This window comes from Roseomonas sp. F4 (assembly GCF_053891155.1).
In genome coordinates this window covers 1,103,499-1,547,885 of the sequence record NZ_JBSSHK010000001.1, presented here as the reverse complement: position 1 = coordinate 1,547,885, position 444,387 = coordinate 1,103,499, and the positions used below count along the sequence as shown (strand labels likewise).

Genomic DNA, 444,387 nt, shown 5'->3' with positions numbered 1-444,387 from the left:
AAGCTGGTCGGTCGCGGGAAGCGGTGCGAATGCGGCCAATGCCGCGGATTTCCAGAATGGCGTCCTGCCCGGTGGCGTGGTGAGCTTCGCCGCCGGTGAAGCCTCGCAGATCGTCAAGGTTCGCGTGGTCCGCGACGCGGTGGCGGAGGCGAATGAAGGCTTCACCGTGACGCTCGCCTCGCCAAGCGGCGCCACGATCAACCAGGCTACCGCAAGCGGCGTCATTCGGAATGATGATGCCGCAGCGCTGCCAAGCCTGTCGATCGCGACGCTGGTCGGCGACCTGAACGAGGGCACGGGGACTGGGGTCAGCGTCTTCAGCTATGAGGTGACGCGCAGCGGTGACCTGTCGAGCGCCAGCCAGGTGGCTTGGTCGGTGGCCGGTAGCGGTGCCAATGCGACCGATGCCGCGGATTTCCAGAATGGTGTCCTGCCCGGCGGCATGGTGAACTTCGCCGCCGGCGAGGCCTCGCAAATCGTCAAGGTGAGAGTGCTCCGCGATGCGGTAGCGGAAGCGGACGAGCACTTCCTGCTACGCTTCCAAGCGCCCAATGGCTCGGAATTGGCCAGTGCGGAGGGCATCGTCAGAAACGACGATGTCATGACAAGCGCTTTCAGTTTGCCATCCCACGATCTGATGCTGATCGGATAGCCTAGCCCTCGCCCGCCGCCAGCGCGGCCGGCGCCGTGGCCTCGTTGATGTCGCCGTCGCGCAGGCGGCGCATCCAGTAGGCGTCGCGCGGCACCTCCCGGCCCTCGGTCGGCAGGTGGTCGCGCAGGGTCGGGTCCGGGACCTTCAGGCCCTCGGCGGGAATCACATACATGCGGGGGGCTCCTACGCCCGGCGGGGCGCGATGGGGCGGAAGGCGAGGCTGGCGTCCTCGCAGTCGATGGGCGGGCACGGCGTGTCAAAAACCTCGGTCCAAGCCATGTCGAAGGCGACCAGGGCCGAGCCTAGCGCGACCTCGCTGCTCTTGGTGTCGATGCCGAGGGTGGTTTTGGCGCCGTCGATCCGTTCGATCTTGCGGTTGGGCGGCAGCAGCAACTCGCCTGCTGCCAGAACCGCCTCTGTCACCGCGCCGGTCAGTTCCTCGAGTTCGGCTTCCAGCGCGACAGCATCGCGGGATCGGGCATCGAGCCGCAGCTCGACGGCGAGGATGAAGGAGACAGCGTAGAAGGACCGGTACGACGTGCCGCCGGTGCGCTTCTTTTCCTCCTGCCAGCCATAGACCAGGGCGGCTGGCAGCTCGTCCTCCGACAGCGGCCAGGTTCGGGCGCGGTAGACGCGCTTTCGCAGGGCGGGCACGCGCTCCGCCAGCAGGACGGCGACGGCATCGCGCACCGCGACGCGATGCTGCACGGTCATTCCAGGCGGCCCAGCTGCAACAAGATCCAACCCTCGGCGTCCGGCAGCGCCGCGCCGGTGACGTCGTAGGTGATGTTCCGGATCAACACGCGATCCAGCGGCTTGGGCGCATAGCCGGGCGGCAGCTCCGCCGCACGGATGGCGAGGGTGGTACGGGCCACCAGCACCGGAGGCCCCTCCCCCGGCTCGGGCACCTCGACCATGCAGGTGTCGAAGATCCCGGGCACCTCGAAGTCGGGCTCGAAGCGCGGGCCGTAGAGGATCGGCTCCACCTCCCGGAAGGCGCCCATCACGGCCGCATCCAGCCGAGCGAAGTCGATCGTCATGGTGGCGTCAGGCGCCCTTGCGCGCGCGCTGGAGCATCCCGGGCCGCGTGCAGATATGCAGCGGATAGGAGTAGGCCTCCATCGTGAACTCGGCGTTGCGGTCGCGGTCGATGATGGGCTGGATGTAGATCGGCTTGCCGGGGGTGTTCACCCAGTCGAAGCTTTCGCCCGGCGCCAAGGCGCGTTCGAAGACGCCGGGCGCGCCGACGGGGAAGAACTTCGCCTTGTCGGCCGGCACGGCGATGGTCGTGTTGTCGTCGGTGCCCCGGTAGTTCATCCAGTCGATGCCGCCGAAGGGCATGGACTGGAAGGCGGTGCCGCCGCGCAGCTCCATCGCGGCGTTCCAGTTGACGTAGGTCTGCACCACGTCGGGATGCGCCACCAGCTCATCCCAGAAGTCGTCGCCGACGATGGCCTGCACCCGGGTGCTCGGCGTCCAGGCGCCCTGGGCCGCGCGCATCATCTGCCGCACCACCTTCGCGCATTTCTTGCGCAGCGTGCCGGCGGTTTGCGTGCCGGTCAGGTCGAAGGCGACCTCCGCCGGCTGCGCCACGCCGAATTCCGAGAACCAGTTGAACAGGGTTGAACCGTCCGCATCCAGCAGGATGCCCTGCACCGCGCCGAGGCGATGCAGCTCCCACGTCACCTCCATGTTCATGGTCAGGCCGGTGGGGCCGGAGAGGCGCCGCGCGGCCTCCGTCTGGAGCTGCATCAGCACCGTCTCCTGACCGAATTCGCGGATGTTCTGCAGTTCGGCGGAGCGGATGGTGTCGGCATGGGCCAGGCGCGGCACCTCGAAGTAGCGCATCTTGCGCTTCTCGGTCGTACGCTGCTTGAGGGGCGCGCCGCGATCGGAGGTGGGGATGATGATGAGCTGGCCGTTGCGCTCCTCCACGGCCAGGGCCGTGGTGCGGATCGGCTTGTCCTCGAAGACGCCGAGGCTGCCGAGGCCGGTCGGCGCATAGGGGTAGCGATCGACATAGCTGGTCAGTTCCAGCGCCGAGAAGGCGTCGGTGCGGAACAGGTTCATGATGGTCATGGTGAGGGGGTTCCCAGGCCAGGGCGCGTCGCGCGCGGCTCAGCGGCCGATGATGAAGCTGGTGGCCAGGTCGGTGAGGCCGGCGGTGATGCCGGTGCTGTCGACCCCGTCGGCCCAGACCAGCTCGGAGGCATTCACCTCTGCCAGCCGGGCGATGACGGTGCATTTGCGCGACGCGCCGGCCGGGATCAGCACCGGGTTGAAGAGGATGGCGCGGGCCGTCTCGCTGCCATCGGAACCGGCATTGTCGTAGGCGACATAGGAGCTGTCGGCAGTGAGCCGCGCCAGCACCAGGCCGCCTTGCAGCACCATCTCGGTGCCGCCGCCGTTGTTGATGGTGACGACCTCCCGCGACAGGTGGCCATTGGCCTCGGAGATCAGGAAGGCGCCTGCGTGGAAGCCTTCGTTCAGGACGGGGCTGGGCATCGGGGGGTCCTCGACTACTTCCGGGCGACGCCGGCGCGCTGCGCGGCCGCATCCCAGGAGCTGGTGATGGCCTGGCGGCCGGAGGGGGCGGGCGCGGTGCCGGTCGGGCGCGGCCCGCCGAGCGCGGCCATGCGGTCGGACAGGCTGGGCTGGCCGGCGCCGGCGGCACTGCCCTCGCGCGGCAGAGACTTCAGGACGCCGATGGCGGCCTTGGCGGACATGCCGGTGTCGAAGGCCAGGCTGCAGGCGGCGGCGACGCGGCCGGCGGCGTGCTTCGAGGTGAAGATGGCGCGGCAGCGGGCGCGCTCCGCCTTGGTGGCGGCGCGGGCCGACTGGCGGGCGGAGGCGGAACCCTTCGGCTTGTCCTCCTCCTCGTCATCCTCGGCCTTCTCGTCGTCCTCCTCGTCTTCGGCGGCGCGATCCTTGTCGTCGACGCCGTCGTCATCCTCGGCCGCGCGATCCTTCTCGTCGTCGTCATCCTCCGCGGCGGAGGCGTCGCGGCGATCCTCGTCCTTGTCGTCGTCCTCCTCCTCGGCAGGCTTGCCAGAGGCGGTGACGGCGTCGGCGCCGATCAGATGCGCGAAGGGGAGCGCCTCGGCGGCCTGGCGCTTGCGGGGCTTGGACGCGTGCGCGGGCGCGCCCGCGGGCTTGCGGGAACGGGACATCGAAACCTCGTCGGGGGTGGAGTGGTGGGGTGGCGCTAAAGGCTGCGGAACAGCGCGCCGAAGGCCTGGTCGGGGGATTGCACGGCATCCGCCAGGCCGAGCGCGACGCCGGCGGCGCCGAGGAAGGTCTCGGCCTTGGTGCCGCGAATGGCAGAGGCCTTCAGGCGGCGGTTGCGGGCGACGGTCTCGACAAAGAGCTCGCCCATCGTGTCGATATCCGCCTGCATGCGAGCACGCGCCGCGGCCTCGAGCTTCTCGTAGGGGTTGCCCTCGGCCTTGTGCTCTCCGTAGCGGATCATCGTCACGGTGATGCCGGACTGCGAGAGCGCTTCCGAGAAGTCGACGTGCATGCCGATGACGCCGATGCTGCCGGTGCCCCCGGTGCGGGGCACGGTGATACGGTCGCAGGCGCAGGCGAGCGCATAGGCGGCCGAGAAGGCGTTCTCGTCCAGAATGGCCCAGAGGGGCTTTTGGCCGCGCAGGCTGTGGATGGTGTCCGCCAGGTCGAAGCAGCCGGCGACCTCGCCGCCAGGGCTGTCGATCAGGAAGGCGATGGCCTGCACGTCCGGATCGCGCAGCGCGGCCAACAGGTTCAGGCGGATGCCGTCATAGCCGGTCATGCCGGAATAGGGCCGCAGCGTGCCGAGCTTTTGGACGAGGGTGCCGCTGACCTCGATCAGCGCGACGCCGCCGACGATGCGGTAGCCCTTGGCGTCGTCCTCCCGCGGGCCGCGCTGCACGGCGGCCTCATCCTCGTCGAAGGCCTGCGGGCGCAGGGCGACGAGCTGGCCGGAGCTGAATAGGCGGGCGATGCCGAGCCGATCCGCCAGCGCCGCCATCACCACCTCGGCCTTCGCCGGATGGATGGCGATGGGCGTGTTGAAGAGGCGCTGCGCCAGATGGGGGAAGCGGGTCACGGGCATTCCACAAATGAAAAGGGCAGCCACTACGGCTGCCCTTTGGGGTAGTCGCGGGTCAGCGCGGCTACGCCGCCTGAACCTCGCGCAGGAAGCTGTTGACCTCACGCCGCATGTTTTCGGACTGCTGCGCGACCTGGCCCGCGGCCGAGCGGACGTCGTTCGCCGCTTGTCCCGTCTCGCGGGTCGCCCGCCCGACCTCACCGATCGTGTTGGTGACCTGGCTGGTGCCGTCAGCGGCTTCCTGAACATTACGGGCGATCTCCCTTGTCGCCGCGCCCTGCTGCTCAACGGCAGCGGCGATGGCGGCGGAGATCTGGTTCACATTGTCGATGATGCCGCTGACACTGCTGATGGCTAGCACGGCCTGTTCCGTGGCAGCCTGGATGCTACCAATCTGCAAGGCCACCTCCTCCGTCGCTTTCGCCGTCTGGCTCGCCAGCGTCTTGACCTCGGAGGCCACCACGGCGAAGCCCTTGCCGGCCTCCCCGGCGCGTGCGGCCTCGATTGTCGCATTGAGGGCCAGCAAGTTGGTCTGTTTGGCGATATCGCCGATCAGCTGCACCACCTCGCCAATACGGCGGGCGCCCTCGGCCAGCTCACGCACCGTGGTGTCGGTGTTGCGGGCAGCGGAGACGGCCTGGCTGGTCACCTCGGTCGACTGCGCCACCTGGCGCGTGATTTCCTGGACAGAAACCGAAAGCTCTTCAGCCGCGGCGGCGACCGTCTGCACATTGCCATTCGCCTGTTCGGCGGCATCGGCGACTTCCCCGGCCTGGGTCGAGGTGCGGGCCGCGATGGTGGTCATGGATTCCGCCGTCGCATCCAGCTCCGTCGCGGCGGAGGACAGGGCGCCGATCATCTCACCGGCACGCCCGTCGAAGTGCTGGGTCAGCACGGCCAGGCGCTCGGCGCGCCGCGCCTTCTCGACCTGTTCGGCTGCCTGCACAGCGGCCATGGCATCGGCCTGCTGAAGGCCGCTCCGGCAGGCGTCGATGGCGCGGGCCAGGTCGCCGATCTCGTCATGGCGCACCAGGCAAGGCAGCTCGAAGGCATAGTCACGGGTGGCGAGCTGGCGCGTCACCCCGGCGAGCCGCACGATGCGCTTGCCGACCATGGTGTTGAGCCACTGCGCCGCCACGGCACAGATCACCATCGCGGCCAGGGTGCAGAGACCGATGAGCCAGAGGGAGGTTGTGTACGTCGCCTCCGCCTCCTCCGCCGCCGTAAGCGCCATCTGGCTGGCCAGTTCCAGTAGCGAGGAGATGGCGGCGCGCAGGCGCAGGGAGGTCTGCATCATCTCACCATTGAAGTAGCGGGCGGTCGCATTGACGTCGCCGGCGGCGATGAGCGCGGCGAGCCTTCCCTCCAGCGCCAGGTTCGCCTGCCATTCCCGCTCGATGACATCCAGCAACCGGAAGCCTTCGGCCGAGGTCACGAAGCTGCGGACCCTCGCCTGCTGCTCCGTGAACATGCTGCGCGCCGAGGCCAGGCGCTGGGCGGCGCTGGCGCGCACGCCTTCGTCGTCGCCCATCAGGGAATTCGCCTGGCTCAGCCGGAAGCGGACGGCCGCCTCGTTCAAGCGCCCGAGAGCCTCGGTCTCCGGCACCCAGCGGCGGCCGAGCTGGCGGGCATCGTCGCGGATACCGCCCAGCTCAATGACGGCGGCGACGCCCATCGCGATCACGACGAGCAGCAGGGTGCCGAAGGCGACGGCAAACTTGGATCTCATGCGGAGATCGGACAGATGGCGCATGGGGGGTTCGGGACCTTTAGGGAAGCCCGACGAGCCGGGCGAGACTGTCCCAAATATGATCACGAATTGTTGAATTACTGTTAGCTTCGGCGCATCACTTTGACTTCTCCGCCGGCCGATTTGGCGACCCTGCCGCCCAAGTCGGCAGCGGGATGCCCCTCTCCTGCATCATGCGGATCTCCAGCGCCCGCTGATCCAGGTTCTCCTCAAAGTCCCGGCCCTGCTCGGCCGCCTCGTCCTCCAGCGTGCCCAGCCCGGCCTCCATGCCCAGCACCGCGCCCTGCCGCTCCGCCACCGGGTCCACCCAGCCGCGCGCCGGGCCGATCCAGCGGCAGCGGGCATAGGCCGTCCGCATCTCGGCGAAAGGCGGTGCATTGCGCGGCAGCGGCGCCAGGCCGCGCTCCAGCACCTCCTCCAGGAAGGCGCCATAGATCGGGTTGGCGAAGCCCGTGGCGAACCAGTCCCGCCGGCGGATCGCCGTCTTCCAGGCCTCGAGCATCGCCGCCCGGGCGCTGCTGTAGTTCGTCTTGCTGTAGTCCCAGGTCAGCTGCTCGGCCGAGAGGCCCGTCGCCGCCGCCAGGGCGCGCAGCACGGCAGACTGAAAAGCCTCGAAGCCGCTGTTCGGGCGGGTGGCGCTCTGGCTCTTCAGCGTCTCGCCCGGCGCCAGGTGCGGCACCTTGACGCCGCCAATCATCAGCGGGTTGGCGGCATGGTGCTCGCCGCGCAGCTGCTGGTAGGCGCCGATCATCTCGTCGCCGGCGGTGGCCAGCGCCAGGTCCTCGCGGTCGAGCGGGGATTCGATGACGGTGGCGAAGACGGTTTGCAGCAGCGCCTGCTGCAGCTCCGCCTGGTCGTAGCGGGAGAGCATGCGCATCCGCGCCAGGATCGGCGTGAGGATGCCGGTGCCGCGATGCTGGCCGGCGCGTTCCCGGTCGAAGTCATGCACCACGATGGGGCGGCCCCAGGGCGTTTCGCGCGGGAAGTAGTCCCAGTGCATGGAGGGCACGGCGGCATAGACGTCGCCCTGATGCGCCTGGCGGATGTGGTAGCCGACCGCGGCGGCGGAGGCGACATCCAGCTGCACCCCGCCGCGCAGGGTCAGCGTGTCCATCTGGCCATAGGGGTTGGAGAGGCGGTCCGGGTCGATCAGCTGGACGGAGGTGCTGTAGCGCGCGCCGCCGGCGCCGACGCGCTCCGGCGTCCAGAGCAGGCAGGCCAGGCTGTCGCCGTCGATCACCTTGTGGCGCAGCGCCACCCAGAACATCTGGGTCAGCGTCTGATGCCGCTCCGCATCGCAGTGCCGGCCGAGATCGTCGGCGAACATGCGCCATTCGGCCTCAACGACGCGGCCGAAGTCGTCGGCCCAGCTGGCGTCGAAGCCGGGCGAGAAGCGTTCCAGCGCGCGGTAGTCGGGCTTGGCGACCAGGCGGAACTGGCTGCCGATGGCGCTGTCGAGGATCCGCGTGACGCCGCCGGTTGCCCAACCGTCATTGCGGATGAGGTCACGCGAGCGGGCGACCATGCGGTCGCGGTCGTGGTTGATCTCGCCATCGGGCGAGCGGAGCCAGGGCTGCCAGGTGGCGCTTTCCTGGCTGAACAGGTTGGCCGCGTCATAGGCGAAGGCGCCGCCGATGCCGCCCGGCACGCCGCTGGCCTGGGCGCGCAGGCGGCGCGCGCGCAGGACCTGGCCGGCGGAGCGGGCGCGTTTCATCGGAACACCACATCGAGCGCCCTGCGGGGTTCGCCGAGGGCAGTGTTGATCTGGCGGATCAGGCCGCGGATGCGGGCCTCATCGGCGGCGGTGAAGGTGGCCGTGCGGGAGGAAAGGCCACCGGCGGCGTAGCCGACCGAGACGGTCTTTTCGCCCATGGCGAGGTCGAGGAGGGCTTGCTGGAGCTTGGCGCGGGTAGCCGTAAGGGCCTCGCGGGTCATGCCCGCGAAGGTGCCTTTCGTGATGGTCGCGGACATGGGGGTTCCTCGGGAGCACCGGGAGGTTCCAGGTCGTCAGAGACGGGCGGACGCCCAAGGCGGGACAGACCCGTCGGCGGTGGCGTTGCACTGCGCACCGGCCCGCGGCGCCCATGCGAATGCCCTCCTGGCTGGCTATCGAGGCGTCCCGCCATGCGAGGGCTAAGGCGCTTCCAGGACGCTGGCCACGGCGGATGAACGGCGCCGCCGGCACAGCCAACCGCGCGAAAGCTGCGCGCGCCGGCCCGCGCTATCGAGCAGCGCGAAATCGGGGCGGCGTGTTCGACCCACAAACTTGTTTCATCCGCCGCAGGCGCGCTGCCTCAGCTGGCTTGCCGGCACGCTCTTGCGATCGGGCTGCCATTTCGAGAGCTCTATTGTAACCTGGACAGTTATCTTGATTGGCGCTCGGCCCATGACCGAGACCGGTGTTGGGCTCCGATGGCATTGTGTACTGGGCCAGCGCAGGCGTGGAGACAGCAATAGCGGCCGCCCCGCTCAGCAGTAAGCTGAGCGCCTTAATTGATGTTTTTATTGTTTTTTTCATGACTGGATACTTAAATTGTACAAGTTCACTAGGCTTTAAATCTATACCTCTCAAGTAAAATATTAGACGATTTATCAATTTTCCGTACGGGCCATGCCGTCGACTGAGGCCTTCGGCGGAGGCTCGTGGCCGTGGCAGCGCAGTATGACGGGCGCCGGTCGAGGGAGGTGACCGCCGCAGATGCACCGGCGGCAGCCAGCCTGCCTCAGGGGGCGCATACGGGCGCTTTGGCCAGCGGTCGGCATGTCGTTTAGCTGACCCAGCGTCCAGAACGCGCCTTCGGCGCTGGAATGGAACGGGCAGTGGCATGTGCTTCGGCAGCCTCGCTCACCACCCGCCCGCCTGATGCGGGGCGTGTTGGCAACTCATGCGTCCCCGCATTGACGACGGCCGCCATATCCGCCCGCCGGTTCAGCTGCAGCCCAAAGTGCAGCAGCCCGCACAGCGCGCCATAGGCATAAACCCGGCAGTCCAGAGCCTCATTCCGCCGCCCTGGTATCGGCTCCCATACCCGGTACCGGCTGACACCGGACTTCACCGTGATCAGCCGCTCCGCCGTCAGCTGCTGGTACCAGCCGAGGTCCCGCGTCGCCGGCACATGCATGAAGCCCGGCCCGGGTTCTTCCAGCGCCAGGCGGTTGCGGATCACGTCCTTCGCGCTGTTCACGCCCAGGATGATCGGCCGGTAGCTCGCCTTGTGCGCCGGCGTCGGGCGCTTCGTCGGCCAGACCGGGTTGCGCGCACCTTTTTGGGCGCTCTCGCCCTTGATGCCCCAGATCTTCCGGCCAAGCCGCGCCTTGCAGAAGGCATAGACCTTTTGGGTGTGGTGGCCACCGGTGTCGATGCAGGCGGCCTCGATCGCGAAGGGCCGGCCGTCGTCGCGGTGAAAGCGCTGCAGCAAATAGGCGTCCACCTGGTCCCACAGCGCATCGCTGCCGGGATCGCCCTCGAAGACCTCATAGGCGATGGACCAGGATTCCTCGTGGTGGCCCCAGCCCACCAGCTCCAGCACCACGCAATCCTGCTGCACGTCGAGGCCGGCGGTCAGCACCGCCACCCCCTCCGGCACCACGCCCGGCCAGTTCTTCGCGCGGCGGATCAGCGCATCCAGCGCCAGGGCCTTGCCGGTGTGCTGGCGGTAGGGCTTGGCAGCCTGGGTGTTCCACCAGACCTGAAGCTTCTCCTCATCGCCCTGCGCCGCCAGCCACTTCGCCGCCACGTCGGCCGGCTTGTCGCGCTGCCAGGGCGAGTAAAGTTTTGAGGCCTGGAACCCCGCATGCTTGTTCGGCACTGCCCAGCCGCCGCAGTGCCGGCAGGTGGCCCGGTAGACGGCATAGCGCCGGCCGGCCCACCATTGCCAAGTGGCGTCCACCGCGGCCTCCGTGCCGCCCTGCTTCGGCAGGGCGCGCCAGCGGGCCTCGTAGGCATCCAGCGACGCCTGGCGCTCGCCACAGCAGGTGAAGGGCCGCGTCTGGTGCCAGCGGGCCGTGGTGAGCGCGCGCAGGCGGTCGCCCTCGCTCCAGCCGGTGCCGCAGGCCTCGCAATAGATCCGCGCCGTCTCCGGCCGGTGCACGCCCTCCGGCTTGTCCCAGTGGACGTGCCGGAAGAAGTCGAGGAACTGGCGGTGGCCGCAATGCGGGCAGGCCAGGGAGGCGCGCCGCTGGTCGCTGGAGGCCTCCGCCGCCTCGATGCGGCTGCTGCCTTCCACGGTCGGCGAGCAGGCGCGCAGCGACAGCCAGTTCAAGTCGAAGCTGGCGAGGCGCTCCTCGGCGATATCGATCGGCTCGCCCTCGCGGGTGACGACATACTTGTCGACCTCGTCGCAGAGCAGCACGCGGATGGGGCGGCGCGCCAGGTTGTCCGGCGAGCCGGCGCCGGCCAGCGCCAGGAAGCCGCCGGGGAAGCTCTTGAAGAGCAGCGTCTCCTCGGCGTTGCGCGTCTTGGCGGAGCCAACCAGGTCGCGCAGCACCGGCGTGGCGCGCACCATGGGGGTGATGCGCTCTTTCGAGAACTGTTCGGCCGCGGCCTCCTTCGGCTGGAGGAGGAGGATGGGGCATGGGTCGAGATGGGCGAAGTAGCCGAAGACGTTCTCCAGCAGCGCGGTCTTCATCAGCTGGGTGCAGACCATGGCGCTGATGGTGTGCACGCCGGGCTCCGTCACCGCGAGCATCGGCCCGCGCGCTACTTCGACGGTCGCGGTGCGCCAGCGGCCGGAGCGGGAGCCGGCGCCCTTGGCGAGGTGGCGGTAGCGATCGGCCCATTCGGGCACGGAGATCCGCGGCGGCGGCGTGAGGCCGCGGCGCCAGGCGCGGGAGAGGCGGTCAGTCGGGCTCGCCAGGGGCGGTGAAATCGGCTTCGGGCTCGCCGAGCTCCTCGAGCTGCTCGTGGACATAGCGGGTCAGGGCCTCGGAGACGCGATCCGCCTCGAGGTTGAGGTCGGCGGCCAGCAGCGGCCCGACCCGGGCCGGCCAATTCAGCCATGCATCGCGCGCCGCGCGGGCGCTGTTGAAGAGGACCTGCTCGGCGAGCTCGATGTCGATGACGGCGCCGGCGGCCTTGCGGGCGGTGACCATGCCCTTGAGGGCGGCGGCGGCGGCTTTGACTTTTTCGGACTGCGCGAGGTCGGGCGCATCGCCGGCGAGGACGCGACGGGCAAAGGCGTCGAGGTCGAGGGATTCGCCCTCGGCGTCGGGCTCGGCGCGTCGGCGGCGGCGCGATGCGGTGCCCTGGGGCTCCTCCGCGGGTGCGGACAGTGCGGACACCGGTGCGGACACTGCGGACAGGGTGTCCGCACCCCTGTCCGCACCCGCCGCGGGATGCCGATTGCCGTGCCGCCAACCCGTGCCGACCAGCTCGGGATTTAGCTTTCCATTCGACAGGGCATGGAGTTTGCCCTGCTCGACGGCGCGCCGCACCAGCCGGTCACTGCACCCTTCGCGCCGCGCGAACTCCCGAATGGAGATGCCGTCTTCCGGGGGTGCGGACACCTTTTTTCACCCATAGCTGGGGATGGATCGGGGTGCGAAGCATCCCGTGCGGGGGGTGGGGGGCAGGAAGGACCCAAACCGGGGGGGTGGGTCCCCCCTGCCCCGCCGCGCCGCGTCACCGGGCTCGGCCGACCTCGCACCTCCGTCAGGGGGGGAGCGTCGCCGAGCGCGGGAGCGGCGCGAGCTCAGCGCCGCGCCGTGGCCAAGGCCTTGGCCAGCGCCTGGCGGAAGGCAGGCGTCATGGTGGCGGTGGCCACCTTGATGACGCGATCTCGGAAGCCGAAGCGCGGCTTGTAGCGGGCCTGGCCGATGAACAGCGCGAGCGGCTGCAGCGCGCCGCTGGCCAGGCGTCGGAAGAAGCCGCCGACACCGGATGGCGTCTTGCCGACGAAGACGTCCTTGCGGCGTTGCAGCGCGGCCAGGCCGCGGCGCGGGATATTGCCGAATGCGTTGCGGGCGATGGCCTTCGGCATGATCAGCGCCTGGCCCTTGCCGGTGCCGCCATGCTTCGAGCGCGCGGGCTGGCGCGTGCCGCCCGTCTCCTGCAGTTGCAGGTACTCGGCCTGGCGGTCCTTCACGAAGACCCGCGCGACCAGGTTGTTCTTCCGAGCCGGCGTCACCGCGATGCTGTTGCGGGTGAAGGGCGTGGGCCTGTCGAAGATGCTGGGCAGCGCGCGGCGGTTGGCCACAGCGGCGGCCTGCGCCATGTCGGTCAGTGCGCGCGCCGTGGCGAAGGGCAGCTGGTTGCGCGCCACATCATCCAGCCGGCGCGTCAGCGGGCGGAAGTCAGCGCGGATGTCGAGCATCGCCAGCCCACTCTCATTGTCGATATGATATGATCTGTGCCAAGGGAGGGCGCATGACGATCATCCCCTTCAACAGCCCCAGAACGACGAAGAAGGCGGTGCTGGCGCAGCTGGAAAGGGAGTTGGCCAAGCCCGGCCTCTCACCAGAGTCGCGAGAATGCCTCGTGGAGCTCAAGCGCCAGGTCCAAGCATGGAAAGAGTCGACCTCCCATTGAGGCCGCACGCGCCTGCTGGAAGCCGCTACTGCACGCTCAGGGTGGTGTAGCCCTTGCGGCCCTTCTTGCCGGGGATGATCTGGCCGATCATCGCCTTGGTGATCACCACGTTCTCGGTCGCCGGCGTGCTGGCGTGGGAGCTTCGCGTCAGCACGCGGTTGCCGGCGATGACGCTTTCATGCGGCCCCATGGCGTGCAGCAGCGTGACCTTCAGCGCCTCGTTCTCCGCGGTCAGGCGATCGATCTCCGCCTTGTTCACCGCATAGGTGCCGGCATCGGCGATGACCTTGCGGTCGAGGATCTGCGGCCGCGTCACCGGCGCCACCGTGGTGGTCTTGGTGCGGGCGGTGGATTTCCTGGGGGTCGGCATCAGCTCTGGCTTCCTTGATTCATCAGGCGCTTCACCTGCGATGCGTGCCAGACCTCCCCACCCGAGGGAGGCCGAACGCCGCGGGCGGTGAGCGCTGCAGCGATATCCCGGAGCGATGTGGCGCCCGCCTTTCTGGCGGCTTCGATGTAGGGCCATACGTCGCGGTGATAGGCTGCAGCGCGTTCGGTCTGCGCGGCTCGGCCGGCGCGGGATGTGGCAGTGTCGAAGCCTCGGACGATGCGCGGCCCGCCAAGCTTGGCGCCGCGCGCCTTCGCCGCGGCGAGCGCCGCCTTGGTGCGCTGGCTGATCAGCCCGGCCTCGAGCTCAGCGACCGCCGCGAGGAGGGTCAGCAGAAACTTGCCGGTCGGACCGGGCGGGATCTGCGGCAGGTCGCAGAAGGCAACGCCGGCATCGCCGACACCCTCGACGACGGAGAGCAGGAAACGCGCGTTGCGCGCCAAACGGTCGAGCTTCGCGATGACCAGCACCGCGCGCCGGGCGCGACAGGCGGCAAGGGCGGCGGCGAGCTGCGGCCGATCCACCCGCTTGCCGCTTTCCACCTCCTCGAACTCCGCGACCAGGCGGCCGAGGGGGTTGGAAGCGACAAAGGTGGCCACCGCGGCCTTCTGAGCCTCCAGCCCCAGGCCGCTGCGGCCCTGTTGGTCGGTCGAGACGCGGTAGTAGGCGATGAAGAGCGGTCCGCCAGCCGGGCCCTGTACGGGCGCCCTGAGCCGGGGACGGGGCATTCTACGGGTGTTCCATCCGCAAACGTCCGTTGACTGCGTTGGTACAGATGCGCGGGCCATCTGCCGCGGCGCCCGGCCTTACAGGCCCATCCGGACGTTTGACGGGATGTTAAGGGGCCGTCGACCTGCGCGCGGCCGCCTCCGGAAACGACGAAGCCCCCGAACCGGATGGCTCGAGGGCTTCTGAGGGGCAGGCCGGCGACGCGTGGGGCGTGCCGGCCCTCTATGGGCATTGTGGCGCTTCCGCTACCGCAGAAGCCGCCATGTGATCAAGCAGAAAATGACACGGCGTTCATGTTTCCGGGCAGCGCCACCAGATCCCGCAGCACGGCAGCCACCGCTTGCTGATCCCAGGCTGGCTCCGCCGGGGCCAGCAGCTGCGGCGCCCATTGGGTGAGCGAGAGGCCGCGGGCGTGGAGGCCGGCCAGGGTGCCGGCGCGGGACGCGCAGATGAGGGGGTGGAGCTGGGCCTGCTCCGCCTCCAGCGCGTCCAGCACGGCTTCGGCATGTTCCTCCGCCGCCCTGTCATCGCCGATGGCCAGAAGCATCCGCCGGCGCTGCTGTTCCAGCGCATCGAAGCGCGCCAGAAGGGTGAGCAGTGCCGCGTCCCGATCCTGCGCCACGCCGGCGCCGAGGCCGAAGCCGGTGAGGAAGGTGGCGCTGCCGCCGAGGGCCAGGGCTTCCCGCCGCGTCATGCCGCACCGCCTTCCCCGGCGCGGGGGAAGAGGCTGCCCTGGGCCGCGATGGCTTCCACGCTCGGCAGGCCGAGCTTGAACCACATCTGCCGCCCGGCATCGACGCCGAACAGACGTTCCGCCTTGTCCACCAGGAAGGCCTTGTCGCGGAGGCTCAACTCCTCCTTCCCCCGGCTGCGGGCGTAGAAGTGCTGGAACAGCACCTCGTGGCATTCCCGCTTATAGGCCAGCACGGCATCCCGCGCTTCTTCGCGGACCTTGCCGACCTCGATCGAGATCAGCCAGCCGGGAACCAGGCTGAGACGCAGGCAGGTGGTTTCCTGCGTGCCGCCGGCGGAGGGGATGGGCAGCATCACCAGCCCTTCCCGCAACACCTCATCATCCTGGATGCGTTCGCGCTGCCGCCGCGCATCAATGCCCATGCCATCGCAGATCGGGGTGATAGCGACGAAAACTCCCTCCGGCCGTTCCACGGCGAAGAGGGTGGTTCCCCGGAAGTCGAGGGTGGTAAGCGTGCCTGTAGCCATGGCCGGGTTCGCTCCTGAACCGGGTTGTGGTCAGGCCGGGAGGCGTGTTCCCGCACGCCCTCGGCCGCCCTGAAGGAAGCTCCATCGCGGCGCTCCCTTGGCCCAAGGGGTGCACCGTAAGGTACACCCCTTTTGCGATACACAGCATCACTGTATCACAAACTCCGGGTCAAGCTTTTTGTGATGCGATGATGCGGTGATGCGGGTAAGCTCCGGGCATGGGACGCCCTAAATCGATGGCGAGCCGCAAGCTCGTCTCTCTACCTGCCGATCTGACGGAGAAGGTGGAGAACTACCGCTTTGAGAACCGCATCAACACCGAGGCTGAGGCCATCCGGCGGCTGATCGAGCTTGGGCTGGAGGCGGCTGCACAGCGTCGACCATCCGGCTGAGGGAAGCCTTCTTCGATAAGCTATGCCTAACGTCGTCAAAGAACTCGGCGGGCAGCATTTGATGTCCGAAGGGAAACGACCTCAATGCAGCGTGTTGCGCTCAGGTGTCCAAACCTAACAGCGAGGCTCATCGTGTGACGATCGCGAAGCCGGATAAATTCCCACCGCCTGCTTCAACGAATCTTGCCGTCGCTCCTTCATCAGCGCAACTCCCGCTGATTGCTCGGATGGCGCTCGAAATACAAAAACCCAAAGACTGGCAGGCCTTCCAAAGAAACTGTGTCCTTCTCTTTCGGAATGAGCTTCGAGACCCACATACCATTGAGTATGGCCGAAATGGGCAGACGCAGTACGGGATAGATATTTTGGCTTGTCGCGATGAAGACCCAAATCATGGGGTCGCGATTCAATGCCGACTATACAAGAAGCCGCTAAAATATGCGGCGATGCTCAAAGACTGCAGAGATGCCGCAAGGCATTTCAAGAATCTGAGAGAATTCATCTTCGCGTCTACATCTCCTGATGATGCCCGGGCCATAGATGCCGCTCGACAGGTGCAAGATCAGCTCACGAAGGAAGGCTTCACCATCCGCATTATTGTATATGGGTGGGAGCAACTTCAGCTTGTCATTGCCAGGCATCCGGAAGCTTACGACGTTTTCACGGCAGGAGGCACGGGCTTTCCCGCGCCTCCTCCAGAGATAAACCTTGACGACTTGCGGCCAGGCAATTCTTTAGAGGCAATTGCAGATCGACTTATCGGATTTCTAGGGTCGCGGTTGCCGGCGCTCCTACCGCCAGCGCTGCCGAACGAAGCGGAGGGTCTTTCAGATCCTGCCACTGAAGATCCGGTTCTTCACGCGCGCATAGATGGCTTTCGCGATCTTTTAAGTAAGCATGGCCATCCTGACTTGGCGCGCAATGGCCTACTTGGAATGAAGGCTGAGCCCGGAATTGAGAATTACCCCCGCGCGCTCTACCGCATAGAAGCTAATTTAGGAGCCGTCGAGTATCAACTCGGGCATCTTGATCGAGCGGTAGTTTTATTCGAAGCTGCTTACGCGATTTGCCCGCACGAACCGGCTGCCAAAGCTCATCTCGCACTAGCCCGGCTTTTGCAAGGGAATTTTTCTGAGGCCATGTCGGCAGCGCGTGAAGCGTTGGCCGGTACTCCCAGACCAGAGCTTGCCCTAACTTGTCTGATGCAGGCCGCGACACTCTCTGGGTCAACAGAAGACCCGTCTGACCTTATTCCCGCTGAGTTGAAGGATTCGGTAGCAGCAGACCTGGGACTCGCCGAGGCCTACCGGAAACGCCAGCGACCTGGTTGGCAGACGAGCTGCATTGCACTCGCTCAGCGGCACATTGGCATCCCGGAGTTCGTGCCGATTAACGCAGTTGCTGTGCTGTCTTTGGCAACTGAGACCGAAAAAATGTTACCTGGCGGTGTTGGGCCCGTCTCGGCTGAGCAGATTATTCAGGCGGCTGAAGAGTTGTGCGCGTTCGTGGGCCACTTACTCGACATCAAATATTCTGACCAGGACAATCTGAGAGCACACATCAACAACGCCTGCGTCCTGCTACGTCTGTGCGGGCGTTATAACGACATCGAGTTGCTACTAAAGCGCGCACCGAACGCGTTGCGCGAGGATCCGCTTTTGCGCCTTCAAATGGCGGTGGCACTGGCGGCTGGAGGGCGGCCGTCCGAAGCAATTATATTGCTTGAGGGTGATACAGACGCACAGAACCAGATCTTCCGCATCCAGCTTCTCGCGGGGTCCGACTCCTTCACCGCGTTGAATGAAGCCCTTTCACTTGATGAGGGGCAACTGTCCCCCGATCTATCTTTCTTGCGGTGGAATTTGATTGCCGAGGCGGGGCTTGCGACGCGGCGACTCGACGTGCTGCCAGGTGCCATCTCTGCACTTCGGCGAGCATCTCCAAGCCATCCAGCGCCGGCCGTCTTTGAATTGCGGAAGCGCCACGAAGAAGGTCTAGCTGATGAGGAGTTCAGGACAGAGCTGGCAAACTTAGCCGATGCTCTGGGAAGTGACGCCCCGATGGAACACAGATGCTTCCTTGCGGCCGAACTCGACGATGCTGGTTTGGCCGAGAAGGCTAGCTTGTTGCTGGATGATTATGTCGATCTTAACAGACCCACAGCTACTGCGGTGTTCTATCTTAGAACGTTAGCCGCAGCCCGCAGAGATGAAGCGTTCTATCAGGCACTGGAAAAGGCATCACCTAGACTTCGGGCGCTGCCAGCAGTGCTCTGGGGTACAGCAGCCCATGCGTGGAATATTGGGCATCTTGAGTCTTGCCGCGACGCGATTACCAGCCTCGCTGAAGCGGAACCTGACAATCTTGCCGCTCGGCTGTTTAAAATTCAGGTTCTCCTTCGCCAAAACAAGCGATCATTGGTTGAAGTCGAGGTTCAGCACCCCCTGGAGGCGATGAAGAGTACGAACGTAAAGGATCGGCTTGAGGTTATAGCACTGCTCTGCAAATTCAATTACAGAGAGCGAGCCGCGATCCTTGCGTATAAAATGTTCCTTGAACATCGAGATAACCCTCGCGTTTGGATGTCGCTGACTTCCGTTGTGCTAGGGGAAGGTACTGGTGCGCCTCGAGCTCCGGATATTTGGGCAGCCGAAATCGTGGCCCCACATATCGCGGTCGATGTAGCGTACGACGATGGTTCGACAAATTTCTTTATCGTTGAGCCGGATGCGTACCTTCGACGGCTGGATGGCGACGCGCGCGAACCTACATTTCCCCTTGTTAAACAATTAATGGGGCTAGCTACCGGCGCCGAGTTTAGCGCACCTAATGGCCGACGGGGCAAAATTACGAGGCTCCGCCACAAGGTAGTGGCGCGCTTCCACAAGGTGCTCGAGGAATTCGAAGCCCGGTTTCCGGGAAGTGAATCTCTGAAAAGCATTAGCGTAGCCCCCGGCGAGCCGGGCGGCCTAGACGAGATGATGGCCATTCTAAAGGCACGCGCTGAAAGTGTGAAAGAGGAGCTGGATAACTTCCGAGAAAATGATTGGCCATTAGCGGTTCTGGCCGCCCGCCTCGGGCTGGATGTAATCGACGCCGCCGAAGGCCTTGTCAGTCAAGGCGGCAAGCTAAAAACGGCGGATGGCTCGCCAGAAGAGCGCGTAATTGCTACGCGAGCCATTTCAGCTAATAACCAGCGCGGGATGGTCCTTGACCTCCACTCCTTCTGGACGGCTTGGCGCCTTGGCATACTTGACACTCTCGAACTTGTCGGAGGTCCTATCCACGTTGGGCAACAGGTCCTAGATCGGATGCGTGCCCGGCGTGACAAGCTCATGCCAAACCTAGAAAGTGGCACGAAGCATGCTCATTACGAAAATGGCCGAATTGTCATCTCGGAGTTTTCTGCGAGCGCTATTTCCGAGCTTTCCAAAAATTGCTCGTTGGCCGTCGAATGGATGGAATCAAGAGCAACGATTTGTCCGTTAATCGCTGGCGACGATCTTCCAGACGGCGTGCGCGAGCTCCTCGGACAAGGTGCGACGGATATATTTGACGCGCTAGTTATCGCCCAAAAGCGCGATTTGTTGCTGCTTTCTGATGATATCTTTGTGCGGCGGCTCGGGCACTTCATCGGCTTCGACGCATCATGCTGGACTCAGGCCGTCTTACTCGAGGCGAACGCTCGCGGCCATATCACGCGACCGCGGTATATCCAGTTGCTTGCATGTTTAATCGAAGCAGGCCATAGCTACCTGTCAATCACGAGCACTGACTTAGCGGACGCCCTTGAGCTAGATGCTACTGAAGGCAAAGCGCCGGGCCGCACATTTGCTCAAATCAGCAAAAGCATTGGCGGGGAAATCGCAGATCCCGCTTCTCATGTGCGGGTTGTTTTCCATTTTCTGTTGCTGGCATGGCGCGTGCCAAAGCTGCGGAACTATTGCAAGGGAGCGACATCTCACCTGCTCCGACAGATGATTCGTTGCCGCTATGAAGACTACGGAGAGATGCTTAGGGCGCTATTCCACCCGTTCCACCGGAAGTCTGAAATCGGGAGATTTCTGAGATATTGGCAGATCGGCCACTTCATCACAGATGAGGCCATATTCGGCTCTTCCACCGCGCCGTCAGGTGCAAGTACTTCATTGTCACATAGTTCTCCCGCTAGCGCGTCGTCCGCGTCGCATGAGTCGTGAGTACCAAACGCCGCATCGCGGCGGGGACCGAGGCCGGGCTTTTCCTGGTCTCCGTCATTACTGGTCGTCAGCTGCCGAACTGTCGCCCGCGTGCCAAGCTCCCCTGCCCCTCCCGCTCCTCCCGCCACAACCGCGCCCACTCCGCCCCGCCGCATTGCTGCGCGTACAGCGCCATCACGATCCAGCTGATGCCCTCCGCATGCCAGCGCTGCACCGCCCGGTAGTCCCAGCCGAACATCGCCCCGATCGATCGCCAGCTGTGTCGATGCCGGCCGGTGATCGGGCTGGTGAGCGCCCGCAGCAGCAGGATCCGCCGGTGGTTGATCCGGTCCTCCGGCACCAGCTTCATCCAGCCGAAGGCCTCGTCCATGCGCGTCACCTTCCGCGCGCTCGGCGCCGGCGCCTTGATGGTGATGGGGCCGTAGCCATAGGCCTCCGCCGCATTCACCAGCACCTCCGGCCAGTTGCTGCGATAGCCGGCCGGCAGGCAGCCCTTGGAGGGTAGCGCCAGAAGCGTCGCCCCGGCCTCCTCCAGCCGGTACTGCACCACCTCGGCATCATAGATCGGCGCCTGCGGCCGGGCGGCCGCCAGGTGCTGGACGCGGGTCATGTTCATGGGGCGCCTCCAAGCGCGCGCGGGCGCCGGCGGAGGGTCCGCGGCGCCGAATGTCGGAACGGGTGGGCGTGCCTCGGCAGGGGCGGCGCGCGATGGCGGGGCGCGGGGCTCCACCGCCGGGGTGGCGGTGGCGCGTGGCTGTCCCAGGCTATCCGAAGACCTACCCCAGAACCTGCCACGTGATCCACGGGCCTTTGGGGTGTCGTCGGAGTCGAAGAGGTGATGCAGGGGGCCTCAAGGCGGCGGGCCCCCGCCCGGCGCCAGGATGAGAATTATCACAGAACGCAGAGGGGTGAGGAGAGCTTCGTCACGCTGCGGGCCTAAATGCCCGGGCGGATACTCTGGCCTGTTGGAAGCTGAACGCGGCCGCTCCGAATTCTATTGAGTGGCGCTCCCTTAAGCTCTACGCATATCCAAGATATCAGGCAGAAGGAGAGTGCTCTATGCAACGTTCCTTCTCAAATACTGGCGCCATTCCGCCAAGTACAGCGGGGCGCCGGCTTTTTGGTCGGCGACTGTCACTCGGTATCGGAATGACGTGCGTTCTACTGCCGCAGCGCCACGTCAAGGCCATCCAGCCCTTTCGTGTAGGTGGAACTGGCAGTGCCTTGGCGATCATGGAAATGCTCGCCGACGCATATCGGTTGGTGGCGCCAGCGGCGACTATCGAGATACTGCCAAGCCTGGGCAGCAGCGGTGGGCTGCGGGCTCTCGGCGCCGGTGTCGTCCAAATCGCTGTGTCGGTTCGTCCGCTTACGGAGGCGGAGCGCAACGGGCAGCGCGACTTACTATTTGCGCGCACACCTTTGGTCTTTGCCGCACATACTGGGAACGGCATCGATGCGATTTCGCGCAGGGACCTGATTCGGGTGTATGCGGGCGACATGACGGAATGGCCGAGCGGCGTGCCCGTTCGCCTGATCCGCCGGCCGGCGACTGAGGCGGACTGGGCGGCGCTCGCCAGCCTCTCGCCCGATATGGCGCGCGCCGTGCAGGCGGCGCAGAGGCGCCCTGGCCTCATCACCGCCGCGACGGACCAGGACAACGCCTCCGCGCTGGAGAGCGTGCGGGGCTCATTCGGCCTTATCAGCCTGGGTCAGGCGCTCGCGGAAAAGCGCACCCTGTCACTGCTTACGCTCGACGGCGTCGCGCCCAGTCTCGCGACTATGGCGTCGGGGGAGTGGCAGCTCACGCGGGACCTGTACGTGATGACCAAGACGGCAGCGCCGCCAGAGGTCGTGGCTTTCTTCGAATTTCTGTCCGGCGCGGAGAGCCGGCAGCTCCTCGCGCAATATGGCTACGCAGCAACCTCTGGCGCCCCGCGTTGATGACGTCGGGCCGACCGTATGTTGACCGCGCGCTTGCGCGACGCGTGACGATTGTTGCGCTGATCGTGTCCCTTTGCGTCGCGGTTGGCATGCCTCTCACGCATTTCCTGAGTGCCCATGCGCGAGACGAGGCGGCGGCGCGGGCAGAGGCACGGGTCGCCGCGGCGGCGATCTCCGACATGATCAACCGCAATCCAGATTTCTGGCGCTTCGAGAGCCACCGAGCGGAGGGACTGCTGGGGCTTGGCGCTCTGACCGGACGACGCAGCGTGATGGATGCCGCAGGCGTCGTCATAGCGTCGGTACAATTGGATGAGCCGAGCGCCTGGCCCGAAGTCACCGCCCTAGAGCCAGTTTACGATGCCGGCACCAGGGCGGGCATTGTGGCGGTGTCCCACTCTCTTCGTTCCGTGCTGCTGGAGACAGCCGGCGTTGCCATTTTGGCGTTGGCCCTGTCGCTCGGCGCCTTCTTCGCGCTGCACACCCTTCCGCTTCGCGTACTGGAACGGGCGTTGGAGCGGGCGACGCACTTGGCCACGCATGATCCACTGACTGGACTGCCGAACAGGGCGCTTTTCACTGAGCGTCTGAGCCAGGCGCTGTTGCGCACCCGGCAATTCGGCGGGACGGTGGCGGTGCTGTATCTCGACCTCGATTTTTTCAAGGACGTCAACGACACGTTGGGCCATCCCGCCGGCGATAGCTTGCTTCAGGCCGTGGCAACGCGGGTGCTGGCCAACTTGCGCGAGACAGATACGCTGGCACGGCTGGGCGGGGATGAATTCGGCATTGTGCAGAGCAGCGTAAGCCAACCTCAGGACGCCGAAGCCCTGGCGCGACGACTGGTCATCATCCTCAGCGAGCCGTTTTCGCTGGACGGGCATCAGGCAGTGGTCGGCGTCAGCGTCGGGATCTCGCTGCGTGACCGCGCGTCCCCAACGAGCGTGCAGGAAATGCAGCAGGAGGCCGACGTCGCACTCTATCAGGCGAAGGCAGAAGGGCGCGCCGCGTATCGGTTCTTTGAGGCGCGAATGAATGCCCGTCTGCGAGAACGAAAGTCCATGGAAATCGACCTGCGCGCAGCGCTGGCTGCCGGCGCCTTGACCCTGCACTATCAGCCTCAGGTGAACTTGTCGGACCAAAACCTGGTGGGTGCTGAGGCTCTGCTGCGCTGGAACCACCCGGCGCGAGGACAGGTTTCGCCGGAGAAGTTCATTCCCCTCGCCGAAGAGACGGGCCTGATCATTCCCATTGGAAGGTGGGTGCTTCGTCAGGCATGCCAGCAGGCTATGAGCTGGCCCCCTTACATGAGCGTCGCAGTGAATGTTTCGCCGGTGCAGTTCTGCCATTCCGGCTTCTTTGACGACGTCTGGGAGGCGCTGACAGAGACAGGGCTGGACCCAGCAAGGCTTGAACTCGAGGTGACGGAAGGGATCTTGTTGTCAGACACTGACGAAAACCTGAAGTCGCTTTGGAAGTTACGCGATCTAGGCGTCACGCTCGCAATGGACGACTTCGGCACGGGCTATTCGAGCCTCGGCTACCTCCTGAAATTTCGCTTCGACAAGATCAAGATTGACCGATCTTTTATCCGCGCGATGACGGAAGACGGCGACGCTGCGGCCATCGTCCGTGCGGTCTTGTCGATGTGCCGGTCCCTGGGCATTCGATCAAATGCCGAGGGTGTGGAGGACGAGCGGGAGGTGCAGCTGCTGCGCGGCGAGGGTTGCCAGGAGGTACAGGGCTATCACTTTGGGCGCCCTATGGCGCCTGAGGAGTTCGACATCCTCGTCCGCTTATCGCGTTAAGGCCGTAAAACCTGTCCCTCGCGAGCGGAGCCTAGGTAAAATCCCAGTTCAGCGTAGCCAGTTCCGCCTGGCACAGCGGACCGCACAGGTAGGGGGCAGTGCGATCAGCGGGTGCGTGGCACCGTGGCCGGCCGCCACTGCGTCATCCCATCCGGAAGGCACCAGCTGACCTCAGGCGGGTATCGCCGCCGCAGCTCTTCGGCGACGGCCGGATCATGCGCCGCGAAGTTGGCCTGGGCCACCCGCGCCGCGGCGAAGCGAGGCCAGTCAGGATGGCGCCCATGGGCGGCCAGCCATCCATTGCCTTCCCAGCCCTCACGGCTGCGCTCGTAGTGCATCAGCAGGATGATCTCCGCGCAGTCGGCCGGCGCGCCCGCTTGGGCCAAGGCCTTCATCTGCTCGCGAATCTCCCAGGGCGTGACTGCCCCCTGCCCCCGTTGTCGCCGCATCTCCGTCATCAGCTTGGTCTGCTTCCCCAAAATCCGCGCGTCACACGCGTTACACCGTCACCACATTGATTTCATTGTGAAAAACCGGTGACGCGGTCTGCGTTACGGCGCGTCACCGCGTCACACTTCCGGTCTTCGGGGCGCCGAGGCAGCCGATTTTGTGACGCGGTGACGCGCGACGACATGCCGCGCGTCACCGAAATAAGGCCGCCTTTTCAATGGTGTGACGGTGTAACGCGTGTGACGCGCCACATTCACCCCCTCACTCGTCGTCCGGCTCGTCCTCGCCCACCATATCGCGCATGGCGAAGATCGCGCCGCTGACCCGGAACACGCGGGCCGTGTCCTCCTTCTTCCCGAAGCGGACGGTGCCGGAGCCGGTCCGGTCGCCTTTGATCAGCACGCCCGCCGTGCGCAGCACCGCGACCACCCGCTGAACGTCGAGGCCCTTGCAGACCTCGTAGCGAAACACCTCCCGTTGGATCAGGTATTCCCAGCCACCCCCGTCCTTGAGCCGCCGGCGCCAGCCTGCCCGATTCTGGGTGCGCTGATGGTCGGGGTTGGGCGGCATCAGGTCCCCGTCCTCATCGGTCCGGGTCAGCGGCGTGAAACGGCTCTCGCCGTGCAGCTCCAGGAAAGCGCGCACCTGGGTCAGGGCCTGCTGGTCCTCGCTCGACCCCACGCCGCCGCGTTCGCCCAGCCAGGTCCGGAAGCAGGCGGCGGCGGCTTCCATGGCCTCACCACGTCGCCAGGGCAGCACGCCCCAGGCGATGGCCAGTTCACCCGCAGCGCCGACCAGGGCGAAGCGATCCGCCACGCTGCGCACCTGGCCGGCCGCATCCTCCGGCACATGCTTCTTCGCGAACCCAGCCTGTGCCTGCTTGACCCGCGCCTCCAGCCCCTTGGCATCCGTCACACGGGCGCGGACCAGATGGGTCAGGAAAGCACGCCCGGCAGTGCCGTAGCTGGTGCGCGCCCCGACCTCGATCGCTTTCGCCAGTTCCTGCGGCTTCTCGTGGTCGTGGAGGTGCTGGAACACGCCCATCCCCATGCCAGCGTCGGCAGGGAGGTTCACCAGTCGTACCTCGAGGCCTGCCATCAGCTTGCGGCCGGCTTCCAGCAGTTTGGTGCCCAGCGTGACCTCGCCGGTCGATAGAAACAGCGTCCGCCAGGTCCGCGTCTTGCGGCCGCCGCCATCCCGGCCGGCCCGCTGCTTTCCGGAGCCGTTGGCCAGCATGTAGATTGTGTCCGCGACCTCGTTGCTGCTGGCCATGCCCATCTCGTCCAGGATCAGCACCGTGTCGCTGGTCTCGGCCGCCGCGCTCTCCAGCCCGTTCGCGGTGGCGCGCCACTGCCGCACCTGGGCGCCGCGCGCGCCCTTGCCCCAGACACTGCCTGCCGCATAGGCGGAGGTCGACTTGCCGGTCTGGGAGGTGCCGACCAGGTGGAACCCGCCACTGTCGCCCCCGACGATGTCCATCAGCGGCGTGGCCAGCGCGATGCAGATGGCAAGCATGGTGCGGTGATTGCCGGACGCCAGGCGGCCGACACCTTGCTGCCAGTCGGCCAGAGTGCCGGCGGCCAGAAAGGCGCCATCGGTGCCCGCATGCTCGGTCTGCAGGATGACGCTGCTGGCGGCCGGCCCATAGGCCTCCCCGCCCGGCAGGATGAAGACGTTCTTGCCGTTGGCCAGGTGCCAGCCGGTGCGGTCCACACAGATCCGCCGGCGCTTGCTGCGCACGCCACCGATGAACTGCTTCAGCAGGTTCCGCGCCTTGCCGCTGGGGTTGCAGTGCAGCCCCGCCTCCTCGAGCTCCTCCGCAATGCGGTTGCCATCGGAGTGGATCAGGCGCTTCGGCACACTCCATTGGTGCTGACGGTCGTCGCGGTCCTTCCAGCGAATCACCAGACCCCAGTTCTGGCCGGCGCCGTCATTGGCCTCGCCCACCACCTCGAAGGGCGCGGCGATGAAGACGCGTTCGGCCGGCACCTCCTCATCCAGGCTGGCGCCGGGGTCGAACCACAGGCCGGTGTTCTTGAAGGCGAAGTTGGGGGGCAGCTGGGGCGGGTCGGCGTCCTGCGCTTCCGCCAACAACTCGGAGAGCAGCTCGGGCGAGGCGCCGGCCGGGAGGGGGTCCGCCAGATCCCAGCCCTCCGGCCAGTCGCGCGGCACCTCGACGATGCGGAAGCTGCGCGCCTTGGCGCCGGTGCTGGGGCGCGTGAAACCCGCGGCGGTATTGGCATAGGCGAGGCCCGGGTCGTCCCGGTCCGGCCAGCAGGTGACGTCGCGACCGGTCAGGGGTGACCAGTCGGCGCGGGAGGCGGCATTGCCGCCGCCCTGGCTGGCGATCGCCACATGGTCCGGGAACAGCTGCGCCGCCGCGTCGGCGGCCTTCTCGCCTTCGACCAGCAGCACCGGCGCCTTCGGACGGGCGGCCAGGGCCGGCAGCCCGTAGAGGGGACGCGGCGCGGGCGGCGCCTTCATGTGCCAGCCGGTGCGGTCCTGCCGCGCGCCCTTGCTGTCGGTCCACACCCGGCGGCCATGGCAGAAGGGGGTGACGTCCTTCCGCACCTTCAGGCCGTCACGCCGTTCGAAGCGCGCGACGACAAACAGCAGCGCACCTTCGGCGTCGCGGTAGTGCCAGCACGCCACCGCCTTGCCGAAGCCGGGGTGGTACAGGTCGGCCGGCAGCGGCGCTTCCAGCGGCAGCGGCGTGGGGGTTGGTTCCCAGACTTCCTTGCTGGCGGGGCGTGGCTGCGGATGGTGTGCGGCGCCGTTCATCTTGAGCGGTGCGAAGGGGTCCGCGCTGTCCCTTTTCGGCGTTCCCGTGTGTTCAGACATGGTGGTCCCCCAAGTCAAGTCCGAGCATCTCGGCGATGCTGCGCGCGGCTTCCGCCTGGCTGAGATTGTGGATGGCGGCGGCGAGGCTGATGACGTCGCTGCCGTAGATGCCGACCGCGAAATCGGCCCATTTGCCGGTGGTCAGGTTGACGCTGCAGGACCGGCCTGGCGTGCCGCTCAGGTCGCCACAGCGCCATTGGTTGCCCTGCTGCTTGCCGCCCGGCAGCCATCGCAGGCAGAGCGTTCCGAGGTGCGGCAGGGCGGCCCTGTTGATCCCGTTGAAGTCCAGACGGCCGCCGCGGCGCCGAGCGCGCCTGCGCGGCGTCATGCGCGCTGCCGTCGGGACAAGCGCCCGCCGCCATCCCCGCCCAGCGGGCGACGGTCGGCGGGCGCTCCCTCGCCCTTCACCGCGGGGGCGGCGGGCGAGTTGATGGCGGCTTCCGCCGCAACTGTGATGCGCGCGAGCTTGGCGGCCAGCCGCATGGCGACGGCGCCGATCTCGCCGGCCTCGGCCTGGCTCATCTCGCCATCGGCCAAAGCCTCGCAAAGCACGGCCGGCACCTCGCCCGAGGCGCGCGCGAAGGCCGCGACCTCCGCCGCCAGCGTCGCGCCATGGCGCGCCCGCTCCGGCACCAGCCGGTGCCCGGTCAGGCGCGTCTGTTCGACCGCGACGATGGGCTCGCCGGCGATGCGCTCCAGCTGCGTCACCACGTCGATGGGGGCAAAGGTGCCGAGATCGTTCAGGTCGTAGTAGCGGGCGAGCTGAGAGGTGGAGACGCGGACGCAGGCCGAAGCCGCGACCAGCCCACCCACCGCGGCGATCAGCCGGCGGAAGGCGGTTTTCAGCGCGCGGAGATCTTCCTCCGCCAGGGTCGCCGCGGTCATGGATCAAGCCCGGCTGCGGGCGAAACGCTTCCCGATGCGTGAGCCTGGTTGCTGCCACAGGATGCGGCGCGAAAGGCCTCCGCCATGTCGGGACGCAACTCGGCGGCGGTGACAGCGCCGCCGGTCACCTTGACGATCTGGGCCACACGCTTCGCCTTGGGCCTCAGCGTGCCGTCGGCCCAACGGAGAACAGTGGTATGCGCGACCCCCAGCCGGGCGGCCAGACTGGTCGCGGTGACTCCCTTCTGAGAGAGGTATGTGTGCAGGTCCATGGCCAAAATGTGCGACTATCGCACATTGAGGTCAACGCAGGATGTGCGCAAAACGCCGCAGACAACCAAGCTGGCGCGTGCGCTTCTCGCACTATGACATCAACTCGCCCCTACCTGCTGGCCTGGCGCAAGAAGCTGGACTGGACGCAGTCCCAGCTTGCGAACGCATTGAGAACGGACCACACTACGATTGGCCGGTATGAAAAAGGTCAGTTAAGGGTGGATGACGCAACTTTTGCCAAAATTGCAGAGGCTTACGGCATATCCCCCGCCGAGCTCTCGGCCCCCCCGGAAGAAGCGGAGCGCGCCCGCGAGATGCACCGAATCATGACCGCGGCGCGCGACCTGGATGAAGGCTCGCTGCGGGCGCTGGCGGATATGGCGGAAAGGTTGCCTAAGCGTCCGCGGTCCTAATTGTGCAATTTTGGCACATTTTGGCTTGATCGTCTTGTGCGAGTTTCGCACATTACCGCCACGCCGCATCCCGCGGCGCTGGAGGTGGAAACGTGCCGAGCCTCGCAACCCACGCACAACGTCGACCCGCCGGGCGCCAGCCCGCTGCCAATGATCCCAGCCCCCCACCGCACGCCGACGCCGGCGACTTCCTGAATCGGCTGGCCCACCCGGGCCGTCTCTCCCCACTTGCTGCGCGGCATCTCCAGCGTGCCCTGGCCCGTGATGAGGTGACATCCGACGCACTGTTGCAGGTGGCCGATATGGCGGAGGAAGCCGCCCAGTCCTATCTGCTGCTGCCCTGGTACCGCCGCGACTTTCGCCAATTGGCGCAGGTGATGCGGGAGATCGCACCCGCCTTCGCCCGGCGGCCGCTGCCCCGCGCTCAGGACCACGCACTGTCGGCGGATACCCTGTCCACGGCCGCCGGAATCCTCGCGGCCTTCGGCGGCATCCAGACCATCGGCGCGGAGCGGATGTTGCGCGTGATGGCGCTGCGCATGCAGCGCGGGGTGTGGCCAGCATGATCGAGCAGCCTCTGCTCGCCGCTGTGCGGGCCGCACGTCACGCCGCGCTGCATCGGCCGGACCGGTTCACGGTCGCGCTGGATGCCATTGCCGATCAGGTCGACCGGCTGCTGGACCTGAGCGGCGAGGCCTGCGCGCCGCTGCGCCATGCCGGGCGGCGCATGGCGGCCACGCTGTACCGCGCGCAGATCTGTGCCGGGGAGCGCATGCAGGCCATTTCCCGCCTGACGGAGGAGGCGCTGCTGGTCGGCCGGCTTGAGCGCGTCCTGCCTTGCCGCGACGCGTCATCGCATGCCTTTCCACTTGCCCGTCACGGTGCTGCTGCCCTGCCGCGCCATTGGCTGCCGCAACCAACCGGTGGCGCCGCCGCTCATCGCGCCTTCACTGTCGTGCAGGGCGGGCGCGCATGAGCAAGCTGCGCGAGATCCACGTCATGGTCGCCGGCAATGGCGGCCAGGACCACAGCGCGGCCTGCGCATCCATCCGCGGTGCCCTTGAATTCGGCGGCTATCATGTGGTGCAGCGCGCCGCCGAGCAGACCGTCGAGCGCCGCATCTGGCAGCGCGTGATCCGCAAGGCGCGCCGCGCCGCGGCGAAGGGCCGCGCGCCGCTGGCCATCATCGTCCCGCGCGTCGAGGGGCTGCCCCAACGATGACGCGCGACACCCTTTGCCTGGCGGTTAGCCACCCCATCCCGTGGGAGGCCGGCTGATGCTCGACTTCTACACGCCCGACCTGTTGCAGGGCCTGGAGCCCTGGCCGTTCGGAGATCTGCGGCGCCGCTGGTACGGCACCATCCTGGCCGATCCGCCATGGGGATTCCGTCTGCACTCCGACGCCGGCGACAGAAAGAGCCCGCAGCACCACTACGGCTGCATGGACCTCGGCGACATTCAGGCGCTGCCCGTCGCGGCCCTGGCGCATCCCGATGCCGCCGCCTGCGTGATGTGGGCGACGGCGCCGATGATGCCGCGGGCGCTGGCGACCCTGGAGGCCTGGGGCTTTCGCTACTCGACGATGGGGACCTGGGCGAAACAGTCGCGTAGCGGCGAGGCCTGGGCCTTCGGCACCGGCTATGTCTTTCGCTCCGCCGCAGAGTTTTACCTGGTCGGCACGCGCGGCCGGCCCAAGCTCAGCGCGCGCAATGTCCGCAACCTGATCGTCTCGCCGACGCGCGAGCATTCCCGCAAGCCCGACCAGCTGCGCGCCGACATCGAGCGGCTGCTGCCGGCTCCGCGCTGCGAGCTGTTCGCGCGGGAGGCGGCGCCGGGCTGGGATGCCTGGGGCAATGAAGTCGGCAAGTTCGACGAGGTCAGGGCCTATGGATGAGCGATCGCCGCCGCTCGCGGTCATGCCGACCCCATGCGAATGGGCGCTCGCCATCGCCTTTTGCGCATCAGCACGACGCCAGCTTCCCGCGCCGGCCGCGCTCCACCGATCAGCAGCTTGCCGCCTATGCCGGCAGCCACGGCCTCGTTCAGGCGCGGCGGATGCTGCCCGGCCTGCTGCGGCTGCCGCGGCATCTGCGCGAAGCCCTCGCCGCGGCGATCCTCGCCGATGGCGGCCCCCTTCCCCGTCACCACCCCGAAGGAGTTTCGCGGTGAACGCGACCGACCTCTTTGTGCTGTTCCAACCGATGATCAAGGAGCCGGTGCTGGACTGCACCGGCAACAAGCTCACCTGCGCGCCCTGCACCTTGAAGCAGGTGCTGGCCCAGGCCCGTGACGACGTGACCGACGCCCTCATCATCGCCGTCGACAAGGCCGCCGCGCAGACCACCCCGACCTGCGCGGATTTCACGCTGTTCTGCGCGCGGATGCTGGAGAACCTGGTCGCGCTGCATCCGAACGGCGTGGCCATGGCGCGTGCCGCGCTGCTGCTGGCGGAGGCGAAGGCGCCGTTGGTGGGCGGAAGGACGGGGAGGCAGTTCGATGGCTGACTCGGCCACCTCTTCACGCCGCCTTCTCACCGCCGCCGAGGTAGCGCTGCGCCTACGCCGGACCGTGAGTTGGTTCTATCGGCAGCGGGCCGAGCTGGAAGATCGGCACGGCTTTCCGCGCCCGATCGATGGCTGCGGCATGCGTTGGGATCCTCGCGCGATCGACAGATGGCTGGACAGCCGGATCCAGGGCGGTGCCCTCTCTGGCCAGCAGAAGGCGCTGGCTGAGGCAGAAGCACGGTTGATGGCGCGTGCCGATGCCTACGGCCGAAATCGCGGCTGGTGAAGAACGGGCGGCGACGTCCGGCAGGCTGAGTTCAGGATATGCATCGCGACACCAATGAACCGTCACGCATTCGCCACTTCATTCGGTTGCCAGGCCGGGCTGGCGGGCCGCCCCGCTACTACTGGCAACCCAGTTCGCCACTCCGGGCGGCGGGCTGGCGGTCGGAACGCCTTCTTGACGACCTCGACCAAGCCAAGGCGCGCGCCTCACAGCTGAATCAGGAGGTCGACGCGTGGCGCCGGGGCGAGTTGCCCGCCAACGCCCCGGCGACCGCGGCCGCCCGCGCGCGGCAGGAAGGCGCCGCGGGAACGCCTGGCAGCGTCTCCGCCCTGATCCAAGACTATAAGCAAAGCCGCTTCTGGACGAAGCTGGCACCCCGGACACAGCGCGGCTACGAGGCCCATCTCGCCACCATTGAGGCGTGGGCGGGGCCGGAGCCGGTCGAGGCGATCACGCCGCCGGTCATCCAGCGCTTCTACGAGGCGCAGCTGCGGCGGCACATCGCGCCCAAGCTGCCGGAGCTGTCGGAGCCGCCGGCCGCGACGGGCGCTGAGTGGATGCCGATCGCCCGCTATGCCGCGCTGCGCGGCCTCACCCGCGATGCCATCGCCAAGGCGATCCGGACCGGGTCACTTCGCGCGCCGCATAAGAGGAAGGAAGGAGATGGACGTGGCTCCATCCTGATATGGGCCGACGCTGGCGAGCTCTCCTCCCAGGCCGCCGCTCCGAGCGTGATCAATCGGCCGGCCAGTGCCGCCGCGCTCATCCGGGTTCTGCGCCTTCTGCTGCAGGCGGGCGAAAGGCTCGGCTATGTGCAGCCGGGGGCCAATCCCGCCTCGAGGCCCGGGATCAGTGTCGAGCGCCAGAGAGAACCCCAGCTCTGGTCGTCTCAGGAGGCATGCCATATGGCGGCTGTCGCGGACGAGATGGGTTACCGTTCGATCGGCACCGCCATCCTGCTGAACGAGTGGATAGGTCAGCGTGAGGCAGACGTGCTGCTTCTGCCGCCCTGGAAGGTCGAAGCCGAGGCGTTGAAGATCCGCCAGGCTAAGCGCCGACGCTGGGTCATCCTGCCGGTCTATCTGGTTCCCCACTTGGTGGAACGGCTGCGGCTGGAAAGGGAGAGGCGGGGGGTCGTCTTGTCCGCGGAGTTCATGCTGCCGCGCGACGGCACCGAACGGGCCTGGACCGAGGACGCTTTCCGCTACGCCTTCGCCCAGGTCCGTGCGAACGCCGCCAAGGCCATGCCGCGCTGCGCGCTCCTGCGCTTCGCGGAGCTTCGCCACACGGCGGTGACGCGGCTGGACGAGGCGGGGGTATCCGACATGGGTATCGCCGGCATCACCGGCCACAGCCCCAAGACGGTCCGGGAGATTCTGGATCGCCACTATCTGGTGCGCACCGAAAAATCCGCCGTGCTGGCGTTCCGGAAGCGGCTGGAGAATGAGGCGGAAGAGGGGTGAACAGCCGTTCTCAGCAGTTCTGACAACCACGATCGGACTGTCAGAATGTCAGAAGGAGATGCCGGCTAAGTGCTTGATATTGGTGGGCGCTGTAGGGCTCGAACCTACGACCCGCTGATTAAGAGTCAGCTGCTCTACCAACTGAGCTAAGCGCCCGTACCGCTGTGCGGTGCCGGGCGTTTACGGGTTGGGGGCGGGTTTGTCCAGCCCGGGGAGCGGGAAAGCTGACGCAAATCCGCCATGTCCAAGAGTCATTGCTCGCCGGTCACTGCTCGTCCCGCGTCGGCCCCATCTCCGCATCGCGGTGGACATGCGCCGACATCAGCAGCCCGAACCCCACCATCGCCGTCAGCATGGCCGAGCCGCCATGGCTGATCAGCGGCAGCGGCACGCCGCCGACCGGGATGGCGCCCGTCACCATGGCGATGTTGACGAAGACATACATGAAGAAATTCGTCGCCAGCCCCACCGCCAGCAGCCGTCCGAACTGATGCCGGCTGCGCAGCGCCACCAGGAAGCCGAAGGCGATCACGCAGGCCAGCAGGCCCAGCACGCTCAGCGCGCCTACCAGGCCGAATTCCTCGGCCAGCATGGTGAAGATGAAGTCGGTCTGCTTCTCCGGCAGGAAGTTCAGGTGGCCCTGCGTGCCTTGCAGGAACCCCTTCCCCCAGAATCCACCCGACCCCAGTGCGATCTTCGACTGGATGATGTTGTAGCCCGCACCCAGCGGGTCGCTCTCGGGGTCCAGGAAGGTGGTGATGCGGGCGCGCTGGTAGTCGCGCAGATGCTCATAGGCGATCGGCGCCGCGATCGCCGCCGCCCCCAGCACCAGGGCGAACTTCCACAGCCGCACCCCGGCAGCAAAGAACACGGCGCCGCCGACCATCATGGTGATCAGCGCGGTGCCCAGATTGGGCTGCTTCAGGATCAGCCCGGCGGGCAGCAACACCGCCAGGATGGGCGGGATCAGAAACAGGGGGTTGCCCATCCGCTCCCAGGACGCCTTCTGGAACCAGGCGGCGAGTGCCACCACCAGAAGGATCTTCATCAGCTCCGAGGGTTGCAGCTGGAAGCCGCCGAGGTCCAGCCAGCGCTGCGCGCCGCCGCCCACCTGGCCATGCAGCGCCACCATCACCAGCAGCCCGATGCCTGCGGCGTAGCCCACCCAGGCGAAGCGGGCGATCAGGCGGATATCGACCAGGGCGATGGACAGCATCAGCACGAGGCCGAAGCCGAAACGGATGGCATGGCGCTGGGCATAGGGGTCCGGCGCGCCGCCGCCGGCGGAATACAGGGCGACGTAGCCGACCCCCCCCACGGCGCAGAGCATCAGCACGAAGATCCAGGGGATCTGCCAAAGCTTCTCCAGCACTCCCGTGCCACGTTCACGCAGCAGCAGCCGACGTTCGAATTTCATGGTCTTCCGGTGCCGGGTGGCCGCGTCGCTTCCGCCACGCGGGCCACGAACTGGCCGCCCGGGCCGGGGCGCAATTGCTGGAAGGCCTCCACCAGCACGTCCCGCGCCAGGGGTGCGGCGGCGGCGGAGCCGCTGGCGCCGTGCTCGACGATGACGGAAACCGCGAAGACCGGATTGTCATGCGGCGCAAAGGCCACGAACAGCGCATGCGGCCGCCATTCGCGTGGCACCTGCTCCACGCGATAGCCCCGTTCGCGCTGTTCGCGGGACACGCGGCGCACCTGGGTGGTGCCGGTCTTGCCGGCCATGGCGCCCATCTCCGGCGGCAGGCGGGCGATGCGGGCGGTGCCGCCCTGCTCATTCACCACGGCCCACATCGCCTCCCGCACCAGGCGCAGGTCGCGTTCGGGAATGCCGAGGCTCGGCCAGTCCTCCGCCCGGGTGCCGCGCACCAGGCGGCCGCCGATACTGCGGGTCAGATGCGGCTGCACCGCGCGGCCGGTGGCAAGCCGGGCGGTCATGGTGGCCAGTTGCAATGGGGTGAGCTGGTAAAAGCCCTGGCCGATGCCATGCACCACCGTATCGCCCAGCGCCCAGGGCCGACCCTGCGCCTGGCGCCATTCCCGCGTCGGCATCAGCCCGTTGCGGATGCCCGGCAGCTCGATATCCAGCGGCACGCCCAAGCCGAAGCGGCGCCCCATGGCGGCGATGCGGTCGATCCCGAGCCGCTTCGCCAATTCGTAGAAATAGACGTCGCAGGAGTATTTCAGCGCCGACCGCATATCGACGGCGCCATGCCCCCCGCGATTCCAGCAGTGGAAGCGGGATTCGCCCAGATCCATATGGCCGGGGCAGTAGATCCGCTCCCCCGGTGTCACCACCCGTGCTTCCAATGCCGCCAGGGCAACCACCATCTTGAAGGTGGAGCCCGGCGCGTAGAGGCCGTTGGTCGCCTTGTTGATCAGCGGCGTCGCCCGATTGCGGGTCCATTCCCGCCACTGCGCCGGGGAAACGCCGGAATTGAACAGGTTGGGATCGAAGGAGGGTTGGGTGGCCATGGCCAGCACCTCCCCATTCCGCGCATCCATCAGCACCACGGAGGTGCCTTCCTCGATCTTGCCGCGCAGGGTCTTGGTCAGTCCGGAATCGACCGAGAGCTCCACATCCTGGCCCTGCACACCCTCCCGTCGATCCAGCTCCCGGATGATGCGGCCGACGGCGTTGACCTCCATCTGCACCGCCCCGGCGCGGCCGCGCAGTGCCAGGTCGTGGTGCCGTTCGATGCCGGAGCGGCCAACGCGGATGCCGGGCAGTTCCAGCAGCGGGTCGCCATCCATGTCGCGCTCAGCCGGGGGCGCCACATAGCCCACGATATGCGCCAGGTGATCAGCCTCGGGGTAGATGCGGGTGGTGCCGACGTCGACGCTGATGCCCGGCAGGTCCGGCGCGTTCAGCTCGATCCGGGCCATCTCCTCCCAGGTCAGGAAGTCCCGCACCGTCACCGGCACGAAGCGGCGGCGGCGGCGGACGTCGCGCTCAATGCGCGCACGCTCGGCCTCAGTGAGCGGCACGATGCGGCTGAAGGTTTCCAGCGTCGCGCCCACATCGGTGGTCTGCTCGGCCGTCAGCAGGGCCCGCCAGTTGAGCTGATTGCCGGCGATGATATGGCCGTTGCGGTCCAGCACCCGCCCGCGCGGCGGCGCCAGAAGCCGGGCGGAGAGGCGGTTTTCCTCGGCAAGGGTGGCGTAGCGCTCGCCCTCCGTCACCTGCAGCCGGTGCAGGCGATGAGCCAGGAAGCCCAGAAGCCCCATCTGACCGGCACCTAGCAGCAGGGCGCGGCGGCCAAAAATGCCCCGAACCCGCTCCTCCTCCCGTTGCCGGCGGCTCATAAGTCAATGCCCTCAAGCGCCGGGCGGCCGCATCCGCGGCCTTGGCTCGCCGCATGGGCGGCGGGTATCCGGGCGCTGGCGATCTGGCTCACGGCGTCTCCTCCGCCCGCCGCATCACCCCGTGGATCCGGCTCAGCACGAAGGCGAAGGCCGGATACAGCCCGGCCGACAGCGCCGCCTGGTGCAGCGCCGGCGCGGCGGCGGGCAGGTTCCAGGCCAGCAGGGCCGTCAGCAGCCAGCCCAGCGCCGCGGCGCCGGCCGAGAAGATGCAGAAGGCCAGCCAGACGAACATGAAGCTCTGCCGCACCAGGAAGCGCCGCCAGGCCACGGCCAGGCCATGCGCCACCAGCAGCGTGACCACCCCGATGCCGAGCGGCGCCATGGTCAGCAGATCCTGCAACAGGCCGAGCAGGAAGACCGCCGGCGGCGGCATCGCCCCGGGGCGGAACAGCGACCAGAAGATGATGCAGGGCAGTGTCACCGCCGGCAGCAGCGCCGGAACGCCGGAAGGCCCGGCCGCCAGCACCATCAGCAGCACCGTCCCCGTCGCTGGAAAGGCGGCGCGGGCAATGTCGTCCAGCCGCCGGAGCAAACCGGGCGAGGGTTCGGGGCGCCCGACCATGCCAGAATGGACCCTCAGCGCCGGCCACGCGGCTCAGGCCGCGCGATGGCCTCGGGCGGCAGGATTCCGCCCAGGCCGAAATCGAACAGGCGCACCACATCCAGCCGGTCGGTCCGGGCAAACAGCTCCACCTCCGCCACGCCGCCCTCGGTCCAGCGCACCACGCCGACCGGCAGGCCGGCCGGGAACGCCACACCTTCCGCGCTGGTCACCACCCTTGCCCCTTCCTGCGGGCGCCCGCCTTCCGACCAGTTCTGAAGCCGCGGGCGGGCGCCGTTCGTGCCCACCAACATGGCGCGCACGCGGCTGCCTTCCAGGGTCACGGGGATGCGGCTGTTCATGTCGGTGGCCAGCAGGACGCGGGCGGAGCGGCTGCCCACCTCCGTCACCCGGCCGGCGAAGCCACGCTCATCCAGCGCGATCTGGCCGCGCCGCACCTGCATGTCGGGTGGGATGGAGAGCAGCACGGCACGGGCATAGACCCCGCCGCCATCGGCGACCACGCGCGCGGTGTGGAAGGCCGGCGCGCGCTCCGGCACGAAATCGAGCTGCCGGCGCAGCATGGCGTTTTCCGTCTCGAGCGCCAGGGCCGCGGCCTGCCATCGGCGCAGCCGCTCATTCTCCTCCCGCAGCCGGGCATTCTCCTGCCGCATCACCAACAGCTGCTGCAATTCCTCCACCCCGTCGCGCACCGCGCGGGCGGGTTCGGCGAAGGCGGCGTAAAAGGGCGCCAGGGCATCGGCCAGCGCGATGCGGGCGCGCTCCGCCAGCAGCGCATCGGCCTTGCCCAGCAGCATGGTGCCGAAGGCCACGGCGATCAGCACCGGCAACGACAGCCGCGCCAGCGCCTGGCGGAGCGGAATGCTCAGACGGATCAAGCGCCCTCCCCTTCAGGCTGAAGCGTTATCAATACATGGAGGTGAGCACGTGGCGAAGCCGCTTCATCTCCTCAAGCGCGCGACCGGTGCCGAGGGCGACGCAGGACAGGGCATCCTCTGCCACCACAACGGGCAATCCGGTGGCCTCACGCAGCACGCCATCCAAACGGTGCAGCAGCGCGCCGCCGCCGGTCAGCACGATGCCCTTGTCCACGATATCGGCCGCCAGCTCCGGCGGCGTGTTCTCCAGCGCCACCCGCACCGCCTCGACGATCTGGATCACCGGCTCGTACAGGCTTTCGGCGATCTGGCGCTGGCTGACGATGACCTCCCGCGGCACGCCGTTCATCAGGTCGCGGCCCTTCACCTCGGTCAGCGGGCCTTCCTCACCCTCCCAGGGCGGGGCGGCGGCGCCGACTTCCATCTTGATGCGCTCGGCGGTGCTCTCGCCGATCAGCAGGTTATGGTTGCGGCGGATGTAGGAGATGATCGCCTCGTCCATCTTGTCGCCACCAACCCGCACGCTGCGGGCATAGACGATGCCGCCGAGCGAAATCACCGCCACTTCCGTGGTGCCGCCGCCGATATCCACCACCATGGACCCCGAAGGCTCCGTCACCGGCAGGCCAGCGCCGATCGCGGCCGCCATCGGCTCCTCGATCAGCAGCACCTTCCGCGCCCCGGCGGATTCCGCCGATTCCTGGATGGCGCGGCGTTCCACGGCGGTGGAGCCGGAGGGGACGCAGACAATGATCAGCGGCGAGGCGAAGCTGCGCCGGTTATGAACCTTGCGGATGAAGTGCTTGATCATCTCCTCCGCCACCTCGAAATCGGCGATCACGCCGTCCCGCAGGGGGCGGATGGCGGCGATATTGCCAGGGGTGCGGCCGAGCATCAGCTTGGCCTCCTCCCCCACCGCCAGGACCTGCTTCTTGCCGCGATGGTCGGATATGGCGACGACGGAGGGCTCGTTCAGCACGATGCCCCGCCCCTTCACATAGACCAGCGTATTCGCGGTGCCGAGGTCGATGGCCATGTCGGCCGAGAGGAAGCCGAACAGGCGGGAAAACATGCAGCCGGAACCTTCCGAATGGCGAAGAATGCCGCCTCGCCGGGCGTATCGGCGCGAGCGGGGCCAGGCCCGGACGGTCGCAGGGCCGGGCACCGCCCTGCTCCGAAACTGCCGCGGGCTTGGCGCGAGGCGCCTCCGATACCCCTCCCCCGTCCCGGGCTCAAGCCCCGTTGCGCAGTGCGGCAAAGGAAGGCGGCGAGGGAGGGGCGCGAGAAAAACGCCAAAGCGGAACGGTGGGAACGAACCGATCGGGTTTCACGGCGTTAGAGGGCCATAGCGTCAACATCACCAGGAGACTCCCCGATGCGTTATCTCCCCATGCTTCTTCTGGCAGCCACCACCCTCGCCGCCTGCGGCCAGACCACGGGCGACCGCGCGGTGTCCGGCGGCTTGCTGGGCGCCGGCGCCGGTGCGGCCATTGGCTCCCTGTCCGGCAGCGCCGGCACGGGCGCGCTGATCGGCGGCGCGGCGGGCGCGGCGGGTGGCGCGCTGACCAGCCCGGGCACCGTGAACCTCGGCCGCCCCGCCTGGCGCTGATCCGGCGACGGCAGGCGCGCTACCGGCGACGTCCTGCCCCGGATTGACCATATCGTTGCGGCAGGCAAAGAAGCCGGCACCCCTGGGGTGTCGGCTTCGATGCTTTTGCGCTTTCCCATCCTGATCCTTCTCGCGCTCGCCGGCTGCGCCCCGACGTCCACGACGATGGCTCCGCGCATCGCGCGGCCATTGATTCCAGGGCCGCCGATCGAACGCGGGCAGGAAGCCCAGGCCCTCGCCGTCCTGCCACCGCGGATCGGCAACATAACCCGTGGCGCGGAGCCGGAGGTCATCGGCGCGGATAGCGCGTTGATTCGCTATTCGAACAGCCACGAAACATTCCAGCTCAGCGCGACGGTCTTCCTGATCGGCCTTGGCGACAATCCACTGGAAGACGGCCCAGGCTCGCCCCGGGCGCTGGAGGAACTGGAACGGGGCGCCAGGGAAGCCCATGCCCAGCTGCGGGCCACGCTGAACCCGGAAAAGGCAGGCACACCCTTCGAAACGACCGTCCGGCGGTCGCAGCAGCCGGTGATGCACTGCCGCGGGATTGTCGTGCCCCTGGCGGAGGACACGGTGAACGACCTTCTCTGCTCCACCATCTGGCGCCAGCGACTGCTACAGATCCGCCTGACCCAGCGCCACCCGCATGAAGTCTCTCTCGCCGCCACGCTCGTCAATCACGGGCTAATATTCATCATCTTCGAACGGCTGCACGGCGACGCTCCGAACACGTTCCGCACCTGAGGACCAGCCGCGGCGCCTGGGCCATGGGCCTCAGGCGCCGCGGCGGCCCATCCGATCACCGCCGCCGCAGCATCCGCCCCAGCACCTGGCGGCCGCGCCCCGGGCTCCGCGGCGGCTTCGGCCGACGCCGGACCTCCAGCCGCGCCCCATCCGGCGCCCGGAGCAGTTGCAGCGTCCGGTCGTGATAGACATCGAGGCCCGGTCGATGGCCGATGGAGATCAGGGCGGTGCCTGCCAGCTCCTCCTTGAACAGGCGCATCATCTCGTCCTGATTGGCCTCATCCAGCGCCGCCGTCGCCTCATCCAGAAAGACCCAGCGCGGCTTGTGCAGCAGCAGCCGCGCGAAGGCCAGGCGCTGTTGCTCGCCGAGCGAAAGCACGCGGTCCCAGCGGTCCTCATCGCCCAGGCGCGGCACCAGATGCGGCAGGCCGCAGCGTTCCAGCGCGCCCACCTGCTCCGCATCGTCGAAGCGCTCAGGCGGGTCGGGATAGGTCAGGCCGGCGCGGAGCGTGCCGAGGGGGATGTAGGGCCGCTGCGGCATGAACATCATATGCGCCCGCGGCGGGATGCGGATCAGCCCGGCGCCCCAGGGCCAGAGGCCGGCGATGGCGCGGAACAGGGTGGATTTGCCGGTCCCGCTCTCGCCCACGATCAGCACGCTCTCCCCGGCGCGGATTTCCGCATTGGCGCCCTGGATGACGACATTGCCGTCGGAATGCGCCACCTGGAGGTTCTCGAAGGCCAGCACCTCCTCCGCCTCGCCGGGCTTGGCCTCGATCACCTCGATGCGGGTGTCGCCGGCCTGGGCCTCGGCCAGGTCGAAATTCTCGTCGAGCTCGACCACCCGTTCCACATGGCTGCGCCATTCGGCCAGGCGGGGGAAGTTGTCGACGAACCAGGCGAGGCTGCGCGTCACCTCGATGAAGGCGGAGCTGATCTGCATCAGCACGCCGAGGGTGATGGCGCCGGCGAAGAAACGCGGCGCGGCGACCAGGATCGGGATGATGGAGGCCGCCATGCCATAGGCCGAGGTCAGCCACATCAGGGCGCGTTCCCGCCCGTAAAGCTGGCGCATCACCACGACGACGCGGCCGAAGGCGGCCTGTAGCCCGCGCTCCTCATCGGCCTCACCCCGGATCAGGGCGATGCCCTCGCTGTTCTCCCGCATACGGATCAGGGCGAAGCGATGGTCGCTCTCGGCCTCATTGCGGCGGCTGTTGATGGCGACCATCGGGCCGCCGATGAACATCGTCAGCACGGAACCGATCACCGCATAGATCACCGCGGCCCAGACCATGTAGCCCTGGATTTCAATGTCGCGGCCGCCGATCGCCAACTGCAAGGGGCCGGAGAGCGACCACAGAATGCCGAGGAAGGAGATCAGCGTCAGGAAGGAACTCAGCAGCCCGACCACGAGGTCGACCGCGATCTGCGTTGCCCAGCGGGCATTCTCGCTGATGCGCTGGTCGGGATTGTCGGCGGCCTCGGGCAGGAAGTTGATCTGGTAATGCCGCCCATCGGCCAGCCAGCGCCGTTGCAGGCGATGCACCAGCCAGCGCCGCCACTCCAACATCAGCGTCTGCCGTGCCCAGAGCTGGCTGACGGCAGCGGCCATGGCCAACAGCAGCAGCAGGCCAAACATCCACATCTGGCTGTAGAAGGCGGCGCTGTCGCGGCTTTCCAGGGTGTCGAAGAAGTCGCGGTTCCACAGGTTGAACCGCACCGTCACGCCGATCTGGAACAGCGTGAGGCCGAGCACCGCGAAAGCGAGCGTCCAGGCCTGCCGGCGTTCGGCGGGGTCAGTGAAATAGCCACGGGCCAAGCGCCAGAAGCGGCGCATCAGGCCTTCCTGCGGCGGCAATTCGATGGCCGCAGGGATCGGGTCGGGCATGGCGCCTCAGTTTTGGCGGCGCGGCGCTTCGGGCGCGGGCGCTGGGTTTCGGGAATTGTCGGCCGCGGCCACGGGCCGCAACGCTTCGGCACTTTCGCCCAATGTCTCGGCGATCAGGGCACGTCCCTGCTCCCCGGCGAAACCCCGGCCCTCCGCCGCCAGGCTGGCGCCCGCGCGCAGCCTGTCACGGAAGGGCTCCGCGGCACCCGGAGGAAGCAGCACCACGGTGCCGTCTTCCAGCACTGCGCCGGCGACCTGGCCCTGGGGCGCGTAATAGGGGGCACGAACGGTGCCGGAGACGGTCAGCCGCTCCGCCCTTTCGCCCGGCGCGCCGCCCAGTCGCCAATAGAAGCGGTCCACCACCTCCGGCGTCGTTTCCGCCGTTGCGGCGAAGGCCAGGGTGGTGATGACCGGGGAGCGCCGGGCGCGAATGCCCCAGACGACCAAGGGCTGCCCCTGCGGCGCGGCGCGGCGCACCGCCTCGGCGAATTCCGGCGGGAAGACCACCTGCGGGCCCTCCCGGAACAGCAGGGCATCGGTCTCCCCGGCCGGGTTGACCAGATAGCGGTCAACCCGCCCGGTGAAGGTCGGAAGCTGGGTGGGGTCGAACCAGAAATCGGCGACGGCCTGGGCCGAGGCCGTTCGCGGGGCCAGCCAGGCCAGCCCCGCGGCCGCCGCCAGCGCCGCCGCGCCCTGTCGCCGGCTGATCACGGCGCGCGGAAGGCGCCGAAGAGCAGGCTCAGCAGGAACAGGACGATGAAGATGGCGAACAGGATCTTGGCGATCCCGGCGGAGGCGGAGGCGATGCCGCCGAAGCCGAACAGGCCAGCGACGATCGCCACGACCAGGAAGATGAGGGTCCAGTAAAGCATGGTGGGCTCCGGCGATTGAGGTGCCGGATCAACGCCCTATTGCCGGTGCGGTTCCGGCACAATCTGCGATGGTTGCGGCGCTTCAGACCGGGTCGAGATGCACCCCTCGGGTGACCGCCTGATAGGTCGCCACGGCCAGCGTGGTCGGCTCGAAGGGCTTGGTGATGATGAAGGCGGGCTCCAGATCCTGCCCGGTCAGCAGCCGTTCCGGATAGGCGGTCACGAAGATCACGGGCGCCTGATGGGTGCGCAGGATGCGCGCGACGGCGGAGGTGCCATCGCCCCCCGCCCCCAGATTGACATCGGCCAACACCAGGGAGGGGCGTTCCGCCGCCGCGATGGCCACGGCCTCATCCTCGGTGGAGGCGATGCCCACCACCTCATGTCCCGCCGCCTCAACCAGCTGCTGCAGGTCGAGCGCGATGATCGGCTCATCCTCGATGATCAGCACCCGCGCCACTGCCCCGGCCCGCAGGTGGCCCCGGGCGGCTTCCAGGTGCTGGGCGGCCTCCTGCAGCGGCAGGCCAAGGGCGCGCGCCGCATGCTCCGCCTCCAGCTCCTCCAGCGAGGTCAGCAGCAGCAGCATGCGCTGCGGCCGGCTCAGCCCGCCGGCGACCGCATCTGCTGCCTCCGGCGTCGCGCCGGCGATGCGGCAGATCGCACCATATAGGGACAGGCGCGCCAGCATGGCCCCGTCGCTCACCCCCTCCACCGGCACCAGGCCCTGGCGCAACGCCTCCGCCACCAAGGCATCGCCCGCCGACTGGGCGCCGGTCAGGGCGCGGGCGAAGCGGCGGGCATATGGCAGGGCCGCGATCAGCGCCGTGCGATCCATCTCGCTCATCGCCTTGTCATCTCCGAATCTGGCGGCGGGCGCTGCCGCACTGTCTCAAGTGTTGATATGCAGGGCGTTGTGGATGAACAAGACAACTCCGGCGCCCAGCGCGCCGTGATCGCGCAATTGTTGCCGGAATTGCGCGCCGCCGCCCGGATGCTCGCACGCTCTCGCAGTGAAGCCGACGATCTGGTGCAGGAATCCGTGCTGCGCATGCTGCGCGGCCTGCCGGGGTTTAGCACGCCCCCCGAGCTGGCGCATGACCTGAAGGCGGCCCTGCGCCCCTGGGGCCTGACCGTGCTGCGCAACACCTTCCGGGAAGGGTGGCGGCGCGCCAAGCGCGAGCGGGACCATCAGGAGGCCAATCCGCCCGAACTCGAAGCCAGCATCACGCCGGAGCAGGAAAGCGCGCATCAGGTGCGCGACCTTGCCCGCGCCATGGCCGGGCTGCCGCCGGCGATGCGGGAAGCCCTGATGCTGGTGGCCGCCCGCGGCCTGACGCTGGAAGCGGCGGCCGGTATCTGCGGCGTGCCGGTGGGGACCATGAAGGCTCGCGTATCCCGCGCCCGGCGGGCACTTTCTGAAGCTCTCGCCCCTGTGAACGGATAATCCGCATCGCATGCAACCATCCGCCGCGCCCGTTCATTCAGAGGGCATAGAGGATGGAGCGACAAAATGCCGAATGAGTTCCACGGACAGGTCATCGCGCTGCTTCCCCGGCTTCGCGTTCAGGCCTTGGCGCTGACCCGCAACCGCGCCGCCGCCGATGATCTGGTGCAGGATGCCGTGGCCAACGCCCTTGCCGCCCAGAACAGCTTCACCCCGGGCACCAATTTTGCCGCCTGGATGCATCGCATCCTGCGCAACCGTTTCATCAGCACCCTGCGCAAGCAGCGCGAGACCACGGACATCGAGGATGTTCCGGCGAGCGCCTTCGCCGTGAGCGCGACCCATGAGGACCGCCTGATCCTGAAGGAACTGGGCAATGCGGTGAACCGCCTGCCCGCCGATCAGCGGGAGGCGCTGTTCATGGTGGTGCTGCAGGGCATGTCCTATGAGGATGTGGCCGAGGCCACCGGCTGCGCCGTGGGCACGGCGAAGAGCCGCGTCTTCCGCGCCCGCCGCCAGCTCCAGACCTGGCTGACCGGCGAGGAATCCGCCGAGGCCACCACGCCGGAGCACCGCACCGGCGAGCACCGCTACACCGGTCGGCCCGCGGCTTCGGGCAGCCGCCGGATGAGCAGCAAGTCGGGGGTTGGCGAACACCATCTGCTGGCTTAAGTCGGAACGATGGGCGCTGCCTTATTCCTGGGCGGCGCTGGCATCGGCGATGGACATGGACAGCAGCGACAGCAGCAAGCCCGCGCCCTCCCCAAAGTCCGCCCGCCGCAAGGCGGAGCGGACGGATGGAGATGCCTTCGATCTGTGGTTGCAGCGGGGCCTGCACCAACTCTACGACGACGTCGCGGCGGAGCCCATTCCGCCCGAATTGTTGCGATTGATCGAGGAGGATCGGACGCGGCGCGGCAAGTAGCCATGGCCGCTTCCACCTGACCCCAGACCGCATGACAGATCCAGGCGGCCCAGACCCCGGCATTCGGCCGCGACGGTGGCGAATGCCCCGCCCACAGGCGAGTCTGCGGGGCCGGTTGACGTGCCTGCTTCTCATTGTCGCCATTCCCGTCATCGTGATGGTGCTGGCGGGCACCCAAGCTGGCTATCAGTCCGCCATACGGCAGGCTCATGACGATCTGGCGCTGGAACGCGACCTGGTCCTCGGCCGCTTCACCAATCGCTTCGCCACTGCGGATGCCGCGCTGCGCAGCCTGTCCGCCACATGGCCCGAGGCCCGCGCCGGCTGTGGCGAATGGCTCGCCGGCATCGCCCCGGACGGGGTGGTGCTGGAAGTCGAATGCGCCGCTAATCGCGAGGCCATGCCGGCCATCCCGCCGGAAGCCCGGACGCGGCTTGCAGCCGCCAATGAGACCGTGACACTGGTCGGCCAGACCGGGATGATTTCCCTGCTGCGCCTGCTGCCCGCATCGGGTCGGCTGCTGGTGGCTCGCATCGCGCCGCCGCCGCTACCGGCCGGGCTGCTGGTCTGGCTGGTGGATGGCGACCGCAGCAGTTGGGCGATGAGCGACGCGGCCCGGCTGCTTGGACCTGTGGCGCCCGCCACCGCCGCCGACGGCAGCCCGGCGACGATCGGCCTGGCCGGCGTCGAACTGATCGCCGCGCGGGGCGTGCTGGTCGCCCCATCACGCCTCGTCATCGCCCGGCCGGCCGCGCCGATCCACGCCGCCGCGCGCATGGTCGCCATCAGTCGGCTGGCGGAGGTGGGCGCCCTGCTGGCAATCAGCCTTCTCGCTGTGCTGTTCGGCGCGCATTACGCCGTCACCCGCCCGCTATCGGGCCTGCGGCGGTCGGTGTCGCAGTGGCGGAGCGGTGCCGCGCCATTGGTGATCCCGGGCGCGGCGGAGATGCCGGATGAAATCCGCGACCTGGCCGTCAGCTTCCAGGCTGGCGCCAGCACCCTGGCGGAGCGGGAACGCGACCTTCAGGCGGCGATCGACCGCGCCGAGATCCTGGCCGCCGAGGTGCATCACCGGGTGAAGAACAACCTTCAGATCGTCAGCAGCCTGCTGGCGTTGCAGGCGCAGCGGGTGACGGACAGCCAGGCGCGGATGGAATTCGAGGCCGCGCGCGACCGGATCGGCGCGCTCGCCACGCTGCACCGCCACATGTATGCGCATCATGACCCGGAGGCGATCGACCTCGGTGCCTTCATCGCGGAACTCGGCGCGCAGCTTTTCGCCGCGATCGGCGACAAGCCGGGCCGACGGATCGCGCTGGATGTCGCGGCGCCGGCGCTGCGGATTTCCTCCGACCAGGCCGTGCCCCTGGCGCTGATCATCACGGAGGCCGTCTCCGCCGCCCTGAAGCAGGGCTTCCCGGCGGGGCGGGAGGGCCGCATCGCCATCACAGTCGCCGCGGATGACAAGCGCGCCACCCTGTCCATCGAGGATGATGGCGTGGTGCCGCGGCCGGATGACCAGCTGCGCGCCCTGCTGCTGCGCGGGCTGACCCGGCAGTTGGGCGCGGAGCTGACCCGGGCGGAGGCCAAGCTGGCGCTGGAATTCCCCCTGCGCCCGCCGACCCCGCGCCCGCCGCCGGCCCTCAGGCCGAAAGCGCCCGATCCATCTCCGCCCCCATCTCCGCAGGCGCCGTCCGCGCCCGCTTGACCAGCAGCTTGTTCAGCGCGTGGACATAGGCCCGAGCGCTGGCGACGATGGTGTCGGTATCGGCGCCCTGGCCATCGACCATCTTGCCCTCCTCCTCCAGCCGCACCGTCACGCGCGCCTGGGCATCGGTGCCGCCAGTGACCGACTGCACGGCATAGAGCTTCAGGTTCACCTCATGCGGGAAGGCGACCCGCAGCGCTGCGAAGGTGGCGTCCACGCCGCCATCGCCGCCGGCCACCCCTTCCCGCGCTTCACCATCCACTTCCAGCGCGATGGAGGCGATGGGGCGGGTATGCATGCCGGTCGAGACGGACAGGCCGGTCAGCTTGATGCGGTCATTGGCGCGGACGACCTCGTCATCCACCAGCGCCACGATGTCCTCGTCGTAGACGACCTTCTTGCGGTCGGCCAAATCCTTGAAACGCTTGAAGGCGTCATTCATGGCGTTGTCGCCGACTTCGTAGCCCAGCGCCTTCAGCTTGTCCTTGAAGGCGGCCCGGCCGGAGTGCTTGCCCAGCACCAGCGAGGACTTGGTCCAGCCAACGCTTTCGGGGGTCATGATCTCGTAGGTCGAAGAATCCTTCAGCATGCCGTCCTGGTGGATACCGGATTCATGGGCGAAGGCATTGCGGCCGACGATCGCCTTGTTGGGCTGCACATCGAAGCCGGTGATGGTCGCCAGCAGGCGGGAGGTGCGCAGGATGTTCTTGGTCTGCACGCCATTGCTGACCGGGATGGCGTCATGGCGCGTGCGCAGCGCCATGGCGATCTCCTCCAGGCTCGCATTGCCGGCGCGCTCACCGATGCCATTGATGGTGCATTCCACCTGACGGGCGCCGGCGCGGATCGCCGCGATGGTATTGGCCACCGCTAGGCCCAGGTCATTGTGGTTGTGGGTGGACAGGATCACTCGGTCCGCGCCCGGCACCCGTTCACGCACCGTGTTGAAGATGCGGAACATGTCCTCCGGCACCGCATAGCCGACGGTATCGGGGATGTTGATGGTGGTGGCGCCGGCCTTGATCGCGGCCTCCACGCAGCGGCAGAGGAAGTCCATCTCCGTCCGCGTGCCGTCCTCCGCGGACCATTCGACATCGGCGGTGGCATTGCGCGCCATGGTGACGGAGGCCGTCACCATCTCCAGCACCGCCTCCGGCTCCATCCGCAGTTTTACGCGCATATGCAGCGGGCTGGTGGAGACGAAGGTGTGGATGCGGCCGCGGGCGGCGTCCTTGATGGCGTCGGCCGCCTTCTGGATGTCGCCGGGCGAGGTGCGGGCCAGGCCACAGACCACTGGGCCATCCTTGGCGAAGCGGCGGGCGATGGACTGCACGCTTTCGAAGTCGCCGGGGCTGGCGATGGGGAAGCCGGCTTCCAGCACATCCGCGCCCAGCTCGGCCAGGGCCTCGGCCATGCGCAGCTTCTCCTCCAGGTTCATGGAGAAGCCGGGGGATTGTTCGCCGTCGCGCAGCGTGGTGTCGAAGACGATGACGCGGTCGGGGTCCATGACCCCGAAAGACGGGTGGTTGATGGCCATTGAGGGCGTTCCTTGCTTCTGATTCGTCATGCCATGCGCGAGGGCAAAGCTGCCCCCAGGGTCCCCTGAGCGATACCAGCCGTTACCGACCGGAGCTTACGCCCAGGGGTGGCTAAGTCGAAGGAGAAGGAGCGCGCGCGGCAGCAGACCGGCCCGGAGGGCGGCGGTCAGCTCGATACGGGCGGCGCGGGGTGTCATGGCTTCTGGGACACTAGCCGTGACGATCGGCGTTCGCAAGCTTCGCCCAGAGATTCGGTGGCGCGATCAGGGCGATGGCGCGACTGGAAGCGGCTCGGTCAGCGGTGGCATTCCGGGGTGCGTTGGATGCAACGCTGGATCGGGAAGATCCAGGTACCCCTTAAACCCATGGAAACTCAGCCGCCCTTCCAAATATTCATCGCAGGTTTCAATGGCCATGCGAACCATGTAGATGGTGTTCATCAGTGCTTGAAATTCATCGGCTCCACCGAAATCGCTGACGATCTTGGTTTTTGGCCCTTCGATTTTATATTTACATAAAAAATTTCCGCTGCTGTGGCGCGTCGGACGGAATATCATCACATGGAACAGGGGTTGCCCACTGACCTCATATACCCTTGATGCAATTATATTCATCTTATTTTCCTCCTGTCTAACCAAATGGAAAGAGCGGCGCGACATAAACTCCACGATTGCACTGGTCCTGTCGATCTATCGCGCTTTTCCAGCACATTGCCCTTACTTCGGGTGAAGCCGATATGGAGAGGCAGATACGCCTATCCGCAGCAAATTGCTGCTGACCCATTTGGCGCAGCGATTCCGTCTCGCTGAGCCACGACAGTCGATCCGGCAGCATCGCTGTCTCCGCCCGGGGGATCACTTCGTGTGTGGGCCCCAACCTCAACAGTTCTTCCGCCCTGGTTCCGGCTGTAACCACGAACCTGGACGGTTTGTCCCGGGTCACTCATCAAGAAGTCCCCAGCGGCAATGGTCGCGTAGTGGTGGAAGGGTTCCACGGCCAGATCACCCCCCCGTTGTGATGTGAACGACCCGTATCTCCCTGATGCCGGCGCTACATGGATGTGCTTGTCCAACTCCCTTGCCGGCCGGACTTGCAACGGATTTAATGCCCATTATAAAGGTTTTTTTCTTATCTCCCGCATGTTGCCTTGCTGCTCCAACGCCGTGGATTGGCGCATAGTGGCGCATTCGATAGAGTGAGCAGGCTGACGGCCTTGCCAGGAAGAAATACAAGATGACCTTCAAGGTGGTGCTGGGGCGCAGGCTGCCCGAAGCCGGCATGGCGGTTTTCGCGGCTAGGCCGGATGTCGATCTGCTGGTTCTGGACAATCCCGACGTGCCGGCCTGGCACGAGGCCATCGCCGATGCCCATGGCACGCTGTGCTGGCTGGAAAAGATGGACCGCCCTGCTTTGGCCGCGGCGAAGCAATTGCGCGTCGTCTCCCGCATCGGGGTTGGCTACGACACGGTGGATGTACCGGCCTGCACGGAGCGCGGCGTGGCCGTGATGGTGGCCAATGGGTCCAACGACCTCTCAGTGGCCGAGCATGCCATGATGCTGCTGCTGGCGGCGGCGCGGCGGGCGGTGGACATCCACAACCATGTGGCCGGCGGCGGCTGGTGGCCGCCGGGCGGGCTGCGGATGGTCGACCTGGCCGGCAAGCGGGCCCTGGTGGTGGGCTATGGCCGCATCGGCACGCGCGTGGCGCAGTATCTCAAGGCGTTCCGGATGGATGTCGCGGTGATGGACCCCGGCTTCTCGCCGCACCGCATCGCCGCCGACGGTTTTCGGCCCGCGCGCGACCTGCATGCCGCGCTGGCGGAGGCGGATGTGGTGACGCTGCACTGCCCCCTGTCACCCGCCACCCACCACCTGATGAACGAGGCCGCCTTCTCCGCGATGAAGCCCGGCGCCATCCTGGTGAACACGGCGCGCGGTCCCGTGGTGAATCAGGACGCCCTGGTCGCCGCCCTGCGATCCGGTCATCTGATGGGCGCTGGCCTGGACGTGCTGGAGGTGGAGCCGGCGACGCCGGGCAATCCGCTGCTGACCCTGCCGAACGTGGTCATCAGCCCGCATTCGGCGGCGAGCACGGAGGAAGGGATGAACCGCATGGCCCGTATTTCCGCCCAGAACATTCTGGACGTTCTGGATGGGAAGGCTGATCACTCGATGATGGTGAATGCGGAGATTTTGCAGCGCGGCTAGCCGCAGCTCAGGCTCTCCACCACCCCGCCTCGCACCACCCCGCCTACCCGGTCGACCCGGTAATCCCGGGTCGCCGGCTGGTTCGGCGCCAACAAACGGATGGTCCGGATACCCGGCATGGCGTCGAGCGCCGCGCGCACCTCGGCCTCCGGCCGGCCAACCAGCGCCGGCAGCGCCTCCGCATGGTCGGCGCAGCGCCCGCCGGCCGGGCCTTCGGACAAAGCCGGCGGCGGCAAGGCACGGTCGCCGCGCGGCAGGGGTGCGGTGGCCGGTTCCGAGGCACAGGCCGCGGCGAATCCAACCAGAAGCAAGGCAAGTCGCCTCATGCGGGGGCGTGTTCCTTCCACCAATGCCGCGCGATATCGGCACGGCGGGTGACCCATACCTCATCCCTGTGCTTCGCCACATGCGCCAGGAAGCGGCGCAGCGCGGCGGCACGTCCCGGCCGGCCAACGATCCGGCAATGCAGCCCCACCGACATCATCTTGGGCGCCCCCGCGCGGCCCTCCGCCAGCAGCAGGTCGAAGGCATCCGTCAGATGCCGCTCGAACCCATCCGGCCCGGCGAAACCCGGGGGCACGGCGAACTTCATGTCGTTGTTGTCGAGGGTATAGGGGATGACGAGATGCGGCTTGCCCTCCGCCGTCACGTAATGCGGCAGGTCATCGTCATAGGCGTCGCTGTCATACAGAAAGCCGCCATGCCGGGCGACCAGGGTCCGCGTGCGCGGCGAAATCCGCCCCGTGTACCAACCGACCGGTGGCGTGCCGGTCAGCCGAGAAATCGTCTCGACGCAGCGGGCGATCTCGGCGGCTTCGGTCGCCTCATCCATGTTGTGGTAGTCGATCCAACGCCAGGCATGGCTCGCCACCTCATGCCCCGCTTCCGCGAAGGCGCGCGCGACGTCAGGGTTCAATTCCAGCGCCCGGCCGACGCCATAGACCGTCAGCGGAAATCCCTGTTCCTTGAACAGCCGCAGCACCCGCCACACCCCGGCCCGCGCGCCATAGTCGAACTGGCTTTCCACGGTGCGGTTGCGCTCGCCGAGAATGGGCGTGCCGCCGGGCACTTCATGCAGATACAGCTCGCTGCCCGCATCGCCGTTGAGGACGGTGTTCTCGCCGCCCTCCTCGTAATTCAGCACGAAGGACAGGGCCAGCTTCGCCCCTCCCGGCCAGCGTGGATCGGGCGGCGTGGCGCCGTAGCCGGCGAAGTCGCGGGGATAGTCGGTGTCGGCGGCGAGCTTGGTCATGGCGCCAGATTCGGGCGCTGGGGCCGAAGGGTCAAGGCATGCGTCAGCGCAGTTGCAGAACCGCCCCTGATTCATGGAGAAGCAGTGCCCGGTCTCCCTCAATCAGCAGCCGCGCCACGATGTTGGGTGGCCCAGAGGCGCTCGCGCACCGCACCAAGCCGGAGATGGGCCGCTCTGCCACGACAGTCACACCGCGAAAATGGCGCAGCGCCTCCGCCCGGCTTCGCGGCATCAGATCGGAATAATCGGCGCCGGAGGTGCAATCCTCATAGAAGGGATTCAGGAACCGATCGGGCGCGAGAAGCACCGTCTGCCCGAGACGCGCCGTCAGCCACTGGCGATCTTCCGGCGAACAGGCAGCGCAGATAAAGGATTCCGCCACCCAGGCACGCTGCCAATCAGGCGCGGGGCCACCGACCAGGACCAGCAGCGACAGGGCTGACAGCAACAGGGGCATCAGACGCGGATCGTCGAGGCGAAGCCCCCCGCCCGCATCGGAATGATGGCGTCAGCGGTCTGCATCGGCTTGTAGCGGCCATAGGACAGGATGCGTGGCTTCCAATAGGAATTGCTGAACTTCACATAGGCCACGCCGGTGGAGCTTTGCGAGCCTATCCATCGCTCCGCGTCGACGACGATGCCGACATGCGAGGCTGTGCTGCCGCCGGCCGAGGCGGAGAAGAACACAAGATCACCCGGCTTCGGGTCGGTGACGGCGGAAAACCGATTACTGTCGCGCAGATCATTGGCGGTGACGCGCGCCAGGGTGTTGCTGCCATAGGCTTTGTTGAAGACATAGATCACGAAGCCCGAGCAATCGAAGCCGTCCGTTGTGCTGCCACCGAAAACATAATCCGCACCATTTGCGGCCACACGGGCGGCCTCGGCTTCCTGGAGCACCAGGGTCTGGGCGTCTGACGCTTCGGTGGTTCCGGACGGGCTGGACATGCTGAAGGGCCTTTCCACCAAGGACGGTTCGTTTCGGAAAAACCTATCGTCTTGCCCGGCGGCCGCAAGGCGCTTCGCAGTTCTGACGGGGCAAGCGTCAAGACGCCGCAGGCAGGCGCAGCAGCGCGACCAGCCCTGGCCCCTCCCCTTCCAGCTCCAGCGCCCCGCCATAGAGGTCCGCCGTCTCCGCCACGATGGCGAGGCCAAGCCCATGCCCCGGCACCGCCTCATCCAGCCGCCGCCCACGCGCCAGCGCGGCCTTACGCTGGGCCTGGTCCATGCCTGGGCCGTCATCGGCGATGCGGATCAGCAGCCGCCCGGCCTCCGCCCGCGCCAAGACCTGCACCTGGCCGCGCGCCCATTTGCAGGCATTGTCCATCAGATTGCCGGCCATCTCCTCCAGGTCGCCGCGGTCGCCGGCGAAATCCGGGGCGTCTGCAGCCGCGATCTCCAGGGTCAGGGCGCGGTCGCGATGGGCGGCGCGCAGCACCAGGGCCAGATCCTCCAGCACCGGGGCCACGGCGCAGCGGGCGCCGGGCAGGCCTGCGGTGGCGGCGGTGCGGGCGCGGCTGAGGTGGCGGCGGATCTGCGCCTCCATCCGCGCGACCAGTGCGGTGACCTGGGCATCGCCCTCCGCCGCATTGCGCAGCGCGGCCAGGGGCGTCTGAAGCGCATGGGCCAGGTCGCCGGCATGGCGCCGGGCGCGGTCCAGCATCGCTTCCTTATGGGTCAGCAGCGCGTTCACGCTGGCGACCAGCGGCGCCACTTCGGCATGCGGCGCCTCCGGCATGCGGGCGCGCTGACCGCGCCGCACCGCATCCAGGTCCCGCCGCAGCCGGCCAAGCGGTGCCAGCCCAATGCCGATCTGCACCAGCGAGGCCAGCAGCAGCGCCAGGCCGAGCGCGGCGAGCGACAGCACCAGCGGCCGCACCAGCTCCGCCCGCGCGGCGGCGATTTCGTCCAGCGGCACCGCCACGGTGGCGGTCAGCAATTCAGGCGATCCGGGGGTTGTGAAATCCTGCCGCAGGGTGAGCAGCGCCTCCCCGGCCGGGCCCTGCTCGCCCAGGATCTCCTGGTCGAAAAGGGAGCGGGAGCGCAGCAGGATCTCGGCGCCCGAGGCGACCTGCCAGTACCAGCCCGAGAGCGGCTGTTCGAAGCGAGGCTCGGCGGGCGGCGCCTCCAGCGTCACGCGGCCGCTGGCGTCCTCCACCTCCACACGCGCCATCAGTGCCAGCAGCGCCGTGTCCATCTGCTGGCGGAAGCCGCGTTCCACGGCGCGGCCCAGCAGCCGGTCGATGGCGAAGCCGGCGCCGAGCAGCGCCGCCAGGATCGCCACCGCCCCCAGCACGGCCAGCCGCGCGCGCAGGGAACGCCGCATCAGGGCGGCGCCGCCAGCACCCAGCCCTGGCCGCGCAGCGTCTCGATCCGGCAGGGCGCGACCTTGCGCCGCAGGCGACTGACCAGCACCTCCATGGCGTTGAAGTCGCGGTCCGAATCGCCGTCATATAGCTGTTCCGACAGCTCCGTGCGGCTGACCACACGGCCCATGCGGTGCAGCAGGTAGGAGAGGATTCGCGCCTCATAGGCGGTCAGGCGCAGCGGCATTCCCTCCAGCGTGAAGCCGCCGGTCTGGGCGTCGTGTTCCAGGGGGCCGCAGGCCAGGATCGGGGAGGCATGGCCGGCGGCGCGGCGGATCAGCGCGCGCAGGCGCAGCACCACCTCCTCCATCCGGAAGGGTTTCGTGAGGTAGTCGTCCGCGCCGGCGCGGAAGCCGGCGACCTTGTCGCCCCAGGCGTCCCTTGCGGTCAGCACCAGCACCGGCATGGCCAACCCCGCGGCGCGCCAGCCGGACAGCACCGCGATGCCGTCCCGCTTCGGCAGGCCCAGATCCAGCACCACCGCCGCATAGGGATTCTCGCCGCCGAGGAAGGTGGCCGTTTCCCCATCCGAAGCATGGTCCACGGCGAAGCCGGACTCGCGCAACGCCGCCAGGATCTGCGTGGCGAGCGTCGCGTCATCCTCCGCCAGCAGCAGCCTCATTTGCGCGCCGCGATCATGCCGCTGCCCTCGACCAGCAGCATGCCGCCATCGGTGGCGGAGACGCGGATGCGCAGCACGTCATTGGCGGGCGTCAGCCAGCGCAGCTCATAGGCCACGGAGGTCTCCTCATCCTCGCGCCCGGGCACCACCCGCGCCTCGATCATGCGGCCGTGGTAGCGTTCGGCCACGATGTCCACCACGCGCGGCAAGGGCAGCAGAGGCTGCGCGGCCAAGGCGAGGGGCAGGATCAGAAGGGCAAGGGCGGCGCGGCGCATCATAGGATTCTATTGCAGGGCGCTGCCTGAACCCAGCCTGAACGGCGCGGTTCCGGCTGGGTTCAGGCGCGGTGTGAGAGAAGGCGGCCGCAACCACGAAAGGAGAGCCTTCATGACGACCACCCATCTCCGTCGCGCCGCCCTGGGCCTGGCGCTGGCCGCCAGCCTCGCCGCCCCCACCTTCGCCCAGGCCCCGGCCGCGCCGGCTATCACCCAGACCCCGATCGGTGCCATCGCCCCGGGCGGCATCGCCATCGAGGGCCAGGTCACCGACGTCTTCGGCAACCGCTTCGTGCTGCAGGATGCCACCGGCCGTGTGCTGGTGGAGGCCGGGCCGGATTGGTACCACCGCCTCGACATCCGCCAGGGCGAGCGCCTGCGGGTGATCGGCCGCCCCGATGGCGGCAGCTTCGACGCCTTCACCATCCGCCGCGAGGATGGGCGGGAGATCACCATCCGCCGCGCCGAGGGCAGCCCCCCCTGGGCCGGCCGCCCGGGCCGCGAGGCGCGCGAACGCCGGGACCGGGAGCGGCGGGAGGAGCGCCAGCAGGGCGGGATCGACGAGGCCGAGGCGCGCCGCGTGGCGGAAGCCGCCGGCTACCGCATCCGCGGCGATGTCGAGCGCAAGCGCCGGCATTGGGAGATCGAGGCCTTCAATCCACGCAATGAGCGGGTGGAGATCCATATCGACCTGGCCGGCCGAATCACGCGGGAGGAGTGGGAGCGCGACTGAACCCGCTTTCCCTGACCCCGCGACAGGCATCACCAGTCGGGTGAGTACACCATGACGAAAGACAGCCCTTTCGCCCGCCGTGCCTGTCTCGGGGGCGCCCTCGCGGTGGCCGGGACCAGCGGCGCGCGACGTGTGGCAGTGACCAACCGGGCCGATCCATCCTCTTCCAAGTGGCCACCCGCAACACTGCGCAAAGTGTCGACACATGCAACTACAACACGATCTTTGGACAACCACGGGTTGAGCTGACCGGGTTCAATGCGGTAGACTGTCATCGCGACAGTTATGAGGCGCCCAGACCTGCGCGGGCGAAGCGTTTTGCCCGATATCCACTTGCCCACGGTCTTTGTCTTTTCCGCGATCCTGGGTGGTTTCCTCGGTTTGGCGATGCTGTGGCTTTGGCTGCATGACCGCCGGGAACCCGCACTGGCCAGCTGGGGACTGGCCCGACTCCTCGGTGCGGCCTGCACCATCATGCTGGGCATGCGGGGCATCGCCCCGGACTGGCTGACGATCGACGTCGCCAACGCCCTGCTCTGCGTCGGCTATGGCGTGCATTGGACGGGCGCGCGCCAGTTCGAGAATCGGCGTCCGATCCCCTGGGCGATCTTCGCGGCCGCCGCGGTCTGGCTGCTGGCGAACCGGATTCCAGCCTTCCACGCCAGTATCGACGCCCGCGTCGCCCTGATGGCGCTGATCCTGCTGGTCTATAACGGGCTGGCGATCCTGGAATTCCTGCGCGGGCAGAAGCTGCGGCCCCTGCCCTCCCGGCCATTGCTCATCGCGCTGCTGGCGGGTGTGACCGTCACCTATGTGGCGATCGCGGCCGTGACCTTGATCTTCGCCCCCCGGCCCATCGGCAATCAGTTGCCGCAGGGCTTCATGTTCCCGGCCGTCGTGGTGCTCAATGTGGTCTTCCTGGCCGGCAGCACGCTGCTGCTGATCGCCCTGACCAAGGAGAAGGCGGAAGGACAAGCCACCGCGGCCCTGGCCGCCGCGCGCGACCTGGCCAATAGCGCCAGTCTGCAGAAGACCCGCTTCCTGTCGCAGATGAGTCATGAGCTGCGCACCCCGCTGAACGGCGTGCTCGGCATGGCCCAGGCCCTGGCCCACGATGCCAGCCTGGGGCCGGTCCAACGCCGGCAGGTGGAGACGCTGGAACAGGCGGGCCGGCATCTGCTGACCATCCTGAACGAGGTGCTGGACATTTCCCGCATCGAGGCCGGCCGCTTCGTGCCGATGCCGCAGCCCTTCCGGATGGAGGACACGCTGCGCGCCACCACGTCGCTGCTGCACGACACCGCGGCGGCGAAGGGCGTGACGCTGGAACTGCGGCTGGACCCCGCGGTGCCGGCGGCCATGCTGGGAGACGCGGTGCGCATCCGGCAGATCCTGATGAACCTGATGGCCAACGCCATCCGCTTCACCCCGCCCGGCGGCACGGTGGCGCTGGAGGTTTCGCCGCGCGAGGAGATGATCGCTTTCGCGGTGATCGACAACGGCAGCGGCGTGCCGGAGAGTCTGCGCCCAAACCTGTTCCAGGAATTCAGTCAGGCGACGGCGGATGACTCCCGCAGTGGCAGCGGGCTGGGCCTGGCGATCAGCGCCGCCCTGGCGCGCGCCATGGGCGGCAGCCTGACCCATGAGGATGGGATGGAAGGGCGCGGAAGCCGCTTCACCCTGCTGCTGCCGCTCCCGCACGTGATGGCGGAGGAGACGGCGACCCTGGTTGAGCCGGCACGCCTTCCACCGCCGCCGACCGCCCAGCCGGGCCTGGTGATTCTGGTGGTGGATGATGTCGCGGCCAATCGCATGGTGGTCGCCGCCCTGCTGGGTCCGGTTGGCCATCAGGTGGTCGAGGCGCCGAGCGGTGGAGCGGCGCTGGCGATGCTGGACCAGGGACCGCTGCCCGACCTGATCCTGATGGACCAGCACATGCCCCAGTTGGATGGGAGGGAGACCTTGTCGCGCATCCGGGCCCTTCCGGGCGCGGCCGCCACCCTGCCGGTCATCGCCCTGACCGCCGATGCCATGCCGGAGCAGGTGACGGCGATGCTGGAGGCGGGCTTTGACGGCCATCTGGCCAAGCCCATCGAGCGCGCCGCGCTGATAGCCGCCGTGGCGACCTGGAAGGACGCGCGCAGCCCAGGGGCTTCATAAGGGCTGGTTGGGTCGCGCGTCAGACAGGCGACCAACGCTGGGCAGATGCCAAACGGGGAAAACGGGGAACTGGAGGAGGGGAAGGGATTCGAACCCTCGATAGGGTTTTACCCCTATAACGGTTTAGCAAACCGTCGCCTTCAGCCACTCGGCCACCCCTCCTCAGGGTGTGAAGTTGCACGACGTATGCAGCGCGTTCATAGCGGGCCGGAACCGGGGGGGCAAGCGGCCCGCCCCGGTTCCTTCATCGTCAGGACAGCGGGATTTCGAAGCCGCGCTGGACGGCCGGGCGGGCCATCATCCGCTCGTACCAGGCGGCGACATTGGGCAGGTCGTCGAAGGGCACTTCGTGGCGCTCATGCCGCCAGGCCCAGCCCAGAATGGCGAAATCGGCGATGCTGGGCTCGCCCTCGGTCGCCACGAAGTCGCGGCCGGCCAGGCGGCGGTCCAGCACGCCGTACAGGCGCTTGGTCTCGGTGTGGTAGCGCTTGAACCCGTATTCCCGCGCCGGGCCTTCCGGCTGCATCAGGAAGTGGTGGACCTGGCCGGGCATCGGGCCGAAGCCGCCCATCTGCCACATCAGCCATTCCGTCACGGCGACCTTGCCGCGCATGTCCTTCGGCAGGAACTTCCCCGTCTTTTCCGCCAGGTACAGCAGGATGGCGCCCGATTCGAAGACGCTGATCGGCTGCCCATCCGGCCCATCCGGGTCGATGATCGCGGGAATGCGGTTGTTCGGGGAAATCTTCAGGAAGGCCGGCTCGAACTGCTCGTTCTTCGAGATGTTCACCGTATGGACGGCGTAGGGCAGCCCCATCTCCTCCAGCGCCACGGAGATCTTGCGGCCGTTGGGGGTGTTCCAGGTGTAGAGGTCGATCATGCGATACGTCTCCTTGCTGGAAGGTTTGATCCCACGCCCCGCGGCCGGCGAAAAGCCCGGTCCTGTGACAGCGGTGGCGCTTGACCCGGTGGCGGCTGGTTTGCGAGCCTGACCGCTGTGCAGCACCTGTCCCCCGTCGGCCCGCTTCCCTCCGGTGCCCGAGACGACGACACGCTCTGGGCGGTGATCGCCACGGCGGGGCGCAAATCCCGCGTGGCCAATATCTACCGCAACCGGATGGCGGCGCTGGAGGACCGGGCCTGGCGGGCGCAGCAGGTCGCGGCCTATGAGGATTTCCTGCGGCGATCCAAGCAGCCCGTGCCGCATTACAGCGTGGCGCCGATTCGCCGCGCCGACCTGCCCAAGGCATGGACCCCCCTGCCCGCGCTCGGCTTCCTGCGGGGGCAGTTCATCTGACCCGCCGCTGACCGGTATGGTTGCAGGGTCACGAGGCGACCAATTACTGGGGCGTCGTGCATGGCTCCCTGGTGGCCTTGAAGGAGCTGAAGGGCCGCGGCGGCGCGCTGATCAATATCGGCTCCATCTCCTCCGACATGCCGTCCCCGCTGCTCGGCGCCTATACCGCCACCAAGCATGCGGTGAAGGGATTCACCGACAGCCTGCGGATGGAGATGCTGCATGAGGATGCGCCGGTCGCCATCACGCTGATCCAGCCCTCCGGCATCGACACGCCCTTCGGCGAGCATGCGAAGAACTATATGGACGAGGCGAGCCAGGTGCCGCCGCCGGTCTATGCGCCGGAGGTGGTGGCGCGGGCCGTGCTGCATGCGGCGGAGATGCCGACGCGCAACCGCATCGTCGGCGGCTGGGGCCGCGGCATGGTGGCCGCCGCCCGGATGGTGCCGAGCCTGACCGACCGGATTTTTACCTACAGCTACTACAAGACCGCCAAGCAGCCGGGCCGGCCGCCGCGCGATACGTCGGACAACCTGCACCATGCCGGCGAGGACGGGCATCGCTACGGCGACCAGGGGCACCAGTTCAGCCATAGCCTGTACAACAAGGCGCTGCGGAATCCGGGCACCGCGCTGGGCGTGCTGGCGGCGGGTGTGGCGGCGGTGAGCGTGCTGACGCGGCCGCAGTATTATCGGGGCTGAGACGCCTCCGCCTGTGCCGCGTTCCGCATATCCAATCCGCTAGCGTGATAAGGTGATGTCGCAAGACGGGCGGGTTGGGCATGGCGAAGAGCGCGGCGGAGTTGCAGGTCGAGTGGTGGGACGGTTGGTGGGCGGCGGATTTCTCCTGGGAAGGGCTGGCAAAGCATCCGGTCGGTAAGAATGGCCCTAGGGTCCATGGCGGGCTGCATGGAGAGATGAACCTAGAGGCCTATTGGCGGCGGGACCCAGAGACGGGCGCAATGCGCGACGACGCCGCGATGCGGGCGGCGGGGGAGTTGGTGTCAGGGCCGGACGGGCGGGGCTGGCACATCGCGCATCTGCCCTTGCACTGGCAGGACGGCTCGCCGGCCAAGGCGGAGTGGGATGAGGCGATGCGGGTCGCCCTGGTGGGGGTGGTCGGCCGTCGCATCGCTGCGGCTGCAGAGACGGTGACCAATCCGTGGTGCGACGCCGAGGCACCCGACGGCCGGGCACAACTCTCAGGCGCAGTGTTGACCCAGATGCTGTTCCATCCGGATGGACCTGACCGTCCGATAGACGTGGTGTGCGACCGCGCCCTTCTGTCATGGGAAGGGCACGCCGCTTCGAGCTGGGGGGGTGGATTTCGTTGTGATTTTGCAAATTTTCTTCGACGTGCCGATTTTACTCGCGCAACCTTCTCAAAACACGCCAACTTCCACAGCGCAACCTTCTCCGGATACGTAGACTTCCAAAGCGCAACTTTCTCCGGATACACCAGCTTCGACAGCGCAACCTTCTCCGAAGACGCCCGCTTCAACAGCTCAACATTCTCGGAAAGCGCCCGATTTGACAGCGCAACTTTCTCTGGATACGCCCTCTTCGACAGCGCAACCTTCTCCGAACACGCCCGCTTCGACAGCACAACCTTCTCGGAAGAGGCCAGCTTCGACAGTGTAACCTTCTCGTTAGACACGCGCTTCGACAGCGCAACATTCTCGAACGACGCCCAATTCCACAGCGCGACCTTCTGCGGATACGCCCGCTTCGAAAGCGCAAATTTTTCCGCGTACGCCCGCTTCGACAGCGCAACCTTCTCCGGAAGCGCCAGCTTCGATAGTGCAACCTTCTCCGAATACGTCATCTTCGACAGCGCAATATTCTCGGGTAATGTCCGATTCGATATTGCGACATTCTGCGGGGACGCCCACTTCGACAGCGCAACCTTCTCCGGACACTCCTTCTTCGCCGCCGGCGAGTCGAAACGACTCATCTCCTTCGGCAAGGCGAAATTCGGTTCATCAGTCCAGGCTGAAGCCCCGCTTGTCATCAGCTTCCGAGGATGGCGTTTCAGCGGGGTGGCCGAATTCGACGGCGCAAACTTCGCCACCCGCACCGAGTTCAGCGCTTCCGTCTTTGCCCGGCTCGCATCCTTTCGCGACATCATTTGGCCAGATAAGCCAAGCAACTGGCACGGCATGTTCAACCAAGCCGTGTTCAAGGATCTTGCCAGCTTCGACGGCACGGGCTGTCAGCGCTTCGCCGCCTTCGATGGCGCGGTCCTGCAAGGCGGTCTGCAGCTCGACAATACCGACGAGGCCAGCGCGAACGCCACCTTCCAGCAGGAACGCGCCCAGGCCGGTTCCCTGGAAGATCGCGAGGCCGCCCTGCGTCAGCTCGAAGGCGGCTGTCGCGTCCTCAAGCAGGCCATGGAGAAATCCGCCAACAAATCGCGCGAGCAGGTCTTCTATGCCTTCGAACTCATGGCGCGCCGCCACCAGCGCGGCACCCCGTGGTGGGAGCGTCAATTCTCAAGGCTCTATGGCACTGTTAGCGATTACGGCCGCTCCATCGGCCAGCCCCTGTTCTGGCTGGCGATGCTCATCCCGCTGTTCACCGCCGCCTATGCCGGCCTCGCCTTCGGCTGGCGCGCCGGCGCCCTGGCCGAGGTGCCGCGCAGTGCCGTCTGGGTGGAATGCCTCCACCTTTCCATGCAGCGAGTCTTTCCCTTCGGCCCCTGGACGCTGACGCCCACGCAAATGGCGGGCAACCACGTCCAGACGGCGCTGCAAGGCACGCCCGGCTCGCTCTTCGGCTTCGCCATCCGCACCCTCGGCACGCTGCAATCCCTGTTCGCCTTGGCGCTGGCCTTTCTTGCCGGCCTCGCGCTGCGTCGCCGCTTCCAAATGAACTGAGGGCTCGGCATCAGCGCCCGAGCGAGGACACCTCCGCCGCCAGCGCCCCTGCCGTGGCGATATGCACATCGCCCCGCCCGGCAATCCCCTCCAGCGCCTCCGCCAGGTAACGCACCCGATGCGGCGCCCCGAGCATCCAGGGATGAATACCCAGCCCCAGCACCCGCCCACCGCGTGGCTCCGCCGACAGCCGATCCAGCGCCTCCGCCACCAGCCCCGGCCAGCGCGTCACCGGCACACGGCGCAGTCCCAGCGTCTGCACGTCGTCCCATTCCCCGGGCGGCGGCAGGGCCAGAAGGCCGGAGGCGTGGCGGTAGGGCTCGTCGTCATTGGCCCAGTCGAGGCTGTAGCCATAGCCAGCCTCCGCCAGCAGCCGAGAGGTCGCCGCCGTCGCGCCATGGTCCTGGCCGAGCCAGCCCGTCGCGCTGGGCCACAGCGCGGAAAGGCCATCCCGCACCAGGGCGATCTCCGCCGCCTCCTCCGCCTCCGTCATCCGGCTGGTCACCATCCGGCTGGCGGAGATTCCATGCGCCACCGGCTCATAGCCCCGGTCGCGATAGGCGCTGACCAGCTCCGGATGGCGCTGCGCGGCCAACAGATTGACGGCGACGCTGGCCGGCAGGCGCAGGCGGTCCAGCAGGTCCAGGATGCGCCAGGCGCCGATGCGGTTGCCGTAGTCGCGCTGGGTATAGGTGGTCCAGTCGGGGTTGCCGCTGAAGAAGGCGCCGCGAAAGCGCGGGTCGCGATGCGTGCCCTCCGGCGGCGCGATTTCGGTATGTTCCAGATGGAGCAACAGATACACGGCGACGCGCCTGCCGCCCGGCCAGCGAAAATCCGCCCGCCCCGGCTGGGCGCTATAGGGGTGGATCGCATGATCCATGCCGCGCTGGATCATCCGCGCATCGCCGCGTCGTAGTGGTTCGCCAGATACCAATCGGCCATCTCCGCCCCGGTGGCGAACCACACGCCGTCATGCCCGCCGATATGGCTGAGCAGCCGGTCGAGGTGGCGGATGCGGTGCGGCCTGCCCATGATGTAGGGGTGCAGCGCGATGCACATCACCCGCGGCTGCGTCGCACCCTCCGCATACAGCGTCTCGAACATGTCGATTCCGGCGCGGCAAAAATCCTCGCCCTCCGCCGCGCCGGCACCGATCATCACCGCGTCGTTCAGGTCCATCGTATAGGGGATGGAAACTAGCCGGCCATTTCGCACGCGGATCGGCGTCGGCTGGTCGTCATGGTAGAAGTCACACAGGTAGGAGATGCCGGCCTCCGCCACCAGGTCCGGCGTCCGCAGCGTGTTCGACGCGGCCGGCGAGAACCAGCCGCGCAGCTGCTTCCCCGTCATCCGCCGCCAGGCCTCGACGCTGGCCATGATCTCGGCGCGCTCCGCGTCCTCGGGCAGGTTCCAGTGGTAGCGCGTGTTGAACAGCCCGTGGCTGAACACGTCCCAGTCCCGCGCCATCATCGCGTCGAGGATTTCGGGAAACATCTCCCCCACCGCCATGCTGAAGGAGACGCTGCCGCGGATGCCGTGCGCATCCAGGCATTCCATCATCCGCCAGACGCCGGCGCGGTTGCCGTAATCCTTCAGCGAATAGGACAGCACATCGGGATGTGGCGTGCGCGGCCAGGGGTCGCGTGGGCTGCCGAGCTGGGCGGGCAGGAATTCGTAATGCTCGATATTCGGACAGACCCAGACCGCCAGCCGCGCCCCACCCGGCCAGGTCAGTTTCGGCCGGAAGGGCAGCGGCGCGTGCGGGTAGCGGTCCTCCGGCGGGATCATGCGGCGAGCTGATCCTTGATGAAGCGCCCGCCCTGCATGATGGCCGACAGGTGCTTGCCCTGCCCGGTCAGCAGGGAAAGATCCTTCAGCGGATCACCCTCCACCACCACCAGATCGCCATAGGCGCCGGGCTCGACCGTGCCGATCTGGCCTTCCATGCGCAGCAACTTCGCTGCATGGACCGTCGTGGAGCGGATCACCTCCATCGCCGGCAGCACGCGGCCGCGGATGACGAATTCGTCGGACTGGTGGCGGTGCATCTCGGCCAGAAGGTCGCTGCCATAGGCCATGGTCAGGCCGGCGCGCTGCATCTTCTCCAGGCTCGCCAGGCCAGCCAGCCGCACCGTGTCGATCTTGCCGACGCTGACGGGGTCGAGGCCGAAGGAGGCACCCTCATTCTTCAGCGCCTCATAGGTCACCAGGGTCGGGCAGGCGATGGCGCCGGCCTTGGCGGCCTTGCGGGCGGTGGCTTCCTCGATGAGGTTGCAATGCTCCAGGCTGCGCACGCCGGCATCCACCGCGCGGCTGATCGCCTCATCAGTGTAGAGATGCGCGGCGACATAGGTCTGCGCCATCGCCGCCTCTTCCACCGCCGCACGCATCTCGTCCATGGAATAGCCGAGGAAGGCGATGGGGTCGGTGGGGCTGGCGACGCCGCCATTGGCCATGATCTTGATGTAGTCGGCGCCGGCCTTGATCTCCTCCCGGCAGGCGCGGCGCACCGCATCCACGCCATCGGCCAGCCGGCCGAGGCAGCCGAGGCGGCCTTCCAGATAGGTCATGTCCCGGCCGTCATAGCGGCCGCGCCCGTCGCTATGCCCGCCGGTGGCGGAGATGGCCTTGCCGCAGAGCACCATGCGCGGCCCGTCGAAGCCGCCTTCCTCCCAGGCCACGCGCAGGCCCTGGGTGGCGCCGCCGAGGTCGCGGATGGTGGTGAAGCCGCGTTTCAGCATGGCGTTCATGATCCGCGACGACCGGAAGGCGATCACCGCATCCGGCAGCAGCGCGTTCTGGGCGAAGCTGACCGTGGTGGAGATGACATGCACATGCGCGTCGATCAGCCCGGGCATCAGCGTGCGGCCGGCGAGGTCCACCTGCCGGGCGCCGGTGGCGCTGATCGGCTTGTCCGACACCTCCTTGATCCGCCCATTCTCGACCAGGACATGGCCCTCAATCCCGCCATCGACTCGGCCATCGAGGATGCGGGCATTGGCGAAGAGGGTGGCGGTCATCGGCGTCTCCGGGGAATACTGGCCCCAGGCTAACCCGGTTGGCGGTGGCGGCAAGGGAGGCGGCGATGGAACGCGCGGCATTTGAGGCGGGTCTGGCCGCCGATGGCTTTCTCGAACAGGTGGAGCGCAGCCTGCCGACAGGCGAGGCGACGCCGGAGCACAGCCACCCCTTCGACGCCCGGCTGCTGATCCTGTCCGGCGAACTGATCCTCGCCCAGGGCGGCGCAAGCCGCGCCTATGGCCCGGGCGAGGTGTTCGAGGTGCCGCGCGACGTGCCGCATGCGGAAATCGCGGGCCAGGCGGGCGTCAGCTACATCGCCGGGCGGCGCCGCTGAAGCTGCGCAGCCAGGCGGTGGCTGTTCCGGGCGGCCCAAGCCCAGGTTTCGACCGAAGCCGTCAATCCCCGTCCAGAAACGGAAATGTCTCGCGGATCTTCCAGGAAGGGCTGAGCGCGACCTCGTCTCGCGCACCGCACAGGGAAGATCGCAATGGATATCTTGGCCAACAAGCCGACCGCCGGCACCGATAGCGAATGGTGGGAGGTGACGCCCGGCGAGCGATTCACCATCCGCACCTCCATCGCGCAAACCGGCGGCATCTACACGATGCTCGAAATCATCGCCGACCCGCGCAACGGCGTCCCGATGCACGTCCACGCCCATGAGGAGGAACACTTCGTGATCCTCGAAGGCAGCCTTCATCTCATGATGGGCGATCGGCAGCGGGAGCTGGGCGCGGGCGATACGGCGACGGTCCTGCGGGGAACGCCGCATGCCTGGGCCAATCTTTCGGACGGCATTGTCCGGATGCTGATCATCTTCTCGCCCGGCCAGATCGAGGAGACCTTTCGGCTCATCGGCACGATGCAGGGCAAGGATTTCAGCGCCATCGCGGCGTCGAATGAAGCCGGCGGCTCAATGATCGTGGGGCCTTCGCCCTTCGCCGGCATCCATTCCATCATGTCGCCGCGGCCGAGCGCATAGGGCGCCGAGGCGGAATCAGAAACCGATCCCCTCCTCCGCCAGCTTGGCCCGGATCAGCGCCTTCGGCACCTTGCCGTATCCCGACTTCGGCAGCGCATCCCACAGCACGATGCGCAGCGGCTGCTTGTAGCGGGCGATGCGGGGGGCGAGGTGCGCCAGCAGCGTTGGCTCGTCCGCATCCATCCCCTCATGGCAGACCACGCAGGCGATGCCGGCCTCGCCCCATTTGGGATGCGGCAGGCCGACCACCGCGGCCTCCGCCACCGCCGGGTGGGTCAGCAACGCCTCCTCCGCCTCCCGCGGATACACGTTGGAGCCGCCGGAGATATACATGTCCGAGGCCCGGCCGGTGATGAACAGGAAGCCGCGCGCATCCAGCATCCCGAGGTCACCGGTGTGAAACCAGCCGCCGAGGAAGGCCTTTCGGGTCGCCTCAGCATTCTCGAAGTAGCCTGCGAAGACGGCGGGGCCGCGCACGCAGATCTCGCCGATCTCACCCGGTTGCAGCCGCGCGCCGCGATCGTCCAGAATGGCGATCTCCATGCCCGTGCGCGCCACGCCGCAGCTTCCGGCGTTTTCCGGCAGATGCTGGTCGGGCCGCAGCACGGTGATATTGCCGGTGACTTCGCCAAGGCCGAAATACTGCACCAGGCAAGGCCCGAGCTTTTGGAGCGCCTCCTGCTGGTCCGCATCGTACATCGGCGCGCCGGCATAGATCACGTGGCGCAGGCTTTGGTGGTCGTGCCGGTCCACGGCCGGGTGGCGCACCAGCGTGGTCAGGATGGTGGGCACGGTGAACATGTTGGAGACGCGGTGGCGTTCCACCAGCGCCCAGGCCTCGGCGGGGTCGAATTTCTCGCCCGACAACAGCACCGTCGCAGCGCCGCGCGCCACCTGGGACAATTGATGAATGCCCGCGCCGTGCGACAGTGGCGCCACGACCAGGGAGGCATCGCGCTCCGTCAGGCCCGGCATCAGATCGGCCAGATGGTTGGTGACGACAAAAGCCATCTGCCCATGCGTCAACACCGCCGCCTTCGGCCGGCCGGTGGTGCCGGAGGTATAGAAGAACCAGCAGGGATCGCCGTATTCGACCTCCGCCTCATGATCCGGCGGCGGCGGTGTGGCGGCGGCGAGCAGGGCCTCGTAATCCAGCTCCCCCGGCCCGGCATCGCCCAGCGCGATGACGTGGCGCAGATGCCGCGATTCTGCCCGCACCGCCTCGGCATGCCCGCCAAACCCCGCATCCCGCAGCATCACCACGGCGCGGGAGGAGGCGCCGAGATACGCCACCTCCGCCGGCGTCAGCCGGAAATTCGTCGGCACCCAGACGGCGCCGATCTTGAAACTGGCAAAGAGACTTTCGAGCATGGCGTTGGAATTGCGGGCATGCACCAGCACCCGGTCGCCCTTCACCACGCCCAGCTCGCGCAGCGCCTGGGCCAGGCGGTCCACCCGCGCATCCAGCTCCGCGAAGCTCCAGTGCCGGTCGCGCCAGATCAGCGCCGGATGATCCGGCAGGCGTCGCGCGGTCTGCGTCAGCAGCCGCCCCAGATTCATCGCCGTCGCCGGACCCATCGCGCCCCTCCATCCCTTTGAGGGGCAGGATAGGGGCTAAACCGCCTCCCGCTCCAGGCGCGGGGTGACGCTCGCGCGCGGCGCGAAGCTATGGGCATCCGCCATCTGCCAGGCCTCCCGGAAGCGCGGGTCATGGGTGCCGTGCAGCAATTCGCCCGGGGCGAGTTCCGGGAACAGCTCGGCGAAGCTGCGCACCTCCTGCGCCGAGACGCGGCGGAAGAAGTGCTGGGGGCGAAGCTGGCTGGGATGGTCGAGGCCGGCGGCCGCCACCAGCTCCGAGAGGGCGGCCACGGTCGCGGCCTGGAACTGGGTGACGCGCTGGGCCTTGTCCAGCACCACCAAGGCGCGGGACCGGGTCGGGTCCTGCGTCGCCACGCCGGTCGGGCAGCGATCGGTGTGGCAGGACAGGGAATGAATGCAGCCCAGCGCGAACATGAAGCCGCGCCCCGCATTGCACCAGTCCGCCCCCAGCGCCAGGGCGCGGGCCATGTCGAAGGCGCTGGCGACCTTGCCACTGGCACCGAGCCGGATGCGGTCGCGCAGACCGATGCCGATCAGGGCGTTGTGGACGAAGTTCAGACCCTCCCGCATCGGCATGCCGAGATGGTCCATGAATTCCAGCGGTGCCGCGCCGGTGCCGCCTTCCGCGCCATCCACCACGATGAAATCCGGCGTGATGCCTGTCTCCAGCATGGCCTTGCAGATCGCCAGGAATTCCCAGCGATGGCCGATGCACAGCTTGAAGCCGGCGGGCTTGCCGCCGGACAGGCGCCGCATCTCCGCCACGAAACGCAGCAATTCCACCGGCGTGGCGAAGGCGCTGTGGGCGGCGGGGGAGATGCAATCCTCCCCCATCGCGATGCCGCGCGTGGCCGCGATCTCGGCACTGACCTTGGCCGCCGGCAGCACGCCGCCATGGCCCGGCTTGGCGCCTTGGCTGAGCTTCAGCTCCACCATCCGCACCTGCGGCAGGGTGGCATTCTTCTCGAACAACGCCGGGTCGAAGCGCCCCTGCGCGTCGCGGGCGGAGAAATAGCCCGAGCCCAATTCCCAGATCAGGTCGCCGCCGCCCTCCCGGTGATGCGGGCTCAGCCCACCCTCCCCGGTGTCATGGGCGAAGCCGCCCGCCTTGGCGCCGCGATTCAGCGCGCGAATGGCATTGGCGGAGAGCGAGCCGAAGCTCATGGCGGAGATATTGAGCAGGCTCGCGCTGTAGGGCTGGGTGCAATCCGGCCCGCCGATCACCAGCCGCGGCGCGGCCTCCGCCACTGGGCACGGCGCCATGGAATGGTGCAGCCATTCGAAGCCGTCCTGATAGACATCGTATTGGGTGCCGAAGGGGCGCTTGTCGAGCTGGCCCTTGGCGCGCTGATAGACCACGGCGCGCTTGTCGCGGGAAAATGGCGTGCCGTGCTTCTCATCCTCGAAGAAATACTGCCGCATCTCCGGCCGGATTTCCTCCATGATGAAACGCAGATGCGCGGCGATGGGATAGCTGCGCAGGATGGCATGGGTCGGGTGGAACAGGTCCCGGAAGCCCCGCGCCGTCAGCCCGCCGAAGACCAGCAGCAGTGGCAGCACCCACGGCCAGGCACCGGGCGCGAGCGCCAGGCCCAGCAGGCAGGCCAGGCTCGCCAGCACCACCAGGGTCAGCGTGATATAGCGCGGCGAGAAGATCAGGATGCGGCTGCTGGGCATGGCGGTCCTCCGAGGTCCACCACCCTATCAGGCAGACCTCGCGAATCCGTTACGACGCTTGTATGACAGCGCCGCGAAAAGGTCAGACCGGGCGGTCGCCCTTGTTCACCTTCAGCGTCCGGTTATCCGCCGCCGGCAGCATCTTGGCCGGGTCGCGCGTCACCACGATATCGAGCACCGTGGGCGTATCCGTATTCTCCAGCCCGGCCTGGATGGCACCGGCGAGCTTTTCCGGGTCCTCCACGCGGATGCCCTGGCAGCCCATGGCATTGGCGATATTGGCGTAATTCATTTCCACCAGGTCGCTCGACTGGTAGCTGCCCGGGCCGAAGACGGCGTGCTGGAGCGCCTTCACATAGCCGGAGGCGGCGTTGTTGAAGATGCAGGCGACGATGGGCGCGCCGACGCGGCGCGCGGTCTCGAGATCGCCCATCGACATGTTGAAGCCGCCATCGCCGGTCAGGGAGACGACGCGCCGCCCCTTCCCCACCCCGATCTGCGCCCCGATGCCGCCCGGCACGCCGTAGCCGATGGAGGCAAAGCCGCGATCCGCCACGAAGCCGCGCCCGGCCCGCTTGGTGTCGAACAGCAGCCCGCCCCAGTGTCCCGCGAAGCCCCCATCGGCGACCAGCACGGCATCCGCCGGAAGGATCTTGTTCAGCTCCCCCATCAGGCGCCCGACATTGATCGGCGATTCCACCGATTCCAGGCGGTCCTTGGCGGATTCCAGCCAGGCCGCCATGCGCTTCGGCACCTCCGCGCACCAGTCCGCGCGGCGATCGGCGCGCGGGCCCAGTTCCGCCAGCAGATCCTCCAGCCCGCAGCGCGCATCGCCCACCAGCGCCACATCCTGCCGCGTGGTCCGGCCGATTTCCTCTGCGACGATGTCGAGGTGGATCAGCGGCACGCCGGAGGGCATCAGCGAGAAACGCTTGGTCGCGATCTCGCCGAGCTTGCAGCCGACGACGAGAAGACAGTCGCTCATGCCGATCAGATCATTGGCGATGCGGGAGTAGCGGCCGAAGACGCCGGCCGAGAGCGCATGGTTGCAGCCGATGGCGCCCTTGCCGGACATGGTGTGCGCCACCGGGATGCCCTGCGCCTCCGCCAGGGCTGCGAGCGCCTCATAGGCCTCGCTGATATGAACGCCACCACCGGCCAGGATCAGCGGGCGTTCCGCCTTGGCCAGCAGGGCTGCGGCACGCGCCAGGTCGTCCCGTGCGGGGCGGGAACGCCGGGCCTGGGCGCGCAGCGTGCCCGGATCGAACCAGAAATCACCGGCGTCGAAGTCGTGCTCCCCATGCGCGATATCCTCCGGCACCGCGATCAGCACCGGGCCGGGACGGCCGCTGGTCGCGACGGCGAAGGCGCGGCGGATGTGTTCCGGAATGCGGGAGATGATCTCGACGCGGATCGCTTCCTTGACCAGCGGGCGCAGCACATCGAATTGCCGCGCCTCCTGCGTCATGTTCTTCCAGGCATGCTGGCGGTTGGCGTCGCCGATGATGGCGACCATCGGCATGCCGGCATTGAAGGCCTCCGCCAGCCCCGTCGCGAGGTTCGTCGCGCCCGGGCCAAGCGTGCCATCGACCAGCCCCGGCCGGTTGGTGACGCGGGCATAGGCATCAGCAGCGAAGGCGCCGCAACGCTCGTCGTTGATCAGGTAATGCTGCACGCCGAGAACGCGGCAGGCTTCGTAGAAGGGCAATAGCTGAAAGCCGCCCATGCCGAACATCGGCCCTGGCTCATGCAGCTTCAGCATCTCGGCAAGCGCGGCGCCGCCGGTCATGCGGCGCGTGGCATTGGCTGACATGGTTACAGGCTCTCCAGGATCTTGGCGACGAAGTCGCGGGTCGAAAGTCCGATGCAGGCACCGCGCGCTTCCGCCGGGCCGTTGAGGGCGGAGATGTAGCCATCCTCCCAGCTGCTGGTCGCATCGCCGATGCGGGCCGAGAAGACGGAGACTGTGGCGGCCGCGATGCCCCGCGCGGCCAGCGCCGGCAGGCGGGACAGGCCGGCGCGGTCGATACCGATGCCGGCGTCGTTGTAGATGGCGGCCAGCACATCCGCCTTCACGGCGGTGGCGGGGCGGCCGCCCAGCAGCCCGCCATGCGATCCAGTGATGATGATCTGCCCCGCATCCTCCGGCCCGACCAGGCCGTTGGAGTCGAGGGCGATGATCCGCACGCCCTTTTCGGTGGCGATGTCCCGCCGCGCCTCATCCATGCCGCCGGGCGCCTCCCCAGCCGGCAGGCGGGCGGCGAGCAGAAGGTCGAGCGCCGTGGTCACGCGCATCCCCTCCCGCAGCCCGAGCGCCATGGCGGGGCCGTTGACGGTGGAGAGCAGGCCGCGTGCCAGCATATCGGCGCCATCACCGATCCGGGCACTTTCATGCGCCACCGCGGCGGCGGGGATGAAGCGGCCTTCCAGCCAGAAGATGCCGCCGACGCCGGCCCTTTCCCGGCCGATTCCCGCATCATGCAGCAGCAGCCCGGCGACACCCTTCCGGGCCGCATACCAGGCGGCATAGACGGCCCCGTGGCTCGCACAACAGGCCACCTGGCCCCGCGCCTCGTCACCCAGCTGCGTGACGCTGTCCACCACCAGTGGCGGCGTATCCGGCATATCCTGCCCTCCCCTGGCTTGATTCCTTCGCGCGCTGTCGCATCCTTCGCAAGCCCCCCGTCCAGAAGGGGGTGATGAGGGGGAGCCGGATGACCAGGATCGGGGACAACCGCGCGCGGCTGCTCGCGCTGTATACCACAATGTGCCGCATCCGCGCCTTCGAGGAGACGGCGCTGGCTGCCCACCGCGCCGGCGAGATCCCTGGCCCCCTGCATGTCTCCATCGGGCAGGAAGGCGTCGCCGCCGGCATCTGCGGCAATCTGCGGCGGGACGATCGCATCACCTCCAACCATCGCGGCCATGGCCACGCCTTGGCCAAGGGCGCCGGGGTGGCAGGGATGATGGAGGAGCTGTTCGGCCGTGCCGGCGGCCATTGCCGCGGCAAGGGCGGGTCGATGCATATCGCCGATTTCAGCGTCGGCATGCTCGGCGCCAATGGGGTGGTGGCGGGCGGCATCCCGATCGCGGTGGGTGCGGCGCAGGGGCTGAAGCTGCTGGGCCAGGACGCCATCGTCGCCTGCTTCTTCGGCGACGGCGCGATCAATCGTGGCCCCTTCCTGGAAGGGCTAAACTGGGCCGCGCTGTACCGGCTGCCCGTTCTCTTCGTGTGTGAGGACAATGGCGTGGCCGCCTTCACCGCCACCGCCAGCGTCACCGCCGGCCCCGGCGTGGCGGCGCGGGCCGAAGCCCTCGGCGTGCCGACGGTCAGCGTCGACGGCAATGACGCGGCGGCGGTGGACGAGGTCGCGGCGCGGATGGTGGCGGAAGTCCGCACCGGCACTGGCCCACGCCTGCTGCACGCCACCACCTATCGCATCACCGGCCATACCAGCACCGACCCCGCCGCCTGGCGCGACCCCGCGGCCGTGGAGGCCGCGCGCGCGGCGGAGCCCATCGCCTGGCTTCGCGCCCGGCTGGTCGGCGAAGGTGTCGCCGGCAGCGCGCTGGATGTCATCCAGGGTAATGCGCTGGAGGAGATGTCCGCGGCCCGTGTCGCGGCGCTGACCGCGCCCTGGCCCGATCCCGCCGTGGCCTGGGCGGATGTGCAGGATGCCGGCGCTGTGCGTGGGGAGGCCTGAGATGGACCACATCACCTTGGTGGAAGCCGCCCGCCGCGCTGCGCTTCAGGAAATGCGGCGCGATCCCGGCGTCTGGGTGCTTGGCGAGGATGTCGCCCGTGGCGGGCTGTTCGGCCAGTATCGGGGCTTTCTGGAGGAATTCGGGGAACAGCGCGTGGTCTCCACCCCGATCAGCGAAAGCGTCATCATGGGTGCCGGCCTCGGCGCCGCGCTGGTCGGCACGCGGCCGATCATCGAGATGCGGATCTTCGACTTCGTCATGTGCGCGATGGACGAGCTGGTGAACCAGATCGCCAAGGTGCGCTACATGTTCGGTGGCCAGGCGAAGCCCGCGGTGGTGATCCGCATGCCGCACGGCATCTGGCGCAACTCCGCAGCCCAGCACTCGCAGATGCTGGAGTCCTGGTTCACGCATATTCCCGGGCTGGTGGTCGCCGTGCCGTCCACCCCGGCCGATACGGCGGGGTTGCTGGTGACGGCCATTCGCAGCGACGACCCGGTGCTGTTCTTCGACCCCAAGAACCTGTTCCCGCTGACCGGCCCTGTGCCGGAGGTGATCGAGCCCATCCCCTTCGGCCAGGCCCGCCGGCTGCGGGAGGGTCGTGACATCACCCTCGTCACCTGGTCCGCCATCCTGCCACAGGTGGAGGAGGCGGCGGGGATGCTGGAGCAGCGCGGGATCAGCGCCGATGTGCTGGACCTGCGGACGCTGTGGCCTTGGGATGAGGCGGCCGTCGCGAACTCCCTCACCCGCACCGGCCGGCTGCTGGTGGTGCATGAGGCTGTGACCACCGGCGGCTTCGGGGCGGAGGTGGTGGCGCGGATGGTGGAACTGCTCGGCCCCGGCGCGCTGAAAGCGGCGGGCCGGCTGGGTCAGCCCCGCGTGCCGGTGCCCTTCGCGCCACCGCTGGAGGATGCGCTGAAGGTGGACACGGCCAAGATCGTGGCGGCGGCGGAGGCGCTGATGCGGCGCTGATCCTCAGGCCGCACGCCGCAGCGCCAGATGCGCGGTCAGCCCACCGAGGCCCGCCAGCGCGATCAGCCCGCCCATGGCGATGGCGGAGGTGCCGCCAAAGGCGCCCAGCACGGCGCCCACCACGGCGCCGACACCGAATTGCAGCGTGCCCATCAGGGCGGAGGCGCTGCCCGCCATGCGCCCCATCGGTGCCATCGCCAGCGCCGTGCTCAGCGGCAGCACCGATCCCAGGAAGGCGAGGTACAGGAAGAAGGCGGCCAGCAGCGGCAGCAGGGCGCCGCTGGTCACCGCCAGCAGCACGCCGACGCTGGCGGTGGCCAGCAGCGACAGGGTGATGACCAGCAGCTTCGAGGGCGCCTGCCGACGCACCAGCCGGGCGATGATCTGGCTCGCCAGGATCAGCCCAAAGGCATTGCCGCCAAAGGCCATGCCGTATTCCACCGGGCCCAGCCCATGCACCACCATCAGCAGATGCGGTGACCCGACCAGATAGGCGAAAAGGCCTGCCATCGGCACCGCGCCGGCCAGCGCATGTGCCAGGAAGCGGCGGTCCTTCAGCAGGCTGAGATAGACCAGCAGCACGGCGCCGAAATTGTCCTGCCGCCGCCGCTCGGGCGGCAAGCTTTCCGGCAGCCAGGCCTGCATCACCAGCAGCGCCAGAACGCCATAGATGGCCAGGAACCAGAAGATCGCGCGCCAGCCCAGCGCCGCCAGCAGCCAGCCGCCCAGCATCGGCGCCAGGATCGGCGCCGCGCCCATGGCCAGCATCAGCATCGACATCATCCGCACGGCGCCGCGCTCGTCACACAGGTCGCGCACCACGGCACGCGCCACCACCACGCCGACGCAACCGCCCAATGCCTGTGCCAGACGCAGCCAGACCAGCGCATCAGCCGAACTCGCCAGGGCGCAGCCGATGGAGGCCAGGGTATAGACCCCCATGCCGACGAATAGCGGCACCCGTCGCCCCAGCCGGTCCGACAGCGGGCCATAAACCAACTGCCCCGCCGCCATGCCCAGCAGGAACACCGCCAGGGTGCGCTGGATGGCCGCGGGGCTGGCGCCGAGATCGGTGCCCATGGCGGGAAAGGCGGGCAGGTACATGTCGATGCCCAGCGGGCCGAGGGCGGTCAGCGCGCCCAGTAGGATGGCGAGCCGACGGTAGTGCTCAGGCATTGGGTCCTGAACCTTTGCTGCTATGCAGCATTTCCTAGACCCGCCATATGCCATCGTCCAGCGCGCGCGATGAGGGGGGCAGCCATGCGGCGCGATCCCGTCTGCCGGACTTAGCGCGCCAAAGCGCAACCCCGAAGGCTGCCACGCGAGGTTGCGCGGGGCGTGAAGGCATGTGTAGCCTTCTCTCGCGTAGTCGCCGGCAAAGGTGGCACGCGGGGGAGACGTAAACGATCATGGCCACAGTCTCGGTGCGGCAGGCGCTCAAGTCCTTTGGCACCACCCGCATCCTGCACGGTGTTGATGTGGAGATCGCGGACGGCGAATTCGTCGTCCTGGTCGGGCCATCGGGCTGCGGCAAATCCACGCTGCTGCGGATGATCGCGGGGCTTGAGAACATCTCCGGCGGCGAGATCGCGATCGACGGGCGCGTGGTGAACAACGTGCCGCCGAAGGATCGGGACATCGCCATGGTGTTCCAGAACTACGCGCTCTACCCCCACATGACCGTGCGGCAGAACATGGCTTTCTCGATGAAGCTGGCCAAGGCGCCGGCCGATATCATGGAAGCCGAGGTGCAGCGCGCCGCCAAGATCCTCGGCCTGGACGCGCTGCTGGACCGCTATCCGCGCCAGCTTTCCGGCGGCCAGCGCCAGCGCGTGGCGATGGGTCGCGCCATCGTGCGGCATCCCCAGGTCTTTCTGTTCGACGAGCCGCTGTCCAACCTGGATGCCAAGCTGCGCGTGCAGATGCGCTCCGAAATCCGGGAGTTGCAGCAGCGGCTCGGCACCACGACCATCTACGTCACCCATGACCAGATCGAGGCCATGACCATGGCCGACCAGATCGTGGTGATGAATGGGGGACGGATCGAACAGGCCGGCGCACCGCTGGCACTTTATGACAAGCCGGCGAACCTGTTCGTCGCCGGCTTCATCGGCAGCCCGGCGATGAACCTGCTGCCAGGCAAGGTCACGCCCGAGGGCTTCCTTCTCGAAGGTGGCGCCCTGCTGCCACTGCCGCCCGGCGCGCCCGCCCACGCCGTCACCTACGGCATCCGACCGGAGCATATGAGCCTGTCCGAGGATGGGGTGGAGGGTGTCATCGTGCTGGTGGAGCCGACCGGATCGGAAACGCAGGTCACCCTGCGTCTCGGCGAGACGGTGGTGACGGGCGCCTTCCGTGAACGCGTGCAGGGCCGCCCTGGCACGACGCTGCGGGTCATGCCGGATCTCTCCCTGGTGCATCTGTTCGGTCCGGATGGAGGACGCTTGCCAAGCTGACGACGCCGACAACAAGCAAGGAGGAAATCAAGAAAAATGAACCATCTCATCACACGCCGCGCGGCGCTGGCACTGACCGGCTCCGCGCTCGCCGCTGGCCAGGCCGGCGCCCAGGCCATCCCGACGCAGCCCGCCCCCCCACTCAACTTGCCGATCGAGCGCGGCGCCACGCTGCGCATGCTGCGCCCCGTGCGTTTCGTGCAGCCGGATGAGGAGGTGTTCCGCGCCAATTGCGCGCGCTTCACCCAATCCACTGGCGTCGAGGTCCGCGTCGACTTCGTGGGCTGGGAGGACATCACCCAGCAGACCGCGGTCACCGCCAATACCGGCGCCGGCCCGGACCTGATCATCGGCTTCAACGAAGCGCCGCACATCTATTCCGACAAGCTGGTCGAGCTGACGGATGTCGCCGGCTATGTCGGCACGAAATACGGCGGCTGGAAGGCCATGGCGCAGCGCTACGGCAAGCGCGCCGGTAGCGAGGCCTGGGTCGGGCTGCCCTTCGGCTCCTCCGGCGGGCCGCTGGTCTGGCGCAAATCCTCGGTGAACGCCGCGGGCTTCGAACGTCCGCCCGAGGACCATGCCGGCTTCCTGCGCCTCTGCCAGGCACTGAAGGCCGCCGGCAAGCCCGCGGGCTTCGCGCTCGGCAATGCAGTGGGCGACGGCAACGGCTTCGCGCAGTGGCTGGTCTGGTCCTTCGGCGGCTATCTGGTGGATGAGAACAACGAAGTCGCCATCAACAGCCGCGAGACCATCGCCTCCCTCGAATATCTGAAGGAGCTGTACCAGACCTTCATCCCCGGCACGATCGCCTGGGGCGATATCAGCAACAACCGCGCCTATTCCGCCGGCGAATGCCACCTGACGGCGAATGGCGTGTCGCTGTACTTCTCCATGAAGAACGACCCGGCGCTGCGCCCCATCGCCGACGATACCGAGCATTCGCTGATGCCGCTCGGCACGCAGGCGACCTCCCCCATGGCGGGGCTGACGCTGAACGCCATGGTGTTCAAGCACAGCCGCTTCCCCAATGCCTCGAAGGCCCTGCTCGCCTTCCTGCTGGAGACGGAGCAGTACGACCCCTGGCTGCAGGCCAACCTCGGCTACTGGTCGCAGCCGCTGAACGCCTATTCCAACAGCGCCGTCTGGAATTCGGACCCGAAGGTCTCGGTGTTCAAGGGCGTGATGGATACGACCTTCTACGCTGGCTACAAGGGCCCGATCAGCCAAGCCTCCGCTGCCGCCAACGCGGATTACGTCATGGTGCAGATGTGCGCCTCCGTCGCCTCGGGCCAGGCGACGCCACAGCAGGCGGTGGCCGAGGCCGAGCGCCGCGCCCGCCGCTTCTTCCGCTCCCGCCGCTGAGAACCGGCCGTGGCGCGCGCATCACGCGGGCGCCACGGCCCAACACGGGATTACGCAATGTCCGCGACAACCGCCGCGCCGGTCTGGACCAAGATGCGCCCCAAACAGGGCGCGCTCTCGCGGTTGTTCGACTGGAAGCCGTTCCTCGCCTTCGTCTGCCTGCTGCCCGCGGTCGGGCTGCTGATGACCTTCCTGACCTATCCGCTGGGCCTGGGCATCTGGCTCGCCTTCACCGACACCACGATCGGGCGTGAAGGCATCTGGATCGGTATCGAGAACTTCATCTGGCTGATGGACGACCCGATCTTCTGGAATGCGGTCTTCTACAGCGTCTTCTACACCGGCGTCGCAACCATCGGGAAATTCGCGCTCGGGCTGTGGCTGGCGCTGCTGCTGAACCAGCATGTGCCCTTCAAGTCGATGCTGCGGGCCATCATCCTGCTGCCCTGGATCGTGCCCACCGTGCTGTCGGCCATCGCCTTCTGGTGGATCTACGACCCGCAATTCTCGATCATCTCCTACATGTTCATCAAGATGGGGCTGATCGACAGCAACATCGACTTCATAAACACCGCATGGCCGGCCCGCTGGTCGCTGATCGCGGCCAATATCTGGCGCGGCATTCCCTTCGTCGCGATCTCCCTGCTTGCCGGGCTTCAGACCATCTCGCCGTCGCTCTATGAAGCGGCGCTGTTGGATGGCGCCAGCGCCTGGCAGCGCTTTCGCTACATCACCTTCCCGATGCTGCTGCCAATCCTGGCCATCGTGATGACCTTCTCCATCATCTTCACCTTCACCGACTTCCAGCTGGTCTACGCCATCACGCGCGGCGGACCGGTGAATTCCACACACCTCCTGGCCACACTGGCCTTCCAGCGCGGCATCCAGGGCGGGCAGTTGGGCGAAGGCGCGGCCATCGCCGTCTCCATGATCCCGTTCCTCGTCTTCGCCACGCTGTTCAGTTATTTCGGCCTGGCACGGCGCAAGTGGCAGCAGGGAGAAGGCAATGACTGACGCCGCCGTGACGACGCCCGAGGCGAAGTCCACCAACACCTCCTCCGCCCAGCCGGAGACGATGGCCTGGGACAGCAAGTCCCGCCGTTTCGTCATGCTCTATCTGCCGCTGTGCTGCTTCCTCATCATCCTGCTGTTTCCCTTCTACTGGATGACGGTGACAGCCTTCAAACCGAACGCCGAACTGTACAACTTCACCGAGCACAATCCCTTCTGGATCAGCTCCCCCACGCTCGACCACATCCGGCTGCTGCTGTTCAACACGGCCTATCCGAAATGGCTGATGACGACGATGCTCGTGGCCATCTGCGCCACCGTGCTGTCGATCTTCGCCAGCACCCTCGCCGCCTACGCCATCCAGCGACTTCGCTTCAAAGGCAGCCAGTATGTGGGGCTTGCGATCTACCTCGCCTATCTCGTACCCCCCTCGATCCTGTTCATCCCGCTGGCCACCATGGTGTTCCAGCTCGGGCTGTTCGACACACCCTTCGCGCTCATCCTCACCTACCCAACCTTCCTCATCCCCTTCTGCACTTGGCTGCTGATCGGCTACTTCAAATCCATCCCCTTCGAGCTGGAAGAATGCGCGCTGATCGACGGCGCCACACGCCTGCAAATCCTGTGGCAGATCACCCTGCCCCTCGCGGTGCCCGGCCTGATCTCCGCCGGCATCTTCAGCTTCACCCTGTCCTGGAACGAATTCATCTACGCCCTGGCCTTCATCCAGAGCAGCGAAAACAAAACCGTCCCCGTCGCCATCCTGACGGAACTCGTCACCGGCGACGTCTACCAATGGGGCGCCCTGATGGCCGGATCCCTGCTCGGCTCCCTGCCCGTCGCGATCTTCTACTCCTTCTTCGTCGACTACTACGTCAGCTCGCTGACGGGTGCCGTGAAGGAGTAGGGCGGCTCCGCAGGGAGGGCTCTGCCCTCCCCGCACCCCTCCCGCGAAGGGGCAGTGGCCCCTTCGAACCCATGGATGAGGGGCAGGAAGGAGGAGGGGCCGGCGCGCGCGCTGAACCCGCGGTCCCGCCATGCCCCTCCTCCTTCCTGCCCCTTAACGGGATTCCAAAGGGACCACTGTCCCTTTGGCAGGGGGTGCAGGGGGACAGCGTCCCCCTGCCGCGCGCCCTACAGCTTCTGGCTCAGCGCCGCGACGTAGCTGCGGTTGTGGGTGGGGGTGATCCAGACTTCGTTGATGGTGACGTGTCTGGGCAGACAGGCGATGTAGCGGATGAGGTCGCCGACGTCGGCGGACTGCACCATTTTGGCGCGTTCTTCGGGGCTGACTGGGTTGGGGCGTTTGTCGAGGATGGGGGTGGCGACTTCGCCGGGCAGCAGGGCGCAGCTGCGGATGCCGTTGATGCCTTCTTCCATGTTGATGGTGTGGCTCATGGCGACGACGGCGTGTTTGGCGGCGGTGTAGCCGGCGCCGGAGAGCATGGAGATGTTGCGGCCGGCCATGGAGGCGGTGTGGATCAGCACGCCGTCCTTTTGGGGGCGCATCAGCGGAAGGGCGACGGTGACGGCGTAGAAGGCGGAGTTGAGGTTGCCGCGCACCAGCTCATCGACGCCTTCGGGGCTGAGCACGGCCCAGCGGCGCGGCTGGATGTTGAGGCCGGCGTTGTTCACAAGGATGTCGAGCCGGCCGAAGGTGTCGGAGAGGAAGCGGCCGATGGCCTGCACGGCGGCGGAATCCATCATATCCGCGGCTTGGACATGGGCTTTGCCGCCTTGGGCGGTAATGCGCGCGGCGACGTCGGTGAGCGGGGCTTCGCGGCGGCCGGTGAGGACGAGTTCGGCGCCTTCCTCGGCGAGGGCCAAGGCGGCGGCTTCACCGATGCCGCTGCCCGCGCCCGTGACCCATGCGATCTTTCCTGCGAGACGCGCCATGGTGTTTGCTCCTTTTTCTTGAACGGGTATGCAGCGTAGCAGTGCCTCCAGCGCTTGTCGGCCCCCCGGACGCATGCGAGCCTTTGCGAAAGCAAAAGGGGAAACGGAGATGACAAAGCCAAGAATCCTGACGCCAGCGGGCGCCTCCTTCACCACTGCTGGCGGTGGCTACGGGCTTGAGATGGAGGCGCTGGAGCGGCTGGGCGCTGAGATCGTCGAATGCCCGGCGACGGAGGAAGGCTTCATCGCCGCGGCGCCGGAGGCTGATGCGGTCTATGCCAAGGGCATGCGGATTTCGGACCGGATGATCGCCGCGCTGACCAAGGCGAAGGTCATCACCTGCGCCACGGTGGGCGTGGATTATGTGGATGTGCCGGCGGCGACGGCGAAGGGCATCGCGGTGACGAATTGCCCGGACACCTTCATCGAGGAGGTGGCCGACCATGCGATGATGCTGTTGCTCGCCACGCATCGCCGCTGCATGGAGCAGGACCGCATGGTGCGGGAGGGGCGCTGGGCGGAGGGTCGGCCGCAATTGTCGAAGGTGCCCCGGCTGATGGGCCAGACGTTGGGCTTCGTCGCCTTCGGCCGCGTGGCGCGGCTGGTGGCGCTGCGGGCCAAGGCCTTCGGCCTGCGCATGATGGCCTATGACCCCTATGTCGATGAGCTGACGATGTCGGCGCTCGGCGTGGTACCGGCCAGCCTGGACCAGGTTCTGGCAGAGTCGGACTTCGTCTCCATGCATGCGCCGGACACGGCGGAATCACGCAAGATGCTGACCACGAAGCACTTCGCGCGGATGAAGAACACCGCCATCTTCATCAACACCGGCCGTGGCCCCACGGTGGACGAAGCCGCGCTGATCGCGGCGCTGGAAAGCAAGGCGATCGCCGGCGCGGGGCTCGATGTGTTCGAGGTCGAGCCGGTGAAGCCCGACAATCCGCTGCTGAAGATGCCGCATGTCATCCTCTCGCCGCACAATGCCAGCGCCTCCGCACGATTTGATGAGGCGCGGAAGCGCCGCGCGGGGCAGGAAATGGCCCTTGTTCTGTCGGGGCGCTGGCCCATGTCCTGCGTCAACCCGACGGTGCTGCCCAACTCCGGCCTCCGGCGCTGGCAGCCTTATGCGATGGAGCGTGGTCCCAACAGCTAGCGGGACGGTTCCCCCGCGGCCGCCTCTGTGCGATGGACCGCCCCAAGGATTGCAGCAGGAGACACGCATGTATCCCAACACCCAATTGTTCATCGACGGCACCTGGCGTGACGCACGCGGCGGCCGCAGCCTGCCGGTTCTGAATCCGGCGACGGAGGAGGTGATCGGTCAGGTCGCCCATGCCAGCACGGACGACCTCGATGAGGCGCTGGAAGCGGCGGCCAAGGGCTTCGCCACCTGGAAGAAGGTCTCGGCCTTCGAGCGTTCCAAGCTGATGCGCAAGGCCGCCGACATCTTCCGTGGCCGCGCAGACGCCATCGCCAAGATGATGACGCTGGAGCAGGGCAAGCCCCTCGCCGAGGCGAAGATGGAGGTGATGGCCGGCGCCGATGTGATCGACTGGTTCGCCGAGGAAGCCCGCCGCGCCTATGGCCGTGTCATCCCGGCCCGCGCCGAGGGCGTGTATCAGCTGGTGGTGAAGGAGCCTGTCGGCCCCGTCGCCGCCTTCACGCCCTGGAATTTCCCCATCAATCAGGTCGTCCGGAAGCTGTCCGCCGCGCTGGCGACCGGCTGCTCCATCATCGTCAAGGCGCCTGAGGAAACCCCGGCCTCCCCGGCCGAGTTGATCCGCGCCTTCGCCGATGCCGGCCTGCCGCCGGGCGTGGCGAACCTGGTCTATGGCGTGCCGGCCGAGATCAGCGAATACCTGATTCCGCATCCGGTGATCCGCAAGGTGACCTTCACCGGCTCCACCCCCATCGGCAAGCAGTTGGCGGCGCTGGCGGGCCAGCACATGAAGCGGGTGACGATGGAGCTCGGCGGCCATGCCCCGGCGATCGTCTTCGACGATGCGGATTTGGAGCTGGCGGCGAAGACCCTGGCTGGTGCGAAGTTCCGTAATGCGGGACAGGTCTGCGTCTCCCCCACCCGCTTCCTGGTGCAGCAAAAGTCCTATGCCGAGTTCGTCGAGCGCTTCACCGCCATCGCCAAGGGCATGAAGGTCGGCGCCGGCATGGAGTCCGATACGCAGATGGGCCCGCTGGCGCATGAGCGGCGGGTGCCCTGGATCGAGGGTCTGGTGGCCGATGCCCGGCAGCGGGGCGGCGAAGTGCATACCGGCGGTGAGCGCATCGGCAACAAGGGCTATTTCTACCAGCCCACCGTCATCACCGGCCTCGGCAAGGATGCGCGCATGATGAATGAGGAGCCCTTCGGTCCCGTCGCCATGATCGCGCCCTTCACTGATCTGGAGGATGTGGTGGAGGAGGCGAACCGCCTGCCCTTCGGCCTGGCGTCCTACGCCTTCACGCGCAGCGCGAAGACGGCCAATGCCCTGGCCAACCGGGTCGAATCGGGGATGATGACGATCAACCACCTCGGCCTGGCGCTGCCGGAAGTGCCCTTCGGCGGCATGAAGGACAGCGGCTACGGCTCCGAAGGTGGGTCGGAGGCGATCGAGGCCTATCTGAACACGAAGTTCGTCAGCCAGGCGGGGCTGTAAGCCCAACCTGAAGAGCGGGGGGAGATTTTCTCCCCCCGCAATGGGCTCAGGCCTTCGCGGCCTTGCGCTTGGCCTTCTTCATGCCGGCCAGCGCGGATTCCTTCAGCGCCTTGCTGGCCTTGAAGCGGACCGTGGCGCCGGCCTTCACGGCCACCTTCTCACCGGTGCGGGGGTTCAGCGCGGTGCGCTTCGCCGTCTCGCGCACGCTGAAGGCGCCGAAATCGGGGATGGTGAAACGGCCCGACTGCACGATCTCGCCCTTGATCGCGGCGATGATGTCGCCGGCGAGCTTGCCGGCGGCGTTCGCCGGCATCTCGGTGGACTGGATGATGACGTCGGTCAGAAACTTCTTCGACATGCCAAGGCTCCTTGCAGGATCGGTCGCATAGCCGGAACTGGCGGCCCTGTCAGGGTGCGATCTGCATCACTCATTGGAAAATCAGTCGCCTGCGGCGAAAACCGCGGCCGGCATTCCATCGAGTGCATCCGCAACCTTCAGGGCCGAATCGGCACTTAGCAGCCGGCCAGTCAGGATGTTGCGCCAAGCGGTGCCTTCCGGCCAGGGCAGAATCGTGTCCTGCCAGTCCAGATCAGCGGGGAAGCGACGCGCCACGACGCAGAGCCGCTGCGCGCCATGCTGGCGGGTGAAGGCGACGACGCGATCCCCGGCACCGCTGGTCTCCAGGGGCTGATAATCGCCACTTGCATACAGCTCCGGCCGCGCAGCGCGGTCGGCCAGGAGGGTCGCAGTCATAGCGAGTTTCATACGTCCGCTGGTCCAGTCCGCCGCCAAATCCCGCAGGGCGGATTCGCGGTCCTGGGCCAGGGACGCCACCACCTCGCCCAGGGCCGAATCACGGGCGACGTGGTCGACCGGGCGGCGGTTATCCGGGTCCACCAGGCTGAAATCCCACATTTCCGCCCCCTGATAGATGTCCGGCACGCCGGGCACCGTCAGTTTCAGCGCCAACTGCACCAGGCTGGCCTCCGCCCCCAGCCGGGCGATGCGGCGCTGAAAAGGTTCGAATGCCTCGAGGAAGCGCCGGCTGCCCAGGGCGTCCCGCACCAGGGCCTGGGTCGCCTCCTCATAGGCGGCATTGGGCGAGGCCCAGTTGGAATGGCGCTTCGCCTCGCGCAGCGATTTCATCATCGCGGCTTCCAGCCGGCTGCCCAGCTCGGCATCGGACGGGTCCCAGATGCCCAGCAGAAGCTGGTAGAACAGATAGGCGTCGTTGCGATCCGGCCCGGCGCCCTCCCCATCCGGGCGCAGGATGGCATGCCAGTCGCGTACCGCCGCGGCCCACTCCTCCGCCATCGTGGCCAGCACCGCCAGGCGCGCGCGCGTGTCCTCGCCGCGCTTGGTGTCGTGGGTGGAGGTGGCCAGCATCGCCTGCGGCCAATGGGCCGCGCGATCGGCGTTCGCGGCGTGGAAATCGGCCAGGGTCACGAAGGGGTGGTCGGGATGCCCGCCCACCTCATTCGCCGCCACCAGCCGGTTGTAGCGATAGAACGCCGTGTCCTCGAGGCCCTTGGCCATGATCGGGCCGCTATACTGCTGCACCCGCATGGCGAGGCGCTGGACCGCGTGGCGGCTGAAGCCGCTGCGCGGCTCCGCCACCAGATCGGTGGTCAGCAGGCGGTGGAGGAAGTCGAAGACGCTGGGATCCAGGTCCGGCTCCTGCCGTCGCGCCTCCGCCACCGCGGTGTCGATCGCGGCACGGTCCTCGGCGCTCGGTGGCGCTGCGGTATCGACGTAGCTGCGATACACCTCGAAGCCGGCGACGATGGCGGCCAAACCACGGGCCAGAATATTGCGCGTGAAGTCGGCGCTGCGGGGTGTCTGCTGGGCGATGCGCGCCGCTTCGCGTGCCAGCATCTGCAATTCGCCGGCCATCTCATTGCGCATGATGCGATGTTTGCAGTCGCGCGTGATGGCGGCGAAGTCGCCTTCGGCGCCGGTGAACGCCGCATAGCTGCGCGTCAGCGCCGCCTCCCCCGCCGGGTCCAGCATCAGGCCCAGGACGAGGTTGGCGAATTCATAGCCCGTGGTGCCCTGCACCGGCCAATCGGCGCGCAGCGGCTCATGCCGGGCCAGGATCTTTTCCACCACCAGATAGAAGGGGCGTGGCGCGGCCTGGCGCAGCCGCAGCAGGTAGCCCTTCGGATCGAGCAGCCCATCCACATGGTCGATGCGCAGCCCATCCAGCGTGCCATCGGCCAGCAGATCGAAGATCATGCGGTGGGCGTGGTCGAACAGCTCCGGCAACTCCATCCGCAGGCCGGCGAGTTCGTTGATATTGAAGAAGCGGCGGTAGTTGATGTCATCCGCCGCGACGCGGAAATGCGCGGCGCGCCAGTGCTGGTCTCGGATCAGCGCATCCAGCCGGCGCCAGCTTCCGGCCTCGCCCGGGCGTCCGTTCAACCCGGCCACGGCTTCCCGCACGGCCCAGGCCACCATTTCATCCGCGCCCACCACCGCGGCGAGCTCCGCCCGCAGGTCGTCGGCGCGGGCGACCATGCGGGGGCGCCAATCCTCCAGGCCGGCGAAGGCGTCGCCGAGGCGTTCCAGCACCGGATGCGCATCGCCCAGGATGCGGCCGTAATGCACCGGGCGGATCGGCAGCTTATGGGTCCCATAGGCCCAGATGGCGAAGCTGCCGGCCTCCGCATCGAAGCGCAGCTCGAGCTGGCCTGATTCCAGCACCGCGCCATATTGCTCGCCCAGGAAGGGCACCAGCAGGCGGCCGGCGCGCCAGTCGATGTCGAACCAGCCGGCGCAGTCGGATTCCGGACCCCATTCCAGCACATGCAGCCACCAGGGGTTGTCGGCGCCGCCGACGCCCATGTGGTTGGGCACGAAATCGACGATCTGGCCGAGGCCATGCGCCTTGAAGGCCGCGACCATCGCCCGGAAATCCGCCTCGCTGCCCAGTTCGGGGTTCAGCGCATCATGGTCCACAATGTCATAGCCATGGGTGCTGCCCGGCCGCGCCTTCAGCCAGGGCGAGGCATAGACATGGCTGATGCCGAGCCGCGCCAGATAGGGCGCCAGCCGCGCCGCATCGGCGAAGCGGAAGCCGGCATGGAATTGCAGCCGGTAGGTGGCGCGGGGAATCACGGTCTCGGTCATGCTCAGCCCTCGATCGACCAGCAGAGCGACCAGGGGTCGCCCGCCTCACCTTCGCGCCAGATCACCCCGGCCAGTTCCTCCGGCGCCTCCGCCAAAGGTCGCGGCGCCAGATTGGCCCAGAGTGCCAGCGCGCCCCCGCCGTCGATCTCCCAGCGCAGCGCAACGGCACCCGGGGCCAGCACGCGCCAGGCGGCGCCTCGGGTGATGCGCGGCAGGCAGGGGATGATCGAGGCGTGGCGGACCGCCAGGATGCCGCGATGCCAGGCCAGCCAGGCCGCATGCGGCGGCAGCGACCGATCCTCCCAGCGCAGCTTGGCGGCGGCGAAGGTCGCCGCGGCGAGCGGGTCGGGGATGCGTTCGCGGCTGGCCGGATCGGCGAATTCGGGAAAGCGTGAGAACTCGGCGCGACGGCCCTCGCGCACCGCATCGGCCAGGTCGGACCCGAAATCGCAGAAGAAGGGGAAGGGCTGCGCCGCGGCCCATTCCTCGCCCATGAACAGCATCGGCACCTGCGGCAGCAGCAGCGCCACCGCGCCCACGGCCCTCAGCGCCTCCGGTGGGGCGATGTGGCACAGGCGGTCGCCGAAGGCGCGGTTGCCGATCTGGTCGTGGTTCTGCACGAAGGCGATGAAGGCCGTGGGCGGCAGGGCGGCGCTGGGCTCGCCGCGCGGATGGCCGCGATAGGGCATCATCTCGCCCTGGAAGGCAAAGCCCTCGGCCAAAGCGCGGGCCAGGCGCTCGGTATCGCCATGGTAATCGGCGTAATAGCCGCTGGATTCGCCGCTGGCGGCGACATGCAGCACGTGATGCACGTCGTCGTTCCACTGCGCGGTGTAGTGCCGGGGAAGGCCCTTCGGATCGCGGATCAGGCGGCGCGCCTCGTTTTCCTCATTCTCCAGGATCAGATGCAGCGGCCGGTCCGGCACCGCCGCGCGCAGCCGCGCCGCCAACTCCTCCAGCAGATGGGTCGGGCTGTCATCCAGGATGGCGTGGACGGCATCCAGCCGCAGGCCATCCATGCGGAATTCCTTGATCCAGTACAGCGCGTTGTGGATGAAGTAGTCCCGTACCGCCGCGCTTTGCGCGCCATCGAAATTCAGCCCCGCGCCCCAGGGGGTCTTGTGGCGGTCGGTGAAGGCTTCGGGCGCGATGGCGTGGAGATAGGCGCCCTCCGGCCCGAAGTGATTATAGACCACGTCCAGCAGCACCATCAGGCCGCGCGCATGGGCTTCCTGCACCAGGGTCTTCAGATCCTCCGGACGGCCGTAGCTGGAATCCGGCGCGAAGGGCAGCACCCCGTCATAGCCCCAGTTCCGCACACCCGGAAAATCCGCCACGGGCATGATCTGGATCGCCGTGACACCCAGGGAGACCAGGTGATCGAGCCGTTCGATCGCGGCCCGAAATGTCCCCTCCGGCGTGAAAGCGCCGATGTGGACTTCCATGATGACCGCCTCCGCCCAGGGGCGGCCGCGCCAGCCGGCATCGGTCCAGGCATGGGCGGCGGGGTCGATCACCTCGCTGGGGCCATGGACATCCTCCGGCTGGTGGCGTGAGGCCGGGTCGGGCACCCGCGTCCCGTCGGGCAGCAGGAAGCGGTAGCGGCTGCCAGCGCCGGCGGCATCGGTGGTCACCTCATGCCAGCCGCCGGGCTCCGACCGCATCAGCAGGGGCGCCTGGCCCTCCACCTCCACCGCGATGGCCGCGTGCCCGGGGGCCCAGAGGCGAAAACGCACCCCCTCCGGCACCAGGGCGGCGCCGAAAGGCATGTGATGAGAATGGGAGGAAGGCGACGTCGTGGCGGATGGAAGCATGCCCGGGAAACCGGTCGCGCCCCGCTTCGTTCCATCGGCGGGCGAAAAATTTTGCATCGCAGCACCGGAACGCGCGGCGTCCCAAGCTGTTGTTGCGCTGCGGGATCCGGTGCGAGGCGGGTCCGGTTCAGCCATGCAACGGGGGATATGGATGCGGATCAGGCCAGGTGTGGCGATGCCACAGGTGATGCGCCGTTCACGGATGCGCGAAGGTCTGCCGCATCCTCTGGGCGCGAGCTGGGACGGGCTGGGCGTGAACTTCGCCCTGTTCTCTGCCCATGCCACCAAGGTCGAGCTGTGCCTGTTCGATGATGCCGGTGAGACGGAGCTCGAACGCCTGGAGCTGCCCGAATACACGGATGAGGTCTGGCACGGCTATCTGCCGGATGCCCGCCCCGGCACCATCTACGGCTTCCGCGTGCATGGCCCGCATGCGCCGGATGCCGGCCACCGCTTCAATCCCAACAAGCTGCTGCTCGACCCCTATGCCCGCGCCATCGTCGGCGACCTGAAGCATGGGCCGGAGGTTTTCGGCTATGTGCTGGAGTCCGGCGACGACCTGACCTTCGATGAGCGTGACAGCGCCGCCCATATGCCGAAGTGTCGCGTCATCGACCCGGCCTTCACCTGGGGGCGGGAACGCAGCCCGGCGGTGCCATGGGACCGCACCATCATCTACGAAACGCATGTGAAGGGCCTCACCAAGCGGCACCCCGCATTGCCGGAGGATATGCGCGGCACCTATGCCGGCCTCGCCTCGGCGGAGGTGGTGGACTATCTGCGCCATCTCGGCGTGACCTCGGTCGAGCTGCTGCCGGTGCATACCTTCGTCAACGACCAGTTCCTGCAGGACCAGGGCCTCAGCAATTACTGGGGCTACAACACCATCGCCTTCTTCGCGCCGTCCCGGCGCTACGCCCGCAACCCGGCCTTCGCCTTCTCCGAGTTCAAGGAGATGGTGGCACGGCTGCATGATGGCGGGCTCGAGGTCATTCTCGACGTGGTCTACAACCACACGGCGGAGGGCAATGAGAAGGGGCCGATGCTCTCCTTCAAGGGCATCGACAATGCCAGCTACTACCGCCTGCTGCCCGACCAGCCGCGCTACTATATCAACGACACCGGCACCGGGAACACGTTGAACCTGTCGCATCCGCGCGTGCTGCAGATGGTCACCGACAGCCTGCGCTACTGGGCCACCGAGATGCGGGTCGATGGCTTTCGCTTCGATCTGGCGACCATCCTCGGGCGCGAACCCTATGGCTTCGACGAGGGTGGCGGCTTCTTGGATTCCTGCCGGCAGGACCCCGTTCTGTCCGCCGTGAAGCTGATCGCGGAGCCTTGGGATTGCGGGCCGGGCGGCTACCAGGTGGGCGGCTTCCCGCCGGGCTGGGCCGAATGGAACGACCGTTTCCGGGATACCATCCGCGCCTTCTGGAAGGGGGATGAGGGTCAGACCTCGGACGTGGCCAGCCGCCTCGCCGCCTCCGGCGACCTGTTCGACCGGCGGGGCCGCAAGCCCTGGGCGAGCGTGAACTTCATCACTGCCCATGACGGCTTCACGCTGCATGACCTGGTCAGCTACGACGACAAGCACAATGAGGCGAATGGCGAGGGCGGCCGGGACGGGCACGAGCACAACCTGTCCTGGAACCACGGCTTCGAGGGGCCGACGGACGACCTCGACATCATCGCCCTGCGCGAGCGCCAGAAGCGCAACATGCTGGCGACAGTCCTGTTCTCCCAGGGCACGCCGATGCTGCTCAGCGGCGATGAATGCGGCCGCACCCAGCAGGGCAATAACAATGTCTATTGCCAGGACAACGAGCTGAGCTGGATGGACTGGACCGGCGTGACGCCGGAAGGTCGGGCGCTGGCCGCCTTCACCCGCAAGCTGATCGCGCTGCGCCAGAACTTCCCCGTGCTGCGCCGCGCCCGCTTCCTGAACGGCACGCTGAACGAGGACCTCGGGGTCCGCGATGTGAGCTGGCTCACCCCCTCCGGCACCGAGATGGAGGACGGGCATTGGGACGATCCCAATGCGCGCTGCTTCGGCATGCTGCTGGATGGCCGCGCCCAGGCCACCCGCATCCGCCGTCCGGCGGGCGATGCGACCCTGCTGCTGGTGTTCAACGCGCATCACGACGTGGTGGAATTCGCCCTGCCGGAACCGCCGGCGGGCCAGCGCTGGCTGCTGCTGGTCGACACCAACAAGCCGGAGCTGGATGAGCCGGAGCCCTTCGAATTCGGCCACCCTTATCTGGTGACCGGCCGTTCGCTGCTGCTGCTGGTGCTGCATCCGGAAGCCGGTGGCAGGTCCATCCTGACCGCCGCGCGCACCGCGCTGCTGGCCGGCGTCATGCCGCCGCCCTTCCCGGCGGCGGAGTGACAGAAGGGGGGGCCACGCCTCGGCGCGGCCCCCCTGCCCTTCAGTCGATGAACAGATGCATATTGGCCGGAAGCTCCTGCGCCTTCTGGCCGCGCAGCAGCCGTTCCAGCACCTCCAGCGCCACCGGCAGGTCGTCGGCGGCATAGGGCTTTTCCAGGCAGGCGCGACCGCCGCTATCCTCCATCTCCTGCCGCCAGGCTTTGCCGTGGCCGGTGGCGTAGAGAACGCGGACGCCTGCCGCGGCCAGCGCCTTACCGACCCGCAGGCCGCTGCCGCCGCCGCCCAGGTCGAGATCCACCACAGCGTAGTCGATGGTCTGCTCCGCCGCCAAACGCATCGCTTCCGCCTCATCCTCCGCGGTGCCGCGTACCGCGAAGCCGGCGCGCGACAGCGCCTGTTCGGCGGCCATGGCGGTCAGGCCCTCATCCTCCACCAGCAGCACATTGCGATCCGACATGCCGTTCTCCTCCCCAGGGTTTCAGCCTTGCAGAAGCCAGACGGAGAACATCCCCGCCGGGTCCGACCACATGGCCGCGTCGCGCCAGCCGGCGGCGGCAGCCATGGCGCGCAGGCGCTCGGGTCGATACTTGTGGCTGCTCTCGGTATGGATGCTTTCGCCACGGGCGAAGCGGATGGTCTGACCGCCGAGAGCGACGGCCTGGACGTGACGGGACACGAGATGCATCTCGATCCGCTCCAGCGCCCTGTTCCAGCGCGCCTGATGCACGAAGCCGTCGAGGTCGAAATCCGCCCCGGCCTCCCGATTCAGCCGCGCCAGCAGGTTCAGGTTGAAGGCGGCGGTGACGCCGGCGGCGTCGTCATAGGCGGCCTCCAGCAGGGCCTCCGCCTTCACCAGATCGGCGCCCAGCAACAACCGGCCGCCCTTCCCCAGGGTCGCGCGGGCACGGGCGAGGAAGGACACGGCCTCCGCCGGCTCGAAATTGCCGATGGTGGAGCCGGAGAAGAAGCCGAGCCGCGCCGCGCTACCGCCGGCATGGGCGGGCAGGTCGAAGGGCGCGGTGAAGTCCGCGACCACCGGCAGCACAGGCAGGCCCGGAAAGGCCTGTCCCACCCGCGCGGCCACCTGGTCCAGCCATTCCGCGGCGATATCCACCGGCAGATAGGCGCGGGGCGCGTCCAGCGCATGCAGCAGTTGCACCGCCTTCACGCCGTCGCCAGGGCCGAACTCCACGACCGCCGCGCCAGGGCCGACCGCCTGGGCAATCTCCGCCCCGCGCTGGTCCAGGATGCGCATCTCGGTCCGCGTCGGATAATATTCGGGCTGGCGGGTGATCGCCTCGAACAACCGCGTGCCCTCGGCGTCGTAGAGCCATTTGCAGGGCAAGGTCTTGGGCGTGGCGGTCAGGCCGACCAGGGCGTCGGCCAGCAGGGCGGAGAGGCGTTCGGTAACCGCGCTCATGCCACATCCTCCGCCAGGCGCAGCCCGGTGAATTGCCAGCGGGCATCGGGCGGGAAGAAGTTGCGGTAGCTGGCGCGCGAATGGTTCGGTGCGGTCGCCAGGGACCCGCCGCGCAGCACCATCTGGTTGATCATGAACTTGCCGTTGTATTCGCCGACCGCACCCTCCCAGGGGCGAAAGCCGGGATAGGGGCGATAGGCGCTGCCGGTCCATTGCCAAGCGATGCCCTCAGCCTCCCGCAGCTGCGGGGCGGCGGCCTCCCATTCCTGCTCTGTGGGCAGGCGCTTGCCGGCCCAGCGGGCGAAGGCATCGGCCTCGTACCAGGAGATGTGGCGGACAGGCCGGGTCGGGTCGATCGGATGCAGGCCATTGAGGCCGAAGGCCATCCACGCGCCGTCCTGCTGCTCCCAATGGAGCGGCGCCTCCCACCCCGCCGCCTGGCAGGCGGCCCAGCCGTCGCTCATCCAGAGCAGCGGCTGCCGGTAGCCGCCATCGGCGATGAAGGCGCACCATTCGCCATTGGTCACCAGCCGGTTGGCGATACGGTAGGGGGCGAGGTAGCTGCGATGGCGCGGCGTTTCGTTGTCGAAGGCATAGCCGATGCCGTCATGGCCGATCTCCACCACGCCCTGCGGCCCCTCCAGCATCGCCGGCGCGGCGGCATCGGGCGCCGGGTCCTGCCAGTTGGGGTCATAGGCCGGGCGCAGAGGGTTCATGGACAGCGCATGCAGCGCATCGGTCAGCAGCAGTTCCTGATGCTGTTCCTCGTGCTGCAGGCCCAACTCCGTAAGACCCAGCACCTCGGCCGGCGCGTCGGCGAGCAACCGCGCCATGGAGGCATCGACATGACGCCGATACTCAGCGATGGCAGCGCCATCGGGCCGTGTGATCATGCCGCGCTGCGGCCGGGCGTGGCGAGGCCCGGCGGCGACGTAGTAGCTGTTGAACAGCGTCGCATAATCTTCGTTCAGCCGATGCGCGCCAGGCAGATGCGGCATCAGAAGAAAAGTCTCGAAGAACCAGGTGGTATGGGCGCGGTGCCATTTGGTCGGGCTACAATCCGGCATGGATTGCACCACCTGATCCTCCGGCGAGAGCGGCGCGGCTAGCGCCTCCGTCCTCGCGCGGACAGTTTCGAAGCGTTGCAACAACGATTGTGGCGCGGACACGCCTCGGGTGATCTGATTCATGGCCGTGGCACGCCTTCCGCCCTGTGGCGCGCCGCGGCGCGCAGTGATGGCGGGGGAACGCGCCGATGGCCGGCGAGTTGCCCCCGTTTCAGCCCGGGATCAGCGCCTGCCGCAGCGCATGCACGACATGCGCACCCATGGCGGCCCGGGTTTCCACCGTGGCACTGGCGATATGGGGCGCCATGACGACATTCGACAGGGTGGCGAAGCGCGGATCGACGCGCGGTTCATTGTGAAAGACATCGAGGCCCGCCGAGCCCAGCCCGCCATCCGCTAGCGCCGCCAGCAGCGCCGCTTCCTCCACCACCTCGCCGCGCGAAATATTCACCAAGGTGCCATGAACGCCGAGGGCGCGGATGGTGGCGGCATCGACCAGGTTGCGGTTGGTGGCGCCGCCTGTGGTGGCGACCATCAGGATGTCGCTGTCCTGGGCCAGGGCCAGGGGCGTGGCGTGCCAGGGCAGGTCCAGATCCGGGCGCCGCGTGCGGGTGCAGTAGCGCAGGCTCAAACCTGCGGCGGCGGCGCGGCGGGCGATGGCGGCGCCGATATGGCCGAAGCCGAGCAGCCCCATCCGCGCGCCTTGCAGGCTGCGGCCGAAGGGGAAGTCCTGGCCGGCGGCCCAGGCGCCGGAACGCACATGGGCATCCGCCGCCAGCAGCCGGCGCCGCGCCATCACCAGCAGCGCCATGGCGAGATCCGCCACCTCCTCCGCCAGCACGGCGGAGGTGTTCGTCAATGGAATGCCGCGCTCGGACAGTGCCGCCGTATCGACCTTGTCGATGCCAGCGCTGAAGCAGGCGACAATGCGCAGCGTCGGCAGGCGGGCGAGCAGCGCACGGTCCACCACGTTGCGGCCGGAAATGGCGATGCCCGTGATGGTGGCGCCATGGGCGGTCAGAAGCGCGTCCAGCGCCGCTGGATCGCGGCCATCATGGACGGTGAAAAGCTGATCCATCTCCGCCAAAGCAGGGGGCTGGATCATATCGCTCAGCAGCAGGATGTTGGGCTTGGCCATGCGGGTCCTCCGTTGGCCCGTCCATCGGGGACGGACCCACGAAGGTCAATCCACCCCGGGTTATTCCGCCGGTTCGAGGGCCGGCTGATGCGCCGCGATCATGCGCGCCAGCATGCGCCGCATCAGCACGCCGGGGCGGTCGCTGGGCATGTTCATCTCGATGCCCGTCTGGTCCAGCGGGACATTGGGGTCGGTGCTTTCCAGGATATCGCGGTCCTCATCCGTCACGATGCGGTCGAAGGCGATGACATCGGCGGCCTTGGCTTGGTCCTCGGTGTCGTTGCGGAAGACGAATTGCACGACCATCGAGCTTTCATCATCGATCGGCGTGGCGCAGGTGACGATGGAATGGCTGAGGCCGTTCGGATACTGGATGCGCAGCTTGCGCAGGAAGGGCGCATACCAGCGGCCGCGCATGTGGCGGACGGTGGTGTCGCTTTCCATGTTCAGGACCTTCTTCTGGATCTCGGGATTCCGCACCGGAACCTCCGTGATCATCATGAAGCCGTCCTCGTGTTCCTCGATCTCCAGCTTGGCCGGTTCGGGGTGCCCCTGGTCGCCGAAGCTCGTCCGATGGACGAAGGCGAAGTGGGCATTGTCAAAACTGTTCTCCATGAGGCGCAGGCCGGCGCAGGTCCAGATCTCATAGAACTCGTCGATGCGCCGGAAGCCGAGGCCCTCCTCCTCGAAATCCGGCAGTGGATACAGCGGTTCTTCCAGCGCCACCCAGACATGGCCGTAGCGGATCTCAGCCTGGTAGGACGGCACCCGCATATTGGTGGCGCCCTGCCGGTCGACCGGGCGCTGCGGCACGCGCATGACGCGGCCATCGGCCGAGAACTCCCAGCCGTGATAGCCGCAGGCGAGCCGACCGGAGGTGTAAAATCCCTTGGAAAGCTTGGCGGTGCGGTGGCAGCAGCGGTCATCCATGGCCGCCGCCTTGCCCTCCCCATCCATCCAGATCACCAGATCCTGGCCAAGCAGCCGGAAGGGTTTCGGGCCTTCGGACAGGTGGCCGACCGGCATCACCGGATACCAGAAGCGGCGCAGCAGCGGGGTTTCGCTCGGGCGCATGGCTGGGTCTCTCCTTGCTGCCGCGAGCCTGCGAAAGCGTCGGCGCTGGGGCAAGCGCGCAGATGCCTTCTTGCCGGGCTGCGGCGGCTGGCGTGGCGCCTTTCCGCACAGTTGCGCGGCAGGCTGCCCGCGGGCTGGGCAAGGGACGGGCGCGTGGCTCGCCCGCAGGGCGCAAAGGCCCCCTCGCCCCCCTCGCGCCGGCGCGATATCACCCTATCTGCGTTCCCGTCACGAAAGGTCCCGCCATGGCCCCGCTTCCCACCCGCTTCTGGCAGGACCTGCCCTGGCCCGCCTTCAAGGACCTGCCCGCCAATACCGTCGCCGTGCTGCCGGTCGCGAGCATCGAACAGCATGGGCCGCATCTGCCGGTCTCGGTGGACACCACCATCAACCAGGGCGTCATCGCCCGCACCCTGAAGGTGACGCCGGCCGAGCTGCCGGTGCTGGTACTGCCGACGCAATGCGTGGGCTGTTCCGTGGAGCATCTGCGCTTCCCCGGCACCGTCACCACCAGCCCCGAGACGCTGCTGGCGCTGGTGACGGATATCGGCGCCAGCGTGGCCCGCGCGGGCGTGAAGCGCCTGGTGATCGTCAACAGCCATGGCGGCAATGTCTCCGTCCTCGACATCGCCTGCCGCCGCATCCGCATCCAGCACGGCATCCTGGCGATCAACGCCATGTGGGCGCGGATGGGCAAGCCGGAGGCGCTGAAAGACCCGGTGGAGGGCAAGTACGGCATCCATGCGGGGCGCGACGAGACCTCGGTGATGCTCGCCCTCACCCCCCACCTCGTCCACATGGACAAGGCCGTGAACTTCGTCAGTCGCTGGCAGGGCGTTTCCAACATCGCGCCGAACATGGCGCCCGATGCCGGCGCGCCGCTGGCCTGGCAGGCGCAGGACCTGAACCCGGCCGGGGCCGTGGGCGATGCCTCGCTGGCCACCACGGAGATCGGCGAGCAGCTGCTGGACTTCGCGGCGGAGAAGATGGCGACGCTGTGGGGCCAGGTCGCCGCCTTCGACGCCGAGGGTTTCCTTGCCAACGAACCCTCCCCGCATGGCTGACATCGCAGCCCTTGTCGCGGCGCTGGACGGGATCGAGCTTTCGACCGATCGTGCCCTGCTGCGCCAAAAGAGCCGCGATTTCTACTGGTACAGCCCGATCCTGAAGGCCCAGCTCGACGGCAAATCCGCCGAGCTTTTCGCCAAGCCGCGCGATGAGGCGGAGGTTCTGCGCATCCTGACCGCCGCGCGCACCGCCCGCGTGCCGGTGACGGTGCGCGGCGGTGGCACCGGCAATTATGGGCAATGCGTGCCGCTGGAAGGCGGCGTGGTGCTCGACATGTCCGCCATGGCCGCGCCGATCGCCATCACCGATGGGGTGGTGGAGGTGGAGGCCGGGGCGAAGATGATCGACCTCGACCTCTGGGCGCGGGAGCGCGGCTGGGAGTTGAAGCTCTGGCCGTCGACCAAGCGCACCGCCACCATCGGCGGCTTCGTCGCCGGCGGCGGCGCCGGGGTGGGCGGCATCAGCCATGGCACGATGCGGGAGCGCGGCAATTTTACTGGCGCCCGCATCGCCACCATGACGGACCCGCCGCGGATCCTGGAGCTGGAGGGCGTGGCGGCCAATCCGGTGAACCGCACCTATGGCACGACAGGGGTTTTGACGCGCATCCGCGTCCCGCTGACGCCGGCCCAAAACTGGCGCGACGTCGCCATCGCCTTCCCCGACTTCGTGCCCGCCAGCCGCTTCGCGCTGGAGCTCAGCTTTGCCGATGGCATCCCGAAGAAGATGTGCGGCGTCTTCGACAGCCAGTTGCCGCCCTTCTTCCGTGGCCTTTCCGATGCCGTGCCCGCCGGCCATGCGCTGGCCCTGGTGATAGTGGCACCCGCCGCGCTTCTCGCGCTGCGCGAACTGGCGGCGGAACACGGCGGCACCATCGTCGCGGAGCAATCCACCGTCGCCGCCGAACGCGACGGCGACGCCACGCCCTTCTACGAATATTGCTGGAACCACACCACGCTACAGGTCCTGAAGAAGGATCGCGGCGTCACCTATCTGCAATGCCGCTTCCCCTTCGAGAACACGCTCGAAGCCCTGGAGGCCGTGCGCATCCCCTTCCGCGACGAAGTCTGGATGCACACCGAATGCGTCCGCTTCGGCGGCCGCCTCACCATGTCAGCCTTGCCCGTCATTCGCTGGACGAACGCCGAACGGCTCGCCGAGATCATGGTCGCCTTCGAGGCCCAGGGCATCGGCATCGCCAACCCGCATGTGCTGACCATCGAGGAAGGCAGCAACTACCGCCGCGTGCCCGGCGACCAGCTCGGCTTCAAGCAGCGCGTCGATCCGCTCGGTCTGCTCAACCCCGGCAAGATGCGCGATTTCGTTCCCGTGGACGTCCCTGGGGAGGCAGCATGACCGTGCACGCCGTGATGGCCGAACTGCCGGCCATCGACTGGATCACCGATTCCGCCTTGGTGCGCCAGCGCTCGCGCGACTTCTTCTGGTACTCGCCCGTGCTGAAGCGCCAACTCAATGGCGTGACGGCGGAGGCCGTGGCCTGCCCGCGCGACGAGGCGGAGGTCATCGCCATCATGGCGGCCTGCGTGAAGCACCAGGTGCCGCTGACGCCACGCGGCGCCGGCACCGGCAATTACGGCCAGGCCATGCCGCTTAAAGGCGGCATCGTGCTGGACCTGATGGGGCTCAACCGCGTGATCTGGGTGAAACCCGGCGTGGTGCGCGCCCAGGCAGGCATAAAGCTGATCGACCTGGATGCCACGACGCGGCGGGAGGAGCGTGGCGAGCTGCGCTTCCACCCCTCCACCAAGCGCACCGCCAGCCTCGGCGGCTTCATCGCCGGCGGCTCCTCCGGCATCGGCTCCTGCACCTATGGCAAGCTGCGCGAGCCCGGCAATATCCTGGGGCTGCGCGTGGTGACGATGGAGGCCACGCCGCGCGTGCTGGAGCTGCGCGGCACCGAGATCGACAAGGCCAACCACGCCTACGGCACCAATGGCGTGATCACCGAGGTGGAGATGCCCTTGGCGCCCGCCTGGGACTGGGTGGATGTGCTCGCGGCGTTTCCGGACACGATCGCCGCCGCGCGCTTCTGCGAAGCGCTGGTGGCCAGCGACGGCATCGCCAAGAAGATGGCCGGCGTCGTCGCGCCCGGCGTGGCGCAGCGCTACTTCAAGCCCTTCATGCAGCTGCTGGCGCCCGGCAAGGCCGCCGCGCTGGTCATGATCGCCGAGCCTTTTCTCGATTTGCTGACGCCACTGCTGGATCGCTTCGGTGGCCGCCAGATCTACAGCGTGCTCACCGAGCAGGCGGAGACGCCGCTTTATGAATTCACATGGAACCACACCACGCTCCAGGCCCTGAAGGTCGATCGCAGCCTGACCTATCTGCAAACCCTGTTCCCCTCGCCGCACCATTTTGACCTGATCGCGAAGATGGATGCGACCTTCGGCGACGAGGTGATGCAGCATCTGGAATTCGTCCGCCTGAACGGCGTGGTCACCTGCTTCGGCCTGCAACTCGTCCGCTTCACCACCGAGGAGCGGCTGGCCGAGATCATTCGCATCCATGAGGATGCCGGCGCGCCGATCTTCAACCCGCATGCCTTCACGCTGGAGGAAGGCGGCATGAAGCGGATCGATTCCGAACAGCTCGACTTCAAGCGGGTGGCGGACCCGCATGGGCTGCTGAATCCCGGCAAGATGATCGCCTGGGACGATCCGGACTGGACGCCCGAACGCAAGCGCGGCTTTTACCTATACGGCCAGGCGGATGCGCCAGAGGTTGAGGAAGTTCTGGAGTAGCTGGAGTTTTTCAGCGCATTTTCCGAGTCGCCTTGCGAAGCCGCAAGGCTTGAAAATGCTCTAACCCAGCCAGTCCGGCCGCGGCAGCGCCTGATAGGCCTCGCGCAGGCTCTCGGACCAGCGCTGGCGCAGGAAGGCGAAGTAGGGATCATCCTCGGTGATGCGCCGCTTCAGCGACACGCCCAGCGCATCGCGGCGGATCACTGTCAGGTCGATGGGCAGGCCCACCGTCAGGTTCGATCGCAGCGTGCTGTCCATGCTGATCAGCGCCAGCGTCACGCCATCCGCCAGCGGCGTCGCGGGGCTCAGAACACGGTCGAGGATCGGCTTGCCGTATTTGTGCTCGCCGATCTGAAGGAAGGGCGTGTCCGCGGTGGCCTCGATGAAATTGCCCGCGGCATAGACCAGGAACAGCCGCGGCGGCGCGGCGCCGATCTGCCCGCCCAGCAGGATCGAGACATCGAAGCCCACCCCCTGCGCGCGCAGCCCAGGCCCGTCGGCCTCATACACCTCCCGCACCGCGGCGCCGACGAGCTGGGCGGCGCGGAACATGCTGGGCACGGCGGCCAGCGTCAGCAGCTCTCCATCCAGCTTCACGCCTTCCTGCAAGCGGTTCCACACCGCCTGCGTCACCGCCAGATTGCCGGCGGTCAGCAGCACCAGCACGCGCTCGCCTAGCTTCTCCTCGACAAAGGTCTTGCCGAAGACGGAGATGTTGTCGACGCCCGCATTGGTGCGGGTGTCGGACAGCATCACCAGCCCGGCATCCAGCAGCAGGCCGACGCAGTAGGTCATGCGATCATCCGGTATAGGTCCAGGGCGAGCAGGCGGATTTGGCCCGCATCTGGCCCTCCACCGCAAGGCTCATCACGATCTGCCCCGATTTGACACCCGGCCTGCCACCACACTGCTCCCACACCACGTCCAGGCAGTACTTGCTGTCCTCCAGCCGGCCTTGCGGGTTGAGGAAGCCGAGCGAGACGCAGCCCTCGAGGTGGGAAGGCTGCGTCGCCGGGTGGAACAGGATGTTCTTCTTCACCGCCTCCACCTCCCGACCGAGCCAGGGATTGATGACGTAGGACCCATAATGCTCGTTCCAGTACATGGCGGAGTTCCGGTAGGTCTTGCCGCCTTCCATATGCATGTAGCCGTCCATGCGCTCGATCGCCTCGAACATCAGGCCGTGCACCCACAACTCGCCGACCAGCCCATGCGCCGTGGCCATCACGGCCTTGCCGTTGCTGAACATCGGCTGCTTGTCCTTGTCCTTCACGTGATAGTCGTTCTTCACGTAGGTATTGCCACGCACAAAGGTCACGGTGACGCTGGACATGGAAGGATCGCCTCCGGCATGTGAATGCCGTCAACCTGCGTGATCGATCCGCCCACATCAACAATCAGCCGGCCTTCGCAACATGCGGCGAAACTGTTTCGCGGTGCGCGAAACAGGCCGCGCGGGCCTACCGGTCCAGGTACAGCGCGTGGATGGCGTTGCCGAGTTCGATGTTACGGTCGATCTGTGCCGTCAGCCATTCATGCAGGCCATTGGCCAGGATGTCCGGCATTCTGCCGCGCGTCATGCGATCCTGGATCTCGCCGGCGATGCGCTGCGGTTCACCGCGCCGCCCGCCGGCGGCCTCGGCAATCCCCTCCAGCACCCGCTGTACGCGGCCGTGGCAGGAAATCAGGGAGCGTGGCAGTTCCTGGCGCATCACCAACAGCTCCGCCACCAGATCCGGCCGCAGCCGCGTGTGGTACAGCCATTGGAAGGACCGCAGCGCGGAGACGGAGCGCAGCAGCGCCTGCCATTGGGCATAGGCCACGGCGCCCTCGCTGCCCGGGCCGGCCAGGGCCTGGTGCTTGGAATCCAACAGCCGCGCCGTATTGTCCGCGCGTTCCAGCATCACGCCGAGATGCACGAACAGCCAGCCCTCGTCACGCAGCATCGTATCCGCCGCCGCGCCGTTGAACAGATGCGCGCGGGCACGGACCCAGTCGAGGAAGCCAGGCAAGCGGTCGGTATCCGTGGCGGTGGGCGCCAGCAGGCGCATCTCGCGCCAGGTGTCGTTCAGCGCCTCCCACATATCGACGGTCAGCGCCGTGCGCACGGCGCGGCCATTGCCGCGCGCCGCCTCGATGCAATTCGCGATGGAGGATGAATTGCGCGGGTCCAGCGCCAGCCAGCGGATCACATCCTCCCCGTTCACGGCCGCATGATGCTCGCGGAAGCCGGGCTCGGCGCCGGCGGCGACCAGCAGGCCGTGCCATTCGCCCTCCTGCTCCTCCACGCCGCTGCCCAGGCTCTCCCCCAGCCCGGCCATGCGCAGGGCCACCTGCATGCCGCGGGCGAGGTTGCCGGCGCGTTCCGTGTAGCGACCCATCCAGTAGAGGCTGTCGGCGGTGCGGGAAAGCATGGCGGTCAACCCTGCGACTGAGACTGCGACTGCGTGCCGCCGCCGGATTGAGACTGGGACTGGGATTGGCTGCGCGAGGGTCCGTCCTCCACCACCCAGGTGTCCTTGGTGCCGCCACCCTGGGAGGAGTTCACCACCAGCGACCCTTCCCGCAGCGCCACCCGCGTCAGCCCACCCGGCACGATCCGCACCTCCTTCCCCGTCAGCACGTAGGGCCGCAGGTCGACGTGGCGCGGCGCCACCGCTTCGCCTGCCAGGCAGGGCACGGTGGACAGGGCCAGCGTCGGCTGTGCGATGTAGTCGGCCGGGCGTTCCAGGATGCGGCGGGTGAACTCGGCGCGCTGCTCCGCCGTGCTGTGCGGCCCTATCAACATGCCGTAGCCGCCCGATCCGCGCGCCAGCTTCACCACCAGCTCCGCGATATGGGCCAGGACATAGGCGCGGTCTTCCTCCCGCTCGCAGAGATAGGTCGGCACATTCTGCAGCAGCGGAGTCTCGCCCAGGTAGAAGCGGATCATCTCCGGCACGAAGGGATAGATCGCCTTGTCATCGGCGATGCCGGCGCCTGGGGCATTGGCCAAGGTGACATTGCCGGCGCGATAGGCGCCGAAGATGCCGGGCACGCCCAGCATGCTGTCCGGCCGGAACACCTTGGGGTCCAGGTAGTCGTCATCGACGCGGCGGTACAGCACGTCGACGCGGCGCGGGCCGGCGGTGGTGCGCATGAAGACAACGTCGTCCTGCACGAACAGGTCGGCGCCTTCCACCACCTCCACGCCCATCTCATCGGCCAGGAAGCAGTGTTCGTAATAGGCGCTGTTGAAATGGCCGGGGGTCAGGATGGCGACGCTGGGCTCGCCCCTGCAATTCGGCGGCGCCGCTTCCTTCAGCGTCTCCAGCAGATCCTCGGGGTAATGGCTGACCGGGGCCAGGCGATGATTCGCACAAAGCGCCGGGAACAGCCGCAGCATCGCCTCCCGATTCTCGAGCATGTAGGAGACGCCGGAGGGCGTGCGGCAATTATCCTCCAGCACGTAGAAATCATCCGCCCCGGTGCGCACCAGGTCGATGCCGGAGATATGGCTGTAGATGCCGCCGGGCGGGCGGAAGCCCTGCATCTGCGGGCAATAGGCCTCATTCTCCAGCACCAGCGGCTTCGGGATCAGCCCTGCGGCCAGGATTTCCTGCTTCCCATAGACATCGGCCATGAACATGTTCAGCGCCTTCACGCGCTGGGTCAGGCCGAGCGACAGCTTGTTCCACTCGCTGCGCGCGAGGATGCGAGGGATGACATCGAAGGGGATCAGCCGTTCCGGGTCGCCCCCCTCGCCATAGACGGCGAAGGTGATGCCGACCCGGCGAAACAACGCCTCCGCCTCCGCCCGCTTCGCCGCCAGCGCCTCCAGCCCATGGGCCTGGAGCCAGGCGGCAATGCCGGCATAGGCGGGGCGCACTGCGCCATCTTCATGCATCTCGTCGAAAGCGCGGCCGGTTTCGGTCACCTTGAGCGTCCAGCATTCCCTGTCTTGAGACGACCTTGGGCGAAATGGTGCCGCCTGGGAAGAGGCGCGGGGTGCTTCCTAACCCATTGTGCGGCCGCGATTGCCCGCGGCATGGGCGGGCGGTGCCCCGCTGGGGTGCAGCGCGACCTCCCGGATCAGCTTGGCGCGGAGCGCGCGGGCGAAGTCCCGGCGGTCCTCCGCCCGCATCACGAAGGCGCCGGGCCCGCCCATGACATCCCGCTCATAGGCCGCGGCCAGCCGGCCGCCGGACCAGGCGGAACTGGCCTCGATCGCCAGACCGTTCACCACGATGCCCTGGGCGACGGCGAAATCCCGCGCCTCCGGCGCCGGGGTCAGGCTGCGGATATCGGGGCCGTCGCCGGAGACATCGATGGTGCGCGCCTCCGCCCGCCAGGGGGCGGCGGCGATCAAAGCGGTGGCGTGCAGGATGGCATCGCCGATGGCGTTGTAGGATTGGCGGGAACGTGGGGCGTCACGTAGCGCCGTGGCGGCGGCCGCGGCGCTGGCGGCATCGGCCACCCGCATCCAATCCACCACGGTCGCCGCCCCGCCGGGCGATCCCCATTCCACCATCGCAACCCCGATCACCCCTTGGGGGCGGGAGCGGATGGCGCCGAGAACCGCCGGATGGGTGATGGCCTCCGCGATTCCCTCCCGCTGCAGGGCGAATTCATCGGCGTCGATGGAGCCCGAGGCATCCACCGCCAGCACCAGCAGAAGATCGACCATGCCGGACTGCGCGCGGGCCGGCGCCGCGACGAGCGCGGGTCCGGCCAGCAGGGTCCGACGCGGGATCCTCATATCGCGATGGCATAGGCCGGGCGGCGTGGATCGGCGCCGGCGCGCTTCAGCCCCGCCGCGCGGTCGTCCAGCACCACCTCGACGCTGCCCGCCAGCCAGGTCATGCCCGGCCAGTCCTTCACCTCATGCCCCATCGCCGCCAGCGCCGCACGCGTCTCCGCCGGGATACGGGATTCCACGGCAAGGCGGCCAGGGAAGTACTCATAAGGCGCGAAGGAGGAGGGGAAGGAATAGCTGGCGAAGCGCGGGGCCTCGATCGCCTCCTGCACCTCCATGCCGAAATGCAGGATGTTGAGCATGACCTGCAACATGGCCTGGATCTGCACATCCCCGCCCGGCGTGCCGAAGGGCATCACGCCGCCCTCCTTCGTCACCACCATGGCCGGATTCGGCGTGAGGCGTGGCCGCTTGCCGGGGGCGACGCCGGCGGGGTGGCTGGGGTCCGGCCGGTTCTGCGTGCCGCGGCCCGAAATCACCAGGCCGGTGCCCGGCACCACGGGCACGTTCCACGATCCGTCGGAGGGTGTGGCGCTGAAGGCATTGCCCCAGCGGTCCACCACCGCGACGTAGGAGGTATCGGCCTCCACCTTCGGCAGCTCCGCATGAGTCGCGCCGGGCAGCTGGTTGCCCTTGCCCAAAATCGCCTCCGGCAGGCCGGGATGCGCGCGGGCCAGATCAATGGCCGCCGCCCGCGCCGCGATATGGCCGGGGGACAGAAGCTGCTCCAGCGGCACGTCGACCATGGCGGGGTCGCCAAAATGGTATTCGCGGTCGGCGAGCGCGCCCTTCAGCGCCTCCACGATCCGGTGGATGTAATCCACCGAATTATGCGCCAGCCCGTCCAGGCCCAGCCGCTCCACGATCAGCAGCGCCTCGGCGAGCGCCGGCCCCTGGCACCAGGGGCCACAGGTCAGCAGCGTATGGCCACGCCAGTCCCGCGCCACCACGGGTTCGATGCGGGACCGGTATTCCGCCATGTCCTCGGCCGCGAGGAAGCCGCCCTCGGCCTGAACGAAGCGCACCACCTCCCGCGCCAGATCGCCCTTGTAGAAGGCATCATGCGCGGCCTGGAGACCGGCCTGGCGGTCGCCGCCGGCAGCGCGTTCCTGGTCCACCATATAGGTCAGGCTGCGGGCGAGATCGGCCTGGACGAATTTCTGGCCGAGCACCGGCACCGCGCCGCCCGGCAGGAAGATGGCCGCGTTCTGCAACCATTTGCGGTATTCCGCCTCATGCGCCGTGATGCTCTCCCGCAGCAGCGGGTACATGGCGAAGCCTTCGCCGGCGAAGCGGATGGCGGCGGCGGCGATCTCGCCGAAGGTCATGGTGCCGTGGCGGGACAGCGCCTGGATCCAGGCATCGGGGGCGGCCGGCACCACCATGCGCCGCACGCCGGGCGGCATCTTGCCGCCATGTTCGCGCATGAAGACATCGGGCGGCGTCGCGCGCGGCCAATGTCCAAGGCCGGCGATGCTCTCCACCGTCCCGTCCGCCTTGCGGATCAGGATGGGCGCGACGCCGGCGACGCTGACCAGATCGGGTTGCAGCACGCCCAGAGCGAGCCCCGCCGCGCAGCCCGCATCCACCGCATTGCCGCCCGCTTCGAGGATGGCGAAGCCCGCGGCGCTGGCCAGATAATGGCCGGCGCTGATGGCGTGGCGGGTGCCGCTGATGGTGGGCCGGCCGGCGGGCTGGAGGGTCATGGAGGGCTTCCTGCTATTGGGATGCAGGCTCCACGCAGGCTGGCGCCCCTGTCAACCGGCGAGGGCCTTCAGGCAGGCCTCGAAACCCTCCAGATCGCTCCAGCGGTCGGCCTCCGGCACCTGGCGCCGTACCAGCAGCCCGCCGCCGGCGCGGATGCCGCCCTCGATCATCAGATTGTCGGCCAGCCCGTGATTCTCCAGCGCCATGCCGGCGTCATCCACCCAGCGGCCGGCGGCGTTGCGGGAAGCGGGCGCCGCCATCAGGCCCAGGGTTCGGTCGGTGAAATCCGCCGCGTCATTGGTGTAGCCCAGCACCGGCCGGCCAAGGGCGCGCATGAAACCAAGCTCATAGACCGTGCCCGGATCGGCGGAGGGGCCGCGGAAGGGCGTGAGATTGGCGACCAGCGCGTCGCAGGCGCGCATATGCGCCTCGTTACGGCGGTAGATGGCGTACCAGAGCGCCCCGTCGATGACTTCATCCGGATGCGGGTCGGCCGGGAACACCCCTTCCAGCCCATACTGCGCGCAAAGCCGCTTCTTGGCGGCCCCCATGGCGGCGGCATCGGGCAGGAAGACATCGGGACCGGCGAGATAGACTTTCATCCCCCAATTATGCCCGATCCGGCGCGGTTTGCGGAGGCCGCTCATGTCCTGCGGGGCTTGCGGCCGGGCCGCTGGGCGCGTGCAATAGGCCGTGATGGACCTCGAAGCCGAATACAACAATCGCGCCCGCGTGCCGGACCACCCGGCGCATATCGCCGGCTGGACCCGGGATTCCGCCGCCTGGCGCGCGGAATGTCCCCGCGCCGAGCTCGACCTGCCCTATGGGGCCAGGGCGCGCGAGAAGCTCGACCTGTTCTGGCCGGAGGCCGAGAGCCAGGACGCGCCCATGGCGATGTTCATCCATGGTGGCTACTGGCAGGCGCTGGGGCGCGACTCCGCCTCCATCTGCGCCCGCGGGCTGAACGGACGGGGCGTGGCGGTGGCCGTGCCCTCCTATGACCTCTGCCCGCATGTCACGCTGGCCACGATCGTGGAGCAGATGCGCGCGGCGGCGGCCATGCTGTATCGCCGGCATGGGCGACGCATCCTCGCCTGCGGCCATTCCGCCGGCGGGCATCTGGCGACGATGCTGCTGGCCACGGATTGGCGCGCCCTGGACCCGTCCCTGCCCGCCGACCTCGTGCACGCCGCCCTGCCGATCTCCGGCGTGTTCGAGCTGGAGCCGCTGCGCGCGACCAGCATCGGCACCGCCCTGGCGCTCGACGCCGCGGAGGCGCACCGCCTTTCGCCGCGCTTCCTGCCACGCCCGCCGGGCGCGCTGCATATCGTGGTGGGCGGCGCCGAGAGCGGTGAATTCATCCGCCAGAGCCGTGACATGGCCGCGGCCTGGGGCGGCGGCTTCGCCACGCTGGCGGAAGCCGACCACTTCACCGTGCTCGAACCCCTCGCCGAACCGAACAGCCTTCTCGTGCGGCGCGCAAAATCGCTTGCATCGGCGTGATGCTTGAAGCTTAAAATATCACGGGAGACGGAGAGACCATCATGAGCATCCAATTCGGCCGGCGCCAGGCGCTGGGTCTTGCGGCTGGTCTCGCGACCAGCGGACTTTCCGCGCCCCTGGTGGCGCGTGCCCAGGCGGCGCCGGTGAAGATTGGTCTGGTGGCACTCGCCTCCGGCCCCGCCGCCTCGCTCGGCAACCATCTGCGCGATGGTTTCCAACTCGGCATGCGGCATCTGGAGAACAAGCTCGGCGGTCGCGCGGCGGAGGTGCTGCTGATCGACGATGAGCTGCGCCCGGATGCGGCGGTGACCAAGGTGCGCGCCGCGCTGGAGCGCGACAAGGTGGATGCCGTGGTCGGCGTGGTCTTCTCCAACATCCTGGCCGCGATCATGCGCCCGGTGACGGAGGCGCAGACCTTCCTGATCTCGACCAATGCCGGCCCCTCCCCCTTCGCGGGCCGCGGCTGCAATCCGTATTTCTTCGCGACCTCCTATGTGAACGACCAGAACCACGCGGTGATGGGCAAGGCGGCGCAGGATGCGGGCTATGGCCGCGTCATGCTGCTGGTGCCGAACTACCAGGCGGGGCGTGACTCGGTCGCCGGCTTCAAGTCCGAATACAAGGGCACGATCGTCGACGAGATCTACGTGCCGTTGAACCAGATGGATTTCTCGGCGGAGCTGGCGCGCATCGCCGCGGCACGTCCCGATGCGGTCTTCACCTTCATGCCCGGCGGCCCCGGCGTGAACCTCGTGCGGCAGTACCGCCAGGCCGGCCTCGCCAGCATCCCCTTCCTCTCCGCCTTCACGGTGGACGAGGCAACATTGCCGGCGCAGGGCGCGGCCGCGCTCGACTTCCAGACCGGCACGACCTGGACGCCGACGCTGCCGAATGAGGAGAATGCCCGCTTCGTCCGCGACTTCGAGGCGCAGTTCAACTACGTGCCGGCCAGCTACGCCGCCCATGCCTATGACGCGGCGATGCTGCTGCACAGCGCCATCGGCAAGACCGGCGGCAACCTGGCGGACAAGGCGGCGCTTCGCACGGCGATCAAGGCGGCCGATTTCCGTTCCGTCCGCGGGCGCTTCGCCTTCGGCGACAACCAGTTCCCGGTGCAGGATTTCTGGCTGGCCAAGGTGGCGCAGCGGGCGGATGGCAAGTTCCAGACCCAGCATGTCAGCAAGGTCTATGACAACGTCACCGACCCCTTCGCGGCGCAGTGCCGCATGCCGGCGGGCTGAGGACCGGCGCGGGATGTCGCTGACACTGCTGCTCGTCCAGGGCCTGAACGGGCTGCAACTCGGCATCCTGCTGTTCCTCATCGCGGCAGGGCTGACACTGGTCTTCGGGGTGATGGATTTCATCAACCTCGCCCATGGCGTGCAGTACATGCTCGGCGCCTATTTCGCCGCGCATTTCGCCGCCGCCACGGGCAGCTTCTGGCTGGCCCTGCTGCTGGCCCTGCCGGCGACCTTGCTGGTGGGGCTGGTGCTGGAATTCCTGGTGTTCCGGCATCTGTACGACCGCGACCACATGGCCCAGGTGCTGGCCACCTTCGGCGTCATCCTGATCCTGAACGACGGCGTGCGCTGGATCTTCGGTTCCGCGCCCTTGCAGGTGCCGATGCCGCAGGCGCTGACAGGCGGCTTTCCGATCATGGATGGGCTGCTCTATCCGCATTATCGGCTCGCCATCATCGCCGGTGGCCTCGCCACGGCGGGGCTGCTGTGGTGGCTGGTGGAGCGCACCAAGGTCGGCATGCTGATCCGCGCCGGCGCCACCAATGCGCCGATGGTCGCCGCCCTCGGCGTCGATATCCGCCGGCTGTTCATGGTGGTCTTCGGCTTCGGCGCCATGCTGGCGGGCTTCGCCGGGGTGATGGCGGCGCCGATCCTCTCGGTCGAGCCGGGCATGGGCGACAACCTGCTGATCCTCGCCTTCGTCGTCATCGTCATCGGCGGCATCGGCTCCGTGCGTGGCGCCTTCCTGGCCGCGCTGCTGGTGGGGCTGGTGGAGACGCTGGGGCGGTCGCTGATGCCGGATGTGATGCGGCTGTTCCTCGACCCCAGCGCCGCGCGGCAGGTGGGCGCGGCGCTCGCTTCCATGCTCGTCTATATCGCCATGGCGGCGATCCTCGCCTTGCGGCCCGCGGGCCTGTTCCCGGTGCGGACCGCCTGATGCAGCGCTGGAAACAGGAAGTGCCGGCCGTGCTGCTGCTGGCTGGCCTCGGGCTTGCGCCCTTCATCGGCTTCGGCGAGGGCTATGTCCTGACGCTGCTGGCGCGCGCCATGATCCTCGCCATGGCCGCCGTGTCACTGTCCTTCATCGTCGGCGGCGCGGGGCTGGTCTCGCTCGGCCATGCGGCGATGCTGGGCTTTGGCGCCTATGCGGTGGTGATCCTCGATGACCTGCGGATCGTCGAGGCGATGGTGGTGGTGCCCGCGGCCATGCTGGCCGCCGCGGGCTTCGCGCTGGTGACGGGGGCGGTCGCCATCCGCACCAGCGGTGTCCACTTCATCATGATCACGCTGGCCTTCGGCCAGATGGCCTATTTCACCGCCACCTCCCTCTCCGGCTATGGCGGCGACGATGGCTACACGCTCTATGCGCGCAGCGAGGTGAATGGCACGCGCATCCTGGCGGACCGGCTGAGCTTCCATTTCATCTGCCTCGGCGCGCTGACGCTGACCTGGCTGTTCTGCCGCATGCTGCTGGCATCCCGCTTCGGCCGCGTGCTGCGCGCGGTGCGCGGCAATCCGATGCGGGCACGGGCGCTGGGCTTCTCGCCCTATCCCTACCGGCTGGTGGCCTATGTCATCGCCGGCGCCTTCGGCGGCGCGGCGGGGTTCCTGTTTGCCAATGCGACGGAATTCGTCGCGCCCGCCTATATCTCCTGGCAACGCTCCGGCGAGTTGCTGTTCATGGTGATCCTCGGCGGCATTTCCGGGCTGCATGGCGCGCTTCTCGGCGCGCTGGGCTTCGTGCTGCTGGAGGAGTGGCTGTCCCATCAATGGGAGCATTGGCGCATCGCCTTCGGCGTGCTGCTGATCCTCGCCGTGCTGTTCCTGCCGAACGGCCTCGCCGGCATCCCCAACCAGGTCGCGCGGATGTTGCGCCGTGGCTGACGCGATGCTTTCCCTCCGCGGCCTGCGCAAGAATTTCGGCGGGCTGGCGGTGACGGACGACGTCACGCTGGATGTGGCGCCCGGCGAGATCCACGCCATCATCGGCCCCAACGGCGCCGGCAAGACCACGCTGATCAACGAAATCAGCGGTGTGCTGCCGCTGGATGCGGGCCAGATTCTGTTCGATGGCCGCGACGTCACGCGCCTGCCGCTGCACCGCCGCGCCCGGCTGGGCCTGGCGCGGTCCTTCCAGATCACCTCCATCATCCCGGAGTTTTCCGCGCTGGAGAACACGGCGCTGGCCGTACAGGCGGGCGATGGCAGTTCCTTCCGCTTCTTCCGCCCCGCCGGCAGCGAGGCGCGGCTGAATGCGGCGGCGATGGCGGCGCTCGATTCCGTGGGCCTCGCCCATCGCGCGGCAACGCCCGCGGGCGCGATGAGCCATGGCGAGAAGCGACAGTTGGAACTGGCCATCGCGCTGGCCACCCAGCCGCGCCTGCTGCTGCTGGACGAGCCACTGGCCGGCGCGGGGCCGGAGGAGACGGAGCGGCTGATCGGCATCCTGCGATCCTTCCGCGGCCGCTACACCATCATGCTGGTGGAACACGACATGCAGGCGGTCTTCGCCTTGGCCGATCGCATTTCCGTCCTGGTCTATGGCCGGCTGATCGCGACCGGCGGGCCGGAGCTGATCCGCCAGAACCCGGCGGTCCGCGCCGCCTATCTCGGCGAGGACGACATTCCCCTGAGTGGCGCGCCATGCTGAAGCTGGAGCAGCTCGCCGCCGGCTATGGCGGCAGCCAAGTGCTGTTCGGCATGGATCTCGCCATCGGCACGGGTCAGGTGGTGGCGCTGCTTGGCCGGAATGGCATGGGCAAGACCACCACGATCCGCGCGCTGATGGGCCTGCTGCCCAGCGTCGGCGGCCGCATCTGGGGTGGGCAGGTGGTGCTGGATGGGCGCGACGTGGCGGGGCTGCCGGCGCATCGCGTGGCGCGCCAAGGCCTCGGCCTGGTGCCCGAAGGTCGCCAGGTGTTTCCGACCCTGACGGTGGAGGAAAACCTGCTCGCCACCGCCGCCAATCGCAGTGGTGGCACGGCGCGATGGACGCTGGAGGCGGTCTACGCCTTCTTCCCCCGCCTGCGCGAACGCCGCCGCAACCCGGGCGCCAAGCTGTCCGGCGGCGAGCAGCAGATGGTCGCGATCGGCCGCGCGCTGATGACCAATCCGCGCCTGCTCATACTGGATGAGGCGACGGAGGGCCTGGCACCGCTGATCCGCGCCGAGATCTGGTCGGTGCTGGCGCAGTTGAAGGCAGAGGGCCAGGCGATCCTGGTGATCGACAAGAACCTCGCCGCCGTCTCCCGCCTCGCGGACCGGCATGTGGTGATCGAGAAGGGCCGCACGGTCTGGACCGGCAGCAGCGCGGAGCTGGCAGCCTCGCCGGAGGTGCGGGACAGCTACCTTCAGGTCTGATCAGCGCCCGCCAAATTCCTCCGGCAGCACCGCCGCCAGATGGTCGAAGACCGCGCGGAAGCGACGGCCCTGGCGGACATCGGCATGGGCGACCAGCCAGACGGCCTGCTTCGGCGCGAATTCGGTCACCAGCAACCGCCGCAATTGCTCCGACCGGGCGCCACGCCGAACCTGCATGATTCCGATGCCGATGCCCGCGCGCACCGCCGCATGCTGGCCGATCATGCTGTCGGAGCGGAAGACGAAGCGCCAATCCTCGACGGGCAGCTTCAGGCGCTCCGCCACGCGCCGGGCGAAGGTGTCGCGGTCGAAGCCCACCATGCGGTGGCGCGACAGGTCGGCCAGGGTCTCCGGTTCGCCATATCGCGTGAGATAATCCTCCGCCGCGAAAATACCGAGTTCCAGCGTGCCAACCTGGCGGGCGATCAGTTCCGGCTGGTCCGGGCGGGTGAAGCGGATAGCGATATCGGCGTCGCGGCGCAGGAGATTCTCGATCTGGCTGCTCGCCAGCATTTCGATCGTGATAGCGGGATGCGCATCCAAAAAGGGCCGTAGCAGTTCCGGCAGACGCTCCGCGCCAAAGGCCTCGCTGGTGGTGATACGCACCTTGCCGCTCGGCGCGTCCAGCCTGCCCGTCATGGCGGCGGCAAGGGCCTGGACGGACTGCTCCAGCGTCGCCACGTGGTCGAACAGCGCCGTGGCACGATCGGTCGGGCGCAGGCCCTGCGGCGTGCGGTCGAACAGGGCCTCCCCCACCGCCTCCTCCAACGCCCGGATCTGGCGACCCACGGTGGGCTGGGTGAGCTTCAGTTTCAGCGCGGCGGCCGAGAGGCTGCCGCTTTGCATAACCGTGACGAAGGCCTGCAACAGGCTCCAATCCAGATGACCGGGGGTGGTCATGCCCCCATGCATCCGCGCATGCCCGGCGAACGACAATGGGCAATCCCGCGCGGCGCGGCGCGGCGGCATCTTCCCGTCACCGGCAGCGACATCGGGTCGACTGCCTCACAGACTGGAAAGATCGCAGAGATGACCACCACAATCCGCAACCTCCTCGCCGCCACCGCCCTGCTGGCCGGCCTGTCCGCCCAGGGCGCCTTCGCCCAGGACATGTACCCCCGCACCATCGGCTCCGGCGAGAGCGCCGAGATCGTCTACGGCCCGGGCCCGCAGGGCAATATCCTTGGTGGCGGCGCCGTCGCCCTGCGCCAAGTGACCGGCGATGAGGCCGTCGTGACCTATCTGGACAACAGCTTCGTGCAGACCGCGCCGGCCGGCCGCGTGCCGGCGGTGTTCAGCCAGGGCGAGAACAGCCTGCGCGTCGAGCTGCCGGCCCCTGCCCAGCGTGGCTGAGGCCCGACATGAAGCGGGCGGCCGCTACTCCGCCGCCCGCTTCAGCGCCGCCACCGGCGCATGGCTTTTCGGCCGCGACTTCAGCTTCATCTCCCGCAGCTCCGCCTGATTCTTGGCCGCGTTGCGCAGCGCCGCATCCTGGCCCCAGCGATACTGCGGCGGGCAGGCCACATCTCGCACGCCGTATTGCGCGGCGGCATGCAGGGTGAAGAACGGGTCCGTCAGATGCGGCCGCCCGAGCGCCACCAGGTCCGCGCGACCCGCGGCGACGATGGTGTTCACCTGATCCGCGGTGGTGATATTGCCGACGCACATCACGGCAATGCCGGCCTCGTTCCGGATCATATCCGCCCAGGGTAGTTGGAACATGCGGCCATAGACCGGGCTGGCATCGGCCACCGTCTGGCCCGTGGAGACATCCACCAGATCGACGCCAGCGGCGACGAAGGCGCGCGCGATCTCCAGACACTCCGCATCAGTGAGCCCGCCCTCCGCCCAGTCGGTGGCGGAGATGCGCACCGACATCGGCTTCTCCGCCGGCCAGACCGCGCGCAGCGCCGCGAAAACCTCCAGCGGATAGCGCAGGCGGTTCTTCAGGCTGCCGCCATAGTCATCGCTGCGCTGATTGGTCAGCGGCGAGAGAAAACTCGCGAGCAGATAGCCGTGGGCGCAATGCAGCTCCAGCATGTCGAAGCCGCAGTCCAGGCCGCGCTGCGCGGCGGCGACGAATTCCGCCGTCACCGCCTCCATCTCGTCCCGCGTCATTTCGCGCGGCACCTGGCTGTGGCGGTAATAGGGGATGGGGCTGGCGGAGATGATCGGCCAGGCGCCGGCTTCCAGCGGCTGGTCCATGCCTTCCCACATCAGCTTGGTCGCACCCTTGCGCCCGGCATGGCCCAGTTGCAGGCAGACCTTGGCAGCCGACGTCGTGTGGACCAGGGAGACGATGCGGGTCCAGGCCTCCTGCTGCGCGTCGTTCCAGAGGCCGGCGCAGCCGGGGGTGATGCGCGCTTCGGCGGAGACGCAGGTCATCTCCGTGAAGACCAGCCCGGCGCCGCCCATGGCCCGTGCCCCGTAATGGGCCAGATGGAAATCGCCCGGCACGCCATTCACCGCCGAATACATGCACATGGGCGAGACGACGACGCGGTTCGCTACCTTCATGTCGCGCAGGCGGAAGGGCTGAAACATCGGCGGCTTCCGGGGGTCGCCGCCCGCCTCGTCGGCCACCGCCTGTTGCGTCTCGGCCACGAAGCCCGGCGCGCGCAGCGCCAGATTGTCCCAGGTGATCGCCTTGCTGCGCGTCATCACCCCGAAGGCGAAGCGGTCGGGGGAAAAATCCCAAAAGCGCTTCACATGCTCGAACCAGACGAGCGAGACATTGGCGGCGTGCTGGGTCTTCTCCACATCCTCCCGCCGCCCCGTCTCGAAGGCATGAAGGGCGGAGGCAATGTCGCCATGGGCCAGGAAAGCCTGGTGCAAGGCGATGGAATCCTCCATGGCCAGCTTGGTGCCGGAGCCGATGGAGAAATGCGCGCTGGCCTTGGCATCGCCCAGCAGCACGACATTCCCGCGCACCCAGCGGGCGCATTTGATGGTGGGGAAGCGGCGCCACTGGCTGCGATTGGTGATCAGGCGATGGCCCTGCAGTTCCTCGGCGAAGATGCCTTCGAGGAAGGCGGCGCTGGCCGCCTCATCCATGCTGTCCAGCCCCGCTTTCGCGAACGTCTCGGGGTCCGTCTCCAGAACCCAGGTGCTGGCGCCCGGTTCATACTGGTAGCAATGGGCGATGAAGATGCCGTGCGGCGTTTCCTTGAAGAAGAAGGTAAAGGCGTCGAAGGGCCTTGTGCTGCCCATCCAAGCGAAGCGGTTGGGACGGAGGTCGACCTCCGGCTGGAAATGCTCGGCGAAGCGTTCGCGGATCGGGGAATTGATGCCATCGGCGGCGACGATCAGATCGGCATCCGGGAAATCCTCCGGCGTGGCCTCCCGCCGGAATTCCAGTTCCACACCCAGCGCGCGGGCGCGCTCAGCGAGCAGCATCAGCAGGGTACGGCGGGAACAGCCGCAAAAACCGTTGCCGCCGACGCGGTGTTCCTGGCCTTTGGCGACAATGGCGATGTCATCCCAATAGGCGAAGCTCTCAGTGATGGCGCGGTAGCTGGGCTCGTCCGCCTTCTGGAAGGCATCGAGCGTGGCGTCGCTGAACACAACGCCGAAGCCGAAGGTGTCCTGCGCCTGGTTGCGCTCCACCACCGTGATGCGCGAATCGGGAAAATCCCGCTTCATCAGGATCGCGAAATACAGGCCCGCCGGGCCACCACCGATCACCGCGATGCGCATAGGCGCCTCCTGGTCGCTTCTTCGAGATAGTTTAGGCTTCAAGCATCCAGGCTTCAACCGGATGTTGCATGGCGCCGCGCAGATGTTTTAGGCTTCAAGCATCGGAGGCGGGATGCAGGCAGGATCACTCCAGGGCAGGACGGCACTCGTCACCGGCGGCGGCAGCGGCATCGGTGCCGCCTGCGCCGCGACGCTGACGGCAGCCGGGGCCAGGGTGACGGTGCTGGGACGGCGGGAGGCGCCGTTGCGGGCGCAGGTCGCGGCAGGTTCGGCGGCGGATGTCATTGTCGCCGATATCAACGCCCTGCCCGCGCTGCCCCCCTTCGACCTGCTGGTGCATGCCGCCGGTGTGGCGGAAAGCGCGCCCTTCCTGAAATCCGATGCGGCGCTATTCGAACGGCTGTGGCGCGTGAACGTGCTCGGCGCGGTCTCCGTCACCCAGGCGCTGCTGCCGGGCATGCTGTCCCAGGGCTTCGGGCGGGTGGTGATGATCGCCTCCACGGCCGCGCTGAAGGGCTACCCCTATGTCACGGCCTATGCGGCATCGAAGCATGGGCTGCTTGGCCTGGTGCGGTCCCTGGCGCAGGAGGTGGCGGCCAAGGGAGTCACCGTGAACGCCATCTGCCCCGGCTTCACCGAGACCGACATCGTGGCGGAGAGCATCGCCCGAATCATGGAAAAGACCGGCCGCGACGAGGCCGCCGCCCGTGCCGAACTGGCGAAGCACAATCCGCAACGCCGCCTGGTGCAGCCGGCGGAAGTCGCGGCCGCCGTGCTCGCGCTGTGCGGGCCGGCGAGCGGCGCCATCAACGGCCAGGCCATCGCGGTGGATGGGGGCGAGACATGACGCCGGATGACAGCCTGCCGCCGCTGGTCGATGCCGAGACGGCGCTGGCCCATGCCCCGCCTGGGCATAAGGACGAGCTACGCCTCTGGCTGCGGCTGCTGACCTGCACCACGATGATCGAGGGCGAAATCCGCAGCCGGCTGCGGCGCGACTTCGACACCACCCTGCCCCGCTTCGACCTGCTGGCCGCGCTGGACCGCGTGCCGGCCGGACTGACGCTGGGCGAAGTGTCGCGTCGCATGATGGTCAGCAACGGCAATGTCACCGGCCTCGCCGCGCGGCTGGAGGTGGAGGGGTTGGTCGAACGCCGCGCCCGCCCCGGCGATCGCCGCGCGCAGTTGCTACGCCTGACGCCCAAGGGCCGCCGCGAATTCACCCGCCAATCCGCCGCCCATGAGAGTTGGATCGCGGAGCTTCTGGCCGGCGTGACGGAAGTGGAGCGCGGGGCGCTGTTCCGCCTGCTCGGCCATACCAAGATCTCGGTCCGCAACGCCCTGCCGCCGGAGCCCGCCGCATGATCCACGCCATTTCCGGCCGCCTTTCCGACTACGCCGCGCAGCACGTGAAGCTGGAGGTGGCGGGCCAGGTCGCGACGCTCACCCTGGACCGGCCGGAGCGCAAGAACCCGCTGACCTTCGACAGCTATGCGGAGCTGACAGCGATCTTTCGGGCCGCGGTGCATGACGATGCGGTGCGCGCCTTCGTCGTGACCGGCGCGGGTGGCAATTTCTGCTCGGGCGGCGATGTGCACGAAATCATCGGGCCGCTGCTGGATCGTGACACCAAGGGGCTGATGGCCTTCACGGCGATGACCGGCGACCTGGTGAAGGCGATGCGCGCCTGCCCGCAGCCGATCGTCTCGGCGGTGGACGGCATCTGCGCCGGTGCGGGCGCGATCATCGCGATGGCATCGGACCTGCGGCTCGGCACGGCGCGGACCAAGGTCGCCTTCCTGTTCAACCGCGTCGGCCTCGCCGGCTGCGACATGGGCGCCTGCGCCATCCTGCCGCGCATCATCGGCCAGGGGCGCGCGAGCGAGCTGTTGTATCTCGGTCGCTCGCTCGGCGGGGATGAAGGCCTGGCCTGGGGATTCTTCAATGCGCTGCATGCGCCGGAAGGCGTGCTGGATGCGGCGGCGGAGATGGCGCGCGGCATTGCGGAGGGGCCGGCCTTCGCCCATGCCATGACCAAGCGCATGCTCGCCATGGAATGGGCCATGTCCATCGAACAGGCGATCGAGGCCGAGGCGGTGGCCCAGGCGCTGTGCATGACCACGCAGGATTTCCGGCGCGCCTTCGATGCCTTCGTGGCGAAGCAGCGCCCTGTGTTCAAGGGCGACTGATGGCCGACACCTCCTTCCTCGACTGGCCCTTCTTCGAGCCCCGTCACCGTGACTGGGCCGCGGAGGTGGAGGCCTGGGCCGCGCAGCACGCCGAGGCGCTGTCCGATGAGCACGACGCCGATGCCAGCGTTATCCGCTTGGCGCGTGCGATGGGCGATGCCGGGCTGCTGCGCGTGCCCTGCCCCGCGGATGGGGTGCTGGATGTGCGGGCGCTGTGCATCGCACGCGACATCCTGGCGCGGCATAGCGGGCTGGCGGATTTCGCCTTTGCCATGCAGGGCCTCGGCACCGGGCCAGTGACCCTGTTCGGCGGCGCGGCGCAGCGGGACCGCGTTCTGTCCGGCGCGCGGGCCGGCAGGGCGCTCGCCGCCTTCGCACTCAGCGAGCCGGAGGCTGGCAGCGATGTCTCGGCATTGGCCCTGACTGCGACGCCGGATGGCAACGGTCATTACCGACTGAATGGCCAAAAGACCTGGATCAGCAATGGCGGCATTGCGGCCAGCTACGTGGTCTTCGCCCGCACCGGGGAAGCGCCCGGCGCCAAGGGACTTTCCGCCTTTCTCGTGCCTGCCGATGCGCCTGGCCTGACGGTCGCGGAGCGCATCGAGGTGACGGCGCCGCACCCCCTCGCCCGCCTCGATTTCGCCGATGTGCGTGTCTCGGCCGAGGACCTGCTGGGCAAGCCGGGCGAGGGCTTCAAAGTGGCGATGTCCACCCTCGACGTCTTCCGCGCCACCGTCGGCGCCGCAGCGCTGGGCTTCGCCCGCCGCGCGCTCGACATGACCGTTGCGCACGCTAATTCGCGAAAGATCTTCGGCGGCACGCTGTTCGACCAGCAGATGTCGCAGGCCGCCATCGCCGACAGCGCGACCGATGTCGAGGCCTCCGCCTTGCTGGTCTATCGCGCCGCCTGGCTGAAGGATTCCGGCACACCGCGCGTGACGCGCGAAGCCTCCATGGCCAAGCTGCACGCCACAGAAGCCGCACAGCGCTGTGCCGACCGCAATGTACAGATCCATGGCGGGATCGGCGTCACCAAGGGCCACAAGGCCGAGGAATTGTACCGGGAGGTTCGGGCGCTTCGCGTTTACGAAGGCGCCTCCGAGATTCAGCGCGTGGTCATTGCGCGATCTGAACGCCAGCTTCGCACGTCACTCGGTTAGAACGAGGATGGACGAAATGCATGACAGCTTCTGCCAAGACCGGCTTCCCCCGCGCGACCAATGGCCGGAATTTCTGCTGGACCGACCGGAATTTCAGTACCCGCCGCGCTTCAACTGCGCGGTGGAGCTGCTGGATCGCAATGTCGAACGCGGCCGTGGCGACCACCCGGCGCTGGTGACACCGGCGGAGACGCTGACCTACGCCCAGCTCGCCGATCGCGTCGACCGCATCGCCCGCGTGCTGGTCGAGCGTCTCGGTCTGGTGCCCGGCAACCGCGTGCTGCTGCGCAGCGCCAACAATGCCTGGATGGTCGCCGCCTACTTTGCCGTCCTGAAGGCCGGCGGCGTGGTGGTTGCCAGCATGCCGCTGCTGCGCGCCAAGGAACTGTCCCAGATGCTGCGCAAGGCGCGCATCACGCATGCGCTCTGCGATGCGCGGCTCGCCGATGAACTGCGCAAGGCGGATGGCCCGGACCTGCGCCACCTCGTCACCTGGGGCGACGGCGTGCTGGAAGGCATGGTCGAACAGGCCGAGCCAGGCTTCCCTGCCTATGACAGCGCCGCCGACGACATCTGCCTCATCGGCTTCACCAGCGGCAGCACCGGGGAGCCCAAGGGCACGCTGCACTTCCATCGCGACATGCTGGCAATCTGCGACGGCTACGCGATGCAGGTTCTGAAGCCGGAGCCGACCGACATCTTCATCGGCTCCCCGCCCTTGGCCTTCACCTTCGGCCTTGGCGGGCTGGTGCTGTTTCCCTTCCGCGTCGGCGCCTCCGCCGTGCTGCTGGAACGCGCGCCGCCGGAGGAGCTGCCCGCCGCCATCGCGCGCGACCGCGCCACGGTCTGCTTCACCGCCCCCACCGCCTATCGCGTCATGGCCGGCCTCGCCGGGCAGCACGACCTGTCGTCGCTGCGCAAATGCGTCTCGGCCGGTGAAACCCTGCCGAAGCCGGTCTTCGACTCCTGGCTTGCCGCCACGGGCCTGAAGCTGATGGACGGCATCGGCGCCACCGAGATGCTGCACATCTTCATCAGCGCCGCGGAGGACCAGATCGTGCCCGGCGCCACCGGGCTGCCCGTGCCCGGCTACCTCGCCCGCGTGGTGGATGACCAGGGCACCGAAGTCCCGCCCGGCACGCCGGGGCGCCTTGCCGTGAAGGGCCCGACCGGCTGCCGCTATCTCGACGATCCGCGTCAGGCGCAGTACGTGCAGAATGGCTGGAACATCACCGGCGATACCTACATCCAGGATGCAGATGGCTATTTCTGGTACCAGGCGCGGAACGACGACATGATCGTCTCCGCCGGCTACAACATCGCGGGGCCGGAGGTGGAGGCGGCGCTGCTCGCACATCCCGCCGTCGCCGAATGCGGCGTGGTCGCCGCGCCAGATGCCGAACGTGGCATGGTGGTGCGCGCCTATGTCGTGGCGAAGCCGGGCTTTGCCGCGGATGCCGTGCTCACCAAGGCCTTGCAGGACCATGTGAAGGCGGAAATCGCGCCCTACAAATACCCGCGCAGCGTGGTCTTCGTCGAAGCCCTGCCGCGCACCGAAACCGGCAAGCTGCAACGCTTCGCCTTGCGCCAACAAGCGGAGTCCGGTGGATGAGCCGCCCAACACCCATCCCTTTCTCCAGCCTGCCGCCGGCGGCCTTCCATGCCACCCAGCGCGTGCGCTTCGGCGATTGCGACCCGGCCGGCATCGTCTTCTTCCCGACCTGGTTCGCCATGGCCAATGGCGCCATCGAAGATTTCTTCGAATCCGAGCTCGCCATCGATTTCCACGCGCTGCACGCCACGCGCCGCATCGGCACCGGCTTCGCCCATGCCGAGGCGGATTTCTTCGCCCCCGGCCTGATGGGTGACCGGGTCACGCTGACGCCGCTGCTCGCGCGCATCGGTGGTGCCTCCTACACCGTCACCATGCATGTGCATCGGGGGGAGGAGGAGTTGCTGCGCATGCATCTGATCACCGCCACCACCGATCTCGATGCCCGTCGCGCCGTGCCGATCCCCGGCGATCTGCGCGCGGCGCTCACCGCCTATCAGGGTCGCTGCGCATGAGTGGCGCGCCGCTGACCGCGCTGCAGCCGCCCGGCTGGCCCGCGCCGCGCGGCTATGCCAACGGCATGATGGGGCGCGGCCGCATCGTGCTGGTAGGCGGGCAGATCGGCTGGGATGCGCAGGGCGTCTTCGCCGAGGGCTTCGTCGACCAGGTGAAGCAGGCGCTGGCCAATATCCTCGCCGTGCTGAAGGAAGCCGGCGCCGGGCCGGAACATATCGGCCGCCTGACCTGGTATGTGGTGGACATCGCCGAGTACCGCGCCAGCCTCGCAGCCCTCGGCCCCGCCTATCGCGCCGTGATGGGCCGCAACTTCCCGGCCATGGCGCTGGTGCAGGTGGTGGCGCTGGTCGAGCCGGAGGCCCGCGTCGAGATCGAGGCCACCGCCATCCTGCCGGACTGACACCCGCCGGCCTGTCTCGTCGCGCGTCGTTCTTCGCGGTATATTAACTTGTGCGACAAGCGCTCTGCGACGCAACATGCGCGCCGGGCTGCATTCAGGGTTTGGGCTGACGATGGCGTGGATGATGTGAGCCTGGACCACTATCGCCGTATGGCGGGCACGCTTGACAGCCTCCACATCGCGCTTTGCCTGTTCGACAATGACGACCGCGCCCTGCTCTGGAACCGCAGCTTTCTCCGGCTGTTTCCTGAGCATCGGGGTCATGTCACGGCCGGCGAGCATTACTCGGAAAATCTGCGCCGCTTCTATGCCACGCGGCTGAGCCCCGCGGAGATGGGCAGTGTAGAGCAGTGCGTGGCGGAGGGCATCGCCCGCCACCGCGCGCAGACCCAGCCCTTCATCTTCGAACACCATGGTCAATGGGTCCGTGTCGCGGCCGATATCGTGCCGGGGATCGGCCGGGTGCGTATCTGGACCCCGATCGAAGCCCCCAGGCCGGAGGGCGTTTCGGTCGGAGCGCGGGGCGCGCTGCTGCCGGAGCTCATGCCTTTCGCCGCCGAAGACGGCGATGGCGCGACCATCGCGGGGACGGACGGGCGAATCCTCTCGGCCAATGCGGGCTTCCTCGGCTTCTTCGGCCTGGCCGGACTGGACCAGGCCGTGGGCCGGACGCTGGCGGAGATTCTGGCAGGGCGATGGGCTGGCCGGGCTGACACGCCTGCCGCGGCGGAGTCCCGCATGCAGACGCTGGCGGAAGGCGAGCGCTTCACCGGCGCGCCCTTCGAGCTGGCCTTGCCCGGTGACCGGTGGCTGCGCGTTCTTCAGCAGCGGACGCCGGATGGCAAAACGTTCAGCACCTATGCCGACATCTCCGCCGCCAAGCGGATGCAACGCGATCTGGACCAGGCACGACAGGCGGCGGAGGCGGCGAGCCGCGCCAAGGATGGCTTTTTGACCACCGTGAGTCATGAGCTGCGAACGCCCATGAATGGCATCCTGGGCATGCTCGACATCCTCGATGACGGGCGATTGGCGACCGATCAGCGGGAACGGGTCAATCTTGCCCGACAATCGGCCGAAGCGCTGCTGGGTCTGCTGGACGACATCCTCGCTTTCTCCCGGCTCGAAGCCGGCCACACCATCATGGAACGCGCGCCCGCCAGCCCTGCGGCGATCCTCGGGGAAGTGACCCGGCTGTTGCAGCCGCGTGCGGTCGCCAAGGGCCTGGCGCTGCATTGGGCGCTGGACGCGGATGTGCCGGCAATGCTGCTGTGCGACCCGCTGCGGCTGCGCCAGATCCTGTTCAACCTGATCGGCAATGCGGTGAAGTTCACCGAGCGTGGCGCCATCAGCGTGAGCGGGCGCCGCGGCGCGGATGCCGCCGAAGGGCAGTTCCTGCTGGAATTCGCAGTGCAGGACAGCGGCATCGGCATTCCTGTCGCGATGCACGCGGCGATCTTCGATCCCTTCGTCCAGGCCCATGACGGCATCGCCCGGCGTTTTGGTGGCACCGGCCTGGGCCTCGCGATCTGTCGGCGGCTGGTGCAGGCCATGGGCGGGACCATCTGCGTGGAGAGTGAGGAGGGGCAGGGCAGCGCCTTCCGCTTCTCCATCGCCTGCACGGCGCACAAGGCGCAGGCCGCCTCGCACAGCCCGCCCGCTGCCAGCCAGTCCGGACCGGGGGTCCTGCCCCGGCGTGTGCTGATCGTGGACGACCATCCCACAAACCGGGAAGTCGCCCGGCTGTTGCTGCAACGCCTCGGCATGGCCGCCACGGCCGTGGCCGGCGGCGGGGAGGCATTGGAAGCCGGCCGCGAGGCCTTCGACCTGATCCTGATGGATCTCGAGATGCCGGAGATGGATGGCTACGCGGCCACACGGGCGATTCGCGCCAGCCGCCTGCCGGTCGCCACCGCGCCCATCATCGCCTTGACGGCGCATGCCGGGGGGCAGCACCGGGCGCGTTGCCTGGAGGCCGGGATGCAGGGCTTCGTCTCCAAGCCGATCCGCATCGACCAACTCTCGGCCGCGATCGCGGAGGCGCTGGCCGGCGCCCCCACGCAGCCGCCCCCGCCCGAGCCCCAGCCACCCAAATCGGCCCTGCTGAACGACGGCGCGGCGGCGCTCGCATCACAGATAAGCGCCGCCGATTGGCGGGAGATCCTGACGGAATTCGAGCGCCAGTTCCGCGCCGACCTGGCGGAGCTGGCCGCGCTGGGGGAGGCCGGGGGCCATCGCAAGGTGGCGCATCGCATGAAGGGCGTGGCGTGGAATCTGGGCGCCCAGCAACTGGGCAACATCGCCGCCTCGCTGGAACACCTGCCCGGCCCCGACATCAAGCCCCAGCTGCCGGAGCTGGAGCGGGTGCTGCACGCCACCCTCGGCGCGCTGCACCCCCTCGGGACGTCAGCGCCTCAGTAGAGGTTCGCCGCCAGCCGCGCCGGCCCTTCACGGTCGTAGCTGTCGCCATCGAAGGCGCCGGCGGTGGCGGATTTCAGGAACTGGCCGGCGGTCGGCACCCCCGCCGGGCGCGGCGTGGCGCCCCATAGCCCGGAACGCATCAAAGCGCGGGCGCATTGGAAGTAGACTTCCTCGACGCGAATGCGCAGCACCGTCGCGGGCTCCCTGCCCCGCTCCGCCAGCGCGGCGCACAGCGCGGGATCGGTGGTGATGCTGGCCTGGCCAGCCACGCGCAGCGTCTCCCCCACGCCCGGAATCAGGAACAGCAGCGCCACCTGCGGATCGGCGATGATGTCGCGCAGCGCGTCCAGCCGGTTGTTGCCGCGCCGGTCGGGCATCGCCACCTCCGTGCCCGACAGCACGCGGACGAAGCCGGGCGCGTCGCCGCGCGGCGTGCCGTGCACGGCGCCATCGGCGCCGCGGGTGGACAGGATGCAGAAGGGGCTCCGGGCGATGAAGTCGCGGCTCGGCACGTCGATGTCGCGCCGCACCTTCAGCAGTGAATTGGCATTCACCTCGCCATACAGCGCCTCCAGCGCCGCCAGGCTGGTGACCGCATGCGGATCCTGCATCGCCCAATCCTCTCTATCGGCGCAGCGTCGGCGCCGGCTGTCCGTCCAGCACCACATTGACCACGGTCGGACGCCCGCTGGCAAAGGCGCGCGAAAGGGCCGGCGCCAATTCGGCGGCCTGCGTCACATTTTCCCCATGCCCACCCAGCGCCGTGGCGATCAGGTCGTAGCGCGTGCCAGGGGCGAGTTCGCAGCCATGGGCGCGGTTGGCGCCGTAGTCGCGAATCTGGATCTGGTGCTCGGCATTCCAGCGGCTGTCATTGCCGACCACGGCGACGAAGGGCAGGCCGTGCCGCGCGGCGGTGTCCAGCTCCGCCATGTGGAAGCCGAAGCTGCCATCGCCCATCAGCGCCAGGGTCGGCCGAGCCAAAGCGGCGCGGGCGCCGATGGCGAAGGGAATGCCGACGCCGATCGCCCCGGCCACGCCGTTCACGATGCGCGTTTCCGCCCGCACCATGGCCATGCCCCATTGGCCGATCTCGCCGCCATCGCAGACGAAGGTCGCACCGTGTTCCGCCACCGCCGCATTCACCGCATGGCCCAGCGTGGCGGAGCGGATGGGCCCCGCAGGCGCGCCGGCCAGCGCGGCCCATTCCGCCGGCCGCCAATCCACCGCCTGCCGCACCCGCTCCGCCCAGCCGGATTGCGCCGCGACGGGCCGCATCACCCCGGCCAGTGCCGCCACCGACTCCGCCGCATCGGCCACGGCCGCGAAGACCAGCCGGTCGCCCACCAGCCGCTGCGCCCGCGCGACGATATCGCCCTCCGGCTCCAGCACGATCCAGCGGCAGGTGGCCGGGGCAGCGCGGCCGAATTTCAGGGTGAAGTCCAGCGGCTTGCCGAGCAGCACGATCAGATCGGCCTCCGCCAGCACCTCCGGAAAGGCGCCCAGCGAGGGATCGGCCAGGCCGCGCGGGGATTGCATCGGCACCACCGGCAGCCCGCTCGCCGCGGCCAGCGCCGCCTGCGCCCGAAAGCCCGTCGGCGTGCAGAGCGCCGGCGGCGCGATCAGCAGCGGCCGCGCCGCCGCCGCCACTGCCTGGGCCACCAGCAGCGCGCTGCCGGCGCCCAGCGGCATCGGGCGGCGGGCGAAGGCGATGGCCGCCGGCACATCGGCCGCCTCCACCTCCGCTTCCAGCACATCGGTGGGCAGGCTGACATGCACCGGGCCGGGGCGACCGCCCAGCGCGGTGGCGAAGGCGCGCGCCATGTCGCCGGCCAGGCCCTGCGCCGTCTGCGCGGTCCAGGACGCCTTGCTGATCGGTGCGGCAAGTGCCGCCTGCGGCACTTCCTGGAAGGCGCCATTGCCGAGGTCGGCGAGCGGCGCATGGCCCGACAGCAGCAGCACCGGCACCTCTCCGGCCAGGGCGGAACAGAGCGCGGCGGTGGCATTGGCATGGCCCTGCCCGCCGGTCACCAGCGCCACGCCGACCTGGCCGGTCAGCCGGGCATAGGCATCGGCCATATGCACCGCCGCGGCTTCCTGCCGGGTGTGGACGATCTCGATGCCGGAGCCGACCAGCGCGTCGAACACCTCCATGATGTGGTTGCCGGACAGGGTGAAGATCCGCGTCACCCCGGCGGCCTTGAGCCCCCGCACCAGAACATCCGCACCGCGCAGCGCCATCGTTTCATGCTCCCGATCTTGCGGCGACAGGACCATGCGCGGCGCGGCCGCACAAGCTGGGGAGGATGGGGCGACACAACCTGGGGTAGCTGGCGCCTGGCGCGGGAGTGCGGTTCTGTCGTCACACACGGAACAACCGGAAACGTCGATGCCGACTGACTACCTGATCCTGCTTGGGGGCTGCTTCGTCGCGGCCTTCGCCTCGGGCCTCGCCGGCTTTGCCTTCAACCTGGTGGCGGCCGGAATCCTGTTCCACTGGCTGCCGCCGCAGGAAACGGCGCCGGTTCTGGTGGTGGGGTCGCTGCTGATCCAGCTCGGCACGCTCGGCGCCATCTGGCCCTCCGTGCGCTGGCAGGTGCTGAAACCCTATGTGATCGGCGGGTTGTTGGGCACGCCGCTGGGCGTGGTGGTGCTGGCGGAAGTGGATGCCGGTGCGATCATCGCCGGCGTCGGGCTGCTGCTGGCGGCCTATGCCGTCTGGGCCTTCTACGGCCTGTACCGCAGGCACCCGCCGCAGCCGCTGCGCGCCGGGCCGGGCGCGGATGCCGGGGTGGGTTTTGTCAGCGGAGTCCTCGGCGGCATTGGCGGCTTTTCGGGCGCCCTGCCGGCGATGTGGGGCGACCTCAAGGGGCTTCGGAAGGATGAGGCGCGGGCCATTTTCCAGCCCTTCATCGTCGTCATGCAGATGGCCGCCGCCATCGCCCTGCTGTTCGGGGGCTTCTTCGACCGCGAATCGGCGCGCATGCTGCTGGTGGCGCTGCCGGCACTGCTGCTGGGCGCCTGGCTCGGCGTGATGGCCTATCGCCGCATTCCGACGGAGACGTTTCGGCTGGTGCTGCTGGGGCTGCTTCTGGCCTCCGGCGTGTCGCTGCTGCTGTGAGGGGGTGTCGCCGATGGATCGCCTGATCCTGCTGCTGGCGCTGCTGATCCTGGCCGGAAGCCAGCCGGCCCTGGCCCAACCCGTCGCCTCTCCGCCGGCGGAGGATTGCGGCTGCGGCGTGCCCGCCTCCCCCCGCGGGCCGCGCTGAGGGCGCTTCCAAGGCAAGGCGAGGGATGCAAGACAGGGGCGCCCTGGCACGAGGAGCCGCCCCGCATGGACCACCCCGCCTTCCCAAGCTTCCGCGAGGCCCTGAAGGTGTGGTGGCGGATCGGCCTGCTGTCCTTCGGCGGGCCGGCCGCCCAGATCGCGGTGATGCACCGGGAGGTGGTGGAACGGCGCGCCTGGATTTCCGATGCGCGATTCCTGCACGCGCTGAACTTCTGCATGCTGCTGCCGGGGCCGGAGGCGCAGCAGCTGGCCACCTATCTCGGCTGGCTGATGCACGGCGTGCGCGGCGGGCTGGCCGCGGGGCTGCTGTTCGTCCTGCCCGGCGCGGCGGTGATGCTGGCGCTGTCCATCCTCTACGTCACGCTCGGCACCGTGCCGCTGGTGGCGGCGCTGTTCTTCGGGTTGAAATGCGCGGTGCTGGTGGTGGTGGTGGAGGCGCTGCTGCGGGTGGCGCGGCGTGCGCTGAAGGGCGCCCTGCCCTGGCTTCTGGCCGGGCTGGCCTTCCTCGCCCTTTTCGCCTTCGACCTGCCCTTTCCGGTGGTGGTGCTGAGCGCCGCGCTGGCCGGCTTCCTGCTGCCGGACGCTTTCGGTGGAGGCGGCCATGGCGCGGCGCAGCCGGGTCCGCCGGCCCTGCTGGATGCGGCGATCCTGGCCGATCCGGGCCGCATCCCCCGCATGGCGCGGCAGGCGCGCACCGCCGGGCTGTTGGCCCTGGTGCTCTGGGTCTGGCCGGTCGCCATGCTGCTCGGCAGCACGCCCTGGGGGGATATCGCCTGGTTCTTCTCCAAGCTCGCGGTGGTCACCTTCGGCGGCGCCTATGCCGTGCTGGCCTATGTGGCGCAGGAGGCGGTGGAGGGCTACGGCTGGCTCACCGCCGCCGACATGCTGGCCGGGCTCGGCCTGGCGGAGACCACGCCCGGGCCGCTGATCCTGGTGCTGCAATTCGTGGGCTTTCTGGGCGGCCATGCCGCGCTGGGGATCTGGGGCGGGGTGCTGGCCTCGCTGCTCGCGCTCTGGGTCACCTTCACGCCCTGCTTCGCCTGGATTTTTCTCGGCGCGCCCTTTGTCGAACGGCTGCATGCCGAGCCGCGGCTGAAGGCGGCGCTGGCCGGGGTGACCGCGGCCGTGGTGGGCGTGATCGCCAATCTGGCGCTGTGGTTCGGCCTTCGGGTGCTGTTCGCGCGGGTGGAGAACGTTTCGGCCGGGCCGATGCGCATCGGCGTGCCTGTACTGGACAGCCTCAACACCGATGCGCTGCTGCTGAGCGCCCTGGCTGCGGCCTGCCTGTTCGGGCTGAAGCTTGGCCTGCTGCGCACGCTGGGACTCACCGCGGCGGCGGGGTTCCTGATGCGGGCGATGATGGGGTGAGTTCCGCCAGCGTTTCGGCGGAGAGGATGCCGAGCAGCCGGCCGCCGGCGGCGAAGACCGCCAGCGCCCCTTCCGGGTACTCCGCCTGCGAAAGCCCCCGGCCGAGCATCATGCCGAGCGGCACGATATGTCCCACCAGCACATCCACCGCATCCGGTGCGGAGGGCTGGCCGCTGCGGGTCCGCAGCCAGGCGATGTTGCGGGCCAGCAGCGCCGGGTCCGGCGTGTAGTCATCCGCCGTCAGCCGGGGCTCCACCAGGGCGCGCGCGCCGAAGGCCAGCTCCGCCGTGTCGCGTGCCCGGAAGACCGGGCTGGTCAGCACCTCCCCCAGCCGCAGCCCAAGCGCAGCGAAGGACTGGCCAAGGCGCCGCGACTGCGCGCGCCCGGCCTCCGACAGGTTGCGCTGTCCGGCGCGATCATCCAGGCGGCCGGTATCCGCCTGGCCGCGATCGGTGATGCCATGGCGCAGCACGACGACGACACCCCCGGCGCGCAGCGCGGCCAGCAGCGCCGCCGCCTCGCCGCCCTGGGCGGTCGCCGCGAGGCTGGGCGGCGCCAGCAGCCATGCCGGCGCGCCCAGGAGGGATCGGCGCCGCATCAGCCGAGGGTGAAGGCCTCATGCACGGCGGTCTTGATGCCGCCGCCCACCACCGGCCCGCCGCCGGCCACATAGATGAAGTCGCCGATGGTCACGGCGCCCATACCATGGCGCGGCGTCGGCATCGGGGCGTGGTGCTGCCAGGTGTCGGTCACCGGGTCGTAGCTTTCCATCTGGCCATGCACCCTGCCGGTCAGCACCCGGTTGTCGAACCAGCCGGATTCGCCGCCCATAGCGAAGAAGCGGCCGCGATACAGCACCAGGCCGTGGCCGGACCGCGGCGTCGGCAACGGCGCGCGTTCCACCCAGTTGTCCTGGGCCGGCAGGTACACGTGATGCAGGCCGGTATTGTATTCGAAGGTGTTGAAGCGGCCGCCGATGATGTGGATGACGCCGTCATGCGCCAGCACGCCGGCATGGTCGCGGGCGCCGGGCAGCGCCTTGCGCATCTCCCACTTGTCGGCCTGCGGGTCGTAGACCTCATGCCAACCGACCGAGGCGCGTTCCCGCTCCGGCTCCGAGGCGCCGCCGATATGGTGGATCTTGCCGTCGATGACCGCCAAAGCGCCGGCGCCGCGCGGGCGCGGCATGGGGGCCAAGGTGTCCCAGCGATCCGCCGCGACGTCATAGGCGAAGGCCAGCGTGTCGGCGCCGCGATTCTGGTTGCTGAAGCCGCCGAAGGCATAGACCCGGCCGGCATGGGCGACGACGCCCACATGGTTGGCGCCGCGCGGCAGGCGGGCGGCTTCCTTCCAGCTATCGGTCGCGGGGTCGTAGATGTGGTGCCAGGTGTTGTTCACCTGCTGCTCGGCATAGCCGCCGACGACATGCAGCTTGCCGGCCCATTCGGCCGCCCAGGCCATTTCCGTGCGCGGCAGCGGCAGCGGCGCGCGCTGTACCCAGCGGCCCGGCGTACCGGCCGGGGCGGGGCTGTCCACGAAGCGTTGGGCATATTGCGCGGGGCTCAGCGTGACCGGCCCATCGCCGCGCAGCGGCGCCATCCGATCCGGCGGGATCACAAGTCCATGATGCGGTGCGGGTGCCGCCTGCTGCGCCGAGGCCGCCTTCGCCCCGCCCAGCAGTGCCATGGCGCCGCCCAGAACCCGTCGTCGTTCCATCACCCTCTCCATCCCAGACGGAATCCCACATGGGAGGATACCGCGACACCGAAAGGTATCGGCAGAGTGAACCCCCTGTCACCTCCCTGCGTGGTGCCTTGCGCGAACCCGGGCGCTGTCACCACGTTGATGCCGTCCGAGGTCCGGCCCTGCCCTCCTCATGACGTCAGGAGACGATTGATGCGCCCACCCCGCCTTGCCCTGTTGGCCCTGCCCCTGGTGCTGCTGGCCGCCTGTTCCGACCCCAATGACCGCAACCAGCGGGCGCTGGCCGGCGGCGCGCTCGGCGCGGGTGCGGGCGCGCTGATTGGCTCCGTCACAGGCAGCGCCGGGCGTGGCGCCTTGATTGGCGGCGCGCTGGGCGCGGTGGGCGGCGCCCTGACCCCGGCGCCAGAGCCGGAGCGCATTCCGCCCGATCCCTACGTCGCGCAGCAGCGCGACCCGCGTTATGGCGGCTGGTATGACCAGTATGGCAATTGGCACCAGGGGGCGCCGCCGGCCGGCTACCAGCCGAATTACCGCTGACGCGGATCGAAAGCGCCGATCAAGGGGCGGCTTCCTGGCCTTGCCCCTTGAAGGGTCCACCAACGAGCCTGGCAAGCTCCGCCGTCCAATTGCCGTCCCGATAGAGTTCGGCAAAGTCACTCGGCCCGTGAATAATCCTCTCCAGCATCTCGACGAACTGGGCGTTATCGGGCCCGACATGTCCCTTGCCCCAGTCGCCGAGGAACATTTCCGTCCGGTCTGAAAGCCTGTTGGAGCCAGGCTCCGGGCTGCCAGCGGCATAGACCGCCGCAAATTCCTGGGCGTGATTATCGACGTGGAACTTGTCGCTGATGTTCTGCATATACAGAACGAAGTTCTTCTGGTCCCCCTTCGCCCTGTAGATATCCGCGACATTCATTTTGTAGTACCGGCGCACATCCTCGGGAATGTCGTAGAAATTTTTCATTCCAAAGCAGGATTTGGTATAATCCGTGACGTAGCTGGGCCAGTATCGTCCTATATCGACTTGCGGATTCCAGACGAAGGCCATCGATCCAGGAAAATCCCAGGACACCCTGAGGGAGGCATGGCCGCCACCCGAACCGCCGATGAAGATCACCTTGGAATACCCGCCGCGGTCGATCACGGCCTGGGTCACTTGGCGCATGGCATCGGAATATTGGAAACCGCCATATCCTGTAAACCAGCCAAGACGCAGTCGTTCATGCGCATGCAGCGTCATGTCGCTGAACAGAAGCCGGCTGATGTTCAGATCGGATCCGACGCGAATGCCCGAAAAAATGGGAAAGGAGTGCACGGGCCGATGCTCGGCGAAGGCCTGTGCGCCATGGAGAAAAACAACCAGGGTTTGGGACTGAGCGGGTTTATAGAGAAAATCGAAGACCTTGTCGTCGCAGGATACGGAATGAACGCCTTCCTCAATCCGGTCGAGCAGGCCAAACTGTTCCATATCCTTGTGGAGGATGGGACTCTGGGTAAACCTACCGTAATTCCGAGGAATCTCACTCGCATTTCGAAATGTAACACCAATATCCGACGTGGCAGGCATCCTGTTCGTCCTATGTAGATGCATTTCGGTGCATTGCAGAATTAAATACCCAAGTCAAACCAGCGCCGCGGTCCGCCTATGCGCTTCACAATCGCCTTGGCGAATATCCCGCGGCCGTTGAAACTCAGGGGCGATGCGGCGAGGGAAACACGGCCCGCAACTTTGGGCCTAGGTGCCGGCGTCCGGCAAGGGCGCGAAACACAGCCCGCGCGCGAGAAGCCCGGTCACCAGCTCCTCCAATATGCCGGCAAAGGGCTCCCGCCTGCTGCGCACGCCCCAATGCATCACCAGCACCTCGCCCGGCTGAATATTCGCCAGGTTCTTGCGCAGCAGCGCGGTGTTGGGATGGGCGGTGCTGTCCAGCTCGTCGCCCAGAAAGCCGTTGCGGGTCCAGCCCTGGTGTCGCAGCCCGCAAGCTGCGGCCATCGCCACAGCATTGCGGGTGACAATACCGCCGGGCGCGCGCCACAGCGGCAGCACCCGCGCCTCCGGCGCGAAGCGGCGCAGGGCCTCGATCGGGCGGGCCAGTTCCGCGCAGAGTCCGGCCTGATCCAGCACCACCTGCCCCTGCCCTCGCCGCGACCGGAAGGTGGTGCGCCCCGGGCCGGGGTCGCCGACGAAATACCAGTGGCGCCAGGTGTGACTGGCGAAAGCATGGCCCTCCGCCACCCGGGCGCGCCAGAAGGGCGCCCAGGACTCGGACAGGGTGGTGTCGCCACGAAAAGTCGGCTCGTCGGCGAGGAACAAGGTGGCGGTCACGGCATGGCGGCGCAGGATGGCGGCGATCGCCTCCGCCTCCCGGCTCCAGCCGGTGTCGATAGTGAGATAGACCTGCCCGCGGCAGCCAGACGGGGCAAGCTGGGCCAGGGCCGGCGCGGCCAGCACTCCCGCCGCACCTGCCAGAAGCCCGCGGCGCCGCATCATGGCGCGCGGCGCAGCGCCGCCGGCAACACCGGAATGCCGCCCGGCACGATCCCGACCGGCGGCGGCGGCGCCAAAGCTGGCCGGCCCGGCAAGGGCTGCGGCAGGGGGCGGCTGCCGGACACCGCACCGGGCTGCGCCAGGGCGTAGTCCGCACCACGCCCGAGCGGCTTGTAGAAGATGCCATGCGGTGAACGGCCGACGCGCATCGTCTCCACCGTATCGGCCTCCGGATCCAACACCGCCACGCGGCTCGACCAGCGCAGCGTCATCCAGACCCGGCCCTGTGGGTCGAAGGTCAGGCAATCCGGCCCGCCCGGAATCGCCCACCAGCGGCGCACCGTCAGCGTGTCCGGATCCACCTCCGCCAGCCGGCTGTCCACCCGGCTGGTGGCGAACAGCGCCCGGCCATCCGGGGCGGGGTAGATGGTATGGGCGCCGCGGCCGAGGGTGAAAGCCTGCGCCACCTCCCGCGTCGCGGGGTCCAGCGTGACGAAATGGGTGCTGCCCATGATGCCCATGACCAGCTTGCCGCGATGCCAGATGATGCCGGCGGGTTCCGGCCCCACCGGCTGGGTCCAGGCCTGGGTCAGGGTCGTCAGGTCAAAAGCGGCCACAGTGCCGGCGCCCTGAATGGTCACATAGGCCATCCGGCTGTCGGGGCTGAAGGCGACATGGCTGGGCTTGTCGCCGGGCCGGAAGCGGGCCCGCAGCTCCAAGGTCCGCGCATCCAGGATGTCCACCTGGTCGCGGCGCAGGCTGGCGACAACGAGGAAGCGGCCATCCGGGCTGAATTCGAGGTGGTAGGGGTTGGAGATCGGCGCGCGCCGCAGGACCTGCCCGGTGGCGGGGTCGAGAAAGAACACCTCGTTCCCGCCAGAATCCGCCACCAGCAGCGAAGCGCCATCCGGCGTGACCACCAGGTGGTGCGGTTCCCGGAGCACGGGGATGCGGCTGCGCTCCTCCCGCGTCGTCGCGTCCAGCACCGAAATGGTGGCATCGGCGGAATTGAGGACATAGATCAGGTCGGCGCGCGCCACGCCCGGCAGGATCAACGCGAAAAGCAGGGCAGAGAGGCGCCAGACCACGGGGGGACTTTCAGGCAACAGGTGTCGCCGTCGGAGAATCAGGCGCCGCCGGGCGCTTGTCCAGCGCCCGGCCTCTGAATCAGCGCTTATTCAGCCGGCTGGAACACCATCGCAACACCGTTCATGCAATAACGTTCCCCGGTGGGCGCCGGCCCGTCCGGAAAGACATGGCCGAGATGTCCTCCGCACTGTGCGCAATGCACCTCCGTCCGCGTCATGAAGAAGCTGCGGTCGGTGGTGGTGGCGATGCCGCCTTCCAACGGTCGGAAGAAGCTCGGCCAGCCGGTGCCGCTCTCGAACTTCGTCGCGTTGTCGAACAGCTCATGCCCACAGCCGGCGCAGGCGAAGACGCCGGGGCGCTTCTCGGCCAGCAACGGGCTGGTGCCGGGGCGCTCCGTGGCGTGCTGGCGCAGCACCCGGAACGCCTCCGGCGGCAGCTCGGCGCGCCATTCGGCCTCCGACTTCTCCACCGGGAAGGTCTCGGCCGGCTTGTCCTTGGTGAACAGACCCATCTTTTGCTCTCCTCAGGCCGCCGCGGACTTCAGGCGGCTGGCAAACGTCTTGCGGAACTTGGCCACCTTCGGCGCCACAACCACGCGGCAATAGCCCGACCAGGGGTTGCGGGCGAAGTAGTCCTGGTGCTCCGCCTCACCGGGCCAATACTCCGTGGCCGGCTCCAGCTGCGTCACCAGGGGGGCACCCCAGATGCCGGCGGCCTCGATCTCCGCCATCACCGCCTTGGCCGTCTCCGCCTGTTCCGGCGAATGGGTCAGGATGATGCTGCGGTATTGCGGGCCGACGTCATTGCCCTGGCGGTCCTTGGTGGTGGGGTCGTGCAGGGTGAAGAACATGCGCAGCAGGTCGGCGTAGCTGAGCACCGTCGGGTCGAAATCGACGCGCACGACCTCCGCATGGCCAGTCTGCTTGCCGCAGACCTGCTCATAGGTCGGGTTCGGCACATGGCCGCCGGCATAGCCGCTTTCCACGCGCGTCACGCCGTTCACATGGCGCAGCGCGCCCTCGATGCACCAGAAGCAGCCGCCACCGAGCGTGGCGGTTTCGGTCGTCATGGTCGGGGATCTCCTCGGTTGGTCCGTTATATGGGCACTTCGCCGCGAGGGTGCAGGGGGTTCCGTTCCCCGCCGCGCTTCGGCACCCTACCGGCATGACCCAGCCCGATCCGCGCCTCGCCGAGGCCGCCGCCTTCGCCGCCGCCCATGAATCCCCGTTCCCGCGCGATCTTCTGGCGCATCTGGAATCCGGGCATTTTGAGCCGGCGCCCTACAACACCGTGCTTGGCCCGGTGTTTCCCCGCGGTGCGCCGAACGGGCTGGTGCTGCGGCACGGCCAGCGCCTCGCCGCCTGGGGCGACACGCGGCAGGCCGACCTGACCTTCAGCGCCGCCAAATCCTACCTGTCCCTGCTGGCCGGCATCGCCCAGGCCGATGGGCTGCTGCCCGATATCGACGAGCCGGTGCGCGCCCGCGTCCAGGATGGTGGCTTCGACTCGGCGCAGAATGCCGGCATCACCTGGCGACACCTGCTGACCAATACCAGCGAGTGGGAGGGTGAGCTGTTCGGCAAGTCCGACCGCATCGACCGGGGACGGGAGTTGGCGCGGGAGGGTGGCGCGCAGAAGCGCATGGACCGCCCGCTGCACCCGCCGGGCACCTATTGGGAATACAATGACGTGCGGGTGAACCGCCTGTCGCTGTCCCTGCTGCACCTGTTCCGCCGCCCGCTGCCGGAGGTCTTCGCCGAGCGTATCCTCGACCCGATCGGCGGCAGCCGGGACTGGACCTGGTACCCTTACGACAACGCCTGGGTCGAGATCGACGGCCAGCGCCTGCCCTCCGTCCCCGGCGGCACCCATTGGGGCGCCGGCATGCGCATCCATGCCGAGGACCAGGCCCGGATCGGCCAGTTGGTCCTCCAGCGCGGCGAATGGGACGGGCGGCAGGTGGTTCCGGCGAGCTGGATCGCCCAGTCCCTGGCCCCCTGCCCGCTCAACCCGGCCTATGGCTTCCTCTGGTGGCTCAACGGCGCCGGCCGCTGGCCGGAGGCGCCCCGCGATTCGGTCTTCGCCATGGGCGCCGGCGGCAATGTCACCTGGATCTGGCCGCAGGGCGAGGTGGTGGCCGTGCTGCGATGGGTCCATCCGGATGCGGTGGGACCGTTCTGCGCGAAGGTGGCGGCGGCGCTGGGCTGAGGCCGCCGCGGGTGGGGGCTGCGCGAGCGCCCTCGCCCGCATTCATCACGGCCTCGGCATCCTGAACGAAATACATGAGCTATCGAATTAAATAGTTAGGTGATCTGAGCGCGGCAGCGTATTTACTTCCTTACGAACTGCCTGACGCCTGACAGATGCGTCACCAGTCCCAGCCTCCCGATCGGGTGGCCGGCCCCCAAAGCTCCACGTTTGTCCCAGTCCGATCCATGCGGCCGCATTCCTCATGCGGTCCGCAAGGCCATTCGGCCCTGCCCCGTGGCAATTGCGCCGTGGCGATCCATTCGCCACGGCAAGGTTCCCGTTGAGGCTCGCAAGACGTGTCCACGGCAAGAAAGAGAAGAAAATGGCAACCGTCTTCGTGAACCTCGGCAATAGCGACAACACCATCACGTTTGGCGATGACGACCACATCGTCACCGGCCAGAACGGCAATAACACGCTGACTTTTGGCGGCGGCCGGGATTCCCTGACGCTGGGCAATGGCAACAACACCCTGACCCTGGCCGGCGGCGACGACCGCATCACGGCCGGCAGCGGCAACAACACCATCACCGTCTCCGGCCTCAGCGCCAATCGCACCGTGCTGAAGGACGGCAACAACACCGTCGTCACCGCCGATGGCCCGAGCGTCATCCTCGCCGGCAACGGCCAGAACACGTTGACCGCCGGCGACGGCATCAACCGCATCGTGGTCGGCAATGGCGTGAACGCCATCACCAGCGGCGACGGCAACAGCCGCATCCTGGTCGGCGACGGCGACGCCAACACCATCACGGTCGGCACCGGCGCCAACCGCATCGTGCTCGGCGAGGGCACGGCCAACACGGTCTCCGCCGGCGGCGGCGGCAACATCCTCGCCGTCTCGGCCGGGGCGCTGAGCACGGATTCGATCCGCGGCGGTCTCGAGACCGGCGACGGCAGCGGCAACACCATCAATGTCGGCACCGCCGGCCTGGTCGGCATCACCGGCGTCAGCGGCTTCGAATTCTTCCGCCTGTCGCAGGACGGGCCGAACAGCATGACGCTGACCGACGCCAACTTCTCCCGCCTGCCCGGTGCCCAGATCACCGTCTTCGGCGGCGCCATGGGCAATACGGTGGATGCCGCCTCGCTCTCCGCGGCCAATGGCCTGCTGGTGCATGGCGGGGCCGACCTCGATGTCTTCACCGGCGGCGCCGGGCGCGACACGCTGAGCTACACGGCGAGCCTTGAGGCCGTCTCGATCAACCTCGCGACAGGTCTCGCCTCCGGCGGCGACGCGACCGGCGATGTGTTCAGCGGCTTCGAGAATCTGCAGGGCAGCGCCCATGCGGACCGCCTGGTCGGCAATGCGCAGGACAACCTGATCGAGGGCGGCGGCGGCAACGACCTGATCAACGGGGCGGACGGCAACGACACGCTGCTCGGCGGCGCCGGCGACGACACCATGAATGGCGGCATCGGTGCGGACATCATGGAAGGCGGCACGGGCAATGACCGCTACGTGGTGGACACCGGTGGCGACCAGGTGATCGAGCTCGAGGGCGGCGGCATCGACCTGGTGACCGCCAGCAACAACTTCACCCTTGGCGCCTGGGTCGAGAACCTCAACCTGCTGGGCGAAGCCGTGGTCGGCTCCGGCAACGAGCTGGCCAACCGGGTCATGGGCAATACCATGGACAACGTCCTGTTCGGCGAGGGCGGCAACGACACGATGCTGGGCGGCGCCGGGGCGGACACCTTGATCGGTGGCTCGGGTTCGGACCGGTTGACCGGTGGCACGGGGGACGACGTGTTCTACTTTGACCTGGCACCCGGGGGCGGCGATGTCGACACCATCACGGACTTCACCCTGGGGTCCGACCAGATCCATCTCTACGGCGCGACCTTCGGCGCGCTGGCGCTTGGGACGCTGGATGCCGACGCCTTCTTCCTGGGCGCGGCGGCGGGCGATGCCGAGGACCGCATCCTCTACGACGCGGCGACCGGCACCCTCGCCTTCGATGCGGATGGCACCGGTGCGAGCGAGGCCGTGGCCTTCGCCATGCTGTCGACCGGATTGGCGATGACGGCGTCCGACATCCTCGTCTTCGGCTGAACCTGCCGTGGGCGGCCAGACGGTAACTGGCCGCCTGAACGCACCGCGGGGCGGGTGGCCTGTGCCCCGGGTGACACCCTCTCACGCCACGTCCCTCTGGCGCGCGCCCCCGACTGGCGTCATTCTGGCGCCAGAAATCCAACGGAGGAACGAACCATGCAGCGTCGCCATCTGCTGGCCGCCCTGGCCGCGCCGGCCTTTCTGCCCGGCCTCGCCCGGGCGCAGGAGGCCTGGCCGAGCCGGCCGATCACCCTGATCGTGCCCTGGGCACCCGGCGGGTCCAATGACGTGGTGGCACGGCTTGTCGCGCCGCTGATGCAGGAACGCCTGGGCCAGTCCGTGGTGGTGGAAAACCGCGCCGGCGGTGGCGGCTCCATCGGCATGGGCCAGGTGGTCCGGGCGCGGCCGGATGGCCACACGCTGCTGGTCTCCTCTGCCTCCAACCATGTCTTCCACGCGCTGGTCTCGCCCGATCTGGGCTATGATGTGCGGGAGGTTCTGGCCCCCATTGCCATGATGGTCGACGTGCCGAATGTGCTGGCAGTGCATCCGGGGCTCGGCGTCGCCAATGTGCAGGAATTGCTGGTGAAGATCCGCGCGACGCGCGGCGGCATGTCCTTCGGCTCCTCCGGCACCGCCTCCTCCAACCACCTGGCGGGGGAGCTGTTCCGGATGATGACGCAGACCGAGATGGTGCATGTGCCCTATCGCGGCGGCGGGCCCGTGGCGACCGACCTGATGGCCGGCACCATCCCCATGGCCTTCATGAACCTGCCAACGGTGGTCGGCCCGGCGCAGTCCGGCCGCATCCAGATCCTGGGCGTGGGGACGGAGGAGCGGGTGCGCATCCGGCCGGATGTGCCGACCATCGCCGAGCAGGGCGTGCCCGGCTATTCGGTGCGGAGCTGGACGGGCCTCTTCGCCCCGCGCGGCACGCCCACCCCGGTCGTGACCCGGCTGGCGGAGGTGATGCGGGAATCGCTGGATTCCGACGTGGTGAAGGCGCGCATGACGGCGCTGGCCAGCGAGCCGATCTACATGGGCCCCGAAGAGACCGGCGCCTTCGTCGCCAAGGAATTCGAGCGCTGGGCCCCGGTGGTGCGGGCGGCGAATATCAGCACCACCGGCTGACCCGGCTTAGGCGGCGGCCGGTCTGCCGGCCGCCGCATAGGCATCCAGAACCGCATCCGCATCATAGCCCGCGCGGGTCGCGAAATCCGCGCGCAGGCCTAGCGCGGCGGAAGCCCGCAGGCGCGAGGCCGTGGCCCGCGTCATCACCGGGTCGAGGCCGAGTTCGGCAATGCCCTCGACCACGCCCTCCATCTCCACCGCACGGCGTTCGGCATGCAGCACGTCGGTGCGGATGCACATGTCGGCGAAGCTGCTGAAGCGCGTCGCGTCCATCGGCGCGCAGATGCCGCGCAAGGCCTCCGCCCGCACGCCGGCCAGGGAGGCGGCGGTCAGCGCCTCCACCAGCAAGGCCTCCATCCCCTTGGTGACAACGCTGCGCAGCATCTTCACCGCCGCGGCGGCACCGGCCTCCGACCCCGCCTCCTCGATCAGCAGGCCGAGCGGGCCGAAGATCTCCGCGAAGCGACCGACGCCATCGCCCGAACAATAGAGCGGCACGCGGGCGCCATAGAGGCTGACGGCGCCCATCAGATTGGCATCGACGAAGCTGATGCCGCTCGCGGCGCAGGCCGCTGCCACCTGGCGCTTCTGGCCCGGGGTGCTGGCATTGATATCGACCAGCAGCGCGCCCGGCCGCGCCACCGCGGCGATGGCAAGGCCGGCCGGCAGGGCGGTCGCCACCACGACGGCGGAGATGATGACATCGGCCGTGGCGAGGTCCGACAGATGGTCCACCGCCCTTCCGCCATGGGCCGCGACCTGCGCCCGGAATGCGTCGGAATAAGGCGGGTGATTTGTTGGCCCGTCGCAGAAGACGGGCATGTCGGCGATGCCTGACTGCGCAAAATGGGCGGCGAAGCAGCGGGCCGCCTCGCCAAAGCCGACGAAGCCGATCACGGGGGGCATGGGCCTCTCCTCAGCGGTGCTGGAGGAGGCTAGCGAAGCGGCGGGGCGGAGTCCATGAAACGGTTCATTCAGCCTCACGCTGCGCCAATTGCCGGTGCAGCAGCATCACCAGCAACGGCGCCAGCCAAGCTAAAGCGATGCTGGCGCCGACCATCCAGCCCATATGGTCCAGCCCGCCATCCGGCCGTTCCCGCAGCACCAGGGTGGAGGCGGCGGAGCCCAGGCCTTGGCCCAGGCTTGTGGTGGCGGCGACCAGGCATTGATAGGTCATGCGCTGCGCCGGCAGCGCCACCCGCGTCGCGCTGCCCTGCGCCACCGTGCTGCGCGCCAGCTGCACCGCCAGCACCGTGCCCAGCAAGGCCGTGACCAGCCAGAGCGGCCCTGGCAGGGTGAAGGCGGCGACCAACACCGCCGTCAGCACGCAGCCCACGGTCAGGGAGGCCGGCAGCACCCCCACCCGGTCCATCAGCGTGCCGGTCGCACGGGTGGTGACCACGGCCAGCGCCCCGCCGATCAGATAGATCAGCCGCAGCCCTTCCTCGCTGATGCCCACATTGCCCAGCGCATAGGCCGCGATATGCGGCGAGACGAGCAGCGTGGCGGCGGAGGCCGCGCCGATCAGCGCCAGCCCGGTGAGGCTCTCCGCCCGCCCCAGCAGCCGCAACAGGCCGGAGACGGTGACCTTTGGGCGCGGCGGCGGTGGCGGCTCCCCAGGGCGTGGCCCGAGCAGGTGCCAGACCGGCCAGAGCAGCAGCAGATACAGCACGCCGATGGCGAGGATCGGCGTGCGCCAGCCGCCGGCAGAGGCGCTCAGCACCAAAGCCAGCGGCAGGCCCACGACCAGCGCCAGGCCATAGGCGCCGGTCACGCTGCTGACCGCGCGGTTGCGCCGTTCCTCCGGCACCGCCTCCGCGATGCTGGTCACCACGGCGGCCATCAGCGGCCCCGCGAAAGCGCCCGCGCAGACGCGCGCCAGCAGCAACAGCGGAAAATTCGGCGCCAGCCCGGTGGCCAGCGCGAAGACCCCTAGCCCGCAGAGCGAGCCCAGCACCGCGACCCGCCGGCTGACCCCGCCCAGCAGCAGCGCCCCCACCAGCCCGCCAATGCCGGCGGCGATGGTATAGGCGGTGGTGGTCAGCGCCGTATCCTCGACCGGAACGCCAAGGTCGCGGGCCAGGAAGGGTCCGAGCGGGAAGAACAGCACCGCGCCCAGCGCATTGGCGAAGGCGATGGAGGCCAGCAGCGGCACGGTGATGGCGGCGCGGCGGCGGGCGGATTCGGACGTGGGAGGCCTCCGCTTCCTGTGCGATCCCTGTTATGAACCGGTTCACAACACCGGCGTCAAGCCGGCCGGACAACCGGGACAGCGGGGGGAGCCCTATGAAACGGGCAAAGATCGGCGATGTGGCGCGGCAGGCCGGCGTGGCGGTGGGCACCGTCTCCCGCGTGCTGAACGGCCATCCCAGCGTGGCGGCGCCGCTGCGCCAGAAGGTCCAGGCCGCCATCGCCGCGCTGGGCTATGAGCGGGACACCATCGCCCAGAGCCTGCGCGGCGGCCGCAGCGGCCTGGTCGCCTGCGCCATCCGCGACTTCGACATCCCCGCCTTCGCCGGCTTCATCAAGGAGGCTGAGCGCCTGCTGCGGGAGGCCGGGCACACCCTGATCCTGTCCAGCACCGGCAACCGGCCGGAGGTGGAGATCGGCCTGCTGCACGCCTTCGCCCGCCGCCGCGTCGATGGGGTGATGATGACGATCAGCGACGAGGCGCATCCCGGCGTCCTCCAGGCGCTGGCGGAAGCGCCGATGCCGGTGCTGCTGATCGACCGCGACCGCATCGCGACCCATGACCGCGTCACCGCGGACCACCGCGCCGGCGCGGCCCAGGCCATGCGCCACCTGATCGGCCAGGGCCATCGCCGCATCGCGATGCTGGTCGGCGACACCAACGCCTTCCCCTCCCGCAGCCGCGTCCAGGGCTTTTTCGAGTCTTTCGCCGAGGCGGGGGTGGCAGCGGACCAGGGTCTGCTGCGGGATCGGGTGCTGTCGCCGGAGGATGCGTTCCGGGAAACCATGGCGCTGATGGGCCTGGCCGCGCCGCCCACGGCCATCTTCGTCGCCGCCATGGACATGCTGGGCGGCACGCTGCGCGCCTTGCGGGCGCTGGGCTGCGAAGTGGGTCGCGATGTCGCGCTGATCGCCGGTAGCGATTCGGAGCTGGCGGAATTCCACGCCCCGCCCGTTACCGCCCTGCAATGGGACCTGCCGGAGATGGGCCGCCACGCCGCGGCCATGCTGCTGGAACGGATGCAGGGCACGGCGCCGGAGGGCTTTCGCTGCCTGAAACTGCCGACACGCCTGGTGCTGCGCGACAGTTGCCGGGCACTGCCTTCCGCCCCCTGAGCGCACGGCGCCGGCGCGTGGCGGATCACGCGCATTTGCAAATGCGATTGACTCGCAACTGCAAGCGGATCAAAAGCGCGGTGGGGACGCGCTCCGCGACCCTGAACCGGCACCTCCCGCCTCGTTCGGGTGGCCGCCACAGGACCATTTCCAACCATGGAGACCACCCACCGTCGTGGCGCGGCGCGCTCGCGCCGTGCGCGCCTGTTGCTGTCCACCCTGCCCTGGCTCCTGCCCGCCGCGGCGCTCGGCCAGAATGCCTCCGAACAGGACCCACTGCGCCTGCCGCGCATCACCACGGAGGCCGATCGCGCCGCGCCAGAGGCGGCGCGCCTTGCGGATGAGGTCCCCTCCGTCCGCATCCCGCGCGCCGTCTTCGACACGCTGCCCAGCGAACGCGCCAGCGACATCCTGCCCCGCCTGCCCGGCGTCGTGACCTCCGGCCCGCCTGGCGAGGCCAAGTCCTTCGGCCTGCGTGGCCTGACGCCGGATTACACCCGCGTGCAGGTGGACGGGCTGCAACTGCCCTCCGGCGCGCAGGGCCGGGCGCTGGAGCTGATGAACCTGCCCGGCTTCCTGCTGGAGGAGGTGGGCATCCTGCGCAATCCGGATGCCAGCACCGACTCGGACGGCATCGGCGGCCGCGTTTCGCTGCGCCTGCGCGCCCTGCCGCAGCAGGACGTGACGGAGGTGCGGCTGGCCGCCGGCGGCCGCGATTCGCTGTTCGACGGCCGCCACTTCACCACCAGCGCGCTGATGGCGCGCCGCTTCGGCGAAGGCTTTGGCGTGATGGGCGCGGTCACGCTCGACCGGCGCCAGATCATCAAGGTGAAGGACTTTTCCGAGCGTACCTTCCAGGGCGGGCCGGGCGGCGCGGGCCAGTTGATCGACGAATCCGAGCCGAAGGATTCCCGCAATCTCGATGCCTTCCTCAATCTCGGCTGGCAATGGGATGGCGGTCAGCTCACCGTCCGTCCCTTCCTGTTCGATGAGACGATCGACAACGGCAAGCAGCGCGATGCCTATCGCCGCCTCACCGGCCAGCTCATCAGCCGAAGCCGTGGCGAGGGCGATGAGCGGCTGACGCTCGGCGGCACCGCCGTCAGCCTGCGCCAGGCCCTGGGCGCCCAGGTGACCATGGAAATGGACGCAGCCTTCTCCCTCGCCGATTTCGCCAGCGAGAACACCACCCGCGTCACCGGCACGACCGGCGCCTTCTCCGAGGCCTCACGCGAACGCAGCCGGATCGACGACCAGCAATACGATCTCGGCCTGCGCTTCGCCTGGCGGCCGCCGGCCCTGCCGGGGCACGAACTGCGCACGGGCGTGCAGCTGCGGCATCTGTCGCGCGACAGCGATGCGGATCTGTACACGCTGGATGCGCAGGACCGTGTGACACAGACGGCCACCGACCGATCCCGCTCCGCCGCGGCCGACTACACGGCCAGCGAGACCTACCTCGCCGGCTTCGTGCAGGATCGCTGGACGATCGGGCGGCTGACCATCTCGCCCGGCCTGCGTCTGGAAAGCGTGTCGCTCGATCTCTCCGGATCGCAGGGCAGTTCGACGCCCGGCTATACGGATGTGCTGCCCTCGCTGCCCGCGGTGTTCCGCCTTACCGACACGCTGTCGCTGCGCGGTGCCGTAAGCCGCCAGGTGAACCGCCCGACATTGCAGGAGCTGGCGCCCGGCTTCACCGTGCGCGGCAACCGCAGCTACTACGGCAATCCGGATCTGGAGCCCGCGCGGTCCTGGTCCTGGGATGCCGGCGTGGAATATGCGACGCGGGACGTCTTCCTCTCGGCCGGCGTCTTCCTGCGGCAGATCACCGATGTGGTGGAAGCCGCCGAAACCGCGACCAACACCTACAACTATTCCAATGTCGGCAATGGCCGTGTGAAGGGTCTGGAATTCGAGCAGCGGCTCGGCGCCGCTTTGCTCGGCCTGCCGTCCCTGGCGCCGCTGACCCTGCGGCTGAACCAGACCTTCCTGGACAGCCGGGTGAATGATCCCGCCACCGGCCCGCGCCGCTTCAGCGAAGTGCCGCGCTTCGTCGGCAATGCCGGGCTGGAATGGAACGACCGGCAGACCGGCACGGTGCTGGCGGCGAATGTCACCTACACCTCCACCCGGCTGATCCGCAGCTACCAGGGCAACGGGTCGCAGCTCTACAAGGAGATCAACCCGACCACCTTTCTTGACCTGTCCGCGCAGCAGCGCGTGGCACCGGGCGTGGTGGTCTTCGGCACGGCCCAGAACCTGCTGAACCAGAACCGCGACGAGTTCGAGATGACGGACGACATCCTGTCGCGCCGCGCCACAATCGACAGCGGCCGCACCTTCTTCGTCGGCGTGAGAATCAGTTTGTAGCGCTTGACGCAAACCCAGTTGCGAGGCATTCTCATTCGTGGGGATGCCTTCCGCAACCCTGAACAGCGACCGCCAGCGACCCTTGCGAGGGCACCCCGGCCACAGGGCCGGGCCGGTCGCCGAATTTGGAACACCCCATGGATATTCATATGACAGCCGCCGCCGGCGTGCTGCCGCGCGATCCCTCCGCGATCGAGGCTGCCGCGCGCGCCGAGGTGAAGGCGACGCTCCGCCTCGACGACGCGATCCTCGTCGCGACCCAGGGCGGCCTGTTGCGCTACGAAGCCGGCCAGAAGCTGGCCCCCCTGCCCGGCCTGCCGGCGGAGGAAGTCCGCGGCCTCGGGCCGGCGCCGGGCGGCTTCGTCGCCGTGATCGGCCGCCGCCTGCTCCAAGCCGATGGCACCGGCCGCGTCCTGCGCTGGATCGAGGGGCCGGAGGGCGAAAAGCTTGGCCCGGTCACCGCCGCCTCCGGCCGCATCCTGGCCGGCAGCAAGACCGGCGTCTTCGCCTTCGGTGAAGCCGGCTGGACCCGCCTGCTTGGCGAACCGGGCTTCGAGGTGATCCGCATCTGGGAACAGCCCGGCCGCATCCTGGTCGCGGTGAAGAAGCAGGGCGTGAAGCGCCTGCCGGCGCTGGCCGAAAGCCTCGACGGCGGCGCGACCTGGACCGTGACGGAGATGGGCGATTACGGCGACATCGTCGTCGCCGCCGATGCCACGCGCATCGTCACCAAGTGGCGCGGAGCCCGCCCGCGCGCCGCCACGCCCGGCGGCTACAAGAAGCACCCGATCACCGCTGCCGAGCTGCGCGCCGATGGTGGCGTGCTGGTGCTGGATGGCGACAAGGCGGAGATCGCCGGGCCCGGCCGCCGCAAGGCCGAGATCTTCCACCCGGCGCTGGCCGACGCGGAACATGTGCATCTGCTGCCGGAAGGCATCCTGTTCGGCGGCGTGCAGGGCCTGTTCCTGTTCGACCCGCTGCGCCACCGCGTGAGCGACCTCTCGGTCGGCCTGTTCACGGACCGCGTGCTGGGCAAGCGCAAGCGGCTGTTCGCGCTGGATGAGGCCAATGTCCTGTCCACCTGCTCCTTCGGCAGCTTCCACAGCGCGGATGGCGGTGCGAGCTGGCAGAAGGCCGATGCCGAATGGGACGTGCTGGATGCCGAGCGCATGGCCCGCGCCGAGGACGGGCGCTGGTTCCTGCTGACCCAGCGCGGCCTTTTCGTCACCCAGAGCAATGGCGCGCGGATCGACTACCTGAAGCCGAAGCTGGCCAAGGGCGTCCGCCATTTCGGCGAGCTGCGCAGCCTGGCCGTCGGCGCCGGCAAGCTGTGGCTGGGCACCAAGCAGGGCCTGTTCAGCGCCGCACTCGACAATCCCGAGCATCTCGGCCCGGTCGATGCCGTGCCAGCGGCCTCCATCGAGGGCCTGGCCTTCACCAAGGACGGGCTGCTGATGGCGGTCGATGGCCATGGCCTGCTGCGCCTGGATGCGGCCGGCGCCGTCGCCCCCTTCGCCGATGTGGCGCTGCATGAGGCGAGCTTCGTCGCCGATGGCGCCGCCCTGCTGGCCACCGCCGAGGACGGGCTGGTGGCGATCGCCGCCGATGGCACGACGACGGACGCAACGCCGGAAGGCGGCAAGAGTGGCGAGTTCAGCCTGACGGCGCGGGATGGTCGCATCCTCGCCTGGAGCCGCCACGCCGCCTGGCAGAAGCGCGAAGGCGGCACCTGGCAGGCCGTGCCGGGCTTCCCCGCCGGTGTGCGCTCCGTCGCGCTGCTGCCGGATGGCACCGCACTGCTGACCGACCGCGCCCGGATCTCCGGCTTCAGCCTGCCCGATGCCGGGTGAGATGGTGATGGGGGCGGCACGCGCCGTCCCCGCGCATCTCGCGGCGGAGATGGCGGCGACGCTCTGGCGGCTGCGCTGGTTCGTCGCCGCGCTGATGGCGGCGCTCGCCGCCAAGGCCGCCGCCATGCCGGCCTATGCCTGGCTGGCGCGGGATGCCGTCGCCGCGCTGCGCCTGCCGGAGGCGACGCTGGGAGGTCTGTTGACGGACCTCGCACCGGTCGCCGCCGCCGTGCTGCTGGCCGTCGCCTGCTGCGAATTCGCGGAGAAGATGGCGTCCAAGGCGATGGAGGCCCGCATCCTCGTCAATCTCCAGCGCACCTATCTCGACCGACGCCGGACGGAGGATGCGCCGCGCGATGTCAGCCAGGTGCTGTTCGGCTGCGAGGTGGCGCGCAAGGGATTCGAGGCCGTCTACAAGGATGGCTGGCGCATTCCGGCCGAGATCACGGGCGTGCTCGCCTGGCAGCTGACGCTGGGCGCGGAATGGGTGCCGCTGATGCTGGCCGCCGTGCTGCCGGCACTCGCCTGCGTCTGGCTGCTGGGCCATCGGCTGGAGGCGATCAGCGGCCAGATCCTCGGCTGGCAGCGGCACATCGCCGCCAGCACCGGGCGCGGGCGCGAAGGTGATTTCGCCGCGACGCAGGAACGCATCTTCCGCGGCACGCTGCGCTTCGAAGTGCTGAAATGGCTCACCGAACGAGGGCTGGACGCGATGCTGTGGAGCTTCGTCGGCGCCTCCGCCTTGCTCGCCTGGTATCTGGCGCCCGCTTTGCTGCCAGGCGGCGGCGAGATCGCCGGCGCGGCCGCCTTCCTGGTGAACTTGCGGCTGTTGATGAAGCCGCTGTCGGATATCGGAAAGGTCTATGTAAAGTGGCGAGAGGCCTCGCCCGCCATCGCCGCGGTCTATGGCCGCCCGGAACGCGCAGCTTAGCGCAACAACCTTGCGCCCCGGCCAATCCTCCCCACAGACTGTCAGATTGGCCAGGGAGGGCTTTGGATGACGGACGGCACCGACTATGTCGAGCTCGCGCGGATCTGGCGCGGGCCGGTGGTTGAGAGCGTGCATCGCGGCACGGTGGTGGTCGCGGATTTCGAGGGGAAGCTTGTCGGAAGCTGGGGCGATGCCGGCCTCATGACCTTCCCACGCTCCGCCCTGAAGCCCTTCCAGGCGATGGGCCTGGTGGAGAGCGGCGCGGCGGATGCTTTCGGGCTCGGCGACGACCACATCGCCATGGCCTGCGCCTCCCACGATGCGCAGCCCTTCCAGGTCGCGCTGGTCAGCGCCTGGCTGGACCGGCTGGGGCTGGATGAATCGGCCCTGGTCTGCGGCCCGGCCCTGCCGCGGCACGAAGCCGACCAGGCGACGGCCTTCGCGAATGGCGGCGCGCGGCGCATCTACCACAACTGCTCCGGCAAGCATTGCGGCTTCCTGACCGTGGCGCGGCACCTCGGCGCGGATCTGAACTACGCTGATCCGGCGCATCCGGCGCAGCGGCTTTATGTGTCGATCCTCTCCGACTATCTCGGCCGGGATGCGACGAAGCTGCCGGTCGGGCGCGACGGCTGCGGCCTGCCGGCCCTGGCCATGCCGATGCGGGACCTGGCCAAGGCGACCGCGCGGCTCGGCCTTGGCTACTCACCCAATCCCGCCCGCCGCGCCGCGGCGAAGCGGGTTCTGGGCGCCATGGCGGCCTTTCCGGACCATCTGTCCGGCCTCGATTCCCCCACCTCCCGCATCATCCGGGCGACCGGTGGGCGCGTGGTGGTGAAGGGTGGCGCAGAGGGCTTCCTGCTGGCCGCCGTGCCGGAACGCGGCCTCGGCATCGCCATCAAGACCGCCGATGGTTCGGCGCGGGTGAAGTACGGCGTGCTGGCCCGCACCCTCGGCCATTACGGCGTGCTGCCGCTGGCAGAGGCGGAGGCGCTGGTCGATGCGGTGAACCCGCAGATCACCGACAGCACCGGCGCGCTGGTTGGCGGCACCGAGATCGTCTTCGAGAAGCCGGTGCCGACCAGCGAGACCAAGGCAACGCTGGGCTTTTGGCTCGGCGGCGTGAAGGAAGCCTTCTTCTGAGCTGATGCCGCGAGGACGGCACGTCAGTAAGGCGTGCCGTCCTTCCGGGTGAAACTGCGCGTGCCATCCGCGCCGGGCGCGATGCGCAGATCGATGTCGGGATATTCGGCAACCTCGCCCGGCATGCGGCTGCCCACGACCAGCAACAGCACGTCCTGGTCCGACCTGTTCAGCACGCAGTGCCCATCGGTGTGCCCGGCCGGGAAGCCCACGCACATGCCGGGGCGCAGTGGCCGTTCCCCGGCATCGCTGTGCAGCACCGCCTCCCCCTCCAGCACATAGACGAACTCATCCTCCTTCAGGTGCCAATGGCGCTGGGAAGATCGGCCGCCCGGCGCGATGCGGGTCAGGTTGACGCCGAACTGCGTCAGCCCCGCCGCGTCGCCCAGCTTCCGGTTCCAGCGCAGCCGGGCTTCCGTCGCATATGGCTCGGGATAGCCGGTGGCGTTGCTCTCGGGCAGGCCGAGCGGATCGAAGGGCGTCGCGGCGGGCATGGGAAGATTCTGCCTCAGTTCGCGCGGATATTGGCCGCGCGCACCAGGGGCTCCCACACGCCGATCTCGCTGCGCAGATAGGCCGCGGCGGAGTCCGGCGTGCTGTCGCCGACCACCTGCATGGCCAGGCCCAGCAGGCGTTCCTTGACCGCCGGCAGATTCACCGCCGCATTCACCGCGCGGTTCACCGCCTGGATCACCGGCGCCGGCGTGCCGCTGCGGGCGAAGACCATGTGCCAGGTATAGGCCTCATATCCGGCGACGCCCTGCTCGATCATGGTCGGGATCTCCGGCGCCAGCGGCGAACGCTCCTTCGTGCTGATGCCCAGCGCGCGCAGCTCGCCCGACCGGGCATAGGGCAGCGCGGAGGCGGCGATGTCGAAGATCATCGGCACCCGGCCGGAGAGCACATCCGGCAGCGCGGCGGAGGAGCCGCGATAGGGCACATGGTTCACCCGCAGCCCGCCGGCGGCATGCAGGAACAGCTCCGTCGCCAGATGCACCGCGCCGCCATTGCCGGAGGAGGCATAGTCATACCGGCCCGGATTCTCCTTCAACTGGGCGATGAATTCGACCAGGTTCCGCGCCGGGAAGTCCTTGTTGACCAGCAGGATCACCGGCACCTGGCCGACCAGGGCGCAAGGCGTGAAATCGCCGATCGGGTCGAAGGGCAGGCTGGGGAACATCGCCCGCGTCACCGCATGGGCGACGGTGGAATAGAGCAGCATGGAGCCGTCCTGCGGCCCCTTGGCCACCGCATCCGTGCCGACCACCACGCCCGAGCCGGTGCGGTTTTCCACGACGATGCGGTTCGGCAGGACCTTGGACATCTCATCCGCCAACAGGCGGGCCGGGACATCGGTGGGACCGCCGGCGGCAAAGGGCACCACCATGCGGACCGGCTGGCTCGGCCAGGCCGGTTGCGCCGCGGCGGGCCGCAGCAAAGCGGGGGCGGCCAAACCGCCGGCGCCAATGGCCAACAGGTGCCGCCGCCGAAAAATCGGAGTCGTCATGACATGCTCTCCCCTCGGGCGATGTGTCCCGCCCGTTGCGTTCCTGGACACATCTGTTTGGGGGAGAGTGGTGGCCGGCGTCAATCAAAGACGCCGGCCGGGGTCGCACTCAATTGATGGTGATGTTCGCCTCGCGGACCACCGCGGTCCACTTCTGGGTCTCGTCCCGCAGCCAGGCGGCGGCCGATTCCGGGGTGCTGTCGGTGACCAGCCGCATGGCGAGGTCGGACAGGCGCTGCTGAACCGCGGCCTCCGCGGCCACCTGCATGAAGGCCTGGTTGACCGACTGCACCACATTCGCCGGGGTGCCCTTCGGCGCCAGCACCATGTGCCAGGTATAGGCCTCAAGGCCCGGGAAACCGGCCTCGGCGGTGGTCGGCACATCGGGCAGCTGCGGCAGGCGGGCCGTGTCCATCACCGCCAGGCCCCGCGTCTCGCCGCGCTGGGCATAGGGCAACGCGGTGGTCGCGACGTCGACAATCAGCGGAATGGTGCCGTTCAGCACATCCGGCATGGCCGCCGCGGTGCCGCGATAGGGCACATGCAGGGCGCGGGCATCCATGGCGCGCAGCATCAGCTCGGTCGCCAGGTGCAGCGCGCCGCCATTGCCTGAGGAGGCATAGGTCATGCCACCCGGATCGGCCTTCAGCGCCGCCTGCAACCCGCGCAGATCGCGCACCGGGGAGCTCCGGCCCACGGTGATCAGCATCGGAATCACGCCGACCAGCGCGACCGGCACGAAATCCGCCTCCGGATCGAAGGGCAGGCGCTGGAACAGGGCGCGCAGCACGGCATGGGCCACAGTGGTGTAGAGGAAGGTGTGGCCGTCGGTCGCCTTGGCCACCACCTCCGTGCCGACCAGGACGCCGGCACCCGTGCGGTTTTCCACGATGATGCGCTGCGGCAGGATGGCGCCGACACGTTCCGCGAAAAGCCGCGCCGGAATGTCAGTGGGGCCACCGGCGGCGAAAGGCACCACGAGGCGAACGGGCTGGGACGGCCAGTTGCCCTGCGCGCGGGCTGCGGTGGTGAGAGCGGGGGCGGCCAATGCGGCCGCGGCGGCGCCGAGAAGGTGGCGACGGTTCATGCGGACATCTCTCCGAATTGTTCGCGGGCCTGCGTTAACAGCGACCCTGGATGTTAACCCATGTCGCAATGCAACAGCCCAGCGTCAATGCGAACCGTCCATCAAGCTTGCGTAGAGATCCGGATCGGTCGCGCCTTCGGTGCCGAACAGCAGCACCCGGCTCGCGGCCTCCAGCCCCAGCAAAGCGCGGTACATCGGGTCGCGGGCGGCCAGCAGCAGGGCCGCGAGCCCGGCCACCGCACTCTCCCCGGCCACCACCTTCGGCACCCGGCGGGCCAGCAGGCGCATGCAATCCACGGCGCTGGCATCGGGCACCGCCATGAAGGCATAGGCTGCCCGTTCCAGCTCCTGCCAGGCCAGCAGGCTGGGCTCGCCACAGGCCAGCCCCGCCATCAGCGTGTCGAGATCGCCTTCCACCGTCACCGGGGCGCCGGCCTCGGCGCTTTCCAGCAGGCAGGCGGCCTTTTCCGGCTCCACCACCACGATCTTCACATCCGGCCCGAAGCGGCTGCGCAGCTGGATCGCCACCGCCGCCGCCACGCCGCCGACGCCGCCCTGGATGAAGCAATGCGTCGGCGCCTGGCCGGCGAGCTGGTCCGCCGCCTCATCGGCCATCAGCCGGTAGCCCTGCATCACGTCGCGCGGCACCTCGGTATATCCCTCATAGGAGGTGTCGGAGACGACGAACCAGCCCTCGGCCTCCGCCATCCGGGCGGCCTCCCGCACCGCATCGTCGTAATTGCCGGGCACGACGCGGATCTCGGCGCCGTATTGCGCGATGGCGTCGCGGCGGCCCTGGCTGACCGTCTCATGCACAAAGATCACGCAGCGTGCCCCGAAACGCCGGGCGCCCCAGGCGACGGAGCGGCCGTGATTGCCATCCGTGGCGCAGGTGACCGTGATGCCGCGCACCGCTTCCCGATGCGCGCCCGCTTCCAGCTCCACCGCCGTGGCCGAATTGGCGACGCCGCGCCGGGCAAGTTCCGCGACCAGCAGCCGCAGCACCGCATAGGCGCCGCCCAGCGCCTTGAAGCTGCCTAGGCCGAAGCGCCCGCCCTCATCCTTCCAATGCACGGAAGCCACCCGCGCGGCCGTGGCGACATCCGCCAGGTCGAGCAGCGGGGTCGGCGCATAGCCTGGCCAGGCGGTGATCTCCGCCCTGGCGCGCCGGAAGCCGGCCTCCGGCAGCACCACCAGGCCGGGCGTGCCGTGGCGACGGTTGATGAGAAGGCGGGAGGCGCGGTCTGGGATCATGCGGCGGAGAGTGGCGCGCCCCGCCCCCGCCGGCAATCGCTTGGCGCCCGGCCCGTCTGGCGGCACTCTGCGCGCCGAGCAACATGGGGTGGAGCGCCTGATGCAGGTCACGATTCTGGGCGGCGGCGGCTTTCTGGGCCGCCGGCTGGCGGCGCGTTTCGCGGCGGATGGGAAGGTTGGCGACCAACCCATCACGGCGCTGACGCTGTTCGACCTGCACCAGCCCGCGCCGCTCGACGCCCCCTTCCCCGTCCATTGCCTGGCCGGCGACGTGGCCGATGCGGCGACGCTGGCCCGCGCGATTCCGCCCGGCACCGGGCTGGTGGTGCATCTGGCGGCCGTGGTCAGCGCGGCGGCGGAGGCCGATTACGACCTTGGCATCCGGGTGAACATCGCCGGTACCCAGGCGCTGATCGACACCTGCCGCAAGCTGCCCCAACCACCCCGGGTCGTCTTCACCTCCTCCGTCGCCTCCTTCGACGGCGGGCAGGCGGCGAATGTGGCGGATGAGGCGCGACAGCTTCCCACCAACAGCTACGGCGCCCAGAAAGCGATCGGGGAGTTGCTGCTGGCCGATGCGACCCGGCGCGGCTTCCTGGATGCCGTTTCCATCCGCCTGCCCACGGTGATGGTGCGGCCAGGCCGCCCGAACCGCGCCGCCAGCTCCTTCGTCTCCTCCATCGTGCGGGAACCGCTGCTGGGGCTGGAGGCGACCTATCCGGTGGCGGAGGATTTCCGGGTCTGGGTCTGCTCCCCACGCCGGGCGGTGGATTGGCTGGCGCATGCGGCGGCGATGGACAGCGCCGCGCTGGGCCGCGACCGCGGCATCAACCCGCCGGGCATTTCGGCCAGCATCTACCAGATCCTGGACGCCCTGGCTGAGGTCGCCGGGCCCGAGGCCCGCGCCCTGGCCCGCCGGATCGAGGATGCGGAGGTGGAGGCGATCGTCGCCGGCTGGCCCGCCAGCTTCGCCGCGACCCGCGCCCCGGGCCTAGGCTTCGTCCGTTCAGAGCCGCTGGCGGATGTCATACGCGGATTCATCGCGGACGATCTGGAGGCCACGCGACGGGATCGCGAGATCGGCTGAGGGCATCTCCTCCGCCGGGCCGGTTGGGAAGATCTGGCACAGCGGGATGGTCATCGCCGCGCGCACCTCCTCCAGCATCGGCGGGGCCATGCGGCCGCGGGACATGTTCAGGGGGAAATACCCGATCGGCACGACGGCGGTGGCGTGCGGCGCCACCACCACCGGCTCGGCCGGCGCCTCCACAATGCCGCGAAGCGTGATTCCCGTCAGCACGGCGGCCGGGAAGTCATGCGGGTTGCGCACGATCATGCGGTATTCGCTGCGGGCCTGCGGTCGCGGGTCGGCGATCACCACAAGCTCGAAGCGCTCCGCCACCAGATAGCTGGGGCTGGCCTCCGGTCCTGACTGGCAAGGAAAGGGGGTCTCGGCCAAAGCGGGTGTGGCGGCCAAGGTCAGCAGCAGGGCCAGGGTGGAAGCGGGGCGGCACATGGGGGTCTCTCCTGCAACGGCGACAGCCTGCCGCCATTGCGACGGATCAGGCCAAGACGGCGTGGCTGTCGCCACCATCGGTAAAACCTATGGCCGCCGCCCGGGTTGCCCCCGTTTCGTCCCGCAGAACGTTTTTTCCCATGAACTCAAACGGTTGCATCCCATCCCTTCCACCGGCATGCTGCGGGAAACGTCCTGGGAGGGACCCTGAAATGACCACCCGCCGCATCCTGCTGGGTGCCGCCGCCACCTCCATCGCCACCCTGACCGCGCCAAGGCTCGCCAAGGCCGCCTGGCCCGCCGACCGCGCCATCGAGGTGATCGTCCCCTTCCCGCCCGGCGGCGGCGTGGACAACATGGTCCGCCCCATCGTGCATTTCGTGACGCCGCGCCTTCCCGGCGCGCGCTTCGCCATCGTCAACCGCCCCGGCGCCGCCGGCCAGCTCGGCTTCGAGGCCTTGTTCAACGCGGCGCCGGATGGCTACACGCTGGGCGCGCTGACCAATACGGCGATGCATGCCATCGCGGTGGAACGCACCCCCCGCTACCGGCCGGAGGATTTCACCTACATCGCCAATGTGGTGGATGATCCGGGCGGCTTCTGGGTGCGCGCCGACAGCCCCTGGCGCACACTGGACGATCTGAAGGAAGCGGCGAAGAAGGACCCGGAGGGGATTGGCGTCGGCACCGCCGGTATCGGCTCCGACGACCACATGCTGCAGCTGAGCTTCGAGGAAGCGGCCGGCGTGCGGATGCTGCACATCCCCTATAACGGCACGGCGCCGGTGCAGCGGGACGTGATGGGCGGCAGCCTACCGGTGGGCAGCTTCAATATGAGCGAGGGCGTGGCCCTGATGCGGGAAGGCCGCATCCGCTGCCTGGCCCAGGGCGGGCCGGAGCGCTGGGCGCCGACCGACCAGGTGCCGACCTTCCGGGAACAGGGTTATGACGTGCTCGGCGGCTCCGCCCGCGGCATCGGCGCGCCGCCCGGCCTGCCGGAGGAAATCCGCGTGAAGCTGGAGACGGCCTTCCGCGAGGCACTGGCCGACCCGGCGCTGATCGCCGATGCGGAGCGCACCGGCCTGCCGCTGCGGCCGCTGGTGGGCAAGGATTATCGCGACATGATGCGCGCGGACCATGCGGTGCTGCAGGGGTTGTGGCAGCGCCGGCCCTGGCGGAGCTGAGAGGCGGAGCATCGGCGGGCCCGCGCCCCTCACCCTCTCCCCCGCCGGGGGGAGAGGGCTTCGGCTCAGATGCCGATGCCGCCGGAGACGCTCAGGGTCTCGCCGGTGATGTAGCCGGCGTGGGGGCCGGCGAGGAAGCAGATGGTCTCGGCCACTTCCTCCAGCGTCGCGATGCGGCGGATCGGGTGCATGTCCAGAATGGCGTCGCGATTCGGCAACTCGCCGGCGACCTCGGCGGCCATGTCCGTGGGCATGATGCCGGGCTGCACCACATTCACCGTGATGTTGCGCGGGCCGAGGTCGCGCGCGATGCCCTTGGCATAGCCCGCCAGCGCCCATTTCGTGCCGGCATAGTCGGCAACCCCGGCGAAGGGCACGACGGAGCCGAGGCGGGAGCCGACGAAGATGATCCGGCCGCCATCGCTCAGCCGGGGCGCCGCCGCGCGGGTATTGGCGATGGAGCCCAGGACATTGACCTGCCACTGGTGATTGTAGCGTTCCCCATCCAGCGCGGGATCATCCACGAGCTGGCCCTGAATCGCGACGCCGGCATTGTTCACCAGGATGTCGAGCTTGCCGAATTCGGCGATCACCGCCTCGATCAGCGGGGTGGCGGAGGACAGGTCGGACTGGTCGCTGCGGATCGCGATCGCCCGCGCGCCCTTCGCCTTCAGCTTCGCCACCACGGCTTCGGCCTTGTCGGCCGAGGCGGCATAGCTGATCGCGACATCGGCGCCGTGGGCCGCGAAGGCTTCGGCCGTCGCGGCACCGAGGCCGCGCGAGCCGCCGGTGATCAGAACGACTTTGCCCTTGAGAGTATTCGACATGAGAGACCTTTCGTGACGAGGCCGCGGCAGCGCGAGACCTCGGTGGGCGGTGCTCGCCCGTTTCCGTAACATGCATTACGTTAATGCCTGTTATGAAACTCGACAGCGGCCGTCAAGCCGTTTAGTAATGGTCATTATGAAAATAATGGTCCGACGCTGATGGGGCGTCATCGCGAATTCTGCGTCGAGAAAGCGCTCGACGCGGCGGTCTGCGTCTTCTGGCGCAAGGGCTATGAGGGCGCCTCCTATGCCGACCTTGTCGAGGCGACGGGCGTCGAGCGGCCTGCGCTCTACGCGGCCTTCGGCAATAAGGAGGCGCTGTTTCGCCGCGCCCTGGCGCGCTACGATGAGCTCTATCTGGGCTACTATCCGGAAGCGCTGGCGCAACCCACGGCGCGAGAGGTGGCCGCGCGGTTCCTGGCGGGGGCGGTGGAACTCACCACCCGCTTTCCCGACCGCACCGGCTGCTTCGGAGTCCATGGCGCCCTGGCGGGGCCGGAGGAGATCGAGCCCATCCGCCAGGCCCTGATCGCCTACCGGGCCACCGGCGAGGCCGGGCTTCGCGCCCGCTTCGAGCGGGCCAGGGACGAGGGCGATCTTCCGGAATCAGCCGATTGCGGGACGCTCGCCGCCTATGTCATGGCGATGGCGCATGGCATCGCGGTGCAGGCCAAGGCGGGCTTCCCGCGGGACGTTCTGCAGGCGGTGGCCGACCAGGCCATGGCCGGCTGGCCCACCGCGTCAGGCTGACGCCTCGGCCCCCTGCGCTGCGAGCAAGGCGCGCCATTCGTCGGTCAGCGGCACCTTCGCGCCGCTGTCCTCGCGGGTGACGACGCAGACGGCACGCGCCGTGCAGCAGGGCTCGCCATCCTTCAGCAGCGCGTAGTCCTGCACATAGGAGCTGCGGCGGAAGGAGATGGTGCGGCAGGTCAGCCGCACCGCGTCGTTGAAGCGCACGCCGCGCAGGTAGCGCGCCTCGATCTGCGCCACGACCGGGCCGGGACGGTCCGGCGCCAGCGCCACCCCGGTCAGCGCCTGCCAATGCGCCACCCGCAGATCCTCGAACAGGGTCAGATAGGCCGTGTGGTTCACATGGCCGTAGAGGTCGCATTCCGACCAGCGGATGACGTGATCGCGGATCATCGGCCGGGCCGCGTCACGCCGGCGGCACCGGGCGCGGCTTGCGGTTCTCGTCGATAGCCACGAAGGTGAAGACGCCCTCCGTGACCAGGCACATCTCCTCCTCGGAGCGTTCGCGGCGCCAGGCCTCGACCTCGATCCGCATGGAGGTGCGGCCGACGGTGACCACCTCGGCATAGATGCTGACCTCGTCGCCAACCAGGACGGGCATGTGGAATTTCATACCCTCCACCGCGATGGTCGCGACCCGGCCGCGGCCGCGGCGCCCGGCGGCGTTGCCGGCGGCGAGGTCCATCAGCCCCATCAGCCAGCCACCAAAAATGTCACCGGAGGGATTGGCATCGGCCGGCATGGCGATGGTGCGCAGCTTTGGCGCATCGGCGGGCGGGGTGCGGGTGGCCGGGTTGGGCAAGCGTATCTCCGTGGTAGGGTTCGTCTAAGCCCCATCCTTACGGCCCCCATGCCACAAGTCCACTTCCTGACGCATCCCGAGGTTGCCATCGACCCGGCCGTGCCGGTGCCTGACTGGCCGCTGTCGCCGCGCGGCCTGGCGCGCAGCCGGGCGATGCTGGCGGAGCCATGGGTCGCCAACATCGGCGCTGTGTTCAGCAGCACGGAGCGCAAGGCGCGCGACATGGCCGAAATCCTGGCCGGGCACCGGGGTCTCCGCGTCACCCAGATGGAAGCGCTGGGGGAGAATGACCGCAGCGCGACCGGCTATCTGCCGCCCACCGAGTTCGAGGCGATGGCGGATGCCTTCTTCGCCCGGCCGCTGGAAAGCGTGCGCGGCTGGGAACGCGCGGCGGATGCGCAGGCGCGCATCCTGGCGGCGGTGCGCACCGTGCTGGCGCAGGCCCCGCCCGGCGACGTGGCGATCGTCGCGCATGGCGGTGTCGGCGCGCTGCTGCTGTGCCACATCAAGGGCGTCGCCATCAGCCGTGCGGAGGATCAGCCCGGCAGCGGCGGCGGCAATCGCTTCGTCTTCGATGCCGCGCGCTGGCGCCTGCTATCCGGCTGGCAGCGGATCGGGGATCAGCCGGCCGGTTGATTGTAGTTGTGGCCGAAGCGGGCCAGGAAGCCGCAGACCTGACGGTAAATGTCGTCGACATTATGCGGTGTCAGGCCGGTGATGATCGGGACGCGCTTCGACCCGTAGGTGATGTAGATGTAATGCCCCGCCGCCTGCCGCGCCATCGCACCGGCCACGGCTATGCTGTTGGCCATGGTGTTGCCGCCCGGGATGAAGGTCGGATTGTTGGCGGTGGAATCGAAGCCGATGCTGCCGACATGGTCCAGCAGATAGGTCTTCCCCCCGGCGGTGATGGAGGTGCGGTCGATCCTGATCGGCACCGTCTTCTTGCTGTTGGCGAAGCGGAAGGAGAAGACGGCGCCAGCCACGGCGGCCAGGCCGGCCGTGATCGCCGTCCCGTTACCCGCCATTAGCCCCAACGGCAGGGCGAAAATCGCGACCAGCATGGTGATGACCGCGCCTGTGATGCCCAAGGCCATGCGCGCGCCCGAATGGGCCTTTGTCTCAAAGGTCAGGTGATCGGCCGCCTCGCGCACCGTCACGTCATATTCAGGGGCAACCACCTTTGCCATCGCTGTCTCCATCCGGTGCGCCCAAACGGGGCACCCGACAGCGACGATACTCATCCGCTCCATTCCGTGAAGCGACGGTATTTGTGCGGCGCGGTGACATGTCCCGGATGTCACCCGCGCAGCTACAACGAATTCACAGTTTCAGAATGGCCCGCGCCACTGCCTGCGCCCGCGGCACCAGGCTGCCCAGTTCCAGATACTCCTCCGGCGTATGCGCCTTGCCGCCCACCGGCCCCACGGCGCAGAGCGTCGGCGCCCCCATGGCGGCGGTGAAGCCGCTATCGGCGCAGCCGCCGCTGAATTCACCGCTCGGGTCGAAGCCGGATTCCGTCGCGGCGGCGCGATAGGTCGCAAAAAGCTTCGCGGCCTCCGGCGACTGGGTCAGCGGCAGGAACTCGCCCTTGATGGTCAGCTTCGCGCGGGTGCCGGGGACGAAGGACTTGTCGATGATGGCGTGGATCTTCGCCATCACCTCCTCCCGATCCGCGGGCTCGACATAGCGCAGGTCGATCTGGCCCTGGGCATGCGGCGCCACGGTGTTGACGCTCTGCCCGCCCGTCACCAGGCCGACATTCAGCGTGATGCCGCGCTTCAGATCGGTCAGCGCATGGATCGCCGTGATCTTCGCCGCGAGCTCGCCGATGGCGCTGATGCCGGCCTCGAAATTGCCGCCGGAATGGGCGGCCTTGCCCTCGATATCGAAAACCGAAAACACGCCGCCCTTGCGGCCCGTGACGATGCCGCCATTGGGCCGGCCGGGTTCCGAATTGAACACCACCCGCGCCGCCTTGGCCTCCGCCTCGATCACCGGGCGGCCCTCCGGTGAGCCGATTTCCTCATCGCCGGTGAACAGCGCCACCAGAGGCCCAGGCGCGCCGCCGAACTTCTTGAATGCGGCCAGGACGAACATGTTCATCACCAGGCCCGCCTTCATATCGGCGACGCCAGGGCCGAAAGCGCGGTCGCCCTCGATGGTGAAGGGGCGGCGCGTCGGCTCGCCCTTCGGGAAGACCGTGTCGCGATGGCCCATCAGCAGAATGTTCTGCCGCGCATTGCCGCCGCCTGTGCCGGTGCCGGTGCCGTCATCCAGCACGGCGCGGATGCAGTCGCCGTGCTTCTGCTGCGGCAGGATCTCGACCGGAATGCCCTGCGCTTCCATGAAGCGCGCGACCTGCGCGCCGACTCGGTCGACGCCTTCCTTGTCGTAGCTGCCGCCATCGGTGTCCACCATCTCGCGCAGCACCTGGATCATCTGCTCGCGTTGTGTGGACAGCCAGGTGATGATGTCGGTCTCGGTGGACATGGTCATCCGGTCTCCTCATTCGTTGGCCAGCCTCGCATCCGAAGCAGAGCCTGAAAAGGCCCGTGCGTCCCGCAGCCTTCATCGCCGCGTCATCGCACAGTCATCGCCCGCGCCTAGCTTCCGCCGCCTTCGGAACGGGAGCCATCCACATGATCCAGCGCAGACATATCCTGGGCGCCACCGCCGGCGCGGCGCTGCTGCCGCGCTTCGCCATCGCGCAGAATGCCACACCGGATACGCGCCCCTCCATCACCGTCGCCGTGCAGATCGTCAGCATCTCCGGCACGCTGGAGCCGATGCGCGAACAGTCCAATGTCGGCTTTCGCATCATGCCGAGCTTTTCCGAGCCGCTGATCGGCATCGACTGGACGCGCACGCAGCGCGCCGAAGCGGTGCTGGCGACATCCTGGCGCCGCATCGATGCGAAGACGCTGGAACTCACGCTGCGCGACGATGTGCGCATGCATGATGGCCGCATCATGGAAGCGGAAGACGTCGCCTTCACCTTCAGCAGTGAGCGCATGTGGACCGGCCTGCCCGCCGACACGCGCGGCCTGTTCGTCTCCACCACCGCCGGCGCCGCGGGCAAGACGCCGCCGCCCGAGGCTGCCGCGATCAGCCGCGCGCATTTCCCGAACTTCGAGCGCATGGAGGTAGTGGACCGCCGCACCGTGCGCTTCGTCAACAGCGTGCCCGACGTGACGCTGGAAGGCCGGCTGACGCGCACCACCGGCGCCATCTTCTCCCGCGCCGCTTTCGCGCAGGCCGCGAGCTGGCTGGACTGGGCGCGCAAGCCGGTGGGAACCGGGCCCTATCGCGTCGCCTCCTTCCGCCCGGGGCAGGACCTCGTGCTGGAGGCGCATGACGAATATTGGGGCGGCCGCCCGCCGCTGAAGCGCATCCGCTTCGTCGAGGTGCCGGATGTCGCCTCCCGCGTCGCGGGTCTCCAGGCCGGCGACTACGACTTCATCTGCGACCTGCCGCCGGACCAGATCCAGGGCATCGAGCGCAGCGCGCGGCACCATGTCGTCGGCGGGCCGATCAACAACAACCGGCTGATCGTCTGGGACAAGACCCATCCCGTGCTGGCGAACCCGCTGGTGCGCCGCGCCATGTCGCACAGCATCGACCGGCAATCGATCGTCGACAGCCTCTGGGGCGGCCGCACCGCGGTGCCGCGCGGCCTGCAATGGGAGGTCTATGGCGACATGTACCTGGCCGATTGGGAAGCGCCCCGCTTCGATCTGGCCGAGGCGCGCCGCCTGCTGCGGGAGGCGAACTATCAGGGCCAGCCGATCCCCTATCAGCTTCTGAACAACTACTACACGCTGCAGGTCGCCTCCTCCCAGATCCTGGTGGAGGGCTGGCGTCAGGCGGGGCTCAACGTCCAGATCGAGATGAAGGAGAATTGGGGCCAGATCATCGGCCGCTTCGAGGGGCGCGGGCTCTGCGACAATTCCAACACCGCCGTCTTCAACGACCCGGTGGCGCCGATGTCCGTCTACGCGCCCGGCGGTCAGACCTGGGCCAGCGGCCAGTGGCAGAATGACGAGGCGCCGAAGCTGATGGACGCCTTGCAGACGGAAAGCGACCTGACGAAGCGTCGCGACACCTTCCGGCGCCTGCTGACGCTGACCGAGCGCGAAGACCCCGCCTACACCGTGCTGTTCCAGACCGCGAACTTCACGGGCAAGCGCAAGGACCTGCCCTGGCAGGCTTCGAAGTCCTTCGTCATGGACTTTTCGGCGCGCAATTGGGGTGGCGCGGCCTAACCAGCCAGGCGTTGGAGGAAGGTCCCGAGCAGGCCGGTGATAATCGCCGGCTGCTCCAGGCTTGGCAGATGCGCGGTGCCGGGCAGTTCGCGGGCGGCGGCGTCCGGCATCGTCGCCACCATGTGACGGCAGCGGTCCTGGATATGCGGGAAGTCGAGATCGCCCCAGATCACCAGCGCCGGCATGCGCAGTTCATGAAGGCGGCCGAAGGCGGGCGCCGTGTCGAGGCTTTGGCCTGATGGCGGGGATCGCAAAGCGAGGCCGTTCATCTCCAGGAACAGGTCCCGCATCGGCCCCGCGACCCGTCCTTCCTCCGCCAAGGGCCCGTCCAGCCAGAGGCGCGCCTTCAGCGCATTAACCGCCTCAAGATCGCCCGCCGTCTCCGCCACCTTCTGCCGGTCCAGGATCGCGCGGATCGCGGGCGAATGCACCGGCTCCGGTGCGCTGCCGAGGCTGGGCGCGATGAGCACCATGCCCCTGATGCGGGCGGGATGCTGAAGGGCGGCGTCGACCGCGATCTTGCCGCCCTGCGAGCAGCCGACCAGGGTCACCGGACGCCCCTCGCCCAGCGCGTCGATCACCGTCATCAGATCCGCGACCGGCGAAAAATCCTCGGCCTCCGCCTGCGTCCCGCCGAAGCCGCGACGGTCATAGGCGATCACACGATGGCCGGCGCCCAGCGCCGCCATCTGTTCAGACCACATCCGGCTGTCACAGACATTGGCATGCAGGAAGACGACTGGCTCGCCCTGCCCGGCAAACTGCGCGGCCAGGACGGCGCGGCCGGAGACGACGCCCTGCACGCGCCCGGACCTATTCCACCTTGCCGATGCGGCCGACAGCGCGCAGCAGCCGCGCGCTGTCCTCCGCGAAGAAGGTGGCGAACTCAGGCGCGTCGAGATAGGCCACGGGCGCGCCGGCGGCGGTGAAGGCGGCGACCAGCTGCGGGTCCCGCACCGCCTGCCGCACCGCGTCGCGCAGCTTCGTCATCACCGGCGCCGGCGTCGCCGCCGCGGCGAAGAGTCCGGCCCAGATGTAGAACTCGACGTCCGAGAATCCCTTCTCCATGAAGGTCGGCACATCGGGGAAGGAGGCCACACGCTCCTTGCCCCAGCAGCCCAGCACGCGCACGCGGCCGGACTGCACATGCTGCGTCAGCGTCCCGGGCGCGGAGGCCAGCGCCTGGATCTGCCCGCCGAGCAGGGCCGTGATGGCCGGCCCCGCGCCGCTGAAAGGCACATGCAGCAGCCGCATGCCGGCGGCGGCACAGAGCATCTCCATCGCCACATGCAGCGTGCCGTAGGTGCCGGAGGAGCCGTAGGGAATATCGCCCGGCCGCGCCTTCGCGGCGGCGATGAAGTCCTCCATCGTCTGCCAAGGCGCGCTCGCCGGCACGGCGAGCATGGTCGGGTCCGCATTCACCAGCGCGATCGGCGCGAACTGGTCCACCGTATAGGGCGGCGTGCGGCCGAACAGTTTTTCCGCCTCCGGAATCACGGCGAGGGAGGACAGCGCCATCAGCGTCGTATAGCCATCCGGCGCGCTGCGAGCGACGAAGGCGTTGCCGATGGCGCCCGCCGCGCCACCGCGATTCTGCACCACCACGGCCTGGCCAAGGATCTTCTCCATGGCCGAGGCGGTCGGCCGCGCGGCGAGGTCGGCCTGGCCGCCGGGCGGGAAGGCCACCACCATGTTCAGCGGGCGGGAGGGAAAATCGGATTGCGCGAAGGCACTGCCAGCGAAAGGCACGGCGGCGGCGGCGCCCAGCAGAGTACGGCGGTTCATTTTCTTGGTTCCTCCCGTTTCAAGTGGCCTCGTCAGGCCACCGCATTCTCCAGCACGCCGATGCCCGAAATCGCGATCTTCACCACGTCGCCAGACTTCAGGAAGACCGGCGGGTTGAAGCCGATGCCGACGCCGGCCGGCGTGCCGGTGGCGATGACATCGCCCGGCTCCAGCGTGATGACGGCGCTGATCGCCTCGATCAGGGTGGGGATGTCGAAGATCAGATCAGCCACGGGCGCGTGCTGGCGCTGATCGCCATTCACCCAGGTGGTCAGCACCAGCTTCGTCGGGTCCGGCACCTCATCCGCGGTCAGGATGGCGGGACCCATCGGGCAGAAGGTGTCGAGGCCCTTGCCCAGAATCCACTGGCTGTGGCGCTTCTGAAGGTGGCGGGCGGTGACGTCGTTGATGATGGTGTAGCCGAAGACGTGCTTCAGGGCATCGGCCTTGGAGATGCCGCGCCCACCGGCGCCGATCACCACGCCCAGCTCGCCCTCATAATCCAGGCCACCGGTCGTATCGAGATGGCCCAAGATCTTCTCGCCATTGGCGATGATGCTGGTGTGGGGCTTGGAGAAGACCACGGGAAAGGGCGGCACCACATCCTTGGCCCCGCCATCGAAGCCCGATCCCGCGAATTCCTTGGCGTGCTCGTGGTAGTTCTTGCCGACGCAGAACACGTTCTTGGGCGGGCGCGGGATGGGCGCGCAGAGCTTGGCGCCTTCCACCACCGGGGCCTTGGCCAAAGCGGCGCGCGCCTTGTCGAGCAGCGCGGGCTCGGCCGCGGCCAGGTCCAGCATGCTCTGGCCGCGCAGCAGCGGCTCGGCGGCGGCGAGGTCCAGCACCACATCGCCCTCGCCCAGCGCGCCGACTTCCTGCTGCAACTTGCCCGGGCGCGTGAATGTCACCAGCCGCATGACTTAGACTCCTCAGTTCAATTTCGTCCGCATCTGCCCGGTTTCCGCCGGATTGGCCAGGGGGAGGCTGGCGGCGCGTTCCAGTGCGCGGGCGGCGCGGAAGGCGAGGTCATCGCGGTACAGCGCCGCCGCAACCTGCACGCCGCGCGGCATGCCGGCCTCGTCCAGCCCGATCGGCACGGCGATGGCGGGCTGGCGGGTCAGGTTGAAGGCGAAGGTCCAGGGCGCCCAGTCGCGCCACAGCGCCTCCACCGGCTTGATCGTGGGGGCATCCGCGTCGAAGGCGGCGGTCGGCGTCGCGGCGGTCAGGATCAGGTCGTAGCGCTGATGGAAGCGCGCCATGGCATGCGCGCATTCCACCCGCAGCATGTCGGCGCCGAGGAAGTCGGCGGCGGACATGTCGCCCATCTTGCGCGCCACTTCCGCGATCCCGCTATCGAGCTGGCCACGCTTTTCCTCGGTCGCGCCGTTCCAGATGCGGGCAATGGCCACGCCCCAGACGCGGGAGAAAATGGCGCGCGTGTCGGGCAACTCGGGGTCAGCCTCCTCGACAATGGCGCCCTGTTCGGCCAGCAGCTTGGCGGCCACCTGCAAGGCGGCCTCGCCTTCCTCATCCAGCGGCGGATCGAAGCCCAGGCGGCGCACCACGGCGACGCGCAGCCCGGCGACGCCCTGGTCCATGCCTTGGCGCCAGTCGCGCGGGTCGTCCGGCAGGCTCACCGGGTCGCGCAGGTCGAAGCGTGCCATGGCGGACATCATCAGCGCGGCATCGCCGACGCTGCGCGTCATCGGTCCGGCACAGGCGACCGAGGAAAACGCGCCATGCGGCCATTGCGGGATGCGGCCGTAGCTCGGCTTCACCCCCACCAGCCCGCAATAGGAGGCCGGGATGCGGACGGAGCCGCCGGCATCGGTGCCGATATGCAGTGGCCCGAAGCAAGCCGCGCCCGCGGCGCCGGCGCCGGAGGAACTGCCGCCGGCGGAGCGCTGCGGGTTCCAGGGGTTGCGCGTCACGCCATGCAAGGGGCAGTCGCTCGGCGTCTTCCAGCCGAATTCGGTCGTGGTCGTCTTGCCCAGGATGACGGCGCCTTCGGCCAGCAGGCCGACCACGGCGGGGGCGTTTTCGGTGGCCGGCGTGGCATCGGTGGTCAGGCTGCCGCGGCGGGTCGGGAAGCCGGCGATATTCAGCAGGTCCTTCACTGTGCAGGGCACGCCATCCAGCATCCCCATCGGCCGGCCGGCGGCCCAGCGGGCCTCCGATTCGCCAGCCTGGCGCAGGGCGTGGGGGTTCATCACCGCGAAGGCGTTGACCCAGGGATTGTAGCGCGCCACCCGCTCCATCACCGCTTTCAGCGCCTCCACCGGCGACAGGGCGCGGGCGGCATACAGCGCCAGAAGCTGTTCCGCGGTCATCTGCGCGGGGTCGGTAGGCGGGCTCATGCGGGGCTTCCGGAACGGGTCATCGGGGTGCAGCATGGCCCCTCACCAAAGCCAGGGAAACCCCGCAGATGACCAGCGCCAATCCGTGGGAATGGAGCGAGCCGGAATGGCGTGAGATCGTCGGCCGCGCCCGCGCCGGCCGCAGCCTGCGCCCCGCGAGCTGGCCGGGCGGCGCGCGCTGCTGCGTGACGCTGAGCTTCGATGCGGATCATGAGACGATTCCGCTGCGCGACAATGACGAAAGCCCGATGCGTATCAGCCAGGGCCAGTATGGCAACCGCCAGGGCATTCCTCGGATTCGCGCCCTGCTGGCGCGGCACGGCATTCCCGCGACCTTCTTCTACCCGGCCGTCTCCGCCCTGCTGCATCCGGAGGAAGTCCGCGCCGTCTCCGCCGAAGGCCATGAGATCGGCATCCATTCCTGGATCCACGAGGCCAACACCAAACTGCCCCCCGGTGTGGAGCGTGAACTGACGCTGCGCGCGGCCGATACGCTGGAAAAGATCAGCGGCCAGCGGCCGGTCGGCATGCGCACGGCCTCCTGGGATTTCTCGGTCGATACGCTGTCCATCATCAGGGAGATGGGGCTGCTGTATGACTCATCGCTGATGGCCGATGACGACGCCTATGAATTGCTGGACCAGGGCACGCCCACCGGCATCGTGGAGCTGCCGCCGGAATGGATTCGCGACGACGCCGTCTATTTCAACATGCTCCGCTTCTCCGGCCTGCGCCCCTACACGCCGCCCTCGGCGGTGGAGGAGATTTTCTCGGCGGAGTTCGATGGCGCCTATGAGGAAGGCGGCATGTTCCTGCTGACCATGCATCCGCATGTCATCGGCCATCGCAGCCGCATCGCGCTGCTGGACCGGCTGGTGACCCGGATCAAGAAGTTCGAGGGGGTGTGGTTCGCCACCCATGCCCAGGCGGCGCAGTGGTGCAAGGACCATGCGGCCGGGGGGTGACCGCGCGCGGCGCGGTCAGTGCACCGCGCCCTGCCTCAACAACGTGGCATAGACGTCCCGCGTCGCAGCACTCAGCGAGCGCGACAATTCCTCCAGCCCCGCCACCTGATCGACGCGCGGCGCCGCTGCCGCCAGTTCCGTTTCCGACAGCACCAGCGGCACCAGGCCGGTGGCCCGCGCCAGGCCGATCAGCAGGGCGTCGCGCGGGTCTGGGATGTCATCCTCCAGGATCACGCCGCGCAGGCGGCGGCGCACCTCCGCCGTTTCCGCCCGGCCGCTGGCCTTGGGGTAGCGGCGTTCGGGAAAGACCCAGAGAAAGCGGTCCTCGATCCGCCGCAGCACGCCGCCATCCACCAGCCGTTCCAGCACCTGCGCCCGCAGGGCCGGGCCGGATTTGGCGATGTCCTGAATCCACCAGCGGCTGGTGCGTTCCGGCGCCCCCGTCGCCAGCCGCGCCAGCACGCCATCCAGCAGCGCATCCCCCATCGGGCGGGACTGCACCAGCACGAGCCGGTCGAGATCGGTGTCGATGCGGCCGGCCAGGGCCAGTTCCATCAGGATAGCGCCCGCCAATGCCAAGTCGCCGGCCGGCCCGGGCAGGCCGACCGGCTTGCCGGTCTCGTCATCGAGAAGGAGGAGTAGGATCTCCTCCGGCATGGTCAGTGACATCGGTTCCCCCGCATCGCAGCCGCGCAGCCTGCCACGATGTCGGGGGCCGGGTCATCACCCCACCACGATGTTGAATTGCCGCGCCACGGCGGTCCATTCGGTGATTTCCTGCCGGATGATGGAGACGAAGGCGTCCCCGGCCGGCGGCGGGTTGCGCGGCATGGTCTGCAGATCGACGAAGCGCGACATCAGCTCCGGCCGCGCCAGGATCGGCGGCAGGATGGCATTCAGCCGCTCGACGATCGGCGCCGGCAGGCCCTTGGGGCCCGACAGGCCCAGCCACTGCGCCGAGGTCAGCTTCGGAAAGCCCAGCTCGGCGAAGGTCGGGACGTTCGGGAACATGGCCAGCCGCTGCGGCGTGGACACCGCCAGCGCCCGCAGCGACCCGTCGCGCATCTGCGCCGTGTTGGTGGTGATCGGGTCCACCATGCATTCGATATTGCCGGCCAGCACATCCTGCATGGCCGGCGCGCTGCCGGCATAGGGGATGTGGTCGAGGTTCGGCGCATTCGCCTCCGCCGACAGCATGGCGCCGAGCAGATGCGGGGCGGAGCCGATGCCGGAGGAGCCGTAGCGCACCGGCCGGCTGCGGGCCGCGGTGATCAGCTGCTCCAGGGTCTGGAAGGGCGAGTTGGACCGCACCAGGATGATGTTCGGCGCCTCCACCAGCTGCATCATATGGGTGAAGTCGCCAATCGGATCGAAGGGCAGCGTCGGCCGGGTGGCGGTGGAGAAGACATGCACGGAGGCATGGCTGACCAGCAGCGTGTAGCCATCCGCCGGTGCCTTGGCGACGACATCCGTGCCGATGATGCCACCGGCGCCGGCGCGGTTTTCCACCACCACGGACTGGCCCAGGGCCTGGGCCATCATCGGCGCCATCAGCCGGGCGACGGTGTCCACCAGCCCGCCCGGGGGGAACTGGGCGACCAGGCGGATCGAGCGGTTCGGCCAGGCGCTGCCCTGCGCCCTGGCGATGGACGGCAAGGCAAGCGCCGCGGCGGCGCCCCCCAGAATCTGACGACGTTGCAACATTTCTGCGCTCCCGGCTTACGGTCTGGGCGGATTCCGCGCATCGCCTGGGCAGTCCTGCCCGGGAAGGATGCACCGTTCCGCCACCGGATTACGGGGTAGCAAGCTCCGTGCCGAAGCTTCCGGCGGTGGCGGGCCTCAGCCCTCCCTCCGCGTTGTCCCGAGCCCGACGCCGCGGATATCGGCCACCGCGACGCCGAGGGAGCGGTTCAGGCTCTCGATCCGCGTCACCACGTCGAGCCAGGGCTGCACCGCCTCCAGCTCCGCCTCGGAGAAGATCAGCGGCAGCAGGCCGGCGGCGCGGGCCAGGCCGAGCAACAGCGCGTCATGCGGGTCGGGCAGCTCCTCCCGCAGCAGCAACTCGCGCAGCCGGGCGCGGGCCTCAGCCACCTCGGGCCGGCCGGGCGCCTTGGGGTAACGGCGGTCGGGCAGGATCCAGAGCACCCGGTCCTCCACCCGCCGCAACAATCCACGCGCCACCAGCCGGTCCAGGATCACGGCGCGAGCCGCCGGCGCATCGCGCGCCAGCAGCGGGATGGCGCCGCGCGCATCGGTCGGCGCATCGGGCGCGGCCAGCCGCGCCAGTGCCGCATCCAGCGCGGCGTCGCCGGTCGGCGTGGCATCGACCAGGATCAGCCGGTCCCGATCCGTATCCACCCGTCCCGCCAAGGCCAGCTGCATCAGCAGCGCGCCGGCCAGCGCCCGGTCGGGCGCCATGCCAGCCCGGCCGATCGGACGACCACTGTCGTCATCCAGCGCGAGGAGGACGATCTCCTCCGCCAGGGTCAGCGCCGCGTCGCTCATCCCTGGCCGAGGGCGGCGGACCAGGGGGACATCACATCGGTGATGCCGACGCGCTCCCCGCCCTGGCGGATCTGGATCATGTTCGGACAGGCGAAGTTCACCGGCAGCACGGCATGTTCCACCACCTCCAGCGGCCCGGCGGCGGCCAGTGCGTCCAGCGTGGCGCGCGGCAAAGTGCGGTCGGCGGTGGCACCCTCCGGCCCGCTGACATCGATGCGCGGGAAATGCGCCGCCGCCTCCGGGTCCATGCCGAAGCCGGTGACCAGCGACAGCATCTGGAACACGGCGGCCAGGATGCGCCGCCCGCCGGAGGCGCCGAGCGCCATTTCCGGCACGCCGGCGGCATCGGCGACGATGAGCGGGGACATGTTTGTCAGCGGCCGCTTGTTCGGCCCGATCTCATTGGCGCTGCCGGGACGCGGGTCGAACCACATGACGCCGTTGTTCATCAGCACGCCAGAGCGCGGCAGCACCACGCGCGAGCCCATGGAGGAGAGCAGCGTGGTGGTCATCGACACCATCATGCCGTCCGCGTCGACGACATTGAGATGGGTGGTGCAGCTGTCGGAACCCTTCGGCTCGGCATCGCCCAGGCCGGCCAGCCGCTCCGCATAGGCATCCTGCATCGCCTTGGCGAAGGCGAGGTGCCAGGCGGTGCCCGGCGCGCTGCCGGACCAATCCGCGGACTCCATCAACGCCATGACGCGCTGGAAGGTGGGTGCGGCGGTCAGGCCGTTGGACAGGTGCAGCGTATGGCCGCGCCAGGGCACGGAAACCGCCGGCAGCACCCGCGCCCGGCAGCCCGCGAGATCGGCGGCGGAGAGGATGCCGCCCGCCTCCTTCACATCCGCCGCGATCGCGGCCGCCACGTCGCCCTCATAGAAATCCCGGAAGCCGGCCTGCTGCAGCCGTTCCAGCGTCGCCGGCAGGTTGCCCTGGCGGAAGAAGCCCGGCGTGCCCTGATAGGGGGCGACCGGCGGCAGGCCGTTGGGCAGGTAGATACGCGCCGATTCCGGATAGAGCCGCAGGGTGGAAGCGGCGTTGGCGATTTTCAGCGTGGTGAACCAGTCCTGCGGCAGGCCGCGCTTGGCCAGCGCCACCGCCGGGGCCAGCACATCCGCCGCCGGCATCCGGCCGCGCTTTTCATGCAGCAGCGCATAGCCGGCGACCGAGGACGGGATGCAGAAGCTCATCGGCCCATGGATATTGCGGTCGCCCTCCACCTCCGGCCAGGCGAACAGGTCCTGCTTCATCCGGCCGGTGGTCGGGAAATCCCGCGCATTCAGCCCGGCGGGGGAGACGGGGCCGAAATCGAAGGTCTCCGCCGCGCCGCCGGGGGCGGCGACCTGCGCGAAGCCGATGCCACCGAGGCCGCTGTTCCAGGGCTCCATCGCGGCCAAGGCGAAGGCCATGCCGACCGCCGCATCGGCCGCATTGCCACCGGCTTCCAGAATGGCGAGGCCGGCCTCGGCGGCGGCGCGGGACTGGCTGGCGACCATGCCGCGGCGGCCGCGGGCGGCGGGCTTGGTGACCTGCCAATGCTGGGTGGTCTGGGCGGGCGGCTGGTACATCAGGCTGGTTCCTCCGATGGGCGGAGGATCGACCCGCCGGCGCCGCGCGGCAACCCCGGGCGGCGGGGTGCCGCCCGCTATTCTTCCTCCGTCCCCACGATCAGCGCCTCCAGCGTCGCCAGCTGGTCGGCCTCCTCCACCGGCTTGTCGGTGCGCAGCCGGGCGATACGGGGGAAGCGCAGGGCGACGCCGGATTTGTGCCGGGTGGAGCGCTGGGCGGCGTCGAAGATCACCTCCAGCACCAGGGACTTCTCCACCTCCCGCACCGGGCCGAAGCGGGCGGTGGTGTTGTTGCGTATCCAGCGGTCGATCCAGAGCAGTTCCTGGTCGGTGTAGCCGGAATAGGCCTTGCCGACCGGCACCAGCTCCTGCCCCCCGGCGCCATCGGGTCGCCAGAGTCCGAAGGTGAAGTCGGAATAGAAGCTGCTGCGCTTGCCGTGGCCGCGCTGCGCGTACATCAGCACCGCATCGATGCCGAGCGGCGCGCGCTTCCACTTCCACCAGGCGCCCTTCTGCCGCCCGGCGAGATAGGGGCTGTCGGCGCGCTTCAGCATCAGCCCCTCGATCGCGGCCTCCCGCGCCCCGGCACGCAGCAATTCCAGCTCCGTCAGTTCGGTGAAGGGGATGACGTCGGACAGATCCATCCGGGCGGGGCGGGTGCGCGCGAACCAGGCCTCCAGCCGGGCGCGGCGCGCATCGAAGGGCAGCGGGCGCAAGTCCTCCGCGCCGTCGAACAGGATGTCATAGAGCCGCACGCCGATGGGATAGGCCGCCTGCATCTTCGCGCTGACCAGCTTGCGGTTCAGCCGCTGCTGGAGGTCGGCAAAGGGCGCCACCTCGCCCTCTCGCATCACCAGCAATTCGCCGTCCAGCACGGCATGGAAATCCATCGCATCGAGGATTTCCGGAAAGCCGCCCGAAATCTCCTCCGCGCCGCGGGAGAACAGCGCCCGGCCACTCGGCGCGGCGCAGAGCTGCACGCGGATGCCGTCCCATTTCCATTCGGCGCGATGCGTCGCGCCGCTGATGGTGGCGTAATCCGGCGCTTCCAGCGGATGGGCGAGCATCAGCGGCCGGAACACCGGCCGGTCCTCCGCGGAGGGGCGCGGCCCCTGCCCTTCCAGCCAGGCGAACAGGTCGTGATAGGGCGGGGTCAGGCCGTGCCAGACCTCCTCCACCTCCGCCACCTCCTGCCCTGCCCAATCGGCCAGCGCGGTCTTGGCGAGGCGGGCGGAAACGCCGACGCGCAGCCCGCCGGTGACCAGCTTGATCAGTGCAAGACGGCCATTGGCGTCCAGCACATCCAGCCAGCCGGCGATCAGCGCCGGCAGCTCGGCCTTGGGAGTCGCCTCCATGGCTTCGACCACCTCGGCGAGGCCGGGCGGCGGTGCGTTGATGCCGGCGCGGGCGGGCCAGATCAGCGCGACCGTCTCGGCCAGGTCGCCGACATAATCGTAGGAGAGTTCGAACAGCACCGGGTCGCTGCGCGCCGCCACCAGCTCCCGCACCATGCCTGGCTTGGCGGCGCGGAACACCAGCTCGCCGGTCAAGGCGGCGAGGCCGATGCCGCGATCCGGGTCGGGTTGCGTGGCGAACCATTCGCGCAGCAAGGCGAGCTTGGCGTTGCGCCCGGGGGTGAAGGTCAGCCGTTCCAGCAGCGTCGCGAAGGCAGGCAGGCTCATGCGGAGGCCTCAGCCACCGGCTCGACCGCCGGCTCCTCATCCTCCTCGCCCCGGCCCAGCAGATGCAGCGCGCGGCCCTTGATGCCGCGGAGCGCCAGCGCATGCACCAGCGCGTCGTCGCGGCCATGCGTAACCCAGATCTCCGGCGCCTGCACCTCCGCCGTCGTGGCCAGCAGCTCGTCCCAATCGGCGTGGTCGGAGAGGATCAGCGCCAGTTCGACGCCCTTGGCCTTGGCGCGCTGCCGCACCCGCATCCAGCCGGAAGCCGCGCAGATCACCGGGTCGGCCAGGCGCCGCACCCAGGCGGTGGCCTCGGCGCCGGGCGGCGCCAGCACCACCTCCCCGGCCAGCAGCCCGCCGGTGCCGCGCTTGGGCAGGGGCACCGGTTCCAGCGGGCCGAGCTTCACGCCGAAATCCTCATACAGCTTGCAGAGCGCCAGCAGCGCGCCGTGCAGATGGATCGGCCGGTCCCAGCCCGCCTGGCGCAGCAGCGCGATCAGCCGCTGCGCCTTGCCCAGGGCATAGGCACCGATCAGATGCGCGCGATCGGGGAACAGCCGCAGGCTGTGCAGCAGGCGGTCGATCTCATCCGCCGGGTCCGGGTGACGGAAGACCGGCAGGCCGAACGTCGCCTCGGTGACGAAAACGTCGCAGGTGACGGGCTCGAAGGGCAGGCAGGTGGGGTCGGGGCGGCGCTTGTAGTCGCCGGAGATGACGATGCGGCTGCCCTGCCAGTCCAGCACCACCTGGCAGGAGCCGAGAACATGCCCGGCCGGCACCAGGCGGATGGCCACGTCCTTGTGGTGAATGACCTCCCCCATCGCTGCCACCTGCTGCGCATGGCCGGCCCGACCCTCACCCATCCGGGTCCGCATGATCGCCAGCGTCTCGTCGCTCGCCAGCACATGGTCGTGATCCGGGCGCGCGTGGTCGGCATGGCCATGGGTGATGATGGCATGGGGCACGGCGCGGGCAGGGTCGATGAAGAAGTCGCCGGGCACGCAATAGAGGCCTTGCGGCGTCACGCGCATCCATTGCTGGGGATGAGGCATGTCCTGCTAGATCGCGCGGAGCCCTGCGAGATCAAGAGGTTCGGCACCTCACGGCTTGGGGGGCAGGAAGGGCCGAAGTCGCGGGGGGCGAAGCCCTTCCTGCCAGCCGGCATCAGGAGGTGGTGATGCCGGCCATCACGGGCCACGCCGCCCAGGCGGCGTGGCCGTTCTCGGGACCAGATCAGCCGATCCGGATCTGCTCGATCTCGGAGAAGCGCATCTGTTCGCCACCGAAGTTGATCACGCCGCCGAAGGTCGCTGGGTTGCCCTGGGCATCGGTGAAGGTGACGACATTGTTGCTGACATGCATCTGGAGGTTGGTGTTGCCCTCCAGGGTCAGGGCGGACTGGAGCTGGTGCAGGCTCATGCCGAGGATGTTCAGCGTGTCATTGCCCGTGCCACCATGGAACTGATCGTTGCCGTCGCCGGGCGCCCAGATGAAGCTGTCATTGCCCGCACCGCCGAAGGCCAGGTCGGTCGCGCCATCGCCCGCGCCGCCATCCATGAAGTCGTTGCCGTCTTCGCCCTGCAACTGGTCGGCGCCCGCCCCGCCATTCAAGGTGTCGTTGCCAGAGCCACCGAAGGCCAGGTCATCGCCGGCGCCGGTGTGGATGAAGTCGTTGCCGGCTTCGCCATAGGCCTGGTCGTTGCCGCCGCCGGTATTGACCGCGTCGTTGCCGCCGCCGGCGAAGATCACGTCGGCCTGCGGGGTGCCCTGAAGGCTGTCGTTGCCAGCGCCGCCCTGCTGGAAGGCCCCACCGACCACCTTGCTGAGATCGGCGTCGTCAATTTTTTGGCTGGACATCTGCGTCTTCCTCGAAGGTTTCAGTAACGGAACCCTAGAACGAGGCGCAGAACCGTGGAAGCCGAATCAACCTCTGGCGAAGATAGGCTCTTCCTATCACGGAGTATTCGCCACTCTGTCGATTTCTCAACTCGTTGCTGTTTCAGCAACACGCGGGATTTACGAAATTCGCGCAAAAGTACGCATCGAGAAATCATCACAACCGGAACGTGTGTTGCGTCGCAAAATTTCCCCCGCGACATCCGCGGCGGAAATTGTTAACAGGTTGTCCATGCAGCCGCGGCACCGGTCCTTCCTCCGGCCGGCATCAACGAGGCGCCATGACGCAGCACAGCCTTGGGCGGATCGCCGATCCAGTCCCGGACCGGACGAGCAGCCCCGACTGGGCGCGCGATGCGGGCGCGCAGCGGGTGTTCGACAAGCTCTTCGCCCCGGCCCGGCCGGACCAATGGCTGCGGGTGCTGGAGATCGGCGGCGGCGGTCGCTTCGCCGAACGGCTGCTGGCCCTGGCGCCCGCCGCACAGGGCTGGTGCTTCGAAACCTGGGAAGCCACCCGCGCCGCGGCCGCCAGCCGCCTCGCGCCGCTGATCGCCGGCCGGCGGCTCGACCTGCTGGCGCTGGACCCGATGCGGCCAGGGCTGATGGCCGAGACGCTGGAGGCGGCGGGCCAGGCGGGCCAGGTCGATGCGGTCTTCGCCATCGATGCGCTGTTGCAGGCCGATCTCAGCCTGTTGACCGCTTGCTGGCTGAATGCGGCGCTGATCCTGAAGCCGGGTGGCCGGCTGCTGATGACGCTCGCCGACCCCACCACCCCCAGCGGCTTCCAGAAAATCCTGCGCGACATCCGCCGCTTCCACCGCTTCCAGGGCCGGCCCTGCGACCGCTTTGGCTATGTCGCCACCGACATGGTGCGCGCCGTGCTGGATCGGCTGGGCTTCGTGGTCGATCTGCTGGAGCCCTGGTCGAACCATGAGGGCCGGCCGCCGCGTGATCTTTACCTTTCCGCCCACCTCGCCTTTCCCGAACGCGCCGTGGCGCTGCGCGCCGCACTGCAGCCGGCGGCCGAGCCGGCCGGCGCGCCGCTGTCCTATGCCGAGTGGTGGGACCGGCAGGCGCCGCGCGCCACCGCCGGCCACCCGACCCGCCCGCCGGCGCAGGCCCTGCTGGACCAGATCCTGGTGCCGGCCGAGGTCGAGACCTGGCGCCGGGCGGTGGAGATCGGCCCCGGCGATGCGCGCTACACGTCGGCGCTGCTGCGCGCCTGCCCGCGGCTGACACTCACCGTCTTCGATGTCAGCGACAAGGTGATGCGGGCGGCGGCCGCAAAACTCACCACGCCGGTGGCGGAAGGGCGGCTTGGCTTCCTGCCGATCGACCCGCTGCATCCCGACGCCATGCTGACTACCTTCGAGCGTGAACATCTGGCGCGGGAGGTGGATGCGGTGATCAGCATCGACGCGCTGATGCATGTCGATCTGCAATACCTGATCGCCTATTGGCTGAATGCGGCGCTGCTGCTGAAGCCGGGCGGCTGGCTGGTGTTCAGCGTGGCGGACCCGACCACGGCGGAAGGTTTTGAACGCCTCCTGGCCGACCTGCCCAACGCCGTCGCCGGGCCGGGCCAGGTCGGGCAGCGGCTGGAATATCTCAGCTACGGCCTGCTGCGCCCCCTGCTGGAACGCTTCGGCTTCGACGTGACCTATGCCGGTCACTGGACGGCGGATGCCGCGCCGGGCCGTGACCTGTTCATCGTCGCCCAGTTGATCCGGCCGGAGGCGGCCGAGGCCCTGCGCGGCCATCTCGGCACCGGCCTGGCCACGCCCCGCTTCAGCGGCGGCGCGGAGGAGCCGCCGGCGGAATTCACCCCGGAACCCCTGGCGGAGGAGGGCGGCGAACTGGCCCGCATCCTGGGCCAGGCGATATGGCGGCAATTGCAGCGCCAGGGCGTGCCCGGGCTGACCGCGGACGGACGGCCCAGCGGCTGGGCGGAGAACCGGCGGGACTATGTACGGCTGGGCCGGCAACTGCTGCGCGACCTTGCCGAGATGGGCATTACCCTTCACAAGACGCCGGCCCGGCGCGCCGGGCCAAACCCCGCCCGGTCCGGCCCATCCTCCCGCGACCTGTGAGGGTGCGGACCCCATCGAACCGGTAGGTATGAGCAGCACGGACGCCCCTTCCCTCCGCCAGGCCATGCAACTTCGGGCGGCCGGAGACCTGCCGGCCGCGGTCGCCGCGCTGCATGCGAGGGCGGCGGAGGACCCGCAGGCCGGCCACCTTCTGCTGCGCTACCTGTTCGAGTTGCAGGATTACGAGGCGCTGCAACAGGCGACGCAGGCAGCCCTGCATCGCCTGACCCCGGCGCGCGCCGCGCAGTCCGGCACCGCCGTCCTGGTCACCCTGCTGCATTTCGCCGAGCGCTGCTGCTTGCCGGCCGCCGAGATCGCGGCGGGGCTGGCGGCCAGCCAGGCGGCGGCGGAGGCAGACCCGGCGCTGATGTTCGCCTGGCGCGCCGTCCGCCAGCGCCAGGATTGGCGGGAGGCGCTGCCACGGCGCTTCGCCGGCGGGGCCGCCCTTCTCTCGCTCGGCCTGAACTGCCTGCCCTGGACCCTGCCGGCCCGCTGGGGGCTGCGGGAGATGGCGGATTTCGCGCCCCTCTTCGGCCCCTTCTCCCTGGCGGGCCACTCCATCCCTGGCGTCATCACGGCACTCGAAGGCGGCTTCGAGGCCTTCTGCGCGCCGGAGGCGGTGCGGGTGGTGAAGACCCAGCGCGGGCATGAGCTGGCGATGCGGGTCGACCGCTCGGCCAATTGGAACCACAATCGCGGCCCCTACTGGCTGGGGCAGGATCTGGTGCCGCTGCGCGCCGGGCTCGCCGCCAAGGGCGCACGTTTCGCCGCCGCCTGTCGCCGGCCGGATGCGGTGTTCCTGCTGGCCGGTTGCCAGGTGGAATATCCGGAGGAGCCGCTGGACTTCCTGCCCCGGCTGGACGCGGCGCTTGCCCGCTATACCGGGCGCGACGGCAACCGCATCATCATCACCAACCAGACCGCCCGCCGCCGACCGGCCGGGACGCGGGAAGTGGATGCGAGCACCAGCTTCCTCTACTGCCCCTACCCGACGCCGGATTATGTCTGGCACGATGACGACTATGCCGATAGCGAGGCCGGCCTGGCCTTCGAGCACGGCTATGTGGAGGCGCTGATGCATGCGCTGGCGCGCTGGGGCTTGGTGCGCGGGGCGGAGGCCGGCTGAGTGACGGCCACCACCACGCCGCCGCTGGATTTCACGCAGGAAGGGCCGCTCGTCCGGCAATTGCGCCAATCCTACCACGCCGAGGCCTATGCGGCGTTCCAGGCGCTGATGATGGAGGCCGCCGCGCGGGTCGAGGACCTTGCCGCGCCCAGCCAGTCGCATCTGATGTTCCTGCTGCGCTTCGGCGAACGCGCCTGCCTGCCGCCGCCGCTGATCCAGGACCTTCTGACGCGGCTGCGCGGCCGGGCGATGCAGGATGAGACGCTGAAGTCGGTCTGGCAGGCCGTGGCGCGGCGGCAGGTGTTCCGCACCCGGCTGCATGCGCTGCGGCGCGGCCCCCTGGCGCTGGTCTCGCTCGGGCTGCACTGCCTGCCCTGGACGCTGGTGAACCGCTGGGGCTTTCGCACCGCCGATCAGTTCGTCTCGCTGTTCAACCCCTTTTCCATGGCGGTTCACAAGGCGGCGACGGTGGCCGAGGCCATCGCCACCGATTTCGCCAGCTATGCCGACCCCGCGGACATGCGGGAGGCGCGGACCCCGCAGGGCCAGCGCATCGCCATGCGGCGCGATGGCGGCGCGGTGTGGAACCACAATCGCGGCGATTCCTGGCTGGCCGATGACCATGCCCGGCTGCGCGCCTCCCTGGCCGCCAAGGCCGAGGCTTTCCGCCAATCCTGCCGGGCGCCGGGGCTGGTCTTCCTGATGGGCGACTGCCGCATCGACGACCCGGCCGCCCCGATCCCCTTCCTCGACCCGCTGCGCGCCGCGCTGCGCGGCGTGACGGGGCTGCCCAATCCGCGGCTGATCCTGACCAGCCAGCGCCGCCGCGGCGGCCGTGACGACCTGACTTGGCTGGATGCCGACACCGCCCTGATCTCCGCGCCCTACCCGCATCCCCGCTATGTCTGGGCCGATGACGACCAGGCCGACAGCGCCGATGGCCTGGCCTTCGAGCATGGCTATGCGGTGGCGCTGCTGCGCTGCCTGGTGCGCTGGGACATGGCCGACCGCCCGGCCCGGACCGCCGCGTGACTCCCTTGCTGCCCGAAAGCCTTCTGGAGGCGACCGTGCTGCGCCATTGGCGCGGCGGGCAGCGCCAGGATGTGACGGGGCGGGACTTCTGGCAGCGGGTGACGGCACGCGCCGCCTGGGTGGCGGAACAGGCCCCGCCGGGGGCGCTGGTGCTGGTTGTGGCGGCGACGGGGGTGGAGGCGATGGCCCTGTTCCTCGGCATCGCCGCCGCCGGCCGGCTCGGCGCCTTCTTCCCGCCGGCCTCACCGATCCAGGACCAGCGGCATTTCTTCGACCAGCAGCGCGCCGCGCTGCGGGCCATCGACCCGGCAGCGATCTGCGTGCTGGACCCGGCGATGGCGGAGATGGTGGGCCGCATCGACCCGGCGCTGACACCGCGCGTGAAGCTGGCGCCGGCGGAGGCGAACGGCGATTCGGTGGCCGCCTTGGGCGCGCTGCGGGACAGGCTGGCCAGCGACGCGCCGTTGTTCGTGCAGCACAGCTCCGGCACCACCGGCATCAAGAAGGCCGTGGAGATCAGCGGCCGCATGCTGGCGGCGCAATTCCAGGCCTATTGGCCCGGCCTGAAGGCGGAGGTGGGGGCGGAGCGGCTCGCCATCGCCTCCTGGCTGCCGCTGTATCACGACATGGGGCTGATCGCGGGCTTCCTGCTGCCGATGCTGGGCGGCGATACGCTCTCGCTGATGAACCCTTTTGAATGGATCGGCGCGCCGGGCCGCTTCTTCGAGATGATCGCGGCGGATGGCTGCACCATCGCCTGGATGCCGAATTTCGCCTTTCGGCATTTCGTCCGGCTGCGGCGCGCGCTGAAGCCGGCGCGGCTGGAGACGATGCGGCTCTGGGTCGATTGCTCCGAGCCCTGCCGCCTGCAGGATGCGCGGGATTTCGAGGCGGCCTTCGCCGATTTCGGCGTGCGGCCCAACAGCGTGGTCGGCTGCTATGCCATGGCGGAGACGGTCTTCGCCGTCAGCCAGGGCCGCCCCGCCTCCCGCCTCGGCCTCGCCGTGCCGCCGGCCATCCCGCCGGGCACGCCAATGGCCGAAACCTCCGCGCGCCTTGTCACGAACGAAACCCCGGAAGGCCACCGGCTGGTGCTGTCCAGCGGCCACCCCCTGCCGGGGATGGAACTGGCGGTGTTCGACGGCGCGCGGCGCCTGCCGGAAGGCTTCTATGGCGAGATCGGGTTGCGCGGCGCCGGCCTCTTCGCCGGCTATCGCGGCCGCGACGCCGCATCCTCCGGCATCGGCGCGGATGGCTTCTTCCGCACGGGCGATCTCGGCGCGATGCTGGAAGGCCAGGTCTTCGTCTTCGGCCGCCTCAAGGAAATCATCATCGTCAACGGCAAGAACATCTTTGGCGGGGATGTGGAGGCGCTGCTTGGGGGCATTCCCGGTGTCCGCGCCGGCCGCGCCGTGGCCTTCGGCGTGGACAGCGACATGACCGGCAGCGAGGAGCTGGTGATCGTCGCCGAGCACGACGCCGCCGCCGGCGTGCCGGAAGCGGAATGCCGCGCCGCCATCAGCCGCCTCGTCACCGAGACCTTCCTGGTCAAGCCGCGCGATGTCCGCATCGTCGCGGAACGCTGGCTGGTGAAAAGCACCAGCGGCAAGATCAGCCGCGACGAGAACCGCCGCCGCTACCTCACCCAGTTCCGGGAGCAAAGCTGATGCCTGCCTTCACCCTCGCCGATCTCGAGGCCATTGCGCGGGAGGTGATCGGCGACCGCGACATCGCCCTGACGGCGGAGATGGCGGCGGCCGATGTGCCGGGCTGGGACAGCCTGAACCACACGCTGATCAGCGTGGAGATCGAGGGCCGCAGCGGCGCGGAGGTGGACGCCCAGCAACTGGCCGAATGCGCGACCTTCGGCGAGCTGGTTGCCTTCGTCGCCGCCCGCCAGCCGAACTGACCAGGATGTCATCGCCGGGCGCTCGACAGCGGCGCCAGGGCTCCCAACTTGCGGGGCAGGCAGGGAGAAAGATGACATGCGCTTCACAACTATCAGCCGGCGCGGTGCGCTTGGCGTGATTGGCGGCTTGGCCGTCGCCACCGGCGCCCGCGCCCATCACGGCTGGTCCTGGGCCGAGGGCGACCAGGGCACGCTGCGCGGCACGGTGCGGGAGGTCTATGTCGGCCCACCCCACCCGACCCTTCGCATCGAGGCGGAGGGGCAGATGTGGACGGTCGAGCTGGGCAATCCCAACCAGACCGCCCGCGCCGGCTTCACCGAAACCTCGCTCCGTCCGGGGCAGGAGGTGGTGGCGCTGGGCAACCGGTCCCGCGACAGTTCGGAACGCCGGTTGAAGGCGGTGCGGCTGACCGTCGGCAACCGCCGCTTCGACTTCTACCCCGAGCGAATCCAGGGCGGCTGACGCCGCTTGCTGGACCTGCTGGCGGCCTCCGCCCCCGCCGCGGCGCTGCGCGGCTCGGTGACGCTCTATCTGCTGGTCAATGCCGCGCATGTGCTCGGCATTGGGCTGCTGGTGGGCGCCATCGCGACGCTGGATCTGCGGCTGCTGGGGCTGTTTCGGGCTTCGGCGCTGGGGCAGTTGGCGCCGCCGCTGGTGCGCGTGGCGGCGACCGGGCTGGGGCTGGCGGCGGTGACCGGCCTCGCCTTGTTCAGCACGCGGCCCGCCACCTATCTGGAAAATCCGGCCTTCCTGGCGAAGCTGGCGCTTCTGGCCCTGGCCTTGGCCAATCTGGCGCTGCTGCATGCCGGGCGGCCCTGGCGCGAGGCTTTGGCAGACGGCCCGGTGGGGACGCGGCTGCGGCTGGCGGCGGCGGTATCGTTGGCGGCCTGGCTCGGCGCGCTGCTGGCGGGACGCTGGATCGGATTCCTGCAATAATCGCCGCATCAGGCGGAGATTCGGGATGGACGGACGTGTGGTGGCGGTGGCGGCTTCGTCCGGCCATGAATTCTCCAAGCCGGTCATGCCGCGGATCACGCTGCTGGCGGGCCTCGGCGTGGAGGGTGACGCGCATTGCGGCGTCACGGTGAAGCACCGGTCCCGCGTCAAGGCGAACCCGAACCAGCCGAACCTGCGGCAGGTCCATCTGATCCCAGCCGAGCGGCTGGACTCCCTGACAGCGCAGGGCTTTGGCGTCGCCCCCGGCGCGCTGGGCGAGAATGTGACGACCGAGGGCCTCGACCTCTTCGCCCTACCGCGCGGCACCCGGCTGCATCTGGGCGCGACGGTGGTGGTGGAGGTGACCGGCCTGCGCAACCCCTGCCACCAGCTCGACAGTTTTCAGAAGGGCCTGATGAAGGCGACACTGGAACGCACGCCGGACGGGGCGCTGCTGCTGCGAGCCGGGATCATGGCGGTGGTGATCGAGGGCGGCGAGCTGGCGGCGGGGGATGCGGTCCGGGTGGTGCTGCCGGCTGAGCCGCATCTGGCGCTGGAGCGGGTGTGAGCCGGCTGGTCGCCTTTGCCGGGCTTCCGGGCACCGGCAAATCCACCCTCTCCCGCGCACTTGCGCAGGCGTTTGCCGCCGTCTGGCTCCGCATCGACCATCTCGAACAGGCCATGCGCGATGGCGGCATCACCGAGGTCGGGCCGGCTGGCTACATGGCGGGCTATGCGGTGGCGCGCGCGAACCTGTCGCTCGGCCTGTCGGTGGTGGCTGATTCGGTGAATCCGCTGCGGATCACCAGGGATGCCTGGCGCGATGTGGCGGGGGCGACCGGCGCCGACTTCATCGAGGTGGAGGTGGTCTGCACCGACCCCGCCGAGCATCGCCGCCGCGTCGAAACCCGCCAGATCGACATCCCCGGCCTGGTGCCTCCGGACTGGCCGGCAGTGCAGCGACGGGCCTACGAGGCCTGGGACCGGCCGCCGCTGCGGATCGACACCGCGGGGCGAAGCATCGACGCCTCGCTGGCGGAACTGCGCGCGGCGCTGGGCTGACACCCCTTCCCCTTTCGCCCAAGCACCAGCATATTCCCCGACGAATGGGAACATTGCCGGAACTTTTCCGCGACTGGTTCGCCGCGCGTGGCTGGTCGCCGCGGCCGCATCAGTTGGCGCTGCTCGATGCCGTGCAGGGCGGGTCCAGCGCCCTGCTGGTGGCACCGACCGGTGGCGGCAAGACCCTGGCCGGCTTCCTGCCCTCCCTCGTCGACCTGCACCAGAATCCGCGCGAGGGTCTTCACACCCTCTATATCTCGCCGCTCAAGGCGCTGGCCGTCGATATCGCCCGCAACCTGACCGCCCCGGTCGAGGCCATGGGCCTGTCCATCCGCATCGAGACCCGCACGGGCGACACCCCCGCCAATCGTCGCGCCCGGCAGCGGGTGGACCCGCCGAATTTCCTGCTGACGACACCCGAAAGCCTGGCGCTGCTGCTGACCCTGCCGGATGCGCCCGAGATGTTTGGCGGGCTGCATGCGATCGTGGTGGACGAAATCCACGCCCTGGCCGGCAGCAAGCGCGGCGACCAATTGGCGCTGGGCCTATCGCGTCTGGCGACGCTGGCGCCGGAGGCCCGGCGTATCGGCCTGTCCGCCACCGTGGCGCATCCGGGACCGCTGCGCGCCTATCTCTCCCCCACCGGCCTCCCCGGCGACGTGGCGCTGGTGCAGGGCGCGCCCGGGGCGCCGCCGAGCCTCGACATCCTGCTGCCGGAAGGCCGCCTGCCCTGGGGCGGGCATATGGGGCTGGCCTCGATGCCGGAGGTCTATCGCCGCATCCGCGGCGCCGGCGTCACCATCGTCTTCGTCAATACCCGCGCCCAGGCGGAGCTGTGCTTCCAGGCACTCTGGCGGCTGAACGACGACAATCTGCCCATTGGCCTGCATCACGGCTCGCTCACCGTGGAACAGCGCCGCAAGGTGGAGGCGGCGATGGCCGATGGCCGGCTGCGCGCGGTGGTGGCGACCGCCTCGCTGGACCTCGGCATCGACTGGGGTGCGGTGGACCAGGTGGTGCAGGTCGGCGCGCCCAAGGGCGTTTCGCGCCTTTTGCAGCGCATCGGCCGCGCCAATCACCGGATGGATGAGGCGAGCCAGGCGGTGCTGGTGCCCGCCAACCGTTTTGAGGTCATCGAATGCGTCGCCGCCCGCCAGGCCATCGACGCCCATGAGTTGGATGGCGACCCGCCGCGCGAGGGTGGCCTCGACGTGCTCTGCCAGCACATTCTGGCCTGCGCGGTCGCAGGCCCCTTCCACCCGGATGACCTGTACGCCGAAATCCTGCGCGCCGCGCCCTATGCGAAGCTGACCCGCAAGGATTTCGACGACGCCCTGCGCTTCGTCGAAGACGGCGGCTATGCCCTTCAATCCTATGACCGTTTCCGGCGCCTGTTCCGCGACTCCGAAGGCCTGATCCACATCCGCGGCCCCGCAGCCGCGCGCCAGCTCCGGATGAACCTCGGCACCATCGTCGAGACGCCATTGCTGAAAGTGCGGCTACGGGGCGGGCCGGTGCTGGGGGAGGTGGAGGAATGGTTCGTCTCCACCCTCAGCCCCGGCGACTGCTTCATCTTCGCCGGACAGTTGCTGCGCTTCGAGGGGCTGGACGCACTGGCCTGTTTAGTCTCCCGCGGTGGGGAGGGCGAGCCGCGCGTGCCCGCCTATGCCGGCAGCCGCATGCCGCTGACCACCCATCTCGCCGCCCGGGTGCGCGGCATCCTGCATGATCCGGCTGCCTGGGCCGCTTTGCCGGACTCGGTGCGCGAATGGCTGCGGTTGCAACAGCACGCCTCCATCATGCCGCCGCGCGATGGGCTGCTGGTGGAGACCTTCCCACGTGGCGAACGCTGGTTCCTGGTGGCCTATTGCTTCGAGGGGCGGCTGGCGCATCAGTCGCTCGGCATGCTGGTGACCAAGCGCATGGAACACCTCGGCATGGCGCCGCTGGGCTATCTCGCCACGGACTACGTCCTCGCCGCCTGGTGCGCCTTCGAACCCCAGGGCATCGAGCGCCTGTTCGAGGAGGACATTCTGGGCGAGGAGCTGGAGGAGTGGATGGCCGAGAGCAGCATGCTCCGCCGCACCTTCCGGAATATCGCCACCATTGCCGGGCTGATCGAAAAGAACCACCCGGGGCAGGAGAAGTCGGGCCGCGCGATGACGATGAATGCCGATCTGATCTACGACGTGCTGCGCCGGCACGAACCTGACCATATCCTGCTGCGCGCCACGCGGCGGGAGGCCTCCGCCGGGCTGACCGATGTGGCGCGCATCGCGCTGATCCTGGCCCGTGCCCGCGCCGGCGGCATCCGCCACATGGCCCTGCCCCGCCCCTCCCCGCTTTCGGTGCCGGCGCTGATCGAGGAAGGCCGCGAATGGGTGGCCGGGGGCGCGGAGGATGCGCTGTTGGCGGAGGCGGCGGCCCTGGTCGCGGATGCCACCGATGGCGCCGAGATCTTTGGGGAATTGCTGGCCGAGGTGACCGAATCCATCCCGCCGCGCGGCGACCGCGACCGTGTTCGCCGCCCCCGGGACGCCAAACGCCGGAACAGCCGCTTCATCCGCAGCGCGCCGAAGAACTACGGGGCCCCGAAGTGACCGCCGCCGCCCCCGTCCATATCGCCGGCCAGCGCCTGATGCTGGACCCGGCCGGCTTCCTGGTCTGGCCTGCCGAAAAACTGCTGGCCGTCGCCGATCTGCATCTGGAAAAGGGCAGCAGCTTCGCCGCCGCCGGCCGCTTTGTGCCGCCCTATGACACGCGCGAAACGCTGGAACGGCTGGCGCTGGGCCTGCGCCGATGGAAGCCCCGCCGTCTGGTTCTGCTGGGCGACAGTTTCCATGACCGGCATGGCTGCGCCCGGCTGCCGCCGGCCGATTGCGCAGCGCTGACCCGGATGCTGGCGGCGCTGGAGGAGGTGGTCTGGGTGCTCGGCAACCACGATCCGGAACCCCCGGTGGGTCTTGCCGGCATCGCGGCAGAGGAATGGCGCCTCGGCCCCTTCACTTTTCGGCACATCGCCCAGCCCACCGCCATGGGTCGGCCGGTGCCCCCAGGCGAGATTTCGGGACATTTCCATCCCAAGGCGAGCATGCCGACGCGGGCCGGATCGGTGACTCGGCCCTGCTTCATGACCGATGGGCGGCGGATGATGCTGCCGGCCTTCGGCGCCTATACCGGCGGGCTCGACCTCCGCGACCCGGCCATTGCAGGGCTATTCCCGCGCGGCGGGCGGGCCTTCCTGCTGGGGCCAGACCGGCTCTACAGCTTTCCGACCGGACCGCTCCGGATGCTGGCGCGGCTTGCCGAAACGACGAACGCGCCGCCCCCGTAAGGGGACGGCGCGCTGCGCCATCAGGCCGAAAGGGCCGAAATCACGGCCACATCAGCTGGTCGACAGCGTGGATCACGCCGTTGCTGGCCACGATATCGGCCGCGACCACACGCGCCGGCTGCGCGTTGATGTTGGCGCCCGCGGCGCCGAAGCCGGCGATCTGCTGCGCCGGGGCCGGGTTTCGGATCAGCACGCCCTCGGCGCTGCCATTGATGGAGATATCGGCGCCGTTGCGGGTGCGCAGGCGACGGTCCGTGCCCATCAGTTCCGAGGCGCGGAAGGCGCCGGGGACGATGTGGTAGTTGATCAACGCCGCAAGGCGGGCGCGGTCCACGGTTTCCTGGCTGCCGCCACCGGTGCCCGTCAGCTGCTGCAGCAGATTGGCCGGCGCGCTGAAGAAGGCGGCGTCCGTGGGGGCGAAGACCGTCATCGGCTGGGCCGAACGGAATTCCTCAACCAGCGCGGCGCGGGAAATCAGGTCCAGGAAGCGGGAGAAGCGCGGGTCGGCGGCCATGGTGTCGGCCAGGGTGCGGGTCGGCGGCACGGTCTGGGCACGCAGGATGGCCGGGGCGGCGATGGCGCCGGTTGCGGCCAGGGTGCCGATCAGGAAGCCGCGGCGCATCGTTTGGGTCTGGATCATGGGGCATGTCCTCTGCTGTGGCCCGCTTGCGCCATCCGCCGAAGCGGGGCCGGCACATTGCGGTCGGGGGTTGAACGCGGCGTCTCAGGATTGGTTCGCCGGCTGTTGCACCCGTGATGGCTGCCTTCTGGACGGAATGCCCCTACATGGAGGGAATGACCGAGACTTCGCTGCTGTGGTTCCGACAGGACCTGCGCCTGACCGACCATCCCGCCCTGACCGCCGCCCTGGCGGAGGGGCGATCCGTATTGCCGGTATTCATCCTGGACGAGGACGCCGCCGGCCCGCATCGCCTGGGCGGCGCGGCGCGCTGGTGGCTGCGCGCGAGCCTGACCTCCCTGCGCGAGGCCCTGGCGGCGCGGGGCGCCACGCTGCTGCTGGCGCGCGGCCGGGCGGAAACCGTGCTGCCGGCGCTGGCCCAGGCCGTGGGCGCCCGCCAGGTCCATGCCGGCCGCGCCTACGAACCCTGGGCCCGGGCGCAGAGCCAACGGGTGCATGAGGCTCTGGGGGGTGTCGGCGCCGGTCTGGCGCTGCACACCACGACGATCCTGCGGGAACCGCACCTCGTCACCTCCGGCAGCGGCAAGCCCTATGCCGTCTACAGCCCCTTCGCCAAGGCGATCTTCGCGCTCGGCGAGCCGGCCGAGCCCCTGCCGGCCCCCGCGCGCATCCCCTGCCCCGCTTTGCCCGTGGCCGGCGAGGCGCTGGAGGAGCTGCGGCTGTATCCCGTGCCGGGAGAGCCCGACTGGGCCGCTGAATTCGGCGCCCATTGGCAGCCGGGCGAGGCGGGTGCCGCCGCGCGGCTGGCCCGTTTCACGGCCCAGGCGCTGGACCGCTATGATACCGAACGCAACCTGCCGGGCCGCGACAGCTCCTCCGGCCTCTCGCCGCATCTGCGCTGGGGCGAGATCTCACCCGGCCAGGTCTGGCATGCGGCGCGCGGCGCCAAGGCGGGGGCGAAGGGGACCGAGACCTTCCTGAAGGAAATCCTCTGGCGCGAATTCGCCTATCACCTGCTGTGGCACCGCCCCGAAATGCCGGAGGCGCCACTGCGCGACGAATTCTCCCGCTTTCCCTGGCAGCCGGATGCGAAGCTGCTGGCGGCCTGGCAGCAGGGCCGCACCGGCTATCCCATCGTCGATGCGGGCATGCGCCAGCTCTGGCGCAGCGGCTGGATGCACAACCGGGTGCGGATGATCGTGGCCAGCCTGCTGGTCAAGCACCTGATGCAGCCCTGGCAGGACGGCGCCGCCTGGTTCTGGGACACGCTGGTGGATGCCGACCTCGCCTCCAACAGCGCCTCCTGGCAATGGGTGGCGGGCTGCGGCACGGATGCGGCGCCCTATTTCCGGGTCTTCAACCCGATGCTCCAGGGCGAGAAGTTCGACCCGGACGGCGCCTTCGTCCGCCGCTGGGTGCCGGAGCTGGCGAAGCTGCCGGATGCCTATGTGCACAAGCCCTGGGAGGCACCGCCCGAGATCCTCGCGGCCGCGGGGGTGCGGCTGGGCCAGAACTATCCCCGCCCGGTGATCGACCATGCGGAAGGCCGCGCCCGGGCGCTCGCGGCCTTCGAGGCGCTGCGCGCATGATGCAGCGCCCCGAACATCTGTGGCGCGGCTTCGCCGGGCTGCGCGTGGTGGCCGATGTGCATGGCGATGCGGCGGCCTTCATCCATGCGGTGGAAGGCGCGCTGGCGGCGGATATGTTCGTCCTCCAGCTCGGCGATCTGGTCGATCACGGGCCGGACAATCCGGAGGTGTTGCGCCGGATGTTCGCGCTGATCGATGCGGGCCAGGGCCTGTTCCTGCTGGGCAATCACGACCACAAGCTGCGCCGGGCGCTGACCGGCACGCAGCTGCGCATCCAGGCCGATGGGCTGGGCAAGACCCTGGCGCAGCTGGACGCGGCGCCGGATGGTGATGTGCTGAAGGCGCGCGCGATCCATGAAATCGGCCGCGCCCCAGCCTGGATCCGCGATGGCGGGCGCATCTTCGTCCATGGCGGCTACCACCCCGGCATGCTGCACAGCGCGCCGCCGCCCGATGCCGGGGCGCAGAAGGCCCAGGGCCTGGTGACGCGGGCGCTGTTCGGCCAGGTGACGGGACGCATGCGCCAGGATGGCTTCCCCGACCGGGTGCATGACTGGGTGGACAAGATTCCGGCCGACGTCACCGTGGTCTGCGGCCATGACCGGCGCAGCCTGGATGGGCGCCCCTTCGTCGCCGAGGGCGCGCTGGGTGGCCGCTGCATCTTTCTCGACTGCGGCGCCGGCAAGGGCGGGCATCTGGCCTGGATCGACCTGCCCTCCTGGGCGTAATTTTTCATGCCCTCAGTCGTGCCGTAGGCACGCCAAAGGCGTGACGGGCGCCGCCTCCGGCGGCTTGGCTTCGCGGCATAGGCCGCGGCGGCCGTTCGGCCACTCGGCGCTTCGCGCCGCCATTACCGGAACCGCGCCAGGGTTCCGCATTCCCCGGGCGGGGGTCTATCCTGACGGTTCAGGAGAACGCGCCATGACCGATCTGCCCGCTTCCGTCGAAATCCGTGAGGAAGGCCCGCGTGAGGGCTTCCAGATCGAGCCCGGCCCCATCGCCACGGATCGCAAGGTGGCGCTGGTGGATGCGCTCTCGGCCACCGGACTGCACCACATCCAGGTCTGCTCCTTCGTCTCGCCGAAGCTGGTGCCGGGCTGGGCGGATGCGGAGCAGGTGGTGGCCGGCTTCGCGCCGAAGCCGGGCGTGACCTACACCGCGCTGTGGTTCAACGCGGCCGGGCTGAACCGGGCGCTGGCTTTTCGGGACCGGCTGAAGGTGGAGGGTGCCGTCACCGTCGTGGCGTCCGAGGCCTTCAGCCTGAAGAACCTGAACCGTGACCGGGCCAAGAACCTGGAGGCGCAGCGCGCCAATGTCACCGCGCATCTGGCCGCCGGCGTCGCGGTGCCGCGCATCAGCGTGCAGGCGGCCTTCGGCTGCAACTATTCGGGCGATGTGCCACCCGCCAAGGTGATCGAGGCCCTGACCGACGCCTTCGCCATCGGTGCCGAACAGGGGCTTACGCTGACCGAGGCGACGCTGGCCGACACGATGGGCTGGGCGACGCCGGCGCGGATCGAGCGGGTGATCGGCGAGGTCCGCGCCCGCTGGCCGGATCTGTCCATCATCCTGCATCTGCACGACACCCGCGGCCTGGGCATCGCCAATGCCCATGCCGGGCTGCGGCTCGGGGTTTCCCGCTTCGACACCACCGTGGGCGGTCTCGGCGGCTGCCCCTTCGCGGGCCAGCCCGGCGCGCCGGGCAATATCGCGACGGAGGAACTGGCCCTTTTGTGTGAGGAGATGGGCATCGCCACCGGCATCGACCTCGACGCCCTGGTCGAGGCCGGCCGACTGGCGGAGGAGGTGGTCGGCCGACGCCTGCCGAGCACCCTGCTGCGCAGCGGCGGCCTCGCGCACTTCCGCAAGGCCGCCTGATCGACGTTACGCCGCGCGCACCGACTTCGGCAGGGCAAAACTGTCCATGCCGATCGGGGCGACGCAGTCGCTCAGCAGCCGCCCGTAACCCTCGATCCGGTCCGGCAGGCCGAGCATGCGCAGGCAGGCCCAGAAGCAGGACTGGTTGCTGGTGACCACCGGCTTGCCGAGATCCGCCTCGATCTGCGCGATCACGTCGAAGGTCGGCACATTGGTGCAGGAGAGGAAGATCGCCTCCGCCTCGGGCCGGTCGCAGGCCCGCGCCATGCGGTACAGGTGCTCGGGCGGCACGCGGCCGATGCCGCGCCGTTCCTCCTGCGTCTCCCCCATGCCGAGGCCGTGCAGCGAGGTCACCTCAAAGCCGTAATCGGCCAGGAAGCGGCGCTCCGCCTCATTGACGAAATCGACGTAGGGCGTGGCGACCGCCACCCGCCTCACCCCCAGCGCCCGCAGCGCCGCGACGACGCTGCCAGAGGTGGCGATGGCCGGCACGCCGGTGCGCTGATGCAGATCCGCCACGATGTCCTGCAGCGAGCAGACGAAGGAGCCGGAGGTGCAGCCATAGGCCACCACATCCACCTCCGCCGTCGCCAGGTCATCCGCCGCCTGCTTCACCGCCTCCGCCATGCGGATGTAGCTGTCCTCGGTCATCTTGCCGAGCAGCGTGGCGCGGGCGGTGTGGATGGTGACGCCCTTCGGCGCCAGCCGCCAGAATTCCGGCTCGTTGATCGTGTTGGTGGACGGCACGATCAGCCCGATCTTCCCGCGCCAGCCATAGGGACGGTAGTCGGCGACCGCCTTCATGCCTCCAGCTCCACGGTGGCGAGACGCGTTGCGGCATCGACGCCGAAGGCCACCGCATTCTCCCAGATCTGCGCGCCCTTCTCCGCCGTCGCGCCGGTCGGGTCGCCCTGGATGCCGGAGGGCGAGTAGTCGGAGATATCGGTGAACAGCATGATCGAGGACTTGCCGATCGACACCTTGCCGGAGGAGACGGTCTTCATCCCCTCGGCAAAATCCTTCAGCGGGCCGGGCGCCGCGGCGCGGTCCATGAAGACCAGTTCCGGCGAGATATGCAGCGCCACGCTGGTCACCATCTCCCCGCCATGGCCGGTCGGGGCCTGCTTCGCCGCATAGGTGACGCCGCCGACGTCGCGCATGACGGAGAAGATGTCGAGCACCGCGCCGGTGGCCCCGTGATTGGCGCGCAGGAAGCGGCAGACGGATTCCAGCGGGCCGAGGCTGCCGGCATGGATGTTGATGAACAGGAAGTGCCGGAAGCCCTGGCTGGCCAGGCCGTCACAGACCTGGGTCAGATAGGCCTCGATCGTCGCCATCTCGGCGGAGCAGGTGCCGGGATAGTCGAGGAACATGTGGGAGTAGTTGAAGGGCACGATCGGCACGCTGGCGAAGCCGGCGCGCTCCGCCACCTCCACCGCATATTGCTCGCACATGCGCAGCTCCGTCCCCATGGCGAGGTGTGGGCCGTAGCATTCAACGGCGCCGATGGGGATCAGGACGGTGTCCTTGTTTTCGAGATAGGCGGCGACATCGGCATAGGGAACGCGGTCGGTGCGCATGTGTGATGGCTTCTCTTGCTGTCGTTGTCGTTCAGAACACCGCTTGTCTCAGCGGTTCCACGGCCGCACGCCCCAGAGCGTGCGGTGGGTGTCATCCGCCGCCTTCAGATAGGCGACGTAATCGGCGGAATTCAGGTAGCGCAGCGGCTGGAAGGCGCGCTCGCTGGTAGCCTGGAATTCCGGATTGGCGACCACGCGCGCCACGGCGGCGGACAGCCGCGCGACCACATCGGCCGGCAGGCCCTTCGGCCCGCCAACGCCACGCAGGCTGCCGCCGCGCAGGTCGTAGCCGGATTCCTTCAGCGTCGGCACATCGGGCGCCATCGGATGCCGGCTTTCCGACATCACGCCCAGCGTGCGCCAGGGCTGTGCGCGCGCGAAGGTCAGCGCCTCGCCGAGATTGGCGGTGGCCACCGTGATCTCCTTGCGCAGCAAGGCGAGCGCGGCGGGTGCGGCGCCGGCATAGGCCACCGGCTCGAAGCTGATGCCCGCCGCCTGTTCCAGCAGCAGCGTCGAGATATGGCCAGCGGAGCCGACCCCCTGGGTGCTGACGGTGACGCGCCCCGGCTCCCGCTTCGCCGCTTCCACCAGGTCGGCGATGCTGCGGATCGGGCTGTCCGGATGCACCGACAGCGTGGCGGGGTCTTCCACCACGCCGGCGATGAAGGTGAAGCTGTCCATGCTCCAGCCCGGATTGCGCTCGATCGGGATGGTGACGATGCCGGGGGTGTTGATGATGCCGATGGTGTAGCCATCCGGCGCGCTGTTCGCGACGGCGGACAGGCCGATGGCACCACCGGCGCCGCCGCGGTTCTGCACCACGAAGGGCTGGCCCAGATCGCGTTCCAGATACTGCGCCATGACGCGGGCGGAGATGTCCGTGCCGCCACCGGCCGCGAAGGGCACGATGATGGTCACGGGCCGTTCCGGCCAGGCAGCCTGCGCGAGGCGGGGAGTGGCCAGCAGGCCGAGGCTGGCGCCGAGGGCGGCGCGACGGGTCAGGATCATGTCGGCAAACCTTCTCAGCGGTTCCAGGGGGTTGCGGCGAAGAGGCTGCGCAGCTCGGCTTCCATGCCGCGCAGCAGCGCTTCGTATTCCGCGCCCTTGACGTAGCGGATGACCTGCGTCGCCTGGGTCATGGCGGCGCGGTATTCGGGGTCGGCCATCACCGCATCAAGCGCGGTGGTGATGGCGGCGATGGTCTCGGGCGGCGTGCCACGCGGCGCGCCCAGCCCGCGCAGCGACCCGGTCTGCACCGGGATGCCAGCCTCCGCGAAGGTCGGGATATCGGGGTGGGAGGCCATGCGGGACGGGCCCATCACGCCGAGGATGCGCCAATTGCCGCCGGCGCCGGCGAAGCCGATGGCCTCCCCGAAATTGGCGGTGGCGACTTCGATCTGCTGACCGGCAAGCGCGGTGGCGACGGCGGCCGAGCCATTGAAGGGCACGTGCGTGCCGCTGATGCCGGCGGATCGGCCCACCAGCAGCATGGCGATATGCCCGGCGGAGCCGACGCCCGCGGTGCCATAGGTCAGCATCCCCGGCCGCGCCTTGGCGCTCGCCACCAGCTCCGAGATCGAGCGGATCGGGCTGCTGCTGTGGACGGAGAGCGTGCCGGGATCATCGACGATGTTCGCGATCGGCACGAAGCTGTCGAGCCGGAAGCGGGCGCTGCGCTCGATCGGAATGGTCAGGACATTGGGTGTGTTCAGGATGACCAGCGTATGGCCATCCGGCGCGGAATCGGCGACCGCCGACATGCCGATCTCGCCGCCCGCGCCGGCGCGGTTCTGCACCACCACGGGGCGGCCGCCGGTATGGCGTTCCAGGAAGCGGCCCAGCAGCCGCGCGGTCAGGTCGGTGCCGCCGCCGGGGCCGAAGGGCACCACGATCTGCACCGGTCGTTCGGGCCAGGCGGCGCGCGCCGGCATGGCGGCCAGCAAGGCCAGTGACGTGAAGGCAGCGGCCAAACCCGCCAGGCAGGATCGTCGCGACATGGGCGGTCCCCGTCTCAATCTCGGTTCCAGCCGTGGCTGCCCGCAGGCAGATAGCGTCCCTTGCGCATGGCCCGGCTCTGACGGTCGGTGCATGTGGCGCGCAAGTGGCATACCACCGGCACGCCGATTTGTGCAATGTGCTTCCGCGCAGTCATGCGACACTGCGCCATCATCGCGAATCATCTGAGGACTCCCGCTTGGACCCGATTACCGCCGCCCCCAAGGGACTTGCCGATGCGGTGCATGAGCGGCTGCTGGATATGCTGGAAACGCGCCGGCTGCCGGCCGACACCGCCGTGGCGGAACGCCGCCTGGCCACCGAGCTCGGCGTCTCCCGCACCCCGTTGCGGGAGGCCCTGCGGAGACTGGAAGGCGAGGGCTGGCTCGGCCGGCGTTCCGACGGCACGCTGGCCGTCCGCCGCCTGGATGTGGAGGAGATGCTGGAGGTATTGCAGGTCCGCAAGCTGCTGGAGGTGGAGGCCGCCGCCACTGCCGCCGGCCGCATCGACCCCGCCGCCATCGCCGAGCTGCGTGCCCGCGTCGCCGCCTTGGCCGCGACGCGGGAGCCCCGCAGCCCGGAGCGGGAGGCGGTGGACCTCGCGCTGCATCGCCTGATCGGGGAGGCCTGCGGCAACCGCACCTTGGCCAGCACCATCGCCGATCTCCGCCGCCGCACCTTCCTGTTTGCCACGCGCCGCCTGCCGGAACGGCTGGAGCCGGTCTGCGCCGAACACCTGGCGATCCTGGAAGCGCTGGAGACCGGCGACCGGGACGGCGCCCGGGCGGCCATGGGTACGCATATCGACAACACCCGCGCCGGCATCCTGCGCCGGCTGGCGGAAACCTGAGGACAGCACAGGCATGATCGAGGAGAGGCTGGTCGTCGCCCTGGGCGCCGCGACCTACAGCGTGGAGCGCCCCTGGGCGCTGGATGGCGCCACCTATCGCGGCGGGCGCATCACCGATGTGGCAGTGGACAGCCAGGACGGCGCGCATGTGCTGGTGCGCTACGACCGCTATGCCGACCCCACGGGCCTGCCGGTGATCGTCGTCGTCGCGCCCGATGGCACGGTGCGGCGGGAGCTGGTGCTGCCGGAGGTGAGCGACGGCCACGGCATCGCCATCGGCCCGCGCGACGAGATCCTGCTGACCGACCGCGACCGGCACGAAATCCGCATCATGGACCCGCAGGGCAACACCACGCTGCGGCTGGGTCAGCGCAATGGGCCGGGCAAGCCCTTCAGCCACCCGACCGGCGCGGCCATCCATCCGAATGGCTATATCTTCGTCAGTGACGGCTACGGCAATTCCCTCGTGCATCGCTTTTCCGCGCGGGGCGAATTGCTGCGGAGCTGGGGCGAACCGGGCGCCGGCCCGGGCCAGTTCACCACGCCGCATGACCTCGCCTTCGGCATCAAGGGCGAGGTGATCGTCTGCGACCGCGAGAACAACCGCATCCAGGCCTTCGACATCGACGGCAAATTCCTGTGGGAAGCTGGGGACCTGTACCACCCGATGGGCATCGTGGTGGACCCGGAGGGGCGCATCCTGGTCAGCGACCAGATCCCGCGCCTGTCGATGTTCTCGCCGGAGGGCCGGCTGATCGGCCGCTGCCGGCCGGTGCTGAATGCCGGGCATGGCTTGGCGCGCGATGGCGCGGGGCGCATCCTGCTGGCCGAGATCCGCGACAACTGGCTGACCCGCCTGGTGCCGACCGATGCATGAGTTGGTCATCCGCAACGGCACGGTGGTGACCGCGAGCGACATGTTCGGTGCCGATATCGGCGTGGATGGCGGCGTGATCACCGCCCTCGCCCCGCGCCTGTCGGGCCATACGGAGATCGAGGCGCGCGGCAGGCTGGTGATCCCCGGCGGCATCGACAGCCATTGCCATGCTGAGCAGTCGATGAGCGGCGGCGTGGTGAATGCGGATGACCTGTTCACCGCCACACGCTCCGCCGCCTGTGGCGGCACCACCAGCGTCATCTGCTTCGCGCTGCAGCCACGCGAGGGCACGCTGGCGGATATCGTGCCGCGCTATACCGAACGCGCAAAGCGCTGCGCCGTGGACTACGCCTTTCATCTCTGGGTGACGAACCCCACGGACCAGGTGCTGCACAGCGAATTGCCGGCTCTGATCGCGGCGGGGCATCGCTCCGTGAAGGTCTTCATGACGGGGAAGACGAACTGGCTCGATGATCTGGCGCTGCTGCGGGTTCTGGCCGTGGCGCGCGAGCATGGCGCGCTGGTGACGGTGCATGCGGAGAACTGGGGCATCCACCAGTTCCTGGGCGAGCGCCTCAAGGCCGGCGGCTTCCACCACCCAAAGTACCAGGCGGTGCTGAAGCCGGCGATCGGGGAGCGGGAGGCGGTGCATCGCATGGCCAGCCTGGCGGAGCTGGTGGATACGCCGATCCAGATCTTCCATGTCAGCGCGCCGGAGGCCGCCGCCGAGATCGAGGCCGCGCAGCGCCGCGGCGCCCGCGTGCATGGCGAAACCTGCGTGCAGTATCTTGCCTTGTCCGCCGCCGACCTGAACCGCCCGGGATTCGAAGCGGCCAAATATGTCTTCGGTCCCGCGCCCCGCGCGGCTGCCGACCGCCATGCGCTGTGGGATTATCTGCGGCGCGGCGTGCTGGATGTCGTCACCTCCGACCACGCGCCGGTGAATTTCGATGCGGCGGACGGCAAGAAGCGCTGGGGGGAGGACGCCTCTGTGGACCAGATCCCCAACGGCATTCCGGGCGTCGAGACGCGGATGTCGCTGCTTTGGTCGGAAGGCGTGGCGACCGGGCGCATCACGCCGTCGCAATTCGTGGCGCTGACCTCCACCAATGCGGCGCGCACCTTCGGCCTCGGCCCGCGCAAGGGCCACATCGCCATCGGCGCGGATGCGGACCTCGTGGTCTGGGACCCGGAGCGGCAGGACCGCGTGACCAATGCGAAGCTGCACCACGCGGTGGACTACACGCCCTATGAGGGCATGGTCCTGACCGGCTGGGCGGAGACAACCCTGCTGCGCGGCCAGGTGGTGTTCCATCAGGGGCGGTATCTGGGGCATGAAGGCCAGGGGCGCTGGCTGGCGCGGAACCGCTATGACTGGTTGAAGCCCACCGGCCATTTCCCCTCGGGCTACGACCCCTTCGGGCAGGTCGTGACCCATCCGGATTTGCAGTAGAGAGCGCGATTCAGACCTTTGGTGCCTTCGCCCCTTCGGTCATCGCGCTTCAGCGGAGGAAACCCATGGACAATCCCCTCATCCGCCTGGCGGCCCATGCCGCGAGCTGGCGTGACCGGCCCCTGACGGCGGAAGTGGACCACCATGCGCGGCGCGCCCTGATCGACTGGTTCGCCGCCCTGCTGCCTGGCTGCACCCAGCCCCCCGCCAGCCTGATGGCGGGCGTGCTGGCCGATCAGCGCGGCACCGGCCAGGCCATCTGCTATGTGGACGGAAAGCCCGGCGCGCTGCGCCATGCGGCGCTGCTGAACGCCACCGCCAGCCACACCGTCGAATTTGACGACATTTTTCGCGATGCCGGCTACCACCCCGGCTGTCCGACCATCCCCGCCGCTTTGGCCGCCGCCCAGGCGAAAGGCGGGGACATGGCGCTGCTGCTGCGCGCCATCACCGCCGGCTATGAGGTCGGCTGCCGCATCGGCATGGCGGTGCAGCCCAGCCATTACCGCTACTGGCACACCACCGGCACGGTCGGCACTTTTGGTGCCGCGGCGGCGGTGGGCGTGGTGCTCGGGCTGGACGAAACCCGCATGGCCCATGCCTTGGCCACCGCCGCAACCATGGCCGGCGGCCTGCAACAGGCCTTCCGGGGCGAGGGCATGAGCAAGCCGCTGCATCCGGGCCATGCGGCAGAAGCCGGCGCGCTGGCGGCACTCGCCGCCTCCGCCGGCGTCACCGGGGCCCTGGATGTGCTGCACGGTCCAGTGGGCTTCGCGGCGGCGACCAGCGAGGATACCGGCAAATGGGACAAGGCGCTGGCGGGGCTCGGCTCCTCCATCGCCATCACCGCCATGACCTTCAAGAACCACGGCTGCTGCGGGCATATCTTTGCCGGCCTCGATGCCCTTGCGGCGCTTCAGGCGGCACATGGGTTCGGGGCCCAGGATGTCGCCGCCATCCATCTCGGCGGCTATTCCGCCACCAAGGATGTCTGCGACCGCCCGGTGGTGGAGACGGAACAGCAGGCGCGCTTTTCCGCGCAATACTGCCTCGGCGCCATGCTGGTGCTGGGCGGCGTCCGCATCGCCGCCTTCACGCCCGAAAGCCTGGCCAATCCGCGCATCCGCAGCGTGATGGAAAAGGTGACCGTCAGCCTGGACCCTGCCCTGGCCGCCGACTACCCCGCCCGCCGCGCCGCCAATCTGGAGGTGACGCTGACCGATGGAAGGGTGCTGCGGCATCACCAGCCGACCCGCAAGGGCGACCCGGACATGCCGCTGAGCGATGCGGAGCTCGCCGCGAAGTTTTCCGAATTGACGGTGCCGGCGGTCGGTACGACGGCCTCGGCCGCCCTGCTGTCGGCGTTGCGGGAGGGGACGGCTTTACCCGGCCGCGTCGACCTAAAATAACTAAATACGATCGTTAAATGTGAGATATTGAGTAGCGCGTGAAATATGCGTATTCACGTCCAGCCGGCGGTCTTGGCCGGCTGGAGACCCCGCATGTCGCAGCTTCCACGCCGCCGCCTTCTCGCCCTTTCCGCCGGCCTGCTCGCCGCGCCCTGCCTGGCGCGTGCCAGCACCTGGCCGGAGCGGACGATCCGCCTGATCGTTCCCGTCGCACCCGGCGGCAGCCAGGACATCGTGGCGCGGCATTCGGCACGTGGCCTGTCGGAACTGCTGGGCCAGACCGTGGCGGTGGAAAACCTGCCCGGTGGTGGGTCCAATATCGGCTACGCCGCCGTGTCCCGCGCCGCAGCCGATGGTTACACCCTGCTCGCCGGGTCGGACACGCTGTCGATCACCGGGGCGATCACGCCGCGGCTGGGATTCGATCCGCTGGGCTTCGCCGCCATCCACCGCACCGTGCGGGTGCCGCAGATCCTGGTGGTGCGGGCCGACCATCCGGCGAAGGATTTTGGGGAATGGCTCGCCGCCGGCCGCAGCCGGCCGCCCGCGGTTGGCACGCCGGGCCATGGCAGCCTGGCGCATCTGCTGGTCGAACAGATCTCCCGTGCCGCCGATTCCACCTGGACCCATGTGCCCTATCGCGGCGGTGCGGTGGCTGTGACGGATCTGATGGCCGGGCAGTTGCAGGGCGTCATCATCAATATCGGCGCCGTCACCGACCATGTCCGCGCCGGCCGCCTGCGCGGCCTGGTGGTGAGCCCGGAGTCCCGCACCGCAGCCTTGCCGGATGTGCCGACCCTGACGGAGGCAGGCTTCGCCGGCCTTTCCGCCGTGGGTTGGCACGGCCTGGTGGCGCCCGCCGACACCGATCCGGCGATCATCGCCCGCATCAACGCCGCCAGCCGCGCGGTGACCAAGCGCCCGGACATCGCCGAACGGCTGGCGGCGCTTGGCGTCGAACCGACGGATGAGGGGCCGGAGGTATTGCAGGCCGCGATCCGCGACGACGCGGCGCGCTATGGCGAGATCGTGCGCCGCTTCGGCATCGGCGCCGCCTGACGGTCAGGCGGGCACTGGGTAGCCCACGGCCAGGGCCTCCCGGTCCCAGGCCAGGGTCGTCGCGAAATCCGCCTGGGCCACCGGTTCGAAGCCGGCGATCAGCAAGGCCTCGGCATGTTCCGCGAACCAGGGGCGCGTCGCGGCATCGGCAAAGCTTTGGCGCAGCCGCGCCACCGCCGCCGCCGGCAGCCCAGGCGCCGCGACGAAGGCCGGCATCGGGGCCAGCGCCGTGCTTTCGAGCACACGGATGCCGTCCGTCAGGTCGGGCCGGTAGCGCGCGATCAACGCGTGCCAATAGGCATCGAGCGGCCCGACATCGATCCGCCCTGCCAGCACCGCATCCAGCACGGCGCGCGCCGTCACCAGATTCCCCACACTTTCCGCATAAAGCGGCCCGCCCTTCGCCCGCCAATGCGGCAGCAGATGATGGCGCAGCGCGTTGAAGCCGGAATGGGAATGCGCGACCGTCCAGCCGACCCGGTGACCGAAGGTATCCTCCAGCCGGCGGAAGGGGCTGTCCGCCCGCACGATCAGGTCGGAGCGATAGGTCGGCCGGCCCCGCGCCCATGCCGCCGCGGGTATCGGCGCGGCGATCGGCACGACATCGGCGATGCGCAGCGCGATCGGATAGCCGCACATCTGCACCAGGCCGAGATCGGGCCGGCGCCACAGATGCTCCAACGGCTGGGGCGCGGGATAGGGCTCGTAATCCAGCGCCACCTCGGCCTCCGCCGCCACATGGGCGAGCAGCGCCTGCCAGGCGGCCTCAGCCTCCGGCGCCACCGCATACATGCGGGCATTGGCGATGAAGCGTGTCACGCGGCCAATCCTTCCAGCCGCGCCGGCAGCAGAGCCATGATGGCGCGGCGCTGCGCCGGCGAAAGGCTGGTCCAGGCCGCGATCTCCGCCCCGCTGCGACCGCAGCCGAGGCACCACCCGCTGCGCGGGTCCAGCACACACACCTTGTTGCAGGGGCTTTCGATCACCGCGCCGCCGCCCGCCCGGCGCGCAGGCCCAGGCCAAAGGACTGCGCCAGCCCATTGCCCGGCACATAGCCCGCCGACCCGGTTCCCGAGATGCCGCAGGCGACACCACCCGCCGCGAACAGGCGCGGGATCGCGCTGCCATCGGCGCGCAGCACGCGGGCATCGGCATCGACGCGCACGCCGCCCTGGGTATGGGCCAGCGCGCCCGTAACCTCCGCCGCGTAATAGGGCGGCGCCAGATCGCCGCCCCAACGGCGACGGCCGAAAGGGTCCGGCGCCTGGCCCAGCGAGGACAGCGTCTCCGCCAGCGCTGCCTCCGGCAGGCCGAAATGTCGGGCAAGTTCAGCCACGTCCGCGCAGCGCGCCACCGCGCCGAGTTCCACCGCGCGCCGGAATGGCCCCCCGGCCAGGGCGGCCTGCTGCGCCGCCTCACCCCAGATTTCCACGGCCCTGCCGCCGGGCTGCGCCAGCAGATGCGCGGTGAGCTCGGACGGCCCCATATCCTCCGCCACGAAGCGGCGGCCTTCCCGGTTCACCAGCACCGCCCCGAGCGCGGGCAGCGAGGCCCCGAAGCGCGGCCGCACGCCGCCCACCAGATGGGGCGAGACATGCGGCTGGCCCTGATAGGCATCCATGCAGAGCAGCTCCGCCCCCAGCGTTGCCGCCCATTCCAGGCCGACGCCATCGGCATGGCTGCCGCCGACATGCACGGCCTGCGCGGCCTGCGGGCAGTACCGCGCCACCAGCTCTGGCGCGCCGCCGAAGCCACCTGTCGCCAGCACCACGGATCGTGCCGGCACATCGCCCTGGCTGGTCGCGACACCCTCCGGCCGCAGTGCCGTCACCACGACGCCGTCGCGGAAATCGATCCGCGGCTGGCGTGCCACGGCCTGGCGCAGCAGCGCCTGCAATTCCGCCCCGCTCTCGGCCGGCGTCGCATGCAGCCGCATGGCGGAATGGCCCGGCCAGCGGGAGGCCGTGTGCAGGTGAATGGGCAAGCCCGCGACATCGGCCAGGAAGGTCACCGCCGCCGCCGCCGCTTCCGTCACCGCCGCCAGCAGCACGGCATCCACCGTCGCGCCGCTTTTCGCCCGCACATCGGCGGCGAAGATTTCGGGCGAGTCCCTCTCCCCAGCCGCCGCCTGCCAGCGCGTGCCAGCGGCGGAGATCAGCCCGCCGGAGACGGAGAGGATGCTTGGCGCCGCCGCATCCCGCTCCAACAACGCCACGCGCGCCCCGGCCTCCGCCGCCACGAGCGCCGCCATCATGCCGGCCGCACCGGCGCCGGCCACCACCACATCGAATTGCTGCATGGCGCGACCATGGCCCGGCCAGCGCCGCCTGCCAATTGGCGGCTTGACAGGCTGCGCCCGTGGGAATGTGGTTGTATCCCAGTTGCAACATCGGAGGGCCCCCATGCTCGAACGCCGCAGCCTTCTCGCCGCCAGCCTTGCCCTGCCGGCGCTGCCCGCCTTCGCGCAGGGCGCCTACCCCGAGCGTCCCGTCCGCTGCGTCAATCCCTTCGCCGCCGGCTCCGCCGTGGATGTGGTGATCCGCCTGCTGGCGCAGGACCTTTCGGAGCGGATCGGCACCCAGTTCATCGTCGAGAACCGCACTGGCGCCAGCGGCAATATCGGCACGGAATTCGTCGCCCGATCCCGCGCCGATGGCTACACGCTGCTGGTGGGCTCGCCCGGCACCATGGGCATCAACCCCTTCCTGTTCCGCAGCCTGCCCTACAAGGTCGAGGACTTCGTCGCGATCAGCCACCTGGTCTCCTTCCCCCAGGTGATGGTGGTGAATCCGAACAGCCCGATCCGCACCCTGGCCGATCTGGTGCGGGAGGCGAAGGCCAATCCCGGCCGGCTGAACTACGCCACCTCCGGCGCCGGATCGACCAGCCACCTTGCCTTCGAACTGGTGCGTGCCGCCACCGGCATCGAGATGACCCATATCCCCTTCCGGGGTGGCTCGCCCGCCATCCAGGCGGTGATGCAGGGGGAGGTGCAGGTGGCGATCGAGGGCCTGCCCTCCCTGCCCGGCTTCCTCTCCGCCGGACAGTTGCGGGCGGTGGCGGTCACCAGCGGTACCCGGGCGGCCAAGCTGCCGGAGGTGCCCTCCGTGGCGGAGACGGTGCCGGGCTTCGATGCCGCGGCCTGGGTGATCGTCTTCGCCCCCACCGGCACCCCGGCGCCGATCGTCCAGAAGCTGGCGGCGGAGATTCAGATCAGCCTGGGCCGGCCGGGGGTGCGGGACCGGCTGGCCGATCTCGGCGCCACCGTCATCGGCACCGATGCGCCAACCACCGCGGCCTTCCATGCGCGGGAATTGGAGAAGTGGCAGCGCGCGGTGCAGCTTTCGGGGGCCAGCGTCGATTAACCCTCCCAGGGCGGCACGGGACCAAGGCGCCGGACCAGTAGCTCCGTCAGCGCCCGCACCCGTGCCGGCGCGGCCGCGCTGCCCGGGAAGACCAGCCAGATGCCGAGCTGTTCCGGCACGCCCAGCGCCGCCGGCAGCGCCACCAGCTCGCCCCGCCGCAGATGCTCGCCAACATCCCAGCTGGAATGCAGGCCGATGCCGAGGCCGGAAAGGCAGGCCTCCCGCAGGGCCTCGTTGCTGTTGGACAGCATGCGCGGCACCGGGCGCACCCGTTCCGCCGGGCCGCCGCCTTCCGGCACCAGTGCCCAGCCATCGACGCCTTCCAGCAGCAGCGCATCATGCCGCAGCAGCGCCTGCCGGTTGGCCGGCATGCCGCACCGCTCCAGATAGGCCGGCGCGGCGCAGAGCAGGCGCCGGCTATGGGCCAGCCGCCGGGCCGTCAGCGTCTGGCCGGTGAGCGGCGCGATGCGCACCGCGGCGTCGCAGCCGGCGGCCACCAGATCCACCAAGCTGTCGGTCAACAGCAGGTCCAGCCGCAGGCCGGGATGTGCCGCCATCAGCTCCGCCAGGATCGGCGCCAGCACCTTGCGCCCGAAGGTCGCCGGCGCGGTCAGCCGCAGCGTGCCGGCCAGGGCGAAGCTGCCGCCGGGCAGCGCCGCCTCGGCCTCCGCCGTCGCGGCCAGGATGCGATCGACATGCGGCAGGAAGGCCTCACCCTCCGCCGTCATGCGCAGGCGGCGGGTGGTGCGGGCGAAGATCCGCAGTCCCAGCCGCGCCTCCAGCACCGCCAGCCGCCGGCTGGCCGCGGCCGGGGTGATGCCCAGCGCCCCGGCGGCGGCGGAAAGGCTGCCGGCCTGGGCAATGCGCTGGATCAGACGGAGGTCGAGCAGGTCGAAGGGTGGATTGCTGATCATGGGTTGAAAGTGTTTTGTCGGGCGCGGTCATTTTCAATCCGGCGATCAGGGCGCATCTCCACGCCACAGACCGGAGCATGAGCCATGAAAGCCGTCGCCTATACCCGCAGCCTGCCGATCTCCGACGCGGAATCGCTGCTCGACGTCACCCTGCCCGACCCTGCCCCGCCCACTGGCCGCGACCTGCTGGTGGAGGTGCGCGCCGTCTCCGTGAACCCCGTGGACGCCAAGGTGCGGATGCGCGCGGACCCCGGCGGCACGCCCAAGGTGCTGGGCTATGACGCCGCCGGCGTGGTGCGCGCCGTGGGGCCGGACGTCACGCTGTTCCGCCCGGGCGATGCGGTCTTCTATGCCGGCGACATCACCCGCCCCGGCACCAATTCGGCCCTGCACCTGGTGGATGAGCGGATCGTCGGCCCGAAACCCGCAAACCTGTCCTTTGCCGAGGCCGCCGCCGTGCCGCTGACGGCCATCACAGCCTGGGAGGCGCTGTTCGATCGCCTGCGGATTGCGCGCGGCACGACGCAGCGCGAGGAGGCCGTGCTGATCATCGGCGGCGCCGGCGGTGTCGGCTCCATCGCCGTGCAGCTGGCGCGTCAGCTGACCGGGCTGCGCGTGGTGGCCACCGCCAGCCGGCCGGAGACGATGGACTGGGCGCGGCAGATGGGCGCGCAGGACGTGCTGGACCATTCGGGCAACCTGGTGGCGCAGGCCAAGGCGCTGGGCGTGCCCGTCTCCGCCATCTTCGTGACCACCCATACCGAGGCGCATTGGCCGGCGATCTGCGAGATCATCGCGCCGCAGGGTGCCATCTGCCTGATCGACGACCCGAAGGCCGCGCCCGATATCCGCATGCTGAAGAGCAAGGCGGCCTCGCTGCATTGGGAACTGATGTTCACCCGCTCGATGCACAAGACGCCCGACATGCAGGCGCAGCATGATCTGCTGGTGGAGGTGAGCCGCATGCTGGAGGCGGGCACGCTGCGCACCACGCTCGCCGAGCACTTCGGGCCGATCACCGCCGCCAATCTGCGCCGCGCCCATGCTGCGATCGAGAGCACGACCTCCCGCGGCAAGATCGTGCTGGAGGGTTTTGCGCCCGAAGCCTGATCAGCCGTGCAGATGGCAGGCGACGCCGCCCTGGTTGTCGCCTGCCGCCTTCGTCCAGGCCGGCATCTGCGTCGAGCATTGCGGCATGGCGTGGACGCAGCGCGGATGGAAGGGGCAACCCGGCGGCGGATTCGCCGCCGAGGGAATCTCCCCGATGATGCGCGGCAGCACGCCACGCCGTGACGGGTCCGGAATCGGCGAGGCGTCGCGCAGCATCTGGGCGTACGGGTGCATCGGCTCCGCCAGCACGCGGCCGGCCGGCCCCTCCTCCACGATGCGGCCCAGATACATCACCGCCACCCGGTCGCAGAACCAGCGCACCACGGACAGGTCGTGGCTGACAAACAGGAAGGACAGGCCGCGCCGCTTCCGCAGATCCTGCATCAACAGCAGCACCTGCGCCTGCACCGAGACATCCAGCGCCGAGACGGGCTCATCCGCCACGATCAGCTCCGGCTCCACCGTCAGCGCGCGGGCGATGCCGATGCGCTGGCGCTGGCCGCCGCTGAATTCATGCGGGAAACGGTCCAGCGCGGCGGGCGGCAGGCCCACCTCCTCCAACAGCGCGGCGGCGCGCCGGCGGGCTTCCTGGCCCTCCGCCAGGCCATGCACATGCATCGGCTCCATCAGCGCGGCGCCGATGGACTGGCGCGGGTCAAGCGAGGAATAGGGGTCCTGAAAGACGATCTGCATGCGCCGGCGCAGCGCCTTCAGCGCGGCGCCCTTGGCGGTGAGGACATTCTCCCCCTTCCAGGTGACGGTGCCCGCATCCGGTTCGATCAGCCGCAGCAAAGCGCGGGCGGCGGTGGATTTGCCGCAGCCTGATTCACCCACGAGGCCAAAAGCCTCGCCAGCATGGATGGTGAAGGAGATGTCCTCCACGGCGCGCACGCGGACGGTGCGCGGCGTGGGGAATCCCTTCTTGGCGACGAAATGCTTGCGCAGCCCATCGACCACGAGAACAGGTTCACTCATTGCGCAGCTTCGGGTCGGTCGCGTCGCGCAGGCCGTCGCCCACCATGTTCAGCCCCAATACCAGCAGCAGGATGGCGATGCCCGGAAACACGGCGAGCCAGGGCGCATCCAGGATGTTTTCGAAACCGTCGCGCGTCATACCGCCCCAGGTCGCCGTGGGCGGCTTCACGCCAAGGCCGATGAAGGAGAGGGAGGCTTCGACCCGCACGGCGGTGGCCATCCAGAGCGTGCCCATCACCATCACCTCCGACAGGATATTCGGCAGGATATGGCGGAACAGCACGCGAGAATGGCTGAAGCCGAGCGCGCGGCCGGCCTCGACGAAGGCGCGTTCCTTCAGCGCCATGGTCGGCGCGCGGGCGACACGGGCGAAGGGGGCGATGGCGGTCAGCGCGATGGCCACCACCAGGTTCACCAGCTCCGGCCCCAGCAGCGCCACCACGATCAGGCCCAGGATCAGCGAGGGGAAGGACAGCAGCACGTCCATCACCTGCATCACGAACAGATCGAATTTCCCGCCGATATAGCCGGAGACAAGCCCGATGGCGCCGCCGATGATAGCGGCGGCGAAGATCGCACCGAGCGAGACGGTCAGCGAGATCTGCCCGCCCCACATCAGGCGCGAAAGGATGTCGCGGCCGAACTGGTCGGTGCCGAGCCAGAACTCGGCGGAGGGTGGTTGCAGACGGTTGAAGATGTCCTGCTCCGCCGGGTCATAGGGCGCGAGCCAGGGCGCGAAGATGGCGGCCGCCATGATGACCAGGCAGATCACCACCCCCACCGCCGTCGTCGGATTGCTGCGCGCCTTGCCCAGCGCGCGCTTCCAGCCGGCGGGCGCGGGCGGCGCGACGAGTTCCTGTGTGGTGCTCATTCCGACGTTCCAGATTGACCTGCGGCCAGCGTCTTCCGCTGGCCGAGCGGCCGAACGGCCGCCGCGGCGAATGCCGCGAAGCCAAGGGCCGCGGATGCGGCCCGCCCGGCGTCTGAGGGCCTGCAAACCGTGCTCATTCCGCCTTCACCCGTGGGTCGATCACGCCATAGAGCAGGTCGGTGATGAGGTTCACCACGACGATCAGGAAGCAGTAGATCACCATCAGCCCCTGCAGCATCGTGTAGTCCCGCTGGTTCAGCGCGCCGACGATGATTTTCCCCAGGCCCGGCCGGTTGAAGACGATCTCGGTCAGCACGGAATTGCCGAGCAGGATGCCGACATAGAGGCCCACCACGGTGACGATGGGGATGGAGGCATTGCGCAGCCCATGCACCCAGACCACACGCCGCCAGGGCACGCCCTTGGCGCGCGCGGTGCGGATATAGTCCTCGCCGAGGGATTGCAGCATGGCGCTGCGCGTTACCCGCGTGATGTAGGCCGCCATCACCAGGCCGAGCGCCACGGTGGGCAACACCAGCTTGTGCAGCCGATCGCCGTAATCCGACAGATCCGCGCTGCCGATCACCGGGAACCAACGCCAATGCAGCGCGAAGGCCAGCAGCAGAAAAATGCCGGAGACGAAGACCGGGAAGGACAGGCCGAGCAGCGACAGCACCCGCGCCGCCACATCCACCACCCCATTGCGATGCAGCGCCGCCCAGATGCCGACCGGCACGCCGATGACGATGCCGAAGACCATCGAGGCGAGCGTCAGGTCGATGGTATGCGGCAGCACCGCCCCCACCTCCGCCATGATCGACCGCCCCGTGACCATGGAGACGCCGAAATCGCCCATCAGCGCGCTGGTGATGAAGCTGAAATACTGCGCCCAGAGCGAGCGATCCAAGCCCAGCCGCGTGCGCAGCGCCGCGATCGCCTCCGGCGTCGCCTGATCGCCCAGGATCACCAGCGCCGGATCGCCGGGTACGATGCGGACGATGATGAAGACCAGCGTCAGCACCGCGATCAGCGTCGGGATCGCGGCCAGCAGGCGGCGGATGACGAAGCCGGTCATGCGACTGCTACTGCCCCCTCCCCTGCGAAACGGGGGGTCGCGGCGCTGCCGCGACGCCGAAGGCTGGTCGGGGTGGGGGTTACGTCCTTCACCGCAGCCGCGACGCTTCGGTGATCAACGGCCCAAGGCTCATCGAGCCCTTCAGCTCATAGCCGTATTCCAGGTTGTCACGCCGCGCGAAGACCAGCAGCGTTTCGATCAGCGGCACGCCGCAGACATTCTGCATCAGGATGCGCTGCGCCTCGGCCCAGAGGCGCTTTTGCTCCTCCACATCCGTGCTGACGCGCGCCGCATCGATCTGGCTGTCCGCCTGATTGCAATGGGAGAAATTCGTCACCGCCGTCGGCGTGCCGACGCGCGACCGGCCGTGGAAGAACTGCGTCAGATAGATATCCGCCACCGGGAAGCGCGCCGCAGAATAATAGACCATCGGCGACAGATCCTGGCGGATCTGCTGATGGAAGGTCGCGTGTTCCACCACCTGCAAATCGAGCGTGATGCCGGCGCGGCGCAGCTGCTGCTGCACCACCTGCATCATGTTCAGCATCTCGGGCAGCTGGGTGTGGATGGCGCGGATGGTGATGCCGTTCGGATGTCCGGCCTCCGCCAGCAGCGCGCGGGCCCGCGCCGGGTCCGCCTGCAACAAGCCGTTATCCGCGCTGAAGCCGAGATAGCCACGCGGGACCAGCGACTGCCCCTCGCGCGACACGTCCTGGCCGCGGAAACGCACCAACTCCGCCCGGTTCACCGCATGCGCCATCGCCTGGCGGATGCGGATGTCGTTGAAGGGCGGCTGGTTGGTGTTGAGGTTGATGATGGCGAGCTCACCCGGCTCGAACACATCCACCACCGTGTTCGGCACGGCACGGGTGCGGTTCACCCAGGTCTGGTCGGCGCGGCCGTAATTCAGGTCCAGCTCACGATTCTGGAAAGCGAGGTCGCGCGAAGCGTCAGAGGGGATGAAGCGATAGCTGATCCGCGCGATCTGCGGCGCGCCGCGGAAATAGCCGGCATGCGCCACCAGCTCCGCCGACTGGTTCGGCGTCACGCGGTCCAGCGCGAAGGGGCCGGTGCCGACCGGGTTGCGCACGAAGGTCTCGCCGCGCTGCTCCACCGCGCGCTTGGAGACGATGTAGCCGCCCGAATAGTTGGTCAGGATGCCGAGCAGGCTCGGGATATTCTCCCGCAGCACGATGCGCACCGTGTGGCTGTCTACCGCCTCGATGGTCTCGATCGCGCGGTAGTCGGCGGCGAAGGCGCTGGTCGCGGCGGTGCCGGATTTGCGCAGGGAGAAGACGACGTCTTCCGCCGTCAGCTCACCGAAGCCGCCATGGAACTGCACGCCGCGGCGCAGATGGAAGGTCCAGGTCTTGCCGTCGCTGCTGCTTTCCCAACGCTCGGCGAGGTCGGGCTCGATCTCCGCCGGGTTGATGGAGCCGGGCTTGAAGCGCACCAGCCCGTTGAACATCCAGGCGACGACGACGCGGTCGATGGTGGAGACGGCGAAGTGCGGATCCAGCCGCCCGACATCCTGCGCCGCCATGCCGACGCGCAGCGTCTGACCTTGGGCCATCGCCTGCGTGTTGAGCCCGATAGCCGATGCCACGGCCAAGGCGCTGCCCAGCAGCGCCGCCCGAAATCCCCGCATGAAATTATTCCCCGTTTGCCTTGCCGGGGAGCTTAGACCGCTATTTGCGCTGCCGTGAAGCGCCCGATATCGAAAGCCGCCAGCGGCACGTCGGTGGCGCCATCCAGCACAAGCTCCGACAGCACCGCGCCGACACCAGGCCCCGTCTGGAACCCCTCGCCGCAAAAGCCGAAGGCGTGGATCAGCCCCGGCGTGGTGCGGGACGCGCCGAGCACCGGAAAATGGTCCGGCAATTCGCCATCCGTGCCGGACCAGCTGCGGATCACCATGGCATTGGCCAGGCGCGGGATCACCGCGATGGCACGCTGCATCGCACCAAAGGCCGCCTCGGGACGCGGGCGGGTGAAGGTAATACCCGCATCGCTCTCCCCACGCCCACCGCCGAAGATGACGTTGCCGCGCGGGATCTGTCGCAGATAGAGATCGCCCCCGACCACGCCGAGGCTTTCGCGCAGGAAATAGGGCAGCGGCTCCGTCACCAGCATGTTCGGATGCAGCTTTTCCACCGGCACCGCCTCACCGAACCGCCGCGCAATCTCACCGCCCCAGAAGCCCGCGCAGTTCAGCAGCCAAGGCGCGGAGAAGGGCGTGCCGTTGGCGAGGAGATGAAAATCCGTGCCGTCATGGGCGATTTCGGTCACCGCATGACGCTCGCGGATATCCGCGCCGGCGGCGCGGGCCGCGCGGGCCAAGGCGGGGGCCAGCAGGCGCGGATTGGCGCAGCCATCCTCCTCCATCAGGCTGCCGGCGATGACGACGTCGCTGAAATGCGGATAGTGTTCGCGGATGGCGTTGCGGCCGATCATGCGCGGCCGCAGCCCGTGCTCGGCCGCCAGCGTGTTCCAGCGCAGCAGCTCCGCCTCATCCGCCGCGCTGCGCGCCAGCTTCAGATGGCCGCAGGGGTCGAATTCCACATCCGCACCGGTGAGTTCGGTGATGCGCGACCAGATTTCCCGGGATTTGCGCGCCAGCGGAATACCGGCCGGGTCGCGCCCCTGCTGGCGCACGCCGCCATAATTCACGCCCGTGGCCTGGCCACCGACCAGGCCACGCTCCAGCAGCACCGCCTTCACGCCACGCTTCGCCAGATGCAGCGCCGCGGAGGTGCCCGCGCCGCCACCGCCGACGATCAGCACATCCGCCTGGATCATCAGCCGACCTGTTGCAGCGGAACCGGCTTCACCGGCGGCTGGCCACGCAGCCGGCCGACCTCCGGCACTTCCACCGACAGGGCGCGGGCCAGCACCGCCGCGGCCGGCGTGCCGCAGAGGCGGCCCTGGCAGCGCCCCATGCCGACGCGGGAGAAGGCCTTGGCGCGGTTCAGCTCCGGCGCATCGGCCGCCGCCGCGCGGCGCAGCTCGCCCGCCGTGATGACCTCGCAGCGGCAGACGGAGGTGCTGTCCTCCATCCGCGCGGCGAGCTTCGCCGGATAGGGGAAGGCCTGCTCCAGCGCCTTGCGAAAGCGCCGCTCCGTCCGCAGCCGGCCATCCAGATGCTTGGTCAGCGCCATGTCGGAGGGCAGACGCGCATCGGCCAGCGCCGCCAGCGCGGCGCGCGCGCCGGCGAGCTCCGCAACCTCGACTCCGCCGATCCCTGCGCCATCGCCGGCGAGATAGACGCCCGCCACCGGCGCGCGGCCGGCGGCATCCTTTCGCGGCACCCAGTTCTGCTGCGTCGCGTCATAGTCGAAGGGCACGCCGGCGAGGTCGGCCAGTTGCGCCTCCGGCTTCAGGCCCCAGCCCATGCCGACGGCATCGCAGGGCGTGACATGTTCCTTCCAGGCGGCGTCGCGCCAATGCACGGCGGTGACGCCATTCACGCCCTCGATCGCCAACGGCGTGATGTCCTCATACAGCTTCACGCCGCGCATCTTGAGCTGCGCGAACAGGCCCATGCCGCGCAGCAGCGTCGGCAGGTTCCAGAGCATGCCGGCGCCGAAGCGGGCCTTGGTCAGGAAATCCGTGGTGTCGAGCACGGCGGCGGGCCTTGCCCCCGCCTTGGTGTATTGCAGTGCCGTCAGCCACAGCAGCGGCCCGGTGCCGATCAGCACGGGATTGGCGCCAATGCCCACCCCCTGCGACTTCAGCGCCACCTGGGCGCCGCCCAAGGTGGTCACGCCCGGCAGGGTCCAGCCGGGCAGCGGCAGCACCCGGTCCATCGCCCCGGTGCAGAGGATCAGCGCGTCATAGGCCACCTCCCCCTGCGCGGCGCCGTTGGTGAGCGTATGCAGCACCTTGTCCTGCGGCCGGATGTTCCAGACCAGCGTGTCCGGCCGCCAATCCGTGCGTGCCTTCAGCGCATCCAGTGTCGTGTGCAGCCGCCTGGCGCGGCCGGCATCGGCGCCGTACAGCGCCGCATGGTCGCGGGTGAAACCCGCTGGTGGGCGCTGGGTGATGCGGCCGCCGCCATCGGGGCCTTCCTCGATCCAGATCGGCCTGACGCCGGCCCGCACGAGCTGTTCCACGGCACGGATGCCGGCAGGGCCGGCGCCAATCACGACAATGCTCATCGCCTGATCACCTCGATCCCAGATTCCACCAACGTCGTGCAGGATCGGCGGACGCCCTGCCCGACCACCAGAACCCAGCAATCCTGGCAGGCGCCCATCCAGCAGAAGCCGGCCCGCCCACCATCGCCGAATTCGCTGGTGCGGACATGGCCGAGACCCGCCGTCAGCATCGCCGTCAACAGCGTGTCGCCCTGTTTCGCTGGGACTTGCACGCCATCCACGGTGAAGGTGATGGCGGTCCGGTCCTGGTCAAGCAGGCGGACCGCTGTCACAGCAGCGCCTCGAAGCGGCAATTCACCTTGATTTCGCCGACCGTGGCGGTGTTGGGCAGGCGCATCACCATCTCCACCAGCGTCGCCACATCCTCCGGCCGGCTCATTGCCTCCCGTGGGTAGCGGGCATGCAGGGTCATCTCGGTCTGCACGAAGCCGGGGCAGATGGCGGTGGCGCGGATGCCGTGTTCCCAGCCCAGGCGCCGCACCTCCTGCGTCAAGGCGACCACGGAAAACTTGCTCATCGCATAGCCGAGATTCTCATTCGCCACCCGCTTGCCAGACAGCGAGGCGAGGTTGACCACGCGGCCCTCCCCGCTTTCGATCAGATGTGGCCAGGCGGCGCGGATGACGCGCATCGGCGCCTTCACATTCACCTCCCACATCGCGTCATGCGGGGTCTCATCCGCATCGAGCAGACGGGCCATGGGGTTGATGCCGGCGGCGTTCACCACCGCGTCGATGCGGCCGAAGCGGGCGATGGTGGCGGCCACCCACGCCTCCGCGCTGCCGGCATCCTCTGCATCCCAGCGATGCAGCATCAGATCCGGCCCGGCCGTGAGCTTGCCGGCGCTGCGAATGCCCGCGCTGATGAGCCAGCCGGAGCCATGCAGCCGCCGCAGCACTTCCCGCCCGATGCCGCGCGAGCCGCCAGTGATCAAAACAACGCGCCCAACGGGATCAAGCATAGGCCAGGGCCCCTGTTGCCACATGGCAGCGCGCCGCATGGGCGGGCGCGACCTCCGCCAGAACCTGTTCCCGCTCGCAGCCCGCCTGTGCCATCGGGCAGCGCGGCGCGAAGCGGCAGCCGGCGGGCATCGCATCCAGCGGCGGCACGCGACCCGGAATGGCCGACAGCGCCTGGCCGGGCTGGTCGAGGCGGGGAATCGCGGAGAACAGCGCCCGCGTATAGGGGTGCTGCGGATTGGCGAAGATCGCGGTGACCGGCCCCTGTTCCACGATCTCCCCCGCATACATCACCGCCACGCGGTCCGCGATCTGCGCCACAACGCCGAGATTATGCGTGATGAACAGCACCGCCATGCCGAAGCGGGACCGCAGATCGGCCAGCAGGCCCAGCACCTGCGCCTGGATGGTGACATCCAGCGCCGTGGTCGGTTCATCCGCCAGCAGCACGGCGGGCTCGCAGGCCAGGGCGATGGCGATCATCACGCGCTGGCGCATGCCGCCGGAGAATTGGTGCGGATATTCGTCCAGGCGCTGCGCGGCGGAGGGGATCTTCACCTCCTCGAACAGTTCCAGCGCCCGGGCGCGCGCCGCCTTGCGGTCCATGCCGCGATGGATGCGCAGCGCCTCCGCCACCTGGTCGCCCACGGTCATCACCGGGTTCAGGCTGGTCATCGGTTCCTGGAAGATCATCGCCATGCGGTTGCCGCGCACGGATTCCAGCGCCTGGTCCGACAGGCCCGCCAGTTCCTGCCCATCCAGCAAAATCTGCCCGGCGGCGACGCGGCCGAAGGGCGGCTGCACCAGCCCCATCACCGACAAGGCGGTGACGGACTTGCCACAGCCGCTTTCGCCGACCAGTGCCAAAGTCTCATCGCGCATGAGGGTGAGCGACAGGTCGCGCACCGCGGGATGCCAGCGCCCGCCGATGCGGAATTCGGTGCGGAGGCCGACCAGTTCGAGGGCAGGTTTCGTCATCGTCGGTCAGCCTGCGCCAGCCGGCGCGCGGCATCAAGCTGGAACGGCGAAGCGGTCCTGGGTAAAGGGTGCCACGGGCAGGTTGGTGGCACCGCGCGCCATCAGCTCCGCCACCGCCGCGCCGGCGGCGGGCGAAAGCTGGAAGCCGTGGCCGGAGAAGCCGAAGGAATGGAACAGGCCAGGCAGCGTGCGGCTTTCGCCGATCACCGGCATGTCATCAGGCGGCCGCGCCTCTGTCCCCGTCCAGCTTCGCACGATGCGGGCCTGGGCGACGCAGGGGAAGATTTCGGCGGCGATCCGCGCCGCATGGGCCAGGCTGCCGAACAGCACGGTGGAGGTCTCCGCCGCCTTGTCGTTGCGGCCCTGATGGCCGCCACCGATCACCACCGTGCCGGCCGCGGTCTGCTTGAAGGACAGCGCCCGGGCGGTGGCCCCCACGGTGGGGTCGACGAAGGGCGGCAGCCGCTCCGTCACGATCATCATGCTGGCCTTGGTGCCGCAGGGAATGACCTCCCCGGCCAGCGCGGCGAGGTCGGGCGCCCAGGCGCCGGCGCAATTGGCGACGCGCTCGGCCTCATAGGGTCCCTGGTCGGTGTCGACGCGGATGGTGCCCTCGGCGGTGGCCTCCAGGCCCGTGACGGCCACCCCCTCGATGATCGTCACCCCTGCCTGTTCGGCGGCGCGGCGAAAGGCCATGACGGTGCGCATCGGGTCGGCCGAGCCGTCATCCCGCGTCACGATCGCGCCCACCACATGCTGGCTGACGGCGGGCAGCAGGCGGCGGACCTCCGCCTGGTCCACCACCTCCTCATGCGTCCAGCCGAGGGCGCGGACCTGGGCGACGCGGGCCTCGTTCTTCGCCATGTCGGCGGGGCTTTCGGCCACCTTCACCTGGCCGGTGGCACGGAAGCCGCAGTCATCGCCGACCAAAGCGGAGATGCTCGCCCACATCTCCGCCGCGACGACCGAGAGCGCGATCTCCGGCAGCGCCCGGCCAAGGCGGCGCACCCCGCCGGCATTCACCCCGCTGGAATGCCGCCCGACATGGCGGCGTTCGAGCAGGGTGACCTGCCAGCCGGGGGTGCGGGCGAGATGCAGCGCGGTGGAGAGGCCATGCAGCCCACCGCCGATGACGAGGGCCTTTCTCATGGGTGGCGCCTTGCGGCGAGCCGCCAGGAAGCCGGCGCCGGGCTCATCCCGCCAGCGCCGCCAATTCGCCCAGCGTCAGCGGCTTGGTGGGGAAGCGGGTGCGGAACGGGTCCACCTCGCCGCCCTGCACCCCGCGCGCCGCCGCGATCACCCCATGCACCGCCGGCCCACAGATCCGCCCCTGGCACGGCCCCATGCCCGCGCGGGTGAAGGCCTTGGTCTGGTTGGCGCCGAGGCAGCCCAGCGCGACCGCCTGGCGCACCCGCCCCGCGGTCACCTCCTCGCAACGGCACAGCACCGTCTCGTCCGGAATGGCGGCCTCCGGCAATGGGGGAAACATCGCGTCCAGGAACAGGCGCGGCGCCAGTTGGCGGTCGCGCAGCAGGCGCAGCGGCCCGGCGCGGCCGTCACGCTCATCGCTGGTGATGCGGCCCAGGGCGCGCGCGGCTTCCAGCGCGGCAATGCGGCCGGACAGCGCGGCGGCGCGCGCCCCGCCAATGCCGCCGGAATCCCCGGCCACCATCACCCCCGCCACCGCCGTATTGCCCCAAAGGTCGAGCCCCGGCCGCCAGCAGCGCTGCACCGGGTCCCAGCCATGGGTCAGGCCCGCGATGGCGCGCGTCACCTGGGTATTGGGCACCACGCCGTCATGCAGCAGCAGCAGGTCCGCCGGATGCGCCACGCCATCCACCAGGATGCGGGCCAGCCGCCCCTCGCCTTCCGCCCGCAGCTCCCGCGCTGGAATCACCTTCACGGCCCGCTTCACCTGGCGCTGCCACATCAGCCCCCGCCAGAGATATTCCGGGGCCTTGAGCGCCCGCAGCAGATGCGGCCGCGCCCGCTGCAACCCGCCCGGCGGCGAGAGATCGACGATCCCCGCGATCTTGCCGCCCTTGGCCAGCGCCTGCACCGCATAGAGCCAGAGCAGCGGCCCCTGCCCCGCCAGCCAGACCGCCCCCTCCGGCACCAGCCCGGAGGTCTTCAAGGCAATCTGCGCCGCGCCGACACTCATCACCCCCGGCAGGGTCCAGCCCGGGATCGGCAAGGGCCGCTCTGTGGCGCCCGCGCAGAGGATCAGCCGCTCTGCCCGCACGGTCCTGGCCGCCCCCGCCTCGGACCAGAACACCTTGCCCTCCGGCTCCACCGCCCAGAGCGTGGCGCCAGGGCGATACTGGGCGCCGGAGGCCCGGAAGGCGGCCGCGAGCTTGGCCCCATCCTTGTCCTGGTCGTCCTTGGCCGGCAGACGGGCTTCCACAGCGCGATGCACCTGCCCGCCCGGCGCCGCATTCTCATCCAGCACCAAAACGCTCATGCCATGGGCGCGCGCCTCGGTCGCCGCCGCCATGCCGGCCGGCCCGGCGCCCAGCACCAGCACATCGACCTTCTCCGCAACCGGCGCGGCCCCGTCCTTCGCGGCGGTCCATTCATCGGCGACGCTCATGCCGCGTCATCCACAAAGCCGCGCGCGCCGTGCTGGATGCCGGCCCGCATGCCCGGCGTCACCTGGGTCAGGCAGGCCTGCATGTTCTGCGCGCCCTCCACCTCCACCAGGCAGTCAAAGCAGGCCCCCATCAGGCAGAGCGGCCCGCGTGCTGAACCCGTCACAGGGGTTTCGCGGAAGCAGGTGACGCCCGCCGCCAGCAGCGCCACGGCCAGGCTTTCCCCGGCGCGGGCCGGCAGCGACCGGCCTTCCCATTCGATGGTGCAGTCGGTGGGCTCAGTGCGACGAAACATGGGTCATCCCAACGAAACGGTCCGGGTGCAGGTCGCGCGCATGGTCGGGCAGCGTGCCGGTCAGCACCGCCTCGGCGAGGCGGCCGGCATGCACCGCCGCCAGCGTGACGCCGGAGTGGCAGGTGGCGACGAAGCAGCCCGGATGGGTCTGGCTTTCGGCATAGGCGGGGAAGCCATCCGGCGTCATCGGGCGCAGCGCGGCCCAGCTTCGCACCATGCGCGCCTGCGCCAGCACCGGCAGTACCCGCAGCGCCCGGGCCGCCATGCGGGACAGGGCCGCGGTGGTCGTCGCGGTTTCGAAGCTGCCATCATCCTCGCTGGTCACGCCGATCTGCACCGTGCCATCGCCGGTCTGACGGATGGCGCTTGCCGGCAGGGGCAGCAGCGGCGCCAGCCTCTCGGTGACGATGTTCTGCCCCCGCACCGGCCGCACCGGCACATCCAACCCGACCATCTTGGCCAATGGCGAGGTCATCACCCCGGCGGCGATGACGATGCGCCGCGCCGCCACCTCGCTGCCATCGGCGCGGGTGATGCGATAGCCCTCCGCGATGGGCGTAATGGATTCCACCGATGCGCCCGGCAGATGCACCCCGCCGGCCGCGCGCATGCCGGCCTGCAATCCGCGCAACAGCGTCAGCGGATCGACATGCCCATCCGCCGGCTGGTAGCTGGCGCCCTGCACTTCCGGCCCCAGCGGGCAGCCCGGCATCAGTTCCCGCAACTGCTGCCGGTCGAGCATCTGCAGGCCTTCCTGGCCCTGGTTGTGCATGCGCTGCACGAAAAGCTGGCGCGCGGCGAATTCCGCCTCGTCCAGGCAGAAGGTCAGCCCGCCCACCGCGCGATACTGCACATCCCGCCCCGCCAGGACGGAGGCGCGCTCGGCCAGCGCCGGCCACAGCGCCACGCTCTGCCGTGTCCAGGCGGCATAGGCCGGCATGCCGTCGCCCTTGGATTGCGACCAGACCAGGCCGAAATTGCCCCGCGCCGCGCGCAGGGCCACATCGCCCTCATCCAGCATGGCGACGCGCGCGCCACGTTCCGCGCAGCCGAAGCCGATGGCGGAACCGACCATGCCGCCACCGATGATCGCGACGTCGAAGCTGTCCTGGGATGACATGCTTGCGAGCCTGACCCGACCGGCCCCATCCTGCAAGACGGGAAGGCGAAGGACAGGACAATGCTCCGCAAAATGATGGTGGCCGCGCTGGCCCTCGCACTGCCGGCGGCGGCCGCACAAGCGCAGACGCTGCGTGTCGGGCTGATCGCGCAGGATATGGGCACCACGGATCCGCACCGCGCCAGCGCGACGCAGGACAAGGCGCCGCTCGCCTGGGGCTATGACGGGCTGGTGCGTTTCCCGCCCGGTTCCGCCGACCCGGCCAAGCTGGAGCCCGACCTGGCCGAAAGCTTTACCCGTTCCGCCGACGGCCTGACCTACACCTTCCGCCTGCGCCCTGGCGTGCGCTTCCACGATGGGAACCCGCTGGAGGCGGAGGATGTCGTGTTTTCCCTGCGCCGCGCCGCGGACAGCGCCCGCAGCGCCTTTGCCAGCGACTACAGCGCCATCTCCGCCATCGAGGTGGTGGACCCGATGACGGTGCGCGTCAGGTTGCGGGAAACCGTGGCCGGCGCGCTGGGCCTTTTCGCCAATTACCATGGCGGCATGATCGTCTCCCGCCGCGCTGATGCGGGCGGGCAGCAGCCGGGCACCGGACCCTTCCGCCTGGAACGCGCCGGCGGCGGCATGGCGCGCATGGTGGCCTTTGACGGCCATTGGCGCGGCCGGCCGCAGATCCGCGCCATCGAGCTGCGCTTCATCACCTCCGACGCCACGCGCGAACTGGCCTTCACGGCCGGCGAGCTGGACCTCTTCATCGGCCGGCGCGAGCAGCGCTGGGTGGAACGGATGCGGGCGCATGCCAATACGATGGTGGAGGTGTTCTCCCCCGGTGAATTCCGCACCCTGTTGATCAGCAGCCGCAGCGCGCCGCTGAATGATGGCCGCGTGCGCCGCGCCGTGCAGCATGCGATCGACGCGCCGGGCATCGCGCGCTTCGTCGGGCTGGATGTGGCGACCCCCTGGGCCAGCCCGGTGCCGCCGGGCTATCTCGGCGCGACCGAGGATATCCCGCGCTTCCCGCATGACCTGGCGCGCGCCCGCGCCCTGCTGACCGAAGCGGGTCATCCCAATGGCGTTACCATCCGCGCCGTCGTCTCCTCAAACTCCGCGCAATTGCCGATCATGGAGGTGGTGCAGGCGCAACTGCGCCGCGCCAATATCCGGCTGGAGATGGATGTTGTGGAACATGCGACCTACCACGCCCGCATCCGGCAGGACCTGTCGCAGTTCACCTTCTACGGCGCCGCGCGCTATCCGGTGGCGGACAGCTATCTGAGCCAGTTCTATCACTCCCGCAGCGCCCCGGGGCGGCCGACCATGTCGCTGAACTTCGCCCATTGCAGCGCCGCGGATGCCGAGATCGACGCGGCGCGGGCGGAGCCGGATGAGGCGAAGCAGATGGCGCTCTGGGCCACCGCGCAGCGCAAGGTGATGGAGGCCGGTTGCAGCCTGCCGTTGTTCGATCTGAAGCAGGTCTGGGTGCGCCGGGCCAGCCTGAACCTGGGCTACCGGCTGGAGGGCGCGCTCAATCTGGGCCCGGCCATCACGGCGGCCACCCGATTGGAGTAGTCCGACTGGAGTAGACATGCGGCGTCGAAGTCTTCTGGCCGCCGCCCTGGCGGCCCCCGCCATCGCCCAGGCCCGCCCTGGCTGGCGGCCAACCCGGCCAATGCGGCTGATCGTGCCCTTCGCCCCCGGCGGCGCGCTGGATCTGACGGCGCGGCTGCTGGCCTGGAAAATGGAACCCCTGGTCGGCGTCTCCATCATCGTCGAGAACCGCAGCGGCGCCGGCGGCAATATCGGCGCTGAGGCTTTGACGCGCAGTGAGCCGGATGGGCACGCCATGATGCTCGCCTCGCCCGGCCCGCTGGTGGTGAACCCCTTCCTGTTCCGAACCATGACCTATGACGCGGAGACGGAATTCGCGCCGGTGGCCCTGGTGACCACGAACCCGATGGCGCTCCTCGCCGGACCGCGTCGGGCCGAGCGCAACCTCGCGCATCTGCTGATGACGGCGCGCAGTGGGGAGCGGCTGAATTATTCCAGCGCGGGACCCGGCAGCGGCGGACATATGGCGATGGAGGTGCTGAAGGCGCGGCTGGGCCTGCCGAGTCTGCTGCACATTCCCTTCCGCGGCGCCGGCCCCTCGCTTCAGGCCTTGCTGGCGGGCCAGGTGCAGTTCGCGGTGGAAAGCCTGGCCAGCGCCGCCGGCTTCATCGATGACGAGGCGGTCTTTCCCCTGGCCGTCACCACGGCCCAGCGCTGGCCCGGCCTGCCCGAGGTCCCTACCTTGCAGGAGGAAGGCGTGGCCGATTTCGACTACGCGTCCTGGACCTGCCTGGTATATCCGGCCGCGGTGCCGGAGGAGGCGGTGCTGATGATGAACTGGGCCGCCAACGCCGCCCTGCTGACCCCGATCCTGCGCCGGAGGCTGCTGGAAGTGGGCGCCGAACCGGCCGGCGGCACCCCGGCACAGTTGGAACGCCATCTGACCATGGAACGTGAGAAATGGGGCGAGGCGGTGCGGGTTTCCGGGGCGCGGGTGATATAATTCAGGGAAAGGCGCGGCAGGCTTCGATGCCGATTTCCCGGGCCTGCGCCTCGGCCCCCGCCACCCATTCGGCGACGAAGGGATGCGCCAGCACGGCATCGGCATAGGCCTGGGCTTCCGGCGTCAGCGGCACGGAATAGGTGCGGAAGCGGCTGGCCATGGGCGCCCACATCGCATCGGCGAAATTGAAGCGCGCGCCGAACAGATAGGGACCGCCGGCGCCATGCAACGCGCGGGTCTGCCGCCAGCTTTCCTGCACGCGCGCCACCTGCGGCGCGACGCCGGGTCGGCCGAGCAGCTTGGCGTTGCTCGGCACGCCATTCGCGATGGGCCAGCGCTTCACGAGGTTCATCGGCATCGCCGCCCGCAGCTCGACGAAATGCGCATGCATTTCCCCCGCCGAGGCGCGGGCCGCCGTGCGCGCAGGAAGATCGGCGGGCCAGATGTCGCAGCCCGGCGCCTTCTCCCACAGATATTCGGCGATGGCCCAGGTGTCGGTGATGGCGAGGTTCCCATCGAACAGGATGGGGATCAGGCCGGTGGGAGAGATGGCGGCCAGCTTCGCCTTGCTGTCGTCGCGCGACAGCAGCAGCGTCTCCGTCTCGAAATCAATGCCGGACAGCTTGCAGGCCAGCCAGCCGCGCATGGTCCAGGTGGAGGACCATTTGCCGCCGATGATGAGCTTCATCAGGCCACTCCTCCGTCATGCAGATGGCAGGCGACCGTGGCGCCTTCGGGCGTGGCCACATCGCGCGGCGCCTCCCGCGAACAACGCGGGCCGGCGGCGGGGCAGCGCGGGTGGAAGGCGCAGCCGGGGGGTGGGCGGATCGGGCTTGGCACGTCGCCGGCAGCCTCCGGCGGCACAAGCGTCTCCGCCGTCACGGCGGTGAGCAGCGCCTTCGTGTAGGGATGGCGCGGTGCGTTCCACAGCGCCTCGGCCGGGCCGATCTCGACGATGCGGCCGAGATACATCACCGCGATCCGGTCACAGAGCCAGCGCACCAGCCGCAGGTCGTGGCTGATGAACAGATAGGTCAGCGACAGGCGCTGCTGCAATTCCACCAGCAGGTTCACCACCTGCGCCTGGATCGAGACATCCAGCGCGCTGGTCGGCTCGTCCAGCACGATGAAGGCGGGTTCGATGGCGAGCGCGCGGGCGATGCCGACACGCTGGCGCTGGCCGCCCGACAATTCATGCGGGTAGCGGCGCATCATGTCGGCGCGCAGCCCCACCGTTTCCAGCAATTGGGCGATGCGGGCGCGGCGCGCGGCGGCATTGCCGAAGCGATGGACGACCAGCGGCGATTCCAGGATGCGCTCGATGGTCAGCGACCGGTTCAGCGAGCTTTGCGGGTCCTGGAACACCATCTGCGCGCGGCGGCGGAAGCCGGGAAGGTCGGCGGCTGGTGGCGCGCCGTTGAACAGCACGGTGCCGCTGGTCGGCGGTTCCAGCGCCAGCGCCACGCGGCCCAGGGTGGATTTGCCCGACCCGCTTTCCCCCACCAGGCCGAGGATCTCGGTGCGGGCGATGCTCAACGAGACATCCTGCACGGCGCGCACCACCGGCTGGTTCGGCAGCAGCCGACCGAGCACTGAAGGCTTGGTGGCGTAGTGGCGGGAAACGCCTTCCAGCGTCAGCAAGGGCGGGATCATGCGGCCTCCGCGCGCCAGCAGGCGGCCTTGCGGCCGGGGGCGAGGCCGCGCAGCGGCTGATCCTCCGTGCAGCGAGCCTCGGCGCCGGGGCAGCGGGCCTGGAAGGGGCAGCCGGGTGGCAGGCGGGCGAGGTCCGGTGGCTCCCCGGGAATCGCCGGCAGCGGGCCATCGCGCTTGGTGCCGCGCGGCACGGAGGCCAGCAGTGCGCGGGTATAGGGGTGGCGCGGCGTGGTCAGAAGGGCCTGGGTCGGCCCCTCCTCCATGATGCGCCCGGCATACATCACCGCGACGCGGTCGCAGATGCGGCCGATGACCGACAGGTTGTGGGAGATCATCAGCATGGCCATGCCGAGCTCGCGCCGCAGCTCGTCCAGCAGCGCCAGGATCTCGGCCTCCACCGTCACATCCAGCGCCGTGGTGGGCTCATCCGCGATCAGCAGGGAGGGACGGCAGATCAGCGCGAGCGCGATCAGCACGCGCTGGCGCATGCCGCCCGAAAGCTGGTGCGGATAAGCCGAGAGCCGGCTTTCGGGCTCCGCGATCCGCATCCGCCGCAGCAGCACCAGCGCCGCCTCCCGCGCCGCGTCTTCCGTGCCGCCATGCAGGCGGTGAATGCGCGTCAACTGGTCGCCGATGGTCATCACCGGGTTCAGCGCAGCGGCGGGGTCCTGCACCACCATGGCGATCTGCTTCGCGCGCAGGGCGCGCAGCGCCTCGGCATCCAGCTTCCGCAAATCCTGGCCGCGGAACAGAAGCTCGCCACCGATGGTAGCGCTTTCCGGCTGTTGCAGGCGGATGGAGGCGCGGGCGGTGACCGACTTGCCGGAACCGGATTCGCCCACCAACCCCAGCACCTCCCCCGCCGCGATGTGGAAGGAGACGCCGCGGGAGGGCCGGATCTCGCCGCCCTCGCTGCGGAATCGCGTGACAAGGTCTCGCACTTCGAAAAGCATCTCAGGCATCGCCACGCCGCGTCAGTTGCGCCGGGTCCATCACATCCCGCAGCAGGTCGCCGGCCAGGTTGAAGGCGACGACGGTGAGGAAGATCAGCAGGCCGGGAAAGATGGTCAGCCACCATTGGCCGGACATCACATAGGTGCGGCTATCCGCCAGCATGCCGCCCCAGCTGGGTTCGGGCGGCTGGATGCCGAGGCCGAGGAAGGAGAGCGAGGCCTCTGTCAGAATGCTGGTCGCCACCAGCAAGGTCGCGAAAACCGCGACCGGGGAGACGCAGTTGCGCAGCACGTCGCGGAACAGGATGCGCGTCTCGCTGGCGCCCACCGCACGCTCCGCCATGACATATTGCTCGTTCCGTTCCACCAGCACGGCGGCGCGGACGATGCGGGCGACCTTAGGCGCGTTGAGCAGCCCGATCACCACCATCACCTTCATGATGTGCGGAATGACCAGCGGCCCGAGTTCCAGGTCCTGGGTGCCGAGTGCGGCGACCACCGCGATGGCCAGCACAATCGGCGGAAAAGCCATCAGCACGTCCATCACCCGCATGATGGCGGAGTCCGTGAAGCCTGGGCTGCGGAAGGCCGCGATGGCGCCCAGCGGCACGCCAATGGCCACGGCGATGCCCACCGTGGTCAGCCCCACCGTCAGCGAAACCCGTGTCGCATGCACACAGCGCGCAAAAATGTCACGGCCGAACTGGTCGGTGCCGAACCAGAAGGTGGTATCCGGCGGCCGAAGGCGCAGGCGGGAGGGGCGGTTGGGCAGGAACTGCGCGATCTGCTCCGGGAAGATGGCGATGACCACCAGCAGCAGCAGGAAGACGAAGGCGGCGAGCGCGAGCGGGTCGCGCTTCATCACCATCCACAGCCGGTTCGGGCGCCGCGGTGCGGCCAGCGTCGCGCTCATCGGCGAATCCGGGGGTCGAGAATGGCGTAGAGCGCATCCATGCCGAAGTTGATCAGCACGAAGAGCGTGACGTTCAGCAGCACCAGCCCCTGCACCAACGGATAGTCGCGCGACAGGATGCTTTCATACAGCAGCCGCCCCATGCCCGGCAGGTTGAAGATCACCTCCGTCAGCACGGCGCCCGCCAGCAGATAGCCGAAGGAGAAGCCGGCCGCCGTCAGGGTGGGGATCAGCGCATTCCGGAAGGCGTCGGTCCAGATGATGGTGCGTTCCGGCACGCCATGGGCGCGGGCCACGGCAATATGCTCCCGCCCCAGCACATCGAGCATGGAGGAGCGCAGCATCCGGGTGATGGTCGCCGCATAGGCGGTGCCGAGCGCGAAAGCGGGCAGGATGATATGCGCCGTGGACAGGCCGATGCCGGCACTCAGCGGCTGGTAGCCGCCCGGAGGCAGCCAGCCCAGAATCACGGCGAAGAGCAGGATGCTCAGCAGCCCCTGCCAGAAGACCGGCATGGAGATGCCGATCATGGCGACCACGCGAAACAGGTGGTCGATCGGCCCGCCCTTGTAGCGGGCGGAGAGCACGCCAGCCGGAATCGCGATCGCCATGGCGATCACCAGCGCCACCAGCGAGACATGCAGCGTCACCGGGAAGCGTTCCGCGATCAGCGCGGCGACGCCGTTCGAATACATGAAGGATCGCCCGAGATCGCCGGTGACCGCGCCGCCGACCCAGCCAAAGTACTGCTGCCAGAGCGGCAGATGCAGGCCGATCGCCTCCCGCATCGCCTGGATCTCGGCGGGCGTGGCGTTGCTGGTCATCATCGCGATAGCCGGATCGCCCGGCAGCGCGCGGACCACCAGGAAGATCAGCACGCTGGCGCCGAACAGCACCAGCGCCAACGTCGCCGCGCGACCGAGAAGAAAGTTCGCCATCAGCCCTTCTTGGCGGACGTCAGGTCCATGAAATAGGAGTAGCGCGGCCCGAAGCCGGAAATATCCGAGCGCCACAGGTGATAGGCGTTGAGCCGCCCGATCCAGAGCGCCGGGCAATGATCGACGAGAATCTCGGAGACCTTGCGCAGCGCCGGCTTCTTCCGTGCTTCATCCAGGTAGCGGAAGCTCTCCATCACCGCGGTGTCATAGGCCGGGTTGCGATAGCCCATCCACTGCGCCTGGTTGCCGTCCTTGTGGTAGTTGTTCCAGATCAGATAGTCCTCAACCGAGGACTGCATGGACGGATGCGGGAAGGCCTGCCAGTCGCCGTTTTGCGCGCTGCGATACATGCTGACAAAGTCGGTCTGGCGGATGTTCATGCGGATGCCGACCTCGGCGAGATTCGCCTGCATCACCACCGCCGCCTCCCGCGCCTCCACATAGGCGGAAGGCACCGGCACGATCGCCTCGAAGGCGAAGCCGCGCGGCATGCCCGCGGCGCGCAGGTGGAACTTCGCGCGGTCCGGATCGTAGGCGAGCTGCTTCGCCAGGTCTTCCTCGTACCAGAACTCAGTCGGCGTGGCCGGCAGCGCGCTGGCGGTGACCAGGCCGGAATAGATTTCCTCGCAGATATAGTCACGGTCCACGGCGCAGGAGACGGCGCGGCGCAGATGGATATTGTCGAAGGGCGCCTTCGCCACATTCATCGGCATGTAGAAGATGCCGGCGGAGGGCCGCACCGCGCCGCCAAAACCGCGCTCCCGGCTGACGGCGGCAAAGTCCTTCGGCGGGCAGTTGGAGATGATGTCGACGCTGCCGGTGCGCAGATTCGCCAGCTGCGTCGCCGCATCCGGAATCCGCACCAGCTTGATGGCCTGCGTCGCCGGGGCGCCGCCAAAGTAATCGGAGAAGGCCTCGAACTCGACGCCGACATCGGCCTGGAAGCTCTTCGGGATGAAGGGGCCGCTGCCGGCCATGCGGCTGCCACGATACAGGTTCTCGCCCGTCCCGCTCTCATTCGTTACGTCGCTGCCGCGGCGGACGATGGCGGCCTCGTAGCCCATCAGCCGCATCCAGCCGACCCAGGGCTCCTTCAGCGAGACCTTGACGACATAGTCGCCATCCTTCTGCACATCGCCGATGAAGCGGCGCAGATTCCCGCGGCGGCGACCGGTGCTTAGGTATTTCTCGTAGCTGTAGAGCACGTCTTCCGAGGTCAGACGGTCGCCATTGTGAAAGCGCACGTCGCGGCGCAGCTCGAAGGTGTAGTTCAGCCCGTCATCGGTGATCTGCGGCAGCGCCACGGCCAGGTCCGGCACCAGCGTGCCATCCACGCCCACCTTTAGCAGGTTCGAATAGGCCAGCAGATTCGCCGCGGCGGTTTCTACATTGCCGACATGCCAGGGATGGATATTGGGCAGGTTGCCGAGCAGGGAGGCCGTGACCGTGCCGCGCGGCTGCGCGCCAGCACTGCGCGGCAAGGATGCCGCGGCCAGAATTCCGGCCAGGCCCGACATGGCGGCGCGCCGCCCGAACATCCCATCCATCGCCAAGCCCCCTCTGTTGATGAACCCTTGCAACAAGCATGGACGCAAGCTGTGCACTGCGGCAACCCCTGAAACACCAATCACTTACTGTATACGCACGGCGATGGCGCACCCCCCGTTGCCCCGCGCGCGGCAGCCGGTAAGGTGGCGCCGCGCAGACAGGAACAAGACCCAGATGAACGGCATCGCGGCACGCGTGGACCAGGCGGCGGAAGCAGGGGGCGAGGCGGCGGTCACCTTCCTGCGTGACCTGATCCGGCTGCAATCGGGCGGCGAGGAAGCGGTGCAGGCGCGCCTCGCCTCGGCACTGGAGGATCTCGGCTGCATCGTCGAGACCCGGCGCTACCAACCCTCCAGCATCGTGCTGCGCGATGAATTCGCCAGCGAGGCGGCCATCGCAGCGGAGGAACGCGCAGCGGTGCTCGCCCGCTTCCCTGGCAGCGGTGGCGGCCGCAGCGTGATCTTCTTCGCCCATCCAGATGGCGAGCCCTTCAACCCGCAGCATGGCTGGCTGCACGACCCCATGGCCGGTGAGATCGACCAGGGTCGCATCCATGGCTGGGGCGTCGCCGACGACCTGGCCGGCGTCGCCACCATGGTGGAGGCGCTGCGCGCCGTGCTCGCCGCCGGCGTCACGCCGAAGGGCGATGTGATCCTCGCCTCCACCCCGTCCAAGCGCCATGCGCGTGGTGTGCATGCCCTGCTGCATGGCGGCGTCACGGCGGACGCAGCCGTCTATCTGCACCCGGCCGAATCCGGCATCGGCATGCGGGAGGTGAAGGCGCTCGCCTCCGGCCAGCTGGTCTTCCGCATCATCGTGAAGGGCCGCCTGCCAGCGACGAACGAGCCGGGCCATGCCGCCTTCGCCCATACCGCGATCAACCCGATCGACAAGGCCACCGCCGTCCTCGCCGCGCTCAAGGCGCTGGACGCCAAGCGTGGCGCGACGGTGCATCACCCGGCGCTGGATGCGGCGATCGGGCGCAGCACCAATCTGCTGGTCGGCGACTTCAAGACACTCGGTGACGGCCGTGCGGCGCGCGTGCCGCCGGCCGTGCAGCTGTCCTGCGCCCTGTCCTTCCCGCCCGGCGAGAAGCTTGCCGATGTGAAGGCAGCGGTGGAAGCCACGCTGGCCGAGGCCCAGGCCGCCGACCCCGATCTGGATCTGGAGGTCACCTTCCTGTCCGGCGTGACAGGGGCGGAAGTGCCGCTGGATCACCCGCTCTGGATCGAGACCAGCGCGGCGGTGCTGCGCGGCACCGGCACGGCGCCGGAAATCAACCCGCTGCACACCTCCTCCGACATCCGCAACCCGATGGTGCAGTCGGGCATCCCCTGCGTCGGCCTCGGCCCGCTCTGCGGCGACCTGACGCAGAATGGCGGTCGGGATGAATGGGTGGATGTGGCGGACTACCGGCGCGGCGTCGCCGTGGTGGCGGCGTTGATCGCAGGCTGGTGCGGCGCGGAATAGCGCCGCGCGCGCAATCCTGACTGGCGCGGCGCCTTCGGGCGCCGCACCCTGGCGGCGCGACAAAGGAGCGCCGTCATGAAGATTCCGATTCCCATCAACGAACCCGCCTGGCTGAGCGAGTTCAAGGCCTTCATCATGCGCGGCAGCGTGGTGGACCTGGCCGTCGGCATCGTCATCGGCGCTGCCTTCACCACCATCGTCGGCAGCCTGGTGGAGGATCTGATCAACCCCATCATCGGCCTGCTGATCGGCGGGATCGATTTCTCCAACCTGTTCATCGTGCTGAGCGGCGAACGCCGGCCCTCGCTGGAGGCGACGCGGGAAGGTGGCGCAGCGGTGCTGGCGGTCGGCCGCTTCATCAACGCCATCATCAAGTTCCTGATCGTCGCGATGGCGATCTTCTGGCTGCTGAAGGTGCTGACCAAGCTGCGCATCCGTCAGGATGCGGTGAAGGGTCCGTCCTCCACCGACAAACTGCTGGCGGATATCCTGGCGGAGCTGAAGGCCCGTCCTTCGGCCGCGATCACGGCGCCCACGACGGCCCCTCCCACACCTCCGGCACCCTGACGGCTCCTGCCAGGATCGCGCCGCGCAGCACTTCCAGCCGCGCGGCGAGGTCGGGCGACACATCGGGGGCGAGCGCCAGCCGCACGGCCTCCGGCGCTTCCAAGCCGATTCGCCGATCGGCGAATCGGTTGGCCAGGAAGGCCTCGATCGCCGCGACCATCGCCACGCCATTGTCGGCGATGGCAGAGGCGAGAAAGACCGCATCCTCCGCCGTCCAATCCCGCACATTGCCGATGGCGCGAATCCCGGCGGCCTTGGAGGCGGCAATGGCACCGGGCCGCCCGCCATCCAGCATGGCGAATTGCACCGTGGCCCCCGCCGCCGCCTGGCCCGCGGTCCAGCGCCCCGCCAGTTCCGGATCGTGCTGGTTGCCGCAAAAGCCGGTCAGGAAGCGCGCATCGGGATTCGCATGGGCCAGCCCTGCCGCAAAGCCGGCGCGGCCGCGCAGCCCGGGGGGCACAGGTTCTCCGGACAGATGCGCGACCACCCCGCCAGGGGCGATCCACCAGCCGGCAAGCGCGCCAGCCAGGAAGGCCGACTGCTCCTGCAACACCTCGAATCCCGCGATGTTGGGGCCTGTGATGCGGCCCTGGGTGACCGCGAAGGCGACATCGGGGAAGGCGGGCGCCACCGCCGCCACCGCCTGTTCCCCCTGCCCGCCATGCGCGATCACCAGGTCGGCACGCTGGGCCGCGGCCTCGATGGTCTCGGCGCGGCGGGCTGGCACCGGCTCCCACACCGTCTCGACGGTCACCGGCTGATCCACAGCGCGGGCCAGGCCCTCGACGCCGGCCTGGTTGAAGGCGCCGGCGCCGGGCTGGCCGAACAGCACGGCCACGACGCGCGGCAGCATGCTCACTGCGCAGTCAGGCCCAGCGCCTTCACCGCGCCGCCAACCACCCGAACCTCCTCCGCCACATACTGGGAAAATTCGGGCTGGGTCATCGGCCGCATGGCGATGCCGTGTTCCAGGATGCGGCTGCGCATCAGCGGCGAGTCCAACGCCGCCATGGTCTCCGCATGCAGCGCCGCCACGACCGGCGCCGGCAGGCCGGCCGGGCCGGCCAGGCCCAGCCAGTTCTCCGCCAGCAGGCCAGGGAAGCCGGCCTCCGCCGTGGTCGGCACCTCCGGTGCCATCTCCTGCCGCGCGGGGGCGGTGATGGCGATGGCGCGCAGGCGGCCGGCGCGGATGTTCTCCACATTCTGTGGCAGCGTGTCGAAGGACAGCGGAATGGCGCCGCCCAGCAGGTCCGCCTGCATCGGCGCGCTGCCGCGATAGGGCACGTGGGTCAGCTGCGCGCCGGTCCTGGCCGTGAAGGCCTCCCCAAAGACATGCGCGACGGAACCGGCGCCGGAGCTGCCAAAGCCCGGCGGCGTGGGCTGCGCCTTGATCCAGGTGACCAGCCCGGCGAGGTCGGTGGCCGGCACCAGCCGGGGGTTCACCACCACCACCAGCGGCGTCGCGCCGATATAGGCGATATGGGTGAAGCCGCTGACCGGGTCATAGGGCACGTTGGCATAGATGGGCGGGGAGGTGACGATGGGCGCGGTGTTGGACAGCATCAGCGTCAGCCCATCGGCCGGCTGGCTTGCGACATAAGCCGCCCCCAGCGTGCCGCCGGCGCCCGGCCGGTTCTCCACAATCACCCGCTGTGGCAGGCGCTGGGACAGCACCTCCGCCAATACCCGCGCCACGATGTCGGAGGAACCTCCGGGCGGGAAAGTAACGATCAGGCGGATGGTCCGGCTCGGCCAGACAGGCTGCGCCCAGGATTCACTGCTGGTGGCAAAGGCGGCGAGTGCCGCAATAACGGGCAGATGACGGCGGCGCATGGGCATGTTCCTCGATCGAACCGCCATCGAGGCAATTGCCGTGCCGCGTGCGGCCGGTGCAGGTTTACCATTATGGAACCCGAGACCCTGATGCCCCAGGCGCCCCGCCTGCTGGCCACCATCCTGCCCTCCGCCAATACCGTGGTGGAACGCACCACCCAGGCGCTGCTGCGCGGCGTGCCGGGGGTGGTGCCGATCTTCACCCGCGTCGCCAAGCGCGGCGCGGTGGACCCCTTCCCCGACAGCTATGACTGGGAGGCCCTGCTGGGGGCCGCCGAATTGCTGGCGGATGCGAAGCCGGAGGTCATCATCTGGTCCGCCAGCAAGGGCGCGGTGATCGGCCTGGATCACGACCGGGAGCTGGTGCGCCGGGTGCGGGACGCCACCGGCCTGCCCTGCGACACCTCCGGCCTCGCCTTGCTGCGCGCCCTGGCGGCGCTGGGGGCAAGGCGGGTGGCGCTGATAGGGCCGCATACGCGCGACTACAATCTGCGGGCCGCGCGGGGCCTGGCGGCGGAGGGGGTGGAGATGGTGGCGGAGGCCAGTTTGGGCCTGACCGATAACCTGTCCTTTGCTTCCGTCGGGTATCAGGGGGTGTCCGGCTTGGTGCGTCAGGTGGCGCGCCCCGGGGTGGAGGCCATCATCATGTGGAACACCAACTGCGCCGCCGCCCCACTCGCCGCGGCGATGGAGGCCGAAACGGGCATCCCGGTGCTGGACGCCACGGCGCTGGGCGTCTGGGGCGGGCTGGATCTGGCGGGCATGGCGCCGCGCCCCGGGCCGGAATGGGGACGGCTGTTCACGATGGCGGGTCACGGCTGATGGCGGGCGGCATCTCGGTCCACGCGGTGGATGTGGCCAGCGGCCGCACCGGAGAGGGCATGCGCGTGGACATCCACCGCATCGGTCCCGATGGCCATCGGGCACTGGTGGCCGATGGCGTCATCGGCGCAGACGGCGCCCTTCAACATCCGATCACGACCGGCGACGGGGTGGAGGAAGGCACCTATGAGGTGATGTTCCATATCGGCGCCTTCTTCGCCGCCACCGACCACCCGCCACCGCCATTCCTCGAACTGGTGCCCTTCCGCTTCCGGGTCTTCGACGCCGCGCTGCACTATCATCTGCCCATCAAGTTCACACCCTGGGGGTTTTCGCTGTATCGCGGGGCATGACCGATCTGCCCGCCCCCCTTCCCGGGGGCATGCCCCCCGCCACCCGAGACCTGGCCGGCCGCGCCGGTGCCCCCAGCCCCGCAAGCTGGCCCGGCGGGGCGAAGCTGGCGCTGTCCTTCGTGGTGAATGTGGAGGAAGGGGCGGAGATGTCCCTCACCTCCGGCGATCCTCGCAACGAGCCGACCTATGAGGCGCGGGAGGAGGTGGTGGGCCACCCCGACCCCTGCATGGAAAGTCATTTTGGCTATGGCAGCCGGGTCGGCCTCTGGCGGATTCTGGATGCCTTCGATGCGCATGGGGTGAAGGCGACGTTTTCGAGCTGCGGGCGGGCCGTGGCCGCCACACCGATCCTGGCCGCTGCGCCGCATGCCCGGGGGCATGAGGTTTCCGCCCATGGCTGGCGCTGGGAAAGCCATGCCGGCATGGCGGAGGCCACGGAGCGCGCCGTCATCGCCGCCACGGTCGCGGCCATCCGCGACGCCACGGGCAAACGCCCGGTCGGCTGGCACACGCGCAGCGCCTCCTCCGCCAACACACGGCGGCTGCTGCTGGAGGAAGGCGGCTTTCTCTATGACAGCGACAATTACGACGACGACCTGCCCCGGCTGATGCCGCGCCCGGATGGCGCCCCGCATGTCCGCCTGCCCTATGCCTTCGACACCAACGACATGCGCTTTTCCCCCGGCGGCGGATTTGTCCATCCGGAGGATTTTTCCCGATATTGCATCGGCGCCATCGACTGGCTGCTGGCGGAGGGTGGGCCGCGCATGCTCTCCATCGGCCTGCATCTGCGCATCATCGGCCGGCCAGCGCGCATGGCCGGGCTGGAGGCGGTGCTGCGGCATGTGGCGCGGCGCGAGGACATCTGGGTGGCGCGGCGGTGCGATATCGCGCGGCATTGGCTGACGCAGGAGGCCCTGTGATGCGGTTGCTCGTCGTCAACAGCAACACCACCGACAGCGTCACCGCCCGCATCGGCGCGGCGGCCCAGGCGGCGGCCTCTCCGGGCACCGTTGTGGAGGCGGTCAGCGCGCCCTTCGGCCTGCCGCTGATCGTCAGCCGCGCGGATTGGCTGGTGGCCGGCCCCGCCACGCTGGCGGCGCTGGCCGCCCGGCGTGGCAGCTATGATGCGGCGGTGATCGCCTGTTTCGGCGATCCGGGCCTCGATGCGGCCAAGGAATTGCTGGACGTGCCGGTGCTCGGCATCAGCGAAGCCGCCTTCCATGCGGCCTCCATGCTCGGCCGGCGCTTTGGCGTGGTGTCCTTCACCGCCGCCCTGCGGCCGATGTTCGAGGATTGCCTGGCCCATCACGGCCTCGCCGCGCGCTGCGCCGGCTTTCGCATGGGCCCCGCCTTCGCCGGCGACCCCGGCCTGGTGGCGGAGGAACGCGCGGCGCTGCTGGTCGATCTGTGCCGCCAGTCCGTCGAGCAGGATGGGGCGGAGGTGGTGATCCTGGCCGGCGGCCCCCTGGCCGGCCTCGCCCCAGTCATCGCCGACCGCGTGGCGGTGCCGCTGGTGGATGGCACGGCGGCGGCGGTGCGGATGGCGGAGGCGCTGGTTGGCCTCGCCCCGCCCGGCGCAGCCCGCGCGCGGCGGGACCGGGCGCTGACGGGCTTCACGGCGGAGGTCGCGGCGCTCTACGCGGCACGCTGAGCATGCGCTGGCTTCTCCTGTTGGCCCTGCTGCTCGCCGCATCGCCGTCCCGCGCCGAGCCGGAGACGCTTGCCGCCTTCCGCATCACCCCGGCCGGTCGCGAGGCCCCGGCCTCCCTGCTGATTCCCGGCTCGCACCAGCCGGAGGTCGGGCTGCTGCCGCCGGACCCCGCGATCTTCGAGGGCCGCGACGCGCTGCTGCTGGAATCGGTGGAGGATGCGGAGGATGTCAGCGACCTGCTGCGCGCGCCACGCGGTTTCGACGTGCTGGCCCCCTTCCCGCCGGCCCAGCGGCGATTGCTGCAGGCTGCGGCGGACTGCACCCGGCTGATCCAGGAACCGCTGAGCCCCCTCGGCCTGTTCCTGGCGCTGATGGCCGCCAGCCAGCCCCCGGCGGCGCCCTGCCCCGGCATGCCCGCCCCGCCGCAGCCCCAATCGCAGGACAGCGCGGCAATGGCCTCCGGCGGCGATCCCTGGCTGCGGGTTCTTGCTCAGCGGCGCGGCATTCCCATCCAGGGGCTGGAAACGCGGCTCGAAATGCTGCTGACGCTGCGCGGCATGGGCGGCGATGCGGTGCTGCGGCTGGTGGGCCTTATGGCGCGGGAGATGCTGGGCGGCGGCGCCGCGCAGGCCGACCTCGCGCCGCTCGACGCCCAGATGGCGCAGGCCCTGCTGGCCGGTGACTTCGACCGGCTGCGGGCGCGCATGCTGGCCCCCATGGCCGGGGACCCGTTGCTGCGCGAGGCCTTCGCCCGGCAGATGCTGGATGCGCGCAATCAGGTGATGGCGCAGCGGCTGGCCGCAAGGCTGCCGCGCGACAGCCTGGTGATCGCGATCGGCGCCGGCCATGCCGCCGGGCCGCGCGGCGTGGTCGCCCTGCTGCGGCAGGCGGGGTTTGCGGTGACAGCGGTCCGCATCCCAACGCAGCGCCCGCCGCCGTGAACCACCCGGCACGCCGTTTGCATCATACCGGCCCCGCAACGCCGGAGAGACAAGATGACCACCCGCCGCCAGCTCCTCGCCGCCGCCATGGCCGCGCCGCTCGCCGCCCCCGCACTGGCCCAGGCCCCCTGGCCGAACCGGCCGGTGCGCATCCTGAACCCCTATGCCCCGGGCGGCACCAGCGACCTCATCATCCGTCCGCTGACGGACCGGCTGGAGCGCGCCTTCGGCCGGCCCTTCATCATCGAGAACAAACCCGGCGCCGGCGGCACGGTGGCGACGGCGGAAGCCGCGCGCGGCGTCGCCGATGGGCATACCCTGCTGGTCTCCAACACCGGCCCACTGGCGGTCGCGCCGGCCCTGTTCCGCAGCCTCGCCTATGATCCGCAGCGTGCCTTTTCCTGGGTCAGCATGCTCGGCGGCGCGCCCATCGTCTGCGCGGTGAAGGGCGACAGCCCGATGAACAGCCTGGCCGACTACAAGGCGATGGCGGCCCGGGCGCCGGAGACTGTGTCCTTCGGCTCCTCCGGCGTCGGTTCGATGGGCCATCTGACGGGGGTGATGTGGGCGACGGAGGCCGGGGTGCAGATGCTGCACGTGCCCTTCCGCGGCGCGGCGGAGGCGCAGCAGGCCGTGCTCGGCGGCAACACCACCTCGCTCTGGGACACCTCCGGCGCCAATGCCGCGGCGATCCGCGCCGGCAGCCTGAAGGCACTGGGGGTCTCCTCGCCAGAACGTGTCTCCGCCCTGCCGGAGACGCCGACGCTGGTGCAGGCAGGCTTCCCGGGCTCCGTCTCCACCAACTGGTTCCTGATGGCCGCCCCGGCCGGGCTGGACCCGGCGATCGCCGCGCGGCTGAACGCGGAATTGCAGGCCGGCCTCGCCGATGCCGCGATCAAGGCGCGGCTGGAGAGTGTGGGCGTGGTCTCGCTGGGGGATATGAGCCCGACGCGGATCGCCGAATTCGTCGCCAGCGAAACCGCGCGCTGGGCCCCGGTGGTGCGCGCAGCGGGCGTGACGCCGAGCTGACCCACAGCGATCCGGGCATCGGGGACGCCGCGCATTGGCATCGCGCGGCCTCTTCGCGTCGCAGCATCGGGGTGCCAGCATGGCAGGGCACAGATCGATGAGGGATCGCGGATGCCCCACCTCCCCCGGCGCAGCCTGCTCGCCCTGGCGGCGCTTAGCCCCACACTTGCGGCCGCACAGGGCGCGGATTGGCCGAACCGAGCCATCCGCATCATCGTGCCCTTCCCGCCCGGCGCCGGCACCGACCTGCTGGCCCGCGCCTATGCCCAGCGGCTGACGGAGCTGCTGGGCCAGCCTGTGGTGATCGAGAATCGCGCCGGCGCCAGCGGCATCATCGGGACGGAGGCCGCGGCCCGGTCGCCGGCCGATGGCTATACCATCCTGATGGCCAATTCCTCCGTGCTCGCCATCAACCCGGCCATCCGGCGCGCCCTGCCCTACGACCCGGTCGGCAGCTTCGATCCGGTGGCGCTGGTTGGCGCCAATGACAGCGCATTGGTGGTGCGCGCCAACTCTCCCTTCCGCAGCGTCGCCGATCTGTTGGCGGCGGGGAAGGCGCGGCCGGGGACGCTGACCTACTCCTCCGCCGGCACCGGCACCTCCACCCATATGGCGGCGGAATTCTTCAAGCAGATGGCGGGCGTGGACATCCTTCATGTGCCCTATCGCGGTAGCCCGCAGGCGGTGACGGATATGCTCGGCGGCCAGGTGGACATGACTTTCAACACGGTGAATTCCGTGATGACCGCCGTGCGGGACGGCGCCGCGCGGGCGCTGGCCACCACAGGCGCCACGCGCGACCCGCTGCTGCCGGATGTGCCGACCTTTTCCGAACTCGGCTTTCCCGCCTATCAGGCGAGCGGCTGGCTGGGTTTCGTGGTGCCCTCCGGCACCTCGCCAGCCATCATCAGCCAGTTGGCCTCCGCCATCGCCCAGGTGGCGGCCATGCCGGGCTTTTCGGAGCGGATCTCCGCCATCGGCATGAAGCCCACCATCAGCACCCCCGCCGAATTCCGCGCCATCATCGCGCCGGAGATCGAACGCTGGACGCAGGTGGCACGGCAGGCCGGGGTGCAGGTGGAGTGATGCTGACACGGGAGACAGTCAGCGGGACGCGCCATGCGGTCTCGGCTGGGCATTACCTGGCGAGTTCCGCCGGCTTCGCGGTGCTGGAGGCCGGCGGCAATGCCGTCGATGCGGGCTGCGCCGCCGGGCTGGCGCTGGGCGTGCTGCATCCGGATCTGGTGAGCGTCGCCGGCGTCGCGCCCATCACGCTGCGTACGGCGGCGGGCGTGGTGGAGACCATCGCCGGCGTCGGCCCCTGGCCGGCGGCGACGGATGCGCAATTCTTCCAGCGCGAGCATGGCGCCAAAATGCCGGCGGGCGTGTTGCGCACAGTGGTGCCCGCCGCGCCCTGCGCCTGGATCACCGCCCTGCAACGCCACGGCACCATGGGTTTTGCCGACATTGCCGAACATGCGATCCGCTTCGCGGCGGAGGGCTTTGCCGTCTATCCGCTGCTGGCGGAGAACATCGCCAATCACGCGGCAGAATATCGCCGCTGGCCGCAGAACGCCGCCATCTACCTGCCGAACGACAAGGCGCCGGAGGCCGGTGACCTGTTCGTGCAGACCGACCTCGCCGCCACGCTGCGCTTCATGGCCGATGAAGAACGCGCCGCCCGGGCGCGCGGCGCCGATCGCGTGGCGGGGCTGGAGGCGGCGCGGAATGCCTTCTATCGCGGCGACATCGCCCGTCGCATGGCGGATTTCATCCGGTCCGAGGGCGGTTGGCTGTCCCGCGACGATCTTGCGGCATTTCGCTGCCCCGTGCTGCCGCCGGTCAGCGTGCAATGGCGCGGCCAGCAGGTGTTCACGGGTGGTCCCTGGTGCCAGGGGCCGACGCTGTTGCAGGCGCTGCGCATGGCGGAACGCGCCGGGCTGGCCGAACTGCCGCACAACTCACCGGACTACCTGCATCTATTGGCGGAAATCCTGAAGATCGCCTTCGCCGATCGGGAACATCATGTCGGCGACCCGGAATTTGTAAAAGTGCCGCTGGCCGAGATGCTGTCGGATGCGCATGTCGCGGCGCGCGTGGCCTCCATCGACCCGGCCCGCGCGCATCCGGGCATGATGGCGCCGCTGATCGGGCGCGGCCAGGGCGTGCCACCGGCATCCGAGGCCGCCGATCCGCCGGTGGAGGCCGGAACCTCCTATGTCGCCGTTGTTGATCGCTGGGGCGGGGCGTTTTCCTCGGCGCCGTCCGATGCCTCCTGGTCCAGCCCGGTGGTGCCGGGGCTGGGCTTCGTGCCCTCCAATCGCGGCTCGCAGAACCGCACGGACCCGGCGCATCCGGCGGGTCTCGCGCCGGGCAAGCGGCCGCGGCTGACGCCGATGCCGGCGCTGGCTGTGGGCGCCGATGGCAGCGTGATGCCCTTCGGCTCGCCGGGGAATGACGTGCAGCCGCAGGCGCTGTTGCAGGTGCTGATGAACCTCTTCGTCCATGGAATGTCGCCCCAGGCGGCGGTGGAGGCGCCCCGCGTCGCCAGCTACGCCTTCCCCGGCACCAGCGCCCCGCATGACCACTTCCCGGCCCGCCTCGCCGTGGAATCGCGCATCCCCGAGGCGACGCGGGACGCGCTGGCGGCACGCGGCCATGTCATCCGGCTTTGGCCGGAACGCACCTGGCTGGCCGGCTGTGTCGAGCTGGTGCGCAAGGACAGCACGCGCGGCCTGATCTCCGCCGCCGCCGACCCGCGCCGCCCCGCCGCCGCCATCGCGATATGATGGCCGCCCGGCTGCGGCGCATCGGGGCCTTGGCGGCGCCGACGGCGCTGGTGGCGATCCTGCAGGTCACGGGGCAGCTCTCCGAAACCTGGCTGGCGGCGCGGCAGGGCACGGCGGCGCTGGCGGGCTGGGCCACGGCCCTGCCCTTCGTGCTGCTGATGCAGATGATGTCCACCGGCGCCATGGGCGGTGGCGTGGTTTCGGCCATCGCGCGGGCGCTGGGCGGCGGGCGGCGGGAGGAAGCCTCCGCCATGGTGCTGCATGCGGCGCTGATCGCGCTGGCCGCGGGGCTGATCTTCGCCATTCCGCTCGGGCTGTTCCCGCGCGCCATCCTGGGCGCCATCGGCGGCGCCGCGGCGGCGGAGGCGGCGGCGCCCTATGCCAGGTGGCTGTTCGGGCTGGGGGCGGTGCCGGTCTGGATGACCAATACACTCGCCTCCGTCCTGCGTGGCGGCGGGCGGCATGCGCTGGCGGCGCGGGTGCTGGTGCTGGCCTGGCTGGCTTTGCCCTTCACCGGCTGGGCGCTGGCGGAGCCCTTCGGCATGGGCCTGGCCGGGCTGGGGGCGGCGATGGCGCTGGTCTTCTGGGTGGCGACGCTGGCGATGGGCATCGTCGTGCTGCGTGGCGGCGCCGGCTTCGTGCCCACACTCCGCATGCGACCCCAGGCTGCGGTCTTCGAAAAGATCCTGTCGGTGGGCCTGGTGGCCAGCGGGCTGGCGGTGGTGGCCAACCTGGCGACCATCCTGGTGACGGCGCAGATGGCGGCGCATGGGGCGGTGGCCGTCGCCGCCTATGGCATTTCGGCCCGGCTGGAATTCCTGATGATCCCGCTGGCCTTCGGCATCGGATCGGCGCTGACCGCCCTGGTCGGCCGCGCGACGGGTGCGGGCGATTGGGCGGAGGCGCGGGCGCTGGCCTGGACCGGCGCGGCGCTGGCCCTGGTGCTGACCAGCGCGGCCGGGCTGCTGGTGGCGCTGCTGCCGGTGCAGGTGGCCTCCCTGTTCACCAGCGATCCGGCCGTGGTGGCGATCGCGGCGCGCGGGCTCGGCTATGTCGGCTTCGCCTTTGGCGGCTTCGGGCTCGGCATGGCGCTGTATTTCGCCAGCCAGGGCGCCGGGCGGATGGGCTATCCCGTCGCGGGCGCGCTGTCCCGCCTCGCGCTGGCGGTGGGCGGGGGATGGCTGCTGGCGGGGCCGCTGGGAATGGGGATCGAGGGGCATTTCCTCGGCGTGGCGCTGGGCATCACCGCCTATGGGGTGGTCACGGCGCTGGGCGTGCGGCCGGCGGTCTGGCGGGCACGCGGCTGACGCGGCAGGATGCCCCCAAGAAATGGGGGAAATGCATCCTTGGCCGAATCAGGGGAACTTGCCGCGCTGCGCGACACCGCGCGCCGCTTCGCCGAAAGCGAGGTCGCGCCACGCGCCGCCGAGCTGGACGAGAATGAGAGCTTTCCCGCCGATATCTATCGCGCGCTCGGCGGGCTCGGCCTGCTCGGCATGACGGTGCCGGAGCGCCTCGGCGGTGCGGAGGCCGGCGTGCAGGCCTATGCCATCGTCATGGAGGAGTTGTCGCGCGGTTATGCCAGCGTGGCGGACCAGGTCGGGCTGGTGGAACTTCTGGGCACGCTGCTGTCCGAACACGGCACCCCGGCCCAGCAGGCGCAATACCTGACTCCCCTGCTGCGCTACGAGACCAGCTGCGCCTATGCACTGACCGAGGCGGAGGCCGGGTCGGACCTCGCCAACCTGAAGACCACCGCGCGGCGCGACGGCTCCGACTGGGTTCTGAACGGCGAGAAGATGTGGATTCACATGGCCCCGCGCGCGGATTTCGCCGCGGTGCTGGCGCGCACCGATCCCGCCGCAGGGCATCGCGGCATGTCGATCTTCCTGGCCGATCTGAAGGCGCCGGGCGTGGAACGGCTGCGCAAGGAACACAAGATGGGCCAACGCGCCTCCCCCGTCGGAGGCTTGCGCTTTTCGGATCTGCGCCTGCCGGCGGAGGCGCTGCTGGGGCCGGAGGGGCGCGGCTTCCACATGATGATGTCGGTGCTCGATAAGGGACGCATCGGCATCGCCGCGCTAGCCCTCGGCATCCTGCAACGCGCGCTGGAGGAAAGCATTGGCTACGCCAAGCAGCGCGTGCAATTCGGCAAACCGATCGCCGAGCAGCAGGCCATCCGCTTCCTGATCGCCGATATGGCGAAGGACACGCATGCCGCCCGCCTGCTGGTGCGCGATGCCGCGCAGGGCATGGATGAGGGCCGTCGCGTGACGCTGGAGGCCAGCTTCGCGAAATGCTTTGCCAGTGATGCCGCCGTGGCGCGCACCGCCGATGCCGTGCAGATCCACGGCGGCAGCGGCTACATCCGCGGCGTGGTGGTCGAGCGGCTGTATCGCGACGCGAAGATCACGCAGATCTACGAAGGCACCAACCAAATCCAGAGGGTCATCATGGCACGCGAGATTCTGGCATGACGCGCCCCGTCGCATTGGTCACCGGCGCGCGCCGCGGCATCGGCCGCGCAAGCTGCGTCGCTCTGGCGCAGAAGGGCTATGACGTGCTCGGCTGCGACCTCGGCGAGGAGGGTTTCGCCGAAACCGGCGCGGCGGTGCAGGCCGCCGGCGGGCGCTTCGCCTGGTATCTCTGCGACGTGTCGGACCTCGATGCCGTCGATGCCATGGTCGAATGGGCCTGGGGCCTATGGGGCGGGGTGGAGGCGCTGGTGAACAATGCCGGCGTCGGCGCCATGCAGCGCGGCGACTTGCTCGACGTATCCAGCGCCTCCTGGGATCGCTGCCTCGACATCAACACCCGCGCGCCCTTCTTCGTCTCGCAGAACGTGGCGCGGCGGATGGTGGCGGCGGGGGCGCCGATGCGCGGCAATCGCGCACTGGTCTTTGTCTCCTCCGCCAATGCCTTGATGGCCAGCGCCGACCGCGCCGAATACAGCGCCAGCAAGATCGCCGTCAGCATGGTGGCGCGCTGCTTCGCCATCCGCATGGCGGAGGAGGGCGTACCCGTCTACGACATCCGCCCCGGCGTGATCCGCACCGACATGACTGCCCCCGTCACCGCCCGCTACGACCAGCGCATCGCCGAGGGCCTCTCGCCGATCCGCCGCTGGGGCGAAGCGGAGGATGTCGGCAATGCCATCGCCGCGCTGGTGACGGGCGCGATTCCCTTCTCGACCGGCGATGCCTTCCACATCGATGGCGGGCTGCACATGCACCGCCTGTAGGGCCGGCGGATCAGGGAATGGCGGAGAGGGGACGGTCGGCCAGCACCAGCAGATGGCCCTCCGAACAGCGTTCCACCCGGCCCGCCACGCCATAGACCGCGGCCAGCAGCGCCGGCGTCAGCGTCCCCTCCGGGGTGCCATCGGCCTGCACCGCGCCATGGCTCAGCGCCACCACGCGGTCGGCGAAGCGGGCGGCAAGGCCGAGGTCGTGCAGCACCACCACGCCGATCACCGCCTCCTCCCGCACCATGCGGCGGACCAGTTCCATGACGCAAAGCTGGTGGCGCAGGTCAAGCGCGCTGGTCGGCTCATCCAGCAGCAGCACATCGGGCCGGCGGACCAGCGCCTGGGCGAGGCCGACAAGCTGGCGCTGCCCGCCCGAAAGCCGGTCCAGCGCCAGCAGCGCCAGATCGGCGATCTCCAGCCGGCGCAGCAGATCCAGCCCCCGGCGCGTCGCCTCCGCCCCGCCGATGGCCGTGCCTCCGGGCACGGCGCGCAATGCGCCCACCAAGGTCTCCAGCACCGTCAGCGCCACGCCGCCGGGCAGGCCCTGCGGCATATAGGCCAGGTGGCGGGCGCGGTCGGGGATGCGCATGGCCAGCAGGTCCTGCCCGCCGAGGCGCACCGCTCCCCGCGTGCGCGGCACCAGCCCGGCCATGCCGCGCAACAGCGTCGATTTGCCGGCGGCATTGGGGCCGACCAGCGCGGTCAGCGTGCCCGGCATCAGCGGCGGCAGGTCCAACCCCTCGACCACCACGCGGCTGCCATAGCCCACGCGCAGCCCCTGCACGGTCAGCGCGGGCTTCATGCGACGCGCCCCCGCCCCATCACCAGCGCCAGGAAGACCGGCACGCCGATCAGGGCGGTGACGATGCCGATGGGCAGCATCAGCCCCGGCACCACCAGCTTGCCGATCACGGAGGCCAGCGCCAGCAGCAGCGCGCCGCACAGCGCGGAGGCCGGCAGGAAGAAGCGGTGATCCTCCCCCACCATCAGCCGCGCCGCATGCGGGCCGACCAGCCCGACGAAGCCGATGGTGCCGACGAAGGCGACGGACAGCCCGGCCAGCAGGCTGACCCGCAGCAGCGCGCCCCGCCTGGTCGCCCTTGTGTCCACGCCGAAGGATTGCGCCCGGTCCTCGCCCAGGCGCAGCGCGGTCAGCCGCCAGGCAGCCCGCGCGGTGAAGGGCAGCACCAGGGCCAGCGCGGCCGCCATCATGCCCACCTGCGGCCAGTTCGCCCGCGTCAGGCTGCCCATGGTCCAGAACACCAGCTGCTGCAGCGCCTGTTCGGTGGCGATGAATTGCAGCAGCGCGACCAGCGCGTTGAAGGCGAAGACCAGCGCGATGCCGAACAGCACCAGCGCCTGCACCCCCGCCCCGCGCAGCCGCGCCATGCCCAGCAGCAGCGCCATGGCGCCCAGCGAGAACAGGAAGGCATTGACCGGCACCAGCCAGGCGACCGGCAGGAAGGGCAGGCCACTGCCCAGCACCAGCGCCAGCGCCGCGCCGAGCGAGGCGGCGGAGGACACGCCGAGTGTGAAGGGGCTGGCCAGGGGATTGTCCAGCACCGTCTGCATCTCCGCCCCGGCCAGCGCCAGGGCGGCGCCCACCAGCATGCCCATCAGCGCCTGTGGCAGGCGCACCTGCCAGACGATCAGCCCGTTCAGCCCCTCCGCCCCCGGCCCGGCCAGCAGGGTGCGCAGCACCGTCTCCAGCGAAAGCCGCGCCGGACCGGTGGCGACATCCAGCAGGAAGGCCAGCATCAGCCCCAGCGCGAGCGCCGCCAGCAGGATGGCGCGGCGCAGCAGCAGCCGGCGGTAGCCGGCCTCGATGTCCAGGGTCATCCGGTGGGGAGGTCCACCCAATAGGTGCCGTCCATCGGGATGGACAGGAAGCGCCGGTTCAACTCCGCCACCGTCGCGGCGGGGTCCAGCATGCCGAAGCGGTCCGGATGCAGCGCGCGGGCCAGCGCCTCCACCGCCACCACATGGGCGGGGGTGTCGTTGAAGCCGTGCCACATGGCATGGGCGCGGCCGGCGGCGACCGCTGGCAGGCCGATCAGATGCTCGCGCTGGAGCATGCCGCGCAGACCCTCCCGCGCCGCCTCCGGCGTGATGCCACGCCCCATGACAACGCCGCCGCGCCCGCCATAGGGGCCGGCGGTCGCCACATAGACATCCGGGCTGCGCGACAGCACCTGCTCCAGCGCCACCGTGCCGGTGACGCCGGGCAGAACCTCCGCCCCCAGATTGATGCCGCCGGCGCGCCGGATGAAGGAATCGAACACGCCCTGCCCAGGCGAGGCACAGCAGGGCGTACCGCCGGCATGGGCGTGCATGAAGATGCGTGGCCGCGTCGTGACGCCGGCCAGCCCGTCATCCACCCGCGTCAGACGCTCGGTATGGAAGGCAGCAAACTCCCGCGCGCGATCCTCCGCGCCGATCAGCGCGCCCAGGATGGCGATGCTGCGGAGCGTGTCGCGCAGCGGGTCGGCGAAAAAATCCACCACCAGCGTCGGCACGCCATAGCCGCTCAGCCGGTCCGCCAGCGCCCGGGCATCGCCCGCCATGCTGCCACCCCGGCTCAGCACCACCGCATCCGGCCGGGCGGTCAGCACCGCCTCGATGGACAGGGTGTCCATCGTGCTGCGCCCGACCAGCGGCACCGCATCGGCGGCCGGGAAGCGGGCGCGCACGGCGGCATAGTCGGGCGGGTTCATCTGCCGCAGATCGCTGCCCCAGCCGACCAGCAGCGAGACCGGGTCGGGATGCAGCAGCGCCAGCGCCAGCACATGCCGCCCCTGCGCCAGCACGAGGCGGCGGGCCGGGCCGCGCAGCGTCACCTCCCGCCCCAGCAGGTCGGTGATGCGGCGCGGCGCCTGGGCGCGGGCGGCGCCGGCGATGCCGGCGAAAGCGGCGGCGAGCGTTGCCTGTTGCAGCGCCCGGCGGGTCATCATGCTCATGCCGCGGCGTCCTGCTTGCGGGTGGATCGGGCGTCGTCCTCACGCGCCACGGCGTGGTAGTCCGCGTCGCGGTCGTGGTCGAGCTGGCGGGCGTAGTCCGTCTCGCTCATGCCGAGCTTCCAATAGCCGATCACCAGCATGCGGCGGCGGTCGATGCCGCAGACATCGCGCAGATGCGCGCGGAGTGCCCGGGCGGCGGCGGATTCTGCGCCGACCCAGGCGAAGACATCCTCCCCCGGCGCGATCGCCAGCGCCTGCACGGCGCGGACCAGCGCATCGCTTTGGCCGGCGCCATGCGGGCCGTGATGCAGCCAGGTCACGCGCAGGCCCTGCGGGTGGCGCAGAGCCACTTCCTCCTCCGGCCCCGGCACCTCGATGAAAGCCTCGCCGCGCGCCTCGGGCGGCAGTTCGGCCAGGATATTGGTGATGGCGGGCAGTGCCGTGTGATCGCCGGCCAGGAGGGTGCGCGCCGCCGGCCGCACCGTGCGCCCCCCCAGCCCCGCGATGCCGGCCTCATCCCCCGGCCGCGCCCGGCCGGCCCAGCCGGAGGCCACGCCCTCCTCCCCATGCAGGACGAAATCGATGTCGAGTTCGCCGGCCTCGGGGTCGATGCGGCGGACGGTATAGGTGCGGATGGCGGGCTTCAGCGCCTCCTCCACCCAGACCGGCTTGCCGTCCGGCCCGCGCGGCGGCAGGTGCAGGGCGACGCCCGGGCGCGGCGGCACCAGCAGTTTCAGATTGGGCCCGCCGCTCAGACCGGCGCCTTCCGGCCCGCCGAGGGTGATGCGCCGCAGCCCCGGCGTGACGGCCGCCGTGCGCAGCACGACCAGACGCCGCATGTTGCGCCAGCGGGCGGCCCAGGCTGGGGCTGTCTCATCGGTCATGATCGGGGATCCAGGGCGAAGCGCAGGGCGCGGGACAGGGCGGCGGGCAGCACGGAGCCATGATTCTCGCCCGCGAATTCGATCTGCCGCAGGGTGCCGAGCGCCAGGCGCAGCGTCTCGGCGAAGGCCTGGATATGCGCGCCGATGCGGCGCGCGGCCATATGCGCCTGGCGCTCCGCCGGCAGCGCCGCATCGCCATGTTCCAGTTCGCCCAGCGTCAGCAGCAGGCGCAGTGCCGCCGCACCGGGCGGCGGCGCCGCGGCGAAGGCCGCGGCATCCCGCAGCAGGGCACCCTCCCCCCACCACAGCGACGGGCTGGCGGCGATGTGGTGCTGGAACAGGCCGGGGCGGTGCAGCAGCGTCCAGGCGACGCAAAGCCCGCCAAAGGAATGACCGAAGATGGCGCGGTTCGCGGGGTCGATCGGAAACTGGCTGGCGACGGCGGGCAGCAGCTCCGCCTCCAGCAGCGCGATGAAATCGGCAACACCGCCGCTGCCCTGCGGCGCATCGGGTACCGGCGGCGTGTAGTCCCGCAGCCGGGCGACAGGGTCATGCGTCGCCTCCCCGGCATGGCCGAGGCCGACGATCAGGGCAGGTCCCACGCCCGTCACCTCCGGCCGCCGGGACTGCATGCGCAGCGCCGCGACGGCGGTGGCGAAGGTGGCGTTGCCATCCAGCAGCAGCAGCAGCCGATGCCCCGCAGCAGGGGGCGGCGTTTCCGGCCAGGCGATCAGCAGGCGGTGGGCGCCGATATCCCGCGCCAGGCTGCGCGGCAGGCGAACGCCCTCATCCGCTACCAACGCATCCGCACCCCGGCCAGCACCGTCCGACCATTGCCGAAGTAGCAGTTGGTCGCGGAGTTGCAGCTCGAGATGTACTCCTTGTCGGCGATATTCGCCGCATTCAGCGTCAGTTCCACCCCGCGGGCCCGTTCGAAGCGCGCGCCCAGGTCGTAGCGGATCGCGGCATCGAACAGCGTGACCTCATCCACCTTGAAGGTGTTGGTGTCGGTGCCATAGGTGGAGCCGATGAAGCGCAGGCCGCCACCCAGGCCCAGGCCACGCAGCGGGCCCTCGGTGAAGCGGTAATTGGCCCAGCCGCTGGCCATGTGATTCGGCACCTGCGGCACGCGGTTGCCGGTGACGCCGGCCGTGTTGGAACGGGTGATCTCCGCGTCGATGAAGGCATAGGTGCCGATCAGGTCGAGATTGTCATTGAGGCTGGCGCGGCCTTCCAGCTCGATGCCCTGGGACCGGATCTCGCCCACCGGGGTGGAGTAGGTGGTGTAGACCGTGTCGGCGGTCAGCACGTTCTGCTGGCGGATATGAAAGCCCGCGAGCTGCACGAAGCTGTTCATGCCCGGCGGCTGGAATTTCACGCCGACCTCGAACTGCTCGCCCGTCGTCGGTTCGAAGGTGCCGCCACCGCGCTGCGGCGCCGCGGTGCCGGTATTGGGCAGGAAGGAGGTGGAGTAGCTGGCATAGGGCGCCAGGCCATTGTCGAACAGATACAGCAGACCGGCGCGCCAGGTGGCTTCCTGGTCGAGCTGCGAGAGCTGCGTGGCATTGGCGCCGGTGACCGTATGCGTGGTGGTGCCGATGCGGGCCTGGTCGAGGCGGACGCCCAGATTGAAGCGCCAGCGGCCGAGCGCCATCTGGTCCTGGGCATAGACGCCGAGCTGGTCCAGCTCCTGATTCGTCAGGGTGTTCAGGCCCGCGGAGATATTCGGGGCGGCGGTGTAATAGGTCGGGGTGAACAGATCGATCGTCGATACCCCGGCCGTGGCGCTGGCACTGCGCGTGCGGGCGGAGGTACGGAACCAGTCGATGCCGAACAGGGCGGTGTGGCGCAGTTCCCCGGTGCGGAAGGTCGCCTGGGCCTGGTTGTCCAGCGCATAGGAATTGGCGTGGTCGGAGACGAAGCTGGCGATACGGCTGCCGGTCCGGTCATTGCTGATGGACCGGATCGACAGGACCTTCACCTCCGCATCGATATGCGCGTAGCGAAAATTCTGGCGCAGGGTCCAGGTGTCGTCCACGCGATGCTCGAACTGGTAGCCGATCGAGGCCTGGCTGCGATTGAAGACATCATAGCTTGGATCGCCGCCAAAGAAGCCGCGGCTGACGCGCCCATTGGGATTGGCCAGCACGGTGCCGGTGGCCGGCACGAAGTTGTAGAAGCCGCCTTCCGGGTCGTTCTGGTAGGAGGCGAGGAAGGTCAGGGTGGTGTTGTCGCTGGGCCGCCAGGTCAGGGCCGGCGCGATGGCGATACGCTGTTCGCCGACATGGTCCACCTGCGTTTCCGCGGTGCGGGCGATGCCGGTCAGGCGGTACTGGAAGCGGCCATCCTCGGTCGCCGGACCGCCGAAGTCGAAGGCGGTCTGCAACAGCGCATTGGTGCCGGCCTCCAGCCGCACCTCATTCACCGGGGTTGCGGTGGGGCGGCGGCTGACCAGGTTCACAAGACCGCCGGCACCGGTCTGGCCATAGAGCACGGAAGCCGGGCCGCGCAGCACCTCGATCCGCTCCAGCAGCCAGGGATCGGTGTTGGGCACGCCGAAGGAACTGCCGCGGCCCTGGCGAAGGCCATCCAGATAGTTGACGAAGGCGGCGGAGGTGCCCTGCCCACCGAAGCCGCGCACGAAGACGCTGTCATAACGGGCGGAGGGCCGCACCTCCGGCAGCACGCCGGCGGTATAGCGCAGCGCCTGGGACACGCTGGCGGCGGCCTGGTCGTCGATCTGGTCGCGGGTGACGACGCCGATGGATTGCGGCGCCTCGATCAGCGGCGTGTCGGTCTTGCTGCCGGTGGTGGTGGTGGGCGCCACATAGCCACTCACCGGCTCCCAGGCCCGCCAGGCGGTGGCCTGCACGTCGATGGAGGGGAGTTGCAGCGCCTCGCCGGCGGGAAGTGCGGAGGGAGCCTCGGCGGGCGACGTGACCTGCGCCAGAGCGGGCGTCGCGAGCAAGGCCGAAAGTCCGAGCATGGCGGCCGCGGGGCGGCGGCCCGATCTTGCGGCGCGGCAATTCCTCATGGATCAGGACCTTCAGAATCAGCTTGTAAGGCCCGCTTTATCAATACTGCGAATAAGTCGCAATGTCATGGAAGCATGGCCGCTCATCCTTCCTTCGCCACCAAGCCCAGGGTGGTGGCCAGCATCCGGATGAATTGCGAATGATTCGCAATAGTCCTAGACTGCGGCGGCCACGCCCCCTGCCCCCCCCCCCCCCGACGAAGGAGCCCAGCCCATGCTGACCCGCCGCCACATCGCGCTCGCTCCGCTCGCGGCGGCCTTCGCCGCGCCGGCCCTGTCGGCTCACGCACAGTCGGCGCCCACCAAGCGCGCCGTGCTCGCCACCTATGCGGATATCGCCCAGGCCATGTACGGCGACGCCCTGGCCGGCGCGAAACGGCTTCAGGAGGCCGTGGCGACGCTGGTCGCGACGCCGTCGGACGCGACGATGGCCGCCGCCCGCGCGGCCTGGCTCGCCGCCCGCATGCCCTATCAGCAGACCGAGGTCTTCCGCTTCGGCAATCCGATCGTCGATGCCTGGGAGGGTCGGGTGAATGCCTGGCCGCTGGATGAAGGCCTGATCGACTATGTCGACCAGGACCGCTACGGCGAGACCAGCGACGAGAACCCGCTCTACACCGCCAATATCATCGCCTCCACCAGCATCACCCATGCCGGTGAGACCATCGACATCTCCACCATCACGGCGGAGGCGCTGGGCAAGCTGCATGAGATCGGCGGCGTGGAGAGCAACGTCACCATCGGCTGGCACGCCATCGAATTCCTGCTCTGGGGCCAGGATCTGAACGGCACCGGCCCGGGCGCCGGCAACCGGCCCTGGACCGACTATGCCCAGGGCGAGCAGGCCACGGGCGGCCATACCGAACGCCGCGGCCGCTACCTGACCGTGGTCTCGGCCATGCTGGTGACGGAGCTGGAAACCATGGTGGCGAACTGGGCCGCCAATGGCGCCGCCCGCCGCGCGCTGACCGCGAATGGCACGGATGCCGGCCTCACCGCCATTCTCACCGGCCTCGGCAGCCTGTCCTATGGCGAGTTGGCGGGGGAACGCATGCGCCTCGGCCTGATCCTGAACGATCCGGAGGAGGAGCATGACTGCTTCTCCGACAACACCCATAACAGCCACTTCTACAATGTGGTGGGCATGCGCGCGGTCTATCTCGGCGAATACCGCCGCGCCGATGGCCGCGTGCTGCGCGGCGCCTCCCTCTCCGACTTCCTGCGCGCCGGCATCCCGGCGCTGGACCGGGAAATGCGCGCGCGGCTGGATGCAACGCTGGCCGCCTTCCAGGCCATCAAGACCCGCGCCGAGACCGTCGAGGCCTATGACCAGATGCTGGCGGAGGGCAACGCCGCGGGCAATGCCGCGGTGCAGGCCGGCATCGACGCGCTGCTGCAGCAGACCCGCAGCATCGAGCGCATCGTCGCCGCGCTGCGCCTGCGCATTTCCATCGAAGGCTCCGACAGCCTCGACAATCCGGCTTCGGTCCGGCGCCCCTGAGCATGCGCCTCGCACTCGCCGTCGCGGCGCTGCTGCTGGCTGGCGGGATGGATCATGCGCCGGACCCGTCGGAGCTTCTGCCCGGCGGCGCGGCCACGGCGCGCAACGCGGCGGGGGCCACGGCCTTTTCACTCGGCTCCGCCACCCTGCCCTTCGACCGGCTGCTGGATTTCAGGGTCGGCGACGGGGTGTTCCGCAGGCTCTGGGTCGCCGCGCCCGCCTCCACCCGCAATGCCGATGGCCTCGGGCCGCTCTACAATGCGCGCGGCTGCCAATCCTGCCACATCCGCGACGGTCGGGGCCGGCCGCCGGAGGCCGGGGAGCCCGCCTCCTCCCTGCTGATCCGGCTGTCCGTGCCGCCGGCCCAGGCGCGCCAGCCCGGCCCGGCGCCCGGCTGGCTGCCGGCCGATCCGGACCCGACCTACGGGCTGCAATTGCAGACTTTCGGCATCGCCGGCCATCCGGCGGAGGCGCGCGTGCTGGTCGATTGGACGGAACAGCCGGTGGCGCTGGCCGGGGGCGAGACCGCGTCACTCCGCCGCCCGGCCTGGCGCATTGTCGACTGGGCCTATGGGCCGCCGGCGCCGGGCCTGATGATCTCGCCCCGCGCCGCGCCGCCCATGATCGGGCTGGGACTGCTGGAGGCGATTCCGGAGGCCGATATTCTGGCCGGCGCCGATCCGGAGGATCGCGACGGCGACGGCATTTCGGGCCGCGCCGCCCGGGTCTGGAGCGCGCATCTCGGCGCCCCGGCGCTGGGCCGCTTCGGCTGGAAGGCGCAGGCGCCGACCATGGAGGATCAGGTGGCGGATGCCTTCGCCGCCGATATGGGCCTGTCGACGCGCATCAACCCGGCGCATCACGGCGAATGCACCGCCGCCCAGGCCGCGTGCCAGGCCGCGCCGGATGGCTCGCCGGGACCTGGCGAGCCTGAGGTCGATCCGCGGCTGTTCGATCTCGTGGTCTTCTATGCGCGCAACCTGGCCGTGCCCGGCCGCGCCGCCCCCGCCGCGCCGCGCGGACGCGCCCTGTTCCGGGAGGCCGGCTGCACCGGCTGCCACCGCCCGAGCTTCACCACCGGCAACATCCCCGGCCGCCCCGAACATGCGGGCCAGCGCATCTGGCCCTATTCCGACCTGCTGCTGCACGACATGGGCGAGGGTCTGGCCGACCACCGGCCTGAAGGCGCCGCGAATGGCCGGGAATGGCGCACCCCGCCGCTCTGGGGCATCGGCCGGACGGAGGCGGTCAGCGGTCGCGTGCAATTGCTGCATGATGGCCGCGCCCGCAGCCTGCTGGAGGCGATCCTCTGGCATGGTGGGGAGGCGCAGGCCGCGCGCGACGCCGTGGCGGCGATGGCGCCGGAAGACCGCGCCGCGCTGATCGCCTTCCTGGAGAGCCTGTGATGCAGCGACGTGGTCTGATCCTGGCGATCGCCCTTCTTCCCATCGCGGCGCGCGCCCAACGTCCCGATGCCCAGAATGAGGCGGCGCGGCTGGCCGCCGTGCGGGGCAGCGTCGCCACCCATATCCTGCCCGGCCAGGCCGCCTTCGCCGCCGCCGCGCGCGACTTCGCGGAGGCGACGGAGGCGCTGCGACAGGCCCCCGACCCAGGGCGGGCGGAGGCGGCTCGCCGCGCCTGGATCGAGGCCGCGCTGGCCTGGCAGCGCATCCGCCATCTGCGCTTCGGGCCGATGGAGGCCTTCGACCACGGCTTCCGCCTGTCGATCTTCCCCGACCTGCGCAATGTCACCGGGCGGGAATTGGCGGAGCTGCTGCGCCTGGCCGATCCGGCAACGCTGACCGACGACGCCTTCCGGCGCGGCCGCGTCGCCGCGCAGGGCTTCCCGGCCGCCGAGCGGCTGCTGTTCGGCGAGGAGGCCGCGCGGCTGCTGCTGCCCGATCAGGGCTTTCGCCGCCTGCTGCTGGCCGCCATCGGCCGCAACATCGCCTCGATCGCCGCGGAAATGCGGGGCGAATGGGTCCAGGGCGACCCGCCCTATGCCCGCGTGCTGGAAGGCGCGCCGGACGGCATCTATCGCGACGCCGGGGAAGGCCTGCTGATGCTGTTCAAGAGCCTGCATGGCGGGCTGGAATTTTTGGGGGACCGTCAGCTGGCGCGCACGCTGGGCGCCTCGGTGCAGGCAGCGCGGCCGCGCAGCGCGGAGGCCTGGCGCAGCGGGCAGTCGCTGGCCCTGGCCCAGGCCTCGCTGGCGGCCCTGGCGGAGTTGCAGGCGACGGCGGTGGAACCGCTGTTGCGCAGCGCCGCCCCGGCGCTGGCCCGCGAAGCGCGCGATGGCATGGCGGAGGCCCTGCGCCGGGCGCAGGCCATCACGCCGAGCCTGGAAGCGGCCGTGACCACCCCGCAGGGGCGCGCGGCGGTGGAGGATCTGCTGCGCGCGATCGGCACCCAGCGGCGGCTGCTGACGGAGCGGGTGGCGCCGGCCATCGGCCTGCCGGTGGGCTTCAACGCGATGGATGGGGACTGAGGCGATGATCGGACGGCGCGCCGCGCTCGGCCTCGGCGCCGGGCTTCTGGTGAAGCCCGCCTCGGCGGCACAGCCAGGCTTTGTCGCGGCCGGGGCCGACGCCGCCGGCGGCTGGCGCGTCGCCGCCTTCGGCCTGGATGGCGCGCCGCGATTCGACCTGCAGATCCCGGCGCGGGGCCATAGCCTGGCGGTGGCGCCGGATGGCCGGGTGGCGGTTCTGTTCAGCCGCCGGCCCGGCGACTACGCGCTGCTGCTCGATCTGCGGGACGGCCGCGCACGGCAGCGCATCGCCCGCGCGACGGAGCGCTGGTTCTGCGGCCATGGCGCTTTCTCCGCCGATGGACGCCTGCTTTTCGCCACCGAGATCGACGCGGCGGGCCAGGGCGTGGTCGGCGTCTATGCCGCCGCGCGCGGCTTCGATCGGATTGGCGAATTCCCCAGCGGCGGCGTCGATCCGCATGACATCCGCCTGGCGCCAGATGGCACGACGCTGATCGTCGCCAATGGCGGGGTGCGCAGCGATCCCTCTCTGCCCCGCGCGCGGCTGGATCTGGAGGAGATGGACAGCGGCATTGCTCATCTCGATTCCACCAGTGGCCGCCTGCTAGGCGGCTGGCACCTGCCGGAGGATCAACGCCTGCTGTCGCTGCGCCACCTGGCGCTGGCCGACGGCGCCGTCTTCGTCGCCATGCAGCATGAGGGTCCGCGCCATGAACGGCAGCCGCTGGTGGCGGTGGGACGCGGCGACGGCATTGCAACGCTGGAGGCCGATCTGCCCGTCTGGGCCGGGATGGACCACTACACCGGCAGCGCTGCCGCCAGCCTGGATGGGCGGCTGGTCGCGGTGACGAGCCCGCGCGGCGGCACCGCGGCGGTGCTGGATGCGCGCAGCCATGCCGTGCTGGCGCGCTTCGCCGTGCCGGATGGCTGCGGCATCGCCGCCGCGCCCGGCGGCGGCTTCATCGTGACCTCCGGCCTCGGCGGCGCAGCCGCCATCGGCGCCGCCGGCCCGTCGGTCGCGCTGCCCGGTGAATGGCTGCGCCGTGTGCGTTGGGACAACCATCTGGTGCCCATCTGACGGCCAGGCGGTTCAGGCGGTGGGTTCGGCCGCGATCACATAGTCATGGCCGCTGACCAGGCCGCCCTCTCTGTCGCACAGCGCCGCGGCACGGCGGCGCAGCGTGGCGGCCTGGCCTGTCAGAGCCCTGGCCAAAGCGCGGTCGGGAATGCGGCGGATCAGCGCCTCGGCCGTCGCGCATTGCAGCTCCACCCAGCGCAGGTCGTAGCGGTTAGGAAAGCGCCGCGCCGCGATCACACGCAGCCCGGCCTGTTCGAGCTGCCGCAGGACCCATTCGGCCGGATATTCGCGATAGGGAGTCTCCCCCGTCAGCAGGTGGCAGCCATCGCGAAACCGCCCCAGCGCCTGCACCATGCGCCCCGCCGCATCGGCCGGACGACCGGTGACATAGGGGTCGAGGCCAATGACATAGATCCGGCGCCCGACCAGCGGCCGCAGCCTTACGAAAAGACTGTCCTGGAAAAAGGGCGCGTAGCTTTCCACCGCGCCGACCAGATACTCCGCCAGGACGGTGTCATGCACCTCCCCGGCCAGCAGAGCCGGGTCGGCCCAGTTGCCGGCCACAAGCCTGTCCTGCGGCCGGATCGCGCCGCCCAGTGCGGCCCGCGTTTCGGCCAGTTGGGCCGGATCGGCGCTGACCGCCGTCCAGCGCGTGGTCGGCAGACCGCCGATCCAGCGCGCCGAATTCGGACCGGTGCCGGCATCCAGCACCGCGCCCCAGGGCAGATCGCCCTGGAGCCGTTCCAGCACGCCGAATAGCGGCGGCAGGCTGGCAATGACGCGCATCAGAAGGTGAGCGTCAGGCCGCCGATGATGGTCCGGCCACGGCCGCCGCCGACCGTCTCCGCCGCCGGCACCGTATAGACCTCGTCGGTGATGTTCGTGGCGTTGGCGAAGACGTTCAGATTCTCCGTCACCTTCCACGAGCTGTAGAGATCATAGGTGGTGAAGGACGGGATCGGCGTGGTCTGGGCGGTGCCGGTCCAGCTCTGCGTCTCACCGACGCGGCGGATGCGGCCGCCAACGGTCAGGGCGCGGTCGAACAGCCGCACGCCGCCATCCACCACCAGGGTGCTGCGCGGCACGTAGCTGTGCTCGGCGGCATCGGCATAGGTGACGCGGCTGTTGGTGAAGCTGCCATTCACATAGGCGATGCCCATGTCATAGCCGCCCTCCAGCTCCACGCCGGTCAGCCGGCTGGTGCCGGGGACGTTGTTGTAGAAATTGTAGCTGTAGGCCCTGCCGCTGGTGGTGCCGCGGATAGTCACCAGGTTGATCAGGTCATCGACGTCATTGTCGAAATAGGCGGCCTTGAAGCGGATGCGGTCGCCATCGGTGAAGACGTTGCGGCGCAGGATATTGGCGCCGAGTTCCCAGCCCTGCGAGGTCTCGGGCCGCAGATAGGGGTTGGGGTAGAAGGTGGAGGTGCCGCCGGCGCTGTGCGGGCCGGAATACATGGCCTCGGAGATGGTCGGCGGGCGGAAGGCCCAGCCATAGCTGACATAGGGCTGCAGCCAGTCGAGCGCCTGCACCGCGAGGGTGAAGCGCGGGCTGACCTGGCTCTCGCTGGTGTCGGCGCGGTAGTTGCCGGTGACCGGCACCGGGCCGATGGCCGGCGCGGCATAGCCTTCGCCATCCAGGGAGAAATGGTCGAAGCGCAGGCCCTGGATGAAGCTGAAGATGCCGTAGCTGAAGGTGGCGTTGGAATAGACGCCGGCCAGGTTCAGCCGGCCATCGCCATTGACGCCGCCCTTGCGGGTTTCCGTGTCATCCGTGGCGTATTGCACCCCGTAGTCCCAGGCGACGTTCACGCGGCCGATGCCGAAGCGGGAGGTATTGGCGACATCCGCCTGATAGCCCGTGTTGACGATCCGGCGGCCGGAGGCGGTGGAGGAGAAGTTGCCGGCCTCCGTCAGGTAGTTGTTCATGCGGATCTGGTTCCAGGACGCATTGGTCCGCAGATCGATAAGCGGGTTGGCCGGATTGTAGCGATAGGACAGCCGCATGAGATTCGACTGCATGGTCTGGTCGTAGAAGTTCGAGGTGAAGCGGTTGGTGTAGACGCTACCGAGCAGCGACAGGTGATGTTCCGGCGTCGGGTCCCAGTTCACCCGGGCGATGCCGGAACGCAGGGATTGTTCGGTGTTGTCGACGATGTCGCCATCGCCGTTCTTGTAGTTGGAATTCTGCCGCCCGCTGGCACCAGCCAGCACGCTGACGCCATTGGCGAGCCGGGCGGCACTGACCAGGCTGCTGTTCCACTGATAGCCGTTGGTGCCGGTCGAGCCCTGCAACCGCCCTCCAAAATTCTGGCCGGGACGCAGGATATCGCCCACATCCAGCAGCCGGAAATTCACCGCGCCCACCAGCGCGCCCATGCCGCCCGGGCCCGTCACCGCACCGCGTTCCACATCGATGCCGCTCAGGAAGTTCGGATCGACATAGGCGAAGGACCCGCCCTCATGCCCCGCGGGACGGAAGTTCTGGCGGACGCCTTCCACCATCATGTTGACGCGGCCCACGCCTTCCAGACCGCGGATGTTCACCGCCACGCCGGGCTGGGAATCGAAACCGCCGACGGCAACGCCGGGCACCGTCTCCAGCAGCCGGTTCGGATCGCCACCCTCAAGCAGTTGGTCACGGGTGACGGTGCTGGTGGCGGAGGGGGTCTCATAGGCGCCGTCGCCACGCTCCCCTTCCGCAGTGACACGCGGCAGGCGGAGCGTGGCGTCCGGCGGGGCGGTTTGCGCCAGCGCCCCGAAGCTGCCGATGGCGCAGAGCGAGGTGGTGGCGAGGAGGCGGGGCAAGACACGCAAGCCGGTTCTCAGCATCGATCGGACTCTCCGTTTCCGTCGACGCCGCGCCCCCAAAGGGCCGTCGCGTCACGGGTGATGTAACGGCTTTATTGCAAGTGATTCTCATTTGCAACTGAGTCAACATCCTGTTTTGGTGAAAAAATCCGAGGGACCTTGAAAGCATGTCATGGCTTATACGGCCTATTGCGATTGATTCTCATTCTCTGTAACCAGGGCCGTCCGCGCGCCGGCCAACCCGGCCGCACCGCACCCACCGCAGGATGACCGGGCCATGGCCACAAGGCTTTCGTTGACCACCCTTCTGATGGCGACGGCGCTCTCCGCCGCCGCCGCCGCCCAGGCGCCGAGCACCGCCGTGCCGGTCCCGGCCACCACCCCGCAGACGGAGGAGGCACCTCGCCCGCGCCCGACGCCGGAGCAGATCGCCGCCATGCGCGCGCGCTTCCGTGCGAACTTCTTCACGCAATATGACACCGATCGCGACGGCGTGGTGACGCGCGCCGAATATGACGCGGTGCGTGACGGCGTCTTCCGTCGCACCGACACCAACAGTGACGGCGCGCTGTCGGAAGCCGAGTATGTCGGGGAATATGAGGGCCGGCTGCGCGCCACCTATGCCGACAAGCCGATCGACGAGGCCTTCCGCCGTTCCATCACACAGGCCAGCCGCCGCTTCGAATCGATCGACCGCGACCGTGACCTGAGCATCAGCCGCGCCGAATACGATGCCGTCGCCGCACGCACCTTCGAACGTGCCGACACCAACAGGGATGGACGGGTCACGGAGGCGGATGCCGCCGAGCCGCATCCAGAACCCCGCGCGAACTGAGGCCGCGATGACCCGCGCCGCCGAGACCGCCATGTCGGCGCGGGGCCAGCGTTCCGCCTGGCTGAAGCAATTGCACCGCTGGCACTGGATCAGCTCCGCCATCTCCCTGGTCGGCATGCTTCTGTTCGCCGCCACGGGAATCACGCTGAATCATGCCGCCGATATCGGCGGCGTGCCGCAGGTCACCGAACGCAGCGGCCTGCTGCCGCCGGCGCTGCGCGACCAGATCTCGTCCGGCCCACGGGAGGGCGCGGCGCCGCTGCCGCGCGAACTGCGCGACTGGCTGGCGCAGGCGCTGTCGGTCCGCACCGGCACCGCGCAGGCCGAATGGTCGGAGGAGGAGATCCATCTCGACCTGAAGCGCCCCGGCGGCGATGCCTGGCTGCGCATCGATCGGCAGAGCGGCGAGGTGGCCTATGAGCTGACCACGCGCGGCGCCATCGCCTACCTCAACGACCTGCACAAGGGGCGCAATGCCGGCGCTGCCTGGTCGTGGTTCCTCGACATCTTCGCCGGCGCCTGCGTGGTGTTCTGCGTCACCGGCATGGTGCTGCTGTACCTGCATGCGGGCACGCGGCCCTCGACCTGGCCGATGGTCGGCCTCGGCGTGGTCGTGCCTTTGCTGCTCATCATCCTGTTCATCCACTGATCGTCCGATCGAAGGAGAGACCGTGCGCCGCATGCTTCCCGCGCTGGCCGCCGCCAGCATCGCAACCCCGGCGGTCGCCGCCGAACTGCGCATCGGCATCGAGCTGCCGCGCATCAGCGTCGCCGAATACCACCGCCCCTATGTCGCGAGTTGGGTGGAACGCCCCGACCAGACCGCCGTCGCCACGCTCGCGGTCTGGTACGACACGAAGCTGCGCAATGAGCGGGGCCAGACCTGGCTGCGCGACCTGACGCAATGGTGGCGGCGCGCTGGCCGCGGCATGGCGCTGCCGGCCGATGGCGTCAGCGGCGCCACCCGCGCGCCGGGCCGGCACGAATTGCGCGTCGATGCCGATAGCCCGGTGCTGGCGGCCATGCCGCCCGGCGAATACCGGCTGGTGGTGGAAGCGGCGCGGGAAGGCGGCGGGCGGGAACAGGTGCGCGTGCCCTTCCAGTGGCCGCCCAGCGCGCAGGACGCGACTGCCAACGGCAGCGCGGAGCTCGGCGCTGTGACGCTGGGCATCCGCCCGTGACCTGGCGCCTCCACCTCACCGCGCTCGCCATCTCCGCCATGCTGGCGCTGCCCGCGATGCTGGTGGAGGCGCGCCAGATCCGACTGCCACCCTGCCTGCCGCACTGACATCATGGACCGTCTGCTGCTGCCGCCCCTGCTGCGCGCCCCGGCGCCACCGCGCGGTGGCGTGCTGCGCAACCTGCGCGGCACAACCATGGGAACGAGCTGGTCCGTCCGGCTTGTGGACCATGGCGGCCCCTCCCCGGCCCCGGACATCCAGCTGGTGCTGGACCGGATCGTCGCGGAGATGAGCGCCTGGGTCCCGGAGTCGGCGCTCAGCCGCTTCAACCAGGCACCGACGCCCGGCTGGCACCCACTGCCATCAGGACTTCGCAGCGTCCTGGGCTGCGCGATGCAGGTGGCGGCGGCCAGCGACGGCGCCTTCGACCCCACCATCGCGCCGCTGGTCGACCTCTGGGGTTTCGGGCCGAACCCGGTGCCGCCGGGGCTGCCCAGCGAGCTGGGTTTGATGGCGGCGCGCGCGCGCTGTGGCTGGCGGCATCTGATGATGGATGCGAGAGGTCTCTGGCAGCCCGGTGGGCTGCGGCTGGATGTCTGCGGCATCGCCAAGGGCTTTGCCGTCGACCAGGTCGCCGCCCATCTGCGCGCGGCCGGCCACGACGCCTTTCTGGTGGAGATTGGCGGCGAGTTGAGGGGCGAAGGCGTGAAGCCGGATGGCACGCCCTGGTGGGTGGAGATCGAGTCACCGCCCGGCCTCCGTCGCTCGGCGCCATTTCGCGTGGCGCTGCACGACATCTCCGTCGCCACCTCCGGCGACTATCGCCGCTTCTTCGACCTAGCGGGCCGCCGCTACACCCATACCATTGACCCGCGCAGCGGCTGGCCGGCGGGGGCGGAGCTCGCTTCCGTCACCGTGCTGCATGAAAGCTGCATGCGCGCGGATGCCGAAGCCACGGCGCTGGGCGTGCTCGGCTTGGCGGCGGGCATGGCGCATGCCCGGCGGCACGGCCTCGCGGCGCTGTTCCTGGCGCGGCGGGGCGATGGTCTGCGGGAGCATCTGTCGCCGGCCCTCGCGGCCATGCGCGCATGATCGAGCCAAGATATCTCACGGCGCTGGGCGTGGTCGCCGGCTATGCTGCCTTCTGCGGCACCATCGCCTGGCGCTGGCGGCGCCGCGCGCGCCCTGGCGGCGCGGCCGATGCGGGTGCCGACTGCCTGGTCGCCTATGCCAGCCAGACCGGCTTCGCCGAGCAGATCGCCCAGCGCACGGCGGAGGCGCTGCGCGCCCAGGGCCGGCCGGTGCGGCTGGCGGGGCTGGAGGCGGTGGACAGCCCATTGCTCACCGGGGTGCGGCACATATTCTTCGTGGTCAGCACCGCCGGCGAGGGTGACGCGCCCGACCAGTCGGCGCGCTTCATCGCCCGGGTGATGCGGGCCGCGCCGGATCTTTCGCGGACGCGCTACGGCCTGCTCGCGCTGGGCGACAGCAGCTATGCGCGCTTCTGCGCCTTCGGCCGCCAGTTGGACAGCTGGCTGCGTGAACATGGCGCGACACCGCTGTTCGAACGCATCGAGGTGGATGACGGCGATCCGGAGGCGCTGGGCCGCTGGCAGCGGGAGATCGGCGTATCAGGCTGGGACGCGCCCGCGGCGGAGCCCTGGACCCTGGTGGAACGGCGGCTGCTGAATCCCGGCAGCCAGGGCGAGGCGGCCTACCATCTCGCTTTCGCGCCGGTCGGTGATCTGCCCGCCTGGCAGCCAGGCGACATCGCCTCCGTCCTGCCCCGCAACGCGCCGGCGGAGGTCGCGCGGCTGCTGGCGCAGTTGGCGCTGCCCGCGGATGACGGCACGCTGGGCGCGGCGCTGGCGGTGCGGCAGCTTCCGCGGGAGCTCGAGGCGCTTGCGGGGCTGTCGCCGCAGGCGGTGGTGACGGCACTGCCGCCGCTCACGCCGCGCGACTACTCCATCGCCTCATTGCCCGGGGATGGAAGGCTGGAGTTGCTGGTGCGGCTGGCGCGGCATGCCGATGGCCGGCCGGGCCTGGCTTCCGGCTGGCTCGCTTTGCATCTTTCGCTTGGGGCGCGCGTGATGCTGACCATCCGGCGCAACCGCGGCTTCCACCCGCCGGCCGATGACCGCCCCATGCTGCTGATCGGCAATGGCACCGGCCTGGCCGGTCTGCGCGCGCATCTGAAGGCGCGGGAGGCCGCGGGCCGGCGCCGCAACTGGCTGATCTTCGGCGAGCGCAGCCGAGCGCAGGACTATTTTCATCGTAGCGAGATCGAGGCCTGGCAGGCTTCCGGCACGCTGGCCCGGCTCGACCTCGCCTTCTCCCGCGACCAGGCCGAGCGGGTCTATGTCCAGGACCTGCTGCGGGCGCGGGCGGAGGCGGTGCGGAGTTGGGTGGCGCAGGGCGCGGCGATTTATGTCTGCGGCAGTCGGGTGGGCATGGCGGAGGGTGTGCAGGACGCACTGCGGGAGGTGCTGGGCGAGGCGGCGCTTGAGACGCTGAGGGATGCGGGGCGTTATCGGCGGGATGTGTATTGAGACCGCCTCGCCGCGAGACGCTCCAACGTCCAACTCGCGCGTGCGCGAGATGGAGCAAACTGCCAATCAATGTGCAAAGAATGGCGTCCCCTAGGGGATTCGAACCCCTGTTACCGCCGTGAGAGGGCGGTGTCCTAGGCCTCTAGACGAAGGGGACCCAGACAACTCGCGGCGCCGTGGCGTCGTGAGGTCGGCTGATTAGCCTCCCCGTGCCGGGGGATCAAGCCGCCCGGCAGGGGTTTTTGTCACTTTCGCCACCGCTGCCTCGCGCCGCCCGCTGCGGCAGGCGTCGGAGCAGAAGCGCACCTCCGCCCAGTCCCGCGCCCATTTGCGCCGCCAGGCGAAGGGCCGGGCGCAGGCGGCGCAGATTTTCTCGGGCAGGTTGGGCTTGCGGTGTGCCATCACTCGGCGGCGCGCAGCTCGCCCAGCACGCGGCCACGCTGGGGGTCCAGCAGCAGCAGGCGCTCGGTGCCGTCCGGGCGCGCCACCAGCACGGCGAATCGCCCCTCCGCCCCGGCGATGGAGAGCATCCGCGTCCCCGCCGGCTGGCCCAGCGAGGCCGGTGGCAGTGAAACCTCCCGCACCGCGCCGCCCATGCGCTGGACGAGAAGGAAAACCAGGCCCACCGTGCCGAGGACGATCATCACCCCCATCACGCCGACCAACCATTTGAGCGCCGCCACGCAAACCCCCTCTCCCGCCCCGCAACCGGGCGAAACCCATGATATCCTGGCCCCGCCGGAGGCCGCGGGCCTGCGCGCCGATCGGTTCCTGACCGATGCGCTGGCCGGCGCGATAGGCGGTCTCTCGCGGTCCCGGGTCAAGGCACTGATCGAATCCGGCCAGGCGACGCGGGACGGCGTGCCGGTGCACGACCCGGCGGAGCCGGTGCGCCCCGGGGTGATCTACGCTCTGCGCCTGCCGCCGCCCGAGGATGCGGTGCCGCAGCCCCAGGACATCCCGCTGACCATCCTGTTCGAGGATCGTCACCTGATCGTGCTCGACAAGCCCGCGGGCCTGGTCGTCCACCCTGCCCCCGGCAACCGCGACGGCACGCTGGTGAATGCCGTGCTGGCCCATGCGGCGGAGGATCTGACGGGCATCGGCGGGGAAAAGCGGCCGGGCATCGTGCATCGGCTGGACAAGGACACCTCCGGCGTCATGGTCGTGGCCAAGTCCGAGCGCGCCCATACGGCCCTGTCCGAGGCTTTCGCGAACCGGGACCTGGACCGGGAATATCTTGCGCTGGTCTGGGGGCTGCCAAGCCCGACGGTCGGGGAGATCACCGGAGATATCGGCCGGCATCCGATGGACCGGAAGCGGATGGCGGTGGTCACCCGCAACGGCAAGCATGCGCTGACCCGCTACGCCACGGAACGCGCCTTCGGCACGGGCTGCGCCCTGTTGCGCTGCCGGCTGGCCACCGGGCGCACGCATCAGATTCGCGTGCATCTGGCGCATGTCGGCCATCCGCTGGTGGGGGACCCGGTCTATCTGCGCCGAATTCCCGCCGCGGCGCGTAACCTGGCAGGCCCCCTGCGCGAAATGCTGATGGCGTTTCCGCGGCAGGCCCTGCATGCGGCGACGCTGGGTTTTCGTCATCCGGTCACAGGTGAGGCGCTATCCTTCAGCGCCGCCCTGCCGCCCGACATGGCGGGATTGCTCGCGGCGCTGGGTCAAGATGTTACCAGCAGGTAACCGAACGTAAACCTACCTTGCAGGTCGGGTTTTTCTTGATCCCGTGCCGCGATCGATCTAAGACTCGCACAAGCCAATGTTGGGTGGGTGCCGCTTGCGCCCCCCGCGCCCGGAATCCTCCGGTGCGGGACCGCCCCGTCATGCATCACCCCGTCGTGACCGGGGTGGGTATGGAAAGGGAGGGCCCGGCCAACGTTGGCAGAACAGCACAGCCGCCATGAGCTCCGCCGTCACGGGGGGCGTCAGGCGACCGAGGAGGCAGTTCTCACCATGGCTTCCACTTTGAGCATCCCGATGGCCCCCGAGGGCAACCTCTCCCGCTACCTGCAGGAGATCCGCAAGTTTCCCATGCTGACGCCGGAGGAGGAGTACTCCCTGTCGAAGCGTTGGAAGGATGAAGGCGATGAGCCCTCCGCCCACCGCCTCGTCACCTCCCATCTCCGTCTCGTCGCCAAGATCGCCATGGGCTACCGCGGTTACGGCTTGCCGGTTGGCGAGCTGATCTCGGAAGGCAATGTCGGCATGATGCAGGCGGTCCGGCGCTTCGACCCGGAACGTGGCTTCCGCCTGGCGACCTACGCCATGTGGTGGATCCGCGCGGCGATACAGGAATACATCCTTCACAGCTGGTCGCTGGTGAAGATGGGGACGACCGCGGCGCAAAAGAAGCTGTTCTTCAATCTCCGCCGGCTGAAGGGCCAGATGGCGGCGTTGGAGGAGGGCGATCTGCAGCCCGAGCAGGTCGAGAAGATCGCGCGCGTGCTGGCAGTGCCGGAGGCGGATGTTGTCTCCATGAACCGCCGCCTGGCCTCGCCCGACAACAGCCTGAATGCCCCCGTCCGCGCCGATAGCGATGGCGAGTGGCAGGACTGGCTGGTGGATGAAGGCGACAGCCAGGAAACCGAGCTCGCGGAGCGGGAGGATATGTCCAACCGCCGCGAACTGCTTGGCGAGGCGCTGAAGACGCTGAACGACCGGGAACGCCACATCCTGATCGAGCGCCGCCTGAAGGACGAGCCGACGACGCTGGAGGAGCTCTCCCAGCAGTACAACATCAGCCGCGAGCGCGTGCGCCAGATCGAGGTGCGCGCCTTCGAGAAGCTGCAGAAGAGCATGAAGACCCAGATCGTCGAGCGTCGCCTCGGCGCTGTCTGAGCCGAGCCGAAGCCCCTGCGGAAGCGGGGGCCGGCCAACAGAATCAGCCCCGCGCCGCAAGGCGTGGGGTTTTTTGTGACCGGACCGTTGGTGTAGGGAAAGGTCCTTCGACACAACCAGTTGTGCGCGACATGCGGAACTCCCGCTTCCCCGTCAACTTGTTGTCGGTCACACGCGAACAGCTCGGGACCCCGACCCAGGACATGGCCTCGCAGACTTCGGAGACATCGACCTTGCGCCCGGTCTCCCGGCCGAATCGCCCGCTCGGGCGCGAAGACGTTTTCTTCGCCGCCATCGAGATGACGCGCATGCCGATGATCGTCACGGATCCGGGCCAACCCGACAATCCGATCGTCTTCGCCAACCCGGCCTTCCAGCAGCTCAGCGGCTATACGGCGGAGGAGTTGCTGGGGCAGAATTGCCGCTTCATGCAGGGGCCGGGGACCGATATGGCCACGGTGAAGCTGCTGCGGGATGCCATCGCGGCCCGCACGGATATCGCCGTGGAGGTGCTGAACTACCGCAAGGACGGCACCCCCTTCTGGAACGCCCTGTTCGTCAGCCCGGTCTTCGGCAGCGATGGCGGCCTGCTGTATTATTTCGGTAGCCAGCTCGACGTGACGCGGCGGCGGGAGGCGGAGGAAGCGCTGCGCCGCACCCAGCGGATGGAAGCGCTCGGCCAATTGACCGGCGGCGTGGCGCACGACTTCAACAACCTGTTGCAGGTTTTGGTGGGCTCGCTGGAACTGCTCCGCCCGCTGGTCGATGCCTCCGGCAATCCGCGGGTGCAGCGGCGGCATGAAGGGGCGCTGGAAGCGGCGCGGCGCGGTGCCAATCTGACCCGGCAGCTCCTGGCCTTCGCCCGGCGCCAGCGGCTGGAAGGCCAACCCACCGATGTGAACGAGTCGCTGCGGGATCTTTCGGACCTGCTGGCCCGCGCCCTGGGCGGCCTGCCGTTGCGGCTGGATCTGGCAGAGTCCCTGCCGCCTGTGAAACTGGATGCCGGGCAGTTGGAAGCCGCCCTGGTCAACCTGCTGATGAATGCCAGCGCCGCCACGCAGGGCCCTGGGGAGGTGCTCATCGCCACCTGCCATGGCCACTTGGCGCCGGAAGACCCTGAAGCGGGCCAGGCGCCGGATGGGTATGTGGAGTTGGCGGTGACCGATGCCGGCACCGGCATTCCGGCCGCGATCCTCGACCGCGTGACCGAGCCTTTCTTCACCACGCGCGATGTCGGCCAGGGGTCCGGGCTGGGGCTCGCCCAGGTCTATGGCTTCGTCCGGCAGTCCGGCGGCCATCTTCGGATTGAAAGCGCGGAAGGCGTCGGCACCACGGTGCGGCTGCGCTTCCCGGCGCTTCCCGCGGATGTGGAGGTGCCGACCCCGACCCCCCGGGCGGCGCCCGAACAGGGCGCCGAGCCGCAGGGCCAGGGCGAGCATGTCCTGGTGGTGGACGACAATGCGGAGGTGCTGGACCTCGCGGCGACCCTGCTCAGCGATCTGGGATACCAGGTGGAGACCGCCATCGACGGCCCCTCCGCGCTGCGCCTGCTGTCCGATCCGGCCAAGCACTACGATCTGCTGTTCAGCGACGTGGTGATGCCCGGCGGGGTGAATGGCATCACCCTGGCCAGCGAGGCGCGGCAGATGCGGCCGAGCCTGCGTGTGCTGCTGTCGACCGGCTTCGTCGATCCGCGCGATGAGGCGGCCAGTACCGGTGTGCGCCCGCACGGCTTCCCGGTGATGCAAAAGCCCTATCGGCGCAGCGAGGTGGCGCGACGCATTCGCCGGGCGCTGGACGGCAACGGCGCCAAGCAGGGCTGAGACCGGCCTGATGGGCCCATAAGCTGGGCCGATGTCCCGTATCCGGCCGCTGGATTGGACCTTGGGGAAGGCGATCCCCATCCTGAGACCACCAGGAAGGAATCCCCGCCATGTCGACCACCCTCGAGACTCTCCCCGAAACCGCCCCCTATACCGTCGCCCCTGAGACCCGCATCGGCCATGTCCATCTGAAAGTGGCGGATCTGGAGCGTGGCCTGGGCTTCTGGCGCGATCTGATCGGGCTGGAGGTGCAGCAGCGCATCGGCGACCAGGCGGTGTTTCTCTCCGCCGGCGGCTATCACCACCACATCGCGCTCAACACCTGGGAAAGCGCCGGCGGCAGCCCGCCCGGCTTCGGCTCCACCGGCCTGTACCATGTGGCGCTGCTCCTGCCGGACCGCCCTGCCCTCGCCCGCGCGCTGAAGCGGTTGGTGGAAGCCGGCTGGCCGCTGGAAGGCGCGAGCGACCATGGCGTGTCGGAGGCGCTGTACCTGCGCGATCCGGACGGCAATGGCGTGGAGCTGTACCGCGACCGGCCGCGCGCGGATTGGCCAAAGCAGGCCGATGGCAAGCTGGCCATGTGCACCAAGCGCCTGGACCTGAAGGCGCTGCTGGCCGAGGCGGCTTAAGCGCTACCGCCGGCCTCCCCCGGCCAGCGCGGCGAGGGAGGCTGCCATCAGCAGCGCCGCGGCGCCCAGATACAGCCAGACCGCCGGTACCAGCGGCAGCAGCACGCCCGCCACCAGCGGCCCGACCCCCGCGCCGATATCCCGCCAGGTCGCCAGGCGGGCCAGTGCCGCCACACGCTCCTCGGCCGGCGCGCGGGCCGCCGCGACCGGCGCGGGCAGCGGCTGCAACAGGCCGCGCAGCCCCACCACCAGCAGGCTGCCGACCCAGAGCCAGCCAAGCCCGATCACCACCAATCCGGCCGCCGATCCCAGTGCAACTGCCAGCAGCAGCGGTGCGGCGCCCAGCCTCTCCGCGAGGCGGCCGGCTGGCGGGCCGAGCAATACCTCCGCCAGATAGCGCGCCGACAGCGCCGCGCCGGCCGCCAGCGCCGCCCCCTGCGGCAGGGCCGCGGCGGCGAGGAAAGCCAGGCCCAGCACGAACAGCCCGTCCAGCGTCAGGCCCTGGATGAAGGACCAGATGTCGAGCGGCTTCGGCAAGGCGAAGCGCGGCCCTCCACTTTTCAGCCGCGCCCCCTCCCCTCCCGGCAGCCGCCAGGCGAAGGGCAGCGCCACCAGGGAGAGCAGGCCAAGGCCCAGGAACACCACCCGCGGCCCCGCCAGCTCCGCCACCACGGCGCCCGCCAGCAGGCCGAGCATCGGCCCCGTGGCGATGATGGCGCGGGACACCCCGCTGCGCCGCGCGGCGCCGGAGGGCTCGGCGGTGGCCAGGGCCTGGGTGGCGATGTTCATGGCGGCGAAGGACAGGCCCCAGAGCAGCCGCGCCGGCAGCAGCCACCAGACGCCGGGCAAAAACGCATAGCCCGCCGTGGCACAGGCGGCGCCCAGCACCGCCAGGATGCAGGCCTGGCGCGGCCCTGACCGTTCGTAGAAACGCGCCACCCAGCCATAGCCCAGGATGCGCACAAGCCGGTTCGCCGCCAGCAGCAGCCCGGCCTCCGCCAGCGTCACGCCAAAGGCGGCGGCATGCAGCGGCAACAGCAGATACAGCACCGTATCGCCCGGCAGCGTCAGGCCCAGCACGAGGGAGGCATGGCGGGAGGCGCGATCCGCGCCCAGGCGGGTCATGCCTCCGGCGCCGTCGCCGGGCCCTCCCCCAAGGGACGGGTCATCAGCACGCTGTCGACCCATCGGCCATGTTTCCAGCCGACCGCCGGGATCAGCCCAGCATGGGTGAAGCCGGCGCGCCGGTGCAGGCCGATGGAAGGGGCGTTGCCCGAGTCACCGATCACCGCGACCATCAGCCGGAAGCCGGCTTCCGTGCAGCGCGCGATCAATGCAGCCAGCAGCGCGCTGCCGGTGCCACCGCGCCCGGCATCGGGCGCGACATAGACGCTGTTCTCCACCGCGAAGCGATAGGCCGGGCGCGGGCGATAGGCGCTGGCATAGGCATAGCCGAGCACCCTGCCCGCTTCATCCGTTGCCACCAGATGCGGGTATCCCGCGGCCAGCACGGCCTCCCGCCGCCTTGCCATCTCCGCCGCGTCGGGTGGGGTCAGTTCGAAGCTGGCCAGGCCATGGATCACCCAATGGGCGTAGATGGCTGTGAGGGCGGGGAGGTCGTCGGGGCGGCTGTCGCGAAGGATCGGCATGACCATGAGCATGCCAGTGTGACGATTGCATGACAACCGGATGTCTAGATGAATTCCGGCCCCTAATTAGCAGCCGGTCGCGCGTCAGGTCAGCGCGGCCATGTCCTCCTGCGGAAAGCGAAGCCGGAAGACAGCGCCCGGATTGCCATCCCGCAATTCGATGCTCGCGCCATGGGCGCGCAGCACCTCTCGCACGATGTACAGGCCAAGCCCGGCACCGGTGCCGCCGCCGCCGGCCCGCTGGAACGCCTCGAACACCCGCTCACGCGCCTCCGCCGGCACCCCCCGCCCGTGATCTGCGACCTCCAGCACGCCATGGGCGTCGATCCGCAATTCCACCTGCACGCCGGGGCCGCCATGGGCCAGGGCATTGCCCAGCAGGTTCAGCAGCACGCTGCGCAGCGACGGCGCATCGCCGTGGATGACCCAGCGCGGCACGGCGCTGTGGAAGGCGATGTCGCTGCCGGCATCGAGCGCCAGGGGCACGATCTCCGCCACCACCTCGCGGGCGAGCCCCACCATCTCCACCGGCTGGTCGGCCGCCGGCCCCGCGCCCGGCTGCGCCTGGGCGTGCTGCATCCGCTCCAGATCCAGCAACTGGTCGGCCAGCATCGCCAGGCGCCGGAGGTCGAGCCGCAGCCGCTGCCGGGCGCTGCCCTCGGGCAGTTCATCCAGACGAAGCGACAGGATCGCGATCGGCGTGCGCAGCTCATGCGCCGCATTGGCGATGAAGCGGCGCTGGCGCTCGTGCTCCTTCTCCAGCCGGTCGAAGGCCGCATTGGCGGCGGTGACCAGGGGCAGGATCTCACCGGGCACGCCCGCCACCGGCAGGACGACCTGGCGCTGCCCCGGCACCAGCCGGCTGGCCGCCGCCGCGGCCGTGCGGATCGGGCGCAGCAGGAAGCCGACCAGCCACCAGGTCACCAGGCTGGTGCAGACCGAGATGACCACGACCGCCTTCAGCCAGTACCCGAACCATTCTGTGACCCAGGCCCAGATGCCGGCGGAGAGGCTGCCACGCTGCCCCCCGATCAACGCCCCCACGCGGCGGCCTTCAGTCCAGATGTCGATGGCAACGCCGACCGGCAGCTCCGCCCGCGCCCCCCGCGTACCGCCCTCGCCCGGCCACAAGCCGACGGGCGGCATGCCCTTGCCGCCGAGCACACGGGCGGTTCCGTCCGATGCCCCGAACCAGAACTCGGGCGTGGCTCGCATATAGGCTTCCATGGCGGGCGTCGGCGCGAAGACCAGCACGCCCCGCGCGTCGCGGCGCAGCGATTCCGCCAGCAACCTCGTGGCCTGTTCCGTCGCGAACCACTCGCGCAGCGATCCGGGGCTGGCCAGGACCAGCGGCTGGGCCAGCACCAACAGCAGGATTCCAACCGAATGGAAGCTGATGAGCCCGATGGTCATGCGCCGCGCGAGGGATGGCGGCTGATCGGCGCAGCGCTTCATTCGGCGCGTGCCATATAGCCGACACCACGGACGGGATGGATGCCGACCCCCGCCTTGCCCTCCGTCAATCGCCGGCGCAGCCGGGAGACATGCGAATCCAGCGTGTTCGAGACCGGCGCATCGTCGAAGCCGAACACCGCGCTTTCGATGGTCTCGCGCAGCACCACGCGCCCGGCACGACGCAGCAGCAATTCCAGCAAGGCCAGTTCGCGACGCGGCAGATGCAGCGGCGCATCCGCGACACGCGCCTCGCGATGCACCAGGTCGAAGCTCAGCGCGCCCAGCACCAACGGCTCCGGCGCCGTGCCGGCGCGGCGGCGCATCACCACCCGCAGCCGGGCGAGCAATTCATCCAGTTCGAAGGGCTTGGCGAGGTAATCCTCGGCGCCGGCATCCAGCCCTTCCACCCGATCCGTGGTCTGGCCCCGGGCGGTCAGCACGATCACCGGCGGCGGATCGGGCAGCCTGCGCAGCAGCGGCAGCAGCCGCAGCCCATCGCCATCGGGCAGTCCGCGGTCCAGCAGCACGGCCCGCAGCCCCGGCTCCGGCAGCGCCGCACGCGCCTGTTCCAGACTGGTCACCCAGTCCACCACGAAGCCGCGCCGCGCCAACGCCGCACGCAGGGCACCCGCCAGTTCGACCTCGTCCTCCACCAGCAGGATACGCATCGGTTTCTCGGTTCAAGACGTCGGATCGGGCCGGGATGACCCCCGGGCGCACCAGCATCCCACGGCCAGATTGCCACAAGCTGACAGAGCCGGTCGCGGGGGCTCGTGCCAGGTCCACGAGGGACCATCGTCGCCATGCCAGCTTGCCGCAATCTAGCAAGGGTAGAAACAGGCGCATGCCGGGACTCGCCCCGGACCCACCAAGGATCGCCCGTATGACGCCTGACACACGCCGCCTTCGCCACACATCCTGCGCCTTGGCGATGCTGGCCTTCACCGGTGCCGCCGCGGCCCTGCCCGGCGCGGCCCAGGCTCAGCGGGCGCCCCTTCCGGAGAATGGCTGGTCGATGCGACTGGGGGCCGGCGCGGCCATCGGCCCGGCCTATCCGGGCAGCGAGACGACCCAGTTCTCGCCCTTCCCGCTGGTCGATCTCGCCTACCGCCCGGCTTTGCCGCTGCTCGACACCGTCTTCCTCAATGCGCGCGACGGGCTGGGCGTGGTCGCGCTCCGCCAGGGCCCCTTCTCCATCGGCGGCTCCATCGGCTACGCGCCGGGCCGCGACCAGGATGTGGCGGCGCGGCTGCAGGGCATGGGCGATATCGAGGCCGCGGCCCGCGCCAACCTGTTCCTGCGCGCCGATTTCGGCCAGTTCGGCCTTTCCGTCGAGGCCGCGCGCGCCCTCGGCGACCAGGAAGGCACCACGCTGACCTTCGGCGCCTCCCTCCGCCAGCCGGTCGGCCCGCGTCTCATGCTGCTGGGCCGGGTCGAGGCGACCTGGGCCGATGAGGACCACATGCAGCAATGGTTCGGCGTCACCTCCCAGCAGGCCAGCCGGTCCCGCTTCGCCGCCTATAATGCCGAGGCCGGGTTCCGCTCGGTCTCCGGCAGCCTCACCGCCATCTACAGCCTGAGTGATCGCTGGTCGCTGAGCGGCAGTGCGGGTGTGGCGCAGTTGCTCGGCGATGCCGCCGACAGCCCGATCACCGAAAGCAAGACCCAGCCCTTCGGCCTGGTGGGCGTCACCTACCGGTTCTGAAGGATGGCGCCGGGACAGCGATGATGAGCACGAGAGCGTTGATCGGCCTGATGGTGCTGCTGACGCTGGTCTGGCTCGTCGCGCTGGAGCATGTCTCCCGGCGTAGCTGGGAGGTCTGGGCCTGCGGCGTGGACATGATTCTGACGGAGGATGAAGCCCGGCTGGACTTCATCCCGCCACCGGATCAGGCGAAGCCCTTGCCCTGCTTGCGATAGGCCTCGCGGGGTGGGGCGAAGATGTCCAGCACCCGGCAACCCTCCGGCCCCGCCTTCATCGTGTGCGGCACGCCGCCCGGGGTACGCCAGAAGTCGCCCTTCTTCACGGCGATCTCCTCACCGCCCTGGATGCGCACGGCGCTGCCATCCAGCAGCACGCCCCATTGCTCCTCCGGATGGTCATGCATCGTGCCCATGGCATTGGGGGCGATGGAGACGATGGAGAGCATGGCGTGCTCGCCCGGGAAGATCCGGGTGGTGACGCCCGGCGCCAATTCGCGGGCCAGGCCCTGCGTCTCGTCATCCAGATTATGGAATTCGTCGGCTTGGCTCATCGCGGTGTCTCCTCATGTCTTTGGCGGACCGGTCTCTCGACCGGTCCGAGCGGCCGGACGGCCGCCGCGGCAAGTGCCGCGAGCCTAGCGGCCGGAGGCCGCGCCCGGCGATTGAGGGCAGCGGACGTCAGCCCGCGAAAGGGTCGCGCAGCATGATGGTGTCGTCGCGATCGGGGCTTGTCGACAGCAGCACCACGGGCGCTTCCACCAACTCCTCGATCCGGCGCACATATTTCACCGCCTCGGCCGGCAGTTCCGCATAGCTGCGGGCGCCGCGGGTGGAGCCGGCCCAGCCTTGCAGCACCTCGAAGACCGGCACCGCCTTTTCCTGCGCCGCGATGGAGGCCGGCAGGCGCTTCATCAGCTTCCCGTCCACCGTATAGCCCGTGCAGATGCGCAGTTCCGGCAGGCCGTCCAGCACGTCGAGCTTGGTCAGCACCAGCCCCTCGATGCCACCGACCTTCACCGCCTGGCGGACCATGCAGGCATCGAACCAGCCGCAGCGACGCGGCCGGCCGGTGACGGTGCCGAATTCATGGCCCTTCTCACCCAGCAGCCGGCCGGTCTCGTCCTTCAGCTCGGTCGGAAAGGGACCGGAGCCGACGCGGGTGGTGTAGGCCTTGGCGATGCCCAGCACATAGCCGATCTGCTTCGGCCCGACGCCCGACCCCGCCGCCGCATTGCCGGCGACGGTGTTGGAGGAGGTGACGAAGGGATAGGTGCCGTGGTCGACATCCAGCATCACCGCCTGCGCACCCTCGAACAGCACGCGCTTGCCCTCGTGATGCGCGGCGTCCAGCAATTCCCAGACAGGCTCGGCGAAGGGCAGCAGCTTCGGCGCCAGTTCCAGCAGCCGGTCCAGCAGGTCCTGCTTCGCGAAGGTCTCGGCACCGAGGCCCTTCAGCAGGGTGTTGTGGTGCAGCAGCAGCTCATCCAGCTTGTGCGACAGCACCTCCGGCTCCGCCAGGTCGGACAGGCGGATGGCGCGGCGTGCCACCTTGTCCTCATAGGCCGGGCCGATGCCGCGCCCGGTGGTGCCGATGGCATGCGCCCCGCGCGCCACTTCCCGCGCCTTGTCGATGGCCGAGTGCAGCGGCAGGATCAGCGGCACATTTTCCGCGATGCGCAGGTTCTCGGGCGTGACGGACAGGCCCTGCGCCGTGACGCGGGCGATCTCCGCCAGCAACGCATCGGGGTCCAGCACCACGCCATTGCCGATGACGCCCAGCTTGCCGCGCACCACGCCGGAGGGCAGCAGCGACAGCTTGTAGACCTGGTTGCCCACCACCAGCGTGTGGCCGGCATTATGCCCGCCCTGGAAGCGCACCACGATATCGGCGCGGCTGGCGAGCCAGTCCACGACCTTCCCCTTGCCCTCGTCGCCCCACTGGGCGCCGATCACGGCGACATTGGCCATGCCGAACTACTCCTGGATTGCTTCCAGCACGGGGCGCAGGGCGCCTCGGCTGTCCATCAGATGGGTGCAGCGCAGGGACTGCGCGGTATCGTCGGGCGCGAGCTGCGCCAAGGTGGCGTGGCCCTGGGCGCGCAGGGCGGCGGCCTGTGCGGCATCCGCCCCGGCGGGCAGGAAGACGCGCAGCCGCACCGGCCCGGGGGCGACGGCGCGCTGCACGGCATCGGGGTACAGCGTCATGCCCGTCGCCGGTTCCTCGCCGGACAAATAGCGGCCGCCGCGCGCGAGCTCCCCGGTACGGCCGGCGCCGAAGATCGTGAAGGCGACGCCCGTGTGATATTGCAGGCCACGGAATTCCAACGGGTCCAGCGTGATGCGCAGCCCCGGCGCGCGGGCACGCACCGCCTCCACCACCGCCGCCGCATGGTCGGCGATCAGCCGCGCGGCGGGCGGCAGCGCCTCCGCCGCCAGGACCGCCAGCGCGGCATCGGCGGGGCCGGCGGCGGCCAGCAAGGCGGGCAGCAGCAGCGCGGCGCCGCCGGCCCGTGCGGCATGGTCGGCCACCGCGGCGGCATCCTTGCGGTCCAGCGCCCGGGCCAGCTTGCGGCGCGCATCGCCCTGCACATCCGCCGCATCCAGCAGCGCGGGCGCCAGGCGCGGCAGAGTAATATCCAGCGAGGCCTCGGTGATGCCGACGGCGGCCAGGGCCTCCGCCGCCACGGCCGCCACTTCCGCATCCGCCTCGGCGCTTTCCGGCCCGATCAGCTCGATGCCGGCCTGCGGCAATTGCCGCGCGGGGGCAAGCTGGGTGCCCTGCACCCGCAGCACCTGGCCGGCATAGCTCAGCCGCAGCGGGCGCGGCACGCGGGCCAGGCGGGTCGCGGCAATGCGGGCCACCTGGGGCGTGGTATCGGCGCGCAGCCCCATCATGCGGTGGCTGACCGGGTCCATCAGCCGGAAGGTCTGTTCGGCAACGGCGGCGCCGGAACCGGCGAGCAGGCTGTCCTCGAATTCCAGCAGCGGGGGTTTCACCCGCTCATAGCCATGGCGGGCGAAGGTCTCCGCCAGGACCTCCACAAGCATCGCCTCACGCTCCGCCTCGGGCGGCAGCACGTCGGACAGGCCTGCGGGCAGAAGTGCGGGATTCGGAGGATCGTCGGTCATGGGTCTTCGCGCCGTGTGAAGGCGGCGCGTGTGTGGCAGGGGGGCGGCCCCTCCGCAACCCCTGCCGGGATCAAGGCTCCCCGGCAGGGGTTGCGGGTGACGGAGCTAGGCGCGCAGCTGACTGGCGAAACGGCTGACCTCGGTCCGCAGATCCACCGATTGCCGGGTCAGATCGGCCGAAGCATCACGCACCAGCACCGCGGCATCGCCGGAGCGCAGCACGCTTTGTTCCACCTGCCCGATCGCGGACGAGACCTCCTGCGTGCTGGCCGCGGCCTGGGACACGCCGCGCGCGATCTCCGCCGTGGCGGCGCTTTGTTCCTCCACCGCGGCGGCGATCGAGGAGGCGATCTGGTCCAGCTCCTCGATGGTGGTGGCGATGCGCGCCACCGCCGCGGCATTGCCCTCCGCCGCCTGCTGGATCTCGGTGATCTTGGCGCTGATCTCGTCGGTCGCCTGGGCGGTCTGGGTGGCCAGCGCCTTGACCTCGCTGGCCACCACGGCGAAGCCCTTGCCGGCCTCACCGGCGCGGGCGGCCTCGATGGTCGCGTTCAGGGCCAGCAGATTGGTCTGGCCCGCGATGCCGGCGATCATCCGCACCACATCGCCGATCCGCTCCGCCGCGGCGCTCAGCAGCTTCACCTGCCGGGTGGTGCCGGAGGCCTCCTCGCTGGCGCGCCGGGTGATGGCGGTAGACTGTGTCATCTGGCGGGTGATCTCACTGATCGAGGATGCCAGCTCCTCCGCCGCCGCGGCGGCGGAGTTGACGTTGCTGGCCGCGTCGCCGCCGGCCGCCCGGGCCGCGCCGCTCTGGCCGCGGGTTTCGTCCACCGCCGAGTTCATGGTGTTGGCGGCGCTGGTCAGCGATGTCGAGGACAGGCTCAGCCGCTCCGCGATGCCACCGACACTGGCTTCGAAGGCCTGCGCCGCGTTGTCGAGCATGGCGCGCCGATCCGCCGCGGCCTGCAGCCGTGCCGCCTCCTGCGCCTGTTCCATCTCGCGCATCCGCAGCGTATTGCCGCGCAGCACCTCCAGCCCCCGCGCCATCGCGCCCAGCTCATCGCCACGCTGCGTCCCGGGCACCGGCTCCGCCGCGTCACCCTCGGCGAGCTTCGCGGTGGTGACCGTCATCGCCCGGATCGGCCGTGCCATGCTGCGGGCCATCAGCAGGCCCACCAGCATGGCCGCCATCAGGACGGCGGCGATGGTGCCGAGCAGCATCCATCGTGACTGCACCAGATTGGCCTTGGCCGCGGTGCGGTCGAGCAGCAATTCGCCCACCGCGATGGGCTGGTCCGAAGCGTTGCGAAGCACCAGCATGGCCATCGAGACCGGGCGGCCATCGAGCTCCGCCTGTCGCGCCACCGGCTGGCCGCCGATCGCCGCGCGCAGCTCCTCCTCCCGCGCCACGCCACGCGGCGCCGTGCCGATGCCGGGTGCGAAGCCATTGTCGCGGGTCATGTGGATGATGATGTCGGCATTGATCGCCGTCCGGATGCGGCCCAGCAGATCCGGCCCCACCGCGGATTGCGTGATCATCGCAGCGACGGTGCGCCCTTCGAACTGGATCGGAACCGCGGTCGCCGCGACCACCACGCCATCGCTGCCGCGATCGAAGCCGCGCGCCGGCTGGCCCGTCGAATTTGCAATGACGACATCGCGCCGGCGCGCCGAGGCATCGTCGCCAAAGGTCTGCGGCGCGGCGGAGCGATAGATGATGGTGGCCGGCGCGCTGGCGATGGCGATCGTGTTCAGCAGCCGCTTGGCGGACATCGACTGAAAGATCGGCCCGACCAGCTGGTGCAGTGCCAGGCCGCGATCGCCGCGCGCGATGGCCTCCCCGACCCGCGGATCGCTGGCGATGGTCTGACCCATGCTCTCCAGCCGCAGCAGCTCGAGCTGCACGATTTCATTGGTGGTCGCGAGCATGCGGGCGGTGGAAGCGGTCGTCGCTTCCTCCGCTTCGATCTCATTCGCGATCAGATTGACCCCGGCGATCACCGCGCAGGTCAGGGTCGAGAGCACCAGAAACGCCATGAGAAGGCGAGCCTGGAGGGAGGCGAGGCGCTTTTTCATCGAGGCACGATCCAGATATCTCTGATCGTGATATCAATTGTCGCCTAGCAACCTCTTAAGTTACGAACCCGTCGCAACAACGTGAAGGGATGCGCACCGTTCGTTGCCGTGGGTCGTTCCGTCAGGCCGCAAGCCCCGGACGCTGAAAATATCACCCCGAAACCCGCGCCTTCCGGGGGCGCTCTCCACCCGAACCGGCGCATGCCGCGCCGGCGGGAGAGCAAGCCAGATGCCGCAGTTCGCAGCGACCATCAAGCATATCGGCGAGGGCGTGAAAGGCTTCACCATCAGCGCCGCGGTGAAGAACATCGAAGGCTGGGAAAAGACCTTGGAAGGCATGGAGACGCCCGGCGCCAAGGGCATCATCCGTGACCTGGAGCGGCTGAAGAAGCTGATCCAGGCGGATGAGATCGACGGCGACGCCGTGAAGAAGGTCGTCGCCAAGCTTGGCCAGGAAACCGTCACCATGGCCGGCCGTGCCGAAGGCGCGAAGGCCGATCAGGTGAAGCAGCTTGGCGAGGCACTGAACAAGGCGGCAGCGTGACCCCAGGCCGCCCGGTGAACGATGCCACCGGGCGGCCTGTGCTTCAGAAGGCCAGTGGCGTCGCGCGCGTGACCAAGGGCAGCGCGCGCACCGTGGCCAGCACGGAATCGGGCACCGGCGCATCCAGCCCGACCAGACAGATCGCATCCCCACCGGGCGTGTTGCGGCCCAGATGGAAAGTGGCGATGTTGATGCCCGCATCAGCCAGGGTGGTGCCGAAGTGGCCGATGAAGCCGGGGCGGTCCTGGTTGGTCACATAGAGCATGTGCGGGGCGAAATCGGCCTCCACCGCGATGTCCTTGATCTCGACCAGGCGCGGCTTGCCGGTGCCGACCAGCGTGCCGGCAACGGAGCGGCGCAGACCCTCCGTCACCACCGTCACGCGGACCAGCGTGGCATAGTCGCCGCTGCGTTCCAGCACCGTCTCCGCCACCTCGATGCCGCGTTCGCGGGCCACCACGGGGGCGTTGACCATGTTCACCGCGCCCATCATCGGCGTCAGCACGCCCGCCAATGCGGCGGCCGTCAGCGGCCGCTGGTTCAGCTCCGCCGCCTGGCCCTCATAGGCCACGTGGATCGCCTTGATCTCCTCGCCCTGCGCGGCGGTGAGCTGGCCGGCCAGCGCGCCGAGCTGACGGGCGAGTTCCATATAGGGCCGCAGGCGTGGCGCCTCCTCGGCGGTGACGGAGGGCATGTTGATGGCGTTGGACACGGCGCCGGTGAGCAGGAAGTCGCTCATCTGCTCCGCCACCTGCAACGCCACATTCTCCTGCGCCTCGGCCGTCGCCGCACCCAGATGCGGGGTGCAGACGACATTCTCCAGCGTGAACAGCGGGCTGTCGGTGGCCGGCTCCGTCTCGAAGACATCGAGCGCGGCGCCGGCGAGATGGCCGGCCTTCAGCGCGTCATACAGCGCCGCCTCATCCACCAGCCCGCCGCGGGCGCAGTTGATCAGCCGCGCGCCCTTCTTCATGGCGAAGATGCGTTCGCGCGAGAGGATGTTCTTGGTCTGCTCGGTGAAGGGCGCGTGGATGGTGATGACATCGGCGCGCGCCACCAACGCGTCGAGGTCCACCTTTTCCACGCCCAGTTCCAGCGCCCGCTTCTCCGACAGGAAGGGGTCGAAGGCGATGACCTTCATATGCAGGCCGACGGCGCGGTTGGCGACGATGCTGCCGATATTGCCCGCGCCCACCAGGCCGAGCGTCTTGCCGGAGAGCTCCACGCCCATGAAGCGGTTCTTCTCCCACTTCCCGGCCTTGGTGCTGGCGCTGGCTTCCGGGATCTGCCGGGCAAGCGCGAACATCATCGCGATGGCATGTTCCGCCGTGGTGATGGCATTGCCATAGGGCGTGTTCATCACAACCACGCCGCGCGCCGTGGCGCTCGACACATCGACATTGTCGACGCCGATACCCGCCCGCCCCACCACCTTCAGCCGCGACGCGACATCCAGGACCTCGCGGGTCACCTTGGTGGCGCTGCGGATCGCGAGGCCGTCATAGTTGTCGATGATGTCCCGCAATTCGGCGGGCTTCAGGCCGGGCTTGAAATCCACCTCGATGCCGCGCGCCTGGAAGATGGCGATGGCGGCAGGCGAGAGCTTGTCGCTGATCAGAACCTTTGGGGCGGCCATCACGCGGCCGCCTTCTGCTGGCCCTCGACCTGGGCAAAGGCCCAGTCGATCCAGGGCAGCAAAGCCGCGATATCGCTGGTCTCCACCGTCGCACCGCCCCAGATCCGCAGGCCGGGAGGCGCGTCACGGTAATTGGCGGCATCCAGCGCCACGCCTTCCTTCTCCAGGATCGAGGCCAGCTTCTTCGCCGCCACCGCCTGCCCATCCGCATCCAGCGCGGTGAACCAGGGCGCCACGATCTTCAGGCAGATGGAGGTGCAGGAGCGCGTCGCCGCATCCTCCGCCAGGAAATCCACCCAGGGGGTCTTGGCGACCCAATCGGCGATCGCGGCCAGATTGCCCTCCGACCGCGCGATCAGGCCCTTCAGCCCACCCACGGATTCGGCCCAGCGCAGCCCGTCCAGCGCATCCTCGACGCAGAGCATGGAGGGGGTGTTGATGGTCTCGCCCTTGAACACGCCCTCCGCCAGCTTGCCGCCCTTGGTCAGGCGGAAGACCTTCGGCATCGGCCAGGCGGGGGTGTAGCTCTCCAGCCGGGCGACGGCGCGCGGCGACAGGGCCAGCATGCCATGCGCGGCCTCGCCGCCCAACACCTTCTGCCAGGACCAGGTCACCACATCCAGTTTCGACCAGGGCAGGTCCATGGCGAAGGCGGCGCTGGTGGCATCGCAGATGGCCAGGCCCTCGCGGTCGTCCGGAATCCAGTCGCCATTCGGCACGCGCACGCCGCTGGTGGTGCCGTTCCAGACGAAGACGACGTCCTTCTTCCAATCCAGCGAAGCCAGGTCCGGCAGTTTGCCATAGGGCGCCTTCAGCACCCGCGCATCGGCCAGCTTCAGCTCCTTGACCACATCGGAGGCCCAATCGGCGGAGAAGGATTCCCAGGCCGGAATCTCGACGCCCCGCGCGCCCAGCAGCGACCACAGCGCCATCTCGACCGCGCCGGTGTCGGAGCCCGGGACGATGCCGAGGCGCCAGCCTTCCGGCATGCCGAGCACGGCTTTCGACAGGGTGATGACCTCGGCGAGGCGCGCCTTCGGCCCGGCGGCCCTATGGCTGCGGCCCAGCTCGGCGCCTTCCAGCGCGGCCAAGGTCCAGCCGGGACGCTTGGCGCAGGGACCAGAGGAGAAACGGGGATTCTTCGGACGCAGGTCCGGCTTTGTCGCCATGGTGGCAGGCTCCCTTCCAGAAGCAGATGCGCCCCGGTGGGGGGGCGTGGCCCGCCGAAAGGGTTAGACCCGTGCCGTCAGACGCGCAAGCGGGCTTGGGCGACGCCCCCCCTCACCCCGACCCTCTCCCCCCGTTAGGGTGAGAGGGAAAGGATCAATGGGCTTCCGGCCGCAGGAACACGCCGGCGCGGGCGGCGGCCAAGGTGCGCCAGGCGATCCAGCCGGTCAGGCCGGTGGTCACGGCCAGGGCCAGGCCGGACAGCAGCGGGTGGAAGCCCTCCGCCATCAGCAGCACGGCGAAGGCGGCCGTGGGGAAGGTGAAGCTCCACCAGGACAGGCTGAAGGGCACCCGCGCGAATTCCCCCGCCAGGGACAGCAGCGACATCGCGATCAGCAGGGCCACACCAGTGAAGACCAAGGACAGGCTGTGCGACTCCCCGGTCAGGGCGATCAGCGCCAGGGCGCCAACGGCCGGCGGTGCCAGGAAGATCGCGACGCTGGGCCGCATGGCCAGCGGCAACGCCGGGCCGGCGATAAGCCGGTACAGCAGCAGCGGCAGGATCGCGAGCCACATCAGCAGCCCCACGCCGAACATCATCCAGGATGCGTCGTGAAAGCCCATCCGGGCGCCGAAGACCGGGGCCAGGATATTGCCGACGAAGGGCACCAGCAGCGGCGGCGCCAGCATCGCCACCTCCGCCCGCCCGGCCAGGACGCGGCGCAGAAGGCCCATGGCGACAATCAGATGCAGCGGCACGGCGATGCACCATAGTGCTGCGCCGAAGCCCGGCGCATAGGGATACACGGCGCCGGAGAGGATCATCAGCGCGATGGTCGGCGCGGCGGCGAAGGCCACGCGCACCGGGTGGCGGAATTCAGCAGCCATCGCCTCGGGGTAGAGCAGCGCCCGCAGGATCTGGGCGCCGACGACCAGCAGCCAGACCAGCGCGGTCAGCACCAGCAGGGCCTCTCCGAGGAAGCCGGGCATGCCCAGCGATACCGCGGCCTCCCGCCAGGCCATGCCAACGCCGCCAAGCCCCATGGGCAGCACCAGCAAGGGCAGCGGCAGATGCGCGATGCCGGGCGGGGCCGGCGACACCGGCACGGCGACGGCGGGTGCGACCTGCTGGGCGACCGGCGCCTCGCTCGGCACCGCCGGCGGGCCTTCCCCGCCGATCGGCGCGGCCGTCGCCGGCACGGTGCGGCGCCGCGGCTTCACGCCACCGCCGGGCTTGCGCGTGCCGCTCACAAAAGCGCCTCGCCGCGCAGCACCGGCACGCAGCCGCCGCCGACGGTGGCGCGGATGCCATCCGGGGCGTGGCGGGCGGTGGTGCGCAGCAGGCTCGGCCGGCCCATCTCGACGCCCTGGGTGATATCCCAGGCGCCGCTTTCAGCCCCGGACAGCTTGAGCAGCAGCGCGGCCAGCGGCGCCGCGGCGCTGCCAGTCGCCGCATCCTCCACCGTGCCGCCGAGCGGCGCGAACATGCGCGCGCGCACGGTGCGGCCTTCCGGCACATAGAGATACAGGGCGAAGCGCCCGGCCAAGGCCGGCGTCGCTTCCAGCACCGCGCGGAAGGCGGCGAAATCCGGCACGGCGCGGCCCAGCGCCTCCGCCGTCACCTCGGCCAGCACGAAGGGATTGCCGCAGCCGGCCTGGACCGGTGCGTGGTTCGTCACCACCACATCCGACTCCGCCAGGCCCACGGCGCGGGCGATGTCGGCGGCCGCGAATTCGACGCCGAGCTTCAGCGGCTGCGGCGCCGAAATGTCGGTATTGCCCTCCGTCACCCGCACCTCGACCAGCCCGGCAATCTCCTCGAAGCGCAGCACGCCGTCCACGGCGCGATCCGCCAGCACGAAGCCGGTGCCGACATTGGGATGGCCGGCGAAGGGCATCTCATATTGCCGGGTGAAAATGCGCACCCGGGCGGTGTTCGCGGGGTCCTCCGGCGGCAGCACGAAGGTGGTCTCGGAAAGGTTGAACTCGGCAGCCAGGGACTGCATCTCGGCGTCGCTCAGCCCGCGCGCATCCGGAAACACCGCGAGCTGATTGCCGCCGAAGCGACGGTCAGTGAAGACATCGACGGTCACGAAGGGATAGCTTCTCACACCAGTCTCTCCAATCGGGCCGGGTCCATGGTGACACCATGGCCCAGCGGTCCATGCCCCTGCCCCAGCCCGGGCGCCGCCAGCATCGCCGCCCGCACATAGGCGCGACCCCGCGCCACGGCCTCCGGCAGCGACAGGCCCTGCGCCAGGCCGCAGGCGATGGCGGAGGCCAGGGTGCAGCCGGTGCCGTGGGTGCTGGTGCTGTCGATGCGGCGGCTTTCGAAGACCTCCGTGCCCTCCGGCGTCGCCAGAATGTCGGTCAGCAGCGCGCCATCCAGATGCCCGCCCTTCACCAGAACGGCCCGCACGCCGAGCCGCAACAGCGCCTCCGCCGCCCGGTGCATCGCCGGCACGTCGGTGACAGGAAAGCCCACCAACGCTTCCGCCTCCGGAAGATTGGGCGTGATCAGCGCGGCCATGGGCAGCAGACGCTCGGTCAGCGTCGCCACCGCATCCGCCGCCAGCAGGCGATGCCCGCCCTTGGCCACCATCACCGGATCGGCGACCAGCGGAATGCCCGGCCCATAATCCGCCAGCGCGTCGCAGACCGCGCCGATGGTCGCCACATCGGCCAGCATGCCGGTCTTGATCGCGTCGGCGCCGATATCCTCCAGCACCAGGCGGATCTGCAGACGGATGAAGTCGGGCGGCACGCCCATCACCCCCTGCACGCCCAGCGTATTCTGGGCCGTCAGCGCCGTGATGGCCGTGGCCGCATAGCCGCCCAGCGCCGTGACCGCCTTGATATCCGCCTGGATGCCCGCCCCGCCGCCGGAATCCGACCCGGCGCAGATGAGCACACGCCCCCTGGCCCCCCCGCTCATTCCGCCGCAACCGTCTTCTTCACAGCAGACGCCGCCGCCCGCGCGCGGATCAGCCCGGCGAGTTCCGCCACCACCGCTCGCATCTCCGCCGCATCCTCCGCCTCCGCCATCACCCGGATCAACGGCTCGGTGCCGGAGGGGCGGACCAGCACGCGGCCGCGCGCGCCCAGCCGCGTGCTCGCCGCCGCGATTGCGCCCATCACCTCCGCATCATTCAGCGGAGAGGGGCCGGTGTAGCGGATATTCTCCAGAAGCTGCGGCAGCGGGGTGAAGCGGCGGCAGACCTCGCTGGCCGGGCGCTTTTCCTCCACCAGCAGCGCCAGCACCTGAAGCGCGGCCAGCAGCCCATCGCCCGTGGTGGCGAAATCGGAGAGGATCACATGGCCGGACTGCTCGCCGCCCAGATTGCAGCCAGCCTCCCGCATCTTCTCGCCCACATAGCGGTCGCCCACCTTCGTCCGGTGCAGGGCCAGGCCGAGTCCCTCCAGATGCCGCTCCAGGCCCAGATTGGACATCACCGTGGCGACCACCCCGCCCCCGGTCAGCCGGCCATCCCGCTGCCAGGCGCCGGCGATGGTGGCCAGGATCTGGTCGCCATCGATGATGCGCCCCTGCTCGTCGCACAGCGCCAGCCGGTCCGCATCGCCATCCAGCGCGATGCCGAGATCGGCCCGGCGTTCCCGCACCAGTTCCCCCAGCCGGCCCGGCGCGGTCGCGCCGCAATCGCGGTTGATGTTGAAGCCGTCCGGGGAGACGCCCGTGGTGACCACCTCCGCCCCCAATTCCCACAGCACGGTGGGCGCGACCTTGTAGGCGGCGCCATTCGCGCAATCGACGGCGATGCGCAGGCCTTCCAGGCTGCGGCCGCGCGGGAAGGCGGATTTGGCGGCTTCGATATAGCGGCCCGGCGCATCCTCCAGCCGGCTGGCGCGGCCGAGCTTCGAGGGGCTGGCCAGGGATTCGAGGAAATTCGGCGCATCCATCAGCGCCTCGATCGCGGCTTCCTGGGCGTCCGACAGCTTCAACCCATCGGGGCCGAACAGCTTGATGCCATTGTCCTCATAGGGGTTATGGCTGGCCGAGATCATCACGCCGAGGTCGCAGCGCAGGCTGCGGGTCAGCATGGCGATGGCCGGCGTCGGCAGCGGGCCGACCAGCATCACATCCATCCCCGCGCCGACGAAGCCCGCCGTCATCGCCGGTTCCAGCATATAGCCGGACAGCCGCGTATCCTTGCCGATGACGACGCGGTGCTTGTGGCTGCCGCGGTTGAAGAAGCGGCCGGCTGCCTGGCCCAGGCGCAGGGCGGTGCCGGCATCCATCGGCGGGCGGTTCGCCGTGCCACGGATGCCATCGGTGCCGAAGAGTTTGCGGGGCGGTGCGGTCATGCCAAGCCTTATAGCGCCCCCCTGGCGGTTTGAAATCCGCGGCCGCCACCCGTCAGCCTGCCATCGCCCCCGGGCCGGGCGAGGCGGCGGCGGGGCATTTACCGAGGATGATCATGCCCAGCACCTCGTCCTTGGTGACATCCGTCGTGCGGGCGGTGCCGACCAGCCGGCCGTTCTTCATCACGCTGACCCGGTCGGCCAAGTCGAAGACATCATGGATGTCGTGGCTGATCAGGAAGATGCCGATGCCCTGCGCCTTCAGCTGCAACACCAGCTCCCCCACCTGCTTCGTCTCGGCGGGGCCGAGCGCCGCGGTGGGTTCGTCCATGATCAGGATGCGGGCGTTGAAATGGATGGCGCGCGCGATCGCCACCGATTGCCGCTGGCCGCCGGACAGAGCGCGGACCGGCTCCTTGAAGCGCCTGAAATGGGGGTTGAGCCGCGCCATCACCTTGCGCGTCTGGGCTTCCATCGCCGCGTCATCCAGCATGCCCCAGCGCGTCGTGATCTCCCGCCCCAGGAAGATATTGGCGGCGGCATCGACATTATCGGCCAGGGCCAGGGTCTGATAGATCGTCTCGATGCCATGCCGCTTGGCATCGCGCGGCGAATGGATCTCGGCGGGGTGGCCCTCGACCCGGATCTCCCCGGCATCAGCGCGATAGGCGCCGGACAGGATTTTGATCAGCGTGGATTTGCCGGCGCCGTTATGGCCGAGCAGCGCCACGACCTCCCCGGGCATCAGGTCGATGGAGACGCCATCCACCGCCTTGATGCCGCCAAAGGCGATGGAGATGTCGCGCATCTCGACGAGAGGTGTCATCGCAGCCGCCTCCGCCAGGCGCCGTCGAGCCAGACGGCGAAGACCAGGACCAGCCCCACCACGATGTTCTGCAAGGGCGTATCCACGCCCAGCAGCACCATGCCCGATTGCAGCGACTGCATCACCAGCGCCCCCAGCATGGCCCCGGCGACCGAGCCGAGCCCGCCGGCCAGGGAGGTGCCGCCGATCACCGCGGCGGCGATCACATAGAGCTCATCCAGCGTGCCCGCCGCATTGGTCGCCGCATTCAGCCGGGCCGTGGCGATACAGGCCGAAAGCCCGGCGAGCGCGCCCATCAGCCCGAAGACCAGCATCAGCATCCGCCGCGTATTGACCCCCGAAAGCTCCGCCGCCTCCGGATTGCCGCCGATGGCAAAAACGTAGCGGCCGAAGCGGGTGCGGGTGGCCAGTACCGTCATGGCGATGCCGACGCTGAGTGCGACGATCACGGGCAGCGCGAGGCCATGGGCGATGAACAACCCGCCTTCCGGCCAGGGAATGCCCTGTGCCGCCGCCATGCGCCGCGCCACTCCGGGCGGGATGGGATAGGCATTGGCCACCGCGACGGCGCCCAGCACGGCGAGGCAGGACAGGCCCATCAGCGCGCCCTCCGCCCAGCCCGGCCGCACCGGAAAGCCGAAGTCCAGCCGCCGCCGCCGCAGCAGCACCATGCCAGCGATGATGGCGATGCAGGCGAGGATCGCCAGAAGCCAGGAGGCATTGGCCCCGATCGCCCCCTCGATGCCGCCGCCCAGCATCCGGAAACGCCCATCCATCGGCGCCACCGTCTGCCCCTGCGTCACCCACCAGGCGCTGCCCCGCCATACCAGCAGCCCACCCAGCGTGACGATGAAGGAGGGAATGCCGAGATAGGCGACCAGCCCCCCCTGCAGCAGCCCGATGAGCCCGCCGAGCCCGATGCCCAGCGCCACGGCAATGAAAGCCGTCGCCGGATGCTCCAGCCCCAGCACCTCCGGCAGCCAGCGCGCCTGCGCCACGCCCACCACCATGCCGACGAAGCCCAGAATGGCGCCCACCGACAGGTCGATATTCCGCGTCACGATCACCAGCACCATGCCGCAGGCCATGATGCCGATGGAGGCGGTCTGCACCGACAGGTTCCACAGGTTCCGCGGCGTCAGGAAAGCGCCGCCCGAGAGCAGGTCGAACCCCACCCAGATGACCGCCAGCGCGGCCAGCATCCCGACCAGCCGCGGGTCAATCTCCAGCTGCCGCATTCAGCCGCGCCGCCGTTCTCCCTCCCCCGCTTCGCGGGGAAGGGTCGGGGTGGGGGCAGGCACAACCCGCCTCAATTGCAGGCCTGCACCCGCCCCGCCGGCACCCCCTGGCAGACCGCCGCCTTCGGTGCCCAGTTCGCCTCGATGATCAGGCCGAGATTGTCCCGCGTCACCGGCACCGGCGTCAGGAACCGCGCGGTCATCGCCCGCCGCTGCGGCCCCTCATTCCACTGCACGGCGCCCGGCACCTCCGCCAGCCGCGCCCCGCCCGCCAGGCGCAGGGCAATCTCCGCCGCGTTCTTCCCGAGGTCGCGCGAATCCTTCCAGATCGTCACGGTCTGCGTGCCCTGGGCGATGCGGTTCAGCGCCGCGCGGTCTGCATCCTGGCCGGAGACCGGCACGCTGCCCGCAAGCCCCTGCGCCGCCAGCGCCGCGATGGCACCCCCCGCCGTGCCATCATTCGCCGCCACCACCGCATCGATGCGGTTGTTGTTGCGGGTCAGCATCTGCTCCATGTTCCGCTGCGCATTGGCCGGCAGCCAGCCATCGGTATAGGCCTCCCCCACATTGCGGATGCGGCCGGCATCGATATGCGGCTTCAGCACCTCCATGCTGCCGCGGAACAGGAAATCCGCATTCGGATCGGCGGAGCTGCCCTTGATGAAGGCGTAGTTGCCCTCCGGCTTCTGGGCGAGGACGCTGCGGGCCATCATCCGGCCGACCTCGACATTGTCGAAGGTCAGGTAGAAGACCTCCGGCATCTCGATCAGCCGGTCATAGGCGACAACCGCCACGCCCTCATCGATCGCCTTCTGCACGCCGGGGCGGATGGCTGCGGCATCCTGCGCCAGCACGATCAGCGCCTTGGCGCCACGGGCCAGCAGGCTTTCGATATCCGTGAGCTGCTTGGCCGGGGAGGATTGCGCATCCGCCGACAGGTAGCTGCCACCGGCGGCCCGCAAGGCCGCCTGGATCGCGGCCTCGTCGGTCTTCCAGCGCTCCTCCTGGAAATTGGACCAGGAGACGCCGACCACCGCCCCCCTGCCCTGCGCCCGCACCGCCTGGCTCAGCCAGGGCGCTGCGAGCCCCATGCCGAGCATCGCCCGGCGCGACAGACCCCAATTGCCTTCCGTCATGCTCCGCTCCCTTGGCGCACGGCCTTCTGGCCATGTTTGAGGGAAGCCTCCGTCATCGTATACGCCGCCGTCAAGCGCCGCGTGCAGGACGCGGCACGAAGCGCCAAAAGCTCAGTCCTCCTCTTCCTCCGCCCCGCCGGACAGCGCCTGCCAGACCGCCAGGGCCTGCGCCGTTTCCGCCACATCATGCACCCGCAGCATCGCCGCCCCCCGCGCCGCGCCTGCCAGCGCCGCGGCGACCGAGGCCGAGACACGCCGGGACGGGGCTTCCACACCGGACAGGGTGCCGAGGAAACGCTTGCGGCTGGCGCCAAAGACGATAGGGCAGCCGATGCCGGCCAGCAGCGGCAGGCGCTCGATCAGGGTCAGGTTGTGCGGCAGGCGCTTGCCGAAGCCGATGCCGGGATCGATCGCCAGCCGGTCGCGCGGCAGGCCGAGCCGTTCGGCCGCCGCCACCCGGTCCGCCAGGAACTGCGCCACCTCCACCGCCACATCGCCGTAGCGCGGGTCCTGCTGCATGGTGCGCGGGTCCTCCCCCAGCATATGCATCAGGATGACGCTGGCCTCCGACCGCGCCAGCACGCGGGCCGCCGCCGGGTCGTGGCGCAGGGCGGTGATGTCGTTGACGATCTCCGCCCCCGCCTCCAGCGCCGCCAGCATGGTCGCGGCGTTGCGGGTATCGACGCTGATCGTCGCGGCCTTCGCCAGTTCACGGATCACCGGCAGCACGCGCCGGCATTCCTCCTCCGGCGGCACGGGGTTCGATCCGGGGCGGGTGCTCTCACCGCCGATATCCAGCAGGTCAGCGCCGGCCTCCAGCATGGCGTGGCCGGCCGCGATCGAGTCCGCCACCCCGCGCCCACCATCCGAAAAACTGTCGGGCGTGACGTTGATGATGCCCATCACGAGCGGCCGGCCGGCCTCGCAGGGCATTTCGAGCCCGGCGAAGCGGGGCAGCGCCTGGGTCAGCGCCATGACCTGGGGCTGCCAGGCCGCCGGCACGTCGGAGAGCGGCAGTGGATGGGTCGGCACATCCGGCCCGATCAGCCGCACCAGGGTGAAGGCCAGGGGGCCGCCGGCCAGCGGCAGCGCCAGATCCGCCGCCATCGCCGCGGCGGCGGCCTGGCCGTCGATCAGCCCGAGCGGCTCGACCCATGTTTCGGTCACGACTCGATCACCTCATTGCGCCGGTTTGTAACGATGCCCGATGGGCCGCCCCGTCGCCAATCCGTCCGAATCAAAACGGCCCGCCGAGGCGGGCCGTTCCAGTCGAAACCGTGCTGGCGGGATCAGGTGCCCGGCTGCGGCGAAAGCCCCGGACCGGCGCTGGGGCGCGGCGTCGGCCGGCCGCTGGTCGGCACGCTGCCGCGGCCCTGATTCACCGGCTCATCCGGGCGGACGCGGACGATCGGTTCACCCTTGATGATCAGCTTGATCTCGTCGCCGGAGATGGTCTCGTGCTCCAGCAGGCCCTTGGCCAGCAGGTGCAGCTCATCGACATTCTCCGACAGCACCTTGGTGGCGCGGGCATAGGCGCCGTCGATGATGCTGCGGATTTCGCCGTCGATCTTCCGGGCGGTTTCCTCCGACAGGTTCTTCGACTGCGTCACGCTATGGCCGAGGAACACTTCCTGGTCGTTGGAGCCATAGGCGATCATGCCGAGATTCTCGGACATGCCCCATTCGGTCACCATCCGGCGGGCCATGTCGGTCGCCATCTTGATGTCGCCCGAGGCGCCGTTCGAAACCTTGTCCGGGCCGAAGATCAGTTCCTCGGCGACGCGGCCGCCCATCGCCATGGCGAGCTCGGCCTTCATCTTGGACTTGTGCTTGGAATAGCGGTCACCGGCCGGCAGGGACATCACCAGCCCCAGCGCGCGACCGCGCGGGATGATGGTGGCCTTGTGGACGGGGTCGCATTCCGGCTCATGCATCGCGACCAGCGCATGGCCCGCCTCGTGATAGGCGGTCATCCGCTTCTCATCCTCGGACATGACGAGGCTGCGGCGCTCCGCGCCCATCATCACCTTGTCCTTGGCCGCCTCGAACTCCGCCATGCCAACGGTGCGGCGCCCGGTACGGGCCGCGAGCAGCGCCGCCTCGTTCACCAGATTGGCAAGGTCAGCGCCCGAGAAGCCAGGCGTGCCACGCGCGATGGTCTTCGGCTCCACGTCGGAAGCCAGCGGCACCTTGCGCATATGCACCCGCAGGATCTTCTCGCGGCCGTTCACGTCGGGGTTCGGCACCACGACCTGGCGGTCGAAGCGGCCCGGACGCAGCAGCGCGGGGTCCAGCACGTCCGGCCGGTTGGTGGCAGCGATGATGATGACGCCTTCGTTGGACTCGAAGCCGTCCATCTCCACCAGCATCTGGTTGAGCGTCTGCTCCCGCTCGTCATTGCCGCCGCCGAGGCCGGCGCCGCGATGGCGACCCACGGCATCGATTTCGTCGATGAAGATGATGCAGGGGGCGTTCTTCTTGCCCTGTTCGAACATGTCGCGCACGCGGCTGGCGCCGACGCCCACGAACATCTCGACGAAGTCGGAACCGGAGATGGTGAAGAAGGGCACATTCGCCTCGCCGGCGATGGACCGCGCCAGCAGCGTCTTGCCGGTGCCCGGCGGGCCCACCAGCAGCACGCCCTTCGGGATCTTGCCGCCGAGCCGCTGGAACTTCTGCGGGTCACGCAGGAATTCGACGATTTCTTCCAGCTCGGACTTGGCTTCCTCAATGCCGGCCACGTCGTCGAATGTCACGCGCCCCTGCTTCTCAGTCAGCAGCTTGGCCTTGGACTTGCCAAACCCCATGGCCCGGCCGCCGCCACCCTGCATCTGGCGCATGAAGAAGATCCAGACGCCGATCAGCAGCAGCATCGGGAACCAGGAAATCAGGATCTGGAAGAGCGGGTTGACGTCGCTCTCCTCCGGCCGCGCCACGACGCGCACGCCACGATCCGTCAGGCGGCTGACCAGCTGCGGGTCTTCCGGCGTGAAGGTGGAGAAGGTGCGACCGTCATTGAGCTGGCCGGTGACGGTGCGGCCCTGAATGGTCACATCCCGGACCTGGCCGGAGTTCACCTCATTCAGGAAGTCCGAATAGGCCACCTGCTGTGCCGCGCGGCCTCCGCCACCGTTCGATGGCTGAAACAGGTTGAACAGCGCCACCAGCAGCAGCGCCACGATGACCCATAGCGCCAGATTCCGGCCGAAATTATTCACGTTTGCATCCCTTTGGGGCTACCCGGATGGACTTCGCCAGCCCGCGAAGAATGGGCCGCCACATAAGCACAGATAGGTGCGGCCACGCTGGCTTCCATCCCGTTAAATGCGACCACGCGAATGGAACTCCGGCGCACCGGTCTTCAACCCGCCGCGCCGGCCAGCGGCGCGAAGCGCAGCCGGACGCCGAAACCGATTTCCGGGGAAGGATAGGACAGGGCGGGCACGGCGACCAGCGCGGCGTCATCACTCTCCGCCGCGGCCCGCCATAGCGCCGGCAGGGTCCGCGCCACCGCCGCCGGCAGCCCGGCCGGCCGTGCCAGGCAAGTGGCTGCCGCACCCAGCGCACCCAGCAGCAGGCCGGGCGGCGGCGTGCCGGACAGGCGGAAGCGGCCATCCCACAAGGCGCCCACCTCCGCCGCAATCGCAGGCGCCATGGCCGCCGCCTCCCGCATCAGGAGCCCCTCCCGCGTCAGCCGAGCGCCGCCCAGGGTGCCGGCACCCCGCGCCAGCAGAGCAGCGGTGGCAGCAGGCGCGGGGGCATAGGCCGCGCCGGAGATGGTCCGGATCAGCCGCGCCAGCGCCGCGACGGCCACCCCGTCCTGCCCCAGGGCGCCTCCGTCAATGCGCGCAAATCCCTGTTCGAACAGCAAGACCGCCGCGGCCAGCCGCGCGGCCACCGCCGCATCCAGCCTGGCGCGGCGACCGGCGAAGGCGGCGGCGGCGGCCTCCAGCGCTGCGACGCCGGCCCCCTCGCCGCCCGGATCGGCCAGGGCGGCGCGCAGCCGGGCACGGGTGAAGCGCGGATCGGCGTTGGAAGGATCGCGCAGCGGCGCCAGCCCGGCCTCCGCCACCACCGCCTCCAGCCGCGCCGGCGCCAGGCCCAGCAAGGGGCGGATCAGCAGCGCGTCGCCGGCGGTGCGGGCCGGCGCCATGCCGGACAGCCCGGCCGCACCACTGCCGGCCAGGCCCCGCAGCAGCAGCGTTTCCGCCTGGTCGGCGCGATGCTGGCCCAGCGCCGCCCAGCCGGCGCCCACCGCCCTGGCCAGATCCAGCAACGCCGCCAGCCGTCCGGCCCGCGCCCGAGCCTGCGCCCCCGGCCCCGGCGCGAGCCCCAGCGGCAGGATGCGCGCGGCGATGCCCTGCCCCACCAGCCATCCCGCGACCCGCAGCGCCTCCGCCCCGCTTTCCGGCCGCAGCCCGTGATCGACGATGCCGGCCAGCACCGCGCCGCCCCGCGCGCGCGCCCAGCGCGCCAGCAACAGCGCGAGCGCCAGGCTGTGTGGCCCGCCGGAGACGCCAACGACAATGAGAGGAGATGGGCCGAAGGGCCCGAGCGGCGCCATGAGGGCGGCAAAGTCGCGCGCGTCAGGTGCCGCGCCAGCAAACATCACATTTACGTGATAACCAGAAAGCCCCGCCTCAGCGGCACTGGGCACGGCGCCGGGCCTCGGTCGCCCGCTCGGCCACTGCGGGACGAAGCTGGGGGAAGCGGGTGCGCAGGTCGTTGAGCTGGTTGCAGGCGTCGCGGTTGTTGTTCAGGCCGATCAGCGCATTCGCCACGCCCAGCATCGCCTCCGGCGCACGGGTACCCTGCGGGCTGCGGCGATAGGCATCGTCATAGGCCACGGCGGCTCCGGCAAAATCCCGCTTGCCGGCCAGGGCTCCGCCGAGCAGCAGCTGCGCATCGCCGATCCGGGTGGCGTCGCGGGCGGCGATCACCTCCCGCGCCGCGGCCTCGGCGGCCGGCCAGTCGCGACGGCCGAGTGCCGCCTGCCCCTCCGCCAAGGCGCGCTGCGGCGTGCGCGGCGCGGCCGCGGCGGCAGGGGCTGTGGCGGGCGCCGCGGCGACGGCGGGCGCGCCGGGGCGGGCGGGCGGGGCGGCATTGCCCTGGCGCTGGCCTTCCAGCTGCTGAAGCCGGAAATCGACGTCGCCTTCCAGCTTCTCCAGCCGCTCCTGCATGGTACGCGCGCGGAAGTCGGCCTCATCGGCGCGGCCACGCAGGATGCGGAGCTCCTCCTCCAGCCGCTGCACGCGGTCGAGCAGGGCGCCAACGAGTTCGGTCTGCGGCGCGCCGCCCTGGGCGCCGGAGCGACCGCCGAGAGCGGAGGGGGACGGCGCCGGAGCAGGCAGCACGGCGCCGCCGCTGCCGCCACGGCGCAGCATCTCCACCTCCTGCCGCAATTGCAGGATCTGGTTCTGCAAGGCGATGCCCTCGCGGCTCTCCATCTGGGCATGCGCGGATGGGGCGACGACCAGCGCCGCCAGGACCATGGCGATGCCGAAGGCGGAACCAAGCACGGCGGATCGGATTTGGCGCAAGGCGGTCTCCTTCATGCATGAGGGGAGGCCGGGCCGGGATAGGGCAGCGGCGCGTCCGAGACCAGAGGCCGGCGCCCGACGTTACCGATATCCGACAAGGATGCGCGAAGCGGCGCCAGGAAGCGGCGCCGCGGGCGGGCCTTCCGAGGAAGGCCCGAATTCCGGCGGACCGGCCCCGAGGGGCCGGCACCCGCCGAAATCAGATCAGCGCACCACCGTGACGGCGCGGCGGTTCTGCGACCAGGCCTGCTCATTCGAGCCGAGCGCGGCCGGGCGGTCCTTGCCGTAGGAGATGGTGTCGATGCGCGCCGGGGCGACACCGCCGGCCACCAGCACATCGCGCGCCGAATTGGCGCGGCGCTGGCCGAGGGCGAGGTTGTATTCGCGGGTGCCGCGCTCGTCGGCATGGCCTTCCACGGCGACCTGCACCTGCGGGAAGCGCTGCAGCCAGCCGGCCTGGCGATCCAGCACCGTGCGCTGATCGGCGCGGATGCTGACGCGGTCGGTGTCGAAGAACACGCGGTCGCCGATATTGGCGACCAGGTCTTCCTGGCTGCCCGGGCGCGGGCCGCTGGCAGTGGTTTCGGCGCCGCCGCCGGTCGCGGCGGAGGACTGCTCGGTGCCGCTGCCGCAGGCAGCGAGCAGGGCCACGGCGGCCAGCGCGCCGAGGAGCTTGGTGGTCATCGGATCGGGATCCTTCAGGGTTGGGCGTGAGGCGGGTCAGGGGGTGGCCCGCTCTCGATGCCATATGATCAACAATTTGTGCGGCAGCAACATGGCACATGCCCTGATGCCGCCGCGATGACGATGTCGATACAGTAAATAACAGAAACCTAAGACAGCAGCGGGCTCCAGGCGGGGTCGGAGGCATCGGTCGGTGTCACGATCTGGCGTTCGTTGAAGCCGGCGATGTCGATCTGCGCGAGGCGGGAGGAATAGCCACCACCCCGCGCATCGCGCGCCGCCGTTTCCCGATAGAAGGCCAGCACGCGGCCGTTCGGCGCGAAGGTCGGGCCTTCCATCGACCAGCCCTCGCTCAGGATTCGCTCGCCGGAGCCATCCGGCCGCATCACGCCGATGGCGAACTGGCCGCCGGCCATGCGGGTGAAGGCGATCAGGTCGCCACGCGGCGACCAGACCGGAGTCGCGTAGCGGCCATTGCCGAAGGAGATGCGCCGGGCGCCGCCGCCATCGGCGGACATGACATAAAGCTGCTGGTCGCCGCCGCGGTCCGAGTTGAACACGATCTGCGTGCCATCCGGCGAATAGCAGGGCGACACGTCCAGCGACCCGCCGGAAGTGAGCTGCCTTTCACGGCGGGAGGCGATGTCGACCACGAAGATATTGGCGTCGCCGCCACGGCTGGCCGAGAGGATCACGCTGCGCCCATCTGGGGCGAAGCGCGGGCTGAAGGTCATGCCGCCAAAGCTGCCCAGCACCTGCTGCTGGCCACTGTCCAGGTTGAACAGATAGACCCGCGGCTGATTGCGGAAATAGGACATGAAGGCGACCTGGCGCGCGGTCGGGTGGAAGCGCGGCGTCAGGGCCTGGAAGCTGCCATCGGTCAGGAAGCGGTGGTTCTCGCCATCCTGGTCCATCAGCGCCATGCGCCGCGTGCGGCGATCGCGTGCGCCGCTTTCCGCGACATAGACGATCTGCGTGTCGAAATAGCCCTTCTCGCCCAGCAGCCGCTCATAGATCACGTCGCTGATCAGATGCGCGATGCGGCGCCACTGCGCCGCCGGGGCGGTGAAGGCGGTGCCCTGCAACTGGCTGTCGGCCAGCACGTCCCACAGCCGGAATTCCACCCGCAGGCGACCGCCCGATTCCTCGACCCGGCCGGTGGTCAGCGCATGGGCGCCGATCACGCGCCAGTCCTGGAAGCGTGGATTGGCCGCGGCGGTTTCCGCCGTCTGGATGAAGGCCTGCCGGTCCACCGGCCGGAACAGGCCGGAATTGCGCAGATTGGCCTGGATGACGCGGGCAATGTCGCGACCGACGCGCTGCGCATCGGGGCTGGCGCCCGCCATGTCCGGCACCGCGATCGGCACCGGATCGGTGCGGGCGCGCGTCACGTCGATCACCGTGGTCTGACCGCTGGCGGCCTGCTGGCCAAGCGCGAAGTCAGGCAGCAGGCTCGCCACCACCAGTCCACCGGCGCCAGCGAACACCCTGCGGCGCGTAAAACCGAAGCCCGGCAGAGTCATCGCAAAAATCCCCTCGGCGAAAAATTGAATTGGAAGCGGTTTTCACCCGCCTGCAACCGGCCCGCCGGGACCGGCAGCGGGCTGCAAGCCGGGTCGAGCAGAGCGCGGCGCGCCTGCTCATATAACGCACGGGCGCGCGCTTCGCTCGGCACGCCGTCCGGCCCGGGCAACACATTTCGGATGATTCCGCCGCGATCGACGATGGCGACCAGGCTGACCCGCATCTCCGACAGGCCGAGCATGCTCTGATCGACGCGCCAGCACTCGCTAACGCGCTCCCCGATCGCGGCACGTTCGCCGGCATTCAGCGCATCCGACGCATTGGGCGCGCCACCGGGCGCGGAGGGCCGCGCCTGCTGGGCGGAGGGCCGCGCGGTGGGCGGGCGGTTGGAGGCCTGCTGCTGGCGCAACCGCTCCAGCGTGTTGAGCAAACTGGACGAACGTTCCTCCGGCCGCGCCACGGGCGGCGTGGTGCTGGTGCCAGGCGTGGTCACCGGGGCGGGCGGCGGCGGCGCGGCTGGGGGCGGCAGCGGCACCGCCGTCTGCGCGGGCGGCGCATTGGCGGGCGCGGCTGGCGCCGTGGCGGCCGGGGCCGGTGGCGCGGGCGGGGTGGGCGCAGCCGGGGTCGGCCGCGCGGGCGTGGGCGGCGACGGGTTGGGCGCGACCGGGGCCGGCGTCGGCGGCGGGGGCGGCGGAATCGGCAGCGGCTCCGCCGGCGCGGGCGGCGGGGCGGAGGCCGCCGGGCGCGGCGTGGCCGGGGCGGGCGGCGCCGGCGCCGCGGCCTGGGGCGGTGCGGCCGGGCGTGGCGCGGGGCTTGGCGGGCTGGCCGGCGGGGCGGGCGGCGGCGGGGTCAAGGCGGGCGCGGTCGGCCCGGGCGTCGGCGGCGCGGCAGGCGCCGGGGGCGGTGGGGGCGGCGGCGGGGTGGGCTGCGGCGGCGCATTCGTCGGCGCATCCGGCGTCGGCGGCACCGGCGAGGGATCGGGCGGGGCGGGCACGGGATCGGTCGGCGCGGCAGGGCCGGGCTGTTCGCCGCGTGCCTGGGCCGGCGCCTCGGGCGAGGTGAACTCCACCGTCATCGCCATTTCCACCGGCGGTGGCAGCGGCCGCACATAGCCGTAGAGAAGGCCGGCGACGCCGAACAGCACATGCAGGCCGAGCGAAACCCCGACCCAGCGCCGCAGCGCCCGGTCCTCATCCCAGGGCTGGAAGGTGGTGACGCTCAAGGTCGGACCTCAGCGCCCCGCCGGCCGGGCCGGTGCCGCGGCGGGCGCGCCAGACGGCGCCTCCGCCAGCAGCGCGACGCGGGAGAAGCCGGCGGAACTGACCGTGCCCATCACCTCCATCACCCGGCCGTAATTGATGGCGCGGTCGCCGCGCACGAAAATGCGGCGTTCCGGCTGGCCGGGCGCGCGCTGGTTGCTGTCCATGATGGCGCGCAGCTGCGGCACAAGCGCATCCAGCGCCACTTCCGATTCCTGGAGGAAGACGCGGCCATCGGCGGTGACGGAGATGGTCAGCGGCTCCTGTTCCTGGTTCAGGGCGCTGGCCTGGGTGCGTGGCAGGTCAACCGGCACGCCGACCGTCATCATCGGCGCCGCCACCATGAAGATGATAAGCAGCACCAGCATCACATCGACCAGCGGCGTGACGTTGATCTCGCTCATCGGGCGATAGGCGCCGCGGCGACCGCCGCCGCCCTTCCTGCCGCCGAAGACGCCGCCGGCCACGCCTTAGCCCTCCACCGGCTGACGCGCGGGCGTCGGCCGGGCGGGTTCCGCCGCGGCTTCCGACTGGCGCGACAGGATGGCGCCGAATTCGGCCGCGAAAGCCTCCAGCCGCCCGGCGTAACGGCCGAGGTCGGTGGCCAGCTTGTTATAGGCGATGGTGGCCGGAATCGCCGCGATCAGGCCGATGGCGGTGGCGAACAGCGCCTCCGCGATGCCCGGCGCCACCACGGCGAGGTTGGTCGACTGCATGCCGGCAATGGCCGAGAAGCTGTTCATGATGCCCCAGACGGTGCCGAACAGGCCGATGAAGGGGGCGGCGGAGCCGACGGTCGCCAGGAACACCATCCAGCGCTCCAGCCGGTCCATCTCCCGCTGGATGGCCACCGTCATGGCGCGTTCCACCCGTTCCTTCATGCCGGTGACCGCCAGGTCGCTGGTCATGCTGCGGCCGGAGGAGCGGCGCCATTCCCGCATCGCCGCGCCGAAGACGGCGGCCATGGGATTGGTGGGCTGCTCACCCTCCCGGTTGAACAACTCCTCCAGGCTGCCGCCGGACCAGAAGCGATCTTCGAAGCCATCGGCCGCGCGGTTCACCCGGCGCAGCGAGGTCATCTTCTCGAAAACGATCGCCCAGACCCAGACGGAAGCCAGCATCAGCGAAAGCATGACAGCCTTCACCACCCAGTCCGCCTGGAGGAACAGCGCCCAGAGCGACAGGTCGTGGGCCACCGGTGCCAGGGCCTGCGCGGTCACATTGCCCAAAGCCGTCACTCCTCATCCATCCGCCGGGCCATGCCCGGCTGGCCTCAATCCGAGGCGACCATCAATTCCGCCAGCGCCGCCCGCCAGGGCTCCGGCAGGCGGGTCGGCCGCATTCCATCCGCGCGGACGCAGACCAGACCCACCTGGAGCCTGGCCAGCACCGCCTCATCCCCTGCCCGCAGGACCACCTGATCCAGGTCGAGCATGGCGGCGCCGAAACCCTTTACCCGAGTCGCGACGACCACGGACTCATCGAGCCGGGCGGGCGCCACATACTCCACTTCAATGCGCCGCACCACGAGCATCGCATTGTAACGCTCCATCATAAGTGCATGGGGCAAGTGCATGGCGCGCAAGGATTCGGTCCGCGCACGTTCGGCCCATTTCAGGTAGTTGGCGTGATAGGCGATGCCCCCCGCATCCGTGTCGTCGAAGTAGACACGCATCTCATGGCGATGCTCTGTCGGTTTTTTGACCATTCGCCCCGTCCGCGCCTCAATCCAGCCGGTCATCCAGCGGCGGGTTGCCCGCCAGCAGGTCGAGCTGGGCGGCGATGGTGGAGGGCGGCATCAGGCCGAGATGGCGCCAGCCCGGCTCCCCCAGCATCCGACCGCGCGGCGTGCGCAGCACCAAGCCCTCCTGGATCAGGAAGGGTTCCACCACCTCCTCCAGCGTGTCGCGGCTTTCGGCGAGCGCCGCGGCCAGCGTCTCCACCCCCACCGGGCCGCCATTATGGTGCTCGGCGATGCGGCGGAGGTACCGGCGGTCCTGCGCATCGAGGCCCAGCGCATCGACCTCGAGCCGCAGCAGGGCGCCATCCACCATGGGCCGATCGGCCGCGCGGCCGGAGACCAGCGCGAAATCCCGGATGCGGCGCAGCAGGCGGCCGGCGACGCGCGGCGTGCCACGGGATCGCCTAGCGATTTCCAGCGCGCCATCCTCGGTCAGGGCGAAGCCGAGCTTTTCCGCGCCGCGCCGGACGATCAGCAGCAATTCCTCGACTTCATAGAATTGCAGACGGAGCGGGATGCCGAAGCGGTCGCGCAAGGGCTGGGTCAGCAGGCCGGCGCGGGTGGTGGCGCCGACAAGGGTGAAGGGCGGCAGGTCGATGCGCACGGTGCGCGCCGCCGGCCCCTCCCCGATGATGAGGTCGAGGCAGTAATCCTCCATCGCCGGATACAGCGTCTCTTCAATCGCCGGCTGCAGGCGGTGGATCTCGTCGACGAAGAGCACGTCGCGGGGCTGAAGGTTGGTCAGGATCGCGGCCAGGTCCCCCGCCCTTTGCAGGATCGGGCCGGAGGTGGCGCGAAAACCGACGCCCAGCTCGCGGGACACAATCTGTGCCAATGTGGTCTTGCCCAGGCCGGGCGGGCCGAACAGCAGCACATGGTCCATCGCCTCCGCGCGCTGCCGCGCGGCGCCAATGAACACCTGCAAATTCTCGCGCAGCGGCTTCTGGCCGATGAAATCGGACAGGGTCTGGGGACGCAGGCTGCCCTCCGCGCCATCCTCCTCCTGCCGCGCACCGCCCGTCAGGCGATCGGTTTCGCTCATCTGGGCGCCATCTCCTTCAGCGCCTCGGTGATCAGCGCGGCGAGCGGCGCGTCATCGCCCAGGCGGCGGGCGCCGCGGGCGACGGCGGCGGCGGCCTCCGGGCGCTTCCAGCCGAGATTGACCAGGGCCGAGACCGCATCCGCCTGCGGCCCGGCGGGTTCGGGGGTGGGCAGGGCCTCCCCGGCGCCGACACCATCGGCATCCGGCATGGCGCGGCCCACCGCCCATTTCTGCATCGCCGGCTCGTCCACGATGCGGGTGGCTGTGGCGGCGCCGAGGCCCTTCACATCGGCCAGGCGCTTGCGTTCCTTGGACGCGATGGCGCGGGCAAGGTCGCCGGGGGTAAGGCCGGAGAGGACCAGCAGCGCCTTCTGGGGGCCGACCGTCTTCACTTCGATCAAGGCGAGGAAGGCGTCGCGCTCGGTGGCATCGTAGAAGCCGAAGAGGGTGATGGCGTCCTGGCTGACGCGGGTTTCCACGAGCAGCTTTTGGACACCGTCCTTGGCGGTCAGGCGGTCGAGGGTCTTGCGGGAGCAATGGACCAGGTAGCCGACGCCGTTGACGTCGAGCACGCAGGCGCCGTCCTCGACGGAGTCCACCAGGCCGCGGAGGGAGCCGATCATGGGAGGGAGTTCTCCACCCGACGCGACAAAGCCCTCTCCACCCGAAGGGGGGGGAGGGTTGGGTGGGGGGGGCGCGGCAGGATGGCAAAGCCCCCCCCACCCCGACCCTCCCCCCCCTTCGGGTGGAGAGGGAGAAACGGCCCCCTCACGACGCCGCCCTCGCCACCGCCGCCGAAAAGGCATTCCGGGTGGACCGGTGATGCGCGTGGCAGATGGCGATCGCCAGCGCATCCGCCGCATCGGCCCGCTTGAAGGTCACACCCGGCAGCAGGTGCCGCACCATCGCCTGGACCTGTTCCTTTGCCGCATGGCCATTGCCGACCACGGCGCGCTTGACCTCCATCGCGCCATATTCCCGTACCACCAGCCCGGCCAAGGCCGGCGCCAGCAGCACCACGCCGCGCGCCTGGCCGAGCTTCAGCGCCGATTCGGGGTTGCGGGCGACATAGGTGTGCTCGACAGCCGCCTCATCCGGGGATTGCGCGGCGATCACCGCGGCCAGCCCGTTGTGCAGCGTCAGCAGGCGATGATGCAGGTCATCCTTGGCAAGGGTCGAAACCACGCCCTCCGCGCAGAAGCGCAGGCGAAAACCGTCATGCTCCACCAGCCCCCAGCCGGTGTGCTGGAGGCCTGGGTCGAGGCCGAGGATGCGAATCGGGCGGGTGGCCATGGCCCTTCATAGCAGAAGGAGGCCCCTACCCCAGCACCGCCAGCCCATCCGCCGCCCGCACCCCCTGCCCTTCCGGCAGGACGAAGAGCGGGTTGATCTCGGCCTCCAGCAGCCGCTCGCCCAGCGCCTCCCCCATGCGGGAGAAGGCGAGCACCGCATCCACCAGCGCCGGCACATCGGCCGGCGGCGCGCCACGGAAGCCGGCGAGGACGCGGGCGATCTTCAGGCCGCTCACCATCTGCTCGGCGTCCTGACGGGACAGCGGCAGCATCCGCAGCTGGGTATCGCCAAACACCTCCGCCGCCGTGCCGCCGGCGCCGAGCAGCACGGCGCTGCCCAGATGCGGGTCGCGGACGATGCCCAGAATCATCTCGATGCCGCCGGAGATCTGTTCCTGCACCAGCAGGCCCTCGGCGTCGGGCAGTTTGGCCAGCAGCGCGGTGCCGACCTCTGCCACGCGGTCGGGCGTGACGTTCAGCACTACGCCGCCGATGTCGGATTTGTGGGCCAGATCGCGCGCCAGCAGCTTCACCACCAGACGCGGGCCCAGGCCCTCGGCCGCCTGCTGCGCGGCGATGGGGGTCACGGCGCTGACCTCGCGGGTGGCGGCGATGCCGAAATGGGCGAAGAGCGTCTTGCTCTCCGCCTCGTTCAGCTTGCCATGGCGGAGACCCATCGGGGCGGCCTCCGCGCGGGATTCGGCCGCCTGGACGGCGGGACGCGCCAGCGCGGCCAGAATGGCGGCGATACCCTCCGGCGTCGAGCTGGCGGGCACGCCACGCGCATTCAGCCCGCCGGCGATCGCGGGCGCATGCGGGCTGACATAGGCGATGACCGGCTTCGGAGAGTCGCCGCGCGCTTCCAGCATCGCATCGGCCACCAGTTCCGGCTGCGCGAGGGCGGAGCTGCCGACAACGACCACCAACGAATCATAGCCATCGCTGTCCAGCAGCGTGCGGATGGCGCCGCGGAACAGGTCGGGGCGCACCCCGGCGAGGGTCACGTCCACCGGATTGCCGACCGGCGCCTCCCCCAGCAGTGCGGCGAGCTTGTCGCGCACGCCGGCATCCGGCGCCGGCAGGCTGCCACCGGCCAGCCCCACCGCATCCGCCACCAGCGCGCCGGCGCCGCCCGTCGAGGTCAGCACCGCCACCCGGAACCCGGCGGCGCGGCGGCCCTGCGCCAGCGCGGCCGGGACTTCGAGCAGATCGGAAAAACGCTCCGCCCGGATCACGCCAAGGCCGGCGAAAAAGGCGTCATACATCCGGTCCGCCCCGGCCATGGCGCCGGTGTGGGAGATGGCGGCCAGCGCCCCGGCCTCGCTGCGGCCGACCTTGAAGGCGACGACCGGCTTGCCAGCGGCGGCGGCACGAAGTGCTGCGGCGCGGAAGCGCGCGGGGTTGCGCAGCCCTTCCAGGTACAGCGCGATGGCAGTCGTCGCCGGGTCATCGACCAGCGCGTCCAGCACCTCCGCCACCTCGATATCGCCCTCATTGCCGGTGGCGATCAGCTTGGCGAAGCCGATGCCCGCCGCCGCGCCGCGCGACAGCAGCGCCCCCAGAATGCCGCCGGATTGGGAGACCACGGAAAGCCCGCCGGGGGGCAGGTTCTCGAATTCCAGCGCGCCGGAGGCACTCAGCACGATGTGGTCGGTCAGATTCACCACGCCGATGGTGTTGGGCCCCAGCAGGCGCATGGCGCCCGCCGCGCGCTTCAGGGCGGATTGCTTTTCCGCGCCTTCCTCGCCCGTTTCGCCATAGCCGCCGGCCAGCACGATGGCGGCCTGGCAGCCCTTGGCCGCCAGGTCCCGCACGGCCTGTTCGGCGCGTTCCGGCCCGACCAGCACGATGCCCACATCCGGCGCGCCGGGCAGGCTGGCCACGTCCTTGTAGCAGGGGAGCCCGGCGATCTCGGTGGCGCGCGGATTCACCGGCCAGACATCGCCGGAAAATCCGTGCCGCAGCAGATATCCCACCGGCCGCCCGCCGGTCTTGGTGGCGTCGGCGGAAGCGCCGACCACCGCCACGCTGCGCGGGCGCAGCAGCGCCTGGAACGCGCTCACTTCTTCGACTTCTCGAGGAAGGCGGCGACGGAGGCCCGGTGTTCGGCCGTGGTGTAGCAGATCGCCTGCGACTGGCTGCCGATCGCCAGCACGTTTTCGAAGGTACTCTCCAGGCTGCGGTCCAGCGTCGCCTTCGCGAGTGCGAGCGCCGCGATGGAATGGGTGCCCATCTGCGCCGCCCATTCCTGGGCCGCCGTGGCAAGCTCCGCATCCGGCACCACGCGATCAGCGAGGCCGATGGTCAGCGCCTCCGCCGCATCGACGCGCCTTGCGGTGAAAACCAGCTCCTTCGCACGCGCCAGCCCGACGCGCCGCGGCAGGAAATACATGCCGCCGCCATCCGGGATCAGCCCGCGCGCCAGAAAGCTCATGGTGAAGCTGGCGGATTCCCCGCACAGCAAAAAGTCGCAGGCCAGCGCCACATCGGCGCCGAGCCCCGCCGCCGGGCCGTTCACCGCCGCGATCACCGGCTTCGGCATGTGGTGCAGCAGCGTCACCGCGCGATGGGTGCGCGCCTGGCGCCGCCAGCCATTGATGGCGACATCCTCCGGCGGCGCTTCCAGGCGGTTCTTCATGCCGCGCACATCGCCGCCGGCACAGAAGGCGGTGCCGGCGCCGGTGACGACCAGCGCCTTGATCGCCGGATCCGCCGCCACCGCCTCCAGCGCTTCGATCATCTCGCCGCGCATGGCGTCGTCGATGGCGTTGCGCACTTTTGGCCGGTTGAGGGTCAGCGTCGCAATGCCGCTGTCGATCGTGAGGAGGATGGCGTCGGACATATGGCCGAAAAATCCTTACTGGGCGCGGAGGTTGGCGCGCTCGACCACGCGCGACCAGCGCTCACGGTCGGCGGCGAGGAGCCGGGTGAAATGCGCGGGCTCGGGGCTGGGCGTGATCTCGTCCACGCCGGCGGCGATCAGGCGGCGCTTGACCTCATCCTGGTTGATCGCGGCCACGGCGGCCGCGTGCAGAATGGCGATGCGGTCCGGCGGCGTCGCGCCCGGCGCGAGGAAGCCGTACCAGGTGGCACTGTCGAGTTCCGGAAAGCCCTGCTCCACGCTGGTGGAGAGATCAGGCAACGCCACGCTGCGCGTCTGGCCGGCGATGGCGATGGCGCGGATCTTCTCCGCCTCGATATGCGGCTGAAGGGGGGCGGAGGCATTGGTCAGCAGGTCCAGCCGCCCGGCGATCAGGTCGTTCAGGGCCGGGCCGGTGCCGCGGTAGTGGATCGGCTCCATCTCGATGCCCAGCACCACGCCGATCATCGCGCCCAGCGCATGGCCATTGGTGCCGACGCCCGGCGTGCCATAGCGCAGCGGCTCCCCGCGCGCCTTCGCCAAGGCCTGCAATTCGCGCAGGTTGGTCGCGCGGACACTGGGGTGGATGGTGATGACGTTGGGCGAGGCGCCGAGATAGGCCACCGCCGCAAAATCCTTCACCGGATCATAGGGCAGCCGCGCCTGGACCAGGGAGGAGATCACGAAGCTGCCGGAGCCGGCGAGCAGGATGGTGTGGCCATCGGGCTCCGCCTTCGCCACCGCGTCATTGCCCAGCAACCCGCCGGCGCCACCGCGATTTTCCACGACCACCGGCTGGCCCAGGCGCTGGGCCATGGCGTCGCCGAGCATGCGGCCGACCACGTCATTGCTGCCGCCGGCGGTGAAGGGGATGACCATGCGCACCGGACGGCTCGGAAAGGCCTGGGCGGCGGCGCCGCGCGGCAGGATGGCGGGGGCGGCCAGGGCGGCGAGCCCGAGCAGGGCGTCTCTCCGGGTGATCATGGATCTGTCCTCCAATGGTTGGCGACCTTCATGCGGGTCCGCGCAAGGGTTGTATCTGGCCTGACGATCACGGCTTTGCCAGCCCGCAATCCTTGCCCTACCCCAAGCTGAGTTTATGCTGGGTGGAATGCCCGACCCCCTGCCACCCCTCGCCGCGCTGCGCACCTTCGCCCTGGTGGCGGAGACCGGCAGCCTGACCGCCGCCGGCGCCCGGCTGAACCTGACCCAGCCCGCCATCAGCCGGCGCATCCGTGAACTGGAAGCCGCACTCGGCGTGACGCTGGTGCATCGCGGCGCCAATGCGCTGCGCCTGACGGAGGAGGGGCTGCGCTACGCCGCCGCGCTGCAACAGGCTTTTGCCGGCATCGCCGCGGCCACCTTGGAGTTGCGCGGCACCGCCGCCGCGCCGCTGCGCATCCGCGCCTATACCACCTGGGCGATGCGCTGGCTGATCCCCCGCCTGCCCCGTTTTCGCGACCGGCATCCGGGGTTGGAGGTGGAGGTGGTGACCTCCACCAGCCCCGCCGTGGATTTCGCGCGGGAGGGTCTGGACGCCGCGATCCGCACAGCGCCGGCCGGCACGCCACCGATGCGGGGCGCGGTGCGGTTGCAGGCGGTGCATGTCGCGCCCTTCGCTGCGCCCGCTGCCGCGCGGCAGGGGCTGGACCGTCTGACCTGGCTCGGCAGCCGGGTTCGGCCGCGCGACTGGGGAAGCTGGTGCGCCGCCGCCGGCCTCGCCCTGCCCGCCGCCCCGCCCTTGCTGTTCGAGAGCACCTCGCTGGCCATCCAGGCGGCGCTGGAAGGGCTGGGCGTGGTGATCTGCACGCCGGATTTCGTGGAGGAGGAGGTGCGCCGCCGCCGACTGCGGCGCCTGTCCCCCATCTCCGCCGCGACCGGCGATCATTACTGGTTGCTGCTGCCGCCCGGCCCGCCACGCGGCGGCGGCGAGGCCTTTCGGGACTGGCTGCTGGAGGAAGCGCGCGCGGGGCGCTGAACCGCCCCCGTGTCACGCAAACGAAATCTATTCGTCATCGGCGCGTCGCAGGGCGTGGCTAAACGCCGCCCATGTCCACAGCCCCCGCCACCCGCGGCGAAATCCGCCTGCGCAGTCTCGCCAAGACCTTCGACACGATGCGGGCCCTGGATGAGGTGAGCCTGGTGGCGGCGCCTGGCCGTTTCGTCGTGCTGCTCGGGCCTTCGGGCTGCGGCAAGTCGACCCTGCTGCGCGTGCTGGCCGGGCTGGAAGCGCCGAGCCAGGGCGAGGTCTGGATCAATGGCCGCGACGCCGCCGCCCTGCCGCCGGCGGCGCGCGGCATCGCCATGGTGTTCCAGTCCTACGCGCTGTTCCCGCATCTGTCGGTGGCGGAGAACATCGTCTTCGGCCTGCGCGCGCGGGGCGTGGCGCGTGGTGAGCGTGATGCGCGGCTGACGCGCACCGCGGGGATGATGAGGCTTGCCGGGCTGCTCGACCGCCGACCCTCGCAGCTTTCAGGCGGGCAGCAGCAGCGCGTGGCGCTGGCGCGCGCCGTGGTGGCGGAAGCGCCGATCTGCCTGATGGACGAACCGCTGTCGAACCTCGACGCCAAGCTGCGGACCGAGATGCGACGCGAGATCCGCGCGCTGCAACAGCGGCTTGGCATCACCATGGTCTATGTCACCCACGACCAGGCCGAGGCGATGAGCATGGCCGACCAGGTCGTGCTGATGCGCGACGGGCGCGTCGAGCAGGATGCGACGCCGGCCGAGCTCTATGCCCGCCCCGCCACCACTTTTGCGGCGAGCTTCATCGGCACGCCGCCGATGTCCCTGCTGCGCCTGGTCGCCGGGGCGCAGGGCGCGGAAGTGGCCGGCGCGCCCGGCCTTGTCGTCGCGCCCGCCAACGCCGCAGGCGCCACGCTGGGCATCAGGCCGGAGGAGGTGGTGCCGACCGATGGCGCCGGCCTGCCAGTGCGCGTGATGGCCGCGGAATTCCTCGGTGCGGAGACAGTGCTGGCCTGCGCCGTGGGCGAAGGGCCGGAGGTGATGCAGGCCCGCATCCCCGGCCACCACGCCTTGCCCGCCGGCACTCATCTGCGCCTGCGCATGCCGCCGGCGTGGCATCTGTTCGACGCTGCCACCGGCCGGCGCCTGCCGGAACCGGCGCGCGAAACCGCTTACGCCTGACACAGGAGCGCCTTCGCATGACCATCACCCGCCGGCTTGCCCTCGGCAGCCTGGCCGCCGCCCCGCTGCTCGCTGCCCCTGCGCTGCGCGCACAGGCCCCGGTCGAGATCGTGTTCAACTACCCGATCGCGGTGGGCGGCCCGATCACCCGCATCATCGATGGCTATTGCGAGGACTTCGCCCGCGCCAATCCCGGCTTCCGGGTGAAGCCGATCTATGCCGGTTCCTACCAGGACACGCTGACGAAGACGCTGACGGCGATGCGCGGCGGGGATGCGCCGCATCTGGCCTGCCTGCTCGCCGTCGATATCTTTACCCTGATCGGCGAGGACGCGGTGGTGGCCTGGGACGATCTGCCCGGCGCCGAGCGCGGCTGGCTGGACGGCTTCTATCCGGGTTTTCTCGAGAACAGCCGCACGGCGGGCAAGACCTGGGGCATTCCCTTCCAGCGCTCCACGGTCGTGATGTACTGGAACAAGGAGGCTTTCCGCGAAGCAGGCCTGGACCCCGAGACACCGCCGGCGGACTGGGCGCAGCAGATGGAATTCGCCCAGAAGCTGACGAAGCGGCAGGGCGATGCGACCAGTCAGTGGGGCCTGCAGATCCCGTCCTCCGGCTTCCCCTATTGGCTGTTCCAGGGCCTGACGACCCAGAACGACGTCCGGCTGATGAATGCCGAAGGCAACCGCACCAACTTCGCCGACCCGAAGGTGGCGGAGGCGCTGCAGTACTGGATGGACCTGTCGATGAAGCACCGCGTGCATCCCGCGGGCATCGTCGAATGGGGCACCACGCCGCGCGACTTCTTCGAGCGCAAGGTGGCGATGATGTGGACCACCACGGGCAACCTGACGAATGTCCGCGCCAACGCCCCCTTCCCCTTCGGCGTCGGCATGCTGCCCGCCGGCAAGCGCCGCGGCAGCCCGACCGGCGGCGGCAACCTGTACCTGTTCAAGTCGGCGAGCCCTGCGCAGCGTGAGGGTGCGGTGAAGTTCGCGAAGTTCCTGACGACGCCGGAACGCGCCGCGCAATGGGGCATCGACACCGGCTATGTGGCGGTGACGCCCGAAGCTTTCGAGACGCCCGTGATGCGCGCGCATGTCGCCGGCTTCCCCGCGGCCGCCGTCGCCCGCGACCAGCTGGAATTCGCGGTGGCCGAGCTTTCGACGCAGGAGAATCAGCGCGTCACCAAGGCGCTGAACGACAACCTCCAGGCCGCCCTCACCAGCCGCAAGCAGGCCGCCCCCGCCATGGCCGACGCCCAGGCCGAGGCCGAACGCATTCTTCGCAGCTACCGCTGAGAGAGGATTTTCGACCATGATCCAGATGACACGACGCGCCGCCATCCTGGCCGGCGCCAGCCTGCTGGCAACGCCGGCGCTGCTGCGCGCACAGGCCGTGCGCGAGTTGACCTTCTACTACCCGATCGCCGTTGGCGGCCCGATCCCGCGCATCATCGACGGCTATTGCGAGGCGTTCCAGCGCGAGACCGGCATCAAGGTGAACCCGGTCTATTCCGGCGCCTATGGCGAGACCCTGACCAAGGCCGTCACCGCCATCCGCGGCGGCGCGGGCCCGCATTTCTCCGTGCTGCTGGCGGCCGAGCTGCACAGCCTGCGCGACATGGACATCCTGGCCCCCTTCGAGGACATCGAGGGCGCCGGCAACCTGGCCGCCTGGACCGACGGCTTCTTCCCCGCCTTCATGGCGAACAGCAAGGCGGGCGGCAAAACCTGGTCCGTGCCGTTCCAGCGCTCCACCGCCGTCTACTACTACAACAAGGACATGTTCCGCGCCGCCGGCCTGGACCCCGAGGCGCCGCCGCGGACCTGGGCGCAGCTGATCGAGGCCGGCCGCAAGCTGACCCAGGACGGCAAGTGGGGCGTGAAGATGTCCAACAGCGCCGGCAACGGCCAATGGACCTTTGGCGCCATGGCGAATCAGGTCGGCCACAAGCTGATGAACGATGCCGGCACCGAGACCTACTTCACCGATCCGCGCGCCATCGAGGCCGCGAATTTCTGGCGCGGCCTGGCCTTCGACAGCCGCATCACGCCGCAGGGCACGATCGACTGGGGCGTGCTGGCGCCGGACTTCCTGAACCAGACCACGGCGATGATCTGGTCCACCACCGGCAACCTGACGAACATGCGCACCAATGCGAAGTTCAACTTCGGCGTGGCCGGCCTGCCGGGCAAGGAAAGCCCGCGCACCGTGGTGGGCGGCGGCAACCTCTACATCTTCAAGAACGCCTCACCGGCGGAGCAGGCCGCGGCGCTACGCTTCGCCCGCTTCGTGGCGGCGCCGGAACTGGCGGCCGACTGGTGCATGAAGACCGGCTACCTCGCCACCCGCATGGATGCCTGGGAGACGGAGAGCCTGCGCCGCTACACCGCCGAATTCCCGGCCGCACTGGTGGCCAAGGAACAGATCCCGGTCGCGACCGGCGAGCTCTCCACCTATGAGAGCCAGCGCATCTACAAGGCGCTGAACGACAACCTCCAGGCGCTGCTCTCCGGCAGCAAGATCGCGGAACGCGCCATGGCCGACACCCAGGCCGAAGCCGACCGCGCGCTCCGCCCCTTCCGCCGCGCCTGATTTTTCGCCAGCCTCTCTCCCTTCCTGGGGGAGAGGCTGGCCTACCAGGACAAAGACCGCCTGATGCCATCCCGCACCACGCTCCACGCCTGGCTGATGCTGACGCCCGCGCTGGTGCTGCTGATCGGCTTCACGCACTACCCGGCCATCGCTACGCTGTGGCATTCCTTCTTCTCCACGCCGCGCGCCAACCGCCCCGCCCGCTTCATCGGCGCCGAGAACTATCTGGCGCTGGCCGAGGACCCGGTGTTCTGGCAGGCGCTGTGGAACAACCTGATCTATGCCGGCGCCACTATCCCGCTCTCCATCGGGCTGTCGCTGGCCATGGCGATCTGGGTGAACGGCAAGCTTTCGGGCCGCACCGCGCTGCGCATCGCCTATTTCACGCCGACCGTGCTGCCGATGATCGCCGTCGCGAACCTCTGGCTGTTCTTCTACACGCCCGATTACGGGCTGCTGGACCAGATCACCCGCGCGCTGTTCGGCTGGGGCCCCACCAACTGGATCGGGCAGCGGGAGACCGCGCTGGGCGCGATGATCGCGGTGGCCGTCTGGAAGGAAGCCGGCTTCTTCATGATCTTCTACTTGGCCGCCCTGCAAGCGATTCCGCCGAACCTGTATGAGGCAGCGGCGATCGAGGGCGCGTCCCGCGCGCGGGTCTTCTTCCGCGTGACGCTGCCGCTGCTGGGGCCGACCACGCTGTTCATCGCGGTGAATGCGGTGATCAACGGCTTCCGACTGGTGGACCATATCATCGTCATGACGCGCGGTGGGCCGGACAATGCGACGGCGCTGTTGCTGACGATGATCTACGACCTCGGCTTCCGCTTCTGGGATACGGCGACGGCGGCGGCGCTGACCGTGGTGCTGCTGGTGATCCTGGCGCTGACAGCGGCGCTGCAATTCCTTTTCGCCGCCAAGCGGGTGCATTACCGATGAGCGCCACCACCCTGCCCCAGGCGCTGGCCCTGCCCCGCTTCGGCACCATCCTGGAGACGGCCGCGGCCTGGCTGCTGGCGCTGGTCTGGGTGGCGCCGCTGCTTTACGCCCTCTGGGCCGCGATCCACCCGACCGGCTATGCGACGCGCTTCGAGCTCTTGGCGCCGCTGACGCTCTCCAACTTCGCGGCGGCCTGGGAGGCGGCGCCCTTCGGTCGCTACTTCCTGAACACCTTTGTCCTCGTGAGCATGGTGCTGGTCGCGCAGTTCGTGCTCTGCACCCTCGCCGCCTTCGCCTTCGCCCGCGCCGCGTTCTGGGGCAGCGGCATCCTGTTCGGGCTGGTGCTGGTGCAGCTGATGATCATGCCGGACATCCTGCTGGTCGAGAACTACCGCACCATGCGCGCGCTGGGGCTGGTGGATACGATCCTCTCCATCGGCTTGCCTTATATGGCCAGCGCCTTCGGCATTTTTCTGCTGCGGCAGACCTTCAAGCAGGTGCCGAAGGAGCTGGAGGAGGCAGCGCGGGTCGAGGGGTGTGGGACCCTCGGCATCCTGCTGCGCGTCTATGTGCCGTTGGCGAAGCCGACCTACCTCGCCTATGGGCTGACCAGCGTGTCCTATCACTGGAACAATTTTCTCTGGCCGCTGGTCATCACCAACAGCGTGGAGACGCGACCGCTGACGGTGGGCTTGTCCGTCTTCGCCTCCACCGACCAGGGGATCGACTGGGCGATCATCAGCGCGGCGACGCTGATGACCTCCGCGCCGCTGCTACTCGGCTTCCTGCTGTTCCAGCGTCAGTTCGTGCAGTCCTTCATGCGGGCCGGAATCAAGTGATCCGTGCCAGGTAGTCGTGGCCCATCCGCGCGTAGGTCAGCGGATGCGCCTTGGCCGGATCCTGCTCCGCCTCCACCACCAGCCAGCCCTCGTAATCGGGGAGCTGGGCGAAGACGGCCGGATAATCCACGCAGCCATCGCCAGGCACGGTGAAGACGCCTTCCAGCACGGAATCCAGGAAGGACAGGTTCCGCCGCAGCACGTCCTGCATCACCAACGCGCGGATATCCTTGCAATGCACATGCACGACCCGCGCCGCGTGGCGCTTGGCGGCGCGCGCCGGATCGCCGCCGGCAAAGGTCAGGTGGCCCGTGTCCAGCAGCAGGCCGACATCCCGCGTGCCTGCCATCAGACGGTCCACCTCGGACTCAGCCTCGATCACCGTGCCCATGTGGTGGTGGTACGCCATGGCGAGGCCGCGCGCCTTCAGCCGGCGCGCCATCTCGTCCAGCCGTGGCAGCAACACATCCCATTCCGCATCGCTCAGCACCGGGCGGTGATGCAGCGGTGTCTGCTTCTCGCCATGGACGCTGCCCGTCACCTCGCAATGCACCATGGCGTTGCAGCCCATCGCGGCCAGCAGCGCGATGTGTGGCTCGGCCGCTGCCATCTCGGCGTCCACGTCGCGTTCCAGCAGGTTGGAGCCGTACCAGCCGGAGACCAGCGCCAAGCCGTGCGCCTCGAGGATCGGCTTCAACTGCCCGGCGACGCGGGGAAACTTGTTGCCCAGCTCCACCCCGGCAAAGCCCGCCAGCTTCGCCTCCGCCAGACAGGTCTCGAGCGGGGTTTCCGCGCCGAGCTCCGGCATGTCGTCATTCGTCCAGGTCAGCGGGTTGATCCCGAGCCGCACACGCATCTTCGTCACGCTCCGCTGCCCCGCTTGCGCAGGGCGGTTTCATAGGATTTGCGGGCCGCTTCCTGCGCCGCGCCGCGCGGGGCGGCCGAAACCGGCACCTCCCACCAGGCGCCGCCCTCCGCCGTGCTGGCGGCCGGGTCGGTGTCGATCACGACGACACTTGTGCGCTTCGCTGACAGCGCCTTAGGCAGAGCTGCCTCCAGCTCCGCGACATTGGCGACCTTCACCGCCTGCGCCCCGAGCGCCCGCGCATGCGCCGCAAAATCCACGCGCGGCGCGGCATCGGCCAGCAGGTTGAGGAAGGGCGCGCCGCCGGTGCCCTGTTGCAGTCGGCTGATGCAGCCAAAGCCGCGATTGTCGAGCACCACGATGGTCAGCTTGGCGCCAAGTGCGACGCTGGTCGCGATCTCGCTGTTCATCATCAGGTAGCTGCCATCGCCCACCAGCACCACCACCTCCCGCTTCGGGGCCGCCAGTTTAGCGCCCAGCCCGCCGGCGATCTCGTAGCCCATGCAGGAGAAGCCGTATTCCAGGTGGTAGGAGACGGGGTCCGTCGCCCGCCACAGCTTGTGCAGCTCCCCCGGCAATCCGCCAGCCGCGCAGACCACGATGCCATCCGAAGGCATGGCCCGCTGCACCGCGCCGATCACCTGCGCATCCGAAGGCAGGCCGGGGTCGCGCGGCTTGGGTGCCGCGGTCGCCTTTTCCACCGCGCGATGCCAGCGGCCCGTCGCGGTCACCGCGCGTTCCTGCCAGGGGCGCGGCGCCTCCCACCGCCCGAGCGCGGCGGTGATGGCGGCGAGGCCCCTTCCGGCATCGGCGATCAGCGGCTGCGCGCCATGTTTCGCGGCGTCGAAGCCGGCGACATTCAGCCCGATCAATGCGGCCTGTCCGAACAGCGCACGGGACCCTGTGGAAAAATCCTGCAAGCGGGTGCCCACGGCCAGGATCACATCCGCCTTCTCCGCCAACCCGTTCGCGGCCGTGCTGCCGGTGACGCCGATGCCGCCGGCATTGCGGGGATGATCCCAGGAAAGGCTGCCCTTGCCCGCCTGGGTTTCGGCCACCGGCACGCCATGGCGCTGGGCGAAGTCGGCCAGGGCCTGGCTGGCGCCGGCATATTTCACGCCCCCACCGGCCAGGATCAGCGGACGCTTCGCCTCCCGGAGTGTCGCCACGGCCTCGCGCAGTTCCTGCTGGTCGGGCTCCGGCGCGCGGGGGCGGTGCAGGCGCTTGCGGAAGAATTCGGTGGGCCAGTCGAAGGCCTCGGTCTGCACATCCTGCGGGAAGGCGATGGTGGCCGGGCCGCATTCCGCCGGGTCGGTCAGCACCCGCAGCGCCGCCGGCAGAGCCGCCAGAAGCTGCTCCGGCCGCATGATCCGGTCGAAATAGCGGGAGACAGGCCGGAAGCAGTCATTGGCCGAGACGGTGCCGTCGCCAAAACACTCCACCTGCTGCAACACCGGGTCCGGCTGGCGGCTGGCAAAAATGTCGCCCGGCAGGAACAGCACGGGCAGGCGGTTCACATGGGCCAGGGCGGCCGCGGTGACCATGTTGGTCGCGCCCGGCCCGATAGAGGTGGTGCAGGCCATCATCCGCCGCCGCGCATGGGTCTTGGCATAGGCGATGGCGGCATGCGCCATGGCCTGCTCGTTATGCGCCCGAAAAGCCGGCAGCGACTTGCCCATGGCCTGCAGGGCCGGGCCGAGTCCCGCCACATTGCCATGGCCGAAGATCGCCCAGACGCCGCCGAACAGGGGCACCGTGCGACCTTCCAACTCGGTCATCTGGGCGGCCAGGAAGCGCCAGGTGGCCTCGGCGGCGGTCAGGCGTATGGTGGCCATGGATTCAGGTCCTGGGCGTCATTGGCGGCGGGCCGGGCCAGAGTTACGGTTTGATGACAGGCCCCACAAGCGGGCCGGCGGGAAACACCATGCTGCATTTCGCACAATTCGGCGCCGGGCGCATCGGCGCCATCCATGCCCATAGCCTGGCCACCAGCGGCCTCGGCCAGCTGCGCCATGTGGTGGATGTGAACCACCCGGCTGCCGAGGCCCTGGCCGCGCGCCATGGCGCCAAGGCCAGCAGCACCGAGGCGGCGCTGGCCGATCCGGAGGTGGGCGCGGTGATCATCGCCAGCTCCACCGACACCCATGCGGACCTCATCATCGCCGCCGCCCGCGCCGGCAAGGCGATCTTCTGCGAGAAGCCCATCGACCTGTCGCTCGCCCGGGTGGATGCCTGCCTAGCCGAAGTGGCCAAGGCCGGCGTGCCCATGCTGGTCGGCTTCAACCGCCGCTTCGACCCGGATTTCTCGGAACTGCACCGCCGCATCCAGGCCGGCGCGATCGGCGCGGTGGAGCAGGTGGTCATCACCAGCCGCGACCCAGGACCGCCGCCGGTGGCCTATATCAAGGTCTCGGGCGGGCTGTTCCGGGACATGACGATCCATGACTTCGACATGGCCCGCTGGATGCTGGGGGAGGAACCCACCGAAGTCTTCGCCGCCGGCTCGAACCTGGTGGACCCGGAAATCGGCGCGGCGGGCGACATCGATTCCGCCATGGTGGTGCTGAAGACCAAGTCGGGCCGCATGGCCACCATCAACAACAGCCGCCGTGCCTCCTACGGCTACGACCAGCGGGTGGAGGTGCATGGCAGCCTCGGGCGGCTGATCGCCGGCAACCGCGTGGGCAGCACGGTGGAACAGGCCGATGCCCAGGCCGTCTCCACGGACAAGCCCCTGCACTTCTTCCTGGAACGCTACGCGCTGGCCTATCGCGCCGAAATGCTGGCCTTCATCGAGGCGGTGACCAAGGGCTCCCCCATGCCGGTCGGCGCCGCCGATGGGCGGCAGGCGCTGGTGCTGGCGGATGCCGCCCTGCGGTCGATGCAGGAAGGCCGGGTGGTGCAGCTGTGAACATCCGCCTGCCCGGCCGCCGCATCCTGGTAACCGGCGGCACCCAAGGCATCGGGGAGGGTGTGGCGCTCGCCGCCGCCGAAGCCGGCGCCGCGGCCATCTGCATCACCGGCCGCAACGCCGAACGCGCCGCCGCCGTGGTGCGGGCGCTGACGGAACACGGCACGGCTGCGCATTTCATCGCCGCCGACCTCGCCGATGCCGAGGCGACCGCCGGCATCCTGTCCCAGGCCGAAGCGGCGCTCGGGTTGATCGACGGGCTGGTGAACGCAGCGGGGCTGACCGATCGTGGCACCATCCTCGACACGGATGTGGCGCTATGGGACCGGCTGTTCGCCGTGAACGCCCGCGCGCCCTTCCTGCTGACCCAGGCTTTTGCCCGGCGCCTGGTGGCGGAGAAGCGGCCCGGTGCGATCGTCAACGTCATCACCATGTCGAGCCATGGCGGCCAGCCCTTCCTCACGGGCTATGCCGCCTCGAAAGGCGCGCTGGCGACATTCACCAAAAACACCGCCCATGGGCTGCGGCCGCACCGCATCCGGGTGAATGGCATCAATCTCGGCTGGGCCGATACGCCCGGCGAGCACGCCATCCAGGCAAAGGATGGCAACCCGCCCAACTGGCGCGAGACGGCCGAACCCACGCAGCCCTTCGGCCGGCTGATCCGCCCGGCCGATGTCGCCGGCCTCGCCACCTATCTTCTGTCCGACGCCGCCGAGATGATGACCGGCGCGCTGATCGACTTCGACCAGAACGTCATGGGGGCCTATGAATGACCAAGGATGAGCTGCGCCATCGCATGGCGGTCGCCGCCGGCATCGCGCAGGAGGCCGCCGCGCTGGCCTTTCGGATGCGCGCCAATGGCATGGCGGCGACGACCATGAAGGGCGCACAGGACTTCCTCACCGAGGCCGATGGCGCCACCGAGACCTTCATCCGCGCCGAACTCGCGAAGCACTTCCCGGATGATGCGATCATCGGCGAGGAACAGGGCGGCGCGGTGACGGGTGACGGACCTGTCTGGATCCTCGACCCGATCGACGGCACCTCCAACTTCTCCCGCGGTAGCGACCGCTGGTGCGTGTCCATCGGCATGGCGCAAGGCGGCCGCGCCGTGCTCGGCGCCATCGCCCGCCACGCCCCGGCGGAGGTCTTCGTCGGCGCGGAAGGCTGCGGCGCCACGGTGAACGGCAGGCCGATCCGGGGCGCCGCCACCACGGATATCGGCCTGGCCATCATCGAGGTCGGCTGGTCCCGCCGCCGGCCTCTCGCCGCCTTCCACCGCCTGGCGGAAGCGGTGATGGCGGCCGGCGCCGGGCTGCGCGTCGGCGGGTCCGGCACGCTCGGCCTGGTGGAAACGGCGATGGGGCGCCTCGACGGCTATATCGAGCAGCACATCAATTCCTGGGATGTCTGCGCCGCGCTTGCCATCGCGCGGGAGGCTGGCTGCTGGACCAGCGACTTCGACAGCGGCGACTGGATCGCCTCCGGCAACACCATCGGTATCGGCGCGCCGGCCCTTGGTCCGCAGCTGGCGGCGCTGATGGCGGAGGAGGCTTGAGCCGCGCGGTGCCCCGGCCTTAACTGAACCGTCACAAACACGAATTCGGACCGGCTTCATAAGGCCGGCCACCCCCTCGGAGGTTTCCCGTCCATGCGTACCCCCCAGCTTCTCGCCACCGGATTCGCCCTCGGCCTGACCGCCCTGCTGCCGGGCGCGGCTGCCGCCCAGGGCAACCTGACCGTCTATTGCTCGGTGCAGGAGGAATGGTGCCGCCCGATGGTCCAGGCCTTCGAGCGTGCCACCGGGGTGCGCGTCGCCATGACCCGCAAGTCCTCCGGCGAGACCATGACCCAGATCCGCGCCGAGGCCACCAATCCGCGCGGCGATGTCTGGTGGGGCGGCACCGGCGACCCGCATATGCAGGCGGCGGAGGAGAATCTGACGGAGGAATACCGCTCCCCCCGCATGGCCGATCTGCACCCCTGGGCGACGCGCCAGGCGGAACAGGCGCAGTTCCGCACCATCGGCATCTATGCCGGTGCGCTGGGCTATTCCTACAACACGGCGGAGCTGACCCGCCGCCGCATCGCCGCGCCCACCTGCTGGGCGGACCTCGCAAAGCCGGAATTCCGCGGTGAGATCCAGGTGGCCGACCCGAATACCAGCGGCACCGCCTATACCATGCTCGCCACGCTGCTTCAGGTGATGGGCGAGGAACCGGCCTTCACCTATCTCCGCGCCCTGCATCGCAATGTGAACCAGTACACCCGCTCCGGCGCCGCCCCCGCCCGCGCCGCCGCGACTGGGGAAACGCTGGTCGGCATCACCTTCCTGCATGATGCGGTGACCCAGAAGATCGCCGGCGCGCCGGTGGAAATCGTCGCCCCCTGCGAGGGCACGGGCTATGAGATCGGCTCCATGTCCATCATCCGCGGCGCGCGGAACATGGAGAATGCCCGGCGCTTCTACGATTGGGCGCTGACGCCGGAAGCCCAGGGCATCGCAGGCCAGGCCAATTCCTACCAGCTTCCCTCCAACCGCAATGCGCCCATCCCGCCCCAGGCGCCGCGCTTCGAGAATATCCGCCTGATCGACTACGATTTTGCTCGGTGGGGCTCGGCGGCGGAGCGGACCCGCGTGATCACCCGTTGGGAACGCGAAGTCCGCGCCGGCGCCCGCTGATTCTTTCGGGACAGGGCCGGGGCGGTGTCCCGGCCTGAACCGTACATGACCAGCCCGGATAGGCTCTGACATGGGCGCCCTGACCCTGGCCCGCGCCGCGCTGATCTGCGCGGTTGCTGGGCTGTTCCTCGCCCCCTGGCATGGCCTGGAGGATGGCTTCGCGGAACTCGCCACTTGGCCAGGGGACAGCGCGGCACCGCTGATCGCACTGCTGCTGGATGGGTCGCGCTGGTGGCTCTGGCCGGTGGCGGTGCTGCTGGCGCTCGTCGCCCCTGCCCTGCTGCGGGGCCGTGCTGGCGGCGGGCTCGCCTGGATCGGCGCCGGGCTGGTGCTGGCGGTGTTTGGCGCCGGCTATGCCATCGGGCTGAACGGGCTGAACTGGTCCTGGCTGGCGCCGCTGCTGGGCGCACCGCCGCCGCAGCCCTCCCTCGGCTGGGGCGCGCTGCTGGTGCTGGCGGGCGGCATCGGGCTGTTCGCGGCGGGCCAGGCGGCGCGCGGCCGCTTCGGCGCGGATGCCTTCGTCGCCTTCCTGGTCTGCGGCTGCGGCTTCCTGCTGATCCTGTTCGTCTTCCTGCCGCTGGTGAACATGCTCTCCGCCGCGCTGTACGAGGATGGGCGGCTGGCGCCCGCCGCCTTCGGCGCTCGGCTGGTGGCGCCGGAGGCCTGGAGCCTCGCCTGCCTCTCCACCCATGCCGGCTGCGGCGTGGTCTGGAACACGCTGCTGCTGGCGACGCTGACCGGCGTGATTTCCACCCTTCTGGGCCTCGGCTTCGCGCTGCTGGCGGTGCGCGGCGGGGTGCAGCAGAGCCGCTTCGGCGCCGGCGCCTTCCGCGCCATGACCATCCTGCCGCTGATCACCCCGCCCTTCGTCGTCTCGCTCGCCCTGATCGTGCTGTTCGGGCGCACCGGCATCGTCACGGGAGTCATGTGGGACTGGTTCGACATCCCGCGCAGCCGCTGGATCTATGGCCTGCCGGGCGTGCTGCTGGCACAGATCCTGGCCCAGGCGCCGATCGCCTTCCTGCTGCTGGATGGCGCGCTGCGCGCCATCTCCCCGAGCCTGGAGGAAGCGGCTGCGACCATGGGGGCGAAGCGCATGCGGGTCTTCCGCAACGTCACCTGGCCGCTGCTGAAGCCGGCCTTGGCCGCCGCCTTCCTGCTCGGCTTCGTCGAGAGCCTGGCGGATTTCGGCAATCCGCTGGTGCTCGGTGGCGATTTCGACGTGCTGTCCACCCGCATCTTCTTCGCCATCGCCGGCGCGCGGCACGATCCGGGCCGGGCGGCGGCGCTGGCCCTGCTGCTGCTGGCGCTCACCTTCGGCGCCTTTGCGTTCCAGGCCTGGTGGCTGGGCAAGCGGCGCTACACCACCGTCACCGGCAAGGGCGATTCCGGCCTGCCGGCGGCGCTGCCCAAGGGGCTGAAATTCACCTGCTCCATCGTGGTCTGGCCCTGGATGATCTTCACCGCGCTGGTCTATGGCATCATCCTGGTCGGTGGCTTCGTGCATGACATCGGCCGAGGCGACATGTCCTTCACCTGGCGGCATCTCGGCACCGGATTCGAGCTGGGCTGGTTCGACGGGCCGGCCTTCATCGGCAGCGCGTGGGACAGCCTGTTCACCACCATCCAGGTCGCCGCCATTTCCGCGCCGCTGACGGCGGGCCTCGGCATCCTTCTCGCCTGGCTGATCGCGCGCCAGAATTTTCCGGGGCGGCGCGGGCTGGAATTCATGACCATGCTGTCCTTCGCCATCCCCGGCACGGTGGTTGGCGTGTCCTACATCATGGCGTTCAACGTTCCGCCGGTGGAGCTGACCGGCACGGCGCTGATCCTGGTGATCTGCTTCGTCTTCCGGAACCTGCCGGTTGGCGTGCGCGGCGGCATCGCGGCGCTGGCGCAGATCGACCGCTCCCTAGACGAGGCCAGCGCCACCATGGGCGCGGGCGCCTTCACCACGCTGCGCCGGGTGGTGCTGCCGCTGCTGCGGCCGGCCATCGTCACGGCGCTGGCCTATTCCTTCGTCACCGCCATGACCGCCGTCTCCGCCGTCATCTTCCTGGTCTCGGCGCGGCACAACCTGGCCACGGTCTATATCGTCGGCCGGGTGGAGGCGGGCGAGATGGCACTCGCCATCGCCTATTCCACCGTGCTGATCGTCATCATGCTCGCGGTGGTGCTGGGCATCGAGAAGCTGGTCGGCCGCGCCCGCCTCGGCCGCGGCAGCGCCCCACCCATCCGCGCCGGAGCCTGACCGTATGACCGATATCGCCATCCGCTTCGACCGGGTGACCAAGGCCTTCGGCCCGGTGCGTGCCGTGGACGAGGTGTCGCTCGACCTGCCACGCGGCGCGCTGGTGACGCTGCTCGGCCCCTCCGGCTGCGGCAAGACCACCACGCTGCGGCTGGTCGCGGGGCTGGAACTGCCGACCGGTGGGCGGATCGAGATCGAGGGCCGCGACGTGACAGGGCTTTCCGCCGCCGAGCGCCGCATCGCCATGGTGTTCCAGTCCTATGCGCTGTTCCCGCATATGAACGTGCTGGAGAACGTCTCCTACGGCCTGCTGGTGAATGGCGCCCGCAAACCCTCCGCCGAGGCAGAGGCCAATGCCATGCTGAAGACCCTGGGCCTGGAAGGGCTGGGCCAGCGCCTGCCTTCGGAACTGTCGGGCGGCCAGCAGCAGCGCGTGGCGGTGGCCCGCGCCCTGGTGCTGCGGCCGCAGGTGCTGCTGTTCGACGAGCCGCTGTCCAACCTCGATGCCCGGCTGCGCCGCCGGGTGCGGGAGGATATCCGCGACCTGCAACGCAAGCTGGGCCTGTCGGTCGTCTATGTGACGCATGACCAGCAGGAGGCGCTGGCTGTCTCCGACCTGGTCTGCGTTATGCGCGCCGGCAAGATCGCGCAGATGGGCACGCCGACGGCGCTGTATGAAGACCCCGCCGACGCCTTCATCGCCGACTTCATGGGGGAGGCGAATGTGGTGACTGGGGAGGTGCTGGGCCCCGACCGCATCGCGCTCGGCGGCGTCGCGCTGGATGTGGCGATCCGCCCGCATCCGCCAGGCCCGGCGCAGATCGCCGTGCGCCCCGAATCCATCCTGCCGCAGCCGGAAGGCGCGCCCGGCCTGCCCGGCCGCATCCACCGCGCCGCCTTCCTCGGCCAGACAAGGGAATATGAGGTGGAGACGGCGGCCGGCATGCTGTTCGTGGTCACGCCCTCCGCCAGCCCGGCCTTCGCCGCCGGCGATGCCGTGTCCTGCCATATCGCGCGGGCCATCCCACTGCGGTAGGCTGGGGAACATTCGAAAGGGGCGCGCCATGCGGATCGACTACTATCTCAGCCTCGGCAGCCCCTGGGCCTATCTGGGCGCGGAGCGCATCAGCGCCCTGGCCGCGGCGCATGGTGCGACGCTGCGCCCCTATGCCTGCGACTACCGGGAGACGATCTTCCCGGCCTCCGGCGGCCTGCCTTTGCCCAAGCGCAGCCCGCAGCGCCAGGCCTATCGGATGCAGGAGCTGCGGCGCTGGCGCGACCATCTGGGCGTCCCGCTTCTGCTGACCCCGACCCCCTATGACGAGACGTTTGCCGCCGCCTGCGTCATCGCGCTGCGGGAGACGCAGGGCGATGCGCCGGCCGTGGCACTGGCGCATCGGCTGCTGCGCGCGCTCTGGGCCGATGGGCTGAACCCCGGGGACCGCGAAACCCTCGCCCGGCTGATCGGCGAGACGGGGGTGCAGGCAGAGCCACTGATGACCCTGGCCGAGGAGCCGCGCTGGGCCGCGATGCGCCAGGCCGACAGCGAGGCGGCCCTGGCCCGCGGCATCTTCGGCGCGCCCAGCTACGCGATCGGCGAGGAGTTGTTCTGGGGCCAGGACCGGCTGGATTTCGTCGAGCGTCATCTGTCGCGCATCGCCTGAATCAGCGGGATCGCCGGGCAGCCTTCCGCGTTATCGGGGCGGAGGAACACCGCCCATGACGCCCACCATCGCCCGCATCTGGCGCGGACGCACGCGCCGTGCCCGCGCCGATGAATACGAAGCCTACCACTACGAGGCCGGCATCCGGCCGCTGATCGGCGCCGCGCTCGGCGTGCAGACGCTGCGCGAGGATGTCGGCGCAGAGACGGAGTTCGTCACCATCTCCTACTGGCCAAGCCTCGCCGCCATGGCGCGCTTCACCGGGGGTGATCCGGCCGATGTCCACCACCTGCCGCGCGACAAGGAATTCCTGATCGAATTGCCGCGCCAGGTGCAGATCCTGCGGCTGCGTCACCATCATGGTGTCACCGCCGGCGGAGAACTTACGCCGTCTGATAGCGCGACAGCGCCAGGTCACCCGCATCGATCTCCGGCGCACGCCCGCTGATGAGGTCGGCCAGCACGCGGCCGGACCCGCAGGCCATGGTCCAGCCCAGCGTGCCGTGGCCGGTGTTCAGGGACAGGTTGGGGTAGCGCGTGGCGCCGACCACCGGCGTGCCATCCGGCGTCATCGGCCGAAGCCCGGTCCAGAAACTGGCCTGCGCCACATCGCCGCCGCGCGGGAACAGGTCCGTCACCGTATGTTCCAGCGTGCGCCGCCGCGGCCCGCGCAGCGTGGTGGAAAAGCCGGCGATTTCCGCCGTGCCGCCGACGCGGATGCGGTCGCCAAGCCGGGTGACGGCGATCTTGAAGGTCTCGTCCATCACCGTGGAAACCGGCGCACCCTCCGGGTCCGTCACCGGCAGCGTCAGCGAATAGCCCTTCACGGGGTAGACCGGCACATGCACCCCCAGCGGCCGCAACAGCTTCGGCGCGAAGCTGCCGAGCGCCACCACGTAGTGGTCAGCGGTGACGCGGCCCTGGTCGGTGGCGATGCCGGTGACGCGGCCGGCCTCCGTCTCGATGCCCTGGATGGTCACGCCCTGGCGGAACACCACGCCGGCCTGCTGGGCGAGCACCGCCAGGCGCTGGGTGAAGAGGAAGGCATCGCCCGTCTCATCCCCCGGCAGACGCAGGCCGCCGACATACTTTCCCTGCACGAAGCGCAGCGCCGGTTCCGCGGCAGCGCAGCCGGCGGCGTCCAGCACCTCATAGGGCACCCGAAACTGGTCGAGCACGCTGGTGTCCTGGCCCACGCCATCGAGCTGCTTCTGGGTGCGGAAAAGCTGCAGCGTACCCTGCATGCGCTGGTCGTACTGGATGCCGGTGGCGCCGCGCAGGTCGCGCAGCACGTCGCGCGAATACTCCGCCAGCCGCACCATGCGCGACTTGTTGCGGTTGTAGGCATCCTCGGTGCAGTTCGCGAGCAGCCGGGCCAGCCAGCCATAAAGCCGCGTATCCAGCAGCGGCCAGACCACCAGGGGGCGGTGGTGCATCATCAGCCACTTCAGCGCCTTCACCGGAATGCCTGGACCGGCCCAGGGGGCAGAATAGCCGGGCGAAACCTGGCCGGCATTGGCGAAGCTGGTCTCCATGCCCGGCGCCGGCTGGCGATCCAGCACCGTCACCTCATGCCCCGCCTGGGCCAGGTACCAAGCGCTGGCAACACCCACCACGCCACTGCCGAGCACAACGACGCGCATCTCATCACCCCTTCGGATCGAAGCCAGGATAGGCGCAGACTCCAGCGAATTTCATGCCGGACCGTCGCAGCATCCCTCGCCAGACGCGCCTGCACGCAATATCCTGCGCAAAATTCGCAGGATATTGCGTGTGGACGAGATCGACCGTGGCATCATTCGCGCCTTGCGCCAGGACGGCCGCATGCCGAATGCCGCACTCGCCACTGCGGTGGGCCTTTCGCCCTCCGCCTGCCTCCGCCGGCTACGGCTGCTGGAATCCCGGGGGATCATCCGGGGCTATACCGTGCTGGTCGATGACCCCTCCCCCGCCGGGATCGTCACGGTGATCGTGCAGATCACGCTGGACCGCCAGACCGACGACCATCTGCGCCGATTCGAGGATGCCGTGCGCCGCTGCCCGGAGGTGCGAGAGTGCCACCTGATGACCGGTATCGCCGACTATCTGCTGCGGGTGGAGGCGCGGGATGCCGCGGATTACGAGCGCATCCACAAGGAGGCGCTGTCCCGCATGCCGGGCGTGGCGCGCATCCAGTCCAGCTTCGCCATCCGCACGGTGATCCGCGGCGGGTGAAACCTAGACGCCGAACCTGACCCGGCCCTCGGCATCGATCGGCCAGGCGGGATTCCAGGCGATTTCCCAGGCATGGCCGTCCGGATCGGCCACATAGCCCCGGAATCCGCCCTGCGGCGGCGCATCGGCCGGGCGCAGCACACGGCCGCCGGCCGCCTCCAGTGATCGCATCGCCGCGGTCACCGCCTCCGCCGAGGTGACATTGTGGGCCAGGGTGACGGCGCCGGGCCGGTCCAGGCCGAGAAGACCCAGATCGGCCTCCATCGCCGGTCGCAGCCAGGTGCCGAGCATCAGGCCATTCATCTGGTAGAAGACGATCTCCGCATTCTCGAAGACCGGCACCCAGCCGAAGCCATCCCCGTAGAAGCGGCGGGACCGGGCGATCTCGGCAATGCCGAGGGTGATGACGGCAATCTGCTGCTGCATGGCGCATGTCCTTTCGGCCGTCATCCCCCATGCGCCGGCGCGGCGGGATCGTGCAAGCCGGCGGCTTCATCACCATTGCTGATATCCGGCATGGCCGGCGGCCCATGGCGAAGTCGGGCCGCCGCACCAATTCTCTGACCAAGGCCACGGCGCCACCCGCGCCGCGCCACACAGCATGAGGACGACCCTATGACCGAAACCCCCGACCTGTTCGGCCCCGTGAAGCTGGGCGGTCTGACCCTGCCCAACCGCATCGTCATGGCGCCGATGACGCGCAGCCGCGCGCCGGGCAATGTGCCCAACGCGCTGATGGCCGAATATTATGGCCAGCGCGCCTCCGCCGGCCTGATCGTCACCGAGGGCACCACGCCAGCCGCCAATGGCCGTGGCTACAGCGACATCCCCGGCCTCTACAGCGAAGCCCAGGTCGAAGGCTGGCGCGCGATCGCGCAGGCCGTGCATGCCAAGGGCGGGCATATCTTCGCGCAGCTCATGCATGTCGGCCGCATCGCGGTGCCGGAGCACCAGGATGGGCTGGAGCCGGTGGGCCCCTCCGCCATTGCCGCCAAGGGCCAGATGTACACCGCCGCCGGCATGAAGGACCTGCCGACGCCGCGCGCGCTGACCGAGGCCGAGATCGAGCAGATGATCGAGGCCTACGCCCAGGCGGCGCGCAACGCCGTGGCCGCCGGGCTGGATGGTGTCGAGATCCATGGGGCGAATGGCTATCTGCCGGGCCAGTTCCTGGCGCCGAACAGCAACAAGCGCACCGACAAGTGGGGCGGCTCCGCCGAGAACCGCGCGCGCTTCCTGATCGCCATCACCGATGCCGCCGCCAAGGCGATCGGGCCGGAGCGTGTGGGTGTGCGGCTCAGCCCGGGCAACCCCTTCAACGACATCGACGATCCGGATGTGGAGGGCAGCTACACCCCGGTGATCCAGGGCATCTCCGGCAAGGGGCTCGCCTATGTCCACTTCCTCGATGCCAAGCCAGCCTTCGATGTCATCGGCCTGGCGCGCAAGCATTTTGGTGGGCCGATCATCCTGAACGCGGGCTACGACAAGGCGCGCGCCCAGGCGGATATCGCCAGTGGCCGCGCCGACCTGATCGCCTTCGGGTCCAGCTACATCAGCAACCCGGACCTGGTGGAGCGCCTGAAGCAGGACGCCCCGCTGAACGCGCCGGACCAGGCCACCTTCTACGGTGGCGACGCCAAGGGCTACACGGACTATCCGAAGCTGGCGGCGTAACATCGCACCGACCCTCTCCCCCACATCGGGGGAGAGAGTTTGCGCGAGCTACCAGCCGATCGCCCGCGGCAGCCAGGTGGCCATGCCGGGGGCGAGATAGACGAAGACCACGGCCAGCAGCTGCATGACGACGAAGGGGACCACGCCGCGGTAGATATGCCCGGTGGTGATCTCCGGCGGCGCCACGCTGCGCAGGAAGAACAGCGCCCAGCCGAAGGGCGGCGTCAGGAAGCTGGTTTGCAGCATTACGCAGATCAGGGTGGCCAGCCACACCGGGTCCACCCCCGCCTGCGCGAAGATCGGCAGGAACAGCGGCACGGCGATGTAGCTGATCTCGATCCATTCGAGGAAGAAGCCGAGCACGAAGACCAGCATCAGCATGAACCAGATGTCGGCGCCGACGCCGCCCGGCAGGAAGGCAAACAGGTCCTCGACCAGCTGTTCCCCGCGCAACCCGCGGAAGGCGAGCGCAAAAACCTGAGCGCAGATCAGGATGAACATCATCATCGCCGTGATCCGCGCGGTGGAACGCAGCGTCTCCACCACCAGCGACCAGCTCAACCGCCCCCCCAACGCGCAGACGATCAGCGCGCCGAGCGCGCCCATCGCCGCCGCTTCCGTCGGTGCCGCGATGCCCGCGATGATGGAGCCCAGCACGGCGGCGACCAGACCCAGTGGCGGGGCGATGACGCGCACCAGCTTCGCCAGCAACTGCCGCGTCGAGATCAGAGCACGCTCCTCCGCCGGCACCGCCGGCACCATCTCGGGCCGGAAGATGCCGAGGGCCAGGATGTACACGCAGTAGATGCCCGACAGCATCAGGCCCGGCAGCACCGCGGCGGCGAAGAGCGTGCCGACCGAGAGGTTCATGATATCCGCCAGCAGGATCAGGATCAGGCTCGGCGGAATGATTTGCCCCAGCGTGCCGGAGGCGCAGATCACGCCGCAGGCGAGACCCGGGTCGTAGCCGCGCTTCAGCAGCGCCGGCAGCGTCAGCAGGCCGAGCGTCACAACCGTGGCGCCGACGATGCCCGTGGTCGCGCCCATCAGCACGCCGACGAAGACGATGCCGAGGCCCAGGCCGCCGCGTAGCGCGCCTGACAGCCGCCCCACCACCTCCATCAGGTCTTCCGCGAGGCGCGATTTCTCCAGCGCCACGCCCATGAAGACGAACAGCGGAATCGCCAGCAGTGAATAGCTGGTGACCACGCCATAGATGCGCGCGGGCAGCAGGTTGAACAGCATCGGCCCGAAGCCAAGCCAGCCAAAGGCGAAGCCGGAGACGGCCAGGGTCAGCGCCACCGGCATGCCGAGCATCAGCAGGCCGAAGAACGCCACCAGCATGAGGATGGCGTAGATCTCTGTCAGGGGCATGTGAATCTCAGCGAAGGCGCGAGAGGGAGCGCAGCGTCTCCGCCACGAATTGCAGCAGCAGCAGCGCGAAGCCCGCGGGGATGAAGGCCTTCAGCAGATAGCGCGCGGGAATACCACCCGGATTGGCGGAGCCCTCATCCTGCCCCCAGCTCTGCATCACGTAGCGCCAGGACAGCTGAATGACGAGCACGCACACCGCCATGCCGGCCACGCCCGCTAGCACATCGACGCGCGCCTTGTTGCGCTCCGAGAATCCGGCATAGAGCACGTCAACGCGCACATGTTCGCCATGCCGCAGCGCATAGGCCGCGCCGATCAGCGCGATGGGTGCCATCAGGTGCCACTCAAGCTCCTGCGCCCAGACGCTGCCGAGCGAAAAACCGTAGCGCAGCAGCACATTGCTCGCCATCACCAGCACCAGGGCGGCGACGGCGAGCGCGGAAAGCTGGCCGATGCGGTCGACGACTCCGTCGATCGCATCGGCCGCGCGCGAGAGACCCGCCATCAGCCCTGGCGGATCTTGTTGTGGTAGGGAACCTCGCTATAGGTCGACCAGGCCTCGAACTTCTGCTTGTAGGCCATGTAGCTGTCATGCACGCGCTTGGTCACCGCATCGCGCGCCACGGCCTCCTCCAGCACGGCATTCGTCTCGGTGCGAAGGCGCGCCACCACCTCGTCCGGCAGCGGCAGGGCGTTGACGCCCTGGTTCCTGATCAGGTCCTCCATCGCCTCGGCATTGTTCTTCTGGCACCAGGCCTCGGAGATCACATTGCAGGCGGCGACAGCATTTTCCACGATCGCCTTGAGGTCGGCGGGCAGCCGCGCCCAGGCGGCCTTGTTGATGATGAGCTCGGAGGCCGTCGCCGTCTCATGCCAGCCGGTCGTGTGGTAGTATTTCGCGACGCGCTGCAGGCCGAGCTGGCGATCGAGATAGGGCCCGACGAATTCGGCCGCATCGATCACGCCGCGTTCGAGTGCCGGAAAAATCTCGCCGCCCGGCAGCAGCCGCACATCAACGCCGAGCTTCTGGTAGACGCGCCCGGCGAGGCCCGGGATGCGCATCTTCAGCCCCCGGAAATCCTCCACCTTCTCGATCGGGCGGCGGAACCAGCCGGTCATCTGCACGCCGGTATTGCCGCAGAGGAAGGGCACCAGGTTGAAGCGGTCGTACACCTCGCGCCACAGGTCGAGGCCACCGCCGTCATACATCCAGCCATTCAGCCCCTGGTAGTTCAGGCCGAAGGGCACCGCGGTGAAGTACTGCGCCGCAAAAGTCTTGCCGGTCCAGAAATAGGCGTTTGCATAATTCATCTCGACGATGCCGGAGGAGACGGCATCGAACCCCTCGCCGGCGGGAATCAACTCCCCGGCGCCGAAGAATTGGATGCGGATGCGGTTGTTCGACATCTTCTGGATGCGGTCGATCAGGTCCTTGGCGGAGCCCGGACCGGTCGAATAGAAGGCCGCCTGCGGGCCGTAGAAGCTGGTCATGCGCCAGTTGAAGGTGGTCTGGGCGGTGGCGACGGTGGGCGCGGCGAGCACGCCAGCCCCCGCTGCGCTGGCGATCAGGTTGCGACGCTGCATCAGGCCTCTCCCGGATTGGTGGCCACGAGGTCAGCAAGCCGCGTGCCAGCCCCGAAACGAGCCTGGCGGCGCCAGGCCGCCCTGGCAGCGCCCATTTCCCGACCGCGCTGCACGGATATAAGGCAGCCTTCCCCGGATTGGCGGCGGCGCCGACCCGTCCTAGCTTCGGTGCCGACCTTACGGAGAGTCCCCTGCATGTCCGACGCCGCCGAACCCTTCGACCTTGTCCTGCGCGGCGCCGTGGTGCTGTCTGACCGCGTTCTGGCGGATGGCTATGTCGCCATCCGCGGCGAGACCATCGCGGCGATCGGCGAGGGTGTGACGCCGCCGGCCAAGGCCGTGGCGGACCATCGCGGCCGGCTGATCCTGCCCGGCCTAGTCGACGGCCATATGCACACCTCCTCCTCCACCGGCTGGCCAGGGATCGAGAATGCGACGATGACGGCCGCCGCCGGCGGCGTCACCACCGTCTGCGACATGCCCTATGACGTGCCGAACCCGGTGACCACGGCGGCGATCTTCGTCGACAAGGTGGAATGGGTGAACCGCCTGGCGCATGTCGACATGGCGCTCTACGGCACCATCCGGAAGGATGGCGGGGCGGAGGATATCGAGGCCCTGGCAGCGGCGGGCGCCAGCGCCTTCAAGCTTTCCACCTATGAATACGATGCTCACCGCTTCCCGCGCATCGACCATCCCACCATGCTCGCCGCGCTGACCAAGATGGCGAAGACCGGCCTGATGGTGGCCGTGCACAATGAGGACCAGGAGCTGGTGGTGAAGCTGACGGAGGCCGCCAAGGCCGCCGGCAACACCTCCCCCATCTGGCATTGCCGCACCCGCCCGCCGCTGACCGAAAGCATGGCGGATCTCGAGATCTTCGAGATGGCGCTGGAAACCGGCGCGCATGTGCATATCGCGCATTCCTCCATCGCCCGCGGCTTCGAACTGGCGAAGATCTATCGCGGCATGGGGGCCAAGACCTCCGGCGAGGCCTGCATCCAGTATCTCTGCATGACGGAGGAGGACATCGTCCGGCTCCAGGGCTTCGGCAAATGCAACCCTCCCTTCCGCACGGCGGAGGAGGTGGAGCGCATGTGGGGCGCGATGGATGCCGGCATCATGGCCTATGTCTCCACCGACCACGCGCCCTGGCCGAAGGCGAAGAAGGAATACAACGGCGACATCTTCCCGGTCGGCGCCGGCCTGACCGGCCTGCAGAGCTTCGCACCGCTGATGTATACGTTGCTGGCGGAGCGCGGCCTGTCGCCCACGGTGATGGCGCGCATGTGCTCGGAGGAGCCGGCCCGCTATCACGGGCTGAACCCGAAGAAGGGCGGCATCCGCATCGGCGCCGATGCGGATTTCTGCGTGCTGGAAACCGGCGACTTCGTCTTCGACGAGCGCATCATCCAGGACCGCGACGATTTCCGCTGGTCGCCCTATCACGGCCGCGCCATGAAGGCGCGCGTCGCCGCCACCATCCTGCGTGGTGCCGAGATCTGGAACGGCACGGAGGTGAAGGCGAAGCCTGGCAGCGGCCGCTTCGTGCCCCGCCAGCACGCCAACAGCGCGCTCGACTGATGGCCGACCACGGCTACTACATCCGCCACCTGGCGGTGGAACTGCGGCTGGCGGTGGCGGAGCATATCGCCGATGCCACGCTCGCCGCCGGCCGCCAGGCGGCGCTGCTGCCGCTGACCGTCGTGGTGCTGGATGCCGGTGGCCATGTGGTGGTGCAGAAGCGGGAGGATGGCTCCGGCATCCTTCGCGCGGAGATCGCGCGCGGCAAGGCGCATGGCGCGCTGGGCATGGGCATCGGCAGCCGCATCATCCGCGACCGGCTGAAGGAACGCCCGGCCTTCCAGGCGGCGATCGCCGCGGCCAGCGACGGGCGCTTCATCCCCGTTCCCGGCGGCGTGCTGATCTGCCGGGAGGATGGCGCGGTGATTGGCGCGGTCGGCGTCAGCGGCGATGCCTCCGACAAGGATGAATACGCGGCCATCGCCGGCGTTCGGGCCGCCGGGCTGGTCCCCCATCCCGAAACGCCCGTGGAGGGTTGGCGCGATGCAGGACTTTAGGATTTCGCGACGGGCGTTATTGGCGGCCGGCGGCACCTTGCTGGCCGCACCGGCCCTGGCGCAGGCTTTTCCGGATCGGCCGATCCGCTTGATCATCCCCTTCCCCGCCGGTGGCCCCACCGACGTCTATGCCCGCTTCTACGCGGACCGCATGACGCGGGAGCTGGGCCAGCCGGTGGTCACCGAGAATCGCGGCGGCGCCGGGGGTGCCATCGGCTCGCTCGAAGTGGCTCGCGCGCGGCCGGATGGCCACACGCTGCTGTTCGGCACCGCCTCCACCCATGCGCTGTACAATCTGGTGACCCGCCAGCCGCAATATGACGCGACGAAGGATTTTCTCGCCGTCGCCACGCTGGGTGGCGGACCGCTCTGCTGGCTGGCCAATCCCAACCAGCCGGCGACCCTGCCGGCCTTCCTGGCCGCGGCGCGCGGCGCCAATCCGCCGCTGGCCTATGGCTCGCCGGGGACCGGCACGTTGATGCATCTGGCGACCGAGATCCTGAAGCGTGAAGGCGGCGCCACCAGCCTCAGCCATATCCCCTATCGCGGCGCGGCGCCGGCGATGAATGACCTGCTCTCGGGCACGCTGGCGCTGGCGGTGAACACGCTGGGCGCCGGCCTGCCGCTGCACCAGTCTGGCCGCGCCCGGATGCTGGCGGTCGCCTCGAACGCCCGCGCGCCGCAGGCCCCCGATGTGCCGACGGCGGCGGAGGCGCTCGGGCGTCCGGATTTCACCGCGGTGCTATGGCATGCCGTCTTCGCACCCCCCGGCCTGCCGGCCCCGGTGCTGGCCCGGCTTTCGGCCGCCACCAACGCGGCCTTGGCGGATGCCAGCTTCCGCGCCAGCCTGGCGGCTGCCGGCATCGAGCCCGCCGCCCCCGGTTCGCCAGAAACGGCCGCGTCCTATATAGCGGCCGAACAGGCGCGCTACGCGCCGATCGTCGAGGCGATACGACCGGAGTTGGATGCATGACCGCCGATGACCAGGATGAGGCCCCGCCCCCGGGCCTCGCAACCCAGCATATCGTGGCCATCGGCATTCTGGTCCTCATCGGACTCGGCGTGACGGCCTATGAGCTGCTGGGGCTGAGCCCGGACGATTTTGGTGGCATGACCATGGTGATCGGCGGCGTGATCGTGTTCGCGCTGGCGCTGAAGCTGACCCTGCAGCGCTGAGGCCTTCCGGCCGGCATGGTCCCGATGTGGGGATCACGCTAGAGCCGGACCCAACATGACCAGAGTAGTCCCGGCATGAGCCAGCCCCCGCATCCGCGCCGCCCCTCCGGCCAGCGCTGGATCAAGCGCCCACCGCGCCCCTCCCGCACCACGCTGCCCGGGCCGCCGCCCAGGGTGGGGCCGGGGCGCGGGCATCTGCTGATGGCCATCGCCACGGGCGTCGCCACCGGCATCGTCGGCGTGGTGCTGGCGCAGCTCGCGGGCGCCCGGCAGGGCGTGCCGGGCTTCGCCGCCGGGCTGGGCTTCATCCTTGGATTCATCGTGCTGTGGCGCGGCTTCGGCGGCACCCGGCAAGACATCAGGAACCTGTTCAAATGAGCCGCCTCCTCACCATCGCCGGCGCCCAGATGGGCCCCATCCAGCGCGCCGACGACCGCGCCGCGACCCTCGCCCGGATGGTGGCGCTGCTGGAGGCGGCAGCGGCCCAGGGCGCGAAGCTAGTTGTGTTCCCCGAACTCGCCTTCACCACCTTCTTCCCGCGCTGGCCCATGGAGCGGGACGCGCCGGAGCTGCTGGCGAGCTTCGAGACCGCCATGCCGAACCCGGCGGTGCAGCCGCTGTTCGACCGGGCGCGGGCACTCGGGGTGGGCTTCTATGTCGGCTATGCGGAGCTGACGCCGGAAGGCCAGCGCTTCAACAGCGCCATCACCGTCGGTCCGGATGGCCAGATCCTGTTCAAGTACCGCAAGATCCACCTGCCCGGCAGCGACCGGGTCAAGGACGGCCAGAAGTACCAGCAGCTCGAAAAGATGTATTTCGAGTATGGCGACATGGGCTTCCCCGTGGCGCGGGGGCCGGAGGCCTGGGGCCGCGCGGTGCTCGGCATGCTGGTCTGCAACGACCGCCGCTGGCCGGAAGGCTGGCGCTGCCTGGGCCTGCAGGGGGTGGAGCTGGTGATGGTCGGCTACAATTCCGCCGCCTATGACCCCAATGGCGGTGAGGGCGAGAGCGAGGAGCTGCGCACTTTCCACTCCATCCTGGCCGCCCAGTCCAACGCCTATATGAACGCCACCTGGGCGATCGCCGTGGCCAAGGCGGGGGTGGAGGATGGCGCCGGGCTGATCGGCGGGTCCTGCATCGTCGACCCGAATGGCCGCGTGGTGGCGCAGGCCAAGACCAAGGGCGACGAGGTCATTGTGGCGGAGGTGGATTTCGACGCCTGCCTGCAAGGCAAGGAGAAGATGTTCAATTTCGCGGCGCATCGCCGGCCGCAGTGGTATGGTCGGATTGTGGAACAGGTGGGGGTGGTGGCGCCCGACTGAGCGGGCGCTACCGCGCGCCGGGCACCGTTTCCGGCCGCGCCGCCTGCCGCAAGCGCTTCACCTCATACAGCGCCCGGTCGGCATGCTCGATGCCGGCATCGATCCCCCCGGCGTCGCGCGGCAGGATGGCGGTGCCGATGCTGCACCCCAGCGACAGCCGCCCCATCGGCGTCACCAGCCCCTCCGCCAGGGCGGTCTGGAAGCGCAGGGAGACCTCGGTCGCCGCGGTCTCGGCCAGGGCGGCGGGGCCGCGCAGGCAGATCAGGAACTCGTCGCCGCCCATCCGAACGGCGCAGTCGCCGACCCGCAAATGGCCCTCCAGCCAACGCCCGATAGCCGCAAGCACGGCATCGCCCGCGGCATGGCCGAGCTTGTCGTTGATCGGCTTGAAGCCATCGAGGTCCAGCATCAGCAGGGCGCAGTCGTGCTCGGCCTCCGGATGCGCGCTGCGCCATTCGGCGAAGCCGGCGCGGTTCAGCAGGCCGGTCAGCGGGTCGCGCCAGGCAGTGTCGCGCAGCCGGCGCAGCGTACCGGCCATCCATTCCAGCTCGGCGGAGACATTCGCGCCCGCCATGTCCCGACCGGTCAGCGCCCCCAGCGCGCGACCGAAGCGGTCGACAATGGCACCGGCCACCAGCGCCGCCAGCAGGGCCACGCCCAGGGTCCCAATCACGAGCCAGGTGGCGAGCGATGGCAGCGGCGCCAAAGCGAGGCGGACATCCCGCCGCGCCACGACCTGCCAGCCCAGCCCGGGATGGGCGGCATAGCCATGGGTGCGGGCGAAGCCGGCCTGCTGGTCGCCCGCGGTCAGGACCCAGCCGGTTTCCCGGTTCCGCCGCGCCGCGTCCAGCGCCGCATCGGCGAGTGGCCGACCGCGCAGCGCCTCCGGCCCCAGCAGCACGCCGCCATCGCTGCCCAGCACGAGAAATTCCGGCGGCGGCCGCTCCGGGCTCGTCCGCGTCATCTCCTGCCGGATGCCCTCTGCCCAGAGCCAGTTCATATGGCCCGCGACGACGCCGAGCGTGCGGCCGTCGCGGCTGACCACGGGGGCGGCCGCATCCACGAAATAGGCGTTCTCCCCGCCCTCGGAGGCCGGCAGAAGCCGGGCCAGCAGGACCGCGGGATGGACATCGCCCAGATAGAGCCCCGCCAGCCCGCCCGGGAACCAGGGGCGGGCGGAGACATTCACCCCCTCCAGCAGCCCGCCCGTCGCGGCGATCACACGGCCATCCGTGCCGGCGAAGCCGATCCAGGAGAATTCGGGCGATCGGGTCTTCAGGTCATCCAACAGCCGCCGTGCCACCGCCGGCTCCGCGGGTTCCGCCTGGAAGGCGGCGAAGCGGGCCAGCATCGCGACATCCTGCCCCCAGGCCGCCAAGCCGGCATCAAGTCGGCCGGCCATGACGCTGGCGGCCGCGGCCAGCCGCTGGCCCTGCTCCTCCAGCAGCAGGCCCCGTTCCCGCATCAGCACCAGGGCGGACAGGCCGCCACCCACCAGAAGGCAGGATATGCCAATGGTCAGCATGCTGCGGAGGCGGGAGGCGAAGAAGCGGAAGGGGTCGCGCAGAGACAAGGTGGCATCCGTCTTTGGGTGCAAGCCTCCATCTAGCGCAACCTTGGCGTGTGCCGATGTTCAATTTTGTAGAGAAGCGCGACCTTCTTGGCGGAGGCTGACGGGCGGCCACACCGCAATGGGGGCCGGGGGCTGGCCAGCCGCGCGCCGCTCTGGCATCTGGCCGCGATCGTATCGGAGACCCGCCGCATGTCCCGCCGCCTTGTCGTCGCCGCCGCCCAGATGGGTCCGATCCAGAAGGCCGAGGGGCGCGACGTCGCCGTGGATCGCATGGTCCGGCTGATGGAAACCGCGCATCGCCGCGGCGCCGAGGTGGTGGTCTATCCCGAGCTGGCGCTGACCACCTTCTTCCCCCGCTGGTACCATGAGGACCTGGCCGAGGCGGACCATTGGTACGAGCACGCCCTGCCGTCCAATGAGACGGCGCCGCTGTTCGATGCGGCGCGGCGGCTCGGCATGGCCTTTCACCTGGGCTACGCGGAGATGACGCCGGACGGCCACCGCTACAACACCGCCGTCTTCGTCCATCCCTCCGGCGAGATCGTGCTGAAATACCGCAAGGTGCATCTGCCCGGGCATGTCGAATACGACCCCATCCGCAAGGTGCAGCACCTGGAGAAGCGGTATTTCGAGCCGGGCGACCTGGGCTTCCCCGTGGTCCGCGCCCCGGTGGGCAGTGCCGGGCCGGTGAATATCGGCATGATGATCTGCAACGACCGCCGCTGGCCGGAATCCTGGCGCGTGCTGGGCTTGCAGCAGGTCGAGCTGGTCATGCTGGGCTACAACACCCCCAGCCTGAACATGGAAAACCGCGGCTTCGAGGCGCATCATCTGCGCGTCGCCCACAGCCATCTGTCGATCCAGGCCGGCTGCTACCAGAATGCCTGCTTCGGCGTGGGCGTGGCCAAGGCCGGCGACGAGGACGGGCATGAGCTGTTTGGCCATTCCATCATCGTCAACCCGCAGGGGGAGATCATGGCCATGGCGACCAGCTGGGGCGATGAGGTGATCGTCGCCGATTGCGACCTCGGCATGTGCGAGCTGGGCCGCAACACCATCTTCAACTTCGCCCGGCACCGCCGGCCGGAGCATTACGGCCGCATCACCGGCCAGACCGGCAGCGAGGCCCCGCCGGCCTGGACGCCCAAGGGCTGAATCACCAGGGAGGGAGCCCGTCTGGCGACTTCTCCCGCACCGCGTTAACCTGCCTTCCCTCCCCACGAGGTATCTTTCTTCATGACCGAACCCTCCGCCTATCCGATCCTCTACCGTGTCATCGCCACGACGGAGCTGCGGGAGGGGCCGGGCCCGGACCACAAGTCGATCCGCACCCTGCCGATCGACCAGGTGCTGGTGCTGGCCGGTGAGGTGGCGGAAGGCTGGCTGCCGGTGGAGGCGCCCTCCGGCCAGAAGGGCTTCGCGCCCGCCGGGCTGCTGCGCCGCCAGGTCGCCGGCGCCAAGGCGCCGACCCATGTCACCGAGACCTTCCCCTGGCGGAATGTGGAACGGGTGAACCGCGACCCGAAGATGCTGCACCCCGCCTTCCGTAACAAGGCGCTGCGCACCGTGGCCCGGCTGAACGCGGAAGGCATCCCCTTCGGCATCTATGAGGGCATGCGCGGCCCCTGGCGCCAGAACGCGCTCTACGCCTCCGGCCGCAGCCGCCCGGGACGTATCCTGACGCCGGTGCAGGCCTTCGAGAGCCTGCACCAATACGGGCTGGCCGCCGATTTCGTGCTGGCGCTGGAAGGCCGCTGGTCCTGGGACGCGGATGAGGGCCAGGCGCGGATGTGGGAAAGGCTGCATGCCGTCGGCGCGGATGAGGGCCTGATCTCCAAGCCCGGCGAGATGCCGCATCTCCAGCTCGCGGATGTGGACGTGGCGGAGCTGCGTGCCGGTCGCCTGCCGCCGAATACCGATCCGGCCTGGACCACTGCCTTCACCTGGATGGTCGATAGCTGGGACGGCAAGCCGGCCGGTCCGAAGCTGAAGAAGTAGCCAGCGCTACTCCGCCGCCTGGGCCCGCAGCCGGGCCTGGGCGGGCCGGGCGGCGATCACCGCCTGAAGGGCCAGCGCCACGGCCGACTGGCAGGGCTCGATCACCGGGATGCCGCAGGCCTCCTCCACCGCGGCGCGGTGGAAGGCCATGCCGGCGCAGCCGAGGATCACCGCCTCCGCCCCCATCTCCGCGATCCGGCGGCCGGCGGCGATCAGCGCGGCGCGCGGCGCCACCGGATCGGTCAGCACCTCCATCGGCAGGTTCAGCGGGATGTGGCCGAGCAGCCGCCCCTCCACCCCCATCGCCTGCAAGGACCGCCGCTGGCGCGGCAGGGACGGGTCACCGAAGGCGATGATGCCGAAGCGGTCCGCCCGCGCCAGGGCCGCCGCCACCGCGCTGCGCAAGGGGCCGAAGACCGGCGCGCGGGTCGCGGTGCGCACCGCATCCACGCCGGGGTCGGAGACGCAGGCAATCACATAGGCCGCGGCCGCCTCCCGCTCCACCAGCCGGCACAGCGGCTCCGCCACGCCGAACCAGTCGCGCCAGGTGACGACGGCGGGCGGGCCATCCTGAAGCTGGGTGACCTCGATCGGCGGCAGGCCCGGGGCGCGGAAGCCGTCCAGCGCGGCATCGATGCCCTGGGTGCAGCTATGGCTGCTATTGGGGTTGATCACCAGGATGCGCTCGGCCATCCGCCTGTCTCCGATTTTCCTGTCGCCAGAGCCCTGGCCATGCGGCAGGATTGCGCCCCGGCCCGCTCGGCACAAGCCCGCAGGACCCCGGTCGCGACGGGTCGCTCAAGTATGTCTTCGTCGAGAAATCCGCGAAGTAAGGCGGAAAATGCGACGAATCCCGCGCTGGCCAGGACAATGACATCCGACAGAGCGGCCTCCGGCCTGGAAGGTCCGGATAAACCCCCGAGGCGGAGGCCTGACCCACCGCAGGGGACCGCTCAGCGGGGACAACCGATAGTTGCGGCCCGCTCATTTCTCCTGTTAGCCTTCCGAAACCACCAGCATGAGGGCGCCAGGTGAACAACCAAGAAGACTTCGACGCATGAGCGCCGCCGGCCTTCTTCCAGCCTGGCGCCTGGCACCACCCTCGCGGCCCGTCGCGGGCGAACCCATCCTTGGCATCCGCGCCCTGCGCTATGAGGCGGAGGGCCGCCCCGGCGCCCTGCCCGCCATCGCCGGGCTGCGATTGCAGCCGGTCGGCATCGCCAGCGTGGCGCGCAGCTTCGACCCGGTCACCGGCCTGAGTTTCCTGCAGGAGCTGCCACCCGGCCCGCGGCGCATCCTGGTGACGGATCCCGAGCGGCGTTTCCTGCCGGCGGCCATGACCATCGACATCCCCTCCCGCTTCCCGGAACGGCCAACCCTGGGTGGTGGGGAGGCCGCGCCGCTGCCCCGCCTGACCATTCGCCTCCGCCCCTCCCCCAGCCGCGCCGTGCCGGTGGGGATGACGGCGGTGATCGGGCAGTTGCGGGATGCGCAGGGGCGCGGCATCGCGCTCGGCCGGTTGGAATGCGCCACGGTGTTGCAGGGCGAGCCGGCGCGGGTGGTGACCTGGACGGATAGCGAGGGCGGCTTTGCCCTGCTGCTGTCCGGCGAGGCCCCGCGACTCGACGCCCCACCGCCGCCACCCGTCATCCGCGCCCTGAAGGTGTCACGCCCCTCGGCCGCCCTGGCCGCGGCCTTGGCGGCTGATTTCACCGCCGGCCAGCCGGACGACCTGGACCTGATGACCGAGGCGCAGCTGGCCGCGCTGTTCACCCCCTGCGTGGTGCGCCCGCAGGCCGCGGACGGCCAGGCGGCCGATGCCGCACCCGGCCATCTGCCGATCCGCCCCGGCCGCACCATGCGTTGGGACCTGATGGTGGACTGAGCCCCATTGACGCCGGGGGAAGGTAATCGCATTCCGGATGCAACCGATCCGGAAGGGCAGACATCCATGGCGACGCTGAAGCGGCTTGCGATCCTCGACGATTTCCAGGGCGTGGCCCGGGAGATGGGCCCCTGGGACCGGCTTCCCGCCGAATTGAAGATCGAGGTCTTCCAGGATGCGGTGAAGGATCAGGACGCCCTGGTGGAGCGCCTGCTGCCCTTCGACGCCATCCTCGGCATTCGGGAACGGACCCCCTTCCCCGCCGCGCTGCTGAAGCGCCTGCCCAATCTCAAGCTGCTGATGACGACCGGTGAGCGCAACCGGGCCTTCGACGTCGCCGCCGCCAATGCGCTCGGCATCACCACCTGCGGCACCGGCAGCAGCGGCGCGCCCACCGTCGACATCACCTGGGGCCTCATCATCTCCCTGCTGCGTGACCTGCCGGCGCAGACCGCCAGCCTGCGCGCCGGCACCTGGCAGGCCAAGGGCCAGCTGAACAGCGTCGGCACGGCGGCGGAGGGGCTGACGCTGGGCGTGCTCGGCCTCGGCAAGCTCGGCTCCCGCGTCGCCAAGGTGGGTCAGGCGCTCGGCATGAAGGTGATCGCCTGGAGCCAGAACCTGACCCCGGAGGCCGCCGCTGCCGCCGGCGCCACACGGGTGGAAAAGGACGCGCTGTTCGCGCAGGCCGATGTCGTCACCCTGCACATGATCCTGTCCGACCGGTCCCGCGGCATCGTCGGCGCGAAGGAGCTGGGGCTGATGAAGCCCAGCGCCATCATCGTAAACACCAGCCGCGGCCCGCTGATCGACCAGGACGCGCTGATCGCGGCCCTGACCGAAAAGCGCATCGGCGGCGCCGGCCTCGACGTGTTCGAGGAGGAGCCGATGCCGCTGACCCATCCGTTGCTCGCCTGCCCGAACACGGTGCTGACGCCGCATCTCGGCTACGTCTCCCGCCAGAATTTCACAGCCTATTTCCAGGGTGCGGTGGAAGCGGTTGAGGCCTATCTCGCGGACAAGCCGATCCGCGTGCTGACGCCATGAGCGCGCTGCCGGCCTTCTGGGCGACGGCCAGCCAGGCGGAGCGCGACCGCGCCTACAACAATGCGGAAGCGGTGGCCGACAGCCCGGCGCTGATCACGGAGCGGGACGCCGCCGCGGCCGCCTTCCGCGCCGCGCATCCGGCGCATCTCGATTTGCTCTATGGCGAGGGCGAGCGGGAGGCCTGGGACCTGTTCCCCGGCCGCGACCCGGCGGCGCCCTGCCTGGTCTTCATCCATGGCGGCTATTGGCAGCGCAACCAGCGGGAGAACTTCTCGCACCTCGCGGAGGGCGCGTTGGCGATGGGCTGGTCGGTGGCCTTCAACGGCTACACGCTGGCGCCGGCCGCCTCGTTGACGCAGATCGCCTGGCAGATCCACCGGGCGCTGGACTGGCTTTCCGAACATGGCGCGCAGCATGGCATCGCCGGGCCGCTGGTCGTCTCCGGCTGGTCCGCCGGCGGGCATCTGACGGCCCTGGCGCTGGAACATCCGGCGGTGACGGCGGGCCTCGCCATTTCCGGCATCTTCGAACTGGCGCCGATCCGCGACACCTATCTGGACGCCGCGCTGAAGCTGACGGAGGCCGAGATCGCGGAGCTGTCGCCGATGCGCCGCCCCGTGGTGCGCAAGCCGCTGGCGGTGGCCTATGGCAGTGCGGAGCTGCCGGAGCTGGTGCGCCAGAGCCGCGATTTTCACGCGCTGCGCAGCGCGGCCCATGCGCCGGGACCGCTGGTGCCGATCCCCGGCGCGGACCATTTCCGGGTGCTGGAGGCGCTGCGGCAGCCGGGTGGGACGTTGCTGAGGTTGGCGGAGACGCTTCTGAGCTGAGGCCCGACCAGCCAGCGGCGTTGCGGCAGCGCCGCTGGCTGGGCCGGGGGCAGGCGCTCCTTCACACGGGCGCGTTATTCCCCAAAAACCGCGCCGCTCCCTCCGCCAACACCTCCACGCACTTCGCCAAATCCTCGTCCTTCGTATCCTCCGCCCAATGATGGCTGATGCCGGCAATGGAGGGGGAGAACAGCATGGCGGCGGGCATCACCTTCGCCATGTATTGCGCATCATGCCCCGCCCCGCTCGGCATGTGGCGCCAACCACCCGGGGCCAGGCTTTCGGCTGCCGCGGCCAGAGCCGCCTGCATGCCATCGTCGCACAGCGCGGGCTTGGACAGGCTGACGGGCTCCAGCGTCACGGTGCAGCGCTCGCGGCGGTTCGCTTCCTGCACGCAGGCGCGGAGGCAGGCCTCCATGCGGGCCAGCACGGGCTCCTCCACATCGCGAAACTGGAAAAGTACCTCGGCCTTGCCGGGAATGATGGAGGCCGCGCCGGGGTCGAGGCTGATGCGGCCGCAGGTCCAGGTGCTGCGGGGGCCGCAGGCCATGGGCATGCGTTCGTCCAGCATGGCCAGTAGCCGCACGGCGGTCAGGCCGGCGTCGCGGCGCTCGGCCATGGTGGTGCCGCCGGCATGGTCCTGCATGCCCTCGATGGTGATGCGCCACTGCCAGATGGCGACGATGCCCGTCACCACGCCGACCTGCTGGCCGGCCGATTCCAGCTGCGTGCCCTGCTCGATATGCAGCTCGAAAAAGCCCTTGTGCCGGCCGGGCTCCAGGCGGGTGCGGGGCAGGCCTTCCAGCCCGGCCTCGCGCAGGGCGTCGCGCAGGGTCTTGCCGTGGTAGCGGTTGGACAGGCGGTCGATCTCATCTTCGAAAAGTTCGCCGATGAAGGACCGGCTGCCGATGAAGCCACCGTAATGGCCTTCCTCATCGGCGAAGGCGATGACATCCACCGGCAGGCCGCTGCGCGCCAGCGCCACGCCGGCCATCACGCCCAGCGCCCCATCAAGCCAGCCGGCCTGGTTCTGGCTTTCGATATGGCTGCCGACCAGCAGCTTCGGCCCGGCGCCGGGATGCCGGCCGATGACATTGCCGATGCCGTCGATGCTGGGCTCCAGCCCGCATTCCGCCATGCGATCCATCAGCCAGCGGCGGCTTTCCATATCCTCCGCTGAATAGGTCGGTCGGTGCACGCCGGTCTTATAGGCTCCGATCTTCCGCAGCTCATGCAGGTCCTTCAGGAAGCGGGCGGTATCGACCTGCGGCATATCGTGCGACCTCGGGCTGTTGCCTCCGCATGGTGGAACGCGCATCCCTGCGGCGTCCAGAGACGGAAACCGCCACCATGCCCGAGATCAGCCGCTTCATGCCGCCCGCCACCGGCCGCGCCTGGCCGCCCTTCGCCATCTCGGTCCGCCATGGCGCCACGCTCTATGTGTCCGGCATCGGGCCGATGGGGCCGAATGGCGTGCCGAAGGATGACTTCGCGGCGCAATTCGCACTCGTCATCGGCCATCTGAAGCGTGCGCTGGAAGAAGGCGGCAGCAATATGCGCAGCATCCTGAAGGCGAATGTGCTGCTGACGCGGGCGGGCGACGTGGCGGAGATGAACCGCCTCTATGCCGAGGCCTTCCCCGCCGATGCCCTGCCTGCCCGCACCACCTGCGTCGTCGCCGCGCTGCCGGTTCCCGAATTCCTGCTGGAGATCGAGTGCATCGCGGCCGTCTACTAGGATTGCTTCCAGGGGCTGCTGCGCCAGATCTCGCCATAGGTCGCGCTTTCGCGCTGCACGAAGGCGGTCATGGTGGCGCGGTCCATGTAGCGCAGGATGAGGTAGTCGCGGTCGGTCAGGGCACGGAAGGCCGGGTCCTCCGCCGTGCGGCGCACCGCCTCCTCCCAGCGCTGCACGATGGGCGCGGGGGTGGCGGCCGGCAGGGCGAAGCCGCGGGCGGAACCGGCCTCCACCGCCCAGCCATTCTCCGTCGTCGTCGGCAGATCCGGCGCGCGGTCCCAGCGGTTTTCGGACATCAGCGCCAGCACCCGCAACGCGCCCTGGATATGGGCGCGCACGGTCAGGCTGACGGTGGTGATGGAACCGGCCACATGCCCGCCCTGGACCAGCTGCATCGCCTGCCCCGCGCCCGCCGTCGGCACCCAGGTGAAGCGCACGCCGGCGGCGCGTTCCAGCTGCATCAGCGCCAGATGCGGCGCGCCACCGACGCCGGCGCCAGCCATCGTCACCGTCTCCGGCGCCGCGCGCGCTGCCTCCACCAGGTCCTTGAGCGTGCGATAGGGCGAGTTGGGGCCGACGAAGATGGTGTAGGGCTCATCGGTCAGCAGCCCGACATAGGCGAAGCTGTCCACCCTGTAGCGCGGCGTGTTGTCGTAGAGCGCGGTGACCAGCGCGGGGAAGGATACCAGCGCCGCGGTGCGGCCATCCGGCGCGGCGGCGGCGACCTCGTTCAGCATGATCATGCCGCCGGCGCCGGCCTTGTTGATGACGATGACCTGCTGGCCGAGATACTTCTCGAAGAAGGGCGCGGCCATGCGCGCGGCGAGGTCGATGTTGCCGCCTGGCGCGAAGCCCACCAGCAGGTTGATGGGCCGGTCCTGCGCATGGGCGCGGCTGACGAGGGCGGGCAGCGCGAGGCTGGCGGTGAGGAGTGTGCGACGCTTGGGCAAGGATGGAACCTCCGCAAGTGGCAGGCTTCAGCTTAACATCCTGACATTGCCGTGACGCAAGGAAGAAGGTTGCGGTGCAATACGATTGCCGCGTAGCTTTTGTGCTGACGTTTCGGAGCCTGCCGCATGCTGCGATTCAGCAACTTCCTGTTTCCCGAAAGCCGCGACCCCGATCGCGATGCGGAGGCGATCCGGGAAGCGATGGACGAGGCCCTGCTCTGCGAGGAGCTGGGCTTCGAGGTGGTCTGGCTCGCCGAGCATCACTTCGATGGCAATTGCGCATACGTCGATCCGGTGACTTTCGCCGCCGCGATCCTCTCGGCCACCAAGCGCATCAAGGTGGGCTTCGCCGTGGCGCAGGTTTCGCTGCACCATCCGACCCGGCTGGCCGAACAGATGTCGCTGCTCGACAACCTGTCGCGCGGCCGCGTCATCGTCGGGCTGGGACGCGGCACCGCCTACAATGTCTACGAATACCAGGGCTATGGCATTCCGGCAGAGGAAGCGCTGGAACGCTATGAGGAGGCGGAGGGCATCATGCTCAAGGCCTGGACCAGCCCGGAGGGGATGACCCATGAGGGGAAGTTCTGGAACCTCAACATCCCACGGCTGCGCCCCACGCCCTTCACCAAACCGCATCCCTATGTTGTCCGTGCGGCATCATCGGAAGCAGGCGCGCTGCATCTCGCGCGGCGCGGTCTGCCCTTCCTGATGAACGTGCAGTCCTATGAGACGACGCGCGATCGCCTGCTGCAGTATCGCGCGACCATGGCCGAAAGCGGTTACGACGCCGCGCAGATCGAAGCCTGCCTCGCCGAGAGCTGGTGCTGGCGCAACATCTTCGTGGCGGAGACGGATGCGGAGGCGGAGCGCATCGCCGTGCCCGCCTTCATCGCCATGCAGGACCAGCGCAAGGCGCTGCGCGAGCGCATCTATCGTGAGCAGGGCATCATCATGAAAAAGGAAACGGCGCCGCCCGCGCGCGTCGATCCCTCCAAGGCGCTCATCATCGGATCGCCGGAAACGGTGGCCGCGCGGATGGCGGAGCTGGAAGCCACGGGCATCGGCGGCGTCATCGGCAGTTTCCGGCTCGGCCCGATGCCGGCGGAGGTCGCGGCGCGGTCGCTGCGGCTGTTCATGGAGAAGGTGGCGCCGCGCTTCCAGAAGGCGCCCGCCGCGCTGGCCGCGGAGTAGCCTTCAGCCCGCCTCGCGCGCGGCGCGCAGCGCGGCGAGGTCGAGCTTCGTCATGGTCAGCATCGCCTGGAACACCCGGGCGCTTCGTGCCCTGTCCTCATCGCGCAGCATGGCCAGCATCTCCCTGGGCATGATCTGCCAGGAGAAGCCGTAGCGATCCGTCAGCCAGCCGCATTCGACGGTCCGGCCATCCTCCGACAGGCGCGTCCAGAAATGGTCGATCTGCGCCTGGTCCGCGCATTCGACGACGAGGGACAGCGCCATCGTCGGCCGATGGGCGGGCCCGCCGTTCAGGCCCATGAAGCGCTGGCCGTCCAGGGTGAATTCCGACGTCAGCACCGGCCCGTCCGGCGACTGGCGCATGGTGGGGCCGACCTCGGCCGGCTTGCCGCCATCGCGGAAGGCGGCGGCGTAGAACTGCGCCGCCTCCTCCGCCTGACCGTCGAACCAGAGGCAGAGGGGCACGCCGCTCATGCGCACTTCTCCATGGCCTGCTTCGCCGCGACCATGTCCATCCACATCACCTCCCAGATATGGCCGTCCGGGTCCTGATAGCTGCGGCCATACATGAAGCCGTAATCCTGCACCGGCAGCGGGTCGGCGGCACCGCCGGCGGCGACGGCGCGGCGCAGCAGGTCATCCACCTCCGCCCGGCTCTCGGCCGACAGGCAGATCAGCACCTCGCAGGCCTTATGGGCATCGACAATGGGCTTGGTGGTGAACTGGCGGAACTTGTCATGCGTCAACAGCATGGCGTGGATGGTCTCGGAAAAGACCATGCAGGCGGCGGTGTCGTCGCTGAATTGCGGGTTCTTCGTCGCGCCGACCTTCTCGTAGAAGGCGACGGCGCGCGGCAGGTCGGTGACGGGCAGGTTGACGAAGATCATCCGTGGCATGGGCGGCCTCCCTGGAATGCCGCCAATTACTGAACCATTTGGTTTAGTCTAACAACCCCGATCAGGTCACGAGGCCGCGACTCAGGTCGTCAGACCGCCATCCACGACCACCGTCTGGCCCGTCACCATGGCGGCGCCGGCCAGCAGGAAGACGATGACCTCCGCCAGATCCTCAGGCGTGCAGCGGCGCTTCAGCAGCGCGCCCTCGATGGAGGAGCGGCGCTGTTCCTCGGTCCATTCGATCATCCAGGTGCTGTCCACCGCACCCGGCGCCACAGCATTCACCCGAACCTCCGGCGCCAGCCCGCGCGCCAGGTTTTTCGTCAATGAAATCACGCCGGCCTTTGTCGCACCGTAGGCCATGGAGGAGCCGGCCGAATTGATCCCCGCGATGGAGGCGATATTGACCATGGCCCCATTCGCAACCCGCAGCGCCGGCCCCGCCGCCTTGGCGCAGCGGAACACGCCCCGCAAATTCACCTCCAGCACCGTGTCCCAAAGCTCCTCCGTCAGCCGGTCGAATTCATGGGGCGCGATGGCGGTGGGCGTGCCCGGCGTGCCGGCATTGTTCACCAGATAGTCGAGCCGCCCGAGGTCGGCGACGGCCTGCCGCACCATCCGCTCCGCATCCGCCGCATCGCCGACATTGCCCGGCGCCGGCAGGATGCGCGCATTGGTCTCGGCCTGGAGCGCTGCGACGGAGGCCGGCCCGCGCGCATCGCCTTCCAGAAAATTCACCGCCACGTCGCAGCCGCTGCGCGCCAGCAGCGTCGCGGTGGCCAGCCCGATGCCGGAGGCGCCGCCGGTGACCAGCGCCGCCTTGCCCCGCAGATCATAGGTGATCATGCGCCCTCTCCCTTGTCCCGCCCCTGCCCTGCCAGCGTGCCGATCTGGCGCAGCGCGCGTTTCAGCGCGAGCAGCCGGCGGTCCCGATCCTCCAGCACATCCGCCGTCTCGCCGGGCCAGTCGTAGAAGCCGGCGCCGGCCATCACGCCGGTGCGGCCCTGCGCCACCATCGCATCCACCGCATCGCAATGGCCGCGCACGGGCGGCGGTTCGTACATGCGGTTCTTCAGGCTGGTCTGGGTGAAGGCGAGGCCGGTGAAATCCGCCTTGGCCAGCACGCCCAGGATCGGCAGGCGCAGCGAAATGCCCTCGATGATCGCGGTGTCGATCTCCTCCGCCGTCGCGATGCCCTCATCCAGCAGCTTCTGGACTTCCAACCCGATGGCGGATTGCACGCGGTTGGCGATGTAGCCGGGGATGAATTTGCGCATCACCACCGGGCGTTTGCCCATGGCGCGGCAGAAGTCGGCGGCGAATTGCACCACCGCCGGGTCGCAGGCGGGGCCGCCGACGATATCCACCAGATCGACCAGATAGGGCGGCGTGTACCAATGCATGATGACGGCCCGCGCCTGGCGGCGTTCCGGGATCAGCGGGAAAGGGTCGAGGTAGCTGGTATTGCTGGCGATGATCGCCGCCGGGGGCGCCAGCCGGTCGAGTTCCTGGAACAGCGCGCGCTTGGCGTCCGGCTGTTCGATGATGGCCTCCAGTATGAGGTCCGCCCCCTCCACCGCATCGGCCAGCACGGGAAGGCGGGTGACGGCGTGGTGCAGCCAGTCGGCATCCGCCTCCCGCGGCGCCTCGCCGGCCACCACCAGCGTCTCCAGCGCCGTCTCCATCAGGCCGCCGGACTTGTCGAGGGTGGTCATGCTGCTGTCGGTCAGCCGCACCTCATGCCCACCCAGCGCGAAGACCAGGGCCAGCGCATGCCCCATGGTGCCCGCGCCGATGACCGCGACCTTGATGCCCATTTGCGTCCCATCCCTGTCCGAGCCGTCGAAACTGGCCTGTGCGGCGGCGGCGGGCAAGACGCGCGGCGGTCAACTGCCGCGATAGGTGGCGTAGGACCAGGGCGTGCAGAGCAGCGGCACATGGTAGTGCCCCTGCCCGGCGCGCAGCGTCACGGCGATCGGCACGACGTCGAGAAAGCCCTCGCCGCCGAAATGGGCGCCGATATGAAAGCGCAGCTCGTAGCGCCCGGCGACGAAGGTCTCGGGGCTGAGCAGTGGCGCGTCGGTGCGGCCATCGGCATTGGTCACCGCCTCCGCCACCTTCACCGGGCCATTCGCCTCGATCCGGAACAGCTCCACCGTCACGCCCTGGGCGGGGCGGCCGGTGGCGGTGTCCAGGATATGGGTGGTGAGCGCGGAGGCCTTCATTCGCGGGGCGCCCCGGCGGCGACCCAGGCGATCAGCTTCGCCCGTTCCTCCGCCGTGATCTCGGTCAGGTTGCCGGGCGGCATGGCCTCCGTCGCCACCTGCTGGCGGATGGATTGCGCCCAGCGGCGGATCTGCCCCGGCTCATCCAGCCGCACGCCCTTCGGTGCCTCCGCAAAGCCTTCCTGGCTGGGGCGGGCGGCGTGGCAGGTGGCGCAGCGGGCGGCGGTGATGGCCTGGACCTCGGCGAAGGCGGGCGCCTCCGCGCCCGGCGGCTGGCGCGCCGGCATCAGGGCGAAGGCCATCAGCCCGATCACCGCCACGGACGCGATGGGCAGCGCCACCGGGTTACGGCCGAATTGCCGCAGCACGAAGAACTGCCGCACCAGGGCGCCGGCGAGCGTGATGGCCAGCAGCACCACCCAGTTCCACTGGGCGCCCCAGGTCATCGGGTAGTGCGGGCTGATCATCAGGAACAGCACCGGCAGGGTCAGATAGGTGTTGTGGACACTGCGCTGCTTGCCCCAGCGGCCGTATTTCGCGTCCGGCACCTGCCCCGCCTGCATGGCCGCGACCATCTTCCGCTGGCCCGGGATGATGACCATGGCGACGTTCGCCACCATGATCGTGCCGGTCATGGCGCCGATCTGCAGAAAGGCGCCGCGACCGGAAAAGACGTGGCAGGCGACGAAGGCGGAGATCACCAGCAGCCCGACGCCGAAGGCCGAGAGCAGCGCCTCCCGCTCCCCCCATTTGGACCGGCAGGCGAGGTCATAGACCACCCAGCCCGCGACCAGCATGGCCGCCGAGATCGCCACCGCCACGCCGGGCGACAAATCCATCACCGCCGGATCGATCAGATAGGTGCTGGCCTGGCCCCAATAGATCAGCATGAACAGCGAGAAACCGGACAGCCAGGTCCAATAGGCCTCCCATTTGAACCAGTGCAGCCGCTCCGGCAGGCTGGCCGGGGCGTTCAGGTATTTCTGCTTGTGGTAGAAGCCGCCGCCATGGATCGACCACTGCTCGCCCTTCACCAGCGGGTTGCCATCGCGCGGCGGGTCCAGCTGGTTGTCCAGGCCGATGAAATAGAAGCTGGTGCCGATCCAGGCGATGCCGGTGATCAGATGCAGCCAGCGGATCAGCAGATTCGCCCATTCGGCGAGGTAGGCGAGGTCCATATCTCCGCTAATCCCCTGGCGCGAGCCGGGCCCCGGAACGGTCCGGCGCCCCGATAATCGTGAAGCAACTTTCGCGCCAGCCACGCCCCGCCGCAAGCGCCGCCTCTGCGCAGCACCCGCCATCCGTGCTAGGAGGCGGCCGGGCCAATCCTGGCCAAGAGACGGGAGATACGACGCGCGATGGATGGCACCAGCCTGTTGATGCTTGGCATCATCCTGGCCCTGCTCTGCGCATCCGCGCTGTTCTCCGGGACCGAAACCGCCTTCACCGCCGCCAGCCGCGCCTTCATCACCCGCCGCGCCAAGGAAGGCGACCGCCGCGCCACCACGCTCGGCCGGCTGAGCGAGCGCAAGGACCGCGTGGTGGCCGCCATCCTGGTCGGCAACAACCTGGTCAATACCACCGCCACGGCGCTGGCCTCGGCCTTGCTGATCTCCTGGTTCGGGGAGGAAGGCATCGCCTATGCCTCACTGGGCATGACGGCCGTGCTGGTGGTGTTCTCCGAGGTGCTGCCCAAGACCCTCGCCCTGCGCAGCCCGGATACCGGGGCGCTGCGCATGGTGCCGGTGCTCTCCGGCACCATGCGCGTGCTGGGACCGATCGCCGACGTGGTGAACCTGATGGTCCGCTTCACGCTCCGCATCTTCGGCGGCCGCGCGCCGGAAGCCGAGAAGCCCGGCATCACGGAAGACGAGCTGCTGGGCGCGATCGACCTGCATGGGATGGGCCATCAGGGCTCCGCCGACCTGGCCGCGCGCCAGGAACGCAGCATGCTGCGCGGCGTGCTGGCACTGGACGACATGGTGATGCGCGACGTGATGACGCATCGCTCCCGCGTCACCAGCCTGAACGCGGCGGAACCGCCGGAACAGCTCCTGGCCAAGGTGCTGGCCTCCACCCATAGCCGCTTTCCGCTGCTCGGCCCGGGGGAGGAAATCCTGGGCGTGGTGCATGCGCGGGACGTGCTGCACGCGCTGCACGCGGCGGGCGACGATCCGACGAAGATGGACCTGCGCGCCGTCGCCCATCCCCCGACGCTGGTCATCGAAAGCCGGCCGCTGCGGGAACAGCTTCAGGACTTCCGCAAGGCGCCGATCAAGCTGGCGATGGTGCTCGATGAATACGGCTCGCTGAAGGGCATCGTGACGCTGGAGGACATCATGGAAGTCGTGGTCGGCCAGATCGCCGAGCGCGGCGAGGCCATCCTCGGCGATCTGGCGCAGGAAGGTCAGGTGGAGGTGCGCGGCGATGTCCGCGTGCGCGACATCAACCGCGAGCTGGGCTGGGAACTGCCGGAGGATGAGGCGGCGACCATCGGCGGCCTGGCGGTGGCACGCCATCGCGGCATTCCGAAAGTCGGCGCCGAGATCGAGGTCGCGGGCTACAGCATGCGGGTGATGGAACGCCGCGGCCTGCGCATCGACCGCCTGGCGGTCCGCCCGCCGGAGCCCACGGTGCTGCATTGAGGCCCGGGCTTCCGCGCCGGCACCGCCCCGCCTAACCTGTCCGGACATTTCCGGGAATGCGCTCCATGGCCGATCCGCAGGTTCTTGTCGCCGGCGCCGGCCCCGCCGGGCTGACGGCGGCGCTGATGCTGGCCCGCGCCGGCATCGCGGTCCGCGTGCTGGAACGCCATACGGAGCCCTTCGAGGACCCGCGCGCCGCCACCATCCATCCCCCGACCATGGAGATGTTTTCCGAATCGGGCGTCACAGCCGACCTGTTGGCGGAAGGCATCCGCGCGCCGGTCTGGCAGTTCCGGGGCCGGGAGGAAGGAGTGGTCGCGGAGTTCGACCTGTCGATCCTGGCCGACGTCACGCCCTTCCCCTTCCGGCTGCAATGCGAACAGCACAAGCTGTGCCGCATCCTGCTACGGCATCTGGCGGCCTTCCCGCATGCCGAAGTGCTCTGGGGCGTCACCGTCGTCGATGCGGCGCAGGATGCCGATGGCGTCACCGTGACGACGGCGGATGGCGGCATTCACCGCGCGGCCTATCTGCTCGGCGCCGATGGCGGCCGCAGCGTGGTGCGGAAAAGCCAGGGCATCGCCTTCGACGGCTTCACCTATCCCGAGCGCTTCCTGGTGGTGACAACGCCGCGCGACATGGCGGCCAAGGGCTATGCCATCTCCTCCTACGTCTCGGACCCCGTCACCTGGTGCGCGCTGTTCAAGGTGCCGGGCAAGGCGCCGCCCGGCCTCTGGCGGATCGTCTTCCCGACCGACCCGGAGGCGCCGGAGGCCGCTTTGCTGGACCACGAGGCGGCGACCGCGCGCCTCGCCGCGCTCATCCCCGACCCGGATGGCTATGAGGTGGTGCACACCAACCTCTACGCCGTGCACCAGCGCGTTGCCGCCAACTTCCGCAAGGGCCGTGTGCTGCTGGCCGGCGACGCGGCGCATGTGAACAACCCCTTGGGCGGCATGGGCATGAATTTCGGCGTGCATGACGCCATCCTCGCCGCGGAACGGATCGCCGCCGTGCTGGCGGGGGGCGATGACGATCTTCTGAACCGCTACGACCGCCAGCGCCGCCAGGTGGCAGAGGCCTTCCTGCAAGCCATGACCATCGCCAACAAGAAGACGCTGGAGGAAAAGGACCCCGCCGCGCGGACCGCGCGACTGGCGGAATTGCGCGCCACAGCCGCCGATCCGGCCAAGGCACGGGCGCATCTGCTGAAGACCAGCATGATCGAGGGCGTGCGCGCCGCCGCCGCCATTGCCTGAGGTCCGGTGAAACAGGCGCGAAACCGGATGCCATAGCCGGTATTGGACCGCCGCCCCGCTTCCTGGATAGGTTGAGGCCAACCAGAGTCCGGGAGCCCACCATGCGCCACCGCCTTGCCACCCTCGCTTTGACCGGCGCCTTCACCGGCGCCATCGCCCTGCTCGGTGTCGGCGCGATGGCCCAGGTGGAGGCGGAGCGGCAGCTCGACGCCGCGCTGGAACGGCTGCGTCTTGCCTTCGGCGCCGATGCCCAGCTCGCCGTCGGGATGCGCCAGGTGGACCCCGTGACGGGCCGCGCCCGGCTCGGCGACCTGACCATCACCTCGCCCCGCGAACGCCTCTCCGTCACCGAACTGCTGGTGCAGGAGGTGACGGAAACCCGCCTTGGCCGGGCGGAGGCACGCTCCCTGGTGCTGCTGACCAATATCGGCACCGACGAGGACCGCTTCGAGCTGGCCCGCCTCGTCCTCGGCGGCATGGCCCTGCCCGCCCCCGGCACCGGCTTCACGCTGGAAACCTTCGCGCTGGGCACGCTGGAGCTGGAAGCGCTGCGGGGCAGCGGCAAAGGCGGCAACCTGTCGGTCGGCCGCGCCTCGGCCGAAGGCTACGGCCCGGGCGTGCTCGGCGCCGCGACGCTGGAAGGGGTGGATTTCCGCGATGACGGCAAGGCCGGCACCAGCTTCCGCCTGGGCCGCGTCGCCGTGCAGTCCATGGTGCTGCCGCCGCTGGATGGCTCCACGCCCGATCCGCGCCTGTTCTCCGTGCAGAACCTGACGCTGGAAGGCGCCACGCTGCGCGATCCGGAAAAGCAGGTGGACCTGGCCGTGGGCCGCTTCGCGGTGCGGGACTGGGTGCCCGGCCGCACCACGGATGTGGCGCTGGAAGGCGTGCGGCTGGCCACGCCCTTCGGCCAGCTCGGCGCCGGCGACCTGCGCATCGGCCGCGTCGCCGCCCAGGGCATCGACATCGCCACCACAATCGCCGCGGTGATGGACAACAAGCAGGTGCCGGACCCGGTGCCCGGCACGCCGCAAAGCATCGTGATGGAGGGTGTGGCGGCGGAGGCCGGGGGCCGGCCGATGTTCAGCCTCGGGCGGCTGCTGGTCGAGGCCTCCATGGACACGTCCGGGCTGGGCAGCAGCAACATGGCGCTTGAAGGGCTGCGCATCTCCCTGCCCCCCGGCGCCTCCCCCTGGCTGGATCAGGCCGGCTATCGCGACCTGTCCGGCGGGATGGAGCTGCGCGGCACGGTGCGGCGGGAGGATGGGGCGGTCGACGTCGATCCCTTCCGCATCGCCTGGGACCAGGCCATCACCACCACCCTCCGCGCCGATCTGATCGGCATGCCGCTGCCCCGGCCGGGCGAGGCGCGCGACAATGACGCCTATATGGCGCAGCTCATGCAGGCGCGGCTGCGCGGCATGTCCCTGACCCTGCGCGACCAGGGGCTGCTTGGCCGGGCCATCGCTCAGCAGGCGCGGCAGCAGCGCATTCCGGAGGAGCGGCTGCGCGAACAGATGGCCCAGGCGGCCCTCGCCATGCCGATCCCCGGCGCGCCGCCGCCCGGCCGCCCGGCCGCCCCCGCCCCGGCCCGCAAGAGCGCCCCGGCCGCCGCCCCCGCCGCGCCGGCCGCTGATCCCTTCCTGCCGGTGCGCCAGGCGATCGCCAGCTTCATCCGCCAGCCGGGCGAGCTGGAATTCACCCTGCGCCCGGCGCAGCCGATCAGCCTCGGCGAATTGCAGTCGCTGACCGATGGCGGCCCGGCCGAGACCGCCCGGCGGCTCGGCCTGACCGCGGTGGCGCGCTGAAACCTGCGTCAGCGCATCGCCTTCTGAGCGCTACTGGAAGCGGATTCCGGCGCTCCGCACCACATCCTCCCAGCGCGCCACATCGGCGCGCAGCCGGGCGGCGAAGGGCTCCGGCCCCTCGCCCAGCGGATCGGCGCCGATCTGCGCCATGCGGGCCTGCACCGCGGGGCGCTGCAAAGCGGCCGCGACGATGCCATGGATGCGCGCCACCAGCGCCTGCGGCATTCCCTTCGGCCCCATCAGCCCGTTCCAGGTGATGGTCTCGAAATCCGGCACCACCTCCGCGATCGCCGGCACATCGGGAAGGGCGGCGGCGCGGCTGGTGCTGGAGACGCCGAACAGCCGCACCGCCGGGTTCTGGGCATGGGGCACCGCCTCCGACAGATTGGCGAACATCACCGGCGCATTGCCGGCGATCAGGTCCGCCAAAGCGGGCGCGCCGCCGCGATAGGGCACATGTTCCGCCTGGATGCCGAGGCGTTGCAGCAGCAGTGCCATGGACAGGTGCTGAAAACTGCCGACGCCGCCGGAGGCATAGGGGAAGTTGCCCGACCGCGCCCGCATCCAGGCGATCAGCCCGGGCAGGTCCGTGGCCTCCACGCTGCGATGGGCCATCAGCACGAAGGGATTGGTGCCGAGGTTCACGATCGGCGTCACATCCGCCACGGGGTCGAAGCGCGGCGCCTGCGTCCCTGAGATGGGGGCCATGGCGACAGGCGCCACCGCCAGCACGGCCACCGCCACCATCATCAGCGTATGGCCATCGGCCGGGGCACGCACCATCGCCTCCGCCGCGATCAGCCCACCGGCGCCGGTGCGATTCTCCACCACGAAGCTGCCGCCGGGGATCTCGGCCTGCAACATCTCCGCCGTCAGCCGCGCCAGCCCGTCCGTGTTCCCGCCCGGCGCGAAGGGCACCAGGATGCGCACCGGCCGGTCCGGCCAGGCGGGCTGGGCGCGCAGCGCGGCAGGGGCGGCGAGCAGCGGCAGGGTGGCCAGCAGATGGCGGCGCAGCATGGCGAGGGTCCTTCAGGCTTCCCCTTAGGATAGGCATGCGGCGTGCCAGCCGGGCAGCCGCCTTTCGCCGCGATCCTGGCTGCCATGCGATGCCGTTGCTGGCGCCGCGGTCACGCGCCCGGCCACTCTGCCCGGATTGGAGGCGAGAAGGCCATGGAGCTGCGCAGACCATCCCCCGTCGAACTGCCCGCCTACCAGGCGGCGCTGCAAGCCGGCTGGGCGCCCAGCTCCGTCCTGGCGGAAGCGCAACGGCAGGCGCATCTCCGGGCCATCGAAGCCGATCCGCAGGCCTTCCTCGCCAGCCTCGATGACCCGGAGGCGCGGGGCGCGCCGGTGGCGCAGCCGGATGGCTCGTCGCGGCCGCGCCTGCCGAGCTTCGCCCGCTGGATCTGGCAGGACGGCTTCTGCGGCGTCATCTCCTTGCGCTGGCAGCCCGGCAGCGGCGACCTGCCGCCCTATGTGCTCGGCCATATCGGCTACGGCATCGTCCCGGCGCGGCGTGGCCGGGGCCTGGCCAAGGCCGCCCTGGCCGCGCTTCTGCCGCGGGCGGCGGCGCTGGGCCTGCCGCATGTGGAGCTGACGACGAATCCGGAGAACATCGCCTCCCAGCGCGTAATCCTCGCCTGCGGCGGCCGGCTGGTGGAGCGCTTCCGCAAATCGCCGGAACATGGTGGCGAGGAAGCCTTGCGCTTCCGCATCGCTCTGCCGGCTGATAAGCCGGGAGGCATCTGAACAGGAGCGGGCGATGCGGGTCAGCGAGGCGCGGCAATGGGATCGCCTGATGCAGATGGCGCGGCTGGGCGCCATTCCGGGCGATGGGGTGAACCGCGCGGCGCTGACCGATCTCGACCAGCAGTCGCGCCGCCTGCTGCTGTCCTGGGCCGTGCCGCTGGGCTTGGCTCCCTCCATCGATGCGCTGGGCAACCTATTCCTGCGGCTGGAGGGGACAGAGCCCGGCCTGCCCCCGGTGCTGACAGGCAGCCATATGGACAGCCAGCCCAAGGGCGGCCGCTTCGACGGCATCTGGGGCGTGCTGGCGGCGCTGGAGGCGGTGCAGGCGATCATCGAGGCGGGCATCACCCCGCGCCGGTCGATCGAGATCGTCGCCTGGACCAATGAGGAAGGCGGCCGCTTCGCCCCCGGCTGCATGGGCAGCATGGCCTTTTCGGGATTCCGCCCGCCGGAGACCTGGGACGATGTGACCGACAAGGACGGGCTGCGCTTCGGCGACGAGCTGGCGCGGCTGCTGGCGGCGGAGGCCGACATCCCCCGCCGGCCGCTGGGCTTCACACCCCATGCCTATATCGAGCCGCATATCGAACAGGGCCCGCTGCTGGAGGCGGAGGGTCTGGATATCGGCGTGGTCACCGGCATCCAGGGCAGCCGCTGGTTCCTGGTGGAGATCGCCGGCAAGACCGACCATGCCGGCACCGCGCCGCTGTCGCTGCGCCAGGACGCGGTGCAGGACATGCTGCGGGCCATCACGGCGCTGAACACGCTGATGGCGGACCCGACGGATGTGCTGCGCTTCACCGTGGGGCGGGTGGAGGTCTTCCCCAATTCCTCCAACACCGTGGCCGACCTGGCGCGATTCAGCATCGATTTCCGCCATCCGGATGCGGCGGTGCTGACCGAGCGTGGCGATGCCGTCGCCGCCACCATCCAGGGCGCGATGACGGTCTGCCGCGCCACGGTGACCGAGACCTTCCACGCACTGCCCGCCCGCTTCGACCCGAAGATCCAGGCGGCCATCACCACCGCGGCGCAGGCGGAGGGTTATGGCGCCAGGGCGCTGCCCTCCGGCGCCTTCCATGACGCGCAGTTCCTGGTGCCGATCTGCCCGACCGGGATGATCTTCATCCCCAGCCGCGGCGGCGTCAGCCATCATCCGGCCGAATATTCCTCCCCGGCCCAGACGGCGCGGGGTGCCCAGGTTCTGGCGCGGGTGCTGGCACAGCTCGCCACGGAATGAGTTCAAGAAGGTTCAGCGCGCTGCAAACACGGGGCGGATGACTCACACCCATGTGATGCGCCGCAACACCGCGTGGGGCTGTTAACCATTACTCTGGCTGGCCGGCTCATATCCGCCTCGCCGTGAATGCCGGCCGTGTATAGTTGCCTGAACATCTTGAAGAGGCGCTGCGTTTGAGACCCGTCTACTGCGTCGTCGATCCGAACCTGCGCGACTTTCTTGGCCACCACGCCAGTTACGACCATGCGGTCGCGGAAGCCGCGGACCGGGCCGGCTATGACGCAGTGGTGCTGGGCCATGCGGCGATGGATGGGACGGGATCGGGGCTGGTCGGCAGCGCCTGGCTGGTGCCGGCCTTTGCCGATGACATCTGGGCGCAGGATGGCAGCACCAGCCGGCTCGGCCGCTGGCGCGACAGGCGGCGCCGCAACCGCGGCTTTCGCGAGGCTCTGGAACAACATCTGCCGAAGCGGATGCCCCACGGCTCGGTCATCCTCGCCCATATGGTCACGGACCGGCAGATCGGCGGGCTGGCCGATGTCGCGGCGGCGCTGCCTCCTGGCGTGCGGCTCGTGGTGCTGTTGCGCTATCAGGCCCGCTTCTACCAGAGGCCGACCGCCCGCCGCGCCTTTCGGCGGTTCGAGCGACTGGCGGCGCGCGGCGCCGATATCCGCCTGGCCACCGACAGCGACCGGCTCTCCGCCCGCATCGGCCGGCTGACGACGCTGGCCGTCGACACCCTGCCAATCCCGCATGCCCCGGCCGACATCGCCCTGCCCGATCCGAGCCCCGATCGGCCGCTGACCTTCGCCTCCCTGGGCAATGCGCGGGGCGAGAAGGGCTTCGCCGAGATTCTGACAGTGGCGCGCCGCCTCGCCGCCCTGCCCGGGACGGGCCAGGGCCTCCACTTCCTGTTGCAGGCCAATGACCCCTCGCCCGATGTCGCGGCGGCCTTGCGCGACTTCCGCGCCCATCCGACGGCCAATGTCACCCTGCTGGACAACGCCCTGGATCATGCGGGCTATGAGGCGCTGCTGGCCGGCGCCGACGTCGTGCTCGCCCCCTATCGCCGCGAGGTCTATGAGGACCGCACCTCCGGCGTGGCGCTGGAGGCGGTGGCCACCGGGCGCCCGCTGATCTGCACCCGCGGCACCTGGCTCAGCGACCTGCTGGAACGCCACGGCGCCGGCCAGCACATCCCTGACTCGGATGTGGAGGCGCTGCAGGCCGCCATCCTGGCGGTGCGCGGCGACTGGCCGGCGTTGGCGGCCGCCGCGGCGCGTGGTGCCGAATCTTGCCGCGCGATCCACAATGCGGATGCGCTGATCCATATGACCACCGGCACCTGGCCGGAGACGACGACGCCGATGCCGGCGCGCAATGTGGCGGTCTTCTATCCCTGGGGTGATTTCGACGATCCGCGCAGCGGCGCCAGCCTGCGCAGCAACACGCTTGTGGATCTGCTGGCGGAGGTGGCGGAGGAGGTCACGGTGGTGCATGCCGGCAGCGCCGCCCCCGCCGCGCGGCGCGGCAACATCCGCCTGGAAGCCAGCCCGGACCGGCTGAGCGACAAGCTGTTGCGCCGCGCCCTGGCGCTGCTGGCCCTGCCGTTGCTCTGGCCCCGTGGGCGCGGACAGCATCTGATGCTGTCGCTGCACCTGACGCGGCTGGTGAATCCGGCCTTCTGGCTCCATGCGCGGCGGGTGATCAGCCGCGCCGACCATGTCTTCCTGGAATATACCTTCTGGGCACCGGTCATCGCGCCGCTATGCCGGCATTTTCGCGTCGGCCTGACCATCACCGACCACGACGTGGTGTCGAGCCAGGTGACGCAGTCCCGCCTTCTGCGGGCGCTGACGCTGTGGGTAGAAAAAGCCTGCCTGCGCCAGGCCAACCATGCGGTCTGCGTCAGCGAGCAGGACAGCCAGCTCCTGTCCAGCCCGTGGATGACGGTGGAGGTGATCCCCAACCCGGTGAAGCTGGCCTTGGCGGATTTTCCCCTGCCGTTGCCGCCGGCCCGGATCCTGTCCGCCTATTACGGCATCGACCTGCCCCCCGGCCCGATCTGCCTGTTCGTCGGCAGCCGCCACGGCCCGAACATCGAGGCAGCGGAGGCGCTGCGCGACATGGCGCGCCACCTTGCCCCGCCGGATGGCGGCGACCGTGCCACCATCGTGGTGGCCGGCGCCTGCATGGAGCCGCAGCGGGCGCCGGGCTTCGTGGCGCTCGGCAAGGTGCCGGATCTGGCGCTGCGCTGCCTCTACCGCCTCGCCCGCCTCGCCGTGATTCCGCTGCGCCAGGGCACCGGCACCTCCCTGAAAACACTGGAGGCAATGGCGGAGCGGCTGCCGGTGCTCGGAACCAGCATCGCCTTCCGCGGGCTGGGCGTGACCCCGGGGCAGGACGGCATTCTGGAGGACGACCTCGCCGTTTGGCCGTCCCGCATCCAGGGCCTGCTGGACTCCCCGCACGGCACGGAGGCCATTGCCCAAGCCTCCCGCCTTCTGGCCGAGCGCTTCGGACATCGCCAGTCCTTTGCGCCCTACCTGGTGGATATCGGGGTGACGCAACTGGCGCGCACCGCCAGCAAGGCCTATGCCCAGGACGTCGCGCAGTGCACCGCCCGCGCCCAGGCCCAGCTTATGGAACTCGCAACGGAAACAGGCGACCCGGACCTCCTGCGCGAATGCTCCGAGCACATCCGGCATGGCGCGCGGGATAACGCCGCACTGGTTCTGACGCGGATCTGAACCAGCCATGGGCTGCCTGCATGGCTGACGGCGCGATGTCGCCCACGGAATGGTGACATCGTCATATCGCAGCCGCGGCCAGCCTGCGATGTTCTGCGATGGCACGGGAAACCGGGCGCAACCGACACGAGGGAAAAGGCCGATCCGGTGGCAGTGGCAGGGGAAGGGATCATTCGGGCGGCGCCGGAGGGTGTGGCCGAGCGGATCGCCCGGAAGGCCTGGTCCGACACGCCGCTCGGCCCCAGCGCCGCCTGGCCTCGCGCGCTGCACACCATCCTGGGTCTGATGCGGTATTCCGGCCAGCCGATGTTCCTGGCCTGGGGGCCGGAGCTGACCTTCCTCTACAACGATGCCTATTCGCCCATCCTCGGCGCCCGCCACCCCCATGCCCTGGGCCGCCCCTTCCGCGAGGTCTGGTCGGAGGTCTGGGACGACCTGCTTCCCATGGTGGACAAGGCGCTGGCCGGGGTCTCCACCTGGCGTGAGAACCTGCACCTCGTCCTGCACCGCAACGGCTATCCCGAGGATTGCTGGTACACATTCTCCTACAGCCCGGTCCATGACGATGAGGACCGCATCGCCGGCATGTTCTGCACCTGCATGGAGACCACCGGCCAGGTCATCGCCGAACGCGCGCTGAGGGAGAATGAGGGCCGCTTCCGCGCGCTGCTGGATGCCGCGCCGGCGATGATGTGGGTGACCGACCGCCAGGGCAACTGCACCCATCTCAACCGCAGCTGGTACAGCTTCACCGGCCAGACGGAGGTCACCGGGCTCGGCCAGGGCTGGCTCGACGCGGTGCATCCGGAGGACCGGCACCGGGCTGCGATCAGCTTCGCCCGTGCCTTCACCGCGCGGGAGGCCTGCAACCTCGACTACCGCGTGCGCCGCGCCGATGGCCAGTGGCGCTGGGCGATCGACGCGGCGCATCCGCGCCTGGACGAGGCGGGACAGTATCTCGGCCATGTCGGATCGGTGCTGGATATCACCGACCGCCGCGCGGCGGAGGAACGCCAGACCCTGCTGGCGCGGGAGGTCGACCACCGCGCCAAGAACGTGCTGGCCGTAGTGCAGGCGGCGCTGCGCCTGACCCGGGCGCCGGATGTGCCCAGCTTCACCCGCGCCCTGGAAGGTCGCGTATCGGCTCTGGCGCGGGCGCAGACCCTGCTGTCCAACGACCGCTGGATCGGCGCCGACCTGGCGGCGCTGCTGCGGGGCGAACTCGCCCCCTTCCTGGGGGAGGAGGATGCCTCCCGCCCCCGCGCCCGCCTGGATGGGCCGGCGGTGATGCTGCCGGCCGCCATGACCCAGCCCCTGACCATGCTGGTGCATGAGCTGGCGACCAATGCGGTGAAGCATGGCGCGCTGTCCGTGGAAGCCGGCCGGCTGCTGGTGTCCTGGCGGGTGGCGGACGACGTGCTGCATCTGACCTGGGCCGAGCAGGACGGACCGGAAATCGCCGCCGCCCCGCGCCGCCAGGGTTTCGGCAGCCGGGTGCTGGAGGCCACGGCGCGCGGCCAGCTGGGCGGCCGCATCGGTCTGGACTGGCGTCGTGACGGGCTGGTCTGCACCTTCGCCCTGCCCATGCGGCGCGAGGCGATGGAACCCTTCGTCGCCGGCTGACGCGCCGGCGCACGCCAGACCTGCGAACCAGCCCCTTGCAGCACCGCCCCCCAGGGTTCAGGTAAGCGCCCCTTCTGTCTGGCCAGGCGCATGAACGACCGCATCTCCCTCCCCAAGGACCGAATCAAGATCCTGCTGCTGGAAGGCATTGCCGACAGCGCCGTGGATCTGTTCGGCCAGGCCGACTACGCCACCATCCATCGCGAGAAGAAGGCGCTGGAAGGCCAGGCGCTGATCGAGGCGGTGAAGGGCGTGCATATCCTCGGCATCCGGTCCCGCACCGAGGTGACGGAGGAGGTTCTGGCCGCCGCCGACCGGCTGATCGCCATCGGCTGCTTCTGCATCGGCACCAACCAGGTCGACCTGGACGCCGCCGCGCGGCGCGGCATCGCCGTGTTCAATGCCCCCTTCAGCAACACCCGCAGCGTCGCGGAGCTGACGCTGGCCGAGGCGGTGATGCTGATGCGCGGCATCGTCGACAAATCCATCTCCGCCCATGCCGGCGGCTGGGACAAGTCGGCCGCCAATAGCTGGGAGATGCGCGGCAAGACGCTGGGCATCATCGGCTACGGCAATATCGGCAGCCAGCTCTCGGTCCTCGCCGAGGCCTTTGGCATGCGCGTGCTGTATCACGACCACACGGGCAAGCTGCCGCATGGCAATGCCTCCCCGGCCGCCAATCTGCACGACCTGCTGGCGCGGTCGGATGTGGTGACCATCCATGTGCCGGAAACGCCGGACACCATCGGCATGATGGGCGCCCGCGAATTCGCCGCGATGAAGCCCTCCGCCGTCTTCATCAACAATGCCCGCGGCACCGTGGTGGATGTGGAGGCCCTGGCCGCCGCCCTGCGCGAGAAGCGCATCCTGGGCGCGGCGCTGGACGTGTTCCCGGAAGAGCCGAAGCGGAATGGGGAGGCCTTCGTCTCCCCCCTCCAGGGCCTGCCCAATGTCATCCTGACGCCGCATATCGGCGGCAGCACGGCGGAGGCGCAGGACCGCATCGGCGCGGAAGTGGCGCGCAAGCTGGTGGATTATTCCGACACCGGCGCCACCATGGGCAGCGTGAACCTGCCGCAGGTGCAACTGCCGGCACGTCCCACCGGCGCCCGCTGGACGCATCTGCACCGGGATGCGCCCGGCATTCTTTCGCAGATGAACGCCTGCTTCGGCCGCCGCGGGCTGAACATCGCGGCGCAGTACTACCAGACCGGCGGCGACCTCGGTTACGTGGTGGTGGAAAGCGTCGAGGCGCGGGCGGAGGCCGAGGCGATCCTGGCGGAACTCCGCGCTTTGCCCGGCACGGTGCGCGCGCGGCTGATCTACGAGCGGAGCTGACCCGCCCCGCTTGATTGCGCCAACGTGACCATCTGACCGGTTCCCACCCTCCTCCCGACGCATCGTATATTGGCGACGGGACGGGGGAATTGGGCGATGGCGACGATCCTTGGTGGCGCGTCGGGTGAACTGCTCGGGCCGGGGTCCGGCATCGAATCCGACCTGATCTTCGGCTTCGGCGGCGCCGATACGCTGCTGGGCGGGCTGGGCCAGGACACGCTGGCGGGCGGCGACGGCGACGACGTCATCGAGGGCGGGCCTGGCGCGGATCGGCTGAGCGGCGGCGACGGCGCCGATACCTTCCGCTTCCGCCTGCTGGCCGAGCTGGCCGGGGACAGCATCGGCGATTTCGGTTCCGGCGACCGTCTGGTCTTCGATTTCGCCGCCACCTGGCGCTTCCTCGGCAACCAGGGCTTCAGCGGCGCCGGGCAGGAATACCGCCTGACCACCACCGACCCGGCGCTCGGCCCCGTCACCACCCTGCTGGAATTCGACCCCAGCGGCAGCGGCGCCGCGCCGCTGGTGCTGACCCTGGCAGGGCGGCATGCGCTCAGCCTGGTGGCACCGGGCCAGCTTGGCTTGGTCACCCCGCTGAACCGCCTCGGCACCGCGGCGAATGAGACGATGAACGGCACCGCCGGCGCCGACACGCTGCTGGGCGCCGGCGGCAATGACGTGCTGCGCGGCGGCGATGGCGATGACTGGCTGCATGGCGGCGCCGGCAACGACGTGCTGCGCGGCGGGCCGGGGCGGGACACGCTGTCGGGCGGCGTCGGCGAGGATGTCTTCATGTATCCGCTGCTGGGCGAGATCGATGGCGACGAAATCCGCGACCTGCGAGCCGAGGATCTGCTGAACCTCTCGGGCCTCACCGGCTTCACCTTCCTGGCAGACGCCGCCTTCACCGGGCAGGCGGGCCAGTTCCGCTACGCCCAGTCCGGGCGCGACATGCGGCTGGAGGTGGATACGGATGGCGATGCGCTGGCCGACCGCACGCTGACCCTCATCAACCAGTCGATGCCCCTGATGCAGACCGCGCCGGGCAGCCTGGTCCTGCGGCCCGGCAGCGGGGTGGATGTGCTCGGCACCGAGGCCGGGGAGACGCTGCTGGGCGGCCAGGGGGCCGATAGCCTTTCCGGCCTCGGCGGCGACGACCTGCTGCGCGGCGGCGCGTTTCGCGACACGCTGCTGGGCGGCGAGGGCCATGACACGCTGGATGGCGGCAGCGGCAACGACCGGCTGGAAGGCGGCGACGGCCGCGACCTGCTGCTGGGCGGCGAGGGCAACGATGTGCTGGAGGGCGGCGCCGGGAATGACACGCTGGTGGGGGGCGCCGGGGCGGATACGCTGATCGGTGGCGAGGGCGCCAACGTCTATGTCTTCGCCACGCTGGCCGATATGGCTGGCGACCGGCTCTATCCCTTCGGGTCGCTGGACCGGATCGACCTGACCGGCCTGACCGGCTTCCGCTTCGTCGGCGATGGCGGCTTCACTGGCACGGCCGGCGAGATCATGTTCGGCGACCGCGGCCTGTCCTTCGACGTGGATGGCGATGGGCTGGGCGATGCCTGGCTCTACATGGGCAATCTGGACAGGGGCGCGCTGGAGGAGACGGCGCCGGGCAGCCTGACGCTGCGCCTGGCGCCAGGGCTGGTGCTGACCGGCGGGGAGGCCGGCGAAACCCTGGTGGGCAGCGCGGGCGGCGACACGATCGCGAGCCATGGCGGCGCGGATTCGCTGCTGGGCGGTGGCGGCAACGACCTGCTGCGCGGTGGCGATGGCGCCGACACGCTCTACGGCGGCAACGGCTATGACACGTTGGAGGGCGGTGCGGGCGATGACGTGTTGTTCGGCAGCCTCGGCTCCGACCGCATGACGGGCGGCGCCGGCGCGGACCGCTTCGTGTTCCGCTCTCTTCAGGAATTGACCTGGACCGACAGCTTCGGCGACTCCAGCTACACCGGCCGCAGCAGGATCACCGACCTCGACCTCCAGGACGTGATCGACCTGTCGGCCATTGCGGGGCTGCGCGTGGTGGAGGCCTTTTCCGGGCGGGCGGGCGAGGTGCTGATCACCGCGACCGGCTTGCTGTTCGATTTGGAGGGCATCGCCCTGGATGTGCCCGCCTATACCCTGCCTGGCATCGACATCAACATCGCAGCCGAGATGTCGGATCTGGTCGAGACGTCGCCGGGAAGCCTGATCTTCCGCCGCGCGCCGCTGGAGGTGGTGGGCACGCAGGGGAACGACCGACTGGAGTCGCAGGGGCTCTACAACGTGATCCGTGGCCTGGGCGGCAATGACCTGCTGCTGAGCCGGGATACCGCCCTGTCCGACACGCTGGAAGGCGGCGAAGGCTGGGATCGCTTCCAGATGGAATGGCGCGACGGGATGAATGTCACCATCCTCGATCTGGAGGCTGGTGAAAGGCTGGAGATACTGCAGGGCCAGCAGGGCTATTACGGCCCGCGGCTTGTCTGGCGTGGCGAGGCTGCGTTCACCGGCACGGCGCCGGAGATGCGCCTGGCGCGGGATGTCTGGCTTGGCGACCGGTTCCTGGAAACGGCGCTGCTCATCAACCGCCCCGGTGAATCGGCAACACCGGAACTGATGGCGGATCTGAACGGCTTCGCAGGAACGCTGAGCGTATACAGCAACGGCGGATTTGGCGAACCCATCATCCTGACCGCCCAGGACAGCCTGCTGTAGCGGCCGCTTCCCGGCCGGGAAGGGTTCCCTTCGGCGCGTTCCTGCTGTAGGGCGCGCGGCCCTCCCCGGCCCAAGGCGTTTTCTCATGCAGCCCGTCATCGGCATCGATTTCGGCACCACCAACAGCGTGGTGACCGCCCTCTCGGCCGATGGCCAGGTGCGCGTGCTGCGCCATGCGACGGATGAGGTGTTCCGCTCCGTCCTGTGCTTCTGGCAGGGCGCCACCGGCCGCACCGAACACGCCGCCGGCCCCGCCGCCATCGAGGCCTATCTGGACGATCCGCTGGAAGCGCGGCTCATCATGTCCATGAAGAGCTACCTCGCCCAGCGCAGCTTCATGGAAACCCGCATCCTCGGCCAGTCCTGGCCCTTGGAGCCCCTGGTGGCCCTGTTCCTGCGCGCTTTGCTGGCGCCGTTCCGGGACGAGCTGGCGGGGGCCAAGGTGGTGGTGGGCCGGCCGGTGCGCTTCGTCGGCGAAAGCGCCGATGACGCGCTGGGCGAGCGGCGACTGCGGGAGGCCTTCGCCCGCGCCGGGGTGGAGCAGGTGCAGGTGGCGCTGGAACCCGCCGCCGCCGGCCATCGCTTCGCCGCCGGGCTGGACCGGCCGGCCACCGTTCTGGTTGCCGATTTCGGCGGCGGCACCAGCGACTTCTCCCTGCTGCGCTTCGAGCCCGGGCCGCCGCGGCGCGTCACCGCGCTGGGCCAGTCCGGCGTCGGTGTGGCCGGCGATGCCTTCGACTTCCGCATCATCGACCATGTGATCTCCCCCCTGCTGGGCAAGGGTGGCAGCTACCGCGTGACCGGCACCGAACTGCCGATCCCGCCCGCCTGGTATGGCAGCTTCGCCCGCTGGCACCTGCTGTCGCTGATGCGCGCGCCAAAAACCCTGCGGGACATCGAGGCGGTGGCCCGCACCGCCGACCATCCGGAGCAGCTGCACGCCCTGATCCAACTGGTGAAGGACGAGGCCGGCTACGCCCTGTACCGCGCCGTCTCCGCCGCCAAGGCGGCCCTGTCGCGGGAGGAGGCGACGGTGCTGCGCTTCCGCCATGGCGATTTCGACGTCGCCGCGCCCGTGACCCGCGCGCAGTTCGAAGGCTGGATCGCCCCGGAACTGGCCCGCATCGACACCGCGGTGACCGCGGCGCTGGAAGATGCGGCGCTCACGGCCGATCAGGTGGACCGGGTGTTCCTGACCGGCGGCAGCTCCCTCGTCCCCGCCGTGCGCCACCTGTTCGAGGACCGCTTCGGCGCGGGCCGGGTGGTGGCGGGGGGTGAGTTCGTCTCGGTGGCGGAGGGGCTGGCGCTGATGGGAGAGGCGTAGCGGCCCTCCCCCCCCTCAGCCGGTGACCGGGCCGAGCTCCGTCTCGGGCGCGGCCTGAGCACCGTCCTGCCAGCCCTTGCGTTCCTCGCAGAGCCGCTTCGCCAGCAATGCCGTGCCGAGCACGCCAGCGCCTACGGCAAGGGTCGTCACGGCGCCGGCCACCACCACGGCCCCCAGCACGCTGCCCGCGGCCATTCGCAAAATCATGGCGATCTCTCCTTCTGCCTCGCCCCTATCTTGGCGCGGTGGGCGTCCGGCGCCAGGGCGTTCGCCTCACGCCGGCGATCCAGGCGGCCGAACGAGCGCGGCATCACGTCGTGCGTGGCGCCTCAAGGGGCAGTTGCGCGGTCAGCAGGCGCAGCTCCGTCAGGTCCCCGGCCAGGGCCGCGGCCTCCGCCGCCGCCAGGATATTGGCGGCGCTGCGCCAGCCGGCATTGGCGGCGATGCCCCGCAGCGCATGGGAGGTGGCGCGCGCGCGGAGCGCGTCACCATCGGCCACCGCCGCTATCAGCGCCGGGATGCGGTTGGCCCATTCGTTGCGGAAGGCCTCCGCCAGCGAATCAACATGGCGATCCGGGCCGTCATCCCCCGCCAACGGCGTGTAGAGCGTGACATAGCCGCCGCCCGGCAGCGGCGCGCGGCGCAATTCCAGGCGAGAGCCGTCCGGGCGGCGACGCACCCAGCGTTCCAGCAGAGGGCCGTCGCGTAGCGCCGCCATGCGCCGCCGGACCTCCGCATCGGGATCCACCAACCCGAATTCGCCGCCCTCCGCCTGCAGGCGCAGCACCTCCGCCATCGGCATGCCGATACGCAGCGCCTCTCGCGGCACGCCGGCATAATCGGGGAAGCGGGAGTTCCAGCCGACCAGCCGCAGCGCGTCATCGGTCACCATCACGCCATCGGACATGGCGGCGATGGCGGCATCGAGCTGCCGGGTCCGGTTCTCCGCCCGCTCCGCCAGCAGGCGCAGCTCCGTCTGGCTGGCGCGCAGGGTCACGACCTCGGCCCGCAAGGCGCGCAGCACCTGCCACTGCCGCAACAGCAGCAGAAACAACAGAAGGCTGAGGCCCAGCAGCAGCAGCAACATGGACGCCGCGGGCAGCAAGGCGGTGAGACGATCTCCGGGCGGGATCGCCTCTGACTGGGCCCAGGCCGATCGCGGCATCAGGCTCAACATCACAAGCCAAAGCGGGAGGGCCAGCTTCGTCTCCCGCTTCAGGGTTGCCCGGCGATGGCCGGTTTCTACCCGTGCGCGCGGCACCGAAGCAAGCCTTTCGAAGGGCTTTCCCTGCCGGCGGGCTTGCCCCCGAAGGGTCCGGTTGGCATGTTCCGCCACCTCCCACCCTTCGGCGTGATGGCGTCGTCCCGGTCCGGGTGACCGGCGACAGAGACAGGCAAGGATACAGGCATGGCCAAGATCAAGGTGAAGACCCCCGTCGTCGAGATGGATGGGGATGAGATGACGCGCATCATCTGGGGGTTCATCAAGGACCGCCTGATCCTGCCCTATCTCGACATCGACCTGAAGTACTACGACCTGGGCGTCCAGTATCGCGACCAGACCGATGACCAGGTGACGGTGGATGCCGCCAACGCCACCAAGCAGTACGGCGTGGGCGTGAAGTGCGCGACCATCACCCCGGACGAGGCGCGCGTCGCCGAATTCGGCCTGAAGAAGATGTGGCGCAGCCCGAACGGCACCATCCGCAACATCCTGGACGGCACCATCTTCCGCGAGCCGATCATCTGCCAGAACGTGCCGCGCCTGGTGCCGCACTGGTCCAAGCCGATCGTGGTCGGCCGCCATGCCTATGGCGACATCTACCGCGCGGTGGAGATGAAAGTGCCGGGCGCCGGCACGGTGAAGATGACCTACACCCCGGAAGGCGGCGCGCCGCAGGACGTGGGCGAGTTCGTGTTCAAGGATGCCGGCGTGTTCATGGGCCAGCACAACCTGAACGCCTCGATCGAGGGCTTCGCCCGGGCCTCCTTCAACTACGGCCTGTCGCGCAAGTATTCCGTGTACTTCAGCCACAAGAACACGATCCTGAAGGCCTATGACGGCAACTTCAAGGACATCTTCAAGTCGATCTTCGACGCCGAATTCGCCGCCAAGTTCAAGGAAGCCGGCATCGTCTACGAAGACCGCCTGATCGACGACATGGTGGCCTCCGCGCTCAAGTGGGAAGGCGGCTATATCTGGGCCTGCAAGAACTACGATGGCGACGTGCAGTCCGACATCGTGGCCCAGGGCTTCGGCAGCCTCGGCCTGATGACCTCGGTCCTGCTGTCCCCGGACGGCTCGACCGTCGAGTCCGAGGCCGCGCATGGCACGGTGACCCGCCACTACCGCGAGCACCAGAAGGGCCGTGAGACCAGCACGAACCCGATCGCGTCCATCTTCGCCTGGACCCGTGGCCTGGCCTATCGCGGCAAGTTCGACGGCACGCAGGATGTGGTCGACTTCGCCAATGCGCTGGAGCAGGTCTGCATCCAGACCGTGGAAGCCGGCGACATGACCAAGGACCTCGCCATCCTGATCAGCAAGGACCAGCCCTGGCTCAACACCCAGGCCTTCCTCGCCAAGCTGGATGAGAACCTGAAGAAGAAGATGGCCTGAGGCCACACCGCGGCCGGCCGGGGGTTCCGCCTCCGGCCGGCCGCAAACTTCGCGTCTATGCTGCAACGCAGCATATGGCGCGTTTATGCTGCACCGCAGTATAAGGGCGGCATGATGCCCTTCACCCTTGTCGACTGGATCGCGCTGGCGATCTTCGCGGCCTGCTGGCTCGGCTACGCCACCGTGGTGGACCGGGTGCCGCGCATCCGCCAGGCCAGCGTCATCGCCGCCATGGACGGCTACCGGCGCCGTTGGATGCGGGCGATGCTGACTCGCGACAATCGCATCGCCGACATGGCGGCGATCGGCAATCTGATGAACAGCACCAGCTTCCTGGCCACCACCAGCATCTTCATCCTGGGCGGCCTGGTGGCGCTTCTGGGCGCCCCGGATCTCGGCCGCCGGGTGGTCGCCACCCTGCCCTTCGCCGCGGTGCCGGATGATTCGACCTGGGAGCTGAAGATCGGCCTGCTGCTGGTAATCTTCATCAACGCCTTTTTCGAGCTGACCTGGGCGCTGCGCCAGTTCAACTACACCTCGATCCTCGTCGGCGGCATTCCCTGCGGCAAGCCGGATGCGGAGGCGCTGTCGCTGGCCGACATGGCCGCCGAGGTGGCCAACCGCGCCGCCCAGCATTTCAACACCGGCCTGCGCAGCTACTATTTCGGCCTGGCCGCCCTGGCCTGGGTGGTGCATCCGCTGGCCCTGGTCGCCACCAGCCTTTTCGTGCTGCGGGAGCTGCATCGGCGGGAATTCCGGTCAGCGGTGCGGGACGCGCTCAGCCCCACCAGCTGATCACTCCTCACGCTCGATCCGGCGCAGCACGGCCCAATAGTCGCGGAAGATCATCACCCGCAGCGTCCGCTCCGGACCGCGGCGCGGCAGGCGATCCGGGTGGAATCGACGGGCGAATTCCCGCTTGGCGCGCTGAAACCGCGAATCCGGCGAGGGGCGTCGGGCCATCCGCAATTCCTGCCGCAGCCGCGCCACCTCCTCCGACAGGGCCTGGGCGCGGGCCTGTTCCGAACGGGCCAGCGCCCGGCTGCGGGTCAGGCGCCGGTCGCGCCGGCTGGCGGGCGATGGCCGCCCCAGCCGGCGCAATGCGCGCCAGAGGCGCAGCATGAGGCGCGCCACCCCCCAGAGCAGCAGCGCCAGCAGAAGCCCCACCGCGAAATACGCCACGCCGGCCACCTTCGTCCCTGGACCGCGGAACCTGCCGCAGAAGGGCTGGCGAAATGTTAACCCGCCGCCTGACGCAGTGCCGCCACCTGATCCAAGGGCAACGCCCGCCCGGTCACGCGCCGGCCGGCCAGCCGGCTTTCCACCGTCGTCGCCTGGCACAGCGCGTTCAGAACCGCCTCCTCCACCGCTTCCGCCACGGCAACGAACAGCGGCGACATGCGGTCATTCGGCCAGTCCAGCGTCGCGCCCCGCCCGCCGCCGCGGCGGACATCGGGGTGGGTGGAGAAAGCCAGGGCATAGTCGCCGGAGCCATCGGAAAAGGCCGCGCCCGTGCGCGCGATGCCGCCCATGGCCCGCCGCGCCAGGCGTTGCAGGTTGCGGTCCGACAGCGGCGCGTCCGTGGCCACCACCACCATGACCGAGCCATCGGCATCCGCCTGCTCCGCCGCATGCTCCGCCAGATAGTACTTCTTCAGAAGCCGCCCGACCGGCAGCCCGTCCATCACCAGCGCGCCGCCGTAATTCGCCTGGACCAGCGCCCCCAGCATCCACCCACCCAGCGCGGTGGGCAGAAGGCGGGAAGCGGTGCCGATGCCGCCCTTCCAGCCGAAGGCCATGGTGCCGGTGCCGGCACCGACCGAGCCTTCCGCCACCGGACCTTCGGCCGCCTGTGCCAATGCGTCCAGCATATGCTGGTGGGTGACGCCGCGGGCGCGGATGTCGTTCAGCCGGCCGTCATTGGTTTCGCCCACCACGGCATTGACCGAGCGGACAGCCTCGTTCCCCGGCTGCGCCAGCGTCCAATCCACCAACGCTTCCACCGCCCGGCCGACCGCCAGGGTGTTGGTCAGCAGAATCGGCGTTTCCAGCTCGCCGAGTTCCTGCACCTGCGTGACCCCGGCCATCTTGCCATAGCCGTTCATGGCGAAGAGGCCGGCGGGCACGCGCTCGGCATAGGGATTGCCGGGATGCGCCAGAATGGCAGTGACGCCGCTGCGCGTGGCCTCGCCCTCCATCACCGTGACCTGGCCGACACGAAGGCCGGCCACATCCGTGATGGCGTTCAGCGGGCCGGGGGCGAAAATGCCGGGGGCGAAGCCGAGGGCGCGCGCCCTCACCCCGCCAGCGCGGCCCTGACCGCCGCCAGCGCCTCGCCGGCCTTGGCCGCATCCGGCCCGCCGGCCTGGGCCATGTCCGGCTTGCCGCCGCCGCCCTTGCCGCCGATGGCGGCAGAGGCGGCGCGCACCAGCGTCACCGCGTCGGTCTTGCCCTTTGCGGCGTCACCGATGCCGACGAAGACGCTGGCCTTGCCCTCCGCGGTCGCGACCACGGCCACCACATCGGCGGTGCCGGACTGCAGGATGGCCTCGACCACGCCCTTCAGATCCTTGGGCGGCATCTCGCCCAGTTCACGCAGCGCCACGCGCAGGCCGGCGATTTCCTCGACCTCCGCCGCGGCACCGCCCGTCGCCAGCTTCTTGCGCAGGTCGGAAACCTCGCGCTCCAGCTTTTTCCGATCTTCCAACAGGCTGGTGATGCGATCCGCCAATTCGGCCGGACGGGCCTTCAGCACGGCCGCGGCCTGGCTGAGTTGCCGGTCGCGCTCCTCCAGCAGCTTCATCGCTGCCTCCCCGGTCACCGCCTCGACGCGGCGAATGCCGGCCGCGACCGCGCCCTCGGAGACAATCCGGAAAAGCCCGATATCGCCGGTGCGCTTCACATGGGTGCCGCCACACAGCTCCAGCGAATAGACGCCGTGGCGCTCCACCGCCTGCGGGTCGTGGCCCATGGAGACCACGCGGACCTCGTCGCCGTATTTCTCGCCGAACAGCGCCATGGCGCCGACGGCCACGGCCTGGTCCGGCGTCATCAGCCGGGTCACCACCTCGGCATTCTCCCGGATGCGGGCATTCACCTCGGTCTCGACCCAGGCGAGGTCCTCATCCGTCATCGGCGTGGGCTGGGAGACGTCGAAGCGCAGGCGGTCCGGCGCGTTCAGCGAGCCCTTCTGGGAAACATGCGTCCCCAGCCGGCGGCGCAGCGCCTCATGCAGCAGGTGCGTTGCCGAGTGATGCGCGCGGATGGTACCGCGGCGGGCGTGGTCGACCTCGGCCACCACCGGCAGGCCCAGCTTCGCCTCGCCATGCGCCACCACGCCGTAATGGACGAAGAGTTCGCCCAGCTTCTTCTGCGTGTCGCGCACCACGATGCGGCAGGCCTCGCCGGCCGAGATCAGCCCGGCATCGCCGACCTGGCCGCCCGATTCGGCATAGAAGGGCGTCTGGTTCAGCAGCACCGCGACCTCGGTGCCCGGGCCGGCGCTCTCCACCGGCTTGCCGTCCACCAGGATAGCGAGGATCGAGCCCTCCGCGCTCTCGGTCGAATAGCCCAGGAATTCGGAGGCGCCGAGCTTCTCCTTCAGGTCGAACCACTGCGTTTCCGTCGCCGCCTCGCCCGAGCCCGCCCAGGCCGCGCGGGCGCGCTGCTTCTGCTCCGCCATGGCGGCCGCAAAGCCTTCGGTGTCGACCGACTTGCCTTCGCCGCGCAGCGCGTCCTGCGTCAGATCGAGGGGGAAGCCGTAGGTGTCGTAGAGCTTGAAGGCGACGTCACCCGGAAGGGTGCCCTTGTCACCCAGCTTGCCCGACTCTTCCGCCAGCAGGCCAAGCCCCCGCTCCAGCAGCGACCGGAACCGCGTCTCCTCCAGCCGCAGCGTCTCCACCACCAGCGATTCAGCCCGCAGAATTTCGGGATAGGCCGCGCCCATCTGGCGGGTCAGGGCCGGTACCAGGCGGTGCAGCAGGGGCTCGCGCGCGCCCATCATATGGGCGTGGCGCATGGCGCGGCGCAGGATGCGGCGGAGCACATAGCCGCGGCCCTCGTTGGAGGGCAGCACGCCATCGGCCATCAGGAAGGTGCCGGCGCGCAGATGGTCCGCCACCACGCGGTGGCTGGTCTTCCACTGGCCGTCCGGCTCCTGGCCGGTCGCCTCCGCACTGGCGAGGATCAGGGCGCGCAGCGTGTCCGTGTCGTAATTGTCGTGCTTGCCCTGCAGGATCGCCGCGAAGCGCTCCAGCCCCATGCCCGTATCGATCGAGGGTCGCGGCAGCGGCACGCGGGTGCCGGGCGGGCCTTCCTCATATTGCATGAAGACCAAGTTCCAGATCTCGATGAACCGGTCGCCATCCTCCTCCGGGCTGCCGGGCGGGCCGCCGGGGATCTTGTCGCCGTGGTCGAAGAAGATCTCGGAACAGGGGCCGCAGGGGCCGGTATCGCCCATGCGCCAGAAATTGTCGGAGGTCGGGATGCGGATGATGCGGCTGTCCGGCAGGCCGGCCACCTTCTTCCAATAGACCGGCGCTTCCTCGTCCTCGGAATAAACAGTGACCAGCAGCTTGTCCTTGGGCAGGCCGAAATCGCGCGTCAGCAGGGTCCAGGCGTGCTCGATCGCCTGTTCCTTGAAGTAATCGCCGAAGGAGAAATTGCCCAGCATCTCGAAGAAGGTGTGGTGCCGGGCCGTATAACCGACATTGTCCAGGTCGTTATGCTTGCCACCCGCCCGCACGCATTTCTGGGCCGTGGTGGCACGCTGGTAGGAACGCTTTTCCTGACCCGTGAAGACATTCTTGAACTGGACCATGCCGCTGTTGGCGAACATCAGCGTCGGGTCGTTGCGCGGCACGAGGGGGGAGCTTTCCACCACCTCATGGCCGTTGCGCCGGAAGTAATCCAGGAAAGTGGCGCGGATATCGTTGCTGCTGCTCATGGTCTCGGCATGTCTCGCAAGGGGCCGTGATCGTTAGAGCAGAATGGAGGGAATCGGAAGGCGGGGCGGCATCAGACCGCCCCGCCGAATGCGATCAGTCCCGCTCGACCTTCACGACACGGCCGTCGCGAGGGTCCACATCCACCTCGATCTTGCGGTCCTGGGCGTCGCGGCCTTCGACCTCCCACAACCCATCATCGCATTCCGCCTTGTCGATGCGGACCACACCGGCACCCCGGGCGACCTCGATGGCGCGGTTGATATCGACCTGACCGGCGCAACGCCCGGCGGCGGGCTGGGCGGGGGCCTGCGCCAGGGCCGGCGGAATCACCAGCATGGCGCCAAAAGCCAGGGCGGAAAGGGAGAGACGGGTCATGTGTCATCCATCAAGGGTTACGGTGAAGTCATGCAACGCCCCCGATGAAAGGAACGTTGCCGCCGACCCGATCACACCCTGTTTGGTGGCGGCTATTCCGCCGCCGCCTCCTCGCCCTCACCCGCCAGCATGGAATTGGCCAGGCCGGCCGCCTGGTCGCGGATTCGCTTTTCGACGCTTTCCGCCATGGCGGGGTTGTCGCGCATGAATTGCTTGGCGTTCTCACGCCCCTGGCCGATGCGCTGGCTGTCGCAGCTGAACCAGGCGCCCGACTTCTCGACGATGCCGGCCTTCACGCCAAGATCGATCAGCTCCCCGACCTTGGAGATGCCTTCGCCATACATGATGTCGAAATCCACCTGCCGGAACGGCGGCGCCATCTTGTTCTTCACCACCTTCACCCGGGTCTGGTTACCCGTGGTGGTGTCGCGGTCCTTGATGCTGCCGATGCGGCGGATTTCAAGCCGGATGGAGGCGTAGAACTTCAGCGCATTGCCGCCCGTGGTGGTCTCCGGATTGCCGAACATCACGCCGATCTTCAGGCGAATCTGGTTCAGGAAGACCAGCAGGGTGTTGGAGCGGGAAACGCTGCCCGTCAGCTTGCGCAGCGCCTGGGACATCAGCCGCGCATGCAGGCCGACATGGGTATCGCCCATCTCGCCTTCCAGCTCGGCGCGCGGCACCAGCGCGGCCACGCTGTCCACCACCAGCACGTCGATGGCGCCCGAGCGCACCAGCGTGTCGCAGATCTCCAGCGCCTGCTCGCCGGCATCCGGCTGGCTGATCAGCAGGTTCTCGATATCCACGCCCAGCTTCTTGGCATAGCCAGGGTCCAGCGCGTGTTCGGCGTCGATGAAGGCGCAGGTGCCGCCGCGCTTCTGCGCCTCGGCGATGATATGCAGCGCCAGCGTGGTCTTGCCCGAGCTTTCCGGTCCGTAGACCTCGATAATCCGCCCCTTCGGCACGCCACCGATGCCCAGCGCCAGGTCAAGGCTGAGCGAGCCGGTGGAGATGACCTCCACCTCATCGGTCGCGGCCTTGTTGCCCATACGCATGATCGAGCCCTTGCCGAAGGCGCGTTCGATCTGGCTCAACGCAGCGTCCAGAGCCTTGGTCTTGTCCATACGGCTCGATCTCCCGAAATCCGATATCAACCTATGGGCGAAATTGAGGCAGGTCTACCACCTGCCGGTCAATCCCCCTGACCCGCCGGGTGTAGCGCGGCGCCGGGAAATGGCCACCGCGACCCTGCGGATCGTTGATCGGACTATCGCGCGGAACGGGCGTTCCGACAAGAACATTTAGGAAACTTTCACCCTCCCCGCCGGCAAAATCCCCCGCAGCTCCGCCACCAGCGCACCCAGACTATAGGGCTTGGCAAGCAGCTTGATCCGCTCCGCCGTCAGGTCCCGCCCCAGCGCCGCCTCCGCATAGCCGGAGACGAGCAGCACCGGCAGGTCCGGCCAGCGCGTCCGCAACTGCCCCGCGAGTTCCAGCCCGTCCATGCCCGGCATGACCACGTCCGAAACCAGCGCCAGGGGCGCCGGCGCGCCGCGCGCCAGCATCTCCAGCGCCTCCTCCGCGCAACCGGCGCTCATCACCTCGAAGCCGGCGCGGCGCAGCGCGCGTTCGGCCAGGCGCAGCAGCGGCACCTCATCCTCCACCAGCAGCACCGGCACATTGCCGTAGCTTGGGACCGGCCCGGCCGGGATGGCGGGCTGCGCCGTGGTGGGGGATGCCACCATGGCGGTGGGCACCGGCGGGTCGGCCGGCCCCTCATGCCGCGGCAGCCAGATGCGGAACAGCGTGCCTTCACCGCGCTTGCTGTCCACGGCGATGAAACCACCGGATTGCCGGACAATGCCATGCACCGTGGACAGGCCCAGCCCGGTGCCGCCCTGGTCGCGCCGCGTGGTGAAGAAGGGGTCGAAGATGCGGGGCAGCACCTCCTCAGGAATGCCGGCGCCGCTGTCGGACACTTCCAGCAGCGCATAGCGGCCGGGTGGCAGGGTCTCGTGGCCCAGCGGTTCCGGCCGCAGCACTACCGCATGGCCGGTGGCGATTCGCATGGCGCCGCCCTCGGGCATGGCGTCCCGCGCATTCAGGGCGAGGTTCATGATGACCTGGTCGAGCTGGGTGGGGTCGATCCGCACGCGGCGGGAGGGTTCCTCGAGATGCAGGGCCAGCTTCACCCGGCCGCCGAGCAGCCGTTTCAGCAATTCGCCCATCGAGGCCACCGCCTCATTCAGCTCCACCACCCGGGGCCGCAGCGCCTGCTGGCGGGCGAAGGCCAGAAGCTGGCGCACCAGGGCGGCGCCACGGCCGGCGCTTTCCAGCACCTGGCGCAGCTCCGGCGCCGCCATCCCATCCGGGGCGCGGGCCAGCGCGGCCTCCGCGCTGCCGGCGATGGCGGTCAGCAGGTTGTTGAAGTCATGCGCGATGCCGCCGGCCAGCGCGCCCACCGCCTGCAGCCGCGCCGCGGCCGCCTGCTGTTCCGGCGGCCGCGCCGGCGCGCGATGCATCCGCAGAAGCGAAAGCTTCTCCGGCAGCGGCAGGGGCCGGCGCTCGATTTCCAGCGGCGGCGCGCTGCCGCCGGCCAGGGTCACCGCCCGGCGCTGGCCATTGGCCAGGGCCGCCAGCACCTCCTCCCGCCCATCCGGCGCCAGGAGTTGGCTGAGCGCCAGTCCGGTACGCGGTGGCAGCATCGGGCCGCAGAGCCCGGCGAAGTCACTGTTCCAGGCCAGGATTCTGTCGTCCGAATCCAGCAGGGCCAAGCCAGTGCCTGCCGCGTCGAGCACGGCCTGCAACAGCGGGTCCGGCCCCGGATGCAGCGCACGGCGCAGCAGGGCCTGCAACTTGCGGCGCGTTTCGGTCATGCCGTTCTCCTCGGCCCTGGCGCGCGATGGCAGCGTCCGGTTGGTGCAAATACAATCAGTAGAGGCATGGTTCCGTCATTATCAACCATGAGGCGAATAAGCGCCATTCTGCCGCCACACATAGGCGATGATTTCTGCAACCGCCTGGTAGTGCTCCGGCGGGATCTCCGTCTCGAGCTCCAGCCGCCACAGGGCACGGGCCAGCGGCGGGTTGGCCACGAGGGGCACGCCGGCCTTCTGCGCCGCCTCTCGGATCCGGGACGCCATCTCGTCCACGCCCTTGGCCACCAGCTTCGGCGCCGCGCCATCGCCGCCATAGGCCAAGGCCACGGCGTAGTGGGTGGGGTTGGTGATCACCACCGCGGCGCGCGGCACCGCCGCCATCATGCGGCGACGCCCCTGGGACTGGCGCATCTGCCGGCGCCGCGCCTTCATGTGTGGGTCGCCTTCCGATTCCTTTGCTTCCTCCCGCAGTTCCTGTTTGCTCATGCGCAGCCGGCTGGCATGGCGGAAGCGCACCCACAGCACATCCAGCAGGGCGATGCCCGCGAAAGCCACCAGCGCCGCCTTCATCAGCCTCAACGCCGCCGCCCCGGAACTGGCCGGCAGTGCGCCTGACGGGGCGTGCAGCGCGGCCTGAATCTCCTGCAGATCCCCCAGCGCGTGCCACAGCGCGGCGCCCACCAGCGCCAGCTTCAGCAGGTTGCGCAGGAATTCCATGCCCGCTTCCGGCGCTACCAGCCGCTTCAGCCCGGCTATCGGATTGATCTTATTGAGGCTGGGCGTCATGGACTGGGCCGAGATCAGCCCGCCGGTCTGCACCAGCGTTGCCGCCACCGCGCCCAGCGCCGCCGCCCCCGCCACCGGCAGCACCGCCATCAGGCCAAGGGCAAACAGGGTCTTGCCGGTTTCGGCCATTTCCATCGCATGGCCGCCTTCCAGCGTGGTGCGCATCGCCCGCAGCATCGCCATGCCGCTGACCGGCAGGGCCAGGGTCGCGGCCAGGGTGGCGCAGGCCAAGGCGGACCAGCCCACCGCTTCCCGCGACAGGGCGACCTGCCCATCCTCCCGCGCCTTTTCCAGGCGCCTGGGTGTAGCGGCCTCTGTCCGGTCGCCGGACTCGCTGCCCTCGCCCTCGGCCATGGCTCAGCGCAGCCCGGGCAGATTGAGGAAGCTGTCGCGCAATGCCGCGGCGAAGGTCGCGATCATCGGCGGAGCCAGCAGGCCGAGCAGCGCCAGCCCGGCCAGGATCTGGCCTGGCACAGCGACGAAGAAGGTCTGCACCTGCGGCGCCAGCCGCGCCAGCAGGCCGAGCGCCACATTCAGCACCACCGCGCCGATCACGAAGGGCGCAGCCAGGCGCAGCGCCAGGCCGAGCGAATCCGCCCCGGCCTGGGCCAGCGCCTCCGCCCCCGGCCCGGCGGGAAAGGGATCGCCCGCCGGCAGCACGGCGTAGCTTTGCACCAGCGCCGACAGCGCGATGCCGTGCAGGCCGAGCGACAGCACCAGCACCACCGCCAGCAGCCCGAAGGCACGGCCGAGCGCGGTCGCCTGCGCCCCGAGCGCGGGGTCCACCACCAGCAGCCCACCCAACCCCACCAGCGCGGAGACGGCCTGGCCCGCCATGGCGAAGGCGGTCATCGCCAGTCGCGCCAGCCCGCCGATCCACAGCCCCACCACCACCTCTATCGCCAGAAGGCGCGTGGCTTCCGCCGGGTCGTCGGGCGCGGCCGGCAGGCCGGGGCCGATCAGGGGGAACAGCAAGGCGAGCAGCGCGAGGCCGAGCCCCAGGCGCATCGTCACCGGCACATCCTGCTCGCCCAACCCCGGCAGCAGCATCACCGCCGCCCCCAGCCGGGCGAACAGCAGCACCGCCTGGAAGGCCAGCGTCGGCAGCGACTGCACCAGCGCGAGGTCGGCCTCGTTCACGGCATGCCGCCGATCGCCACCATCTGGTCGAACAGCCGGCCGGTCCAGGCCACCATGACGGTCGTGGTGAAGGGGCCGAGCACCACCATCAGCACGCCGCCGATGATCAGCTTCGGCACAAAGGCCAAAGTCGCCTCCTGGATCTGGGTCAGCGCCTGGATCAGGGAGACGACGAGCCCGATGACCAGCACCGCCAGCAGCGGCGGCCCCATCACCTGCGTGGCAATCCAAAGCGCCTCACGCAGCGCCTGGCCCATGGCCTGTTCCGACATCGGCCCTCCTGGCCTTTCTTCCCCCCGAAGGGGTTACGCCGCCGATCTCAGATCGGCATGCGCATCACCTCCTGATAGGCGGAGACAACCCGGTCACGCAGCGACACCGCGGTCTGCAAGGCAAGTTCGGCGCGGGAGATGGCGAGCACGGCGTCGGAAACGCTGCCCTGGCCCATCAGCGCCTGGGTGGCGCTGGCATCGGCGCTGCGGCCGATCTGCACGCCATTCTCCAGCGCCCGGGACAGCGCCGCGCCGAATTGGGCGCCCGCGCCTTCCACCGCCGACGTGCCCAGCGCGGCGCCAGCGCCGGCGGAGGCATAGGCGGCGGCGGCCCGGATGGCGCCGACCGCCATCAGCGCAGCGCCTCGATGGCGCGGGTCAGCATGCCGCGCGTGGTCTCCAGCACCGTCAGGTTGGCGCTGTAGCTGCGCTGCGCCTCACGCATGTCCATCACCTCCACCAGACTGTCGACATTCGGCAGCTTGACGTAGCCATTGGCATCCGCCGCCGGATGCGCAGGGTCGAAGCGGGTCGGGAAATCGCCCGGCTGCGTGCCGATGCGGGACACGCCGACCGTCTCCGCCCCCAGCGCGCGGTCGAGGCGGTTGGCGAAGCTGACGGTGCGGCGGCGATAGGGATCGGCGCCGGCGGATTCGCCGGTGCTTTCCCGGTTGGCCAGATTCTCCGCCACCACGCGCAGGCGGGTGGATTGCGCCGTCATGCCGGCGGCCGAAATGCGCAGCGCCCGATCGAGATCCATATCCTGTTCTCCTCCAGACGCCCCGCTCAGCCCTGACGGCCGAGCGCGAGGCGAAACATGCCCATGAAGCTGCGATGCACGGCCATGGCGAGGGCATGCGCGGTGTCGGTCTCCGCCATGCGAACCGCCTCGGTATCCAGGGAAACCGCATTGCCATCCGGCACCGTCTCCGCCACCCCGCGATCCTCCGGCGCCAGGCCGTTGCCGCCGCGCGTCGGTTGCAGATGGGACGGTGCGGTGCGCGCCATGGCGGGCGGCGTGGCATTCGCCAGGTGCCGCGCGAAGGGCACCAGGTCGTGCGGCCGGTAATTCGGCGTATCGGCATTGGCGATATTCTGCGCCAGCACCGCCTGGCGACGGTCCAGCCAATTGACCCGACGCGCGGCCAGGTCCAGCGGATTGCCGGCGCGAGCGGGGGCCGAGGCGGACCGGGCGGGGGGGAACGTCTCCATCACCCCATGCTGCACCGCAGGCATGAACGAATCGTTGATATACGCAACCACAGGACGAAGACGCGCCACGCGGCGCCCGCATGACTTGCGGCTTGGGCGCGATGCGCCCGTTCAGTATGTCTTAACGCGGCTCTGGCCTAATGCCGCCATGTCACATGTTGCCACCCATGCCGAGGCTGTCCGCGCCGCCATCGAAGCCATGGGCGGGACGGTGATGATGGCCCGCGCCCTGGTCGAGGGTGGGCGCCTCATCGACCTGCAAGGCCTGGACCGTGACGCCACCGCGCTCTGCGCCGCCGTGCTGGCGCTGCGGGACGCGGAGGCGCGCAGTCTGCGCCCGGCGCTGGAGGCCCTGCTGCATCAGGTGAACGACCTGACGGCGGAGGTCGCCCGCGCCTGAGCGGGAGGAAACGCCCGCAAAAAGCGGGTGCGAAAGGACAGGATGACCGAGACCGCGAGCCTGATCACCGCAGGGCTGACCGCCGCCGCCGCCCTCGTCGCCGTGCTGGCGGCGCTGCTGCTGGCCGGCCGTGCCGCCCGCGCCGCGGGCATGGGCGCCCGCGCCGGCCGGCGCCTGGCGCTGGAGGAGACGCTGGCGCTGGATGGCCGCCGTCGCGTCATGCTGCTGCGCTGCGATGGGCGCGGCCTGCTGCTGCTGACCGGCGGCACACAGGATGTGGTGCTGGGCTGGCTGCCGGATGAAAGCGCGCCGCGATGATGCGCCGCCTTCTGCCTTTGTTGGCCTTGCTGCTGCTGATCCCCGGGGCGGCGACGGCCCAGAGCCTTAATCTCGATCTCGGCAGCGGCCAGTCCGGCACCACGGCGCGGCTGATGCAGCTGACGGCGCTGATCGGGCTGCTGTCCCTCGCCCCTTCGCTGATCGTGATGATGACGGCCTTCACCCGCATCGTCATCGTGCTGTCGTTGCTGCGCAGCGCCCTTGGCGCGCCTTCCATCCCGCCCAACCCGGTGCTGATCGGGCTGGCGCTGTTCCTGACCCTGTTCGTGATGGAGCCGGCGCTGCAACAATCCTGGCAGCAGGGCATCCAGCCCCTGGCCGCCGGCACGATCGGTGAGATCGAGGGGCTTCAGGCCGCCGCCGAGCCTTTCCGGCGATTCATGGCCGCCCAGGTGCGTGACGCCGACCTGGCGCTGTTCCTCGAACTGGCGGACCTGCCGATGACCGCGGCGACGGAGGCGCCCTGGCGTGCCCTGACCCCCGCCTTCATGGTCAGCGAGCTGCGCCGCGCCTTCGAGATCGGCTTCCTGATCTTCCTGCCCTTCCTGGTGATCGATCTGGTCGCCGCCAGCCTGCTGATGTCGCTGGGCATGATGATGCTGCCGCCCACGGTGGTGGCGCTGCCCTTCAAACTGGCCTTCTTCGTGCTGGTGGATGGCTGGCGACTGGTGGCCGGCAGCCTGGTGCAGGGATTTGGGCCGAGCTGACCACGGCCCCCCGAGCGATGCGGCCAGGGAGGATGGCCGGCTGAAACGCGCGAAACCGAATAATGATTGCAACGGTTCCGCAACGCCCCGCACCGTCCCGCGCGGGGTGCGGGGAATATGGTCATGCTGCGCGGAATCATCGCGGTGCTGCTGCTGTCGATCGCGGCGGTGCCCGCCGCGGCGCAGGCGCCCTCCCGAGCCATCCAATGCAGCGCGCCCATGCCGCGCGACGCATCCTGGCGGGTCGGCTCCGGCTTCATGGTGATGGAGGACGTGGCGCGCCACCTCAACAGCAGCGCCCCGGCATTGCCGCTGGGGCCGGTGCGGCAGACCTCCAAGGCAGTGCCGACCCTGGAGATAACGGTGGCACGGCCGGAATGGCTCACCCCAGCGGAATGGCGCAATGCCTTCTTCGAGACGGTGATCTATCCGGATGGCATCTCTCCGGTGGATCTGCAGGCGAGCCATCTGCAACGCGGCACCGTGCTACCGCCGTCGCCCACCGACAACGAGACCACCATCTCCGCCCTGTTCCCAACCATCGACAATGGTTGGCTGCCATCCTCCTGGCAGGTAGTGCTCTTCCTCTGCCTGGATCCGAGCGAGGGCGAGGTGAACCCGCTTCGCGCCAATGGGCGGGAATTGCGGGTCTATGCGCGGCAGCCATTGTTCGTCTCCACGCTGCGGCTTTCCGCCGCGGCGGGCCTGCTGACCGCGCTTGTGGCCTATCTGGCATTGGCCTTCGCGGCCACGCAGATTCATGCCCGGCAATACGCTTACAGCCGGCGGTTGCTGGGAATCGGCGCGCCAAGCGCCTTCGGCTACGCGCTGCGTCCCACCGTCATCGCCCAGGACAGCTTTGGCTATTGCAGTCTGTCGCGCTTTCAGGTGCTGCTCTTCACCCTCGTGCTCGCGGGCGTCTACGCCTACGTCATGGGGCGCACCGGGAAATTGCCGGACCTGTCAGAATCGGTCCTGACGCTGCTCGGCGTGACGCTGACGGGTTCCACTCTGGCGCGGCTCACCGAGGGCTCCGCGATGCAGACGCCGAACCGGCTCTGGCTGTTCGGCACCGGCGTGCTGGACCCGACGCCGCGACTGCCGCGCTGGACCGATCTGGTCGAATCGGATGGCGAGATCGACGTGACGCGGGTGCAGGCGCTGCTGTTCAGCCTTTTCGCCGCCGTCGCCCTGGTGGTCAGCGGTACTGGGGACCTGGAAAACTTCACCCTGCCGGAAAAGCTCGTGACGCTGATCGGCATCAGCCAGGCGGTCTATGTGGCCGGCCGCGCCTTGCCGCGCGATTCGGCGAAGCGGCTGAATGAGGAGATCGCCAGCATCCGCGCCGCCGAATCCCGCGTGCTGGCGGACCCGGCGGATGCCGTCGCGCGCAAGGAATTCGAGACGGCACGCAACGCCATCGCCTCCTCGCTCCGCGACGTGTTCAGCGAGCGCTTTTGCGAAGTGCGTCTGCGGGGCCTGCAGCCGGGTGACCGCGTGCCGCCGCCGCTGGAAGCGTAACCTCGCCTCCCGCCCTGCGGGCGACGAGAGCCCTCACCCGCGCGGCAGGTGCATCCCGATATAGGGCGGCAGGTTGAAGGCGCCGACATGGATCTCCGGCGTCCAGTAGCGCGTCGTGTCCAGCACCCCGGCCACATCGGCGCGGCGGCGGATTTCCGCGACATCGACCTTGCGGCAGCCCGCATCCTTCGCCGCCCAGCCCAGCGTCATGAAGCCGCCCACATAGGTCGGCACCGCGGCGACATAGGCGAAGACGTCCGGGAATGACTTCGCCCGGCGCAGCGAGGTTTCGCGCAGCTCCTCCGCCTGCATGAAGGGCACGCCACACTGGTTCACCACAAGGCCGCGCTCCGTCAGGATACGGGCGCAATTTGCGTAGAACTCATCGGTGAACAGCACCTCACCCACCCCGATCGGATCGGTGCTGTCGACGATGATGACGTCGTAGCTGCCGGCCTCGGCCTGGCGCACATGGTCGATGCCGTCACCCACGATCACCGTGGCGCGTGGGTCGGTCCAGGCGTCGCCGCCGATCGCCGGTAGGTGTTCCTTGGCCAGGCGGATCACCTCGCCATCGATCTCCACCATCACCGCCTTGTCGACGGTGCGGTGCTGAAGGACGCGCCGCAGCACGCCGCCGTCACCCGCGCCGATGATCAGCACGCGCTTCGCATCGCCATGCGCCAGCAGCGGCACATGGGCCAGCATCTCCTGGTAGACGAATTCATCCGCCTCGGTGATCTGCACCACGCCGTCGAGGAACATCACCCGGCCATGCAGATGGCTTTCGATGATGCGGATGTCCTGGAAATCGGACTTCACATGCGCCAGTTCCCGCTTCACCAGGAAGCGCTGGCCCCATTCGGCGTAGAGCGTCTCGTTCAGCCAGATTTCGTTCGTCATCATCAACCCCATGCGCGCAAAAAAGGGCGGACCCTGCGGCCCGCCCCTATCCCACCGGCCTGTCGGCCGGGTTCAGCCGATCAGGCCGCGCTTATGCTCTGCAAGCTGCACGCGCTCCGCCAGAAAGCCCTTCTTCAGCGCCGGCAGCGCCTTGTAGGGATCGCATTCGCCGCAGACGAAGATGTCGAGCGCGGCATAGTCGCGCTCCGGCCAGGTGTGGATCGACACATGGCTCTCCGCCAGCACCAGCACGCCGGACACGCCACCATTCGGGGAGAAGTGGTGGAAATGGCCGTGCAGAATGGTGGCACCGGTCGCCAACGCACCCTCGCGCAGCACCGCGTCGATATGGTCGGGGTCGTCGAGATTCGTCGCCCCCCACAGGTCGATGATCAGATGCGTTCCCGCATACCGCACGCCGTTACGATGGACAAAATAGTCCTTCGTCTCCGCCGAGCGGTTCTCATCATTCTGGGCGTCGCTCGGGAGATCCGAGACCATCCCCAGTTGGACGAGAGCTTCCATGTTCAGGGCTCCTTCCAGCCAGCAGATGACCGGGATGATCGCTCGCCGCGGGAGTGCGGCTGGTCAAAGCAGATCGGGTCAAGGCGGCGGCATATGGGGCAAACGAGGGGGGGGTGCAAGCGAATTCGGGACCGGAGGCCGCAAAAAAAGCGGGTCCCCCCCCGGGGGGGACCGGCGTGTTCGCCGGTCTCCCCCGGGGGGTGGCCGGCAATTCATCGCGTCGATGGGGTCTCCGCCCGCAACCCGTCCAGTCGCGCGGGCAGCCCGCGCGCAACATCAAGCTCTTCCCGCAGCCGCGGCAGGTCCGAGAGGCTGGCCACACGGCCCGAGGTCAACAAATCGAAGGTGCCCGACATCGGCCCCTCCCCCATCCGCGCCTGTTCCTCCGCGCGCAGCTCCACCAGCGCCGCATCGTCGCCGGCCAATGTCAGCAGCGCGGCGATCCGGGCCAGGATGGGCTTCTGCGAATCCGTCAGCGGTGCGGGCGGCGGCGGCGCCACGGTGGCGAGATGCTGCCGCAGCGCCGCCGCCGCGCCCGACCAGTCCTGCCGTTCCTCCAGCAGCACGGCCAATTCGGCGGCGGCGGAGGGCCCCACCGCGCGGAAGCGTGCTGCCGCATCCGCATATTGGCCGGTGCGGGCGAAGGCGCGGGCTTCCAGAAGCAGGCGCGATCGGGCCAGCTCATCCGACAGCGCGGGGGCGGAACTGTCCTCCAGCGCCTTCAGCGCGCCGCGGCCGTCGCCAGCGCCGAGCGCCAGCCCGGCGAGCCGGGCGCCGAGCCGCCCCTTGGATTCGGCATCCGCCGCGCGCGTCAGGGCACGGCGCAGCACATGGCTGGCGCGGTCCAGCAGATCCAGCGCCGCCAGCCGGTCGGCCAGCGCGCCAAGCGCCTGTTCCGTCGCCTCGCCCGGCGGCAGCATTTCGGCATGGGCGTCATAAAGCACCACGGCCGAGAGCGGTGCCTCCCGCTCCAACGCGCCCAGCAAAGCGGTGATCTGGCCCTCACGCAGCCCGGCGGCGAGGTTCGGGAACATCGCCGCCGTTTCCCGCAGCAGGTCGAAGGCGCCGCGCGCATCGCCGGCCTGCAAGCGCAGCGCCGCAAGCCGGGCGCGGCTCTCGGTCTCCATGTCATCGCCGCGCCAGGCGGCCAGGGTCGGCTCCATCGCCGCCGCGGCGCCGGCGGCATCCAGCAGCCCGTTCGCCAGCCGCAGTTCCGCCGCGCGGCGCATCGCCACGGCGCGGGCGCGGCGGTCGCGGCCGGCGGCCAGGGAATCATAGGCGGCGAGCGCCGGTTCCAGCGCGCCCTCGGCCTCCAGCACCCGGGCGCGGGCGAGCGCCAGGGGCGGATCGTCCTGATCACGGGTTGCCAGCAGGCGGCGCGCCGCGGCGACCTGGCCGCCAGCCGCCAGCGCATCCGCCGCCAGCGGCGCCAGCCGAGCCTGCAGGGGTTCCGGATAGGCCAGCAGCAGCGGCAGGCCGGCGGCCACGGCGGCGCCCCCATCCTGGCCACGCCCGGCGGCCAGAAGCCCGCGCCACATCACCAGCTCATCCGTCTCCGGCAGGTTGGGCGAGTCCAGGCCGGTGGCCTCTGACAGCCGGCCGGACAGCAGCGCCGCCACGGCCTGCATCGCGCGGCCGCGCGGCGATTCGGCCACCACCGGATCCTCCCGCATCGCCAGCGTCGCCATGGCCTGGGCTTCCTGCGGCAGGCCGAGCGCCAGCAAGGCCTCCGCCACCTGCAAGCGCGGCGCGCCCCGGCCGAGCGGTCCCGTCGCGGCGACGGAGGCAGTGGCGTTGCGCAGCCTTTCCTGCAGCGCGGAAATCGATTCGGCCGGCAGGTCGAAGCTGCGGGTCAGGGCCGCCGCGGCGGAGCTCGCGGGCACCGATTCGGCGCCCAGCGCCAGCTCCGCCCCAGCCGAGGCGCCGGCCAGGAAGCGGCCGGGCAATGCCCGCAGCGTCACCGTATCCGCGCGCGGCAGCAGCGCGGCGCCGAGGCGTGTCGGCAGCAATTCGAACAGCGCGGCGCGGCGCCCGGCCGGTACGGCTTCCGCCCCATCCAGCACGGTGCCGACCAGCAAGGTGGTGCCGGTTTCCGGATCGAGGACGGAAACGCTGCCGCCGGCGCGGCTGGCGCGCAGCACCAGGCGGGCGGGTGGGCCGGGCTCGACCTCCGGCAGGATGGCGCGCAGCGCCGACTCCTCCCGCGGCTGGTCCAGCAACCAGGCATTGCCCTCGCGGCGCAGCCGGGGCGCGCGCAGGAAGGTGGCGGGCAGGCGCAGGGTCGTGGCTTCGGGGCCGGTGCTGACCTCGGCGGCGGCGAAGACCGGGTTGGCGCGCAGCGCGGCGAGGTCGAGCGGCAGCGGCGCATCCAGCACCAGCATCCAGACGCCACCGCGCTGGAACAAGGCCGCGCCGACCTCGGCCGGCGCGGCGATGGACAGGGCCGGGCCGGGCAGCAGCCGCACCGGCTGGCCGCGCGCGGCGGCCGGCGCTGCGGCGGGCGGAGCGGCGGGGGCCGGGGTGGTGGGGACCTGGGCGGTAGGGACCTGGGCGGCAGGGGCCTGGGCAAGCGTCTCCCGCTGCACCGGCGCGCGTGGCGCAGCCTGCACCACAACGGGCGCTTCGGCGGGGGGCGGGGTGGCGGCCTGGAACGGGACCGGACCCGTGGCGGCATTTCGGGAAGGCGCCGGACGGGCGGGCGGCGCGGCGCGTTCGGCGCGGGCCGGCGGGCGCGGGGTGGGGGCGGCCTCGGCGGTGGTTGGCGGCGACGGCGGGGACCGACGCGGGGTGGGGGCGCCTCCGGCCGTGCCGAATTCCGTGCCGCCCGGATCCAGCACATCGACGATGACGCGGTTGCCCAGCCGGAAATGGCGCGATCGCGCGCCGGGGGCGATGCGGATTTCAGCGCTGCCGGCCTCCGTCGTCACGCCGAGGACATTGCGCGGCGGCCGGCGCAGCCCCGCCAGGTCAAAGGCGGCGGGCGCGTCGAAACGCAGCACCAGACGGCCGGCAGTCTCCTCGACCCGGTAACCGATAGTCGCGGGCCAGTCGAAGACCACACGGCCGAAATTCGGATGGTCGCCGCTGCGCACGCCGACCGTCTCCTGCGCCGCGACGGGGCCGGCCAGAAGGCCTCCCAGCAGCAGCAGGGCGGCACCGGAAAGGGGTTTGCGCCCGAACATATGCCTGTCCTTCCGGTGCCAGCCTCAGTCAAAATCCGCCAGCAACCGGTCGATATCGGCCTGGCTGACGCCGGCACCGGGCAGCTGCGGCCCATTGGCCAGCCGGCGGCCCTCGCTTTCCGAGGGGTCCGACGCGGCAGCGGCCTCCGGCGCCGAGGTCGACATGGCGCCAGCGGCGGCCCCGAAGCGGGACATGACTTGGTCCACCCGCGCCTCGATCGCCTTCAGCGCGGTCACCACCTTGCCGATGCGCTGGCCGGTGATGTCCTGGAAGCTGCAAGCCTCGTAGATGCGGGTGACCGCATTGCCGAGCGCCTCCGCCTCCGTCCCGCCGATGCGCGTGGCGACGCCCTCCAGCGTTTCGCACACATCCAGGATCTCATTCGTCGCCTGGGCGGTGTGATCGACGATGGCGTCGAGCTCATCGGTGGCGGAGGGGATGTGGCTGAGCGTGATGTCATCGACCTTGAGCGAAGCGATCTCCTGCTTCGCCCGTGCGACCGTGCGGCCGAGCCCTTCGAGCTCGGCCAGCAGCGACGCCTCGACCACCGTCAGGTCGCCGGACATGCTGCCCAGCACGGCGCGCACCGCGGATTCGATGCGCTGCCCCTCCGCCGTGGCCTCGGCCCCCTGGGGGGGGATTCCGTCAGGCATTGGCCATGACCTTCTCGATCTTGCCGCGCAGCGTCTCGGCGTTGAAAGGCTTGACGATGTAGTTGGACACGCCCGCGGCCTTGGCGGCGACCACGTTCTCCGTCTTGCTTTCGGCGGTGATCATGATGAAGGGCGTGTTCTTCAGCCGCGCATCGGCCCGCACTTCCTTCAGCAGGTCGAGGCCCGTCATCGGCGCCATGTTCCAGTCGCTGATGACCAGACCGAAATTGCCGGCGCGCATCTTCGCCAGCGCCTCGCTCCCGTCCATCGCTTCCTCGACATTCTCGAAGTCGAGCTGCTTCAACAGGTTGCGGATGATCCGCAGCATGGTCTTGTAGTCGTCCACGATCAGGACTGACGTGTTCTTGTCCATCGGCCTTGCGCCCTCGCTGTCCAAACAATCGCCATCCTGGCGGCTTCAGTGGTCCTCACTGCGCTGAGATGCGGGCGGCACGCAGCCGTGCCAGTTCCGCTGTCAGCGCCCGCGCCCGTTCGGGGCGCATGGCCCCCATCACAGGCGCGGCCTTCGCCTCCCGCATCTGGTCCATCAAGCGGACCAGCACGGGCATCTCCAGCTCATCGAAGATCACCGCCGCGTCGCGCGGCCGCATGCCTTCGTAGAGTTTCACCAGGCCGCGCATGCCGGCCTCCTCGCGCGCCGCGCGTTCCTGCTCCAGCGCTTCCAGGCGCCGTTGCAGCGCGACCAGCTCCTCGACCCGCTGCGCCAGGCGGCGTTCGGCGGCGGCAACCATCGTCTCCCGTGCCACTGCCTGCGCTTCGCGCGCCTCGATCGCGGCGCGGCGGGCGCGCAGCTGCTCCAGCACGCCGCGCTCGGCCCGCTGTTCGGCCGTGGGCTCCTCCGGCGCCGGCGGCGCGGGCGGCGCGGCGGCCGGCGCGGGCGCCGCGGGGCGTGCCGGCGCGGGTTCGGAGGCCATGGCCATCCCCTCCCCGCCCCGCCACATCCGTTCCAGCTTGGCACCCGCCAGCAGCACCATCACCGCGAAGGCGACGCGCATCAGCCGCGGGCGCGGCAGGCGAATCGGTGCCATCAGCGGCCACCCCGCAGGGCGCGCAGCAATTCGCGCTCCGCTTCGCTGCGCGGCGACGGGCCGGAGGGCTCCGACGCCGCGGGGCGCGCGACAGGCTCGGCCGTGCGGGATTGCCGCACCAGCCCGTCCAGCCGGTCCGCCATCATTTCCGCCCGCTCGGTCAGGAAGCGCAGATCGTCGCGCAGCGGCTCGGCCACCGCGACACGTTCGGCAACCGACCGGCCGGCCTGTTCCGCCGTGGCGCGCAGGCGCGCCAGTGTCGCCTCTGCCGCCTCGCTCGCCTTCGCGATGCTGGCGGCGCCCGCCTCCAGCGCCGCACCCTCGCGCCGCAAGGCGCTGATCTGGCGTTCCAGCCGCCAGGCAAAGGGCACGGCCAGGGCCAGCAGCAGCAGAAGCGCGCCCTGCGCCATCCATTCAATCGTGCTCATGCCGCATGCCCCAGCGCCATGGCCTGTGTCGGTGCCTCGCGCCCACTGTCGATGCGCACGGCCAGCTTGTTTTCCCGCCGGCCGAGCTGCCCCTCGAACAGCGCGACGTCGCCGCAGCGCAGATGGACCGGGGAACCGGGCGGGGAGGCCAGGATGATGCGGTCGCCGACCTTCAGGCGCAGGACCTGCGACAGCAACATGGCCTGCTGGTCCAACACCACATCCAGCGCGACCTCCGTCTGGCGCAACTCCTCCGCCAGATGGGTTTCCCAGATGCTGTCGCGACCGAAGCGCTCGCCCATGAATTGCTGCAGCAGCAATTCGCGCACCGGCTCCAGCGTCGCATAGGGCAGCAGGATCTCGATCCGCCCGCCGCGATCCTCCATGTCCACCCGCAGCCGCGCCAGCACGGCGGCGTTCGACAGGCGGGAGATGGCGGCGAAGCGCGGATTGACCTCCAGCCGGTCGAAGCGGAAATCCACCGGGCAGAGCGGTTCGAAGGCATTGCGCAGGTCGCCCATCACCACGGTGATCAGGCGCTCGACCAGCGTGCGCTCGATGGTGGTATAGGGCCGGCCCTCGATGCGCATCGCCGCCGTGCCGCGCCGGCCGCCGAGCAGCACGTCCACCACCGAATAGATCAGCGAGCTATCGACCACGACCAGGCCGTAATTGTCCCACTGCTCCGCCTTGAACACCGCCAGCATCGCCGGCAGCGGGATGGAGTTGAGATAGTCCCCGAAGCGCAGCGAGGTCATCGAATCCAGCGAGATCTCGACATTGTCCGAGGTGAAGTTGCGCAAAGTCGTGGACATCAGCCGGACCAGGCGATCGAAGACGATCTCCAGCATCGGCAGGCGTTCATAGGCGATCAGCCCGGCGGAGATGATCCGCTCGATCCCGCTGGCGCCGTTGTCGCCGGCCGGGCCGTTCTCGAAGCCCAGCAGGCTGTCGATCTCGGCCTGGTTCAGCACCCGCGCGGCATCCGCCGCCGGCACCGCCTCCCCCGGCGCATCGTCGAAGGGATCGGGGGCCGCGGCCTCCGTCTCCAGCGACGCGCCCCAGGCGGCGGCGAGATCGTCTTCTTCCGAGGTGCCGCTCATTGGATCAGCATTTCCATGAACAGCACGTCGGTGATGCGGGCGGGGGCGGCGGCCAGCGTGGCGCGGGCCATCAACTCCTCCCGCAGCCGGTGGGTGCCGGCGCTGCCGCGCAGCTCCTCCGGCCGCACTTCGCGCAGATAGGTCTGGAACAGGTCGATCAGCCGCGGCATCGCCTCGGTCACCGCCGCCGCATCCTCCGCCTTGCTGATCTCCAGCTTGGCGCGCAGCCGGACGAAGACCGGGCGCCGGCCAGGGGCGTTCAGGTTGCTGATGATCTCCGGCAGTTCGACGAAGGCGGGCGGGCTGCGCGGAGGCGGGGCCGACTCAGCCGGCGCCGCAGCAGCAGCCAGTTCCGCTTCGCTGGGCCCACCCATGCCAAGCATCTTCGGCAGAATTCCGGTGAACCAGAGCCCGGCGCCAGCGCCGAGCAACAGGATCACGGGCAACAGGATCAGCAGCAGCTTCTTCTTGCCGCCCTTTGCCTTGCCCGGCGGTGCTTCCGCCCCCGCCGCCGCATCCATCTTGGCTGCCGCCGCCGCCATGCTTTTGCTCGCGCCTTTCACTGGGCGTGCCGGATCAGCGGCACCCTGTTGGCGGCAGAATGGCCCCGGGGGCATTAAGGAAGCCTTGCGGTGGCGCCCCCTGCCGGGTGGGGCGGCGGTTTTTGCCGGGCTTCGGCAGAAGCTGCACGAAACGGCCCGTCCAGGCCCCCCGCGGGGCTGGCACGCCCCTTGCCCTGTCCCTCGCAGAACCGCCCTGACGAGACCCGATCCATGGACAGCCCCGGCTATATCGTTCTGTCCCGCCTGGTGGCGCAGAGCCGCGCCACCTCCGTGACCGCCAACAACATCGCCAATGCCGACACCCCCGGCTTCCGCGCCGCGCGTCCGCTGTTCGGCACGGTGCTGGAGCGGCAGCTGGACACGGCGGTGCCGAGCGGTGGCCGCGACCTGGCCTTCGCCCAGGACCGCGCGACCTGGCGCGACACCCTGCCCGGCCCCCTCGCCACCACCGGCAACCCGCTCGACCTCGCTCTGTCCAGTCCGGATGGCTATTTCGCGGTGGAGACGCCGCGCGGCGAGCGCTTCACCCGCGCCGGGCGCTTCACCCTGGACAATGAGGGTCGGGTGGCGACGCAGGAAGGCTTCCCGGTGCTCAACACAGACGGCCAGCCGATTCGCGTGGCCCAGGGCGACAGCCGCATCGAGGTGACGGGCGATGGCATGCTGCGCACGGAGAGTGGCCCGGTCGGCCGGCTGCGCGTGGTGCGCTTCACCGATACCCAGCGGCTGAACGCCGAGGGCGATCGCCTCTTCGCCCGCCCCGAAGACATGCCGGCGGAGCCGATGGAGCGGGCCGGCGTGGTCCAGGGCGCCACGGAGGGCAGCAATGTCCGCCCGGTGATCGAACTGACCCGGATGACTGAGGAGCTGCGCGAATTCCAGTTCGTCGCGCAGATGGCGGAGAAGGAAGCCGAGCGCATGGGCAGCGCCGTCGAACGCATCCTGCGCCGCCGCTGATCCGCGCCAAGAAGAAGGATAAGAAAATGCGCAGCTTGCACATCGCCGGCACCGGCATGATGGCCCAGCAGACCAATGTCGAGGTCATCTCCAACAACATCGCGAATATGAGTACGACAGGCTACAAGCGTCGCCGCGCCGAATTCCAGGACCTGATCTACCAGAACCTTCGGCGCGTCGGCAGCCAGTCGGCCGATACCGGCAGCGTCCTGCCCTCCGGCGCCCAGGTCGGCCTCGGCGTGAAGACCGGCGCGGTGTACCGCATCTCCGAACAGGGCAGCCTGTCGCAGACCGAGAACCGCTTCGACATGGCGATCCGCGGCAATGGCTATTTCCAGATCACCCTGCCGACCGGCGAGACGGCCTACACCCGCGACGGCACCTTCGCCTTGTCGCCGGAAGGCGTGCTGGTGACGGCGGATGGCTATGTGGTGCAGCCGGGCATCAACATCCCCGCCGCGGCGCGCGACGTGACCATCAATGCGAATGGCGAGGTGCTGGCGAAGCTGGATGGCCAGGTGGACCCACAGAATGTGGGGCAGCTCCAGCTTGCCATCTTCGCCAATGAGACGGGGTTGGAGGCGGTCGGCGACAACCTGCTGCTCGCCACCCCCGGCTCCGGCGCCGCGCAGCAGGGTGCGCCCGGGGCGCCGGGCTTCGGCCAGGTGCTGCAGGGCTTCGTCGAGACCTCCAACGTCAATGTGGTGCAGGAGATCACCAACCTCATCACCGCCCAGCGTGCCTATGAGATGAACAGCAAGGTCATCACGTCGAGCGACGAGATGCTCTCCACCGTGTCGCGGCTGCGGTGAACGCCATGCGACGTCTTCTCCTCATCTTCTGCGCCCTGGCCTCCGCCGCCACCGCGGCGGAGCCGACGGCGACGCTGCGCCCCTTCGTCACGCTGGAGGATGCGACGGTGCGGCTGGAGGATCTGTTCGAGGGGCTGGGCGCGCGCGGTGCCACGCCGCTGGGCCCGGCACCTGCGCCGGGTCAGCGCCTGGTGGTGGAGGCGGCGCAGCTGGCGGCCATTGCCCGGCGCAACGCGGTGCCCTGGCAGCCCAGCGGCGGCGCCGACCGCGTGGTGCTGGACCGCCCCGGCCGCGCCGTGGCGCGGGAGGAGGTTATGGAGGCACTGCGCAACGCCCTGCACGCCCAGGGGGTGGATGAGGCAGCGGAGCTGGAGCTGCAGAGCTTCATCGCGCCCCTGGTCCCGGCCGCCGCCTTCGCCCAGGTGATGGTGGAACAGGCGAGCTACGACGAAACGACGCAGCGCTTCGCCGCCAACCTCGCGGTGACGGCGGAGGGCATGGCAACCCAGCGCCTGCGCCTCGCCGGCCGCGCCATCATCACTCATCCCGTGCTGGTGGCCGCGCGCCGCCTGGCGGTCGGCGATGTGCTGGGGCCGGAGGATGTGCGGCTGGTGCGGATGCCGGCCAGCCGCCTTCGGCCCGGCTCGGCGGAGCGGATGGACCAGGCTCTGGGCCAGGCCCTGCGCCGCCCGACCGGGCCCGGCCAGCCGCTGCTGCTCGCCAATCTGTCGCAGCCCCTGGTGGTCGAGCGCGGCCAGACCGTGACGATGCAATACGACATTCCCGGCCTGGCGGTGACCGCCCAGGGCCGCGCCATGGAAGGCGCCGCGCGTGGCGCGGTGGTGCCGGTGATGAACCTCGGCAGCCGGATCGTGGTGGAGGCCCGCGTCATCGGTCCCGGCCGCGTGCGTGTGGAGACTGGTCGATGAGACACTTGCATCTGCTCCCCCTGCTGCTGCTGGCCCTGCCGGCCTGCGAGCGGCTTTCCGAGGTCGGCCGCCCACCGGCGCTGGCCGCCGTCACCAGCCCGACGGCCGCGGCCGGCTACCAGCCGGTGACCATGCCGATGCCCGCGCCGCAGGCCCCGACGCATGGCGGCAACAGCCTGTGGCGCCCGGGCAGCCGCACCTTCCTGCGCGACCAGCGGGCGGCGGCGGTGGGCGATCTGATCACCGTGCTGGTCAGCATCCAGGACACCGCCCAGCTGCAGAACACCACGGAGCGGGAGCGGCAGGGGACGGATACGATGGGCATTCCGCGCCTGCTGGGGCTGGAATCCTCGCTGACCCGGCTGCTGCCCAACAGCATCGATCCCTCCGCCCTGGTGCAGACCAATGGGGCGCAGACCACCAGCGGCGTCGGCACCCTGCGGCGGACGGAAACGGTGACGCTGCGGCTGGCGGCGACGGTCACCCAGACCCTGCCGAACGGCAATCTGGTGGTCTCCGGCCGCCAGCAGGTGCGGGTGAACCACGAGCTGCGAGACCTGCAGGTGACCGGCGTGATCCGCCCGCAGGACATCGCCAGCGACAACACGGTCAAGCACGACCGGCTGGCGGAAGCGCGGATCGCCTATGGCGGGCGCGGCACGCTGTCCGACGTGCAGGCGCCGCGCTACGGGCAGCAGATCCTGGATACCATCCTGCCCTTCTGAGGAAGCGCCCAACGCGCGGCCGGGTCAGCCGCGCAGGAAGGCGAGAAGGTCCTCGGTCAGCCTTTCCTTGTGCGTCTCGGTCAGCCCATGCGGCGCGCCCGAATACTCCACCAGCCGCGATTGCCGGATGCCGGCCGCGGCCGGGCGGGCGGAGGCATCGATCGGCACGGTGGCATCGGCGGTGCCGTGGATGATCAGCGTCGGCACCGTGATGGCCGGCAGGTCGGGCCGAAAATCCGTGGTGGCGAAGGCCGCGGCGCAGGCCAAGGTGGGCTTCAGCCCCGCCAGCATCGCCGTGTTCACCGTCCACTGAACCATGTCGCCGCTGACCGGGGCGGACAGCAGTCCGACGCCATAGAACTGCTTGATGAAGGCGGCGAAGAAGGCCGGGCGGTCGGTCTTCATCTGTACGGTCATCTCGTCGAAGACCGATTGCGGCGTGCCTTCCGGATTGTCGGCCGTCTTCAGCATGTAAGGCACGACGGAGGCGATCAGCCCGGCCTGGCGCACAGTCTTGCCGCCATGCCGGGACATGTAGCGCGCCACCTCGCCGCCACCCATGGAGAAGCCGATGATCGCGGCATCCTGCGCAGAGGTCGCGGCCAGCACATCGGCCAGGTCGTCGGCCAGGGTGTCGTAGTCGTAGCCCGACCAGGGCTGCTCCGACCGGCCGAAACCGCGGCGATCATAGGCGATGACGCGGTAGCCCGCCTCGGCCAGCGCCAGCGCCTGGTCATCCCAGCTGTCGGCCGAAAGCGGCCAGCCGTGGGTCAGTACCACCGGGCGGCCGCTGCCCCAGACCTTGGCATACAGCTTCGTTCCATCGCGGGTCTCGATCGTCGGCATCGGGCGCATCTCCTGCGCTGTGAGCTATCCGAACGCGGCGACGCCGGCCACGTTGCGCGGCCTTCGGCAACGATCCGGGCCGGTGCCAGGGGCGCCGGCCCGGCTCCGTCACACCACCGCCGCGCGGCGGCGCTGCAACAGTTGCAGCAGCACCACGCCGCCGCCGAAGACGATGCCGATGCCATCCGTCACGAAGCCGGGCTGGATCAGCGCCAGCGCCGCGATGAACAGCGCCACCCTCTCCCACATCGGCATCGGCCGCAGCAGATAGGCGTGCAGGGAGGCCGCGAGCAGCAGGCAGCCGGCGGTTGCGCTCGCCACCGCGAACAGCACCTCTCCCCAGGTCCCGATCAGCAGCAGCGCGGGCTGGAAGACGAAGATGAAGGGCACGATGAAGCCCGCCGCGCCGATCTTCATCGCCGCCCAGCCGCTGGTCCACATATCCGTCTTGGCCAGCCCCGCGGCGGCGAACACCGCCAGCGCCACAGGCGGCGTGATCGCCGAGAGGATGGCAAAGTAGAAGGCGAAGAGATGCGCCGCGGGGGCGATCACCCCCATGGCGATCAGCGCCGGCACCAGCAGCGAGACCATGACGATATAGGCCGGCGTGGTCGGCATCCCCATGCCGAGGATGATGCCGGCCATCATGGTCAGCATCAGCGCCAGGACCAGGTTGTTGTCCGCCACATTCACGACAAGCTGGGTGAAGGTGATGCCAAGGCCGGTGAGCGCGATCAGCCCGATGACGATGCCCGCGCAGGCGCAGGCCATGGCGATGCCGAGCGCGTTGCGCGCGCCATCCAGCAGCGCATCCCACACGGCGCCGACCGTCACATGATGGCGGCTGTTGCTGCGCAGCGCGGCGGCGGGGAAACAGGCGAGCGTCGCCACCAGCGCCACCAGCGGCGCGGAATAGCCAGCGAAGAGGCCGACGATGATGACCAGGATGGGCATGAACAGGTGCCAGCTTTCGCGCAGCACCACGCCCAGCTTGGGCACCTCATGGTCCGGCAGCCCGGCGAGACCGGCGCGCTTCGCCTCGAAATGCACGGCGGCGAAGGTCGCCACATAATACAGAAGGGCGGGGATCAGCGCCCAGGTGATGACCTGCAGGTAGCTGACGCCCAGGAACTCCGCCATGACGAAGGCGGCCGCGCCCATGATCGGCGGCATGATCTGCCCGCCGGTGCTGGCCACCGCCTCCACCCCCGCCGCGAATTGCGGGCGGAAGCCGCTGCGCTTCATCAGCGGGATGGTCACCTGCCCCGTCACCATCACATTGGCGACCGCCGAGCCGGAGACCGAGCCGAAGAGCGAGGAGGAGATCACCGCCACCTTGCCAGGGCCCCCGCTGTGGCGGCCGGTCAGTGCCAGGGCGAAATCCATGAACAGCTTGCCGACGCCGGATCGCTCCATGAAGGAGCCGAACAGCACGAAGATCACAACGAAGCCGGCGGAGACCCCGAGGGTGGAACCGAAGATGCCATCCGTCGTCAGGTACAGCTGGTCCAGCATGGCCAGCGGGCCGACATCGGTGAAGAAATAGGACCAGACCAGGAAGACCATGCTGGTGATCGGCAGCGCCCAGCCGATGACGCGGCGCGTCGCCTCCAGGATCAGCGCCACCAGCACCCAGCCGCCGATGATGTCGGCGGGGCGCGGGTCGTCGATATAGGGGATGCGGTTAACCAGCCAGTCGTAATCCACGAACAGCCGGCCCACGGCCCAGATGGACAGCGCGCAGAGCAGCCAGTCCTCCGGCCCCGGGGCGCGCTGCTCGGCATCCTTGCCCTGCCGCAGCGGGAACAGGATGAAGACCAGCGCCATGGCAAACAGCAGATGGGTGCCGCGGAAGATCACCGCCTCGGGCGGCGAGGCGGCGATGGCCCACATGTGGTACACGGCCATCACGGCCGCGATGGTGCCGGCCAGCCCCTGCATGGCACGCGCGTAGGTCATCGCCGTTTTCCCCGTATCCTGAACGCTGCGTCTTCTTGTGTCTGGGCGGATGCATCAGGGCCGGCGACGGAGCTGCCGTGGCAGCCCGTCATCCGGCCCTATGGATCGCCTCGCGCGCCCGACCTGGCCGGGGGCGCTACAGGGTCTCAGCGGTTGGCCGCTTCCTGATAGAAGCGCGCGGCGCCGGGGTGCATCGGCACGCCGATATCGGCCGCGCCCGTCGCCGGCGTGCTGTCGCGCATCGCGTTGACGATGTTGCGCAGCGTGTCGACGTTGTCCCACATCAGCTTCACCATCTGGTAGACCTGATCCGGGTTGCGGTCGCAGTTGGTGATCAGATGCGCGGTGTAGGTGATCTGCACCGGCGTGCCCTGCTGCTGCGGATAGGTATTGGCCGGCAGCGGCGCACCCTGATAGCCCGGATTGATCTCCCGCATCTTGTCCACGTAGCGCGACAGATCGACGATGCGCATGCTGCGCGCGCTCGCCAGGTCCATCACGGAGCTGGCCGGGATGGTGGTGCCCAGGGTGAAGACCTGCGCATGGCCGTCGCGCAGCAGGCCCACCGCATCGGTGTAGCTGGACTGGAAGCTGGCGCGGACGTCGCTGTAGGACATGCCCGCGGCCTGCAGGATGTGCTGCGTCACCACCTCCGCCGTATTGCCGCGCGGCTGTAGCGCGATCGGCCGGCCGCGCAGATCCTCGATCGAGTTGATCCCGGAATCGCCCAGCGCGATCACCTGGAACCACTGCGGATAGAGCGAGCCGATGTTGCAGACATTGCCGACCGCCTCAGGGAAGGGCGCGCGGCCGGCGATGCCGTCGACGGTGCTGATGGAATTGCCGAAGCCGATTTGGGCGCGCCCGCCACCGATGCCGCGCACATTGGCGACACCGGCCCCCGGCAGGGTCTGCACCGTGACGCCGGGAATGGCGCGTTCCCAGATGTTCTTGAGGGCACCCGCGATCGGCACCCAGGCGCCACCCTGCGGGCCGGTCATGAAGCGCAGAGTCTCCTGCGCGGTGGCGGGGGCGGCGAAGGCAACGGCGCCAATCATGGCGCAAGCCGCGGCTGCGGTGCGAATGGACATTTTTGTTCTCCCTGCGGTCATTCTGGATTCCAGTCTGGTATTCCCGAAGCCGAGGCATAGGACAACCCCGTACAGGACCGGCGGACCCACAATTTCGCCACATATCCAGCATTAGTTATTTTGAAATCCGACCAGTGACTGTGCGATACGTCCCACCCTACGGGAATGTCACCATATTCTCATCCGTCGCCAATACCGGCGCCCGATTTCATCCGCATCCCGGCTGGGCTAGCATTCCGCGCGGTCATCGGGGGCGAAGCGGCGGATGTGTGGACGGTACCTGTTGCAGCGCACGCCGGCGGAGCTGGCGACCTATTTCGGCGCCACGAATGCCCTGCCCAACCACCCGCCCTCCTGGAATGTCGCCGTCACGCAGATGAGCCTGGTGGTCCGCCGCCACCCTGAAAGCGGGGAGCGCCACCTGGATGCGCTGCGCTGGGGGCTGGTGCCGCGCTGGGCCAAGGATGCGAAGGACGCGGCCAAGCTGATGAACGCCCGCGCCGAGGGCCTCGCCGAAAAGCCCTCCTTCCGGGAGGCTTTCGAGAAGCGCCGCTGCCTGGTGCCGATGGACGCCTTCTATGAGTGGCGGCAGGAGGGTGCGGCCAAGCAGGCCTATGCCGTGGCGCAGGCCGATGGCATGCCGATGGCCGTCGCCGGGCTGTGGGAGGGCTGGAAGCAGCCCGATGGAAGCTGGCTGCGCAGCTACACCGTCATCACGACGGAGGCGAATGAGAAACAAGCCCTGGTGCATCCCCGCATGCCGGCGATCCTGCCGCCCGAGGTCTGGGACGCCTGGCTCGGCGCTGAACCGGCGGAGCCGGAGGAATTGCTGGAGCTGCTGATCCCTTGCCCGGCCGAGGAGTTGGTGGCCTGGCCGGTGGACAACCGCGTCGGCAAGGTCGCGGAGAACGACGCCCGCCTGCCCCGCCGTGACCCCAAAGCCAGCCCGCCGCCCGAGTTGGACGACGCGCCGCCGGACTGGGTGGGCTAGAATGGCGCTTCCCCCGCGAGAGACCCGCCTTTGATCGAACAATACGGCTGGTCCGATGCCTGGCGGCCGGCCTTTGACGCCCAGGCCAGCCCCGGCCAGATCCCCGGCCGCATCATCGTCCAGCGGCGCGAAGCCAATCTGGTGGCGACCGATCTCGGCATCCTCACCGCCCGGCTGTCCGGCCGCCTGCGGCATGAAGCGCGGGAGGCGGGCTATCCGGCTGCCGGGGACTGGCTGGTGCTGGCGGCCAAGGCCGAGGAGGGCACCGCCACCATCCACGCCGTGCTGCCGCGCCGCACGGCCTTCGTGCGCCGCGCGGCGGATAGCGTGCAGACCTTGCAGGTGATCGCCGCCAATATCGACGTGGTCTTCGTCGTCACCTCGCTCAATGCGGACCTCAATCCGCGCCGGCTTGAGCGTTTCCTGGCCGCCGCCTGGCAAAGCGGCGCGCGACCAGTGGTGGTGCTGACCAAGGCCGACCTGTCCGAGCACCCCGAAGCCCAGGCCGCGGAGATTGCCACGCTGGCCGCGGGCTGCCCGGTGCTGATCGTCTCGGCGCGCCAGGGTCTCGGCCTCGGCGCCATGATGGAGCACATCCAGCCGGGCGAGACCTGCGTGCTGATCGGCTCCTCCGGCGTCGGCAAATCCACGCTGGTGAACGCCCTGCTGGGCGAGGAGCGGATGGCGACCCAGGATATTCGCGCGGCGGATGCCCGCGGGCGCCACACCACCAGTTCACGCCACCTGATCCTGCTGCCGGGCGGCGGGCTGCTGCTCGATACGCCAGGCATCCGCGAGGTCGGGCTGATCGACGCCGAGGCGGGTCTCAGCACGGTCTTCGAGGATATCGAGCAGCTGGCCGGAACCTGCCGCTTCCGCGATTGCAGCCACACCACGGAACCCGGCTGCGCCGTGCGCGCCGCGCTGGAGTCAGGCGCGCTGGATCCCGAGCGTTGGGCGCATTTCCAGAAGCTGGAGCAGGAGGTTATGGCCTCGGGCCAGGCCAAGGATAGGGCGGCGCAGGAGGTGCAGCGGCGTCGCCAGGCGGGGCAGCAACGCGCCTATCGCTCGACCAAGAAGGACCTGCTCGACCCGTCTTCGTGATGACCGGGGGCGCACCACCGCGCCGCCGGATCGCGTTGGGTGAGCGCCTTCACCTTGCCAGGGTTCGTTCATCTCTGAAATGATCCAAATTCGCCGAGGATCTGGATCATGGCAGGCAGGCCCGAAGATGCATTTCCGCGCCACAAGGGGTCCTATCCCCCACACCAGCACTTACGGACCATCACCGAGGCAACGGTAGAAGTCTCGGATGTTTTGGACCTCGTCCACGTCACGCCTGCGGGCTTTGCCTTGAATGCGTTGCTCAACGGCGGACAGATAGAGACGCGGAACTGCGAGGTATTCGGGCGACCTCTGGCCTACTTCTTTATAGGTCGTGCAGCGTATCGTCTGCGTGATGGAGACAAGAAAGCACGGGACGCCGTTCGTTTCCCTGCCGCTTTCGTGGTGGAACCGGACAAGCTACCCCAACCCTATCATGTCTATCCGACCGATACCGGCGCCATGGCGCATGGCCACTTCCCTGGTGTCCTTATGCCCAGCATGACGTTGGAGGCTCATGCACTGGAAAACAACCTTCCCGCCGCGCGGCGCCTCATCACCTGGGCCTTCGGCAATTACGAGCGCTATCTTGACGCCGCGCTCCAGCCCGAACGGGAGTTGGAACAATGGCAAACAGCCGGCCTGAGCTATCTGGCAATCGCGCGCCTGGCCGGGTCCGGACAGAACACCCCGGTCGACGCACGCGCCTCCTCGATCGAGGTAGCCTATTCGGACCATGTTCCCTTGCGGGATCATGGTCGTCTTGTTGTGCTGCCGGATGCGCTTTTGGAAAACCCCCGTAGCGGCGTGAAAAACACGGAGCTGATGGACAGGCTACGGGAGTTCTCGCTGGAGCCACTCACCTACAAATGGAGGCAAGGCGATACGCCGGATTCACATATGGCGGATGTCGCGAGGTTGGTGCGCAAGCATCGTCGTGGCGCGCCTCCGGCACCATGAGCACAGATACCCCCTCGCTCCTGCTGCTGGGCTATGAGTGCCTTGCCGAGCATGGTTTCGCCCTGCCGCTGTTCGGTGCCGCCCGAGGCGCAAACACCTGGTACGTCGCCCAGGCGGATGTGCCGGACGATCCCGCCGCGGTGATCCGGGCTTTCGTACCTTACAATCCCGAAGCGCTGATCCATCTGCGCGAACATCTACATCGAAAGGCGCGGCCCGGCGAACCCTGGTTGGACGTGTTCCTATGGCAGGGCGTTGCGCATGTCGGAACGGCGAAGGAGATCTGGCAGGCGCTGGGAGGGCATCGCGCCGACATCGAAGCCTCAGCGCCGTTCAGCTTTCTGCAGCTCGCGGGACAAGCGGGGCAGAGCACACAGGCCTCGGCCAAGGCTGCATTGGCCTGGTGGCGCGCCGGGCTAGGAGAGTCCCAGGCGAGGGTTTGGCAGTTCGACAGCTATCTGCGCGGCCTCGCCATCCAGGGTTTGCGTCGTGCGCTCGGCGCCCGGGCCCTCGACGATCCGCTACGCACGGCGCTGTTCGATGTGGAGGTGGTGCCGGAGGAGGATGGCGGCACCGTGGTGCTTCCCGTCTGCCTTGCTCATTTCGCCGAATCAGATGAGGCGATGAATTTTGGAGCTCTACGAACCGGCTTCGAGGCGTTCGGTCTGCGTTGGCATGGTGTGCGTGCAAGCCGTGACGCGGACCTTTCACCTGACCTCCAGCGCTTGCCTGAGGGCTTCAGCGAGGCGGGGGTGGAGGAGCTAGTGCTAAGAGGTGAGGCTATCCCCCAGCATTGGGTGCCGCATATCGTCGCGCTGGACTTCCGTAGGACAAGGCTTCGAGAGTTGCAGCCTCTGCGGGATCTGAGCGCTCTGAAAGCGCTTGATCTGTCGGACACGCAGGTCACCGACCTCGCGCCCCTCGCTGGCCTTTCCGCACTCCAAACGCTCGACTGCTCGAACACCCACGTCGCTGACCTCGCGCCCCTCGCCGGCCTCTTCGCGCTCCAGGTTCTAGACTGCTGGAGCACTCGGGTTACCGACCTTGCGCCCCTCGCTACACTCTCCGCGCTCCAAACACTCGACTGTACGAACACGCGGGTCGCAGACCTCGCAGCCCTCTCAGGCCTCTCCGAGCTGCAAACACTATACTGCGGGAACACGCAGGTCACAGACCTCGCGCCTCTCGCTGGCCTCTCCGCTCTTAAATCGCTCTACTGCGCAAACACGCAGGTCGTCGATCTCTCGCCCCTCGCCGGCCTCTCCGCGCTCCAAATACTCCACTGCGCGAACACCCAGGTCGCGGACCTCATGCCCCTCGCTGGCCTCTCCGCTCTCCAAGCGCTGCACTGCGCGAACACGCAGGTCGCCTACCTCCAGCCGCTTGCCGGTCTTAGAAAACTGCGCACGCTAGACATTAGGGCCACTAAAGTTCAAGATATTCTCCCAATTAAATCAAACTCACGATTGAGCGTGCAATTTTGGGATGACGGACTGCGAGCCGTTAGCGATCTGGCGCCTGATGGCAGCCCCGCGCCCCGCTCGCCAGTAGATCGATAGCCGCACGCTAGGCACAGTTAATCTGCGTGTCTATCCATAAGTAGACAGTGCCGGTGGACACGGAGCGGGCATCCACCGGCTCCCGCCCCCTCAGTCGTCCCGATGCACGCGCTCCATCCGCTCGTGGCGCTCCTGCGCCTCGATCGACAGCGTGGCAATCGGGCGGGCCTCGAGCCGGCGCAGGCCGATCGGCTCCCCGGTCTCCTCGCAATAGCCGTAGGTGCCGTTCTCCACGCGCTCCAGCGCCTGGTCGATCTTGGAGATCAGCTTGCGGGCACGATCACGGGTGCGCAGTTCCAGGGCGCGGTCGGTTTCGACGCTGGCGCGGTCGGTCAGGTCGGCTTCGATAATGCCGCCCTGGCCCATGGAGGTCAGGGTCTCGCCCGCCTCCCGCAACAAATCACCGCGCCATTTCAACAGCTTCTGGCGAAAATACTCCAACTGAAGAGGGTTCATGAATTCTTCGTCGCTGCTCGGACGGTAGTCCGGCGGCAAGGTCACCAGCATGGCAGGACTTCCCCAACCCTTGCCACCCGAACCCGGCGCCCGGGGTGGCGAAAGCGGCCGGACCATAGTGGCGGCAATGGGGCGGGTGCAAGGCCTCGTTTCGACGCAAGCTCCTGATCTTCGCCCGCTTTTCAATCAGATGACGGTGCCGCGTCAGGTCGGCGCGCCAGTTCCAGCCGCGCCCGCAGGCGGATTTCCGCCATCAGGGCCGCCAGCCCTGGCTCCAAGCCCGGCTCCGGCGGCCCGGCCAGCGCTTCCAGCCGCGCCCGGCGCCCGGAATCGCCAGGGCCGGCGCGCAGCAGGTCGAGTTGCAATCCGCGCAGTTCATCCAGGGCCTTGCGCGCGCGGCGTTGGGCGCGCTCGGCGGGGGGCTCGGGAGGCGGGGCGGAACCGGAATCCTGCAGGGCGAGCAGCCCGCCCAGCGCGGAAGGGCCGGACAGCGCCGCACTGGCCGCAGTCTCCCCGCCCATCTCCGGCAGCGCGAAGCCGCCGCCGGGGCGCCGCGCCCTGCCGCCACCCTGCACGCCACTGAACCCCGCCGGCCGCACCGGACCCATTGCCATCGCCCACACCCCCAAAAAGCCCGCCACCGGCGGCAGACATCGTCACACCTAGCGGCAGCCCCTGCCCTGCCCCGGCAAACCCTGCCGCCCCAACACCCTGGGAAAGCTGGCATGGCCCTTGCGGAAGCCACCACACGCCCCGCGCCCACTTCCGCGGCGGCGAGGAGGTGCAGTGTGCTGAAGATTCCTTGCCCGAGCATGAGCATCACACCGCAGCGGGCGATTCCGCTGCTGATCCTGCTGCTGTGCCTGTTGCCGGCCCTGGCGATGGGCCAGGTGCGGATCAAGGATATCGCCGATATCGAAGGAATGCGGGAGAATCAGCTGGTCGGCTACGGCCTGGTGGTCGGGCTGAACGGCACCGGGGACAAGCTGCGCTCGGCCGTTTTCACCCGGCAATCGCTGATCGGCGTGCTGGAGCGCCTCGGCGTCAATACTCGCGACCAGGAACGCCAGCTCGATACCCGCAACGTCGCCGCGGTGATGGTCACCGCCAACCTGCCCGCCTTCGCCCGCACCGGCTCGCGCATCGATATTTCCGTCTCGGCCCTCGGCGATGCCACCAACCTCACCGGCGGCATGCTGCTGGTCACCCCGCTGCTCGCCGCGGATGGGGAGGTTTATGCCGTGGCGCAGGGGCCGATCGTCACCGGCGCGGTGTCCGCCCGCGGCGCCGCCGGTTCCGTCACCCGCGGCGTGCCGACCGCCGGCCGCATTGCCAATGGCGCGACGGTGGAGCGGGAGGTCGCCTATGCCTTCGCCGGCGGCGACCGGCTGCGCCTGGCGCTGCGCAACCCGGACCTGACCACGGCGCGCCGCATCGCCGCCGCCATCAATGCCAGCGCCGGCAGCCAGGCCGCGACGGCGACCGACCCGCGCACCGTCAGCGTCTCCCTCACCGGGCGCGATTCCATCGCCTTCATCGCCCAGATCGAGCAGCTTCGGGTGCAGCCGGACCAGATGGCGCGGGTGGTGATCGAGGAAGCCTCCGGCACCATCGTCATGGGCGCCAATGTGCGGCTGTCCACCGTCGCCATCGCCCAGGGCAACCTGACCATCCGCATCACGGAAACGCCGCAGGTGGTGCAGCCCAATGCGCTGGCCGGCGGGCAGACCGCGGTGGTGCCCCGCACGGGCATCGAGGTGGACGACCAGGCGGAACGCCGGCTCGGCATCCTGCGCGGCGGCGTGACGCTGGAGGAGCTGGTGCGCGGGCTGAACGGCCTGGGCGTCGGACCGCGCGACATGATCACCATCCTCCAGACCATCAAGGCCGCCGGCGCGCTGCAGGCCGAGCTGGAGGTGCGCTGAGATGTCCATCGCCGCCCCCCAGACAGCTACCGCACCCCGCCCCATCGCTAGCCAGCGCGGCACGCCCAATACGCCCGAGGCGATGCGCCGCGTGGCGCGGGAATTCGAGGCCCAGGCGCTCGGCGCGCTGTTGCAGCCGATGTTCCAGGGCCTGGACAGCAAAGGCCCCTTCGGCGGCGGCTCGGCGGAGGGCCAGTGGCGCCCGATGCTGGTGGACGCCATCGCCAAGGACCTGGCCAAGGCCGGCGGCCTCGGCATCGCGGATTCGGTGTTTCGGGAACTGACCCGTCTCGCCGGCGCCGCCACGACCCCTTCCACCCAACCAGCTACGGAGACAACCGCCCCATGATGCAGCCCCTGATCGTCGCCGCCCAGCGCCTGAGCGAGGCGCTGCGCGCCGAGAACGAGGCGCTGGCCCGGCTCGACCTGAACAGCGCCGCCGCGCTGGCCCTGCCGAAGCAGCAGGCCTCGGATGCCTTCGCCGCCGCCTTCGACGCGGCGAACCGCACCAATGCCAAGGCCCAGGGCCCGGATCGCGCCAAGGCGGAGGAGCTTGCCGGGCGGCTGCGCGACCTGGGCACCGAGAACCGCCGGCTGCTGGAACGCGCCATCGCGTTGCAATCCCGCGTGATCGAGACCATCGCCGGCGCCACCCGGCCGGTCGGCCCCGGCACCTATGGCGAGCGTGGCCGGCAGCGCGACGGGCGGCATCAGCCGCTGTCCCTCTCCTCCCGCGCCTGAGGGTTTTCCGCAGGGCAGAACCTATCGCCCGGGTGCTTGCCGGATTCCATGCGGGGGCGCAGCTTGCGCGTCCCGCATGCTCCGCCGCAACGCAACATTCCTGGTCATCTCCGCGCTGACCCTGGCTTCGGCCCTCGCCGTCGCGCTGCTGCGCGGCATGGGGGCGGTGCGCCATGCGCTGGACGCGACCTGGGACCTGATCCTGACAGTCCTGCCCTCCATCATCGGGGGCCTGCTGCTCTCCGCCGCGCTGCGCCAGCTTGTGCCGCCGGGGGCACTGGCCCGCTGGATGGGGGCGGAAAGCGGGTTGCGGGGGCTGCTGGTGGCGACGGCGGCCGGCATGGCGATGCCAGGCGGGCCGGTCGCGGCCTTTCCCGTGGTGCTGGTGCTGGCCCAGGCGGGCGCCGATCGCGGCGCGCTGATCGCCTTCGTGCTCGCCTGGTCCCTGAACGGCTTCCAGCGAATCCTGGTCTGGGAATTGCCGATCCTGGGCGCCGATTTTGCCGTGCTGCGCCTGATCTGCGGCCTGCCGCTGCCGGTGCTGGCGGGGCTTTTCGCGCGCTGGATCCCCATTCAATGGACCCCGGCGGATGCCCCCGGGATGCGGGATCGCGGCCAGCCATGAGCATCGGCCAGCTCAGCATCTGGGTCCTGGCTCTGGGCGCGCTGGCGCTGTGCCTGCGGCGCAGCCCGGCGGTGGCACGGCGGGCGGTGGTGGATACGGGAAGTTCGCTTTGGCGCGTCCTGCCGGTGATGCTGATGGCCCTGCCCATGGCGGCCTTCCTGGCAGAGCTAATTCCGGCCGGCTGGGCGGAACGCTGGCTGGGGCCGGATAGCGGCTTCGTCGGCATCCTGCTGGCCTCGGTGGCGGGCGGTGCCATGCCGGGCGGACCCTTCGTCGCCTTCCCGCTGGTGCTGGGCTTCCTGAAGGCGGGGGCCGGGCCTTCCCAGATGGTGGCGTTGATTTCCGGCTGGGCGATCCTGGGGCTGCACAGGACGCTGGCCTGGGAACTTCCCATCCTCGGCGCGCGCTTCATCGTCGTGCGGCTGTTGGCAAGTTTCGCGCTGCCGCTTCTGGCGGGGCTGGCGGCGGAGCTGCTGCTGCCGCTGTTTCCGGGCGTGGCGATGCGCTGAAGCGGTGCGCGCCGTTGCCGCAATCCCGCCGCTTCGGCATAGCATTCCTCACGCATGAACGACGCCATCACATCAGAGACGGACGACTGGCCCGCGCTGCTTGCCGCGCGCCAGGGCGCGCCCGTGCCGCATGGCGCCTTTGGCGACCTGTTCGCGCCGTTGTTCACCATGCCCGAGGCGCCGGATGGCTGCATCGTGATCGGGCGGCTGGCGCAGACCCTGGATGGCCGCATCGCCTGCGCCAATGGCGCCTCCCAATGGATCGGCGGGCGTGGCGACATTCTGCACACCCATCGGCTGCGCGCCCTGTGCGATGTGGTGCTGGTCGGCGGTGGCACGGTGCATCACGACGATCCGCGCCTGACGACGCGGGAAGTGCCCGGCCCCAATCCCGTGCGCGTGGTGCTGGACCCGCGCCGCCGCCTGCCCGCCACGCATAAGGTGTTTGCGGATGGCGCGGCACCGACCCTGCTGGTGACCAGCGCCGAGGGTCCCGCCACCCATGGCCAGGCGGAGGTATTGTATCAGCCGGATGGCCCCGACCTCCCCGCCCTGCTCCGCCAACTCGCGGCGCGGGGACTGCCGAACATATTCGTGGAGGGTGGGGGGCATACCGTCTCCGCCTTTCTCGCCGCCGGCTGCCTCGACCGGCTGCATCTCACGGTGGCGCCGATCATTCTCGGCTCCGGCATCCCCGCCTTCACCCTGCCCAGCGCCGGCCGCATCGCCGATGGGCTGCGCTTCCGCTGGACGCCGCATGCGATCGGGGAGGACATGCTGTTCGACATCGCCCTGCACCGCGCCCGCCCCGGCATCTGCGAGGAGACGACCACGCCATGAAGGCCCAGGCCCTCTGGATCACCGCCCCCTTCCAGGCGGAGCTGCGCGAGCAGGAGTTGGAGGTGCCAGGCCCCGATCAGGCGCTGGTCGTCACCTCGGCCTCCGGCATCTCCCGCGGCACGGAGCGTCTGGTCTTCTCCGGCCGCGTGCCGGAGAGCCAATGGCCGGCGATGCGCGCGCCGCTGCAATATGGCGAATTCCCCGCGCCGCTCTCCTATGGCTATGCCGCCGTCGGCACGGTGAAGGCGGGGCCAGCGCATCTGCACGGCAAGCGCGTCTTCTGCCTGCACCCGCATCACGACGCCTTCGTGGCACCTGCCAGCATGTGCATCCCCATTCCGGACGCCGTGCCGGATCGCCGCGCCGTGCTCGGCGCGAATATGGAAACGGCGGTCAATATCCTGTGGGATGCGCGGCCACTGGTCGGCGAAAGGGTGCTGGTGGTGGGCTGCGGCGTGGTCGGGCTGCTGGTGACCTATCTGCTCGGCCGCATGCCCGGCCTCGACCTCTGGGCCTGCGACACGGATGCATCGCGCCGCGCCATCGCCGAGGATTTTGGCGCCCGGTTCGGCGCGCCGGAGGATATGCCCGGCGAACGCGATCTGGTGATCCATGCCTCCGCCAGTGCCGAGGGTCTGCGCCTTGCTCTGTCGCGCTGCGGCTTCGAGGGCCGTGTGGTCGAGGCCTCCTGGTTCGGTGACCGGCTGGTGGAGCTGCCGCTGGGCGAGGCCTTTCACGCCAAGCGCCTGTCGCTGATCTCCACCCAGGTCGGCCATGTCGCCCCCGCCATGCGCGGCCGGCGGACGCATGGCGACAGGCTGGCGCTGGCCTTGTTGCTGCTGGAGGATGCGCGGCTGGATGCGCTGCTCGGGCCGGACACCGCCTTCACCGACCTGCCGCAGGCGCTTGCCGCCTTGCTGTCGCCGCCATCGGGGGCACATCAGCCGCTCTGCCCCGTCGTGACCTATTTCAAGGAATGAGCCCTTCATGTTCAGCCTGACCGTCGTCGATCACATCATGATCGCGCATTCCTTCCGCGGCGAAGCCTTCGGCCCGGCGCAGCGGCTGCACGGCGCGACCTTCATCGTCGAAGCCGAGTTCCGCGCGCCGCAGCTCGATGACCTGCATCTGCTGGTGGATATCGGCCTGGCCAAGGACCATCTGCGCGCCATCCTGGCGCCGATGGACTACCGCAACCTGGATGCGGAAGATGCCTTCGCCGGCAAGAACACCACCACCGAATATCTCTGCCTGCATATCCATGGCCTGCTGGCCGCGGCCTGCCGCGACGGCGTGCTGGGCGATGGCGGCAAGGCGGTGACCGGCCTGAAGATCCTGCTGCGCGAAAGCCATATCGCCTGGGCCGCCTTCGAGGGGCCCGTCTGACCTTGGATATCGCCTTTCTCGTCCCCGCGCCCTTCGACGCCATTTCGGGCGGCTATGGCTATGACCGCCGTCTGGTCGCGGGGCTGCGCGCGCTCGGCCATGAGGTGACGGTGGTGGAGTTGCAGGGCACGCACCCCCTGCCCGACACGGCCGCCTTAGCCAGTGCCCAGACGGCCCTGCAAAAAGTGCCGGAGGGGGCGCGGATCGTCATCGACGGCCTGGGCCTGCCCGCCTTCCAGCCGGTGCTGGAGGTTTTGGAGCAGCGCGGTGCCGTCGGCCTGATCCATCACCCGACGGCGCTGGAACACGGCAATCCTGGCGAGGTGCGCGATGCGCTGCGCGCGGCGGAACAGGCGATCTTCCCTCGCCTCGCCCGCCTGGTCGCCACCAGCCCGCTGACCGCGCGGCGGCTGGAGCCGGAATTCGGCGCGGACCCCGAGAAGGTTGGCGTGGTAGAGCCGGGCACCGATCCGGCGCCGCGCAGTACCGGTTCCGGTGGTCCTGGCTGCGCCATCCTCGCCATCGGCACGCTGGTGCCGCGCAAGGGGCATGATGTGCTGCTGCGCGCGCTGGGCATGCTCAGCGATCTCGATTGGACGCTGACCATCGCCGGCAGCCCGCGCGACAAGGTGCATGCGGAGGGGCTGCGCGCCTTGGCGGAGGAGCTGGGCCTGACCAGCCGCGTGACTTTCGCAGGCGAGGTCGACCAGCACGCGCTCGATGCGCTCTGGGCCGGCACCGACCTCTTCGCGCTGGCGACGCATTGGGAAGGCTATGGCATGGCGGCGGCCGAAGCCCTCGCACGCGGCGTACCGGTGGCCATCACCGCCGGCGGCGCGATCGCGGAGGTGGTGCCGGTGACGGCAGGGGTGATCTCGCCGCCCGGCAATGTCGTCTCCCTCGGCAAGGCCATGCGCCGCGCCATCTTCGATACCGATCTGCGCGCCGAGATGGCGGAGGCCGCCTGGGCCGCCGGCCAGAAGCTGCCGCGCTGGGAGGATCGCGCCACCGCCTTCCTCGCCGAACTCGACAAGGCAGGCTGAGATGGCGGAGAGTTTTGACGGCGACTGGCTGGAATTGCGGGAGCCGCATGACGCCGCCGCGCGCAATCTGGACCTCGCGCAACGTCTGGCGGAGGCGCTGCCGGCGCGGCCGCGCATTCTCGATCTCGGCGCCGGCACAGGTTCGCTGCTGCGCTGGCTGGCGCCGGCGATCGGCCGCGCCCAGGCCTGGACGCTGGTGGATGCGGATGGCGGGCTGCTGAGCCGCGCCTTCACCACCACCGCGGACTTCGCCGAGGCGATGGGCTGGCCCGCCACCTATGCCTCCCGCAAGACGCTGCTGGTGCATGCGCCGGGCGGGGCCTGGCGGGTGGAAGGGCTGGTCGCCGATCTGCGCGACGCGCCGCAGGGCCTGCCGCTGGCCCAGGTGGATGCGGTGGTGAACACCGCGCTCTGCGACCTGGTGTCCGAGGACTGGATCTTTCGCATCGCCGCCGCCTGCGCCAAGCGCCGCTTGCCCTTCTACGCCGCGCTGAACGTGACGGGGCGGGAGCGCTTCGACCCGCCGCATCCCACCGATGCGCTGGTGGCGCGCGGCTTTGGGCGTGACCAACTGCGTGACAAGGGATTTGGCGGCATCGCACTCGGCGCGCGCGCGCCCGCCGTCATCGCCGCGGCCTTCGCGGCGCAGGGCTATGCCGTGCATCGCGCGCCGAGCGACTGGCGGATCCCGCGCCAGGACCCGGAGATAGCCGCCGCCATTGCCAGCGGCCATGCCCGCGCCGCCATGCAGCAGGATCGCCGCGCACGGCCAAAGCTGCTGAACTGGGCGGTGGACCGCCGCGCCCAGGCCGGGCTTTCCCGGTTGTCGGTGCGCATTGGCCATGCGGATATCCTGTGCCTGCCGTCCAAGGAGTAAGAAGAATGGCCCTGCTGCTCGGCTGCATCGCCGATGACTTCACGGGGGCGACCGACCTCGCTTCCATGCTGGTGAAGAACGGCATGGCGACGGTGCAGGTCATCGGCGTGCCGACCGGACCTTTGCCCGAGGCTGATGCCATCGTCATCGCGCTGAAGTCGCGCACCACGCCGGCCAGGGAAGCGATTGCCGAAAGCCTGGCGGCGGCGGAGGCGCTGCTGGCGGCCAGGGCGAAGCAGCTTTTCTTCAAATACTGCTCCACCTTCGACAGCACCGATGCGGGCAATATCGGCCCCGTCGCCGATGCGCTGCTGAAGCGGCTGGGCGCCGGCTTCGCCCTCGCCTGCCCCGCCTTTCCAGCAAATGGCCGCAGCATCTATCAGGGGCATCTGTTCGCCGGCGCGCATCTGCTGAACGAAAGCGGCATGGAGAACCATCCGCTGACGCCGATGAAGGATGCGAATCTGGTCCGCGTGCTCAGCCGGCAGACGGAGGGCGCGGTGGGGCTGGTGCCCTTCTCCGTGGTGGAGCAGGGGTCGCAGGCGATCCGCCAGGCGATGACCCGCATGGCGGAAGGCGGGCGGCGCTACGCCATCGTCGATGCGGTGACCGATGGGCATCTGGTCGCCATCGGCGAAGCCGCGGCGCATCACCCGCTGATCACCGGCGGCTCCGGCATCGCCATGGGCCTGCCGGCGAATTTCCGGGCGGCGGGATTGCTGCCCGAAAGGCCGGACGCCGCCGCGCTGCCGCCGGCCAAGGGGCTTTGTGCCGTGGTGGCCGGAAGCTGTTCCCGCGCCACGCTCGGCCAGATCGGTTTTGCCCGCGACCATGCGCCGACGCTGGAGCTGGATGTGCTGGCCACGCCGGATGCGAAGGCGCTCGCCGCGCAGGCGCTGGAGTGGGTGGAGGGCAAGCTTTCCGCCGACCATCCCGTGATCATCGCCGCCAGCGCGCCGCCGGAGAAAGTGGCGGCGTTGCAAGCGAAGATCGGTCGCGACGCGGCGGGGGCGCTGGTGGAGCATGCGCTGGCGGCCGTGGCGAAGGGGCTGGTGGCGCGCGGCGTCGGGCGGCTGGTGGTCGCCGGCGGCGAGACCTCCGGTGCCGTCGTGTCGGCACTCGGCGTGGCGACGCTGCGCATCGGCGCGGAGATCGACCCAGGTGTTCCTTGGACCTTTGCCGAGACCGGCTCCGCCGGGGGTGCCGAGCCCGCGAACATCCACCTCGCCTTGAAGTCCGGCAATTTCGGCGCGCGCGACTTCTTCCTGAAGGCCTTCGCACATGTCTGAGGACGCCGCCCGCGCGCAACTCGCCGAACTGGCCAAGAGCCTGTTCGATCGGGGCTACAGCGTCGGCACCGCCGGCAATATCAGCGTGCGGCTGGCCGACGGCTATCTGATGACGCCGACCAATTCCTGCCTCGGCCGGCTGGACCCCGCGCGCATCAGCAAGCTGGGGCCGGACTGGGCGCATCTGTCGGGCGACAGGCCTTCCAAGGAAGTCTTCCTGCATCGCGCGGTGCTGACGGCGCGGCCGGAGGCAGGTGCCGTGGTGCATCTGCATTCCACCCATGCCACCGCCATCTCCTGCCTCGCGCCCGAGGGTGGCGATGCGGAGATCCCGCCGCTGACGCCCTATTTCGTCATGCGCATCGGCCGCCGCCTACCCTGCGTGGCCTATTACCGGCCGGGCGATGCGGCGATGGAGCCCGCGGTGCATGAAGCCGCGCGGGCGGCGAAGGCGCTGCTGCTGGCCAATCACGGCCCCGTCGTCAGCGGCGCCACCCTGGCCGATGCGGTGCATGCGGCGGAGGAGTTGGAGGAAGCGGCACGCCTCGCCCTGCTGCTGCGCGGCGTGCCGGGCGTGCGGGCGCTGAACGCGGCGCAGGTGGACGATCTGCTGAAGACCTTCGGCTAGGTCAAAGAGACGCCGCGGGGTCGATCCGCACCACATAGCTGCGCCAATCGGCGCGCGTGGCGATGCGCTCATACAGCGCGATGGCGCCCACATCCTCCTCCGGCACGATCCAGCGCAGATGGCTCCAGCCACGCGCCGTGCCTTCCGCCACCGCGGCGGTGATCAGGGCGCGGGCGATGCCTTGGCCGCGCGCTTCCGGCCGCACGAACAGGTCGTCGAGCATGCCGCAGTGCCGGGCGAAGACCACCTCCGGCAGGTCGAACAGAATGGCGAAGCCGAGTGGCGTGCCCGCCGCATCCTCCGCCAGCAGCACCTCCGCCGCCGGATGGCGCGCCAGCAGCGCCGCCTGGGCCTCCGGCGTGGCAGTGGCGGCACCATTGAGCACGTCGCGCATCTCGGCGGCGTAGAGCGCCAGCAGGGGCGCCAGGCGGTGGCGCTGGTCGCGTGGCAGGGGGGTGATATGGATGGTCATGGCGACAAGCTCCAGACGCGAAAAGGGCGCCGTCCGCAAGCGGACGACGCCCTTTCGCCGGGATGACGGCTAGGGTCCGTGGACAGTTGGGCTACGGGCGCGTCCGGCGGTGCTTTTCCGCGCTGGGTGCGTCAGGCACGCTCGCCGATGGATAGCCGTCGGCTCCGCTGCCTTCCTTCCCAGCACGCAAAATCATTCGCCGGCCGCATCCCGGTCCCAACAGTCCACAGGCCCTCAGGCTTAGGAAGCGGCCTCGGGCGTCGGCGCGGGCGCCTCGGCGGCAGCAGCAGCGGCTGCGGCGGCCTTCTTCGCGGCGCGGGTCGCGGCGCCCTTGCGCGCGGCGTCGGAACGCGCCGAGGAGGCGGCCTTCGCGGCGGCGGTCGGCGAGGGCTTGCGCGGCGCGGCAGCCTTCTTCGGCGCGGCCTTCTTGGCGGCAACGGCCTTCTTCGGCGCAGTCGCCTTCTTCGGCGCGGCCTTCTTCGGCGCGGCAGCCTTCTTCGCGGCCGGCTTCCGGGCGGCGGTCGCCTTCTTCGGCGCGGCCTTCTTCGCAGCGGCCTTCTTCGGCGCGGCGGCCTTCTTCGGCGCGGCGGCCTTCTTCACGGCGGGCTTCTTGGCGGCGGCCTTCTTCGGCGCGGCAGCCTTCTTCGCGGCCGGCTTCTTGGCGGCGACAGCCTTCTTCGGCGCGGCGGCCTTCTTCGCGGCGGGCTTCTTGGCGGCAGCGGCCTTCTTCGGCGCAGCAGCCTTCTTCGCGGCGGGCTTCTTGGCGGCGGCGGCCTTCTTCGGCGCAGCCTTCTTCGCCGGCGCAGCGGCCTTCTTCGCCGCCGGCTTCTTCGCCGCGGGCTTCTTGGCAGCAGGCTTCTTCGCCGTCTTGCGGGCGGCGGCCATGGCCATCGGCTGGGCGCGGTTGGCGGCCTCGTCCACTGCCTGGTTCTCGGTCTTGTCGGTCATGTTGGTCAGGATCTCCGATACGCGTTCCGGTGAATGGTCTTCCAGTGGTGCCGGCGGCACTGCCCGGCTGACGCCGCGCCGCACCACCTCAAAGTCAGGTTGGAAGCTTCGGTTCCGCGGACGGCACGAATCCCGTTTCGCACCGCACCACTTGCTGCCGCCGCCCATGTCCCGTCAGTGCCGTCGAATGGCGCGTAGGGCGCGGCGTGCTGCCGCGCTGCGCCATCTCCAGCCGCTCTTCCGCCATCACGCTCCGTCCCGACGACGCCTTGCGGCGTCACCATCCGGTGCGACGGTGGTCTGGGGCGTGGTGTGTAGCGCACCTATTCTGCCCCACGAGCCTGCGGTCCATGGACCGATCCTTCCTGCTGCGTGCCCCGCTGGCGTGTTGCGCAGCGCCCCGATGCCAGCAGCGTCAAAGCGGCTTGGCGGATGGAGGCTGCGCGAATCGCGTCAAGCGATGACGTGCACCGCCACGCTATCCGTGTGTGCAACCTGCCTGTCAAACGGAATCGCACGAAACTCGTGCAGGCTTGTGCAAGCTGTGTGCAGCAGGATCGCGAAACCCGCGACCGCATCGCAGGGATCGGCGTCGCGCCGGCTTTACCGCGCGCGGGGATAAGTGTCGCGCCGGTCGTCCCGGCGCGACGGATGGCGCCTCAGCCGCGCGCGGACAGGGACGGCACCGGGCGCTGCTCGGGCCCGGTGTAGTGCGACAGGGGGCGGATCAGGCGATTGTCGGCGCCCTGCTCGAACACATGCGCCGCCCAGCCGGTGATGCGGGAGCAGACGAAGATCGGCGTGAACAGGGGGATGTCGAAACCCATGAGGTAGTAGGCGGGGCCTGCCGGGAAATCGAGGTTCGGGTGGATGTTCTTCACCTTCAGCATCTTCGCCGCCAGCACGCGGCTGGTCTCCATCCAGCGCCGATCGCCCACGACCTCTGCCATTTTTTCGGCGTATTTCGTCATGGTGGGGACGCGGCTGTCGCCGCTTTTGTAGACGCGATGGCCGAAGCCCATCACCAGCGCCTTGTGGTCGAACTTGCCTTCCAGCCAGTCCTCCGCCGCCTCCGGCGAGCCGACCTCCTTCAGCATATGCATCACGGCTTCGTTGGCGCCGCCATGCAGCGGCCCCTTCAGCGCGGCGATGCCGGCGGTGATGGCGCCGTGGATATCCGCGCCGGTGGAGGTGACGGTGCGCGCGGTGAAGGTGGAGGCGTTAAAGGTATGCTCGGCGTAAAGGATCATCGAGACGTCGAAGCTCTTGATGACCTCCTTCTGCGGCACCTTGCCGAAGACGACGTGGAAGAAGTTCTCGCAATAGGGAAGCGAGGCGTCGGGCTCGATCGGCTCCAGCCCCTTGGACAGGCGATGGGCGGCGGCGACCGCCGTCGGCGCCTTGGCCAGCAGCCGCAGCGCCTTGCGCCGCTGCGCGGCGTCGGAGACGTCACCGGCTTCCGGATCCTCCATGCCCATGAAGGACACGGCGGTGCGGATGGCGTCCATCGGATGGGCGTCCTTCGGGAAGTCCCGCAGCACGCGCAGCAGCGCCGGGGACAGGGCGCGATTGGCGCGTTCCTCCGCCTGGAAGGCCTTGAGCTGGGCGGCGGTCGGCAATTCGCCATGCCACAGCAAATAGGCCACCTGCTCGAAATCGGTTTCCTCGCAGAGGTCCTGCACGGCATAGCCGCGATAGGTCAGGCTGTTGGTCTCCGGCATCACCTTGGAGACGGCGGAGACATCGGCATAGACGCCGACGAGACCCTTATAGAGGGTGGGTGTGCTGTCGCTCATGCTTTCGCTCCCGGTCTTGGGTGGCGGGGTCTTGGGTGGCGGGCGGCAGGTGCCGCCCGCATGGCAGGATCAGAAGATGCCGGGCTTGGCCTCCGCCAAGGTGCCCGCCGGCAGCACCACGTTCAGCCCCGCCAGCTGCTCCGCCGTCAGCCTGGGCAGGTCCTGCACCAATTCGAGAAAACGGTTCTGCTCCCGCGTGGTGATGATGCCCTCGGTCAGGATGCGGAACTTGTTGATGTACTGCGCGCGGCCGAAGGGCTTGGCGCCGTTCGGGTGGGCATTGGCCACGCCCAGTTCATCGACCAGCTTCGTGCCGTCCTTCATCAGGATCTCGACGCGGCCGCCGAAGGCCAGCACCTCCGGATCACGGGAATGGTACTTCGCGGTCCACTCCGGGTCCTCAGTGGTCTCGATCTTGTGCCAGAGGCGGACGGTATCCGCGCGGCCGGCGCGCTTCGGCGCGTAGCTGTCCACATGGTGCCAGCTGCCGTCCTGCAGGGCGACGGCGAAGATGTACATGATGGAATGGTCCAGCGTTTCCCGGCTCGCCTTCGGGTCCATCTTCTGCGGGTCGTTGGCGCCGGTGCCGATCACGTAATGCGTGTGGTGCGACGTGTGGATGATGATCTTCTCGATCGCCTCCATGTCCGCGATCTGCTCCCGCATCCGGAAGGCCAGGTCGATCAGCGCCTGGGACTGGTACTCGGCCGAGTGCTCCTTGGTGTAGCTGTCGAGAATGGCACGCTTGCCCTCCCCGGCCTCGGGCAGCGGCACCTCGTAATAGGTGGGGTCGAAGACCGTCTTGCGGCCCTTGCTGTCGGCCTGCGTGCGGCCGGACAGGACCCAGGCGATCACGCTGTCCTCGCCTTCGTAGATCGGGCTCGGCGCGCCCTCGCCGCGCATGCAGCGGTCCACGGCTTCGACCGCCAGCTTGCCGGCATGGGCGGGCGCATAGGCCTTCCAGGAGGAAATCTCGCCCTTGCGCGACTGGCGGAAGCTGACCGACGTGTGCAGCGCCTGCTGAATGGACTGGAACACCACCTCCTGCTTCAGGCCGAGCAGCGTGCCGATGCCGGCCGCCGCCGCCGGGCAGAGATGGGCGATATGGTCGACGCGATGCTCATGCAGGCAGATCGCGCGCACCAGGTTGATGTGCAGCTCATAGGCCGTGGCCAAGCCGCGAACCAGGTCCTTGCCGGACCGCCCCATCGCCTGGGCCACCGCCAGAACGGGGGGGATGTTGTCGCCAGGGTGGGAATAGTCGGCGGCCAGGAAGGTGTCGTGCATATCCAGCTCGCGCACCGCCGTGCCATTCGCCCAGGCCGCCCATTCGGGGGAGACGGTGGCGCCGGACTTCACACCGAACACGGTGGCGCCGCCGGCCTTCTTGGCATGGCCCAGCGCCATGCCGCGGGCGGAGACGACGGGGCGACGGTTGATGGCGGCGATCGCCACGCTGGCATTGTCGATCATCCGGTTGATGATCATGGCGGTGGTGTCCTTCGGCACCGCCACCTTATCCGTCGCGACACCGGCCATCTTCCAGGCCAGCTGATCCTCGCGCTTGAGCAGCGCCTTGGAGGGGTGGACCTTCACCGGATGCATCTTCATGCGTTCTGTCCTTTGATCTGCCGTGCGGAATTGGCGGGCGGTTCTTGTGGACCGCATGCACGTCATCGTCCATTCCGATTGCCGTGACAACGCGATAGGCTTTCCGTATCGCGTGAGGGACGGGACGCATGGATTTCCGATTGGTCCGCCGCCTCGGCCATTTCCTCGCCGTGGCGGAGGAAGGGCATTTTGGCCGCGCCGCCGCGCGGCTCGGCATTTCGCAGCCGCCGCTGACGGCGCAGATCCAGGCCCTGGAACGCGAACTCGGCGTGCAGCTCCTGCACCGCACCGGCAAGGGCGCCCGACCGACCCGCGCCGGAGAGGCGCTGCTGCCTTTGGCACGGCGGTTGGCGGAGGGTGCGGGACAGTTGGAACTTCTCGCCCGCGAATTGCGTGCGGGGCGGCATGCGCCGGTGGCGCTGGCCTGCGTCACCTCTGCCTTGTTCGACTATCTGCCGCCGCTGGTGCGCGGCCTGCAATCCGCCCGCCCCTCCTCCGCCATCGCGGTGCGGGAGATGGACACGGCCGATGCAGTGGAGGCGCTGCGGCGGGGCGAGGTGGACCTGGCGCTGCTGCGGCTGGACCAGGACCGCCACCCGATCCGCCTCCACAGCCTGGGGCCGGATGTGCTGGCCGCGGCTTTGCCCGCCGCCCATCCGCTGGCCGCCGGCGTCGGGCCGCTCGACCTGTCGGCGCTGGCGGATGAGCCGATGCTCGTGCTGCCGCGATCGATCAGCCCGGCCTATTCCGACGCCATGGTCGCCGCCTGCCGTGCCGCCGGATTCGCGCCGCGCGCGGAGCGGGAGGTCGGCTCCGCCATGGCGCAGCTGGGCTTCGTGGCGGCGGGACTCGGCGTGGCGCTGGTCTCCGCCGGCATGGCCCGGCTGCGCCCACCGGGCGTCGCCTTCCGCGATCTCGCCGGGCCGATCCAGGCGGTGGGCGTGGCCCTGGCCTGGCATGCGGAGCGCGAAAGCGAGGTCACGCGGCTGGCATTGGCCCTGGCGGCGGTGCTGTTTCCGCTGGAGACGGCGCGACAGGCGGCCAGCCCGGAAGACAAAGCCTGACAGATGCGCTAACCCGCCAGGCATGGATCTTTCCCCCGACCAGGTCAGGGCAGCCCGCGCGGCGGGTTGCGCCTTTCTCCCCGCCACCGAAGATCAGGTGGCCCGTCTCACCATGCAGCGGCGCATCTTCCGTATCGACGGCGTGCCGCATCTGGCCCAGCGCGCCGATAGCGGTTTCTACGAGACGCATGGCACGCTGACGCCCATGCTCGGCACGGCGCCGGGCGAGGTCGTGGCCCCGGTGGCCGAGACCTTGCAGGAAGCCGAGGCCGCCGATGCCACGGCGACCCTGGCGCTGGCCGCGGAAAGCCGCGGCGGGCGTGGCGCGCAGGTCATTCGCCGGGGCCGTCCGCGCGGTCCGCGCGGCGCCTGAAGGCCAGCCTTCCGCGATGGCGGCCGCCCCGAAGGCGGCCGTCCAACTTCGCGCAAGACCATATTGCGAATGACTCTCAATTGCTGTAGTTTGTAGGCCACACAGTTCCGGTGGGCCATCGCATGTCCGAACAATCCACTGTGACCCGGGAGGCGCCGCCGCTGGCGCTGCCCAAGGTCCCCAGTTCCGATCTCCTGCAAGGCTCGCGGGAGTTGCTGATCCTGCATCACGGGGAAACCTACCGCTTGCGGTTGACCAGCAACGACAAGCTGATCCTCACCAAGTAACCGCCTTCCCGCACCCCTCCTCACTGCCGAGCCAGCCAACACGAGCCCCCATCGAGGGGGCTCGTGCGCCAGCCAGCCAGGCCCCCCGAATCACCCCTCGGAGTGCCCCATGGCTGACCGCCGCCAGGCTAGTGCCCAGCTCACCGCCGCCATCCTCGCCCTCGCCGCCACCCCGGCCATGGCCCAGACTGGCGCACCCACCGCCGTCACCCCGCTCGATGCCGTGACCACCACGGCCACCCGCACCCCGGTCGTCTCCGGCGATGTCGCCGCGCCGGTGACGGTGATCGGGCGGGAGGAGATCGAGCGTCGTGACGCGCGCAGCGCCATGGACCTGATCCGCGACATTCCGGGGGTCGAGATCTCCGGCGCGCCGCGCACCACCGCCATGCAGCCGATCATCCGCGGCCTGGGCGATGAGCGGATCGTGCTGCGCACCGATGGGGCGCGGAACAACTTCAATGCCGGCCATCGCGGCCGCACCTTCGTGGACCCCGACCTGCTGCGGCAGGTGGAGGTTCTGCGCGGCCCGGCCTCCACCCTCTATGGCTCCGGCGCGCTTGGCGGCGCCATTTCGCTGCGCACCATCGAGGTGGATGACATCCTGCGCCCGGGCGCTGCCTTCGGCGGCACGCTGGGCGCCGGCTGGCAGAGCCAGGGCAGCGGCCCGCGCGGCAGCCTGGCGCTCGGCGCGCGCACCGGCGATTTTTCGATCCTTGGCGCCGTGGCGGGCTTCACCAACAACAACTTCACGGACGGCGCCGACAACACCATCCCCTATACCGGGGACAATGCGACCTCGTTGCTCGGCAAGCTCGGCTGGACGCCCGGCCATCACAATTTCCAGATCTCGGCGCTGCGCTTCCGCGACGACCACCAGATCCCGATCTCGGCCAATACGGCGACGACCACGGGCATCACCGACCGCGACACGGTCTCCGAAAACCTGTCCTTCCGCTGGTCCTATGCGGACCCGGCCAATCCGCTGTTCAATCCGCAGGTCATCCTCTACCGCACCCATGTCGATCTGACGGAACAGCGCCTGACCGGCACGCGCGTGCGCGACCGGACGGAGCTGACGACGGTCGGCGTCGATGCGCAGAACACCTCCCGCTTCGCCCTCGGCCCGACCCGCCATGCCCTGACCTTCGGCACGGAGATCTACCAGGATGAGCAGGAAGGCCGCGCCAATGGCGTGGACCGTCCGCAATTCCCCTCCGCCCAGCAGTCCATCACCGCCTTCTTCGTGCAGGATGAGATCGGCCTCGGCAATTTCACCCTGACGCCGGGCGTGCGCCTGGACCGCTTCGAGCAGGAAAGCCCGAACGGGCTGAACGACCGCGATTCCGAACGCGCCTCCCCGCGCGTCGCGCTCGCCTGGCAGGTCACGCCCTGGCTGCAGCCCTATGTCAGCTATGCGGAGGGCTTCCGGGCGCCGTCGCTGACCGAGCTTTACGTCGGCGGGCAGCACTTCCCGGGCAACAACTTCGTGCCCAACCCGAACCTGCGCCCGGAAGTTTCGCGCAACAAGGAAGTGGGTGTGAACCTGCGCTTCTCGGATGTCTTCGCCGGCGGCGACCGCCTGCGCATCCGCGTCGCGGCCTTCCGCAACGATGTGGACGACTTCATCGAGCAGACCGTGCTGCGCACCACCACCGTCTCCGCCAATGTGGCGGAGGCCCGGATCGAGGGTGTGGAGGCCGAGGCGCAGTATGATGCGGGCATCTGGTATGCGGGCATCGGCGCCTCGGCGCTGAAGGGCGACAACCGCGTCACCGACCAGCCGCTGGCCTCCATCCCCGCGCATCGCGTCACCCTCTCCGGCGGCTATCGCTTCCTGGAACATGGTGTGGTGGTTGGCGGCCGCATCACCGCGACGGCGGAACAGGACCGCGCGCCGAATGTGGCGGGCGTGGCGCAGCAGACCTCCGGCTATGGGCTGGTGGACCTGTTCAGCTCCTGGACGCCGAATTTCGCACCGAATGTCCGCCTCTCCCTGGCTGTCGATAACCTGTTCGACCAGCCCTATCGCCGCTCCAACTGGAACAGCGATCCCGTGCCGGCCTTCTACGAAGTCGGCCGCAACATCCGCGGCGCGCTGCGCGTCAGCTTCTGACCGGAAGGAACTTTCGAGATGCCGAGCCTCCTTGAACGCCACGCCGAATTGCTGCGGTCAGGTCCTGTGCGCGCGCGGGATGCCGCGCAGCGCCTCGGCACGACGGAAGCGGCGCTGGTTGCCTGCGGTGCCACCGGCACCGCCACCCCGCTGAAGAATGACTGGGGCGCGCTGTTCAGCGCCCTGCCGCGCCTCGGCCGGATCATGGCGCTGACCCGCAACGAGCATGCGGTGCATGAACGGCACGGCGCCTTCATCGATGTCTCCTCCGGCCCCGGCCATATCCTGGTGCTGGGTCCGGATATCGACCTGCGTCTGTTCCCCGGCCAATGGGCGCATGCCTATGCGCTGGGCGGGGAGCGTCCCTCCATCCAGATCTTCGACAAGGATGGCGTGGCCGCGCACAAGATCTTCGCGACGAAGGAGACCGATCGCACGGCCTGGGACACGCTGGTGACGGAATTCACCGCCACCCTCGCCGCCCTGCCGCCGATGACCCCGCCCGAGCCCGCCGCCCCGGTGGTGGAGACGGAGGTGGATGCGGCGCAGCTTCGCACCGATTGGCAGGCGCTGAAGGACACGCACGACTTCTTCCCGATGCTGCGCAAGCACAAGGCGAACCGTCGCCAAGCCTTCCGTCTGGTCGGCGACGACCATGCGCTGCGTCTGCCTCCTTCGGTGGCCACCGCCACCTTGCAAGCGGCGGCAGCCAGCGAAGTGCCGATCATGATCTTCGTCGGCAATCGCAGCGCCATCCAGATCCATACCGGCCCGGTGACCAAGCTGCTGGCCATCCCTGGCTGGTTCAACGTGCTCGATCCGGACTTCAACCTGCATCTGCGGGAGGCCGGCGTGGCCGAGGTCTGGCGCGTGGTGAAGCCGACCGTCGACGGTGATGTCACCTCCATCGAGCTGCTGGACGAGGCGGGCGAGGTGATCGCGATGATCTTCGGCGCCCGCAAGCCGGGCCAGCCGGAGCGGGAGGATTGGCGCGCCCTGGTCGCCCAGGTCGCGACCGCGCCCTGGCCCTCCGAGCGCGCCGCCTGATGCGCCGCCGCGCCCTGCTCAGTGTGGCCGCCGGCTGGACGGCAGCCAGCTTCGCCGCCCAGGCGGCGGAAAGGCGGCTGGTCACGGTCGGTGGCGCGGTGACGGAAACCGTCTTCGCATTGGGCGCGGGCGACCAGGTGGTGGCGGTGGACAGCACCAGCACCTTTCCCGCCCCGGCGCGCAACCTGCCGCAGATCGGCTACCTCCGCGCCCTGGCGCCGGAGGGGCTGATCTCGCTGAACCCCGACCTGCTGTTGTTGTCGGACGAGGCCGGTCCGCCCCAGGCCCTGGCCGTGCTGCGCGCGGCGGGGGCGCCGATGGCGGTGATCCCCGATGGCGCCGGGCTGGACGCCGTGACCCGCAAGATCATCCGCATCGGCGAGGCCATCGGCCGCGACGGAACTGCTTTGGCGGGCTCGGTCGCCGCCGACTGGCAGACGCTGGATGCGCCACTCGCCGCGCTGCGCCCGCTGCGGGCGCTGTTCGTGCTCTCCGCCGCGCGCGGCGCGCCGCTGGTCTCCGGCCGTTCCACCCATGCGGATGCCATGCTGCGGGCCTGTGGCGCCGAGAATTGCGTGCGCGACTTCCAGGGCTACCGGCCGCTTTCGGCCGAATCCGCGGCTCAGCTGGCGCCGGAGGCCATCATCATGATGGACCATGCCCTGGCCGAGGCCGGCGGGATCGACGGCGTGCTGCGCGCCACGGCGCTGGCCGTGACCCCGGCCGCCGCCGCGCGCCGCGTGGTCGCGGTGGAAGGGTCCTACCTTCTGGGCTTCGGCCCGCGCGCCGCCCATGCGCGGCGGTCCCTCGCCGCCCTGCTGCATCCCACCGCCAACCTGCCGGTGTTGCCGGGACGCGACTGGGTGTGATGCATATTGCCCGCATCGCGCCGCCGGAGCGGCGGCTGGCGGATCGTACCGCGCTGGTACTGCTCGGCGGCGCGGTCCTTCTGCTGGCGGCCATGGCCGCCGGCGTGCTGCTGGGCCCGGCGCGCATCTCCGCAGGCGGGCTTGGCGCGGTGCTGGCCGATGCCTTCGGGCTGGCGCCCCTGCCGGATCAGTTCCGCCGCGATGCGGCCGTGCTGGGCGTGATCCGCGCGCCACGCGTGCTGATGGCGGCGCTGATCGGCGCCGGGTTGGGCGCGGCGGGGGCGGCGATGCAGGGGTTGTTTCGCAATCCGCTGGCCGATCCCGGGCTGATCGGCGTTTCGGCCGGCGCGGCGCTGGCCGCCGTCGCCGCCATCGTCTTCGGCGCCACCGTCTTCGGCACCGCGGCCGGCGCGCTCGGCCTGTGGATGCTGCCGCTGGCCGCCTTCATCGGCGGGCTCGGCGCCACGGCGCTGATGGCACGCCTCGGCACCGTGGGCGGCGTGACCGGCGTGGCCACGCTGCTGCTGGCCGGAGTCGCGGTGAACGCACTGGCCGGTGCCCTCACCGGGCTGCTGATCTTCACCGCCGATGACCGCCAGGTGCGCGACATCACCTTCTGGACGCTCGGCAGCCTGGCCGGGTCGCGCTGGGACCAGGTGCCGGTGGTGGCCGCCCTGGTCGGGTTGCCGACGCTGGGCCTGATCGCCCTGGCCCGCCCGCTGGACGCGCTTCTGCTTGGCGAGGCGGAGGCCTTCCACCTGGGCCAGAAGGTGGAGGTGGTGAAGCGCGTCGCCGTGACCTTGGCGGCCATCGCCGTCGCGGCGGGGGTCGCCTTCACCGGGCTGATCGGCTTTGTGGGGCTGGTGGTGCCGCATCTGTTGCGGCTGGGGTTTGGGTCCGGCCATCGGATCGTGCTGCCGGGCTCAGCGCTTCTGGGCGCGGCGCTGCTGGTGCTGGCGGACCTCGCGGCGCGCAGCCTGGCGGCGCCGGCGGAACTGCCGGTGGGCGTCGTCACCGCGCTGCTCGGCGCACCCTTCTTCTTGTGGTTGCTGCGCAGGCGCGCCGGGGGCGTGGCGTGATCGCGGCGGAGGGCGTCGGCTTCCGTGCCGGCAGCCGCGCTTTGCTCAGCGATGTCTCGCTGGAACTGCGGCCCGGGGAGGTGCTGGTCCTGGCCGGCCCCAACGGCGCCGGCAAATCGACCTTGCTGAAGATCCTGGCGGGCGAAATGGCCTGCTCCGCCGGCACGGCGCGGCTGGAGGGCAAGGCGCTCGGCCAGTGGCATCCGCGCGACCTCGCCCGGCGCCGCGCCGTGCTTGGCCAGCATGTCGGCGTCGCCTTTCCGATGCCGGCCCAGGCCGTGGTGGCGCTGGGGCGCCTGCCCTGGCACGGCACGCCGGAATGCGCGCGGGACGGTCAGGCCATTGCGGCCGCTCTGGCCGAGGCCGATGTGGCGCATCTCGCCCCCCGCGCCCATGCCACGCTTTCCGGCGGCGAGCGCCAGCGGGTGCATCTGGCGCGCGCCCTGGCGCAGTTGGATGGCGCCGGCATGCCCGCCGCCCTGATGCTGGACGAGCCCACCGCCAGCCTGGATGCCGGCCATCGCGCCGCCCTGCTGCGGCTGCTGCGCCGGCTGGCGGGGCGCGGGTTGGCCGTGCTGGTGGTGCTGCATGATTTGCAGGAAGCCGCCTTCGTGGCGGATCGGGTGGCGCTGCTGGAAGCCGGCCGGCTGATCGCCTGCGGCCCGCCGGAGGAGGCGCTGCACCCAGCCTTGCTGGAACGGGTCTATGGCCTGCCTTTCCGGACCCTGCCCGGAATCGGGCCGGTTCCGCTGCTCGGCGCCGAAGGCGCGTTGACGCAAGGATAGATTGTCCGCCAGGGTGGTCGCGCGAAAGTTGCGGCATCTTGGGCGGGGTATGTGTGGTCGTTGCGGTGAGGGGGAGTGACTTCGGCGGGGCATTGTTGCTGGCGCTGCTCTGGCCCCTTGCCGTGGGCGCGCAAAGCGCGCCGCCGCCACAGCCCGGGCTGATCGAGCGCGTCGCCCCCGCCCCCACCCCGAGCCTCGCCCCCCCCTTGCTGCCGCCGGAGCCCCAGGCCACCACGGGTCCGGGTGCGCAGCGGCAGGTGCCGATCGGCCAGGTGCGCGTCGCCGGCAACACCGCCTTGCCCGATTCGACGCTGCGCCCCGCCTGGGCCGGGCTGGAAGCGCGGCAGGTGACGCTGGCGGAGGTGGAAGCGGCGCGGCTGGCCGTGCTCTCCGCCTATCGCGCGGCCGGCTTCGCCTATGTCGCGGTCGGCGCCAGCCTGTCCCAGGGGGCGGAGGGGCGGGCCGACCTGATTTTCACGGTCACCGAAGGCTTTGTCGCCGACATCGCCCTGGAGGGAGAGATCGGGCCCGCCGCCACGCAGGTCCGGCGCTTCCTGGACCCTCTGCTGGCGCTGCGCCCCCTGCCCCATGCGGCGCTGGAACGCGCCTTGCTGCTGGCCGGCGACATCCCCGGCGTGACCGCGCGCGGGCTGTTGCGGCCGGTGGAGGGCGATCCCGGCGCGCTGCAATTGCTGGTGCGGCTGGAACGCGCGGCGGTTTCCGGCTTCGCCAGCCTCGACAACCGGGGCAATGAACAGACCGGCGCCTGGCAGGGGCTGCTGGTCGGCCAGCTCAACGCCTTCACCTCGCGCGGCGAGCGCACGGAACTGGCGCTGTTCCAATCCGACGCCTTCGGCCAGAGTTTTGGCCAGATCAGCAGCGAGGTCTTCCTCGGCGGCTCCGGCCTGCGGCTGCGCGGCTTCGCCGGCGTCGGGCGCGCGGCGCCGGGCGGGGCGCTGGCCGCTTTGGGCTATGCGGGAGATACGCGCGTGGCGGGCCTCAGCCTGTCCCAGCCCATCATCCGCTCCCGCCCCCGCAACCTGACGCTGACCGCCCAGCTCGACGCCTTCGAAAGCGTGGTGCAGCTGCGCCAGGGCGCCGGCGCGCCGCGGGAGAGGATCAGCCGCGACGCGGTGCGGGCGCTGCGCCTGGGGGTGGAAGGCGAGGCGCGAGACGCCTTCCTGTCCTTCGCCCCGGCGGCCGCTTCCAGCAGCGCAAGCCTGCGGCTGCACCAGGGCATCGAGGCCTTCGGCGCCAGCACCGGCAGCCATGCCACCACCTCCCGCCTCGGCAGTGATTTCGGCTTTGTCCGGGTGGTGGCGGAGGCCTCACGCCTGCAGCCGCTGGTGCAGCCGGCGGAAGGTTGGGTGCTGTCGCTGTACGGGGCGGCGGCGGTGCAATGGGCGGATGACGCGCTGCCCCCGGCGGAAAAATTCTACCTCGGCGGCAATCGCCTGGGCCGCGGCTTCTTCGCCGGGCAGATCGCCAGCGACCGCGCCATGGCCGGCAGCCTGGAAATGCAGCTCGCCACCGATATCACCCTGCCCTGGTCGCCGGACCGCCGCGGGCTGCAATTCTACATGTTCCGCGACGAGGGCCGGTCGCGGGACAACGGCGCGGGCGCCGAGACCCGCCGCCTCGCTTCCTGGGGCGGCGGCTTCCGGCTGCAACTCTCCGAGGCCGCGCAATGGGAGATGGAGGCGCTGCGCCGCATGACGCGGACGCCGGAAGGCACCGGGGTTCAGCCCTTGGATGAGGGCGCGGTGTTCACCCGCCTGCTGCTCCGCTTCTAGCGATCTGTTCTGGCGCATTTTGTCTGGCGCATTTTGCGCCCCGCCGGGCGGTTTCCGCTTGGCCCGAAAATGCGTAAACCCTCCCCCACACATCCGGGGGTTTCACATGGCGGGTATTCTCAGCGGTCTCCGGGTGGTGGAAGTCTCCGCCTTTGTCGCGGCGCCGATCGGCGGGATGACGCTGGCGCAGATGGGGGCGGAGGTGATCCGCATCGACCCGATCGGCGGCAATATCGACTACCGCCGCTGGCCGCTGGCCCCCAATGGCACCTCGCTCTACTGGACCGGCCTCAACAAATCCAAGCGCAGCGTAGCTCTGGCGCTGAACACGCCGGAGGGGCGGGAGATCGCCCGCGCGCTGATCTGCGCACCTGGCGAGGATTCCGGCATCCTGCTGACCAACCTGCCGGCCAGCGGCTGGATGAGCCATGCGGAGCTGTCGAAGCACCGCGCGGACCTCATCATGCTGCGCCTCACGGGCAACCATGATGGCAGCGGCGCCGTCGATTACACGGTGAACTGCGCCAGCGGCTTCCCCACCGCCACGGGCACGGGCGGCGATCCGGTGAATCATGTGCTGCCGGCCTGGGACATCGCCACGGGCCTGTATCTCTCCACCGGCCTGCTCGCCGCCGAACGCGCCCGCCGGCGCGATGGCCAGGGGCGGGAGGTGACGCTGGCCCTGTCGGACGTGATGCTCGCGACGGTCGCGAACCTTGGCTATGTGGCCGATGTGCAGGTGAACAACGCCGTGCGGCCGGCCATGGGCAACGATCTGTATGGCGCCTGGGGCCGGGATTTCCCGACGAAGGATGACCGCCGCATCATGATCTGCGCCATTTCCAACCGGCAGTGGCAGGCGGTGGGCAAGGCCACCGGCCTCGCGGCCAAGATCGCCATGATCGGGCCGATGCTCGATGTGGACCTGAATGACGAAGGCGGTCGCTTCGAAGCGCGCCACGCCATCAATGCCGTGCTCGCCCCCTGGTTCGCGAAGCATACACTGGCCGAGATCGGCGCAGCCTTCGCCGGCAGCGGCGTGCTCTGGGGTCCCTATCAGGACTTTTCTCAACTTGTGCATGAGGATGCGCGGTGCTCGACGGACAATCCGCTGTTCTCGACCATCACCCAGCCGGAGGTGGGGGAGGTGCTGGCGCCCGCCGTGCCGCTGACCTTCGCCGAACGCGCGCCCGCCGCGCCGGCGCCACGGCTTGGCCAGGACACCGATCAGGTCCTGGCGGAAGTGCTGGGCCTCACCACCTCGGCCATTGGCAAGCTGCATGACGCCGGCACCATCGCCGGCCCGAAGGAGAGCTGAGATGGACCAGATCGTGGGCAATATCGCGACCGCGCGGGACCTTCTCACCAAGGCCTCCGCCGCGCTGATCGCCGCCGAGCGGCTACATGAGGTGGCGCGCGGCGCCATCGCCGCGCTGCTGGCCCCCCAAGGCAAGGTCAGCGGCGCGCTGCTGGAACGCCACCAGCTCGCCGGCCACGGCCTCGCCTGGCAGGCGACCTATGTCGCCGCGCTGCGGGAGACGCTGCACTGGGCTGAGAGGCTGGAAGCCGCGGGCCGCTTCGGCGCGCTGGAACAGGCGATTTTGCGCCTGGGCTATGCCGAATATCTGGCGCAGCTTTCGGGCGGCATCCCGATGAGCCAGGCGGAGATGATCCGCCCCGCCGATATGGGCGTGCCCGCCGAGGCCATTGCCCGCTTCCAGGCCGAGCCTGCCATCGCCGTCTTGTCCGAAGCCACCGCCCTGGAAGCCGCCCGCAAGCTGCTGGCCGATGCGGCGACGGAGGGCCATCACGGCGCCGACTTCCTGCAGGATGAATTGCTGGAGGCGACACAGGCCGAATTCCAGCGCTTCGCCGCCGCCGAGATCGCGCCCCATGCCCAGGACTGGCATCGCCGCGATGTGCTGATCCCGCTGCCCACGGTGCAGAAGCTGGCCGAAATGGGCGTCTTCGGCCTGACGGTGCCGGAAGAACACGGCGGCCTCGGCCTCGGCAAGGTGGCGATGTGCCTGGTGTCGGAGGCGCTCTCCGCCGCCTATCTCGGCGTCGGCTCGCTCGGCACGCGGTCGGAGATCGCGGCGGAGCTGATCCGCCTGGGTGGCACGCCGGAACAGCAGGCCAAATTCCTGCCGGGCATCGCCAGCGGCGAAATCCTGCCCACCGCTGTCTTCACCGAGCCCGATACCGGCTCCGACCTCGGCAGCCTGCGCACCCGCGCGGTGCGGGAGGGGGATGTCTTCAAGATCTACGGCGCGAAGACCTGGATCACCCATGGCGCACGCTCCGATGTCATGACCCTGCTGGTGCGCACCGACCCGGATGCGCCGGGCTATCAGGGCCTGTCCATGTTGCTGGCGGAGAAGCCGCGCGGCACGGATGAAAACCCCTTCCCCGCCCCGGGCATGGGCGGCACCGAGATTCCGGTGCTCGGCTATCGCGGCATGAAGGAATACGAGATCACCTTCGACGGCTTCGAGGTGCCCGTCGCCAATCTGCTCGGCGGCGTCGAGGGGCGCGGCTTCAAGCAGTTGATGGAGACCTTCGAAAGCGCGCGCATTCAGACCGCGGCGCGGGCCCTGGGCGTGGCGCGCAACGCCATCGACCTCGGCGCCGGCTATGCGCGTGATCGCAAGCAGTTCGGCAAGGCCATCCAGCACTTCCCGCGCGTCTCGGCCAAGCTGGCCTGGATGGTGACGGAGACGATGATGGCCCGTCAGCTCACCTATTTCGCCGCCCGCCAGAAGGATGCCGACCGGCGCTGCGACATCGAGGCCGGCATGGCCAAGCTGCTGGCCGCCCGCGTCGCCTGGAGCAATGCAGACTGCGCGCTGCAGATCCATGGCGGCAATGGCTATGCGGTGGAATACCCGATCAGCCGCGTGCTCTGCGACGCGCGCATCCTGTCGATCTTCGAGGGTGCGGCGGAAATCCAGGCGCAGGTGATCGTGCGCGGGATGCTCGGCCGGGTGAACTGAGGCGGAACCCTTTCGCCGCCGATGCGCTGCATCGGCATCGGATGAAGGGGCTTTGCCATGTTGCGCTGGGTGGTCGGGATTGCCGTGCTGATGACGCTGCTGGCGCTCGTGGCACGGCTTCTGCAACTGGGCCTGTCACTGGCCCTTCTGGGCGTGGCTGCGGTGGCGGGCGTCATCGCCGTGGTTCTCGCCATCATCACCTGGCAGCGGCGTGGCGAGGCCGATCCGCGCGGCTAATCCGGCGCGGGTCGCCGCGAGCTTCGCCGGGTTGCGCATGACATAGATGGCGACGATCCGGCCATCGCGCCATTCCAGCGCGGTGGTCTGTGGCAGCCCATCCGCCTCCAGCGTCACGAAGCCGGGCATGGCATTGATCCGCCCGACATGCACAGGCGCCGTGCCGCCTGGCCATTTCGCCGCGAGGCCCAGGAAGAAGCGAGCCACGCGATCGGCCCCGGTGATCAGATTGAGCGCGGCCGAACGCACGCCACCGCCATCCGTGTGCAGCACCACATCCGCCGCCAGGAGGTCGCGCAACGGCGCGAGTTCGCCGCCGCGGGACGCGGTGAAGAAAGCCTGTGCGATCCGCGCCGCCTCGGCCTCCGCCACGGTGAAGCGCGGCGCGGGCGAGCCCAGCCTTTCCCGTGCCCGCTCCGCCAGCTTGCGGCAGGCCGGCGCGCTGCGGCCGAGCAGGCCAGCGATCTCCTCAAAGGGCGTCTCGAACAGATCGTGCAACAGGAAAACGGCGCGCTCCGCCGGCGAAAGCCGTTGCAGCGTCAGCAGGAAGGCGATGGACAGGTCCTGCGCCTGGCCCAGCGCCACCTGTTGCGGCGCCTCCAGATCCTCCACCACCGGCTCCGGCAGCCAGGGGCCGACATAGGCCTCCCGTCGATGCGCCGCGGATTTCAGATGGTCGAGGCTGAGTCGTGTCGCGATCTTTAGCAGATAGGCGCGCGGCACTTCGACATGATCCCGATCGGCCGCAGACCAACGCAGGAAGGCTTCCTGCGCGATGTCCTCGGCCTGGGCGCGCGACCCGGTCATGCGATAGGCAAGGCCGACCAGTTCCGGCCGCATCGTCGCGAAAATCCGGGTCGCGTCGTCCATGACGTCAGGCGGCCTTGGGCGCCGGCGGCATGGCGCGGAAGCCGATGGCGAGGCGGTTCCAACTGTTGATCGCGCAGATCAGCAGGCTGAGCGCCACCTTCTCCGCATCGGTGAAATGGCCTTCCAGCCCGTCCCAGGCCGCATCGGGCGCGCCGCTGCTGGCGATGAGGGTCAGCGCCTCGGTCCAGGCCAGGGCGGCGCGTTCGCGCGGGGTGTAATGCGGTGCCTCCCGCCAGGCATTCAGCAGATAGATCCGTGCCTCCGTCTCCCCGGCCTTGCGGGCGTCCCGCGCATGCATGTCGAGGCAGAAGGCGCAGCCATTGATCTGTGAGGCACGCAGCTTCACTAGCTCCCGCAGGCTGTGTTCCAGCCCGCCATCGGCGACGGATTTCTCGAAGGCGAGCATGCCCTTCAGGGCATTCGGGGCGGCGGCGAAATAGTCGAGGCGCGGTGTCATGACACTCTCCATGTAGCGGTCATGCACAGGACGAGACAGCGCGGCGCGATGTGACAGGTGCCGCCGCAATTGGTAGGAGCAGGCGGCGGGGCTGGAAACCGGGGCGGGCATGCGTGACGGTAGGGAACACCCAGCCTGGGGCATCGCGCTGCGGCTGACCGCGACGCTGCTCTTCGCCGTGATGTCATTGCTGGTGAGGCTGGCCTCGGCGGAGGCGCCGGTCGGGCAGATCGTCTTCCACCGCAGCGCCTGGGCGCTGATCCCTGTCATGCTCTACCTGGCCTGGCGCGGGCAGTTCCCGCGTGGGCTGCGCACGCGCCACCCGCTGGGGCATCTGCGACGCAGCCTGTTCGGCTGTGCCTCCATGTTCTTCTCCTTCCTGTCGCTGTCCAAGCTGCCGCTGGCGCTGGCCACCGCGCTGAGCTTCCTGGCGCCGCTGCTCGCGGTGCCGGTCGGCGTGATCTTCCTGCGGGAAAAGCCGAGCTGGCTGGTGGCCGGCGCCGCCGTGCTTGGCTTCGGCGGCATGCTGCTGATGCTGGCGCCGGCCTTCATCGGGCCGGAGCTGGATGCCGCGACGCTGATCGGCGTCGGCGCCGGGCTGGCCACCGCGGCCACCACCCTGGCGGCGCGGGTGCAGGTGAAGCGGCTGACGGCGACGGAGCTGCCGGGCACCATCGTGCTGTACTTCTCCTTCATCTGCGCCCTAGGCGGGCTGGCCACTTGGCCCTTTGGCTGGGCCAATGTCGGCGGCACCAGCTTCCTGTTCCTGGTCGGCGCGGGCTTCGCCGGCGGGCTGGCGCATATCTGCATGACGGAGGCGGTGGCGCGCGCGCCGATCTCCATGCTGGCGCCCTTCGAATACACGGCGCTGATCTGGGCCGTGGTCTTCGACCTGACCATCTTCGGCCTGGTGCCGGCCCTGCCGAGCGTGATGGGCGCGGTTGTGGTGGTGGTGGCGGCCGGGTTGGTGGCTTTTGCTGATCAGATCGAGGGATGGCTGCGGCGGCGACGGCGCCGATAAAGGTGATCAGGCGGCCTTCTGGTCCTGCATCATCGCCCGTGCCGCCTGTGAGGCGGCGTGCACGTGGAAGGTCGCCGCAGCGCGGGCGGCCGTCGCATCGCCGGCAGTCACCGCATCCAGGATCGCCCGCATCTCCCGCGCGCTTTCCTCCGCCCGGCCTTCCCGCTGCATGGAACGGGAGCGAAGCAGGCTGATGCGCAGATGCAGGCCGCGCAGCAATTCCTCGATCACGCCATTGGCGCAGGCGACCAGCAGCACGTCGTAGAATCGCGCCGTGGTGGCCACGCGCGCGGCCGAATCGCGCGCCGCCACCGCGGCCTCGAAGTCCCGCAAAGCGGCGGCCATGGCGGCGTGCTGGGCCGGGCTGGCCGCCTGCGCCGCGAGCGCGGCCGCCTCGCCTTCCAGCAGCGCGCGCACGGTGTAGATCTGCGCCGCCTCCTCCCAGGCCAGCGCGATCACGGAAGGCCCCTTATTGGGCACGGAGGCGACCAGCCGCTCCCCTTCCAGCCGCCGCAGGGCTTCCCGCACGGAGCTGCGGCCGACGCCGAGGGCGCGGCAGAGCTCCGCCTCGACCAGGCGCTGCCCCGGCGCGAAATGGCCAGAGAGAATGGCCTCGCGCAGCTTGTCCACGGCCTGCGCCTGCACCGTCAGCGGGGCGACCCGCAGATCCATCCTCGTCGCTCCCTCATCAGCACGCCCGGCATAGCCGCCCGAACGACGCGGTCATAGCCACCTGGCGCGCGGTGCCAATGGCCCCTTGTTCATATCGTCTGATTGTCTGATAGTCCGACTATATCGCGAACATATAACATGTCGGCGGCCGATCGTGCCGGCCGACGGGAGCATGCGCATGGCCCTGGAACTCCGCCGCTGGATGACGCTGGTCGAGGAACGCCAGATCGAGGCGGGCCGCCCATCGGACCCGCCGCTGCGGAAAGTCGCCGCCATCGCCGTGGTCGCGAACCCCTTCGCCGGCCGTTACGTGGAGGATCTGGGCCCGTTGATCGAAGACAGCGAGGCTATCGGCGCCATGCTGGCCCAGCGCGCGCTGGAGGCGATGGGCGGCCTGCCGGTCGAGAGCTATGGCAAGGGCGGCGTGGTCGGTCTGGGTGGCGAGCAGGAACATGCCAATGCCCTGCTCACCACCGCCTTCGCCGCGCCGCTTCGGGACGCGGTAGGCGGTGCGCTCGCCTGGATTCCCTCCTTCACCAAGCTCGCGGCGCCGGGCGCCAGCATCGATGTGCCATTGGCACATAAGGACGCGCTGTATGTCCGCTCGCATTATGACGGCGTGACCGTCACCCTTCCCCCCGACGCGCCAGCGGCGGCGGAGGTGGCGCTGATCATCGTGCTGGCCAATCGCGGCCGGTTGAATGCCCGGGTCGGCGGCATGACTCCCGGGGAGATCAGCGCGCGGGACGGGCTGCGCTAGCGCCTACAGGCAAGGGTCCCCGACATGATCCCCCAGACAGCCCTCGACCCCATCATCGCCGAAGCCTGGCAGATGGTCCTGGAGATCGGCCGGCGGACGGCAGATGCGCCCGGCCACACCAGGGCCGCGTTTGGCGAGGGCGAACAGCTGGCCGCGGAGCGGGTCTGCGCCTTCGCCGCAGCCCGCGGCCTGGCGGTGGAGCACGACGCCTTCGGCAATATCTATTTCCTGCTGCCTGGCACGCAGCCCGAACTGCCCGCCGTCACCAGCGGCTCGCATCTCGATTCGGTCCCCAATGGCGGCAACTATGACGGGCTGGCGGGCACGGCGGCGGCGCTGGCGGTGCTCGCCGCCACCCAGGCGGCAGGCCTTCGGCCCCGCCACAGCCTCCGCGCCCTGGCGATGCGCGCCGAGGAAAGCCCGTGGTTCAACATGGCCTATCTCGGCAGCCGCCTGCTGCTGGCCTATGGCGACCGCCAGGCGCTCGGTGAGCGCCGGCGCATCGATAGCGGCCTGACCCTGCGCGAGCATGTCGCGCAGCTAGGCTTTCCCTTCCGCACGGATGCCACGCCCGTGCTGACGCGCGACAACACGGCCTGCTTCCTGGAACTGCATATCGAACAGGGCCCGCTGCTGGAGGAGCGCGATCTGCCGCTTGGCGTGGCCTCGGCGATCCGCGGCAACTTCCGCTATCCCGCGGCCCGCTGCCTGGGCGAATACGGCCACGCCTCCACCACACCGCGGCAGAGCCGGCGCGATGCCTTCATGGCCGTCGCGGAACTGGCCATGGGCCTGGATGCGCTCTGGGCCGATCTTCACGCCGACGGTGACGACAATTTCGTGGTCACCCTGGGCCGCGTCTCCACCGACCCGGTGCAGCATGCGCTGACCAAGGTGCCGGGTGAGGTCGGCTTCAGCCTCAACATCGGCGCGACCAGTGCCGCCACGCTCGCCCTGGCGCGCGAAAGGCTGGCGACGCTGATCGACCGCATCACCGTTTCGCGCCGCGTGCGCTTCGAGATGGGGCCGGAGGTGACCGCCGAACCGGTCGCGCTCGATGCCCATCTGACCGGCCTGCTGGAACGGGAGGCCGGCGCGATCGGCGTGCCGGTCATGCGCCTGCCCACGGCGGGCCATGACGCCGGCATCTTCGCGCTGAGCGGCATCCCCTCCGCCGTCCTGCTGACGCGGAATCCGTTCGGCAGCCACAATCCCCGCGAGCATCTGGAGGAGGCGGACTTCGCCCTCGGCTGTTCGGTGCTCGCGCGGGCCATGCACGCGGCGGCCGCGTGAACGGCGCGGCCTGATACCTCCAGCGCCGCCGCCTTCCTGGGAGGCAGAAGGCGGAACGGCCTGGTTGTTGGCAGACGAAGGAACAACCCGATGCAGATGACGCGACACGCATTCCTGGCACTGATGGCCAGCCTGGGACTGGCCGGAGGCGCCAGGGCGCAATCCTCCCTGTTCCGGCGACCGATCCGGCTGGTGCTCGGCACCTCTCCGGGCGGTGGCGCCGATGTGACGGCGCGGCTGATCGCCCCCGGCATTTCGGCGCGCCTCGGCCAACCCGTGGTGGTGGAAAGCCGGCCCGGCGGATCGGGCCTTATCGCCGGCGGGTATGTGGCCCAGCAGCCGGCCGATGGGCACACCTTCCTGTTCGACATCACCAGCCATGCGGTGAACCCGGTGATAGGCCGGGAGATGCCCTATGAAGTGCTCAAGGACCTGGTGCCCGTCACCCATGTCAGCCGTGCGGTGAACGCCCTGGCGGTGCATCCCTCGGCCCCGGTCAACACGGTGGCCGAGTACATCGCCTATGTGAAGGAACGGCCCGGCCAATTGTCCTACGCCTCCTCGGGCAATGGCTCCGCGCAGCATCTCGGCATGGAGATCTTCCTGTCGGCAGCGGGGCTGAGGATGAACCACATCCCCTATCGCGGCGGCGGGCCTGCCCTGGTGGACCTGATGGCGGGCCATGTCTTCAGCGCCTTCGCCTTCCTTCCCACCGCGACGCCCCACATCCAGGGCGGACGACTCAAGGCCCTGGCGACGACGGGCGCCAACCGCACGGCGCCCTTCGACAGCCTGCCGACCCTGGCCGAGTCCGGATTTCCCGGCTTCGAGAACTACGACTGGAACGGCATCTTCGCCCGCGCCGGCACGCCCGAGCCGATGATCCGCCAGATGCAGGCCGCCGTAGCGGGAACCCTGGCTGAGCCGGCGATGCGGGAACGCTTCGCGGAGATGGGCAACGAGCCGCTCGGCACCACGCCGGAAGCCTTCGAGGCCTTCATCCGATCGGAAATGGACAAGTACGGAGACATCATCCGCAAGGTCGGCATCACCCTGACCTGATGCGGAACGCGCCCGGGGCTGTGTCCCAGGCGCCCTCTGCCGCCTGTTCAGCCCGGGCGAGAAAATTCCTGGGGCACAGGCACCTGCCCACGCGCCCAGGACGGTGCCTCGATAGGAGCGGTTGCCGGCGCCGCCGGCCAGCCCGGCTGTTCCCGCGCCAGGCCCGCCGCATCGCGCGCCCGCAGCCAATAGGCGATGGCGGCGACGGTCACCACGGGGCCGGGGGCATACATGACCGAATAGACCGCCGAGCACATCAGTTCGAACACCACGTAGTTCACCAGGGCGCAGCGGAAAGGATCGTCGTCGCAGACGGTGCGGGCCGTGGTCAGGGCGCGCAGATGGAGCATGGCGATCAGGGCGGTGCCGACCAGCCCGTATTCCATGACCACGCCCAGCCAGCCGATATCGGCCAGGAAGAAGTCTGCGCTGCCCAGGAAGTCGGCCATGGTGATCGAGGAGAAGGAGGAGATCGAGCCGGAGCCAAGCATCAGTTTCACCGGGTCGCCGCTCATCCAGTCCCAGGCGATGCCGACGGAGCGAAGGCGGATGAACAGGGATTCGTCGAAGGTCCTGGCCAGCAGTTCCGGCACATCCGGCCCGAGGATCATGATCAGCCCCAGAACCGGCACCATCGCCATGGCGCCGAGCCCCCAGCGCCAGTTCCCGGGCAGCCGTGCCAGCAGGATCCAGGTGAGGATGATGACGGTCACGCCGATCGGCAGCCGCGCCTTGTAGATGGTGACCATGGCGAGGATGGCGCCGGCCAGCAGCAGGAACTGCCAAAGCCGCCATTCCCGCACCAGCCGCTGCCCCAGCCAGAACAGCGTCAGCTCCGCCAGCATCATCGGCATGCGGATGTAATTGCCGCGCCCCTCATCCCAGGAGAACATGTTGGCGCCGAAGGGGGTCGGGCGATACGCCTCCTCCGGCACCACCATCCACAGCGTCAGCATGACGAGAAATGTCGCCACGCCGCAGCCCACGGCAGCGCGCGCCAGCGTTTCCTCCGAGGGTCGCAGCAGCACCAGCAGCGCGGCGGCCGAAAAGTAGAAGGTCAGCGGCCAGGCCTTCACCGTGGACAGGGCCGCATCCACCAGGCCGTTCGGCAGGTACAACAGCGACAGGAACGGCGAGAGAAAGATCGTGTAGGCGACAGCGAGGATGTAAAGCGGCCCGTCCGGCAGCCGAAGCGACGTCACGGCGTAAAGGATCAACGGGGCCAGCAGGGCCGGCCAGGCCTTGGCCAGGAAATACAGCGGCCCTGTTTCCGGCTTGTAGTGGTAGATCTGGAAGAACAGCGGCAGCAGCAGCCACCACCAGATGCCGTGCACGCGCCACCCCGACATCAGGCCGCGCTCGCCAAACTGGGACGAAGGGGCCGCGCCCGAAGGTCGCGCAGCCCGCGACGGACGCCCCGTGCCAGCAGCGTCACCTGCACCACCCCACCCACGGCCATGGCCAATAGCGCCCCCGGCGTTTCCAACAGCAGCAGCAGCGGCAGCATGGCCAGGGCACAGGTCAGCGCGCCACCGATTTCCGCCAGCGCCAGGGCGCGTAGGCGCCCCAGGACCTGCAGACCCGCCAGGCCGGCCACCCAGAAGCAGCTGATCGCCATGACCACCGACCAGAGCAGCACCACCCCCTCCAGCCCGGCATAGCGGCCGCCGAAGATCCAGGTGGCGATCCAGGGCCAGAGGCCCGCGACCAGGCCCCCTAGCAACAACGTCACACAGGCCGGCGCCGCAGCGCCGAGCATCAGCAACCGCCAGAACCCCGCCGCATCTCCCTCATGCCGCAGCCGCGCCAGCGGGCGCCGCGCCGCGGCACCGAAGGCCCCGGCCAGCAGCGTCGCCGGGCGCAGCGTGGCCTGCGCTGCCGCCAGCCCGGCCAGTGCCGCGGCGCCGAACCAGGCCGGCACGACGAAGATGTACAGGCGGGTGAAGATCTCATTGCCCAGCCCCGCCGCCAACGACCAGCGCGACCGCCGCGCCAGCGCTCGCCAGCGCCGCCGCGCCCCCGCGCCGAAATCCATCGGCGACGGACCGCCAAGGCGCCGGATCACGATGGCCCCGGCGAGGCCCTGCGCCAGCCCGTTCAGCACCAGCAGCAGGGGCACGGACGGGGCGAGGCCAAGCAGCGCCTCCGCCGCCACGCCACAGCCCACGGCCAGAAGCGGCGCCGCCGAGATCGCGGCCGCGGCGCCCAGCGCGCCATGGGTGGTCGCCAGGGCGCGGGCATGCAAGGCGAGGATGGTGCAGGGCAGGAACAGCGCCGCGATCCACAGGCCAAGTGTCGCGCCCAGCCAGGGCACCGCCAGCAGCGTCACCAGCCCCGCCAGCGCGGCCAGCAGCAGGTTGCCCGACAGCAGCACCCGTTCCGCCCGCCTGCGCCCCGGCGAGGGCGCCGGCGGCAGGCGGTACAGATGCACGGAGGTGAAGGCCGCGGCCAGCGTGCCGGCGACCAGCGCGGCATTGGCCCAGAACACGTAGCTGCCGAGCTGCTCGGCGCTGCCGCGCCTGATCAGCCACAGCACGGTGCCGAAGGACAGCAGCGCGGTCAGCCCCTGCTCCGCGCCCGCCAGGCCAAAGCGCAGCCCGGCCGCGCGAAGGCGCTGCGGGTTCAGCTCAGGCCCCGTTGGCGTCGCGCCTGGATGGCGAGGCGCAGCAGCGGCAGCAGGTCGGCGGCATAGCGGCTGCCGAGGCGACGCGGCTCGGTCACGGCTCGGTGCAGCCATTCCAGCCCGTGCCGCCGCATCCAGGGCGGCGCGCGCGGCGTCAGCCCGGCGGCGAACAGCAAGCCGCTGCCGATCGCCAGGCCGGTGCCCCGCGCCAGCCCCCGCGCGGCCACCGCCTGCAGCAGCCGTTCGGAACGCGGCGCGCCGGTGGCGACGAAGACGATCCGGGCCGGATGCGCCTCGATGAAGGCGATCGCCGCGTCGCGTGCCGCCGGCTTGTCCATGTAGCCCATCGGCGGCTCGTGCTGCGCCAGGTGGTGCAGGCCGAAGCGCTCGGTGAGGGCCGCGACCAGCAGCGGCCCGCCGCCGATGATGGTGACGCGGTCATCCGGCCCCAGCACGCCGCGGAGCAGTTCCAGGCACAGGTCACTGCCCGCCGCGACCGGCACGGCCTCCCCGGTCGCCCAGCGGTGCAGCCGGGCCAGGATGCCGCTGTCGTTCAGCCGCAGCCAGGCGTCGTCCTGCGCCGCGCGCAGCTGAGTGGCCGGATCCTCCGCCAGCAGCAGGATCTGCGCATTGATGGTGGCGACATAGGCGAAGGGCGCCGCCGGGTCGCGCGCCGCGATCGCGGCGATCGCCTCGGCAAGGCCCAGCGGCGCGACCGGCGAGCGGCCGAGCAGGCAAATCTCCTGCACCGTCAGAGGCCGCCGCCGGTCGCCGGGTTGCGGTTCACGGCATAGGAGAAGGAGCGGGAGAAGGGGATGATGCGGTTGATCGCCAGATCGACCCATTGCCCGACCTCGCCCAGGCGCGAGCGCGGCACGAAGACGATGTCGCCGGAGGCCAGCGGCACGTCGCCGGTCACCTCCGCGCCCGACAGGAAGGCGTTCAGGTTCACGGTGCGCAGCATGGGCCGGTCCGACGGGGACCGCCGGATCAGCACCACCTGGTCCATCCGCGCCTCCTCATCGAGGCCGCCAGCCATGGCCACCATCTCCGCCAGCCCCTGCCGCCCGGTGAGCGGATAGGCGCCGGCACGGCGGACGGAACCGCCGACGAAGACCACGGCCGAACCGGCCTGCTCCAACCCGGCGGTGACGATCGGCGTGGTCAGGATGCGGCGGGAGGCCTCGGCGACGGCGACCTCCAGCTCCGCGGCGGTGCGTCCGCCCGCTTCCACCCGCCCGGCGACGCGCAGCGAGATGGTGCCGTCCGGCGCGACCAGCGCGATCTCATTCACCTCCGGCGTCAGCAGGAACTGCACCTTCACCCGGTCGCCCGCGCCGAAGCGATAGGGGGCGGGCGCGTCGGTCCAGGCGGCGAAGCCTTCCGGCATGCGTTCCTGCGGCCGCACCGCCTGGGTGGTGTCGAGATTGGCGGTGCCCGGCGCGCAGGCCGCGAGGCCGAGCAGCGCGAGCAGAAGGCAGGGGACCCGGCGCATCACGCCACCAGCCGGGCGAGCCGCGCCGGCACCGGCGCACGTTCCCCGCTCATCACGAAGCCGACCAGCCGGCCGCCGGCCGCCAGCACCGCGTCGCGGGCGGCGCGGGCGGCGGACTTGTCGGTGCCATCCGCCCGCAGCGCCAATACATTCGCATCCACCAGGGCGGTCAGGCGGCGCATCGCATAGCCCTCGGAATCCATCGGAGCGACCAGGATCACCAGATCCAGGTCCTGGCGAAGCCGGTTGAGCAGCGCAAGGGTGCGCTCCATCCCGGCATGCGGGTCGCCCAGCAGGCTGCTCCGCGCCCCATAGGCGACCCAGAGATTCGGCAGCACGGTGTTGAAGGCCAGCAGCTGTTCCGGATCCTGCGGCTCATGCACCGGGTGGGAGCCCATGGCGGCCAGGAAGACGCGGCCATCGGTCTGCAGATCGGCCAGCAGGGTGCGCAGGCCGCGGGTGCGGGCCGCCTCGGCGGCCATGGCCAGGGCGATGGCCCCGCGACCGTCATCCTCCCCGGTCGCGACGAATTGGATCAGCGACAGCCGCTCCCCCCGCTCGCGCGCATCGAGCAGCATGGCGGTCAGGTCCGTGACGGCCGGCGTGGCATTGCCGCCGGCGAGCCGCGCCGCAGGTGGAACCGAGGCGAGGCCGGGCAGGCCGAGGCCGCGGGCGGCCTCATCCGTGGTGGCGAAGGTGCGTCGGAACAGGGTGAGCAGCACCGCCGTGGCGCCCGCCGAGACCAACCCGCCCACCAGCCCCATGACGATCAGGGCCAGCCGCAGGTCGCGGGGCTGTGCCGCGGCCAGCGGCGGCTGCGCCACGATCACGGAAGGCGAGCGCGAGCGTCGGGCATCCTCCCCGATCCGGGCGCCGATTTCCCGTCCGGCCACCTGGCGGAAGGACGCATCCAGCGCGTCCCGCCGGCGCGCCATGTCGTTCAGCGTGGCTTCGGCCCGCAGCAGGGCGGCGGCCCTGGCCTCCGCCTCGCCAGCCTGGCGTTCAAGCTCCGACATCTGGCGGCCGGTCGCATCGGCCTCGACCTCCAGCGTCGCGATGCGGAGGGAGAGCTGCTCCACCGCTGGGTTGCGCACCTGGCGCACCGTCTCGAAGCGGGTGTTGCGATTGCCGGCAATGCTCTGCCGCAGCGTCGCGATGCGCTGGTCCAGGTCTCGCAGCGGCGGCCAGTCCGGGGCGTATTGATCGGCCATGCGGCGGCGTTCCAGCACCAGCCGGGTCAGCTCATTGCGGCTTTCATCATTGGGCGCGAGGTTGGTGGTTTCGGACGCCGCGACGACACGGGCGGGATAGGTGGAAAGCCCCGCCCTGGCCGCCCGCAACTGCGCATCGGTCGCGGCCTTGCGTTCGCGCAGCGTGTCGATGCGGGTGACGATGCTGGCGATCCGTGCATTGGCCAGTTCGATATCCTGCGGCAGATGCAGGATGCGGGTCTCGGTGCGCAGCCGGGCGATGGCCTCATCCAGCTCGCGCAGATTGGTCGCCATGCGCTCGGTCTCGGCCGACAGCAGCTGCGCATCGGCCTGCGCGAAGATCGACTGGCGATGCGCGAGATAGGCGTCGAACACCCGCTGCATGGCATCCACGGCGCGGTCGCTGTCCGGCAGCGCCAGGAATACGCGCAGCAAGTTGGAGGTGTTGGACGACAGCACCATCATGGAGGCGCGGAGCCGCCGCGCGGTTTGCGGGATGGAAACCTCGGCGGCCGGCAGCAGGCCGAACAGGCGGCGCGCCCCGGCATCGGGGAAGATCGCCCGCAGGCCATCGCCACTCAAGGCGCGGCGCAGCACGACATCCGAGACCAGGAGGTCGACCTCGGACTGCACCACCTTGGGCATGTCGATGCTGACGACGTTGGGGCCAGTGCCCGTCAGATCCGTCGCGCCCACCGTCTCCCGGCTCACCTGGACCATGAGAAGGCCCTCCGCCGGCCAGCGCAGCGGCATCAGGGCAGCCGTGGCCAGGGCGACAGCCACCGGCGCCAGGAAGGCCAGCACGATCAGGCGCCACCGGATGAAGACCGTGGTGAGGAGGTCGCGCAGCGCCAGCCCTGGGTCAGATGGCGTCGATGGGCGCGCCCCCTGCTCCTGCACGGAGGTGCGACGCGGCACGCTCGTAACCAGGTTCATCAGCGGAAATTCCGGGACAATATCCCAAGCCTAGACCCAAGGTGCTGATTCAAGAAATCGATCCGGCCCAGAAATCTGTTGCAGTCACATGATACAGCGCAGGCCGGGGTGCCACACGGCTTATCGTGTTGCCATACAGCATCACGGATGCCAATCCATAATTTGCACCCCGATCCCCGCGAAAGGCACAGAAGTGCAGAAGATGGACGCGCGAATCCTCATTCTTGGTGCCAACGGCTTCATCGGCCGGCATATGCTGGCCGGCCTGGCCCAGGCCGGATACCAGGTGATCGCGGGGGCACGCCGGCCCCGCACGGCACCGGACTCGACATCCGCCCCGGCGGTGGAATGGCGCGGGGTGGATGCCGGCGACGCTGCTTCGCTGCGCGCCGCGCTGGCCGGGGTCGACGCGGTCGTGAACTGCGTCGCGGCCGAGCCCGGCGCCATGGTGGCGGCGACCCGTCACCTCGTCTCCGAGGCCGGGGCGCGCCGCATCCTGCATCTCAGCAGCATGGCCGTGTACGGCGCCGCGACCGGGCTGCTCGATGAGGATGCGCCGCTGACCCCCGAGGGGGCCTATGGCGAGAGCAAGGCCGAAAGCGAGCACCTGCTGCGCGACCACGCCCAGGCGGGCGGCGAGGTGGTCATGTTGCGGCCAGGCTGCGTGCATGGGCCCGGTTCCGAAAGCTGGACGGCGCGGCCCGCCCGGCTGCTGCGCGCCGGGCGCCTGGGCGATCTCGGCCCGGGCGGCGACGGCATCTGCAACCTGACGGCAGTGCAGGACCTGGTGGCCGCGACGGCGGCCGCGCTGCGGCTGCCCGCGGCGCCCGGCCTCGTCTTCAACATCTCGGACCCGGCGCCCGGCGACTGGAACGCCTATTTCCTCGCCCTCGCCCAGGCGATCGGCGCCACGCCGCTGCGCCGCATCGGCGCCCGGCAGCTTCGTATCGAGAAGCTGGCGGCCTATCCGCTGAAGGTGCTGGAAATCGCCGGACGGAAGGCGAGGCTGCGCACCCCGGACCCCATCCCCCCGGCGCTGCAACGCCTGTTCCAGCAGGACATCACCCTGGACAACCGCCGGGCGGATGCGGCGCTGGGCTTCACGCGGACCCCGCCCGCCCAGGCGCTGGCCGCCGCCGCCGCCTGGTTCAACGCGGCGGGGTAGGCCCACCCGCCGCGATCGGCGGCGGTGCGAGTTCCTGCTTCAGCCGCTCCGCCAGCCGCAGCGCCAGCGCCACGACGGTCAGCGTCGGATTGGCCTGGCCGGAAGTGGGGAAGACGGCGGCGCCGGCGATCCACAGATTGGCCATGCCGTGCACCCGGCAATCGGCGTCCACCACACCCTGGGCCGGCGTGGCGCCCATGCGCGCCGTGCCGATATGATGCCCGCCATAGGCACCGTCGCGCAGCATGTCATGCGCGACCTCCGCCGGATCGGCCTGCAGGCTGCCATGCCCCCAGCGCGCCAGATCCTCGGCCAGCAGGCGGAAGCAGGTCTGCGCCGTGCGGATATCCCCCTCCGTGCAGCGCCAATCGACGCGCAGCCGCGGCATGCCAAAGGCGTCCCGGGACTCCGCCAGGGTGACACGGCTGTCCGGATTGGGTTCCTGCTCGCCGTGGTAGTCGAGCGAATAGACGTTGCGCGGCGGGCGCACGATGATGGAGGGGAATTTGCGGGTGGCGAGCCGCCGCTTGCGCAGCATGGTCCAGGCGAAGCCCGTGGCGCTGAACGGGTCGGTCAGCAGGTTGCGCAGATGGCGCAGAGCCATCCCCTTGCCGCCCGCCGGCTCCGCGAGCCGCTTGCGATATTCATAGGGCAACAGCCCCCGCGCCAGATACAGCGCCGACAGCACGCCGCTGCCATGGGCCGG

At 69.5% G+C, this 444,387-nt stretch carries 439 protein-coding genes and 3 tRNA genes (1 of these 442 cut by a window edge); 207 read left to right on the top strand and 235 right to left on the bottom strand.

Annotated features, from left to right (window positions below):
• The coding region (locus ACVFYP_RS07565) for a Calx-beta domain-containing protein (RefSeq protein ID WP_499199515.1) at positions 1–652 on the top strand (652 nt) is incomplete at its 5' end.
• A 1-nt stretch (position 653) separates the two neighbouring features.
• On the opposite strand, the gene ACVFYP_RS07560 is transcribed toward ACVFYP_RS07565, so the two are convergent.
• The 13 genes from ACVFYP_RS07560 to ACVFYP_RS07500 form a co-directional block, all read right to left on the bottom strand.
• Positions 654–824 (bottom strand): DUF2635 domain-containing protein, encoded by a 171-nt coding sequence (locus ACVFYP_RS07560; RefSeq protein WP_499199514.1) that lies wholly within the window; start codon positions 822–824, stop codon positions 654–656.
• A gap of 11 nt (positions 825–835) precedes the next feature.
• A complete protein-coding gene (locus ACVFYP_RS07555; protein WP_499199513.1) occupies positions 836–1,366 on the bottom strand; it encodes a hypothetical protein in 531 nt (176 codons plus the stop codon).
• Positions 1,363–1,692 carry a head-tail joining protein gene (locus ACVFYP_RS07550; RefSeq protein WP_499199512.1) on the bottom strand — a complete coding sequence of 110 codons (330 nt, stop codon included), beginning with the start codon at positions 1,690–1,692 and terminating at the stop codon, positions 1,363–1,365. Before ACVFYP_RS07550 ends, ACVFYP_RS07555 begins: the two co-directional genes overlap by 4 nt.
• Before the next feature lie 7 nt (positions 1,693–1,699).
• Positions 1,700–2,731, bottom strand: a complete 1,032-nt coding sequence (locus ACVFYP_RS07545) for a major capsid protein (protein WP_499199511.1) — start codon at positions 2,729–2,731, stop codon at positions 1,700–1,702.
• A 39-nt stretch (positions 2,732–2,770) separates the two neighbouring features.
• Positions 2,771–3,157 carry a head decoration protein gene (locus ACVFYP_RS07540; protein ID WP_499199510.1) on the bottom strand — a complete coding sequence of 129 codons (387 nt, stop codon included), beginning with the start codon at positions 3,155–3,157 and terminating at the stop codon, positions 2,771–2,773.
• A gap of 14 nt (positions 3,158–3,171) precedes the next feature.
• A complete protein-coding gene (locus ACVFYP_RS07535; RefSeq protein WP_499199509.1) occupies positions 3,172–3,822 on the bottom strand; it encodes a hypothetical protein in 651 nt (216 codons plus the stop codon).
• Positions 3,823–3,857: 35 nt separating this feature from the next.
• The gene (locus tag ACVFYP_RS07530) at positions 3,858–4,745 is read right to left on the bottom strand and encodes a S49 family peptidase (RefSeq protein ID WP_499199508.1); all 888 of its coding nucleotides are present in this window, start codon (positions 4,743–4,745) and stop codon (positions 3,858–3,860) included.
• Between the two features lie 61 nt (positions 4,746–4,806).
• Entirely contained in the window at positions 4,807–6,471 is a 1,665-nt protein-coding gene (locus ACVFYP_RS07525; RefSeq protein WP_499199507.1) for a methyl-accepting chemotaxis protein, read from the bottom strand.
• Positions 6,472–6,589: 118 nt separating this feature from the next.
• A complete protein-coding gene (locus ACVFYP_RS07520; protein WP_499199506.1) occupies positions 6,590–8,206 on the bottom strand; it encodes a phage portal protein in 1,617 nt (538 codons plus the stop codon).
• On the bottom strand, positions 8,203–8,463 hold the full coding sequence (gpW, locus tag ACVFYP_RS07515) for a gpW family head-tail joining protein (RefSeq protein ID WP_499199505.1): 261 nt from the start codon (positions 8,461–8,463) through the stop codon (positions 8,203–8,205). The genes ACVFYP_RS07520 and gpW overlap by 4 nt, the downstream gene beginning before the upstream one ends.
• Before the next feature lie 797 nt (positions 8,464–9,260).
• Positions 9,261–11,279 carry a phage terminase large subunit family protein gene (locus tag ACVFYP_RS07510; protein WP_499199504.1) on the bottom strand — a complete coding sequence of 673 codons (2,019 nt, stop codon included), beginning with the start codon at positions 11,277–11,279 and terminating at the stop codon, positions 9,261–9,263.
• Positions 11,280–11,331: 52 nt separating this feature from the next.
• Complete coding sequence (locus ACVFYP_RS07505; protein ID WP_499199503.1) at positions 11,332–11,997, bottom strand: hypothetical protein; 666 nt, start codon at positions 11,995–11,997, stop codon at positions 11,332–11,334.
• A gap of 185 nt (positions 11,998–12,182) precedes the next feature.
• Entirely contained in the window at positions 12,183–12,803 is a 621-nt protein-coding gene (locus ACVFYP_RS07500; RefSeq protein ID WP_499199502.1) for a hypothetical protein, read from the bottom strand.
• A gap of 53 nt (positions 12,804–12,856) precedes the next feature.
• Here ACVFYP_RS07500 and ACVFYP_RS07495 point away from each other — a divergent pair, with 53 nt between their 5' ends.
• Positions 12,857–13,018: a hypothetical protein gene (locus tag ACVFYP_RS07495; protein WP_499199501.1), complete on the top strand. Its 162-nt coding sequence runs from the start codon at positions 12,857–12,859 to the stop codon at positions 13,016–13,018.
• A 25-nt stretch (positions 13,019–13,043) separates the two neighbouring features.
• On the opposite strand, the gene ACVFYP_RS07490 is transcribed toward ACVFYP_RS07495, so the two are convergent.
• The 4 genes from ACVFYP_RS07490 to ACVFYP_RS07475 form a co-directional block, all read right to left on the bottom strand.
• On the bottom strand, positions 13,044–13,388 hold the full coding sequence (locus ACVFYP_RS07490) for a hypothetical protein (protein ID WP_499199500.1): 345 nt from the start codon (positions 13,386–13,388) through the stop codon (positions 13,044–13,046).
• Complete coding sequence (locus ACVFYP_RS07485; protein WP_499199499.1) at positions 13,388–14,134, bottom strand: recombinase family protein; 747 nt, start codon at positions 14,132–14,134, stop codon at positions 13,388–13,390. The genes ACVFYP_RS07490 and ACVFYP_RS07485 overlap by 1 nt, the downstream gene beginning before the upstream one ends.
• A gap of 269 nt (positions 14,135–14,403) precedes the next feature.
• Complete coding sequence (locus ACVFYP_RS07480) at positions 14,404–14,829, bottom strand: hypothetical protein (protein ID WP_499199498.1); 426 nt, start codon at positions 14,827–14,829, stop codon at positions 14,404–14,406.
• Complete coding sequence (locus ACVFYP_RS07475; protein WP_499199497.1) at positions 14,826–15,356, bottom strand: phage antirepressor N-terminal domain-containing protein; 531 nt, start codon at positions 15,354–15,356, stop codon at positions 14,826–14,828. Before ACVFYP_RS07475 ends, ACVFYP_RS07480 begins: the two co-directional genes overlap by 4 nt.
• A gap of 236 nt (positions 15,357–15,592) precedes the next feature.
• On the opposite strand from ACVFYP_RS07475, the gene ACVFYP_RS07470 reads away from it, so the two are divergent.
• Complete coding sequence (locus tag ACVFYP_RS07470; protein WP_499199496.1) at positions 15,593–15,748, top strand: hypothetical protein; 156 nt, start codon at positions 15,593–15,595, stop codon at positions 15,746–15,748.
• A gap of 134 nt (positions 15,749–15,882) precedes the next feature.
• The gene (locus ACVFYP_RS07465; protein ID WP_499199495.1) at positions 15,883–19,947 is read left to right on the top strand and encodes a PIN domain-containing protein; all 4,065 of its coding nucleotides are present in this window, start codon (positions 15,883–15,885) and stop codon (positions 19,945–19,947) included.
• A gap of 67 nt (positions 19,948–20,014) precedes the next feature.
• Here ACVFYP_RS07465 and ACVFYP_RS07460 read toward each other — a convergent pair whose 3' ends face one another.
• Positions 20,015–20,563 (bottom strand): DUF6362 family protein, encoded by a 549-nt coding sequence (locus tag ACVFYP_RS07460; RefSeq protein ID WP_499199494.1) that lies wholly within the window; start codon positions 20,561–20,563, stop codon positions 20,015–20,017.
• A gap of 443 nt (positions 20,564–21,006) precedes the next feature.
• Between ACVFYP_RS07460 and ACVFYP_RS07455 the strand changes: the two genes are divergently transcribed.
• Positions 21,007–21,891 (top strand): PstS family phosphate ABC transporter substrate-binding protein, encoded by an 885-nt coding sequence (locus ACVFYP_RS07455; RefSeq protein WP_499199493.1) that lies wholly within the window; start codon positions 21,007–21,009, stop codon positions 21,889–21,891.
• A gap of 44 nt (positions 21,892–21,935) precedes the next feature.
• Complete coding sequence (locus ACVFYP_RS07450; protein ID WP_499199492.1) at positions 21,936–23,699, top strand: putative bifunctional diguanylate cyclase/phosphodiesterase; 1,764 nt, start codon at positions 21,936–21,938, stop codon at positions 23,697–23,699.
• A 104-nt stretch (positions 23,700–23,803) separates the two neighbouring features.
• Here ACVFYP_RS07450 and ACVFYP_RS07445 read toward each other — a convergent pair whose 3' ends face one another.
• From ACVFYP_RS07445 to ACVFYP_RS07425, 5 genes are all read right to left on the bottom strand, one after another.
• On the bottom strand, positions 23,804–24,157 hold the full coding sequence (locus tag ACVFYP_RS07445; protein WP_499199491.1) for a hypothetical protein: 354 nt from the start codon (positions 24,155–24,157) through the stop codon (positions 23,804–23,806).
• Positions 24,158–24,410: 253 nt separating this feature from the next.
• On the bottom strand, positions 24,411–26,930 hold the full coding sequence (locus ACVFYP_RS07440) for a DUF927 domain-containing protein (protein ID WP_499199490.1): 2,520 nt from the start codon (positions 26,928–26,930) through the stop codon (positions 24,411–24,413).
• Between the two features lie 52 nt (positions 26,931–26,982).
• Positions 26,983–27,318, bottom strand: a complete 336-nt coding sequence (locus ACVFYP_RS07435; protein ID WP_499199489.1) for a hypothetical protein — start codon at positions 27,316–27,318, stop codon at positions 26,983–26,985.
• Positions 27,315–27,875: a hypothetical protein gene (locus tag ACVFYP_RS07430; RefSeq protein WP_499199488.1), complete on the bottom strand. Its 561-nt coding sequence runs from the start codon at positions 27,873–27,875 to the stop codon at positions 27,315–27,317. The genes ACVFYP_RS07435 and ACVFYP_RS07430 overlap by 4 nt, the downstream gene beginning before the upstream one ends.
• Positions 27,872–28,147, bottom strand: coding sequence for a transcriptional regulator (locus ACVFYP_RS07425; protein WP_499199487.1), 276 nt, complete (start codon positions 28,145–28,147; stop codon positions 27,872–27,874). The genes ACVFYP_RS07430 and ACVFYP_RS07425 overlap by 4 nt, the downstream gene beginning before the upstream one ends.
• On the opposite strand from ACVFYP_RS07425, the gene ACVFYP_RS07420 reads away from it, so the two are divergent.
• From ACVFYP_RS07420 to ACVFYP_RS07380, 9 genes are all read left to right on the top strand, one after another.
• Positions 28,073–28,561, top strand: coding sequence for a helix-turn-helix domain-containing protein (locus ACVFYP_RS07420; RefSeq protein WP_499199486.1), 489 nt, complete (start codon positions 28,073–28,075; stop codon positions 28,559–28,561). The two genes, ACVFYP_RS07425 and ACVFYP_RS07420, sit on opposite strands and share 75 nt — an antisense overlap.
• A 269-nt stretch (positions 28,562–28,830) precedes the next feature.
• Positions 28,831–29,127, top strand: a complete 297-nt coding sequence (locus ACVFYP_RS07415; protein WP_499199485.1) for a hypothetical protein — start codon at positions 28,831–28,833, stop codon at positions 29,125–29,127.
• A complete protein-coding gene (locus ACVFYP_RS07410; protein WP_499199484.1) occupies positions 29,115–29,537 on the top strand; it encodes a hypothetical protein in 423 nt (140 codons plus the stop codon). The genes ACVFYP_RS07415 and ACVFYP_RS07410 overlap by 13 nt, the downstream gene beginning before the upstream one ends.
• Complete coding sequence (locus ACVFYP_RS07405; protein ID WP_499199483.1) at positions 29,534–29,782, top strand: hypothetical protein; 249 nt, start codon at positions 29,534–29,536, stop codon at positions 29,780–29,782. Before ACVFYP_RS07410 ends, ACVFYP_RS07405 begins: the two co-directional genes overlap by 4 nt.
• 55 nt (positions 29,783–29,837) lie before the next feature.
• A complete protein-coding gene (locus ACVFYP_RS07400) occupies positions 29,838–30,455 on the top strand; it encodes an MT-A70 family methyltransferase (protein ID WP_499199482.1) in 618 nt (205 codons plus the stop codon).
• Positions 30,452–30,730, top strand: a complete 279-nt coding sequence (locus ACVFYP_RS07395) for a hypothetical protein (RefSeq protein WP_499199481.1) — start codon at positions 30,452–30,454, stop codon at positions 30,728–30,730. The genes ACVFYP_RS07400 and ACVFYP_RS07395 overlap by 4 nt, the downstream gene beginning before the upstream one ends.
• On the top strand, positions 30,727–31,065 hold the full coding sequence (locus ACVFYP_RS07390) for a hypothetical protein (RefSeq protein WP_499199480.1): 339 nt from the start codon (positions 30,727–30,729) through the stop codon (positions 31,063–31,065). The genes ACVFYP_RS07395 and ACVFYP_RS07390 overlap by 4 nt, the downstream gene beginning before the upstream one ends.
• Complete coding sequence (locus tag ACVFYP_RS07385) at positions 31,058–31,351, top strand: helix-turn-helix transcriptional regulator (RefSeq protein ID WP_499199479.1); 294 nt, start codon at positions 31,058–31,060, stop codon at positions 31,349–31,351. Before ACVFYP_RS07390 ends, ACVFYP_RS07385 begins: the two co-directional genes overlap by 8 nt.
• Positions 31,352–31,389: 38 nt before the next feature.
• Positions 31,390–32,814 carry a hypothetical protein gene (locus ACVFYP_RS07380; protein ID WP_499199478.1) on the top strand — a complete coding sequence of 475 codons (1,425 nt, stop codon included), beginning with the start codon at positions 31,390–31,392 and terminating at the stop codon, positions 32,812–32,814.
• An 80-nt stretch (positions 32,815–32,894) separates the two neighbouring features.
• Here the strand turns inward: ACVFYP_RS07380 and ACVFYP_RS07375 are convergent.
• From ACVFYP_RS07375 to ACVFYP_RS07350, 6 genes are all read right to left on the bottom strand, one after another.
• Positions 32,895–32,970, bottom strand: a tRNA-Lys gene (locus ACVFYP_RS07375).
• Between the two features lie 109 nt (positions 32,971–33,079).
• Positions 33,080–34,231, bottom strand: a complete 1,152-nt coding sequence (gene rodA, locus ACVFYP_RS07370; protein WP_499199477.1) for a rod shape-determining protein RodA — start codon at positions 34,229–34,231, stop codon at positions 33,080–33,082.
• On the bottom strand, positions 34,228–36,120 hold the full coding sequence (gene mrdA, locus ACVFYP_RS07365; protein ID WP_499199476.1) for a penicillin-binding protein 2: 1,893 nt from the start codon (positions 36,118–36,120) through the stop codon (positions 34,228–34,230). Before mrdA ends, rodA begins: the two co-directional genes overlap by 4 nt.
• An 88-nt stretch (positions 36,121–36,208) precedes the next feature.
• Positions 36,209–36,742, bottom strand: a complete 534-nt coding sequence (locus ACVFYP_RS07360) for a rod shape-determining protein MreD (protein WP_499199475.1) — start codon at positions 36,740–36,742, stop codon at positions 36,209–36,211.
• Between the two features lie 14 nt (positions 36,743–36,756).
• Complete coding sequence (mreC, locus tag ACVFYP_RS07355; RefSeq protein ID WP_499199474.1) at positions 36,757–37,620, bottom strand: rod shape-determining protein MreC; 864 nt, start codon at positions 37,618–37,620, stop codon at positions 36,757–36,759.
• Between the two features lie 28 nt (positions 37,621–37,648).
• Positions 37,649–38,692, bottom strand: coding sequence for a rod shape-determining protein (locus ACVFYP_RS07350; RefSeq protein WP_499199473.1), 1,044 nt, complete (start codon positions 38,690–38,692; stop codon positions 37,649–37,651).
• A gap of 303 nt (positions 38,693–38,995) precedes the next feature.
• On the opposite strand from ACVFYP_RS07350, the gene ACVFYP_RS07345 reads away from it, so the two are divergent.
• Positions 38,996–39,229, top strand: coding sequence for a YMGG-like glycine zipper-containing protein (locus tag ACVFYP_RS07345; protein ID WP_499199472.1), 234 nt, complete (start codon positions 38,996–38,998; stop codon positions 39,227–39,229).
• An 87-nt stretch (positions 39,230–39,316) separates the two neighbouring features.
• A complete protein-coding gene (locus tag ACVFYP_RS07340) occupies positions 39,317–39,976 on the top strand; it encodes a hypothetical protein (RefSeq protein ID WP_499199471.1) in 660 nt (219 codons plus the stop codon).
• Between the two features lie 55 nt (positions 39,977–40,031).
• Here ACVFYP_RS07340 and ACVFYP_RS07335 read toward each other — a convergent pair whose 3' ends face one another.
• From ACVFYP_RS07335 to ACVFYP_RS07320, 4 genes are all read right to left on the bottom strand, one after another.
• Positions 40,032–41,867 carry an ABC transporter ATP-binding protein/permease gene (locus tag ACVFYP_RS07335; RefSeq protein ID WP_499199470.1) on the bottom strand — a complete coding sequence of 612 codons (1,836 nt, stop codon included), beginning with the start codon at positions 41,865–41,867 and terminating at the stop codon, positions 40,032–40,034.
• A gap of 6 nt (positions 41,868–41,873) precedes the next feature.
• Positions 41,874–42,578 carry a hypothetical protein gene (locus ACVFYP_RS07330; protein WP_499199469.1) on the bottom strand — a complete coding sequence of 235 codons (705 nt, stop codon included), beginning with the start codon at positions 42,576–42,578 and terminating at the stop codon, positions 41,874–41,876.
• On the bottom strand, positions 42,575–42,739 hold the full coding sequence (locus tag ACVFYP_RS07325; RefSeq protein WP_499199468.1) for a DUF1328 domain-containing protein: 165 nt from the start codon (positions 42,737–42,739) through the stop codon (positions 42,575–42,577). The genes ACVFYP_RS07330 and ACVFYP_RS07325 overlap by 4 nt, the downstream gene beginning before the upstream one ends.
• Before the next feature lie 82 nt (positions 42,740–42,821).
• Positions 42,822–43,583: a PhyR family response regulator anti-anti-sigma factor gene (locus ACVFYP_RS07320; protein WP_499199467.1), complete on the bottom strand. Its 762-nt coding sequence runs from the start codon at positions 43,581–43,583 to the stop codon at positions 42,822–42,824.
• Between the two features lie 69 nt (positions 43,584–43,652).
• On the opposite strand from ACVFYP_RS07320, the gene ACVFYP_RS07315 reads away from it, so the two are divergent.
• From ACVFYP_RS07315 to ACVFYP_RS07300, 4 genes are all read left to right on the top strand, one after another.
• The gene (locus ACVFYP_RS07315; protein WP_499199466.1) at positions 43,653–44,183 is read left to right on the top strand and encodes an RNA polymerase sigma factor; all 531 of its coding nucleotides are present in this window, start codon (positions 43,653–43,655) and stop codon (positions 44,181–44,183) included.
• Positions 44,184–44,249: 66 nt separating this feature from the next.
• Positions 44,250–44,855, top strand: a complete 606-nt coding sequence (locus ACVFYP_RS07310; RefSeq protein ID WP_499199465.1) for a sigma-70 family RNA polymerase sigma factor — start codon at positions 44,250–44,252, stop codon at positions 44,853–44,855.
• A gap of 55 nt (positions 44,856–44,910) precedes the next feature.
• Positions 44,911–45,108, top strand: coding sequence for a hypothetical protein (locus ACVFYP_RS07305; RefSeq protein ID WP_499199464.1), 198 nt, complete (start codon positions 44,911–44,913; stop codon positions 45,106–45,108).
• A gap of 115 nt (positions 45,109–45,223) precedes the next feature.
• Positions 45,224–46,816, top strand: a complete 1,593-nt coding sequence (locus ACVFYP_RS07300) for a sensor histidine kinase (protein ID WP_499199463.1) — start codon at positions 45,224–45,226, stop codon at positions 46,814–46,816.
• On the opposite strand, the gene ACVFYP_RS07295 is transcribed toward ACVFYP_RS07300, so the two are convergent.
• Together ACVFYP_RS07295 and ACVFYP_RS07290 are read right to left on the bottom strand one after the other, a co-directional pair.
• Positions 46,752–48,353: a 2-isopropylmalate synthase gene (locus ACVFYP_RS07295; RefSeq protein WP_499199462.1), complete on the bottom strand. Its 1,602-nt coding sequence runs from the start codon at positions 48,351–48,353 to the stop codon at positions 46,752–46,754. The genes ACVFYP_RS07300 and ACVFYP_RS07295 overlap by 65 nt on opposite strands.
• Before the next feature lie 264 nt (positions 48,354–48,617).
• Entirely contained in the window at positions 48,618–48,968 is a 351-nt protein-coding gene (locus tag ACVFYP_RS07290) for a DUF6968 family protein (RefSeq protein WP_499199461.1), read from the bottom strand.
• A 619-nt stretch (positions 48,969–49,587) separates the two neighbouring features.
• Between ACVFYP_RS07290 and ACVFYP_RS07285 the strand changes: the two genes are divergently transcribed.
• A complete protein-coding gene (locus tag ACVFYP_RS07285) occupies positions 49,588–50,562 on the top strand; it encodes an NAD(P)-dependent oxidoreductase (RefSeq protein ID WP_499199460.1) in 975 nt (324 codons plus the stop codon).
• Here the strand turns inward: ACVFYP_RS07285 and ACVFYP_RS07280 are convergent.
• The 7 genes from ACVFYP_RS07280 to ACVFYP_RS07250 all read right to left on the bottom strand — a co-directional run bounded on the left by ACVFYP_RS07280 (position 50,559) and on the right by ACVFYP_RS07250 (position 55,077).
• Entirely contained in the window at positions 50,559–50,888 is a 330-nt protein-coding gene (locus tag ACVFYP_RS07280) for a hypothetical protein (RefSeq protein ID WP_499199459.1), read from the bottom strand. The two genes, ACVFYP_RS07285 and ACVFYP_RS07280, sit on opposite strands and share 4 nt — an antisense overlap.
• Positions 50,885–51,814 carry an allantoinase PuuE gene (gene puuE, locus ACVFYP_RS07275; RefSeq protein ID WP_499199458.1) on the bottom strand — a complete coding sequence of 310 codons (930 nt, stop codon included), beginning with the start codon at positions 51,812–51,814 and terminating at the stop codon, positions 50,885–50,887. Before puuE ends, ACVFYP_RS07280 begins: the two co-directional genes overlap by 4 nt.
• A 43-nt stretch (positions 51,815–51,857) precedes the next feature.
• Positions 51,858–52,271, bottom strand: a complete 414-nt coding sequence (locus ACVFYP_RS07270) for a hypothetical protein (RefSeq protein WP_499199457.1) — start codon at positions 52,269–52,271, stop codon at positions 51,858–51,860.
• Complete coding sequence (locus tag ACVFYP_RS07265; protein WP_499199456.1) at positions 52,271–52,762, bottom strand: C40 family peptidase; 492 nt, start codon at positions 52,760–52,762, stop codon at positions 52,271–52,273. The genes ACVFYP_RS07270 and ACVFYP_RS07265 overlap by 1 nt, the downstream gene beginning before the upstream one ends.
• Before the next feature lie 97 nt (positions 52,763–52,859).
• Positions 52,860–54,140, bottom strand: a complete 1,281-nt coding sequence (locus ACVFYP_RS07260; RefSeq protein WP_499199455.1) for a sensor histidine kinase — start codon at positions 54,138–54,140, stop codon at positions 52,860–52,862.
• Positions 54,140–54,802: a response regulator transcription factor gene (locus tag ACVFYP_RS07255; protein ID WP_499199454.1), complete on the bottom strand. Its 663-nt coding sequence runs from the start codon at positions 54,800–54,802 to the stop codon at positions 54,140–54,142. Before ACVFYP_RS07255 ends, ACVFYP_RS07260 begins: the two co-directional genes overlap by 1 nt.
• The gene (locus ACVFYP_RS07250; protein WP_499199453.1) at positions 54,799–55,077 is read right to left on the bottom strand and encodes a hypothetical protein; all 279 of its coding nucleotides are present in this window, start codon (positions 55,075–55,077) and stop codon (positions 54,799–54,801) included. Before ACVFYP_RS07250 ends, ACVFYP_RS07255 begins: the two co-directional genes overlap by 4 nt.
• A gap of 112 nt (positions 55,078–55,189) precedes the next feature.
• On the opposite strand from ACVFYP_RS07250, the gene ACVFYP_RS07245 reads away from it, so the two are divergent.
• Both ACVFYP_RS07245 and ACVFYP_RS07240 read left to right on the top strand, forming a co-directional pair.
• Entirely contained in the window at positions 55,190–55,810 is a 621-nt protein-coding gene (locus ACVFYP_RS07245; protein ID WP_499199452.1) for a hypothetical protein, read from the top strand.
• A 333-nt stretch (positions 55,811–56,143) separates the two neighbouring features.
• Entirely contained in the window at positions 56,144–57,970 is a 1,827-nt protein-coding gene (locus ACVFYP_RS07240; protein WP_499199451.1) for an ATP-binding protein, read from the top strand.
• A gap of 70 nt (positions 57,971–58,040) precedes the next feature.
• Here ACVFYP_RS07240 and ACVFYP_RS07235 read toward each other — a convergent pair.
• Positions 58,041–58,132, bottom strand: a tRNA-Ser gene (locus ACVFYP_RS07235).
• A gap of 88 nt (positions 58,133–58,220) precedes the next feature.
• Entirely contained in the window at positions 58,221–58,850 is a 630-nt protein-coding gene (locus tag ACVFYP_RS07230; protein WP_499199450.1) for a glutathione S-transferase family protein, read from the bottom strand.
• Positions 58,851–58,958: 108 nt separating this feature from the next.
• Here ACVFYP_RS07230 and ACVFYP_RS07225 point away from each other — a divergent pair, with 108 nt between their 5' ends.
• From ACVFYP_RS07225 to ACVFYP_RS07215, 3 genes are all read left to right on the top strand, one after another.
• Complete coding sequence (locus ACVFYP_RS07225) at positions 58,959–59,267, top strand: hypothetical protein (RefSeq protein ID WP_499199552.1); 309 nt, start codon at positions 58,959–58,961, stop codon at positions 59,265–59,267.
• 20 nt (positions 59,268–59,287) lie between these two features.
• A complete protein-coding gene (locus ACVFYP_RS07220) occupies positions 59,288–59,968 on the top strand; it encodes an SDR family NAD(P)-dependent oxidoreductase (protein ID WP_499199449.1) in 681 nt (226 codons plus the stop codon).
• 80 nt (positions 59,969–60,048) lie between these two features.
• Positions 60,049–62,142: a pentapeptide repeat-containing protein gene (locus ACVFYP_RS07215; protein ID WP_499199448.1), complete on the top strand. Its 2,094-nt coding sequence runs from the start codon at positions 60,049–60,051 to the stop codon at positions 62,140–62,142.
• Between the two features lie 10 nt (positions 62,143–62,152).
• Here ACVFYP_RS07215 and ACVFYP_RS07210 read toward each other — a convergent pair whose 3' ends face one another.
• Genes ACVFYP_RS07210 through ACVFYP_RS07200 form a run of 3 tightly spaced genes read right to left on the bottom strand, consistent with a single transcriptional unit; the run spans position 62,153 to position 65,162 of the window.
• Positions 62,153–63,022: a polysaccharide deacetylase family protein gene (locus ACVFYP_RS07210; RefSeq protein WP_499199447.1), complete on the bottom strand. Its 870-nt coding sequence runs from the start codon at positions 63,020–63,022 to the stop codon at positions 62,153–62,155.
• Positions 63,023–63,033: 11 nt separating this feature from the next.
• Positions 63,034–63,930, bottom strand: coding sequence for a polysaccharide deacetylase family protein (locus tag ACVFYP_RS07205; RefSeq protein ID WP_499199446.1), 897 nt, complete (start codon positions 63,928–63,930; stop codon positions 63,034–63,036).
• Positions 63,927–65,162 (bottom strand): metal-dependent hydrolase family protein, encoded by a 1,236-nt coding sequence (locus ACVFYP_RS07200; RefSeq protein WP_499199445.1) that lies wholly within the window; start codon positions 65,160–65,162, stop codon positions 63,927–63,929. Before ACVFYP_RS07200 ends, ACVFYP_RS07205 begins: the two co-directional genes overlap by 4 nt.
• A gap of 65 nt (positions 65,163–65,227) precedes the next feature.
• Between ACVFYP_RS07200 and ACVFYP_RS07195 the strand changes: the two genes are divergently transcribed.
• A complete protein-coding gene (locus ACVFYP_RS07195) occupies positions 65,228–65,497 on the top strand; it encodes a cupin domain-containing protein (RefSeq protein ID WP_499199444.1) in 270 nt (89 codons plus the stop codon).
• Positions 65,498–65,704: 207 nt separating this feature from the next.
• Entirely contained in the window at positions 65,705–66,145 is a 441-nt protein-coding gene (locus ACVFYP_RS07190; RefSeq protein WP_499199443.1) for a cupin domain-containing protein, read from the top strand.
• A 15-nt stretch (positions 66,146–66,160) separates the two neighbouring features.
• Here the strand turns inward: ACVFYP_RS07190 and ACVFYP_RS07185 are convergent, their stop codons facing one another.
• The 4 genes from ACVFYP_RS07185 to ACVFYP_RS07170 form a co-directional block, all read right to left on the bottom strand.
• A complete protein-coding gene (locus ACVFYP_RS07185) occupies positions 66,161–67,723 on the bottom strand; it encodes an acyl-CoA synthetase (protein WP_499199442.1) in 1,563 nt (520 codons plus the stop codon).
• Between the two features lie 36 nt (positions 67,724–67,759).
• Positions 67,760–69,421, bottom strand: coding sequence for an FMN-binding glutamate synthase family protein (locus tag ACVFYP_RS07180; RefSeq protein WP_499199441.1), 1,662 nt, complete (start codon positions 69,419–69,421; stop codon positions 67,760–67,762).
• Positions 69,422–69,503: 82 nt separating this feature from the next.
• Positions 69,504–71,234, bottom strand: a complete 1,731-nt coding sequence (locus ACVFYP_RS07175) for a thiamine pyrophosphate-binding protein (protein WP_499199440.1) — start codon at positions 71,232–71,234, stop codon at positions 69,504–69,506.
• Positions 71,235–71,236: 2 nt separating this feature from the next.
• Entirely contained in the window at positions 71,237–72,046 is an 810-nt protein-coding gene (locus tag ACVFYP_RS07170; protein WP_499199439.1) for a hypothetical protein, read from the bottom strand.
• An 89-nt stretch (positions 72,047–72,135) separates the two neighbouring features.
• Here ACVFYP_RS07170 and ACVFYP_RS07165 point away from each other — a divergent pair, with 89 nt between their 5' ends.
• Entirely contained in the window at positions 72,136–73,125 is a 990-nt protein-coding gene (locus tag ACVFYP_RS07165) for a thiamine pyrophosphate-dependent dehydrogenase E1 component subunit alpha (protein ID WP_499199438.1), read from the top strand.
• Position 73,126: 1 nt separating this feature from the next.
• A complete protein-coding gene (locus ACVFYP_RS07160; protein WP_499199437.1) occupies positions 73,127–74,101 on the top strand; it encodes an alpha-ketoacid dehydrogenase subunit beta in 975 nt (324 codons plus the stop codon).
• 3 nt (positions 74,102–74,104) lie between these two features.
• On the opposite strand, the gene ACVFYP_RS07155 is transcribed toward ACVFYP_RS07160, so the two are convergent.
• Complete coding sequence (locus tag ACVFYP_RS07155; RefSeq protein WP_499199436.1) at positions 74,105–75,277, bottom strand: multidrug effflux MFS transporter; 1,173 nt, start codon at positions 75,275–75,277, stop codon at positions 74,105–74,107.
• 233 nt (positions 75,278–75,510) lie between these two features.
• On the opposite strand from ACVFYP_RS07155, the gene ACVFYP_RS07150 reads away from it, so the two are divergent.
• The 4 genes from ACVFYP_RS07150 to ACVFYP_RS07135 are packed head-to-tail and all read left to right on the top strand — an operon-like array spanning position 75,511 to position 79,840.
• Positions 75,511–76,557: an ABC transporter ATP-binding protein gene (locus ACVFYP_RS07150; protein ID WP_499199435.1), complete on the top strand. Its 1,047-nt coding sequence runs from the start codon at positions 75,511–75,513 to the stop codon at positions 76,555–76,557.
• Between the two features lie 36 nt (positions 76,558–76,593).
• On the top strand, positions 76,594–77,922 hold the full coding sequence (locus ACVFYP_RS07145) for an ABC transporter substrate-binding protein (protein ID WP_499199434.1): 1,329 nt from the start codon (positions 76,594–76,596) through the stop codon (positions 77,920–77,922).
• Between the two features lie 57 nt (positions 77,923–77,979).
• On the top strand, positions 77,980–78,936 hold the full coding sequence (locus tag ACVFYP_RS07140; protein ID WP_499199433.1) for a carbohydrate ABC transporter permease: 957 nt from the start codon (positions 77,980–77,982) through the stop codon (positions 78,934–78,936).
• Positions 78,929–79,840 (top strand): carbohydrate ABC transporter permease, encoded by a 912-nt coding sequence (locus ACVFYP_RS07135; protein ID WP_499199432.1) that lies wholly within the window; start codon positions 78,929–78,931, stop codon positions 79,838–79,840. The genes ACVFYP_RS07140 and ACVFYP_RS07135 overlap by 8 nt, the downstream gene beginning before the upstream one ends.
• Before the next feature lie 227 nt (positions 79,841–80,067).
• Here ACVFYP_RS07135 and ACVFYP_RS07130 read toward each other — a convergent pair whose 3' ends face one another.
• Complete coding sequence (locus ACVFYP_RS07130) at positions 80,068–80,829, bottom strand: SDR family oxidoreductase (protein ID WP_499199431.1); 762 nt, start codon at positions 80,827–80,829, stop codon at positions 80,068–80,070.
• Positions 80,830–80,938: 109 nt separating this feature from the next.
• On the opposite strand from ACVFYP_RS07130, the gene ACVFYP_RS07125 reads away from it, so the two are divergent.
• Both ACVFYP_RS07125 and ACVFYP_RS07120 read left to right on the top strand, forming a co-directional pair.
• A complete protein-coding gene (locus ACVFYP_RS07125) occupies positions 80,939–81,982 on the top strand; it encodes a C-terminal binding protein (protein WP_499199430.1) in 1,044 nt (347 codons plus the stop codon).
• 67 nt (positions 81,983–82,049) lie between these two features.
• The gene (locus ACVFYP_RS07120; protein ID WP_499199429.1) at positions 82,050–83,483 is read left to right on the top strand and encodes an NAD-dependent succinate-semialdehyde dehydrogenase; all 1,434 of its coding nucleotides are present in this window, start codon (positions 82,050–82,052) and stop codon (positions 83,481–83,483) included.
• A 46-nt stretch (positions 83,484–83,529) separates the two neighbouring features.
• Here the strand turns inward: ACVFYP_RS07120 and ACVFYP_RS07115 are convergent, their stop codons facing one another.
• From ACVFYP_RS07115 to treZ, 3 genes are all read right to left on the bottom strand, one after another.
• On the bottom strand, positions 83,530–83,841 hold the full coding sequence (locus tag ACVFYP_RS07115; protein WP_499199428.1) for an HU family DNA-binding protein: 312 nt from the start codon (positions 83,839–83,841) through the stop codon (positions 83,530–83,532).
• Between the two features lie 81 nt (positions 83,842–83,922).
• Positions 83,923–86,613: a malto-oligosyltrehalose synthase gene (gene treY / locus ACVFYP_RS07110; RefSeq protein ID WP_499199427.1), complete on the bottom strand. Its 2,691-nt coding sequence runs from the start codon at positions 86,611–86,613 to the stop codon at positions 83,923–83,925.
• A gap of 2 nt (positions 86,614–86,615) precedes the next feature.
• A complete protein-coding gene (gene treZ, locus ACVFYP_RS07105; protein WP_499199426.1) occupies positions 86,616–88,382 on the bottom strand; it encodes a malto-oligosyltrehalose trehalohydrolase in 1,767 nt (588 codons plus the stop codon).
• Between the two features lie 196 nt (positions 88,383–88,578).
• On the opposite strand from treZ, the gene glgX reads away from it, so the two are divergent.
• A complete protein-coding gene (gene glgX / locus ACVFYP_RS07100; protein ID WP_499199425.1) occupies positions 88,579–90,816 on the top strand; it encodes a glycogen debranching protein GlgX in 2,238 nt (745 codons plus the stop codon).
• 40 nt (positions 90,817–90,856) lie between these two features.
• Here the strand turns inward: glgX and ACVFYP_RS07095 are convergent, their stop codons facing one another.
• From ACVFYP_RS07095 to ACVFYP_RS07075, 5 genes are all read right to left on the bottom strand, one after another.
• Positions 90,857–91,273, bottom strand: coding sequence for a response regulator (locus ACVFYP_RS07095; RefSeq protein WP_499199424.1), 417 nt, complete (start codon positions 91,271–91,273; stop codon positions 90,857–90,859).
• Between the two features lie 21 nt (positions 91,274–91,294).
• A complete protein-coding gene (gene egtD, locus ACVFYP_RS07090) occupies positions 91,295–92,236 on the bottom strand; it encodes an L-histidine N(alpha)-methyltransferase (RefSeq protein ID WP_499199423.1) in 942 nt (313 codons plus the stop codon).
• Entirely contained in the window at positions 92,233–93,426 is a 1,194-nt protein-coding gene (gene egtB, locus ACVFYP_RS07085; RefSeq protein WP_499199422.1) for an ergothioneine biosynthesis protein EgtB, read from the bottom strand. Before egtB ends, egtD begins: the two co-directional genes overlap by 4 nt.
• A gap of 88 nt (positions 93,427–93,514) precedes the next feature.
• Entirely contained in the window at positions 93,515–94,441 is a 927-nt protein-coding gene (locus tag ACVFYP_RS07080) for an NAD(P)-dependent oxidoreductase (protein WP_499199421.1), read from the bottom strand.
• Positions 94,442–94,501: 60 nt separating this feature from the next.
• Positions 94,502–95,515, bottom strand: a complete 1,014-nt coding sequence (locus ACVFYP_RS07075) for an aromatic ring-hydroxylating dioxygenase subunit alpha (RefSeq protein WP_499199420.1) — start codon at positions 95,513–95,515, stop codon at positions 94,502–94,504.
• A gap of 245 nt (positions 95,516–95,760) precedes the next feature.
• Here ACVFYP_RS07075 and ACVFYP_RS07070 point away from each other — a divergent pair, with 245 nt between their 5' ends.
• Genes ACVFYP_RS07070 through ACVFYP_RS07060 form a run of 3 tightly spaced genes read left to right on the top strand, consistent with a single transcriptional unit; the run spans position 95,761 to position 99,345 of the window.
• Entirely contained in the window at positions 95,761–96,579 is an 819-nt protein-coding gene (locus ACVFYP_RS07070; protein ID WP_499199419.1) for a creatininase family protein, read from the top strand.
• Positions 96,572–97,939, top strand: coding sequence for an FAD-binding oxidoreductase (locus ACVFYP_RS07065; protein ID WP_499199418.1), 1,368 nt, complete (start codon positions 96,572–96,574; stop codon positions 97,937–97,939). Before ACVFYP_RS07070 ends, ACVFYP_RS07065 begins: the two co-directional genes overlap by 8 nt.
• Complete coding sequence (locus ACVFYP_RS07060) at positions 97,936–99,345, top strand: FAD-binding oxidoreductase (RefSeq protein ID WP_499199417.1); 1,410 nt, start codon at positions 97,936–97,938, stop codon at positions 99,343–99,345. Before ACVFYP_RS07065 ends, ACVFYP_RS07060 begins: the two co-directional genes overlap by 4 nt.
• A gap of 60 nt (positions 99,346–99,405) precedes the next feature.
• Here ACVFYP_RS07060 and ACVFYP_RS07055 read toward each other — a convergent pair whose 3' ends face one another.
• The 7 genes from ACVFYP_RS07055 to ACVFYP_RS07025 all read right to left on the bottom strand — a co-directional run bounded on the left by ACVFYP_RS07055 (position 99,406) and on the right by ACVFYP_RS07025 (position 106,389).
• A complete protein-coding gene (locus ACVFYP_RS07055; RefSeq protein WP_499199416.1) occupies positions 99,406–100,140 on the bottom strand; it encodes a proteasome-type protease in 735 nt (244 codons plus the stop codon).
• A 4-nt stretch (positions 100,141–100,144) separates the two neighbouring features.
• Positions 100,145–100,678, bottom strand: coding sequence for a hypothetical protein (locus ACVFYP_RS07050; RefSeq protein WP_499199415.1), 534 nt, complete (start codon positions 100,676–100,678; stop codon positions 100,145–100,147).
• Positions 100,679–100,805: 127 nt separating this feature from the next.
• Positions 100,806–101,759 carry an alpha-E domain-containing protein gene (locus tag ACVFYP_RS07045; RefSeq protein WP_499199414.1) on the bottom strand — a complete coding sequence of 318 codons (954 nt, stop codon included), beginning with the start codon at positions 101,757–101,759 and terminating at the stop codon, positions 100,806–100,808.
• A gap of 5 nt (positions 101,760–101,764) precedes the next feature.
• A complete protein-coding gene (locus ACVFYP_RS07040) occupies positions 101,765–103,261 on the bottom strand; it encodes a circularly permuted type 2 ATP-grasp protein (RefSeq protein WP_499199413.1) in 1,497 nt (498 codons plus the stop codon).
• Between the two features lie 78 nt (positions 103,262–103,339).
• Complete coding sequence (locus ACVFYP_RS07035) at positions 103,340–104,083, bottom strand: DUF1194 domain-containing protein (protein ID WP_499199412.1); 744 nt, start codon at positions 104,081–104,083, stop codon at positions 103,340–103,342.
• Positions 104,080–105,786 (bottom strand): gamma-glutamyltransferase family protein, encoded by a 1,707-nt coding sequence (locus ACVFYP_RS07030; protein ID WP_499199411.1) that lies wholly within the window; start codon positions 105,784–105,786, stop codon positions 104,080–104,082. Before ACVFYP_RS07030 ends, ACVFYP_RS07035 begins: the two co-directional genes overlap by 4 nt.
• A gap of 51 nt (positions 105,787–105,837) precedes the next feature.
• Positions 105,838–106,389, bottom strand: a complete 552-nt coding sequence (locus ACVFYP_RS07025) for a nucleoside 2-deoxyribosyltransferase (protein ID WP_499199410.1) — start codon at positions 106,387–106,389, stop codon at positions 105,838–105,840.
• 94 nt (positions 106,390–106,483) lie between these two features.
• Here ACVFYP_RS07025 and ACVFYP_RS07020 point away from each other — a divergent pair, with 94 nt between their 5' ends.
• Genes ACVFYP_RS07020 through ACVFYP_RS06995 form a run of 6 tightly spaced genes read left to right on the top strand, consistent with a single transcriptional unit; the run spans position 106,484 to position 111,891 of the window.
• Positions 106,484–107,290, top strand: a complete 807-nt coding sequence (locus ACVFYP_RS07020) for an alpha/beta hydrolase (protein WP_499199409.1) — start codon at positions 106,484–106,486, stop codon at positions 107,288–107,290.
• Positions 107,291–107,331: 41 nt separating this feature from the next.
• Positions 107,332–108,531 carry an ABC transporter substrate-binding protein gene (locus ACVFYP_RS07015; protein ID WP_499199408.1) on the top strand — a complete coding sequence of 400 codons (1,200 nt, stop codon included), beginning with the start codon at positions 107,332–107,334 and terminating at the stop codon, positions 108,529–108,531.
• 13 nt (positions 108,532–108,544) lie between these two features.
• Positions 108,545–109,468 (top strand): branched-chain amino acid ABC transporter permease, encoded by a 924-nt coding sequence (locus tag ACVFYP_RS07010; RefSeq protein WP_499199407.1) that lies wholly within the window; start codon positions 108,545–108,547, stop codon positions 109,466–109,468.
• Positions 109,468–110,415, top strand: a complete 948-nt coding sequence (locus ACVFYP_RS07005) for a branched-chain amino acid ABC transporter permease (RefSeq protein WP_499199406.1) — start codon at positions 109,468–109,470, stop codon at positions 110,413–110,415. The genes ACVFYP_RS07010 and ACVFYP_RS07005 overlap by 1 nt, the downstream gene beginning before the upstream one ends.
• Positions 110,408–111,181, top strand: coding sequence for an ABC transporter ATP-binding protein (locus tag ACVFYP_RS07000; protein WP_499199405.1), 774 nt, complete (start codon positions 110,408–110,410; stop codon positions 111,179–111,181). Before ACVFYP_RS07005 ends, ACVFYP_RS07000 begins: the two co-directional genes overlap by 8 nt.
• Positions 111,175–111,891, top strand: a complete 717-nt coding sequence (locus ACVFYP_RS06995; RefSeq protein ID WP_499199404.1) for an ABC transporter ATP-binding protein — start codon at positions 111,175–111,177, stop codon at positions 111,889–111,891. The genes ACVFYP_RS07000 and ACVFYP_RS06995 overlap by 7 nt, the downstream gene beginning before the upstream one ends.
• Here the strand turns inward: ACVFYP_RS06995 and ACVFYP_RS06990 are convergent, their stop codons facing one another.
• Positions 111,892–112,791, bottom strand: a complete 900-nt coding sequence (locus ACVFYP_RS06990) for a LysR family transcriptional regulator (protein WP_499199403.1) — start codon at positions 112,789–112,791, stop codon at positions 111,892–111,894.
• 129 nt (positions 112,792–112,920) lie between these two features.
• Here ACVFYP_RS06990 and ACVFYP_RS06985 point away from each other — a divergent pair, with 129 nt between their 5' ends.
• Positions 112,921–113,244 carry a hypothetical protein gene (locus ACVFYP_RS06985; protein WP_499199402.1) on the top strand — a complete coding sequence of 108 codons (324 nt, stop codon included), beginning with the start codon at positions 112,921–112,923 and terminating at the stop codon, positions 113,242–113,244.
• A 24-nt stretch (positions 113,245–113,268) separates the two neighbouring features.
• On the opposite strand, the gene ACVFYP_RS06980 is transcribed toward ACVFYP_RS06985, so the two are convergent.
• The gene (locus ACVFYP_RS06980; RefSeq protein WP_499199401.1) at positions 113,269–115,587 is read right to left on the bottom strand and encodes a bifunctional salicylyl-CoA 5-hydroxylase/oxidoreductase; all 2,319 of its coding nucleotides are present in this window, start codon (positions 115,585–115,587) and stop codon (positions 113,269–113,271) included.
• A 112-nt stretch (positions 115,588–115,699) separates the two neighbouring features.
• On the opposite strand from ACVFYP_RS06980, the gene ACVFYP_RS06975 reads away from it, so the two are divergent.
• The 8 genes from ACVFYP_RS06975 (at position 115,700) to ACVFYP_RS06940 (ending at position 123,828) form a co-directional block, all read left to right on the top strand.
• Positions 115,700–116,434: an SDR family NAD(P)-dependent oxidoreductase gene (locus tag ACVFYP_RS06975; protein WP_499199400.1), complete on the top strand. Its 735-nt coding sequence runs from the start codon at positions 115,700–115,702 to the stop codon at positions 116,432–116,434.
• Positions 116,431–116,952: a MarR family winged helix-turn-helix transcriptional regulator gene (locus ACVFYP_RS06970; protein WP_499199399.1), complete on the top strand. Its 522-nt coding sequence runs from the start codon at positions 116,431–116,433 to the stop codon at positions 116,950–116,952. Before ACVFYP_RS06975 ends, ACVFYP_RS06970 begins: the two co-directional genes overlap by 4 nt.
• Positions 116,949–117,776: an enoyl-CoA hydratase family protein gene (locus ACVFYP_RS06965; RefSeq protein WP_499199398.1), complete on the top strand. Its 828-nt coding sequence runs from the start codon at positions 116,949–116,951 to the stop codon at positions 117,774–117,776. Before ACVFYP_RS06970 ends, ACVFYP_RS06965 begins: the two co-directional genes overlap by 4 nt.
• The gene (locus ACVFYP_RS06960; RefSeq protein ID WP_499199397.1) at positions 117,776–118,939 is read left to right on the top strand and encodes an acyl-CoA dehydrogenase family protein; all 1,164 of its coding nucleotides are present in this window, start codon (positions 117,776–117,778) and stop codon (positions 118,937–118,939) included. Before ACVFYP_RS06965 ends, ACVFYP_RS06960 begins: the two co-directional genes overlap by 1 nt.
• Before the next feature lie 16 nt (positions 118,940–118,955).
• Positions 118,956–120,551: an AMP-binding protein gene (locus tag ACVFYP_RS06955; protein WP_499199396.1), complete on the top strand. Its 1,596-nt coding sequence runs from the start codon at positions 118,956–118,958 to the stop codon at positions 120,549–120,551.
• Positions 120,548–121,006 (top strand): acyl-CoA thioesterase, encoded by a 459-nt coding sequence (locus ACVFYP_RS06950; RefSeq protein ID WP_499199395.1) that lies wholly within the window; start codon positions 120,548–120,550, stop codon positions 121,004–121,006. Before ACVFYP_RS06955 ends, ACVFYP_RS06950 begins: the two co-directional genes overlap by 4 nt.
• A complete protein-coding gene (locus ACVFYP_RS06945; RefSeq protein ID WP_499199394.1) occupies positions 121,003–121,407 on the top strand; it encodes a RidA family protein in 405 nt (134 codons plus the stop codon). Before ACVFYP_RS06950 ends, ACVFYP_RS06945 begins: the two co-directional genes overlap by 4 nt.
• Positions 121,408–121,524: 117 nt before the next feature.
• Complete coding sequence (locus tag ACVFYP_RS06940) at positions 121,525–123,828, top strand: ATP-binding protein (RefSeq protein ID WP_499199393.1); 2,304 nt, start codon at positions 121,525–121,527, stop codon at positions 123,826–123,828.
• Here the strand turns inward: ACVFYP_RS06940 and ACVFYP_RS06935 are convergent.
• Together ACVFYP_RS06935 and ACVFYP_RS06930 are read right to left on the bottom strand one after the other, a co-directional pair.
• Positions 123,822–124,439: an MSMEG_1061 family FMN-dependent PPOX-type flavoprotein gene (locus ACVFYP_RS06935; protein WP_499199392.1), complete on the bottom strand. Its 618-nt coding sequence runs from the start codon at positions 124,437–124,439 to the stop codon at positions 123,822–123,824. The genes ACVFYP_RS06940 and ACVFYP_RS06935 overlap by 7 nt on opposite strands.
• Before the next feature lie 13 nt (positions 124,440–124,452).
• Positions 124,453–126,066 carry a thiamine pyrophosphate-binding protein gene (locus tag ACVFYP_RS06930; protein WP_499199391.1) on the bottom strand — a complete coding sequence of 538 codons (1,614 nt, stop codon included), beginning with the start codon at positions 126,064–126,066 and terminating at the stop codon, positions 124,453–124,455.
• Positions 126,067–126,214: 148 nt separating this feature from the next.
• Here ACVFYP_RS06930 and ACVFYP_RS06925 point away from each other — a divergent pair, with 148 nt between their 5' ends.
• From ACVFYP_RS06925 to chrA, 3 genes are all read left to right on the top strand, one after another.
• A complete protein-coding gene (locus ACVFYP_RS06925; RefSeq protein WP_499199390.1) occupies positions 126,215–126,946 on the top strand; it encodes a sulfite exporter TauE/SafE family protein in 732 nt (243 codons plus the stop codon).
• 13 nt (positions 126,947–126,959) lie between these two features.
• A complete protein-coding gene (locus ACVFYP_RS06920; RefSeq protein WP_499199389.1) occupies positions 126,960–127,094 on the top strand; it encodes a hypothetical protein in 135 nt (44 codons plus the stop codon).
• Between the two features lie 65 nt (positions 127,095–127,159).
• Complete coding sequence (gene chrA / locus ACVFYP_RS06915) at positions 127,160–128,482, top strand: chromate efflux transporter (protein WP_499199388.1); 1,323 nt, start codon at positions 127,160–127,162, stop codon at positions 128,480–128,482.
• Here the strand turns inward: chrA and ACVFYP_RS06910 are convergent.
• Complete coding sequence (locus tag ACVFYP_RS06910) at positions 128,439–129,080, bottom strand: histidine phosphatase family protein (RefSeq protein ID WP_499199387.1); 642 nt, start codon at positions 129,078–129,080, stop codon at positions 128,439–128,441. The genes chrA and ACVFYP_RS06910 overlap by 44 nt on opposite strands.
• Positions 129,080–130,198, bottom strand: a complete 1,119-nt coding sequence (locus tag ACVFYP_RS06905; protein WP_499199386.1) for a Kelch repeat-containing protein — start codon at positions 130,196–130,198, stop codon at positions 129,080–129,082. The genes ACVFYP_RS06910 and ACVFYP_RS06905 overlap by 1 nt, the downstream gene beginning before the upstream one ends.
• A gap of 180 nt (positions 130,199–130,378) precedes the next feature.
• On the opposite strand from ACVFYP_RS06905, the gene ACVFYP_RS06900 reads away from it, so the two are divergent.
• Positions 130,379–130,723, top strand: coding sequence for a YMGG-like glycine zipper-containing protein (locus tag ACVFYP_RS06900; RefSeq protein WP_499199385.1), 345 nt, complete (start codon positions 130,379–130,381; stop codon positions 130,721–130,723).
• Between the two features lie 19 nt (positions 130,724–130,742).
• On the opposite strand, the gene ACVFYP_RS06895 is transcribed toward ACVFYP_RS06900, so the two are convergent.
• From ACVFYP_RS06895 to msrA, 5 genes are all read right to left on the bottom strand, one after another.
• Positions 130,743–131,753, bottom strand: coding sequence for a hypothetical protein (locus tag ACVFYP_RS06895; protein WP_499199384.1), 1,011 nt, complete (start codon positions 131,751–131,753; stop codon positions 130,743–130,745).
• A gap of 168 nt (positions 131,754–131,921) precedes the next feature.
• Positions 131,922–132,677 carry a polysaccharide deacetylase family protein gene (locus ACVFYP_RS06890; protein ID WP_499199383.1) on the bottom strand — a complete coding sequence of 252 codons (756 nt, stop codon included), beginning with the start codon at positions 132,675–132,677 and terminating at the stop codon, positions 131,922–131,924.
• Positions 132,674–133,780 carry a YncE family protein gene (locus ACVFYP_RS06885; RefSeq protein ID WP_499199382.1) on the bottom strand — a complete coding sequence of 369 codons (1,107 nt, stop codon included), beginning with the start codon at positions 133,778–133,780 and terminating at the stop codon, positions 132,674–132,676. The genes ACVFYP_RS06890 and ACVFYP_RS06885 overlap by 4 nt, the downstream gene beginning before the upstream one ends.
• Positions 133,781–133,848: 68 nt before the next feature.
• Complete coding sequence (msrB, locus tag ACVFYP_RS06880; protein ID WP_499199381.1) at positions 133,849–134,274, bottom strand: peptide-methionine (R)-S-oxide reductase MsrB; 426 nt, start codon at positions 134,272–134,274, stop codon at positions 133,849–133,851.
• A 12-nt stretch (positions 134,275–134,286) separates the two neighbouring features.
• Positions 134,287–134,832 (bottom strand): peptide-methionine (S)-S-oxide reductase MsrA, encoded by a 546-nt coding sequence (gene msrA, locus ACVFYP_RS06875; RefSeq protein WP_499199380.1) that lies wholly within the window; start codon positions 134,830–134,832, stop codon positions 134,287–134,289.
• A 95-nt stretch (positions 134,833–134,927) separates the two neighbouring features.
• Here msrA and ACVFYP_RS06870 point away from each other — a divergent pair, with 95 nt between their 5' ends.
• The 3 genes from ACVFYP_RS06870 to ACVFYP_RS06860 all read left to right on the top strand — a co-directional run bounded on the left by ACVFYP_RS06870 (position 134,928) and on the right by ACVFYP_RS06860 (position 139,200).
• Positions 134,928–135,971 carry a serine hydrolase domain-containing protein gene (locus ACVFYP_RS06870; RefSeq protein ID WP_499199379.1) on the top strand — a complete coding sequence of 348 codons (1,044 nt, stop codon included), beginning with the start codon at positions 134,928–134,930 and terminating at the stop codon, positions 135,969–135,971.
• A gap of 364 nt (positions 135,972–136,335) precedes the next feature.
• On the top strand, positions 136,336–138,069 hold the full coding sequence (locus ACVFYP_RS06865; protein WP_499199378.1) for a hypothetical protein: 1,734 nt from the start codon (positions 136,336–136,338) through the stop codon (positions 138,067–138,069).
• 156 nt (positions 138,070–138,225) lie between these two features.
• The gene (locus tag ACVFYP_RS06860) at positions 138,226–139,200 is read left to right on the top strand and encodes a Bug family tripartite tricarboxylate transporter substrate binding protein (protein ID WP_499199377.1); all 975 of its coding nucleotides are present in this window, start codon (positions 138,226–138,228) and stop codon (positions 139,198–139,200) included.
• Between the two features lie 6 nt (positions 139,201–139,206).
• On the opposite strand, the gene ACVFYP_RS06855 is transcribed toward ACVFYP_RS06860, so the two are convergent.
• Positions 139,207–140,106 carry a DUF1932 domain-containing protein gene (locus ACVFYP_RS06855; RefSeq protein ID WP_499199376.1) on the bottom strand — a complete coding sequence of 300 codons (900 nt, stop codon included), beginning with the start codon at positions 140,104–140,106 and terminating at the stop codon, positions 139,207–139,209.
• Between the two features lie 64 nt (positions 140,107–140,170).
• Positions 140,171–141,355 carry an MFS transporter gene (locus tag ACVFYP_RS06850; RefSeq protein WP_499199375.1) on the bottom strand — a complete coding sequence of 395 codons (1,185 nt, stop codon included), beginning with the start codon at positions 141,353–141,355 and terminating at the stop codon, positions 140,171–140,173.
• A 131-nt stretch (positions 141,356–141,486) separates the two neighbouring features.
• Here ACVFYP_RS06850 and ACVFYP_RS06845 point away from each other — a divergent pair, with 131 nt between their 5' ends.
• The 5 genes from ACVFYP_RS06845 to ACVFYP_RS06825 all read left to right on the top strand — a co-directional run bounded on the left by ACVFYP_RS06845 (position 141,487) and on the right by ACVFYP_RS06825 (position 148,800).
• Complete coding sequence (locus ACVFYP_RS06845; RefSeq protein ID WP_499199374.1) at positions 141,487–142,506, top strand: LacI family DNA-binding transcriptional regulator; 1,020 nt, start codon at positions 141,487–141,489, stop codon at positions 142,504–142,506.
• 156 nt (positions 142,507–142,662) lie between these two features.
• Positions 142,663–144,876, top strand: coding sequence for a TonB-dependent receptor (locus ACVFYP_RS06840; protein ID WP_499199373.1), 2,214 nt, complete (start codon positions 142,663–142,665; stop codon positions 144,874–144,876).
• A 149-nt stretch (positions 144,877–145,025) separates the two neighbouring features.
• Entirely contained in the window at positions 145,026–146,726 is a 1,701-nt protein-coding gene (locus tag ACVFYP_RS06835; protein ID WP_499199372.1) for a hypothetical protein, read from the top strand.
• Entirely contained in the window at positions 146,716–147,657 is a 942-nt protein-coding gene (locus ACVFYP_RS06830; RefSeq protein WP_499199371.1) for a hypothetical protein, read from the top strand. Before ACVFYP_RS06835 ends, ACVFYP_RS06830 begins: the two co-directional genes overlap by 11 nt.
• A gap of 66 nt (positions 147,658–147,723) precedes the next feature.
• Positions 147,724–148,800, top strand: a complete 1,077-nt coding sequence (locus ACVFYP_RS06825; protein ID WP_499199370.1) for an asparaginase — start codon at positions 147,724–147,726, stop codon at positions 148,798–148,800.
• A gap of 23 nt (positions 148,801–148,823) precedes the next feature.
• On the opposite strand, the gene ACVFYP_RS06820 is transcribed toward ACVFYP_RS06825, so the two are convergent.
• From ACVFYP_RS06820 to ACVFYP_RS06805, 4 genes are all read right to left on the bottom strand, one after another.
• Positions 148,824–149,294 (bottom strand): cupin domain-containing protein, encoded by a 471-nt coding sequence (locus tag ACVFYP_RS06820; protein WP_499199369.1) that lies wholly within the window; start codon positions 149,292–149,294, stop codon positions 148,824–148,826.
• A gap of 14 nt (positions 149,295–149,308) precedes the next feature.
• Entirely contained in the window at positions 149,309–150,307 is a 999-nt protein-coding gene (locus ACVFYP_RS06815) for a Bug family tripartite tricarboxylate transporter substrate binding protein (RefSeq protein WP_499199368.1), read from the bottom strand.
• 109 nt (positions 150,308–150,416) lie between these two features.
• Positions 150,417–151,394, bottom strand: coding sequence for a Bug family tripartite tricarboxylate transporter substrate binding protein (locus ACVFYP_RS06810; protein ID WP_499199367.1), 978 nt, complete (start codon positions 151,392–151,394; stop codon positions 150,417–150,419).
• A gap of 84 nt (positions 151,395–151,478) precedes the next feature.
• Positions 151,479–152,648, bottom strand: a complete 1,170-nt coding sequence (locus ACVFYP_RS06805) for a diaminopropionate ammonia-lyase (protein ID WP_499199366.1) — start codon at positions 152,646–152,648, stop codon at positions 151,479–151,481.
• 100 nt (positions 152,649–152,748) lie between these two features.
• On the opposite strand from ACVFYP_RS06805, the gene denD reads away from it, so the two are divergent.
• The gene (denD, locus tag ACVFYP_RS06800; protein ID WP_499199365.1) at positions 152,749–153,735 is read left to right on the top strand and encodes a D-erythronate dehydrogenase; all 987 of its coding nucleotides are present in this window, start codon (positions 152,749–152,751) and stop codon (positions 153,733–153,735) included.
• Here the strand turns inward: denD and ACVFYP_RS06795 are convergent.
• A complete protein-coding gene (locus tag ACVFYP_RS06795; RefSeq protein WP_499199364.1) occupies positions 153,655–154,164 on the bottom strand; it encodes a hypothetical protein in 510 nt (169 codons plus the stop codon). The genes denD and ACVFYP_RS06795 overlap by 81 nt on opposite strands.
• Positions 154,165–154,376: 212 nt before the next feature.
• Between ACVFYP_RS06795 and ACVFYP_RS06790 the strand changes: the two genes are divergently transcribed.
• Complete coding sequence (locus ACVFYP_RS06790) at positions 154,377–155,348, top strand: Bug family tripartite tricarboxylate transporter substrate binding protein (RefSeq protein ID WP_499199363.1); 972 nt, start codon at positions 154,377–154,379, stop codon at positions 155,346–155,348.
• 65 nt (positions 155,349–155,413) lie between these two features.
• On the opposite strand, the gene ACVFYP_RS06785 is transcribed toward ACVFYP_RS06790, so the two are convergent.
• Positions 155,414–156,175 (bottom strand): SDR family NAD(P)-dependent oxidoreductase, encoded by a 762-nt coding sequence (locus ACVFYP_RS06785; RefSeq protein ID WP_499199362.1) that lies wholly within the window; start codon positions 156,173–156,175, stop codon positions 155,414–155,416.
• A gap of 159 nt (positions 156,176–156,334) precedes the next feature.
• Between ACVFYP_RS06785 and ACVFYP_RS06780 the strand changes: the two genes are divergently transcribed.
• Positions 156,335–156,925 carry a TetR/AcrR family transcriptional regulator gene (locus tag ACVFYP_RS06780; RefSeq protein WP_499199361.1) on the top strand — a complete coding sequence of 197 codons (591 nt, stop codon included), beginning with the start codon at positions 156,335–156,337 and terminating at the stop codon, positions 156,923–156,925.
• Here ACVFYP_RS06780 and ACVFYP_RS06775 read toward each other — a convergent pair.
• Together ACVFYP_RS06775 and ACVFYP_RS06770 are read right to left on the bottom strand one after the other, a co-directional pair.
• Positions 156,917–157,318, bottom strand: coding sequence for an acyl-CoA thioesterase (locus tag ACVFYP_RS06775; protein ID WP_499199360.1), 402 nt, complete (start codon positions 157,316–157,318; stop codon positions 156,917–156,919). The two genes, ACVFYP_RS06780 and ACVFYP_RS06775, sit on opposite strands and share 9 nt — an antisense overlap.
• 13 nt (positions 157,319–157,331) lie before the next feature.
• Positions 157,332–157,727 (bottom strand): acyl-CoA thioesterase, encoded by a 396-nt coding sequence (locus ACVFYP_RS06770; protein WP_499199359.1) that lies wholly within the window; start codon positions 157,725–157,727, stop codon positions 157,332–157,334.
• A 48-nt stretch (positions 157,728–157,775) separates the two neighbouring features.
• Here ACVFYP_RS06770 and ACVFYP_RS06765 point away from each other — a divergent pair, with 48 nt between their 5' ends.
• Positions 157,776–158,363, top strand: a complete 588-nt coding sequence (locus ACVFYP_RS06765) for a histidine phosphatase family protein (RefSeq protein ID WP_499199358.1) — start codon at positions 157,776–157,778, stop codon at positions 158,361–158,363.
• Here the strand turns inward: ACVFYP_RS06765 and ACVFYP_RS06760 are convergent.
• Together ACVFYP_RS06760 and ACVFYP_RS06755 are read right to left on the bottom strand one after the other, a co-directional pair.
• Entirely contained in the window at positions 158,348–158,917 is a 570-nt protein-coding gene (locus ACVFYP_RS06760; protein ID WP_499199357.1) for a hypothetical protein, read from the bottom strand. The two genes, ACVFYP_RS06765 and ACVFYP_RS06760, sit on opposite strands and share 16 nt — an antisense overlap.
• Positions 158,918–159,050: 133 nt before the next feature.
• On the bottom strand, positions 159,051–160,220 hold the full coding sequence (locus tag ACVFYP_RS06755) for a M20 family metallopeptidase (protein WP_499199356.1): 1,170 nt from the start codon (positions 160,218–160,220) through the stop codon (positions 159,051–159,053).
• A gap of 149 nt (positions 160,221–160,369) precedes the next feature.
• Here ACVFYP_RS06755 and ACVFYP_RS06750 point away from each other — a divergent pair, with 149 nt between their 5' ends.
• A complete protein-coding gene (locus ACVFYP_RS06750; protein ID WP_499199355.1) occupies positions 160,370–161,992 on the top strand; it encodes an ABC transporter substrate-binding protein in 1,623 nt (540 codons plus the stop codon).
• Here ACVFYP_RS06750 and ACVFYP_RS06745 read toward each other — a convergent pair.
• From ACVFYP_RS06745 to ACVFYP_RS06730, 4 genes are read right to left on the bottom strand one after another with little or no spacing between them, the layout of a single operon-like run.
• Positions 161,989–162,795 (bottom strand): alpha/beta fold hydrolase, encoded by an 807-nt coding sequence (locus ACVFYP_RS06745; RefSeq protein ID WP_499199354.1) that lies wholly within the window; start codon positions 162,793–162,795, stop codon positions 161,989–161,991. The genes ACVFYP_RS06750 and ACVFYP_RS06745 overlap by 4 nt on opposite strands.
• Before the next feature lie 10 nt (positions 162,796–162,805).
• Positions 162,806–163,777, bottom strand: a complete 972-nt coding sequence (locus ACVFYP_RS06740) for a Bug family tripartite tricarboxylate transporter substrate binding protein (protein WP_499199353.1) — start codon at positions 163,775–163,777, stop codon at positions 162,806–162,808.
• Between the two features lie 32 nt (positions 163,778–163,809).
• Positions 163,810–164,694: a fumarylacetoacetate hydrolase family protein gene (locus ACVFYP_RS06735; protein ID WP_499199352.1), complete on the bottom strand. Its 885-nt coding sequence runs from the start codon at positions 164,692–164,694 to the stop codon at positions 163,810–163,812.
• A gap of 12 nt (positions 164,695–164,706) precedes the next feature.
• Entirely contained in the window at positions 164,707–166,134 is a 1,428-nt protein-coding gene (locus ACVFYP_RS06730; protein ID WP_499199351.1) for an amidase, read from the bottom strand.
• A 68-nt stretch (positions 166,135–166,202) separates the two neighbouring features.
• On the opposite strand from ACVFYP_RS06730, the gene ACVFYP_RS06725 reads away from it, so the two are divergent.
• Positions 166,203–167,099, top strand: coding sequence for a polysaccharide deacetylase family protein (locus ACVFYP_RS06725; protein WP_499199350.1), 897 nt, complete (start codon positions 166,203–166,205; stop codon positions 167,097–167,099).
• A gap of 15 nt (positions 167,100–167,114) precedes the next feature.
• On the opposite strand, the gene ACVFYP_RS06720 is transcribed toward ACVFYP_RS06725, so the two are convergent.
• From ACVFYP_RS06720 to ACVFYP_RS06690, 7 genes are all read right to left on the bottom strand, one after another.
• Complete coding sequence (locus ACVFYP_RS06720; RefSeq protein ID WP_499199349.1) at positions 167,115–167,768, bottom strand: GOLPH3/VPS74 family protein; 654 nt, start codon at positions 167,766–167,768, stop codon at positions 167,115–167,117.
• A gap of 54 nt (positions 167,769–167,822) precedes the next feature.
• Positions 167,823–168,803, bottom strand: coding sequence for a Bug family tripartite tricarboxylate transporter substrate binding protein (locus tag ACVFYP_RS06715; RefSeq protein WP_499199348.1), 981 nt, complete (start codon positions 168,801–168,803; stop codon positions 167,823–167,825).
• A 135-nt stretch (positions 168,804–168,938) separates the two neighbouring features.
• Positions 168,939–169,604 (bottom strand): GOLPH3/VPS74 family protein, encoded by a 666-nt coding sequence (locus ACVFYP_RS06710; protein WP_499199347.1) that lies wholly within the window; start codon positions 169,602–169,604, stop codon positions 168,939–168,941.
• Complete coding sequence (locus ACVFYP_RS06705) at positions 169,601–171,175, bottom strand: gamma-glutamyltransferase (RefSeq protein ID WP_499199346.1); 1,575 nt, start codon at positions 171,173–171,175, stop codon at positions 169,601–169,603. Before ACVFYP_RS06705 ends, ACVFYP_RS06710 begins: the two co-directional genes overlap by 4 nt.
• A gap of 77 nt (positions 171,176–171,252) precedes the next feature.
• Positions 171,253–172,857 (bottom strand): cisplatin damage response ATP-dependent DNA ligase, encoded by a 1,605-nt coding sequence (locus tag ACVFYP_RS06700; RefSeq protein ID WP_499199345.1) that lies wholly within the window; start codon positions 172,855–172,857, stop codon positions 171,253–171,255.
• Entirely contained in the window at positions 172,854–173,888 is a 1,035-nt protein-coding gene (locus tag ACVFYP_RS06695; RefSeq protein ID WP_499199551.1) for a ligase-associated DNA damage response exonuclease, read from the bottom strand. Before ACVFYP_RS06695 ends, ACVFYP_RS06700 begins: the two co-directional genes overlap by 4 nt.
• A gap of 202 nt (positions 173,889–174,090) precedes the next feature.
• On the bottom strand, positions 174,091–174,714 hold the full coding sequence (locus tag ACVFYP_RS06690; RefSeq protein ID WP_499199344.1) for a calcium-binding protein: 624 nt from the start codon (positions 174,712–174,714) through the stop codon (positions 174,091–174,093).
• Positions 174,715–175,034: 320 nt separating this feature from the next.
• On the opposite strand from ACVFYP_RS06690, the gene ACVFYP_RS06685 reads away from it, so the two are divergent.
• The 11 genes from ACVFYP_RS06685 to pdeM all read left to right on the top strand — a co-directional run bounded on the left by ACVFYP_RS06685 (position 175,035) and on the right by pdeM (position 186,243).
• A complete protein-coding gene (locus tag ACVFYP_RS06685) occupies positions 175,035–176,843 on the top strand; it encodes a methyltransferase (protein WP_499199343.1) in 1,809 nt (602 codons plus the stop codon).
• 28 nt (positions 176,844–176,871) lie between these two features.
• Complete coding sequence (locus ACVFYP_RS06680; RefSeq protein ID WP_499199342.1) at positions 176,872–177,969, top strand: hypothetical protein; 1,098 nt, start codon at positions 176,872–176,874, stop codon at positions 177,967–177,969.
• Complete coding sequence (locus ACVFYP_RS06675; RefSeq protein WP_499199341.1) at positions 177,970–179,001, top strand: hypothetical protein; 1,032 nt, start codon at positions 177,970–177,972, stop codon at positions 178,999–179,001.
• A complete protein-coding gene (locus ACVFYP_RS06670) occupies positions 178,998–180,668 on the top strand; it encodes an AMP-binding protein (protein ID WP_499199340.1) in 1,671 nt (556 codons plus the stop codon). Before ACVFYP_RS06675 ends, ACVFYP_RS06670 begins: the two co-directional genes overlap by 4 nt.
• Complete coding sequence (locus tag ACVFYP_RS06665) at positions 180,668–180,910, top strand: acyl carrier protein (protein WP_499199339.1); 243 nt, start codon at positions 180,668–180,670, stop codon at positions 180,908–180,910. The genes ACVFYP_RS06670 and ACVFYP_RS06665 overlap by 1 nt, the downstream gene beginning before the upstream one ends.
• A 76-nt stretch (positions 180,911–180,986) precedes the next feature.
• Positions 180,987–181,373 carry a DUF6152 family protein gene (locus tag ACVFYP_RS06660; protein WP_499199338.1) on the top strand — a complete coding sequence of 129 codons (387 nt, stop codon included), beginning with the start codon at positions 180,987–180,989 and terminating at the stop codon, positions 181,371–181,373.
• A gap of 6 nt (positions 181,374–181,379) precedes the next feature.
• Positions 181,380–181,847, top strand: a complete 468-nt coding sequence (locus ACVFYP_RS06655; protein WP_499199337.1) for a DUF2214 domain-containing protein — start codon at positions 181,380–181,382, stop codon at positions 181,845–181,847.
• A 25-nt stretch (positions 181,848–181,872) separates the two neighbouring features.
• The gene (locus tag ACVFYP_RS06650) at positions 181,873–182,415 is read left to right on the top strand and encodes an MOSC domain-containing protein (protein WP_499199336.1); all 543 of its coding nucleotides are present in this window, start codon (positions 181,873–181,875) and stop codon (positions 182,413–182,415) included.
• Positions 182,412–182,909, top strand: a complete 498-nt coding sequence (locus ACVFYP_RS06645) for a P-loop nucleotide/nucleoside kinase family protein (protein WP_499199335.1) — start codon at positions 182,412–182,414, stop codon at positions 182,907–182,909. The genes ACVFYP_RS06650 and ACVFYP_RS06645 overlap by 4 nt, the downstream gene beginning before the upstream one ends.
• 44 nt (positions 182,910–182,953) lie before the next feature.
• Positions 182,954–185,509 carry a ligase-associated DNA damage response DEXH box helicase gene (locus ACVFYP_RS06640; RefSeq protein WP_499199334.1) on the top strand — a complete coding sequence of 852 codons (2,556 nt, stop codon included), beginning with the start codon at positions 182,954–182,956 and terminating at the stop codon, positions 185,507–185,509.
• The gene (gene pdeM, locus ACVFYP_RS06635; RefSeq protein ID WP_499199333.1) at positions 185,506–186,243 is read left to right on the top strand and encodes a ligase-associated DNA damage response endonuclease PdeM; all 738 of its coding nucleotides are present in this window, start codon (positions 185,506–185,508) and stop codon (positions 186,241–186,243) included. The genes ACVFYP_RS06640 and pdeM overlap by 4 nt, the downstream gene beginning before the upstream one ends.
• 40 nt (positions 186,244–186,283) lie before the next feature.
• Here pdeM and ACVFYP_RS06630 read toward each other — a convergent pair whose 3' ends face one another.
• The gene (locus ACVFYP_RS06630; RefSeq protein ID WP_499199332.1) at positions 186,284–186,883 is read right to left on the bottom strand and encodes a fasciclin domain-containing protein; all 600 of its coding nucleotides are present in this window, start codon (positions 186,881–186,883) and stop codon (positions 186,284–186,286) included.
• Between the two features lie 155 nt (positions 186,884–187,038).
• Here ACVFYP_RS06630 and ACVFYP_RS06625 point away from each other — a divergent pair, with 155 nt between their 5' ends.
• From ACVFYP_RS06625 to ACVFYP_RS06615, 3 genes are all read left to right on the top strand, one after another.
• A complete protein-coding gene (locus ACVFYP_RS06625; protein ID WP_499199331.1) occupies positions 187,039–188,472 on the top strand; it encodes a cryptochrome/photolyase family protein in 1,434 nt (477 codons plus the stop codon).
• Positions 188,469–189,200: a metallophosphoesterase gene (locus ACVFYP_RS06620; RefSeq protein ID WP_499199330.1), complete on the top strand. Its 732-nt coding sequence runs from the start codon at positions 188,469–188,471 to the stop codon at positions 189,198–189,200. The genes ACVFYP_RS06625 and ACVFYP_RS06620 overlap by 4 nt, the downstream gene beginning before the upstream one ends.
• Before the next feature lie 193 nt (positions 189,201–189,393).
• Positions 189,394–190,350, top strand: a complete 957-nt coding sequence (locus ACVFYP_RS06615; protein WP_499199329.1) for a hydroxymethylglutaryl-CoA lyase — start codon at positions 189,394–189,396, stop codon at positions 190,348–190,350.
• Between the two features lie 6 nt (positions 190,351–190,356).
• On the opposite strand, the gene ACVFYP_RS06610 is transcribed toward ACVFYP_RS06615, so the two are convergent.
• The 4 genes from ACVFYP_RS06610 to ACVFYP_RS06595 are packed head-to-tail and all read right to left on the bottom strand — an operon-like array spanning position 190,357 to position 193,927.
• Positions 190,357–191,154 (bottom strand): maleate cis-trans isomerase family protein, encoded by a 798-nt coding sequence (locus ACVFYP_RS06610; RefSeq protein WP_499199328.1) that lies wholly within the window; start codon positions 191,152–191,154, stop codon positions 190,357–190,359.
• Positions 191,151–191,930 carry a creatininase family protein gene (locus ACVFYP_RS06605; protein WP_499199327.1) on the bottom strand — a complete coding sequence of 260 codons (780 nt, stop codon included), beginning with the start codon at positions 191,928–191,930 and terminating at the stop codon, positions 191,151–191,153. The genes ACVFYP_RS06610 and ACVFYP_RS06605 overlap by 4 nt, the downstream gene beginning before the upstream one ends.
• Before the next feature lie 48 nt (positions 191,931–191,978).
• Complete coding sequence (locus ACVFYP_RS06600) at positions 191,979–192,938, bottom strand: Bug family tripartite tricarboxylate transporter substrate binding protein (RefSeq protein ID WP_499199326.1); 960 nt, start codon at positions 192,936–192,938, stop codon at positions 191,979–191,981.
• A 14-nt stretch (positions 192,939–192,952) separates the two neighbouring features.
• Positions 192,953–193,927, bottom strand: a complete 975-nt coding sequence (locus tag ACVFYP_RS06595; RefSeq protein ID WP_499199325.1) for a Bug family tripartite tricarboxylate transporter substrate binding protein — start codon at positions 193,925–193,927, stop codon at positions 192,953–192,955.
• A gap of 197 nt (positions 193,928–194,124) precedes the next feature.
• On the opposite strand from ACVFYP_RS06595, the gene ACVFYP_RS06590 reads away from it, so the two are divergent.
• The 5 genes from ACVFYP_RS06590 (at position 194,125) to ACVFYP_RS06570 (ending at position 199,573) form a co-directional block, all read left to right on the top strand.
• Entirely contained in the window at positions 194,125–194,775 is a 651-nt protein-coding gene (locus ACVFYP_RS06590) for a GntR family transcriptional regulator (RefSeq protein WP_499199324.1), read from the top strand.
• A 13-nt stretch (positions 194,776–194,788) separates the two neighbouring features.
• Entirely contained in the window at positions 194,789–195,652 is an 864-nt protein-coding gene (locus ACVFYP_RS06585) for a 6-bladed beta-propeller (protein ID WP_499199323.1), read from the top strand.
• Positions 195,645–197,105, top strand: a complete 1,461-nt coding sequence (hydA, locus tag ACVFYP_RS06580) for a dihydropyrimidinase (protein WP_499199322.1) — start codon at positions 195,645–195,647, stop codon at positions 197,103–197,105. The genes ACVFYP_RS06585 and hydA overlap by 8 nt, the downstream gene beginning before the upstream one ends.
• A 65-nt stretch (positions 197,106–197,170) precedes the next feature.
• Positions 197,171–198,514: an MmgE/PrpD family protein gene (locus ACVFYP_RS06575; RefSeq protein ID WP_499199321.1), complete on the top strand. Its 1,344-nt coding sequence runs from the start codon at positions 197,171–197,173 to the stop codon at positions 198,512–198,514.
• Positions 198,515–198,607: 93 nt separating this feature from the next.
• The gene (locus ACVFYP_RS06570) at positions 198,608–199,573 is read left to right on the top strand and encodes a Bug family tripartite tricarboxylate transporter substrate binding protein (protein ID WP_499199320.1); all 966 of its coding nucleotides are present in this window, start codon (positions 198,608–198,610) and stop codon (positions 199,571–199,573) included.
• Positions 199,574–199,576: 3 nt separating this feature from the next.
• Here the strand turns inward: ACVFYP_RS06570 and ACVFYP_RS06565 are convergent, their stop codons facing one another.
• The 3 genes from ACVFYP_RS06565 to ACVFYP_RS06555 are packed head-to-tail and all read right to left on the bottom strand — an operon-like array spanning position 199,577 to position 201,872.
• On the bottom strand, positions 199,577–200,392 hold the full coding sequence (locus ACVFYP_RS06565; RefSeq protein WP_499199319.1) for a phosphate/phosphite/phosphonate ABC transporter substrate-binding protein: 816 nt from the start codon (positions 200,390–200,392) through the stop codon (positions 199,577–199,579).
• The gene (locus ACVFYP_RS06560; RefSeq protein ID WP_499199318.1) at positions 200,389–200,559 is read right to left on the bottom strand and encodes a DUF1289 domain-containing protein; all 171 of its coding nucleotides are present in this window, start codon (positions 200,557–200,559) and stop codon (positions 200,389–200,391) included. The genes ACVFYP_RS06565 and ACVFYP_RS06560 overlap by 4 nt, the downstream gene beginning before the upstream one ends.
• A complete protein-coding gene (locus tag ACVFYP_RS06555) occupies positions 200,556–201,872 on the bottom strand; it encodes an FAD-dependent oxidoreductase (RefSeq protein WP_499199317.1) in 1,317 nt (438 codons plus the stop codon). The genes ACVFYP_RS06560 and ACVFYP_RS06555 overlap by 4 nt, the downstream gene beginning before the upstream one ends.
• Positions 201,873–201,975: 103 nt before the next feature.
• Between ACVFYP_RS06555 and ACVFYP_RS06550 the strand changes: the two genes are divergently transcribed.
• On the top strand, positions 201,976–202,938 hold the full coding sequence (locus tag ACVFYP_RS06550) for a Bug family tripartite tricarboxylate transporter substrate binding protein (protein WP_499199316.1): 963 nt from the start codon (positions 201,976–201,978) through the stop codon (positions 202,936–202,938).
• Here ACVFYP_RS06550 and ACVFYP_RS06545 read toward each other — a convergent pair.
• A complete protein-coding gene (locus ACVFYP_RS06545) occupies positions 202,935–203,852 on the bottom strand; it encodes a substrate binding domain-containing protein (protein ID WP_499199315.1) in 918 nt (305 codons plus the stop codon). The two genes, ACVFYP_RS06550 and ACVFYP_RS06545, sit on opposite strands and share 4 nt — an antisense overlap.
• An 84-nt stretch (positions 203,853–203,936) precedes the next feature.
• Here ACVFYP_RS06545 and ACVFYP_RS06540 point away from each other — a divergent pair, with 84 nt between their 5' ends.
• Positions 203,937–204,962, top strand: coding sequence for a zinc-binding alcohol dehydrogenase family protein (locus ACVFYP_RS06540; RefSeq protein WP_499199314.1), 1,026 nt, complete (start codon positions 203,937–203,939; stop codon positions 204,960–204,962).
• Here the strand turns inward: ACVFYP_RS06540 and ACVFYP_RS06535 are convergent, their stop codons facing one another.
• The 13 genes from ACVFYP_RS06535 to ACVFYP_RS06475 form a co-directional block, all read right to left on the bottom strand.
• Positions 204,963–205,937 carry an ABC transporter ATP-binding protein gene (locus ACVFYP_RS06535; protein ID WP_499199313.1) on the bottom strand — a complete coding sequence of 325 codons (975 nt, stop codon included), beginning with the start codon at positions 205,935–205,937 and terminating at the stop codon, positions 204,963–204,965.
• Entirely contained in the window at positions 205,930–206,808 is an 879-nt protein-coding gene (locus ACVFYP_RS06530) for an ABC transporter permease (protein ID WP_499199312.1), read from the bottom strand. The genes ACVFYP_RS06535 and ACVFYP_RS06530 overlap by 8 nt, the downstream gene beginning before the upstream one ends.
• 133 nt (positions 206,809–206,941) lie before the next feature.
• Entirely contained in the window at positions 206,942–207,883 is a 942-nt protein-coding gene (locus ACVFYP_RS06525; RefSeq protein ID WP_499199311.1) for an ABC transporter permease, read from the bottom strand.
• A gap of 88 nt (positions 207,884–207,971) precedes the next feature.
• Positions 207,972–209,531 carry an ABC transporter substrate-binding protein gene (locus ACVFYP_RS06520; protein WP_499199310.1) on the bottom strand — a complete coding sequence of 520 codons (1,560 nt, stop codon included), beginning with the start codon at positions 209,529–209,531 and terminating at the stop codon, positions 207,972–207,974.
• A 32-nt stretch (positions 209,532–209,563) separates the two neighbouring features.
• On the bottom strand, positions 209,564–210,682 hold the full coding sequence (locus ACVFYP_RS06515; RefSeq protein WP_499199309.1) for an NAD(P)/FAD-dependent oxidoreductase: 1,119 nt from the start codon (positions 210,680–210,682) through the stop codon (positions 209,564–209,566).
• On the bottom strand, positions 210,682–212,040 hold the full coding sequence (locus ACVFYP_RS06510) for an FAD/NAD(P)-dependent oxidoreductase (RefSeq protein WP_499199308.1): 1,359 nt from the start codon (positions 212,038–212,040) through the stop codon (positions 210,682–210,684). The genes ACVFYP_RS06515 and ACVFYP_RS06510 overlap by 1 nt, the downstream gene beginning before the upstream one ends.
• Entirely contained in the window at positions 212,037–212,312 is a 276-nt protein-coding gene (locus ACVFYP_RS06505; protein WP_499199307.1) for a (2Fe-2S)-binding protein, read from the bottom strand. Before ACVFYP_RS06505 ends, ACVFYP_RS06510 begins: the two co-directional genes overlap by 4 nt.
• A complete protein-coding gene (locus tag ACVFYP_RS06500) occupies positions 212,309–212,974 on the bottom strand; it encodes an SDR family NAD(P)-dependent oxidoreductase (RefSeq protein WP_499199306.1) in 666 nt (221 codons plus the stop codon). Before ACVFYP_RS06500 ends, ACVFYP_RS06505 begins: the two co-directional genes overlap by 4 nt.
• Positions 212,975–212,993: 19 nt before the next feature.
• A complete protein-coding gene (locus tag ACVFYP_RS06495; RefSeq protein WP_499199305.1) occupies positions 212,994–213,977 on the bottom strand; it encodes an ABC transporter ATP-binding protein in 984 nt (327 codons plus the stop codon).
• Positions 213,978–214,010: 33 nt separating this feature from the next.
• Positions 214,011–215,126: an NAD(P)/FAD-dependent oxidoreductase gene (locus ACVFYP_RS06490; RefSeq protein WP_499199304.1), complete on the bottom strand. Its 1,116-nt coding sequence runs from the start codon at positions 215,124–215,126 to the stop codon at positions 214,011–214,013.
• Between the two features lie 43 nt (positions 215,127–215,169).
• The gene (locus tag ACVFYP_RS06485; RefSeq protein WP_499199303.1) at positions 215,170–216,567 is read right to left on the bottom strand and encodes an FAD/NAD(P)-dependent oxidoreductase; all 1,398 of its coding nucleotides are present in this window, start codon (positions 216,565–216,567) and stop codon (positions 215,170–215,172) included.
• On the bottom strand, positions 216,564–216,860 hold the full coding sequence (locus ACVFYP_RS06480; RefSeq protein WP_499199302.1) for a (2Fe-2S)-binding protein: 297 nt from the start codon (positions 216,858–216,860) through the stop codon (positions 216,564–216,566). The genes ACVFYP_RS06485 and ACVFYP_RS06480 overlap by 4 nt, the downstream gene beginning before the upstream one ends.
• The gene (locus ACVFYP_RS06475; RefSeq protein WP_499199301.1) at positions 216,844–217,980 is read right to left on the bottom strand and encodes an NAD(P)/FAD-dependent oxidoreductase; all 1,137 of its coding nucleotides are present in this window, start codon (positions 217,978–217,980) and stop codon (positions 216,844–216,846) included. The genes ACVFYP_RS06480 and ACVFYP_RS06475 overlap by 17 nt, the downstream gene beginning before the upstream one ends.
• Positions 217,981–218,040: 60 nt before the next feature.
• On the opposite strand from ACVFYP_RS06475, the gene ACVFYP_RS06470 reads away from it, so the two are divergent.
• Positions 218,041–219,552, top strand: a complete 1,512-nt coding sequence (locus ACVFYP_RS06470) for an ABC transporter substrate-binding protein (RefSeq protein ID WP_499199300.1) — start codon at positions 218,041–218,043, stop codon at positions 219,550–219,552.
• Positions 219,553–219,568: 16 nt separating this feature from the next.
• Entirely contained in the window at positions 219,569–220,534 is a 966-nt protein-coding gene (locus tag ACVFYP_RS06465) for a Bug family tripartite tricarboxylate transporter substrate binding protein (RefSeq protein ID WP_499199299.1), read from the top strand.
• Between the two features lies 1 nt (position 220,535).
• On the opposite strand, the gene ACVFYP_RS06460 is transcribed toward ACVFYP_RS06465, so the two are convergent.
• Genes ACVFYP_RS06460 through ACVFYP_RS06435 form a run of 6 tightly spaced genes read right to left on the bottom strand, consistent with a single transcriptional unit; the run spans position 220,536 to position 226,538 of the window.
• Positions 220,536–221,222, bottom strand: coding sequence for a glutathione S-transferase N-terminal domain-containing protein (locus tag ACVFYP_RS06460; RefSeq protein ID WP_499199298.1), 687 nt, complete (start codon positions 221,220–221,222; stop codon positions 220,536–220,538).
• Positions 221,222–222,187 carry an ABC transporter ATP-binding protein gene (locus tag ACVFYP_RS06455; RefSeq protein WP_499199297.1) on the bottom strand — a complete coding sequence of 322 codons (966 nt, stop codon included), beginning with the start codon at positions 222,185–222,187 and terminating at the stop codon, positions 221,222–221,224. Before ACVFYP_RS06455 ends, ACVFYP_RS06460 begins: the two co-directional genes overlap by 1 nt.
• The gene (locus tag ACVFYP_RS06450; protein ID WP_499199296.1) at positions 222,184–223,149 is read right to left on the bottom strand and encodes an ABC transporter ATP-binding protein; all 966 of its coding nucleotides are present in this window, start codon (positions 223,147–223,149) and stop codon (positions 222,184–222,186) included. The genes ACVFYP_RS06455 and ACVFYP_RS06450 overlap by 4 nt, the downstream gene beginning before the upstream one ends.
• The gene (locus ACVFYP_RS06445; protein WP_499199295.1) at positions 223,142–224,053 is read right to left on the bottom strand and encodes an ABC transporter permease; all 912 of its coding nucleotides are present in this window, start codon (positions 224,051–224,053) and stop codon (positions 223,142–223,144) included. Before ACVFYP_RS06445 ends, ACVFYP_RS06450 begins: the two co-directional genes overlap by 8 nt.
• Positions 224,050–224,991: an ABC transporter permease gene (locus ACVFYP_RS06440; RefSeq protein WP_499199294.1), complete on the bottom strand. Its 942-nt coding sequence runs from the start codon at positions 224,989–224,991 to the stop codon at positions 224,050–224,052. Before ACVFYP_RS06440 ends, ACVFYP_RS06445 begins: the two co-directional genes overlap by 4 nt.
• Positions 224,991–226,538, bottom strand: coding sequence for an ABC transporter substrate-binding protein (locus tag ACVFYP_RS06435; protein WP_499199293.1), 1,548 nt, complete (start codon positions 226,536–226,538; stop codon positions 224,991–224,993). Before ACVFYP_RS06435 ends, ACVFYP_RS06440 begins: the two co-directional genes overlap by 1 nt.
• 175 nt (positions 226,539–226,713) lie before the next feature.
• On the opposite strand from ACVFYP_RS06435, the gene ACVFYP_RS06430 reads away from it, so the two are divergent.
• Both ACVFYP_RS06430 and mscL read left to right on the top strand, forming a co-directional pair.
• The gene (locus ACVFYP_RS06430; RefSeq protein WP_499199292.1) at positions 226,714–228,009 is read left to right on the top strand and encodes a M20 family metallopeptidase; all 1,296 of its coding nucleotides are present in this window, start codon (positions 226,714–226,716) and stop codon (positions 228,007–228,009) included.
• A 75-nt stretch (positions 228,010–228,084) separates the two neighbouring features.
• Positions 228,085–228,576 (top strand): large conductance mechanosensitive channel protein MscL, encoded by a 492-nt coding sequence (mscL, locus tag ACVFYP_RS06425; RefSeq protein ID WP_499199291.1) that lies wholly within the window; start codon positions 228,085–228,087, stop codon positions 228,574–228,576.
• Here mscL and ACVFYP_RS06420 read toward each other — a convergent pair.
• Both ACVFYP_RS06420 and ACVFYP_RS06415 read right to left on the bottom strand, forming a co-directional pair.
• Positions 228,533–229,429 (bottom strand): BMP family ABC transporter substrate-binding protein, encoded by an 897-nt coding sequence (locus ACVFYP_RS06420; protein ID WP_499199290.1) that lies wholly within the window; start codon positions 229,427–229,429, stop codon positions 228,533–228,535. The genes mscL and ACVFYP_RS06420 overlap by 44 nt on opposite strands.
• Before the next feature lie 2 nt (positions 229,430–229,431).
• Complete coding sequence (locus ACVFYP_RS06415) at positions 229,432–230,409, bottom strand: Bug family tripartite tricarboxylate transporter substrate binding protein (protein WP_499199289.1); 978 nt, start codon at positions 230,407–230,409, stop codon at positions 229,432–229,434.
• 72 nt (positions 230,410–230,481) lie between these two features.
• Here ACVFYP_RS06415 and ACVFYP_RS06410 point away from each other — a divergent pair, with 72 nt between their 5' ends.
• From ACVFYP_RS06410 to ACVFYP_RS06360, 11 genes are all read left to right on the top strand, one after another.
• Entirely contained in the window at positions 230,482–231,231 is a 750-nt protein-coding gene (locus ACVFYP_RS06410; protein ID WP_499199288.1) for an aspartate racemase/maleate isomerase family protein, read from the top strand.
• On the top strand, positions 231,231–231,584 hold the full coding sequence (locus ACVFYP_RS06405) for a hydroxyisourate hydrolase (RefSeq protein ID WP_499199287.1): 354 nt from the start codon (positions 231,231–231,233) through the stop codon (positions 231,582–231,584). The genes ACVFYP_RS06410 and ACVFYP_RS06405 overlap by 1 nt, the downstream gene beginning before the upstream one ends.
• The gene (locus ACVFYP_RS06400) at positions 231,581–232,507 is read left to right on the top strand and encodes a polysaccharide deacetylase family protein (protein WP_499199286.1); all 927 of its coding nucleotides are present in this window, start codon (positions 231,581–231,583) and stop codon (positions 232,505–232,507) included. The genes ACVFYP_RS06405 and ACVFYP_RS06400 overlap by 4 nt, the downstream gene beginning before the upstream one ends.
• Positions 232,507–233,238, top strand: a complete 732-nt coding sequence (locus ACVFYP_RS06395) for an aspartate/glutamate racemase family protein (RefSeq protein WP_499199285.1) — start codon at positions 232,507–232,509, stop codon at positions 233,236–233,238. The genes ACVFYP_RS06400 and ACVFYP_RS06395 overlap by 1 nt, the downstream gene beginning before the upstream one ends.
• A 2-nt stretch (positions 233,239–233,240) precedes the next feature.
• On the top strand, positions 233,241–234,179 hold the full coding sequence (locus tag ACVFYP_RS06390) for a TraB/GumN family protein (RefSeq protein ID WP_499199284.1): 939 nt from the start codon (positions 233,241–233,243) through the stop codon (positions 234,177–234,179).
• 54 nt (positions 234,180–234,233) lie between these two features.
• Positions 234,234–235,208, top strand: a complete 975-nt coding sequence (locus ACVFYP_RS06385) for a Bug family tripartite tricarboxylate transporter substrate binding protein (RefSeq protein ID WP_499199283.1) — start codon at positions 234,234–234,236, stop codon at positions 235,206–235,208.
• Between the two features lie 111 nt (positions 235,209–235,319).
• On the top strand, positions 235,320–236,294 hold the full coding sequence (locus ACVFYP_RS06380; protein ID WP_499199282.1) for a Bug family tripartite tricarboxylate transporter substrate binding protein: 975 nt from the start codon (positions 235,320–235,322) through the stop codon (positions 236,292–236,294).
• Positions 236,294–237,997, top strand: coding sequence for a gamma-glutamyltransferase family protein (locus ACVFYP_RS06375; protein ID WP_499199281.1), 1,704 nt, complete (start codon positions 236,294–236,296; stop codon positions 237,995–237,997). Before ACVFYP_RS06380 ends, ACVFYP_RS06375 begins: the two co-directional genes overlap by 1 nt.
• A complete protein-coding gene (locus tag ACVFYP_RS06370; RefSeq protein WP_499199280.1) occupies positions 237,997–239,304 on the top strand; it encodes an MATE family efflux transporter in 1,308 nt (435 codons plus the stop codon). Before ACVFYP_RS06375 ends, ACVFYP_RS06370 begins: the two co-directional genes overlap by 1 nt.
• Positions 239,305–239,343: 39 nt before the next feature.
• Positions 239,344–240,474: an acyl-CoA dehydrogenase family protein gene (locus ACVFYP_RS06365; RefSeq protein WP_499199279.1), complete on the top strand. Its 1,131-nt coding sequence runs from the start codon at positions 239,344–239,346 to the stop codon at positions 240,472–240,474.
• Positions 240,471–241,238, top strand: coding sequence for a 3-ketoacyl-ACP reductase (locus ACVFYP_RS06360; RefSeq protein WP_499199278.1), 768 nt, complete (start codon positions 240,471–240,473; stop codon positions 241,236–241,238). Before ACVFYP_RS06365 ends, ACVFYP_RS06360 begins: the two co-directional genes overlap by 4 nt.
• Positions 241,239–241,248: 10 nt before the next feature.
• Here ACVFYP_RS06360 and ACVFYP_RS06355 read toward each other — a convergent pair whose 3' ends face one another.
• Genes ACVFYP_RS06355 through ACVFYP_RS06330 form a run of 6 tightly spaced genes read right to left on the bottom strand, consistent with a single transcriptional unit; the run spans position 241,249 to position 248,053 of the window.
• Complete coding sequence (locus ACVFYP_RS06355; protein WP_499199277.1) at positions 241,249–242,046, bottom strand: ABC transporter ATP-binding protein; 798 nt, start codon at positions 242,044–242,046, stop codon at positions 241,249–241,251.
• Complete coding sequence (locus ACVFYP_RS06350) at positions 242,043–243,083, bottom strand: FecCD family ABC transporter permease (protein WP_499199276.1); 1,041 nt, start codon at positions 243,081–243,083, stop codon at positions 242,043–242,045. The genes ACVFYP_RS06355 and ACVFYP_RS06350 overlap by 4 nt, the downstream gene beginning before the upstream one ends.
• Positions 243,080–244,201 (bottom strand): ABC transporter substrate-binding protein, encoded by a 1,122-nt coding sequence (locus ACVFYP_RS06345; protein WP_499199275.1) that lies wholly within the window; start codon positions 244,199–244,201, stop codon positions 243,080–243,082. The genes ACVFYP_RS06350 and ACVFYP_RS06345 overlap by 4 nt, the downstream gene beginning before the upstream one ends.
• Positions 244,198–245,085, bottom strand: a complete 888-nt coding sequence (locus tag ACVFYP_RS06340; RefSeq protein WP_499199274.1) for a siderophore-interacting protein — start codon at positions 245,083–245,085, stop codon at positions 244,198–244,200. The genes ACVFYP_RS06345 and ACVFYP_RS06340 overlap by 4 nt, the downstream gene beginning before the upstream one ends.
• Positions 245,082–245,885, bottom strand: coding sequence for an alpha/beta hydrolase (locus ACVFYP_RS06335; protein WP_499199273.1), 804 nt, complete (start codon positions 245,883–245,885; stop codon positions 245,082–245,084). Before ACVFYP_RS06335 ends, ACVFYP_RS06340 begins: the two co-directional genes overlap by 4 nt.
• Entirely contained in the window at positions 245,879–248,053 is a 2,175-nt protein-coding gene (locus ACVFYP_RS06330; RefSeq protein WP_499199272.1) for a TonB-dependent siderophore receptor, read from the bottom strand. The genes ACVFYP_RS06335 and ACVFYP_RS06330 overlap by 7 nt, the downstream gene beginning before the upstream one ends.
• A 280-nt stretch (positions 248,054–248,333) precedes the next feature.
• On the opposite strand from ACVFYP_RS06330, the gene ACVFYP_RS06325 reads away from it, so the two are divergent.
• Genes ACVFYP_RS06325 through ACVFYP_RS06310 form a run of 4 tightly spaced genes read left to right on the top strand, consistent with a single transcriptional unit; the run spans position 248,334 to position 253,186 of the window.
• On the top strand, positions 248,334–249,620 hold the full coding sequence (locus ACVFYP_RS06325) for an imelysin family protein (RefSeq protein WP_499199271.1): 1,287 nt from the start codon (positions 248,334–248,336) through the stop codon (positions 249,618–249,620).
• Positions 249,621–249,622: 2 nt separating this feature from the next.
• The gene (locus ACVFYP_RS06320; RefSeq protein ID WP_499199270.1) at positions 249,623–251,026 is read left to right on the top strand and encodes a di-heme oxidoreductase family protein; all 1,404 of its coding nucleotides are present in this window, start codon (positions 249,623–249,625) and stop codon (positions 251,024–251,026) included.
• Positions 251,026–252,108 (top strand): imelysin family protein, encoded by a 1,083-nt coding sequence (locus ACVFYP_RS06315; RefSeq protein WP_499199269.1) that lies wholly within the window; start codon positions 251,026–251,028, stop codon positions 252,106–252,108. The genes ACVFYP_RS06320 and ACVFYP_RS06315 overlap by 1 nt, the downstream gene beginning before the upstream one ends.
• Positions 252,109–252,112: 4 nt before the next feature.
• Positions 252,113–253,186: a DUF1513 domain-containing protein gene (locus tag ACVFYP_RS06310; RefSeq protein ID WP_499199268.1), complete on the top strand. Its 1,074-nt coding sequence runs from the start codon at positions 252,113–252,115 to the stop codon at positions 253,184–253,186.
• A 12-nt stretch (positions 253,187–253,198) separates the two neighbouring features.
• On the opposite strand, the gene ACVFYP_RS06305 is transcribed toward ACVFYP_RS06310, so the two are convergent.
• The gene (locus tag ACVFYP_RS06305; RefSeq protein ID WP_499199267.1) at positions 253,199–253,972 is read right to left on the bottom strand and encodes a hypothetical protein; all 774 of its coding nucleotides are present in this window, start codon (positions 253,970–253,972) and stop codon (positions 253,199–253,201) included.
• Positions 253,972–256,002, bottom strand: a complete 2,031-nt coding sequence (locus ACVFYP_RS06300) for a TonB-dependent receptor domain-containing protein (RefSeq protein WP_499199266.1) — start codon at positions 256,000–256,002, stop codon at positions 253,972–253,974. Before ACVFYP_RS06300 ends, ACVFYP_RS06305 begins: the two co-directional genes overlap by 1 nt.
• Positions 256,003–256,273: 271 nt before the next feature.
• On the opposite strand from ACVFYP_RS06300, the gene ACVFYP_RS06295 reads away from it, so the two are divergent.
• The 5 genes from ACVFYP_RS06295 (at position 256,274) to ACVFYP_RS06275 (ending at position 260,561) form a co-directional block, all read left to right on the top strand.
• Positions 256,274–256,831, top strand: coding sequence for an EF-hand domain-containing protein (locus ACVFYP_RS06295; protein WP_499199265.1), 558 nt, complete (start codon positions 256,274–256,276; stop codon positions 256,829–256,831).
• A 7-nt stretch (positions 256,832–256,838) separates the two neighbouring features.
• Positions 256,839–257,480 (top strand): PepSY-associated TM helix domain-containing protein, encoded by a 642-nt coding sequence (locus tag ACVFYP_RS06290; protein WP_499199264.1) that lies wholly within the window; start codon positions 256,839–256,841, stop codon positions 257,478–257,480.
• Between the two features lie 31 nt (positions 257,481–257,511).
• Positions 257,512–258,012, top strand: coding sequence for a DUF2271 domain-containing protein (locus tag ACVFYP_RS06285; RefSeq protein ID WP_499199550.1), 501 nt, complete (start codon positions 257,512–257,514; stop codon positions 258,010–258,012).
• A 111-nt stretch (positions 258,013–258,123) separates the two neighbouring features.
• A complete protein-coding gene (locus ACVFYP_RS06280; RefSeq protein ID WP_499199263.1) occupies positions 258,124–259,104 on the top strand; it encodes an FAD:protein FMN transferase in 981 nt (326 codons plus the stop codon).
• Positions 259,101–260,561, top strand: a complete 1,461-nt coding sequence (locus ACVFYP_RS06275; protein WP_499199262.1) for a flavodoxin domain-containing protein — start codon at positions 259,101–259,103, stop codon at positions 260,559–260,561. Before ACVFYP_RS06280 ends, ACVFYP_RS06275 begins: the two co-directional genes overlap by 4 nt.
• An 81-nt stretch (positions 260,562–260,642) precedes the next feature.
• Here the strand turns inward: ACVFYP_RS06275 and ACVFYP_RS06270 are convergent.
• From ACVFYP_RS06270 to ACVFYP_RS06260, 3 genes are all read right to left on the bottom strand, one after another.
• Positions 260,643–260,718 (bottom strand) — tRNA-Glu (locus ACVFYP_RS06270).
• Between the two features lie 41 nt (positions 260,719–260,759).
• The gene (locus tag ACVFYP_RS06265) at positions 260,760–260,963 is read right to left on the bottom strand and encodes a DUF2256 domain-containing protein (protein ID WP_499199261.1); all 204 of its coding nucleotides are present in this window, start codon (positions 260,961–260,963) and stop codon (positions 260,760–260,762) included.
• Complete coding sequence (locus tag ACVFYP_RS06260; protein WP_499199260.1) at positions 260,963–261,205, bottom strand: hypothetical protein; 243 nt, start codon at positions 261,203–261,205, stop codon at positions 260,963–260,965. The genes ACVFYP_RS06265 and ACVFYP_RS06260 overlap by 1 nt, the downstream gene beginning before the upstream one ends.
• Positions 261,206–261,230: 25 nt before the next feature.
• Here ACVFYP_RS06260 and ACVFYP_RS06255 point away from each other — a divergent pair, with 25 nt between their 5' ends.
• The 4 genes from ACVFYP_RS06255 to ACVFYP_RS06240 all read left to right on the top strand — a co-directional run bounded on the left by ACVFYP_RS06255 (position 261,231) and on the right by ACVFYP_RS06240 (position 265,866).
• Entirely contained in the window at positions 261,231–262,259 is a 1,029-nt protein-coding gene (locus tag ACVFYP_RS06255; RefSeq protein WP_499199549.1) for an RluA family pseudouridine synthase, read from the top strand.
• A 270-nt stretch (positions 262,260–262,529) separates the two neighbouring features.
• Entirely contained in the window at positions 262,530–263,414 is an 885-nt protein-coding gene (gene rpoH / locus ACVFYP_RS06250) for an RNA polymerase sigma factor RpoH (RefSeq protein WP_499199259.1), read from the top strand.
• A gap of 233 nt (positions 263,415–263,647) precedes the next feature.
• The gene (locus tag ACVFYP_RS06245; protein WP_499199258.1) at positions 263,648–265,237 is read left to right on the top strand and encodes a histidine kinase famiy protein; all 1,590 of its coding nucleotides are present in this window, start codon (positions 263,648–263,650) and stop codon (positions 265,235–265,237) included.
• Positions 265,238–265,347: 110 nt separating this feature from the next.
• Positions 265,348–265,866 carry a VOC family protein gene (locus tag ACVFYP_RS06240; RefSeq protein WP_499199257.1) on the top strand — a complete coding sequence of 173 codons (519 nt, stop codon included), beginning with the start codon at positions 265,348–265,350 and terminating at the stop codon, positions 265,864–265,866.
• 3 nt (positions 265,867–265,869) lie between these two features.
• Here the strand turns inward: ACVFYP_RS06240 and ACVFYP_RS06235 are convergent, their stop codons facing one another.
• The 4 genes from ACVFYP_RS06235 to ACVFYP_RS06220 all read right to left on the bottom strand — a co-directional run bounded on the left by ACVFYP_RS06235 (position 265,870) and on the right by ACVFYP_RS06220 (position 269,638).
• Positions 265,870–266,991: an MFS transporter gene (locus tag ACVFYP_RS06235; protein WP_499199256.1), complete on the bottom strand. Its 1,122-nt coding sequence runs from the start codon at positions 266,989–266,991 to the stop codon at positions 265,870–265,872.
• Positions 266,988–267,515 carry a GNAT family N-acetyltransferase gene (locus tag ACVFYP_RS06230; RefSeq protein ID WP_499199255.1) on the bottom strand — a complete coding sequence of 176 codons (528 nt, stop codon included), beginning with the start codon at positions 267,513–267,515 and terminating at the stop codon, positions 266,988–266,990. The genes ACVFYP_RS06235 and ACVFYP_RS06230 overlap by 4 nt, the downstream gene beginning before the upstream one ends.
• An 84-nt stretch (positions 267,516–267,599) precedes the next feature.
• On the bottom strand, positions 267,600–268,928 hold the full coding sequence (locus ACVFYP_RS06225; RefSeq protein ID WP_499199254.1) for a sensor histidine kinase: 1,329 nt from the start codon (positions 268,926–268,928) through the stop codon (positions 267,600–267,602).
• A 38-nt stretch (positions 268,929–268,966) separates the two neighbouring features.
• The gene (locus ACVFYP_RS06220) at positions 268,967–269,638 is read right to left on the bottom strand and encodes a response regulator (RefSeq protein WP_499199253.1); all 672 of its coding nucleotides are present in this window, start codon (positions 269,636–269,638) and stop codon (positions 268,967–268,969) included.
• A gap of 215 nt (positions 269,639–269,853) precedes the next feature.
• Between ACVFYP_RS06220 and ACVFYP_RS06215 the strand changes: the two genes are divergently transcribed.
• Together ACVFYP_RS06215 and ACVFYP_RS06210 are read left to right on the top strand one after the other, a co-directional pair.
• Positions 269,854–270,675, top strand: coding sequence for a MipA/OmpV family protein (locus tag ACVFYP_RS06215; protein WP_499199252.1), 822 nt, complete (start codon positions 269,854–269,856; stop codon positions 270,673–270,675).
• Positions 270,676–270,695: 20 nt separating this feature from the next.
• Positions 270,696–270,890, top strand: a complete 195-nt coding sequence (locus ACVFYP_RS06210; protein WP_499199251.1) for a hypothetical protein — start codon at positions 270,696–270,698, stop codon at positions 270,888–270,890.
• Here the strand turns inward: ACVFYP_RS06210 and ACVFYP_RS06205 are convergent.
• The 4 genes from ACVFYP_RS06205 to ACVFYP_RS06190 form a co-directional block, all read right to left on the bottom strand.
• Positions 270,860–271,225, bottom strand: coding sequence for a cupin domain-containing protein (locus ACVFYP_RS06205; RefSeq protein ID WP_499199250.1), 366 nt, complete (start codon positions 271,223–271,225; stop codon positions 270,860–270,862). The two genes, ACVFYP_RS06210 and ACVFYP_RS06205, sit on opposite strands and share 31 nt — an antisense overlap.
• A gap of 127 nt (positions 271,226–271,352) precedes the next feature.
• On the bottom strand, positions 271,353–272,642 hold the full coding sequence (locus ACVFYP_RS06200) for an adenylosuccinate synthase (protein WP_499199249.1): 1,290 nt from the start codon (positions 272,640–272,642) through the stop codon (positions 271,353–271,355).
• A 6-nt stretch (positions 272,643–272,648) separates the two neighbouring features.
• Entirely contained in the window at positions 272,649–273,803 is a 1,155-nt protein-coding gene (locus ACVFYP_RS06195; protein ID WP_499199248.1) for an ATP phosphoribosyltransferase regulatory subunit, read from the bottom strand.
• A gap of 105 nt (positions 273,804–273,908) precedes the next feature.
• Positions 273,909–275,879, bottom strand: coding sequence for a methyl-accepting chemotaxis protein (locus tag ACVFYP_RS06190; protein WP_499199247.1), 1,971 nt, complete (start codon positions 275,877–275,879; stop codon positions 273,909–273,911).
• A 229-nt stretch (positions 275,880–276,108) separates the two neighbouring features.
• Between ACVFYP_RS06190 and ACVFYP_RS06185 the strand changes: the two genes are divergently transcribed.
• Complete coding sequence (locus tag ACVFYP_RS06185; RefSeq protein ID WP_499199246.1) at positions 276,109–276,423, top strand: hypothetical protein; 315 nt, start codon at positions 276,109–276,111, stop codon at positions 276,421–276,423.
• 43 nt (positions 276,424–276,466) lie between these two features.
• On the opposite strand, the gene serA (ACVFYP_RS06180) is transcribed toward ACVFYP_RS06185, so the two are convergent.
• From serA (ACVFYP_RS06180) to ACVFYP_RS06060, 25 genes are all read right to left on the bottom strand, one after another.
• Positions 276,467–278,059, bottom strand: a complete 1,593-nt coding sequence (gene serA, locus ACVFYP_RS06180; RefSeq protein ID WP_499199245.1) for a phosphoglycerate dehydrogenase — start codon at positions 278,057–278,059, stop codon at positions 276,467–276,469.
• The gene (locus ACVFYP_RS06175; protein ID WP_499199244.1) at positions 278,059–279,228 is read right to left on the bottom strand and encodes a phosphoserine transaminase; all 1,170 of its coding nucleotides are present in this window, start codon (positions 279,226–279,228) and stop codon (positions 278,059–278,061) included. Before ACVFYP_RS06175 ends, serA (ACVFYP_RS06180) begins: the two co-directional genes overlap by 1 nt.
• A gap of 154 nt (positions 279,229–279,382) precedes the next feature.
• Positions 279,383–280,477 (bottom strand): SLAC1 anion channel family protein, encoded by a 1,095-nt coding sequence (locus ACVFYP_RS06170; protein ID WP_499199243.1) that lies wholly within the window; start codon positions 280,475–280,477, stop codon positions 279,383–279,385.
• Positions 280,474–281,337, bottom strand: a complete 864-nt coding sequence (locus ACVFYP_RS06165; protein ID WP_499199242.1) for a PhzF family phenazine biosynthesis protein — start codon at positions 281,335–281,337, stop codon at positions 280,474–280,476. The genes ACVFYP_RS06170 and ACVFYP_RS06165 overlap by 4 nt, the downstream gene beginning before the upstream one ends.
• Positions 281,334–282,161 (bottom strand): bifunctional hydroxymethylpyrimidine kinase/phosphomethylpyrimidine kinase, encoded by an 828-nt coding sequence (gene thiD / locus ACVFYP_RS06160; protein WP_499199241.1) that lies wholly within the window; start codon positions 282,159–282,161, stop codon positions 281,334–281,336. Before thiD ends, ACVFYP_RS06165 begins: the two co-directional genes overlap by 4 nt.
• Positions 282,158–283,549, bottom strand: a complete 1,392-nt coding sequence (glmM, locus tag ACVFYP_RS06155; protein WP_499199240.1) for a phosphoglucosamine mutase — start codon at positions 283,547–283,549, stop codon at positions 282,158–282,160. Before glmM ends, thiD begins: the two co-directional genes overlap by 4 nt.
• A gap of 52 nt (positions 283,550–283,601) precedes the next feature.
• On the bottom strand, positions 283,602–284,372 hold the full coding sequence (locus tag ACVFYP_RS06150; protein ID WP_499199239.1) for an ATP-binding cassette domain-containing protein: 771 nt from the start codon (positions 284,370–284,372) through the stop codon (positions 283,602–283,604).
• Positions 284,369–285,610 carry a sugar ABC transporter permease gene (locus ACVFYP_RS06145; RefSeq protein WP_499199238.1) on the bottom strand — a complete coding sequence of 414 codons (1,242 nt, stop codon included), beginning with the start codon at positions 285,608–285,610 and terminating at the stop codon, positions 284,369–284,371. The genes ACVFYP_RS06150 and ACVFYP_RS06145 overlap by 4 nt, the downstream gene beginning before the upstream one ends.
• 71 nt (positions 285,611–285,681) lie before the next feature.
• Positions 285,682–286,746 (bottom strand): D-xylose ABC transporter substrate-binding protein, encoded by a 1,065-nt coding sequence (gene xylF, locus ACVFYP_RS06140; RefSeq protein ID WP_499199237.1) that lies wholly within the window; start codon positions 286,744–286,746, stop codon positions 285,682–285,684.
• Positions 286,747–286,857: 111 nt separating this feature from the next.
• Positions 286,858–287,913 (bottom strand): dihydropteroate synthase, encoded by a 1,056-nt coding sequence (gene folP / locus ACVFYP_RS06135; protein ID WP_499199236.1) that lies wholly within the window; start codon positions 287,911–287,913, stop codon positions 286,858–286,860.
• A 122-nt stretch (positions 287,914–288,035) separates the two neighbouring features.
• The gene (gene ftsH / locus ACVFYP_RS06130; protein WP_499199235.1) at positions 288,036–289,964 is read right to left on the bottom strand and encodes an ATP-dependent zinc metalloprotease FtsH; all 1,929 of its coding nucleotides are present in this window, start codon (positions 289,962–289,964) and stop codon (positions 288,036–288,038) included.
• Positions 289,965–290,107: 143 nt separating this feature from the next.
• Entirely contained in the window at positions 290,108–291,310 is a 1,203-nt protein-coding gene (tilS, locus tag ACVFYP_RS06125) for a tRNA lysidine(34) synthetase TilS (RefSeq protein ID WP_499199234.1), read from the bottom strand.
• Positions 291,311–291,386: 76 nt separating this feature from the next.
• Complete coding sequence (locus ACVFYP_RS06120) at positions 291,387–292,286, bottom strand: tetratricopeptide repeat protein (protein WP_499199233.1); 900 nt, start codon at positions 292,284–292,286, stop codon at positions 291,387–291,389.
• A gap of 204 nt (positions 292,287–292,490) precedes the next feature.
• Positions 292,491–292,970 (bottom strand): peptidoglycan-associated lipoprotein Pal, encoded by a 480-nt coding sequence (gene pal, locus ACVFYP_RS06115; protein WP_499199232.1) that lies wholly within the window; start codon positions 292,968–292,970, stop codon positions 292,491–292,493.
• A gap of 149 nt (positions 292,971–293,119) precedes the next feature.
• Complete coding sequence (tolB, locus tag ACVFYP_RS06110; protein WP_499199231.1) at positions 293,120–294,493, bottom strand: Tol-Pal system beta propeller repeat protein TolB; 1,374 nt, start codon at positions 294,491–294,493, stop codon at positions 293,120–293,122.
• Complete coding sequence (gene tolA, locus ACVFYP_RS06105; protein ID WP_499199230.1) at positions 294,490–295,716, bottom strand: cell envelope integrity protein TolA; 1,227 nt, start codon at positions 295,714–295,716, stop codon at positions 294,490–294,492. The genes tolB and tolA overlap by 4 nt, the downstream gene beginning before the upstream one ends.
• A gap of 9 nt (positions 295,717–295,725) precedes the next feature.
• The gene (tolR, locus tag ACVFYP_RS06100) at positions 295,726–296,220 is read right to left on the bottom strand and encodes a protein TolR (protein ID WP_499199229.1); all 495 of its coding nucleotides are present in this window, start codon (positions 296,218–296,220) and stop codon (positions 295,726–295,728) included.
• Between the two features lie 3 nt (positions 296,221–296,223).
• Positions 296,224–296,982, bottom strand: a complete 759-nt coding sequence (tolQ, locus tag ACVFYP_RS06095) for a protein TolQ (RefSeq protein ID WP_499199228.1) — start codon at positions 296,980–296,982, stop codon at positions 296,224–296,226.
• 44 nt (positions 296,983–297,026) lie between these two features.
• Positions 297,027–297,494 carry a YbgC/FadM family acyl-CoA thioesterase gene (locus ACVFYP_RS06090; RefSeq protein WP_499199227.1) on the bottom strand — a complete coding sequence of 156 codons (468 nt, stop codon included), beginning with the start codon at positions 297,492–297,494 and terminating at the stop codon, positions 297,027–297,029.
• The gene (gene ruvB / locus ACVFYP_RS06085) at positions 297,478–298,536 is read right to left on the bottom strand and encodes a Holliday junction branch migration DNA helicase RuvB (RefSeq protein ID WP_499199226.1); all 1,059 of its coding nucleotides are present in this window, start codon (positions 298,534–298,536) and stop codon (positions 297,478–297,480) included. Before ruvB ends, ACVFYP_RS06090 begins: the two co-directional genes overlap by 17 nt.
• Complete coding sequence (gene ruvA / locus ACVFYP_RS06080; RefSeq protein WP_499199225.1) at positions 298,533–299,159, bottom strand: Holliday junction branch migration protein RuvA; 627 nt, start codon at positions 299,157–299,159, stop codon at positions 298,533–298,535. The genes ruvB and ruvA overlap by 4 nt, the downstream gene beginning before the upstream one ends.
• Before the next feature lie 145 nt (positions 299,160–299,304).
• Complete coding sequence (gene ruvC, locus ACVFYP_RS06075) at positions 299,305–299,829, bottom strand: crossover junction endodeoxyribonuclease RuvC (protein WP_499199224.1); 525 nt, start codon at positions 299,827–299,829, stop codon at positions 299,305–299,307.
• 25 nt (positions 299,830–299,854) lie between these two features.
• Positions 299,855–301,891: an acetate--CoA ligase family protein gene (locus ACVFYP_RS06070; protein ID WP_499199223.1), complete on the bottom strand. Its 2,037-nt coding sequence runs from the start codon at positions 301,889–301,891 to the stop codon at positions 299,855–299,857.
• The gene (locus ACVFYP_RS06065) at positions 301,888–302,670 is read right to left on the bottom strand and encodes an enoyl-CoA hydratase/isomerase family protein (protein ID WP_499199222.1); all 783 of its coding nucleotides are present in this window, start codon (positions 302,668–302,670) and stop codon (positions 301,888–301,890) included. Before ACVFYP_RS06065 ends, ACVFYP_RS06070 begins: the two co-directional genes overlap by 4 nt.
• Before the next feature lie 15 nt (positions 302,671–302,685).
• Positions 302,686–303,672 carry a Bug family tripartite tricarboxylate transporter substrate binding protein gene (locus tag ACVFYP_RS06060; protein ID WP_499199221.1) on the bottom strand — a complete coding sequence of 329 codons (987 nt, stop codon included), beginning with the start codon at positions 303,670–303,672 and terminating at the stop codon, positions 302,686–302,688.
• Positions 303,673–303,799: 127 nt separating this feature from the next.
• On the opposite strand from ACVFYP_RS06060, the gene ACVFYP_RS06055 reads away from it, so the two are divergent.
• The 6 genes from ACVFYP_RS06055 to ACVFYP_RS06030 all read left to right on the top strand — a co-directional run bounded on the left by ACVFYP_RS06055 (position 303,800) and on the right by ACVFYP_RS06030 (position 310,211).
• A complete protein-coding gene (locus ACVFYP_RS06055) occupies positions 303,800–304,666 on the top strand; it encodes a LysR substrate-binding domain-containing protein (protein WP_499199220.1) in 867 nt (288 codons plus the stop codon).
• A 71-nt stretch (positions 304,667–304,737) separates the two neighbouring features.
• Positions 304,738–305,835 carry an ABC transporter ATP-binding protein gene (locus ACVFYP_RS06050; RefSeq protein WP_499199219.1) on the top strand — a complete coding sequence of 366 codons (1,098 nt, stop codon included), beginning with the start codon at positions 304,738–304,740 and terminating at the stop codon, positions 305,833–305,835.
• Positions 305,836–305,852: 17 nt separating this feature from the next.
• On the top strand, positions 305,853–307,136 hold the full coding sequence (locus tag ACVFYP_RS06045; protein ID WP_499199218.1) for an ABC transporter substrate-binding protein: 1,284 nt from the start codon (positions 305,853–305,855) through the stop codon (positions 307,134–307,136).
• Positions 307,137–307,152: 16 nt separating this feature from the next.
• Complete coding sequence (locus tag ACVFYP_RS06040) at positions 307,153–308,433, top strand: ABC transporter substrate-binding protein (RefSeq protein WP_499199217.1); 1,281 nt, start codon at positions 307,153–307,155, stop codon at positions 308,431–308,433.
• Positions 308,434–308,496: 63 nt separating this feature from the next.
• Entirely contained in the window at positions 308,497–309,372 is an 876-nt protein-coding gene (locus ACVFYP_RS06035) for a carbohydrate ABC transporter permease (RefSeq protein WP_499199216.1), read from the top strand.
• The gene (locus tag ACVFYP_RS06030; RefSeq protein ID WP_499199215.1) at positions 309,369–310,211 is read left to right on the top strand and encodes a carbohydrate ABC transporter permease; all 843 of its coding nucleotides are present in this window, start codon (positions 309,369–309,371) and stop codon (positions 310,209–310,211) included. The genes ACVFYP_RS06035 and ACVFYP_RS06030 overlap by 4 nt, the downstream gene beginning before the upstream one ends.
• Here ACVFYP_RS06030 and iolE read toward each other — a convergent pair.
• Both iolE and iolD read right to left on the bottom strand, forming a co-directional pair.
• The gene (gene iolE / locus ACVFYP_RS06025; RefSeq protein ID WP_499199548.1) at positions 310,204–311,067 is read right to left on the bottom strand and encodes a myo-inosose-2 dehydratase; all 864 of its coding nucleotides are present in this window, start codon (positions 311,065–311,067) and stop codon (positions 310,204–310,206) included. The genes ACVFYP_RS06030 and iolE overlap by 8 nt on opposite strands.
• A 5-nt stretch (positions 311,068–311,072) precedes the next feature.
• Positions 311,073–312,911 (bottom strand): 3D-(3,5/4)-trihydroxycyclohexane-1,2-dione acylhydrolase (decyclizing), encoded by a 1,839-nt coding sequence (iolD, locus tag ACVFYP_RS06020; protein ID WP_499199214.1) that lies wholly within the window; start codon positions 312,909–312,911, stop codon positions 311,073–311,075.
• Between the two features lie 89 nt (positions 312,912–313,000).
• On the opposite strand from iolD, the gene iolG reads away from it, so the two are divergent.
• The 8 genes from iolG (at position 313,001) to ACVFYP_RS05980 (ending at position 321,036) form a co-directional block, all read left to right on the top strand.
• Positions 313,001–313,987, top strand: a complete 987-nt coding sequence (gene iolG / locus ACVFYP_RS06015) for an inositol 2-dehydrogenase (RefSeq protein WP_499199213.1) — start codon at positions 313,001–313,003, stop codon at positions 313,985–313,987.
• Positions 313,984–314,763 (top strand): SDR family oxidoreductase, encoded by a 780-nt coding sequence (locus tag ACVFYP_RS06010; protein WP_499199212.1) that lies wholly within the window; start codon positions 313,984–313,986, stop codon positions 314,761–314,763. The genes iolG and ACVFYP_RS06010 overlap by 4 nt, the downstream gene beginning before the upstream one ends.
• The gene (locus ACVFYP_RS06005) at positions 314,760–315,548 is read left to right on the top strand and encodes an inositol monophosphatase family protein (RefSeq protein ID WP_499199211.1); all 789 of its coding nucleotides are present in this window, start codon (positions 314,760–314,762) and stop codon (positions 315,546–315,548) included. Before ACVFYP_RS06010 ends, ACVFYP_RS06005 begins: the two co-directional genes overlap by 4 nt.
• Positions 315,549–315,641: 93 nt before the next feature.
• On the top strand, positions 315,642–316,673 hold the full coding sequence (locus tag ACVFYP_RS06000; protein WP_499199210.1) for an ABC transporter substrate-binding protein: 1,032 nt from the start codon (positions 315,642–315,644) through the stop codon (positions 316,671–316,673).
• A 70-nt stretch (positions 316,674–316,743) separates the two neighbouring features.
• A complete protein-coding gene (locus ACVFYP_RS05995) occupies positions 316,744–318,924 on the top strand; it encodes an ABC transporter permease (RefSeq protein ID WP_499199209.1) in 2,181 nt (726 codons plus the stop codon).
• Between the two features lie 4 nt (positions 318,925–318,928).
• The gene (locus ACVFYP_RS05990; protein WP_499199208.1) at positions 318,929–319,960 is read left to right on the top strand and encodes an ABC transporter ATP-binding protein; all 1,032 of its coding nucleotides are present in this window, start codon (positions 318,929–318,931) and stop codon (positions 319,958–319,960) included.
• A 28-nt stretch (positions 319,961–319,988) separates the two neighbouring features.
• Complete coding sequence (locus ACVFYP_RS05985) at positions 319,989–320,588, top strand: 2-hydroxychromene-2-carboxylate isomerase (protein ID WP_499199207.1); 600 nt, start codon at positions 319,989–319,991, stop codon at positions 320,586–320,588.
• Between the two features lie 55 nt (positions 320,589–320,643).
• Positions 320,644–321,036, top strand: coding sequence for a hypothetical protein (locus tag ACVFYP_RS05980; RefSeq protein WP_499199206.1), 393 nt, complete (start codon positions 320,644–320,646; stop codon positions 321,034–321,036).
• Here the strand turns inward: ACVFYP_RS05980 and ACVFYP_RS05975 are convergent.
• Positions 320,972–322,231, bottom strand: coding sequence for a D-amino acid dehydrogenase (locus ACVFYP_RS05975; protein WP_499199205.1), 1,260 nt, complete (start codon positions 322,229–322,231; stop codon positions 320,972–320,974). The two genes, ACVFYP_RS05980 and ACVFYP_RS05975, sit on opposite strands and share 65 nt — an antisense overlap.
• A 130-nt stretch (positions 322,232–322,361) precedes the next feature.
• Between ACVFYP_RS05975 and ACVFYP_RS05970 the strand changes: the two genes are divergently transcribed.
• Positions 322,362–322,802 (top strand): Lrp/AsnC family transcriptional regulator, encoded by a 441-nt coding sequence (locus ACVFYP_RS05970; RefSeq protein ID WP_499199204.1) that lies wholly within the window; start codon positions 322,362–322,364, stop codon positions 322,800–322,802.
• Between the two features lie 3 nt (positions 322,803–322,805).
• Here the strand turns inward: ACVFYP_RS05970 and ACVFYP_RS05965 are convergent, their stop codons facing one another.
• On the bottom strand, positions 322,806–323,228 hold the full coding sequence (locus tag ACVFYP_RS05965; RefSeq protein WP_499199203.1) for a VOC family protein: 423 nt from the start codon (positions 323,226–323,228) through the stop codon (positions 322,806–322,808).
• A 189-nt stretch (positions 323,229–323,417) separates the two neighbouring features.
• On the opposite strand from ACVFYP_RS05965, the gene ACVFYP_RS05960 reads away from it, so the two are divergent.
• Positions 323,418–324,479 (top strand): alkene reductase, encoded by a 1,062-nt coding sequence (locus ACVFYP_RS05960; RefSeq protein ID WP_499199202.1) that lies wholly within the window; start codon positions 323,418–323,420, stop codon positions 324,477–324,479.
• A 48-nt stretch (positions 324,480–324,527) separates the two neighbouring features.
• Here ACVFYP_RS05960 and ACVFYP_RS05955 read toward each other — a convergent pair whose 3' ends face one another.
• From ACVFYP_RS05955 to ACVFYP_RS05945, 3 genes are read right to left on the bottom strand one after another with little or no spacing between them, the layout of a single operon-like run.
• A complete protein-coding gene (locus tag ACVFYP_RS05955; RefSeq protein ID WP_499199201.1) occupies positions 324,528–325,853 on the bottom strand; it encodes a TRAP transporter large permease in 1,326 nt (441 codons plus the stop codon).
• A gap of 7 nt (positions 325,854–325,860) precedes the next feature.
• Positions 325,861–326,358: a TRAP transporter small permease subunit gene (locus ACVFYP_RS05950; RefSeq protein WP_499199200.1), complete on the bottom strand. Its 498-nt coding sequence runs from the start codon at positions 326,356–326,358 to the stop codon at positions 325,861–325,863.
• Positions 326,358–327,437 (bottom strand): TRAP transporter substrate-binding protein, encoded by a 1,080-nt coding sequence (locus tag ACVFYP_RS05945; RefSeq protein ID WP_499199199.1) that lies wholly within the window; start codon positions 327,435–327,437, stop codon positions 326,358–326,360. Before ACVFYP_RS05945 ends, ACVFYP_RS05950 begins: the two co-directional genes overlap by 1 nt.
• 195 nt (positions 327,438–327,632) lie before the next feature.
• Here ACVFYP_RS05945 and ACVFYP_RS05940 point away from each other — a divergent pair, with 195 nt between their 5' ends.
• The 6 genes from ACVFYP_RS05940 to ACVFYP_RS05915 all read left to right on the top strand — a co-directional run bounded on the left by ACVFYP_RS05940 (position 327,633) and on the right by ACVFYP_RS05915 (position 332,016).
• Positions 327,633–329,021 (top strand): dihydroorotase, encoded by a 1,389-nt coding sequence (locus tag ACVFYP_RS05940; RefSeq protein ID WP_499199198.1) that lies wholly within the window; start codon positions 327,633–327,635, stop codon positions 329,019–329,021.
• Entirely contained in the window at positions 329,021–329,518 is a 498-nt protein-coding gene (locus tag ACVFYP_RS05935; RefSeq protein WP_499199197.1) for a GlcG/HbpS family heme-binding protein, read from the top strand. The genes ACVFYP_RS05940 and ACVFYP_RS05935 overlap by 1 nt, the downstream gene beginning before the upstream one ends.
• Positions 329,505–330,491, top strand: coding sequence for a Bug family tripartite tricarboxylate transporter substrate binding protein (locus tag ACVFYP_RS05930; protein WP_499199196.1), 987 nt, complete (start codon positions 329,505–329,507; stop codon positions 330,489–330,491). The genes ACVFYP_RS05935 and ACVFYP_RS05930 overlap by 14 nt, the downstream gene beginning before the upstream one ends.
• A complete protein-coding gene (locus ACVFYP_RS05925) occupies positions 330,488–330,694 on the top strand; it encodes a hypothetical protein (RefSeq protein WP_499199195.1) in 207 nt (68 codons plus the stop codon). The genes ACVFYP_RS05930 and ACVFYP_RS05925 overlap by 4 nt, the downstream gene beginning before the upstream one ends.
• A 75-nt stretch (positions 330,695–330,769) precedes the next feature.
• Positions 330,770–331,072, top strand: coding sequence for a hypothetical protein (locus tag ACVFYP_RS05920; protein WP_499199194.1), 303 nt, complete (start codon positions 330,770–330,772; stop codon positions 331,070–331,072).
• On the top strand, positions 331,069–332,016 hold the full coding sequence (locus ACVFYP_RS05915; RefSeq protein ID WP_499199193.1) for an N-carbamoyl-D-amino-acid hydrolase: 948 nt from the start codon (positions 331,069–331,071) through the stop codon (positions 332,014–332,016). Before ACVFYP_RS05920 ends, ACVFYP_RS05915 begins: the two co-directional genes overlap by 4 nt.
• Positions 332,017–332,023: 7 nt before the next feature.
• Here the strand turns inward: ACVFYP_RS05915 and ACVFYP_RS05910 are convergent, their stop codons facing one another.
• Positions 332,024–333,589, bottom strand: a complete 1,566-nt coding sequence (locus tag ACVFYP_RS05910; protein ID WP_499199192.1) for a GGDEF domain-containing protein — start codon at positions 333,587–333,589, stop codon at positions 332,024–332,026.
• A gap of 189 nt (positions 333,590–333,778) precedes the next feature.
• On the opposite strand from ACVFYP_RS05910, the gene ACVFYP_RS05905 reads away from it, so the two are divergent.
• Both ACVFYP_RS05905 and ACVFYP_RS05900 read left to right on the top strand, forming a co-directional pair.
• Positions 333,779–334,744 (top strand): N-carbamoyl-D-amino-acid hydrolase, encoded by a 966-nt coding sequence (locus ACVFYP_RS05905; protein WP_499199191.1) that lies wholly within the window; start codon positions 333,779–333,781, stop codon positions 334,742–334,744.
• Positions 334,745–334,825: 81 nt separating this feature from the next.
• Positions 334,826–335,587, top strand: a complete 762-nt coding sequence (locus tag ACVFYP_RS05900) for a hypothetical protein (RefSeq protein WP_499199190.1) — start codon at positions 334,826–334,828, stop codon at positions 335,585–335,587.
• A 6-nt stretch (positions 335,588–335,593) separates the two neighbouring features.
• Here the strand turns inward: ACVFYP_RS05900 and ACVFYP_RS05895 are convergent, their stop codons facing one another.
• Positions 335,594–336,280, bottom strand: a complete 687-nt coding sequence (locus ACVFYP_RS05895) for an aspartate/glutamate racemase family protein (RefSeq protein WP_499199189.1) — start codon at positions 336,278–336,280, stop codon at positions 335,594–335,596.
• A gap of 364 nt (positions 336,281–336,644) precedes the next feature.
• Here ACVFYP_RS05895 and ACVFYP_RS05890 point away from each other — a divergent pair, with 364 nt between their 5' ends.
• The 3 genes from ACVFYP_RS05890 (at position 336,645) to ACVFYP_RS05880 (ending at position 339,343) form a co-directional block, all read left to right on the top strand.
• Positions 336,645–337,472, top strand: coding sequence for a hypothetical protein (locus ACVFYP_RS05890; RefSeq protein ID WP_499199188.1), 828 nt, complete (start codon positions 336,645–336,647; stop codon positions 337,470–337,472).
• A gap of 66 nt (positions 337,473–337,538) precedes the next feature.
• Positions 337,539–338,516, top strand: a complete 978-nt coding sequence (locus ACVFYP_RS05885; protein WP_499199187.1) for a D-2-hydroxyacid dehydrogenase family protein — start codon at positions 337,539–337,541, stop codon at positions 338,514–338,516.
• The gene (locus tag ACVFYP_RS05880; RefSeq protein WP_499199186.1) at positions 338,513–339,343 is read left to right on the top strand and encodes an alpha/beta hydrolase; all 831 of its coding nucleotides are present in this window, start codon (positions 338,513–338,515) and stop codon (positions 339,341–339,343) included. Before ACVFYP_RS05885 ends, ACVFYP_RS05880 begins: the two co-directional genes overlap by 4 nt.
• A gap of 61 nt (positions 339,344–339,404) precedes the next feature.
• Here the strand turns inward: ACVFYP_RS05880 and ACVFYP_RS05875 are convergent, their stop codons facing one another.
• Positions 339,405–340,616 (bottom strand): Zn-dependent hydrolase, encoded by a 1,212-nt coding sequence (locus ACVFYP_RS05875; protein ID WP_499199185.1) that lies wholly within the window; start codon positions 340,614–340,616, stop codon positions 339,405–339,407.
• Positions 340,617–340,693: 77 nt separating this feature from the next.
• On the opposite strand from ACVFYP_RS05875, the gene ACVFYP_RS05870 reads away from it, so the two are divergent.
• Positions 340,694–341,080, top strand: coding sequence for a RidA family protein (locus tag ACVFYP_RS05870; protein ID WP_499199184.1), 387 nt, complete (start codon positions 340,694–340,696; stop codon positions 341,078–341,080).
• Here the strand turns inward: ACVFYP_RS05870 and ACVFYP_RS05865 are convergent.
• Positions 341,077–342,030, bottom strand: coding sequence for a tripartite tricarboxylate transporter substrate binding protein (locus ACVFYP_RS05865; protein WP_499199183.1), 954 nt, complete (start codon positions 342,028–342,030; stop codon positions 341,077–341,079). The two genes, ACVFYP_RS05870 and ACVFYP_RS05865, sit on opposite strands and share 4 nt — an antisense overlap.
• Positions 342,031–342,156: 126 nt before the next feature.
• Here ACVFYP_RS05865 and ACVFYP_RS05860 point away from each other — a divergent pair, with 126 nt between their 5' ends.
• Entirely contained in the window at positions 342,157–343,224 is a 1,068-nt protein-coding gene (locus ACVFYP_RS05860) for an LLM class flavin-dependent oxidoreductase (RefSeq protein WP_499199182.1), read from the top strand.
• Positions 343,225–343,227: 3 nt separating this feature from the next.
• On the opposite strand, the gene ACVFYP_RS05855 is transcribed toward ACVFYP_RS05860, so the two are convergent.
• From ACVFYP_RS05855 to ACVFYP_RS05830, 6 genes are all read right to left on the bottom strand, one after another.
• Entirely contained in the window at positions 343,228–343,698 is a 471-nt protein-coding gene (locus ACVFYP_RS05855) for a VOC family protein (protein WP_499199181.1), read from the bottom strand.
• A complete protein-coding gene (locus ACVFYP_RS05850) occupies positions 343,695–344,120 on the bottom strand; it encodes a VOC family protein (RefSeq protein WP_499199180.1) in 426 nt (141 codons plus the stop codon). Before ACVFYP_RS05850 ends, ACVFYP_RS05855 begins: the two co-directional genes overlap by 4 nt.
• Positions 344,121–344,201: 81 nt before the next feature.
• Positions 344,202–344,966: an SDR family NAD(P)-dependent oxidoreductase gene (locus tag ACVFYP_RS05845; protein ID WP_499199179.1), complete on the bottom strand. Its 765-nt coding sequence runs from the start codon at positions 344,964–344,966 to the stop codon at positions 344,202–344,204.
• Entirely contained in the window at positions 344,963–345,937 is a 975-nt protein-coding gene (locus tag ACVFYP_RS05840; RefSeq protein ID WP_499199178.1) for a 3-hydroxyacyl-CoA dehydrogenase family protein, read from the bottom strand. The genes ACVFYP_RS05845 and ACVFYP_RS05840 overlap by 4 nt, the downstream gene beginning before the upstream one ends.
• A 69-nt stretch (positions 345,938–346,006) precedes the next feature.
• On the bottom strand, positions 346,007–346,345 hold the full coding sequence (uraH, locus tag ACVFYP_RS05835) for a hydroxyisourate hydrolase (protein ID WP_499199177.1): 339 nt from the start codon (positions 346,343–346,345) through the stop codon (positions 346,007–346,009).
• Positions 346,342–347,523: a urate hydroxylase PuuD gene (locus ACVFYP_RS05830; protein WP_499199176.1), complete on the bottom strand. Its 1,182-nt coding sequence runs from the start codon at positions 347,521–347,523 to the stop codon at positions 346,342–346,344. Before ACVFYP_RS05830 ends, uraH begins: the two co-directional genes overlap by 4 nt.
• Before the next feature lie 180 nt (positions 347,524–347,703).
• On the opposite strand from ACVFYP_RS05830, the gene ACVFYP_RS05825 reads away from it, so the two are divergent.
• The 3 genes from ACVFYP_RS05825 to ACVFYP_RS05815 all read left to right on the top strand — a co-directional run bounded on the left by ACVFYP_RS05825 (position 347,704) and on the right by ACVFYP_RS05815 (position 352,057).
• Entirely contained in the window at positions 347,704–348,990 is a 1,287-nt protein-coding gene (locus tag ACVFYP_RS05825) for an HlyC/CorC family transporter (protein ID WP_499199175.1), read from the top strand.
• 65 nt (positions 348,991–349,055) lie between these two features.
• Positions 349,056–350,249, top strand: a complete 1,194-nt coding sequence (locus ACVFYP_RS05820; RefSeq protein ID WP_499199174.1) for an FAD-dependent oxidoreductase — start codon at positions 349,056–349,058, stop codon at positions 350,247–350,249.
• Positions 350,250–350,350: 101 nt separating this feature from the next.
• Complete coding sequence (locus ACVFYP_RS05815; protein ID WP_499199173.1) at positions 350,351–352,057, top strand: aq_1923 C-terminal domain; 1,707 nt, start codon at positions 350,351–350,353, stop codon at positions 352,055–352,057.
• 30 nt (positions 352,058–352,087) lie between these two features.
• Here the strand turns inward: ACVFYP_RS05815 and ACVFYP_RS05810 are convergent, their stop codons facing one another.
• Positions 352,088–353,074: a Bug family tripartite tricarboxylate transporter substrate binding protein gene (locus tag ACVFYP_RS05810; protein ID WP_499199172.1), complete on the bottom strand. Its 987-nt coding sequence runs from the start codon at positions 353,072–353,074 to the stop codon at positions 352,088–352,090.
• A 153-nt stretch (positions 353,075–353,227) separates the two neighbouring features.
• On the opposite strand from ACVFYP_RS05810, the gene ACVFYP_RS05805 reads away from it, so the two are divergent.
• From ACVFYP_RS05805 to ACVFYP_RS05775, 7 genes are all read left to right on the top strand, one after another.
• Positions 353,228–353,806: a GNAT family N-acetyltransferase gene (locus ACVFYP_RS05805; protein ID WP_499199171.1), complete on the top strand. Its 579-nt coding sequence runs from the start codon at positions 353,228–353,230 to the stop codon at positions 353,804–353,806.
• Between the two features lie 13 nt (positions 353,807–353,819).
• Positions 353,820–355,046, top strand: a complete 1,227-nt coding sequence (locus ACVFYP_RS05800) for a M20 family metallo-hydrolase (RefSeq protein WP_499199170.1) — start codon at positions 353,820–353,822, stop codon at positions 355,044–355,046.
• Positions 355,047–355,219: 173 nt separating this feature from the next.
• On the top strand, positions 355,220–357,796 hold the full coding sequence (locus ACVFYP_RS05795) for a glycosyltransferase (RefSeq protein WP_499199169.1): 2,577 nt from the start codon (positions 355,220–355,222) through the stop codon (positions 357,794–357,796).
• A 147-nt stretch (positions 357,797–357,943) separates the two neighbouring features.
• Positions 357,944–359,419 (top strand): sensor histidine kinase, encoded by a 1,476-nt coding sequence (locus tag ACVFYP_RS05790; RefSeq protein ID WP_499199168.1) that lies wholly within the window; start codon positions 357,944–357,946, stop codon positions 359,417–359,419.
• A gap of 90 nt (positions 359,420–359,509) precedes the next feature.
• On the top strand, positions 359,510–360,757 hold the full coding sequence (gene serA / locus ACVFYP_RS05785; protein ID WP_499199167.1) for a phosphoglycerate dehydrogenase: 1,248 nt from the start codon (positions 359,510–359,512) through the stop codon (positions 360,755–360,757).
• 96 nt (positions 360,758–360,853) lie between these two features.
• Positions 360,854–363,466, top strand: a complete 2,613-nt coding sequence (locus ACVFYP_RS05780; protein ID WP_499199166.1) for a calcium-binding protein — start codon at positions 360,854–360,856, stop codon at positions 363,464–363,466.
• An 85-nt stretch (positions 363,467–363,551) separates the two neighbouring features.
• Positions 363,552–364,790, top strand: coding sequence for an Hsp70 family protein (locus ACVFYP_RS05775; RefSeq protein WP_499199165.1), 1,239 nt, complete (start codon positions 363,552–363,554; stop codon positions 364,788–364,790).
• 15 nt (positions 364,791–364,805) lie between these two features.
• Here the strand turns inward: ACVFYP_RS05775 and ACVFYP_RS05770 are convergent, their stop codons facing one another.
• Positions 364,806–364,997 (bottom strand): hypothetical protein, encoded by a 192-nt coding sequence (locus ACVFYP_RS05770; RefSeq protein WP_499199164.1) that lies wholly within the window; start codon positions 364,995–364,997, stop codon positions 364,806–364,808.
• Between the two features lie 103 nt (positions 364,998–365,100).
• Entirely contained in the window at positions 365,101–365,895 is a 795-nt protein-coding gene (locus ACVFYP_RS05765) for a PAS domain-containing protein (RefSeq protein WP_499199163.1), read from the bottom strand.
• 303 nt (positions 365,896–366,198) lie between these two features.
• On the opposite strand from ACVFYP_RS05765, the gene ACVFYP_RS05760 reads away from it, so the two are divergent.
• The gene (locus ACVFYP_RS05760; protein WP_499199162.1) at positions 366,199–367,410 is read left to right on the top strand and encodes an NADP-dependent isocitrate dehydrogenase; all 1,212 of its coding nucleotides are present in this window, start codon (positions 366,199–366,201) and stop codon (positions 367,408–367,410) included.
• Between the two features lie 111 nt (positions 367,411–367,521).
• Entirely contained in the window at positions 367,522–368,205 is a 684-nt protein-coding gene (locus ACVFYP_RS05755) for a DUF599 domain-containing protein (protein WP_499199161.1), read from the top strand.
• Here the strand turns inward: ACVFYP_RS05755 and ACVFYP_RS05750 are convergent, their stop codons facing one another.
• The 12 genes from ACVFYP_RS05750 to ACVFYP_RS05695 all read right to left on the bottom strand — a co-directional run bounded on the left by ACVFYP_RS05750 (position 368,206) and on the right by ACVFYP_RS05695 (position 379,020).
• Positions 368,206–368,592: a hypothetical protein gene (locus ACVFYP_RS05750; protein ID WP_499199160.1), complete on the bottom strand. Its 387-nt coding sequence runs from the start codon at positions 368,590–368,592 to the stop codon at positions 368,206–368,208.
• Between the two features lie 56 nt (positions 368,593–368,648).
• Positions 368,649–369,710, bottom strand: coding sequence for a P1 family peptidase (locus ACVFYP_RS05745; RefSeq protein WP_499199159.1), 1,062 nt, complete (start codon positions 369,708–369,710; stop codon positions 368,649–368,651).
• Positions 369,707–372,355: an alanine--tRNA ligase gene (gene alaS / locus ACVFYP_RS05740; protein WP_499199158.1), complete on the bottom strand. Its 2,649-nt coding sequence runs from the start codon at positions 372,353–372,355 to the stop codon at positions 369,707–369,709. Before alaS ends, ACVFYP_RS05745 begins: the two co-directional genes overlap by 4 nt.
• Before the next feature lie 94 nt (positions 372,356–372,449).
• Entirely contained in the window at positions 372,450–372,731 is a 282-nt protein-coding gene (locus ACVFYP_RS05735; protein ID WP_499199157.1) for a PepSY domain-containing protein, read from the bottom strand.
• A 92-nt stretch (positions 372,732–372,823) separates the two neighbouring features.
• The gene (gene recA, locus ACVFYP_RS05730; protein WP_499199156.1) at positions 372,824–373,855 is read right to left on the bottom strand and encodes a recombinase RecA; all 1,032 of its coding nucleotides are present in this window, start codon (positions 373,853–373,855) and stop codon (positions 372,824–372,826) included.
• A gap of 177 nt (positions 373,856–374,032) precedes the next feature.
• Positions 374,033–375,607: a PAS domain-containing hybrid sensor histidine kinase/response regulator family protein gene (locus tag ACVFYP_RS05725; RefSeq protein ID WP_499199155.1), complete on the bottom strand. Its 1,575-nt coding sequence runs from the start codon at positions 375,605–375,607 to the stop codon at positions 374,033–374,035.
• Between the two features lie 81 nt (positions 375,608–375,688).
• Positions 375,689–376,750, bottom strand: a complete 1,062-nt coding sequence (locus tag ACVFYP_RS05720) for an EscU/YscU/HrcU family type III secretion system export apparatus switch protein (RefSeq protein WP_499199154.1) — start codon at positions 376,748–376,750, stop codon at positions 375,689–375,691.
• A gap of 3 nt (positions 376,751–376,753) precedes the next feature.
• On the bottom strand, positions 376,754–377,536 hold the full coding sequence (locus ACVFYP_RS05715; RefSeq protein ID WP_499199153.1) for a flagellar biosynthetic protein FliR: 783 nt from the start codon (positions 377,534–377,536) through the stop codon (positions 376,754–376,756).
• Positions 377,533–377,808, bottom strand: a complete 276-nt coding sequence (locus ACVFYP_RS05710) for a flagellar biosynthetic protein FliQ (RefSeq protein ID WP_499199152.1) — start codon at positions 377,806–377,808, stop codon at positions 377,533–377,535. The genes ACVFYP_RS05715 and ACVFYP_RS05710 overlap by 4 nt, the downstream gene beginning before the upstream one ends.
• Before the next feature lie 47 nt (positions 377,809–377,855).
• Entirely contained in the window at positions 377,856–378,161 is a 306-nt protein-coding gene (fliE, locus tag ACVFYP_RS05705) for a flagellar hook-basal body complex protein FliE (RefSeq protein WP_499199151.1), read from the bottom strand.
• Positions 378,161–378,568 carry a flagellar basal body rod protein FlgC gene (flgC, locus tag ACVFYP_RS05700; protein WP_499199150.1) on the bottom strand — a complete coding sequence of 136 codons (408 nt, stop codon included), beginning with the start codon at positions 378,566–378,568 and terminating at the stop codon, positions 378,161–378,163. Before flgC ends, fliE begins: the two co-directional genes overlap by 1 nt.
• Before the next feature lie 26 nt (positions 378,569–378,594).
• Positions 378,595–379,020, bottom strand: coding sequence for a flagellar basal body rod protein FlgB (locus tag ACVFYP_RS05695; protein ID WP_499199149.1), 426 nt, complete (start codon positions 379,018–379,020; stop codon positions 378,595–378,597).
• Positions 379,021–379,168: 148 nt separating this feature from the next.
• Between ACVFYP_RS05695 and ACVFYP_RS05690 the strand changes: the two genes are divergently transcribed.
• The 4 genes from ACVFYP_RS05690 to ACVFYP_RS05675 all read left to right on the top strand — a co-directional run bounded on the left by ACVFYP_RS05690 (position 379,169) and on the right by ACVFYP_RS05675 (position 381,987).
• Positions 379,169–379,420: a hypothetical protein gene (locus ACVFYP_RS05690; protein WP_499199148.1), complete on the top strand. Its 252-nt coding sequence runs from the start codon at positions 379,169–379,171 to the stop codon at positions 379,418–379,420.
• Between the two features lie 42 nt (positions 379,421–379,462).
• Positions 379,463–379,738 carry a hypothetical protein gene (locus tag ACVFYP_RS05685; protein ID WP_499199147.1) on the top strand — a complete coding sequence of 92 codons (276 nt, stop codon included), beginning with the start codon at positions 379,463–379,465 and terminating at the stop codon, positions 379,736–379,738.
• Positions 379,738–380,466: a flagellar type III secretion system pore protein FliP gene (gene fliP / locus ACVFYP_RS05680; RefSeq protein WP_499199547.1), complete on the top strand. Its 729-nt coding sequence runs from the start codon at positions 379,738–379,740 to the stop codon at positions 380,464–380,466. The genes ACVFYP_RS05685 and fliP overlap by 1 nt, the downstream gene beginning before the upstream one ends.
• A 123-nt stretch (positions 380,467–380,589) precedes the next feature.
• Positions 380,590–381,987 (top strand): hypothetical protein, encoded by a 1,398-nt coding sequence (locus ACVFYP_RS05675; RefSeq protein ID WP_499199146.1) that lies wholly within the window; start codon positions 380,590–380,592, stop codon positions 381,985–381,987.
• A gap of 33 nt (positions 381,988–382,020) precedes the next feature.
• On the opposite strand, the gene speE is transcribed toward ACVFYP_RS05675, so the two are convergent.
• From speE to ACVFYP_RS05630, 9 genes are all read right to left on the bottom strand, one after another.
• Entirely contained in the window at positions 382,021–382,890 is an 870-nt protein-coding gene (speE, locus tag ACVFYP_RS05670; protein WP_499199145.1) for a polyamine aminopropyltransferase, read from the bottom strand.
• A 72-nt stretch (positions 382,891–382,962) separates the two neighbouring features.
• Positions 382,963–383,415: an adenosylmethionine decarboxylase gene (gene speD, locus ACVFYP_RS05665; protein ID WP_168034390.1), complete on the bottom strand. Its 453-nt coding sequence runs from the start codon at positions 383,413–383,415 to the stop codon at positions 382,963–382,965.
• Positions 383,416–383,627: 212 nt separating this feature from the next.
• Positions 383,628–386,597: a hypothetical protein gene (locus ACVFYP_RS05660; RefSeq protein WP_499199144.1), complete on the bottom strand. Its 2,970-nt coding sequence runs from the start codon at positions 386,595–386,597 to the stop codon at positions 383,628–383,630.
• Between the two features lie 24 nt (positions 386,598–386,621).
• Positions 386,622–387,251 (bottom strand): protein phosphatase CheZ, encoded by a 630-nt coding sequence (locus ACVFYP_RS05655; protein WP_499199143.1) that lies wholly within the window; start codon positions 387,249–387,251, stop codon positions 386,622–386,624.
• Positions 387,244–387,624 carry a response regulator gene (locus tag ACVFYP_RS05650; protein ID WP_499199142.1) on the bottom strand — a complete coding sequence of 127 codons (381 nt, stop codon included), beginning with the start codon at positions 387,622–387,624 and terminating at the stop codon, positions 387,244–387,246. Before ACVFYP_RS05650 ends, ACVFYP_RS05655 begins: the two co-directional genes overlap by 8 nt.
• A gap of 55 nt (positions 387,625–387,679) precedes the next feature.
• On the bottom strand, positions 387,680–388,300 hold the full coding sequence (locus ACVFYP_RS05645) for a MotE family protein (RefSeq protein ID WP_499199141.1): 621 nt from the start codon (positions 388,298–388,300) through the stop codon (positions 387,680–387,682).
• Positions 388,300–388,728, bottom strand: coding sequence for a DUF6468 domain-containing protein (locus tag ACVFYP_RS05640; RefSeq protein WP_499199140.1), 429 nt, complete (start codon positions 388,726–388,728; stop codon positions 388,300–388,302). Before ACVFYP_RS05640 ends, ACVFYP_RS05645 begins: the two co-directional genes overlap by 1 nt.
• Complete coding sequence (gene fliM, locus ACVFYP_RS05635; RefSeq protein WP_499199139.1) at positions 388,725–389,831, bottom strand: flagellar motor switch protein FliM; 1,107 nt, start codon at positions 389,829–389,831, stop codon at positions 388,725–388,727. Before fliM ends, ACVFYP_RS05640 begins: the two co-directional genes overlap by 4 nt.
• The gene (locus tag ACVFYP_RS05630; RefSeq protein ID WP_499199138.1) at positions 389,828–390,373 is read right to left on the bottom strand and encodes a flagellar basal body-associated FliL family protein; all 546 of its coding nucleotides are present in this window, start codon (positions 390,371–390,373) and stop codon (positions 389,828–389,830) included. Before ACVFYP_RS05630 ends, fliM begins: the two co-directional genes overlap by 4 nt.
• Before the next feature lie 231 nt (positions 390,374–390,604).
• Here ACVFYP_RS05630 and ACVFYP_RS05625 point away from each other — a divergent pair, with 231 nt between their 5' ends.
• From ACVFYP_RS05625 to flgH, 4 genes are read left to right on the top strand one after another with little or no spacing between them, the layout of a single operon-like run.
• On the top strand, positions 390,605–391,351 hold the full coding sequence (locus tag ACVFYP_RS05625; protein ID WP_499199137.1) for a flagellar hook basal-body protein: 747 nt from the start codon (positions 390,605–390,607) through the stop codon (positions 391,349–391,351).
• 26 nt (positions 391,352–391,377) lie between these two features.
• On the top strand, positions 391,378–392,163 hold the full coding sequence (gene flgG, locus ACVFYP_RS05620; RefSeq protein WP_499199136.1) for a flagellar basal-body rod protein FlgG: 786 nt from the start codon (positions 391,378–391,380) through the stop codon (positions 392,161–392,163).
• Between the two features lie 5 nt (positions 392,164–392,168).
• On the top strand, positions 392,169–393,092 hold the full coding sequence (gene flgA / locus ACVFYP_RS05615; RefSeq protein ID WP_499199135.1) for a flagellar basal body P-ring formation chaperone FlgA: 924 nt from the start codon (positions 392,169–392,171) through the stop codon (positions 393,090–393,092).
• On the top strand, positions 393,089–393,817 hold the full coding sequence (flgH, locus tag ACVFYP_RS05610; protein WP_499199134.1) for a flagellar basal body L-ring protein FlgH: 729 nt from the start codon (positions 393,089–393,091) through the stop codon (positions 393,815–393,817). The genes flgA and flgH overlap by 4 nt, the downstream gene beginning before the upstream one ends.
• A 24-nt stretch (positions 393,818–393,841) precedes the next feature.
• Here the strand turns inward: flgH and ACVFYP_RS05605 are convergent, their stop codons facing one another.
• The 3 genes from ACVFYP_RS05605 to ACVFYP_RS05595 form a co-directional block, all read right to left on the bottom strand.
• On the bottom strand, positions 393,842–394,663 hold the full coding sequence (locus ACVFYP_RS05605; protein WP_499199133.1) for an alpha/beta fold hydrolase: 822 nt from the start codon (positions 394,661–394,663) through the stop codon (positions 393,842–393,844).
• Between the two features lie 108 nt (positions 394,664–394,771).
• Positions 394,772–396,622 carry a TRAP transporter permease gene (locus ACVFYP_RS05600; protein WP_499199132.1) on the bottom strand — a complete coding sequence of 617 codons (1,851 nt, stop codon included), beginning with the start codon at positions 396,620–396,622 and terminating at the stop codon, positions 394,772–394,774.
• A gap of 146 nt (positions 396,623–396,768) precedes the next feature.
• The gene (locus tag ACVFYP_RS05595; RefSeq protein WP_499199131.1) at positions 396,769–397,713 is read right to left on the bottom strand and encodes a TAXI family TRAP transporter solute-binding subunit; all 945 of its coding nucleotides are present in this window, start codon (positions 397,711–397,713) and stop codon (positions 396,769–396,771) included.
• Positions 397,714–397,978: 265 nt separating this feature from the next.
• Here ACVFYP_RS05595 and ACVFYP_RS05590 point away from each other — a divergent pair, with 265 nt between their 5' ends.
• The 4 genes from ACVFYP_RS05590 to ACVFYP_RS05575 all read left to right on the top strand — a co-directional run bounded on the left by ACVFYP_RS05590 (position 397,979) and on the right by ACVFYP_RS05575 (position 402,327).
• Complete coding sequence (locus ACVFYP_RS05590; RefSeq protein ID WP_499199130.1) at positions 397,979–398,704, top strand: SOS response-associated peptidase; 726 nt, start codon at positions 397,979–397,981, stop codon at positions 398,702–398,704.
• 30 nt (positions 398,705–398,734) lie between these two features.
• Positions 398,735–399,808 (top strand): ribosome small subunit-dependent GTPase A, encoded by a 1,074-nt coding sequence (rsgA, locus tag ACVFYP_RS05585; RefSeq protein WP_499199129.1) that lies wholly within the window; start codon positions 398,735–398,737, stop codon positions 399,806–399,808.
• A gap of 108 nt (positions 399,809–399,916) precedes the next feature.
• Complete coding sequence (locus ACVFYP_RS05580) at positions 399,917–400,768, top strand: hypothetical protein (protein ID WP_499199128.1); 852 nt, start codon at positions 399,917–399,919, stop codon at positions 400,766–400,768.
• Positions 400,765–402,327: a leucine-rich repeat domain-containing protein gene (locus ACVFYP_RS05575; protein WP_499199127.1), complete on the top strand. Its 1,563-nt coding sequence runs from the start codon at positions 400,765–400,767 to the stop codon at positions 402,325–402,327. Before ACVFYP_RS05580 ends, ACVFYP_RS05575 begins: the two co-directional genes overlap by 4 nt.
• 90 nt (positions 402,328–402,417) lie before the next feature.
• Here ACVFYP_RS05575 and dksA read toward each other — a convergent pair whose 3' ends face one another.
• Both dksA and ACVFYP_RS05565 read right to left on the bottom strand, forming a co-directional pair.
• Positions 402,418–402,831, bottom strand: a complete 414-nt coding sequence (dksA, locus tag ACVFYP_RS05570) for an RNA polymerase-binding protein DksA (protein WP_499199546.1) — start codon at positions 402,829–402,831, stop codon at positions 402,418–402,420.
• A 134-nt stretch (positions 402,832–402,965) separates the two neighbouring features.
• Entirely contained in the window at positions 402,966–403,397 is a 432-nt protein-coding gene (locus tag ACVFYP_RS05565; protein ID WP_499199126.1) for a flagellar assembly protein FliX, read from the bottom strand.
• Between the two features lie 198 nt (positions 403,398–403,595).
• On the opposite strand from ACVFYP_RS05565, the gene ACVFYP_RS05560 reads away from it, so the two are divergent.
• The 12 genes from ACVFYP_RS05560 to otnC all read left to right on the top strand — a co-directional run bounded on the left by ACVFYP_RS05560 (position 403,596) and on the right by otnC (position 412,646).
• Positions 403,596–404,708 (top strand): flagellar basal body P-ring protein FlgI, encoded by a 1,113-nt coding sequence (locus ACVFYP_RS05560; RefSeq protein WP_499199125.1) that lies wholly within the window; start codon positions 403,596–403,598, stop codon positions 404,706–404,708.
• A 1-nt stretch (position 404,709) separates the two neighbouring features.
• A complete protein-coding gene (locus ACVFYP_RS05555) occupies positions 404,710–405,057 on the top strand; it encodes a rod-binding protein (RefSeq protein WP_499199124.1) in 348 nt (115 codons plus the stop codon).
• Positions 405,054–405,449: a hypothetical protein gene (locus ACVFYP_RS05550; protein WP_499199123.1), complete on the top strand. Its 396-nt coding sequence runs from the start codon at positions 405,054–405,056 to the stop codon at positions 405,447–405,449. The genes ACVFYP_RS05555 and ACVFYP_RS05550 overlap by 4 nt, the downstream gene beginning before the upstream one ends.
• A gap of 76 nt (positions 405,450–405,525) precedes the next feature.
• Positions 405,526–406,074 carry a permease gene (locus ACVFYP_RS05545; RefSeq protein WP_499199122.1) on the top strand — a complete coding sequence of 183 codons (549 nt, stop codon included), beginning with the start codon at positions 405,526–405,528 and terminating at the stop codon, positions 406,072–406,074.
• Complete coding sequence (locus ACVFYP_RS05540; protein WP_499199121.1) at positions 406,071–406,583, top strand: hypothetical protein; 513 nt, start codon at positions 406,071–406,073, stop codon at positions 406,581–406,583. Before ACVFYP_RS05545 ends, ACVFYP_RS05540 begins: the two co-directional genes overlap by 4 nt.
• 54 nt (positions 406,584–406,637) lie before the next feature.
• Complete coding sequence (locus tag ACVFYP_RS05535) at positions 406,638–407,423, top strand: RibD family protein (protein ID WP_499199120.1); 786 nt, start codon at positions 406,638–406,640, stop codon at positions 407,421–407,423.
• Positions 407,420–408,403, top strand: coding sequence for a zinc-dependent alcohol dehydrogenase (locus ACVFYP_RS05530; protein ID WP_499199119.1), 984 nt, complete (start codon positions 407,420–407,422; stop codon positions 408,401–408,403). Before ACVFYP_RS05535 ends, ACVFYP_RS05530 begins: the two co-directional genes overlap by 4 nt.
• 7 nt (positions 408,404–408,410) lie before the next feature.
• Positions 408,411–408,809 carry a 6-pyruvoyl trahydropterin synthase family protein gene (locus tag ACVFYP_RS05525; protein WP_216876660.1) on the top strand — a complete coding sequence of 133 codons (399 nt, stop codon included), beginning with the start codon at positions 408,411–408,413 and terminating at the stop codon, positions 408,807–408,809.
• Positions 408,810–408,811: 2 nt separating this feature from the next.
• Positions 408,812–409,852 carry a glycosyltransferase family 4 protein gene (locus ACVFYP_RS05520; protein WP_499199118.1) on the top strand — a complete coding sequence of 347 codons (1,041 nt, stop codon included), beginning with the start codon at positions 408,812–408,814 and terminating at the stop codon, positions 409,850–409,852.
• Between the two features lies 1 nt (position 409,853).
• Complete coding sequence (locus tag ACVFYP_RS05515; RefSeq protein WP_499199117.1) at positions 409,854–410,729, top strand: class I SAM-dependent methyltransferase; 876 nt, start codon at positions 409,854–409,856, stop codon at positions 410,727–410,729.
• A 5-nt stretch (positions 410,730–410,734) separates the two neighbouring features.
• Positions 410,735–412,018 (top strand): 3-oxo-tetronate kinase, encoded by a 1,284-nt coding sequence (otnK, locus tag ACVFYP_RS05510; RefSeq protein WP_499199116.1) that lies wholly within the window; start codon positions 410,735–410,737, stop codon positions 412,016–412,018.
• Positions 412,011–412,646, top strand: coding sequence for a 3-oxo-tetronate 4-phosphate decarboxylase (gene otnC, locus ACVFYP_RS05505; protein ID WP_499199115.1), 636 nt, complete (start codon positions 412,011–412,013; stop codon positions 412,644–412,646). The genes otnK and otnC overlap by 8 nt, the downstream gene beginning before the upstream one ends.
• Before the next feature lies 1 nt (position 412,647).
• Here otnC and ACVFYP_RS05500 read toward each other — a convergent pair whose 3' ends face one another.
• The 4 genes from ACVFYP_RS05500 to ACVFYP_RS05485 form a co-directional block, all read right to left on the bottom strand.
• Positions 412,648–413,118, bottom strand: a complete 471-nt coding sequence (locus ACVFYP_RS05500; RefSeq protein ID WP_499199114.1) for a GNAT family N-acetyltransferase — start codon at positions 413,116–413,118, stop codon at positions 412,648–412,650.
• Positions 413,119–413,358: 240 nt separating this feature from the next.
• Positions 413,359–414,066 carry a hypothetical protein gene (locus ACVFYP_RS05495; protein WP_499199113.1) on the bottom strand — a complete coding sequence of 236 codons (708 nt, stop codon included), beginning with the start codon at positions 414,064–414,066 and terminating at the stop codon, positions 413,359–413,361.
• Positions 414,067–414,725: 659 nt separating this feature from the next.
• Entirely contained in the window at positions 414,726–415,862 is a 1,137-nt protein-coding gene (locus ACVFYP_RS05490) for a bifunctional 2-methylcitrate synthase/citrate synthase (RefSeq protein WP_499199112.1), read from the bottom strand.
• A 69-nt stretch (positions 415,863–415,931) separates the two neighbouring features.
• Positions 415,932–417,473, bottom strand: a complete 1,542-nt coding sequence (locus ACVFYP_RS05485) for an MmgE/PrpD family protein (protein ID WP_499199111.1) — start codon at positions 417,471–417,473, stop codon at positions 415,932–415,934.
• A gap of 128 nt (positions 417,474–417,601) precedes the next feature.
• Here ACVFYP_RS05485 and ACVFYP_RS05480 point away from each other — a divergent pair, with 128 nt between their 5' ends.
• The 11 genes from ACVFYP_RS05480 to ACVFYP_RS05430 all read left to right on the top strand — a co-directional run bounded on the left by ACVFYP_RS05480 (position 417,602) and on the right by ACVFYP_RS05430 (position 429,879).
• Positions 417,602–418,537, top strand: coding sequence for a LysR family transcriptional regulator (locus tag ACVFYP_RS05480; protein WP_499199110.1), 936 nt, complete (start codon positions 417,602–417,604; stop codon positions 418,535–418,537).
• A 97-nt stretch (positions 418,538–418,634) separates the two neighbouring features.
• A complete protein-coding gene (locus tag ACVFYP_RS05475) occupies positions 418,635–418,910 on the top strand; it encodes a hypothetical protein (protein ID WP_499199109.1) in 276 nt (91 codons plus the stop codon).
• A gap of 122 nt (positions 418,911–419,032) precedes the next feature.
• Positions 419,033–419,197 (top strand): hemin uptake protein HemP, encoded by a 165-nt coding sequence (gene hemP / locus ACVFYP_RS05470; protein ID WP_499199108.1) that lies wholly within the window; start codon positions 419,033–419,035, stop codon positions 419,195–419,197.
• Positions 419,198–419,306: 109 nt separating this feature from the next.
• Complete coding sequence (locus tag ACVFYP_RS05465) at positions 419,307–421,313, top strand: TonB-dependent hemoglobin/transferrin/lactoferrin family receptor (RefSeq protein ID WP_499199107.1); 2,007 nt, start codon at positions 419,307–419,309, stop codon at positions 421,311–421,313.
• 18 nt (positions 421,314–421,331) lie between these two features.
• Positions 421,332–422,360, top strand: a complete 1,029-nt coding sequence (locus ACVFYP_RS05460) for a hemin-degrading factor (RefSeq protein ID WP_499199106.1) — start codon at positions 421,332–421,334, stop codon at positions 422,358–422,360.
• Positions 422,360–423,229, top strand: coding sequence for a heme/hemin ABC transporter substrate-binding protein (locus ACVFYP_RS05455; protein ID WP_499199105.1), 870 nt, complete (start codon positions 422,360–422,362; stop codon positions 423,227–423,229). The genes ACVFYP_RS05460 and ACVFYP_RS05455 overlap by 1 nt, the downstream gene beginning before the upstream one ends.
• Positions 423,229–424,308: a FecCD family ABC transporter permease gene (locus tag ACVFYP_RS05450; protein ID WP_499199104.1), complete on the top strand. Its 1,080-nt coding sequence runs from the start codon at positions 423,229–423,231 to the stop codon at positions 424,306–424,308. Before ACVFYP_RS05455 ends, ACVFYP_RS05450 begins: the two co-directional genes overlap by 1 nt.
• Positions 424,305–425,093: a heme ABC transporter ATP-binding protein gene (locus ACVFYP_RS05445; protein WP_499199103.1), complete on the top strand. Its 789-nt coding sequence runs from the start codon at positions 424,305–424,307 to the stop codon at positions 425,091–425,093. Before ACVFYP_RS05450 ends, ACVFYP_RS05445 begins: the two co-directional genes overlap by 4 nt.
• A 65-nt stretch (positions 425,094–425,158) precedes the next feature.
• The gene (locus ACVFYP_RS05440) at positions 425,159–426,886 is read left to right on the top strand and encodes a ShlB/FhaC/HecB family hemolysin secretion/activation protein (protein WP_499199102.1); all 1,728 of its coding nucleotides are present in this window, start codon (positions 425,159–425,161) and stop codon (positions 426,884–426,886) included.
• A 106-nt stretch (positions 426,887–426,992) separates the two neighbouring features.
• Positions 426,993–428,204, top strand: a complete 1,212-nt coding sequence (locus tag ACVFYP_RS05435; RefSeq protein WP_499199101.1) for a CoA transferase — start codon at positions 426,993–426,995, stop codon at positions 428,202–428,204.
• A gap of 1 nt (position 428,205) precedes the next feature.
• The gene (locus ACVFYP_RS05430) at positions 428,206–429,879 is read left to right on the top strand and encodes an acyl-CoA dehydrogenase family protein (RefSeq protein ID WP_499199100.1); all 1,674 of its coding nucleotides are present in this window, start codon (positions 428,206–428,208) and stop codon (positions 429,877–429,879) included.
• 135 nt (positions 429,880–430,014) lie between these two features.
• Here ACVFYP_RS05430 and ACVFYP_RS05425 read toward each other — a convergent pair whose 3' ends face one another.
• A complete protein-coding gene (locus ACVFYP_RS05425; protein WP_499199099.1) occupies positions 430,015–430,986 on the bottom strand; it encodes a sigma-70 family RNA polymerase sigma factor in 972 nt (323 codons plus the stop codon).
• Between the two features lie 4 nt (positions 430,987–430,990).
• Complete coding sequence (locus ACVFYP_RS05420) at positions 430,991–431,443, bottom strand: carboxymuconolactone decarboxylase family protein (protein ID WP_499199098.1); 453 nt, start codon at positions 431,441–431,443, stop codon at positions 430,991–430,993.
• 109 nt (positions 431,444–431,552) lie between these two features.
• On the opposite strand from ACVFYP_RS05420, the gene ACVFYP_RS05415 reads away from it, so the two are divergent.
• Entirely contained in the window at positions 431,553–432,464 is a 912-nt protein-coding gene (locus ACVFYP_RS05415; RefSeq protein WP_499199097.1) for a DMT family transporter, read from the top strand.
• A 6-nt stretch (positions 432,465–432,470) separates the two neighbouring features.
• Here the strand turns inward: ACVFYP_RS05415 and ACVFYP_RS05410 are convergent, their stop codons facing one another.
• Complete coding sequence (locus ACVFYP_RS05410) at positions 432,471–433,136, bottom strand: GntR family transcriptional regulator (protein ID WP_499199096.1); 666 nt, start codon at positions 433,134–433,136, stop codon at positions 432,471–432,473.
• A 178-nt stretch (positions 433,137–433,314) separates the two neighbouring features.
• Here ACVFYP_RS05410 and ACVFYP_RS05405 point away from each other — a divergent pair, with 178 nt between their 5' ends.
• The 3 genes from ACVFYP_RS05405 to ACVFYP_RS05395 all read left to right on the top strand — a co-directional run bounded on the left by ACVFYP_RS05405 (position 433,315) and on the right by ACVFYP_RS05395 (position 436,251).
• On the top strand, positions 433,315–433,896 hold the full coding sequence (locus tag ACVFYP_RS05405) for an amino acid synthesis family protein (RefSeq protein ID WP_499199095.1): 582 nt from the start codon (positions 433,315–433,317) through the stop codon (positions 433,894–433,896).
• A gap of 24 nt (positions 433,897–433,920) precedes the next feature.
• Complete coding sequence (locus ACVFYP_RS05400) at positions 433,921–435,189, top strand: hydantoinase/carbamoylase family amidase (protein WP_499199094.1); 1,269 nt, start codon at positions 433,921–433,923, stop codon at positions 435,187–435,189.
• A 96-nt stretch (positions 435,190–435,285) separates the two neighbouring features.
• Complete coding sequence (locus ACVFYP_RS05395; protein WP_499199093.1) at positions 435,286–436,251, top strand: Bug family tripartite tricarboxylate transporter substrate binding protein; 966 nt, start codon at positions 435,286–435,288, stop codon at positions 436,249–436,251.
• A gap of 47 nt (positions 436,252–436,298) precedes the next feature.
• On the opposite strand, the gene ACVFYP_RS05390 is transcribed toward ACVFYP_RS05395, so the two are convergent.
• The 5 genes from ACVFYP_RS05390 to ACVFYP_RS05370 form a co-directional block, all read right to left on the bottom strand.
• Entirely contained in the window at positions 436,299–437,600 is a 1,302-nt protein-coding gene (locus ACVFYP_RS05390) for a hypothetical protein (RefSeq protein ID WP_499199092.1), read from the bottom strand.
• Positions 437,600–438,787, bottom strand: coding sequence for a hypothetical protein (locus ACVFYP_RS05385; protein WP_499199091.1), 1,188 nt, complete (start codon positions 438,785–438,787; stop codon positions 437,600–437,602). Before ACVFYP_RS05385 ends, ACVFYP_RS05390 begins: the two co-directional genes overlap by 1 nt.
• A gap of 86 nt (positions 438,788–438,873) precedes the next feature.
• On the bottom strand, positions 438,874–439,623 hold the full coding sequence (locus ACVFYP_RS05380) for a WecB/TagA/CpsF family glycosyltransferase (RefSeq protein ID WP_499199090.1): 750 nt from the start codon (positions 439,621–439,623) through the stop codon (positions 438,874–438,876).
• 2 nt (positions 439,624–439,625) lie between these two features.
• A complete protein-coding gene (locus ACVFYP_RS05375) occupies positions 439,626–440,369 on the bottom strand; it encodes a polysaccharide biosynthesis/export family protein (RefSeq protein WP_499199545.1) in 744 nt (247 codons plus the stop codon).
• A complete protein-coding gene (locus ACVFYP_RS05370; protein ID WP_499199089.1) occupies positions 440,369–442,516 on the bottom strand; it encodes a GumC domain-containing protein in 2,148 nt (715 codons plus the stop codon). Before ACVFYP_RS05370 ends, ACVFYP_RS05375 begins: the two co-directional genes overlap by 1 nt.
• Positions 442,517–442,718: 202 nt before the next feature.
• Between ACVFYP_RS05370 and ACVFYP_RS05365 the strand changes: the two genes are divergently transcribed.
• The gene (locus tag ACVFYP_RS05365) at positions 442,719–443,681 is read left to right on the top strand and encodes an NAD-dependent epimerase/dehydratase family protein (protein WP_499199088.1); all 963 of its coding nucleotides are present in this window, start codon (positions 442,719–442,721) and stop codon (positions 443,679–443,681) included.
• Here the strand turns inward: ACVFYP_RS05365 and ACVFYP_RS05360 are convergent.
• A protein-coding gene (locus ACVFYP_RS05360) for an FAD-dependent oxidoreductase (RefSeq protein ID WP_499199087.1) crosses the window boundary here: on the bottom strand, positions 443,665–444,387 show its 3' end. It continues 972 nt past the right edge of the window; the window shows 723 of its 1,695 coding nt (coding positions 973–1,695); its start codon lies beyond the right edge, outside the window — the gene reads right to left on this strand; it ends in the stop codon at positions 443,665–443,667. The genes ACVFYP_RS05365 and ACVFYP_RS05360 overlap by 17 nt on opposite strands.

Coding starts and splice junctions, on each gene's coding strand:
- ACVFYP_RS07560 (WP_499199514.1), bottom strand. CDS start 824: ATGTATGTGATTCCCGCCGAGGGCCTGAAGGTCCCGGACCCGACCCTG.
- ACVFYP_RS07555 (WP_499199513.1), bottom strand. CDS start 1,366: ATGACCGTGCAGCATCGCGTCGCGGTGCGCGATGCCGTCGCCGTCCTG.
- ACVFYP_RS07550 (WP_499199512.1), bottom strand. CDS start 1,692: ATGACGATCGACTTCGCTCGGCTGGATGCGGCCGTGATGGGCGCCTTC.
- ACVFYP_RS07545 (WP_499199511.1), bottom strand. CDS start 2,731: ATGACCATCATGAACCTGTTCCGCACCGACGCCTTCTCGGCGCTGGAA.
- ACVFYP_RS07540 (WP_499199510.1), bottom strand. CDS start 3,157: ATGCCCAGCCCCGTCCTGAACGAAGGCTTCCACGCAGGCGCCTTCCTG.
- ACVFYP_RS07535 (WP_499199509.1), bottom strand. CDS start 3,822: ATGTCCCGTTCCCGCAAGCCCGCGGGCGCGCCCGCGCACGCGTCCAAG.
- ACVFYP_RS07530 (WP_499199508.1), bottom strand. CDS start 4,745: ATGCCCGTGACCCGCTTCCCCCATCTGGCGCAGCGCCTCTTCAACACG.
- ACVFYP_RS07525 (WP_499199507.1), bottom strand. CDS start 6,471: ATGAGATCCAAGTTTGCCGTCGCCTTCGGCACCCTGCTGCTCGTCGTG.
- ACVFYP_RS07520 (WP_499199506.1), bottom strand. CDS start 8,206: ATGAAACGCGCCCGCTCCGCCGGCCAGGTCCTGCGCGCGCGCCGCCTG.
- gpW (WP_499199505.1), bottom strand. CDS start 8,463: ATGTCCGCGACCATCACGAAAGGCACCTTCGCGGGCATGACCCGCGAG.
- ACVFYP_RS07500 (WP_499199502.1), bottom strand. CDS start 12,803: ATGCTCGACATCCGCGCTGACTTCCGCCCGCTGACGCGCCGGCTGGAT.
- ACVFYP_RS07495 (WP_499199501.1), top strand. CDS start 12,857: ATGACGATCATCCCCTTCAACAGCCCCAGAACGACGAAGAAGGCGGTG.
- ACVFYP_RS07490 (WP_499199500.1), bottom strand. CDS start 13,388: ATGCCGACCCCCAGGAAATCCACCGCCCGCACCAAGACCACCACGGTG.
- ACVFYP_RS07485 (WP_499199499.1), bottom strand. CDS start 14,134: ATGCCCCGTCCCCGGCTCAGGGCGCCCGTACAGGGCCCGGCTGGCGGA.
- ACVFYP_RS07480 (WP_499199498.1), bottom strand. CDS start 14,829: ATGACGCGGCGGGAAGCCCTGGCCCTCGGCGGCAGCGCCACCTTCCTC.
- ACVFYP_RS07475 (WP_499199497.1), bottom strand. CDS start 15,356: ATGGCTACAGGCACGCTTACCACCCTCGACTTCCGGGGAACCACCCTC.
- ACVFYP_RS07470 (WP_499199496.1), top strand. CDS start 15,593: ATGGCGAGCCGCAAGCTCGTCTCTCTACCTGCCGATCTGACGGAGAAG.
- ACVFYP_RS07460 (WP_499199494.1), bottom strand. CDS start 20,563: ATGAACATGACCCGCGTCCAGCACCTGGCGGCCGCCCGGCCGCAGGCG.
- ACVFYP_RS07455 (WP_499199493.1), top strand. CDS start 21,007: ATGCAACGTTCCTTCTCAAATACTGGCGCCATTCCGCCAAGTACAGCG.
- ACVFYP_RS07445 (WP_499199491.1), bottom strand. CDS start 24,157: ATGACGGAGATGCGGCGACAACGGGGGCAGGGGGCAGTCACGCCCTGG.
- ACVFYP_RS07440 (WP_499199490.1), bottom strand. CDS start 26,930: ATGAACGGCGCCGCACACCATCCGCAGCCACGCCCCGCCAGCAAGGAA.
- ACVFYP_RS07435 (WP_499199489.1), bottom strand. CDS start 27,318: ATGACGCCGCGCAGGCGCGCTCGGCGCCGCGGCGGCCGTCTGGACTTC.
- ACVFYP_RS07430 (WP_499199488.1), bottom strand. CDS start 27,875: ATGACCGCGGCGACCCTGGCGGAGGAAGATCTCCGCGCGCTGAAAACC.
- ACVFYP_RS07420 (WP_499199486.1), top strand. CDS start 28,073: ATGCGCGACCCCCAGCCGGGCGGCCAGACTGGTCGCGGTGACTCCCTT.
- ACVFYP_RS07425 (WP_499199487.1), bottom strand. CDS start 28,147: ATGGACCTGCACACATACCTCTCTCAGAAGGGAGTCACCGCGACCAGT.
- ACVFYP_RS07405 (WP_499199483.1), top strand. CDS start 29,534: ATGAGCAAGCTGCGCGAGATCCACGTCATGGTCGCCGGCAATGGCGGC.
- ACVFYP_RS07400 (WP_499199482.1), top strand. CDS start 29,838: ATGCTCGACTTCTACACGCCCGACCTGTTGCAGGGCCTGGAGCCCTGG.
- ACVFYP_RS07395 (WP_499199481.1), top strand. CDS start 30,452: ATGAGCGATCGCCGCCGCTCGCGGTCATGCCGACCCCATGCGAATGGG.
- ACVFYP_RS07385 (WP_499199479.1), top strand. CDS start 31,058: ATGGCTGACTCGGCCACCTCTTCACGCCGCCTTCTCACCGCCGCCGAG.
- ACVFYP_RS07380 (WP_499199478.1), top strand. CDS start 31,390: ATGCATCGCGACACCAATGAACCGTCACGCATTCGCCACTTCATTCGG.
- rodA (WP_499199477.1), bottom strand. CDS start 34,231: ATGAAATTCGAACGTCGGCTGCTGCTGCGTGAACGTGGCACGGGAGTG.
- mrdA (WP_499199476.1), bottom strand. CDS start 36,120: ATGAGCCGCCGGCAACGGGAGGAGGAGCGGGTTCGGGGCATTTTTGGC.
- ACVFYP_RS07360 (WP_499199475.1), bottom strand. CDS start 36,742: ATGGTCGGGCGCCCCGAACCCTCGCCCGGTTTGCTCCGGCGGCTGGAC.
- ACVFYP_RS07350 (WP_499199473.1), bottom strand. CDS start 38,692: ATGTTTTCCCGCCTGTTCGGCTTCCTCTCGGCCGACATGGCCATCGAC.
- ACVFYP_RS07345 (WP_499199472.1), top strand. CDS start 38,996: ATGCGTTATCTCCCCATGCTTCTTCTGGCAGCCACCACCCTCGCCGCC.
- ACVFYP_RS07335 (WP_499199470.1), bottom strand. CDS start 41,867: ATGCCCGACCCGATCCCTGCGGCCATCGAATTGCCGCCGCAGGAAGGC.
- ACVFYP_RS07325 (WP_499199468.1), bottom strand. CDS start 42,739: ATGCTTTACTGGACCCTCATCTTCCTGGTCGTGGCGATCGTCGCTGGC.
- ACVFYP_RS07320 (WP_499199467.1), bottom strand. CDS start 43,583: ATGAGCGAGATGGATCGCACGGCGCTGATCGCGGCCCTGCCATATGCC.
- ACVFYP_RS07310 (WP_499199465.1), top strand. CDS start 44,250: ATGCCGAATGAGTTCCACGGACAGGTCATCGCGCTGCTTCCCCGGCTT.
- ACVFYP_RS07305 (WP_499199464.1), top strand. CDS start 44,911: ATGGACAGCAGCGACAGCAGCAAGCCCGCGCCCTCCCCAAAGTCCGCC.
- ACVFYP_RS07295 (WP_499199462.1), bottom strand. CDS start 48,353: ATGGCCATCAACCACCCGTCTTTCGGGGTCATGGACCCCGACCGCGTC.
- ACVFYP_RS07290 (WP_499199461.1), bottom strand. CDS start 48,968: ATGAATATAATTGCATCAAGGGTATATGAGGTCAGTGGGCAACCCCTG.
- ACVFYP_RS07285 (WP_499199460.1), top strand. CDS start 49,588: ATGACCTTCAAGGTGGTGCTGGGGCGCAGGCTGCCCGAAGCCGGCATG.
- ACVFYP_RS07280 (WP_499199459.1), bottom strand. CDS start 50,888: ATGAGGCGACTTGCCTTGCTTCTGGTTGGATTCGCCGCGGCCTGTGCC.
- puuE (WP_499199458.1), bottom strand. CDS start 51,814: ATGACCAAGCTCGCCGCCGACACCGACTATCCCCGCGACTTCGCCGGC.
- ACVFYP_RS07270 (WP_499199457.1), bottom strand. CDS start 52,271: ATGCCCCTGTTGCTGTCAGCCCTGTCGCTGCTGGTCCTGGTCGGTGGC.
- ACVFYP_RS07265 (WP_499199456.1), bottom strand. CDS start 52,762: ATGTCCAGCCCGTCCGGAACCACCGAAGCGTCAGACGCCCAGACCCTG.
- ACVFYP_RS07260 (WP_499199455.1), bottom strand. CDS start 54,140: ATGCGGCGTTCCCTGCGCGCGCGGCTGGCCGTGCTGGGGGCGGTGGCG.
- ACVFYP_RS07255 (WP_499199454.1), bottom strand. CDS start 54,802: ATGAGGCTGCTGCTGGCGGAGGATGACGCGACGCTCGCCACGCAGATC.
- ACVFYP_RS07250 (WP_499199453.1), bottom strand. CDS start 55,077: ATGCGCCGCGCCGCCCTTGCCCTTCTGATCCTGCCCCTCGCCTTGGCC.
- ACVFYP_RS07245 (WP_499199452.1), top strand. CDS start 55,190: ATGACGACCACCCATCTCCGTCGCGCCGCCCTGGGCCTGGCGCTGGCC.
- ACVFYP_RS07230 (WP_499199450.1), bottom strand. CDS start 58,850: ATGATCGACCTCTACACCTGGAACACCCCCAACGGCCGCAAGATCTCC.
- ACVFYP_RS07215 (WP_499199448.1), top strand. CDS start 60,049: ATGGCGAAGAGCGCGGCGGAGTTGCAGGTCGAGTGGTGGGACGGTTGG.
- ACVFYP_RS07210 (WP_499199447.1), bottom strand. CDS start 63,022: ATGGATCATGCGATCCACCCCTATAGCGCCCAGCCGGGGCGGGCGGAT.
- ACVFYP_RS07205 (WP_499199446.1), bottom strand. CDS start 63,930: ATGATCCCGCCGGAGGACCGCTACCCGCACGCGCCGCTGCCCTTCCGG.
- ACVFYP_RS07200 (WP_499199445.1), bottom strand. CDS start 65,162: ATGACCGCCACCCTCTTCGCCAATGCCCGCATCCTCGATGGCCGAGTC.
- ACVFYP_RS07195 (WP_499199444.1), top strand. CDS start 65,228: ATGGAACGCGCGGCATTTGAGGCGGGTCTGGCCGCCGATGGCTTTCTC.
- ACVFYP_RS07185 (WP_499199442.1), bottom strand. CDS start 67,723: ATGGGTCCGGCGACGGCGATGAATCTGGGGCGGCTGCTGACGCAGACC.
- ACVFYP_RS07180 (WP_499199441.1), bottom strand. CDS start 69,421: ATGCCCAGCAGCCGCATCCTGATCTTCTCGCCGCGCTATATCACGCTG.
- ACVFYP_RS07175 (WP_499199440.1), bottom strand. CDS start 71,234: ATGTCAGCCAATGCCACGCGCCGCATGACCGGCGGCGCCGCGCTTGCC.
- ACVFYP_RS07170 (WP_499199439.1), bottom strand. CDS start 72,046: ATGCCGGATACGCCGCCACTGGTGGTGGACAGCGTCACGCAGCTGGGT.
- ACVFYP_RS07165 (WP_499199438.1), top strand. CDS start 72,136: ATGACCAGGATCGGGGACAACCGCGCGCGGCTGCTCGCGCTGTATACC.
- ACVFYP_RS07160 (WP_499199437.1), top strand. CDS start 73,127: ATGGACCACATCACCTTGGTGGAAGCCGCCCGCCGCGCTGCGCTTCAG.
- ACVFYP_RS07155 (WP_499199436.1), bottom strand. CDS start 75,277: ATGCCTGAGCACTACCGTCGGCTCGCCATCCTACTGGGCGCGCTGACC.
- ACVFYP_RS07150 (WP_499199435.1), top strand. CDS start 75,511: ATGGCCACAGTCTCGGTGCGGCAGGCGCTCAAGTCCTTTGGCACCACC.
- ACVFYP_RS07145 (WP_499199434.1), top strand. CDS start 76,594: ATGAACCATCTCATCACACGCCGCGCGGCGCTGGCACTGACCGGCTCC.
- ACVFYP_RS07140 (WP_499199433.1), top strand. CDS start 77,980: ATGTCCGCGACAACCGCCGCGCCGGTCTGGACCAAGATGCGCCCCAAA.
- ACVFYP_RS07135 (WP_499199432.1), top strand. CDS start 78,929: ATGACTGACGCCGCCGTGACGACGCCCGAGGCGAAGTCCACCAACACC.
- ACVFYP_RS07130 (WP_499199431.1), bottom strand. CDS start 80,829: ATGGCGCGTCTCGCAGGAAAGATCGCATGGGTCACGGGCGCGGGCAGC.
- ACVFYP_RS07125 (WP_499199430.1), top strand. CDS start 80,939: ATGACAAAGCCAAGAATCCTGACGCCAGCGGGCGCCTCCTTCACCACT.
- ACVFYP_RS07120 (WP_499199429.1), top strand. CDS start 82,050: ATGTATCCCAACACCCAATTGTTCATCGACGGCACCTGGCGTGACGCA.
- ACVFYP_RS07115 (WP_499199428.1), bottom strand. CDS start 83,841: ATGTCGAAGAAGTTTCTGACCGACGTCATCATCCAGTCCACCGAGATG.
- treY (WP_499199427.1), bottom strand. CDS start 86,613: ATGACCGAGACCGTGATTCCCCGCGCCACCTACCGGCTGCAATTCCAT.
- treZ (WP_499199426.1), bottom strand. CDS start 88,382: ATGCCTTTCGGCGCCGCCCTGGTGCCGGAGGGGGTGCGTTTTCGCCTC.
- glgX (WP_499199425.1), top strand. CDS start 88,579: ATGCGGATCAGGCCAGGTGTGGCGATGCCACAGGTGATGCGCCGTTCA.
- ACVFYP_RS07095 (WP_499199424.1), bottom strand. CDS start 91,273: ATGTCGGATCGCAATGTGCTGCTGGTGGAGGATGAGGGCCTGACCGCC.
- egtD (WP_499199423.1), bottom strand. CDS start 92,236: ATGAGCGCGGTTACCGAACGCCTCTCCGCCCTGCTGGCCGACGCCCTG.
- egtB (WP_499199422.1), bottom strand. CDS start 93,426: ATGAATCAGATCACCCGAGGCGTGTCCGCGCCACAATCGTTGTTGCAA.
- ACVFYP_RS07080 (WP_499199421.1), bottom strand. CDS start 94,441: ATGGCCAAGCCCAACATCCTGCTGCTGAGCGATATGATCCAGCCCCCT.
- ACVFYP_RS07075 (WP_499199420.1), bottom strand. CDS start 95,515: ATGCGCCCGAGCGAAACCCCGCTGCTGCGCCGCTTCTGGTATCCGGTG.
- ACVFYP_RS07070 (WP_499199419.1), top strand. CDS start 95,761: ATGGCCCCGCTTCCCACCCGCTTCTGGCAGGACCTGCCCTGGCCCGCC.
- ACVFYP_RS07065 (WP_499199418.1), top strand. CDS start 96,572: ATGGCTGACATCGCAGCCCTTGTCGCGGCGCTGGACGGGATCGAGCTT.
- ACVFYP_RS07060 (WP_499199417.1), top strand. CDS start 97,936: ATGACCGTGCACGCCGTGATGGCCGAACTGCCGGCCATCGACTGGATC.
- ACVFYP_RS07055 (WP_499199416.1), bottom strand. CDS start 100,140: ATGACCTACTGCGTCGGCCTGCTGCTGGATGCCGGGCTGGTGATGCTG.
- ACVFYP_RS07050 (WP_499199415.1), bottom strand. CDS start 100,678: ATGTCCAGCGTCACCGTGACCTTTGTGCGTGGCAATACCTACGTGAAG.
- ACVFYP_RS07045 (WP_499199414.1), bottom strand. CDS start 101,759: ATGCTTTCCCGCACCGCCGACAGCCTCTACTGGATGGGTCGCTACACG.
- ACVFYP_RS07035 (WP_499199412.1), bottom strand. CDS start 104,083: ATGAGGATCCCGCGTCGGACCCTGCTGGCCGGACCCGCGCTCGTCGCG.
- ACVFYP_RS07030 (WP_499199411.1), bottom strand. CDS start 105,786: ATGACCCTCCAGCCCGCCGGCCGGCCCACCATCAGCGGCACCCGCCAC.
- ACVFYP_RS07025 (WP_499199410.1), bottom strand. CDS start 106,389: ATGAAAGTCTATCTCGCCGGTCCCGATGTCTTCCTGCCCGATGCCGCC.
- ACVFYP_RS07020 (WP_499199409.1), top strand. CDS start 106,484: ATGGACCTCGAAGCCGAATACAACAATCGCGCCCGCGTGCCGGACCAC.
- ACVFYP_RS07015 (WP_499199408.1), top strand. CDS start 107,332: ATGAGCATCCAATTCGGCCGGCGCCAGGCGCTGGGTCTTGCGGCTGGT.
- ACVFYP_RS07010 (WP_499199407.1), top strand. CDS start 108,545: ATGTCGCTGACACTGCTGCTCGTCCAGGGCCTGAACGGGCTGCAACTC.
- ACVFYP_RS07005 (WP_499199406.1), top strand. CDS start 109,468: ATGCAGCGCTGGAAACAGGAAGTGCCGGCCGTGCTGCTGCTGGCTGGC.
- ACVFYP_RS06995 (WP_499199404.1), top strand. CDS start 111,175: ATGCTGAAGCTGGAGCAGCTCGCCGCCGGCTATGGCGGCAGCCAAGTG.
- ACVFYP_RS06990 (WP_499199403.1), bottom strand. CDS start 112,791: ATGACCACCCCCGGTCATCTGGATTGGAGCCTGTTGCAGGCCTTCGTC.
- ACVFYP_RS06985 (WP_499199402.1), top strand. CDS start 112,921: ATGACCACCACAATCCGCAACCTCCTCGCCGCCACCGCCCTGCTGGCC.
- ACVFYP_RS06980 (WP_499199401.1), bottom strand. CDS start 115,587: ATGCGCATCGCGGTGATCGGTGGTGGCCCGGCGGGCCTGTATTTCGCG.
- ACVFYP_RS06975 (WP_499199400.1), top strand. CDS start 115,700: ATGCAGGCAGGATCACTCCAGGGCAGGACGGCACTCGTCACCGGCGGC.
- ACVFYP_RS06970 (WP_499199399.1), top strand. CDS start 116,431: ATGACGCCGGATGACAGCCTGCCGCCGCTGGTCGATGCCGAGACGGCG.
- ACVFYP_RS06965 (WP_499199398.1), top strand. CDS start 116,949: ATGATCCACGCCATTTCCGGCCGCCTTTCCGACTACGCCGCGCAGCAC.
- ACVFYP_RS06960 (WP_499199397.1), top strand. CDS start 117,776: ATGGCCGACACCTCCTTCCTCGACTGGCCCTTCTTCGAGCCCCGTCAC.
- ACVFYP_RS06955 (WP_499199396.1), top strand. CDS start 118,956: ATGCATGACAGCTTCTGCCAAGACCGGCTTCCCCCGCGCGACCAATGG.
- ACVFYP_RS06950 (WP_499199395.1), top strand. CDS start 120,548: ATGAGCCGCCCAACACCCATCCCTTTCTCCAGCCTGCCGCCGGCGGCC.
- ACVFYP_RS06945 (WP_499199394.1), top strand. CDS start 121,003: ATGAGTGGCGCGCCGCTGACCGCGCTGCAGCCGCCCGGCTGGCCCGCG.
- ACVFYP_RS06935 (WP_499199392.1), bottom strand. CDS start 124,439: ATGCAGGATCCGCATGCGGTCACCAGCCTGGCGGCGCTGGAGGCGCTG.
- ACVFYP_RS06930 (WP_499199391.1), bottom strand. CDS start 126,066: ATGGCGCTGCGCGGTGCGGATGTTCTGGTGCGGGGGCTCAAGGCCGCC.
- ACVFYP_RS06925 (WP_499199390.1), top strand. CDS start 126,215: ATGCCGACTGACTACCTGATCCTGCTTGGGGGCTGCTTCGTCGCGGCC.
- ACVFYP_RS06920 (WP_499199389.1), top strand. CDS start 126,960: ATGGATCGCCTGATCCTGCTGCTGGCGCTGCTGATCCTGGCCGGAAGC.
- chrA (WP_499199388.1), top strand. CDS start 127,160: ATGGACCACCCCGCCTTCCCAAGCTTCCGCGAGGCCCTGAAGGTGTGG.
- ACVFYP_RS06910 (WP_499199387.1), bottom strand. CDS start 129,080: ATGCGGCGCCGATCCCTCCTGGGCGCGCCGGCATGGCTGCTGGCGCCG.
- ACVFYP_RS06905 (WP_499199386.1), bottom strand. CDS start 130,198: ATGGAACGACGACGGGTTCTGGGCGGCGCCATGGCACTGCTGGGCGGG.
- ACVFYP_RS06900 (WP_499199385.1), top strand. CDS start 130,379: ATGCGCCCACCCCGCCTTGCCCTGTTGGCCCTGCCCCTGGTGCTGCTG.
- ACVFYP_RS06895 (WP_499199384.1), bottom strand. CDS start 131,753: ATGCCTGCCACGTCGGATATTGGTGTTACATTTCGAAATGCGAGTGAG.
- ACVFYP_RS06890 (WP_499199383.1), bottom strand. CDS start 132,677: ATGATGCGGCGCCGCGGGCTTCTGGCAGGTGCGGCGGGAGTGCTGGCC.
- msrB (WP_499199381.1), bottom strand. CDS start 134,274: ATGGGTCTGTTCACCAAGGACAAGCCGGCCGAGACCTTCCCGGTGGAG.
- msrA (WP_499199380.1), bottom strand. CDS start 134,832: ATGACGACCGAAACCGCCACGCTCGGTGGCGGCTGCTTCTGGTGCATC.
- ACVFYP_RS06870 (WP_499199379.1), top strand. CDS start 134,928: ATGACCCAGCCCGATCCGCGCCTCGCCGAGGCCGCCGCCTTCGCCGCC.
- ACVFYP_RS06865 (WP_499199378.1), top strand. CDS start 136,336: ATGGCAACCGTCTTCGTGAACCTCGGCAATAGCGACAACACCATCACG.
- ACVFYP_RS06860 (WP_499199377.1), top strand. CDS start 138,226: ATGCAGCGTCGCCATCTGCTGGCCGCCCTGGCCGCGCCGGCCTTTCTG.
- ACVFYP_RS06855 (WP_499199376.1), bottom strand. CDS start 140,106: ATGCCCCCCGTGATCGGCTTCGTCGGCTTTGGCGAGGCGGCCCGCTGC.
- ACVFYP_RS06845 (WP_499199374.1), top strand. CDS start 141,487: ATGAAACGGGCAAAGATCGGCGATGTGGCGCGGCAGGCCGGCGTGGCG.
- ACVFYP_RS06840 (WP_499199373.1), top strand. CDS start 142,663: ATGGAGACCACCCACCGTCGTGGCGCGGCGCGCTCGCGCCGTGCGCGC.
- ACVFYP_RS06835 (WP_499199372.1), top strand. CDS start 145,026: ATGACAGCCGCCGCCGGCGTGCTGCCGCGCGATCCCTCCGCGATCGAG.
- ACVFYP_RS06830 (WP_499199371.1), top strand. CDS start 146,716: ATGCCGGGTGAGATGGTGATGGGGGCGGCACGCGCCGTCCCCGCGCAT.
- ACVFYP_RS06825 (WP_499199370.1), top strand. CDS start 147,724: ATGACGGACGGCACCGACTATGTCGAGCTCGCGCGGATCTGGCGCGGG.
- ACVFYP_RS06820 (WP_499199369.1), bottom strand. CDS start 149,294: ATGCCCGCCGCGACGCCCTTCGATCCGCTCGGCCTGCCCGAGAGCAAC.
- ACVFYP_RS06815 (WP_499199368.1), bottom strand. CDS start 150,307: ATGACGACTCCGATTTTTCGGCGGCGGCACCTGTTGGCCATTGGCGCC.
- ACVFYP_RS06810 (WP_499199367.1), bottom strand. CDS start 151,394: ATGAACCGTCGCCACCTTCTCGGCGCCGCCGCGGCCGCATTGGCCGCC.
- ACVFYP_RS06805 (WP_499199366.1), bottom strand. CDS start 152,648: ATGATCCCAGACCGCGCCTCCCGCCTTCTCATCAACCGTCGCCACGGC.
- denD (WP_499199365.1), top strand. CDS start 152,749: ATGCAGGTCACGATTCTGGGCGGCGGCGGCTTTCTGGGCCGCCGGCTG.
- ACVFYP_RS06795 (WP_499199364.1), bottom strand. CDS start 154,164: ATGTGCCGCCCCGCTTCCACCCTGGCCCTGCTGCTGACCTTGGCCGCC.
- ACVFYP_RS06790 (WP_499199363.1), top strand. CDS start 154,377: ATGACCACCCGCCGCATCCTGCTGGGTGCCGCCGCCACCTCCATCGCC.
- ACVFYP_RS06785 (WP_499199362.1), bottom strand. CDS start 156,175: ATGTCGAATACTCTCAAGGGCAAAGTCGTTCTGATCACCGGCGGCTCG.
- ACVFYP_RS06780 (WP_499199361.1), top strand. CDS start 156,335: ATGGGGCGTCATCGCGAATTCTGCGTCGAGAAAGCGCTCGACGCGGCG.
- ACVFYP_RS06775 (WP_499199360.1), bottom strand. CDS start 157,318: ATGATCCGCGATCACGTCATCCGCTGGTCGGAATGCGACCTCTACGGC.
- ACVFYP_RS06765 (WP_499199358.1), top strand. CDS start 157,776: ATGCCACAAGTCCACTTCCTGACGCATCCCGAGGTTGCCATCGACCCG.
- ACVFYP_RS06760 (WP_499199357.1), bottom strand. CDS start 158,917: ATGGCAAAGGTGGTTGCCCCTGAATATGACGTGACGGTGCGCGAGGCG.
- ACVFYP_RS06755 (WP_499199356.1), bottom strand. CDS start 160,220: ATGTCCACCGAGACCGACATCATCACCTGGCTGTCCACACAACGCGAG.
- ACVFYP_RS06750 (WP_499199355.1), top strand. CDS start 160,370: ATGATCCAGCGCAGACATATCCTGGGCGCCACCGCCGGCGCGGCGCTG.
- ACVFYP_RS06740 (WP_499199353.1), bottom strand. CDS start 163,777: ATGAACCGCCGTACTCTGCTGGGCGCCGCCGCCGCCGTGCCTTTCGCT.
- ACVFYP_RS06735 (WP_499199352.1), bottom strand. CDS start 164,694: ATGCGGCTGGTGACATTCACGCGCCCGGGCAAGTTGCAGCAGGAAGTC.
- ACVFYP_RS06730 (WP_499199351.1), bottom strand. CDS start 166,134: ATGAGCCCGCCTACCGACCCCGCGCAGATGACCGCGGAACAGCTTCTG.
- ACVFYP_RS06725 (WP_499199350.1), top strand. CDS start 166,203: ATGACCAGCGCCAATCCGTGGGAATGGAGCGAGCCGGAATGGCGTGAG.
- ACVFYP_RS06720 (WP_499199349.1), bottom strand. CDS start 167,768: ATGTCACTGACCATGCCGGAGGAGATCCTACTCCTCCTTCTCGATGAC.
- ACVFYP_RS06715 (WP_499199348.1), bottom strand. CDS start 168,803: ATGTTGCAACGTCGTCAGATTCTGGGGGGCGCCGCCGCGGCGCTTGCC.
- ACVFYP_RS06710 (WP_499199347.1), bottom strand. CDS start 169,604: ATGAGCGACGCGGCGCTGACCCTGGCGGAGGAGATCGTCCTCCTCGCG.
- ACVFYP_RS06705 (WP_499199346.1), bottom strand. CDS start 171,175: ATGTACCAGCCGCCCGCCCAGACCACCCAGCATTGGCAGGTCACCAAG.
- ACVFYP_RS06700 (WP_499199345.1), bottom strand. CDS start 172,857: ATGAGCCTGCCTGCCTTCGCGACGCTGCTGGAACGGCTGACCTTCACC.
- ACVFYP_RS06695 (WP_499199551.1), bottom strand. CDS start 173,888: ATGCGCGTGACGCCGCAAGGCCTCTATTGCGTGCCCGGCGACTTCTTC.
- ACVFYP_RS06690 (WP_499199344.1), bottom strand. CDS start 174,714: ATGTCCAGCCAAAAAATTGACGACGCCGATCTCAGCAAGGTGGTCGGT.
- ACVFYP_RS06685 (WP_499199343.1), top strand. CDS start 175,035: ATGACGCAGCACAGCCTTGGGCGGATCGCCGATCCAGTCCCGGACCGG.
- ACVFYP_RS06680 (WP_499199342.1), top strand. CDS start 176,872: ATGAGCAGCACGGACGCCCCTTCCCTCCGCCAGGCCATGCAACTTCGG.
- ACVFYP_RS06665 (WP_499199339.1), top strand. CDS start 180,668: ATGCCTGCCTTCACCCTCGCCGATCTCGAGGCCATTGCGCGGGAGGTG.
- ACVFYP_RS06660 (WP_499199338.1), top strand. CDS start 180,987: ATGCGCTTCACAACTATCAGCCGGCGCGGTGCGCTTGGCGTGATTGGC.
- ACVFYP_RS06650 (WP_499199336.1), top strand. CDS start 181,873: ATGGACGGACGTGTGGTGGCGGTGGCGGCTTCGTCCGGCCATGAATTC.
- ACVFYP_RS06640 (WP_499199334.1), top strand. CDS start 182,954: ATGGGAACATTGCCGGAACTTTTCCGCGACTGGTTCGCCGCGCGTGGC.
- ACVFYP_RS06630 (WP_499199332.1), bottom strand. CDS start 186,883: ATGATCCAGACCCAAACGATGCGCCGCGGCTTCCTGATCGGCACCCTG.
- ACVFYP_RS06625 (WP_499199331.1), top strand. CDS start 187,039: ATGACCGAGACTTCGCTGCTGTGGTTCCGACAGGACCTGCGCCTGACC.
- ACVFYP_RS06620 (WP_499199330.1), top strand. CDS start 188,469: ATGATGCAGCGCCCCGAACATCTGTGGCGCGGCTTCGCCGGGCTGCGC.
- ACVFYP_RS06615 (WP_499199329.1), top strand. CDS start 189,394: ATGACCGATCTGCCCGCTTCCGTCGAAATCCGTGAGGAAGGCCCGCGT.
- ACVFYP_RS06610 (WP_499199328.1), bottom strand. CDS start 191,154: ATGAAGGCGGTCGCCGACTACCGTCCCTATGGCTGGCGCGGGAAGATC.
- ACVFYP_RS06605 (WP_499199327.1), bottom strand. CDS start 191,930: ATGCGCACCGACCGCGTTCCCTATGCCGATGTCGCCGCCTATCTCGAA.
- ACVFYP_RS06600 (WP_499199326.1), bottom strand. CDS start 192,938: ATGATCCTGACCCGTCGCGCCGCCCTCGGCGCCAGCCTCGGCCTGCTG.
- ACVFYP_RS06595 (WP_499199325.1), bottom strand. CDS start 193,927: ATGTCGCGACGATCCTGCCTGGCGGGTTTGGCCGCTGCCTTCACGTCA.
- ACVFYP_RS06585 (WP_499199323.1), top strand. CDS start 194,789: ATGATCGAGGAGAGGCTGGTCGTCGCCCTGGGCGCCGCGACCTACAGC.
- hydA (WP_499199322.1), top strand. CDS start 195,645: ATGCATGAGTTGGTCATCCGCAACGGCACGGTGGTGACCGCGAGCGAC.
- ACVFYP_RS06575 (WP_499199321.1), top strand. CDS start 197,171: ATGGACAATCCCCTCATCCGCCTGGCGGCCCATGCCGCGAGCTGGCGT.
- ACVFYP_RS06570 (WP_499199320.1), top strand. CDS start 198,608: ATGTCGCAGCTTCCACGCCGCCGCCTTCTCGCCCTTTCCGCCGGCCTG.
- ACVFYP_RS06555 (WP_499199317.1), bottom strand. CDS start 201,872: ATGCAGCAATTCGATGTGGTGGTGGCCGGCGCCGGTGCGGCCGGCATG.
- ACVFYP_RS06550 (WP_499199316.1), top strand. CDS start 201,976: ATGCTCGAACGCCGCAGCCTTCTCGCCGCCAGCCTTGCCCTGCCGGCG.
- ACVFYP_RS06545 (WP_499199315.1), bottom strand. CDS start 203,852: ATGATCAGCAATCCACCCTTCGACCTGCTCGACCTCCGTCTGATCCAG.
- ACVFYP_RS06540 (WP_499199314.1), top strand. CDS start 203,937: ATGAAAGCCGTCGCCTATACCCGCAGCCTGCCGATCTCCGACGCGGAA.
- ACVFYP_RS06535 (WP_499199313.1), bottom strand. CDS start 205,937: ATGAGTGAACCTGTTCTCGTGGTCGATGGGCTGCGCAAGCATTTCGTC.
- ACVFYP_RS06530 (WP_499199312.1), bottom strand. CDS start 206,808: ATGAGCACCACACAGGAACTCGTCGCGCCGCCCGCGCCCGCCGGCTGG.
- ACVFYP_RS06525 (WP_499199311.1), bottom strand. CDS start 207,883: ATGACCGGCTTCGTCATCCGCCGCCTGCTGGCCGCGATCCCGACGCTG.
- ACVFYP_RS06520 (WP_499199310.1), bottom strand. CDS start 209,531: ATGCGGGGATTTCGGGCGGCGCTGCTGGGCAGCGCCTTGGCCGTGGCA.
- ACVFYP_RS06515 (WP_499199309.1), bottom strand. CDS start 210,682: ATGATCCAGGCGGATGTGCTGATCGTCGGCGGTGGCGGCGCGGGCACC.
- ACVFYP_RS06510 (WP_499199308.1), bottom strand. CDS start 212,040: ATGAGCATTGTCGTGATTGGCGCCGGCCCTGCCGGCATCCGTGCCGTG.
- ACVFYP_RS06495 (WP_499199305.1), bottom strand. CDS start 213,977: ATGACGAAACCTGCCCTCGAACTGGTCGGCCTCCGCACCGAATTCCGC.
- ACVFYP_RS06490 (WP_499199304.1), bottom strand. CDS start 215,126: ATGAGAAAGGCCCTCGTCATCGGCGGTGGGCTGCATGGCCTCTCCACC.
- ACVFYP_RS06485 (WP_499199303.1), bottom strand. CDS start 216,567: ATGAGCGTCGCCGATGAATGGACCGCCGCGAAGGACGGGGCCGCGCCG.
- ACVFYP_RS06480 (WP_499199302.1), bottom strand. CDS start 216,860: ATGTTTCGTCGCACTGAGCCCACCGACTGCACCATCGAATGGGAAGGC.
- ACVFYP_RS06475 (WP_499199301.1), bottom strand. CDS start 217,980: ATGTCATCCCAGGACAGCTTCGACGTCGCGATCATCGGTGGCGGCATG.
- ACVFYP_RS06470 (WP_499199300.1), top strand. CDS start 218,041: ATGCTCCGCAAAATGATGGTGGCCGCGCTGGCCCTCGCACTGCCGGCG.
- ACVFYP_RS06465 (WP_499199299.1), top strand. CDS start 219,569: ATGCGGCGTCGAAGTCTTCTGGCCGCCGCCCTGGCGGCCCCCGCCATC.
- ACVFYP_RS06460 (WP_499199298.1), bottom strand. CDS start 221,222: ATGAAGCTCATCATCGGCGGCAAATGGTCCTCCACCTGGACCATGCGC.
- ACVFYP_RS06455 (WP_499199297.1), bottom strand. CDS start 222,187: ATGATCCCGCCCTTGCTGACGCTGGAAGGCGTTTCCCGCCACTACGCC.
- ACVFYP_RS06450 (WP_499199296.1), bottom strand. CDS start 223,149: ATGCCTGAGATGCTTTTCGAAGTGCGAGACCTTGTCACGCGATTCCGC.
- ACVFYP_RS06445 (WP_499199295.1), bottom strand. CDS start 224,053: ATGAGCGCGACGCTGGCCGCACCGCGGCGCCCGAACCGGCTGTGGATG.
- ACVFYP_RS06440 (WP_499199294.1), bottom strand. CDS start 224,991: ATGGCGAACTTTCTTCTCGGTCGCGCGGCGACGTTGGCGCTGGTGCTG.
- ACVFYP_RS06435 (WP_499199293.1), bottom strand. CDS start 226,538: ATGGATGGGATGTTCGGGCGGCGCGCCGCCATGTCGGGCCTGGCCGGA.
- ACVFYP_RS06430 (WP_499199292.1), top strand. CDS start 226,714: ATGAACGGCATCGCGGCACGCGTGGACCAGGCGGCGGAAGCAGGGGGC.
- mscL (WP_499199291.1), top strand. CDS start 228,085: ATGAAGATTCCGATTCCCATCAACGAACCCGCCTGGCTGAGCGAGTTC.
- ACVFYP_RS06420 (WP_499199290.1), bottom strand. CDS start 229,429: ATGCTGCCGCGCGTCGTGGCCGTGCTGTTCGGCCAGCCCGGCGCCGGC.
- ACVFYP_RS06415 (WP_499199289.1), bottom strand. CDS start 230,409: ATGCGCCGCCGTCATCTGCCCGTTATTGCGGCACTCGCCGCCTTTGCC.
- ACVFYP_RS06410 (WP_499199288.1), top strand. CDS start 230,482: ATGGAACCCGAGACCCTGATGCCCCAGGCGCCCCGCCTGCTGGCCACC.
- ACVFYP_RS06405 (WP_499199287.1), top strand. CDS start 231,231: ATGGCGGGCGGCATCTCGGTCCACGCGGTGGATGTGGCCAGCGGCCGC.
- ACVFYP_RS06400 (WP_499199286.1), top strand. CDS start 231,581: ATGACCGATCTGCCCGCCCCCCTTCCCGGGGGCATGCCCCCCGCCACC.
- ACVFYP_RS06395 (WP_499199285.1), top strand. CDS start 232,507: ATGCGGTTGCTCGTCGTCAACAGCAACACCACCGACAGCGTCACCGCC.
- ACVFYP_RS06390 (WP_499199284.1), top strand. CDS start 233,241: ATGCGCTGGCTTCTCCTGTTGGCCCTGCTGCTCGCCGCATCGCCGTCC.
- ACVFYP_RS06385 (WP_499199283.1), top strand. CDS start 234,234: ATGACCACCCGCCGCCAGCTCCTCGCCGCCGCCATGGCCGCGCCGCTC.
- ACVFYP_RS06380 (WP_499199282.1), top strand. CDS start 235,320: ATGCCCCACCTCCCCCGGCGCAGCCTGCTCGCCCTGGCGGCGCTTAGC.
- ACVFYP_RS06375 (WP_499199281.1), top strand. CDS start 236,294: ATGCTGACACGGGAGACAGTCAGCGGGACGCGCCATGCGGTCTCGGCT.
- ACVFYP_RS06370 (WP_499199280.1), top strand. CDS start 237,997: ATGGCCGCCCGGCTGCGGCGCATCGGGGCCTTGGCGGCGCCGACGGCG.
- ACVFYP_RS06360 (WP_499199278.1), top strand. CDS start 240,471: ATGACGCGCCCCGTCGCATTGGTCACCGGCGCGCGCCGCGGCATCGGC.
- ACVFYP_RS06355 (WP_499199277.1), bottom strand. CDS start 242,046: ATGAAGCCCGCGCTGACCGTGCAGGGGCTGCGCGTGGGCTATGGCAGC.
- ACVFYP_RS06350 (WP_499199276.1), bottom strand. CDS start 243,083: ATGACCCTGGACATCGAGGCCGGCTACCGCCGGCTGCTGCTGCGCCGC.
- ACVFYP_RS06345 (WP_499199275.1), bottom strand. CDS start 244,201: ATGAGCATGATGACCCGCCGGGCGCTGCAACAGGCAACGCTCGCCGCC.
- ACVFYP_RS06340 (WP_499199274.1), bottom strand. CDS start 245,085: ATGACCGATGAGACAGCCCCAGCCTGGGCCGCCCGCTGGCGCAACATG.
- ACVFYP_RS06325 (WP_499199271.1), top strand. CDS start 248,334: ATGCTGACCCGCCGCCACATCGCGCTCGCTCCGCTCGCGGCGGCCTTC.
- ACVFYP_RS06320 (WP_499199270.1), top strand. CDS start 249,623: ATGCGCCTCGCACTCGCCGTCGCGGCGCTGCTGCTGGCTGGCGGGATG.
- ACVFYP_RS06315 (WP_499199269.1), top strand. CDS start 251,026: ATGCAGCGACGTGGTCTGATCCTGGCGATCGCCCTTCTTCCCATCGCG.
- ACVFYP_RS06310 (WP_499199268.1), top strand. CDS start 252,113: ATGATCGGACGGCGCGCCGCGCTCGGCCTCGGCGCCGGGCTTCTGGTG.
- ACVFYP_RS06305 (WP_499199267.1), bottom strand. CDS start 253,972: ATGCGCGTCATTGCCAGCCTGCCGCCGCTATTCGGCGTGCTGGAACGG.
- ACVFYP_RS06295 (WP_499199265.1), top strand. CDS start 256,274: ATGGCCACAAGGCTTTCGTTGACCACCCTTCTGATGGCGACGGCGCTC.
- ACVFYP_RS06290 (WP_499199264.1), top strand. CDS start 256,839: ATGACCCGCGCCGCCGAGACCGCCATGTCGGCGCGGGGCCAGCGTTCC.
- ACVFYP_RS06285 (WP_499199550.1), top strand. CDS start 257,512: ATGCTTCCCGCGCTGGCCGCCGCCAGCATCGCAACCCCGGCGGTCGCC.
- ACVFYP_RS06280 (WP_499199263.1), top strand. CDS start 258,124: ATGGACCGTCTGCTGCTGCCGCCCCTGCTGCGCGCCCCGGCGCCACCG.
- ACVFYP_RS06275 (WP_499199262.1), top strand. CDS start 259,101: ATGATCGAGCCAAGATATCTCACGGCGCTGGGCGTGGTCGCCGGCTAT.
- ACVFYP_RS06265 (WP_499199261.1), bottom strand. CDS start 260,963: ATGGCACACCGCAAGCCCAACCTGCCCGAGAAAATCTGCGCCGCCTGC.
- ACVFYP_RS06260 (WP_499199260.1), bottom strand. CDS start 261,205: ATGATCGTCCTCGGCACGGTGGGCCTGGTTTTCCTTCTCGTCCAGCGC.
- rpoH (WP_499199259.1), top strand. CDS start 262,530: ATGGCTTCCACTTTGAGCATCCCGATGGCCCCCGAGGGCAACCTCTCC.
- ACVFYP_RS06240 (WP_499199257.1), top strand. CDS start 265,348: ATGTCGACCACCCTCGAGACTCTCCCCGAAACCGCCCCCTATACCGTC.
- ACVFYP_RS06235 (WP_499199256.1), bottom strand. CDS start 266,991: ATGACCCGCCTGGGCGCGGATCGCGCCTCCCGCCATGCCTCCCTCGTG.
- ACVFYP_RS06230 (WP_499199255.1), bottom strand. CDS start 267,515: ATGCCGATCCTTCGCGACAGCCGCCCCGACGACCTCCCCGCCCTCACA.
- ACVFYP_RS06225 (WP_499199254.1), bottom strand. CDS start 268,928: ATGACCATCGGGCTCATCAGCTTCCATTCGGTTGGAATCCTGCTGTTG.
- ACVFYP_RS06220 (WP_499199253.1), bottom strand. CDS start 269,638: ATGCGTATCCTGCTGGTGGAGGACGAGGTCGAACTGGCGGGTGCCCTG.
- ACVFYP_RS06215 (WP_499199252.1), top strand. CDS start 269,854: ATGACGCCTGACACACGCCGCCTTCGCCACACATCCTGCGCCTTGGCG.
- ACVFYP_RS06210 (WP_499199251.1), top strand. CDS start 270,696: ATGATGAGCACGAGAGCGTTGATCGGCCTGATGGTGCTGCTGACGCTG.
- ACVFYP_RS06205 (WP_499199250.1), bottom strand. CDS start 271,225: ATGAGCCAAGCCGACGAATTCCATAATCTGGATGACGAGACGCAGGGC.
- ACVFYP_RS06200 (WP_499199249.1), bottom strand. CDS start 272,642: ATGGCCAATGTCGCCGTGATCGGCGCCCAGTGGGGCGACGAGGGCAAG.
- ACVFYP_RS06195 (WP_499199248.1), bottom strand. CDS start 273,803: ATGACCGACGATCCTCCGAATCCCGCACTTCTGCCCGCAGGCCTGTCC.
- ACVFYP_RS06190 (WP_499199247.1), bottom strand. CDS start 275,879: ATGAAAAAGCGCCTCGCCTCCCTCCAGGCTCGCCTTCTCATGGCGTTT.
- ACVFYP_RS06185 (WP_499199246.1), top strand. CDS start 276,109: ATGCCGCAGTTCGCAGCGACCATCAAGCATATCGGCGAGGGCGTGAAA.
- serA (WP_499199245.1), bottom strand. CDS start 278,059: ATGGCCGCCCCAAAGGTTCTGATCAGCGACAAGCTCTCGCCTGCCGCC.
- ACVFYP_RS06175 (WP_499199244.1), bottom strand. CDS start 279,228: ATGGCGACAAAGCCGGACCTGCGTCCGAAGAATCCCCGTTTCTCCTCT.
- thiD (WP_499199241.1), bottom strand. CDS start 282,161: ATGAGCGGGGGGGCCAGGGGGCGTGTGCTCATCTGCGCCGGGTCGGAT.
- glmM (WP_499199240.1), bottom strand. CDS start 283,549: ATGACCGCACCGCCCCGCAAACTCTTCGGCACCGATGGCATCCGTGGC.
- ACVFYP_RS06150 (WP_499199239.1), bottom strand. CDS start 284,372: ATGACACCTCTCGTCGAGATGCGCGACATCTCCATCGCCTTTGGCGGC.
- ACVFYP_RS06145 (WP_499199238.1), bottom strand. CDS start 285,610: ATGCGGCAGCTGGAGATTGACCCGCGGCTGGTCGGGATGCTGGCCGCG.
- xylF (WP_499199237.1), bottom strand. CDS start 286,746: ATGACGGAAGGCAATTGGGGTCTGTCGCGCCGGGCGATGCTCGGCATG.
- tilS (WP_499199234.1), bottom strand. CDS start 291,310: ATGGCGCCGCTCGGGCCCTTCGGCCCATCTCCTCTCATTGTCGTTGGC.
- pal (WP_499199232.1), bottom strand. CDS start 292,970: ATGACCACCAAGCTCCTCGGCGCGCTGGCCGCCGTGGCCCTGCTCGCT.
- tolB (WP_499199231.1), bottom strand. CDS start 294,493: ATGACTCTGCCGGGCTTCGGTTTTACGCGCCGCAGGGTGTTCGCTGGC.
- ACVFYP_RS06090 (WP_499199227.1), bottom strand. CDS start 297,494: ATGACCGGCTGGATTGAGGCGCGGACGGGGCGAATGGTCAAAAAACCG.
- ruvB (WP_499199226.1), bottom strand. CDS start 298,536: ATGAGCGAAACCGATCGCCTGACGGGCGGTGCGCGGCAGGAGGAGGAT.
- ruvA (WP_499199225.1), bottom strand. CDS start 299,159: ATGATCGGCTCCCTCCGCGGCCTGGTGGACTCCGTCGAGGACGGCGCC.
- ruvC (WP_499199224.1), bottom strand. CDS start 299,829: ATGGCCACCCGCCCGATTCGCATCCTCGGCCTCGACCCAGGCCTCCAG.
- ACVFYP_RS06065 (WP_499199222.1), bottom strand. CDS start 302,670: ATGTCCGACGCCATCCTCCTCACGATCGACAGCGGCATTGCGACGCTG.
- ACVFYP_RS06060 (WP_499199221.1), bottom strand. CDS start 303,672: ATGATCACCCGGAGAGACGCCCTGCTCGGGCTCGCCGCCCTGGCCGCC.
- ACVFYP_RS06055 (WP_499199220.1), top strand. CDS start 303,800: ATGCCCGACCCCCTGCCACCCCTCGCCGCGCTGCGCACCTTCGCCCTG.
- ACVFYP_RS06050 (WP_499199219.1), top strand. CDS start 304,738: ATGTCCACAGCCCCCGCCACCCGCGGCGAAATCCGCCTGCGCAGTCTC.
- ACVFYP_RS06045 (WP_499199218.1), top strand. CDS start 305,853: ATGACCATCACCCGCCGGCTTGCCCTCGGCAGCCTGGCCGCCGCCCCG.
- ACVFYP_RS06040 (WP_499199217.1), top strand. CDS start 307,153: ATGATCCAGATGACACGACGCGCCGCCATCCTGGCCGGCGCCAGCCTG.
- ACVFYP_RS06035 (WP_499199216.1), top strand. CDS start 308,497: ATGCCATCCCGCACCACGCTCCACGCCTGGCTGATGCTGACGCCCGCG.
- ACVFYP_RS06030 (WP_499199215.1), top strand. CDS start 309,369: ATGAGCGCCACCACCCTGCCCCAGGCGCTGGCCCTGCCCCGCTTCGGC.
- iolE (WP_499199548.1), bottom strand. CDS start 311,067: ATGCGTGTGCGGCTCGGGATCAACCCGCTGACCTGGACGAATGACGAC.
- iolD (WP_499199214.1), bottom strand. CDS start 312,911: ATGGCCACCATACGCCTGACCGCCGCCGAGGCCACCTGGCGCTTCCTG.
- iolG (WP_499199213.1), top strand. CDS start 313,001: ATGCTGCATTTCGCACAATTCGGCGCCGGGCGCATCGGCGCCATCCAT.
- ACVFYP_RS06005 (WP_499199211.1), top strand. CDS start 314,760: ATGACCAAGGATGAGCTGCGCCATCGCATGGCGGTCGCCGCCGGCATC.
- ACVFYP_RS06000 (WP_499199210.1), top strand. CDS start 315,642: ATGCGTACCCCCCAGCTTCTCGCCACCGGATTCGCCCTCGGCCTGACC.
- ACVFYP_RS05995 (WP_499199209.1), top strand. CDS start 316,744: ATGGGCGCCCTGACCCTGGCCCGCGCCGCGCTGATCTGCGCGGTTGCT.
- ACVFYP_RS05990 (WP_499199208.1), top strand. CDS start 318,929: ATGACCGATATCGCCATCCGCTTCGACCGGGTGACCAAGGCCTTCGGC.
- ACVFYP_RS05985 (WP_499199207.1), top strand. CDS start 319,989: ATGCGGATCGACTACTATCTCAGCCTCGGCAGCCCCTGGGCCTATCTG.
- ACVFYP_RS05980 (WP_499199206.1), top strand. CDS start 320,644: ATGACGCCCACCATCGCCCGCATCTGGCGCGGACGCACGCGCCGTGCC.
- ACVFYP_RS05975 (WP_499199205.1), bottom strand. CDS start 322,231: ATGCGCGTCGTTGTGCTCGGCAGTGGCGTGGTGGGTGTTGCCAGCGCT.
- ACVFYP_RS05965 (WP_499199203.1), bottom strand. CDS start 323,228: ATGCAGCAGCAGATTGCCGTCATCACCCTCGGCATTGCCGAGATCGCC.
- ACVFYP_RS05960 (WP_499199202.1), top strand. CDS start 323,418: ATGACCGAAACCCCCGACCTGTTCGGCCCCGTGAAGCTGGGCGGTCTG.
- ACVFYP_RS05955 (WP_499199201.1), bottom strand. CDS start 325,853: ATGCCCCTGACAGAGATCTACGCCATCCTCATGCTGGTGGCGTTCTTC.
- ACVFYP_RS05950 (WP_499199200.1), bottom strand. CDS start 326,358: ATGGCGGGTCTCTCGCGCGCGGCCGATGCGATCGACGGAGTCGTCGAC.
- ACVFYP_RS05945 (WP_499199199.1), bottom strand. CDS start 327,437: ATGCAGCGTCGCAACCTGATCGCCAGCGCAGCGGGGGCTGGCGTGCTC.
- ACVFYP_RS05940 (WP_499199198.1), top strand. CDS start 327,633: ATGTCCGACGCCGCCGAACCCTTCGACCTTGTCCTGCGCGGCGCCGTG.
- ACVFYP_RS05935 (WP_499199197.1), top strand. CDS start 329,021: ATGGCCGACCACGGCTACTACATCCGCCACCTGGCGGTGGAACTGCGG.
- ACVFYP_RS05930 (WP_499199196.1), top strand. CDS start 329,505: ATGCAGGACTTTAGGATTTCGCGACGGGCGTTATTGGCGGCCGGCGGC.
- ACVFYP_RS05925 (WP_499199195.1), top strand. CDS start 330,488: ATGACCGCCGATGACCAGGATGAGGCCCCGCCCCCGGGCCTCGCAACC.
- ACVFYP_RS05920 (WP_499199194.1), top strand. CDS start 330,770: ATGAGCCAGCCCCCGCATCCGCGCCGCCCCTCCGGCCAGCGCTGGATC.
- ACVFYP_RS05915 (WP_499199193.1), top strand. CDS start 331,069: ATGAGCCGCCTCCTCACCATCGCCGGCGCCCAGATGGGCCCCATCCAG.
- ACVFYP_RS05905 (WP_499199191.1), top strand. CDS start 333,779: ATGTCCCGCCGCCTTGTCGTCGCCGCCGCCCAGATGGGTCCGATCCAG.
- ACVFYP_RS05900 (WP_499199190.1), top strand. CDS start 334,826: ATGACCGAACCCTCCGCCTATCCGATCCTCTACCGTGTCATCGCCACG.
- ACVFYP_RS05895 (WP_499199189.1), bottom strand. CDS start 336,280: ATGGCCGAGCGCATCCTGGTGATCAACCCCAATAGCAGCCATAGCTGC.
- ACVFYP_RS05890 (WP_499199188.1), top strand. CDS start 336,645: ATGAGCGCCGCCGGCCTTCTTCCAGCCTGGCGCCTGGCACCACCCTCG.
- ACVFYP_RS05885 (WP_499199187.1), top strand. CDS start 337,539: ATGGCGACGCTGAAGCGGCTTGCGATCCTCGACGATTTCCAGGGCGTG.
- ACVFYP_RS05880 (WP_499199186.1), top strand. CDS start 338,513: ATGAGCGCGCTGCCGGCCTTCTGGGCGACGGCCAGCCAGGCGGAGCGC.
- ACVFYP_RS05875 (WP_499199185.1), bottom strand. CDS start 340,616: ATGCCGCAGGTCGATACCGCCCGCTTCCTGAAGGACCTGCATGAGCTG.
- ACVFYP_RS05870 (WP_499199184.1), top strand. CDS start 340,694: ATGCCCGAGATCAGCCGCTTCATGCCGCCCGCCACCGGCCGCGCCTGG.
- ACVFYP_RS05860 (WP_499199182.1), top strand. CDS start 342,157: ATGCTGCGATTCAGCAACTTCCTGTTTCCCGAAAGCCGCGACCCCGAT.
- ACVFYP_RS05855 (WP_499199181.1), bottom strand. CDS start 343,698: ATGAGCGGCGTGCCCCTCTGCCTCTGGTTCGACGGTCAGGCGGAGGAG.
- ACVFYP_RS05850 (WP_499199180.1), bottom strand. CDS start 344,120: ATGCCACGGATGATCTTCGTCAACCTGCCCGTCACCGACCTGCCGCGC.
- ACVFYP_RS05845 (WP_499199179.1), bottom strand. CDS start 344,966: ATGATCACCTATGATCTGCGGGGCAAGGCGGCGCTGGTCACCGGCGGC.
- ACVFYP_RS05840 (WP_499199178.1), bottom strand. CDS start 345,937: ATGGGCATCAAGGTCGCGGTCATCGGCGCGGGCACCATGGGGCATGCG.
- uraH (WP_499199177.1), bottom strand. CDS start 346,345: ATGAAGGCCTCCGCGCTCACCACCCATATCCTGGACACCGCCACCGGC.
- ACVFYP_RS05830 (WP_499199176.1), bottom strand. CDS start 347,523: ATGGACCTCGCCTACCTCGCCGAATGGGCGAATCTGCTGATCCGCTGG.
- ACVFYP_RS05825 (WP_499199175.1), top strand. CDS start 347,704: ATGGATGGCACCAGCCTGTTGATGCTTGGCATCATCCTGGCCCTGCTC.
- ACVFYP_RS05820 (WP_499199174.1), top strand. CDS start 349,056: ATGGCCGATCCGCAGGTTCTTGTCGCCGGCGCCGGCCCCGCCGGGCTG.
- ACVFYP_RS05815 (WP_499199173.1), top strand. CDS start 350,351: ATGCGCCACCGCCTTGCCACCCTCGCTTTGACCGGCGCCTTCACCGGC.
- ACVFYP_RS05810 (WP_499199172.1), bottom strand. CDS start 353,074: ATGCTGCGCCGCCATCTGCTGGCCACCCTGCCGCTGCTCGCCGCCCCT.
- ACVFYP_RS05805 (WP_499199171.1), top strand. CDS start 353,228: ATGGAGCTGCGCAGACCATCCCCCGTCGAACTGCCCGCCTACCAGGCG.
- ACVFYP_RS05800 (WP_499199170.1), top strand. CDS start 353,820: ATGCGGGTCAGCGAGGCGCGGCAATGGGATCGCCTGATGCAGATGGCG.
- serA (WP_499199167.1), top strand. CDS start 359,510: ATGAACGACCGCATCTCCCTCCCCAAGGACCGAATCAAGATCCTGCTG.
- ACVFYP_RS05780 (WP_499199166.1), top strand. CDS start 360,854: ATGGCGACGATCCTTGGTGGCGCGTCGGGTGAACTGCTCGGGCCGGGG.
- ACVFYP_RS05775 (WP_499199165.1), top strand. CDS start 363,552: ATGCAGCCCGTCATCGGCATCGATTTCGGCACCACCAACAGCGTGGTG.
- ACVFYP_RS05770 (WP_499199164.1), bottom strand. CDS start 364,997: ATGATTTTGCGAATGGCCGCGGGCAGCGTGCTGGGGGCCGTGGTGGTG.
- ACVFYP_RS05760 (WP_499199162.1), top strand. CDS start 366,199: ATGGCCAAGATCAAGGTGAAGACCCCCGTCGTCGAGATGGATGGGGAT.
- ACVFYP_RS05755 (WP_499199161.1), top strand. CDS start 367,522: ATGATGCCCTTCACCCTTGTCGACTGGATCGCGCTGGCGATCTTCGCG.
- alaS (WP_499199158.1), bottom strand. CDS start 372,355: ATGAGCAGCAGCAACGATATCCGCGCCACTTTCCTGGATTACTTCCGG.
- ACVFYP_RS05735 (WP_499199157.1), bottom strand. CDS start 372,731: ATGACCCGTCTCTCCCTTTCCGCCCTGGCTTTTGGCGCCATGCTGGTG.
- recA (WP_499199156.1), bottom strand. CDS start 373,855: ATGGACAAGACCAAGGCTCTGGACGCTGCGTTGAGCCAGATCGAACGC.
- ACVFYP_RS05725 (WP_499199155.1), bottom strand. CDS start 375,607: ATGACCGAAACGCGCCGCAAGTTGCAGGCCCTGCTGCGCCGTGCGCTG.
- ACVFYP_RS05720 (WP_499199154.1), bottom strand. CDS start 376,750: ATGGCCGAGGGCGAGGGCAGCGAGTCCGGCGACCGGACAGAGGCCGCT.
- ACVFYP_RS05710 (WP_499199152.1), bottom strand. CDS start 377,808: ATGTCGGAACAGGCCATGGGCCAGGCGCTGCGTGAGGCGCTTTGGATT.
- fliE (WP_499199151.1), bottom strand. CDS start 378,161: ATGGCGGTCGGCGCCATCCGGGCCGCCGCCGCCTATGCCTCCGCCGGC.
- flgC (WP_499199150.1), bottom strand. CDS start 378,568: ATGGATCTCGATCGGGCGCTGCGCATTTCGGCCGCCGGCATGACGGCG.
- ACVFYP_RS05695 (WP_499199149.1), bottom strand. CDS start 379,020: ATGGAGACGTTCCCCCCCGCCCGGTCCGCCTCGGCCCCCGCTCGCGCC.
- ACVFYP_RS05690 (WP_499199148.1), top strand. CDS start 379,169: ATGTCACATGTTGCCACCCATGCCGAGGCTGTCCGCGCCGCCATCGAA.
- ACVFYP_RS05685 (WP_499199147.1), top strand. CDS start 379,463: ATGACCGAGACCGCGAGCCTGATCACCGCAGGGCTGACCGCCGCCGCC.
- fliP (WP_499199547.1), top strand. CDS start 379,738: ATGCGCCGCCTTCTGCCTTTGTTGGCCTTGCTGCTGCTGATCCCCGGG.
- ACVFYP_RS05675 (WP_499199146.1), top strand. CDS start 380,590: ATGCTGCGCGGAATCATCGCGGTGCTGCTGCTGTCGATCGCGGCGGTG.
- speE (WP_499199145.1), bottom strand. CDS start 382,890: ATGACGAACGAAATCTGGCTGAACGAGACGCTCTACGCCGAATGGGGC.
- speD (WP_168034390.1), bottom strand. CDS start 383,415: ATGGAAGCTCTCGTCCAACTGGGGATGGTCTCGGATCTCCCGAGCGAC.
- ACVFYP_RS05660 (WP_499199144.1), bottom strand. CDS start 386,597: ATGTTCGGGCGCAAACCCCTTTCCGGTGCCGCCCTGCTGCTGCTGGGA.
- ACVFYP_RS05655 (WP_499199143.1), bottom strand. CDS start 387,251: ATGCCTGACGGAATCCCCCCCCAGGGGGCCGAGGCCACGGCGGAGGGG.
- ACVFYP_RS05650 (WP_499199142.1), bottom strand. CDS start 387,624: ATGGACAAGAACACGTCAGTCCTGATCGTGGACGACTACAAGACCATG.
- ACVFYP_RS05645 (WP_499199141.1), bottom strand. CDS start 388,300: ATGGCACCGATTCGCCTGCCGCGCCCGCGGCTGATGCGCGTCGCCTTC.
- ACVFYP_RS05640 (WP_499199140.1), bottom strand. CDS start 388,728: ATGAGCACGATTGAATGGATGGCGCAGGGCGCGCTTCTGCTGCTGCTG.
- fliM (WP_499199139.1), bottom strand. CDS start 389,831: ATGAGCGGCACCTCGGAAGAAGACGATCTCGCCGCCGCCTGGGGCGCG.
- ACVFYP_RS05630 (WP_499199138.1), bottom strand. CDS start 390,373: ATGGCGGCGGCGGCAGCCAAGATGGATGCGGCGGCGGGGGCGGAAGCA.
- ACVFYP_RS05625 (WP_499199137.1), top strand. CDS start 390,605: ATGGACAGCCCCGGCTATATCGTTCTGTCCCGCCTGGTGGCGCAGAGC.
- flgG (WP_499199136.1), top strand. CDS start 391,378: ATGCGCAGCTTGCACATCGCCGGCACCGGCATGATGGCCCAGCAGACC.
- flgA (WP_499199135.1), top strand. CDS start 392,169: ATGCGACGTCTTCTCCTCATCTTCTGCGCCCTGGCCTCCGCCGCCACC.
- flgH (WP_499199134.1), top strand. CDS start 393,089: ATGAGACACTTGCATCTGCTCCCCCTGCTGCTGCTGGCCCTGCCGGCC.
- ACVFYP_RS05605 (WP_499199133.1), bottom strand. CDS start 394,663: ATGCCGACGATCGAGACCCGCGATGGAACGAAGCTGTATGCCAAGGTC.
- ACVFYP_RS05600 (WP_499199132.1), bottom strand. CDS start 396,622: ATGACCTACGCGCGTGCCATGCAGGGGCTGGCCGGCACCATCGCGGCC.
- ACVFYP_RS05595 (WP_499199131.1), bottom strand. CDS start 397,713: ATGTCCATTCGCACCGCAGCCGCGGCTTGCGCCATGATTGGCGCCGTT.
- ACVFYP_RS05590 (WP_499199130.1), top strand. CDS start 397,979: ATGTGTGGACGGTACCTGTTGCAGCGCACGCCGGCGGAGCTGGCGACC.
- ACVFYP_RS05580 (WP_499199128.1), top strand. CDS start 399,917: ATGGCAGGCAGGCCCGAAGATGCATTTCCGCGCCACAAGGGGTCCTAT.
- ACVFYP_RS05575 (WP_499199127.1), top strand. CDS start 400,765: ATGAGCACAGATACCCCCTCGCTCCTGCTGCTGGGCTATGAGTGCCTT.
- ACVFYP_RS05565 (WP_499199126.1), bottom strand. CDS start 403,397: ATGGCAATGGGTCCGGTGCGGCCGGCGGGGTTCAGTGGCGTGCAGGGT.
- ACVFYP_RS05560 (WP_499199125.1), top strand. CDS start 403,596: ATGAGCATCACACCGCAGCGGGCGATTCCGCTGCTGATCCTGCTGCTG.
- ACVFYP_RS05555 (WP_499199124.1), top strand. CDS start 404,710: ATGTCCATCGCCGCCCCCCAGACAGCTACCGCACCCCGCCCCATCGCT.
- ACVFYP_RS05550 (WP_499199123.1), top strand. CDS start 405,054: ATGATGCAGCCCCTGATCGTCGCCGCCCAGCGCCTGAGCGAGGCGCTG.
- ACVFYP_RS05545 (WP_499199122.1), top strand. CDS start 405,526: ATGCTCCGCCGCAACGCAACATTCCTGGTCATCTCCGCGCTGACCCTG.
- ACVFYP_RS05540 (WP_499199121.1), top strand. CDS start 406,071: ATGAGCATCGGCCAGCTCAGCATCTGGGTCCTGGCTCTGGGCGCGCTG.
- ACVFYP_RS05535 (WP_499199120.1), top strand. CDS start 406,638: ATGAACGACGCCATCACATCAGAGACGGACGACTGGCCCGCGCTGCTT.
- ACVFYP_RS05530 (WP_499199119.1), top strand. CDS start 407,420: ATGAAGGCCCAGGCCCTCTGGATCACCGCCCCCTTCCAGGCGGAGCTG.
- ACVFYP_RS05525 (WP_216876660.1), top strand. CDS start 408,411: ATGTTCAGCCTGACCGTCGTCGATCACATCATGATCGCGCATTCCTTC.
- ACVFYP_RS05515 (WP_499199117.1), top strand. CDS start 409,854: ATGGCGGAGAGTTTTGACGGCGACTGGCTGGAATTGCGGGAGCCGCAT.
- otnK (WP_499199116.1), top strand. CDS start 410,735: ATGGCCCTGCTGCTCGGCTGCATCGCCGATGACTTCACGGGGGCGACC.
- otnC (WP_499199115.1), top strand. CDS start 412,011: ATGTCTGAGGACGCCGCCCGCGCGCAACTCGCCGAACTGGCCAAGAGC.
- ACVFYP_RS05500 (WP_499199114.1), bottom strand. CDS start 413,118: ATGACCATCCATATCACCCCCCTGCCACGCGACCAGCGCCACCGCCTG.
- ACVFYP_RS05495 (WP_499199113.1), bottom strand. CDS start 414,066: ATGACCGACAAGACCGAGAACCAGGCAGTGGACGAGGCCGCCAACCGC.
- ACVFYP_RS05490 (WP_499199112.1), bottom strand. CDS start 415,862: ATGAGCGACAGCACACCCACCCTCTATAAGGGTCTCGTCGGCGTCTAT.
- ACVFYP_RS05485 (WP_499199111.1), bottom strand. CDS start 417,473: ATGAAGATGCATCCGGTGAAGGTCCACCCCTCCAAGGCGCTGCTCAAG.
- ACVFYP_RS05480 (WP_499199110.1), top strand. CDS start 417,602: ATGGATTTCCGATTGGTCCGCCGCCTCGGCCATTTCCTCGCCGTGGCG.
- hemP (WP_499199108.1), top strand. CDS start 419,033: ATGTCCGAACAATCCACTGTGACCCGGGAGGCGCCGCCGCTGGCGCTG.
- ACVFYP_RS05465 (WP_499199107.1), top strand. CDS start 419,307: ATGGCTGACCGCCGCCAGGCTAGTGCCCAGCTCACCGCCGCCATCCTC.
- ACVFYP_RS05460 (WP_499199106.1), top strand. CDS start 421,332: ATGCCGAGCCTCCTTGAACGCCACGCCGAATTGCTGCGGTCAGGTCCT.
- ACVFYP_RS05455 (WP_499199105.1), top strand. CDS start 422,360: ATGCGCCGCCGCGCCCTGCTCAGTGTGGCCGCCGGCTGGACGGCAGCC.
- ACVFYP_RS05450 (WP_499199104.1), top strand. CDS start 423,229: ATGCATATTGCCCGCATCGCGCCGCCGGAGCGGCGGCTGGCGGATCGT.
- ACVFYP_RS05435 (WP_499199101.1), top strand. CDS start 426,993: ATGGCGGGTATTCTCAGCGGTCTCCGGGTGGTGGAAGTCTCCGCCTTT.
- ACVFYP_RS05430 (WP_499199100.1), top strand. CDS start 428,206: ATGGACCAGATCGTGGGCAATATCGCGACCGCGCGGGACCTTCTCACC.
- ACVFYP_RS05425 (WP_499199099.1), bottom strand. CDS start 430,986: ATGGACGACGCGACCCGGATTTTCGCGACGATGCGGCCGGAACTGGTC.
- ACVFYP_RS05420 (WP_499199098.1), bottom strand. CDS start 431,443: ATGACACCGCGCCTCGACTATTTCGCCGCCGCCCCGAATGCCCTGAAG.
- ACVFYP_RS05415 (WP_499199097.1), top strand. CDS start 431,553: ATGCGTGACGGTAGGGAACACCCAGCCTGGGGCATCGCGCTGCGGCTG.
- ACVFYP_RS05410 (WP_499199096.1), bottom strand. CDS start 433,136: ATGGATCTGCGGGTCGCCCCGCTGACGGTGCAGGCGCAGGCCGTGGAC.
- ACVFYP_RS05405 (WP_499199095.1), top strand. CDS start 433,315: ATGGCCCTGGAACTCCGCCGCTGGATGACGCTGGTCGAGGAACGCCAG.
- ACVFYP_RS05400 (WP_499199094.1), top strand. CDS start 433,921: ATGATCCCCCAGACAGCCCTCGACCCCATCATCGCCGAAGCCTGGCAG.
- ACVFYP_RS05395 (WP_499199093.1), top strand. CDS start 435,286: ATGACGCGACACGCATTCCTGGCACTGATGGCCAGCCTGGGACTGGCC.
- ACVFYP_RS05390 (WP_499199092.1), bottom strand. CDS start 437,600: ATGTCGGGGTGGCGCGTGCACGGCATCTGGTGGTGGCTGCTGCTGCCG.
- ACVFYP_RS05375 (WP_499199545.1), bottom strand. CDS start 440,369: ATGCGCCGGGTCCCCTGCCTTCTGCTCGCGCTGCTCGGCCTCGCGGCC.
- ACVFYP_RS05370 (WP_499199089.1), bottom strand. CDS start 442,516: ATGAACCTGGTTACGAGCGTGCCGCGTCGCACCTCCGTGCAGGAGCAG.
- ACVFYP_RS05365 (WP_499199088.1), top strand. CDS start 442,719: ATGGACGCGCGAATCCTCATTCTTGGTGCCAACGGCTTCATCGGCCGG.